This is a genomic window from Stenotrophomonas sp. 704A1 (assembly GCF_030549525.1).
GTDB lineage: Bacteria > Pseudomonadota > Gammaproteobacteria > Xanthomonadales > Xanthomonadaceae > Stenotrophomonas > Stenotrophomonas tuberculopleuritidis.
Genome location: NZ_CP130831.1, coordinates 1,740,704 through 2,186,526, shown reverse-complemented (window position 1 = coordinate 2,186,526; position 445,823 = coordinate 1,740,704). Strand labels below are relative to the sequence as shown.

432 protein-coding genes, 7 tRNA genes, 1 other RNA gene and 1 pseudogene (2 of these 441 running past the window's edge) are annotated in these 445,823 nt (G+C 67.0%); 155 read left to right on the top strand and 286 right to left on the bottom strand.

The window, feature by feature from the left end:
• Both Q5Z10_RS10390 and Q5Z10_RS10385 read left to right on the top strand, forming a co-directional pair.
• On the top strand, positions 1-637 hold the 3' portion of the coding sequence (locus tag Q5Z10_RS10390; protein WP_303639001.1) for a response regulator. The gene continues 80 nt to the left of window position 1, outside the view; the window shows 637 of its 717 coding nt (coding positions 81-717); its start codon lies off the left edge, out of view; the stop codon is at positions 635-637.
• Positions 637-1,704 (top strand): ATP-binding protein, encoded by a 1,068-nt coding sequence (locus Q5Z10_RS10385; protein WP_303639000.1) that lies wholly within the window; start codon positions 637-639, stop codon positions 1,702-1,704. The genes Q5Z10_RS10390 and Q5Z10_RS10385 overlap by 1 nt, the downstream gene beginning before the upstream one ends.
• Here the strand turns inward: Q5Z10_RS10385 and Q5Z10_RS10380 are convergent.
• The 3 genes from Q5Z10_RS10380 to Q5Z10_RS10370 are packed head-to-tail and all read right to left on the bottom strand — an operon-like array spanning position 1,682 to position 5,267.
• Positions 1,682-3,508: a DUF7844 domain-containing protein gene (locus Q5Z10_RS10380; protein ID WP_303638999.1), complete on the bottom strand. Its 1,827-nt coding sequence runs from the start codon at positions 3,506-3,508 to the stop codon at positions 1,682-1,684. The genes Q5Z10_RS10385 and Q5Z10_RS10380 overlap by 23 nt on opposite strands.
• A gap of 10 nt (positions 3,509-3,518) precedes the next feature.
• Positions 3,519-3,818: a DUF2388 domain-containing protein gene (locus Q5Z10_RS10375; protein WP_303638998.1), complete on the bottom strand. Its 300-nt coding sequence runs from the start codon at positions 3,816-3,818 to the stop codon at positions 3,519-3,521.
• Between the two features lie 60 nt (positions 3,819-3,878).
• On the bottom strand, positions 3,879-5,267 hold the full coding sequence (locus Q5Z10_RS10370) for a D-2-hydroxyglutarate dehydrogenase (RefSeq protein ID WP_303638997.1): 1,389 nt from the start codon (positions 5,265-5,267) through the stop codon (positions 3,879-3,881).
• Between the two features lie 170 nt (positions 5,268-5,437).
• Between Q5Z10_RS10370 and serA the strand changes: the two genes are divergently transcribed.
• Complete coding sequence (gene serA, locus Q5Z10_RS10365) at positions 5,438-6,679, top strand: phosphoglycerate dehydrogenase (protein ID WP_303638996.1); 1,242 nt, start codon at positions 5,438-5,440, stop codon at positions 6,677-6,679.
• Positions 6,680-6,749: 70 nt separating this feature from the next.
• Here serA and Q5Z10_RS10360 read toward each other — a convergent pair whose 3' ends face one another.
• Positions 6,750-7,364 carry an NUDIX hydrolase gene (locus Q5Z10_RS10360; RefSeq protein WP_303638995.1) on the bottom strand — a complete coding sequence of 205 codons (615 nt, stop codon included), beginning with the start codon at positions 7,362-7,364 and terminating at the stop codon, positions 6,750-6,752.
• A gap of 131 nt (positions 7,365-7,495) precedes the next feature.
• Here Q5Z10_RS10360 and Q5Z10_RS10355 point away from each other — a divergent pair, with 131 nt between their 5' ends.
• Entirely contained in the window at positions 7,496-8,971 is a 1,476-nt protein-coding gene (locus Q5Z10_RS10355; protein WP_303638994.1) for an amino acid permease, read from the top strand.
• Between the two features lie 83 nt (positions 8,972-9,054).
• Complete coding sequence (locus Q5Z10_RS10350; RefSeq protein ID WP_303638993.1) at positions 9,055-10,482, top strand: amino acid permease; 1,428 nt, start codon at positions 9,055-9,057, stop codon at positions 10,480-10,482.
• A 352-nt stretch (positions 10,483-10,834) separates the two neighbouring features.
• Here the strand turns inward: Q5Z10_RS10350 and Q5Z10_RS10345 are convergent, their stop codons facing one another.
• Complete coding sequence (locus Q5Z10_RS10345) at positions 10,835-11,209, bottom strand: hypothetical protein (protein WP_303638992.1); 375 nt, start codon at positions 11,207-11,209, stop codon at positions 10,835-10,837.
• Positions 11,210-11,461: 252 nt separating this feature from the next.
• On the opposite strand from Q5Z10_RS10345, the gene Q5Z10_RS10340 reads away from it, so the two are divergent.
• The 3 genes from Q5Z10_RS10340 to mtnC all read left to right on the top strand — a co-directional run bounded on the left by Q5Z10_RS10340 (position 11,462) and on the right by mtnC (position 13,447).
• Positions 11,462-12,103 (top strand): methylthioribulose 1-phosphate dehydratase, encoded by a 642-nt coding sequence (locus tag Q5Z10_RS10340; protein WP_303638991.1) that lies wholly within the window; start codon positions 11,462-11,464, stop codon positions 12,101-12,103.
• An 87-nt stretch (positions 12,104-12,190) separates the two neighbouring features.
• Positions 12,191-12,748, top strand: a complete 558-nt coding sequence (locus Q5Z10_RS10335) for a 1,2-dihydroxy-3-keto-5-methylthiopentene dioxygenase (protein ID WP_303638990.1) — start codon at positions 12,191-12,193, stop codon at positions 12,746-12,748.
• A gap of 3 nt (positions 12,749-12,751) precedes the next feature.
• Complete coding sequence (gene mtnC / locus Q5Z10_RS10330; RefSeq protein WP_303638989.1) at positions 12,752-13,447, top strand: acireductone synthase; 696 nt, start codon at positions 12,752-12,754, stop codon at positions 13,445-13,447.
• 87 nt (positions 13,448-13,534) lie between these two features.
• On the opposite strand, the gene Q5Z10_RS10325 is transcribed toward mtnC, so the two are convergent.
• The 6 genes from Q5Z10_RS10325 to Q5Z10_RS10300 all read right to left on the bottom strand — a co-directional run bounded on the left by Q5Z10_RS10325 (position 13,535) and on the right by Q5Z10_RS10300 (position 23,451).
• Entirely contained in the window at positions 13,535-16,153 is a 2,619-nt protein-coding gene (locus Q5Z10_RS10325) for a beta-mannosidase (protein WP_303638988.1), read from the bottom strand.
• A 78-nt stretch (positions 16,154-16,231) separates the two neighbouring features.
• Positions 16,232-17,458, bottom strand: a complete 1,227-nt coding sequence (locus tag Q5Z10_RS10320) for an AGE family epimerase/isomerase (protein ID WP_303638987.1) — start codon at positions 17,456-17,458, stop codon at positions 16,232-16,234.
• A complete protein-coding gene (locus Q5Z10_RS10315; protein ID WP_303638986.1) occupies positions 17,455-18,450 on the bottom strand; it encodes a carbohydrate kinase family protein in 996 nt (331 codons plus the stop codon). The genes Q5Z10_RS10320 and Q5Z10_RS10315 overlap by 4 nt, the downstream gene beginning before the upstream one ends.
• 7 nt (positions 18,451-18,457) lie before the next feature.
• Positions 18,458-19,771, bottom strand: coding sequence for an L-fucose:H+ symporter permease (gene fucP / locus Q5Z10_RS10310; protein ID WP_303638985.1), 1,314 nt, complete (start codon positions 19,769-19,771; stop codon positions 18,458-18,460).
• 59 nt (positions 19,772-19,830) lie between these two features.
• Complete coding sequence (locus tag Q5Z10_RS10305; protein ID WP_303638984.1) at positions 19,831-20,880, bottom strand: LacI family DNA-binding transcriptional regulator; 1,050 nt, start codon at positions 20,878-20,880, stop codon at positions 19,831-19,833.
• A gap of 96 nt (positions 20,881-20,976) precedes the next feature.
• Entirely contained in the window at positions 20,977-23,451 is a 2,475-nt protein-coding gene (locus Q5Z10_RS10300) for a GH92 family glycosyl hydrolase (RefSeq protein WP_442758950.1), read from the bottom strand.
• A 1,199-nt stretch (positions 23,452-24,650) separates the two neighbouring features.
• On the opposite strand from Q5Z10_RS10300, the gene Q5Z10_RS10295 reads away from it, so the two are divergent.
• Entirely contained in the window at positions 24,651-27,725 is a 3,075-nt protein-coding gene (locus Q5Z10_RS10295; RefSeq protein WP_303638983.1) for a TonB-dependent receptor, read from the top strand.
• A 252-nt stretch (positions 27,726-27,977) separates the two neighbouring features.
• Positions 27,978-28,172 carry a heavy-metal-associated domain-containing protein gene (locus tag Q5Z10_RS10290; protein WP_303638982.1) on the top strand — a complete coding sequence of 65 codons (195 nt, stop codon included), beginning with the start codon at positions 27,978-27,980 and terminating at the stop codon, positions 28,170-28,172.
• A gap of 81 nt (positions 28,173-28,253) precedes the next feature.
• Here Q5Z10_RS10290 and cueR read toward each other — a convergent pair whose 3' ends face one another.
• The 18 genes from cueR to hisS all read right to left on the bottom strand — a co-directional run bounded on the left by cueR (position 28,254) and on the right by hisS (position 49,134).
• Complete coding sequence (cueR, locus tag Q5Z10_RS10285) at positions 28,254-28,712, bottom strand: Cu(I)-responsive transcriptional regulator (RefSeq protein ID WP_303638981.1); 459 nt, start codon at positions 28,710-28,712, stop codon at positions 28,254-28,256.
• 15 nt (positions 28,713-28,727) lie between these two features.
• Positions 28,728-31,229, bottom strand: a complete 2,502-nt coding sequence (locus Q5Z10_RS10280; RefSeq protein WP_303638980.1) for a heavy metal translocating P-type ATPase — start codon at positions 31,227-31,229, stop codon at positions 28,728-28,730.
• Positions 31,230-31,391: 162 nt separating this feature from the next.
• Positions 31,392-34,349, bottom strand: coding sequence for a TonB-dependent receptor plug domain-containing protein (locus Q5Z10_RS10275; protein WP_303638979.1), 2,958 nt, complete (start codon positions 34,347-34,349; stop codon positions 31,392-31,394).
• Between the two features lie 296 nt (positions 34,350-34,645).
• Positions 34,646-35,113 carry a hypothetical protein gene (locus Q5Z10_RS10270; RefSeq protein ID WP_303638978.1) on the bottom strand — a complete coding sequence of 156 codons (468 nt, stop codon included), beginning with the start codon at positions 35,111-35,113 and terminating at the stop codon, positions 34,646-34,648.
• Between the two features lie 286 nt (positions 35,114-35,399).
• On the bottom strand, positions 35,400-36,131 hold the full coding sequence (locus tag Q5Z10_RS10265; protein WP_303638977.1) for a copper homeostasis protein CutC: 732 nt from the start codon (positions 36,129-36,131) through the stop codon (positions 35,400-35,402).
• Positions 36,128-37,126 (bottom strand): glycosylasparaginase, encoded by a 999-nt coding sequence (locus Q5Z10_RS10260; RefSeq protein WP_303638976.1) that lies wholly within the window; start codon positions 37,124-37,126, stop codon positions 36,128-36,130. The genes Q5Z10_RS10265 and Q5Z10_RS10260 overlap by 4 nt, the downstream gene beginning before the upstream one ends.
• Before the next feature lie 56 nt (positions 37,127-37,182).
• Positions 37,183-38,205, bottom strand: a complete 1,023-nt coding sequence (locus Q5Z10_RS10255) for a glucokinase (RefSeq protein ID WP_303638975.1) — start codon at positions 38,203-38,205, stop codon at positions 37,183-37,185.
• Between the two features lie 237 nt (positions 38,206-38,442).
• On the bottom strand, positions 38,443-40,032 hold the full coding sequence (locus Q5Z10_RS10250; protein WP_303638974.1) for a calcineurin-like phosphoesterase C-terminal domain-containing protein: 1,590 nt from the start codon (positions 40,030-40,032) through the stop codon (positions 38,443-38,445).
• A gap of 105 nt (positions 40,033-40,137) precedes the next feature.
• A complete protein-coding gene (gene hisIE, locus Q5Z10_RS10245; protein WP_303638973.1) occupies positions 40,138-40,758 on the bottom strand; it encodes a bifunctional phosphoribosyl-AMP cyclohydrolase/phosphoribosyl-ATP diphosphatase HisIE in 621 nt (206 codons plus the stop codon).
• On the bottom strand, positions 40,748-41,524 hold the full coding sequence (gene hisF / locus Q5Z10_RS10240; protein WP_303638972.1) for an imidazole glycerol phosphate synthase subunit HisF: 777 nt from the start codon (positions 41,522-41,524) through the stop codon (positions 40,748-40,750). Before hisF ends, hisIE begins: the two co-directional genes overlap by 11 nt.
• Entirely contained in the window at positions 41,518-42,252 is a 735-nt protein-coding gene (hisA, locus tag Q5Z10_RS10235; protein WP_303638971.1) for a 1-(5-phosphoribosyl)-5-[(5-phosphoribosylamino)methylideneamino]imidazole-4-carboxamide isomerase, read from the bottom strand. The genes hisF and hisA overlap by 7 nt, the downstream gene beginning before the upstream one ends.
• Positions 42,249-42,851, bottom strand: coding sequence for an imidazole glycerol phosphate synthase subunit HisH (gene hisH, locus Q5Z10_RS10230; protein ID WP_303638970.1), 603 nt, complete (start codon positions 42,849-42,851; stop codon positions 42,249-42,251). Before hisH ends, hisA begins: the two co-directional genes overlap by 4 nt.
• Positions 42,848-43,921 carry a bifunctional histidinol-phosphatase/imidazoleglycerol-phosphate dehydratase HisB gene (gene hisB / locus Q5Z10_RS10225; RefSeq protein ID WP_303638969.1) on the bottom strand — a complete coding sequence of 358 codons (1,074 nt, stop codon included), beginning with the start codon at positions 43,919-43,921 and terminating at the stop codon, positions 42,848-42,850. Before hisB ends, hisH begins: the two co-directional genes overlap by 4 nt.
• Positions 43,918-45,009 carry a histidinol-phosphate transaminase gene (gene hisC / locus Q5Z10_RS10220; RefSeq protein ID WP_303638968.1) on the bottom strand — a complete coding sequence of 364 codons (1,092 nt, stop codon included), beginning with the start codon at positions 45,007-45,009 and terminating at the stop codon, positions 43,918-43,920. The genes hisB and hisC overlap by 4 nt, the downstream gene beginning before the upstream one ends.
• Complete coding sequence (gene hisD / locus Q5Z10_RS10215; protein WP_303638967.1) at positions 45,006-46,301, bottom strand: histidinol dehydrogenase; 1,296 nt, start codon at positions 46,299-46,301, stop codon at positions 45,006-45,008. Before hisD ends, hisC begins: the two co-directional genes overlap by 4 nt.
• Positions 46,298-47,209, bottom strand: coding sequence for an ATP phosphoribosyltransferase (gene hisG / locus Q5Z10_RS10210; RefSeq protein WP_303638966.1), 912 nt, complete (start codon positions 47,207-47,209; stop codon positions 46,298-46,300). The genes hisD and hisG overlap by 4 nt, the downstream gene beginning before the upstream one ends.
• A gap of 34 nt (positions 47,210-47,243) precedes the next feature.
• Entirely contained in the window at positions 47,244-47,552 is a 309-nt protein-coding gene (locus Q5Z10_RS10205) for a YerC/YecD family TrpR-related protein (protein WP_303638965.1), read from the bottom strand.
• Between the two features lie 175 nt (positions 47,553-47,727).
• Entirely contained in the window at positions 47,728-49,134 is a 1,407-nt protein-coding gene (gene hisS, locus Q5Z10_RS10200; protein WP_303638964.1) for a histidine--tRNA ligase, read from the bottom strand.
• Positions 49,135-49,273: 139 nt separating this feature from the next.
• Here hisS and Q5Z10_RS10195 point away from each other — a divergent pair, with 139 nt between their 5' ends.
• Positions 49,274-50,026, top strand: a complete 753-nt coding sequence (locus tag Q5Z10_RS10195; RefSeq protein WP_303638963.1) for a Crp/Fnr family transcriptional regulator — start codon at positions 49,274-49,276, stop codon at positions 50,024-50,026.
• Between the two features lie 71 nt (positions 50,027-50,097).
• Here Q5Z10_RS10195 and thrC read toward each other — a convergent pair whose 3' ends face one another.
• The 8 genes from thrC to Q5Z10_RS10155 all read right to left on the bottom strand — a co-directional run bounded on the left by thrC (position 50,098) and on the right by Q5Z10_RS10155 (position 59,049).
• Positions 50,098-51,387 (bottom strand): threonine synthase, encoded by a 1,290-nt coding sequence (thrC, locus tag Q5Z10_RS10190; RefSeq protein WP_303638962.1) that lies wholly within the window; start codon positions 51,385-51,387, stop codon positions 50,098-50,100.
• 29 nt (positions 51,388-51,416) lie between these two features.
• A complete protein-coding gene (locus Q5Z10_RS10185; protein WP_303638961.1) occupies positions 51,417-52,331 on the bottom strand; it encodes a homoserine kinase in 915 nt (304 codons plus the stop codon).
• Positions 52,328-54,832, bottom strand: a complete 2,505-nt coding sequence (thrA, locus tag Q5Z10_RS10180; RefSeq protein WP_303638960.1) for a bifunctional aspartate kinase/homoserine dehydrogenase I — start codon at positions 54,830-54,832, stop codon at positions 52,328-52,330. Before thrA ends, Q5Z10_RS10185 begins: the two co-directional genes overlap by 4 nt.
• Before the next feature lie 358 nt (positions 54,833-55,190).
• A complete protein-coding gene (locus tag Q5Z10_RS10175) occupies positions 55,191-56,141 on the bottom strand; it encodes a DMT family transporter (protein WP_303638959.1) in 951 nt (316 codons plus the stop codon).
• 117 nt (positions 56,142-56,258) lie between these two features.
• Positions 56,259-56,954 (bottom strand): helix-turn-helix transcriptional regulator, encoded by a 696-nt coding sequence (locus Q5Z10_RS10170; RefSeq protein ID WP_303638958.1) that lies wholly within the window; start codon positions 56,952-56,954, stop codon positions 56,259-56,261.
• A 130-nt stretch (positions 56,955-57,084) separates the two neighbouring features.
• The gene (locus Q5Z10_RS10165) at positions 57,085-58,137 is read right to left on the bottom strand and encodes a linear amide C-N hydrolase (RefSeq protein WP_303638957.1); all 1,053 of its coding nucleotides are present in this window, start codon (positions 58,135-58,137) and stop codon (positions 57,085-57,087) included.
• 64 nt (positions 58,138-58,201) lie between these two features.
• The gene (locus tag Q5Z10_RS10160) at positions 58,202-58,615 is read right to left on the bottom strand and encodes a DUF6691 family protein (protein ID WP_303638956.1); all 414 of its coding nucleotides are present in this window, start codon (positions 58,613-58,615) and stop codon (positions 58,202-58,204) included.
• Positions 58,612-59,049: a YeeE/YedE family protein gene (locus Q5Z10_RS10155; protein ID WP_303638955.1), complete on the bottom strand. Its 438-nt coding sequence runs from the start codon at positions 59,047-59,049 to the stop codon at positions 58,612-58,614. Before Q5Z10_RS10155 ends, Q5Z10_RS10160 begins: the two co-directional genes overlap by 4 nt.
• A gap of 87 nt (positions 59,050-59,136) precedes the next feature.
• On the opposite strand from Q5Z10_RS10155, the gene Q5Z10_RS10150 reads away from it, so the two are divergent.
• The gene (locus Q5Z10_RS10150) at positions 59,137-59,457 is read left to right on the top strand and encodes an ArsR/SmtB family transcription factor (RefSeq protein WP_303638954.1); all 321 of its coding nucleotides are present in this window, start codon (positions 59,137-59,139) and stop codon (positions 59,455-59,457) included.
• A gap of 6 nt (positions 59,458-59,463) precedes the next feature.
• Here the strand turns inward: Q5Z10_RS10150 and Q5Z10_RS10145 are convergent, their stop codons facing one another.
• The 5 genes from Q5Z10_RS10145 to Q5Z10_RS10125 form a co-directional block, all read right to left on the bottom strand.
• On the bottom strand, positions 59,464-59,892 hold the full coding sequence (locus Q5Z10_RS10145) for a BLUF domain-containing protein (RefSeq protein ID WP_303638953.1): 429 nt from the start codon (positions 59,890-59,892) through the stop codon (positions 59,464-59,466).
• 83 nt (positions 59,893-59,975) lie between these two features.
• The gene (locus tag Q5Z10_RS10140; RefSeq protein ID WP_303638952.1) at positions 59,976-61,112 is read right to left on the bottom strand and encodes a hybrid sensor histidine kinase/response regulator; all 1,137 of its coding nucleotides are present in this window, start codon (positions 61,110-61,112) and stop codon (positions 59,976-59,978) included.
• Positions 61,109-61,684, bottom strand: a complete 576-nt coding sequence (locus Q5Z10_RS10135) for a chemotaxis protein CheB (RefSeq protein WP_303638951.1) — start codon at positions 61,682-61,684, stop codon at positions 61,109-61,111. Before Q5Z10_RS10135 ends, Q5Z10_RS10140 begins: the two co-directional genes overlap by 4 nt.
• On the bottom strand, positions 61,684-62,508 hold the full coding sequence (locus tag Q5Z10_RS10130) for a CheR family methyltransferase (protein ID WP_303638950.1): 825 nt from the start codon (positions 62,506-62,508) through the stop codon (positions 61,684-61,686). Before Q5Z10_RS10130 ends, Q5Z10_RS10135 begins: the two co-directional genes overlap by 1 nt.
• Positions 62,505-65,606, bottom strand: coding sequence for a response regulator (locus Q5Z10_RS10125; RefSeq protein ID WP_303638949.1), 3,102 nt, complete (start codon positions 65,604-65,606; stop codon positions 62,505-62,507). Before Q5Z10_RS10125 ends, Q5Z10_RS10130 begins: the two co-directional genes overlap by 4 nt.
• A gap of 150 nt (positions 65,607-65,756) precedes the next feature.
• On the opposite strand from Q5Z10_RS10125, the gene Q5Z10_RS10120 reads away from it, so the two are divergent.
• Positions 65,757-66,917, top strand: a complete 1,161-nt coding sequence (locus Q5Z10_RS10120; RefSeq protein WP_440138089.1) for a two-component system sensor histidine kinase NtrB — start codon at positions 65,757-65,759, stop codon at positions 66,915-66,917.
• Positions 66,907-67,266: a response regulator gene (locus Q5Z10_RS10115; RefSeq protein ID WP_303638948.1), complete on the top strand. Its 360-nt coding sequence runs from the start codon at positions 66,907-66,909 to the stop codon at positions 67,264-67,266. Before Q5Z10_RS10120 ends, Q5Z10_RS10115 begins: the two co-directional genes overlap by 11 nt.
• Positions 67,267-67,308: 42 nt before the next feature.
• Here the strand turns inward: Q5Z10_RS10115 and Q5Z10_RS10110 are convergent, their stop codons facing one another.
• The 5 genes from Q5Z10_RS10110 to Q5Z10_RS10090 form a co-directional block, all read right to left on the bottom strand.
• Positions 67,309-71,007 (bottom strand): TonB-dependent receptor, encoded by a 3,699-nt coding sequence (locus Q5Z10_RS10110; protein WP_303638947.1) that lies wholly within the window; start codon positions 71,005-71,007, stop codon positions 67,309-67,311.
• On the bottom strand, positions 71,004-77,177 hold the full coding sequence (locus Q5Z10_RS10105; RefSeq protein ID WP_303638946.1) for a CshA/CshB family fibrillar adhesin-related protein: 6,174 nt from the start codon (positions 77,175-77,177) through the stop codon (positions 71,004-71,006). The genes Q5Z10_RS10110 and Q5Z10_RS10105 overlap by 4 nt, the downstream gene beginning before the upstream one ends.
• Before the next feature lie 417 nt (positions 77,178-77,594).
• Positions 77,595-78,290, bottom strand: coding sequence for a MarC family protein (locus tag Q5Z10_RS10100; protein ID WP_303638945.1), 696 nt, complete (start codon positions 78,288-78,290; stop codon positions 77,595-77,597).
• Positions 78,291-78,619: 329 nt separating this feature from the next.
• Positions 78,620-79,270, bottom strand: a complete 651-nt coding sequence (locus Q5Z10_RS10095; RefSeq protein ID WP_303638944.1) for a hypothetical protein — start codon at positions 79,268-79,270, stop codon at positions 78,620-78,622.
• A 186-nt stretch (positions 79,271-79,456) separates the two neighbouring features.
• Positions 79,457-79,533, bottom strand: a tRNA-Arg gene (locus Q5Z10_RS10090).
• A gap of 184 nt (positions 79,534-79,717) precedes the next feature.
• Here Q5Z10_RS10090 and amaB point away from each other — a divergent pair.
• The 7 genes from amaB (at position 79,718) to Q5Z10_RS10055 (ending at position 86,357) form a co-directional block, all read left to right on the top strand.
• Positions 79,718-81,250 carry an L-piperidine-6-carboxylate dehydrogenase gene (gene amaB, locus Q5Z10_RS10085; RefSeq protein ID WP_303638943.1) on the top strand — a complete coding sequence of 511 codons (1,533 nt, stop codon included), beginning with the start codon at positions 79,718-79,720 and terminating at the stop codon, positions 81,248-81,250.
• A 40-nt stretch (positions 81,251-81,290) separates the two neighbouring features.
• Entirely contained in the window at positions 81,291-82,100 is an 810-nt protein-coding gene (locus Q5Z10_RS10080; protein ID WP_303638942.1) for an SDR family NAD(P)-dependent oxidoreductase, read from the top strand.
• 138 nt (positions 82,101-82,238) lie between these two features.
• A complete protein-coding gene (locus Q5Z10_RS10075; protein WP_303638941.1) occupies positions 82,239-82,523 on the top strand; it encodes a DUF4190 domain-containing protein in 285 nt (94 codons plus the stop codon).
• A gap of 5 nt (positions 82,524-82,528) precedes the next feature.
• Positions 82,529-83,299 carry a class I SAM-dependent methyltransferase gene (locus Q5Z10_RS10070; protein WP_303638940.1) on the top strand — a complete coding sequence of 257 codons (771 nt, stop codon included), beginning with the start codon at positions 82,529-82,531 and terminating at the stop codon, positions 83,297-83,299.
• 9 nt (positions 83,300-83,308) lie between these two features.
• Positions 83,309-84,364: a quinone-dependent dihydroorotate dehydrogenase gene (locus Q5Z10_RS10065; RefSeq protein ID WP_303638939.1), complete on the top strand. Its 1,056-nt coding sequence runs from the start codon at positions 83,309-83,311 to the stop codon at positions 84,362-84,364.
• A gap of 8 nt (positions 84,365-84,372) precedes the next feature.
• A complete protein-coding gene (gene murB, locus Q5Z10_RS10060; protein WP_303638938.1) occupies positions 84,373-85,437 on the top strand; it encodes a UDP-N-acetylmuramate dehydrogenase in 1,065 nt (354 codons plus the stop codon).
• Positions 85,438-85,469: 32 nt separating this feature from the next.
• Positions 85,470-86,357 carry a DMT family transporter gene (locus tag Q5Z10_RS10055; protein WP_303639164.1) on the top strand — a complete coding sequence of 296 codons (888 nt, stop codon included), beginning with the start codon at positions 85,470-85,472 and terminating at the stop codon, positions 86,355-86,357.
• A 52-nt stretch (positions 86,358-86,409) separates the two neighbouring features.
• Here the strand turns inward: Q5Z10_RS10055 and Q5Z10_RS10050 are convergent, their stop codons facing one another.
• Positions 86,410-87,480, bottom strand: coding sequence for an aminoglycoside phosphotransferase family protein (locus tag Q5Z10_RS10050; RefSeq protein WP_303638937.1), 1,071 nt, complete (start codon positions 87,478-87,480; stop codon positions 86,410-86,412).
• 177 nt (positions 87,481-87,657) lie between these two features.
• On the opposite strand from Q5Z10_RS10050, the gene Q5Z10_RS10045 reads away from it, so the two are divergent.
• Positions 87,658-88,074, top strand: a complete 417-nt coding sequence (locus Q5Z10_RS10045) for a DoxX family protein (RefSeq protein ID WP_303638936.1) — start codon at positions 87,658-87,660, stop codon at positions 88,072-88,074.
• 11 nt (positions 88,075-88,085) lie between these two features.
• On the opposite strand, the gene Q5Z10_RS10040 is transcribed toward Q5Z10_RS10045, so the two are convergent.
• Positions 88,086-88,889 (bottom strand): APH(3')-II family aminoglycoside O-phosphotransferase, encoded by an 804-nt coding sequence (locus Q5Z10_RS10040; RefSeq protein ID WP_345783985.1) that lies wholly within the window; start codon positions 88,887-88,889, stop codon positions 88,086-88,088.
• A gap of 71 nt (positions 88,890-88,960) precedes the next feature.
• On the opposite strand from Q5Z10_RS10040, the gene Q5Z10_RS10035 reads away from it, so the two are divergent.
• Positions 88,961-89,677, top strand: coding sequence for an SDR family NAD(P)-dependent oxidoreductase (locus Q5Z10_RS10035; protein WP_303638934.1), 717 nt, complete (start codon positions 88,961-88,963; stop codon positions 89,675-89,677).
• Between the two features lie 20 nt (positions 89,678-89,697).
• On the opposite strand, the gene Q5Z10_RS10030 is transcribed toward Q5Z10_RS10035, so the two are convergent.
• Positions 89,698-90,309: a TetR/AcrR family transcriptional regulator gene (locus tag Q5Z10_RS10030; RefSeq protein WP_303638933.1), complete on the bottom strand. Its 612-nt coding sequence runs from the start codon at positions 90,307-90,309 to the stop codon at positions 89,698-89,700.
• 104 nt (positions 90,310-90,413) lie between these two features.
• Here Q5Z10_RS10030 and Q5Z10_RS10025 point away from each other — a divergent pair, with 104 nt between their 5' ends.
• Positions 90,414-91,490, top strand: a complete 1,077-nt coding sequence (locus tag Q5Z10_RS10025) for an MBL fold metallo-hydrolase (RefSeq protein ID WP_303638932.1) — start codon at positions 90,414-90,416, stop codon at positions 91,488-91,490.
• 25 nt (positions 91,491-91,515) lie between these two features.
• Here Q5Z10_RS10025 and Q5Z10_RS10020 read toward each other — a convergent pair whose 3' ends face one another.
• The gene (locus Q5Z10_RS10020) at positions 91,516-92,013 is read right to left on the bottom strand and encodes a Rossmann-fold NAD(P)-binding domain-containing protein (protein ID WP_303638931.1); all 498 of its coding nucleotides are present in this window, start codon (positions 92,011-92,013) and stop codon (positions 91,516-91,518) included.
• 544 nt (positions 92,014-92,557) lie between these two features.
• Between Q5Z10_RS10020 and Q5Z10_RS10010 the strand changes: the two genes are divergently transcribed.
• Entirely contained in the window at positions 92,558-95,674 is a 3,117-nt protein-coding gene (locus tag Q5Z10_RS10010; protein ID WP_303638930.1) for a discoidin domain-containing protein, read from the top strand.
• 23 nt (positions 95,675-95,697) lie between these two features.
• Here the strand turns inward: Q5Z10_RS10010 and Q5Z10_RS10005 are convergent, their stop codons facing one another.
• From Q5Z10_RS10005 to Q5Z10_RS09965, 9 genes are all read right to left on the bottom strand, one after another.
• On the bottom strand, positions 95,698-96,672 hold the full coding sequence (locus Q5Z10_RS10005) for an ABC transporter substrate-binding protein (RefSeq protein ID WP_303638929.1): 975 nt from the start codon (positions 96,670-96,672) through the stop codon (positions 95,698-95,700).
• A gap of 16 nt (positions 96,673-96,688) precedes the next feature.
• Positions 96,689-98,434 (bottom strand): amino acid ABC transporter permease/ATP-binding protein, encoded by a 1,746-nt coding sequence (locus tag Q5Z10_RS10000; RefSeq protein ID WP_303638928.1) that lies wholly within the window; start codon positions 98,432-98,434, stop codon positions 96,689-96,691.
• The gene (locus tag Q5Z10_RS09995) at positions 98,431-98,982 is read right to left on the bottom strand and encodes a GNAT family N-acetyltransferase (protein ID WP_303638927.1); all 552 of its coding nucleotides are present in this window, start codon (positions 98,980-98,982) and stop codon (positions 98,431-98,433) included. The genes Q5Z10_RS10000 and Q5Z10_RS09995 overlap by 4 nt, the downstream gene beginning before the upstream one ends.
• Positions 98,979-100,136 (bottom strand): M20 aminoacylase family protein, encoded by a 1,158-nt coding sequence (locus tag Q5Z10_RS09990; RefSeq protein ID WP_345783984.1) that lies wholly within the window; start codon positions 100,134-100,136, stop codon positions 98,979-98,981. The genes Q5Z10_RS09995 and Q5Z10_RS09990 overlap by 4 nt, the downstream gene beginning before the upstream one ends.
• Before the next feature lie 154 nt (positions 100,137-100,290).
• A complete protein-coding gene (locus tag Q5Z10_RS09985; RefSeq protein ID WP_303638925.1) occupies positions 100,291-101,634 on the bottom strand; it encodes an LLM class flavin-dependent oxidoreductase in 1,344 nt (447 codons plus the stop codon).
• 18 nt (positions 101,635-101,652) lie between these two features.
• On the bottom strand, positions 101,653-102,630 hold the full coding sequence (locus Q5Z10_RS09980) for an MsnO8 family LLM class oxidoreductase (protein WP_303638924.1): 978 nt from the start codon (positions 102,628-102,630) through the stop codon (positions 101,653-101,655).
• Positions 102,631-102,644: 14 nt separating this feature from the next.
• Positions 102,645-103,007 (bottom strand): DUF3088 family protein, encoded by a 363-nt coding sequence (locus tag Q5Z10_RS09975; RefSeq protein WP_303638923.1) that lies wholly within the window; start codon positions 103,005-103,007, stop codon positions 102,645-102,647.
• A 157-nt stretch (positions 103,008-103,164) separates the two neighbouring features.
• The gene (gene msuE, locus Q5Z10_RS09970) at positions 103,165-103,746 is read right to left on the bottom strand and encodes an FMN reductase (RefSeq protein ID WP_303638922.1); all 582 of its coding nucleotides are present in this window, start codon (positions 103,744-103,746) and stop codon (positions 103,165-103,167) included.
• A gap of 52 nt (positions 103,747-103,798) precedes the next feature.
• Positions 103,799-106,375, bottom strand: coding sequence for a TonB-dependent receptor plug domain-containing protein (locus tag Q5Z10_RS09965; RefSeq protein WP_303638921.1), 2,577 nt, complete (start codon positions 106,373-106,375; stop codon positions 103,799-103,801).
• 309 nt (positions 106,376-106,684) lie between these two features.
• On the opposite strand from Q5Z10_RS09965, the gene ftrA reads away from it, so the two are divergent.
• The gene (ftrA, locus tag Q5Z10_RS09960; RefSeq protein WP_303638920.1) at positions 106,685-107,686 is read left to right on the top strand and encodes a transcriptional regulator FtrA; all 1,002 of its coding nucleotides are present in this window, start codon (positions 106,685-106,687) and stop codon (positions 107,684-107,686) included.
• Between the two features lie 26 nt (positions 107,687-107,712).
• On the opposite strand, the gene Q5Z10_RS09955 is transcribed toward ftrA, so the two are convergent.
• Positions 107,713-108,207 (bottom strand): hypothetical protein, encoded by a 495-nt coding sequence (locus tag Q5Z10_RS09955; RefSeq protein ID WP_303638919.1) that lies wholly within the window; start codon positions 108,205-108,207, stop codon positions 107,713-107,715.
• 91 nt (positions 108,208-108,298) lie between these two features.
• The gene (locus Q5Z10_RS09950; protein WP_303638918.1) at positions 108,299-108,886 is read right to left on the bottom strand and encodes a TetR/AcrR family transcriptional regulator; all 588 of its coding nucleotides are present in this window, start codon (positions 108,884-108,886) and stop codon (positions 108,299-108,301) included.
• A 207-nt stretch (positions 108,887-109,093) separates the two neighbouring features.
• On the opposite strand from Q5Z10_RS09950, the gene Q5Z10_RS09945 reads away from it, so the two are divergent.
• The 3 genes from Q5Z10_RS09945 to Q5Z10_RS09935 are packed head-to-tail and all read left to right on the top strand — an operon-like array spanning position 109,094 to position 110,333.
• On the top strand, positions 109,094-109,549 hold the full coding sequence (locus Q5Z10_RS09945) for an SRPBCC family protein (protein ID WP_303638917.1): 456 nt from the start codon (positions 109,094-109,096) through the stop codon (positions 109,547-109,549).
• 8 nt (positions 109,550-109,557) lie between these two features.
• Complete coding sequence (locus Q5Z10_RS09940; protein ID WP_100475187.1) at positions 109,558-109,872, top strand: ArsR/SmtB family transcription factor; 315 nt, start codon at positions 109,558-109,560, stop codon at positions 109,870-109,872.
• Between the two features lie 2 nt (positions 109,873-109,874).
• The gene (locus tag Q5Z10_RS09935) at positions 109,875-110,333 is read left to right on the top strand and encodes an SRPBCC family protein (RefSeq protein WP_303638916.1); all 459 of its coding nucleotides are present in this window, start codon (positions 109,875-109,877) and stop codon (positions 110,331-110,333) included.
• 72 nt (positions 110,334-110,405) lie between these two features.
• Here the strand turns inward: Q5Z10_RS09935 and Q5Z10_RS09930 are convergent, their stop codons facing one another.
• From Q5Z10_RS09930 to Q5Z10_RS09920, 3 genes are all read right to left on the bottom strand, one after another.
• Positions 110,406-111,188, bottom strand: a complete 783-nt coding sequence (locus tag Q5Z10_RS09930; protein WP_303639163.1) for a 3-hydroxybutyrate dehydrogenase — start codon at positions 111,186-111,188, stop codon at positions 110,406-110,408.
• 80 nt (positions 111,189-111,268) lie between these two features.
• On the bottom strand, positions 111,269-111,748 hold the full coding sequence (locus Q5Z10_RS09925) for a hypothetical protein (RefSeq protein WP_303638915.1): 480 nt from the start codon (positions 111,746-111,748) through the stop codon (positions 111,269-111,271).
• Positions 111,749-111,809: 61 nt separating this feature from the next.
• Positions 111,810-112,541, bottom strand: coding sequence for a hypothetical protein (locus Q5Z10_RS09920; RefSeq protein ID WP_345783980.1), 732 nt, complete (start codon positions 112,539-112,541; stop codon positions 111,810-111,812).
• A 760-nt stretch (positions 112,542-113,301) separates the two neighbouring features.
• On the opposite strand from Q5Z10_RS09920, the gene Q5Z10_RS09915 reads away from it, so the two are divergent.
• Positions 113,302-113,877, top strand: a complete 576-nt coding sequence (locus Q5Z10_RS09915; protein ID WP_303638913.1) for a 5' nucleotidase, NT5C type — start codon at positions 113,302-113,304, stop codon at positions 113,875-113,877.
• A 96-nt stretch (positions 113,878-113,973) separates the two neighbouring features.
• Here the strand turns inward: Q5Z10_RS09915 and Q5Z10_RS09910 are convergent, their stop codons facing one another.
• Positions 113,974-114,813, bottom strand: coding sequence for a type 1 glutamine amidotransferase domain-containing protein (locus tag Q5Z10_RS09910; RefSeq protein ID WP_303638912.1), 840 nt, complete (start codon positions 114,811-114,813; stop codon positions 113,974-113,976).
• Positions 114,814-114,909: 96 nt separating this feature from the next.
• Between Q5Z10_RS09910 and Q5Z10_RS09905 the strand changes: the two genes are divergently transcribed.
• The 5 genes from Q5Z10_RS09905 to Q5Z10_RS09885 all read left to right on the top strand — a co-directional run bounded on the left by Q5Z10_RS09905 (position 114,910) and on the right by Q5Z10_RS09885 (position 119,871).
• Positions 114,910-115,827: a LysR family transcriptional regulator gene (locus Q5Z10_RS09905; RefSeq protein ID WP_303638911.1), complete on the top strand. Its 918-nt coding sequence runs from the start codon at positions 114,910-114,912 to the stop codon at positions 115,825-115,827.
• A 537-nt stretch (positions 115,828-116,364) separates the two neighbouring features.
• Positions 116,365-116,724 (top strand): hypothetical protein, encoded by a 360-nt coding sequence (locus Q5Z10_RS09900; RefSeq protein WP_303638910.1) that lies wholly within the window; start codon positions 116,365-116,367, stop codon positions 116,722-116,724.
• Positions 116,725-116,931: 207 nt separating this feature from the next.
• Complete coding sequence (locus tag Q5Z10_RS09895) at positions 116,932-117,585, top strand: HIT family protein (protein WP_303638909.1); 654 nt, start codon at positions 116,932-116,934, stop codon at positions 117,583-117,585.
• Positions 117,582-118,850: a phosphotransferase gene (locus Q5Z10_RS09890; protein WP_303638908.1), complete on the top strand. Its 1,269-nt coding sequence runs from the start codon at positions 117,582-117,584 to the stop codon at positions 118,848-118,850. The genes Q5Z10_RS09895 and Q5Z10_RS09890 overlap by 4 nt, the downstream gene beginning before the upstream one ends.
• On the top strand, positions 118,822-119,871 hold the full coding sequence (locus Q5Z10_RS09885) for a thiamine-phosphate kinase (RefSeq protein ID WP_303638907.1): 1,050 nt from the start codon (positions 118,822-118,824) through the stop codon (positions 119,869-119,871). Before Q5Z10_RS09890 ends, Q5Z10_RS09885 begins: the two co-directional genes overlap by 29 nt.
• Positions 119,872-119,937: 66 nt before the next feature.
• Here the strand turns inward: Q5Z10_RS09885 and Q5Z10_RS09880 are convergent, their stop codons facing one another.
• From Q5Z10_RS09880 to ndk, 14 genes are all read right to left on the bottom strand, one after another.
• On the bottom strand, positions 119,938-120,312 hold the full coding sequence (locus tag Q5Z10_RS09880) for an ASCH domain-containing protein (RefSeq protein WP_303638906.1): 375 nt from the start codon (positions 120,310-120,312) through the stop codon (positions 119,938-119,940).
• Positions 120,284-121,351, bottom strand: a complete 1,068-nt coding sequence (locus tag Q5Z10_RS09875; RefSeq protein ID WP_303638905.1) for a GNAT family N-acetyltransferase — start codon at positions 121,349-121,351, stop codon at positions 120,284-120,286. The genes Q5Z10_RS09880 and Q5Z10_RS09875 overlap by 29 nt, the downstream gene beginning before the upstream one ends.
• A gap of 320 nt (positions 121,352-121,671) precedes the next feature.
• On the bottom strand, positions 121,672-123,237 hold the full coding sequence (gene guaA, locus Q5Z10_RS09870; RefSeq protein ID WP_303638904.1) for a glutamine-hydrolyzing GMP synthase: 1,566 nt from the start codon (positions 123,235-123,237) through the stop codon (positions 121,672-121,674).
• 111 nt (positions 123,238-123,348) lie between these two features.
• A complete protein-coding gene (guaB, locus tag Q5Z10_RS09865; RefSeq protein WP_303638903.1) occupies positions 123,349-124,806 on the bottom strand; it encodes an IMP dehydrogenase in 1,458 nt (485 codons plus the stop codon).
• Between the two features lie 214 nt (positions 124,807-125,020).
• A complete protein-coding gene (gene folD / locus Q5Z10_RS09860; RefSeq protein ID WP_303638902.1) occupies positions 125,021-125,896 on the bottom strand; it encodes a bifunctional methylenetetrahydrofolate dehydrogenase/methenyltetrahydrofolate cyclohydrolase FolD in 876 nt (291 codons plus the stop codon).
• Positions 125,897-126,010: 114 nt separating this feature from the next.
• On the bottom strand, positions 126,011-127,846 hold the full coding sequence (locus Q5Z10_RS09855; protein ID WP_303638901.1) for a monovalent cation:proton antiporter-2 (CPA2) family protein: 1,836 nt from the start codon (positions 127,844-127,846) through the stop codon (positions 126,011-126,013).
• A gap of 209 nt (positions 127,847-128,055) precedes the next feature.
• Positions 128,056-129,198, bottom strand: a complete 1,143-nt coding sequence (gene moeB, locus Q5Z10_RS09850) for a molybdopterin-synthase adenylyltransferase MoeB (protein ID WP_303638900.1) — start codon at positions 129,196-129,198, stop codon at positions 128,056-128,058.
• 135 nt (positions 129,199-129,333) lie between these two features.
• A complete protein-coding gene (gene der, locus Q5Z10_RS09845) occupies positions 129,334-130,731 on the bottom strand; it encodes a ribosome biogenesis GTPase Der (protein ID WP_303638899.1) in 1,398 nt (465 codons plus the stop codon).
• Positions 130,732-130,746: 15 nt separating this feature from the next.
• Positions 130,747-131,955 carry an outer membrane protein assembly factor BamB gene (gene bamB / locus Q5Z10_RS09840; protein WP_303638898.1) on the bottom strand — a complete coding sequence of 403 codons (1,209 nt, stop codon included), beginning with the start codon at positions 131,953-131,955 and terminating at the stop codon, positions 130,747-130,749.
• Positions 131,955-132,593, bottom strand: a complete 639-nt coding sequence (locus Q5Z10_RS09835; RefSeq protein ID WP_303638897.1) for a YfgM family protein — start codon at positions 132,591-132,593, stop codon at positions 131,955-131,957. The genes bamB and Q5Z10_RS09835 overlap by 1 nt, the downstream gene beginning before the upstream one ends.
• A gap of 64 nt (positions 132,594-132,657) precedes the next feature.
• The gene (locus tag Q5Z10_RS09830; RefSeq protein ID WP_303638896.1) at positions 132,658-133,521 is read right to left on the bottom strand and encodes a RodZ domain-containing protein; all 864 of its coding nucleotides are present in this window, start codon (positions 133,519-133,521) and stop codon (positions 132,658-132,660) included.
• Between the two features lie 6 nt (positions 133,522-133,527).
• Positions 133,528-134,361, bottom strand: a complete 834-nt coding sequence (locus Q5Z10_RS09825; protein WP_303638895.1) for a tetratricopeptide repeat protein — start codon at positions 134,359-134,361, stop codon at positions 133,528-133,530.
• Positions 134,348-135,553, bottom strand: coding sequence for a dual-specificity RNA methyltransferase RlmN (gene rlmN, locus Q5Z10_RS09820; protein WP_303638894.1), 1,206 nt, complete (start codon positions 135,551-135,553; stop codon positions 134,348-134,350). The genes Q5Z10_RS09825 and rlmN overlap by 14 nt, the downstream gene beginning before the upstream one ends.
• 10 nt (positions 135,554-135,563) lie before the next feature.
• Entirely contained in the window at positions 135,564-135,989 is a 426-nt protein-coding gene (gene ndk, locus Q5Z10_RS09815) for a nucleoside-diphosphate kinase (protein WP_008265389.1), read from the bottom strand.
• Positions 135,990-136,303: 314 nt separating this feature from the next.
• On the opposite strand from ndk, the gene Q5Z10_RS09810 reads away from it, so the two are divergent.
• From Q5Z10_RS09810 to Q5Z10_RS09800, 3 genes are all read left to right on the top strand, one after another.
• Entirely contained in the window at positions 136,304-136,972 is a 669-nt protein-coding gene (locus Q5Z10_RS09810) for a TetR/AcrR family transcriptional regulator (RefSeq protein WP_303638893.1), read from the top strand.
• Between the two features lie 26 nt (positions 136,973-136,998).
• The gene (locus Q5Z10_RS09805; RefSeq protein WP_303638892.1) at positions 136,999-139,371 is read left to right on the top strand and encodes a 3-hydroxyacyl-CoA dehydrogenase/enoyl-CoA hydratase family protein; all 2,373 of its coding nucleotides are present in this window, start codon (positions 136,999-137,001) and stop codon (positions 139,369-139,371) included.
• A 91-nt stretch (positions 139,372-139,462) separates the two neighbouring features.
• Positions 139,463-140,671, top strand: coding sequence for an acetyl-CoA C-acyltransferase (locus tag Q5Z10_RS09800; RefSeq protein ID WP_303638891.1), 1,209 nt, complete (start codon positions 139,463-139,465; stop codon positions 140,669-140,671).
• A 543-nt stretch (positions 140,672-141,214) separates the two neighbouring features.
• On the opposite strand, the gene galU is transcribed toward Q5Z10_RS09800, so the two are convergent.
• The 8 genes from galU to cmk form a co-directional block, all read right to left on the bottom strand.
• Positions 141,215-142,093, bottom strand: coding sequence for a UTP--glucose-1-phosphate uridylyltransferase GalU (galU, locus tag Q5Z10_RS09795; RefSeq protein ID WP_303638890.1), 879 nt, complete (start codon positions 142,091-142,093; stop codon positions 141,215-141,217).
• The gene (locus Q5Z10_RS09790) at positions 142,093-144,003 is read right to left on the bottom strand and encodes a polysaccharide biosynthesis protein (protein WP_303638889.1); all 1,911 of its coding nucleotides are present in this window, start codon (positions 144,001-144,003) and stop codon (positions 142,093-142,095) included. The genes galU and Q5Z10_RS09790 overlap by 1 nt, the downstream gene beginning before the upstream one ends.
• A gap of 15 nt (positions 144,004-144,018) precedes the next feature.
• Complete coding sequence (locus tag Q5Z10_RS09785; RefSeq protein ID WP_303638888.1) at positions 144,019-144,996, bottom strand: MraY family glycosyltransferase; 978 nt, start codon at positions 144,994-144,996, stop codon at positions 144,019-144,021.
• Positions 144,997-144,999: 3 nt separating this feature from the next.
• A complete protein-coding gene (gene lapB / locus Q5Z10_RS09780; RefSeq protein WP_303638887.1) occupies positions 145,000-146,178 on the bottom strand; it encodes a lipopolysaccharide assembly protein LapB in 1,179 nt (392 codons plus the stop codon).
• Between the two features lie 6 nt (positions 146,179-146,184).
• A complete protein-coding gene (locus Q5Z10_RS09775) occupies positions 146,185-146,469 on the bottom strand; it encodes a lipopolysaccharide assembly protein LapA domain-containing protein (RefSeq protein WP_303638886.1) in 285 nt (94 codons plus the stop codon).
• A gap of 78 nt (positions 146,470-146,547) precedes the next feature.
• A complete protein-coding gene (locus tag Q5Z10_RS09770) occupies positions 146,548-146,853 on the bottom strand; it encodes an integration host factor subunit beta (RefSeq protein ID WP_005409286.1) in 306 nt (101 codons plus the stop codon).
• An 85-nt stretch (positions 146,854-146,938) separates the two neighbouring features.
• Positions 146,939-148,618, bottom strand: coding sequence for a 30S ribosomal protein S1 (rpsA, locus tag Q5Z10_RS09765; RefSeq protein ID WP_303638885.1), 1,680 nt, complete (start codon positions 148,616-148,618; stop codon positions 146,939-146,941).
• A gap of 198 nt (positions 148,619-148,816) precedes the next feature.
• Positions 148,817-149,494 (bottom strand): (d)CMP kinase, encoded by a 678-nt coding sequence (gene cmk / locus Q5Z10_RS09760; protein ID WP_303638884.1) that lies wholly within the window; start codon positions 149,492-149,494, stop codon positions 148,817-148,819.
• Positions 149,495-149,691: 197 nt separating this feature from the next.
• Here cmk and ykgO point away from each other — a divergent pair, with 197 nt between their 5' ends.
• The 7 genes from ykgO to Q5Z10_RS09725 all read left to right on the top strand — a co-directional run bounded on the left by ykgO (position 149,692) and on the right by Q5Z10_RS09725 (position 155,088).
• Positions 149,692-149,817 carry a type B 50S ribosomal protein L36 gene (ykgO, locus tag Q5Z10_RS09755; RefSeq protein WP_005409283.1) on the top strand — a complete coding sequence of 42 codons (126 nt, stop codon included), beginning with the start codon at positions 149,692-149,694 and terminating at the stop codon, positions 149,815-149,817.
• Between the two features lie 149 nt (positions 149,818-149,966).
• On the top strand, positions 149,967-150,296 hold the full coding sequence (locus tag Q5Z10_RS09750) for a hypothetical protein (RefSeq protein WP_303638883.1): 330 nt from the start codon (positions 149,967-149,969) through the stop codon (positions 150,294-150,296).
• A gap of 39 nt (positions 150,297-150,335) precedes the next feature.
• Positions 150,336-151,373 (top strand): agmatine deiminase family protein, encoded by a 1,038-nt coding sequence (locus Q5Z10_RS09745; RefSeq protein ID WP_303638882.1) that lies wholly within the window; start codon positions 150,336-150,338, stop codon positions 151,371-151,373.
• Positions 151,374-151,535: 162 nt separating this feature from the next.
• The gene (locus Q5Z10_RS09740; protein ID WP_303638881.1) at positions 151,536-152,423 is read left to right on the top strand and encodes a carbon-nitrogen hydrolase; all 888 of its coding nucleotides are present in this window, start codon (positions 151,536-151,538) and stop codon (positions 152,421-152,423) included.
• Between the two features lie 14 nt (positions 152,424-152,437).
• Positions 152,438-152,968 (top strand): GNAT family N-acetyltransferase, encoded by a 531-nt coding sequence (locus Q5Z10_RS09735; protein ID WP_303638880.1) that lies wholly within the window; start codon positions 152,438-152,440, stop codon positions 152,966-152,968.
• Positions 152,969-152,972: 4 nt separating this feature from the next.
• On the top strand, positions 152,973-154,193 hold the full coding sequence (locus tag Q5Z10_RS09730; protein WP_442758949.1) for a TraB/GumN family protein: 1,221 nt from the start codon (positions 152,973-152,975) through the stop codon (positions 154,191-154,193).
• A gap of 49 nt (positions 154,194-154,242) precedes the next feature.
• Complete coding sequence (locus Q5Z10_RS09725) at positions 154,243-155,088, top strand: phytanoyl-CoA dioxygenase family protein (protein ID WP_303638878.1); 846 nt, start codon at positions 154,243-154,245, stop codon at positions 155,086-155,088.
• An 83-nt stretch (positions 155,089-155,171) separates the two neighbouring features.
• On the opposite strand, the gene Q5Z10_RS09720 is transcribed toward Q5Z10_RS09725, so the two are convergent.
• From Q5Z10_RS09720 to Q5Z10_RS09710, 3 genes are read right to left on the bottom strand one after another with little or no spacing between them, the layout of a single operon-like run.
• Complete coding sequence (locus Q5Z10_RS09720; RefSeq protein WP_303638877.1) at positions 155,172-158,255, bottom strand: efflux RND transporter permease subunit; 3,084 nt, start codon at positions 158,253-158,255, stop codon at positions 155,172-155,174.
• Complete coding sequence (locus tag Q5Z10_RS09715; RefSeq protein ID WP_442758948.1) at positions 158,252-161,770, bottom strand: efflux RND transporter permease subunit; 3,519 nt, start codon at positions 161,768-161,770, stop codon at positions 158,252-158,254. The genes Q5Z10_RS09720 and Q5Z10_RS09715 overlap by 4 nt, the downstream gene beginning before the upstream one ends.
• Entirely contained in the window at positions 161,767-162,918 is a 1,152-nt protein-coding gene (locus tag Q5Z10_RS09710; RefSeq protein ID WP_303638876.1) for an efflux RND transporter periplasmic adaptor subunit, read from the bottom strand. The genes Q5Z10_RS09715 and Q5Z10_RS09710 overlap by 4 nt, the downstream gene beginning before the upstream one ends.
• A gap of 205 nt (positions 162,919-163,123) precedes the next feature.
• Between Q5Z10_RS09710 and Q5Z10_RS09705 the strand changes: the two genes are divergently transcribed.
• Positions 163,124-163,522 carry a c-type cytochrome gene (locus tag Q5Z10_RS09705; RefSeq protein WP_303638875.1) on the top strand — a complete coding sequence of 133 codons (399 nt, stop codon included), beginning with the start codon at positions 163,124-163,126 and terminating at the stop codon, positions 163,520-163,522.
• A 9-nt stretch (positions 163,523-163,531) separates the two neighbouring features.
• Complete coding sequence (locus Q5Z10_RS09700; RefSeq protein ID WP_303638874.1) at positions 163,532-163,993, top strand: c-type cytochrome; 462 nt, start codon at positions 163,532-163,534, stop codon at positions 163,991-163,993.
• 266 nt (positions 163,994-164,259) lie between these two features.
• Here Q5Z10_RS09700 and Q5Z10_RS09695 read toward each other — a convergent pair whose 3' ends face one another.
• Positions 164,260-166,143 carry an ATP-binding cassette domain-containing protein gene (locus tag Q5Z10_RS09695; RefSeq protein WP_303638873.1) on the bottom strand — a complete coding sequence of 628 codons (1,884 nt, stop codon included), beginning with the start codon at positions 166,141-166,143 and terminating at the stop codon, positions 164,260-164,262.
• A 208-nt stretch (positions 166,144-166,351) separates the two neighbouring features.
• On the bottom strand, positions 166,352-167,227 hold the full coding sequence (locus tag Q5Z10_RS09690) for a LysR family transcriptional regulator (RefSeq protein WP_303638872.1): 876 nt from the start codon (positions 167,225-167,227) through the stop codon (positions 166,352-166,354).
• Between the two features lie 103 nt (positions 167,228-167,330).
• Between Q5Z10_RS09690 and Q5Z10_RS09685 the strand changes: the two genes are divergently transcribed.
• A complete protein-coding gene (locus Q5Z10_RS09685; protein ID WP_303638871.1) occupies positions 167,331-168,410 on the top strand; it encodes a YeiH family protein in 1,080 nt (359 codons plus the stop codon).
• A 91-nt stretch (positions 168,411-168,501) separates the two neighbouring features.
• The gene (dbpA, locus tag Q5Z10_RS09680; RefSeq protein ID WP_303638870.1) at positions 168,502-169,878 is read left to right on the top strand and encodes an ATP-dependent RNA helicase DbpA; all 1,377 of its coding nucleotides are present in this window, start codon (positions 168,502-168,504) and stop codon (positions 169,876-169,878) included.
• Between the two features lie 79 nt (positions 169,879-169,957).
• Here the strand turns inward: dbpA and Q5Z10_RS09675 are convergent, their stop codons facing one another.
• From Q5Z10_RS09675 to Q5Z10_RS09660, 4 genes are all read right to left on the bottom strand, one after another.
• Entirely contained in the window at positions 169,958-170,494 is a 537-nt protein-coding gene (locus Q5Z10_RS09675) for an adenine phosphoribosyltransferase (RefSeq protein ID WP_303638869.1), read from the bottom strand.
• Between the two features lie 260 nt (positions 170,495-170,754).
• Positions 170,755-172,320 (bottom strand): protein adenylyltransferase SelO, encoded by a 1,566-nt coding sequence (locus Q5Z10_RS09670; RefSeq protein ID WP_303638868.1) that lies wholly within the window; start codon positions 172,318-172,320, stop codon positions 170,755-170,757.
• Positions 172,321-172,351: 31 nt separating this feature from the next.
• Entirely contained in the window at positions 172,352-173,041 is a 690-nt protein-coding gene (locus Q5Z10_RS09665) for a glutathione S-transferase (RefSeq protein WP_303638867.1), read from the bottom strand.
• 143 nt (positions 173,042-173,184) lie between these two features.
• Complete coding sequence (locus Q5Z10_RS09660) at positions 173,185-173,394, bottom strand: cold-shock protein (protein ID WP_025875108.1); 210 nt, start codon at positions 173,392-173,394, stop codon at positions 173,185-173,187.
• A 304-nt stretch (positions 173,395-173,698) separates the two neighbouring features.
• Between Q5Z10_RS09660 and Q5Z10_RS09655 the strand changes: the two genes are divergently transcribed.
• Positions 173,699-174,187, top strand: coding sequence for a YaiI/YqxD family protein (locus tag Q5Z10_RS09655; RefSeq protein WP_303638866.1), 489 nt, complete (start codon positions 173,699-173,701; stop codon positions 174,185-174,187).
• 21 nt (positions 174,188-174,208) lie between these two features.
• Here the strand turns inward: Q5Z10_RS09655 and Q5Z10_RS09650 are convergent, their stop codons facing one another.
• Entirely contained in the window at positions 174,209-175,084 is an 876-nt protein-coding gene (locus Q5Z10_RS09650) for a pseudouridine synthase (protein WP_303638865.1), read from the bottom strand.
• Positions 175,085-175,291: 207 nt separating this feature from the next.
• On the opposite strand from Q5Z10_RS09650, the gene Q5Z10_RS09645 reads away from it, so the two are divergent.
• The 3 genes from Q5Z10_RS09645 to Q5Z10_RS09635 all read left to right on the top strand — a co-directional run bounded on the left by Q5Z10_RS09645 (position 175,292) and on the right by Q5Z10_RS09635 (position 179,182).
• A complete protein-coding gene (locus Q5Z10_RS09645) occupies positions 175,292-175,840 on the top strand; it encodes a YaeQ family protein (protein WP_303638864.1) in 549 nt (182 codons plus the stop codon).
• Complete coding sequence (locus Q5Z10_RS09640; RefSeq protein WP_303638863.1) at positions 175,837-177,021, top strand: BaiN/RdsA family NAD(P)/FAD-dependent oxidoreductase; 1,185 nt, start codon at positions 175,837-175,839, stop codon at positions 177,019-177,021. The genes Q5Z10_RS09645 and Q5Z10_RS09640 overlap by 4 nt, the downstream gene beginning before the upstream one ends.
• A gap of 91 nt (positions 177,022-177,112) precedes the next feature.
• A complete protein-coding gene (locus tag Q5Z10_RS09635) occupies positions 177,113-179,182 on the top strand; it encodes a GGDEF/EAL domain-containing response regulator (protein ID WP_303638862.1) in 2,070 nt (689 codons plus the stop codon).
• A gap of 109 nt (positions 179,183-179,291) precedes the next feature.
• Here the strand turns inward: Q5Z10_RS09635 and fabV are convergent, their stop codons facing one another.
• The 6 genes from fabV to queA all read right to left on the bottom strand — a co-directional run bounded on the left by fabV (position 179,292) and on the right by queA (position 187,019).
• Positions 179,292-180,551: an enoyl-ACP reductase FabV gene (gene fabV, locus Q5Z10_RS09630; RefSeq protein WP_303638861.1), complete on the bottom strand. Its 1,260-nt coding sequence runs from the start codon at positions 180,549-180,551 to the stop codon at positions 179,292-179,294.
• Between the two features lie 740 nt (positions 180,552-181,291).
• Positions 181,292-182,272, bottom strand: a complete 981-nt coding sequence (gene secF, locus Q5Z10_RS09625) for a protein translocase subunit SecF (protein ID WP_303638860.1) — start codon at positions 182,270-182,272, stop codon at positions 181,292-181,294.
• Between the two features lie 15 nt (positions 182,273-182,287).
• Positions 182,288-184,144 (bottom strand): protein translocase subunit SecD, encoded by a 1,857-nt coding sequence (gene secD / locus Q5Z10_RS09620; protein WP_303638859.1) that lies wholly within the window; start codon positions 184,142-184,144, stop codon positions 182,288-182,290.
• A gap of 61 nt (positions 184,145-184,205) precedes the next feature.
• On the bottom strand, positions 184,206-184,550 hold the full coding sequence (gene yajC, locus Q5Z10_RS09615; protein ID WP_057498089.1) for a preprotein translocase subunit YajC: 345 nt from the start codon (positions 184,548-184,550) through the stop codon (positions 184,206-184,208).
• A 134-nt stretch (positions 184,551-184,684) separates the two neighbouring features.
• On the bottom strand, positions 184,685-185,815 hold the full coding sequence (gene tgt, locus Q5Z10_RS09610) for a tRNA guanosine(34) transglycosylase Tgt (protein ID WP_303638858.1): 1,131 nt from the start codon (positions 185,813-185,815) through the stop codon (positions 184,685-184,687).
• A 136-nt stretch (positions 185,816-185,951) separates the two neighbouring features.
• Positions 185,952-187,019 (bottom strand): tRNA preQ1(34) S-adenosylmethionine ribosyltransferase-isomerase QueA, encoded by a 1,068-nt coding sequence (gene queA, locus Q5Z10_RS09605; protein ID WP_303638857.1) that lies wholly within the window; start codon positions 187,017-187,019, stop codon positions 185,952-185,954.
• A 209-nt stretch (positions 187,020-187,228) separates the two neighbouring features.
• Here queA and Q5Z10_RS09600 point away from each other — a divergent pair, with 209 nt between their 5' ends.
• Together Q5Z10_RS09600 and Q5Z10_RS09595 are read left to right on the top strand one after the other, a co-directional pair.
• Positions 187,229-188,725: an aminotransferase class III-fold pyridoxal phosphate-dependent enzyme gene (locus tag Q5Z10_RS09600; RefSeq protein ID WP_303638856.1), complete on the top strand. Its 1,497-nt coding sequence runs from the start codon at positions 187,229-187,231 to the stop codon at positions 188,723-188,725.
• 198 nt (positions 188,726-188,923) lie between these two features.
• Complete coding sequence (locus Q5Z10_RS09595) at positions 188,924-189,517, top strand: LOG family protein (RefSeq protein ID WP_303638855.1); 594 nt, start codon at positions 188,924-188,926, stop codon at positions 189,515-189,517.
• Between the two features lie 19 nt (positions 189,518-189,536).
• Here Q5Z10_RS09595 and Q5Z10_RS09590 read toward each other — a convergent pair whose 3' ends face one another.
• Complete coding sequence (locus Q5Z10_RS09590) at positions 189,537-192,383, bottom strand: bifunctional diguanylate cyclase/phosphodiesterase (RefSeq protein ID WP_303638854.1); 2,847 nt, start codon at positions 192,381-192,383, stop codon at positions 189,537-189,539.
• A 248-nt stretch (positions 192,384-192,631) separates the two neighbouring features.
• On the opposite strand from Q5Z10_RS09590, the gene Q5Z10_RS09585 reads away from it, so the two are divergent.
• The 5 genes from Q5Z10_RS09585 to Q5Z10_RS09565 all read left to right on the top strand — a co-directional run bounded on the left by Q5Z10_RS09585 (position 192,632) and on the right by Q5Z10_RS09565 (position 196,804).
• Positions 192,632-193,150 carry an RNA polymerase sigma factor gene (locus Q5Z10_RS09585; RefSeq protein WP_303639161.1) on the top strand — a complete coding sequence of 173 codons (519 nt, stop codon included), beginning with the start codon at positions 192,632-192,634 and terminating at the stop codon, positions 193,148-193,150.
• Positions 193,147-194,142 carry a hypothetical protein gene (locus tag Q5Z10_RS09580; RefSeq protein ID WP_303638853.1) on the top strand — a complete coding sequence of 332 codons (996 nt, stop codon included), beginning with the start codon at positions 193,147-193,149 and terminating at the stop codon, positions 194,140-194,142. Before Q5Z10_RS09585 ends, Q5Z10_RS09580 begins: the two co-directional genes overlap by 4 nt.
• Before the next feature lie 34 nt (positions 194,143-194,176).
• The gene (locus tag Q5Z10_RS09575; RefSeq protein WP_303638852.1) at positions 194,177-194,773 is read left to right on the top strand and encodes an IMPACT family protein; all 597 of its coding nucleotides are present in this window, start codon (positions 194,177-194,179) and stop codon (positions 194,771-194,773) included.
• Positions 194,766-196,544, top strand: a complete 1,779-nt coding sequence (locus tag Q5Z10_RS09570) for an ABC transporter transmembrane domain-containing protein (protein WP_303638851.1) — start codon at positions 194,766-194,768, stop codon at positions 196,542-196,544. Before Q5Z10_RS09575 ends, Q5Z10_RS09570 begins: the two co-directional genes overlap by 8 nt.
• 65 nt (positions 196,545-196,609) lie before the next feature.
• The gene (locus Q5Z10_RS09565) at positions 196,610-196,804 is read left to right on the top strand and encodes a hypothetical protein (protein ID WP_303638850.1); all 195 of its coding nucleotides are present in this window, start codon (positions 196,610-196,612) and stop codon (positions 196,802-196,804) included.
• A gap of 185 nt (positions 196,805-196,989) precedes the next feature.
• On the opposite strand, the gene Q5Z10_RS09560 is transcribed toward Q5Z10_RS09565, so the two are convergent.
• The 3 genes from Q5Z10_RS09560 to Q5Z10_RS09550 form a co-directional block, all read right to left on the bottom strand.
• On the bottom strand, positions 196,990-198,114 hold the full coding sequence (locus Q5Z10_RS09560) for a prephenate dehydrogenase (RefSeq protein WP_303638849.1): 1,125 nt from the start codon (positions 198,112-198,114) through the stop codon (positions 196,990-196,992).
• Complete coding sequence (pdxY, locus tag Q5Z10_RS09555; protein ID WP_303638848.1) at positions 198,111-199,019, bottom strand: pyridoxal kinase; 909 nt, start codon at positions 199,017-199,019, stop codon at positions 198,111-198,113. The genes Q5Z10_RS09560 and pdxY overlap by 4 nt, the downstream gene beginning before the upstream one ends.
• A 62-nt stretch (positions 199,020-199,081) precedes the next feature.
• On the bottom strand, positions 199,082-200,281 hold the full coding sequence (locus tag Q5Z10_RS09550; RefSeq protein WP_303638847.1) for an MFS transporter: 1,200 nt from the start codon (positions 200,279-200,281) through the stop codon (positions 199,082-199,084).
• 72 nt (positions 200,282-200,353) lie between these two features.
• On the opposite strand from Q5Z10_RS09550, the gene Q5Z10_RS09545 reads away from it, so the two are divergent.
• Entirely contained in the window at positions 200,354-201,151 is a 798-nt protein-coding gene (locus Q5Z10_RS09545; protein ID WP_303638846.1) for an AraC family transcriptional regulator, read from the top strand.
• A 105-nt stretch (positions 201,152-201,256) separates the two neighbouring features.
• Here the strand turns inward: Q5Z10_RS09545 and dnaJ are convergent, their stop codons facing one another.
• The 4 genes from dnaJ to hrcA form a co-directional block, all read right to left on the bottom strand.
• The gene (dnaJ, locus tag Q5Z10_RS09540; protein ID WP_303638845.1) at positions 201,257-202,381 is read right to left on the bottom strand and encodes a molecular chaperone DnaJ; all 1,125 of its coding nucleotides are present in this window, start codon (positions 202,379-202,381) and stop codon (positions 201,257-201,259) included.
• 155 nt (positions 202,382-202,536) lie between these two features.
• The gene (gene dnaK, locus Q5Z10_RS09535) at positions 202,537-204,459 is read right to left on the bottom strand and encodes a molecular chaperone DnaK (protein WP_303638844.1); all 1,923 of its coding nucleotides are present in this window, start codon (positions 204,457-204,459) and stop codon (positions 202,537-202,539) included.
• Positions 204,460-204,641: 182 nt separating this feature from the next.
• The gene (gene grpE / locus Q5Z10_RS09530) at positions 204,642-205,157 is read right to left on the bottom strand and encodes a nucleotide exchange factor GrpE (RefSeq protein ID WP_303638843.1); all 516 of its coding nucleotides are present in this window, start codon (positions 205,155-205,157) and stop codon (positions 204,642-204,644) included.
• Positions 205,158-205,220: 63 nt separating this feature from the next.
• Entirely contained in the window at positions 205,221-206,285 is a 1,065-nt protein-coding gene (hrcA, locus tag Q5Z10_RS09525; RefSeq protein ID WP_303638842.1) for a heat-inducible transcriptional repressor HrcA, read from the bottom strand.
• Between the two features lie 115 nt (positions 206,286-206,400).
• Between hrcA and recN the strand changes: the two genes are divergently transcribed.
• Positions 206,401-208,062 (top strand): DNA repair protein RecN, encoded by a 1,662-nt coding sequence (gene recN, locus Q5Z10_RS09520; RefSeq protein WP_303638841.1) that lies wholly within the window; start codon positions 206,401-206,403, stop codon positions 208,060-208,062.
• Between the two features lie 60 nt (positions 208,063-208,122).
• Here the strand turns inward: recN and Q5Z10_RS09515 are convergent, their stop codons facing one another.
• The gene (locus Q5Z10_RS09515; RefSeq protein WP_303638840.1) at positions 208,123-209,040 is read right to left on the bottom strand and encodes a LysR family transcriptional regulator; all 918 of its coding nucleotides are present in this window, start codon (positions 209,038-209,040) and stop codon (positions 208,123-208,125) included.
• A gap of 97 nt (positions 209,041-209,137) precedes the next feature.
• On the opposite strand from Q5Z10_RS09515, the gene Q5Z10_RS09510 reads away from it, so the two are divergent.
• Entirely contained in the window at positions 209,138-210,388 is a 1,251-nt protein-coding gene (locus Q5Z10_RS09510; RefSeq protein ID WP_303638839.1) for an SGNH/GDSL hydrolase family protein, read from the top strand.
• 64 nt (positions 210,389-210,452) lie between these two features.
• Here Q5Z10_RS09510 and fur read toward each other — a convergent pair whose 3' ends face one another.
• Positions 210,453-210,860, bottom strand: a complete 408-nt coding sequence (fur, locus tag Q5Z10_RS09505; RefSeq protein WP_100552275.1) for a ferric iron uptake transcriptional regulator — start codon at positions 210,858-210,860, stop codon at positions 210,453-210,455.
• 103 nt (positions 210,861-210,963) lie between these two features.
• Between fur and Q5Z10_RS09500 the strand changes: the two genes are divergently transcribed.
• A complete protein-coding gene (locus tag Q5Z10_RS09500; protein WP_303638838.1) occupies positions 210,964-211,356 on the top strand; it encodes an outer membrane protein assembly factor BamE in 393 nt (130 codons plus the stop codon).
• Positions 211,357-211,392: 36 nt separating this feature from the next.
• On the opposite strand, the gene Q5Z10_RS09495 is transcribed toward Q5Z10_RS09500, so the two are convergent.
• Together Q5Z10_RS09495 and Q5Z10_RS09490 are read right to left on the bottom strand one after the other, a co-directional pair.
• Complete coding sequence (locus tag Q5Z10_RS09495) at positions 211,393-211,650, bottom strand: RnfH family protein (RefSeq protein ID WP_303638837.1); 258 nt, start codon at positions 211,648-211,650, stop codon at positions 211,393-211,395.
• Between the two features lie 3 nt (positions 211,651-211,653).
• Positions 211,654-212,079 (bottom strand): type II toxin-antitoxin system RatA family toxin, encoded by a 426-nt coding sequence (locus Q5Z10_RS09490; RefSeq protein ID WP_303638836.1) that lies wholly within the window; start codon positions 212,077-212,079, stop codon positions 211,654-211,656.
• 57 nt (positions 212,080-212,136) lie between these two features.
• Here Q5Z10_RS09490 and smpB point away from each other — a divergent pair, with 57 nt between their 5' ends.
• On the top strand, positions 212,137-212,640 hold the full coding sequence (smpB, locus tag Q5Z10_RS09485; RefSeq protein ID WP_040007975.1) for an SsrA-binding protein SmpB: 504 nt from the start codon (positions 212,137-212,139) through the stop codon (positions 212,638-212,640).
• A 15-nt stretch (positions 212,641-212,655) separates the two neighbouring features.
• Here smpB and Q5Z10_RS09480 read toward each other — a convergent pair whose 3' ends face one another.
• Together Q5Z10_RS09480 and Q5Z10_RS09475 are read right to left on the bottom strand one after the other, a co-directional pair.
• Positions 212,656-213,228, bottom strand: a complete 573-nt coding sequence (locus Q5Z10_RS09480) for a hypothetical protein (protein WP_303638835.1) — start codon at positions 213,226-213,228, stop codon at positions 212,656-212,658.
• Positions 213,229-213,344: 116 nt separating this feature from the next.
• Positions 213,345-213,776 (bottom strand): GNAT family N-acetyltransferase, encoded by a 432-nt coding sequence (locus tag Q5Z10_RS09475; protein WP_303638834.1) that lies wholly within the window; start codon positions 213,774-213,776, stop codon positions 213,345-213,347.
• A gap of 169 nt (positions 213,777-213,945) precedes the next feature.
• On the opposite strand from Q5Z10_RS09475, the gene ssrA reads away from it, so the two are divergent.
• Positions 213,946-214,338: a transfer-messenger RNA gene (gene ssrA, locus Q5Z10_RS09470) on the top strand.
• Between the two features lie 156 nt (positions 214,339-214,494).
• Complete coding sequence (locus tag Q5Z10_RS09465; RefSeq protein WP_503457462.1) at positions 214,495-215,703, top strand: tyrosine-type recombinase/integrase; 1,209 nt, start codon at positions 214,495-214,497, stop codon at positions 215,701-215,703.
• A 3-nt stretch (positions 215,704-215,706) separates the two neighbouring features.
• Here the strand turns inward: Q5Z10_RS09465 and Q5Z10_RS09460 are convergent, their stop codons facing one another.
• Positions 215,707-216,216: a hypothetical protein gene (locus tag Q5Z10_RS09460; RefSeq protein ID WP_303638832.1), complete on the bottom strand. Its 510-nt coding sequence runs from the start codon at positions 216,214-216,216 to the stop codon at positions 215,707-215,709.
• A gap of 76 nt (positions 216,217-216,292) precedes the next feature.
• Positions 216,293-216,739 carry a BLUF domain-containing protein gene (locus tag Q5Z10_RS09455; protein ID WP_303638831.1) on the bottom strand — a complete coding sequence of 149 codons (447 nt, stop codon included), beginning with the start codon at positions 216,737-216,739 and terminating at the stop codon, positions 216,293-216,295.
• Positions 216,740-216,894: 155 nt separating this feature from the next.
• Between Q5Z10_RS09455 and Q5Z10_RS09450 the strand changes: the two genes are divergently transcribed.
• Positions 216,895-217,560: an SOS response-associated peptidase gene (locus Q5Z10_RS09450; protein ID WP_303638830.1), complete on the top strand. Its 666-nt coding sequence runs from the start codon at positions 216,895-216,897 to the stop codon at positions 217,558-217,560.
• An 81-nt stretch (positions 217,561-217,641) separates the two neighbouring features.
• Positions 217,642-218,040, top strand: a complete 399-nt coding sequence (locus Q5Z10_RS09445; protein WP_303638829.1) for a hypothetical protein — start codon at positions 217,642-217,644, stop codon at positions 218,038-218,040.
• Here Q5Z10_RS09445 and Q5Z10_RS09440 read toward each other — a convergent pair.
• The 35 genes from Q5Z10_RS09440 to Q5Z10_RS09270 form a co-directional block, all read right to left on the bottom strand.
• Positions 218,018-218,632, bottom strand: a complete 615-nt coding sequence (locus tag Q5Z10_RS09440) for a hypothetical protein (RefSeq protein WP_303638828.1) — start codon at positions 218,630-218,632, stop codon at positions 218,018-218,020. The two genes, Q5Z10_RS09445 and Q5Z10_RS09440, sit on opposite strands and share 23 nt — an antisense overlap.
• 89 nt (positions 218,633-218,721) lie before the next feature.
• A complete protein-coding gene (locus Q5Z10_RS09435; protein WP_303638827.1) occupies positions 218,722-219,003 on the bottom strand; it encodes a hypothetical protein in 282 nt (93 codons plus the stop codon).
• Complete coding sequence (locus Q5Z10_RS09430) at positions 219,003-222,470, bottom strand: TipJ family phage tail tip protein (RefSeq protein ID WP_303638826.1); 3,468 nt, start codon at positions 222,468-222,470, stop codon at positions 219,003-219,005. Before Q5Z10_RS09430 ends, Q5Z10_RS09435 begins: the two co-directional genes overlap by 1 nt.
• The gene (locus Q5Z10_RS09425) at positions 222,467-223,051 is read right to left on the bottom strand and encodes a tail assembly protein (protein ID WP_303638825.1); all 585 of its coding nucleotides are present in this window, start codon (positions 223,049-223,051) and stop codon (positions 222,467-222,469) included. Before Q5Z10_RS09425 ends, Q5Z10_RS09430 begins: the two co-directional genes overlap by 4 nt.
• Positions 223,044-223,784, bottom strand: coding sequence for a C40 family peptidase (locus Q5Z10_RS09420; protein WP_303638824.1), 741 nt, complete (start codon positions 223,782-223,784; stop codon positions 223,044-223,046). Before Q5Z10_RS09420 ends, Q5Z10_RS09425 begins: the two co-directional genes overlap by 8 nt.
• 59 nt (positions 223,785-223,843) lie before the next feature.
• Entirely contained in the window at positions 223,844-224,539 is a 696-nt protein-coding gene (locus Q5Z10_RS09415) for a phage minor tail protein L (RefSeq protein WP_303638823.1), read from the bottom strand.
• Entirely contained in the window at positions 224,536-225,240 is a 705-nt protein-coding gene (locus Q5Z10_RS09410; protein WP_303638822.1) for an alpha/beta hydrolase family protein, read from the bottom strand. Before Q5Z10_RS09410 ends, Q5Z10_RS09415 begins: the two co-directional genes overlap by 4 nt.
• Positions 225,240-225,722: a hypothetical protein gene (locus Q5Z10_RS09405; RefSeq protein ID WP_303638821.1), complete on the bottom strand. Its 483-nt coding sequence runs from the start codon at positions 225,720-225,722 to the stop codon at positions 225,240-225,242. Before Q5Z10_RS09405 ends, Q5Z10_RS09410 begins: the two co-directional genes overlap by 1 nt.
• Before the next feature lie 9 nt (positions 225,723-225,731).
• Entirely contained in the window at positions 225,732-226,061 is a 330-nt protein-coding gene (locus tag Q5Z10_RS09400) for a phage tail protein (protein WP_303638820.1), read from the bottom strand.
• A complete protein-coding gene (locus tag Q5Z10_RS09395) occupies positions 226,058-228,961 on the bottom strand; it encodes a phage tail tape measure C-terminal domain-containing protein (protein ID WP_303638819.1) in 2,904 nt (967 codons plus the stop codon). Before Q5Z10_RS09395 ends, Q5Z10_RS09400 begins: the two co-directional genes overlap by 4 nt.
• A 13-nt stretch (positions 228,962-228,974) precedes the next feature.
• Entirely contained in the window at positions 228,975-229,277 is a 303-nt protein-coding gene (locus Q5Z10_RS09390) for a phage tail assembly chaperone (protein ID WP_303638818.1), read from the bottom strand.
• A 28-nt stretch (positions 229,278-229,305) separates the two neighbouring features.
• A complete protein-coding gene (locus Q5Z10_RS09385) occupies positions 229,306-229,698 on the bottom strand; it encodes a hypothetical protein (RefSeq protein WP_303638817.1) in 393 nt (130 codons plus the stop codon).
• A gap of 100 nt (positions 229,699-229,798) precedes the next feature.
• Positions 229,799-230,260, bottom strand: a complete 462-nt coding sequence (locus Q5Z10_RS09380) for a hypothetical protein (RefSeq protein WP_303638816.1) — start codon at positions 230,258-230,260, stop codon at positions 229,799-229,801.
• Positions 230,261-230,770: 510 nt separating this feature from the next.
• Positions 230,771-231,013 carry a hypothetical protein gene (locus tag Q5Z10_RS09375; protein ID WP_303638815.1) on the bottom strand — a complete coding sequence of 81 codons (243 nt, stop codon included), beginning with the start codon at positions 231,011-231,013 and terminating at the stop codon, positions 230,771-230,773.
• A gap of 9 nt (positions 231,014-231,022) precedes the next feature.
• Entirely contained in the window at positions 231,023-231,433 is a 411-nt protein-coding gene (locus tag Q5Z10_RS09370) for a phage tail terminator-like protein (RefSeq protein ID WP_303638814.1), read from the bottom strand.
• A complete protein-coding gene (locus tag Q5Z10_RS09365) occupies positions 231,430-231,855 on the bottom strand; it encodes a hypothetical protein (RefSeq protein ID WP_303638813.1) in 426 nt (141 codons plus the stop codon). Before Q5Z10_RS09365 ends, Q5Z10_RS09370 begins: the two co-directional genes overlap by 4 nt.
• Positions 231,845-232,921, bottom strand: coding sequence for a phage minor head protein (locus Q5Z10_RS09360; RefSeq protein ID WP_303638812.1), 1,077 nt, complete (start codon positions 232,919-232,921; stop codon positions 231,845-231,847). Before Q5Z10_RS09360 ends, Q5Z10_RS09365 begins: the two co-directional genes overlap by 11 nt.
• Complete coding sequence (locus Q5Z10_RS09355) at positions 232,921-233,277, bottom strand: hypothetical protein (protein ID WP_303638811.1); 357 nt, start codon at positions 233,275-233,277, stop codon at positions 232,921-232,923. The genes Q5Z10_RS09360 and Q5Z10_RS09355 overlap by 1 nt, the downstream gene beginning before the upstream one ends.
• 217 nt (positions 233,278-233,494) lie before the next feature.
• Positions 233,495-234,007: a DnaT-like ssDNA-binding protein gene (locus tag Q5Z10_RS09350; RefSeq protein WP_303638810.1), complete on the bottom strand. Its 513-nt coding sequence runs from the start codon at positions 234,005-234,007 to the stop codon at positions 233,495-233,497.
• Between the two features lie 2 nt (positions 234,008-234,009).
• A complete protein-coding gene (locus Q5Z10_RS09345; protein ID WP_303638809.1) occupies positions 234,010-234,603 on the bottom strand; it encodes a hypothetical protein in 594 nt (197 codons plus the stop codon).
• 45 nt (positions 234,604-234,648) lie between these two features.
• Positions 234,649-235,581, bottom strand: coding sequence for a DUF2184 domain-containing protein (locus Q5Z10_RS09340; RefSeq protein WP_303638808.1), 933 nt, complete (start codon positions 235,579-235,581; stop codon positions 234,649-234,651).
• Positions 235,582-235,593: 12 nt separating this feature from the next.
• Positions 235,594-236,061 (bottom strand): structural cement protein Gp24, encoded by a 468-nt coding sequence (locus Q5Z10_RS09335; RefSeq protein WP_303638807.1) that lies wholly within the window; start codon positions 236,059-236,061, stop codon positions 235,594-235,596.
• Between the two features lie 3 nt (positions 236,062-236,064).
• The gene (locus Q5Z10_RS09330) at positions 236,065-237,267 is read right to left on the bottom strand and encodes a DUF2213 domain-containing protein (protein WP_303638806.1); all 1,203 of its coding nucleotides are present in this window, start codon (positions 237,265-237,267) and stop codon (positions 236,065-236,067) included.
• Between the two features lie 3 nt (positions 237,268-237,270).
• Complete coding sequence (locus Q5Z10_RS09325; protein ID WP_303638805.1) at positions 237,271-239,052, bottom strand: anti-CBASS protein Acb1 family protein; 1,782 nt, start codon at positions 239,050-239,052, stop codon at positions 237,271-237,273.
• Positions 239,052-240,581 carry a phage terminase large subunit gene (terL, locus tag Q5Z10_RS09320; protein ID WP_303638804.1) on the bottom strand — a complete coding sequence of 510 codons (1,530 nt, stop codon included), beginning with the start codon at positions 240,579-240,581 and terminating at the stop codon, positions 239,052-239,054. Before terL ends, Q5Z10_RS09325 begins: the two co-directional genes overlap by 1 nt.
• Positions 240,496-240,978 carry a terminase small subunit gene (locus tag Q5Z10_RS09315; RefSeq protein WP_303638803.1) on the bottom strand — a complete coding sequence of 161 codons (483 nt, stop codon included), beginning with the start codon at positions 240,976-240,978 and terminating at the stop codon, positions 240,496-240,498. Before Q5Z10_RS09315 ends, terL begins: the two co-directional genes overlap by 86 nt.
• A gap of 267 nt (positions 240,979-241,245) precedes the next feature.
• On the bottom strand, positions 241,246-241,773 hold the full coding sequence (locus Q5Z10_RS09310; protein ID WP_303638802.1) for a hypothetical protein: 528 nt from the start codon (positions 241,771-241,773) through the stop codon (positions 241,246-241,248).
• A gap of 1 nt (position 241,774) precedes the next feature.
• Positions 241,775-241,990, bottom strand: coding sequence for a hypothetical protein (locus Q5Z10_RS09305; RefSeq protein WP_010480605.1), 216 nt, complete (start codon positions 241,988-241,990; stop codon positions 241,775-241,777).
• The gene (locus Q5Z10_RS09300; protein ID WP_303638801.1) at positions 241,987-242,316 is read right to left on the bottom strand and encodes a hypothetical protein; all 330 of its coding nucleotides are present in this window, start codon (positions 242,314-242,316) and stop codon (positions 241,987-241,989) included. Before Q5Z10_RS09300 ends, Q5Z10_RS09305 begins: the two co-directional genes overlap by 4 nt.
• On the bottom strand, positions 242,313-242,828 hold the full coding sequence (locus Q5Z10_RS09295; protein ID WP_303638800.1) for a glycoside hydrolase family 19 protein: 516 nt from the start codon (positions 242,826-242,828) through the stop codon (positions 242,313-242,315). The genes Q5Z10_RS09300 and Q5Z10_RS09295 overlap by 4 nt, the downstream gene beginning before the upstream one ends.
• 320 nt (positions 242,829-243,148) lie before the next feature.
• The gene (locus Q5Z10_RS09290; protein ID WP_303638799.1) at positions 243,149-243,325 is read right to left on the bottom strand and encodes a hypothetical protein; all 177 of its coding nucleotides are present in this window, start codon (positions 243,323-243,325) and stop codon (positions 243,149-243,151) included.
• 15 nt (positions 243,326-243,340) lie between these two features.
• Positions 243,341-243,874, bottom strand: coding sequence for a hypothetical protein (locus Q5Z10_RS09285; RefSeq protein WP_303638798.1), 534 nt, complete (start codon positions 243,872-243,874; stop codon positions 243,341-243,343).
• On the bottom strand, positions 243,861-244,076 hold the full coding sequence (locus Q5Z10_RS09280) for a hypothetical protein (RefSeq protein WP_303638797.1): 216 nt from the start codon (positions 244,074-244,076) through the stop codon (positions 243,861-243,863). Before Q5Z10_RS09280 ends, Q5Z10_RS09285 begins: the two co-directional genes overlap by 14 nt.
• Positions 244,073-244,582, bottom strand: coding sequence for a RuvC family protein (locus Q5Z10_RS09275; RefSeq protein ID WP_303638796.1), 510 nt, complete (start codon positions 244,580-244,582; stop codon positions 244,073-244,075). The genes Q5Z10_RS09280 and Q5Z10_RS09275 overlap by 4 nt, the downstream gene beginning before the upstream one ends.
• Positions 244,564-244,947, bottom strand: coding sequence for a Ref family recombination enhancement nuclease (locus Q5Z10_RS09270; RefSeq protein ID WP_303638795.1), 384 nt, complete (start codon positions 244,945-244,947; stop codon positions 244,564-244,566). The genes Q5Z10_RS09275 and Q5Z10_RS09270 overlap by 19 nt, the downstream gene beginning before the upstream one ends.
• A 32-nt stretch (positions 244,948-244,979) precedes the next feature.
• On the opposite strand from Q5Z10_RS09270, the gene Q5Z10_RS09265 reads away from it, so the two are divergent.
• Positions 244,980-245,672: a hypothetical protein gene (locus Q5Z10_RS09265; protein WP_303638794.1), complete on the top strand. Its 693-nt coding sequence runs from the start codon at positions 244,980-244,982 to the stop codon at positions 245,670-245,672.
• Positions 245,673-245,677: 5 nt separating this feature from the next.
• Here the strand turns inward: Q5Z10_RS09265 and Q5Z10_RS09260 are convergent, their stop codons facing one another.
• The 4 genes from Q5Z10_RS09260 to Q5Z10_RS09245 form a co-directional block, all read right to left on the bottom strand.
• Positions 245,678-246,307: a hypothetical protein gene (locus tag Q5Z10_RS09260; protein WP_303638793.1), complete on the bottom strand. Its 630-nt coding sequence runs from the start codon at positions 246,305-246,307 to the stop codon at positions 245,678-245,680.
• Positions 246,304-247,788, bottom strand: a complete 1,485-nt coding sequence (gene dnaB, locus Q5Z10_RS09255; protein WP_303638792.1) for a replicative DNA helicase — start codon at positions 247,786-247,788, stop codon at positions 246,304-246,306. Before dnaB ends, Q5Z10_RS09260 begins: the two co-directional genes overlap by 4 nt.
• Positions 247,785-248,612: a helix-turn-helix domain-containing protein gene (locus Q5Z10_RS09250; protein ID WP_303638791.1), complete on the bottom strand. Its 828-nt coding sequence runs from the start codon at positions 248,610-248,612 to the stop codon at positions 247,785-247,787. Before Q5Z10_RS09250 ends, dnaB begins: the two co-directional genes overlap by 4 nt.
• Before the next feature lie 175 nt (positions 248,613-248,787).
• Positions 248,788-249,231, bottom strand: coding sequence for a phage regulatory CII family protein (locus Q5Z10_RS09245; protein WP_303638790.1), 444 nt, complete (start codon positions 249,229-249,231; stop codon positions 248,788-248,790).
• 54 nt (positions 249,232-249,285) lie between these two features.
• Here Q5Z10_RS09245 and Q5Z10_RS09240 point away from each other — a divergent pair, with 54 nt between their 5' ends.
• The 16 genes from Q5Z10_RS09240 to Q5Z10_RS09165 all read left to right on the top strand — a co-directional run bounded on the left by Q5Z10_RS09240 (position 249,286) and on the right by Q5Z10_RS09165 (position 257,199).
• Positions 249,286-249,627 (top strand): hypothetical protein, encoded by a 342-nt coding sequence (locus tag Q5Z10_RS09240; protein ID WP_303638789.1) that lies wholly within the window; start codon positions 249,286-249,288, stop codon positions 249,625-249,627.
• Positions 249,628-249,675: 48 nt separating this feature from the next.
• Positions 249,676-250,386, top strand: a complete 711-nt coding sequence (locus tag Q5Z10_RS09235) for a S24 family peptidase (RefSeq protein WP_303638788.1) — start codon at positions 249,676-249,678, stop codon at positions 250,384-250,386.
• Positions 250,387-250,406: 20 nt separating this feature from the next.
• The gene (locus Q5Z10_RS09230; RefSeq protein ID WP_303638787.1) at positions 250,407-251,087 is read left to right on the top strand and encodes a hypothetical protein; all 681 of its coding nucleotides are present in this window, start codon (positions 250,407-250,409) and stop codon (positions 251,085-251,087) included.
• 355 nt (positions 251,088-251,442) lie between these two features.
• The gene (locus Q5Z10_RS09225; protein ID WP_303638786.1) at positions 251,443-251,784 is read left to right on the top strand and encodes a hypothetical protein; all 342 of its coding nucleotides are present in this window, start codon (positions 251,443-251,445) and stop codon (positions 251,782-251,784) included.
• Positions 251,781-252,017: a hypothetical protein gene (locus tag Q5Z10_RS09220; RefSeq protein WP_303638785.1), complete on the top strand. Its 237-nt coding sequence runs from the start codon at positions 251,781-251,783 to the stop codon at positions 252,015-252,017. Before Q5Z10_RS09225 ends, Q5Z10_RS09220 begins: the two co-directional genes overlap by 4 nt.
• Positions 252,014-252,220, top strand: coding sequence for a hypothetical protein (locus Q5Z10_RS09215; protein ID WP_303638784.1), 207 nt, complete (start codon positions 252,014-252,016; stop codon positions 252,218-252,220). The genes Q5Z10_RS09220 and Q5Z10_RS09215 overlap by 4 nt, the downstream gene beginning before the upstream one ends.
• The gene (locus Q5Z10_RS09210) at positions 252,217-252,372 is read left to right on the top strand and encodes a hypothetical protein (RefSeq protein WP_303638783.1); all 156 of its coding nucleotides are present in this window, start codon (positions 252,217-252,219) and stop codon (positions 252,370-252,372) included. The genes Q5Z10_RS09215 and Q5Z10_RS09210 overlap by 4 nt, the downstream gene beginning before the upstream one ends.
• Entirely contained in the window at positions 252,369-252,626 is a 258-nt protein-coding gene (locus Q5Z10_RS09205) for a hypothetical protein (RefSeq protein ID WP_303638782.1), read from the top strand. Before Q5Z10_RS09210 ends, Q5Z10_RS09205 begins: the two co-directional genes overlap by 4 nt.
• A 39-nt stretch (positions 252,627-252,665) precedes the next feature.
• Positions 252,666-253,187: a hypothetical protein gene (locus Q5Z10_RS09200; RefSeq protein ID WP_303638781.1), complete on the top strand. Its 522-nt coding sequence runs from the start codon at positions 252,666-252,668 to the stop codon at positions 253,185-253,187.
• Between the two features lie 86 nt (positions 253,188-253,273).
• A complete protein-coding gene (locus Q5Z10_RS09195) occupies positions 253,274-253,567 on the top strand; it encodes a KTSC domain-containing protein (protein WP_303638780.1) in 294 nt (97 codons plus the stop codon).
• A gap of 131 nt (positions 253,568-253,698) precedes the next feature.
• Positions 253,699-253,787: transfer RNA gene (locus Q5Z10_RS09190), tRNA-Lys, on the top strand.
• A 41-nt stretch (positions 253,788-253,828) separates the two neighbouring features.
• Positions 253,829-254,677, top strand: a complete 849-nt coding sequence (locus Q5Z10_RS09185; protein ID WP_303638779.1) for a recombinase family protein — start codon at positions 253,829-253,831, stop codon at positions 254,675-254,677.
• Between the two features lie 2 nt (positions 254,678-254,679).
• Complete coding sequence (locus Q5Z10_RS09180; protein WP_303638778.1) at positions 254,680-256,437, top strand: YqaJ viral recombinase family protein; 1,758 nt, start codon at positions 254,680-254,682, stop codon at positions 256,435-256,437.
• Entirely contained in the window at positions 256,437-256,727 is a 291-nt protein-coding gene (locus tag Q5Z10_RS09175) for a hypothetical protein (protein ID WP_164242555.1), read from the top strand. The genes Q5Z10_RS09180 and Q5Z10_RS09175 overlap by 1 nt, the downstream gene beginning before the upstream one ends.
• Positions 256,724-256,945: a hypothetical protein gene (locus Q5Z10_RS09170; protein WP_303638777.1), complete on the top strand. Its 222-nt coding sequence runs from the start codon at positions 256,724-256,726 to the stop codon at positions 256,943-256,945. The genes Q5Z10_RS09175 and Q5Z10_RS09170 overlap by 4 nt, the downstream gene beginning before the upstream one ends.
• A complete protein-coding gene (locus tag Q5Z10_RS09165) occupies positions 256,942-257,199 on the top strand; it encodes a CREC-EF hand family protein (RefSeq protein ID WP_303638776.1) in 258 nt (85 codons plus the stop codon). Before Q5Z10_RS09170 ends, Q5Z10_RS09165 begins: the two co-directional genes overlap by 4 nt.
• An 8-nt stretch (positions 257,200-257,207) precedes the next feature.
• On the opposite strand, the gene Q5Z10_RS09160 is transcribed toward Q5Z10_RS09165, so the two are convergent.
• Positions 257,208-257,849 carry a hypothetical protein gene (locus Q5Z10_RS09160; protein ID WP_303638775.1) on the bottom strand — a complete coding sequence of 214 codons (642 nt, stop codon included), beginning with the start codon at positions 257,847-257,849 and terminating at the stop codon, positions 257,208-257,210.
• A gap of 74 nt (positions 257,850-257,923) precedes the next feature.
• Between Q5Z10_RS09160 and Q5Z10_RS09155 the strand changes: the two genes are divergently transcribed.
• From Q5Z10_RS09155 to Q5Z10_RS09130, 6 genes are read left to right on the top strand one after another with little or no spacing between them, the layout of a single operon-like run.
• Entirely contained in the window at positions 257,924-258,064 is a 141-nt protein-coding gene (locus Q5Z10_RS09155; RefSeq protein ID WP_303638774.1) for a hypothetical protein, read from the top strand.
• A 50-nt stretch (positions 258,065-258,114) separates the two neighbouring features.
• The gene (locus Q5Z10_RS09150; RefSeq protein WP_303638773.1) at positions 258,115-258,381 is read left to right on the top strand and encodes a hypothetical protein; all 267 of its coding nucleotides are present in this window, start codon (positions 258,115-258,117) and stop codon (positions 258,379-258,381) included.
• The gene (locus Q5Z10_RS09145) at positions 258,374-258,664 is read left to right on the top strand and encodes a hypothetical protein (RefSeq protein ID WP_303638772.1); all 291 of its coding nucleotides are present in this window, start codon (positions 258,374-258,376) and stop codon (positions 258,662-258,664) included. Before Q5Z10_RS09150 ends, Q5Z10_RS09145 begins: the two co-directional genes overlap by 8 nt.
• Positions 258,664-260,682: a DNA cytosine methyltransferase gene (locus Q5Z10_RS09140; RefSeq protein WP_303638771.1), complete on the top strand. Its 2,019-nt coding sequence runs from the start codon at positions 258,664-258,666 to the stop codon at positions 260,680-260,682. Before Q5Z10_RS09145 ends, Q5Z10_RS09140 begins: the two co-directional genes overlap by 1 nt.
• Positions 260,679-261,014, top strand: a complete 336-nt coding sequence (locus Q5Z10_RS09135) for a hypothetical protein (protein ID WP_303638770.1) — start codon at positions 260,679-260,681, stop codon at positions 261,012-261,014. Before Q5Z10_RS09140 ends, Q5Z10_RS09135 begins: the two co-directional genes overlap by 4 nt.
• Positions 261,011-262,327, top strand: coding sequence for a hypothetical protein (locus Q5Z10_RS09130; RefSeq protein ID WP_303638769.1), 1,317 nt, complete (start codon positions 261,011-261,013; stop codon positions 262,325-262,327). The genes Q5Z10_RS09135 and Q5Z10_RS09130 overlap by 4 nt, the downstream gene beginning before the upstream one ends.
• On the opposite strand, the gene Q5Z10_RS09125 is transcribed toward Q5Z10_RS09130, so the two are convergent.
• Complete coding sequence (locus Q5Z10_RS09125) at positions 262,306-262,929, bottom strand: hypothetical protein (RefSeq protein WP_303638768.1); 624 nt, start codon at positions 262,927-262,929, stop codon at positions 262,306-262,308. The genes Q5Z10_RS09130 and Q5Z10_RS09125 overlap by 22 nt on opposite strands.
• A gap of 49 nt (positions 262,930-262,978) precedes the next feature.
• Between Q5Z10_RS09125 and Q5Z10_RS09120 the strand changes: the two genes are divergently transcribed.
• The 9 genes from Q5Z10_RS09120 (at position 262,979) to Q5Z10_RS09080 (ending at position 271,557) form a co-directional block, all read left to right on the top strand.
• Positions 262,979-263,233 (top strand): hypothetical protein, encoded by a 255-nt coding sequence (locus Q5Z10_RS09120; RefSeq protein WP_303638767.1) that lies wholly within the window; start codon positions 262,979-262,981, stop codon positions 263,231-263,233.
• Entirely contained in the window at positions 263,230-263,481 is a 252-nt protein-coding gene (locus tag Q5Z10_RS09115) for a helix-turn-helix transcriptional regulator (protein WP_303638766.1), read from the top strand. Before Q5Z10_RS09120 ends, Q5Z10_RS09115 begins: the two co-directional genes overlap by 4 nt.
• A gap of 453 nt (positions 263,482-263,934) precedes the next feature.
• Positions 263,935-264,825, top strand: coding sequence for an SEL1-like repeat protein (locus tag Q5Z10_RS09110; protein ID WP_303638765.1), 891 nt, complete (start codon positions 263,935-263,937; stop codon positions 264,823-264,825).
• A gap of 1,071 nt (positions 264,826-265,896) precedes the next feature.
• The gene (locus tag Q5Z10_RS09105) at positions 265,897-266,364 is read left to right on the top strand and encodes a hypothetical protein (RefSeq protein ID WP_303638764.1); all 468 of its coding nucleotides are present in this window, start codon (positions 265,897-265,899) and stop codon (positions 266,362-266,364) included.
• Between the two features lie 126 nt (positions 266,365-266,490).
• Entirely contained in the window at positions 266,491-268,488 is a 1,998-nt protein-coding gene (locus tag Q5Z10_RS09100; RefSeq protein ID WP_303638763.1) for an esterase/lipase family protein, read from the top strand.
• A gap of 125 nt (positions 268,489-268,613) precedes the next feature.
• A complete protein-coding gene (locus Q5Z10_RS09095) occupies positions 268,614-268,820 on the top strand; it encodes a hypothetical protein (RefSeq protein WP_303638762.1) in 207 nt (68 codons plus the stop codon).
• 170 nt (positions 268,821-268,990) lie between these two features.
• Positions 268,991-269,863: a glyoxalase III HchA gene (hchA, locus tag Q5Z10_RS09090; RefSeq protein ID WP_303638761.1), complete on the top strand. Its 873-nt coding sequence runs from the start codon at positions 268,991-268,993 to the stop codon at positions 269,861-269,863.
• A 2-nt stretch (positions 269,864-269,865) separates the two neighbouring features.
• Entirely contained in the window at positions 269,866-270,570 is a 705-nt protein-coding gene (locus tag Q5Z10_RS09085; protein WP_303638760.1) for a PA1136 family autoinducer-binding transcriptional regulator, read from the top strand.
• Positions 270,571-270,702: 132 nt separating this feature from the next.
• Positions 270,703-271,557, top strand: coding sequence for an endonuclease/exonuclease/phosphatase family protein (locus Q5Z10_RS09080; protein WP_303638759.1), 855 nt, complete (start codon positions 270,703-270,705; stop codon positions 271,555-271,557).
• Positions 271,558-271,575: 18 nt separating this feature from the next.
• On the opposite strand, the gene Q5Z10_RS09075 is transcribed toward Q5Z10_RS09080, so the two are convergent.
• Positions 271,576-271,839, bottom strand: coding sequence for a hypothetical protein (locus tag Q5Z10_RS09075; protein ID WP_303638758.1), 264 nt, complete (start codon positions 271,837-271,839; stop codon positions 271,576-271,578).
• A gap of 141 nt (positions 271,840-271,980) precedes the next feature.
• On the opposite strand from Q5Z10_RS09075, the gene Q5Z10_RS09070 reads away from it, so the two are divergent.
• Complete coding sequence (locus Q5Z10_RS09070; protein WP_303638757.1) at positions 271,981-272,358, top strand: VOC family protein; 378 nt, start codon at positions 271,981-271,983, stop codon at positions 272,356-272,358.
• A gap of 42 nt (positions 272,359-272,400) precedes the next feature.
• On the opposite strand, the gene Q5Z10_RS09065 is transcribed toward Q5Z10_RS09070, so the two are convergent.
• The 6 genes from Q5Z10_RS09065 to Q5Z10_RS09040 all read right to left on the bottom strand — a co-directional run bounded on the left by Q5Z10_RS09065 (position 272,401) and on the right by Q5Z10_RS09040 (position 280,217).
• A complete protein-coding gene (locus Q5Z10_RS09065) occupies positions 272,401-273,828 on the bottom strand; it encodes an efflux transporter outer membrane subunit (RefSeq protein ID WP_303638756.1) in 1,428 nt (475 codons plus the stop codon).
• Positions 273,822-274,559 (bottom strand): SDR family oxidoreductase, encoded by a 738-nt coding sequence (locus tag Q5Z10_RS09060; protein ID WP_303638755.1) that lies wholly within the window; start codon positions 274,557-274,559, stop codon positions 273,822-273,824. Before Q5Z10_RS09060 ends, Q5Z10_RS09065 begins: the two co-directional genes overlap by 7 nt.
• 65 nt (positions 274,560-274,624) lie before the next feature.
• Positions 274,625-277,795 carry an efflux RND transporter permease subunit gene (locus tag Q5Z10_RS09055; RefSeq protein WP_303638754.1) on the bottom strand — a complete coding sequence of 1,057 codons (3,171 nt, stop codon included), beginning with the start codon at positions 277,793-277,795 and terminating at the stop codon, positions 274,625-274,627.
• Between the two features lie 112 nt (positions 277,796-277,907).
• Positions 277,908-279,131 (bottom strand): efflux RND transporter periplasmic adaptor subunit, encoded by a 1,224-nt coding sequence (locus tag Q5Z10_RS09050; protein WP_303638753.1) that lies wholly within the window; start codon positions 279,129-279,131, stop codon positions 277,908-277,910.
• A gap of 91 nt (positions 279,132-279,222) precedes the next feature.
• Positions 279,223-279,993: an SDR family NAD(P)-dependent oxidoreductase gene (locus Q5Z10_RS09045; RefSeq protein WP_303638752.1), complete on the bottom strand. Its 771-nt coding sequence runs from the start codon at positions 279,991-279,993 to the stop codon at positions 279,223-279,225.
• Positions 279,990-280,217 carry a hypothetical protein gene (locus Q5Z10_RS09040; protein WP_303638751.1) on the bottom strand — a complete coding sequence of 76 codons (228 nt, stop codon included), beginning with the start codon at positions 280,215-280,217 and terminating at the stop codon, positions 279,990-279,992. Before Q5Z10_RS09040 ends, Q5Z10_RS09045 begins: the two co-directional genes overlap by 4 nt.
• A gap of 147 nt (positions 280,218-280,364) precedes the next feature.
• Here Q5Z10_RS09040 and Q5Z10_RS09035 point away from each other — a divergent pair, with 147 nt between their 5' ends.
• A complete protein-coding gene (locus Q5Z10_RS09035) occupies positions 280,365-281,396 on the top strand; it encodes a LysR family transcriptional regulator (RefSeq protein ID WP_303638750.1) in 1,032 nt (343 codons plus the stop codon).
• Positions 281,397-281,549: 153 nt separating this feature from the next.
• Here Q5Z10_RS09035 and Q5Z10_RS09030 read toward each other — a convergent pair whose 3' ends face one another.
• A complete protein-coding gene (locus Q5Z10_RS09030; protein WP_303638749.1) occupies positions 281,550-282,245 on the bottom strand; it encodes a YiaD family glycine zipper/OmpA-like lipoprotein in 696 nt (231 codons plus the stop codon).
• A gap of 142 nt (positions 282,246-282,387) precedes the next feature.
• Entirely contained in the window at positions 282,388-283,803 is a 1,416-nt protein-coding gene (locus tag Q5Z10_RS09025) for a cryptochrome/photolyase family protein (protein ID WP_303639160.1), read from the bottom strand.
• Positions 283,804-283,925: 122 nt separating this feature from the next.
• Between Q5Z10_RS09025 and Q5Z10_RS09020 the strand changes: the two genes are divergently transcribed.
• Entirely contained in the window at positions 283,926-284,510 is a 585-nt protein-coding gene (locus Q5Z10_RS09020; RefSeq protein WP_303638748.1) for a hypothetical protein, read from the top strand.
• A gap of 51 nt (positions 284,511-284,561) precedes the next feature.
• Here Q5Z10_RS09020 and Q5Z10_RS09015 read toward each other — a convergent pair whose 3' ends face one another.
• From Q5Z10_RS09015 to Q5Z10_RS09000, 4 genes are read right to left on the bottom strand one after another with little or no spacing between them, the layout of a single operon-like run.
• The gene (locus Q5Z10_RS09015; protein ID WP_303638747.1) at positions 284,562-285,176 is read right to left on the bottom strand and encodes an inorganic diphosphatase; all 615 of its coding nucleotides are present in this window, start codon (positions 285,174-285,176) and stop codon (positions 284,562-284,564) included.
• Positions 285,177-285,186: 10 nt separating this feature from the next.
• Positions 285,187-286,536: a purple acid phosphatase family protein gene (locus Q5Z10_RS09010; protein ID WP_303639159.1), complete on the bottom strand. Its 1,350-nt coding sequence runs from the start codon at positions 286,534-286,536 to the stop codon at positions 285,187-285,189.
• Between the two features lie 11 nt (positions 286,537-286,547).
• Complete coding sequence (locus Q5Z10_RS09005; protein WP_303638746.1) at positions 286,548-287,666, bottom strand: NHL repeat-containing protein; 1,119 nt, start codon at positions 287,664-287,666, stop codon at positions 286,548-286,550.
• Positions 287,666-290,167, bottom strand: a complete 2,502-nt coding sequence (locus tag Q5Z10_RS09000) for a TonB-dependent receptor (protein ID WP_303639158.1) — start codon at positions 290,165-290,167, stop codon at positions 287,666-287,668. Before Q5Z10_RS09000 ends, Q5Z10_RS09005 begins: the two co-directional genes overlap by 1 nt.
• 205 nt (positions 290,168-290,372) lie before the next feature.
• Here Q5Z10_RS09000 and upp point away from each other — a divergent pair, with 205 nt between their 5' ends.
• A complete protein-coding gene (upp, locus tag Q5Z10_RS08995) occupies positions 290,373-291,005 on the top strand; it encodes a uracil phosphoribosyltransferase (protein WP_005409099.1) in 633 nt (210 codons plus the stop codon).
• A gap of 72 nt (positions 291,006-291,077) precedes the next feature.
• Here upp and Q5Z10_RS08990 read toward each other — a convergent pair whose 3' ends face one another.
• The 6 genes from Q5Z10_RS08990 to rsmD form a co-directional block, all read right to left on the bottom strand.
• Positions 291,078-291,965 (bottom strand): MBL fold metallo-hydrolase, encoded by an 888-nt coding sequence (locus tag Q5Z10_RS08990; RefSeq protein ID WP_303638745.1) that lies wholly within the window; start codon positions 291,963-291,965, stop codon positions 291,078-291,080.
• A 109-nt stretch (positions 291,966-292,074) separates the two neighbouring features.
• On the bottom strand, positions 292,075-293,814 hold the full coding sequence (gene ggt / locus Q5Z10_RS08985; protein WP_303638744.1) for a gamma-glutamyltransferase: 1,740 nt from the start codon (positions 293,812-293,814) through the stop codon (positions 292,075-292,077).
• Positions 293,811-294,092, bottom strand: coding sequence for a YfhL family 4Fe-4S dicluster ferredoxin (locus Q5Z10_RS08980; RefSeq protein ID WP_303638743.1), 282 nt, complete (start codon positions 294,090-294,092; stop codon positions 293,811-293,813). The genes ggt and Q5Z10_RS08980 overlap by 4 nt, the downstream gene beginning before the upstream one ends.
• 132 nt (positions 294,093-294,224) lie before the next feature.
• Positions 294,225-294,719 carry a hypothetical protein gene (locus tag Q5Z10_RS08975; protein WP_303638742.1) on the bottom strand — a complete coding sequence of 165 codons (495 nt, stop codon included), beginning with the start codon at positions 294,717-294,719 and terminating at the stop codon, positions 294,225-294,227.
• 79 nt (positions 294,720-294,798) lie between these two features.
• Positions 294,799-295,308: a pantetheine-phosphate adenylyltransferase gene (gene coaD, locus Q5Z10_RS08970; RefSeq protein ID WP_303638741.1), complete on the bottom strand. Its 510-nt coding sequence runs from the start codon at positions 295,306-295,308 to the stop codon at positions 294,799-294,801.
• Positions 295,309-295,335: 27 nt separating this feature from the next.
• Entirely contained in the window at positions 295,336-295,914 is a 579-nt protein-coding gene (gene rsmD / locus Q5Z10_RS08965) for a 16S rRNA (guanine(966)-N(2))-methyltransferase RsmD (RefSeq protein WP_303638740.1), read from the bottom strand.
• Between the two features lie 714 nt (positions 295,915-296,628).
• On the opposite strand from rsmD, the gene htpG reads away from it, so the two are divergent.
• Positions 296,629-298,521: a molecular chaperone HtpG gene (gene htpG / locus Q5Z10_RS08960; protein WP_303638739.1), complete on the top strand. Its 1,893-nt coding sequence runs from the start codon at positions 296,629-296,631 to the stop codon at positions 298,519-298,521.
• A 98-nt stretch (positions 298,522-298,619) separates the two neighbouring features.
• Here htpG and Q5Z10_RS08955 read toward each other — a convergent pair whose 3' ends face one another.
• A complete protein-coding gene (locus tag Q5Z10_RS08955) occupies positions 298,620-298,919 on the bottom strand; it encodes a hypothetical protein (protein WP_303638738.1) in 300 nt (99 codons plus the stop codon).
• A 129-nt stretch (positions 298,920-299,048) separates the two neighbouring features.
• Here Q5Z10_RS08955 and ftsY point away from each other — a divergent pair, with 129 nt between their 5' ends.
• The 3 genes from ftsY (at position 299,049) to Q5Z10_RS08940 (ending at position 301,872) form a co-directional block, all read left to right on the top strand.
• Complete coding sequence (ftsY, locus tag Q5Z10_RS08950; protein ID WP_303638737.1) at positions 299,049-300,356, top strand: signal recognition particle-docking protein FtsY; 1,308 nt, start codon at positions 299,049-299,051, stop codon at positions 300,354-300,356.
• A 116-nt stretch (positions 300,357-300,472) separates the two neighbouring features.
• Positions 300,473-301,597: an A/G-specific adenine glycosylase gene (gene mutY, locus Q5Z10_RS08945; protein WP_303638736.1), complete on the top strand. Its 1,125-nt coding sequence runs from the start codon at positions 300,473-300,475 to the stop codon at positions 301,595-301,597.
• Positions 301,598-301,602: 5 nt separating this feature from the next.
• Positions 301,603-301,872, top strand: a complete 270-nt coding sequence (locus tag Q5Z10_RS08940; protein ID WP_303638735.1) for an oxidative damage protection protein — start codon at positions 301,603-301,605, stop codon at positions 301,870-301,872.
• A 26-nt stretch (positions 301,873-301,898) separates the two neighbouring features.
• Here the strand turns inward: Q5Z10_RS08940 and Q5Z10_RS08935 are convergent, their stop codons facing one another.
• The 10 genes from Q5Z10_RS08935 to Q5Z10_RS08890 all read right to left on the bottom strand — a co-directional run bounded on the left by Q5Z10_RS08935 (position 301,899) and on the right by Q5Z10_RS08890 (position 308,851).
• Positions 301,899-302,348, bottom strand: a complete 450-nt coding sequence (locus Q5Z10_RS08935; protein ID WP_303638734.1) for a DUF6491 family protein — start codon at positions 302,346-302,348, stop codon at positions 301,899-301,901.
• Between the two features lie 107 nt (positions 302,349-302,455).
• Positions 302,456-303,169 (bottom strand): lipoprotein-releasing ABC transporter ATP-binding protein LolD, encoded by a 714-nt coding sequence (lolD, locus tag Q5Z10_RS08930; protein ID WP_303638733.1) that lies wholly within the window; start codon positions 303,167-303,169, stop codon positions 302,456-302,458.
• Positions 303,162-304,403 (bottom strand): lipoprotein-releasing ABC transporter permease subunit, encoded by a 1,242-nt coding sequence (locus tag Q5Z10_RS08925; RefSeq protein ID WP_303638732.1) that lies wholly within the window; start codon positions 304,401-304,403, stop codon positions 303,162-303,164. The genes lolD and Q5Z10_RS08925 overlap by 8 nt, the downstream gene beginning before the upstream one ends.
• A gap of 23 nt (positions 304,404-304,426) precedes the next feature.
• Positions 304,427-304,876, bottom strand: coding sequence for a hypothetical protein (locus Q5Z10_RS08920; RefSeq protein WP_303638731.1), 450 nt, complete (start codon positions 304,874-304,876; stop codon positions 304,427-304,429).
• The gene (locus Q5Z10_RS08915) at positions 304,827-305,075 is read right to left on the bottom strand and encodes an FAD assembly factor SdhE (RefSeq protein ID WP_303638730.1); all 249 of its coding nucleotides are present in this window, start codon (positions 305,073-305,075) and stop codon (positions 304,827-304,829) included. The genes Q5Z10_RS08920 and Q5Z10_RS08915 overlap by 50 nt, the downstream gene beginning before the upstream one ends.
• Positions 305,076-305,170: 95 nt before the next feature.
• Positions 305,171-305,956, bottom strand: a complete 786-nt coding sequence (locus tag Q5Z10_RS08910; protein WP_303638729.1) for a succinate dehydrogenase iron-sulfur subunit — start codon at positions 305,954-305,956, stop codon at positions 305,171-305,173.
• A 66-nt stretch (positions 305,957-306,022) separates the two neighbouring features.
• The gene (gene sdhA / locus Q5Z10_RS08905) at positions 306,023-307,813 is read right to left on the bottom strand and encodes a succinate dehydrogenase flavoprotein subunit (protein WP_303638728.1); all 1,791 of its coding nucleotides are present in this window, start codon (positions 307,811-307,813) and stop codon (positions 306,023-306,025) included.
• A 31-nt stretch (positions 307,814-307,844) separates the two neighbouring features.
• Entirely contained in the window at positions 307,845-308,231 is a 387-nt protein-coding gene (gene sdhD, locus Q5Z10_RS08900; protein ID WP_025878813.1) for a succinate dehydrogenase, hydrophobic membrane anchor protein, read from the bottom strand.
• Positions 308,228-308,620 carry a succinate dehydrogenase, cytochrome b556 subunit gene (gene sdhC, locus Q5Z10_RS08895; RefSeq protein ID WP_303638727.1) on the bottom strand — a complete coding sequence of 131 codons (393 nt, stop codon included), beginning with the start codon at positions 308,618-308,620 and terminating at the stop codon, positions 308,228-308,230. Before sdhC ends, sdhD begins: the two co-directional genes overlap by 4 nt.
• A 57-nt stretch (positions 308,621-308,677) precedes the next feature.
• On the bottom strand, positions 308,678-308,851 hold the full coding sequence (locus Q5Z10_RS08890; protein ID WP_303638726.1) for a DUF1674 domain-containing protein: 174 nt from the start codon (positions 308,849-308,851) through the stop codon (positions 308,678-308,680).
• A gap of 39 nt (positions 308,852-308,890) precedes the next feature.
• On the opposite strand from Q5Z10_RS08890, the gene ygfZ reads away from it, so the two are divergent.
• The gene (ygfZ, locus tag Q5Z10_RS08885; protein WP_303638725.1) at positions 308,891-309,766 is read left to right on the top strand and encodes a CAF17-like 4Fe-4S cluster assembly/insertion protein YgfZ; all 876 of its coding nucleotides are present in this window, start codon (positions 308,891-308,893) and stop codon (positions 309,764-309,766) included.
• Positions 309,767-309,836: 70 nt separating this feature from the next.
• On the opposite strand, the gene Q5Z10_RS08880 is transcribed toward ygfZ, so the two are convergent.
• Positions 309,837-310,919, bottom strand: coding sequence for an ABC transporter ATP-binding protein (locus Q5Z10_RS08880; RefSeq protein ID WP_303638724.1), 1,083 nt, complete (start codon positions 310,917-310,919; stop codon positions 309,837-309,839).
• Between the two features lie 352 nt (positions 310,920-311,271).
• Between Q5Z10_RS08880 and zwf the strand changes: the two genes are divergently transcribed.
• From zwf to eda, 5 genes are all read left to right on the top strand, one after another.
• Positions 311,272-312,708 (top strand): glucose-6-phosphate dehydrogenase, encoded by a 1,437-nt coding sequence (gene zwf, locus Q5Z10_RS08875; protein ID WP_345783979.1) that lies wholly within the window; start codon positions 311,272-311,274, stop codon positions 312,706-312,708.
• Positions 312,705-313,712, top strand: coding sequence for a glucokinase (gene glk / locus Q5Z10_RS08870; RefSeq protein ID WP_303638722.1), 1,008 nt, complete (start codon positions 312,705-312,707; stop codon positions 313,710-313,712). The genes zwf and glk overlap by 4 nt, the downstream gene beginning before the upstream one ends.
• Positions 313,709-314,431 carry a 6-phosphogluconolactonase gene (gene pgl / locus Q5Z10_RS08865; protein WP_303638721.1) on the top strand — a complete coding sequence of 241 codons (723 nt, stop codon included), beginning with the start codon at positions 313,709-313,711 and terminating at the stop codon, positions 314,429-314,431. The genes glk and pgl overlap by 4 nt, the downstream gene beginning before the upstream one ends.
• Before the next feature lie 58 nt (positions 314,432-314,489).
• Positions 314,490-316,406 (top strand): phosphogluconate dehydratase, encoded by a 1,917-nt coding sequence (edd, locus tag Q5Z10_RS08860; protein ID WP_303638720.1) that lies wholly within the window; start codon positions 314,490-314,492, stop codon positions 316,404-316,406.
• 150 nt (positions 316,407-316,556) lie between these two features.
• The gene (gene eda, locus Q5Z10_RS08855) at positions 316,557-317,216 is read left to right on the top strand and encodes a bifunctional 4-hydroxy-2-oxoglutarate aldolase/2-dehydro-3-deoxy-phosphogluconate aldolase (RefSeq protein WP_303638719.1); all 660 of its coding nucleotides are present in this window, start codon (positions 316,557-316,559) and stop codon (positions 317,214-317,216) included.
• Positions 317,217-317,330: 114 nt separating this feature from the next.
• Here eda and Q5Z10_RS08850 read toward each other — a convergent pair whose 3' ends face one another.
• The 3 genes from Q5Z10_RS08850 to ispG all read right to left on the bottom strand — a co-directional run bounded on the left by Q5Z10_RS08850 (position 317,331) and on the right by ispG (position 320,176).
• The gene (locus Q5Z10_RS08850; protein WP_303638718.1) at positions 317,331-317,978 is read right to left on the bottom strand and encodes a response regulator; all 648 of its coding nucleotides are present in this window, start codon (positions 317,976-317,978) and stop codon (positions 317,331-317,333) included.
• Positions 317,979-318,180: 202 nt separating this feature from the next.
• Positions 318,181-318,930, bottom strand: coding sequence for a phosphatase PAP2 family protein (locus Q5Z10_RS08845; RefSeq protein WP_303638717.1), 750 nt, complete (start codon positions 318,928-318,930; stop codon positions 318,181-318,183).
• A complete protein-coding gene (ispG, locus tag Q5Z10_RS08840; RefSeq protein WP_303638716.1) occupies positions 318,911-320,176 on the bottom strand; it encodes a flavodoxin-dependent (E)-4-hydroxy-3-methylbut-2-enyl-diphosphate synthase in 1,266 nt (421 codons plus the stop codon). The genes Q5Z10_RS08845 and ispG overlap by 20 nt, the downstream gene beginning before the upstream one ends.
• A gap of 114 nt (positions 320,177-320,290) precedes the next feature.
• Here ispG and Q5Z10_RS08835 point away from each other — a divergent pair, with 114 nt between their 5' ends.
• The gene (locus tag Q5Z10_RS08835) at positions 320,291-321,517 is read left to right on the top strand and encodes an ATP-binding protein (protein ID WP_303638715.1); all 1,227 of its coding nucleotides are present in this window, start codon (positions 320,291-320,293) and stop codon (positions 321,515-321,517) included.
• Complete coding sequence (locus Q5Z10_RS08830) at positions 321,514-322,083, top strand: response regulator transcription factor (RefSeq protein WP_303638714.1); 570 nt, start codon at positions 321,514-321,516, stop codon at positions 322,081-322,083. The genes Q5Z10_RS08835 and Q5Z10_RS08830 overlap by 4 nt, the downstream gene beginning before the upstream one ends.
• A gap of 188 nt (positions 322,084-322,271) precedes the next feature.
• Here Q5Z10_RS08830 and pgi read toward each other — a convergent pair whose 3' ends face one another.
• From pgi to pcnB, 6 genes are all read right to left on the bottom strand, one after another.
• Positions 322,272-323,786 (bottom strand): glucose-6-phosphate isomerase, encoded by a 1,515-nt coding sequence (gene pgi / locus Q5Z10_RS08825; RefSeq protein ID WP_303638713.1) that lies wholly within the window; start codon positions 323,784-323,786, stop codon positions 322,272-322,274.
• Positions 323,783-324,163: an aspartate 1-decarboxylase gene (gene panD, locus Q5Z10_RS08820; protein ID WP_004153087.1), complete on the bottom strand. Its 381-nt coding sequence runs from the start codon at positions 324,161-324,163 to the stop codon at positions 323,783-323,785. Before panD ends, pgi begins: the two co-directional genes overlap by 4 nt.
• Positions 324,164-324,284: 121 nt before the next feature.
• On the bottom strand, positions 324,285-325,124 hold the full coding sequence (gene panC / locus Q5Z10_RS08815) for a pantoate--beta-alanine ligase (protein WP_303638712.1): 840 nt from the start codon (positions 325,122-325,124) through the stop codon (positions 324,285-324,287).
• Positions 325,121-325,936, bottom strand: a complete 816-nt coding sequence (gene panB / locus Q5Z10_RS08810; RefSeq protein ID WP_008264688.1) for a 3-methyl-2-oxobutanoate hydroxymethyltransferase — start codon at positions 325,934-325,936, stop codon at positions 325,121-325,123. Before panB ends, panC begins: the two co-directional genes overlap by 4 nt.
• Positions 325,937-325,970: 34 nt before the next feature.
• On the bottom strand, positions 325,971-326,456 hold the full coding sequence (folK, locus tag Q5Z10_RS08805) for a 2-amino-4-hydroxy-6-hydroxymethyldihydropteridine diphosphokinase (protein WP_303638711.1): 486 nt from the start codon (positions 326,454-326,456) through the stop codon (positions 325,971-325,973).
• A 3-nt stretch (positions 326,457-326,459) separates the two neighbouring features.
• A complete protein-coding gene (pcnB, locus tag Q5Z10_RS08800) occupies positions 326,460-327,836 on the bottom strand; it encodes a polynucleotide adenylyltransferase PcnB (RefSeq protein ID WP_442758957.1) in 1,377 nt (458 codons plus the stop codon).
• 52 nt (positions 327,837-327,888) lie between these two features.
• Here pcnB and Q5Z10_RS08795 point away from each other — a divergent pair.
• Positions 327,889-327,963: transfer RNA gene (locus Q5Z10_RS08795), tRNA-Glu, on the top strand.
• A 454-nt stretch (positions 327,964-328,417) separates the two neighbouring features.
• Here Q5Z10_RS08795 and Q5Z10_RS08790 read toward each other — a convergent pair.
• Positions 328,418-329,842, bottom strand: coding sequence for a sugar porter family MFS transporter (locus Q5Z10_RS08790; RefSeq protein ID WP_303638709.1), 1,425 nt, complete (start codon positions 329,840-329,842; stop codon positions 328,418-328,420).
• 190 nt (positions 329,843-330,032) lie between these two features.
• Between Q5Z10_RS08790 and fdxA the strand changes: the two genes are divergently transcribed.
• Positions 330,033-330,356 (top strand): ferredoxin FdxA, encoded by a 324-nt coding sequence (gene fdxA, locus Q5Z10_RS08785; RefSeq protein ID WP_005409054.1) that lies wholly within the window; start codon positions 330,033-330,035, stop codon positions 330,354-330,356.
• Positions 330,357-330,525: 169 nt separating this feature from the next.
• Here fdxA and Q5Z10_RS08780 read toward each other — a convergent pair whose 3' ends face one another.
• Together Q5Z10_RS08780 and dapA are read right to left on the bottom strand one after the other, a co-directional pair.
• Complete coding sequence (locus Q5Z10_RS08780) at positions 330,526-331,041, bottom strand: hypothetical protein (protein WP_303638708.1); 516 nt, start codon at positions 331,039-331,041, stop codon at positions 330,526-330,528.
• 32 nt (positions 331,042-331,073) lie between these two features.
• The gene (gene dapA, locus Q5Z10_RS08775) at positions 331,074-331,967 is read right to left on the bottom strand and encodes a 4-hydroxy-tetrahydrodipicolinate synthase (RefSeq protein WP_303638707.1); all 894 of its coding nucleotides are present in this window, start codon (positions 331,965-331,967) and stop codon (positions 331,074-331,076) included.
• A gap of 164 nt (positions 331,968-332,131) precedes the next feature.
• Here dapA and Q5Z10_RS08770 point away from each other — a divergent pair, with 164 nt between their 5' ends.
• The 10 genes from Q5Z10_RS08770 to Q5Z10_RS08725 all read left to right on the top strand — a co-directional run bounded on the left by Q5Z10_RS08770 (position 332,132) and on the right by Q5Z10_RS08725 (position 338,066).
• Positions 332,132-332,692, top strand: a complete 561-nt coding sequence (locus Q5Z10_RS08770; protein ID WP_005409051.1) for a glycine cleavage system transcriptional repressor — start codon at positions 332,132-332,134, stop codon at positions 332,690-332,692.
• An 87-nt stretch (positions 332,693-332,779) separates the two neighbouring features.
• Positions 332,780-333,259 (top strand): peroxiredoxin, encoded by a 480-nt coding sequence (locus Q5Z10_RS08765; protein WP_303638706.1) that lies wholly within the window; start codon positions 332,780-332,782, stop codon positions 333,257-333,259.
• Positions 333,260-333,343: 84 nt separating this feature from the next.
• Entirely contained in the window at positions 333,344-334,744 is a 1,401-nt protein-coding gene (locus Q5Z10_RS08760; protein ID WP_303638705.1) for a PhoH family protein, read from the top strand.
• Positions 334,741-335,250, top strand: a complete 510-nt coding sequence (locus Q5Z10_RS08755) for a hypothetical protein (RefSeq protein ID WP_303638704.1) — start codon at positions 334,741-334,743, stop codon at positions 335,248-335,250. The genes Q5Z10_RS08760 and Q5Z10_RS08755 overlap by 4 nt, the downstream gene beginning before the upstream one ends.
• A 9-nt stretch (positions 335,251-335,259) precedes the next feature.
• A complete protein-coding gene (locus Q5Z10_RS08750; protein WP_303638703.1) occupies positions 335,260-335,928 on the top strand; it encodes a YoaK family protein in 669 nt (222 codons plus the stop codon).
• A 93-nt stretch (positions 335,929-336,021) separates the two neighbouring features.
• Complete coding sequence (gene thiD, locus Q5Z10_RS08745; RefSeq protein WP_303638702.1) at positions 336,022-336,831, top strand: bifunctional hydroxymethylpyrimidine kinase/phosphomethylpyrimidine kinase; 810 nt, start codon at positions 336,022-336,024, stop codon at positions 336,829-336,831.
• Positions 336,828-337,754, top strand: coding sequence for an alpha/beta hydrolase family protein (locus Q5Z10_RS08740; RefSeq protein ID WP_303638701.1), 927 nt, complete (start codon positions 336,828-336,830; stop codon positions 337,752-337,754). The genes thiD and Q5Z10_RS08740 overlap by 4 nt, the downstream gene beginning before the upstream one ends.
• Positions 337,745-337,821: transfer RNA gene (locus Q5Z10_RS08735), tRNA-Arg, on the top strand. Before Q5Z10_RS08740 ends, Q5Z10_RS08735 begins: the two co-directional genes overlap by 10 nt.
• 59 nt (positions 337,822-337,880) lie before the next feature.
• A tRNA-Arg gene (locus Q5Z10_RS08730) sits at positions 337,881-337,957 on the top strand.
• 32 nt (positions 337,958-337,989) lie between these two features.
• A tRNA-Arg gene (locus Q5Z10_RS08725) sits at positions 337,990-338,066 on the top strand.
• A 61-nt stretch (positions 338,067-338,127) separates the two neighbouring features.
• Here the strand turns inward: Q5Z10_RS08725 and Q5Z10_RS08720 are convergent.
• Positions 338,128-339,048: a LysR family transcriptional regulator gene (locus Q5Z10_RS08720; protein ID WP_303638700.1), complete on the bottom strand. Its 921-nt coding sequence runs from the start codon at positions 339,046-339,048 to the stop codon at positions 338,128-338,130.
• A 140-nt stretch (positions 339,049-339,188) separates the two neighbouring features.
• Between Q5Z10_RS08720 and Q5Z10_RS08715 the strand changes: the two genes are divergently transcribed.
• A complete protein-coding gene (locus Q5Z10_RS08715) occupies positions 339,189-339,890 on the top strand; it encodes a pirin family protein (protein WP_303638699.1) in 702 nt (233 codons plus the stop codon).
• On the opposite strand, the gene Q5Z10_RS08710 is transcribed toward Q5Z10_RS08715, so the two are convergent.
• From Q5Z10_RS08710 to Q5Z10_RS08700, 3 genes are read right to left on the bottom strand one after another with little or no spacing between them, the layout of a single operon-like run.
• Positions 339,817-340,698, bottom strand: coding sequence for a Fic family protein (locus Q5Z10_RS08710; protein ID WP_303638698.1), 882 nt, complete (start codon positions 340,696-340,698; stop codon positions 339,817-339,819). The genes Q5Z10_RS08715 and Q5Z10_RS08710 overlap by 74 nt on opposite strands.
• 2 nt (positions 340,699-340,700) lie before the next feature.
• Positions 340,701-341,537 carry a hypothetical protein gene (locus tag Q5Z10_RS08705; RefSeq protein ID WP_303638697.1) on the bottom strand — a complete coding sequence of 279 codons (837 nt, stop codon included), beginning with the start codon at positions 341,535-341,537 and terminating at the stop codon, positions 340,701-340,703.
• Positions 341,538-341,539: 2 nt separating this feature from the next.
• Entirely contained in the window at positions 341,540-341,869 is a 330-nt protein-coding gene (locus Q5Z10_RS08700; RefSeq protein WP_303638696.1) for a hypothetical protein, read from the bottom strand.
• Between the two features lie 305 nt (positions 341,870-342,174).
• Between Q5Z10_RS08700 and Q5Z10_RS08695 the strand changes: the two genes are divergently transcribed.
• Complete coding sequence (locus Q5Z10_RS08695) at positions 342,175-343,314, top strand: MFS transporter (protein ID WP_303638695.1); 1,140 nt, start codon at positions 342,175-342,177, stop codon at positions 343,312-343,314.
• A 15-nt stretch (positions 343,315-343,329) separates the two neighbouring features.
• Here Q5Z10_RS08695 and Q5Z10_RS08690 read toward each other — a convergent pair whose 3' ends face one another.
• Entirely contained in the window at positions 343,330-344,481 is a 1,152-nt protein-coding gene (locus Q5Z10_RS08690) for an alpha/beta fold hydrolase (RefSeq protein ID WP_303638694.1), read from the bottom strand.
• A gap of 182 nt (positions 344,482-344,663) precedes the next feature.
• On the opposite strand from Q5Z10_RS08690, the gene Q5Z10_RS08685 reads away from it, so the two are divergent.
• The 4 genes from Q5Z10_RS08685 to Q5Z10_RS08670 all read left to right on the top strand — a co-directional run bounded on the left by Q5Z10_RS08685 (position 344,664) and on the right by Q5Z10_RS08670 (position 351,548).
• Entirely contained in the window at positions 344,664-346,010 is a 1,347-nt protein-coding gene (locus Q5Z10_RS08685) for a c-type cytochrome (RefSeq protein WP_303639157.1), read from the top strand.
• On the top strand, positions 346,007-346,933 hold the full coding sequence (locus Q5Z10_RS08680; RefSeq protein ID WP_303638693.1) for a c-type cytochrome: 927 nt from the start codon (positions 346,007-346,009) through the stop codon (positions 346,931-346,933). Before Q5Z10_RS08685 ends, Q5Z10_RS08680 begins: the two co-directional genes overlap by 4 nt.
• Before the next feature lie 117 nt (positions 346,934-347,050).
• Positions 347,051-349,429 (top strand): TonB-dependent receptor, encoded by a 2,379-nt coding sequence (locus Q5Z10_RS08675; RefSeq protein WP_303638692.1) that lies wholly within the window; start codon positions 347,051-347,053, stop codon positions 349,427-349,429.
• A gap of 10 nt (positions 349,430-349,439) precedes the next feature.
• Positions 349,440-351,548, top strand: a complete 2,109-nt coding sequence (locus Q5Z10_RS08670; RefSeq protein WP_303638691.1) for a phosphocholine-specific phospholipase C — start codon at positions 349,440-349,442, stop codon at positions 351,546-351,548.
• Positions 351,549-351,605: 57 nt separating this feature from the next.
• Here the strand turns inward: Q5Z10_RS08670 and Q5Z10_RS08665 are convergent, their stop codons facing one another.
• The 4 genes from Q5Z10_RS08665 to Q5Z10_RS08650 form a co-directional block, all read right to left on the bottom strand.
• Entirely contained in the window at positions 351,606-353,201 is a 1,596-nt protein-coding gene (locus Q5Z10_RS08665) for an alkaline phosphatase D family protein (protein WP_303638690.1), read from the bottom strand.
• Between the two features lie 10 nt (positions 353,202-353,211).
• The gene (locus Q5Z10_RS08660; RefSeq protein ID WP_303638689.1) at positions 353,212-356,145 is read right to left on the bottom strand and encodes a TonB-dependent receptor; all 2,934 of its coding nucleotides are present in this window, start codon (positions 356,143-356,145) and stop codon (positions 353,212-353,214) included.
• 141 nt (positions 356,146-356,286) lie between these two features.
• Positions 356,287-357,312, bottom strand: coding sequence for a FecR family protein (locus Q5Z10_RS08655; protein ID WP_303638688.1), 1,026 nt, complete (start codon positions 357,310-357,312; stop codon positions 356,287-356,289).
• Positions 357,309-357,824: an RNA polymerase sigma factor gene (locus tag Q5Z10_RS08650; RefSeq protein WP_303638687.1), complete on the bottom strand. Its 516-nt coding sequence runs from the start codon at positions 357,822-357,824 to the stop codon at positions 357,309-357,311. Before Q5Z10_RS08650 ends, Q5Z10_RS08655 begins: the two co-directional genes overlap by 4 nt.
• Before the next feature lie 279 nt (positions 357,825-358,103).
• Between Q5Z10_RS08650 and aceE the strand changes: the two genes are divergently transcribed.
• On the top strand, positions 358,104-360,776 hold the full coding sequence (aceE, locus tag Q5Z10_RS08645) for a pyruvate dehydrogenase (acetyl-transferring), homodimeric type (RefSeq protein ID WP_303638686.1): 2,673 nt from the start codon (positions 358,104-358,106) through the stop codon (positions 360,774-360,776).
• Positions 360,777-360,819: 43 nt separating this feature from the next.
• On the opposite strand, the gene Q5Z10_RS08640 is transcribed toward aceE, so the two are convergent.
• A complete protein-coding gene (locus Q5Z10_RS08640) occupies positions 360,820-361,308 on the bottom strand; it encodes a LuxR family transcriptional regulator (protein ID WP_303638685.1) in 489 nt (162 codons plus the stop codon).
• A gap of 180 nt (positions 361,309-361,488) precedes the next feature.
• On the opposite strand from Q5Z10_RS08640, the gene Q5Z10_RS08635 reads away from it, so the two are divergent.
• Both Q5Z10_RS08635 and Q5Z10_RS08630 read left to right on the top strand, forming a co-directional pair.
• Complete coding sequence (locus Q5Z10_RS08635; protein WP_303638684.1) at positions 361,489-362,061, top strand: CGNR zinc finger domain-containing protein; 573 nt, start codon at positions 361,489-361,491, stop codon at positions 362,059-362,061.
• Between the two features lie 6 nt (positions 362,062-362,067).
• Positions 362,068-362,913 carry a cyclase family protein gene (locus Q5Z10_RS08630; RefSeq protein ID WP_303638683.1) on the top strand — a complete coding sequence of 282 codons (846 nt, stop codon included), beginning with the start codon at positions 362,068-362,070 and terminating at the stop codon, positions 362,911-362,913.
• A 76-nt stretch (positions 362,914-362,989) separates the two neighbouring features.
• Here the strand turns inward: Q5Z10_RS08630 and Q5Z10_RS08625 are convergent.
• The 15 genes from Q5Z10_RS08625 to rlmE form a co-directional block, all read right to left on the bottom strand.
• Positions 362,990-363,082, bottom strand: a tRNA-Ser gene (locus tag Q5Z10_RS08625).
• 78 nt (positions 363,083-363,160) lie between these two features.
• Positions 363,161-363,364, bottom strand: coding sequence for a carbon storage regulator CsrA (gene csrA / locus Q5Z10_RS08620; protein WP_303638682.1), 204 nt, complete (start codon positions 363,362-363,364; stop codon positions 363,161-363,163).
• 150 nt (positions 363,365-363,514) lie between these two features.
• The gene (gene alaS, locus Q5Z10_RS08615) at positions 363,515-366,163 is read right to left on the bottom strand and encodes an alanine--tRNA ligase (protein WP_303638681.1); all 2,649 of its coding nucleotides are present in this window, start codon (positions 366,161-366,163) and stop codon (positions 363,515-363,517) included.
• Positions 366,164-366,269: 106 nt separating this feature from the next.
• A complete protein-coding gene (gene recX / locus Q5Z10_RS08610) occupies positions 366,270-366,761 on the bottom strand; it encodes a recombination regulator RecX (RefSeq protein ID WP_303638680.1) in 492 nt (163 codons plus the stop codon).
• A gap of 111 nt (positions 366,762-366,872) precedes the next feature.
• Positions 366,873-367,910, bottom strand: coding sequence for a recombinase RecA (gene recA, locus Q5Z10_RS08605; RefSeq protein ID WP_303639156.1), 1,038 nt, complete (start codon positions 367,908-367,910; stop codon positions 366,873-366,875).
• Positions 367,911-368,112: 202 nt separating this feature from the next.
• Positions 368,113-368,748 carry a transcriptional repressor LexA gene (gene lexA / locus Q5Z10_RS08600; protein ID WP_303638679.1) on the bottom strand — a complete coding sequence of 212 codons (636 nt, stop codon included), beginning with the start codon at positions 368,746-368,748 and terminating at the stop codon, positions 368,113-368,115.
• A gap of 190 nt (positions 368,749-368,938) precedes the next feature.
• Entirely contained in the window at positions 368,939-370,621 is a 1,683-nt protein-coding gene (ubiB, locus tag Q5Z10_RS08595) for a 2-polyprenylphenol 6-hydroxylase (protein WP_303638678.1), read from the bottom strand.
• Between the two features lie 35 nt (positions 370,622-370,656).
• Positions 370,657-371,151, bottom strand: a complete 495-nt coding sequence (locus tag Q5Z10_RS08590) for a CinA family protein (RefSeq protein ID WP_303638677.1) — start codon at positions 371,149-371,151, stop codon at positions 370,657-370,659.
• A gap of 84 nt (positions 371,152-371,235) precedes the next feature.
• Positions 371,236-372,546: a ribosome rescue GTPase HflX gene (gene hflX / locus Q5Z10_RS08585; RefSeq protein ID WP_303638676.1), complete on the bottom strand. Its 1,311-nt coding sequence runs from the start codon at positions 372,544-372,546 to the stop codon at positions 371,236-371,238.
• A gap of 14 nt (positions 372,547-372,560) precedes the next feature.
• Positions 372,561-372,836, bottom strand: coding sequence for an RNA chaperone Hfq (gene hfq, locus Q5Z10_RS08580; RefSeq protein ID WP_079221450.1), 276 nt, complete (start codon positions 372,834-372,836; stop codon positions 372,561-372,563).
• Between the two features lie 94 nt (positions 372,837-372,930).
• Positions 372,931-373,884: a tRNA (adenosine(37)-N6)-dimethylallyltransferase MiaA gene (gene miaA, locus Q5Z10_RS08575; RefSeq protein WP_303638675.1), complete on the bottom strand. Its 954-nt coding sequence runs from the start codon at positions 373,882-373,884 to the stop codon at positions 372,931-372,933.
• Positions 373,884-374,780 (bottom strand): dihydropteroate synthase, encoded by an 897-nt coding sequence (folP, locus tag Q5Z10_RS08570; RefSeq protein ID WP_303638674.1) that lies wholly within the window; start codon positions 374,778-374,780, stop codon positions 373,884-373,886. The genes miaA and folP overlap by 1 nt, the downstream gene beginning before the upstream one ends.
• A gap of 100 nt (positions 374,781-374,880) precedes the next feature.
• On the bottom strand, positions 374,881-375,069 hold the full coding sequence (locus Q5Z10_RS08565; RefSeq protein WP_303638673.1) for a hypothetical protein: 189 nt from the start codon (positions 375,067-375,069) through the stop codon (positions 374,881-374,883).
• 99 nt (positions 375,070-375,168) lie between these two features.
• Positions 375,169-377,106: an ATP-dependent zinc metalloprotease FtsH gene (gene ftsH, locus Q5Z10_RS08560; protein WP_303638672.1), complete on the bottom strand. Its 1,938-nt coding sequence runs from the start codon at positions 377,104-377,106 to the stop codon at positions 375,169-375,171.
• 64 nt (positions 377,107-377,170) lie between these two features.
• Positions 377,171-377,803 (bottom strand): 23S rRNA (uridine(2552)-2'-O)-methyltransferase RlmE, encoded by a 633-nt coding sequence (gene rlmE, locus Q5Z10_RS08555; RefSeq protein WP_303638671.1) that lies wholly within the window; start codon positions 377,801-377,803, stop codon positions 377,171-377,173.
• A 64-nt stretch (positions 377,804-377,867) separates the two neighbouring features.
• On the opposite strand from rlmE, the gene yhbY reads away from it, so the two are divergent.
• The gene (gene yhbY / locus Q5Z10_RS08550) at positions 377,868-378,173 is read left to right on the top strand and encodes a ribosome assembly RNA-binding protein YhbY (protein WP_303638670.1); all 306 of its coding nucleotides are present in this window, start codon (positions 377,868-377,870) and stop codon (positions 378,171-378,173) included.
• Positions 378,174-378,184: 11 nt separating this feature from the next.
• The gene (locus tag Q5Z10_RS08545; protein WP_303638669.1) at positions 378,185-378,559 is read left to right on the top strand and encodes an Mth938-like domain-containing protein; all 375 of its coding nucleotides are present in this window, start codon (positions 378,185-378,187) and stop codon (positions 378,557-378,559) included.
• Between the two features lie 122 nt (positions 378,560-378,681).
• On the opposite strand, the gene Q5Z10_RS08540 is transcribed toward Q5Z10_RS08545, so the two are convergent.
• From Q5Z10_RS08540 to surE, 4 genes are read right to left on the bottom strand one after another with little or no spacing between them, the layout of a single operon-like run.
• Positions 378,682-379,455, bottom strand: coding sequence for a peptidoglycan DD-metalloendopeptidase family protein (locus Q5Z10_RS08540; RefSeq protein WP_303638668.1), 774 nt, complete (start codon positions 379,453-379,455; stop codon positions 378,682-378,684).
• On the bottom strand, positions 379,452-380,066 hold the full coding sequence (locus tag Q5Z10_RS08535) for a YqaA family protein (protein ID WP_303638667.1): 615 nt from the start codon (positions 380,064-380,066) through the stop codon (positions 379,452-379,454). Before Q5Z10_RS08535 ends, Q5Z10_RS08540 begins: the two co-directional genes overlap by 4 nt.
• A 19-nt stretch (positions 380,067-380,085) precedes the next feature.
• A complete protein-coding gene (locus Q5Z10_RS08530; RefSeq protein ID WP_303638666.1) occupies positions 380,086-380,763 on the bottom strand; it encodes a protein-L-isoaspartate(D-aspartate) O-methyltransferase in 678 nt (225 codons plus the stop codon).
• Positions 380,760-381,539: a 5'/3'-nucleotidase SurE gene (gene surE / locus Q5Z10_RS08525; protein ID WP_303638665.1), complete on the bottom strand. Its 780-nt coding sequence runs from the start codon at positions 381,537-381,539 to the stop codon at positions 380,760-380,762. The genes Q5Z10_RS08530 and surE overlap by 4 nt, the downstream gene beginning before the upstream one ends.
• Before the next feature lie 209 nt (positions 381,540-381,748).
• On the opposite strand from surE, the gene Q5Z10_RS08520 reads away from it, so the two are divergent.
• A complete protein-coding gene (locus Q5Z10_RS08520) occupies positions 381,749-382,288 on the top strand; it encodes a Smr/MutS family protein (RefSeq protein ID WP_303638664.1) in 540 nt (179 codons plus the stop codon).
• A gap of 84 nt (positions 382,289-382,372) precedes the next feature.
• Here the strand turns inward: Q5Z10_RS08520 and truD are convergent, their stop codons facing one another.
• The 10 genes from truD to Q5Z10_RS08470 all read right to left on the bottom strand — a co-directional run bounded on the left by truD (position 382,373) and on the right by Q5Z10_RS08470 (position 390,258).
• Complete coding sequence (gene truD, locus Q5Z10_RS08515) at positions 382,373-383,404, bottom strand: tRNA pseudouridine(13) synthase TruD (protein ID WP_303638663.1); 1,032 nt, start codon at positions 383,402-383,404, stop codon at positions 382,373-382,375.
• Positions 383,401-383,898 carry a 2-C-methyl-D-erythritol 2,4-cyclodiphosphate synthase gene (ispF, locus tag Q5Z10_RS08510; protein ID WP_303638662.1) on the bottom strand — a complete coding sequence of 166 codons (498 nt, stop codon included), beginning with the start codon at positions 383,896-383,898 and terminating at the stop codon, positions 383,401-383,403. Before ispF ends, truD begins: the two co-directional genes overlap by 4 nt.
• 33 nt (positions 383,899-383,931) lie before the next feature.
• A complete protein-coding gene (gene ispD / locus Q5Z10_RS08505; RefSeq protein ID WP_303638661.1) occupies positions 383,932-384,630 on the bottom strand; it encodes a 2-C-methyl-D-erythritol 4-phosphate cytidylyltransferase in 699 nt (232 codons plus the stop codon).
• Complete coding sequence (gene ftsB, locus Q5Z10_RS08500) at positions 384,627-384,977, bottom strand: cell division protein FtsB (RefSeq protein ID WP_303638660.1); 351 nt, start codon at positions 384,975-384,977, stop codon at positions 384,627-384,629. The genes ispD and ftsB overlap by 4 nt, the downstream gene beginning before the upstream one ends.
• Positions 384,978-384,981: 4 nt before the next feature.
• Entirely contained in the window at positions 384,982-386,274 is a 1,293-nt protein-coding gene (eno, locus tag Q5Z10_RS08495; protein ID WP_303638659.1) for a phosphopyruvate hydratase, read from the bottom strand.
• Between the two features lie 96 nt (positions 386,275-386,370).
• On the bottom strand, positions 386,371-386,700 hold the full coding sequence (locus Q5Z10_RS08490) for a hypothetical protein (RefSeq protein ID WP_303638658.1): 330 nt from the start codon (positions 386,698-386,700) through the stop codon (positions 386,371-386,373).
• Positions 386,700-387,044, bottom strand: coding sequence for a hypothetical protein (locus Q5Z10_RS08485; RefSeq protein ID WP_303638657.1), 345 nt, complete (start codon positions 387,042-387,044; stop codon positions 386,700-386,702). Before Q5Z10_RS08485 ends, Q5Z10_RS08490 begins: the two co-directional genes overlap by 1 nt.
• Positions 387,041-387,871: a 3-deoxy-8-phosphooctulonate synthase gene (kdsA, locus tag Q5Z10_RS08480; protein ID WP_012510652.1), complete on the bottom strand. Its 831-nt coding sequence runs from the start codon at positions 387,869-387,871 to the stop codon at positions 387,041-387,043. The genes Q5Z10_RS08485 and kdsA overlap by 4 nt, the downstream gene beginning before the upstream one ends.
• A gap of 88 nt (positions 387,872-387,959) precedes the next feature.
• Positions 387,960-389,624 carry a CTP synthase gene (gene pyrG, locus Q5Z10_RS08475; protein WP_303638656.1) on the bottom strand — a complete coding sequence of 555 codons (1,665 nt, stop codon included), beginning with the start codon at positions 389,622-389,624 and terminating at the stop codon, positions 387,960-387,962.
• 400 nt (positions 389,625-390,024) lie between these two features.
• Positions 390,025-390,258 (bottom strand): hypothetical protein, encoded by a 234-nt coding sequence (locus Q5Z10_RS08470; protein ID WP_303638655.1) that lies wholly within the window; start codon positions 390,256-390,258, stop codon positions 390,025-390,027.
• A gap of 160 nt (positions 390,259-390,418) precedes the next feature.
• Between Q5Z10_RS08470 and parE the strand changes: the two genes are divergently transcribed.
• Both parE and Q5Z10_RS08460 read left to right on the top strand, forming a co-directional pair.
• Entirely contained in the window at positions 390,419-392,308 is a 1,890-nt protein-coding gene (gene parE, locus Q5Z10_RS08465) for a DNA topoisomerase IV subunit B (protein ID WP_303638654.1), read from the top strand.
• Positions 392,309-392,430: 122 nt separating this feature from the next.
• The gene (locus Q5Z10_RS08460; RefSeq protein WP_442758947.1) at positions 392,431-393,018 is read left to right on the top strand and encodes a GNAT family N-acetyltransferase; all 588 of its coding nucleotides are present in this window, start codon (positions 392,431-392,433) and stop codon (positions 393,016-393,018) included.
• A 147-nt stretch (positions 393,019-393,165) separates the two neighbouring features.
• Here the strand turns inward: Q5Z10_RS08460 and Q5Z10_RS08455 are convergent, their stop codons facing one another.
• Together Q5Z10_RS08455 and Q5Z10_RS08450 are read right to left on the bottom strand one after the other, a co-directional pair.
• Positions 393,166-394,287 carry an inorganic phosphate transporter gene (locus Q5Z10_RS08455; RefSeq protein ID WP_064238092.1) on the bottom strand — a complete coding sequence of 374 codons (1,122 nt, stop codon included), beginning with the start codon at positions 394,285-394,287 and terminating at the stop codon, positions 393,166-393,168.
• A gap of 13 nt (positions 394,288-394,300) precedes the next feature.
• The gene (locus Q5Z10_RS08450; protein ID WP_049439206.1) at positions 394,301-394,927 is read right to left on the bottom strand and encodes a DUF47 domain-containing protein; all 627 of its coding nucleotides are present in this window, start codon (positions 394,925-394,927) and stop codon (positions 394,301-394,303) included.
• Between the two features lie 292 nt (positions 394,928-395,219).
• Here Q5Z10_RS08450 and Q5Z10_RS08445 point away from each other — a divergent pair, with 292 nt between their 5' ends.
• Positions 395,220-396,524 (top strand): hemolysin family protein, encoded by a 1,305-nt coding sequence (locus Q5Z10_RS08445; protein ID WP_303638653.1) that lies wholly within the window; start codon positions 395,220-395,222, stop codon positions 396,522-396,524.
• Positions 396,508-397,161: an exopolysaccharide biosynthesis protein gene (locus Q5Z10_RS08440; protein ID WP_303638652.1), complete on the top strand. Its 654-nt coding sequence runs from the start codon at positions 396,508-396,510 to the stop codon at positions 397,159-397,161. Before Q5Z10_RS08445 ends, Q5Z10_RS08440 begins: the two co-directional genes overlap by 17 nt.
• A 73-nt stretch (positions 397,162-397,234) precedes the next feature.
• Here Q5Z10_RS08440 and Q5Z10_RS08435 read toward each other — a convergent pair whose 3' ends face one another.
• The 4 genes from Q5Z10_RS08435 to Q5Z10_RS08420 form a co-directional block, all read right to left on the bottom strand.
• Entirely contained in the window at positions 397,235-397,732 is a 498-nt protein-coding gene (locus Q5Z10_RS08435; RefSeq protein WP_303638651.1) for a pyridoxamine 5'-phosphate oxidase family protein, read from the bottom strand.
• Positions 397,733-397,800: 68 nt separating this feature from the next.
• Entirely contained in the window at positions 397,801-398,796 is a 996-nt protein-coding gene (locus tag Q5Z10_RS08430) for an LLM class flavin-dependent oxidoreductase (protein ID WP_303638650.1), read from the bottom strand.
• A gap of 104 nt (positions 398,797-398,900) precedes the next feature.
• Positions 398,901-399,668, bottom strand: a complete 768-nt coding sequence (locus Q5Z10_RS08425; RefSeq protein WP_303638649.1) for a sulfurtransferase — start codon at positions 399,666-399,668, stop codon at positions 398,901-398,903.
• 89 nt (positions 399,669-399,757) lie between these two features.
• Entirely contained in the window at positions 399,758-400,123 is a 366-nt protein-coding gene (locus tag Q5Z10_RS08420; RefSeq protein WP_303638648.1) for a DUF6164 family protein, read from the bottom strand.
• Between the two features lie 69 nt (positions 400,124-400,192).
• Here Q5Z10_RS08420 and Q5Z10_RS08415 point away from each other — a divergent pair, with 69 nt between their 5' ends.
• Together Q5Z10_RS08415 and Q5Z10_RS08410 are read left to right on the top strand one after the other, a co-directional pair.
• On the top strand, positions 400,193-400,627 hold the full coding sequence (locus Q5Z10_RS08415) for an FKBP-type peptidyl-prolyl cis-trans isomerase (RefSeq protein WP_303638647.1): 435 nt from the start codon (positions 400,193-400,195) through the stop codon (positions 400,625-400,627).
• Complete coding sequence (locus Q5Z10_RS08410) at positions 400,614-401,861, top strand: TIGR03862 family flavoprotein (protein ID WP_303638646.1); 1,248 nt, start codon at positions 400,614-400,616, stop codon at positions 401,859-401,861. The genes Q5Z10_RS08415 and Q5Z10_RS08410 overlap by 14 nt, the downstream gene beginning before the upstream one ends.
• 137 nt (positions 401,862-401,998) lie before the next feature.
• Here Q5Z10_RS08410 and Q5Z10_RS08405 read toward each other — a convergent pair whose 3' ends face one another.
• From Q5Z10_RS08405 to Q5Z10_RS08385, 5 genes are all read right to left on the bottom strand, one after another.
• Entirely contained in the window at positions 401,999-402,460 is a 462-nt protein-coding gene (locus tag Q5Z10_RS08405; RefSeq protein WP_303638645.1) for a GNAT family N-acetyltransferase, read from the bottom strand.
• A 103-nt stretch (positions 402,461-402,563) separates the two neighbouring features.
• A complete protein-coding gene (locus tag Q5Z10_RS08400) occupies positions 402,564-404,186 on the bottom strand; it encodes an FMN-binding glutamate synthase family protein (RefSeq protein ID WP_303638644.1) in 1,623 nt (540 codons plus the stop codon).
• A 44-nt stretch (positions 404,187-404,230) separates the two neighbouring features.
• The gene (locus Q5Z10_RS08395; protein WP_303638643.1) at positions 404,231-405,517 is read right to left on the bottom strand and encodes a nucleotide sugar dehydrogenase; all 1,287 of its coding nucleotides are present in this window, start codon (positions 405,515-405,517) and stop codon (positions 404,231-404,233) included.
• 112 nt (positions 405,518-405,629) lie between these two features.
• Positions 405,630-406,076, bottom strand: a complete 447-nt coding sequence (locus Q5Z10_RS08390; protein ID WP_303638642.1) for a BLUF domain-containing protein — start codon at positions 406,074-406,076, stop codon at positions 405,630-405,632.
• 64 nt (positions 406,077-406,140) lie between these two features.
• Positions 406,141-407,160, bottom strand: a complete 1,020-nt coding sequence (locus Q5Z10_RS08385) for a TraB/GumN family protein (protein WP_303638641.1) — start codon at positions 407,158-407,160, stop codon at positions 406,141-406,143.
• A gap of 789 nt (positions 407,161-407,949) precedes the next feature.
• Here Q5Z10_RS08385 and Q5Z10_RS08380 point away from each other — a divergent pair.
• Positions 407,950-409,785 carry an ATP-dependent nuclease gene (locus Q5Z10_RS08380; RefSeq protein ID WP_303638640.1) on the top strand — a complete coding sequence of 612 codons (1,836 nt, stop codon included), beginning with the start codon at positions 407,950-407,952 and terminating at the stop codon, positions 409,783-409,785.
• A gap of 3 nt (positions 409,786-409,788) precedes the next feature.
• Entirely contained in the window at positions 409,789-411,522 is a 1,734-nt protein-coding gene (locus Q5Z10_RS08375; RefSeq protein ID WP_061198500.1) for a UvrD-helicase domain-containing protein, read from the top strand.
• A 42-nt stretch (positions 411,523-411,564) separates the two neighbouring features.
• On the opposite strand, the gene Q5Z10_RS08370 is transcribed toward Q5Z10_RS08375, so the two are convergent.
• From Q5Z10_RS08370 to Q5Z10_RS08310, 13 genes are read right to left on the bottom strand one after another with little or no spacing between them, the layout of a single operon-like run.
• Positions 411,565-411,786, bottom strand: a complete 222-nt coding sequence (locus Q5Z10_RS08370; RefSeq protein WP_061194849.1) for a DUF2274 domain-containing protein — start codon at positions 411,784-411,786, stop codon at positions 411,565-411,567.
• Positions 411,783-413,057: a TraB/TrbI/VirB10 family type IV secretion system protein gene (locus tag Q5Z10_RS08365; protein ID WP_061194848.1), complete on the bottom strand. Its 1,275-nt coding sequence runs from the start codon at positions 413,055-413,057 to the stop codon at positions 411,783-411,785. Before Q5Z10_RS08365 ends, Q5Z10_RS08370 begins: the two co-directional genes overlap by 4 nt.
• A 2-nt stretch (positions 413,058-413,059) precedes the next feature.
• Complete coding sequence (gene trbG / locus Q5Z10_RS08360) at positions 413,060-414,052, bottom strand: P-type conjugative transfer protein TrbG (RefSeq protein WP_061194847.1); 993 nt, start codon at positions 414,050-414,052, stop codon at positions 413,060-413,062.
• Positions 414,049-414,753 carry a conjugal transfer protein TrbF gene (gene trbF, locus Q5Z10_RS08355; RefSeq protein WP_061199228.1) on the bottom strand — a complete coding sequence of 235 codons (705 nt, stop codon included), beginning with the start codon at positions 414,751-414,753 and terminating at the stop codon, positions 414,049-414,051. Before trbF ends, trbG begins: the two co-directional genes overlap by 4 nt.
• 12 nt (positions 414,754-414,765) lie before the next feature.
• Positions 414,766-416,148 carry a P-type conjugative transfer protein TrbL gene (trbL, locus tag Q5Z10_RS08350; protein ID WP_102905812.1) on the bottom strand — a complete coding sequence of 461 codons (1,383 nt, stop codon included), beginning with the start codon at positions 416,146-416,148 and terminating at the stop codon, positions 414,766-414,768.
• Positions 416,145-416,465 (bottom strand): hypothetical protein, encoded by a 321-nt coding sequence (locus Q5Z10_RS08345; RefSeq protein WP_046985432.1) that lies wholly within the window; start codon positions 416,463-416,465, stop codon positions 416,145-416,147. The genes trbL and Q5Z10_RS08345 overlap by 4 nt, the downstream gene beginning before the upstream one ends.
• Positions 416,466-416,477: 12 nt before the next feature.
• Entirely contained in the window at positions 416,478-417,203 is a 726-nt protein-coding gene (trbJ, locus tag Q5Z10_RS08340) for a P-type conjugative transfer protein TrbJ (RefSeq protein WP_061199200.1), read from the bottom strand.
• Entirely contained in the window at positions 417,200-419,653 is a 2,454-nt protein-coding gene (gene trbE, locus Q5Z10_RS08335; RefSeq protein ID WP_303638639.1) for a conjugal transfer protein TrbE, read from the bottom strand. Before trbE ends, trbJ begins: the two co-directional genes overlap by 4 nt.
• Before the next feature lie 12 nt (positions 419,654-419,665).
• Positions 419,666-419,938: a VirB3 family type IV secretion system protein gene (locus Q5Z10_RS08330; protein ID WP_046988731.1), complete on the bottom strand. Its 273-nt coding sequence runs from the start codon at positions 419,936-419,938 to the stop codon at positions 419,666-419,668.
• Complete coding sequence (locus Q5Z10_RS08325; protein ID WP_061199198.1) at positions 419,935-420,327, bottom strand: TrbC/VirB2 family type IV secretion system protein; 393 nt, start codon at positions 420,325-420,327, stop codon at positions 419,935-419,937. Before Q5Z10_RS08325 ends, Q5Z10_RS08330 begins: the two co-directional genes overlap by 4 nt.
• On the bottom strand, positions 420,324-421,376 hold the full coding sequence (trbB, locus tag Q5Z10_RS08320; protein ID WP_061199197.1) for a P-type conjugative transfer ATPase TrbB: 1,053 nt from the start codon (positions 421,374-421,376) through the stop codon (positions 420,324-420,326). The genes Q5Z10_RS08325 and trbB overlap by 4 nt, the downstream gene beginning before the upstream one ends.
• Positions 421,373-421,837, bottom strand: coding sequence for a ribbon-helix-helix protein, CopG family (locus tag Q5Z10_RS08315; RefSeq protein WP_034017149.1), 465 nt, complete (start codon positions 421,835-421,837; stop codon positions 421,373-421,375). Before Q5Z10_RS08315 ends, trbB begins: the two co-directional genes overlap by 4 nt.
• On the bottom strand, positions 421,834-423,837 hold the full coding sequence (locus tag Q5Z10_RS08310; protein WP_061199196.1) for a conjugal transfer protein TraG: 2,004 nt from the start codon (positions 423,835-423,837) through the stop codon (positions 421,834-421,836). The genes Q5Z10_RS08315 and Q5Z10_RS08310 overlap by 4 nt, the downstream gene beginning before the upstream one ends.
• Here Q5Z10_RS08310 and Q5Z10_RS08305 point away from each other — a divergent pair.
• On the top strand, positions 423,832-424,047 hold the full coding sequence (locus tag Q5Z10_RS08305) for a hypothetical protein (RefSeq protein WP_128654057.1): 216 nt from the start codon (positions 423,832-423,834) through the stop codon (positions 424,045-424,047). The genes Q5Z10_RS08310 and Q5Z10_RS08305 overlap by 6 nt on opposite strands.
• A gap of 25 nt (positions 424,048-424,072) precedes the next feature.
• Here the strand turns inward: Q5Z10_RS08305 and Q5Z10_RS08300 are convergent, their stop codons facing one another.
• From Q5Z10_RS08300 to Q5Z10_RS08265, 9 genes and pseudogenes are all read right to left on the bottom strand, one after another.
• The gene (locus Q5Z10_RS08300; protein ID WP_033834807.1) at positions 424,073-424,351 is read right to left on the bottom strand and encodes an EexN family lipoprotein; all 279 of its coding nucleotides are present in this window, start codon (positions 424,349-424,351) and stop codon (positions 424,073-424,075) included.
• Positions 424,348-425,292: a LysR family transcriptional regulator gene (locus Q5Z10_RS08295; protein WP_013721755.1), complete on the bottom strand. Its 945-nt coding sequence runs from the start codon at positions 425,290-425,292 to the stop codon at positions 424,348-424,350. The genes Q5Z10_RS08300 and Q5Z10_RS08295 overlap by 4 nt, the downstream gene beginning before the upstream one ends.
• A 102-nt stretch (positions 425,293-425,394) precedes the next feature.
• Positions 425,395-426,615, bottom strand: coding sequence for an FAD-dependent monooxygenase (locus Q5Z10_RS08290; protein ID WP_049791321.1), 1,221 nt, complete (start codon positions 426,613-426,615; stop codon positions 425,395-425,397).
• 43 nt (positions 426,616-426,658) lie between these two features.
• On the bottom strand, positions 426,659-428,176 hold the full coding sequence (locus Q5Z10_RS08285; protein ID WP_013721757.1) for an efflux transporter outer membrane subunit: 1,518 nt from the start codon (positions 428,174-428,176) through the stop codon (positions 426,659-426,661).
• A 12-nt stretch (positions 428,177-428,188) separates the two neighbouring features.
• Positions 428,189-429,304 (bottom strand): ABC transporter permease, encoded by a 1,116-nt coding sequence (locus Q5Z10_RS08280; RefSeq protein WP_013721758.1) that lies wholly within the window; start codon positions 429,302-429,304, stop codon positions 428,189-428,191.
• Positions 429,305-429,309: 5 nt separating this feature from the next.
• Entirely contained in the window at positions 429,310-430,452 is a 1,143-nt protein-coding gene (locus Q5Z10_RS08275; RefSeq protein ID WP_013721759.1) for an ABC transporter permease, read from the bottom strand.
• Positions 430,449-431,297 (bottom strand): ABC transporter ATP-binding protein, encoded by an 849-nt coding sequence (locus Q5Z10_RS21420; RefSeq protein WP_414626067.1) that lies wholly within the window; start codon positions 431,295-431,297, stop codon positions 430,449-430,451. Before Q5Z10_RS21420 ends, Q5Z10_RS08275 begins: the two co-directional genes overlap by 4 nt.
• Positions 431,298-431,765: 468 nt before the next feature.
• A pseudogene (locus Q5Z10_RS21415) lies at positions 431,766-432,140 on the bottom strand (ABC transporter ATP-binding protein); the annotation flags it as partial.
• 83 nt (positions 432,141-432,223) lie between these two features.
• The gene (locus Q5Z10_RS08265; protein WP_013721761.1) at positions 432,224-433,222 is read right to left on the bottom strand and encodes an HlyD family secretion protein; all 999 of its coding nucleotides are present in this window, start codon (positions 433,220-433,222) and stop codon (positions 432,224-432,226) included.
• Between the two features lie 126 nt (positions 433,223-433,348).
• Here Q5Z10_RS08265 and Q5Z10_RS08260 point away from each other — a divergent pair, with 126 nt between their 5' ends.
• A complete protein-coding gene (locus Q5Z10_RS08260; protein WP_303638638.1) occupies positions 433,349-434,041 on the top strand; it encodes a TetR/AcrR family transcriptional regulator in 693 nt (230 codons plus the stop codon).
• Between the two features lie 4 nt (positions 434,042-434,045).
• Positions 434,046-436,067 carry an esterase/lipase family protein gene (locus Q5Z10_RS08255; RefSeq protein ID WP_061199193.1) on the top strand — a complete coding sequence of 674 codons (2,022 nt, stop codon included), beginning with the start codon at positions 434,046-434,048 and terminating at the stop codon, positions 436,065-436,067.
• A gap of 86 nt (positions 436,068-436,153) precedes the next feature.
• Here Q5Z10_RS08255 and Q5Z10_RS08250 read toward each other — a convergent pair whose 3' ends face one another.
• The 9 genes from Q5Z10_RS08250 to Q5Z10_RS08210 form a co-directional block, all read right to left on the bottom strand.
• Entirely contained in the window at positions 436,154-438,151 is a 1,998-nt protein-coding gene (locus tag Q5Z10_RS08250; protein ID WP_061199192.1) for a relaxase/mobilization nuclease domain-containing protein, read from the bottom strand.
• 448 nt (positions 438,152-438,599) lie between these two features.
• Complete coding sequence (locus Q5Z10_RS08245) at positions 438,600-439,199, bottom strand: S26 family signal peptidase (protein ID WP_033834760.1); 600 nt, start codon at positions 439,197-439,199, stop codon at positions 438,600-438,602.
• Positions 439,196-439,729, bottom strand: a complete 534-nt coding sequence (locus Q5Z10_RS08240) for a DUF2840 domain-containing protein (RefSeq protein ID WP_033834761.1) — start codon at positions 439,727-439,729, stop codon at positions 439,196-439,198. The genes Q5Z10_RS08245 and Q5Z10_RS08240 overlap by 4 nt, the downstream gene beginning before the upstream one ends.
• Positions 439,726-440,010 carry a hypothetical protein gene (locus tag Q5Z10_RS08235; protein ID WP_033834763.1) on the bottom strand — a complete coding sequence of 95 codons (285 nt, stop codon included), beginning with the start codon at positions 440,008-440,010 and terminating at the stop codon, positions 439,726-439,728. Before Q5Z10_RS08235 ends, Q5Z10_RS08240 begins: the two co-directional genes overlap by 4 nt.
• Positions 440,007-440,645: a ParA family partition ATPase gene (gene parA, locus Q5Z10_RS08230; RefSeq protein ID WP_033834762.1), complete on the bottom strand. Its 639-nt coding sequence runs from the start codon at positions 440,643-440,645 to the stop codon at positions 440,007-440,009. Before parA ends, Q5Z10_RS08235 begins: the two co-directional genes overlap by 4 nt.
• A gap of 253 nt (positions 440,646-440,898) precedes the next feature.
• Complete coding sequence (locus Q5Z10_RS08225; protein ID WP_020228438.1) at positions 440,899-441,756, bottom strand: replication initiator protein A; 858 nt, start codon at positions 441,754-441,756, stop codon at positions 440,899-440,901.
• Between the two features lie 26 nt (positions 441,757-441,782).
• Positions 441,783-442,064: a helix-turn-helix transcriptional regulator gene (locus Q5Z10_RS08220; RefSeq protein ID WP_003107109.1), complete on the bottom strand. Its 282-nt coding sequence runs from the start codon at positions 442,062-442,064 to the stop codon at positions 441,783-441,785.
• Between the two features lie 83 nt (positions 442,065-442,147).
• The gene (locus Q5Z10_RS08215; RefSeq protein WP_303638637.1) at positions 442,148-442,909 is read right to left on the bottom strand and encodes a DUF2285 domain-containing protein; all 762 of its coding nucleotides are present in this window, start codon (positions 442,907-442,909) and stop codon (positions 442,148-442,150) included.
• Positions 442,910-443,218: 309 nt separating this feature from the next.
• Positions 443,219-443,569, bottom strand: coding sequence for a DUF2958 domain-containing protein (locus tag Q5Z10_RS08210; protein WP_024889328.1), 351 nt, complete (start codon positions 443,567-443,569; stop codon positions 443,219-443,221).
• 297 nt (positions 443,570-443,866) lie between these two features.
• Between Q5Z10_RS08210 and Q5Z10_RS08205 the strand changes: the two genes are divergently transcribed.
• Complete coding sequence (locus Q5Z10_RS08205; RefSeq protein WP_442758946.1) at positions 443,867-444,115, top strand: XRE family transcriptional regulator; 249 nt, start codon at positions 443,867-443,869, stop codon at positions 444,113-444,115.
• A gap of 63 nt (positions 444,116-444,178) precedes the next feature.
• On the opposite strand, the gene Q5Z10_RS08200 is transcribed toward Q5Z10_RS08205, so the two are convergent.
• Positions 444,179-444,493, bottom strand: a complete 315-nt coding sequence (locus Q5Z10_RS08200; protein WP_024889330.1) for a DUF736 domain-containing protein — start codon at positions 444,491-444,493, stop codon at positions 444,179-444,181.
• A gap of 636 nt (positions 444,494-445,129) precedes the next feature.
• On the opposite strand from Q5Z10_RS08200, the gene Q5Z10_RS21360 reads away from it, so the two are divergent.
• Positions 445,130-445,330 carry a ribbon-helix-helix domain-containing protein gene (locus Q5Z10_RS21360; RefSeq protein WP_079761927.1) on the top strand — a complete coding sequence of 67 codons (201 nt, stop codon included), beginning with the start codon at positions 445,130-445,132 and terminating at the stop codon, positions 445,328-445,330.
• Positions 445,327-445,823 carry the 5' portion of an Eco57I restriction-modification methylase domain-containing protein gene (locus Q5Z10_RS08190; RefSeq protein ID WP_235597492.1) on the top strand. It continues 1,252 nt past the right edge of the window, so 497 of the gene's 1,749 nt are visible here — the first part of the coding sequence; it begins with the start codon at positions 445,327-445,329; the stop codon falls past the right edge of the window. The genes Q5Z10_RS21360 and Q5Z10_RS08190 overlap by 4 nt, the downstream gene beginning before the upstream one ends.

The window sequence follows — 445,823 nt, the reverse complement described above, 5'->3', positions numbered from 1 at the left end:
CCTCGAACGCGAGGGCCTGCGCACGCTGCGCGCGGCCGACGGCCAGGCCGCACTGGACCTGCACCGCAGCATGCGCCCGGACCTGGTGCTGCTGGATGTGCAGCTGCCCCGCCTGGATGGCTGGAGCGTGCTCTCGCAGCTGCGCCAGCGCGGCGGAACGCCGGTGATCATGCTGACCGCGCTGGACCAGGACCTGGACAAGCTGACCGCGTTGCGGATGGGCGCCGACGATTACGTGGTCAAGCCGTTCAACCCCGCCGAAGTGGCCGCGCGCGTGCGCGCGGTGCTGCGGCGCACGCTGCGTGGCACCCGGGTGGACGCACCCACCGCCCTGCGCGTCGGACCGCTGCTGGTGGACACCGCCACCCATGCCGTGCACGTGGAAGGCGACGGCTACAGCCATGAGCTGCTGCTGACCCTGACCGAGTTCAAGCTGCTGCACTGCATGGCCCTGGCGCCCTCGCGGATCTTCAGCCGCAGCGAGCTGATGCACGAGTGCCTGCCCGAAAGCGAGGCGCTGGAACGCACCGTCGACAGCCATGTCAGCAAGCTGCGCCGCAAGCTGGACGAGGTCGGCGTGACCAACATCCCGGCCAGCGTGCGCGGCGTCGGTTACCGGTTGATGGCGGACCGCTGATGCGCCGGTCCGGGCTCAGCCGGCACATCATCGTCTCGATGTCGCTGATGGTGATCGGCGTCATCGTGATGATGATCCTCTCGTCGTGGCTGCTGTATGCGGTGCTGATCGAGTTCTTCCCGGCCAGTGCCAGCGAGCCCGAAGGCTGGCTGCCGACCGGGCCGGAGCTGGCCTGGATGGTCGGCGTGATCCTCACCGGCCTGGCGTTGGCCATCGCGGCATCGTTCCGCCTGGCCCATCGCATCCTGTCGCCGCTCAACTCGCTGGTGGACAGCGTGCGCGCCCTCGCCGCCGGCGACCTCGGCACACGTGCCACTGCCGAGGCGAACTCACCCGGCGAAGTCGCCGCGCTGGTCGACGATTTCAACGCCATGGCGCGCCGCCTGCAGCAGATGGAAAGCGAGCGGGTGATGTGGCACGCCGCCATCGCCCATGAGCTGCGCACGCCGGTGACGATCCTGCGCGGGCGCCTGCAGGGGCTGGCCGAGGGCGTGTTCCATCCCGATGAGTCACAGTTCCGCAGCCTGCTGGCGCAGGTCGAAGGCCTGTCGCGCCTGATCGAGGATCTGCGTGTGCTCAGCCTGGCCGACAACGCGCGCCTCGACGTGCGGCGCGCCCGCACCGACGTGGTCACCGAAGTGCATTCGGTGATGACCCTGGTGGATCCGGCCTTCCGTGCGGCGGGGTTCGTGCTGGAACTGGAAACCAGCCGCGAGGAGCACCCGGCGCACTGCGACCCGACGCGGCTGCGGCAGGCGCTGCTGGCGCTGCTGGAGAACGCGCGCCGCTACGCCAGCACCGGCAGGGTGCGCATTGCCGTGCATGACACGCTGGCGCATGTACAGGTATCGATCGAGGACGAAGGCCCGGGCATCGACCCGGCGCTGCATGCGGACATCTTCAACCCCTTCATGCGCGGCGATGGCTCACGTTCGCGCCAGGGTGGCGGCAGCGGGCTCGGCCTGGCCGTGGTCAAGGCCATTGCCGATGCGCACGGCGGACAGGTCTACTGCACGCCGGGCAGTGCCGGCGGCAGTCGTTTCGTCATCGAGCTGCCGCGCCAGTAGCCGCTGCATCGGCTGCCTGCCGGCGCACCCGCTCGCCCAAAACGGCCAGGTTGCGGTCGATATCCTCCAGCTCACGCTGCTGCGCGGCGGGCAGCTGCCCGCGCAGCTGGCGCCGCAGCGCTTGCCACGCCGGGACCGCGCGGCTGCTGGCGGCGCGGGCGGCATCGGCCAGCGCAGCCTGCTCTTCGGGCAAGGGCAGGCCATAGCCGGCACCGGGCAGCTGCTGTGCGGGCCGCAGCCACTGGCCGCTCTGCTCCAGCAACGCACGCAGCGAGCGCGTTGCGCTGCTGTCCGCCTCCGCCAGCAGGCGCCGCTTCAAGGCATCACGGGCACGCAGCTCGGCACGCCGTTGCGCGGCCTGTTCCAGCAGCAGCAGGCCGGCGCTGGCGCGCAGGTCGCCCTGCTGCAGCCACGCTGCACGCTGGCCTGCACGCAGCTTCAGCCAGCCGGCGACATCCCCTGCCGGCAGCGGTGCCTGGCTCGCGGCCACCGCGAACAGCTGCGCGTAGTGGTCACGTGCAGAAGCGAAGTAGTAGCCCTGCGCCTGCGCGCGGGCGCGGTCGGCCAGCACCTGCTCGTCGAGGGCGTGCAGCCGCGCCAGGCGGCGGCGCAGCCCACGGGGGCTGAGCTGCGCCAGCCCCGCCAGCCCCAGGCGCGGCACCCCGGCCTGCAGCAGCTTGGCCGTCTCCACCGCGCAGTTGTTGCTGACGAAGTAGTAGCGGCCGTCATAGCTCCAGTGCACCTGTGCGGTGCGTTCGAGCAGGCTGGCGATCTCGCTGCGGTCCAGCTGCAGCGGCAGCGATGCCAGCCCGCGCAGCTCCACCTTGGTGTACTCGTCGATCACCTGCTGCAGCGGCAGCACGAACAGGCGCGAGGGATAACCACCGGTCAGGCCGCGCCAGCTGGAGATCTGCACATCACCGACGAACGCACGGAACGACAGCACCCGGTGATGTTCCAGGTCCAGCCTGCATGCCGGCCCCGGCGCGCGGCCGGGGCGGCAGATCACCAGGCGCAGCATGCTGTGCCCCCAGCGGCTCATCGGCTGCGCGCTGCCTTCGGCGAACAGGTAGTCCACCTGGTAGACCTGCGCCGGGTCCAGCGCCAGCAGCGATGCGGCGCCCTCCTCGGCCTCGGCCTGGAGCAGCGGCACGCGGGTTTCGCAGTCCGGCTGCGGCAGCGAGGGCGGCGCGCCCAGCTGCGCCCGGTACCACTGTGCCAGCGCCGGCCGGCGGCAGGCGAACTCGGCATCCAGCACGAAATGTTCGGCGTTGACCGCCAGATACTCGGCCGGGCTCTCCAGTTCGTAGCGATCCGGGCTGCGATCGCGGAAGGCGTTGTCGCCGCGGCCCAGGTGCCATGGCCTGCGCTGCCAGCCGGCAAGATCGCGCCAGCGTGCGCTGCGCGACCAGTGCGCTCCGCTGCGGTCCGCAACGTGGGTCAGTTCGTGGACCAATGCACTGCGGCGGGCCCGACGCGCGGCGGGCGGGCCATCATCAAGCAGGTCGCGGCGCAGCACAATGCCGCCGGCGACGGCGCGGCCATGCACATCGCTGGGCAGGTCATCGCGCCAGGCCACCGGCACCTGCGCCGGCAATGCGCGCAGCAGGCCTTCCGGCAGCAGCGCCTGCACATCGGCCAGGGTCTGCCGGGCCAGCTGCTGCTGGGCCGCGTCCAGTCCAGCCGGGTCCAGCTGCAGGCGCTCGGCCGCGTGGGCTGTGGGCAGTGCGAACAGCGCGCCCAGCCACCACCCGCGCTTCGCCAGCGCCGGACCACGCCCGGCGGCTTTCAGCGCGGGCGTCATGCTGTCCGGATCAACGCGCCAGCAGGGCCTGGGCCAGCTGCAGATCGCTCTTCTGCTGCGCAGCCGTGTCCTGCTCGCGCAGGTGGACCAGCGCCGCCTGCAGGCGTGCGCCGCGGATCTGGCCATCGCTGGCGACGAAAGCGGCCGCGTCATCGCGCGCGGCCAGCACCACCTTGTCGTCGCCCGAGCTGCTGCCAGAGGAGCCGGACGATGCGCCGGTGGCCGATCCGGCCGAGGTACCGGCGAAGCTGGAAGCGAAGCCGGCCAGCGGCAGGGACAGCAGGGCGAGCAGCAGAAGCGGACGGGTCATGGTCTGTGATTCAGGGTTGGGTGCGGGGAGCGTAACGGCTGCGTGAAGTCTTTGCCTGCATCAGGCGTCGAAGAGCTTCCCGGGATTCAGCCGCGCTTGGGGATCGAACGCACGCTTGACCGCCTTCATCAGCGCGATCTCGGCCGGGCCGCGGGTGCTGTGCAGGTAGCCCTTCTTGACCAGGCCGATGCCATGCTCGGCCGAAATGCTGCCATCGAAGCGCGCCAGCACCTGTGCCAGCAGCGTGGTCACCTGCTCGCACTGCGCCACGAAATCCGCGTCGCTGGTGTCATCCGGCTTGAGCACATTGATATGCAGGTTGCCGTCGCCGATATGACCGAACCAGACCACGTCGAAGTGGGGATAGGCCTGCCCGATCAGCGCCTGGGTCTCGGCCAGGAACGCCGGCATCGACGAGATCCGCACCGAGACATCGTTCTTGTACGGCTTGTAGCGCGCCAGCGATTCGGTGATGCCTTCGCGCAGGCGCCACAGCTGGGCCGCCTGGGCGTCGCTGGCGCTGATCACACCATCGCTGACCCAGCCATTGCCCATGCAGTCCTCGAAGGCGGCCATCGCCGCCGCTTCCTGCGCCTCGTCGTTGGCCGCGAACTCGGTCACCACGTAGTACGGGTGCACTTCATCGAACGGCGCCTGCGCGCCATGCGCCAGCACATGCTCCAGCGCACGGTCGGTGAAGAATTCGAAGGCCTGCAGCTGCAGGCGCGCGCGGAACGCGGCAAACACCTGCATCAGCACCTCGAAGCTGGGCAGCGCCAGCAGCATCACGTTGCTGGCCGGCGGCGGATCGGTCAGCTTCACCGTCGCCTCGACGATCACCCCCAGCGTCCCTTCCGAACCGATCAGCAACTGGCGGAAGTCGTAGCCGCTGGAGTTCTTGATCAGGCCCTTGTTGAGCTCGAGCAGTTCGCCCGTGGCGGTGACCACCTTCAGTCCGGCGATCCATTCGCGGGTATTGCCGTAGCGGATCACGCGGATGCCGCCGGCATTGGTGGCGATGTTGCCGCCGATCGTGCACGAACCGCGCGCGGCGAAATCCACCGGGTAGATCAGGCCGTGCTCCAGCGCGGCGTTGTGCAGCGCCTCCAGCGGCATGCCTGCCTGCACCACCAGCGTGCGGTCGACCGCATCGTAGGCCAGCGCCTTGTTCATCCGCTCCAGGCTCAGCACCAGTTCGCCATGGGCGGCCACCGCGCCACCGGACAGGCCGGTGCGGCCACCGGAGGGCACCACCGCCACGTCATGCCCGGCGCTCCAGCGCATCACCGCCTGCACCTCGTCGACCGTGGCCGGCAACGCGATCGCCAGCGGCGCCGGCGTCCAGCGCCGGGTCCAGTCGCGCCCGTAATGTTCCAGGTCGGCAGGGTCGGTCTTCAGCTTCAGGCCGGGACAGGCCTGCTGCAGCGAGGCGATGCGGGAATCGGTCATGACGGTCCAGCGCGGTGCGTGAAGAACGGGCAAGCGTGCCAGCGGGGCGGGCCAGCGTCCAGCCCTGCCGAACGCGCCGATAGCTACGGATGCAACCAATTGCGCACTGCACCATGGGCGCGGCGTTCTGGCATAGTGGTCGGCCCCTGTCCCACTGGCCGTGCCGCCCCATGTCGCCGAAGAAGACCTCGTTCCCGAAGCAGGATATCCGCGTGTTGTTGCTGGAGGGGGTCAGCCAGACCGCCGTGGACGTATTCAGCGCCGCCGGCTACAGCCAGATCGAGGCGCACACCAAGGCGCTGCCGGAAGACGAACTGAAGGCGCGCATCGCCGAAGCCCACATCGTCGGCATTCGTTCGCGCACCCAGCTCAGCGCCGAGGTGCTGGCCGAGGCCAAGCGCCTGATCGCGGTCGGCTGCTTCTGCATCGGCACCAACCAGGTGGATCTGGACGCGGCCGAACTGGCGGGCGTCCCGGTGTTCAATGCGCCCTACTCCAATACCCGCAGCGTGGCCGAGCTGGTGATCGCCGAGGCGATCATGCTGACCCGCGGCATTCCGCAGAAGAATGCCGAATGCCATCGCGGCGGCTGGTCGAAATCGGCCAGCGGCAGCCATGAAGTGCGCGGCAAGACGCTGGGCATCATCGGCTACGGCCACATCGGTACCCAGGTCGGTGTGCTGGCCGAATCGCTGGGCATGCAGGTCATCTTCCACGATGTGGAAACCAAGCTGGCGCTCGGCAACGCGCGTGCGGCGGCCAGCCTGGACGACCTGCTGGCACGCGCCGACATCGTCACCCTGCACGTCCCGGAGACCCCGGCCACGCAGTGGATGGTCGGCAGCACCGAGCTGGCGAAGATGCGCAGGGGCGCGCACCTGATCAACGCCGCCCGCGGCACCGTGGTCGACATCGATGCACTGGATGCCGCGCTCGCCAGCGGCCACCTCGGCGGCGCCGCGCTGGACGTGTTCCCGGTCGAGCCGAAGGGCAACGGCGATATCTTCGAATCGCCGCTGACCCGCCATGACAACGTGATCCTGACCCCGCACGTCGGCGGCAGCACGCTGGAAGCGCAGGACAACATCGGCGTGGAAGTGGCGGCCAAGCTGGTGCGCTACAGCGACAACGGCAGCACCCTGTCGGCGGTCAATTTCCCGGAAGTGACCCTGCCCGAACACGCCGACAGCCTGCGCCTGCTGCACATCCACCAGAACGTGCCGGGCGTGCTGTCCAAGGTCAACGAGATCTTCTCGCGCCACAACGTCAACATCGACGGCCAGTTCCTGCGCACCGACCCGAAGGTCGGCTACGTGGTGATCGACATCACCGCCAGCGAGGAACAGGCCGCCGCCGTGCGCGACGAGCTGGCCGCGATTCCGGGCACGCTGCGCACGCGCATCCTGTATTGACCGAGACGTCGCCGGCCATGGCGCGGCGCGAAGGATGACGGTAGCGCCGGGCCATGCCCGGCGGAACCCATCAGCGTGCCAGCCACCGGCGCGCCATGCGCTGCATGGATGCATCCGATTCCGGATCGGACGCGACTTCGCTCACCGGCCGCCAGGCCAGCGCCAGCGACTCCTCGCTGAGCACGAAGTCCTCGCCGCCCAGCGCCCGGATCACGAAACGCACGTCGTAGTGCCAATGCCCCGGCACGTCCTTGCGTTCCGGAATCCAGTGCTTGTCCAGGTCGAAGATGGCCGGGTCGTCCAGCACCAGCCCGCCCAGGCCGGACTCTTCCTCGGCCTCCTTCAGTGCCACCCGCGCCAGGTCGCGATCACCGTCGGCATGGCCGCCCAACTGCAGCCAGCGCTGCAGTTTGCGGTGGTGGGTGAGCAGCACGCGCGCGCCATCGGCGCTGACCAGCCAGCAGCTGGCGGTGAAGTGACCGGCCAGCCGCTCGCGCAGGAACGGGTCTTCCGGATCGTCCAGCAGTGTGCCGAATTCGGCAGCCAGTGCGTCGTGGGCAGGCTCACGGCGGGCGTAGTCCCGCAGCAGGCCACGCAGGCGATCGTCAAGCACGGCAAGGGTTTCGGCGGTCTGGCTCATGAATGGGCGGGGTCCGGAAAAATACTGCTCATTATCGCCGCTCATTGTTGCGATTGCGCTTGTGCGTTGGCTTCAGCTTTGGCTAAGGTACAGCGGGCCGTTCGCACGGCTTTCACCAACCAGGACCGGCGGCAATGTATCGCCGGCCCCACCCACCGATCTTAGGGAAGTACTGCATGCTGAAAGCTCTGTTGAGGGTCAAGCCGGTCGAGCCGGCCGGGCACGTCGATGCCGGCGAACCCATCGAAGGCAGCCTGGATGGCGAAGCCACGCTGAAACGGACCCTCACGGCGAAACATCTCATCCTGCTGGGCGTGGGTGCGGTGATCGGTGCAGGCATCTTCGTGCTGACCGGCCAGGCCGCCGCCAACCATGCCGGCCCGGCGGTCATGCTGTCCTTCGTCATCGCCGGTTTCGCCTGCGCCCTGGCCGGCCTGTGCTATGCCGAGTTCGCCGCGATGATGCCGGTCTCCGGCAGCGCGTACTCCTACTCCTACGCCACCCTGGGCGAAGGCATGGCCTGGTTCATCGGCTGGTGCCTGGTGCTGGAATACCTGTTCGCCTCGGCCTCGGTCGCGGTGGGCTGGTCGGCCTATCTCATCAGCTTCATCACCACCACCCTGCACATGCCCTTCCCGGACGCGCTCAGTGCGGCGCCCATCGCCTGGACCGGCAGCGAGTTCATCGCCTCGGGCAAGCTGTTCAACCTGCCGGCGGTGCTGATCGTGGCGGCCGTCTCCGGCCTGCTGTACGTCGGCGTCACCCAGTCGGCGTTCGTCAACGCGATCATCGTGGCGATCAAGGTCACCGTCATCTGCCTGTTCATCGGCATCGGCGCGGCGCATATCGATCCGGCCAACTGGCAGCCCTTCATTCCGGACAACACCGGCGTGGCCGGTGAATTCGGCTGGAGCGGCGTGTTCCGCGCGGCCACCATCGTGTTCTTCGCCTACATCGGCTTCGATGCGGTCTCCACCGCCGCCGGCGAAACCAAGGACCCGCAGCGCAACATGCCGATCGGCCTGCTCGGTTCGCTGGCCGTGTGCACCATCGTCTACATCATCGTCTGCGCCGTGCTGACCGGCATGATGCCGTACCACCTGCTGGGCACCGACAAGCCGGTGGCCACCGCGCTGGAACCCTACCCGACCCTGTCCTGGCTGAAGACATTCGTGGAGATCGGTGCCATCGCCGGCCTGTCCTCGGTGGTGCTGGTGATGATGATGGGCCAGACCCGCATCGCCTACACCATCTCCCGCGACGGCCTGCTGCCGAAGTTCTTCGGCAAGGTCCACACCCGCTTCCGCACCCCGTACGTCGCCACCATCGTGGTCGGCGTGATCGCCGCCGCACTGGCCGGCCTGGTGCCGCTGAACGTGCTGGGTGAACTGGTCTCGATGGGCACCCTGCTGGCCTTCGCCACGGTCTGCATCGGCGTGCTGGTGCTGCGCTATTCCAAGCCGGACCTGCACCGCCCGTTCCGCGTGCCGATGGTGTGGATCATCTGCCCGCTCGGCGCGGCCACCTGCCTGTTCCTGTTCTGGCAGGCATTCGTGGTGCACTGGCACCTGTTCGTCGGCTGGACCCTGCTCGGCCTGCTGATCTACCTGGGCTACGGCATCCGCAACAGCAAGCTGGCCAAGTCGCCCTGATCCGCCTACGGGCCGGCCATGCGCCGGCCCGTCCGTTTTCCCCCGCGCGCCGGTTGTGGCGCGCTTCGACAAGACCACCACACATGTTCAAGCAACTGTGGGCCACCAAGCACCCGCATGCCGCCCATGAAGACGCCAACGGCCTCAGCCTGCGCCGCCACCTCGGCCCCTGGGGCCTGACCGCCCTGGGCATCGGCGCGGTGATCGGCGGCGGCATCTTCGTCATCACCGGCCAGGCCGCCGCCAACCACGCCGGCCCGGCCATCATGCTGTCGTTCGTACTGGCCGCCATCTGCTGCGCCTTCTGCGCGCTGGCCTACGCCGAGTTCGCCTCGATGGTGCCGGTCTCCGGCAGCGCCTACACCTATACCTACGCCACCTTCGGCGAGCTCTCGGCGTGGTTCATCGGCTGGATGCTGGTGCTCGAATACGGCGTCTCCGCCTCGGCGGTGGCGGTCAGCTGGACCGGCTACTTCCTCAGCCTGCTCAGCCAGTTCGACATCCATCTACCCGCAGCGCTGGTCAGCGCGCCGCTCGACGCGCAGCTGCGCCCGACCGGTGCGATCGCCAACCTGCCCGCCGCCGCGCTGGTGCTGCTGCTGACCTCGGTGTGCTACGTGGGCATCAGCAAGTCCTCGGCGATGAACATGGCGATGGTCGTGCTCAAGACCGGCCTGATCGTGCTGGTCATCGTGGCCGGCTGGAAGTATGTGGACACCAGCAACTGGACCCCGTTCATTCCGGCCAACGAAGGGCCGGGCAAGTACGGCATGGAAGGCGTGCTGCGCGGCGCGGCCATGGTGTTCTTCGCCTACATCGGCTTCGAGGCGGTGTCGGTGGCGGCGCAGGAGTCGAAGAATCCGCAGCGCGACATGCCGTTCGGCATGATGCTGTCGCTGGTGATCTGCACCGTGCTGTACATCGCGATGGCCGCAGTGATGACCGGCCTGGTGCCGTTCCAGCTGCTGGGCACCGACGAGCCGGTGGTCACCGCCGTGGCGGCACACCCGCAGCTGGGCTGGCTGCGCTGGGTGGTCGAGATCGGCGCGCTGGTCGGCCTGTCCTCGGTGGTACTGGTGATGATCATCGGCCAGCCGCGCATCTTCATGATCATGGGCCGCGACGGCCTGCTGCCGCAGGTGTTCACCAGGATCCACCCGAAGTACCGCACCCCGCACATCAACACCGTGATCACCGGCATCGGCATCGCCCTGCTGGCGGCGCTGTTCCCGCTGGACATCCTGGGTGAGCTGACCTCGATGGGTACGCTGATCGCGTTCGCCGCCGTGTGTGCCGGCGTGCTGATCCTGCGCCGCACCCAGCCGGACCTGCCGCGTCCGTTCCGCATGCCGATGGCGTGGCTGGTCTGCAGCCTGGGCGTGTTGAGCTGCCTGGCGCTGCTGTCGGCGATGACGCTGCACAACTGGATGCTGATGGGCGTGTGGACGTTCGTCGGTTTCGTGATCTATTTCTGCTACGGCTTCAGGCACAGCCGACTGCGGGGGAAATAAGGGGATTTGCATTGCAGGGCCTGCGGCCCTGCACCCGCCTCAGAAGCCGGAGCAACGGCAACAGCGGGCATGAGGGTTTGGCAGGACGGGTTGGGTTCGCGGGGGACGCCGTGAACCCGTCCATGGGGGCTGCTCTGGTTCACGTCCAGGACGTAGCTCCCGACTTCCGGCCGCTGGACGCGACTGCAATTTCCCTCCACGCCGCACTTGTTCTTGTCCTCCTCCCTGCACGTCTCCAGCTTCTACACATAGACGGTTCGCAGGGCCACTTCATTCTTCGCTGGCCACTGTTCCCTCGACGCCGTAGAACAGCAATCGGTCGAGCAGCCGTAGTCGGCTGCGCCCGCCCCGCCTAGCGGCGATTGAACCAGATGAGCTGCTGCTGCCAGCCGGCACCGGCCATGCAGGCATTGAACTCGCTGCTGCGGTCGGACGCGTTGACGTCCACGATGTAACTCTCCTCTTTCGGCATGGGTACCATGTTGTACTTGCCGTCAATGGCGCAGACTTCATCAAGCCTGCAGGGCACCTTGCGGTCCTCGTAGACGGTGCGCGTGGCCACTTCATTCCTGACCGGCCAGTGATCGTCTGCCTGAGCCCTGCAACTCGCGTGGGCGGGGCCGAATGACCGCGCGCCCGCATCCATCTTCACCCATTCCATCGTGCAGCCACTGCTGGCCAGCATGATGCCGATCAGCCCCATCATCCCCATCGCGCGCGTGATCATCGAAGTACTCCTTTCCCTGGCGCTCGCCGGAACTCCTGCGGCACTTCGATGGTGTTTCGCAGCACGAGGGCTGTCCACGACCGGAACCGCTTCCAGCGCGAGCGCAGCTTCCCCCATTCAGCTCGCGCTATGTCTGACTCGATCCAAACCCCGTCCACTAGCTTCGGGCACAACCGCGCCTCGTGTTCGGTGCAACAGCCCAGCGCCACGCCACAGGCCCAGCCATGGGCCGGATCACGTAAAATCGCTCCCATGAACGCCCCCACCTTCCCCTACGACACCGCGCGCCTGAGCGAACTGGCCCAGCTGCTGATCGACAACGTCCGCGAACTGGCCCAGGCCGGCTGGACCCCGGCCACCAGCAGCAACTTCTCCCACCGCCTGGACGACCACCACGCCGCGATCACCGTGTCCGGCAAGGACAAGGGGCGGCTGATCGAGGACGACATCATGGTGGTGGACTTCGACGGCCAGGCCGTCGGCCGTCCGCTGCGCCCCTCCGCCGAGACCCTGCTGCACACCCAGCTGTACCGCCGCTTCCCCGAGATCGGCTGCGTGCTGCACACCCATTCGCCGGTGCAGACCATCGCCTCGCGCCTGTACGCGCCGCAGGGCCACATCCGGGTCGAGGGCTACGAACTGCTGAAGGCCTTTGCCGGCAACAGTACCCATGAGATGGCCATCGACATCCCGGTGTTCGCCAACACCCAGGACATGAACGTGTTGTCGGCCCAGGTTGATGCGCTGCTCGACACGCAGACCCTGTGGGGCTACCTGATCGATGGCCATGGCCTGTACGCCTGGGGCCGGGACATGGCCGAAGCGCGCCGGCACCTGGAAGCGTTCGAGTTCCTGCTGCATTGCGAACTGGAGCTGCGCAAGCTGCGCGGCTGAACCCGCAGCGCAGATTCCCATCTGGAATCTGCGCCCTGCCCCCACCCTGCTACCCTGTCTTCCCCCCGAGACGTTCAAGCTGCCGCCATGAGCCGACTGCGCATCTACGACGACACCCGCCCCGAATCGCCGTTGCTGGACACCCAGGACGGCGTGGTCATCGCTGCCGAACTGCAGAAGATCGGCGTCACCTTCGAGCGCTGGCAGGCCACCGCGCCGGTCGCGCCGGGCGCCAGCCAGGAGGAAGTGTTCGCTGCCTACCGCACCGACATCGACCGCCTGGTGGCCGAGCGCGGCTTCAAGAGCGTGGACGTGGCCTCGATCGCCCCGGACAACCCGAACCGTGCCGAGCTGCGCAGGAAGTTCCTCGACGAACACTTCCACAAGGAAGACGAAGTGCGTTTCTTCGTCGCCGGCTCGGGCCTGTTCACCCTGCACGTGGGCGACAAGGTCTATGAGATCGAGTGCGTGAAGGACGACCTGATCGCCGTACCCGATGGCACCACTCATTGGTTCGACATGGGTGATGAACCGAGCTTCGTGGCGATCCGCTTCTTCACCGAGCCGGATGGCTGGGTCGGTCACTTCACCGGCACCGACATCGCACAGAAATTTCCCCGTTACGTACCCACCCAGGCGTCCTGATCCATGCAGCCCCGCGTCATCCTGACCGATATCGAAGGCACCACCAGCAGCATCTCGTTCGTCAAGAACGTGCTGTTTCCCTATGCCCGCAAGGCGCTGCCCGCGTTCGTGGCCGAGCACGGCCAGCGGCCGGACGTACGCCGCTGGCTGGATGCGGTCGCCGCCGAGATCGGTGGCGCCTGCCAGGACAGCCTGGTGGCCGAGACCCTGCAGGGCTGGATCGACCAGGATCGCAAGCACACGGCGCTGAAGGCGCTGCAGGGGCTGATCTGGGACGAAGGCTACCGCCGTGGCGACTACACCGCGCACTTCTACCCGGAAGTGGCGCCGGTGCTGAAGGGCTGGCATGCCTCGGGCCTGCCGCTGTACGTGTATTCGTCCGGCTCGGTCCCGGCGCAGAAGCTGTTCTTCGGCTTCAGTGATGCCGGTGACCTGAGCCCACTGGTGTCGGGCTGGTTCGATACCGAAATCGGCGGCAAGCGCGAGGCCGACAGCTACCGCCGCATCGTGCAGGCGATCGGCGTGCCGGCCGGCGAGATCCTGTTCCTGTCCGATGTGGTCGAGGAGCTGGATGCCGCCCGCGATGCCGGCCTGCAGACACGCCTGATCGACCGCCTGGACGACTACCCGCTGCCGCGGACCGGCCAGGCCGCCAACGGCCACGAGCGCGTCGAGAATTTCCAGCAGATCCAGCTGTAAGCGCCGCCCCGCTGCGCTCGCCGGGCATGGCCCGGCGCTGGCGCGATCCGGTGAAGGGTAGCGCCGGGCCATGCCCGGCGGATGGCCTCACCGGTCGTTGAGGGTCCTCACCTTCAGCGCGTCGCGCAGCGTCGCCAGGTCCACCGGGCCGCGCACCGTCACGTCGCGGCTCTCACCCGGCAGCAGGTCAAGCAGGTTGTCGTCCACCTGCACATCCAGTGCGCCGAAGTCGATCCAGGCCGCACGCACCAGGCCGGTGCTTTGCAGCCGCAGCCGGTAGTGGTCACCCTCGATGGACAGCGTGCTCTTCAGCGCCTGCCGCGGCAGCTGCTGGTCTTTCGCCTCGACGAACCCGACCACCTGGCGCGCACTCACCCTGCCGTCCTGCAGCAGTTCGAACACCGCCACCGTGCGCTTCGGATCGGCGCCTGCCAGCAGTTCGGCATCGCGGTAGGTCCCGATGTCGGTGACGCCGGCGGCAGCCAGCGTCAGCGCCTGCTCGCGACGGCGCAGTACCTTGCCGTCCACGTCCATCACCCGCAACCGCCAGCGTGCGTCCAGCGCAGCGCCATCGTTGATCAGGCGCACGCGGGTGCTGCCCTGGTCACGCAGTGCGGCCACCGTCACCGGGGCGAAGAAGCGGCGTGCGGCGTAGTGCAGCGCCTTCCAGCGCCCGAAGTAGTCCACGCTGGACCATGACGCGCCCGGCCAGACGTCGTTGAGCTGCCAGTACAGCGAGCCCATCGTGTACGGGCGCGACGCGCGATGGTGCAACGCGGCCAGCGCGATGCCATCGGCCTGCATCACCTGGCTGAGATAGACGAAGTCCTCGAAGTCGCGCGGCGTGCCATAGCCCAGTTCAATGTAATGCAGCAGGCGGCTGTTGCCTTCGCCGGCCATGAACTTCTGGTGCGCACGGATCACCGGGCTGTCGATGCGCTGCTCGGCGCGGGTGGCGATCTGGTCCACGGTTGCCAGCGCCGGCCACGCCTGCAGCCCATACTCGGACATGAAGCGCGGGGTTTCGCGCAGATACGCCTGCACCGGCAGCGCCGGATTGCCCCACACCTGCCAGTAGTGCTTGTCACCGCGGGTCGAGTCGTTGGCCTTCTCGTCCAGATCGTTGCTGGGCGAACTGGACCAGTACGGCACGCCCAACCCTTCCTCGCCCACCACCTGGCGCAGGTCATTGCCGAACAGGTCGACATACCCCTGCCAGACCCTGGCGGCGAAGGCCGGGTCGGCCGCCTTCAGGTCGCGGCCATGGCCCCAGTCTTTCCAGGCGGTCTCTTCCTCGTTGTTGCCACACCACAGCACGATGCTGGGATGGTGGCGCAGCCGGCGCACGTTGTCGCGCGCTTCGGCCACCACGCTGGCGCGGAACGCCGGATCGTAGCCCGGCTGCATGCCGCCGCCGAACATGAAATCCTGCCAGACCAGCAGGCCCAGCTCGTCGGCGATGTCGAAGAACGCATCGTCTTCGTAATAGCCGCCGCCCCAGTTGCGCAGCATGTTCATGTTGGCATCGCGCGCGGCGGTCAGCACCTGGCGCAGGCGTGCGGCGTCTACGCGTGCGGGGAAGGCATCGAACGGAATGACGTTGGCGCCCTTGGCGAAGATCTCCACGCCGTTGATGACGAAGGCAAAGCCCTGCCCGCCCTTGCCGTCCTGCTCGCGGCGCAGCTCGACCGTGCGCAGGCCGATGCGCTGCTCGCGTGCCAGCGTGGCATCGGCGCCATCATCCAGGCGGGCCTTCACGGTGTAGCGGTGCTGTGCACCGTGGCCGACCGGCCACCAGCGCTGCGGCGTGGCCAGTTCGACCGGCAGTTCGACAGCGTTCTGGCCGGGCTTCAACAGCACCGTGCGCTGCACCTGGGCCACGCTGCGGCCCTGCGGATCGTGCACGTCCACATGCACCACCGCCGAGCCCGCCGCCGCGCCCTGCTCCACCTGCAGCATCACCGCCAGCTTCGCTTGCTCCGCACTCAATGCATCGGTGCGCACCGCCAGATCGGTCAGCCGATGCGCATCCCAGGCCTGCAGGTCGACACCCCGCCAGACCCCGGCCGTCACGTAGCGCGGGCCCCAGTCCCAGCCGAAGTGATAGGCCGGCTTGCGTGCGAAGTTGCCGACCATCGCGTCCTTCGGCTCGTCACCGTAGGGCGATGGATAGTTGCCGGCGATCCTGTGCGGCATCGCCTGCACGCCTGGCAGCAGGGTGCGGATGGGGGAACGGAACACGATCTGCAGTTCATTGCCCTTGGCGCGCAGCCGGCCCTCGACCCGTGCCCGCCACGTGCGGTGCGCGTTGTCCGCGCGCAGCAGCGGCTTGCCGTTGAGGGTGACCTCGGCATAGGTATCCAGCCCGTCAAAGCGCAGTTCGGCGTTCGCCCTGGCCAGGGTCGCCGCATCCACGTCGAAGCGCGCGCGGTACTCCCAGTCGGCCAGGCCGATCCATTGCAGTTCGGCCTCGGGTGCGCCCACATACGGATCGCGGATCAGTTCGTGGGCAAGCAGATCGGTATGCACGCTGCCCGGCACCCTGGCCGCGCGCCAGCGCTGCAGGCCCGGATGGGCCGCCCCTTGCGCATCACCGGGCAGCATGCGGAATTCCCACTGCGCCTGCAGAGGCGCCGCAGTGGCCGGGAAGGCGGCTGCGGCGATCAGCAGCAGGAGCAGACGGACAACGAGGGGAAGGCGATGCACGTGAGGCTCCTGTTGTGTTCGCCGGGCGAGGCCCGGCGCTACCGTTTCCGATTCACCATGCGTGTGGCGACACCCGCATCAACGCACGACGTTCAACACTTCGTAGCACGCGCCCATGGTGTGGTAATCCACCTTGCCGGCCGGACTCTTCTCATCGCTGTACTTGCGGTTGTCGGCATCGAGGATGCGGAACCAGGCGCCGTACTGGTGGTCGACGAAGTGCTCCCAGGCGTACGCCCAGATCCGCTCGTACCACTGCCAGTAGCGCTCATCGCCGGTACGCTGGGCCATCAGCGCGGCAGTGGCCAGCGTTTCGGCCTGCACCCAGAAGTACTTGTCGTCGTCGCAGACGAAACTGTCGCCGCCGATCGCCGCGCCGTCCATGCCCGGCTGCCGGCGCGATTCCGGTGCGAAACCGTAGTACAGGCCACCGCGGGTGTCGTCCCAGCTGCGTGCGACGGCGACGTCAAACAGATGTTGCGCGGTCGGCACCAGCCAGTCGGCCTGCACGTGGCGATCCAGGATCAGCAGCAGCTTGGCCCATTCGGTCTGGTGCCCAGGCTGGAAGCCCCACGGGCGGAACAGGTGCTTGGGGTCGTCCAGGTTGTAGTCCCAGTCGATCTCCCAGTTCTCATCGTAGTGCTCCCAGACCAGGCCACCGGCCTTGGCGGCCTGGCGGCGGGTCATGTTGTCGGCCAGCTGCAGTGCGCGCTCCACATAGCGCTGCTCGCCGCTGGCCTCGAACGCGGCCAGCATCGCCTCGCACATGTGCATGTTGGCGTTCTGGCCACGGTAGCCGGTGAAGTTCCACTGGCCATCGGCTTCGTCCCTGTACAGGCCGTGCTGCGGCTCCCAGAAGCGCGCCTCCAGCAGCTGCCAGGTCTCGTCCATCCAGTCGCGGGCCTGCTCGACGCCGGCCTTCAGTGCGCAGCTGTAGGCCAGCAGCACGAACGCCACGCCATAGCAGTGGTTCATGTCGTCCTCGACCTTGCCATCGCGCAGGGTCCAGGCGTAACCACCGGTGGCCGGGTTGCGATGCACCTCGCGCAGGTAGCGCACGCCGTGCTCCACCGCGTCGCGGTACTCGGCGTTGCCGAACTCGCGGTAAGCCATCGCGTAGTTGAAGACGAAACGGGTGCTGCTGACCAGGTGGCGATGGCTGGCATCGTAGATGCTGCCGTCATCACGGAAGTAATGGAAGAAGCCACCATCCGGGTCGATGCAGCGCGGGTGGTAGAACGCCAGGGTGTCGGCGATGTGTGCGCGCAGGAACGCGGGCGAACGGAAATCGGGCGAGGGGCTCATGCGGTAATGTCCTGTGCCTGCAGCAGCTGCTGCACTTCATCGAGCGAGGGCATCGCGGCGAACGCGCCCTTGCGGGTAACCGCCAGCGCACCGACCGCGGCGCCGAAGCGCAGCGTGGCGGTGATCGCCTCCGGGTCCTGGCAGAAGGCGGCGAAGCCTGCACCGGCCCCGCCGCGCTCCAGCAGGCCGACCAGCACGCCACCGACGAAGGCATCGCCGGCCGCCGTGGTGTCGACCGTGGCCACGCGGAAGCTGGTGACCGTGCCGTGGTTGTCGCGGGTGTACCAGTGCAAGGTGGCCGCACCATCGGTGACGATCACCCAGCGCGCCTGCGCGGCCAGCAGGCGTCGCAGCACCCGCACTTCGCCGTCATCGCCGAGCGGCGCGGCCAGATAGTCCAGCTCCTCGCGCGACAGCTTGACCAGGTCGGCCCGCTCCAGCGCCTGCCACAGGCGCGGCGTCGGGTCCTCGTTCGCCGGCCACAGGGCCGGGCGCAGATTCAGATCGAGGCTGACCACCGCACCGGCAGCGCGGGCGCGCTCCATGCCGGCAAAGGTCGCCTCGGCAATGGCCGGTTCGGTCAGGCTGTTGGAGCAGACATGGAAGCACTGGGTGCTGTCGAAACAGGCGGACTGGAAGTCGCTGTCACGGAACAGCAGGTCGGCCGCCGGCGGACGATAGAAGCTGAAGCTGCGCTCGCCCGTTGCATCCAGCGCCACGAAGGCCAGCGCGGTCTTGGCCGCATCGGTGCGCGCGATGTAATCGGTGCCGACACCATGCTCGACCAGGCTGTCGGCCAGGAAGTCACCGAACATGTCACGGCCGAGCATGCCGACGAACTGGGTCTGCGCGCCCAGCCGTGCAGCCGCCACCGCCACGTTGGCCGGCGCACCGCCGGCATACTGCAGGAACGCGCGCGGGGTATCGGCCGAAGCCGGTGGCTGCGCTAGTAGATCGATCAAAATTTCGCCGAAGCAGACGATGGCACCCATTCCGGACTCAGCCTCCCTGCGTTGCGGAAGCCGGCGTACGTGCGCCGACCAGTCCGTAGAAGATGATGTAGCCGTAGCACAGCAGCGGCAGGATGAAGCTGGCCTGCACGCCGATGTGGTCGGCCAGCACGCCCTGCAGGTACGGCACCACGGCACCGCCGACGATGGCCATGATCAGCAGGCTCGAACCCTTGTTGGTCAGCGGCCCCAGGCGCTCGATGCTCAGTGCGAAGATGGTCGGGAACATGATCGAGTTGAACAGGCCGATCGCCACCACCGAATACAGCGCGATGCTGCCGGAGGTCAGCATGGTCGTGGCCAGCAGCGCCACGTTGACCAGCGCGAAGATCGCCAGCAGGCGGCTGGGCGAGAAGCGTGCCAGCAGCGCCGAGCCGGCGAAGCGGCCGATCATCGCCATCGTCCAGTAGGCCGACACGTAATGGGTGGCTTCCTGTTCGCTGAAGCCCCCGATGGTGGGCATCGACAGGTAGTTGACCAGGAAGCTGCCGATCGACACTTCGGCACCCACATAGAAGAAGATGCCCAGCACGCCCAGCAGCAGGTGGCGCTTGCGCAGCGCATCCAGGTAGCTGTGGTGATGGCCCTGGTCGGCCTGTTCGGTGGCATCGCTCAATGCCGGCAGGCGGAACAGGAACACGAACAGCGCCAGCAGCACCAGCGCCACCGCCAGGCCCACGTACGGGCCCTGCACTGCCTGTGCCTCGGCGGCGCGGTAAGCCAGCTGTTCGGCGGCCGGCAGCGCGGCGATGTCATCGGCGCTCTTGACCGTGTTGGACAGGATCAGCATGCCGCCGAAGATCGGCGCGATGGCGGTGCCCAGCGAGTTCAATGCCTGTGCCAGGGTCAGCCGGCTGGAGCTGGTCTGCTCCGGACCGAGCAGCGCAACGTAGGGATTGGCAGCGACCTGCAGCACGGTGATGCCGGTGGCCAGCACGAACAGCGCGCCGAGGAAGGCGCCATAGACGCGCAGCTCGGCGGCGGGCCAGAAGCCCAGCGCACCGATGCCGGCGATCACCAGGCCGGCGACGATGCCCTTCTTGTAGCCCAGCGCGGCCACCAGCCGGCCCGCTGGCAACGACATCAGGAAATAGGTGCCGAAGAAGGTGAACTGCACCAGCATCGCCTTGGCGTAGTTCAGCTCGAACACCGCCTTCAGATGCGGGATCAGGATGTCATTGAGGCAGGTCAGGAAGCCCCACATGAAGAAGATCGTGGTGACCACGGCCAGGGCCTTGCCGTTGGTGACGGCAGGTGCGTTGCCCGAAGAACCCGAGGGACGGGGCGTTGCGGAGATCGGCATGCGGTACGCGCCTCGATGCGCGGAAGGTCGTTGTTGCGTGGAAGGGTATGTGGAAGGAATCAGGTCGGTCGCGCGGCACTGCTTTCGCGGATGCGCAGCTGCACGGGCGCGACCGTGCGCCGCGGCGGCGCATCCGGTTCGTCCAGCCGCTGCAGCAGCAGCGCGGCCGCTTGCCGGCCACGCTCACGCGGATCGGCGGTGAGCGTGGTCAACGGCGGCACCGCAACCGACGCCTCGGAAATGTCATCGAAACCGGTAACGGCGAAATCACCGCCTGGACGGATGCCGCGCGAGTTCAGCCCCAGCATCAGTCCCAGCGCCACGGTGTCGTTGTAGCAGACCGCCGCGCTCGGGCGGTGGCCATCGACGAACAGCTCATCGGTGCGCGCGGCGGCCTCCAGCCGGTTCGGCGCCGATTCGATCATCCAGCCCGGCGGCAGTGACAGCCCGGCCTCGGCCAGCGCCTGCTGGAAGCCGGCACGGCGCTGGTGGCAGGAACTGGAGGCGGCATGACCGCCGAAGAAGGCGATCTGCCGATGGCCGCGTTCAATCAGGTGGCGGGTGGCCAGGTACGCACCGTGCTGGTTGTCCAGGGTCAGGAAGTCCCAGTCGGCGCCTTCCAGTTCGCGGTTGAACAGCAGCACGTTGGCCGTGGCGCCCAGCGCCTGGCGCAGCAGCGTCGCATCGCTGCCTTCGGCGGGCGAGAGGATCAGCCCGGCAGGGGTGTGCTCCATCAGCGTCGACAGCACCGCCTGCTGGCGTTCCGGCGATTCGCCGGTGCTGCCCAGCAAGGTTACATAGCCGCGGCCCCCCAGCGCTTCGTCCACGCCCGAGGCGAATTCGGCGAAGAACGGGTTGGACAGGTCGTTGATCACCAGCGCGATGCTGGACGAGGTCCGCCGCCGCAGGTTGGCCGCTGCGCGGTTGTAGACGTAACGCTGGCGGCGCAGTTCGGCCTCGACCCGGGCCCGCGTATCGACATTGACCAGCGGGCTGCCGCGCAGCACCAGCGACACGGTCGCGCGCGAAACGCCGATGGCACGGGCGATGTCGGTCACCGTCACCGCCTTGCCGGAACGCTTGCTGGAACTGTCGCCGTTGTCGTTCATCGTCTTCCCGGACTCCGCTGGAAGCTCAAGCCTAATGGATCAGGGCCCTGTCGTGCCGTGCCGTTCGCTGGGTCACCGCGAACGGCACAGTCCGTCTCAGCGCAGCTGGCTGCCCGGTGCCGCGCACCAGGACACCGGCAGGTCCTTCACCGCCGTACCCCAGCCCTGCTCCGGTGCCTTCGCATCGAGCGCGAAGTGCAGGCGCGGGCCCTGCTGCAGGCGGTTCCAGTCCAGCCACACCGGGGCGTGCGCCTGGCCGTCGACCTGCACGCCCTGCACGTACTGCAGGCGGCGGCCATCGGCGCCCGGCGCGTCGATGCGCAGGGTGCGGCCGTTGCCCAGCTCCACCTCCACCTTGCTGAAGCGCGGCGTGTGCAGCAGGAACTGGCCGCTGCCCGGCACCGCCGGGTACACGCCGATCGCACTGAACAGGTACCAGGCCGACATGGTGCCGAGGTCGTCGTTGCCGGTCACGCCATTGGGCGCATTGGTGAACAGCTGCTGCGCGGCACGCACCACGGCGGCGGTCTTCCACGGCTGGCCGATCAGCGTGTACAGCCACGGCGCGTGCAGGTCCGGCTCGTTGTTGGGGTTGTAGCGGAACTGGTTGTAGTAGCTGTACGGCCCCACCACCCACTCGCGACGCGCGGCGGTGAGCGGATCGGCCTGCAGCGCGTCCATCGCGAAGAACGCATCCAGGCGGCGCCCCGCCTGTTCGCGGCCGTCCATCGCATCGACCAGGCCCGGCACGTCCTGCTGCGCCAGCCACTGGTACTGCCACGCCGTGCCTTCATGGAAGCCGTGGTGCGAGCGCGGGCTGTAGTGGCCATCGGCCGGGGTGTACCACTGGCCGTCCTCGGTGCGCGGGCGCGGGAACCCGGTGAAGCCGGTCTCGGCGTCACGCACCTGCGGATCCCAGACCTTGCGCCAGTTGCGGCCACGCTCGCGCAGCGTCGCCGCGTCCTGCGCGTGGCCGAGGCCATCGGCCATCTGCGAGAGCGCACAGTCGGCCAGCGCGTACTCCAGCGTCGCCGAGCCGCCGTGGTGCGGATCGACATCCATGCCCTTGGACGGGAACGCACGGTCGTAGACCACGTAGCCCTTGTCCAGATAGGTCGGGTTGCCGGAGCGGCCGGCCATCCGCGAGATCAGCGGCGGCGTACCGAAGGCGTTGCGGCGCAGCGCATCCCACGCCTGCGATTCGCGGCCCTTGAGCGCACCGAAGCGCCACAGGTCGACCATGAACGGCGTGACCGGATCGCCGGTCATGATGTTGGTCTCGAAGTTCGCATAGCCCCAGCGCGGCAGCCAGCCCCCCTGCGCGTCGATCGCCAGCAGGGTGCGGCCGATGTCACGCGCCACGTCCGGGCGGGTCAGTGCCAGCCACTGGTTCTGCGCGCGGTAGGTATCCCACAGCGAGAAGTACTCGTAGTACGTCCAGCCCTCGGCACGATGGATGCCATCGTCATAGCCGCGGTAGCGGCCGTCGGCGTCGTTGCCGGTCATCGGCTGCAGCAGTGCGTGATAGACCGCGCTGTAGAACACGGTGCGATCGTCGGCGGTGCCGCCCTGCACGCGCACCCGGCCCAGCTGCTCGCGCCAGGACTGCTGGGACAGCGTGCGCATGCGGTCGAAACCGAGCAGCGCGCCCCCCTGCATGCCCTCGGCGCGCAGGTTGCTGCGCGCGCCCTCGGCATCCACATGCGAGATCGCACTGACGGCCGTCACCGACTGCCCCTTGGCCAGATCGAAGCTGAGCCAGGCGCCGTTCGGCTTCTGCTCGCCTTCCATGCTGTGCCGCGCGCCCGGCAGGCCACCGCCCTCGCCCCAGGTGCCGTGCGCCTTGAACGGACGGTCGAACTCGATGCGGAACCAGGTGGTGTACTGATGGCCGCCGCAGAAGCTCTTGGTGACCAGCTTGCCCTCGACCACACGGTCGCCGACCACATCGACCACGCTGCCGATCACCGAATGGCGCTCGTTGGCCTGGCCGACGTTGACCAGCACGTGGCCATCGCCGCTGCGCTGGCTGAAGGTGTAGCGCTCGGCCGCCGCGCGGGTACGTGCGGTGGCCTCGGCGTCGATGCCGCCGTAGCTGGTCAGGCGCACCTTGTAATAGCCCGCCTGGCCGACCTCGCCCTCATGGGTATAGGAGGCGGCATAGGCCTTGTGGTCGAACGTCTTCGCGTTGCCGGTATCGAAATCGCCGCCCGGGCCGATCGAACCGGTCACCGGCAGTACCGACACCTGGCCGCCCTGCTCCCAGCACCCGGCGCCGGAGATGAACGAATGACCGAACCCACGGATCTTCTCGTCGTCATAGCGCCAGCCCGAATAGTGGCTGCCGATCGGGCTGACCTGGATCAGGCCGAACGGTGCCGACGCCCCCGGGAAGGTATTGCCGTCGTCCTTGCTGCCGATGAAGGTATTGACCTCGCGCTCCAGCGCGGCCGGCGCGGCCTGCGCGGCCTGCAGCAGCACCGGCATGGCCGCCAGGGCCAGCAGGCAGGTCACGCGCAGCAGCGGGCGCGAGGTCGATGGGACAGCGGGAGCGGACGGCACTGGACGCATGTCGGGTTCCTGTAGTCGATGACGCAGAGGCAGACGGCCCGGGGCCGTCCGGCAGCCTCCCGCTGAGCCCCACCGTGACCGGCAGAGTTCCCCCTGGAATGACGCCCGACCCACCTGACCGTGAATTTAGATCGATTCAAGTAGAGCATGCAGGTTCAGCCGAATGCATTCTGCGGCGCAGCATGAGGGGGTGTTCGGCAGGGCTGCGCCCTGCTCCTGCCGAAGCCGAAGCAACAGCAAAAAGCCGGCTGTCCGTGGGATGGCGGGTGGGTCCGGTTGCGGGAGACGCCGTAAACGCATGCATGGGGGCTTGGGCGCGGCATTCATGCCGCGGACACTCCCGCAACCGGCCCCCCCCGCCTTCGACAGTTTTTCGCGATCTGCGTAGATCCACGCCATGCGTGGATCAATCTCTGACAGATAACGAAATCAATCGGGGTCAGATCGGTTTTCCAACGGAAAACGGATCTGACCCCATGACCCCACGTGATTCCAGGGCCCATCCCACCGTCACCAGGAAACTGTCAAAGGCGGGGCGGTGTGGGTTGGCAGGACCGTTGGCGCCATGGGCCCGAGGCATGCCTCGGGCGGGTTGGGCAGGACGCCCAACCCCGGTCTTGCCGTGTGCGCAGGACAGCGCACACGAGCAAGGCGCCATTGAGCCCCCAGGGGTGAGGGCGCTTTGCTTGCGAAGCACTGCTTCGCAAGCGCCCGAACGCACAGCCGCCAGCGGCTGGGCCGGTCTGGGGGTTTACGGCGTGTCCTGCCAGCCCACACGGCCCCGCCAAACCAGCTGAAAACCAGAGCCGCTCTGGCTCTGGCTTCGGCTCTGGCTTCGGCTCTGGCTTCGGCCTGGCTTCGGCGGGTGCAGGGCGCAGCCCTGCCGACCCACCCTCCCCTGCGCACGAAAACGTTTCCACTGTTTTCAGCAAACCGTCATCCCTTCGCCACACCAGTACCATATTGCGCAGCAGCATGCGCCCACGGGCGACCCATGCTAAAAATCGCCCGCCCATCGCTTAGATCGATCCAAGACGACGTTGCGATGGCCGGGAGTTGGGGGAGCAGCAACAGGACGTACCAGGCCACGTGCGCGGTGCTACTGCCACTGCATGGCGACAGCGACAAAGTCACTTCAAATTAGATCGATTCAAGTTGTCCGTGCCACGTCACCGGATCAATCCAGGAGAGAGGGAGAGATGGGAATGAAGCATTCAACACGCACGCATGGCCAGGACGCATTGTCGTTGGCCATCGCGCTGGCGCTGGCCGCCGCCGTCCTGCCGGCCGGCGCCGCTGCACAGCAGGCCACGCCGGCCGCAACGCCCGATGCCACCACCTTGGACAGCGTCCAGGTCACCGGCTACCGCTACGCCATCGAGAAGAGCCTGCAGCAGAAGCGCGATGCCAATGCGGTGGTCGAGGTCATCACCGCCGAGGACGTCGGCAAGTTCCCCGACAAGAACGTGGCCGACGCCCTGCAGCGTGTGCCCGGCGTGGTCATCACCCGCAGCGGCGGCGAAGGCAAGTCAGTCAGCGTGCGCGGTCTGGCGCCGGACCTGACCCTGACCCAGTTGAACGGCAACTACGTCGCGTCCTCGGAAACCAACAACGAGGCCACCCGCTCGTTCAACTACACCCTGCTGCCGTCGAACATGCTGTCCAGCGCTGAGCTGTTCAAGTCGCCCGAGGCGCGCATCGACGAAGGCGGCATCGGCGGCACGGTCATCCTGCATACCCGCCGCCCGCTGGAGATGGAAGCCAACTCCGGCTACGTCAACCTGGAAGGCACCACCTCCGACACCAGCCACGACATCGATCCGCAGGTCTCGGCGCTGTACTCCTGGCACAGCAAGGACGAGCGTTTCGGCGTGCTGGTCGGCGTCACCCAGCAGAAGCGCACCAGCCGCACCATGGAGACCAGCACCGAGGACTACCAGTGGTACGGCAACAACACCACCGCGCGTGATGCCAACGGCAACCTGCTCGAGCAGGATGGCATCCACTACTGGTGGGGCCAGTCCGGCTTCAACAACCAGGCGGGGCAGAACTACAGCGAGTTCTTCATGCCGACCTCGGTGAACTTCGCGGTGAAGGAAGAGGAACGCGAGCGCAAGGGTGGCCAGTTCACCTTCCAGTTCAAGCCGATCGACAACCTGACCCTGACCGCCAACTACTTCCGCTTCGAGCTGCAGGGTGACTACACCCAGAACATGCTGAAGGTGCCGGAGTGGAACCTGGCGCGTTACAACGGCGACGGCAACTGGGCCGGCGGACGCCTGCTCAACGGCCTCACCTTCGATCCCAGCGGCAGCATCGTCACCGGTGCGCAGTACGAAAAGCTGGCCGGCAAGACCTACTACTGCAGCGAAGACCAGGCCGCCGCGGCCGGGCTGCCGCCGGGTGGCTGGGGGCCGGACGACTGCACCATCCCGACCCCGCAGCTGACCGGTGGCTACAGCCGGGAAAAGGCGCTCTCGCAGACCGCCGACCTGACCGTGGACTGGGACATCAGCCCGCTGTGGAAGGCCAGCTTCACCGGCGGCCGTACCTGGTCCAAGGGCGGCCCGTCGATGAACTTCCGCATGTCGGCCAAGCCGCGCCGCAAGGTCGGCGACCAGTGGCTGGCAGGCAACCAGTACACCGCGTGGGACCTGACCGGCACGCCGTCGCTGACCGTCTCGCCGGACCTGCAGCAGCAGTTGATGGCCGGCGTCGCCGAAGTCGATACCGGCTCCACCGATTCGTCGTGGATGCAGACCGAGGTCAAGCAGAACTACTTCCAGGCCGACGTCACCAAGCTGTTCGAAGCGGGCTGGCTGGACTCGATCCAGTTCGGCGCCAAGTACCGTGACGGCAAGGTCCATCGCAACACCGGCAACACCTACTGGGTGTGCCAGGGGCTGGATCCGTCCGACTACGACAACAACCGCTACCAGGCCGGGTGCGACCCGACCGCCGGTGACGCGCAGCCGGGCTTCTTCCTGTCCAATCCGATCAGCAACATCGCTGGCGGCTTCAACGCCAATGTGTTCCCGGGCATCAACTACCCCGCCTACATCGACTATCTGAACCAGACCTACGGCGGCTCGCACAACCGCACCGAGGAAGACTTCGTCTACGACGTCAACGAGAAGATCTATTCGGGCTACTTCCAGGCCAACTTCCGTACCGAGCGCGTGCGCGGCAACGTCGGCGTGCGCGTGGTGCGCACCAAGCAGTTCGCCCAGTCCAGCGATTCGGTGGAGCGCTTCAACGACTACTTCGTGGACAACGCCGCCGGCGCGCCGATGAGCTGCGATGATCCGGCCGCCGACCCGAACCTGCGCTGCCAGGGCGGTTTCGTGCGCCTGCCGGACAACCAGGTGCGCGACAAGGTATATACCCTCAGCTCGCTGGAAAAGACCTATACCGACTTCCTGCCGAGCTTCAACATCGCCTGGGACATCACCGACAACCTGGTGCTGCGCGGCGCGGCCTCGAAGGTGATCGCGCGGCCGGGTTACACCAGCATCGCCTACCCCGGCGGCCTGAACTACATCAGCGAGGAATACAGCAACGACCGTCGCGTCGCCGGTGGCACCGACACTCCGGGCTGGTACGGCTCGGGCAGCAACAAGGCGCTGGAACCGTTCAAGGCGGTGCAGTTCGACCTGGGCCTGGAGTGGTACTTCAAGCCCGGCTCGGTGGCCGGTGTGGCCCTGTTCCGCAAGAACGTGGACAACTTCACCGTGCCGGTGGTGCGTGATCAGCAGATGACCGTCGGTGGTGAGACGGTGACCGTGCAGAAGTACAGCACCGAAGCCAATGGCCGCGATGGCGTGTCGCAGGGCGTGGAACTGTATGGCCAGTACACCTTCGACTTCGGTCTGGGCGTGCAGGCCAACTACACCTACAACGACACCAACCTGGCCTCGATCGTGCTGGATGGCGAAGCGATCGGTTCCTCGCCGCTGGTCGGCAGCGCCAAGAACCAGGCCAACGTCACCGTGTTCTACGAGAACGAGAAGTTCCTGGCCCGCGCCTCGTACAACCGCCGTGGCGAAGTGGTCGGTGGCCTCAACAACGGCCTGACCACCTACACCAAGCCGTACAGCCAGCTTGACCTGAACGTGGCCTACAACATCACCGCGGACTGGACCGTCACTGCGGCGGTGCTCAATGCCACCAAGTCCGAACTGCGCAGCTATATCGGCAACGACAGCCAGGCCCGCCTGCTGTCCAACCTGTATGCCGGCCGCCAGCTGTATTTCGGGGTGAACTGGAAGTTCTGAGGCCGCTCCTGGAATCCGCCGGGCATGGCCCGGCGCTACCTGGACACGTGATATCCGCCGGGCATGGCCCGGCGCGACCCGGCCATCTGGATTCCACCGGCATCGCCCGGCGGCATCCTGCAACGGCAACGCTCCTCCACGGCAGCCACGCTGGTACAGGTGGCTGCCGTTTTTCCGTGGCGGTCTGCTTGACCCTGCCATCGTTGGAAGGCGCACACTGGCCGCACCCCCAGAGCAATCAAGGAGCGACAGATGGAATTCCACGTAGAGGGCATGACCTGCGGCGGCTGCGCACGCAGCGTGGCCAAGGCGATCGAACAGGTCGATCCGCAGGCAAGCGTGCAGGCCGACCCGGCCAGCCGCCGGGTGCAGGTGCAGACCTCGGCCAGCGAGGCACAGATCGTGGCGGCGCTGACCGAGGCCGGTTTCCCGCCGCGCGCGGGCTGACCCCCGCGCGCAGGCACCTGCAACCCGGCCCGCCCCGTGCAGCTGCACAGGGCGGGCTTTTTCATGCGCGTTCGTGTTCGTTCAGTGCCGGGGCGATCGGCGGCGGACCGCGCCGGTCTTCGGCGCGCTGTCCGCCACCGCCCCATCATCCTCGCCCTCGCCCAGCCGCTGCAGGATCGGGCACTCGGGGCGGTCATCGCCGGCGCAGCAGCTGATCAGCGATTTCAGCGTATCGGCCATCTGCCGCATGTTCTCGATGCGCTGCTCCAGATCGTCGATATGCTGTTCGGCCAGGCGCTTGACGTCGGCACTGTGCCGCGACGTGTCGTTCCACAGGCCCAGCAGGTCGGTGATCTCGGCCACCGAGAAGCCGAGATCACGCGCGCGGCGGATGAAGCGCAGCCGGTGCACGTCGGCCTGCGAATAGGCCCGATAGCCTGACCCGGTGCGCTCGGCCGGGGGTATCAGGCCGATCTGCTCGTAGTAGCGGATCATCTTGGCCGAGACACTGGAGGCCCTGGATGCTTCACCGATGTTCATTGCGCCTTCTCCGGCTTACGGCGTTGCAGAGGGAGCGTCGACCAGCGGCGCCTTGAAGCGCCGCAGGCGCAGTGCATTGCCCAGCACGAACACACTGGACAGCGCCATCGCACCGGCGGCGAATACCGGTGACAGCAGGATGCCCCAGACCGGGTACAAGGCGCCGGCGGCAACCGGAATCAACGCGGTGTTGTAGGCAAAGGCCCAGAACAGGTTCTGGCGGATGTTGCCGAGGGTCGCCTTGGACAGCGCGATGGCATTCGGCACTCCCTGCAGGTTGCCCGACATCAGCACCACGTCGGCCGATTCGACCGCCACGTCGGTGCCGGTGCCGATCGCCAGGCCGACGTCCGCTGCTGCCAGCGCCGGTGCGTCATTGATGCCATCGCCGACGAAGGCGATCCTGCCGTGCGCGGCGCGCAGCCGGCGCACCGCCTCCACCTTGCCCTCGGGCAGTACTTCGGCCACCACTTCATCGATCCCCAGCTGGCGGGCGATGGCTTCCGCGGTACGCGCGTTGTCACCGGTAATCATCGCCACCTTCAAGCCGAGGTGATGCAGCGCGGCGATGGCGGCCGGCGTACTGGCCTTGACCGGATCGGACACCGCGATGACTGCGGCAAGGCGACCGTCGATGGCCGCATACAGCGGCGATTTCCCTTCATTGCCCAGCCGTTCGGCGGTCGCGTGGCTGCCCTCGATATCCACCGCCAGCGCGCGCATGAAGCGGTCCGCACCCACTTCAACGCGGGCACCGGCGACGGTCGCGCGCACGCCCATGCCGGTGACCGATTCGAAATCCGCCCGTTCCGGCAGGGCGAGGCCCTCGCCGGTCGCCGCATCGACGATCGCGCGCGCAATCGGATGCTCCGAACGGGATTCCACCGCAGCAACCGCCGCCAGCACGTGGGACCGTTCGAATCCGGCCACGATCTCCAGGTCGGTCAGCAGCGGGCGCCCTTCGGTGAGCGTGCCGGTCTTGTCGACGGCCACCACCTGCGCATCCTTCAACAGCTGCAGCGCCTCGCCCTTGCGGAACAGCACGCCCATCTCGGCGCCGCGACCGGTGCCGACCATGATCGAGGTCGGCGTCGCCAGCCCCATCGCGCACGGGCAGGCAATGATCAGCACCGCCACCGCATTGACCAGGGCGAAGGTCAGCGCCGGCGACGGTCCGAACAGCAGCCAGACCAGGAAGGTCGCCAGTGCCGCCAGCATCACCGCCGGCACGAACCACAGCGTCACCTTGTCGACCACCGCCTGGATGGGCAGCTTGGCGCCCTGCGCCTGTTCGACCAGGCGGATGATCTGCGCCAGCATGGTCTGCGCGCCCACCGCGGTCGCGCGCAGGGTCAGCGCGCCGTTCTGGTTCACGGTGCCGCCGACCACGCTGCTGCCAGCGGACTTCTCCACCGGCACCGGCTCGCCGGTGATCATCGATTCGTCAACGAAACTCCGGCCGTCGGTGACCTCGCCATCCACCGGCACGCGCTCGCCGGGCCGCACGTCAAGCAGATCGCCGGCGACCACCTCGCTGATCGGAACATCCACGCTGCGGCCATCACGCAGCACATGCGCGACCTTGGCCTGCAGGTTGACCAGGCGCTTGATCGCCTCCGAGGTCCGGCCCTTCGCACGCGCCTCCAGGAAGCGGCCGAGCAGGATCAGCGCAACGATCACCGCCGCTGCCTCGTAGTAGACGTTCACCGTGCCCGGCGGCAGCAGCCGCGGCAGGAACGTCGCCACCACCGAGTAACCGAACGCCGCGGCGGTACCCACCGCCACCAGAGAGTTCATGTCCGGTGCAAGCCGCAGCAGTGCCGGGAAACCCTTCTGGTAGAAGCGGCGGCCGGGAATGGCCAGCACCAGCAGGGTCAGTGCGAACTGCAGGTACCAGCTGGTCTGCATGCCGATGGTGGCCATCACCCATTCGTGCATGCCGGGAATCAGGTGCGAACCCATTTCCAGCACGAACACCGGCAGCGCCAGCGCGGTCGCCACGATCAGGTCGCGCTTCAGCCCAGCGCGCTCTGCATCCTTCTTTCCGGCGGCCTCCTCATCGGACTGCACGCCGGCCTCGATCGGGTGTGCGGCATAGCCGACCTTGTCGATGGCCGCCGCCAGTGCCTCCACCGCCGCCACGCCGCGCACGGTTGCCCGCTCCGTGGCGAGGTTCACGCTGGCCTGGCTGACACCCGGCACCGCCAGCAGCGCGCGCTCCACCCGACCCACGCAGGACGCGCAGGTCATGCCGTCCACCGCCAGTTCAACGGTCGCGGCAGGCACGTCGTAGCCCACCCGCTCCACCGCCTGGATCAGCTCGGCGCGATCGACCGGGCCGGACGTGCGGATATCCGCACGCTCGGTGGCCAGATTGACCGAAACACTGCCCACGCCGTCGACCTTGGACAGCGCCGCCTCGACCCGGCCGACACAGCTGGCGCAGGTCATGCCCTCGATGGGCAGGCTGATGGTGGCGGAGCTTGCGGGGGCTGCAACGGCGCGGGGCGTACTCATGATCGGATTCCCGGGATTCCTTCTGGATGCGGACAGGCTAAACCTTGCCATCGTAGGAAGGTCAAATCCCGCCTGTCCTCATGCCTGAATGGGCATCCAGGCCTCCGCCTCCGCGCTCAGCGGTAGCGCCGGGCGGTGCCCGGCGTACCTGCACGGTCCGCCTCAGAAGGTGAACACGTACTCCAGCGCGAACTCGCGGCCGACCGCACTGAGCAGGCGGGTCGGCGCGAAATCGTAATCCACCTTGTACGGGTCCTTGTGGTTCCAGCTGGCCGCGTTGAAGGCATTGTTGACGTAGACGTTGACCTTCATGTGCTCGGTGACCTGGTAGCCGACGTTGAAGTTCCAGGTGATGAACGGCCCGACCCGGCCGTAGTAGCGCGCCGTCTGCTGCCCGGCGTTCGGGTTCGGATTCGGCGAACCGTCCGGCCGCGTGGCGGGCTCCAGGCAGTTCAGCGACGGGCTGTCGCTGGGCACGTAGCCGTCGGCGAACGGCAGGCAGCCGCCCGGGTTGTCCAGCCGGTCGGTGCCCCAGTGGTAGCGCACGCCCGGCACCGAACCGACGCGGTCGGCATAGACATTGGCATTCCAGTTGCCACGCTGCCAGGCCAGGCTGGCCCGCAGCTTGCTGCGCAGGTCGCGGTCACGCCGCTCCGGGTTCGGATCGGCGGCATAGCGCTGCTCCTTGGTCGAGATCTGGTTGGTGTAGTTCACCCCCAGCTGGAAGCTGCCCCAGTGCGCGGTTTCCAGCCGGTAGCGGGCAGTCAGGTCGATGCCGCGCACTTCGCGGCTGGCCAGGTTGAACGGCCCGCGTTCGATCGACACCAGGCGGCCGCTGCTGTCACGGTTCACCCGCGCCAGGATGCCGGCGCAGTAGGCGTCGCCGGCCGGATTGGCCCAGGGCGTGCCGTCCATGTTCTTGCCGGTCAGGCAGCCGGCCTCGCTGGCCAGCACCTCGTCGGCGCCGACATCGACGATCATGTCTTCCAGCTTGATCGCCCAGTAGTCCGCGCTCATCGACAGATTGGGCAGCACGTCCCAGACGAAGCCGACCGTCCACGAATCACCGGTTTCCGAGCGCAGCAGCGGCGTGCCGCGGCGGTTCACATCGAACGCGTACCAGACATCGGTGTTGCCCACGCCGCAGTTGTTGACCAGGTAGGCACCGCTCTCGATGCAGCGCAGGCGGTCATAGGTCAGCACTTCCGAGCTGCTGGGCTGGCCCAGCAGGTAGTGCATGTCCGGCGCATGGAAGCTGGTGGCGTAGGAGCCGCGCACCAGCAGCGATTCGAACGGGCGCCATTCCAGACCGGCATTCCAGGTGGTTTCCTTCTGGCTGCCGATATCCAGGCCGTCGGCGCCGTCATCGGCGGTGTAGCTGCCATAGCGGTCGTAACGCGCTGCAGCGGTGGCGATCAGGTTCGCGGCCAACGGGATCTTGAATTCGACGCCGGCCGAGTAGCGCGTACGTTCGCCGCCACCCCGATCGACGTTCTGCAGATCGAAATCGATGCCGGCACGCGGATCCGGGTTGAGGTGGTAGCCCTGCTTGGCCACTTCAGCCACGGCCGCGAACGAGACCGGCCCGGCCCAGCCCTGGAACAGTTCGCCGGTGATGTCCGCCGACGCCTGGTTGACCCACGAACTTGCCCGGTTCTTCGCCACCGTGCCCATCTGCCAGTACTGGTCCGGCGTGATCGGGTTCCACCAGCGCGATTCGTTCAGCGCGTAGATCGCCTCGCCATCGGCGGTGGTGCCCAGGCGCGGGCCGAGGAAGAAGTCGTACGACTTCTGCTCGTCCACCACGTTCTGGCGCTCTTCAACGCGGTAATAGGACCGGCCGACCGTGGCGCTCCAGTCGAAGCGATCGGCCAGGCGCCCGCGCAGGCCGGCGCTCCAGTCCCAGGACAGTTCGCGGTTGGTGTTGCGCAGCGTATCCAGGCCACCCACTTCATTCGGGGTGAACTGGCGGACGCCCAGCACCGGGCGGTCGCGGGTGGCGTCCCAGTAGTAGCCGTTGGCATCGTCGATGAGGGTCGCGCTGGGTGGATTGGTGCCCCAGATCGCTTCGGAGCGGTACACCGCCAGATTGCTCCAGGCCTGCAGGTCGTCACCGAAGTCGAAGGTGGCGTACAGGTTGCCGGACACGTTCTCCGCACCACCGGTCAGCAGCCAGTTGCTGTAGTCGGCGCTCATGCCGCACAGGCGGCCGGTATTGGTGATCGTGTTGGCGTTGTAGTTGTAGACCAGGCGATCGGCGGTGTAGTACTCGCCATCGAACTTCTCGCAGGTGCCGGCAGGCGGCGCCAGGCGCTGGCCGGTGGTCGGATCGATCAGCGCCAGGCCGGCGGTGGGACGGAAGCCGACCTTGCGCTGCTCCATGTTCCACGACGGGTACGGCGCATCGTCAGCGTCGTCCATCTGCGGTCGGTCGCGGCCGAACAGTGGATCGCGCTTGGTGTACTGCAGCGCGTAGGTCACGCTCCAGGTGTCGCCGGTCTTGCCGCCGGCCCAGGACAGGTCCCAGGTATCGCGGCCGCCTTCGGTGGAGGTACCACCACGCACGCGCACTTCGTCGCCGTCGTAGTTGGTTTTCAGGATCACGTTGACCACGCCGGCGATCGCATCCGAACCGTAGATCGCCGAGGCACCACCGGTCAGCACTTCGATGCGCTCGACCGCCGCCGCGGGAATGTTGCTGTAGTTGGAGAAGTTGGTTTCCCCGCCATACGGCAGCGGGTAGTCGGCCACGCGGCGGCCGTTGACCAGCAGCAGCGAACGGTTGGGGCCCATGCCGCGCAGGTTCAGGCCGCTGGCGTTGGGCGTGTGCGAGCCCCACTGCGAGGCCGCTTCGACGGTGCCGGTCGCTTCGGTCAGGGTCTTCAGTGCGTCGTAGACGGTCACGAAGCCTTCCTTCTGGATCTGCGCGGCGGTGATCACGTTGACCGGTGCCGGCCCCTCGACGGCGGCGCGCTTGATGCGCGAGCCGGTCACGGTGACCGCATCGAGGTCCTTGGTGGACGAACTGGCCGCCTCCTGCGCGCCGGCAGCCAGAGGCAACAGGGCCAGGACCAGGGCCTGGGACAACAGGTGACGGCAGGTGCGGGCGGAATGAGCCATGGGTGGTTGCTCTTCGAAAGTGTGGACGCACGGACGGGTGGTGGCGCGGCACTACGGCTGATCCGGGCGCTGGATCGGTTCAAGACCGTCGCGGCGCCCTCCCCTGTGGATCGATCCAAACTAAAGCACAGCTGAACCATGCACGGCATGCGGCGGCGCAGCAACAGCCGGCGGCATGCCACTATCGGCTGCCGGTATCCAGAACAATCAAAGAGTTGCGAAACATCGCTGAGAGAACGGCGCACGAAGTAGTGACACGATCACGACAACTGCGCGCAGAACGGTTTTGTCCGACCTCAGCGATTCCCCTCACCCGATCGAGTCGGGACGAAGTGGCCATTTCGGAGGGCGTAGCGGCTCGACGCATCGCCTCCGGGTCTGATACCCCACCACTCGATGGTGAACCCGTCGCCCTGCCAGATGACCGAGGAAAGGTCGGATTCACTTTGGGGTCGCCCTGAGTTCTGGCTCGCCAGAGACAGGGTCTCAAGGCAGCTGCTGATCAATACCCTGCCGCGCTCAATGGGCTTCGGCAGGGTCAATTCGTAGACGAACAGATGGATCTCGCGCCCCGCGCCACAGCGCCCCATCGGGTTGGAAGCGTTTGAATCGAACACCTGATAGAGCGCGCGAAAGCGCTTCTCCCCGATCCGATGTACCCGTGTGTCGACGAATACGCCTGTAGCAGCGGGTGCCAGCGTCACGCCGCCCAGCAAATCGTCGATGCCGCCGCCCTCGGGTCCGACCGCCTTCCAGATAAACATTGGGGGCTGTCCCTCCTCTGCAGCTATTCCGGCGGTGTGCAGCAAACAGAGAAATAGCAGGAGCAATCGAGGCATGCGGAAGGAGGATCATTGCCACGGGGAGTTGGACCCCACTGTCAATAATCCTGGCTTGATCGTCTACCCGGAAACACAGAGGCCCCTGCGTTCCGATGTTTGGCAGACTGACTGGCAATCCGCGCAGGTCAGAAACGTCATTTTTCGGCAACGCGTGAGCATCCGGGTGAGGTCAGAGCCCTTCTGCGAAGGGATCCGCCCCGGGCAGCCCTCAGCCGTCCAGCGCCTGCCGCAACGCGGCCACGGTCGCGGTGGCGGTCTGGCTCCAGTCCGGGTCCAGCCCGCGCAGCGCCGGGTTTTGGAACTGCATCGCCGAGCGCCGCAGGCCCTTGGCCGAGGCGTGCAGTTCGGTGCAGCCGCTCCGTTGCGCAACGGCCGCGATGTTGCCAGGGCCCAACCCGGCGCCAGCCATCACCGTGATGCGTCCCGCCGCCTGGGCGACCAGACCCGCCAGCACATCGGCACCGGCCTCGGCGCTGGCCTGGCCGCCCGAGGTCAGCACACGCTGGCACCCCAGCCCGATCACCTGCTCCAGCGCGGCCGGCAGATCACGGGCAGCATCGAAGGCGCGATGGAAGGTCACCTGCAGTGGCCCGGCGGCCTGCACCAGTTCGCGGCACAGCGGCAGGTCGATGTCACCCTGCGCATCCAGTGCGCCAATCACCACGCCATCGCAGCCCAGCGCGCGGCATTGCGCGATGTCGCGCAGCATCAGCTCGGTTTCCAGCGCGTCGTAATGAAAATCGCCCGGGCGTGGCCGCACCAGCACGAACAGCGGAATCGACAGGCGTTCGCGGGCGATGGCGATGCTGGCGAACGACGGCGTGGTGCCGCCCTCGGCCAGGTTGTCGAACAGCTCGACGCGGTCGGCGCCCCCGGCCTGGGCGGCCAGTGCCGAGGCCAGCGAATTGCTGGCGATTTCCAGCGTGCGGCGGCCACTCACGCCTGCGTGCTCGTGTAGATCGACGGCGAATCGCGCAGGTCGTCCTGGCGCTGCGCATCGCACACGGCGTAGACGAAGCCGCGGTGCAGCGCATAGGCGCCCACCTCGCCCTGCTTGTTCATGGCCAGGAAACACACCTGCAGCGTCCTGCTCGCTTCGGGGCGCTTGCGCACCACGCGGTCGATCGCTTCGCGGCAGGCCTGCGCCGGCGAGCGCCCCTGGCGCATCAGTTCGACCACCAGGAACGAAGCGGCGTTGCGGATCATCTCTTCGCCCACGCCCGAGGCGGTGGCTGCGCCGACTTCGTTGTCGACATACAGGCCGGCGCCGATGATCGGGCTGTCGCCGACGCGACCGTGCAGCTTCCAGGCCATGCCGCTGGTGGTGCAGGCACCGGCCAGATTGCCCTTCGCATCCAGCGCCAGCATGCCGATGGTGTCGTGGTTGTCGCTGTTGCCGGGAAGCCCGCGGCGCTCGGCGTTGATCTGCGGCTGGTACTTTTCGGTCTTCAGCCACTCGCGCCACGCCGCTTCGGCCTTCGGGGTCAGCAGCTGCTGGCGCTCGAAGCCCTGCTGCAGCGCGAACTGCCGCGCGCCCTCGCCCACCAGCAGCACGTGCGGGCTGTTTTCCATCACCTTTCGGGCCACCGACACCGGATGCAGGATGTCGACCAGCGCGGCCACCGCACCACAGCGGCCATCGCCATCCATGATGCTCGCGTCAAGACTCAGCACGCCGTCGCGATCAGGGTTGCCGCAGTGGCCGACGGTGGGGTTGCACAGCTCGCTCTCGGCCCAACGTGCACCGGCTTCCACCGCATCCAGCGCAGTGCCTCCCGCGGCCAGGATCGTCCATGCAGCCTGGTTGGCCGGCACGCCGAAATCCCAGGTTGAAACCACTTTCGCCCCGGCCCGGGTACGTGCCTGCACGCCCGGCAGGGACGCCATGCCTGCGGCCAGCGCACCGGCCTGCAGGAACTGCCTGCGATCCACCATCTTCCCCTCCTGGTCTGCTTTGCGCGGCCGGCCCGATGCCGGCCACACCCCATGGTTCAGTCGTGCGCGGTCTGCCGCGCGGCGTGCCAGACCGCGGCGCCGAGCACGCCCAGCTGGCCGTGCTCCACCCGCCACACCGGCACCTGGCGCAGCACGTCGGTCAGCACGCCCTTGTTGAGGAAGCGCTCACGGAAGCGGCCATCGGCCAGGAAATCCTGCACGTGCGCGGAAATGCCGCCGGCCAGGTACACCGAGCGCGCGCCGACGGCGATCGCCGCGTCACCAGCCAGGCTGCCCAGCCAGGCGCAGAACACCTGCAGCGTCTCAACCGCCAGCGCGTCCTCACCGCTACGCGCGGCGCCGATCAGCGCCTCGGTGCTGGTCCATACCGGAGCGACGCCGCGCAGCTCGCACAGGCACGGGTACAGGTTCATCAGGCCGCTGCCGGACAGCACGCGTTCGTTGTCGACGTGGGGCCAGCGCCGCAGCAGTTGTCCCAGCACCTGCAGTTCCAGTGCGTTGCCGGCGCCGAGTGCGGCGTGGCCGATCTCGCTGGGCAACACCGGGCGTCCGCCATCAGCGAAGCGCAGGGCAGCGCCGAGACCGGTACCGGCACCGAGCACCAGCGCCGGAAACGCCTGCGCCGGGTCGGCATCGCCATTCAACGGCACCAGCGTATCGGCCTGCAGGTAGGGGATGGCCAGCGCCACCGCCTCGAAATCGTTGATCAGCTGCAGCTCGTGCAGCCCGGACTGCGCGCGGGTGGCCGACAGCGAGACCGTCCACGGCAGGTTGGCATTGATCAGCACATCGCCATCGAGCAGGCCGGCGATGGCCACCACCGCGGTCCGCACCGGTACCTCGAGGCTGGCGGTGAAGTCGGCCAGGATCGCGGCCAGGCTGGCGTGGTCGGCGCAGGCATAGGTGCGGTAGCTGCCCAGCCGTGGCGCCTGCCCCGGCGTGGTTTCGGCCAGCGCCAGGCGGGCGAAGGTGCCGCCGACATCGGCGACGACCAGACTGCGCGGAAGGCCGCCGCGGGCGGAGTCGGAGGAAACCGGAGACGCTGCTGCGATGGTCACGCTGGCCTGCTTGGATCGATTGAATCGTGCCGATTCTCAGGCATTGGAGCGGCTTTGCCTAGCACGGCACGGCGCCCGCCCGGCTACATGCCTTCCTGTTCCACCACCTGCACGCCGTCCACCAGCGCCCGCAGGCGCTGCGGCCGGAAACCGGCGAACAGCAGCGGCCGGGTGCGCTGGACCAGCACGTGGTGCCCGGCGATGTGGCGCTGCCACGACTGTACCAGCCGCCCCGGCTCAGGGCCGGGCGGTCTGCAGACTGTAGCTGGTGGTGGCGGTGAACACCGCGCCGTCCGGCTGGGTGGACCGCACCTCGACCTTGTGGCTGCCCACCGCCAGATCGGTCGGCAGCGCGCCGCGCCACAGGTGCGGCGAGGCGGTGGCTTCCGGCGAACGGTCGTAGCCCCGCAGCGCAGGCGCCAGATCGTCGGCCACGTTCTCCACCATCAGCCGCGGATCGGGCTGGCTGACCTGCTTCATCGGCTGCCAGGCACCGCCATCGATGCGGTACTCGACCACGCTGGCATCCTCGCCCATGTACACGTTGGCGTACACGCCCCACGCCGGGTAGGCCCCCTGGCGCAGCACCTTCGGCGCATGCAGGCCGATCTGCTCGCTGGCGGCGGCGCCGGCCACGCGGTACTGCAGGCGGTAGCTGCCGTTGCCGGCCACGTCCAGCAGCGCATAGCCCTTGGGCGTGCCGTCGCTCATGGTGCTGTCCGGCACGCCGGCGGCATTCTTCACCCCCGACCAGAACGCGCCGCAGTTGGCGCCGACGTTGTATTCGTGCAGCGGCTTGTCACCCTGCCAACCCTCGGCTTTGCCGTGGTACACGTGCTGCTGGGTATGGCTGTGGCCACTGAGCACCAGCACGTTGCGGAAGTCCTTCAACAGGTCGAACAGGCGCTGGCGGTCGGCATGGCGGAAGGTTTCGCGCCCCGGCGCTGCGTCGAACAACGGGATGTGCATGCCCAGCACCAGCAGGCGGTCCTTGCGCAGGCCCTGCAGATAGCCTGCCAGGAAGGTGAACTGATCTTCGCGCAGGCCGCCTACGTACTTCGGCTTCGCCTTCGGGTCGTACACCACGTCGTCGAGGAACACGAAACTGGCGCCGCCCTCTTCCACCGCGTAGGTATCGGGCCCATAGATGTTGCGCCAGCTGTCGAGCGAATGCGCATCACTGGCCGCGTCGAAATCCAGATCGTGATTGCCGGGCACATGGAACCACGGCACGCCCAGCTGGGTGGTGACCTGGTTGATCGCCGGGTACAGGCTCAGGTCGTCGTTGACGATGTCGCCCAGGGTGGTGCCCAGCCGGGCCTTGGTCTGGCCCACCAGCGGGGCCACGATCGACTGCTGGTAATAGCCGATGTCCTGCAGGCTGGCGGTCTGCGAATCGGTGAACACCAGCATCTGGAAGCCGCGACGGCTGTCGTGGCGATCCGACTGCAGGGCGAAATCCCAGCTGCGGGTGGCATCACCGGTGGCGGCGATGCCGCCGTACTTCAGCACCGCTGAACCGGTGGGGCGGTAGTGGCGCCAGAACGAGGGCAGGCCGTCGGCCGCCTTCGGGAAGGAATAGGCGTCGGGCTTGATCACGAACACCGTCTGCCCATCGCGCACCGGCAGCGAATAGCTGCCATCGGCCGCGGTCCTGACGATGGTTTCGCCGTTGGAGACCTGCACACCTGCCAGGCCCGGGTCGGTGGCACCACGACCGGCCTTGCCGTCGCGTTCCAGATAGACCTTGCCACTGACCGTCGTATCGGCGGCCCAGGCCGGCGAGGTCAGCAGCAGGCAGCACAACCAGGCGGCAGGCAGTTTCATCGGGGCGGTCCGGGAGAGAAAGACCGCCTATTGTAGATTCCGTTGATGACATCGCGCACGCGCTGTCGCCAGCGGGATGCGGACCGTTGGTCCACATGCCGCCGCTCAACGATGACGCTTTTCCAGGACCGCCCGCGCATCCTCCAGCGACAGCCCGCGTGCGCGCAGCAGCACCAGCAGGTGATACAGCAGGTCGGCCGCTTCGCCGAGCAGCGCGTCGTCGTCCTGCGCGACCGCGGCCAGCGCAGTCTCCACGCCCTCCTCGCCCACCTTCTGCGCGATGCGGCGGACACCGCCTTCGAACAGCGTGGTGGTATAGCTGCCGGCGGGCCGCTGCGCATCGCGCACCGCGACCAGCCGGTCCAGCGCTCCCAGGAAATCCTTCGGCGCCTGGTCGAAACAGCTGTCGGCGCCGGTGTGGCAGGTCGGACCGGCCGGGCGCGCCAGCACCAGCACGGTGTCGGCGTCGCAGTCCACGCGGATCGACTGCACCGCCAGCACGTGGCCGGACTGTTCGCCCTTGGTCCACAGGCGCTGCCTGCTGCGGCTGTAGAAGGTCATCTGCCCGGTCACCCGGGTGATGTGCAGCGACTCGGCGTTGACATAGCCCAGCATCAGCACCTGCAGGGTATCGGCATCCTGCACCACGGCCGGAAGCAGGCCATCGCCCTTTGCCCAGTCGAGCGATTCCAGCGCCTGCGGCGAAGGGCGTACTTCAATAGACATCTCGAACCTCGATCTGTTGTTCGCGCAGGTAGCGCTTCAGGTCGGCAATGCCGATGGCACCGCTGTGGAACACGCTGGCGGCCAGTGCGCCGTCCACGTCGGCCAGGTCGAAGGCCTGTGCGAAATGCTCCATCGCACCGGCTCCGCCAGAGGCGATGAGCGGCACGCTGCACAGCGCGCGGGCCTGCCGCAGCTGTTCCACATCGTAGCCACGGCGCACGCCGTCGCTGTCCATGCAGTTCAGCACGATCTCGCCGGCACCGCGGCGCTGCGCCTCGACGATCCAGTCCAGCGTGCGCAACGGCACGGCCTGGGTCCTGCTCGGGTCACCGCTGAAGCGGCGTACCCGCCATTGGCCATCGTCCTCGCGCACCGAATCGACGCCGACCACCACGCACTGCACACCGAACGCCTCGGCCAGCTCGCTGATCAGCTCGGGGTGGCCCAGCGCGGGCGAATTGATCGACACCTTGTCCGCGCCGGCAAACAGCACCCGGCGCGCGGTTTCCACGCTGTCGATGCCACCGGCCACGCAGAACGGGATGTCGATCAGGCGCGCGATGCGCTCGATCCAGGCCACGTCCACCGAGCGTGCCTCGGGGCTGGCGTCGATGTCATAGAACACCAGCTCGTCGGCGCCCTGGTCGCGATAGCGCTGCGCCAGCTCGGCGATGTCGCCCATGTCGACGTGGTCGCGGAAGCGCACGCCCTTGACCACGCGCCCATCGCGCACGTCCAGGCAGGGAATGATGCGGCGGCTCAACATGCCAATGCCTCGCCCAGGTCCATGCGCTGTTCCAGCAGCGCCTTGCCGAGGATGGCGCCGGCACAGCCGGCCGCACGCGCTTCGGCCACGTCGGCCACGTCACGGATGCCGCCGGATGCCTGCACCGCCACGCCCGGCAGCCGCGCCGACAGGTGCGCGTAGAGGCTGATGTTGGGGCCGGCCAGCATGCCGTCGCGGGCGATGTCGGTGCACAGCAGGTGACGCATGCCAGCGCGCGCGTAGCGCTCGGCCAGGTCGTCCAGAGTCACCCCGGCATTCTCGGTCCAGCCGTGCACCGGCAGCTGCCACTGGCCCTGCGCGTCCTGGCGGGCATCCAGGGCAATCGTGATGCGCTCGGCACCGAACTCATCCAGCCAGCCCAGCACTTCATCGGGGCGGCGCACGGCCAGCGAACCGACCACCACGCGGCTGGCGCCTGCGTCCAGGATACGCGCCACGTCGTCACGGCCACGCACACCGCCACCGGTCTGCACCTGCAACGGCGTGTGCTGGCGGATCGCCGCCAGCAGCGGGGCCAGGGTGTAGCCGCCGGCCCGCGCAGCGTCCAGGTCGACCAGGTGCATCCACTGCGCGCCGTGCGCGGCAAACGTCTGCGCGCGCGGGAGCGGGTCGTCGCCGTAGGAGGTTTCCTGCGCGTAGTCGCCCTGGCGCAGCCGCACCACGCGGCCGTCGCGGATATCCAGTGCGGGGTAGACGGTGAAACTCATGCAGCAGTGCCCTCGAGGAAATTGCGCAGCATCAGCGAACCGGTGTCGCCGGAACGCTCGGGGTGGAACTGGGCACCGAAGTAGCGCCCCTGCTCCACCACCGCAGTGAACAGTCCGCCGTGGTCGCAGGCGGCGACGGTGTGGGCGTTCAGCGGCGCGGCATAGCTGTGCACGAAGTACGCGCTGGAACGGTCCGGCACGCCCCGCAGCAGCAGCGACGGGCGCAGCGCCAGCAGCCGGTTCCAGCCCATGTGCGGCACGCGGATGCCACAGGCCGGCACCAGTCTGCGCACCGTGCCGGGAATCAGGCCCAGCGCATCCACGCCGGTTTCTTCGGAACGCTCGAACAGCAGCTGCATGCCCAGGCAGATGCCCATCAGCGGCACCTCCAGGCGGCGCAGCGGTTCAACCAGGCCCTGCGCATGCAGGCGCTGCATGCCCGGTGCGGCCGCACCGACGCCGGGCAGGATCACCCGCTGTGCGCCCACCAGGCCGTCGGCATCGCGCACCAGGCGCACGCGCGCGCCGAGCCGCTCCAGCGCGTAGCGCACCGAGCCGAGGTTGGCCCCGCCAGCATCGATCAGGGCAACGTCGGTCACAGCGCCCCCTTGGTGCTCGGCAGCGCGGTGCCCTGCCGGGCCAGCGCCGGGCGCAGTGCACGCGCCAGCGCCTTGAAGCAGGCTTCCACTTTGTGGTGATCGTTGTCGCCGCGCACCTGCAGGTTGAGGTTCAGGCCACTGGCATCGCACAGCGAACGGAAGAAGTGCGGCACCAGCTCGGTGGGCATGTCCCCTACCCGCTCGCGCTTGAACTCGCCTTCGAACACGAAGTACGGGCGGCCACTGAAGTCCAGTGCGGCGCTGGCCAGGGTTTCGTCCATCGGCAGGGTGAAGCCGTAGCGGCCGATGCCGCGCTTGTCACCCAGCGCCTCGCGCAGCGCCTGGCCCAGCGCGAGCCCGGTATCCTCGATGGTGTGGTGTTCGTCGATGTGCAGGTCACCCTCGGCCTGGATGTCCAGGGCGAACCCTGCGTGCTTGCCGATCTGTTCCAGCATGTGGTCGAAGAACGGCAGCCCGGTGGCGATGCGCGCATCACCGGCACGGTCCAGATCCAGTTCGACGCGGATCCTGGTCTCTTTCGTGTTGCGCTGGACCACGGCGGTGCGCGGCGCATCGGCCAGCGCGTGGGCGATGCCCGGCCAGTCCCACGCGCCGCCGAACTGCTCGGTACGCAGCTGGAACCCGCGGATGTTGAGATTGTCGGCGAACTGCAGGTCGGTGATGCGGTCGCCCACCATGCCCGAGCGCGCCCAGTCGATGCTGCGGTCCTGCAGGTAGGCGGTCATCAGGCCGATGCCCGGCTTGCGCGTGGGCGCGTTGTCCTGCGGCCAGCTGCAGTCCACCAGCACGTCACGGAAGATGATGCCCTGGCTCTGGAAGATCTGCAGCATCAGGTCATTGGGACCATCGAAACTGGCGCGCGGGTAGCTGTCGCTGCCCAGCCCATCCTGGTTGGTGACGATCACGAACTGGTAACCGGCGTCGCGCAGCTTCAGCAGCGCCGGAATCACCTGCGGTACGAAGCGCAGCTTCTCGTAGGCGTCGATCTGGAAATCGGCCGGCTCCTCGATGAGCGTGCCGTCGCGGTCGATGAACAGGATCGGGGTCATGCCGCGGCCCTCCGCGCCGACAGCGCGGCCAGCATGCGGTCGTTCTCCTCGGGGCTGCCGATGCTGATGCGCAGCGCGTCATCCAGCTGCGGCGCGGCGCGCTGGTCGCGTACCACCACCCCCGCCGCCAGCAGCGTGTCGAAGGCGGCCTGGGCGTCGGCGAAGCGGACCAGCAGGTAGTTGCCGGCCGAGGCGTACACGCGGCGTACCCCGGGCAGGCCGGCCAGTGCCGCGCGCAGGCGTTCGCGCTCGGCGATGACGGTGGCCACGCGCTCGGCGGTGCGTGCCAGCGCAGCCGGCTGCAGTGCCTGCACGGCCAGTTCCGCGCACGGTGTCGGCACCGGGTACGGGGCCTGGCAGCGTCGCAGCACCGCAATCAGTTCCGGTGCGGCGATCAGCGTACCGATCCGGGCAGCAGCCAGCGCATGGGCCTTGGACAGGGTGCGCAGCACCGCCAGGTTGGCGTGGGTACCCAGCAAGGTGGTGGCCGACGCGCGCCCGGCATACTCCACATAGGCCTCGTCCACCACCACCAGCGCCTGGCCGCGCAGCGCGCCGGCGACACGTTCGACCTCGGCCAGGGCGATGTCACTGCCGGCCGGATTGGACGGCGCGCACAGGAACACCAGCTTCGCCGACCGCGCCTTGGCCGTGGCGATCACGGCGTCCAGGTCGGCGCGCAGGCCCTGCGCGTTGTCCACCAGCGGCACTTCGATCAGCGGCGCGCGCTGCAGGTTGGCGCAGACGGCGTACATGCCGAACACCGGCGGGGTGACCAGCACGCCATCGCGGCCGGGCACGCACAGTGCGCGCACCAGCAGATCGATGGCCTCGTCGCTGCCCCGGCCCAGCAGCAGCTGGTCCGGCTGCACCTGGTACAGCGCAGCCAGCGCGGCACGCAGCGCGCCGGGCTGCGGTTCCGGATAGCGCCGGCTGGCGCCGCTGGCATCGGCCGGATTGGCCCAGGCCGATTCATTGGCGTTCAGCCAGACATCGCCCTGTACCGCCGCACTGCGCGCCGAGCTGTACCCGGCGAAGGCCTGCAGGTCCGGGCGCACCAGCGCCAGCACGTCATTGATGGCGCTCATGCGGCCACCTCCATGCGCAGCGCCACCGCCCGTTCGTGCGCGTCCAGGCCTTCGGCACGGGCCAGGATGCGCGCGCAGCCACCTATCGCGGCCAGGCCCTCTGCGCTGGCGCTCTGCACGCTGATCAGGTTCTGGAAGCTGGCCACGCTGACCCCGCTGTAGGCACGCGCAGCACCCGCGGTGGGCAGCACGTGGTTGGTGCCGCTGCAATAGTCGCCCAGGGCTTCAGGCGTGTAGTCACCCAGGAACACCGAGCCGGCCGCCTGCACCTGGTCCAGCCAACGGCGGGGTTCGCGCAGCGCCAGGATCAGGTGCTCGGGCGCGTAGCGGTTGCTGATGGCGAACGCATCATCCAGCGTGTCCACCAGGATCAGCTGCGAAGCCGACAGCGCCTGCCGCGCGATCTCCTGCCGCGGCAGCCGTGCGAGCTGGCGCTGCACCTCCGCCTCGACCGCGGCCAGCATCGCCGCATCATCGGTGAGCAGCACGACCTGCGAATCCGGGCCGTGCTCGGCCTGCGACAGCAGATCGGCGGCTACGAAGGCAGGGGTGGCACCGGCGTCGGCGATCACCAGCACCTCGGATGGACCGGCCGGCATGTCGATCGCCGCTGCACCGTCCTGCGCGACCTGCTGCTTGGCCTCGGTCACGAAACTGTTGCCCGGCCCGAACAGCTTGTCGCAGGCCGGGATGCTGGCGGTACCGTAGGCCATCGCAGCGATTGCCTGCGCACCGCCCAGCTTGAACACGCGCTGCACGCCGGTCAGGCGCGCTGCCACCAGCACCGCTGGATCAGCCGTGCCATCGGCACGCGGCGGCGTGCACAGCACCACCTGCGGGCACCCGGCCAGGCGTGCGGGAACGCCCAGCATCAGCGCGGTCGAGGGCAGCGGCGCGCTGCCGGCCGGCACATACAGGCCGACCCGGCCGATCGGCCGCAGCATGCGTTCGCAGACCACGCCCGGCGCGGTTTCAACAGCATAGCCCTGGCCCATGCCGGCGCGGTGGAAGCGCGTGATGCGGTCGGCCGCGTCGACCATGGCCTGGCGAAGCGTCGCCGGAATCGTCGCTTCGGCAGCGGCGAATTCGGCGTCGGTGACTTCAAAGCCGTCCAGCGCGACGCCATCGAAGCGCGCGGTGATCGAACGCAGTGCCTCATCGCCCTGAGCGCGCACCTGCGCGATCAGCGCCGCCACCGCCTGGCGGGTCTGCTGTGCAACGGCCTGCACCGGGCGGGTCAGGGCTGCACCGCGCGCAGCGTCATCAAGGTGTGACCAGATCAGACGATTCATGCCAGCGACCGCTCCACGCTCAGTACCATCAGGCCCTGCGCACCGGCGCGCTCCAGCTCTTCCATGCGCTGCCAGGTCAATGGCCCCGGGCACATGGTCTGCAGCCGCAACGCGCCGCCATCGGCTGGCAAACGCACCAACGGCTCGGCATCGGCCAACAGGTCTGCCAACGCCGCCACGCGGTCTTCGGCCGCGCGGAACATCAGCAGCTTGCGGTCCTGGCGCTGCACCACACCGTCCAGCCGGCGCAGCAGCATGCTGCGCAGCGCGCCGCGGGCGTCGTCGGGAATGCGCACCGCACCTGCCAGCACCGCTTCGCTGTCCAGCAGGTTGTGCACCGGGGTCAACTGGTTGGCGCGCAGCGTGGCACCGCTGGAAACCAGGTCGCAGATCAGGTCGGCGGTACCCAGGCGGGGAGCGATCTCGACCGAACCGGACAGCTCCACCACCTGTGCCTGCACGCCTTGCGCCGCCAGCCACTGGCTGAGGATGGCCGGGTAGCTGGTAGCGATGCGCGTGCCCGCCAGCTGCGCAGGCCCCTGCCACTGCCACTCCTCCGGCACCGCCAGCATCAGCCGGCACTGGCCGAAGCCCAGCCCGCGCAGCGCCTGGTAGGCATCGGGCAGGCCGAGCTGGCGACGTGCAGCGGCCTGCTCATCCAGTTCGTTGCGGCCGACGATGCCGAGGTCGCAGACGCCGTCGGCGATCAGGCCGGGGATGTCGTCGTCGCGCACCAGCAGCAGGTCCACCGGCAGCGACTCGCCGTAGCAGAACAGCTTGTCGCGGCTTTCGCGCCAGCTCAGGCCACAGGCGCTGAGCAGGTTGCGGGCGGGTTCGGCCAGCCGGCCGCTCTTCTGGATGGCGATACGCAGCCGGTCTCGCGCCGGCGCTGCCTGGGTTGCACTCATGGGGGAGGTCTCGAAGGTCGGAACGGGGCGCGGATCAGCGCGCGGCAAGGCGGTCGATGGCAGCGGCATAGCCTCGATGGCCGTGCTCGAGCGTGCGCGCCACCCGCCCGGTGGTGGTCACGCTGACACCGGTGCGTTCATGGATTTCGCGGTAGGGCACGCCCTGCTGCAGCAGCGGCACCACCTTCCAGCGGTCGGCCATGGCTTCCAGTTCGGCCGGGGTGCACAGGTCACGCAGGAAAGCTTCGACCTGCTCCGGTTCGCGCAGGGCGGCGAAGGCCTGGGCCAGCGCCTGCAGGTCGGCCTTGGGGTCTTTGGCGGTGATGTCGGGACGGGCTTTCACGGGCAGGACTCTTGCATCAATGTAATAGCGCGTTAGTACATTAGCGCATTCTTGCGCAGTGCGTCAAATCACGCCACGCGGCCGGGCGCGGACCCGACCGCCGTGTCCCGTAAACGCAGACGCCCACCGGGTGGTGGGCGTCTGTGTTGATCGGCGGCGTGGTGGACGCGGGCGGTCACATCACCTTCGACTGTTCCAGCTCGACCTGCAGGGTGCTGGCCAGCTCGTCGCGGGAGACTTCGAACTGCTGCTCGCGCAGCAGATCCTTCACCGCCACCACGCCGCGCGCCAGCTCGTCCTCGCCAGCCAGCGCGACGAAGCGGATGCCGGCCTTGGCCGCGTACTGGAACTGCTTGCCGATCTTCTTCGGCTCCATCTGCACTTCGGTGTTGATGCCGCCGGCGCGCAGGCGACGGGCGATATCCAACGATTCCGGCATGCCCTGTTCGTCCATCAGCGCCACCAGTGCCTGCACGCTGCTGGCCTCGATGCCGTCGATCAAGCCGGCTTCGCGCAGCTGCCAGAACAGGCGCGACAGGCCGATGGAGATGCCCACGCCGGGCAGCTTCGACTTGCTGTAGTGGCTGGCCAGATCCTCGTAGCGGCCACCGGAGCAGATCGAACCGATCTGCGGGTGATCGGTCAGGGTGGTTTCGTAGACAGTACCGGTGTAGTAATCCAGGCCGCGCGCAATCGAGAAATTGAGGCAGTAGGCACTTTCCGGCACGCCCAGTGCCTGCACCAGCTGCAGCACTTCACGCAGCTCGGCGGCACCTGCGTGCAATTGCTCGCTGCCACCGCTCAGAGACTGAACCGCGTCGACCACCTTGTCGATCTTGGCGAGTGCGTCGTCGAAAGAACTCGAACGAATCTCAACGAAGTCGAGGATGCGCTGAACTGCCGCAGGCTCTAAACCAAAATCTGGCCCAACGAGAGTCTCACGCACGTAATCGGGACCGCGCTTGTCCAGCTTGTCCACTTCCCGAAGCACCAAGGCCTGCAGATCGCCATCAATGACGCCTTGGGCCTCGAAGAAGCCCCGCATCAGCTTGCGGTTGTTCAACTGGATGCTGAAATCGCCGATACGCAGCTCCGAGAACACCGCGTGGATGACCGCCAGCACTTCGGCGTCATAACGCACGCTCAGGCTGTCCTTGCCGATCACGTCGATGTCGCACTGGTAGAACTCGCGGAATCGACCGCGCTGGGCACGCTCGCCACGATAGACGCGCTGCATCTGGTAGCGGCGGAACGGGAAGGTCAGTTCGTGTTCGTGCTCGGCCACGTAACGCGCCAGCGGCACGGTCAGGTCGAAGCGCAGCGCCATCTCCGGCAGCGATCGGTCGCCCGACTCGGCCGCATTGGCCAGCGCGCCGGTGGACTGCACGAAGTACACCTGGCGCTCGGTCTCGCCCCCGGACTTGGTCAGCAGGACGTCGGACAGCTCGAACACCGGCGTCTCCACCGGCAGGAACCCGAAGCGCTCGTAGTTGCGGCGGATGACGTCCAGCATGCGCTGGAACGCAATCTGCTCGCGCGGCAGCAGTTCAAGGGTGCCGGGCGGGGTACGGGGCTTGATCACGGGCGGAACTCCTGCGGGAACGGGGACGTGGGAGGGGGCGACATTCTAGCGCCCCGCATCGCGTGGCCGTGGAATTCGGGTGCAACGGCCGCTTGAAGTATCATAAAGGCCTCCCCCGCCCGCGATACGCCCACGCAACATGTCCCGGCCTTCCGGCGCCCCGCCCGCCGCCAACGATCCCGCTGCGCCGTCCTGCACCACGCTGGACTGCCTGCACTGCTCGGTTCGCCACCTTGCGGTGTGCTCGGCGCTGTCGCCCGATGAAGTGCAGGCGCTGGAGCAGGTCACTGTTTCGCAGCAGGTGACGATGGGCGGCACGCTGGCCCGGACCGGCGAAGAACGCCAGCATGTCTATACATTGACCGCCGGTGCGCTGCGCCTGGTGCGCACGCTGGCTGACGGCCGGCGCCAGATCAACGGCTTCGTGCTGCCGGGCGACTACCTGGGCCTGAGCGGCAGCGACCACCATCGCTACGATATCGAGGCCATTGCCGATAGCCGTGTGTGCCGCGTCGCGCTGCCGCAGATGAAGGGCCTGCGCGCCCGTTTCCCGCACCTGGAACGCAAGCTGCTGCAACGCGCCTGCCAGGAGCTGGACGCCGCACAGGATGCCGCGCTGGCGCTGGCCCGGCTGCAACCGGCGGAGAAACTGGCCGACTTCCTGCTGCGGCTGGCCGCACGCGAGGCCCGGCTCGGCGGCGACGGCCTGCGCGTGTCGCTGCCGATGGGCCGCGGCGATATCGCCGACCACCTGGGCCTGACCATGGAAACGGTCAGCCGCACCTTCACCAAGCTGCGCCAGCAGGGGCTGATTGCCCTGCCCCACCTGAACGTGGTGGAGATCCTCGACGAGGACGGGTTGCGCGGGCTGGCCGGTGAAGGGTTGATCTGAGCCGCTGCGCTCGCCGGGCATGGCCCGGCGCTACCTGTGGTGCGCGAACAGCAGCCGGGCATGGCTCGGCGCTACCAACGCAGCAACACCTCGCGCAACGCCGCGTAATCGGCCGCCAACGGTTCGGCATGCGCCGGCCGCTGCAACAACGCATCCAATGCCGGCGGCACGGCCACGGGTTCACCGATCAACGGCTCGACCACGGCCTCGAACTTGGCCGGATGCGCGGTGGCCACCACCGCCCAGTCGCCCTTGGCACCGCCCGCGCGCAGGTCCTGCAGCACCTTTACCGCCGTGGCCGTGTGCGGGCACACCCGTTCGCCGCGGCTGGCATGCGCTGACGCAATCGTGGCGCGGATGGTCACGTCGTCCACCGCGAACGCACGGAACGCCGCGCGCAGCTCTGCGTCATCGCCGTGATAGAGCCAGCGCAGCCGCTCGAAGTTGCTCGGTGCGCCCACATCCATCGCATTGGCAACGGTGGCAACGCTGGCCTGCGGCTGGTACGCGCCGCCATTGAAGTAGGACGGCAGCACGGCGTTCGCATTGGTGGCCAGCACGATCTGGCCGATCGGCACGCCCAGTGCGCGTGCCAGCACCGCCGCCATCGCGTTGCCGAGGTTGCCGGTCGGCACCACCAGGTTGAGGCGGCGCCGATGCTGCGCGTGGTGGCCCAGCGCCGCGTGCGCGTAGTAGCTCATCTGCGGCAGCAGCCGGCCCAGGCTGATGCTGTTGGCCGAACTCAACGGCACCTGTGCCTGCAGCGGGCGATCGGCCAGGGCCTGCTTGGCCATGGCCTGGCAGTCATCGAACGAACCGGCCACGCGCAGTGCCCGGATGTTGTCGCCGAAGCAGCCCAGCTGATGTGCCTGCCGCGGTGACACGCGACCGTCGGGGTACAGCACCACCACCCGTACCCCCGGCTGGCGGTGGAAGGCCGCGGCCACAGCAGCCCCGGTATCGCCGGAGGTGGCCACCACGATCGTCAGGTCGCGATCCTGGCCCGCCTGCAGCCGCGACAGGGTGCCGGCCAGGAAGCGCGCGCCGATGTCCTTGAAGGCCGCCGTCGGGCCATGGAACAGCTCAAGCACGTGGTCGCCGGCAGCGAGCGCGCGCAACGGCACCGGGAAGTTGAAGGCCGCGCTGCAGATCGACGGCAGCGCCTCTGCCAGCGCATCCCCGGCGAAGAACGGCGCCAGCAGATCGGCGGCGGTGTCGGCCAGGGTTGCGCCGGCCTGTAGCGCACGCGGCGCGGGTAGCGCCTGGGGCACGTACAGCCCGCCATCGGGTGCCAGCCCGGCGGCGATCGCCGCGCTGAGGCCAACGGCCGGTGCTTGGCCTCGGGTCGAAACAAATTGCATGGGACAGGGTTCCAGGAGAGGGGAAGGATTCAGCACAGCCGCGCACCCGCAGCATCCAGCGGCGACACCCACGCATCGCTGTCGACGCCGGCAGCGGCGAACGCCGCACGCACCGGTGCCACCGCGGCATGCGCCTGATCAGCGTCTTCGAACCAGGCGAACACGCTGGGACCGGCGCCGGAAATGCCGGCGCCCAGCGCAGCGGCCGACAGCGCTGCGTCGCGTGCCGCCTCGAAGCCGGTGATCAGCCCGGCCCGGCGCGGCTCCACCAGTACATCGCGCAGGCCCGCACGCACCAGCGAGGCATCGCCGCGATGGCAGCCGCTCAGGACCAGCGCCAGGTTGGCGCTCTGGGCAACGAACTCACCCAAGGCATAGCTGCCCTGCAACGCCTGGCGCGCGCGCCGGGTTTCCAGCACTGCGTGTGGATGCACCAGCAGGCTGTGCCAGCCGGCCGGCACCGGAATCGACAGCAGCCGATCGGCCGTGCACAGCGCCAGCCCGCCCAGCAGCAACGGGCCGACGTTGTCGCCGTGGCGGCCACCGCTGGCCACCGCTTCGCCATCGAGCGCGTACCGGTACAGGGCCTCGCGCGGCAACGGCACATCCAGCAGCGCGTTGGCCGCGACCAGGGCCGCCACGCATGACGCGGCCGAGCCGCCCATGCCCGAACCGAACGGAATGCCCTTGTCGATCTCCACGGCAAAGCCGAAGCCCAGGCCCAGACCGTCACGCAGCGACAGCAATGCGGCACCGGCGGTATTGCCGGCCGCGTCCAGTGGCAAGGCGACCGCGCTGCCACGGATCGCATCGATGCGCACCGTCGGCGTATCGATGCGTCGTACCGTCACGGTATCGCCGACGCCGGCGATGGCGTGACCGAGGATGTCAAAGCCCACGGCCACGTTGGCCACCGATGCCGGGGCGAACGCACGTGCGATCACAGGCGCGCTCCTTCGCCGGCAGCCACCCGCAGCAGGTCGGCGAACACACCGGCAGCGGTGACTTCCGGCCCCGCACCCGGGCCCTGCACCACCAGCGGGTTGTCGCAGTAGCGGCGGGTGCGGAACTGCACCACGTTGTCGGTTAGCCGCAGGTTGGCGAAGGCATGGTCGGCCGGCAGTTCCTGCAGGCCCACCGATGCGCCATCGGCGCCCAGGCGGGCGACATAACGCAGCACCGCGCCGCGCGCACGCGCATCCTGCAGCCGTTGCAGCAGGCCGGCATCGGATGCGTGCAGCCGCGCCATGAAGTCCTCCACGCTGCCCTCGCGCAGCGGTGCCGGCACCAGGCTCTCCACCTGCACCTGCTCCAGGCTCAACGCATGGCCGGCCTCGCGGGCCAGGATCACCAGCTTGCGTGCCACGTCCACACCGGACAGGTCATCGCGCGGATCCGGTTCGGTGTAGCCCATCGAGCGTGCCTGCGCGACCAGCGCCGAGAACGGCTGGCTGCCGTCGAAGCGGTTGAACAGCCAGGCCAGCGTGCCGGAGAAGATGCCCTCCACCGCCAGCACCTCATCGCCGGTATCGACCAGGTCACGCAGCGTGGTGATCACCGGCAGGCCGGCGCCGACCGTGGCCTCGTAGCGGAAGCGCGCACCACTGGCCGCCGCGGCGGCTCGGATGCGCTGGTAGCGCGCAAGCGGACCGGCACCGGCCTGCTTGTTCGGGGTCACCACATGGATGCCGGCGGCCAGCCAGCCCTCGTAGCGTTCGGCCACCTCGGCGCTGCCGCTGCAGTCGATCACCACGGCGTGCGGCAGATGGGCCGCCAGCAGGTGCTCGGTGAAGCGGTCAAGATCGCTGGCTTCGGCATCGCCCTGCAGGGCCTGCCGCCAGTCGTCATGCAGGCCATCGGCCTCCAGCCGCATGCGTGAACGCGAGGCCAGCGCGCGCAGGCGCAGGTCGATGTTGGCCTTGGCCAGCAGTTGCGGGCGCGCGGCCAGCAGCTGGTCCAGCAGCGCGGCGCCGACGTTGCCCGGACCGATCACGCCCACCGCGAACGTCTGCGGCGACAGCCAGAAGCCGGCATGCGCCGCGCGCAGGGCACGGGTGGCGTCGGCAGCCGCCACCGCGACCGAGATGTTGCGCTCGGACGAGCCCTGCGCGATCGCCAGGATGTTGACCTGGGCCCGGCCCAGCGCCTCGAACAGGCGCGCGGCCACGCCGGGCTGGCCGGCCATGCCGTCGCCGACCGCCGCCAGCACGCTGACCCCTTCACTGACCTGCACGCGCTGCACCTGGCCCGCCGCCAGTTCGTGCGAGAACGCCTGCAGCACCGCATCGCGCCCGCGCCCCGCCTCCGCCGCGCGCACCACGCAGCAGATCGAATGCTCCGACGAACCCTGCGAGATCATCACCACCGAGACCTGGGCCTGGCGCAGCGCTGCGAACACCCGCTCGGCCGTACCCGGGACGCCGATCAGACCGGTGCCCTCCAGGTTCAGCAGCGCCAGCTCCGTACTCAGCGTCAGGCCCTTCACCGGCCCGCGCGGCGAGCGTTCGGCGCTGATCCGGGTGCCCGGATGGGCCGGCTGGAAGGTATTGCGGATGATGATCGGCAGGCCAAGCCGGATCGCCGGCGACATGGTCTGCGGATGCACCACCTTGGCACCGAAGTAGGCCAGCTCGCAGGCTTCGTCATAGCTCAGCGACTGCAGCTGCACTGCGCCGGGCACCAGCCGCGGATCGGCCGACAGCACGCCATCGACATCCGTCCAGATGTGCAGCTCGTCGGCATTGAACAGGGCAGCGAAGATCGCGCCGGAGTAGTCGCTGCCGTTGCGGCCGAGCGTGGTCACCCGGCCCTGGCGGTCACGGGCGACGAACCCGGTGGCGACCACGCGCGGCTGCGGATGCTGCAGGCGCCAGCCCGCCAGGCGTGCGGCGCTGGCGTCCCAGTCGACATCCACGCCCAGCTCGCCGTGCCCGACCACCAGCACGTCGCGTGCATCGAGCACCGCGCAGGGTTCGCCCAGCGCGCGCAGGTGGCTGCCAAGCAGCTGTGCGGAGAACACCTCGCCCAGACCCTGCACGCGGTCGAGCACCTCCCGCGGCAATTCGCCGATGACCGCCAGCGCACCCAGCACCTCGGCCAGCTGCGCGAAGCGTGCATCGATCCATTCCACGGTATCGCCCACCTGTTCGCCGAGCAGCGCGACCGCTGCGCCGCGATGACGCGCGCGCAGCGCGTGCCAGGCCTCCTGCCAGCCGCCATCGCCGGCAGCGGCCAGCTGCGCCAGCTCGATCAGCGCATCGGTGACGCCCTTCATCGCCGAAACAACGGTGACCTGCAGGGTTTCGGGCCGGGCCAGCAGCAGGCCGGCGACGTGGCGGTAGCGCTCGGCGTCGGCCACCGAGGTACCGCCGAACTTGTGCACGACGGTGGACTGCGTGGTCAGAGCGGCCGGGGCGGCGGGATGGGCGGGGGCGATGGAAGACATGCAGACCTCGGCAGGAGGCCCCGTCGCATGCAGATGGTCGAGTTTCCCCGCCACCTGGATGGTGCGGGGCCGTGGTTTTCGGGAGTTACACGAAGACGACGGGCCGCACCAGGGCAGTGGTGTCGGTGGTGGTGGTAATGGTGGTGATGGCAACCGGCGCAGTCGAACGGCCCGCGCAAGCGGGGGCGATCAGGCGGGCGGTGGCGGCATCAAGGACCATGGGGTACAGAAAACACCGCCACCCCGGCGGCTGTCAAGTGCTGCGATGCAAAAAATCGCGGCCGCGATCATCCGCGAACGTGCCGGCATTTGGTTGCAACTGAGACCAAGTCGCCATCAGCACGCTTGACGAGCCCATTCAACCGGCATGTTCGGCGATCGCCCGCGGTGTGCGATGGGCGTGTGCGCACAGCATCACGCCAGCCACCAGCAACACGATCGCCAACGCCTCCAGCAGGGTCGGCCAGCGCCGTTGCCAGGCGAACGCGTACAGCAGCGCGAACAGTGTCTCGAACACGATCATCTGCCCGGTCAGGGTCAATGGCAGCAGGCGGCTGGCGCGGTTCCAGAAGGCGTTGCCAAGGATCGAGGCGATCACCGCCACGCCGGCGCTGATCGCCCAGAAGGCGCTCCACTGTGCCGGCGAGTGCGCGCCGCTGTGGCCGATGAAGGCCATCGGCACCAGCAGCAGCGACAGGCCACCGGTGGTGACGCCGGTCAGCAGCGACCAGTCGTGGCTGGAGAGGTCCGGTCGCCGCGCCAGCCAGCGGCTGTTGCCGATCGAGTACAGCGCCCACGAGAACAAGGCCCCGAATGCGCACAGCAGGCCGACCAGGCGTTGCCGCCACGGCGTGCCAAGGTGCTCGGACATCAGCGCTTCCCAGCCGACCAGCGCCACCCCGGCCACGCACAGCGCCAGCGCCGGCATCAGCTGCTTCAACGGCACCGCCCCCTTCTCGCGCACGCCCACCAGGGTCACCACCACCGGGATCAGGCCGACGATCAGCGAGGCGGCGGCACCGCCGGCCCATTGCACGGCCGTGGCCAGCAGCAGGAAGTACACCAGGTTGCCGGCCAGGCTGAGCCACAACAGCCCTCGCCATTCGGCACCGCCCAGCTTCGGCGCCAGCCGTTTCCAGCGCGGCAGCAGCAGGATCACGGCGATCGCGCCATAGACCAGGTAACGGCCGGCCGACAACTGCAGCGCGTTGAAGCCGTTCAACACCGCGGGGGCGAGGAAGACCACGCCCCACAGCGCACCGGCGGCCACGCCGTTGGCGATGCCCAGGGCAATCGGAGTGTTGCGCATTGCAGGTTCCGGGGGAGAGAACAGGCCGCGCAGTGTAATTGCCGGTGCGGTGCACGTTCTTGACCCAGACTACTGCCCTGCCCCGACGCGCCGTTTCACTGCAGCCGGCGCTGCCGATCAGGCCGCGCCCCTGCGCCAGGCCGCCGGGGTCAGCCCGCACTCACGGCGCAACGCGCGGGTCAGCGCGCTCTGCTCGGAATACCCTGCTGCCAGCGCGATCTCGCTGATCGGCAGCGTGCTGGTGCGCAGCCGATGCTTGGCCCAGCGCAGCCGGCAGGCACTGAGCCAGGCCTGCGGGCTGAGTCCGAACTCGCGCACGAACAGCGCATGCAGGCGGCTCTCGCTGACTCCGACGAAGGCGGCCATGCGCGCCACCGGCCACGGTTGCCCGGGCGCGGCACGAACCGCCGCACACAGTCCCTGCATGCGCGCGCCACTGCCTGCGGGGGCGAATACCTGCAGCAGATGCGGCAGCAGGGCGGGCAACGGCTGGCCCTGCCGCACCTGCGCCAGGGCCAGCCGCAGCGACAGCGGCAGGTGCAGCCAGCGCTGGCGGCAGAGATGCTGCTGGGTATCGTCATCGAGCACGCCGGGAGCACAGTCGACGATCACGAATCCGTTGGGGCCGTCGGCCATCTGGTCGTGCGCCTCGCCAGCGGCGACAAACGCACCCTGCAGCAGGTCCAGGCGACCGCCGCGCCCTTCCATCTCGAACTGCAGCTCGCCCTGCAGCGGCAGCACCCACTGCGCGTAGTCGTGCCGGTCAAGGCCGGTGGCCTGGCCATACTGTCGAAGGTGGAAGATCGCGCCCATGTTCCGAGTGTGCGCGTGCCGCCGTTTCCCTGCAACGCAATGCCGGCGCGGGGCGACGTGCTCGCCGCCCCCTGCTCCGCTGCCGGTCCGCCGGGCGCCCGGAGCGAAGACCGGCAGCAAGCGCATCAGCTCAGCCGTCGACGCCGAGGAAGGTGAACGGTGCGCTGGGCACGAACTTGTCCAGCGCATCACCGGCGAAGGTATTGCGCTGGTCCGGGCCGAGGTCGAGCTTGAGCACCTTGCCTGCGAAGTCGACCTTGTTCAGATCGACCCAGAACGTGTTCGGGGTCAGCGCCGACTCGAAGAAATACAGGCGCCGCTTGTGGTCGGCCACGGTGCGCCATCGGGTCGAGGAAATGTTCGGCTCGCCCGGCGTGGTGATGCCATAGGGCACCGATGCGTTGCGGATCACGCTGAACACGCTGGCCAGCGCCTCCACCGGATCCTCGGCCTTCGGGATCGCGTTGATGTAGAACGAAGCACGCGCGAAGCGGTCGGCGGAACGGTTGGTGCCCGGCAGCATCACCGTGCCACCGATCTGCTGCCAGTAGCTGTTCAGGGCCAGCTGCTGGTCGAACACCGGCGAGTTGGTCATCACCTGGTAGCGGCGGTCATGATGGATCACCTGGCGGCCACCGATGTACTCGACGATGGCGCTGTCCCCCTTTGCATCGGACAGCGACAGGTGCAGCGTGGCCTGGCGGTCCTCGCCCGGCACCTTGTCGGTCACGATCGCGTACGGCTCGCGCCGCAGTGCGGCGACGGCCTCCTCGACCGTCGCGAAGTTGTCCAGCACGTACTGCGCCCACAGCGAGATCGACAGGCCCGGCTTGCTGCCGCGCTGGGCCGGATATTCCGACTCGACCAGCCACAGCAGGTTGGCGACCAGGCCCTTCTCGTTCATGCCATCGGTGGTGGAGACGTCGTAGCCGGTGGCGACCACACTGCCATAGCGCGCGGTCCATGCGATCGAGTTCGGACCGGCCAGGCCGGTGCGGGCGATACCGCGCGGCAGCACGTAGAGATTGGTCGCGACATCGACCTTCCAGTCCATCGAACGGGCCGTGATCACATCGCCGTTGTCGCCCAGATACACCGCCCGCGTGCAGGCCGGTGCAGGCATCGCTGCCGCCCAGGCGGCCAGTGCCAGCAGCACGCTGCCCGTCCATGTCATCCGCGCCATGCCCTGCTCCTTTCCCCGTGAGGGCTCCATCTGAACCCCGGCAGGGTGAGACGCAGGTGAAGCCTCAGCGCCGCCCGCGATCGTGCAGCCAGAACCCGGCCAGCATCGCCGGCACGAACCACAGCGCTTCGCGTGAACCGACGGCCAGGCCCGCCAGCGCCGGCCCTGGGCAGTAACCGGCCCAGCCCCAGCCGATGCCGAACAGCACCGCGCCCAGCAGCAGGCGTGCGTCGATACCCTGCGCGCGCGGCAGCTGGAAGCGTGCCGCGCATCGCGGCCGCCGATGCCGCAGCACCCAGCGTTGACCCAGTGCACTGACCAGCACCGCCGCGGCCAGCACCCAGGCCAGGGTGGGATCGAAATCGCCCGCCACATCCAGGAAGCCCAGCACGCGGCGCGGATCGGTCATGCCGGCAAGCGCAAGCCCGGCCCCGAACAGGGCGCCTGCGGCAGTGGCCGCCCATAGCGTCCGGTTCATGCCAGGGCTCCGCCATGCCGCACCAGGAAGGTGGTGAGCATCGCGCAGGCCATGAACACCAGCACCGCCACCAGCGACCGCCGCGCGCCGCGCCCCAGCCCGCAGACGCCATGTCCACTGGTACAGCCCTGGCCCAGACGGGTACCCACGCCGACCAGCAGGCCGGCCGCCAGCAGCTGCCAGGCCGGCAGCGCATCGCGCAGCAACCCGCGCGGCGGTTGCCCCGGCGCCGCCTGCCAGTACAGCACCGCGCCGGCGGCGAACACCAGCCCGAGCAGGAATGCCCAGCGCCAGCGGCGATCGCCCTGCGGCGCGGTCAGCGTCCCGGCGGCGATTCCGCTGATGCCGGCGACGCGGCCCAGGGTGGCCAGCAGCAGCACCGCCGCGCCACCGATCAACGCTCCGCCAGCGACGGCGGCCCACGGCACGTTCATGCCCTGCTCCCGGCACGTTCCTGCATTGGCTTGCCCTTTAATTTAGATATATCTAAATTAGACGTTTCTGAATCACAGGGTCAAGCCATGCCCCGCACCACGCCCGACAGCGCCGCCATGGCCAAGCATGCCGGACAGGCAGCGGCCCTGCTCAAATCGCTGGCGCACCCGGCCCGGCTGCAGGTCCTGTGCCGTCTGGTGGAGGGCGAAGCGCCGGTGCCGGAACTGCAGGCATTGACCGGCTTGAGTGCCTCGGCGCTGTCGCAGCACCTGGCGGTACTGCGCGGGCTGCAGGTGGTGGCAACCCGGCGTCAGGCGCAGAGCCTGCACTACCGGATGCTGGATGGCCCTGCACTGGGGGTGCTGCAGGCCCTGCACGCAGCGTACTGCGCGCCGCCGAAGGCGTAGGGGCATTCAGCCCGCGCTGAGCGCCGGGCGTACCACCTCGGTCAGCAGGTCCACCGCCGTCGGCTGTGCGCGGTCGCCCTGCAGCGTGCGGGTGAAACCGGACCAGTCGCCAGCGGAAAGCTGGCGCAGCATCGCCGCATCGACCGGCAGCGCACGCATCGCCCAGTACGGGAACTGGCGCTGCCCCAGGCGACTGCGCGCCAGTTCGACGATGTCGACATGGCTGCCGGCCTGCAGGATGCGCTCGTAGACCGAATCGATGCCGTCCGGGGGGCCTTCGATGTACTGCAGGAAGCGCTGCCCATCGTGCAGCAGCACGCCGGTCACCCCCGCCAGCTTGTTGAAGCGCGCGGCGTCGTCAACCAGCGTGCGCAGCCGTTGATCGGAAAGATCGGGCTTTGCCTGGCTGACATAGGCGATGGCGCGAAGTGGCATGAGCAGTCCTTGGCAACGTGAGCGAGCACGGTAACAGTTGCGGACGAGTCCGTCTCACACTGTGCCGGTACTGGCTGAAGAATTCAGGAAACGGCCGCACGGGCGTCGCCACGACGCGGCAGCAACGCTTCGAACACCACCTGGCCGTCCTCGTTGCGCGCGCTCAGCCGTCCGCCGTGCGCGCGCACGAACTGGTCGACGATGTACAGGCCAAGGCCCAGCCCCTTGCTCTGGTGGAAGCTGGCCTTGAACGGCTCGAACAGGCGCGGCAGCAGCGCTGCGTCGATCTGCCCTGGGTTGCGCACCCGCAGTGCCACCGTGCGCGCATCGGTGCCATCGACCTGCACCGCCACGCCATCGGCGCCGCCGTGGGTCAGTGCATTGCCCACCAGGTTCGCAGCGATCTGCCCCAGCCGGTCCATATCGCCGTGCAGGCAGGCATCGCCGGTCACATCGAAGGCGATGCGCCCGCCACCGTCGACGCCGGTGGCTTCGGTCAGCACTGCGCGGGTCACCTCGGCCAGATCGCAGGCTGCGGTCTGCAGGCGCAGGCCGCCGCTGCGGATGCGCGAGAAGTCCAGCAGCTGTTCGACCATGCGTGCCATCCGCATCGTGCTGGCTTCCAGGTACTTCAGGGTCTGCTGCGCACCCGGATTGCCGGGCGGCAGCTCCAGGCTCAGCTTGTCGGCGCACAGCAGGATCGCCGACAACGGCGTGCGCAGGTCGTGGGTGAGCACCGCGGCCATGGTTTCGTTGAGCTTGAGCGCTCGCTCCAGCGCCTCGTTGCGCGCCTTCAGCAGCTGCCGCTGCTGGTAAAGCTCGATGAACACGTTGACCTTGCTCAGGATCACCTGCGGCGCCACCGGCTTGTGCAGGAAGTCGACCGCGCCGCTTTCGTAGCCCTTGAACACGCGCACCGGATCATCCGGCGAAGCGGTCAGGAAGATGATCGGCACGTCGCGGCTGCGCTGCGAGCCACGCATGAGTTCGGCCAGCGTGAAGCCATCGATCTCCGGCATGTGCACATCCAGCAGCGCCAGCGCCACTTCATGCTCCAGCAGCAGCTCCAGCGCCTGTGCGCCGGAACCGGCCAGCAGCAGGTTGACCCCCTCGCGGCGCAGCAGCGCCTGCATGGCCACCAGGTTCTGCGGCACGTCATCGACGATCAGCAGGTTGACCGGGGACTGCGCCTGGGCAGGGTCCGGTGGCAGCAGGTTCATGCAAACAACTCCTTCAGACGACGGCACATCAATTCAAGGGGCAGCACGGCATCGGCGCCGGCGTGCTGCAGGGCGGACGCAGGCATCAGCGATGCCTCGGCCTCGTCGGGGCATTGCAGCCAGGCGCGGCCACCCGCGGCACGTACGGCTGCCACGCCTTCACTGCCATCGCTGCTGGCGCCGGTCAGCAGCAGCGCCAGCACGCGCGGACCAAACACGGCGGCCGCCGATTCGAACAGCGGATCGATCGCCGGGCGCGAGTACAGCACCGGCGCATCCAGCGACAGCGCCACCGCCTGCGCGTCTTCCACCAGCAGGTGGTAATCGGGCGGCGCGAAGCTGATCGTCCCGGGCTGCAGCGGTTGCTTGTCCTCGGCCTCGCGCACCTGCAGCGCACAGTACGGCGCCAGCACCTCGGCGATGCGGCTGCTGCGGTCGCGCGGCAGGTGCAGCACCACCAGCACCGGCACCGGCAGCTTGGCCGGCAACGCGCCCAGCACCGCCTGCAGCGCCGCCACGCCGCCGGCAGAGGCGCCCACCACCAGCAGCGACGGCAGCGCAGCGGCGTCCATCAGGCCACCTTCCGGTACACCCGGTGTTCGCGCGAGCAGACCTCGAACGCATCGTGGTGCTGGCCGAACTGCAGCGATTCCTTGCTGCCCAGGCCAAGGAAGCCGCGGTGCACCAGCGCCTCGCGGAACAGGCCGACGGCGCGGTCCTGCAGGTCGCGGTTGAAGTAGATCAGCACATTGCGGCAGGACACCAGGTGCACTTCGGAGAACACGGTATCGGTGGCCAGGCTGTGGTCGGCGAAGACCACGTTGCGGCGCAGCTGGCGGTCGAACACCGCGCCGTCGTAGGCGGTGGAATAGTAATCGGACAACGATCCGGTGCCGCCGGCCTGCAGGTAGTTGCGGCTGAACTGCGCCAGGCGGTCGATGCCATAGGCACCGGCCTCGGCGGTCGCCAGCGCGGCCGGGTTGATGTCGGTGGCGTAGACGATGCTGCGTTCGAGCAGGCCTTCCTCGTGCAACAGGATCGCCAGCGACCACACCTCTTCGCCGGTACTGCAGCCGGCCACCCACAGCTTCACCGACGGATAGGTGCGCAGCACCGGCAGCACCGTCTCGCGCAGCTGGCGGAAGTAGCCCGGGTCACGGAACATTTCCGACACCTGCACGGTGAAGAACTGCATGGCCTGGGCGAACAGCTCCGGCTCATGCAGCAGCCGGTGCTGCAGGTCGGCCAGCCGCTCGCACTCGTAGCGCTGCATCGCCTGGCGGATGCGCCGGCGCAGCGAGGACACCGCATAGCTGCGGAAGTCGTAGTGGTAGCGCTGGTACAGCGCTTCCAGCAGCACCTTCAGCTCCAGGTCGAACAGCGCCTGCTCGTTCATTGCCGCGAGCACCACACGCGGCACAGCGAGACCAGCTTGTCGACATCGATCGGCTTGGCGATGTAGTCGTTGGCACCGGCCTGCAGGCAGCGCTCGCGGTCATCGGGCATCGCCTTGGCGGTCAGCGCGATGATCGGCAGGTCCTGCAGGTGGCGCTGCTCGCGGATCTCGCGCATCGCGGTCAGGCCGTCCTTCTCCGGCATCATGATGTCCATCAGCACCAGATCGACCTCGCGCTGTGCCAGCCGGTCCAGGGCTTCCTGGCCATTGCGCGCGATCTCCAGGGTGACGCCCAGCGGTTCCAGAACGCTGGACAGCGCGAAGATGTTGCGCACATCGTCCTCGGCCAGCAGCACGGTACGGCCATCGAGTACGGTGTCGCGGCGGCGCGCTTCACGCAGCAGCCGCTGCTGGTCGCTGGGCAGGTTCGCCTCGACGCTGTGTAGGAACAGGGTCACTTCGTCCAGCAGGCGTTCGGGTGAGCGGGCGCCCTTGATGATGATGCTCTTGGAGTAGCGGCGCAGGCGCTGCTCTTCCTCGCGGCTGAGCGCGCGGCCGGTATAGACGATGACCGGCGGGAAGCCCACGTCATCGTTACCGGCCATGTGTTCGAGCAGATCGTAGCCGCTGCCGTCGGGCAGCGACAGGTCCATCACCATGCAGTCGAAGGTGACGCTGCTTAGCTGCTCCAGCGCCGCGGCGAGCGTGCCCACCGCGATGATCTGCAGCTGGTCACGCCCCAGCAGCAGCTCCAGGTTGCGGCGCAGGTCGTTGTCGTCCTCCACGATCAGCAGGCGGCGCACGTCGCGCTGGCTGGTCTGCTCCAGTTGTTCGATGGCGGCCACCAGGCGTTCGCGCGTGGTCGGCTTGATCGCAAACCCGATCGCACCCAGCTCACGCGCCACCTGCCCACGGTCCATCGCCGAGACCACGTGCACCGGAATGTGGCGGGTGTCGGGATTGCGCTTCAGCCGTTCCAGCACGCTCAGGCCGGACACGTCGGGCAGGCCGATGTCCAGCAGGATGCCGTTGGGCCGCAGTTCGACGGCCAGTGCCAGTGCCTCCTCGGCGGTTGTGGCGACCACGCAGTCGAATTCCATCTCGTGGGCCAGCACCACCAGCGCTTCGGCGAACGCAGCATCGTCTTCCACGGCCAGGATCAACCGCCCGGCGCGCTGCCGACGGCCGCGGTCATCCTGCACCCCGGTGCCGGCGACGGCCGCCGGGCGTGGCGCCGGTGCGGCGACGGGTGCGGCCGGCGGCGGCGCCACCCGCACCGCCGGTGCATCCACGGTGGCCTCTGCCGGCACCGCAGCTTCCGGCGCGCCGGCCAATGGCAGCTCCAGGATGAAGCAGCTGCCGCGGCCGGGCTCGCTGTCCACCTGGATGTCGCCGCCCATGCGCACGGCGAGGTCACGCGAGATCGACAGGCCCAGCCCGGTGCCGCCATAGCGGCGGCGGGTGCTGCCATCGGCCTGGCGGAACGCCTCGAAGATCACCTGCAGCTGGTCGCGGGCGATGCCGATGCCCGAATCGCAGACTTCGAAACGGATGCGACCGTGGCCGCCGGCACGTACCTGCAGGCTGACCTTGCCGTGTTCGGTGAACTTCAGCGCATTGGCCAGCAGGTTCTTCAGGATCTGCTGCAGGCGCTGGCTGTCTGCCACCAGCTGGCTCGGCGCCAGCGCGTCGGCATCGATCTGCAGGGCCAGGCCCTTCTGCCGTGCCATCGGCTCGAAGGTTTCCTGCAGCCGCTGCAGCACGCTGTCGACCACGACCACTTCGTCGGCCAGTTCGACGTGTCCGGCTTCGATGCGGGACAGGTCGAGGATGTCGTTGATCAGGGCCAGCAGGTCATTGTTCGACGACAGGATCGCGCGGGCGTACTTGACCTGTTCTTCGGTCAGGGTGCCGTCCTTGTTGTCGGCCAGCAGCTTGGACAGGATCAGCGAGCTGTTCAGCGGCGTGCGCAGTTCATGCGACATGTTGGCCAGGAACTCGGACTTGTAGCGCGAGGTGGCGGCCAGTTCGTTGCTGTTGCGGACCAGCTGCCCCTGCGCCACCAGCAGCGCCTGCTTCTGCGCCTCCAGTTCATGGGTGCGCTCTTCCAGCTGCACGTTGCTCTGTTCCAGCTCGGCCTGCTGCTGTTCCAGATGGGTCTGCGACTGCAGCAGGCTGCGGCTCTGCTCTTCCAGTTCCTCGTTGGCCACCCGCAGTTCTTCCTGCTGTGCCTGCAGCTCCTCGCCCTGGCGCTGCGATTCCTCCAGCAGCACCACCAGCTGCGCACGCAGCAGTGCGGTGCGCAGCGCAATGCCGATGGTATCGGCGCAGCGCTCCAGCAGTTCGTCGTCGAGCGACGGGTCGATGCCCGCGGCCACCCGGCCCAGCTCGATCACGCCCACCGCAGCCCCATCGCTGCTGATCGGCGCGAGAATACGCTCGCGTACCGGTACCCGGCCCAGGCTGGACTCGACTTCCAGCACGGCGGCCTCGTCAGCAAGCAGGTGGCGCACCCGCTGGTCACGGGCCACCTGCCCCGGCATGCCGTCCTGCAACGCCAGCGCCGCCGGCATGCCGGCCGGCATCGCCAGGCCACCGGTCAGCTGCAGGCGCCCGCCTTCCAGGCGATAGACCGCCGCCACTTCGGCCTGCAGCTGCAGGGCCAGCGACGCAGCGGCCGCCTCGGCCACCTGTTCCGGCCCCAGTTCACCGCGCAGGCTCATCGCCACGGCGTTCTCCGCTTCCTGCAGCCACAGCGCGCGCATCGCCTGGCGCCGCGCCTGGATCGCGCGCGACACGATCAGCGCGATCATCAGGAACGCGGTGCCACCGATGCTGCGGTTGACGAAGGAGAACGCTGAGTTGGAACTGGCCGGGGCCACGTTGTAGCCCACCGCCAGCAGCACGCAGGCCACCCCGGCCACCAGGAACGGCACGCGGGTGCTGCGCTGGAACACGGTCACCCCGACCGCCATGAAATAGGCCAGCCAGACCGCATAGCCCAGCGGCACGACCAGCTCCATCGCCGCGGTCGCAGCCACCAGTACCGTCGAAACCATCCAGATCCAGCGATCGCGTGTGGTCGTACCAGCGTGCATGCAGGTCGGCTCCAGGGAGAAAAGGTGGGTGATGGTACTCCCTGTCGCATTCAGCCGCATACGACGAATGGCACAGGCGCGGCATGCACACCTTCTTCACACTTCACTGCCTACGGTCTCGTCCCTTACCGGGGTAATACGCATTCCATCGTGGTCGCTGCCGCTTCGACGCCGTCCGTGCTGACGGACCCTTCCCGACAGCTCCGATTGCTGATCGACAGCGTGCGCGATCATGCGCTGTATCTGCTTGATCCCGACGGCATCGTCTGCAGCTGGAACCCAGGCGCCGAGCGCATCAAGGGCTACCGCGCGGACGAAGTGATCGGCACCCATTTCGGTCGCTTCTACCTGCCCGCCGACCGCGATGCCGGCGAACCCCAGCGCCTGCTGCAGCTGGCCGCGCAGAATGGTCACCACGCAGCCGAGGGCTGGCGGGTCCGCCGTGACGGTTCGTCGTTCCGCGCCAGCGTGGTGATCGAACCGGTGGTCGAGAACGGTCAGCTGCTGGGCTTCGTCAAGATCACCCGCGACATCACCGAGCACTGGCAGGCGCAACGGCTGCTCCGGGATGCGCAACGGGCGCTGCGCCAGACCCAGCAGTTCGAAACGGTCGGCCAGCTCAGCCGCGGCCTGGCCCATGAATTCAACAACCTGCTGACCACCATCGGCAATGCGCTGGACCTGCTGTCGGCGCGGATGGGCGACGATGCCCGGGCCAATGCCCTGCTGGCCACCGCGCAGGCGGCCAGTGACCGTGGCGCGCTGCTGACCCGGCAGCTGCTGGCATTCAGCACCGGCCAGACCCTGATCCGCGAGCCGCTGGATCTCAACCAGCGCATCGGCCAGTGGCTGCCGGGCCTGCAGGCCGCCTGCCCGGCCGGGATCAGCCTGGAAACCGCGCTGGCCCCGGGCCTGCCCATGCTGTCCACCGACGCGGTACAGTTGCAGACGGCACTGGCCAACCTGGTCGCCAATGCCGTGGAAGCGACCCTTGACGGCGGTCGCGTGCTGATCGCCACCGCGCTGGAGCACCGCCTGGACCCCGACGCCGACATCGCCCAGCAACGGGGCTATGTCACCCTGAGCGTCTGCGATGAGGGCCACGGCATGGCACCGGACGTGGCCGAACGCGCGACCGAACCCTTCTTCACCACCAAGGACATCGGCAAGGGCAGCGGCCTGGGCCTGAGCCAGGTGTTCGGATTCACCACCCAGAGCGGCGGCTTCGTCGACGTGTCCACCACGCCCGGTGTCGGCACCACGGTCAGCCTGCTGCTACCCGCCACGGAGACCACAGACCATGACCGATGATCCCATCCGCGTATTGATGGTGGAGGACCAGGACGATCTGCGCGAGATGATCGGCCTGGCCCTGCGCGATTTCGGCATCGAGGTGGCGACCACCGGCGATGGTCACGAAGCGGTGGCCCTGCTGAAGGGCGATACCCGCTTCGATGTGGTATTCAGCGATATCAGCATGCCCAACGGCATGTCGGGCATCGAGCTGAGCGAGCATGTGGCGCGCGACCAGCCGCAGGCGCGGATGATCCTCTCGTCCGGCTATGCACGCTCGCAGCTGCCGCCGCTGCCGGAGCAGGTGGAATTCCTGCCCAAGCCCTACCGCCTGCGCCAGCTGATGGAGCTGCTGAAGCAGGCATGAGGCGGGGCCGGGCACGCCCGGCACCCGCGGCGGTCCGGTCGCTCAATAGCGACCGACCAGGTTCAGGTACCAACCGCGATGGGTGTAGTCGAACCGGGTCAGGTCATCGCTGAAGTCAGTGAAGTTGTAGCCCACGCCGACCCGGAAGTTGCGGCCGACATCGCGGTCCACACCTGCCAGCCAGCCCTGCCGGCGGCCGCCGTCGCGGACATCCAGCAGGCGATGCTCCAGCAGGCCATGCCACTGGTAGAACAGGTCGTAGCGCAGCTGCGCCGCAGCGAACGTGGTCGCTGAATCGAACCACGGGCCGCTGCCGCGCCCGTAGCGCACCTCCCCCTCGCGGCGCGCCAGCTTGGCCGCCACTTCCCAGCGCGGGTCGATGCGGTAGACACCCTCCAGCGACAGCACCTGGGTGCGCTGGTCGTAGTCCACGCCGTTGACCTGGCCCAGGGTCGACAGGTCATACAGATAGCTGTAGCGACCGAACAACGCCCAGCGATCGTTGTCCCACGGGCGGTAGGCGAAGCCGAGATTGGCCTCGATGAAGCGTGCCCCGGCCACCGGGTTGATCGCATCGTCGGTGTCGGCGTAGTTGAAGCGCGCCGCGATCCGCCAGCTGTCGTTGAGCCGATGGCTGAGACGGTTGGTGCTGACCCACTGCGTGCGGCGCTCGGCACCGGTATCACGGCGCCACTCCAGCTTGCTCTGCCAATCGGTGCCCGGCGACGTCCGGCCTGCCGACAGGCTGACCGCCTTGCGATCGACCTGGCCGCTGCTGGCGTCCAGGGTGCCGTCGCTGAGGGTAAAACCGGCGTTCCAGCCCACGGCCGGGTAGAAGTCCATGCCGAAGGTGTGCGCCAGCCCCGATTCCTGCCCGGACTTGAGGAACTGGCTTTCGTTGAACACGTTGACCTGGTCCGACAGCCGCCAGCGCTGGCCCAGCGTCCAGCCGTCCTGCGCGTTCGGGCTGAACAGCGGGTCGTACTCGCTGCGGTCGATGGACTGGGTGAAGGCGCCGTAGAAGCTGTGCTGCGGGGTCAGCTTGTACTCCGCATTGACCTGTGCGGCACTGCCGCGGTCGCCATCGCTCAGCTCCGCGCCGACCGTGGACTGGTTGGCGAAGGTGTAGGTGCCGCCGCCGACCACTGCATCGTTGTCGGCGTAGCGACCGTGGTCGTCGTCGACGGTCAGCTGGCCGCCGCCATAGAGATCCAGGGCCGTGCCGATGCGATGGGTATAGCGCGCCGCCGCCAGCACCCCCGCCACGCTGCCGATGCCACGGTCCTCCTGCACACGGCGCAGCTCGGCCGACAGGCGATCGTTGTCGCCGATGCGCCATTCAGCGGTGGCCTGCGCCTGGATCAGCGATTCACTGCCGCGCCGCGCTTCGCTGTAGCGGGCATACAGGCTGAGATCGTCGGTGAGGTAGCCCAGCAGTTCAGCGCCCTGCTCGCGCACGCGCTGGCCATTGTCGAAGCGGCCCACCGAATACCCGCCATCGACCTGCCGCCACCACGCGCCCGCGCTCCAGTCGCGCTGGGTCCAGCCCAGTTCGCGCAGGTTCACCCGTGCCTCCACGGCGCTGGCCTCGCCTTCGCGCGGCCCGTCCGGATTGAGCCGGGAGAAACTCAGGCCGCCGTTGTCGGAGAAGAACACCGGGGCACTGGTCGCTTCGCTGCGGCTGTGCTCCACCTTCAGGTAGGTGCCGCGCCCGGCCTGCAGGGTCAGGTCGGCGCCCTTCAGGGTGTAGTCCTGACCGGCCCGCTGTTCGTCCACGTAGGTGGCGCCCACCGCCACGTGGTCGCCGAACCAGTGCTTGCCGCGCAGGCCCGCGGTGATGTCATCGCTGTCGAAGCCGGTCGGTACCCATTCGTAATCGACGATCAGGCGCTGCTCGTAGCCATCCAGCGGCACGTCGCGGCTGATCCGGCGCAGGTTCTCGCGGCTGACCTGGGCCAGCGGCCGGGTCAGCAGGATGCGGCCCTGCAGCGCGTCGATCTCGTAGTCGGCGCCGCGCACCAGCGCTACGCGCTGCTCCACGCGCCCGGTGGTGCGGTCACGGATCTCCAGCACCACCTGGTCCGAGCCCCGCAGGATGCTGGCGTGGCGCAGGTAGTACAGGCTGCCGCCGGTACCGATGAACTCGCTGTGGCCGGGCGCGGTCTCGGCCTGCGCGCCGAACAGCCGCAGCTCGGTCTGCGCGTCGCCCCACGCATTGGCCGCGCGCGACCGCCACGACACCGCTGCGCCGTACAGCGAACGCACGTACTGCGCATACTCGGTGCCGCTCAGGCCGGTGTTGTAGTTGCCCCACAGCGCCTGGTTCTTGTCCCAGTCCATGCGCAGGTAGAAGCGGCCCATGGTATCGACGTCACGCTGGGTCAGCGAATCGTCGCCATAGGTCGGGTAGTACAGATCGGGGTCCAGGCTGCGGAACAGATCCTGCGGATCGGCCGTGGTGAATCCGCTGAACAGTTCGTCCAGCGGCCGGTTCTGGGTATCGGCCTGCGCGGTCAGCAGATAGCGGCCGCGGGTCTTGGCCTTCAGGTAGAACGCCAACCGCCCGTCACTGAGCACATCGTCATCGCGTTCGCCGCGGGCGATGTCGCGGCCGGCGCCGCTGGCCTTGTTCTGGTACACGGTGACGTCGGCCAGGCCGACCCCGAACAGGTAACGGCCACTGACGTCCACCTGCAGCGTCCGCGCGATCACCGGTGCATCCGGCCGTTCCACCCGTACGTCGAAGGCGTGGTGGCCGATCGGCATCAGGTATTCGGCGGCGAACTTGCGGTCCTGGTCCAGCGGATAGCTTTCGCCGTTGATCTTCAGCGCCGCGCCAAGCGGCAGGTCGCGTCCACGCAGGCGCACGCGCGAACCGTGCACCGGGATGTTCTGCTGGCGCAGGCCGTTGCTGTCGAATACCTGCTCCAGCAGCGACAGCGATGCGGCCTGGCCGGCATCCACCGCGGTGCCGCGGCGGCCTTCCAGCGCGTCGCGCAGCTGCTGGTTGCCGCGCTCGACCTCGGCCGGCGTGACCAGCTGCATCGACTGCGCCGAGGTTTCATCCACGTTGCCTTCGGCATCGTAGGCCCGCAGCACGTAGACCAGGCGGTCACCGCGCCGCAGCGGCGTGGAGGCCGGCAGGCTGCCGTCCCAGCTGCCCTGCCCGACCGCCGCCACCGGCAGCTCGAAACGGGCCAGCGCAGCGACGCGGTCGCTGTCGCTGTCGCGGTAGATGCTGACTTCCAGCCGGCTGATGAAGGCGGTGTAGTTGCCACGCACGAAGAAGTCGACCGGACGCACGATGCGTCCGTCGTCGAAGGCCACCATCGCCGGTGCCGAGATCGACAGCTCGGGCTGGCCCATCGCCGGGTCTTCCGTGGCCCAGATCGCGCCGCCTTCGGGCAGGCGGATCATGAACCCGCCACTGACGGTCGCCCTGCCCGGCTCGTCCAGCGCGACGCTGACGCGGCGGTCCGGCTGCAACACCTGCGACGACGAACGGGCGGAGGTACCGTCGGTCACCGGTTCGTCGTAACTGCGCGAGCGCAGGGTGAACAGCAGATCGCCGTCAGCACTGCACTGGCTGCCATCGCAGGCGATCGGCAGGGCATGCTCCGGCGTGGTACCGGCAGGCGGTGCGGCCTGCGCGGACGCGGCGATGCCCAGCAGCAACGCCTGGTACAGCGCCGCGCGCGGAAGGCGGCTGCAACGCCGTGCGGCAGAGTGACGGGCGCTCATCGGCGGGCCTCCTGTTGACGGGCCGCCGCACGGGTGGCGGCGGTCTCCTCGTTGCGCACACGCAGGCGTTGCTGCACGGCGGGGCTGAGCTGGCTGCGCAGCGCCTCGAACACGGCACTGGCGCGGCGCAGGCCCAGCGCCTGGTTGTAGGCGTGGCTGCCACGCACGTCGGTATGGCCGACCAGGCTGACCTGGCCACCGCCCAGCGCTTCCAGGCGCGCGGCGATGGCGGCCAGCAGCGGCTTGAACTCCTCGCGGACCACCGCCTTGTCGGTGTCGAACAGCACGTTGCCGAGCAGCGCCCCGCCCGCATCCACGCCGGCCAGCAGCGAATGCGGATCAGCCACGTCGGTGCGCAGCTGCACCGTCAGGCCGGCGCGCGATCCCTCGGCCACCGCTTCCTGCAGCGCATCACGCACGGCCACCGCACGCGCGAAGGCCAATGCCTGGCTTTCGCCGTTGGCGAGAATCACCACATCACCGCCCTGGTAGCGGTCCACCACCTCGGCCATCTTCGCCAGCACCGGTCGGTAGCCCGCACGCAGCTCGCTGCTGCCGGCGGCGAACAGCACTTCACCCAGTGCCAGTTCGGCACGCTCCGCGGCTGCCTGCGGTGACGGCGGCAGGCGCACGCCGAAGCTGAAGCGGGTCGGCACACCCTGGGTGACCCGGCGCAGCAGCGGATTCTCGGTGGTCAGTGCGGCGCCGGCCGGCACCGTCGCCGGATCCAGCTTGACGATGAAGTTGCGGCCCAGGCGCGCATCGCCCCCGTGCACATCGGCCAGGTGGTAGCGGCCGAACGGATCGGTCTCGATCAGCAGGCCTTCCACCGTGGCCAGTCGCACCCCGGGGATCCCCTGTTCCTGGATGCCCTGGTTGCGGATCACATAGGCCACCTCGTAGCCGTCGGCCACCCGCGCGATCTCGCGATGCACGGCCGGCTCGGCCGCGGTCAGGCCCTTGGCCGCCTCGCCACTGTGACGCAGGCTGGACGCGCCCTGCGCATCCAGCTGCAGGCGATGCCCCTGTGCGCTCTGCAGCACGAAGTCATCGGTGAACGCCAGCTCGCGCAGCCGCTGGCGGATCACCACCTGGTGGGTGTCCGCGGTATCCGAGGTGGAGGCACGGCCATGCACCACGCCGACCTGCACGCCGTGCAGCAGCGGTGCGCTGGCATCGGCCAGCGGCTGCGGACCATCGCCCCGGTCCAGCGTGGTCGAACCGGGAACATAGGCGGCGGCGGCAAAACCACCCTGCACGCGCACGCCGGTCAGCTCGGCACTGTCCTGCCAGCCATCGCCGTCGCGATCATCGAACACGGTACCGAACACCAGGCTGTCTTCCAGCAGCGGGTCGGCATCCATGCCCACTTCCGCCGTGGCCACGTTCGACAGCGGGCTGCCGTCGGTGCCGGTGGCGACCGCCTGGTTGATGTGGGTGCCGGCGCGCACGCCTGCACCCACGCGCAACAGGTAGCTGATGGTGGCAGTGCGGCCCACGGCGATATCCACTGCGCCGATGCGCAGCGGGCTCTGGCTACCACCCAGCGAGAATGCCGCATCGTCATCGGCCACCCGCATCGAGCCGTCCACGTAGCTGAAGCCCGGCGGCGGCGTGTCGACCACCACGCCGTCACGCCAGTGGCTGCTGCCCACGTTCTCCACCACCAGCTGATAGCGCACCAGGTCACCCACCTTGACCCTGCGCGGGCTGGCGGACTTGGTGATGCGCAGCGCGAAATCGGAGATCACCTTGTGCCGGGTCTCGCAGGTGCCGCACTCCGGCGGCGGCGCACCATCGGGGTACTGCCCGCGCAGGCGGTTGAACACCTCGGTGCGTGCTTCCTGGTTGACGATGGCCGGATAGACGAAGGTGTGCACACCCACCGGCGTTCCGGCCGGCAGCGTGCAGACGATGTCCGCGCCCTGCCGTGCGCAGCCTGCCGGCAGCGCATCGATGGTCAGCCCGGCATCGGGGGTATCCACCAGCTGCAGCGGCTGGCGCAGCGCGGCGCGTTCGATGCTGGCCTGCAGGGTGTAGTCCAGGCGGTCGCCCGGGCGCACCTCACTGCCGCTGGCCGGGCCGGACTTCTTCTGCAGCACCACGCGCGGCTCGGCCAGTGCGTGCTCGGTGGTGCAGGTGCCGCTGCAGCTGGGGGTGTCACCGCCGCCGCCGAGCACCGCATTGCGCACGCTGCCGGTCGCCTCCGCGGTCACCAGCGCGCGGTAGCCGAGCGTGTAGGTTCCCGGCACGGTCGCGGCCGGCAGTGTGCACACCAGCGGATTGCTGCCGTTGCACGTGAACGGTCCCGGCTGCGTCACCGCCTGCAACGCCAGGCCGGTACCGAGCGTATCGGTCAGGGTGACCGCATCGGTGGTCTGCGAATTGGCGACCACCACCTCCACGCTGTAGTCCACGGCATCGCCGATGCTGACCGGCGCAACCGTGCTGGAGCTCTTGCGATAGGTCACCGTTGCCGCCAGCACCGGGGTGGTGGTGGTGCAGTCGGTGGTGCAGGTGTTGGTGCCGGTGCCACTGCCGAGCACGGCGTTGCTGACGCTGCCCTTGGCCTGGGCGTTGACCGTGGCGGTGTAGTTCACCGTGTAGGTGCCGGGCACGGTACCCGCCGGCAGGGTGCACAGCAGCGGATTGGCCGCGTTGCAGCTGAAACCGGTGGCGGCGGTGACCGCACCGAAATCCAGGCCCGCGCCCATCGTATCGGTCAGGTTGAACACCGCCGTGGTACGCGAGTGGCTGACCACTGCGGTCAGCGTATAGGCGATGCTGTCGCCGACCTTGACCGCACCGGCAGCCGCCGAGGTCTTGCGGTAGTCGATCGCGCTGCCGGTCACCGGCGTGGTGGTATCGCAGTTGGCCGTGCAGCCCGGCGTGTCGCCGCCACTGCCCAGCACGGCATTGGTCACCTGGCCACTGGCCTGGGCATTGACCACCGCGGTGTAGGACAGGCTGTAGCTGCCCGGTGCGGTACCGGCCGGCAGCGTGCACACCAGCGGGTTGGCGCCGGTGCAGGTATACGCACCGGCGCTGGTTACGGTACCGAAATCCAGGCCGTTGCCCAGCGTGTCGGTCAACGTCACCACGTCGGTGGTCCGCGAGTTGGTCACCACCGTGGTCAGGGTGTAGGTCAGGCTGTCGCCCACCGACACCGGGCCGGTGCTGTTGACCGCCTTGGCATAGCTCACGCCCGGGGTGGCCACCGGCGTGGTGGTATCGCAGTTGGCGGTGCAGGTCGGCGTATCGGTGCCGGTGCCCAGCACCGCATTGCGCACGGTGCCACTGGCCTGCGCATTGACCGTGGCGGTATAGGCCAGGCTGTAGGTGCCCGGCACGGTACCTGCGGGCAAGGTGCACACCAGCGGGTTGGCCGCGTTGCAGGTGAAGGCGCCGGCGCTGGTCACGCTGCCGAAGTCCAGGCCGCTGCCCAGGGTATCGGTCAGGGTCACCGCATCGGTGGTGCGCGAACGCGCTACGGTCACGCTCAGCGTGTAGCCGATGCTGTCACCGACCCGCACCGGGCCGCCGGTCGACACCTGCTTGGCATAGCTCACCAGGGGCGTGGCCAGCGGCGTGCTGGTATCGCAGCTGCCGACGCAGGCCGGGTTGTCCGGGCCGCTGGGCACCACCGCGTTGCGCACCTGGCCGCTGGCCTGGGCGTTGACGATGCCGGTGTAGGAGAACGCATAGGTGCCCGGCACGGTGCCAGCCGGCAGCGTGCACACCAGCGGGTTGCCCGGCACGCAGCTGAAACCCCCGGCATTGCTCAGGCTGCCGAAGTCCAGGCCGGTGCCCAGCGTATCGGTCAGCGTGGTCGGCGCCGTGGTGCGCGCATCGGCCACGGTCACGCTCACCGTGTAGGCCACGCTGTCGCCCACTGCGACCGGGCCGGCCGTGGCACTGGCCTTGGACACCGAAATCCGCGGCGCCGCCACCGGCGTGGTCGTGGTGCAGGTGCTGCTGCAGGTCGGCGTGTCGGTACTGGTACCGACCACGGTATTGACCACCTGCCCGCTGGCCTGCGCGTTGACGGTCGCCGCATAGGTCAGGCTGTAGCTGCCCGGCACGGTACCGGCCGGCAGCGTGCACACCAGCGGGTTGGCCGCATTGCAGGTGAACGCACCGGCACTGGTCACGCTGGCGAAGTCCAGGCCGGTGCCAAGGGTATCGGTCAGGGTCAGCAGATCGCGGGTGTTGCCGTCGGCGATGGTGACATCGACGGTGTAGCTCACCGTGGCCCCCACCGCGACCGGGCCGGCAGTATTGGCGCGCTTGGCATAGCCCACGCGCGTGCCGGGTACCGTCACGTCACTGCGCGCGCAGTGGTTGGCGTCGGTGCAGCCCTCGCCGGGTGCCGGCGGGTTGCCGCCATTGAACGGATCGTAGCCGCCGCCGACGCTGGCATGGTTGCGCAGCAGTCCGGTCGCCGCCGCGGTTACCGTGACCGGCACGGTGAATGCACTGCTGTCGCCGGCGCTGCCGGCCGCGGCCAGCACCTGGCTGCTGGTGCAGGTCAGCGCCTGCCCGCTGGCGGTACAGCTCCATGTGCCGCTGCTGTGGCTGCCGGTCCAGGCCGGCACGATGCCGGTGGGCAGCTGGTCGCGCACGGTGATCACCCCTGCCGGCACGTTCGGCGGATTGCCGGTCGGTACATCGCTGGTGTTGCTTACCGTCAACGTGTACTGGGTACCGGCCTGCCCGTAGTTCCAGATACCTGCGGTGGCGTTGTTGTCCTTGACCACCTTCAGCGCGGGCGCGGTGATGGTGATCAGGTGATCTTCCACTTCACCATCGTCAGCCACGCCGGTCGGCTGCTGGATCTGCGCCGGGTTGGTGGCATAGCGCAGGCGCACGTAGCTGGTGCCGGCACTCACCTGGCTCGGCACGGTCCAGCTCAGGCTGGCCTGGCCACCGCTGCAGGCGGCGGTGGTACTGCGCTCGCCCGCATCGAACGTGCCATTGCGGTTGAAGTCGATCCAGCCGGCCACACTGCCGTTGCCCACGCAGGCCACCGGCTGGCTGATCTGGGTACCGGCCTGCATCACCGTCAGCCGGTAGCTGGCAGGCCAGGCGTTTTCTTCGTTGGGATTGCCGGCCGGGAAATTGTCATCGCCCTTGGCATCGGCGCTGTAGCTGCTCTTCTGCTCGGTATCCGGGCCCACGGTGCCGAGGAAGTCGGTCAGCGGCGGTGCCAGGCCACCCGGCGCATAGGTGGCGGTGTTGATGTTGGTGGCGGTGCCGTTCACCGCCAGCCCGTCCGGGCGGAACTGCAGATCGTCCACCACATGCATGGCGTCGCCGTAGCTGGCCGGTGCGTCGCCGAAGTCGGCATACGGCACCAGCAGGCCGATGGCGATGGCGGTGGCGCCGGAACCACGGATCGAGAACCCCATGTTGACGGCCAGGTTGCCCGGCGCGTGCGCGGCGTCGTCGAAGTTGAGGAAGGTGACCGCGGCGGTGTTGTTGTCGTTGCCGGGCCCGAAGCGCACCACGCTGTTGGCGCCGCTGCTGGACTTGGTGACGTTGTAGGGGCCGGCGCCGAGGTTCTTGCGCATCTCGACCACGTTCCAGGTGCCGAGCGCACTGGCCTCGACGAACTCGCCGCTGTTGTTGATCGACTCGGCGTCGGCCATCACCACGCCGCGCAGGCGGTAGGGCGCGCCGCCCAGGGTCGATACGCAGTTGATCTCGAACGTGGAGGCGCCGCCATTGCGGACGATGCCGGCGATCAGGCGGTTGCTGCCGCCGCTGCCGCCGACGTTGTACAGATCGTCCAGGCTGTCGCCGCTGAAGGCGCCGGGCCGGTAGCTCTGCAGCGCGCCGCCACCGCCGATGTTGGCCAGGCTGCAGCTCACCTCCAGATTGACGCCGGCGGCCACCGGCATCGAGATCGACGAGGTGTCACCGTTGTTGAGCGTGACCCCGGGCGTGCCCAGCTCCGAGCCGCCACCCCAGGTCAACCACAACACCGTGTTGCGGTAGGGGCTGCTGCCACCGGTGGCATAGGCCGCGGCCCAGGCCAGCGAGGGCGACACCGCGGCGAGCAGCAGCAGCAGGCCGGCGGCCAGCAGCCGGCCGCCGCGGCGGCGTGCGGTCTTCTCGGGATGAACGGATTCACCGCCCGCGCGGATGCGCGACGTCGTCGACTGCCACATGTTGAATTCCCCGTCGTCGGCCCCGCTGGGGGACCGCTGGTCAGTGGGTGGCCGGGGACGTTCTCCCGGATCCGCAGGCCCCCTCACTGGGCGTGTCTGCCGGCTCCGTGGCAACTGCATGCGTCCCTGGACCCGTTGGTCAGGCTCCTAAAACTGTGACGACAATAACACAATGCAAACATTTCTGTGATGCCCATCACATTTAAGTTTGCCGACTATGGCGCCATCTCCCTGGGCACAGTTGTAGCAACCGGGCTGCGCGGCGCCGTGCACGGATCCGGCAGGGGGAGCGCCCTTTCCGGCAATTCGTCACGCATTTTCGGATTCGACCACGGCTGAGCGCTGGCGGCCGGGCACCGCCCCCCCGGCGTGCGGGCGCACGCCTGGCCTCGCCCGTGCGGGGAGCGCGCGGTCGGATCAGAGCGCCGGCGTAGCGCCGAAGGTGTCCTGGTTCAGGTCGACCCAGCCGGCCCACATCAGCTGGATGCCGATGCACAGCAGCACGAAGGCCACCAGTTGCTGCATCACCACCGCGCCGGTCGGGCCAAGGCGGCGGACCAGCACGATGGCGTTGCGCAGGATCAGGTAGATCACCGCCACCACAAGCAGGGCGCCTCCCACCGCGACGATCACCCCGGACAGCAGGTGCAGCGGAGTCACCGACTCCACATGCGTGCCCAGGGTGATGCAGGCCGCCAGCGTGCCCGGGCCGGTGGTCAAGGGAAAGGTCAGCGGGAAGAAGCTCTTGCGCTGCAGCTGCGCATCGCCCATCGCTTCGGCCTGTTCCTGCGCCGGTGTGGGCGGATCATCGGTGCGCGCACCCAGCATGCGCCAGCCGGCGGCCGCCACCAGCAGGCCACCACCGATGCGCACCACCGGCAGCGAGATCCCGAACAGTGACAGCACGTAGGTGCCGACCAGCATCGCCAGCACGATCACCACGAAACTGTTGAAGGCGATCTGCCGCGCCAGCGTCTTCGCCAGCGCCGGCCGTCCGCCCACGGTGGAGACGAAGATCGAGGCCGTGCTGAGCGGATTGATGATCGGCAACAGCGTGACCGGGACCAGGATCAGCTCGCCGGCCAGGGTGGCGAGCAGCTCGGGCAAAGCCATGGCGCACTCCGCATCGGACTGCCGGCATCGTAGTGCGCCGGCGCTGCTGACCGGGTGAAGCCGTTACCAAGGCGCGAACAGGATCAGCAGGACGATAGCCAGCAGCACCGCTGCAACGATCAGCAGGACGTGGCGCTGGCGCCAGGACGGCTTCGGGGTGCCGGGGGTGTTCATGGCTGCGCTCCTTGGCAACGGTTGGGGTCGCCACCAGCCTGACCGCATGCGTCACCGGCCGGCGTGGACGCGATGTGCAATCCATGTGCAGAGCCGGCCCGGCGCGGCACGGTCCACCTCCGCAACCCCGGGCAGGCCAGGCTGCCCCCGCTGCCTCAGCCCCATGGACAACGGAAATCGAGCAGGAATGGCAGCTTTCCGAGGCGTTCAATACCGGCCGGCACGGTCTCGACAATAAAGGGATAGGAGAACGCCCAGACAGTGAAGCCAAGTGCTGAAAGCGCAATCCCCAGATAGATCACCAGATCCAGAGCCACTTTTCCGGATACATGCCATTGCAGGCTCGCCGCATGCCGAAGCAGCCCGGCGCCAGCAAGACAGAGCAGCAGAATGAGCGCGGCAACGGCCATGGCCGCAGCAACCGAGCCATCCAGACGGCAGCGGAAGACGCCGCTCACAAGCGCCAGCGCGATATACGCGACCGCAGCATTGGCGAGCAGCTCCAGGGGTTTTGACGCCCTTCGGTAGAGTGACTTCGGATTCACGTAGGGAACCAGCAGCAGCGCCACACCCACAACCAGGACATCGACCAGGCCGATGCCCAGAAGGAGTTCGAACGATGAAAGACCGTTGATGACCTTCTGCCAGGCGTCAGGGTTCTTCAGCTGCTTGGCGCATGCCCAGAAGACGATGGAAAGCACAGTGAGCAGAAGGAAATTGGCCCATAGGCCCCACTTCTTCACGTGCATCAGCGAACCGGCGCAGATGCCGGGCACTGCTCGTGGCTTGCCCTGTCTGTCGTTCAACCCGATTCCCCATTGCCTGATCCTGAAATCCAGCGGCTCCGGCGGGGAAATCTTTACTTCCGGCCCGGACGGAACGGGCCCCGGCAGGGCCGACCCAGGCGCCGGGCCTCTGCGCCGGGCTCCTGGCCCGCCCCGGCCCGCGCTGGACCATCGGGCAAAGGCTGCGCAAGCGCACTGCGCTGATCATGGTGACCCCGGCCCGATTCGAACGGGCGACCTTCCCCTTAGGAGGGGGACGCTCTATCCAGCTGAGCTACGGGGCCATGCAGCCGCCAAGTTTACAGGCAAGGCCGCCTGCGCACCAAGCATTCATCGCTCGGCACGGTTGCACTGGCGCGGCGCACCATGGGAAATCCGGGCGCTCTGCTACCATCGGCGGCTCAGTTCGTCGCGCCCCCACCTGCCCGCGACGGCACCAAAACAACGTAACGAAACACAGGAGTCTGCATGTCTTCCGAGCTGCTCAAGTCCCTTGGCCTGGACGCGATCAACGCTGGCACCTACCTGGGCAACGGGGAGTGGTCGAGCGCGACCGGCGGTGAGCTGATCACCCCGGTCAACCCGACCACCGGCGAGCCGATTGCGCAGGTCCGCGCGACCACCGAAGCGGAGTACGAGACCGTCATCGCGCGCGCCCAGGAAGCCTTCAAGGTCTGGCGCACCACGCCGGCGCCGCGCCGCGGTGAAGCCGTGCGCCTGTGCGGCGAAGCACTGCGTGCGCACAAGGACGCGCTCGGTTCGCTGGTCGCGCTGGAAATGGGCAAGAGCAAGCCGGAAGGCGACGGCGAGGTGCAGGAGATGATCGACATCGCCGACTTCGCCGTGGGCCAGAGCCGCATGCTGTACGGCTACACCATGCATTCGGAGCGCCCGGGCCACCGCATGTACGAGCAGTACCACCCGCTGGGCCTGGTCGGCATCATCTCGGCCTTCAACTTCCCGGTGGCGGTGTGGAGCTGGAATGCGTTCCTGGCCGCCATCTGCGGCGACGTGTGCATCTGGAAGCCGTCCAACAAGACCCCGCTGACCGCCATCGCGTCCATGCGCATCTGCAACCAGGCGCTGCGCGAAGCCGGTTTCCCGGACATCTTCTTCCTGGTCAACGATGCCGGCACCGCACTTTCGGAGCGGCTGGTCGACGACCGCCGCGTGCCGCTGATCAGCTTCACCGGCTCGACCCAGGTCGGCCGTACCGTCAACGAAAAGGTGGCACGCCGCCTCGGCCGCTGCCTGCTGGAGCTGGGTGGCAACAACGCCATCATCCTCGACGAAACCGCCGACCTGAAGCTGGCCGTGCCGGGCATCGTGTTCGGTGCGGTCGGCACCGCCGGCCAGCGCTGCACCACGACCCGCCGCCTGATCGTGCACCGCTCGATCTACGCCGATGTGCTGGCCACCCTGGTCAAGGCCTACAAGCAGGTCGAAGGCAAGATCGGCGATCCGACCGATGCCGCCAACCTGATGGGCCCGCTGAACAGCGATGGCGCCGTGCAGCAGTTCCTCGACGCCATCGCCCAGGCCAAGGCCGCCGGCGGCACCGTTGAAACCGGTGGCACCCGCATCGACCGGGCCGGCAATTTCGTGCTGCCGGCGATCGTCTCCGGCCTGAAGAACAGCGACGCGGTGGTGCAGCACGAAACCTTCGCGCCGATCCTGTACGTGATGCCGTATGACACCCTCGATGAAGCCATCGACATGCAGAACGGCGTGCCGCAGGGGCTGTCCTCGTCCATCTTCACCGCCAACCTGAAGACCGCCGAGAAGTTCCTGTCGGCCGCCGGTAGTGACTGCGGCATCGCCAACATCAACATCGGCACGTCCGGTGCGGAGATCGGCGGCGCCTTCGGTGGCGAGAAGGACACCGGCGGCGGCCGTGAGTCCGGTTCGGATGCCTGGAAGGTCTACATGCGCCGCCAGACCAACACCATCAACTATTCGGATTCGCTGCCGCTGGCCCAGGGCATCAAGTTCGACCTGTAACGCTATCTGTAGTGCCGAGCCATGCTCGGCAGGATGCGCCATGAACACCGCAGGAAATGCAGCCGAGCATGGCTCGGCTCTACAAGGTGGCAAGCCGGTGATTGATTTCACCGGCCGCCGCGTGCTGATTGCAGGTGGCAGCAAGGGCATCGGTCGTGAAATGGCGCTGGCCTTCGCTGGCGCCGGAGCGCAGGTCTCGGTCTGCGCGCGCGGCCAGGCCGGCCTGGATGCCCTGCGTGCCGATGCACTGGCGCAGGGCTTGCAACTGCACACGGTTTCCGCCGATCTGGCCGATCCCGGCCAGATCCAGGCCTGGCTGCTGGCGAGCGCCGATGCGCTCGGCGGCATCGACGTGCTGGTCAACAATGCCACCGGCTATGGCATGGCTGACGATGAAGACGGCTGGGCCGCCAGTCTGCAGATCGACCTGATGGCGGCCGTGCGGGCCTCGCGCCTGGCCCTGCCGTGGCTGCGCGCGTCTGATGATGCCTGCATCCTCAATCTGTCCTCGATCGCCGCGCAGCAGCCGCGTCCCGGTGGCGCGCCCTACGCCGCCGCCAAGGCCGCGCTGTCGCACTACACCACCTCGCAGGCCCTGGCCCTGGCCAAGGACCGGATCCGGGTCAATGCGATCGCGCCGGGTTCGATCGAGTTCGAAGACGGCCTGTGGGACCGCCGCCGCAGCGAAGACCCGGCGCTGTACCACGGCACCCTGGCGAAGATTCCGTTCGGCCGCTTCGGCCACCCGCGCGAGATCGCCGATGCCGCCCTGTTCCTGTGCTCGCCGCTGGCGCGCTGGGTCACCGGCAGCGTGCTCAATGTGGATGGTGGCCAGGTGTTGATGGGCTGACACCGGCACCCCGGCAGCTGCCAACCGGGGGTGGCATGCCGTTCGTCGAGCAGGGCCGACGCCTGCCATCGCATCCGCCGGGCATGGGATTGCCCGGGCAGAGGCACTATCATGTGCACACTGCCAAGGAGGACCCCGATGAGCGTGGCACCCCGACAGACAAGCGCCCTGGCCGTGGTCAGCCTGGTCATGGGCATCGCCAGCTGGACCGTCCTGCCCTTCGTGGCCAGCATCGTGGCCATCATCACCGGCCACATGGCGCGCGCCGAGATCCGCCGCCGCCCGCATGAACTGGAAGGCGATGGCCTGGCCGTGACCGGGTTGGTGCTGGGCTGGTTGAACGTGGCGATGGTGGTGCTGGGCATCCTCGCCTTCATCCTGTTCTTCGGCGGCCTGGCCTGGCTGGCGGCGACGGCGAACTGAACGCCATGACCGCCTCCGACAGCACTGAACGCTTCAGCAGCCGAGTGGCCGACTACGTCCGCTACCGGCCCGATTACCCGCCCGCCCTGCTGGACTGGCTGCACGGCCCGATGGGTGTCAGCCACCAGGCGCTGGTGGCCGACATCGGCGCTGGCACCGGCATCTCCAGCCGCCAGTTTCTCGCCAGCGGTCATCCGCTGGTGGCGGTCGAGCCGAATGCCGCCATGCGCGCCGCCGCCGAACAGTGGCTGGCGCCGCAGTATCCGGACTTTTCCGCTGTCGACGGCCGCGCCGAAGCCACCGGTCTGGCCGATGCCAGCATCGATCTGGTCAGCGCCGCGCAGGCCTTCCACTGGTTCGACACCGTGGCGGTGCGCGCCGAGTGGCAGCGCATCCTGCGCCCCGGTGGCCAGGCATTGGTCTACTGGAATTCGCGCCTGCTCGACGCCAGCCCGTTCCTGGTCGGCTACGAACAGCTGCTGCTGGAGTACGGCACCGACTACTCCGCCGTGGCCGAGCGCTACCAGGACGATGCCACCATGCAGGCCTGGTTCGGCCCCGGCCTGCGCGGCATGGTGGAGCTGCCGAACGTACAGCATCTGGACCTCGATGCCCTGCGCGGGCGCCTGCTGTCCTCCTCCTATGCACCCCAACCCGGTCATCCGCGCCACACGCCGATGATCGATGCACTGCAGGACCTGTTCGCCGCCCACGCGGTCGACGGCCAGGTCGCTTTTGAATATCGAACCCGAGCCTTCCTCGGCACGCTGGACTGAAACCAACGCATGTATTCGCTTGCCCGCCCCTTCCTGTTCTCGCTCGACGCCGAGCGCGCCCACGGCCTCGGCCTGTCCGCGCTGGACCTGGCCTACCGCACCGGCACCACGCCGCTGCTGGCCGCACGCATCGCGCCGATGCCCAGCACGGTGTTCGGGCTGACCTTCCCCAATCCGGTCGGCCTGGCCGCCGGACTGGACAAGAACGGCGAGCACATCGATGCGCTGTTCGCACTGGGCTTCGGCTTCGTCGAGATCGGCACGATCACGCCGCGTCCGCAGGCGGGCAATCCCCGCCCGCGCCTGTTCCGGCTGCCGGCGCACAGCGCGATCATCAACCGCATGGGCTTCAACAACGCCGGCGTGGATGCGCTGGTGCGCAACGTCGAGCGCGCGCGCAACCGCCGCGGCCTGCTCGGCATCAACATCGGCAAGAACAAGGACACCCCCAACGAGCAGGCGGTCGATGACTACATCACCTGCCTGGACAAGGTGTATCCGCTGGCCGACTACATCACCGTCAACATCTCCTCGCCCAATACCGCCGGCCTGCGTGAACTGCAGGAGGAAACCGCGCTGCGGCAGCTGGTCAGCCAGCTGCGCGAGCGCCAGGAAACCCTCGCCGCGCAGCATGGCCGCCGCGTGCCGATGCTGGTGAAGGTGGCGCCGGACCTGAGCGAGCGCGACATCGATGCCGCCGCCCGCGTGCTGGGTGAGCTGCAGGTGGACGGTGTGATCGCCACCAATACCACCATCGACCGCAGCCGCGTCGCCGGCGATCCGCTGGCCAGCGAAGCCGGCGGCCTGTCCGGCGCGCCGGTGCTGGAACAATCAACCCTGGTCCTGCGCCGGCTGCGCGCGCGCCTGCCCGAATCGGTGCCGCTGATCGGCGTCGGCGGCATCCTGTCCGGTGCCGATGCGGTTGCCAAGATGGCCGCCGGCGCGTCGCTGGTGCAGTGCTACAGCGGGCTGATCTACCGCGGCCCGAGCCTGGTGGCCGACTGCGTGGAGGCGATCCGCCGCCGTCGCGAGGCCCCCAGCCGCGGCGCGGTGGCACCGCTGTGAGCACGCCCATGGATGACATCGACACCGCCGCCGCACCGCTGCGCTGGACCCTGACCCGCAATGCACCGCTGCAGGCGCTGAACACCTTCCATGTGCAGGCCAGTGCCGCCCAGCTGCTGGAACTGCATGACCCGGCACTGCTGCCGGAGGTACTGGCGCTGCCCGAGGTGGCCGGCGCGCCGTTGCTGGTGCTGGGCAGTGGCAGCAACGTGCTGATCGCCGACGACCTGCCCGGCACCGTGCTGGTGTTCGGCAACCGCGACATCAGCTTCCTGGAACACCGGGCCGACCATGCCGTGATCCGTGCCGGCGCCGGCGTGTCCTGGCACGGCCTGGTGATGTGGTCGCTGCAGGAGGGCCTGTCCGGCCTGGAGAACCTGGCCCTGATTCCCGGCACCGCCGGCGCTGCGCCGATCCAGAACATCGGCGCCTATGGCGCCCAGGTCGGCGAGTTCATCCAGGCGGTCGACGCCTGGGACTGCGAGCAGCAGGCCTGGGTGCGGCTGGACAACGAACAGTGCGGCTTCGCTTACCGCGACAGCGTGTTCAAGCAGCAGCCGGACCGCTACCTGATCACCGCCATCGAATTGAAACTGCCGCTGCTGCACGACCTGCGCATGGACTATGCGGGTATCCGCGAAGAACTGCAGGCCCAGGGCGTGGAGCTGCCCAGCGCGGTCGACGTGGCCAATGCCGTGATCGCGATCCGCCGCCGCAAGCTGCCCGACCCGGACGTGCTGGGCAACGCCGGCAGCTTCTTCAAGAACCCGGTGCTGCCGCTGGAGCAGGTGGATGTGCTGCTGCAGCACTTCCCCGAGCTGCCGGTGTTCCCCGCAGACCAGGACGGCAAGCGCAAGGTTTCGGCGGCCTGGATGATCGAATCCTGCGGCTGGAAGGGCTTCCGCGAAGGCGATGCCGGCGTTGCACCGAGCCACGCGCTGGTGCTGGTCAACCACGGCAACGCCACCGGCGCCGAGTTGCTGGCGCTGGCGCGGCGGATCTCGGCCTCCGTGCTGGAGACGTTCGGCGTGCCCATCGAACCGGAGCCCCGCCTGCTCGGCGCACAGTGGTGAACACCCCCGCCCTTTCCCCCCGCGCCACCCCGATGCGGGCGGCGCTGCTGATGCTCGGCAGCACCCTGGCCTTCGGCCTGATGGCGGTGGCGATCCGCTACGCCACCCGTTACGTGCCCACCCAGGAAGTGGCGTTCTTCCGCAACGCCTTCGGCCTGCTGGCGCTGCTGCCGATGCTGCTGCGCCCGGGCCATGCGCCATTGAAGACCCGGCAGTTGCCCCGCTACTTCCTGCGCAGCGCGATCGGCCTGGGTTCGATGCTGTGCGCATTCTGGGCCCTGGGCCATCTGCCGCTGGCGCAGGCGGTCTCGCTGTCGTACTCCACGCCCCTGTTCGTCACCATCGCTGCGGTGCTGTGGCTGGGTGAGACCGTGCGCGTGCGGCGCTGGGCGGCCGTGGTGGTCGGCTTCATCGGCGTGCTGGTGATCGTGCGCCCCGGCACCGCCGGTTTCAGCGCCGGCAGCCTGATCGCGGTCGCCGCCGCCGTGCTCAGTTCCCTGGTCGCGATCCAGATCAAGCAGCTCACCCGCATCGACAGCGCCGACACCGTGGTGCTCTACACCTATGTGTTCTGGGTACCGCTGTCGCTGCTGCCGGCGCTGTTCGTGTGGGTCTGGCCGACCGGCGCGGCCTGGGGCTGGCTGCTGGCCACCGGCGTGCTCGGCACCATCGGCCAGTTGCTGTGGACCCGCGCCCTGCGCCTGGGCGAAGTCTCCGCGCTGACCCCGATCAGCTTCCTGCAGCTGCCGCTGGTCACCCTGTGCGGCTGGCTGCTGTTCGGCGAGACGGTGGACCGTTGGACCCTGCTGGGCGCAGGCATCATCCTGGCGGCCAACGCCTACATCGCCCACCGCGAAGCCGTGCTGGCACGGCGCGCCGCCAGCGTGGCCGCGACCGCCGCCGCCAAACCCGCGGAATGAACCGCACCGCAGGACGGCGCCGGCTGCAATGGTCCGGTCGGAAGATCCGTGGTTACCGCGAACCCGACCCGGCGCCGGCCGGGGCCTCTGCGGAGGCCGAGGCCCCGGCCGCTTCCTGCGCCACCTGATACACCCGCTCGGCCGCGTCGAACACATTGCCCGGCGCGAACTGCTCGCCCAGGTAGTGCAGCGTCTGCCGTCGCTGCTGCGTCGTCCGCAGCGCCGCGCCCGGGTCCAGCAGCAGCTGCTCGAACTCGGTCAGGTCCTGCAGGATCCGCCAGTGCCGGTACCACGCAATCCAGCGGGGGTCGCCCAGGTCGCTGCCGTAGCCTTCGCTGAAACCCGGAGGATGCTCGCGTCCCCAACGCCCGCCCACCGCCGCGCCGACGAACATCAGGTCACGCTCGCGCGGCGCCATCGCCAGGCCATCCCAGTCGATCAGGTGCAGCGCATCGTCCTGGCCCATCAGCACATTGCCGGCGTGCAGATCGGTATGGCACAGGTGCAGTGCAGGTGACTGCTGCTGCAGGGCCGCGCTCAACTGCGTGGCGCGTGCATGCAGCTCGGCGATGCGCGGACGCTGCTGTTCCCACACCGTCAGGAACGCACTGCCCCAGCCATCCTGTGCCGGTGGCAGCCGCGCCGGATCCTGCAACCACGTGCCCACCGTGTCCAACGCCGCCGTTTCCAGCCGCAGGGCGGCCAGACCCTGCTGCAGCGCCGCCGGCAAGGCCGCCTCGTGCAGCCGCCGCAGCACTTCCCCCAGCCGCCGCCACTGCACGCGGCTGAGCGGCGCCTCGAAGCCGGACTGCCCTTCGATGTAGGGAAACAGGGTGAACTGCAGGCCCCAGCGCTGCACCGAGGCGCCGCCGGTCCGTGCCGGCCAGGGCGCCACGATCTCCTCGATGCCCAGCGTGCTGCGCAGCCAGTGCAGGCTGTCCCAGACCGCAGGCGCGACCTGGTAGTCGCGGCACTTCAACCACCACTGGCCGTGGCGGGCGTCGATACGGAACACAGCGGCGTTGGCATCGGCACCCACCGGTCGCGGCACCACCGAGGTGGCGGTGATGCCGTAGGACTGCTGCAGGACTTCGCCGATCTGCTGCGCCGAAGCGAATGACATGGATGCACTGTGCTGGGTAGCTGTCGTCACTATCGCAGATGCCCCTGCTTCCGCACAGGCAAACGGTCACAACATCGATACGCTGCGACACATTGCCCCACCCCGGCATCCGCGCTTGACCTCAACTGCTGTTGAGGCCCGATCCTGCTGCACCTGCCCTCACCCACCACCGACTGCATGCACCCCGTCCTTTCCACGCTGCTGAGCAGCCGCGTCCTGTGGTTCATCGCCCGCCTGCTGCTGGCGGTGGTGTTCCTGTCTTCCGGCCTGGCCAAAGTGCTGGCCTGGGACAGCAGCCTGCTCGAGATGCAGGCCGCGGGCCTGCAGCCGCCCTGGCTGTTCAACCTTCTCACTGCCATCGTGCTGCTGGGCGGCGCCACCTGCCTGCTGCTGGACCGCGCACTGTGGCTGGGCGCGGGCGCACTGGCGACGTTCCTGCTGCTCACCATCGTCATCGTCCACACGTTCTGGAACAAGCAGGGTCCAGCGCAGCAGCTCGCGCTGTTCTTCGCACTGGAGCACCTCAGCGTGATCGGTGGCCTGGCCTGCGCGGCCATTGCCAGCCACGCGCGCCGGGCCCTGCGGCGCGCCTGACCGCCATGGACCTAGAAGAATTCATCCAGCAGGCGGTAGAACGCCAGCCGCCGCGCGTCGGCCTCGATCCCGTAGCGCGCCAGCAGCAGGGCGACCCAGCGCGGATCCTGGTACTGCTCGACCAGGCTGCGCGCGGCCAGCGCCAGGTCCTGCCAGCGGTCCGCCACGCCCAGGCGCCCGCAATCGATGAAGCCGCTGAAGTGACCGTCGGCCGCCATCAGGTTGGGCAGGCAGGCATCGCCATGGACCACCACCGCATCCTCCTGCGCAGGACGCGTGGCCAGCAGTTCGGCATAGGCCTGCTGCGCGCTCCAGCCCCGGCGTTCGTCGTCGAAATCCGCAGCATCCACGTGTCCCGCGGCGACCCGCGCGGCAGCGGCGGCCAGGCGCAGGTGCAACCGCTGGTCGAACGGGCAGCGTGCAACCGGCAGTGCATGCAGCCCGCGCAGCGCATCGGCCAGCAGCACCACCACCTGTGCCGGTGCCAGCGCCGGCGACGAGGCCAGATCCTGCCCGGGCACGGCGCTCATCAACAGCCAGCGCCGCCCGTCCTCTTCCGCCGACGCCAGTACCGCTGGTGCCGGCTGACCGTGCGCGCGCAACCAGCGCAGGCGCAGGACTTCGGCATCGAGTTCGCTGAAGGCATCGATCACCTCCGATTTCAGGAACACATCCGGCCGCCCGCGGCGGCGCACCCGCGCCACGTCCGCCCGCGACGCCCCGATCGCCTGGCGCACGATGTCGGCATCGCGCAGCGCGTGACGCCAGCGCGAGGGCACCGGCATGCCGGTGCCGATGGCGGTTGTTCCTTCCATGCAGCCGGTGACGGTGACGGGCGTTGCGTGGATTGTCACCGAACCTTCTTCCATACCGCAAAGCACAGCCCATGAAACTCATGATCATCGGCGCCAGCAAGGGTCTCGGTCGCGCCTTCGTGGAAGGCCTGTGCCGCCCTGGCGACACCGTCATCGGCGTGTCGCGGACGCAGCCGGCCGCACTGGACTGCGGCGACGGCGTCGAACTGCGCTGGATCGAGGCCGATCTGGGCCAGCCCGCCCACGCTGCCGCCCATATCGCAGCGCACGCGCCAGCGGATCTCGACGTCCTCATCCACAATCTGGGCATCTGGGAGGACAACGCTTTCAGTGATGCCTACGATTTTCTGAAGGAGGACGACAGCGCCCTGGCGCACCTGGTGGAGGTCAACATCACCGCTACCCTGCTATTGCTCCGGCAGCTGTTGCCGCGCGTACTGGGCACGCCACGACCGCAGCTGCTGCTGACCGGTTCGACCTCGGCATTACCTCGCAGCGGTCGGCCGGAAGTGGCCTTCGGTGCGTCCAAGTTCGCGCTCAACGGGATCGCCGATGCGCTGCGCGAGGGATTCCGCCCGCAGCGACTGGCGGTGACGACGCTGCAGCTGGGGTATCTCAATACCGAGGACGCGCTGTCGGTGCCGCGCCCGCAGGCGGCAGCGCGCGGCGATGGTCATTACGTACCGGTGCACGACGTGGTGGCGATGGTCCGGGCACTGCTGGACCTGTCGCCCTCCAGTTTCGTGCGCGAGCTGCTGCTGACAGCGATCGCCGACCCCCGCTGCTAGCACGCTACGGTCCGGCCGCACTAGCGCGCGTAGAAGCCCAGGAACATCGCCACCGCCGATTCGGCCACGCGCGCGCGTTCCTGCGCGCTCAACGGTGGCTGCCCCATCGTCACCTGCGGCCAGAACGCAAAGCTCTTCACCAGCCCGTGCAGCTGGTGGCCGGCGAACTCCGGATCGACCTCGCGCAGGCGGCCATCGGCGATGGCCGCGCGGATCCACGCACTCTCGCCACTTTCCTTCTCCCCCATGCGGCACACGATCGCCTGCGCGCGCTCCGGCGAGTGGATGATCTCGGCCATCGCGACCCGCGCCAGGTCGATGAAATTCCCATCGCTGAGCAGGTCCAGCTTCTGGCCCAGCAGCTGCAGCAACTGCGTCCGCAGCGGCTGGTCGGCGCGGTACGGCAGGGCGTCGCTGGCCACGCTGCGCTCCCACAGCTCCTCCAGGATCATCGAGAACAGCGCTTCCTTGCTCGGGAAGTGGTTGTAGACGGTGCGCTTGGAGACCCCGGCGGCTTCCGCGATGCGGTCCATGCTGGTCGCCTCGTAGCCCGAAGCACGGAACTCCTCCACCGCCGCGCGCACGATGGCGTCGCGTTTGCGGTCGGTCAGGCGTTGCGGGGCACGGGACATGGCGGGAACCGGAAAACTGAACGGATGCCACCATTTTACACTGGGTAGTGTACTTTTGAAAAACACGAAACTACACTGTGCAGTGTACTCTGCGGACGTCACCCATGAAGCGCCTGCTCCTTGTCCTCCTGCTCGGAATCCTCGCCGTGACCGCCTACACCTTCTGCAAGTCCTGGTCCCTCCCCGACTTCCCCGATTCGCCGCAATACCGCGACGGCAGGTTCCGCAATGCGCTTCCGCGTCCGGCGATGGGCCTGCGCGACGGTGCGGAGATCTGGTGGACGTTCCTGTTCAACAAACCCAAGGGCACGGTGCCCGCCCACCCCATTCCGGTGCAGCCGCTGGACCGCGCGGCGCTGGACGCCGCACCGGACCGCAGCCTGTTCCGGCTGGGGCACTCGACGATCCTGCTGAAGCTGCGCGGTCAGTACTGGCTGACCGATCCGGTGTTCTCCGAACGTGCCTCGCCGGTGCAGTGGATGGGTCCGGCGCGCTTCCATGCACCGCCGATCAGCATCGACCAACTGCCGCCGATCGCCGGCGTGATCCTGTCGCACAACCACTACGATCACCTGGACCATGCGGCCGTCATGCAGCTGGCCGGCAAGACCGCGCGCTTCATCGCCCCGCTGGGCGTCGGCGACCAGCTGATCGCGTGGGGCGTGGACGCCTCCAAGGTCGAACAACTGGACTGGTGGCAGTCCACCGAAGCCAGCGGCCTGCGCCTGACCGCGACGCCCGGCCAGCATTTTTCCGGCCGCGGACTGGGCGACAGCGACCGCAGCCTGTGGGCGTCGTGGGTGATCCAGGACGGCGACTTCCGCATCTTCTTCAGCGGTGACACCGGCTACTTCGACGGCTTCAAGGCCATCGGCGAGAAGTATGGTCCGTTCGACCTGACCATGATCGAGACCGGCGCCTACGACCCGCGCTGGGCGTTCGTGCACATGCAGCCCGAGCAGACCCTGCAGGCGCACCTGGACCTGCGCGGCAAGTGGCTGCTGCCAATCCATAACGGCACCTTCGACCTGGCCCTGCACGCCTGGCAGCAGCCGTTCGAGCGCATCACCGCATTGGCCGCCGCGAAGAACGTGCCGGTGGCCACGCCGATGATGGGTGAAGCGCTGGACATGCAGGCGCCGCAGGCGGGTACACGCTGGTGGGAGACGGTGCAGCTGTAATGCCGTGGGCCGGTTCTGGCCGGGCCTATGCCTTCGGCTGCAGCCTGCGCCCTTCCCGGGCCAGATTGAGCTGCAACGCGGCGGCGGCGAGCTCGGTCATTTCCGTCGTGACTTTCCTGCTGCCGCGCGCTTGCAGCCAACCGAGAATGTCGGCGAGGTGCCAGATCGCGGTCGAACCGTCATGCACCGGCGACGGGAACGACTCCGGGTTGGCCAGCATCAGCTTCCGCATGTTCTGACGCGACATTCCGAGCAGGTCTGCGACGTCGGTGAGCCCCACCAGGTCGGGGCTCACCTCGACCAGTTCGGCACCGGGCGCGGCCCGCTGCACATCGTCCAGTGCCGAACGCAGGGCAGCCCCGGCACTGTCCGCTTCGCGGCAGAAGGCCAGGGCCAGCCTTCCCGGCAGCCCGAGGCCCACCAGCGCGTCGTCACAGCCGGCCTCAGCCAGGCGGCCCTCGAGGTCTCCGATGTCATCGCCCATGTCGGGCAAGCGGTACTTCAGGGTGAAATTGAATTCCATGATTGACCACCTCGCTTCTGGCGACGCCTGATTTCATTGCTCACGAATGCAGTTCTCGACCACGCGCCGCAACGCGCTTGCATGGTTGCGGGCACTGCGCGGCGTGCTCCAGATGCTGACGATGCAGAACTCTCCGCATCGGCAGTCGGAGTCGTTGTAGGGACAATACATCCGACCCCACGCATGGCCGCCAGCCCTACGCAGCCTCCATCCACGATCTTCAGCGAACTGCAGTGCCGCTTCGATGTCCTTGTCTGGGTGACGCGCTCGAGGCATTCCCTGTTCTCTCCAGTCTGCACATGACACACACGGGTTGTCAAATGACAACCCTCCGGGCTTCAACATCTGGCATGACCGTAGCCGATGCCACCCACGCGTCCAGAGTCAGATCCGTCAGCCCTTGATCGATGGCGACGGCATGCCAGGTCACCGGCCAGGATCACCCCGTCACGCGGCACCTATTGCAATGCGTCATGTAACCGGTTACACGCCCTGCTAGCGTAGCGCCTGCCCGATTCCGGCCGAAGCTGCGAGGCTGTCCGCAATGACGTTGCGCGTTGAACGTTCCAGGCTCTCCCCTCTTTCCCCCGTTGCCCGGCCAGCCCTCGCACTGCTGCTCGCCGCCCTCGCCTCGGCCGCCCACGCACAGAACCTGCCTCCCCGCACCCAGTGGCAGGCCAGCGCCTCCTCGCAACAGGTGCCGGCGATGGCGATCAGCCATCTGATCGATGGCGACCCCAAGACCGTCACCGGCGGTGCGTTCAGTCCCGGCCACTGGTTCCAGATCGACCTCGGAGCGCCAGCCCAGCTGGCCGGTGTACGCCTTACCTGGGACGTCTCCAACCCGGAAGGCTATTCGCTGCAGACCTCGCTGGACGGCAGGCAGTGGCAGACCGCCTACACCATGGCCGATTCGATCGGCGGCATCGAAACGCTGTACTTCGCGCCGCGCCAGGCCCGCTACCTGCGCCTGGCCAGCCCGCAGCGCACCTCCGACTGGGGCGTGTCGATCTTCGAAATGGAACCGCTGGACACCACGCTCAGCGCGCGCGTGGCCGGACTCGACGCCACACAATCCGCAGCGCTCTGGCAGGGCGGCAGCGCGGTGGCGATCCCCACTGGCACGGACGGTAGCCACACGCTCGACATCGCCCTGCCGCGCGCGCAATCCAGCACCGGGCTGGCGGTGGACTGGGCCGATGTGCACGGCGCTGCGCGCCTGCAGGCACGCGATGCCCAGGGCCGCTGGCACGAACTGGCCACGGATGCGCAGGCGGCAACCCGGCAACAGAGCTGGCTCGCGGCCAGCGCGCCACTGGACCTGCAGGCACTGCGGCTGACCGTCGACGGCGATGCCCCCCGGGTAGCCCGTATCCGCCTGCTTGGCCCGAAGGCGGTGATGACGCCGATGAAGCACTATCAGATTGCCGCCAGCGGCGCACAGCGCGCGTTGTTCCCCGCCTCGCTGCAGATGCAGCAGACCTACTGGACTGCGGTCGGCGTGCACGCGGGCCGGCAGAAGTCGATCTTCGACGAGTACGGCAATATCGAGGCCTTCAAGGGCGCGCCGCTGGTGCAGCCGATCTGGCGCAATACCGACGGCAGCGCAGCCGGCGCCGCCGGGCAGAAGGTGCAGCACGCGCTGCGCGACGGCTGGAAACCGATGCCGTCGGCCACGTGGGCACCGCAGCCGGGACTGGAACTACGCAGCGAGGCCTTCGCCATCGAACGCGACGGGCAGCCGGTCACCCTGGTCCGCCACCGCCTGCGCAACACCGGCACCGCCACGATCGACGGCACGCTGACCCTGGCGGTACGACCGATGCAGATGAACCCACCGTGGCAGAACGGCGGGCTGTCGCCGATCCGCGAGGTCGCCGTCGACGCCAACACGGTACGCGTCAACGGCCGCACGCTGCTGCACTCGCTCACGCCGGTGGACGCTGCCGGCGCCGCGCCGTTCGGCAACGAAGGTGTAACGGAAATCACCGCCGGCATCGCGGCCGGGCGTCTGCCTGCCACCCAGCAGGCACGCGATGCACAAGGATTGGCCGCGGCTGCATTGAACTACCGGATCCACCTCGCCCCCGGTGCCAGCGAGGCGGTGGTGGTGGCGTTCCCACTCGGCACCGCCGCTGCCGATGCCAACGGCATGCTGCCGGAGGCCCCCGCGCTCAATCTTTCCTCGCTGCCGCGCGACGGCAACGATGCCTTCGACACCCTGGCCAAGCAGGCCTCCGCCGATTGGCAGGCACGGCTCGGCCAGGTCGGGCTGCGCCTGCCTGATCCATCCTTGGTGGACATGCTGCGCGCGCAGGCCGCCTACATGCTGATCAACCAGACCGGCCCGGCCATGCAGCCCGGCCCGCGCAACTACAACCGCTCCTTCATCCGCGATGGCATGGCCACCTCGGCGGTGCTGCTGCGCATGGGCGAGGCCAGGGTGGCACGCGACTACCTGGCCTGGTACAGCGAGCACGGCGTGCATGCCAATGGCCTGGTCTCGCCGATCCTCAACGACGATGGCAGCGTCAATACGGGCTTCGGTTCGGACATCGAGTACGACAGCCAGGGCCAGTACGTGGCGCTGGTCGCCGACGTCGCCCGCCTCGATGGTGGTCCGGCGTCGGTGCGCGCGTACCTGCCGAAAGTGAAGGCCGCACTGCGCTTCCTGCAGGAACTGCGCGAGCGCACGCTGGTGCCCGGCTACATGGCCGGGCAGCCGGCGCCAGAACGGTTCGCGGGCATCCTCGCACCGTCGATCAGCCACGAGGGCTACCCCTCGCCCACCCACAGCTACTGGGATGACTACTGGGGCCTGAAGGGCTGGCACGACGGCGCATGGCTGGCCGAATCGCTGGGCGACCACGAGACCGCACGCTGGGCGCGTGAGCAGTACAAGGCGCTGTACGACGCCCTGCATGCGTCGATCCGCGCAACGATGGCGTGGAAGGGCATCGACTTCATTCCCTCCTCGGCCGACCTGGGCGACGGCGATCCGACCGGCGTGTCGATCGCGCTGGACCCCACCGGCGCGCAGAGCGTGCTCCCGGCCGAGGCCCTGCGCACCACCTTTGCCCGCTACCTGGACGACGTGCGCAAGCGCAACCAGCCCGGCGCGTTGTACGCCTACACGCCCTACGAAATCCGCAACGTGTTGAGCTACGTGCACCTGGGCCAGCCCGAAGCCGCCGACGAACTGCTGCAGGGCCTGCTTCACGACCGGCGCCCGCTTGAATGGCAGGTGCTGGCCGAAGTCGTGCATTCGCGTCTGCGCTTCCCGCGCTATCTGGGCGACATGCCGCACACCTGGATCGGCGCCGAGTACGGCCGCACCCTGTTCGGCATGCTGATGCGCGAAGACGATGAGGCCTTGTCGCTGCTGCCGGGTACACCGCCGTCCTGGGTCGCTGGCGAAGGGCTGGCAGTGGAACGCCTGCCCACCGCGTACGGCACATTGCAGATGCAGGCACGGCAACGCGACGGGGTGCTGACGGTGGCGCTTGGCGAGGGGCTGCGCAGCGGGACGGCGGTGAAGGTGTGGTGGCCGGCGCGCACGATGCCGAAGACGGTGCGTGTGGATGGACGCAGCATTTCCGACTTCGATGCCGAGGGCGTGCGCGTGGCGAAACCGTTCAAGACGCTGGAAGCCGTCTGGTAGCGCCGGGCCATGCCCGGCGGCTTCTACAAGGCCGGCAATCCCGGTGGATTGGTCTGCGACTGCGGCACCGCCTCCTCGGCCACGTTCCAGCGCGCCAGCGCCTGCGCATAGGTGCCGCTGCCGATCTGGGTGTTCAACGCCTGCGTCACCGCATCGGCCAGGCCACTGCCCTTGCGCGTGGTCACCGAGATCGCCGCAGCGTTCGGCCAGCCGCCCGGGAACAGGCCCACCCGCCGCACCTTGCCGTCGCGCGCGGAGTAGGCGCCGGTGGCATTGGGTTCGAACGACACATCGGCGCGGCCGGTGATCACCGCCAGCCGGCCCACCACGGCATCATCGAAGTATTGGTATTCCACCGGCTTCAACCCGGCGGCGATGTTCTGCTGGTCCCACTGGCGCAGGATCTGGTCCTGGTTGGTGCTGGCCCCCACCACCACCTTCAGCCCGGCAACATCCGCTGGCTTTTCGATCTTCTGGATCGGCCCGTCGCTGCGCGTATAGATGCCGAGCAGATCGTAGCGGTAGCTGGAAAAATCGAACTTCTTCTTGCGCTCCTCGGTAACCGTCACGTTCGACAGCACCGCATCGTACTTGCCGGACGCCAGCCCCAGCGGCCAGTCGGCCCACGCCACCGGCACGATCACCAGTTTCAGGCCCAGTCCATCGGCGATCAGCCGTGCGATGTCCGGCTCGATGCCGACCACGTCCTTGCTGTCGGCGCCGTAGTCGGCCAAGGGCAGCTGCCCTGGATGGGTAGCCACGGTGAACGCACCGGGCGTGACGAAGCGGTAGCCGGCGGGAATCAAGGCCTGCGCCTTCGGATCGAACGTCCCCTTCAGCACGGCCGGATTCGCACCGGCCAGGTGGGTCGCGGTCACGGTGCTCGCGTCCGGTGCCTGGCGCACGCGCGAATAGACAATGCCGGCAATGCCGATGACCAGCACGCCGACGATCAACAGGGTGCTGCGCGAGGGGCGGCGCGGTGCTGCAGGGCTCATGGTGTTCCTTCCGGGGTTACAGGGTCTTGGCCAGGAAATCGGCGGTGCGTTGCTGGCGCGGACGCTCGAACAGGGCCTCGGGCGTGCCCTGCTCGATCACCCGGCCCTGGTCCATCATCACCACGTGGTCGGCCACGCGGCGGGCAAAGCTCAGCTCATGGGTCACGATCACCAGCGTGGTACCGGAGCGGGCCAGTTCCTCGATGACGCTGAGCACCTCGGCCACCAGTTCCGGGTCCAGCGCCGAGGTCGGTTCGTCGAACAGCAGCACCTTCGGCTGCAGCGCCAGCGCACGGGCAATCGCCACGCGCTGCTGCTGGCCACCGGACAGCTGGCGCGGGAAGGCATCGGCCTTGTCGGCCAGGCCGACCCGTTCCAGCAGCGTGCGCGCCTGCTGCTCGGCCTGCGCACGCGGTACGCCGCGTACCGCGATGGGTGCTTCGATGATGTTCTCCAGCGCGGTCAGGTGCGGGAACAGGTTGAAGCCCTGGAACACCATGCCCACTTCGGCACGACGGCGGCGGATCTCGCGTTCGGGCAGCTCGTACAGGGTGTCGCCATCGCGGCGGTAGCCGATCAGCTGGCCGCCGACGGTCACGTAGCCACTGTCGGCGCGTTCCAGGTGGTTGATCAACCGCAGCAGCGTGGACTTGCCGGCGCCGGACGGGCCGATCAGCACGGTCACGCTGCCAGCGCGCAGCTCCAGGTTGACATCGTCCAGCACCGGCTGATCACCGAACACCTTGCCTGCGCCATGCAGCGAAACCGACGCGCCCTCGCCCGCCTCGACCTGGGCGGCGATGCGCGGGCGGCTGGCCACGCGCGGTGCAGCCTCGCCTGTGGCGCGCGTCGGCGACGAGACACGCGATACCGGACGCTCGCGCTGCAGCTGGCCGCGCGCGAAGCGCTGCTCCACCCGCCGCTGCAGCAGCGACAGCACGGTCAGGATCACCAGGTACCAGACCGTGGCCACCATCAGCAGCGGCACCACCTCCAGGTTGCGGCGGTAGATCACCTGCACGGTGTAGAACAGCTCCGGCAGCGCCAGCACGTAGACCACCGAGGTGCTCTTGGCCAGGCCGATCACATCATTGAACGCCGCCGGCAGGATCGAGCGCATCGCCTGCGGCAGGATGATGCGGCGCACCTGGCGGCTCCGCGGCAGGCCCAGCGCGGCGGACGCCTCGTACTGGCCCTGGTCGACCGAGAGAATGCCGCCCCGGATCACTTCGGCGGAAAACGCAGCCTGGTTCAGGGTCAGGCCCAGCACCGCGGCAGTGAACACGCCGATCAGCTGCGTGGTCGGGTACGAGAACAGGCTGATGCCGGTGAACGGCACCCCCAGTTCGATGGTGCTGTACAGATAGCCCAGGTTGTTCAGCAGCAGCAACAGCACCAGCAGCGGAATCGAACGGAACAACCACACATAGCCCCACGACACCGCTGACAGTAGCGGCGAGCCGGATACCCGCGCCAGCGCGAGCAGCGTGCCCAGCGCGAAGCCGAGCCCGGTACCAAGTGCGGTCAGCAGCAGCGTGCGGCCCAGGCCTTCCAGCACCGGACGCGCGAAGAACCACTCGGCAAAGGTGCCCCACCCCCAGCGCGGATTGCCCAGCACTGACTGAAGCCCTATCAGGATCAGCGCCAACGCCAGCACCGTGCCGACGGTCTGCAGCGGGTGCCGGGCCGGCACGATCGTCAACGCAGGCGTCGGTACCGGGCGCGCAGCGATACCTTCCAGTGCGGTCGAGGGCGTGCTCATGCGTGGGCTCCGTGCAGCACGGCCTGTGATGGCACAACGACTGGCGCCGATACGCCCAGGCGCTTCTCGAACGGCAGATGCGCGAGGGTTTCCGGGTCCGCCTCCAGGTCGAACAGCGCACTGTAACCGTGGCTGAGGTACAGGCCCACGGCTTCGGGCTGGCGGAAGCCGGTGGTCAGGAATACGCGGCGATAACCCTGCCGCGCTGCCTGCGCTTCCAGTTCCTGCAGCACGCGCCGCGCGATGCCCTGGCGGCGCAGCCCGGGCAGGGTCCAGATGCGCTTGAACTCGGCGGTGTCCGGGTCGCGGTGCGGCATGAAGGCGCCGCCGGAGATCGCCACACCGTCGCGCAGCAGCAGCACGAACGCGCCCACCGGCGCGGCAAAGGCCTCGGCCGGGTAGCGCTGCAGTTCCTCGCGGGCGCTGCCGCCGATGCGGCGGCGCACGTCGGCGTAGCGGCTGTCGTATTCCTGTTCCAGCCCATCGAACAGCGGCCGCGCCCGCGGATCGTCCACCGAGGTGTAGAGGAAGTGTTCGTTGCTGCTCATGCCTCGTCCTCCACCAGGTAGTGCTCGGCCAGTCGCGCCCACAGGCTCGCGGCCGGGGCGATCGCCGCATCGTTGAACACGTAGCGCGGGCTGTGCAGCGGCGCGCTGTCACCATTGCCGACGAACACGAAGCTGCCCGGCCGCGCCTGCAGCAGGAACGCGAAATCCTCGCTGGCGGTGCGCGGCGCGAACGCCGGCACCAGCTGCTCGCTGCCGAAAGCCTGCAGCGCCACATCGCGGATGTAGGCCGTCTGCTCGGGGTGGTTGATCACGCTGGGGAAGCCGCGCGGGAACTCGATTTCGGCGCGGGCACCGAAGGCGGCGGCGGTCTGCCCGGCAATCTCGGTGACCCGGCGGCGCAGGGTGTCGCGCACCTCCGGCAGGTAGGCGCGCACGGTCAGTTTCAGCTCAACCACATCTGGAATCACATTGGCGGCCTGCCCGCCGTGGATCGAACCGACGGTGACCACGCCCATCTGCCGCGGATCGACATTGCGCGAGACCACGCTCTGCAGCGCAGTGATGATGTGCGCGGCGACCAGGATCGGATCCACGCTGCCCTGCGGCTCGGCGCCGTGACCGCCCTTGCCGATCACCTTCAGCCGCGCCCAGTCCACTGAGGCCATCGCCGGACCGTCGACGAAGCCGAAGTGGCCCACGGGTATGCCCGGCCAGTTGTGCAGCCCATAGATCGCGTCCACCGGGAAGCGCTCGAACAGGCCATCGGCAATCATTTTCGAAGCACCCGAACCGGTTTCCTCGGCCGGCTGGAACACCAGCTGCAGGGTGCCGTCGATGCGGCCGTGATGGGCCAGGTAATGCGCGGCGGACAGCAGGATGGCGGTATGGCCATCGTGGCCGCAGGCGTGCATCAGGCCGTCGGTCTGGCTGGCGTAGGCCAGGCCGGAATCCTCGTGGATCGGCAGCGCATCGATGTCCGCGCGCAGCCCGAGGCGGCGGCGGCCCTGCCCGCGCTGCAGCGTGCCAACCACACCGGTGCCACCGATGCCAGTGGTCACTGCGTAGCCCCACTGCTGCAACAGCTCGGCCACGCGGGCGCTGGTGCGGTGTTCCTCGAAGGCCAGTTCGGGATGCCGGTGCAGGTCATGGCGGATCGCGATGGCGGCTTCGGCGCGTGCGGCAATTTCGGGCAGCACGCCGGTTGTTGGGAAGTTCCTCCGGCCACGGCCCGGCGCTACCGGGTCTGCCTGCGCCAACCCGTGCCCGCCGAGGCCAGCATCGGGTAGCGCCGGGCCATGCCCGGCGGGCGCCACGTCCAACGAAGCGCGATGCAGGATGGTCATCGCCCTACCCTGCCTTGCGTGCTGGTTCGACATCGGCCGCATGGCGGCTGGCCTTGTACGGCAGGCCCAGATGCTCGCGCAGGGTCTGCCCTTCCAGCTCGCGCTGGTGGTAACCGCGCGCCTGCAGGATCGGCAACACCTGGGTCACGAAATCATCCAGGCCTTCGCGCTGCGCGGCAAAACCGAGGATGAAGCCATCGCTGGCACCGGCATCGAACCAACGGATCAGCTCATCGGCCACCTGCTCCGGCGTGCCGATGAAGTTCGGTCGCGGGCTGACTGCCTCCAGCGCTACCTGGCGCAGGCTCAGCCCCTTTTCGCGCGCGTCCTGCTTGATGCGGTCGGTGGTGGAACGGAACGCGTTGCTGCCGATGTCACCCAACTCCGGGAAGGGTGCATCCGGGTCGTACTGGCTGAAATCGTGGTGATCGAAGAAGCGGCCGAGATAGGCCAGCGCATCTTCCAGCGTGGCCAGCGCAGCGATCGCCTGGTACTTGGCCTCGGCTTCTTCGGCGGTGCGCCCGACGATCGGACCGATGCCGGGGAAGATCTTCACGTCGTTGCCGCTGCGGCCATGGGCAATCGCCGAGTGCTTCACCTTCTGGGTGAACGCGCGGGTCTCTTCCAGCGACGGCGAATGCGTGAACACCGCGTCGGCGTACTTGCCGGCCAGGGCAATGCCATCATCGGACGAACCCGCCTGGAAGATCACCGGCTGGCCCTGCGGCGAGCGCTGGATATTGAGCGGCCCTTCCACCTGGAAGAAGCGTCCCTTGTGGTCGAGGCGGCGGAATGTTCCCGGCGCGAAGAAGGTGCCGCTGTCGCGCTCGCGCACGAACGCATCGTCATCCCAGGAATCCCACAGCCCCTGCACCACCTCCAGGTACTCATCGGCGATCTGGTAGCGCAGCGCATGTTCCGGATGCGGCCGGCCGTAATTGCGGCCCGAGCCCTCCAGTGGCGAGGTCACTACGTTCCAACCGGCACGCCCGCCGCTGAGCAGGTCAAGCGAAGCGAACTGGCGGGCGACGGTGAACGGGTCGCTGTAGGAAGTCGACAGCGTGCCGGCCAGGCCGATCTTCTTCGTGGCCGTGGCCAGCGCCGACAACAACGAGATCGGCTCGAAGCGGTTGAGGAAGTGCGGGATCGACTTCTCGTTGATGTACAGGCCGTCGGCCACGAAGCCGAAGGCGATGCCGTTGTCCTCGGCGGTGCGCGCGATGTCGATGTAGAACGGCAGGTTGACGCTGGCATCGGCCGGATTGGACGGATGCTTCCAGGCATGCATGTGGCTGCCGGGACCCTGCAGCATGATGCCGAACGGAATGTGGCGCGGGGTGATGCTCATTGGTTTCGCTCCGGCAGTTCAGGCCACCGCCGCGCGTGGCGCGGGCGACAGCAGTTCAAGGGACGTCAGGCGTGCGTCGAGGTCGGCCACCGGCGCGTCGAGGATGAACTCGCCGACGCCGAAGCGCCGGTGCAGCGCATCCAGTTGCTCGCGCACGTGCTGCGCATCGCCGGACAGCACGCTGGGACGGGTTTCCTCGATGCGGAAGTCGGTCACGCCCACCTGCCGCGCATATTCGGCCGCAGCTTCGGGGCTGGGCAGGTTCACCGTCTGCCCGGGGCCAAGGTGAAGCTTGTAGACCCGCAATGCGCCAATGTGGCGGGCGGCCGCCTCGGCGGTAGGCGCAGCGAAGGCCACCGTTGCCAGCAGCGGTGGTTGCGTGGACACGCGTCGGTAGGCCCCGAACGCAGCTTCGATGTGCTTCGGGTCACCATCGAAGTGCGCGGCGTAGACGAAGCGCCAGCCCAGCTCGGCTGCCTGCTGCGCGCTCTGCGGGCTGGCCCCGAGCAGGAAGCGTTCCGGTGCCTGCTGCGGAATGGGCCGGGCCAGTGCCTCGGCCTCGGCGCCGGACAGATACCCTTCCAGATCGCGCAGTTGCTGGTCGAAGTCGGCGAACGCCGGCCGCCCGGCCGCCAGCGCAGCGGTCGATGCCGGCAGGCCGCCGGGGGCCTTGCCCACGCCAAGATCCACACGCCCTGGCGCCAACGCCGCCAGCAGGTTGAAGTTCTCCGCCACCTTGTACGGCGCGTAGTGGCGCAGCATCACCCCGCCACTGCCGATGCGGATGCGGCGGGTCTGCGCCAGCACCCAGGCTGCCAGCACTTCCGGTGCGGGGCTGGCCAGCGTTGGTGCAGCGTGGTGCTCGGCAAACCAGTAGCGGTGGTAGCCCAGCTGTTCGGCGCGCTGCGCCAGCTGCAGGCTGTTGCGCAATGCCTGCTCGGGTGCAGCGCCCTCGGCAACCGGGCTCTTGTCCAGCACGCTGGTCAGGTAGCTCATGGTCGGGTCCTCGCTCAGGGGTGGGCCACGGGAATGCCGAGCAGGCCGTTCAGCGCGGCCAGGATCGGCTCGGCGCCGGACACGTACTGGCGGTCCTGGTGTGCCCCGGTGGCATGCGTGCTGTGCACGCCGTGCGGCAGCACCAGCTTCGGCAGCGACTGGTCCTGCTCGCCGATCTCGGCAATCACCTCGCGCCGGGGCCGGCTGAAACCGATGCGGCGCACGTCCAGCTGCGCGTCCAGGCCATCGATGCTCGACAGCGCGCCTTCCAGCAGCAGGCTGTGCCGGCAGAAGAAGCGCTGCCCGGGCAGCTGGCCGTCCTCGAACTCGCGGTCGAGCAGGAACAGGATGGGTTTGCTTGCTGCGTCGAAAGTCACTGGAGTCGTCCTTATCGGGGCCGGCAATGCGATGCCGCTTCGATATCGATGCTAGAGATGCCGACGCCCGCGACAGCGATGCCTGGCGACAATCGGCGGTCAGATCCGGCCATGCAGATGCGGCGTAGCCATAAGCAAAGCGCCGCCGGTTATGGCGTCAGGCAATACGTCGCAGCGGCGCAGCTACCGCCAGCGCTTGCGTGGCCAAGTGCCCGGCCGCACGCTCCGCCGCCAGCGCGATCCGCGCCTGCAGGGCCGCACTGCTGATGTGCTCATCCTCGAAATCGGCGGGCGTGGCATACACCCCGATCGGCAGCGTGTGCGCCTGCAGGAAGCTGAACAGTGGCCGCAGCTGGTGGTCGATCACCAGTGCGTGGCGCTCGCTGCCACCGGTCGCCGCCAGCAGTACCGGCGTATCCACCAGCGCCTCCAGCCCGATGAAATCAACCAGATGCTTGAACAGGCCGGGATAGGAACCGCGATACACGGGCGCCGCCACCACCAGCAGTTCGGCCGCCTCGATCGTCCGCAGTGCCTGCTCCACCTCAGGTTCCGCCTCCTCGCGCGACAGCGACTGCCCCAGCGAACGCGCGATCGGCGCCAGCTCCACCAGGTCCACACGCGCATGCACCCGCTGTTGCAGCGCCTCCAGCAGATGTCGCACCAGCAACAGCGTGCGCGACGTCGCCGAACTCGTCGGCGACCCGACCAATGCAACCACCTTCAATGCAGAAGACATGACCCCCTCCTCGGTAGCGCCGGGCCATGCCCGGCGACGTTTCGCCTGAACCTCAAAACCGGTAACTGACCCGCCCATACCAGTACGCGCCAACATTGCCCAGCACATCGCCGCTGTCCCAGGTGGTCTCGATGCTGGCCACATCGGTGGCACTGCGCGCGTACTCCGGCACCTTGCGGGTGCGCTTGTCGAACACGTTGTTGATGCCCAGCGCCGCACTCCAGCCCGCGCCCAGCTCCACGCCACCGGACAAGTTGGTCACCAGCACCGGCGGCTGCCTGTACTCCACGCCGTTGTTCAGCCGCTTGATCGGGCCGTAATAGGTGAAATCGACGTTCGAGCGCCACCGCCCGTTCCGCCAGCCCAGCCCCGCCACCTGCGTGTAACTGGGCGTACGGAAGCGCAGCGCGTACTCGCTGCTTCTGGTCAGCAGATTGATGTTGGGAAGCCCCTGCAGCACTGCAGGTATCTCGCTCACCTTCCGGATGGTGGTACGGCCGACGTTGGCCGCGTAGCTCCAGCGCAGCGTGCCCCAGGCCGTGTCCTGGTTCGCTTCCAGGGTCAGCTCGACACCGCGTGTGCGCGTGCTTCCTACATTGGTGAAGTAGCTGGCGTAGAACGCGTCGCCCGGCAGGATGCTGATGCCGGCCGAGCCCAGCAGCGCATCGATGGTGTTCTTCTGCGCCGCGCTCAGCACCGTGCCGCTGTTGTCGGTGATCCGCGCCGGATCCTGCGCGTTGTAGCCGATCTGGCTGGACTGGCCGAGCTGGCCGCGGATGTCGATCTGATAGGCATCCACCGCCAGATGGAACGCCGGGCTCGGGTCCCAGGTCACGCCCAGGCTGTAGTTGGTGGCCTTTTCCGGCTTCAGCGGCGTGGCACCCAGCGCGATCGCCGCCGGCGAAGACACCTGCGCCACCAGCGTCGTGCCGCAGGGGCAGCTTCCGGTGGCCTGGTAGAACTGCGCGCCCAGGCTGGGCGCGTGGAAACCGTTGCTGACCGTGGCGCGCACACCCAGCGCGTCGGTGACGTCGAAGCGCGTGGTCAGGCGCCCGGTGGAAACACTGCCGAAGTCGGAATGGTCCTCCCAGCGCGCGGCCGCATCCAGATACCAGCGCGAGGTGATGTTGGTGGCCGCGCCCGCATAGACCGCCTTGCTGTTGCGGGTGGCCTTCACTGCATCGGCAGTGGAGTAGCCGACGAAGGCGGCCGCACCGAAGCCGGTATACGACTCCCACTGCCCTGCCCCGCGCTCGTACTGTTCATGCTGGTACTCGGCGCCGGCACTCACATCCAGCGGCGAGGCGAACGCGGCCACCTCGAAACCACGGCGCAGGTCCAGATTGGCAATGCCCTGCTGGTAGTCCAGCTTGCCGTCATAGAAATCAGTGGGCGAACCCGGGTACGGCAACGAGTAGTTCACCGAATTGCGCGTATAGGTGCGCACCGTGCTGCGGTTGCCGGTCAGGCTGGCATCGTAGTCCCATCCGCCGATCTGGCCTTTCACCCCGGCCGTACCGGTGTACTGCTTCTCCTTGGTTTCCAGCACCGGCAGGAAACCGTCGGGGAACACGCTCAGCACGCCGGGCGCCCGGTAGGTGGTGAAGATCGTCGCCGGCAGGCGGAAGTTCTGGATCGCCTGCGCGGTACGTTCGCTGGCGGTGGCATTGGCGTAGAACTGCGCGCTCTCGCCCAGGCCATGGCCCACGTTCACCGCGAACGCCTTCAGCGCATACGACGGCGAGCTGAGGATGGTGTTGGCCTCGGCATCGCGACCGGCCTCGGCCGGGTTCGGTGATGCGCCGGCTGGCAGCCGGTTGTTCGGCCGCAGTGCGACACGATTGCCGTTGGCGTCCACCGCCGGATAGCTCAGGTAGCCATCGATGTAGCGGCGGGTGCGGATCGCATGATGCTGGCGCGTGCTCTCGCCCGACAGATTGACGAAGCCATCAGCGCCCCACGGCAGGCCCACGTTGGCCCGCACGCTGGTACGCGAGCCATCACCATCGATGCTCTGCCCGCTTTCCACCGACAGATCGCCACCGTGCGCCTGCGATTTCAGGATCACATTGACCACACCGGTGATCGCGTCCGAGCCGTAGATGGCCGACGCACCATCGCGCAGCACTTCCACATGGTCGATGGCCGAGACCGGAATCAGCGCCAGATCGGCCCAGGCGTGGCCCGGAAAGCCGCCGCCGTTGGCGCCGCTCACATAGGCGCTGGCATTGCGTCGCTTGCCGTTCACCAGCACCAGCGTGTAGCCCGGCGACAGGTTGCGCAGCTGATAGCCGCGGATCAGGCTTTCCTGGTCGCTCTGGTAGCCACCGATCTGGCTCAGTGACGGCAGGCTGCGCTGCAGCGCTTCGAGCAGGTTGCCCTGCCCGGTGGAGGCGAGGTCCTCGGCGGAGATCACGTCGATCGGCGTGGAGCTGTTCTTCACCGTGCGCGTGCTGGTACGCGAACCGGTCACCACCACCGCGTCCAGCGTGGACGCTGCCACATTCGCCGTCGCGGCGGCGGTAGCAGGGTCTGCACCGGCTTCCGCCGCATGGCTGGGCGAGGCAGCGAGGGCGGCGGCAATCAGGACAGCAAGAGGGCTCAGGGCTGGAGCGTAGGCGGCAGGCATGGGGGCTCGTGGGGTGGGCCGGAAACACGCCTCCATTCAAGAACCTGTTCCCCCATGGCAACAGGCGGGATCGCGTCACCCAACCGTCATATCCGGCCAGCCACATGACGGCTGGTCATGACGTTAGGCGGCAGCGCCGGTGCGCTGCTTTCAGTAGCGCCGAGCCATGCTCGGCTCAATGCCAGGCGAAGCCCATTCAATTGAGCCGCGAAGAGCAGCCGAGCATGGCTCGGCGCTACATGCTCCGCAGGCATCACCTCATGCCCGCGCACTGCTCCGTGCCACCCACCGCCCCCGTAGCATCAGGCCATGCCCAGCCCACCCGCCGACCCCACCGCGCCGACCGTCGCCATCGTTGCCTGCCACGGCCAGGGCCTGTTCGAGTTCGGCTGCGCCGTCGGCCTGTTCGCCCCAATAAGGCCCGAGTTGGGCGTCGCCTGGTACCGCACCCAGCTGTGCGCAGGCGAGCCCGGCGCACTGCGCATGCTCGGCAGCGCACAGGTACAGCTGCCCTACGATCTCGATGCCGTTGAAGATGCCGACATCATCGTCATTCCCGGCTGGCGCGAACCCAGCGAGCGTCCGCCGCAGCCCCTGCTTGACGCGCTGATCCGCGCGCATGCCCGCGGTGCGCGCATCGCCTCGATCTGCTCCGGTGCCTTCGTGCTGGCCTGGGCCGGCCTGCTCGACGGCCGCCAGGCCACCACCCACTGGCGGCTGACCGAAACACTGGCCCGCGACTTCCCGCGCATCCACGTGCGCGACGATGTGCTCTACGTCGATACCGGCACCATCATCACCTCGGCCGGTTCGGCCACCGGCATGGACATGATGCTGCACATGGTGCGCAACGATTACGGCGCACGCGTGGCCAACCTGGTCGCCGAACGGCTGGTGCTGGCGCCGTGGCGTGATGCTGGACGCAGCCAGCGCGTCAGCCGCGCGATCCCCAACGGGGAACCGACACGCCTTGCGAAACTGATGGAATGGATGCGCCGCAACCTGCGCCAAAGCCACTCGCTCGCCAGCCTGGCCGAGCAGGCTGCGCTGAGCCAGCGCACCCTGCAGCGGCAGTTCCTCGACGCCACCGGCCTGTCGCCCATCGACTGGCTGATCCGCGAACGCGTGGCCTATGCACGCGAGCTGCTGGAGACCACCGACCGCCCGCTGCAGTGGGTGGCCGAGCAGGCCGGGTTCGGCTCGCAGGAATCCTTCCGCCGCCATTTCCGCAGCATGGTCGCGGCCAGTCCCATCGAATACCGCAACCAGCATCGCAGCGGCATCGCAGCAGAGCGGTTGGTGGGCTGCTGATCGCCGCGCACTACCGGCGCCACGACTTACCGGCGTGCGCCGCGCACATGGATCCGCCAGCACTGCGCCACGAATCCGATCACGAATACCACCGCGCAGCCCAGCAGCGTGTGCAGGATCACCGGTGCCAGCGGTGCCGCGGCGATCGGATGCGACAACGGAAGGCGCGTCAGCGTTTCATTCACGCCCGGCACCAGCGACAGCAGAAAACTCAACGACAGCGCGAAAGTGGACAGGTACGGTGCGGTGCGGCCGAGGACGCGCAGCCGTGCCGCCAGCACCCCGCCGAATGCCACCAGCAGCACGATCACGCCGAATGCGTGGCCGGGATTGAGCCCGCCGGTGCTGGACACGGTGAACGAGGTCACCACCGACAGCACCAGGCCCAGCAAATAGAGCTTGCCCGCGCGGGTGGCCGGATCGATCGCGCGGTGGCGGAGGAAGCCGTACAGCCCGGCCAGGACCGGAACCAGACTGACGGCGGTGTGGATCGCGCCAAGCGCAGACAGAGGGTGTGCCATGGAAATCTCTCTTGATGGGTATAAACCTACTAGTAGGTAGGCTGATGGAGTAAAAAGAAGGCCCGCGCTGCCGCAGGCCACCGCACAACTGTCAGACCTTCGCATTCACCCGTGCAATGGCCAGTCGCGCCAGCGTCGCGAACATCGCCGCATCGCCCAACCCGCGCGCGGCCAGCATTGCGCCGTGCACTGCCGACATGAACGCCTTGGCCTCATCGGCTGCCGGCCCCTGCAGCCGCAGCTGTCCTTGGGCCACGCCCTTCTCCAGGGTCACCGCCAGCCACCCGCTCAGATCCTCGAAATGCCCACGCACCTCCTCGGCAATCTCGGGCGGAATCATCGGTGCCTCGGCCGCCAGCATCGCGCAGATGCAGAACGAGGACGTGCCGCCGGCAATGCAGGTGGACCAGTAATCCACGTAGGCGTTGAGCTCCTTCAGCGGATCGCCCAGCTGCCGGTCCAGCAGCGCTAGCCCTTCGCGCGCCTCGGCGCGGTAGAGCACCACCACCGTGCGCACCAGGTCGGCCTTGCTGGGGAAATGGTGATGGATGCTGGCCTTGCTGATGTTCACCCGCGCCGACACGTCCGCATAGCTGAAACCGTTGTAACCACCGGCTTCCAGCAGCGAACGGGCGTGCGCCAGGATCTCCTGTGCCTTGGGCGAGAGTGTGTCTTTCATGCCTTCAACCTACTAGTAGGTTGACTGGCTGTCAACCACCCTTGGAGGCGCTCGCCCAGTGACAGCCCGGCCTGAACGGAAACGGGCAGAGCGCGACCGCCGCCACGGAACGCGATGACGGCCATTGACATGCAGGCATTTACCTGCCTATTGTCGATCCATGGACGGCCTACACCGCAGGCCGCCCTCCCACCGGAGGAACCAGACATGCTCGAGATCGCTCACAGAATCGGCATCAAGGCACCCGTCGCCCAGGTCTACCAGGCCCTGGCCACCCCCGAAGGCGTCGCCGGCTGGTGGACCGAGGAAACCGAAGGCGACCGGCACCCAGGCGGCACCCTGCAACTGCGCTTCACCGCCAACGGCGAAGACCGCGGCGCCATGCAGATGAAGCTGCGCGAACTGCAGCCCAGCGGCCTGGTGCTGTGGGGAGTGCTGGCCGGGCCGCCGGAATGGACCGGCACCCACATCCGCTTTGCCCTGCACCAGGAAGGCGAATACAGCATCGTGCTGTTCACCCACGATGGCTGGGGCGAGCGCGCCGAGTTCATCCGTCACTGCAACACCAAGTGGGCCATGTTCCTGATGAGCCTGAAATCCCTGCTGGAAACCGGCCGCGGCCAACCCAGCCCGCGCGACATCAAGATCGACGAGTGGAACTGACGCACCGCATGGATCCAGACAAGGTCTTCAAAGCCCTGGCCGATCCCACCCGCAGGACCCTGCTGGATCTGCTCTGTGCCAACAACGGCCAGACCCTGGGCCAGCTGTGCGAGCACCTGCAGATGACCCGGCAGTCGGCCACCCAGCATCTGGGCCTGCTGGAGGACGCCAACCTGATCAGCACCGTGCGGCGTGGCCGCGAGAAGCTGCACTTCATCAACCCTGTGCCATTGCACGACATCTACGAACGCTGGGTACGCAAGTTCGAACAGCAGCGCCTGAGCCTGCTGCATGACCTGAAACGAGAACTGGAAGGAGAATGACGATGTCCGCAGAGTCCACCCGCTTCATCCACGTGATCTACATTGCCTCCACCCCACAGAAGGTGTTCGAAGCCATCACCCGCCCCGAGATTGCCCGCACCTACTGGGGCCACGAAAACGTCTCCGACTGGAAACCCGGCTCGCGCTGGCAGCATGTGCGCGCCAACGAAACGCGCTCGGTCGAACTGGTCGGCGAAGTGGTGGAAAGCACCCCGCCCTCGCGGCTGGTGATCACCTGGGCCGGCGCCTCGCAGGCCGATGATCCGGCCGCCTACAGCCGCGTCACCTTCGAGATCGTGCCCTACCAGGATATGGTGCGGCTGACCGTCACCCACGACCAGCTGCAACCGGGCAGCGGCATGGATACCGGCATCCGCCAGGGCTGGCCGATCGTGCTGTCCAGCCTGAAGTCGTTGTTGGAGACGGGCAAGGGGCTGGATGTGTTTGCCAAGCCGCAGTAGACGGCTGCGTCGGGACGACGCCGCAGGCGCCTTGGCAGCTGCGGCGTCGGCAACGCGGCCGATACCGGTCCGCTAGCGGGCAGTCCAGCCCCCATCGACCGGCAGCGCCGTGCCGGTGATCTGCGCGGCGGCATCCGACGCCAGGAACACCACCATCTCGCCCAGCTGCTCAGGCGTCACGAACTGCAACGAGGGCTGCTTTTCAGCCAGCAGCGCGCGGGCCGCAGCTTCCTGATCCGTGCCGTCCTTCTCTGCCAACGCGGTGATCTGTTGCTCGACCAGCGCCGTACGCACCCAACCCGGGCAGATGGCATTGGCGGTGATGCCCGTGCCTGCGTTCTCCAGCGCCGTTACCTTGGTGAAGCCCACTACCCCATGCTTGGCCGCCACGTAGGCCGACTTGTTCACCGAGCCGACCAAGCCGTGCACCGAGGCGATATTGATGATGCGGCCGGCGCCTTGCTGCTTCATATGGGGCAAGGCCGCCGCCGTTGCATGGAACACCGCCGACAGATTAAGCGCCAGGATCGCATCCCACTTCTCGACAGGAAATTCCTCGATCGAGGCGGTGTGCTGGATGCCGGCATTGTTCACCAGGATGTCGATGCGCCCCATCTTCGCGACGGCGTGGGCGATCATTTCGCGCACCGCTTCGCCGCGGGAGAGATCGGCGCCGTCATGCGCCACGCGAACACCGAACTCGGTTTCCAGGTTGGTACGGATGCGTTCGATCTCCTGCGCATCGCCGAATCCATTCAGCACGATGTCGGCGCCCTGGCGCGCCAAGGCCGTAGCGATGCCAAGACCGATACCGCTGGTGGAGCCGGTGACCACCGCGACCTTTCCACTGAACATGGGCGTGCTTCCAACAGGCATAGGCGGCCAGTGTAGCTTCACCGGCTCGTCCCTTTAAGTGCCCCCCTGTTGGCCCTCAGCTAGAAGCGGATGCCCGCTCGATCAACGGTCGCCAGTGGATTGGCCTTCCGCACCGCCTCCAGAAAGAGCAGGAAATCGCGGTTGAACAGCGTCAGGTTGTTCGTGAACGTCACGCATTTTCGACCCGATGTTTTGCTGAAGCAGACCTGCCAGACATAGCGCCCGTAAAGAACATCCGAGGTTCGAGTGACTGAGGTGATCTGCGAGAGCGGAACCGCCGTGGGCACCGGTCCCCGCCGCATGTAGAAGCTGTCCGTATCAAAGAAGTAGTGCTCCCGGTCCTCTTTGCCGTCCACCATCACCAAGGTCATGGATGTACCGGAAATCCGGCGAGGGGGATTCAAACGCAGCCCTGATCCCAATGCAGAACGCGCGGTCGCTGACATTCGCCGCAGAATGAACCAGAGGATCACCAACGGAAACGCCGCAACGACAATGAAGCCTACAGTCTTCAAAACAGTTTCCAGCGTGCTGGGCACACATATCTCCAGGATGAACGTTCAGGCATCGGCGGTGCTCGAGTAGATCCACGCCACCCCATCACTTCCAATGATCCGGCCCCAGGAACGGCAAGCTCAACACAAACACCGGAACCGCCACAGGAATCAACGCCGCGCCCAGCACCTTGCCGGCCGCCGTTCCAACACCCGGTTTGTCCTCCCTCTCCGGCAGGATCCGCTGCGCCCGCGCACTGATCGGTTGCGCCAGCTTCCCCTTCTCCGCCAACGCAGTAGCGTCCGGCAACTTCACCCGCTCGCCGTCGCCCTCGAACAGCGCGCTGTAATAGCTGCCGCCCTTCCTGGAAAGATTGCATGACCGATCAAACGCCAGCGCATAACGGCTCCGATCCTGCGGCAGGTAGTCGCGCGCACGCTCGTCCACATACTTCGCCTCGCGCGGGAGCACCTCAATCCGCTCCAGCTTGAACTGCGCGACCTGTTCCGGCGTCACCTGTTCCGGACGCAGCAGCAGCGCATAGCTGCCGTGCACCTTGGCCTTGTTGGCCGGGTCGCGCCAATCCTCGTGGAAGTACATCTGCGCGCAGGCCACGGCCTCGCGCAGCGGGCTATCCATCAACGCGCGGTACTCGCGGAATGGCGCGGCATTGAAACGCATCGGCTCTTCAAAGCGCGGCAGCAGGTACAGCTGGCCATCGTCGGCCACGAACGCACCCGTGATCTCGCGGCTTGAGGTGTGCTCCTCCGGGCCACTGGCGCAGCCGGACAGCAAGGCAAGGCACAGGGCGGAGAGAATGAAAAGAGACGTCCGCATGTCGTATTCGAGGGCTTCCCTGGGAAAACGGCCCCGCCCGGAAGGACGAGGCTAGCCCGCCATGGTGCCATGGCAGCCCCGCCATGCCCAATCAAACTGCCGGAGATCGAGCGGCTTCAGGCCGTTGGCGCTGATCAGCCGCGCCCAAGGGGGCGTACTGCACACACACGCTTCAGCATGATGATCGCGCCGGTCGGCGTGCTATATTGAGTTGGCCTGAGCATCCATTTTCTGTGACGTCTTTGGATTGAGTCCGGACCGAACGCAACAGGTATATCCCCGTTCGGCCTATCGGTAGCACTCGGGATTATCCACTCACCAAGCGCGCCAGAGTGCGCGTTGGTTGGCGAAGTGGCGAGGGGGTGCGGGCCGTGCGTCCTGGCCAAGGGTCAGGTCAGCCAGCCGGCAGGCCTTTGAAGAAGCGCCGCGACATAAGCCGCATTTCCAGCATGCCGATTACGGCATCTGCCGGGCGGCGTCGCCGTGATGCGATGCCCATCTCAGTTTCAATTCTGGCGCGTGGTGACCGTAGTGTGTGGTTACGGCGCGGCGCACTGTCCCGCTGCAGCAGCGCCTGATGGACTCAAAAGGCACTCTGGCGTTCCGCATTGGCGGGGGTTGCAGGTCATCACCCTTTCGCCCTGGACCGACCCCGGCGGCATCGCGATTGCTGCCATATCCGTCGCAATCGCCAAGCACTTTGCCCCGCTACTGGGGAACCGATGAAGAAGAAAGCCGCTCTTGAGAGGAGAACACGCTAATGAACGCTGATGATGTGAAGACGATGCCGGTGATGGACCCGCTCGCCAACCAACACACAGGTGGATCGAGTGCATCCAGACGCACAATCTATGTAGATCTTGATGGCGTGATGGCCGATTTCGACGCGGCATTTCCCACCCTGTTTGGCTTGGACCATCGCTTGCTTGCCGACGATGAGATGTGGAAGCACATCAACAATCACCCGTCGTTTTTCCGCGACCTTCCGCCGATGCAGGGTGCAGTGGAATTCTTCCACAGCATCCACCACTTGAACCCGGTGATTCTCACTGCCTGCCCGAAATCGAACTATCCGCTCGCCGCGATGCAGAAGCGGCAGTGGGTCCGCGAACACCTGTCAGCAACCTGCCTGGTGTTGCCTGTGCTCGGCGGCAGGCACAAACCTCTTTTCATGCACCAGCCGGGCGATGTTCTGATCGATGATTTCGAAGCGAACTGTGATGCCTGGACAGCGGCGGGAGGCGTGGCGATCAGGCACTCCGGCGATTGGGCCATGACGCGCCACGCGCTTTCCGAAATAGAAGATCTGTCAGCAACAGCGCTCGTGGCGGGCTGATTCTTCCCGCAACGGCCACGTTGGTATTTCCCTGGACAGGCCGAGGAGCTAGCCCCTCGGCCCACAAGGCTGACAGCCTTCTTTCTAGAACCCGCCTTACTTCAACCGCTCCACCAGCCGCTGCCCCACCTCCAGCGCCGAGGCCGGGTTCTGCCCGGTAATCAGCTCGCGGTCCACCACCACATGCCCGGTCCACGGCGTGGTGTTGCTGCTGAACTTCGCCCCCGCCCGCTGCAGCGCGGTCTGCGGGTAGAACTTCATCTCGCCGCCGGCCAGCAGCGGCTTGGCCTGCTCTTCTTCCTGGTTGCTGATCACCGTCATCTGGTAGCCGCTGTAGATCCACTTCGGCGTGGCAGGCGTCGCACCCGCCTCCAGTTTTGCCACGAAACCCGCCGCATCCGGCAGCGTGGACAGCAGCGCGATCGGCCCGTGGCAGACCAGCGCGGTGGTCTTGTTGCGCTGATGGAAGTCGGCCAGCAACCGGCCCAGCGCCGGGCTCTTCAGCAGGTCCTGCATCGGCGCGTGGCCACCGGGAATGTAGACCGCATCGAAACGCGCGTAACCCAGCTGCTCGACGCGCGCCAGGCTGACCACCGGCGAGGCCGTCGGCGAGGTCAGCGCCAGTTTTTCCAGCAGATCCTTGTGCAGCGTCAGCTGCGCGGCATCGTTGCCGAAGTACGCCGGCGTCACCGAGGACGCATCCACCGTCGGCACCCGCCCCTGCGGCGTGGCGAAGGTCACCTCGTGGCCGGCGTCCAGCAGCAGCTTGACCGGCTGCATCAGCTCGTTGAGATAGAAGCCGGTGGACAGGACCTTGCCGTCCTTCAGGTCCAGGTGGTTTTCGTCGGACAGCACCACCAGCACGTTGGCGGCATGCGCACCGGTGGCGGCCAGGGTCAGGGCCAGCGCTGCGGCCAGCCGGGTCATCAGGTTCATGGGGAGCTCCTATCGGGGAATGGCGGCCACTTTATTCATCGCCCCAGCGGCGATAAATTGGCCCCATCGCAAAACATCTGTTCGCCGGAGAGCCAAATGAGCCGCAAGTTCGACTACCTGGGCGATGTGGAGGTGTTCCTGGCAGTGGTGGAACACGGCTCGTTCACGGCCGGCGCCGTGGCGCTGTCCACCACGCCCTCGGTGCTGAGCCGCGCGGTCACCCGCCTGGAAGCGCGGCTGGGCCGGCAGCTGCTGCAGCGGACCACCCGCCGCGTGGGCCTGACCGACGCCGGGCGGCTGTATCTGGAACAGGTGCGCACCGCCTTCGGCCTGCTGGACGACGCCGAGCGCGACGTACTGGCCCAGGACGGTGCGCTGGCCGGCCGCGTGCGCCTGAGCGTACCCACCACCTATGGCCACTACCGGCTGCCGCCCGTGCTGGCGCGCTTTGCGCAGCAGTACCCGCAGGTGCAGGTGGAACTGAACATCACCAACCGCAACGTGGACCTGGTGGCCGAAGGCTTCGACGTGGCCATCCGCCTGGGCCAGCTGCCGGACAGCGGGCTGGTGGCGCGCAAGCTGGAAGACGCCCCGCTGCTGCTGGTGGCCGCGCCGGACTACCTGAAGCGTCGCGGCACGCCGCAGACGCTGGACGACCTGCAGCAGCACCTGTGCCTGCCCTTCGTGATGCCGCGCACCGGGCGGCTGGCGCCGTGGATATTCCGCGACGGTGGGCGCGACGTGGACTGGCTGCCGCGCTCGTCCATCGAGACCTCCGACGATGTGCTGGGTGTGGTGTCGCTGGCCGAACAGGGCATCGGCATCTGCCAGAGCTATGAGTTCATCGTGCGCGAGCGGTTGCGGCGCGGGCAGCTGGTGGAAGTGCTGCCGCAGCTGCGGGGGCGGTCGCGGCCGTTCTCGGTGATCTATGCGCCGCATCGGCGGCAGTCGGCGGCGGCGCGGGCGATGATTGAGTTGCTGGTGGGGAATGCGGCTGAGGATAGTGTCGGTTGAAGCCGAGCTTTTTAAGGGTGTCGGGTTTGAACCGCTTTTCGGACTGTGCGGCTGATCGCGCGCCGCTGCTTGGCGAGACGGACTAAGAACTGTTGCAAAGGAAGCCGTCGCGCTATTCGCTTGTGGCATGGGCGCTTGCGTCACTTTGATTCGCCATCAGCAGAGCAGCTGCGCGAATGCGTCCGACGGTGTCGCGTGCTGCACGAATGGGGCATGCAACAATAGTTCTTCGCTCTCGAATACCGCGACTCCTTCGCGAATTTCTATTGGCATTCGAAGCGGCGGCGTAAACACCATGACGTGCCACCGACAACGGGTGGCCGGGCCTGCAAACCCGAACTTTTAGTTGTTTACGCTTACCCGTCGGCACCGTCCTTAACCGGTGCCGGCGGGTAATCCGTCGGCCTTTCTGGCGGGCGGTGCGTGGGGGCCTTCGGGCCCGCCGGGTACTGACAACTATCGTCCGGTTTGCAGCCACGCATCGTCCGCCACCTCTTCACGGTGGCGCTGTTAAGCACAGCCACGGAAGCCGACGCCATGAACGAATCCGACACCTTCTCCTCGTACACCGTTGTTGAACCCATCAACGACGACACTCCCCTGCCCGACCTGAACTCCCTGCTCGGCATCCTCAAGCGCATGCGCGGCTGCGAGGGGGCTGATGGGCATCCTTGGCCAGAAACCGATGTGTCACCCGGCCGTCGCGTGAGCCTGGCGAGGACCGAGCGCGCGATGGTGGGAGCGCTGACGGTACTGGAGCTGCTACACGCGGCGGACCGCTGCCGCGTGGCGGCGGACCCGGAGCGGCATCTAGACGAGGGGGTGGTTGATGGATTGTTTCTGGCTTGCCGGGGGTTGGTTGAGTGGGCTTGTCATGAGGTGAGGCCGGACACATGACACAGATCCTAGAGAAATGAAATACTTTTTTTAGTGCATACGACTCCAGGCGGTACGTTGATCAAAGCTGCGCTGACACGCCAGGAATCCCTTTATCGAAATGAGCGCGCAACCAAAGGCGCATGCTGAAGCCTCGACTATAGCTATTGTGGAAATTTCACGCGCAGGTAGAATCGTTCTAGCCATACAACGCCAAGAAGGAAAAGCATGGAAGGCCTGGATCATAGCTGTGTGTTCTGCAGAGAAATGAACAATTCCACCGAAACAAATTTTCATCGTTTATATCCGGAAAAGAACTCCAGGGTAATCGCGCAAACCAAGCATCTCATCGCCATCCCCTGCATAGGACAATTGGTCGATGACCATTGCCTAATTCTACCAAAGAAGCACCATTCAACTTTCGCAGGAGCTTGCATAGACGAAGCCGAGCTGCCGCATGAACTTGAAGAGCTACTTCTTTCGCTTTCCAACATTCTTTCAATAGATTTGCACACAACTCAGTACTTTGAGCATGGTGCCATTGCTTCAGATCACGGCGGCTGTGGCATTTACCATGCACACATGCATATCGTCCCGAATGCTGGCCACCTTTCCCTCAACCCTAGTACGGAGGCGACTACGAATAGTCCATTCGGCACACTAAAGGAGGCGCTGTCTCAAGATCTTAATCGCTCCACCCACTACATATTGCATGGCTCTCCCATGCTCGGATTCCAAACCTGCATTCTAGACGAACCCCTTCCAAGCCAGACACTTAGAAGGCTTTTGGCAGAGAGAATCGGAAATCCTCGCTGGGATTGGAGAAGTTACGGGCGAGACGACGACACACTAATTCATACCCTAAGGAGAGCCGCACTGTGAACGACATCACAGCAACCGCTTGCGATGTCATCCCAGTGAACTTCCATCTTCGGCTTGCGCCTCAAAAGGATGCTCACGACGGACTGCTACGAACTCGCATGGATTTAGTTCGCACTTTCTCTCAACAGTACAGAAACGGGAAGATTGCAGACGTCCAACTCTACCCGGTCGAGAGAGCGGGCAAGAGCGGAAGCGAAGTTTTCTATCTTGATGTTTCACTTAGGGAGCAGAGCTTCCCAGTCAGATTTATTGCGAAATTCCAAGACAGGACCAAGACAGAAAAGGAAGCCCAAGCCGCAGAGCAAGCAGAGGATGCTCGTCTTTGCAGTGGAATCTATTCTTTTTTACATGAATCTGAAAACTTGGGAATCATCGTCTACAAGCTAGCTGCCGCGCCTGATCATACAGAATTTCGCGGCTTCTTTTTAGACGAAAGCAACACCGATAGTGATTGCGTTACTGCGTTACGCTCGGCGCTCCAGCTCGTGGGGAAGTTCCATAATTCCCAAGCACCCAAGAAGAAGATGGTCGACGACTACAGAAAATATGTCGAGCGACCCAGTCGGCCACTACTTAAGCTTACGGCCCTTATCAATGCGGAAAGCGATGAGCAAGCTCTGTCTAATCTGGCAAAATCCGTTCTCTCTGGATACGAAAAAATCTGTAGAGAATATAATGTTGATGTTCACGGCTACTTGGTCCACGGAGACCTTCACGCTCGCAACCTAATGATAAGCAAGGAAAATCCAGCAAGGACAGAGTTAATTGACTTTGATTGGGTTCATTTTGGACACCCCGCAAAGGACTTTGTCCTCATGGAGATAACCATAAAGTACATGTTGCTGGCGGAATTTGTATCAAGAACTGTACGCAAAACACCGGGATGCGAAGAAAATCCGCACATTAGCGTGAAATGCATAAGATCGTTCGAGAAATTTCTCGTGAATGGCGGCATGGACTTGCCTCCAATTGCGAGCATGACTGCAGCAGTTCTAACCGAGGAAACACCGGCGATTCAGCGAATCGCGATTACTAGGGCCTATGGCTGCCTTGCTGAAATTAGAAGATCCGCAAATTCAGTTCTTAATGAATACTGCAATCATGATTCGGATGTGCTTAGCCCCTACGATCACTACCTAGTTTCTTCATACCTAGTTACCTGCGGATTACTTGCGATCCAGGACGTTAATCACATTCCTGCAATGATTGGACTCTCCGCCATCTCTGAGCATCTCAATGCCAAAGACTCTAGCCGAAATAGGTGAACTGTGTCTGCTGGAAAATTTCATTCAACCGTTCGTAACCGGTGAAGATAATACTGCGGGAGATGACTGCGCTCATGTCACACTAGAGAACAAGAAGCTCTTATGGTCGATGGATCCTTGCCCAACGCCAGTAGCGGCTCTATTAGGTGTTGCAACACCCGGCACTTGGGGTTGGTACACAGCAACGATTAATATCTCTGATATTGCAGCTTGTGGCGGGGTTCCTCTAGGTCTTTTAGTCTCTCTAGAATTAAGAGACGACACTGACGTCAGCTTCGTTCAAGAATTCCAAGAGGGGCTCCGGGATGCATTGAATCAGTACGGGGCACCACTACTGGGGGGGAACGTAAAAAGTGCCCCCAGGTTCTCTGCTACGGGAACAGTCCTGGGAATCTCAGGATCATTTCCAGTCACTCGCTCAATCGAAGGAAGCGCTTTTGACGCATTCCTGATTGGAGAGTGCGGACACTTCTGGGCCGGCGTCATGGGCTACGCAAAGGGCTGGGGTCTCACATCCAACCATGAACGTAAACGGCTGGAAGATGCAGTTCTACGACCTCAAGCGAAGATTGACGCAGGCCTCAAGCTCTCTTCGCTGGGAATACCGATTGCATGCATGGATTGCTCCGATGGAGCTGCCAACGCACTGTTCCAACTTGCGCAGAAGAATTCAATTGATCTCGCACTGGAAGACGCACCCGACTGGGCCATACGAGATAGCGCGCGCTCATTACTACTTTCGCACGAAGTTCGAGTGGAAAATGCTTGCTATCAATTCGGTGACTGGCAATTGGCGTGCATAGTCCGTCGTGAAGATCGCGATCTTTTCGTCAGGGAGATGAAAGAGTTTGCGCTGACATACATGGGTTCGGGTATCACGGGTTTCCCAAGCGTTAGAACCTTGACCGGCACACGACTCAACCCCCAGTCACTAAATCAGAACTTCTCAGGTGGCTACAACTCAATCACTGGAATTGAAGATCTGATCACGAGATTCATGTCACCCCAAATTTTTATTTAATCGCATCCGCAACACAATCCGTTCAGTGGAGCACATGACACGGGCCAGAATATACTGGCCCCAAATCTAGGCCAAATAGCGAAATGATTGTGGTGCTGCGGTCGTGCCGATCAAGTCGATCAAATCCAAAGGAAACTCATAACGCTTCGCCGACGCCACCTTAAAGGCATGCGCCGTAGCACGCCCCTTGAAGTACGAGTTAAAGAATGCCCTACTTATGCCAGAGAACTCTGAAGCTATTGCCCAGAGCTCCCTTGGACGGCAAGAAATGCATTCATCAATCTCAAATTCACCTACAACCTTACCGACAGGCATCGTCGCGTATATCACGACGGTCTTGACTCCCTGAATCCTGGGCATAGCTTTTCTAAATTCGAATCGCTTACGCCCGTCCAGAATCTTCTCGGCATACTCAGGCTTGATTGACAATAAGACTTTCATCGATTTCGCCTAGTCGGGCAATGTGGCGGAACTCTGCAGTACTGAGCCGCATGAAGCCCCAATATTTATCTTCATCCAGCCCAACCTCTTCGATGAGGCGAGCACGATTGGGGCGTTTTGCGAACGCCACATTGTAAGTGAACTTGAAAATATTCGGATACTTCCTCTGACTCCAGAATCTCTCAAGCTCCGCATCCGTGAATATACTGTAAGGACTACAGTATTTCTTAAACTCGCCTTTAGATTCAAAGCTATCAATGTGCCTTGACTCCTCAACGACACCGACCGAGGTTGCCACGGATTCAAACCTTGCGCGACCCGATGTGGGCGATGTCCGATATATCACCAAGACGTCCTTAGGCATCAAGAGCTCGGTACCCCTCATAGCCGTGAGGTATACCTTATGAATACTATTTGTGTGAGATACATCCTTAACGAGGTCGCCACTCTCATTTCTTAAGATAGAGTCAGGGAGCAGCCTCGTGTGCCATTCAGGCAGGAGTGAAAGCAAGTACTTACGATTCCCGTTAGAGGGAATGCATGGGTAGCTAACTAGCGGGTCAACATACTGAGCTGAAAAATCCTTCTGCAGCACAAGCTCAATACCATTAGATGTAGTTTTTTCTGCAACCCTGACGAAGCCATGGCGCTCAAAAAGGCGCAGCAATTGTACATGTTTGGAGAATACAGTTACATAAATAAGATTAATTCCGCAGTGAGTTGCGTGATCGAAAACCTTCTTCAGGAATCGCTCACCAAGCTTTGTTCCCTGCGCATTTAATTTAAAAGTCCCAATTTTTATCCTCCGTGCCGATGGCATTGGAGGAGAAACATCTTCGAGCGCCTCATCCTCAACCTTCAGATACAGAAAACCATCGATGGACCGACGATCGCGCCTAAAGATATAGGCGTGCTCGTCGGATTTTCTCTTGAACCAGTCTGAAAATTCTTTATAGTCTTGCTTGAGGCTGTCAAAGAAGGAGTCTGACAAATCAATATTCTTAAACTTCTCGTAAATCAGCGCGTTATTCTGAGACATCCCGTTCTCCTAATATTTCAACGAAAGTAAATGAATCTTCCTCTCACGCGAAGATTGAGGCCGGCAGATTATGTCCAACAGGCCTTGCAAAATTCCGCAGTTACATCAAACACAATTTCTGCCGGAACTTCCCTCCCTACGCCCTCATCCAGCAAGACCAGACTCTGTTGAATGGTCACGAAAACTATAGCGTGACTTAATTGCGAAGACAAAGAATCACTTCGAACGCCTCTTATTGAAATGCGCACTACGCTTGAAGTTAGGCAGTTGAGAGAACTAGGCACAACAAGGGCGCCTCTCGGCGCCCTCATTCTCTCAACTCATTCCCACTCAATAGTAGCCGGCGGCTTCCCCGAGATGTCATAGACCACCCGCGACACCCCCCGCAACTCATTGATGATCCGGTTGCTCACCGTCCCCAGGAACTCATACGGCAGATGCGCCCAATGCGCGGTCATGAAATCGATCGTCTCCACGGCCCGCAGCGCAATCACCCACTCATAAGCGCGCGCATCACCCACCACGCCCACCGACTTCACCGGCAGGAACACGGCGAACGCCTGGCTGGTCTTGTCGTACAGATCCGCCTTGCGCAGCTCATCAATGAAGATGGCATCGGCCTTGGCCAGCAGTTCGGCGTATTCGCGCTTCACCTCGCCCAGAATACGCACGCCCAGGCCCGGGCCCGGGAACGGATGGCGGTAGACCATGGTGCGCGGCAGGCCCAGCTCAACGCCCAGGCGGCGCACTTCGTCCTTGAACAGCTCGCGCAGCGGCTCCACCAGGCCCAGCTTCATGTGCTCCGGCAGGCCGCCCACGTTGTGGTGGCTCTTGATCACATGCGCCTTGCCGGTCTTGCTGCCGGCCGACTCGATCACGTCCGGGTAGATGGTGCCCTGCGCCAGCCACTTGGCGTTGCTCAGCTTGTTCGACTCTTCGTCGAAGATCTGAACGAACAGGTTGCCGATGATCTTGCGCTTGGCTTCTGGGTCGCTCACACCTTCCAGGGCGGCGAAGTAACGGTCGGCGGCGTTCACGCGCACCACCTTCACGCCCATGTGCTCGGCGAACATCGCCATCACCTGGTCGCCTTCCTGCCAGCGCAGCAGGCCGGTGTCCACGAACACGCAGGTCAGCTTCTCGCCGATGGCCTTGTGCAGCAGCGCGGCCACGACGGAGGAATCAACGCCGCCGGACAGGCCCAGGATCACTTCGTCATCGCCCACCTGTTCGCGCACGCGGGCGATCTGGTCGTCGATGATGTTGGCGGCCGTCCACAGGGTCTGGCAGCCGCACACGTCCACCACGAAGCGGCGCAGCAGCGCCTGGCCCTGCAGGGTGTGGGTCACTTCCGGGTGGAACTGCACGCCGTACCAGCGCTTTTCTTCGTTGGCCATGGCGGCCACCGGAATGCGGTCGGTGGTGGCGGTGATGGTGAAGCCCGGCGGCGCAACGGAAACGTGGTCGCCGTGGCTCATCCAGACATTCAGCTTCGGCTCGCCGCCGTGGTCGCTCAGGCCCTTGAACAGCGCATCGGGGTTGATCACGTTCACTTCGGCGTGGCCGAACTCACGCTGGTCAGCCGCTTCGGTGGCACCGCCCAGCTGCGCGGCCAGGGTCTGCATGCCGTAGCAGATGCCGAAGATCGGCAGGCCGCTGTCGAACACTTCCTGCGGCGCGGCCGGGGCGCCCGGCAGCGTGGTCGATTCCGGGCCACCGGACAGGATGATGCCCTTGGCGCCAAAGCCGGCGATCTCGGCCGGGTTGTGGTCCCAGGCCCAGATTTCGCAGTAGACGCCCAGCTCGCGGATGCGGCGGGCGATCAGCTGCGTGTACTGCGCGCCGAAATCGAGGATCAGGATCTTGTCGTTATGGATGTTGGTCATGGCGCCCTGGCAATGCAGTAGGGAAAACGAAAACGTGGAATGCTTTTTCAACAGCGGATAGAGAAAGAGGAACGGGAATCAGCTTCCTCGTTCCTCTTTGCTCGTCCCGCATCAGGAGCGGTAGTTCGGCGGCTCTTTGGTGATCGTCACGTCGTGGACGTGGCTCTCGCGCTGGCCGGCGCCGCTGATCTTCACGAACTTGGGCTTGCTGCGCATGTCGTCGATGGTGGCGCAGCCCACGTAGCCCATGGTGGCGCGCAGGCCGCCCATCAGCTGGTGGATGATGCCGCCCACCGGGCCGCGGTACGGCACGCGGCCTTCGATGCCTTCCGGCACCAGCTTGTCGGCGCTGGCGGCGTCCTGGAAGTAGCGGTCCTTCGACCCCTTCTCCATGGCAGCCAGCGAACCCATGCCGCGGTAGCTCTTGTACGAACGGCCCTGGTACAGCTCGGTCTCGCCCGGCGATTCCTCGGTACCGGCCAGCAGGCCACCGACCATGATGGTCGAGGCACCGGCGGCCAGCGCCTTGCCGATGTCACCCGAGTAACGGATGCCACCGTCGGCGATCAGCGGGATGCGGTCCTGCAGCGCTTCGGCCACCAGGTCAATGGCGGTGACCTGCGGCACGCCGACGCCGGCGACGACGCGGGTGGTGCAGATCGAGCCCGGGCCGATGCCGACCTTGACCGCGTCCGCGCCGCTGTCCAGCAGCGCCAGTGCGGCTTCGCCGGTGCAGATGTTGCCACCGATGACCTGCACGTTCGGGAAGTTCTTCTTGACCCAGCTGACGCGGTCCAGCACGCCCTGCGAGTGGCCGTGCGCGGTATCAACCACGATCACGTCCACGCCGGCGGCGACCAGCGCTTCCACGCGGCGATCGGTGTCGCCACCGACGCCGACGGCAGCGCCGACCAGCAGGCGGGTCGACAGGTCCTTGGCAGCGTTCGGGAAGTCGGTGTTCTTCTGGATGTCCTTGACGGTGATCAGGCCACGCAGGGCGAAATCATCGTTGACCACCAGCACCTTTTCGATGCGGTTGCGGTGCAGCAGCTGCAGCACTTCGTCAGAGGCGGCGCCTTCCTTGACCGTGATCAGGCGATCCTTCTTGGTCATGATGTGGCGGACCGGATCGTCCAGCTCGGTCTCGAAGCGCATGTCGCGATGGGTCACGATGCCGGCCAGCAGGCCGTCGCTGCCCACCACCGGCACGCCGGAGATGTTGTGCGCCTGGGTCAGGGCCAGCACGTCGCGGATGGTGGTTTCCGGGCCGACGGTGATCGGGTCGCGGATGACGCCGGCCTCGAACTTCTTGACCTTGGCCACTTCCGCGGCCTGCTGTTCCAGGCTGAGATTCTTGTGGATGATGCCCATGCCGCCCAGCTGGGCCATGGCGATGGCCAGGCGCGCTTCGGTGACCGTATCCATGGCCGCGGAAAGGATCGGAAGCTTCAACCGCAGGTCGCGGGTCAACCGCGTTTCGAGGTTGACGTCCTTGGGCAGGATGGTCGAATGAGCGGGGACGAGCGAGACGTCGTCGTAGGTGAGAGCTTCAGCCTGGATGCGCAGCATCGGCATACCCGAGATGTGGGGAAGCGCGACATTTTACCCTGTTTTCGGGCTGTGTGGCAGGGGGTAGATGCGACGCAGTGTCGCGCGGGCGGTGGTCGGTTCAGGAGGGCCAGGACCCGCCCTGGCCGGGCCCTGCGGGCCGACGCCGCCGGGTAGCGCCGGGCCATGCCCGGCGAGCGCAGCGGCGCCGTTGAAGCGGCGCCGTTGAAATCCGTCAGGACGCTTCCGCCGCTTCCAGCGTGTTCTGCATCAACGTGGCCACGGTCATCGGGCCGACGCCCCCCGGCACCGGGGTGATCCAGCTGGCCCGCTGGGCGGCGGCCTCGAAGCCCACATCCCCCACCAGCCGGCCGTCATCCAGGCGGTTGATGCCGACGTCGATCACCACCGCGCCCGGCTTCACCCACTCGCCCGGCACGATGCCCGGGCGGCCGACCGCCACCACCAGGATGTCGGCGTTGCGCACGGCCTGTTCCAGCACGTCCTTGGGGGTGAACTTGTGGCAGCTGGTCACGGTGCAGCCGGCGATCAGCAGTTCCAGGCCCATCGGCCGGCCGACGTGGTTGCTGACGCCGACGATGGTGGCGTTGCGGCCGCGCACGGGCTGGTCGGTGTGGCCCAGCAAGGTGGTGATGCCGCGCGGGGTACACGGGCGCAGGCCGAATTCGCGCAGGGCCAGGTGGCCGACGTTTTCCGGGTGGAAGCCGTCCACGTCCTTGCGCGGGTCGATGCGCTGGATCAGCCGCCGCGCGTCGGGGATGCCCGGCAGCGGCAGCTGGATCAGGATGCCGTTGATCTTCGGGTCGGCGTTGAGCTGGTCGATCAGGTCGAGCAGCTCGGCTTCGGTGGTGCCGGCCGGCAGATCGTAGTCATGCGCTTCGATGCCGACCTTCTCGGCCGCGCGGCGCTTGTTGCGCACGTAGACGGTCGAGGCCGGATCGCCCCCCACCAGCACCACGGCCAGGCCCGGGCGGCTGCCACCGGCGGCGACACGTGCGTCGACCCGCACCTTCAGGCTGTGGAGCAGGTCCTCGGCGATACGGCGGCCATCGAGGATGCGGGCAGGAAGCTGGGGGGCAGAGTCAGTCATCGAATGCGGGGGACGGCGGCGGCGGGGACGCTATTGTCCCTGATTCAGGCCCCCTCGCCCACCGCTGTGCTCGCCGGGCATGGCCCGGCGAGCGCGAAGCGCGGCGCACTTCCGTCATTCCTCTTCTTCCTCCGGCACCTCGTCGGCATTCAACGTGCGCGCCTTGCGCTTGGGTGCGGTGAACGGGGTCGGCGTCGGGACGCCCGGCAGCGCGCTGCCAAACACCATGTGCGCACCGGCGCGCAGGCTGCCACCGGCCATTTCCAGCTCGAAACGCTCGGCGTCGCGCTCGCGGATCTGCTCGGCGATCTCGCGGGCATCGTCTTCGTCCGCACCCAGCTCCACCAGTGCGGCCTGGCCAAACAGCAGTGCCGATTCGAACGTCTCACGAATCTGGAAATCAACGCCGGCGTGGATCAGCCGCAACGAATGCTCGCGGTCGAACGAGCGCACCAGCAGCTTCGCCTGCGGGAACTGATGGGCCACCAGTTCGACGATGCGGTCGGCATCCTCGGCATTGTTCACACACACCGCGATCGCCCGCGCACTGCCCGCACCAGACGCATGCAGCACGTCCAGGCGCGTGCCATCGCCGTAATAGATCTTGAAACCGAAGCGCTCGGCATTGTGGATCATCTCCACGTCGTTGTCGATGATGGTCACGTCCACGTCGCGGGCCAGCAGCGACTGGCTGGCCACCTGGCCGAAGCGGCCGAAGCCGATCAGCAGCACGCTGCCGGACAAGCCATCGGCCTCGTCCACCCCGTCCATGTTCACCGTCGGCTTCGGCGCGATGCGCTTGTAGACCAGCACCACCAGCGGGGTCAGCGCCATCGACAGCACCACCACCGCGGTGAAGTTGGCATTGATGTCCAGGCTGATCACGCCGGCACTGGCCGCGGCCGAGAACAGCACGAAGGCGAATTCGCCGCCCTGCGCCATCAGCACGCCACGGTCCAGCGCCTGCGCATGGTCGCTGCCCATGAGGCGCGCCACCACATAGATGCACAGCGCCTTGGCCGCCATCAGCGCCAGCACCAGGCCGAGGATCATCGGCCAGTTGCCGGCCACCACGCCCAAGTCCAGCGCCATGCCCACGCTGAGGAAGAACAGGCCCAGCAGGATGCCGCGGAACGGCTCGATGTCCGCTTCGATCTGGTGGCGGAAGGTCGACTCGCTCAGCAGCACGCCGGCCAGGAACGCGCCCATCGCCATCGACAGGCCCGACAGCTGCATCAGCAGCGCCGCGCCCAGCACCACCAGCAGCGCCGCAGCGGTCATCACCTCGCGCGCCTTCGATTCGGCCAGCAGGCGGAACAGCGGGTTGAGCAGGAAGCGGCCGACCAGCACCAGGCCGACGATGGCCCCCACCCCGATCGCCACCGACAGCCAGCGCGAACCCTCGCCGTCGGCACTGCCGGCACTCGGCGCCATCCAGGCCACCAGGGCCAGCAGCGGCACGATCAGCAGGTCTTCGAACAACAGGATCGAAACGATCTTCTGCCCCGACGGCAGCGCGATGTCGCCACGCTCGGCCAGCAGCTGCATCACCACTGCGGTGGAGGTCAGCACGAAGCCGGTGGCGCCGATGAAGGCCACCTGCCAGGGCAGCCCGAACAGCTTGGCGATGCTGGTCAGCACCAGCGCGCAGGTGACGATCTGCAGCGTGCCCAGCCCGAAGATTTCCTTGCGCAGGCTCCACAGGTGCGAGGGCCGCATCTCCAGCCCGATCACGAACAGGAACATCACCACGCCGAGTTCAGCGGTATGCAGGATCGCCTGCGGGTCGGAGAACCAGCCCAGGCCGAACGGTCCGATCGCCAGGCCGGCAGCGAAATAGCCCAGCACCGAGCCCAGGCCGAGCCGACGGAACAGCGGCACCATCACCACCGCTGCGCCCAACAGGGCGACGACCTTGACCAGCTCGCTGGTCGCTGCTTCTACCGCCATGCGGTGTGTTCCCCAAGATCCAGAATCGGCCCCAACAATAGAGCAATGCCGATGACGGCAATAGCACACGTGTTGCGCCTGATTGTCTCGAAGGTGGAACGACCTGGGGAGCAACCCCCGGCATCATCCCGAAACCATGTCTTGTAGAGTCGAGCCATGCTCGACTGCTTTTGGCCTCAGCGCGCGGAGCAGTCGAGCATGGCTCGACTCTACAGAGAGCCGCCCCGGCAGAACGCGGCGTAATCGATATACCCCGGGAACGGCACGCCCGGCGCGCACACCGGGCACTGCGGGTCCGGGCCGATACCGGTCTCGCGGAAGCGCATGCCCAGCGCATCGAAGCGCAGCAGCCGCCCCACCAGCGGTTCGCCGATGCCCAGCAGCAGCTTCAGCACTTCGGTGGCCTGCAGCACGCCCGCCAGGCCGGGCAGCACGCCCAGCACGCCGGCCTCGGAACAGTTCGGCGCGAACTCCGGCGGCGGCGGCTCCGGGAACAGGCAGCGGTAGCACGGCGCCACGCCGCGCTGGCGGCCGGCGTCGAACACGCTCACCTGGCCATCGAAACGCTCGATGGCCGCGTACACCATCGGTTTGGCGTGCTTGATGCAGGCATCGTTGAGCAGGTAGCGCAGCGGGAAGTTGTCCGAGCCGTCCAGCACCACGTCCACGCCGTCCAGCAGGCGATCCACGTTGTCCGACGTCACCCGTTCGGGCACGGCCTCGATGTCGATGGAAGGATTCAGCGCCAGCAGCCGCTCACGCGCGGAATCGACCTTGAGCTGGCCGACGCTGGCCTCGGTGTGCACGATCTGGCGGTGCAGGTTGCTGCGCTCCACGCGGTCGTGGTCGGCAAAGCGCAGGTGCCCTACCCCGGCCGCAGCCAGGTAGAAACCGGCCGGCGCACCCAGCCCGCCCGCGCCCAGCACCAGCACGCGCGATTGCTGCAGCCGACGCTGACCTGCCTCGCCCACCTGCGGCAGCAGCAGGTGGCGCGAATAGCGGTCGTAGAAATCGCGGTCGGCAGCGCTGGCCAGCGGCTGCACCAGCGGCAGCGCCTGTTCGCGCCAGGCCACGGTGCCGCCGGTCACGGAAGCGACCTGGGTGTAGCCGGCCTCCAGCAGGAACTGCGCGGCATCGGCCGAGCGCTTGCCGCTCTGGCAGATCAGCAGGATCTCCTGGTCGTGCCGCGGCAGATGCGCGGCCGGATCGGCCTGCAGCTCGCCCTTGGCCACGCCGCGCGCGCCCTCGGCCATGCCGCCGGCACGCTCATGCGCCTCGCGCACATCGATCAGCACCGCGCCATGGGCCACGCGCGCGCGCGCCTGTTCGGGGGAAAGCTCTGGGATGCTCATGCGGCCATTGTAGTGCCGGGCCCGTCCGGGTAGCGCCGGGCCATGCCCGGCGAGCGCAGCGGCAGGCGCGCATCCGACGGGCATGGCCCGGCGCACCCCACGAAAAAGGCGGCCCTGCGGCCGCCCTCTCGTCGATCACTTGCCCTTGACGTGCTTCATCAAGCGCCGCTTGGCCTTGACCTGGCGTTCGGTCAGCACATTCTTCTTGCCTTCGTAGGGGTTGGCACCCTCGCGGAAGATGAACTGTACCGGCGTGCCGATCAGCTTGAAGCGCTTGCGGAAGAAGTTCTCCAGGTAGCGCTTGTACGACTCCTGCAGCTCCTTCAGGCGCGTGCCGTGCACGATGAAGGTCGGCGGGTTGGCGCCGGCCGGGTGCACGTAGCGCAGCTTGGAGACATGACCGCGGATGGTCGGCGGCGGGTTGGTCTCGTAGGCCACTTCCAGCGCCTTGTTCACTTCGCTGGTGGTGAAGGTCTTGTTCGCCGATTCGTGCGCGCGATGCACGGCACGGAACAGCTCGCGCAGGCCCGAGCCATGCTTGGCCGAGATGCGCACCGACTCGGCCCACGGCACGAAGCCCAGCTTCAGCGACAGCATGGTCTCAGCCTGCTCGCGCTGGTACTCGGTCAGGCCATCCCACTTGTTGATGGCGATCACCAGCGCACGGCCGGCATCGAGCACGGCACCGAGCACGGTGGCGTCCTGGTCGGTCACGCCTTCGGTGGCGTCGAGCATCAGCACGGCCACCTGGCACTGCTCGATCGACTGCATGGTCTTGACCACCGAGAACTTCTCGACGACCTCGTCCACGCGCGAGCGGCGGCGCAGGCCGGCGGTATCGATCAGGCGGTACTCACGGCCATCACGCTCCAGATCCACCGCGATCGAGTCGCGGGTGGTACCGGGAACGTCCGACGCGATCATGCGCTCCTCGCCCAGGATGCGGTTGACCAGAGTCGACTTGCCCACGTTCGGGCGACCGACAAAGGCGATGCGGATGCGGTTCGGATCGTTGTCCAGCTCCTCGCCGCTGCCCTCTTCCGGCAGGCGCGCGATGACTTCGTCGAGCAGGTCGTCCAGGCCCTGGCGATGGGCCGCCGACACGGTCAGCATCTCGCTGAAGCCGTAACGGGCGAATTCCGAGCGCACGCTGTCCTCGTCGGTGCCGTCGATCTTGTTGATCAGCAGCAGGGTCGGACGCGAGAGCTTGCGCAGCCAGGACAGGATCTCATCGTCCAGGGCCGAGGTGCCGTCACGGGCATCGACCACGAACAGGATCAGATCGGCTTCGGCAGCCGCGGCGCGGGCCTGGCGCGCGGTAGCGCCGGCCAGGCCTTCTTCTTCCTCCGCGATGCCGCCGGTATCGACGACGAGAAACGGATTGTCCTCGTCAAGCCGGCAGACGCCATAGTTGCGGTCCCGGGTGACGCCGGGCTGGTCATGGACCAGGGCGTCACGGGTTCGGGTCAGCGCATTGAATATGGTCGACTTGCCGACATTCGGCCGTCCAACCAGGGCGACCAAAGGCAGCATCGCGATTACTCCGTATTAATTTGCCAACCGGAATGCGGTCAGCTTGCCATCAACGTTCTGCACCAGCAGCACCCCGTCGACCACGACCGGCTGGGCCAGCAGCGCATCACCGCCACTTTTCGCCCGCGCCGCCAGTGCGCCATCGGAGGCCTGCAGCCAATGCAGGTATCCCTTGTAGTCCCCGACCACCACGTAGTCGCCGTGCAGCGCCGGACCGGTCAGCGAGCGCCGGGCCAGTGCGGTCTGCGACCACATCGCCGCGCCGCTGGCCTTGTCCAGGCCGAACACGCCGCCCTTGTTGTCGGTGACGAACACATTGCCGGACGACACCGCCACGCCGCCGGCACCGCCATGGTCGCGCGCCCACAGCGGGCGACCGGTCGGGCCTTCGATGGCCATGGTCTGGTTCTTGAAGCTGCTCACGAACAGGGTGTTGCCCTCGAGCACCGGCGCGCCGTCGATGTCGGCCATGCGGTCCAGCTCGGTACGGCCTTCGCCGTTGCCCACGTTCTGTTCCCACAGGGTGCGGCCATCCTGCATGCCGAGCGCGGCAACGCTGCCCTCGTCCTTGCCGATGAACAGCACGCCCGGACCGGTCACCACCGGCGCGTTGCCGCGCACGGTCAGCGCCGGCAGCTCGCTGGGGTTGAACCACTTCTGCGTGCCGTTGCCGGCATCGAACGCGGTGACGCGGCCGTCATTGCTGCGCACGAAGACCAGGCCCTGGGCCACGGCCGGCGCGGCGATGACCTCGCCGGGCACGCGGGCGCGCCACTTCTCGCTGCCATCGTTGATGTCCAGCGCGATGACCTGGCCATCGAGGGTACCGATGACCACCAGGCTCTCGCCGACACCCGGGCCGCCGGACAGGCGCAGCTTCGGCTTCTTCTTTTCCTTCTTCGGTTCCCAGGTCCAGACCTTCTTGCCGGTCTGCAGGTCGATGGCGTGCACGCCACCGGTGATCGCCGCGGCGAACACGTGGCCATTGGCCACCGCCGGGCCTTGGCGCACGCCGATGCGGCGCTCGCCCTTGCCCAGGTTGACCGACCAGGCCTTGTTGACCTTCACGGTCTGCTCGAACTTGACCAGTTCGGCCGGCTCCTGCGCCTTCTTGGCCTCTGCGTCCTTGCCGGCGAACCAGCCCTTCATGGTGCTGCAACCGGACAGCGCCATGCCGAGCAGGAGCACCGATGCGACGCGCGTGATCATGACCTTCTGACTCATCAAACCGACTCCGCAGGGGCGGCGACGGTGCCGCCGGCGTCCATAACCTTGGTTTCCAGCAGGCGCCGCTGCGGCGCTGCCACGTCCAGCGTCTTCAGCGCCTTCTCGTACTGTTCGCGGGCGGCATCACGCTTGCCCTGCGCCATCAGCGCATCGCCGTGGATCTCCAGGCTGCTGCTGTCGCTGGCGCTGCCAAGCAGCTTGATCGCCTCGTCGCCCTTGCCGGTCGCTACCAGCAGACGGGCCACGCGCTGGTCGACCACGCGCTGCAGGTCGCCTTCGACCTTCACGGCGCGCAGGGTGGCCAGCGCTTCTTCGTTCTTGCCGGCATCGACCTGGGCCTTGGCCAGCTGCAGCGCAGCCAGATCGCCGTAGATGCTGGACGGACCGGCCTCGAGTGCCTTGACGGCCTTGGCCGCGTCGTCGAGCTTGTTGTCCTGCAGGCCCACCAGGGCCTTCTGGTACTCGACATTGGCCGAAGCCAGCTTGCCGCCCTGGTCCTTCTGGTACCACTGCCAGCCGGCAATGGCACCGATGGCGATGACTACGCCACCCAGGATGCTGGCGCCATTCTTCCGCAGCCAGCTGCGGACGCGTTCACTTTGTTCGTGCTCGTCGAGCAGATCGTCGATCGCCATGCGTACTCTCGCCCCGCCCATCGGGAGGGACCATTGGGATTATCGAAGGTGGTGAAACCGCGCCTCAGTGCGAAACCGGGACCACGGAGCCTTCAGAGGATACCTGAAAGCGTGCCACGTTGGCTCGCTGGTAGGGGCTCAGATCGACGATAGCGCCGTTCTGCTGAACCTGGACCGCCGAGGCGTTGCCCAGGGTCACGCGGGCCACCTGGCCCGGGGTGAAGCTGCGGGTCTCGCCCGCCTTGATCAGCGCCTTCTCGACCGTGGCACCATCGGGGCCGGCAATGTCGACCCAGCTGTCGCCGCTGAACTGCATGTCCAGGTTGGCGGCGGAGACCGCCGGCGCCGGTCGCGGCACCGGGGCCAGCGAGGCGACGTACGGGGTCGCGGCCGGCTTGGCGGCCGGGGCCGCCACTGCCTCGGCCGGCGTCGCAGCAGCGCTGCCCGGTCCGGCCGGCGTGACCGGCACGGCCGCCGGGATCACATCCAGCGACGCCGTGTTCGGGGTTGCCGAGGGGCCGTCGAAATGGCCGCGGGTGGCGAACCAGACCGGTACCGCCAGTACCGCGGTGATACCGACATACAGCGCGCGGCGGCCGAGATTCTCGGCGATGCGGCGCGCACGCGGGGTGTGGGTATGGCTGACCAGGGTCGGCGGAACCACCGGGCCAACCTGGGCCTGCTCCAGCAGCTCGCTGACATCGACCCCGAGCAGGCGGGCGTAGCTGCGCAGCTGGCCGCGCACGAACACCGGCGCCCCCAGCTTCTGCCACTGCTCCTGCTCGAGCGACTTCACCACCTGGACCGGCATGCGCAGGCGCTGCCCGACATCTTCAAGGGTCAGCCCGGCCGCCTCGCGGGCCTGTCGCAGACGGGTGCCGCAGCCGGCCACGGTCTCGAGATCGCTCACGGTCTGGTCATCAATCACAATGCATCAACCCTGGACTTTAGGACCCGCATAATGCATCAACCCTGGAGTTTGGGAGCCCGCGTCCTGCGGAAATTCCTGCCGAATACGCTGCAGATAACGATCAGATGCTGCCTGATCACCCAGCCGCGCCTCGATTTCAGAGGCAAGTTGTAACACGGAACGCGTGGCCGGTGCAGCCGCAATCCTGCGTTCAACGAAGGCACGCGCCTCCATGAACTGCCCGCGGCGGAAGCTCAGCTGCGCCATCGACTCCAGCGCGACCGGGTTGTCCGGCACCTGGGCCAGCGCCGCACGCAGGTCCCGCTCGGCCCGCTCCAGCTGCCCGGAATCCAGCGCGCAGCCACCGGCATTGGCCTGGGCTGCCGCAGGGGTGGCGTAGCCGGGGGCCTGCAGTGCGCGGTCGAACCATACCAGCGACTCGGCGGCATGGCCGTGCTGGCACAGCCAGGCGGCATAGTTGTTGAGCACGTCGCCGCGCTGCGGGGCCAGTTCGGCGGCCCGGCGGAAGCCCTCGCCGGCCTGCTGCTCGCGGCCGCGGCGGTCGTCGATCCCGGCCAGCAGCATCACCGCATCGACGCCATTGGACTGGATCCTCAGCGCCCGGCGGGCCTTGCGTTCGGCCTCCTCCAGCTCGCCGACCTGCATGTCACGGGCGGCCAGCGCCAGCAGGTCTTCGTAGTGGAACTGCTGGCGTATGCCCGGTGCATCGCGGACGGTGTGCACCGGCGCGACCCCACCCGGCCCGATCGGGATTTCGTTGGTGGTCGTGCAGCCGCCGACGGCCAGTGCCAGCGCGCCTGCGAACAGGGCCGGCAGCAGGCGGTCAGGCCGCGGCATCGCTCCCCTTCCCCGCCTGCAGCGTCTTGTTGAACTCCGCCTGGCGGCGGGTGCGGTCCATCACCTGGCCCTTGAGCTGGCCACAGGCGGCGTCGATGTCGTCGCCACGGGTGCGGCGGACCATGGTCAGCACGTTGCTGTCCAGCAGGATCTTCTGGAAGGCGCGGATGTGCGCCTCCTCCGACCGCTCGTAGCGGGTACCCGGGAACGGGTTGAACGGGATCAGGTTGACCTTGCCCGAATCCTTGGCCTGCACCGCGTTGTCGAACTGGCGCATCAGCCGCGCCAACTCACGGGCGTGCTCGGGCTTGTCGTTGATGCCCTTCATCAGGGTGTATTCGAAGGTGACCGATTCGCGGCGCTTGTTGGCGCGCAGGTAACGCGCGCACGAGGCCATCAGCTCGGCGATCGGGTACTTCTTGTTGAGCGGCACCAGGGTCTCGCGCAGCGCATCGTTGGGCGCGTGCAGCGACACCGCCAGCGACACGTCGCTCTCGCTGGACAGGCGGTCGATCTGCGGCACCAGGCCGGAGGTCGACAGGGTCACGCGCTTGTTGGCCAGGCCATAGCCCAGGTCGTCGCGCATCACGCTCATGGCGCGCACGACGTTGTCGAAATTCATCAACGGCTCGCCCATGCCCATCATCACCACGTTGGTGAGGCGGCGCATCTGGTGCGGCACGTTGCCCAGGTGGCGTGCGGCAACCCACACCTGGCCGATGATCTCGGCGGTGGTCAGGTTGCGGTTGAAGCCCTGGGTGGCGGTGGAGCAGAACGTGCAGTTCAGGCCGCAGCCGACCTGCGAGGACACGCACAGCGTGCCGCGGGTCTTGTCGGGGATGTACACGGTCTCGATGGCGTTCTTGCCATCCACGCCCATCGCCAGCAGCCACTTGTGGGTGCCGTCGGCGGAGGGCTTGTCGAAGATGATGTTCGGGACGAGGACCTCGGCATGTTCCTGCAGCTTGGCGCGCAGGACCTTGCCGAGGTCGGTCATCTCATCGAACTCGGTGACGTAGCGATGATGGATCCACTTCATCACCTGGTGGGCACGGAACTTCTTCTCGCCGAGAACCTCGACGAAGAACTTCTCCAGGCCCGCGCGATCGAGGTCGAGCAGGTTCTGCTTGCCAGCCGTGGGTGCCGACTTCGGCAGCGGCTGGATGGCGGGGGACTGTACGACCTCGTTCACGGCATTACTCTCAGCGCGAAACGACTTCGGTGGCGGCGAAGAAGTAGGCGATTTCAATCGCGGCATTCTCGACCGAGTCCGAGCCGTGGGCGGCGTTGGCATCGATGGATTCGGCGAAGTCGGCGCGGATGGTGCCCGCAGCGGCTTCCTTCGGGTTGGTGGCGCCCAGCAGGTCGCGGTGGGCCAGGACGGCGTTCTCGCCTTCCAGGGCCTGGATCATCACCGGGCCGGAGATCATGAACTCGACCAGCGCGTTGAAGAACGGACGCTCGCGGTGCACGGCGTAGAAGCCTTCGGCTTCACGGCGCGACAGCTGCTTGTACTTGGCGGCCACGACCTTCAGGCCGGCCTTTTCGAAGCGGGCGTAGATTTCGCCGATGACGTTCTTGGCAACGGCGTCCGGCTTGATGATCGAAAGGGTGCGCTCCAGCGCCATGGGATGTCTCCAATGGAATCGGGCCGCTGATGGCCCGAAGGGTAACATGAAAAAAACCCGCGTCGGGACGCGGGCTTAGCCTGATAAACGTAGGCGAATTGTAAAAGATAACGCGGCGCCATGGTAGTGCCGGCCGCGGGCCGGCCTCGGGCGCCGTTTGGTCGCCCGGGCTGCCGGCCAGCGGACCGCGCCACCCCATTCACCCACCTGAGCGGATTCTGACCGGAACGGCATTTTTGCTGCACTGCAAAATGCCATACGCTACCGTCTGGTTCTAGTATCAAACAATCGTTTGATTAAGGTCCGCCCGCCCGATGGCCAAGCCCGCCCACTTCTCGACCAAGGACCGGATCCTCGGCGCCGCCGAGGAGCTGTTTGCCCTGCACGGCTTCGCCGGCACGTCGCTGCGGCAGGTCACCAGCCAGGCCGACGTCAACATCGCGGCGGTCAACTATCACTTCGGCTCCAAGGAAAACCTGGTCAACGAGGTATTCCGCCGGCGCATGGACGAGATGACCGGCGCCCGCCTGTCACAGCTCGAGCGCGCCCGCAGTGAACACCCCGGCCAGCTGCGCCCGGTGCTGGCCGCCTTTGTCGAGCCGGCGCTGGCACTGGCCCAGGACCGCCAGAACGGTGGCGCCTTCGTGCGCGTGATCGCCCGCGCCTACGCCGAGAAGAACGACAACCTGCGCAAGTTCCTGTCCGACCACTACGGCCACGTGCTGCGTGCGTTCGGCAGGGCCATCGGCGAGTGCGTGCCCGACCTGAGCAAGGAAGAGCTGTACTGGCGCCTGGATTTCCTCGCCGGTTCGCTGACCTATGCCATGGCCGACTTCGGCCTGATCAAGCGTCCCGCCGGTGTCACCGAAGCGGCGCATCGTGCCCATGCCGCCCACGAACTGATCCATTTCGCCGAGGCCGGGTTCCGCGCCGCCGCCCGCAGCGGCAGCGCCCTGCCCGCCTCCATTGATTCCACCCAGTAACTGCTGACCAACAAAGGCCCTACACCATGTCCAATTCCCTGCTAGTCCGCCGCGCCGCCGTGCTGGGTGCCGGCGTCATGGGTGCCCAGATCGCCGCCCACCTCACCAACGCTGGCGTCGACACCGTGCTGTTCGACCTGCCCGCCAAGGAAGGTCCGGCCGATGGCATCGTGCTGAAGGCGATCGCCAACCTGGGCAAGCTGAGCCCGGCGCCGCTGGCCAGCAAGTCGCTGGCCGAGGCCATCACCCCGGCCAACTACGAGTCGAGCCTGGAACAGCTGAAGGACTGCGACCTGATCATCGAGGCCATCGCCGAGCGCATGGACTGGAAGCAGGACCTGTACAAGAAGATCGCCCCGTTCGTGGCCGACCACGCGGTGCTGGCCTCCAACACCTCGGGCCTGGGCATCAACAAGCTGGCCGACGTACTGCCCGAGCAGCTGCGCCACCGCTTCTGCGGCGTGCACTTCTTCAACCCGCCGCGCTACATGCACCTGGCCGAACTGATCCCGGCCACCACCACCGACGCCTCGGTGCTGGAAGGCCTGGAAGCGTTCCTGGTCACCACCCTGGGCAAGGGCGTGGTGTACGCCAAGGACACCCCGAACTTCATCGGCAATCGCATCGGCGTGTTCTCGATCCTGTCCACCATCCACCACACCCAGCAGTTCGGCCTGGGCTTCGATGAAGTGGATGGCCTGACCGGCCCGCTGGTCGGCCGCCCGAAGTCGGCCACCTACCGCACCTCCGACGTGGTCGGCCTGGACACCATGGCCCACGTCATCAAGACCATGGGCGATACCCTGCCCAACGACCCGTGGCATGAGTTCTTCAAGTCGCCGAAGTGGCTGGACGCGCTGATCGCCAAGGGCGCGCTGGGCCAGAAGACCGGCGCCGGCATCTTCCGCAAGGTCGGCAAGGACATCGTGGTGCTGGACCTGGAAAAGCAGGACTACCGCCCGGCTGACCGCACCGCTGCGCCGGAAGTGGTCGAGATCCTGAAGATCAAGAACCCGGCCGAGAAGTTCGCCAAGCTGCGCGAGAGCCAGCACCCGCAGGCGCAGTTCCTGTGGGCGACCTTCCGCGACCTGTTCCACTACAGCGCCTACCACCTGGCCGACATCGCCGAAACCGCGCGCGACGTCGACCTGGCCATCCGCTGGGGCTACGGCTGGTCGCTGGGCCCGTTCGAGACCTGGCAGGCTGCCGGCTGGAAGCAGGTGGCGCAGTGGATCGCCGATGACATCGTTGCCGGCAAGAGCATGAGCAACGCCCCGCTGCCGGACTGGGTGTTCGACGGCCGCGACGGCGTGCACGCCGCCGAAGGCAGCTACAGCCCGTCGCGCAACGCCAAGCTGCCGCGTTCGGCGCTGCCGGTGTACCAGCGCCAGCGCTTCCCGGATCCGCTGCTGGGCGAGACCTTCGCGCCGGGCGAGACCGTGTTCGAGAACGACGGCCTGCGCATGTGGCATGACGGCGATGGCATCGCCGTGGTCAGCTTCAAGACCAAGATGAACACCGTCTCCGACCAGGTGCTCGATGGCCTGCAGGAATGCGTCAGCCGCGCCGAGAAGGACTTCCAGGGCCTGGTGATCTGGCAGCAGAAGGAACCCTTCTCCGCCGGTGCCGACCTGGCCGGTGCGCTGGGCCTGCTGCAGGCCGGCAAGGTCGACCAGTTCGAAGAGATGGTGCACAACTTCCAGCGCACCAGCCAGCGCATCAAGTACTCGCTGGTGCCGGTGGTGGCTGCGGTGCGCGGCCTGGCCCTGGGTGGCGGCTGCGAGTTCCAGATGCACAGCGCCAAGACCGTGGCCTTCCTGGAAAGCTACATCGGCCTGGTCGAGGCCGGCGTCGGCCTGCTGCCGGCCGGCGGTGGCCTGAAGGAACTGGCCGTGCGCGCCTCGCAGGCCGCTGGCCCGGGCGGTGACGTGTTCGCCGAACTGAAGAAGACCTTCGAAACCGTGGCGATGGCCAAGGTGTCCAACTCGGCGGTCAACGCCAAGGAGCTGGGCCTGCTGCGCAGCACCGACAAGGTGGTGTTCAACAGCTACGAGGCCCTGCACATCGCCAAGGCCGAAGCACGCGCGCTGGCCGAAGCGGGCTACCGTCCGCCGCTGCCGGCACGCCGCATCCAGGTGGCCGGCGACGTGGGTATCGCCACCTTCAAGATGATGCTGGTCAACATGCTGGAAGGCCGTTTCATCAGCCCGTACGACTACGAGATCGCCGAGCGCATCGCCACCGTGCTGTGCGGTGGCAAGGTCGACCGCGGCACCATGGTGGACGAAGAGTGGCTGCTGACCCTGGAGCGCAAGCACTTCGTCGAACTGGCCCAGCAGGAAAAGACCCAGGCTCGCATCGCGCACATGCTGAAGACCGGCAAGCCGCTGCGTAACTGATTGATGGCGGGTGCCGGCTGCGGCCGGCACCACCTGCTGTGGCAGTCGAGCATGGCTCGACTCTACAAACCCCATTCGAGAGATCACTGCAATGACCAAGCAAATCCAGGACGCCTACATCGTCGCCGCCACCCGTACCCCGGTGGGCAAGGCGCCCAAGGGCATGTTCCGCAATACCCGCCCCGACGACATGCTGGCGCACGTGCTGCGCAGCGTCGTCGCCCAGGCCCCGGGCGTGGACGTCAACCGCATCGATGACGCGATCATCGGCTGTGCCATGCCGGAAGCCGAGCAGGGCATGAACGTGGCGCGCATCGGCGTTCTGCTGGCCGGCCTGCCGAACACCATCGCGGCGCAGACCGTGAACCGCTTCTGCTCTTCCGGCCTGCAGGCCGTGGCGCAGGCCGCCGACGCGATCCGCCTGGGCAACGCCGACCTGATGCTGGCCGGTGGCACCGAGTCGATGTCGATGGTGCCGATGATGGGCAACAAGATCGCCATGGCGCCGAGCGTGTTCGACAACGACCACGTCGCCATCGCCTACGGCATGGGCATCACCGCCGAGAAGGTCGCCGAAGAGTGGAAGGTCTCGCGCGAAGAACAGGATGCGTTCGCACTGGCCTCGCACCAGAAGGCCATGGCCGCGATCCAGAACGGCGAGTTCAAGGACGAGATCAGCCCGTACGAAATCGTCTCGCACCAGCCCGACCTGGCCGACGGCAAGCGCATCATCACCCGCAACAGGATCGCCGACACCGACGAAGGCCCGCGCCCGGATTCCTCGGCTGAAGGCCTGGCCAAGCTGCGCCCGGTGTTCCGCAACGGCCAGTTCGGCGGCACCGTCACCGCCGGCAATTCCTCGCAGATGAGCGATGGCGCCGGTGCCGTGCTGCTGGCCTCGGAGCAGGCGATCAAGGACTACGGCCTGACCCCGCTGGCGCGCTTCGTCAGCTTCTCGGTGGCCGGCGTGCGCCCGGAAGTGATGGGCATCGGCCCGATCGCCGCAATCCCGAAGGCGCTGAAGCAGGCCGGCCTGACCCAGGACCAGCTGGACTGGATCGAGCTCAACGAAGCCTTCGCCGCGCAGTCGCTGGCCGTGATCCGCGACTGCGGCCTGGACCCGGCCAAGGTCAACCCGCTGGGCGGCGCGATCGCGCTGGGTCACCCGCTGGGTGCCACCGGTGCGATCCGTACCGCCACCCTGCTGCACGGCCTGCGTCGTCGCCAGCAGAAGTACGGCATGGTGACCATGTGCATCGGCACCGGCATGGGCGCAGCGGGCATTTTCGAGGCGCTGTAAGGTTCAAAGCGTTGCCGGCGGACGTTTCGGTTGCTGTGGGGCCCGGGTGGGTGAGGCTGCCCGGGACACGCCGTAAACCCCCCTCCGGGGTCCGGCCCAGCCGCTGGCGGCTGTGCGTTCGGGCGCTTGCGAAGCAGTGCTTCGCAACCAAAGCCCCCTCACCCTTGAGGGCTCGATGGCGCCATCCATGGCGCCAACGGTCCCGGTCAACCCTGCCAACCCGGCCCTCCCAGCCCCCCCCACGCGGCGGAGGGGTGAGCAAAGGCAAGAGCAGTAGAGCCACGCCGTGCGTGGATTCTCTGGAAACGAAAAAGGCAGCCATCGGCTGCCTTTTTTGCTTCTGCTCTTGCCCTTGATTCCGCCCTTCCCGTCCGCGCCACACGAAAACTGTCGAGAGGGGGCGGATGGCCCTCTCCAAAACCGTTGGCGCCATGGATGGCGCCATCGAGCACCATGGAAGGGCTTTGGCGTGTTTTGGAGAGGGCCATCCGCCCCCTCCCCCACGTATCAATCAAGGCGCAACACGGAGCGCTTGAAAACACCTTACTCCGCCAGCATCGCCGCCAGCTTCTCGCGCGCCGGGCCAGCCAGCTTCGGATTGTCCAGCGCGAACCGGATCGTCGCCTCGACCAACCCCAGGTGCGTACCGCAGTCGAAACGCGTGCCCTCGAAGCGATAGGCATCGACCTCTTCGGTCTTCAGCAGCGCCGCGATCGCATCGGTCAGCTGGATCTCGCCACCGGCACCGGTACCGGTCGCCTCCAGCAGTTCGAAGATCTTCGGGCTCAGCACATAGCGGCCGACCACGGCCAGGTCGCTCGGCGCATCCTCCGGCTTCGGCTTCTCCACGATCTGCGAGATGCGGCCCTTGCGGCCATCGAAGGCCTCGGTGGCCACGATGCCGTAGCTGGCGGTCTTGTCGTGCGGCACATCCTCGACGGCGATGACGCTGGCGCCACTGGCTTCGTTGAGGTCGGCCATCTGCTTCAGCGCACCGTCGCCGCGGTTCCAGATCAGGTCGTCCGGCAGCAGCACCGCGAACGGCTCGTCACCGATCACGGCCTTCGCGCACAGCACCGCATGGCCCAGGCCCAGGGCTTCGGCCTGGGTCACGAAGATCGCACGCACGCCTTCGGGCAGTACGTGACGGATCAGTTCGAGCTGCTCCTGCTTGCCTGCACGCTCGAGCTTCTGCTCCAGTTCGTAGGCCTTGTCGAAATAGTCGGCGACGGCGTGCTTGTAGCGATTGGTGATGAACACCAGGGTGTCACAGCCTGCTTCGATCGCCTCGTCCACGGCGTACTGGATCAGGGGCCGATCAATGATCGGCAGCATTTCCTTCGGGACCGTCTTGGTCGCCGGCAGAAAACGCGTGCCCAGTCCCGCGACCGGGAATACCGCCTTGCGAATGCGCTTGCTCATTAGTGCCTGCTGGCCTCACGTGCCGGGAAAGGCACAACTTTAGCGGACGAAATGTAAGCGTCCTGTTCGATTGGCGAGAATTCCGGCATCGTCGCGAACAGGATTTCCTGGATGGCCGCGGTGTCGTAGCTGGCGATGGCTTCGCGCAGCCGCGGAACATTGCCCAGCACCGTTTCGCGGGCAAAGGCACGCACCCCGGCTTCGAGGATCTTCGGGTGCGCGGTACGCCGGTAGTCCTCGTCGGAATAGAACAGCGTCTCGTGCAGCTTCTCGCCAGGTCGCAGCCCGGTGTAGATGATCGGGATGTCCTTGTACGGCTGCTTGCCGGCCAGGCGGATCATCTGCTCGGCCAGCACCCGGATCGGCACCGGCTCGCCCATGTCCAGCGTGTAGATCGCGCCGTGCGATGCCGACGCGGCGGCCTGCAGGATCAGCTGGCAGGCCTCGGGAATGGTCATGAAGTAGCGGCTGACCTCCGGGTCGGTGACCGTCACCGGACCGCCCTTGAGGATCTGCTCGCGGAACAGCGGCACCACGCTGCCGGCCGAAGCCAGCACGTTGCCGAAGCGCACGGTGACGAAACGGGTGTGCGTGGACTTCTGGTCCAGGCTCTGGCAGATCATCTCCGCGTAGCGCTTGCTGGCGCCCAGGGCATTGACCGGGTCCACCGCCTTGTCGGTGGAGATGAACACGAAATGCTCGACATGCGCTTCCAGGCACGCACGCGCCACGTTCTCGGTGGCCAGGATGTTGTTGCGCACCGCTTCGCGCAGCTGCCGCTCCAGCACCGGCACGTGCTTGTAGGCGGCGGCATGGAACGCGGTATCGACCGGATGCAGCGACAGCGCATGACGCATCACCGCCGGATCGCCACAGTCACCCAGCACCGCTTCGATTTCGACATCGGGGAAGCTGCGGCGCAGTTCGCCCTCGATGGTCAGCAGCAGCAGCTCGCTGATCTCCAGCAGCACGATGCGGCCGGCGCCGTGGCGCGCGCATTGCCGGCACAGTTCCGAACCGATCGAGCCGCCGGCACCGGTCACCATCACCGTACGCCCGCCCAGCCAGCCGCGGATCAGGTTCCAGTCCGGCATGATCGGCTTGCGTCCGAGCAGGTCCTCGATGGCCACTTCCTTCAGCTGGCCCGGCAGCGACTGCCCCTGCAGGATGTCGCTGAGCTTGGGCACGGTGCGGAACGGAATGCCAGTGCTCTCGCAGATCGCCACGACCCGCTGCATGCCGACCGCATCCAGCGACGGCATGGCGATGACCAGCAGCTTGGCCGCGGTTTCCCGTGCCACCGCCGGCGCATCGTCCAGCGTGCCCAGGATCGGCAGGCTCTGCAGCTTGGCCCCGCGCAGGTGCGGTGCGTCATCCAGCAGGCCGACCGGTTCGAAATTGCCGGAACGGCGCAGATCGCGGACCAGCGTCTCGGCGGCCTGGCCGGCGCCCAGGATCAGCACCCGTCGCGCGCTCGAATCGGACTGCAGCGACTGGTAGTCCTTCCAGGCCCGGTACAGCAGGCGCGGGGCGCCCAGCAGTGCCGACAGCGCGAAGGGGTAGATCACCAGCACCGACATCGGCACGCCGTTGAAGCGCTTCCAGGCCAATACCAGCACGATCGCGATCAGGCCGATGAAACTGGCCTTGAAGATGTTCAGCAGATCGCTGACGCTGGCAAACCGCCACAGCCCGCGGTAAAGGCCGATGCGCCAGAACACCAGGCCCTGCAGCACCAGCACCAGGGTCGTGTCGACGTTCCACAGGGGCAGCGCGGGTGCGTCGGCCAGGATCGAGTAGCGCCCTGCGTGCAGCAGCTGCCAGCAGGCCCAGACCATGAACAGGTCATGGCAGACGATGGCCGTACGAGGCAACAGGCCGAGGATTCTGTCCCGCCAGGGTGAAGACATAGATCGAGTAGTTCCTTATCGGTGGCGCAATCCATTGCGCAGGAGGAGCCAAAGCAAGGTCAGCGCAATGAACCACGCGACCGCTACGGCAGCCTCCCACCTCGGCTGCAAGTTGGAGCAGACATTGAACACTGTAATACTGAACAGGCCCAAAACAAAGTACATCCCTGTCACCAGGGCGTGGCTGGCTCCTGCCTGCACGGCGCGCTGATAGACGTGCTGGGTGTGGGGCTCCATCCAGCGTTGCCCCGAAAGCATGCGCGCCAGCAGTGTGAAGCCCGCGTCCACAAGGAATGCGGACAGCGGCAACAACAGCAGCATCCAGTGGATGTCGGTCTTCAGCGCGGCGATGGCGAGCACGACGGCCACGGCATAGCCGAGCGCGCCACTGCCGACATCACCCATGAAGATGCGGGCCCGCGGGAAATTGAACGGCAGGAAACCCAGGCAGGCCAGCCCCAGCACGATCGCAGCCAGCGAATACGGCGAGGGCAGCACCAGCGCGAAGCCGAGCGCGACGATCACGGCCTGGCTGCTGGCAATGCCGTTGATCCCATCCATGAAGTTCCAGATGTTGATCAGCGAGGCGGTGAAGAACCACACCAGCAGCGTCAGCAGCCAGCTGCCGCCGTGGATCTTGACCAGCGCGGCCAGCAGGGCGGCCGCCACCATGTGCACCAGCAGGCGGCGCAGGGCCGGCAGCGGCCGGTGATCGTCCCACCAGCCGATCCCCGCCACCAGTGCCAGGCCGAGGCCCGTGACCAGCAGGCTGGGCGCGGCGACCGGCCAGACCATCGCAGCCGCCGCAAGGGCCACCAGCAGGGTCGCCACGATGGCGATGCCGCCACCGCGCGGGGTTGCCACGCTATGGCTGCGGCGCTCGCCGGGCTGGTCCATCAACTGGCGGCGGAGGGCATACCCGCGCGCCGCCCAGGTCAATGCGGCACTCAGCAGGGCCAGGCCCAACAGCGCCGCCATCACAAGCCACGGCATGGATCAGAGCACCGCGTAGTTCAGCAGCGGCTTGACCGTCCCCCACTCCTTGCAGCTGGGGCACTGCCAGTGGTGGGTGCGCGCGCCGAACCCGCAGCGGGTGCAGCGGTAGGCCGGGTTGCGCACCAGCAGCTGATCGGTGATGTGCTTGAGGTCGTGCAGTGTCGCGGTGGAATCGGCGCCCTCGGCCAGGGTCAGGTCGATCAACGCCGACTCGCCGCGCACCGACGGACGGTCCTTGAGCTGGCGCCCCAGATAGGCCCGGGCCGGCGCCACACCCTCCTGCTCTTCCATCAGATGGGTCAGGGCCAGCACCGGGGCGATGCCGCGGTAGTGCTCGGTCATTTCCGACAGGAAGGCGCGCGCGCCGCCCAGATCCCCGACCTTGCGGTAGTTCTCCATCAGCGCCGGCAGCAGTTCCGGCAGGTATTCCGGATCATTGCGCGCCGCACGCTCGAACGCGCGCACGGCCGCTTCGGCATTGCCCGCATCGGTCTCCAAGCGACCCTCGATGATGCCGGCGCGCACCGACATGGCATCGGCCTGGTAGGCACGGGCGATCGCCGCCCTCGCCTCCTCCAGCTTGCCGGCGCCGCGGAAACGCTCGGCCAGTTCACATTCGAACTGGCCGATCAGCTTGCCCATCGGCTCGCCGGTGACGTCTTCGAAACGGGTCGCGTTGTCGATCGCCTTTTCCCAGTCGCGCTCGGCCTGGTAGATGCCGATCAGGTGCTTGAGCGCCTGCGGTGCGCGCTGGTCCAGCTGCGCCAGTTCGGTGAACACCGTTTCGGCGCGGTCCAGCAGGCCGGACTTCATGTAGTCCTCGCCCAGCGCCAGCAGCGCCTGCACGCGTTGTGCATCGCTCAGGTCGTGGCGGTTGACCAGGCCCTGGTGCAGGCGGATCGCGCGGTCGACCTCACCGCGACGGCGGAACAGGTGGCCCAGCGCGACCTGGGTCTCGAAGGTTTCCTTGTCCAGCTCGGCGATGTGCAGGAACAGCTCGATCGCTTTGTCCGGCTGCTCGTTGAGCAGGTAGTTCAGGCCACGGAAATAGGTGCTGGACAGGCGGCTGACCTGGTTGTCGCCGTGACGCTGCCCGCCGCGACGTCCGATCACCCACCCGGCCACGGCAGCCAACGGGACGAACAGGAAGAACCAGAACCACTCGGTGACGAAATCCATCTTCGATCAGCGTCCATCAAAAGATTGGGGGGAAGACACCGGCGCCGCACCCGCGGCAACGGTCTTGTTGGCCCGGCGCAGCTGGCTGTAGAGCGGAATGACCACACTCACCAGCACCAGGCCGGCACCGACCACGACGCCGATCAGCAGGGCGGCAATCAGCGCCACGCCGACGGACGTATTCAATTGGGTAAACAGCAGGTTGATCGACATGTCGGTCATGTTGACCGCGCCGATGATCAGGCCAAGGATGAGAACCGCCAGCAGGACCAGCAGACGAAACATCTTCATGCGACAGCTCCAGGGGCGGGAGACCGTAGCTTATCCGACTCGCGATGGGATTCGCACGCCGTCGCGCGACGGCAGGCCTCAGGCCGGATCGGCGTCCAGCGGCAGCACGCTGCTGACCCGCTCGCGCAGTTCCTTGCCCGGCTTGAAATGAGGGACGTGCTTGCCCGGCAGGGCAACCGATTCGCCGGTCTTCGGGTTGCGACCCAGGCGCGGCGGACGGTAGTGCAGCGAGAAGCTGCCAAAGCCACGGATCTCGATGCGATCCCCGGCCGAAAGCGATCCCCCCATCATTTCCAGCAATGACTTGACCGCCAGATCGACATCATCGGCCTTCAGGTGCGCCTGCCGGCGCGCAAGGATTTCGATCAGTTCGGATTTGGTCATTACCGGCTCACATCAGGGGCATCTCAGCCTGAAACGGCCCGGGCAATGCCCGGGCCGTCCAGGAAACAACGAACAGCGGATCCGATTACTCGGACTTGTTACCGTTCAGCTGTGCACGCAGCAGCGCGCCCAGCTGGGTGGTGCCGCCCGAAGCAGACTGGTATTCCTCCAGCACTTCGCGCATTTCCGCGTCGTCCTTGGCCTTGATCGACAGCTGCAGGGTACGGCCCTTGCGGTCCATGCCCACGAACTTGGCTTCGACCTTGTCGCCGACCTTCAGGTGCTGGGTCGCGTCGTCGACACGCTCGTTGGCGATGTCGCGTGCCGAAACGTAGCCTTCGATGCCGTCGGCCAGTTCGATGATCGCGCCCTTGGCGTCGACTTCCTTCACCACGCCTTCGACCTTGGAGCCCTTCGGATTGGCCGCCATGTACTGGCCGAACGGATCCTGCTCCAGCTGCTTGACGCCCAGCGAGATGCGCTCACGCTCCGGATCGACAGCCAGGACAACGGCGTCCAGGGTGTCGCCCTTCTTGAAGTTGCGAACGATGTCTTCGCCAGTGGTCGCCCAGCTGATGTCGGACAGGTGAACCAGGCCGTCGATGCCGCCGTCCAGGCCGATGAAGATGCCGAAGTCGGTGATCGACTTGATCTGACCGGACACCTTGTCACCCTTCTTGTGGGTGGCAGCGAAGGTTTCCCACGGATTGGCGGCAACCTGCTTCATGCCCAGCGAGATGCGGCGACGCTCTTCATCGACGTCCAGCACCATCACTTCGACTTCGTCACCGACCTGCACAACCTTGGACGGGTTGACGTTCTTGTTGGTCCAGTCCATCTCGGACACGTGCACCAGGCCTTCGACGCCCGGCTCGATCTCGACGAACGCGCCGTAATCGGTGACGTTGGAGACCTTGCCGAACACGCGGCTGTTGGCCGGGTAACGGCGGGCGATGTTGTCCCACGGATCTTCGCCCAGCTGCTTCAGGCCCAGCGAAACGCGGTTGCGCTCGCGGTCGAACTTCAGCACGCGCACGTCCAGCTCGTCGCCGACGTTCACGACTTCGGACGGATGGCGCACGCGCTTCCATGCCATGTCGGTGATGTGCAGCAGGCCGTCGATGCCACCCAGGTCCACGAACGCGCCGTAGTCGGTCAGGTTCTTGACGACACCCTTCAGGATCGCACCTTCCTGCAGCTTGTCCATCAGCTGCTCGCGCTCTTCCGAGTGCTCGCTTTCGACGACAGCGCGGCGCGAAACCACGACGTTGTTACGCTTGCGGTCCAGCTTGATGAGCTTGAATTCCAGCTCCTTGCCTTCCAGGTAGGCCGGATCGCGCACCGGGCGCACATCGACCAGGGAACCCGGCAGGAACGCGCGGACATCCTTGATGTCCACGGTGAAACCACCCTTGACCTTGCCGCTGATGCGGCCGGTGATGGTTTCGTTCTTTTCCAACGCTTCTTCCAGCTCGTCCCACACCATCGCGCGCTTGGCCTTCTCGCGCGACAGGACGGTTTCGCCGAAGCCGTTCTCGATCGAGTCGAGGGCGACCTTGACGATGTCGCCTTCGGCGACGTCGATTTCGCCAGCGTCGTTACGGAACTGTTCGATCGGCACGATGCCTTCGGACTTCAGGCCAGCGTTGATCACCACGACGTCGCCGCGGACCTCAACAACGGTACCGCTGACGATGGCGCCCGGCTTCAGCTTGGCCAGGTTGGCCTGGCTGGCTTCAAACAGTTCGGCAAATGATTCGGTCATTAGATTTACTCTGTTGGACACATGGGTCGGTGGCGTCCCCTTCAGGGGAATGGCGACCGCCCGCCTGTTGGTCGACCCCGGAAACGCAGGTCGTGTGTAGTAGGAAAACCGCCACGCATCATTGCGCGACGGAGCTTGTACAGCACTGCAGTGCGCGACCACCACCGATGCTGCTGGCAGTGCTCCCGCGCGAACGGATCAGGCAGCCGGAACCGGAAGCAGATCCATCACTCTGGCAACGACATCATCAATGCCGATGCCTGTGGTGTCGATGAGGACGGCATCGTCTGCCGGCTTCAGGGGCGCCACGGTACGCTGGGCATCACGGGCGTCGCGGGCCATGATCTCGCGCAGGAGGTCATCAAAGTTAACAGAAACCCCCTTGTCTTTCAACTGCTTATGCCGGCGCTCGGCGCGCTCCTCGGCACTGGCGGTCAGAAACACCTTGTAGGGGGCGTCCGGGAAGATCACCGTGCCCATGTCACGACCGTCGGCGACCAGCCCCGGAGCCATCCTGAATGCGCGCTGGCGCTCCTTCAGGGCGGCCCGGACCTCAGGGATGGCGGCAATGGCCGAGGCCAGGGCCCCGGTGGTCTCCAGGCGCAGCTCGTCGGTGGCGTCGCTGCCATTGACCATGACCCGCATGCTCTCGCCCTGCTCCACGAACTGGACATGGGTGTCGAAGGTGCAGCGCACCAGCGCCGAGGCATCGGAGGTGTCGATGTCGGCCCAGCTGGCGGCCACGCCGACGGCGCGGTACAGGGCGCCTGAATCCAGGTAGTGCCAGCCCAACCGGCGCGCCACGATGCGGCTGATGGTACCCTTGCCAGCCCCGGACGGGCCATCGATGGTCAGGACGGGAACGAGTGGATTCATGGGGGTCCTTGCGCGTGTGAAGGGGCCATTCTAGCCCCTGCCGGAGACCCCGCGACGGGGCTTTTGTGCAACCACTTGAAACCATGAGGAAAAGCCCGGTAGAATGGCGGGCTTGAACGAGCGTCAACTGCCGATTGTCTTTCGCATATCGCGGCCACGCTCCACCCGAACAACTACTGTTTACGCCGAGGTATGCCATGAAAGTCCTGTCCTCCCTGAAGTCGGCGAAGGCCCGTCACCGTGACTGCAAGGTCGTGCGTCGTCGTGGCAAGATCTTCGTCATCTGCAAGTCGAACCCGCGTTTCAAGGCGCGTCAGCGCTGAGCCGAACGGCCTTCGCGGCCCCGGCTGGCCCCACGCGGGGCCGACCCGATGCAAAAAGCCGCCTTCGGGCGGTTTTTTGTTTATGCGGCTTTTTTTTTCCGCCGTTTTTGCTGTAATCGCCGTTCTTGACCACTGGGGAGTAGATCGAGATGAAGCGTTACCTGTCCACCCTGGCCGTACTGGCCACCCTGGCCGCCGCTACGCCGGCGCTGGCCGACACCCTGCTTGTCGACCGTGCCCGCGAGAAGCCGGCCGGTGCCCTGCCCGTGCGCGGCCAGAGCATGCAGCAGGTGCAGGCGCAGTTCGGCGCGCCGAGCGAGCAGCTGCAGCCGCGTGGCGGGCAGAAGCGGCAATGGCCGACCATCAACCGCTGGGTCTATCCGCAGTTCACCGTCTACTTCGAGAAGCAGAAGGTGATCGACGTGGTGGCCAACCAGGCGGACCCGAACGAAATCGGCCCGAAGCCGCCGATCCGTTGATCCCTTTACCCGCCCTGGGCGGGCCTGTGTAGCGAGACCATGAACCAGACCCTTCGTTTTCCTGCCGAGTGGGAAGCCCAGAGCGGCGTCCTGATTGCCTGGCCCACCGCCGACACCGACTGGGCTGACCGCCTGGGCCAGGTGGAAGAGACCTACATCGCGCTGGTCGCGGCCATCACCCGCTTCCAGCCGGTGCTGATCTGCGTGTCCGACGATGACGTGGAGACCTACGCCGAGATGCGGCTGCGCTCCAACCGCATCGACATGGACAAGGTCCACTTCACCACCGCCGCCTACGATGACACCTGGCTGCGCGACTCGGGCCCGATCACCCTGCGCCGCGCCGATGGCGGCTTCCAGCTGCTGGATTTCCGCTTCACCGGCTGGGGCGGCAAGTTCGAGGCCAGCCGGGATGACCAGCTGGTGGGCGTGCTGGACCAGGCCGGCGTATTCAACGACGCGCCGGTGCGCAGCATTCCGTTCGCACTGGAAGGCGGCGGCATCGAGACCGATGGTGAAGGCACCCTGCTGACCACCTGGAAGTGCCTGCACGAACGCCACCCGGACCGCGACCGCGCCAGCCTCAGCGCCGACCTGGCCGACTGGCTGCAGCAGGACCGCGTGCTGTGGCTGGACCATGGCTACCTCGAGGGCGACGACACCGACGCCCACATCGATACCCTCGCCCGCTTCGCCCCGGCCGACAGCATCGTCTACCAGGCCTGCGACGACGAGAGCGACTCGCATCATGCCGAGCTGCAGGCGATGGGCAACGAACTGGCCGCGCTGCGCACCAGGGATGGCCAGCCGTACCGCCTGTTCCCGCTGCCGTGGGCGCGGCCGGTGATCGATGAGGGCCGCCGCCTGGCCGCGTCGTACGCCAACTACCTGATCATCAACGGTGCGGTGCTGATTCCGGCCTATGGCGACCCTGCCGATGACCTGGCCCGCGACGTGCTGGCGCAGGCGTACCCGGGCCGCGAGATCGTGCAGGTGCCCTGCCGCTCGCTGATCTGGCAGAACGGCAGCCTGCACTGCATCACCATGCAGCTGCCCGAAGGGCTGTTGAAGGCGTAAATCGCGCGGTAGCGCCGGGCCATGCCCGGCGAGCGCAGCGGCATCTGGAAAATCGCCGGGCATGGCCCGGCGCTACCGGCTGCATGCACCATTCAGCGCGCGACACGCCGTCGCCGCCCATCCGCGCTAACATGCGGGTTTTCCCCCGCAGGAACGCCCCGCATGAACTCGCGCAGCCCCCTTACCGTCGCCCTGGTCCAGGAGCGCAACCACGGTGACGCCGCCGCCAACCTGGCGGTGATCGAAGCACGCGTGGCCGAGGCGGCTGCGCAGGGCGCGAAACTGGTGCTGCTGCAGGAACTGCACAACGGGCCGTACTTCTGCCAGCACGAGTCGGTCGATGAGTTCGACCTGGCCGAACCGATCCCGGGCCCGAGCACCGAGCGCCTGGGCGCGCTGGCCAGGAAGCATGGCGTGGTGCTGGTCGGCTCGTTGTTCGAGCGCCGCGCCGCCGGCCTGTACCACAACACCGCCGTGGTGTTCGAGAAGGACGGTACCCTGCTGGGCAAGTACCGCAAGATGCACATCCCGGACGATCCGGGCTTCTACGAGAAGTTCTACTTCACCCCGGGCGACATCGGCTTCACACCGATCGACACCTCGGTCGGCCGCCTCGGCGTGCTGGTGTGCTGGGACCAGTGGTATCCGGAAGCGGCGCGCCTGATGGCGCTGGCCGGCGCCGAACTGCTGCTGTACCCCACCGCGATCGGCTGGGATCCGGACGACGTGCAGGACGAGAAGACCCGCCAGCGCGACGCCTGGGTGCTGAGCCACCGCGGCCATGCCGTGGCCAATGGCGTGCCGGTGCTGAGCTGCAACCGTGTCGGCCACGAAGCCTCGCCGCTGGGTGCCTCGGGCATCCAGTTCTGGGGCAACAGCCACGTGCTCGGCCCGCAGGGTGAATTCCTGGCCGAAGCCGGCACCGATGCCACCGTGCTGCTGTGCGAGGTCGACCTGCAGCGCAGCGAGCATGTTCGCCGCATCTGGCCGTTCCTGCGTGATCGTCGCATCGATGCGTACGGCGACCTGCTCAAGCGCTACATCGACTGACCGGGAACCTGTCCATGGGCGTACTCATCCGTGATGCCGGACCGGCCGACATCGCCGCGATCACCGCGATCTACGCGGTGGAAGTGACCGATTTCGTCAACACCTACGAGTACGACATCCCGGACGCGACCGAGATGCTGCGCCGCATGCGCGACATCATCGACCGGGGGTTCCCGTATCTGGTGGCCGAGGTGGACGGCCAGGTGGCCGGCTATGCGTATGCCAACACCTACCGTACCCGCGTGGCCTACCAGTGGACCGTGGAGAACTCGGTCTACGTCGATGCCGCCTTCCAGGGCAAGGGTGTGGGCACCGGCCTGCTGCAGGCGTTGATCGACGCCTGTACCGCACGCGGCTACCGGCAGATGGTGGCGGTGATCGGCGAGCCGACCAATACCGCCTCGATCAGGCTGCACGAACGCTTCGGCTTCGCGCTGGTCGGCGTGTTCCGCGGCCTCGGCCGCAAGCACGGCCGCTGGCTGGATACGGTGCAGATGCAGCGCGCGCTCGGCGATGGTGCCGATACCGCCCCTTCCAATGAATGATTCCATGACCGAAACCCTTCCCGAAACCGGCGACGACCTGTTCGCCGGCCAGCCGGTGCGCGTCGTCGAACGCGATGGCGTGCGCTACACCCTGCTGGGCACCGCCCACGTCTCACATGCCAGCGTCGAGGCCGTTGAAAAGGCCATCGACAGCGGCCGCTTCGATGCCGTCGCCGTCGAGCTGGACCCGCAGCGCCTGCAGGCACTGAGCGACCCAGACACGCTGGCCAAACTGGATCTGGTGGAAGTGATCCGCAAGGGCCGTGTGGCGCTGTTCGCCGCCAACCTGGCCCTGTCGGCCTACCAGCGCCGGCTGGCCGAACAGCTGGGCATCGAGCCGGGTGCCGAGCTGAAGCGCGCGGTGGACCTGGCGCGCGAGCGCAGCCTGCCGGTGCACCTGATCGACCGCGAAGTCGGCCTGACCTTCCGCCGTGCGTCGCAGCGGCTGGGCTTCTTCGGCAAGCTGAAGCTGGTGGCGGGCCTGGGCGCCGGCCTGTTCTCGTCCGAAGACGTGGGCGAGGACGAGATCGAGAAACTGAAACAGGGCGACATGCTCGAATCGAGCTTCGGCGAGTTCGCCAGCGAGAGCCCGGCGCTGTACGAAACCATCATCGGCGAGCGCGACCGCTACATGGCCACGCGCCTGCGCGAAGCGCATGACCCCCGGCAGCGCGACGTGCTGGCCGTGGTCGGTGCCGGCCATCTGGCAGGCCTGGCGCGCTATCTGGAAACCGATACCGAGGCCCCTGCCCCGCTGCGTGAGCAGCTGGAGGCGGTGCCGAAGAAGCGCAACATCCCCTGGTTCACGCTGGGCATCCTGGCCATCGTGATCACCGGCATCGCCGTTGGCTTCTATCGTGGCGGGCTGGGCGTGGGCACCGAACTGCTGGCAACCTGGGCGATGTACACCGGCGGTCTCGCCGGGCTGGGCTGCCTGCTGGCCGGCAGCCATCCGCTGAGCATCCTTACCGCCATCGCGGTGGCGCCGTTCAAGCCGTTCCGCCTGAGCATTCCGACCGGCGCGTTCTCGGCGCTGGTGGAAGCCCGCCTGCGCAAGCCCGCGTACGAGGATTTCCTGAAGCTGCGCGACGATGCGCAGAGCCTGAAGGGCTGGTATCGCAACCGCGTCACCCGGGTGGTGCTGACCTTCATGCTGACCAACCTCGGCAGCATGCTGGGCCTGTGGCTGACCGCCGGCAAGGTGTGGGGCAAGGTGGCGGGCTGACGTCCCGCCATGCATGGCTATACTCGTCGTTTAGGGAAGGAACACTCCAATGGATGCATACAATGCGCTGATGCGCGATGGTTTCGTGGTGGTGCGCCAGGCTATCGCACCCGCACTGGTCCAGGACATCAACGAGCGCATCGCGCGCTTCAAGCAGCGCAATCCAAAGGCGGTGTCGCGCAACCTGGATGATCACAAGCGCATGTATCGGGTCGTCAACCTGCATCTGGCGGTGGATGCGATGACCCGCCTGCTCACCGACAATCCGGCCATAGACGTCTGCGATCGCTTCCTCGGCGAACCCACCACGCTCTACACCAGCCTCTACTACGAGCGCGGATCGGAACAGTCGTTGCACCGCGATACGCCGGTGTTCTGCACGTCCCCGGGCGAGCGCTACATGGGCGTGTGGACCGCGCTGGATGCGGTGGATGACAGCAATGGTCCACTGCGCGTGGTCCCGGGGAGCCACTTGCTGCCCCCCATCGATGTACAGTCGCTGCGGCGCAAGGTCTTCGGCGACGGCCCGGTCAGCGCCATGTCGCCGGAAGGCTGGACAGCCTATCAGGATGAGGTGGCGCGTCAGTGCGAAGACGCTGGCCTGCAACCGCAGGCGGTGCACGTACAGCCGGGCGACGTGATCGTCTGGCATCCGCAGCTGTTCCACGGTGGCGCCCCGCATCCCTCTTCCGGAACTCGTCGCAGCGTGGTCATGCATGTGACTCCGAAGTCGATGCCCGTGGGCCACATGGATGTCTTCTATGGGCAGACCCCTCCGCTGGCCAAGGCGCCCTGGCGCTATTACAGGCGCGGCCAACGTGAGATCGCTCGGTTCGGACAGGTGGATTTCGGCCACGAGTACACGCGCCGGACCTGGTTCCTGCGCAAGGCCTGATCCACCCGAAGGCAAGAAAAAGGGGGGAGACCGCCCCACTACGACCGGTCTCCCCCCACACCACACCCCGTTTGCGCCCAGCGCTAGGCCCGGGTGACGCTGCCTTCGGCCACATCACGCCCGCGCGCGCGCTGGATCAGCCGCGTCACGGCACTGCGAAGGTCATCCAGCACGGCATAGATGGTCGGCAGGAACAGCAGGCTGACCACCGTCGAGAACGCCAGGCCACCGGCAATGGCGCGCGCCATCGGCGCGTATTCGGGGCCGTTGCCGAACATCTGCGTACTGGTCAGCGAGATCGGCACCATCGCCAGGATCGCCGTGCCCATGGTCATCATGATCGGGCGCAGGCGTTCGCGTGAGCCTTCCACCAGCGCCTGGGTACGGCCCATGCCGCTGCGGCGCAGGTTGTTGATGTGCTCGATCATCACGATGCCGTTGTTCACCACCACGCCCATCAGCACCAGGATGCCGATGAAGGACATGATCCCGAACGACGTACCGGTGATCCAGAACAGCCAGAACACGCCGAAGATCGAGAACAGCACGCCGCTCATGATCGCCGCCGGGAACAGCAGCGACTCGAACACCGCCGCCATCACCACGTAGATCATCACCAGCGCGATCAGCAGGTTGAACACCATCTGCTGCATCGCATCGTCGTCGTTGCCGAAGTCGCCACCGTCGAAGGTGAAGCCGTAGCCGGCCGGGAAGTTCATCGGCTTGAGCACCGATTCGATCGCCTTGCGCCCGTCCGGCGTGGTGATCTTCTCGGCCAGGTTGGCCTTGATGGTCAGGGTGGTCTGCCGGTTGGTGCGACCGATCTGCGTTGCCGATGAACCGACATCCACGCTGACCAGGCTCAGCAGCGGCACGCTGCGGCCATCTCCGGTGCGCACGCTGAAGCCCGCCAGGTCCTCCGGGCTGCTCTGCTCGGCCCCGGCGAAGCGCAACCACACCGGCACCTCGTTGTCGCCACGGCGGAATTCGCGCATCGGCGCGCCACGCAGGGCCAGGCCGACGAAGCTGGCGACCTGCTCGGCATTGAAGCCGAAGGCAGCGGCGCGCTCGCGATCCACATGTACCTTGAGCTCGCCGCCCTTCTCGCCGTTGTCGATGCGCACGTCGCGCAGCTCCGGGCGCTGCGCCAGCAGCGGCACGACTTCTTCACCGATCTCCTGCAGCATCGTGCTGGAATCGCCGACCAGCTGCACCTGCACGCCCTGGTTGCTGCCACCGCCGTCGCCGCCCTGGTTGCCGACGAAATAGTCGGTACGGGCCGATTTCGGCAGGCCCTTGCGCAGCTCTTCCTGCAGCGCCTTGATGTCCTTGGCGTATTTCTCATCCAGCGTGACCACGGTGGAACTGCCTTCCTGTTCGCTGTACCAGGAATAGACCTGCTGCACGTGCAGGCGCTCGCGGTTCTGCTCGATCCATGCTTCCACGCGTGCCACTTCCTCGGACATCTGCCGGTAGGTGTAGGCCCCCTTCCACATGTAGCCGATGAAGATGTCCTTGCCACCGTCGCCGCCGAACATGTCGACCTTGGTCAGCTTCATCGGCACCAGGCTGACCAGCACCACCAGCAGGATGCCCAGCAGGCTCCAGCCGCGATGGTGCAGCGACCAGTCCAGCAGCGTGGCGTAACGGCGCTGCAGCCGCGCGATCACGCCGGTCTGCGAGTGCACCAGCTTGGGCGTGGCCATGCGCGCGGACAGCATCGGGATCAGGCTGACCGCCACCAGCCACGAGGCCAGCAGCGAGACCGAGATGGTGATCGCGATCTGCGCCATGAAGATGCTGATGTTGTTGGTCTCGCCGAACAGGTTCGGCACGAACACGATGCAGTGGCACAGGGTGCCGGCGCTGAGCGCGATGGCCACGTTGCGGGTGCCGATGATCGAGGCCAGCCGCGGCTGGTCCGGCATCCGTTCGCGCTCCTGGTAGATGCTCTCCACCACCACCACCGCGTTGTCCACCAGCATGCCCACCGCCAGCAGCAGGCCCATCATGGTCAGGATGTTCAGCGTCACCCCGGCGAAGTACATGAAGCCCAGGGTGATGGTGAAGCAGATCGGGATGGCCAGGGTCACCATCAGCGTGGAGGGCCAATGGCGCAGGAAGAAGAACAGCACGGTCACCGACAGGATCAGGCCGACCGCACCGGCCTCGGCCAGTTCCAGCAGCGAGGACGTCACCGCCTTGCCCTGGTTGTCGATCACCTTGATCTGCACGTCACGCATCGATGCCTGGGCCCGGATCGCCTCGACCTCGGCCAGCGCTCCACGCGAGACATCCACCAGGTTGGCACTGCGCTCCTTGAAGATGTCCAGGCCGACGGCCGGGTTGCCGTCCAGGCGACGCCCGTAGTTCATCCGCGCCGGCTTCAGGCGCACGTCGGCGATGTCGCCCAGGCGCAGGCCCTTGGCATTGATCACCAGATCGCGCATCTCCTGCAGGTCGGAGATTTCCCCGACCGGCTGCACGCGCACGCGCTGGCCGTTGTCGTCGATCTGCCCGGCCGAAATCGAGAAGTTCAAGGTGCGCAGGCGCTCGCTCAGTTCATTGATGCTGAGTCCATGCGCGTTGAGCCGGTTCGGATCGATTGCGATCTCCACTTCGTTCGGCGGCGCGCCGGTGATCTGCACGCGGGCCACGCCCGGAATGCGTTCGATGCGCCGCTTGAACTCGCGGTCGAGCATGTCGTAGGCGGTGGTCAGGTCGGTGGTGCTGGCCAGGCGCACCTTCAGCACCGGCTGGTCGCTGCTGGACCACTTGAACACGTTGTAGCGCTGCAGGTCGTCGGGCAGGTCACTGCGGATCGCATCGATGCGCTCGCGGGCATCGGAGGCGGCAATGGCGATATCCCGGTCCCAGTCGCTGAACTCGATGAAGATCGACGCCGCCTCGGAGGTGGCCGACGAACGCATGCGCTTGATCCCGGTCATCGTCGCCAGCGATTCCTCCACGGGGCGGATGAGGGTGCGCTCCACTTCCTCCGGCGTCGAGCCGGTATACGGGATCTCCACGAACAGGAACGGCGCGGAGATGTCCGGCAGCGCCTCCAGCGGCAGGCGGAACGACGCGATCAGGCCCACCACCACCAGTGACACGAAACACATGATGGTGGTGACCGGCCGCCGGATCGAGAATTCGGCAACACTCATGCCGGTTCCTCCGCACCGGCGGCACTGCCGGTGCGCGGCTCGCCCTCACCGGCGTGCTTGCGGCCGCGTTCGCGGTAATAGGCATCGCCGCGGCGATCCATCAGGTCATACACCACCGGGATCACCAGCAGGGTCAACAGGGTCGACACCAGCAGGCCGCCGATCACGGTGATCGCCATCGGTGCGCGCACCTCGGCACCCTCGCCCATCGCCACCGCCAGCGGCAGGAAACCGAACAGCGTGCACAGCGTGGTCATGATGATCGGCCGCAGGCGCGAGCGCGCGCCCTCTACCAGCGCCTCATGCTTGGCCACGCCGGCTTCGCGCAGCTGGTTGACCTTGTCGATCAGGATGATCGCGTTCTTGGTGACCAGGCCCACCAGCAGGATCAGGCCGATGAACACCACCACCGAAATGGGCTTGCCGGTCAGCATCAGTGCCAGGATCGCGCCAACCAGCGCCAGCGGGATGGTGAACAGGATCACGAACGGGTGCAGCAGCGACTCGAACTGCGAAGCCATCACCAGATAGACCAGGAAGATCGCCAGGCCGAAGGCGAAGATCAGCGACGTCGCGGCCTGCGCCAGCTCCTCGCCCTGGCCGCCGATGTGCAGGCCCACGCCGGCGCCCAGCGGCTGTTCGGACACCATCTGCTGCACCTCGCGCATGGCCGCGCCCAGATCGATGTCGCGCAGGTTGGCCGAGACCACCGCCACCCGGGTCTGGTCGGCACGGTGGATCTCGCTCGGGCCCGTTGTCGCCACCACGTCGGCAACTGCGTCCAGGGTGACCGGACGGGTGCTGCCCGGATTGACGATCAGCCGTCGGATGTTTTCCACGCTGGCGCGGTCGCCTTCCTGGGCGCGCACCAGCACGTCGATCTTGCGGTCGCGGAAGCTGTAGCGGGTGGCGACATCGCCACGCACCTTCTTCACCACCACATCGGCGATCTGGCGGGTGGTCAGGCCCAGCGCGCCGGCGCGTTCCTGGTCGAAGCGGATCTGGATTTCCGGGAAGCCTTCTTCGACCGTCGACTTCACATCGGCGTAGTGCGCATTGCCGCGCAGCAGCGCCGCCAGACGCTGGCCGGCCACTTCCAGGGTCGCCATGTCCTGCCCGCGCAGTTCGATCTCCAGCGGCGTGGAGAAGCTGAACAATGCCGGCCGTGCGAAGTCCACCTGCGCGCCGGGATGCTGGCCCATGGTGTCGCGCAGGCGCTCGGTGATCTCCGCCTCGGTCTGCGGGCTGCCGCCGCCTTCCATCACCACGGTCAGTTTGCCGATGTTCTCGCCGCTCTCGGTCGGGCTGGCATCCAGCCGCGTACCACTGCCACTGACCCCGTACAGCGAGGCCACGCCTTCGCCGTTGCCATGGGCCAGCTGCAGCTCGCGCACCAGCGCATCGGTCTGCTTCAGCGGGGTGCCGGCCGGCAGCTTCACCGTCATCTCGAAACGGTCCTGCGCCAGCTGCGGGATCAGGTCGGCACCGAGCATCGGCACCATCGCCATGGTGGCCGCGAAGGCCAGCGCGGCCAGGCCCAGCACCTTGCCCGGATGGGCCAGTGCGCTGGGCAGCAGCCGCAGGTAGCCGCGCTCGGCACCTGCATAGGGCTTCATCGCGATGTCGCTGGCCTTGCGCATCACCGGGCCGACCACGGCCACCACACCGCGCCATACGCGCACCACCAGCCAGGCCAGGGCAAAGAAGCTCCAGCGCGCGGTGGCGACGACGCCACGGCGGCCCAGCGCGACCGGCTTCTGCCAGCGGCTCTGCGGCTGCCACGGTCCGGCGGCGGCTTCTTCCGGGAAGGCCAGCGGCGGCCGTCCCTTCAGCGAGCTCAGCATCGGAATCAGGGTCATCGACACCAGCAGCGAGATCGCGATGGCGATCGCCACGGTCAGGGCCTGGTCGCGGAACAACTGCCCGGCGATGCCGTCGACGAACACCAGCGGCAGGAATACGGCGATGGTGGTCAGGGTCGAGGCGACCACCGCCATGCTCACTTCCCGGGTCCCGGCGATGGCCGCCTGCAGGATGCCCAGGCCGCGCTCACGCGCCTTGGCGATGCTTTCCAGCACCACGATCGAATCGTCCACCACCAGGCCGGTGGCGAGCGCCAGGCCGCCCAGCGACATCACGTTCAGACTGAGGCCGAGCTGCCCCATGAAGAAGAACGTGGCGATGATCGAGACCGGCAGCGACAGGCTGATCACGAACGTGCTCCAGCCATCGCGCAGGAACAGGAAGATGATCAGGATCGCCAGCAGACCGCCGATCACCGCGTCCTTCTTGACGTCAGCGATGGCGTGCTCGATGAAGCGTGACTGGTCTTCGATGGTGGTCAGTTCGGCATCGGCCGGGAAGGTCGCCTTGATCTGCTCCAGGCGCTTGCGCAGCGCATCGGCGGTGGCAACGGTGTTGGCATCGCCTTCCTTGTAGATCGCCAGTTCGACCGATTCCCTGCCGCCCAGGCGGATCACCGCTTCGCGTTCCTTGTAGCCCTGGCGCACGCTGGCCACGTCCTTCAACCGCACCGGCACGCCATTGGCGACCACGCTGGAGCCACCGCTTGCCGATGCGCTCTGTGCGGCCGACGCCGCAGCAACCGCCGCTGCCGAACCGGTCGAGGCAGCGATGTTGAACATCTGCTGCAGCGCCGAGTCGGCCGCGCTGCCATTGGCGGACTGGGTGGTGACCAGCAGGTTGCGGATCTCTTCCAGATCGGCGAACTGGTTGACGGTGCGCACCAGGAAGCGCTGCGAGCCCTCCTCCAGGCGCCCACCGGAAATGTTGATGTTCTCTTCCTTCAACCGCTTGATGACCGTGTCGATCGGCAGGTTGAGCTGGGCCAGCTTCTGCTGGTCGATGTCGACCTGGATTTCGTCTTCCAGACCACCGCCGACCTTGACCGCCGCAACGCCGGTGACCGGCTCCAACTTTTTCTTCAGGTCTTCGTCGGCATAGCGGCGCAGGCCGGTCAGTTCGCGGATTGCTTCCTCGTCGGTGGCCGGCGCCGCCTTGGTCGACAGCACCAGCCGCATGATCGGCTCGGTGGACGGATTGAAGCGCAGCAGCACCGGGGCCTTGGCTTCCAGGGGCAGGTTCAGGGCCTCCATCTTGTCGCGCACTTCCAGGCTGGCCTGGTCCATGTTGGTGCCCCACGCGAACTCGAGCACGACGTCGCTCTGCCCGGTGCGCGACACCGACTTCAGCTTGCGCAGGTTCTTGACCACGCCCACGGCCTCTTCGACCGGCTGGGTGATCAGGGTTTCGATTTCGGTGGGTGCCGCACCGGTGTACTCGGTGCGCACGGTCAGCGTCGGGTAGCTCAGGTCCGGCAGCAGATTGACCTTGAGATTGCCCAGTGCGATCACGCCGAACAGCAGCAGGGTGACCGTGCACATGGCGATGGTCACGCGGCGGCGGGTCGCGAACTCCACCAGGCCCCCGCGCATGCCGGCTGCGGCGCCGTCGCTCGCCGGCGAGGCACCGTGGTCGTGGCCCGGGGCGGTCATTGCTTGCTCCCGGCCTTGTCTGCCGGCTTGGCGGCCGCTGCGACCGTCTTCGCCTTGGCCTTCGGATCGGCGATCACCTGCACCGCAGTGCCATCACGCAGCGCGACCTTGCCGGCGGTGACGATCTGATCGCCGGCCGCCAGGCCCTCGCGGATTTCCACCCACGGTCCCTCGGCGTAGCCGAGCTTGACCGGCACGCGCGCCACCTTGCCTTCGCGCACGCGGAACACGGCCGGCTCGCCGTCGTCCAGCAGCGCCAGGCGTGGCACCACCAGCGCGTCGGCGCGCTGGTCGTAATCGATGCGGATGCGCCCGAACATGCCCGGCTGCAGCGCCTGCGCGGCGCCGTCGAAGGCACTGACGACACGGAACGTGCCGCTGCCCGAATCCACCACCGGTGCGATGCGGTCGACGGTGCCGGTGAAGCTCTGGCCCGGCAGCGCATCAGCCGACAGGGTCACCGGCTGGCCCGCCCGCAGCGTGGCCAGCTCGCGTTCGGGCACGTTGAGCGTGGCCTCCAGGCGCGAGTTGTCGACGATGCGGAAGATCGGCGTGTTGATCTGCACGAAATTGCCGGTCTTGATCGACCGCGAGGCGATCACCCCGGAGATCGGTGCGACCACCGTGGTGTAGGACAGCTCCAGCGTCGCCAGGCGGTACTGTGCGCGCATGTTCTCCAGGTCGTAACGCAGCTGGTCGACATCGGCGGCGCTGACCATCTGCTGGCCCACCAGCTTCTGCGCACGCTGGTAGTTGTTCTCCAGCTTGCGCATCTGCGCTTCGCTCTGTGCCACCGCCAGACGCGCGCGGTCCGGGTCCAGCCGCACCAGCGGCTGCCCGGCACTGACCCGCTGGCCCTCTTCGACCAGCACCGCCAGCGCCACGCCCGAGGTCTTGGCCACCACCTGCGATTCGGCACGCGGTTCCAGCGCGGCGGTGCCGGTGTAGCTGGCCGCCACCGCGCGATGGGTGGCCACCGCCACTTCCACCGGTACGGCGTCGACCTTCTTCTCGTCCTTGGTCTCGGCGGCCTTGGCCTCGTTGTTGGGGCCGGCGGCGCAGCCGCTCAGCAGCACGGACGTGGAGAGCAGCAACGCGGCAGCGCAGAGTCCGCTGCGACGGCCGGGCAGGAAGGTATGGTGCGACATCGTCAGATCCCTGGAGGATGCGTGGGCAGGTGTGGTAGCAAAGTAATGCACCACTTCACGGCAACACCATATCCCAAAGGTCATGGTGTCTTCACGCCGCCGGTCGGACCACCCCCATTTCAGCTAGATGAAACCTGGGGCTATACTCGGGTCGTTCCGTACCCCACGCCGGAACGACCAGACCCGAATCCCCGGAAACGACACCATGCGCCCGCAGCCGCTCGCCGCTTGTCTCGCTCTGGCCGTCCTCCTGCCCTTTGGGGCCGCCGCACAGCCCGCTCCCGCTCCTGCAGCACCCGCACCGGCCCCGGCTCCTGCCGCGACGCCGGCGCCCGCCGCGCCCGCCGCGCCCGCCGGCAGTTTCGACAATGGCCGGGTCCTGGCCTACACCTGCCAGGGCTGCCACGGCATCACCGGTTACAAGAACGCCTACCCCAGTTACCGGGTACCGAAGATCGGTGGCCAGAGCCAGCAGTACCTGACCCAGGCCCTGACCGAGTATCGGCAGGGCAAGCGCCGGCATCCGACGATGCAGGCGCAGTCGATGAGTTTCAGCGAACAGGAGATCGCCGATCTCGCTGTTTACCTGTCCACCGTCAAGTAAGGCCCGCCCATGTCGAAAGCCGCGCATCCACTGCGTCATGCCATCGCCCTGTCCGTTGCCCTGCTGCTGGCGGCCTGCTCGCAATCGCAGGTGGAAAGCAGTGAAAAATCAGCCGGCGACCCCGGTCACGCCAGTGGTGAACACGGCTCTTCTTCCTCGGCCGGCCTGCCGCCGGGCCGCGAGGCCGCCGGTGAAGCGCGGGCCAAGGTGAAGGGCAAGGCGACCAACCAGAGCTGCATCGATTGCCACGGTGCCGACGGCAACGCGCCGATCGACCCGACCTACCCCAAGCTGGGCGGCCAGTATGGCGACTACCTGGCGCACGCGCTGCAGGCATACCGGGCAGGCGACCGCCAGCATGCGTTGATGACACCGCAGGCGACGGACCTGAGCGACCAGGACATCGCCGATCTCGCCGCGTACTTCGGCAGCCGGCCGAGCCAGCTGCGGGATCTGCACGGGGTCAAATAGGATCAGGGCGCACGGGCGCCCTTGCATTCCCGGTAGCGCCGGGCCGTGCCCGGCGGAACAGCCAAGGCGCCGCGCTGCGCGCTCGCGGGGCATGGCCCCGCGCTACCGCATTCCGGGTCATGTGCGGTGCGGTGGCCGCATTCCGGGTCATGTGCGGTGCGGCGGCCACGCATTCCCGGTAGCGCCGGGCCGTGCCCGGCGGAACCGCCAAGGCGCCGCGCTGTGCGCTCGCGGGGCATGGCCCCGCGCTACCCTCTTGTGGCCGCTCAGCCTTCCAGCTCTTCCCAGCGCGCGTACGCGGCATCCAACTCGGCCTGCACCTTGGCCAGCTGCTGGGTATGCGCGGTCACTTCGGCGCTGGTGCGGGTATAGAACGACGGGTCGTTCATCGCTGCGGTCAGCCCTTCGACATCGCCTTCCAGCTTTTCGATGGTCTTCGGCAGCTGCTCCAGTTCGCGTGCCTCCTTGTAGGCCAGCTTGCGCTTGGGCGCGGCCGCAGGAGCCGCAGCCGTGACAGCCGGTGCGGCCGCCGCGGGCTTGGCCGCCGGGGCCGCGGCAGGCGCCGCGATGCTGGCCGCATAACGCTGCCAGTCGCTGTAGCCGCCCACGTACTCGCCGATCACGCCGTCGCCTTCCATCACCAGCGTGGAAGTCACCACGTTGTCGATGAAGTCACGATCATGGCTGACCAGCAGCAAGGTGCCGGTGTACTCGCCCAGCAGCTCTTCCAGCAGCTCCAGGGTTTCCACATCGAGGTCGTTGGTCGGTTCGTCCATCACCAGCAGGTTGGACGGCTGCGCGAACAGCTTGGCCAGCAGCAGGCGGTTGCGCTCGCCACCGGACAGCCGGGTGATCGGCGCACGCGCGCGCTCCGGGGTGAACATGAAGTCCTGCAGGTACGCGTGGACGTGCTTGCGCTTGCCGTTGAATTCGAGGAAATCACGGCCTTCGGCCACGTTCTCGATCGCACTCCAGTCTTCGCGCAGCACGGCACGGTACTGGTCGAAATAGGCGATCTGCAGGTTGGTGCCTGCGTTGACCTCGCCCTTCTGCGGCTGCAGTTCGCCCAGCAGCAGCTTCAACAGCGTGGTCTTGCCGCTGCCGTTGGGACCGATCAGACCGATGCGGTCGCCGCGCATGATCGTGGTGGTGAAGTCACGGACCATGGTGCGCTCGCCGAAGGCGAACGAAATGTCCTTGACGTCGATGACCTTCTTGCCGGAGCTGACGCCCTGCGCAGCTTCCATCTTGACGTTGCCGCTGAGGTCACGACGCTGCGAGCGCTCCACGCGCATCGCCTTCAGGCGACGCACGCGGCCTTCGTCGCGGGTACGCCGGGCCTTGATGCCCTGGCGGATCCAGACCTCTTCCTGTGCCAGCAGCTTGTCGAAACGCGCGTTCTCCTGTGCCTGCGCGTTCAGGCGCTCTTCGCGGCGGCGCTCGTAATTGGCCCAGTCGCCCGGCCAGCTGGTGACCTGGCCGCGGTCGATCTCGACGATGCGGGTGGCCAGCGCGCGCAGGAAGCGGCGGTCATGGGTGACGAACACCACGCTGCCGCTCCAGCCCTTCAGGAACGCTTCGAGCCAGTCGATGGCCTCGATGTCCAGGTGGTTGGTCGGTTCGTCCAGCAGCAGCACATCCGGGCTGGAGACCAGTGCACGGGCCAGCAGCACGCGGCGCTTCATGCCGCCGGACAGGCGGCCGAACTCGGCCTCGCCATCCAGGTCGAGCTTGGTCAGGGTTTCGCTGACGCGCTGGTCCAGGCCCCAGCCGTTGGCAGCGTCGATCTTGGCCTGCACGTTGCCGAGCGCTTCGCCATCGAACACCTCGGCGTGGCTGAGATGGTGGAATTCGGCCAGCCATTGGCCCAGTTCACCGAGGCCATCGGCGACCACGTCGAACACCGAGCCGGCCGCGCCATGCGGCACTTCCTGCTCCAGGCGGGTAACGCGCACGCCCTGCTGCACGCGGACTTCGCCGTCATCGGGCTTGTGGTCGCCGGACAGCAGCTTGAGCAGGGTGGATTTGCCGGCGCCGTTGCGGCCGATCAGGGCGATGCGTTCACCCGGTTCGATCGACAGTTCGGCTTTTTCCAGCAACAACGGGCCGCCGACGCTGAAGTCGACGTTCTGCAGAGTAATCAGAGGCATGTGGCTATTGTACGGGTTGGGGAGGTCGGCCGGGTTGCAGCCGGCACCCGCAGAGGCAACGGCCGAAGCAACAGCCGAAGCGGCTTACGGTGGCAGGCGGGTCGGCGCGGGTGGGTGTCGACCCTGGTCGACACGGTAGATCGACGCCATGCGTGGATGAGCGCCGCAGGAAGTGTCGATGGAGGGAATCCACGCGGAACCGGATGGGCTACCCCACCTCCCCCAACAACGCCTGCAACCCCGGCAGCCATTGCTTGCCCGGGTGGCGTACCAGCCACAGGGTGCGTTGCAGGGCGGGCAGCGGGGTCTCGAGCACGCGCAGGCGGCCCAGGGCCAGCGGCTCTTCCAGCGCATGACGCGACAGGCAGGCCAGGCCGAGGCCGGCGATGGCGGCCTGCTTGATGGCTTCGGTATTGCCCAGCTGCAGGGTCTGGGCGAATCCGCGCAGGTGCGGCAGCAAGGCCTGCTCTACGGCCTCGCGGGTGCCCGAACCGGGCTCACGCAGCAGCCAGCGTGCGCCACGAAGTTCATCCAGCGTCCAGCGCGGGGGCTCATCCGCAGCCGCCACGATCACCAGCGGGTCCTGCTGCCAGGCCGTGACCTGCAGGCCGCGTTCGTGGCACGGGCCTTCGATCAGCCCTGCGTCCACGTCCAGCCGCTGCACGGCGGCGACCACGCCGGCGCTGTTGTCGATGCGCAGGTCGACCTCGGCCTGTGGCGCCCGCCGCAGCAGCTCGGCGATGCGCGGCGGCAGCAGGTAGTTGCCGATGGTGGTGCTGGCGGCCAGTACAAGCCGCAGCGGCGCGCCCTGCGCCAGGTCTCCCCCCGCAGCCAGATGGCGCTCCAGGTCGGCGGCGTTGACCAGCAGCGCGCGCGCCGGCTCCAGCAGCGCCCGGCCATGACCATTGAGGACCAGCCGGCGACCGATGCGGTCGAACAGTGGGGTGCCAAAGTGCGCCTCCAGCTCCTGCAGGGCGGCACTGCTGGCCGACTGCGAGAGGGCGATGGCCTGACCGGCGGCCGTGGTGCTGCCATGGTCGGCGATGGCGACGAAGACCTGCAGCTGGCGCAATGTCAGGCGCATGGCAATTACCCGCTTATCAGGTAGTTTTCACCCATATTATTCGTTTTACAGGTCATGTGCACGGGCGCAGGCTTGCATCGTCACCCCAAGCCCTCCTCCCGCCATGAACGCCCCCGCTCTCTCCCCCTGGTCCCTGCCCGCCCTGCGCCAGCGCTGGCAGCCGCGCCTGCCCGGCCTGCTGCTGGTCGGCCTGGTGGCGGCCGCATCGCTGTACCTGGCCGAGCTGCCCTGGCTGCAGGCACATGGCCTGAGCGCGCTGACCGTGGCGATCGTTGCCGGCATCGTGGTCGGCAACACCTTCTACCCGCGGCTGGCACCGGGCAGCACGGCCGGCGTCGGCTTTTCCAAGCACTGGCTGCTGCGCGCCGGCATCGTGCTGTACGGCCTGCGCCTGACCTTCCAGGACATCGGCCAGGTCGGCGTCACCGGCGTGCTGATGGACGCGCTGGTGGTCGCCAGCACTTTTGGACTGGCCTGCTGGCTGGGCATGCGTGTGTTCCGGATGGAGCGCGAGGCCGCCATGCTGATCGGTGCCGGCAGCGCGATCTGCGGTGCGGCGGCGGTGATGGCCGCCGAACCGGTGGTGCGTGGCCGCGCGGCGCAGGTCACCGTCGCGGTCTCTACGGTGGTGGTGTTCGGCACGCTGGCGATGTTCCTGTATCCGGCGCTGTATGCACTGGTGCAGTCGCACGGCTGGCTGGCGATGGACGCGCGGCAGTACGGCCTGTTCACCGGTGCGACGGTGCATGAAGTGGCACAGGTGGTGGCGGCCGGCCGCGCGGTCAACGAAGCGGCGGCCGACACGGCGGTGATCACCAAGATGGTGCGGGTGATGCTGCTGGCACCGTTCCTGGTCGCGCTGTCACTGTGGCTGGCGCGTGGCGGCAAGGCCAGCGCTGACAGCAGCAGGCCGCGCATCGTGGTGCCGTGGTTCGCCTTCGGTTTCGTGGCGGTGGCCGGGTTCAACTCGCTGCACCTGCTGCCGGCCGGCCTGCAGGCCGGGCTGGTGCAACTGGATACGGTGCTGCTGGCGATGGCGATGGCCGCGCTGGGGCTGACCACGCACGTCTCGGCGCTGCGCCAGGCCGGGTTGAAGCCGCTGCTGCTGGCGCTGATCCTGTTCGCCTGGCTGCTGTTCGGTGGCCTGGCCATCCATCAGGCGGTGCTGGCGCTGCTGGGCTGAGGGACAGGCAGCGTCGCCGTGGCAGCTCCACGCCCTGCGTGGAGGAAGAGCGCCGCAGCGGGACCTGCCTTGTGGACGGGTACAATGCGCCATGACTGACTTTTCGACCCTGCCGCTGAGCCCGGCCCTGCAGCCCGGCCTGGATGCCCTCGGCTACACCACCCTCACGCCGATCCAGGCGCAGAGCCTGCCCGCCATTCTCGATGGCCGCGATGTGATCGCGCAGGCGCCCACCGGCAGCGGCAAGACCGCTGCGTTCGGCCTGGGCCTGCTGCAGAGCATCGACCCCAGCCTGATCCGCGTGCAGGCACTGGTGCTGTGCCCGACCCGCGAGCTGGCCGACCAGGTCGCCAAGCAGATCCGCAAGCTGGCCACCGGCATTCCCAACCTGAAGCTGTTGCTGCTGGTCGGCGGTGTGCCGCTGGGCCCGCAGCTGGCATCACTGGAAGGCCACGATCCGCATGTGGTGGTCGGCACGCCCGGCCGCGTGCAGGAACTGGCCCGCAAGCGCGCGCTGAACCTGGGCGCGGTGCGTACGCTGGTGCTGGATGAGGCAGACCGCATGCTCGACATGGGGTTCGAAGAACCCATCCGCGAAATCGCCGGGCGCACCCACCGCGATCGGCAGAGCCTGCTGTTCTCGGCCACCTTCCCCGACAGCATCCGCGCGATGGCCCGCGACCTGCTCCGCGATGCGCTGGAAGTGACCGTGGACGGCGCGGACCAGGCGCCGGCCATCCGCCACCTGTTCTGCGAAGTCGAACCGGCACACCGGCAGAAGGCACTGGCCGGCCTGCTGCTGAAGTACACGCCCGAATCGGCGGTGGTGTTCTGCAACACCCGCAAGGACGTGGACGAAGTGGCCAACTCCCTGCAGCAGTTCGGCTTCTCCGCACTCGCCCTGCATGGCGACATGGAACAGCGCGATCGCGAAGAGGTGCTGCTGCGCCTGGCCAACCGCAGCTGCAACGTGCTGGTTGCCAGCGACGTCGCCGCACGCGGGCTGGACGTGGAAGAGCTGGCCGCGGTGATCAACTACGAGCTGCCGACCGACGTCGAGAGCTACCAGCACCGCGTGGGGCGTACCGGCCGTGCCGGCGCCAGCGGCCTGGCGATCAGCCTGGTGGCGGGCCGCGAGAAAAGCCGCGCCGAGGCCATCGAAGCACAGCGTGGTGAAGCGCTGGACTGGCAGAAGACCCCGCTGGCGACCTCGCGCCCGGCCGAACTGCCGCAGGCGGCAATGCGCACCCTGCGCATCGATGGCGGCAAGACCGACAAGCTGCGCGCCGGTGACATCCTCGGAGCGCTGACCGGCGATGCCGGCCTGTCGGGCAAGCACATCGGCAAGATCGCGATCTTCCCGACCCGCTCCTACGTGGCGATCGCCCGCGAGCAGGCCAACAAGGCCGTGGCAAAGCTGGAGGCCGGCAAGATCAAGGGCCGTCGTTTCCGCGTGCGGATGATGTAACCGCCAGGGCATCGGCCGGGCATGGCCCGGCGCTACCTGCATGCCGTGGGTAGCGCCGGGCCCTGCCCGGCGACGAGGTTCAGAACACCAGCTCGGTGTGCAGCGGCAGATCCGCGTCCCAGCGGCCACGGCCACCCAGGCCATCGAGTTCGACCAGCACGCCGGCGCCGACCACCTGCACGCCCAGCCGGCGCACCAGCGACAGCGCGGCCACCAGGGTACCGCCGGTGGCCAGCACGTCATCGATGAGCGCCACGCGCGCACCGGCCGGCAGCGCATCGGCATGCACCTCGATGCAGTCGCTGCGGTACTCCAGGGTGTATTCCTCGCGCAGCACCTTGCCCGGCAGCTTGCCCGGCTTGCGCACCGGCACGAAGCCCACGCCCAGCTCCAGCGCCATCGCAGCGCCCAGGATGAAGCCCCGCGATTCGATGCCGACGATGGCGTCCAGCTGCTGCCCGCGCCAACGATCGGCCATCGCCGTGATCGCGCCGCGGAAGTCCTCGCGGTGAGCCAGCAGCGGCATGATGTCCTTGAACAGGATGCCCGGCTTGGGGAAGTCAGCGATGTCGCGCAGGCGCGAGGCCCACTGCGGAGCGACGATGGCGTCGGTCATGGCGATTCGGTTGTCTGATGGCGGCATAGGGTACCCGTTCCCGGCGCCGCCTGCCTGATAAGGGGTAACGGCCGGGATGCGCCCGCCTCCCGCAGAGGCGACCGCGCAGGCATTGAACGAAAAGCACCCGCGCAGGCCGTCGATCTCGCCGGCCCCATCCCACCATCAGCGCGGATCTGTCGATGGCGGGGATCGGCAATCCAGAGCCGCTTTGGCGTTGGCCGCAGCCTCGCGGGTACAGGGCCCAGCCCTGGCGGGCGCTAGGAACTGCAGGACAGCATCGAGCAGCCGGCGCGGTTGTCAGCCCACGCCGGGCGCTTGCCGGCGAAGTGCTCCAGCCCGGCGCGTTCGGTGTACGGATCGCGCAGCACCTCCTGCAGCACACGCACTCCCTCCATGTCGCCCTGCTCGGCACGATCGATGGCTTCCTGGGCCAGCCAGTTGCGCAGGACGTACAGCGGATTGGCCGCGGCCATCTTCGTCGCGCGTGCACTGGCCGACAGCGGATCGGCCTGCAACCGCGCCGCGTAGTCCTGCAGCCACTGCTGCAAGGGTGCCTGCACTGCCTGTTGGCGTTCGGCGTCGTAGTACACCGCGTCCAGCACCGCACGCTCCGGCGCTGCGGGATCGATGCGCATCAGCGCACGCCAGGCCAGGGTCATGTCCATCGCGCCGTCCTGCATCAGCTGCTGCCAGCGCTGGTACAGCTGCAGGTCGGCGTCATCGGCAGCGGCCAGGCCGAGCTTGGCAGCGGCGTCGCGACGGGTGCAGGCCACGAAGGTGGCCTGGTAGGCGGCCAGCCCCGCCTGCAGTGGCGCCACGTCGGCGAACAGCGGCGACAGCGCCTGTGCAAGCCGGTTGAGGTTCCAGTACGCCACCTGCGGCTGGGTGCCGAAGCGGTAGCGGCGGCCCTGCGCATCGGTGGTGTTGGGCGTCCAGTCCGGATCGAAATCCTCCACCCAGCCATACGGACCGTAGTCGAGCGTGAGGCCGAGCACGGACAGGTTGTCGGTGTTCATCACCCCGTGCACGAAGCCCACGCGCATCCAGTGCGCGATCATCTCAGCGGTCCGCACCGCGACCTGCGCGAACCAGTCGCCGTACAGCGCCTCACCCTGCCCCTGCAGCTCCGGGAAATCCCGGGCGATGCACGCATCGACCAGCTGCTGCAGCAGTGCGGTCTCACCGCGCGAAGCGGGCAGCTCGAACGAACCGAAGCGCAGGAACGACGGAGAGACCCGGCAGACCACCGCGCCCGGCTCGGCGCGGGGATGCCCGTCGTAGAACATGTCTCGCACCACGTCCTCGCCGGTACCGACCAGCGACAGGGCGCGCGTGGTCGGCACGCCCAGATGATGCATGGCTTCGCTGCACAGGAATTCGCGGATGGACGAGCGCAGCACCGCGCGCCCGTCGGCGCCACGCGAGTATGGCGTCGGCCCGGCTCCCTTCAGCTGCAGCTCCCAGTGCCGGCCATCGGCGGCGACCAGTTCGCCCAGCGAGATCGCGCGCCCATCGCCGAGCTGCCCTGCCCAGTGACCGAACTGATGCCCGCCGTAGTTGGCCGCCCACGGCTGCATGCCCGCGTACAGCGCATTGCCGCCGAACACCTGGGCGAAATCATCGCTGGCCACGTCGGCGTCATCAAAGCCCAGCAGCGCAGCCACGTCGGGCGACCAAGCGAGCAGCGCGGGTGCCGCCACCGGGGTCGGCATCACCGCCGACCAGGCCGCGCCCAGCACCTCGCGGCGGCGCGGACCGGCTTCGGGATCGCCCGGCAGCAGGCTCAGCAGGCGGTTGTCGAAACGGGGGGCGGCAGTATCCATGGGCACAGGATGGGGGCGGCCACCGCGATCCTCAATCGCCGCGCAGGGCCTGCAGCGCGCCGCCCTGTGCCTCCGCGCGCTGGTAGGCAGGCCGTTCGCCGATGCGCTTGAGGAAGCCGCGCAGCGCCGGCCTGTCGTCCAGGCCGCGCCCACGGGCCGCCGCCGCCTGGATCGGGAAACTCATTTGGATATCCGCCGCGGTGAAGCGTTCGCCGGCGAACCACGGGCTTTCGGCCAGGCGACGCTCCATCCAGTCCAGGTGCAGGCGCCGCTGCGGACCGACAAACCCGCGCTCGGCCTTGTCGGCGATGCTGCGGGCGATCGGACGCGCGAAGAACGGCATCGGCGCGCTGCGGATGCGGCCCATCACCAGGGTCAGCAGCATCGGCGGCATCGCCGAGCCTTCGGCGTAATGCAGCCAGTAGCGGTAGTCGATGCGCTCGGCAGCATCGGCCGGTACCGGCGGTGGCGACAGCTGGCGCTGCAGGTCGTAGCGGTCGGCAAGATAGTCGAGGATGGCCCCCGATTCGGCCAGGATCAGCTCGCCATCCTGCAGCACCGGCGCCTTGCCCAGCGCGTGCACCTGGCGCAGCTCCGGCGGCGCGAGGAGCGTCTTAGGGTCGCGCGGGTAGCGCCGCAGTTCGTAGTCCAGGCCCAGTTCTTCCAGCATCCACAGCACGCGCAGCGAACGGGAGTTTTCCAGATGATGGACGATGCGCATGAGGGGTTCCGCAGCAGGGGGAGCGTGATGGTAACGCGGACCGCTGCATGGCCCCTGTCGAGTCGCGCGCGAAATGACGGGCAACAAAAAACGCCGGGAGCTTGCGCTCCCGGCGTTCTGGCTACCCAGCGGTAGCAGACGGATTAGACCGCCTGCACCTGGTCAGCCTGCATACCCTTCTGACCCTGGACGGCGACGAAGGTAACCTTCTGGCCTTCCTGCAGGGTCTTGAAGCCGGTGCCCTGGATCGCGCGGAAATGCACGAACAGGTCCGGGCCGCTTTCCGGGGTGATGAAGCCGAAGCCCTTGGCGTCGTTGAACCACTTGACGGTGCCGGTCTGACGATCAGACATAGTTACTAACTCCTGAAACACATGTTGAAAAAAATCGCAGCCACCGGGTATCGGGGCCGAGACTGAGTTGCAGGCGTTGGTAAAGCGGATCGATGAGCGGATCGTGAGATCAACTGCACCAGGCCACGATTCACGGTGACCCTAGCAAACACAGTGGGTCGAACGATACGCGTGTTTTGTGCAAAAAGCGATAGCCCTGATATTCAGCGGCAATGCCCGGCCCGCTAGGCGCGACAAGGGCTTTCAGCGGATCGGGGCTAAACCCGAGTCCCCATTCAGGTTTTTCCTACCCTACACTGGGTGGATGACTGAAGCTGAAACCCAAGCTGAACCCGCCTCTCCCCGCATCTGGGTCGATGCCGACGCCTGCCCTGTTGTTATTCGCGACATCCTGTTCCGGGCAGCTGAACGGGTCGGAGTGGAACTGACCCTGGTCGCCAACCAATGGATCCGCACCCCACCCTCGCGCTGGCTGCGCTCGATCCAGGTGCCGCAGGGCCTGGACGTGGCCGACAGCGCGATTGTCGAGCGGGTCGCAGCCGGTGACCTGGTGGTTACCCAGGACATCCCGCTGGCCGCCCTGGTGCTGGAAAAGAAGGCGGTGGCCCTGAACCCGCGTGGCCAGCTGTACACCCCCGACAACATGGCCGAACGCCTGTCGATGCGCAATTTCATGGAGGAGCTGCGGGGTGCCGGCGTGCAGACCGGGGGGCCACCGCCGCTGGGCGCACGCGACCGCCAGCTGTTCGCCGCCGAGCTGGACCGCTGGCTGGCGCGCCGCCCTGCCCGCTGACCGCCGCTACCCTCGGGGCCGCTAGCCGGGGAGGTGCAGCGCCTGCGCACTGCTGAAGCCGCGCCGCTGTCCGCTCAACGGGTCGTCGAAGGCCAGCGCCTGCGCCAGCAGTTGCAGCGGTTGCGGGTTCGCGCAGGGGTCCGGTCCGCCCTGCAGCACCTGCGGATACAGATCGTCCCCCAGGATCGGCGCGCCCAGCATCGCCATATGCACGCGCAGCTGGTGCTTGCGCCCCGTCTCCGGTGTCAGCCGGTAGCGCCAGATGGGGCCGTCTGCCTCGATCACCTCGATCACCGTCCGTGCGTTGGCGTCACCGGCGGCTTCGGTCATGCGGAAGAACGGCTCCCCCGGCTGCAACCGGCTGTGCCGCTGCAATGGAAAGCGGAGTGCCGGCAATGCGGGTGCCAGCGCCTGGTAGGTTTTTTCGATGCGGCGCTCGCGGAACAGGCGCTGATAGGCATCGCGCGATGCCGGTTGCGTCGAGAACAACACCAGCCCGGCCGTGAGCCGGTCCAACCGGTGCAGGGGCACCAGATCCGTGTTTCCGGTGCGGGCAACCAGGCGTGCCAGCAGCGTCTGCTGGACGAATCGGCCGGCAGGCGTGACCGGCAGGAAGTGGGGCTTGTCGGCCACCAGCAGGTGCTCGTCCTGGTAGAGGATGGACTCGGCCGCGGCGATCACCGGCTCATCGGCAACTTCGCGGAAGTACTGGATCTCCAGCCCGACCTGCCACGGCATGGCCGCTGCCAGCACCCGCCCCTCCGCATCCAGCACCCGGCCACGCACGAAGCGGCTCTCCCACTGTGCACGGTCGATGCGGGGAAAACGCGCGCACAGCCCGTCCAGCAGCGTGCTCCAGTCGCCGGGCGGCAACTGCAGACGACTGGGCGCGGTCATGCGCTGCGGCCGCCGGCCCGGACGAACCGGCAGCGGAAGGGGGCAGCGTCGCCGTGGCGGCGTGGGCGGGAACGGAACATGCGGCAGGCGCCTGCGGGGTCGTCAAGGCTGGCAGGGTGCCATCGATCACGCCCGGCAGACACCCCTGCACCGGACACCCCGAGGGCAAACCTCTATCATTGACGGTCTTTACCCCCCTGGATCTTCATGGCCCTCACCGCCACCATCCGCAAGGCCGAACTGCAGATCAGCGACATGGACCGCGGTTACTACGCGACCCACAACCTGACCCTGGCCCAGCATCCGTCCGAGACCGACGAACGCCTGATGGTGCGTCTGCTTGCCTTTGCCCTGAACGCGGGCGACCGCCTGGAATTCGGCCGCGGCCTGAGCACCGACGACGAGCCGGACCTGTGGGAACACGACTACACCGGCGACATCCTGCAGTGGATCGATCTGGGTCATCCGGACGAGTCACGCATCCGCAAGGCGAGCAACCGCAGCCGCCAGGTGCAGGTGGTGAACTATGGCGGCAACGCCTCGGACATCTGGTGGCAGAAGCAGGGCAAGGGGCTGGCCCGCTTCGACAACCTGTCGGTACTGCAGCTGGACGGTGACTTCGTCGAACGCTGGGGCCAGCAGATCCAGCGCGCGATGCGCTGGAGCGTGCTGATCCAGGACGGCGAAGTGCAGCTGCTCAACGATGATATGCAGCTTGACGTCATCCCCGACTGGCGCAAGCGCGCGAAGGCATGAGCACGATCCGCAGCGACGTGCTGGTGATCGGCGCCGGCGCGGCCGGGCTGATGACCGCCATCACCGCCGGCCAGCGCGGTCGCCAGGTGCAGGTGATCGACCACGCCAACAAGATCGGCAAGAAGATCCTGATGTCCGGTGGCGGGCGCTGCAACTTCACCAATACCGGCACCACCCCGGCCAACTTCCTGTCGGCCAACCCGCACTTCTGCAAGTCGGCGCTGGCGCGCTACTCGCCGTATCACTTCATCGAGATGGTCGAGCGGCACAGCATCGCCTATCACGAAAAGGAACTGGGCCAGCTGTTCTGCGATATCTCATCCAAGCAGATCGTCAGGATGCTGGTCGACGAGTGCCAGCAGGCCGGGGTGCAGATACGCACCCAGTGCAGCGTCGAACGCATCGAACACGCCAGCGATGGCTTCCGCGTGCACACCACGCACGGCCTGTTCCACTGTGCATCGCTGGTGGTGGCCACCGGTGGCCTGTCCATTCCCAGCCTGGGCGCCACCGGCTTCGGCTATGAGATCGCGCGCCAGTTCGGCCACCAGGTACTGCCCACCCGCGCCGGGCTGGTGCCGCTGACCCTCAGCGGCACCCACCAGGAGCGGCTGGCCGAGCTCAGCGGCGTCGCCCTGCCGGTGGAAGCCAGCTGCAATGGCACGCAGTTCCGCAACTTCATGCTGCTGACCCACCGCGGCGTGAGCGGACCGGCGATCCTGCAGATCTCTTCGTACTGGCAACCCGGCGACGCCCTCACCCTGGACCTGCTGCCCGGGCAGGATGCCGGCGAGTGGCTGCGCCGGATGAAACGCGAGCGCCCCGCCGCCGAGCTGCGCACGGTGCTGGCCGAGGTGCTGCCCAAGCGCCTGGCCCAACGCCTGTGCGAGCACTGGCTGCCGGACCGGCCGGTGCGCCAGCTGGACGAGCCGGACCTGCGCAGGGCCGCGCAGCTGCTGGCGGAATTCCCGCTGGTCGCCAGCGGGACCGAAGGCTACCGCACCGCCGAGGTGACCCTGGGCGGCGTCGATACCGCCGAGGTTTCCTCGGCAACGCTGGAATCCAAGCGCGTGCCCGGCCTGCATTTCGTGGGTGAAGTGCTGGACGTGACCGGCTGGCTGGGCGGCTACAACTTCCAGTGGGCCTGGGCCAGCGGCCACGCCGCCGGCAGCGTGGTGTGAACCGCATCGCCGTTCCGGGCACGCAGGTGGTGCGCACATGGACGCGCCGACGTGCATCGTGTATCTAGATTTGCAGATTGGGGAGCAGTGCATGCAGAACGCGAACGACATCACCATCCGCCTGCTGATCGTCGATGACAGCGGCGAGAACGCCGAAGCCATCGTCAGCACCCTGCGCAACAGCGGCATCGCCGTGCGCCCCTGGCGCCCGCAGGATTCGGCCGAACTGTCGCAGGTGCTGTCCAGCCAGGCGATCGATCTGGTACTGGCCGGTCCGTCGCAGGGCCTGCCGCTGCCGTTGGTGGCCCAGCACATCGCCGCCAGCGGCAAGGACATTCCGTTGGTGCTGCTGGCCGAGCGCATCGACGAGGACGAACTGGTGCAGGCCAGCAGCAACGGCATCCGTGCCCTCGCCCTGCGCCAGCGCCCCGAGCACCTGCTGGCCGTGGTCCGCGACCAGTGGGTCGACCTGCAGGCGCGCCGCGGCCTGCGCCGGATCGAGGCGCAGATGCGCGAGACCGAGCGCCGCTGCGATGCGCTGATCGCCTCCTCGCGCGACCCGATCGCCTACGTGCACGAGGGCATGCACATCCGCGCCAACGATGCCTATCTGGAAATGTTCGGCTACGAGGATTTCGAGGACGTCGAAGGCATCTCGCTGCTGGACATGGTTGCTGCCCAGCACGTGGACGACTTCAAGCAGCTGCTGAAATCACTCAGCCGCGGCGAAGCGCCGCCACCGCAGTACCAGCTCGATGCGCGCCACCAGGACGGCAGTGCCTTTCCGGCGACGATGGAGTTCACCGCCGCCACCTACGAGGGCGAGTCCTGCCTGCAGGTGGTGTTCCGCCGCCGCATGGAATTCGACCCGGAGCTGGCGCGCGAGGTCGAGGACCTGCGCCAGCGCGACCAGGTGACCGGCCTGCTCAACCGCCCCACGTTCATGCTGCAGGTCGAGGATGCCGTGGCCCAGGCCGGCCGCAGCGAGGGCCAGTTCGGCCTGCTGATGGTCGAGCCCGACCACTATGCGCGGCTGATTCCGGATATCGGGCTGGCGTCGGCCGACACCCTGATCGGTGCGCTCGCCGCGCTGCTGGCCGAGGTTGCCGGTGACGACGCGCAGCTGGCGCGGTTCGGCGAGCACAGCTTCGCGGTACTGCAGGCCGGCCCCTACGCGCAGACCGTGGCCCTGGCCGAGCGCATCCGCGAGGCCTACGCGGCGCACGTCTTCAGCATCGGCGCACGTTCGGCCACGGTGACGGTCAGCATCGGCGGCGTGCAGGTGGGCGAGAAGATCGCCAGCATCGGCCAGGTGCTGGCCCGTGCCAGCGAATGCACCCAGGCTGCAGCCGCGCTGGGCAACACCTGCCGCATCTTCGATCCGGCGGCGGTCGACCGGGTCGAAGAGGAGCGCGTGCAGCGCTGGGTGGCGCGGATCCGCGAAGCGCTGGACGGCGATGGATTCCAGCTGCACTACCAGCCGGTGCTGAACCTGCAGGGTGAGCCGCTGGAGCTGTACGAGGCGTACCTGCGGCTGGAACACAACGGTGAGCTGCTGAGCCCCACCGCGTTCCTTGGCATTGCAGAAGAGCATGGCCTGCTGGCGGACATCAACCGCTGGGTGGTGTCGCAGGCAATTGCCGTGCTGGGCGCGCGCGCGCGCAGTGGTCATCCCACGCAGGTACTGGTGAAGGTCACCCCGGAGTCCTTCGACGATCCGAAGATGATCGCCACGCTGCGCCAGCAGCTGCAGGCCCACGCTGTGCCCGGCGAGCGGCTGTGGCTGCATGCGCCGGAGGCCAAGGTATTCACCCACCTGCGCAGCGCCCAGCAGTTCCTCGCCGAGGTGGCACCGCTGGGTTGCCGGATCGGCCTGGAGCAGTTCGGTTCGGGCCTGGATTCGTTCCAGCTGCTGGCACACTTCCAGCCGCAGTTCCTCAAGCTCGATCGCGGCTTCACCAGCGACCTGGCCGCAACCCGCGAGAACATCGACCGGATCAGCCAGATCACCGCGCGTGCGCAGGAGGCAGGCATCCGCACCATCGCCGAATTCGTCAGCGACGCCAACTCGATGACCCTGCTGTTCAGTGCCGGCGTGGATTACGTGCAGGGCGATTTCGTCGGGCCGGCAGCACCGGTGATGAACTTCGAGTTCGGCTGACGGTAGCGCCGGGCCATGCCCGGCGGATGGCCGGCAGACCGCTGCGCTCGCCGGGCATGGCCCGGCGCTACCAATGAAGAAGGCCGGCTTGCGCCGGCCTCTTCGTGGATCAGGTCAGATCGACCAGATTGGCGATCCTGACGTCCGGATCGACGTCGGCCTCGTAGTCGACGCCTTCTACGCCGAACCCGAACAGGCGCAGGAAGTCGGCCTTGTAACCGGCCAGGTCGCTGATCTCGTACAGGTTCTCATTGGTCACCTGCGGCCACAGCGCGACCACCTTGCCCTGCACATCGGCGGCCATTTCCTTGTAGTCGGCACGCAGGCGGCCCTCTTCGTCGATGAGCGCGACGGTGTGGCCATCGCCGTCGACCAGGTCGTGGCGCAGGCGATCGACCGCCACGCCGTCGGCCTTGCCGCCGTAGAGGATGTCGTACAGCACGTCCAGCTGCTCGATGCAGCCTTCGTGGGTGCCCTTCTCCTTCATCACCTTGAACAGCAGCGACAGGTACAGCGGCATGGTCGGGATGGCCGAGCTGGCCTGGGTGACCACGGCCTTGAGCACCGACACCCGCGCATCTCCCCCGATCTTGGCCAGCTTCTCGCGCAGGCCCAGCACCTTGTTGTCCAGATCCTTCTTGGCGGCGCCGATCGAGCCGTTCCAGTAGATGGCCTGGGTGATCTCTTCGCCGACATAGGTGAAGGCGGTGGTGGTGCAGCCATTGGCCAGCACGCCGGCATCGGCCAGCGCGTCGATCCACATCTGCCAGTCTTCACCGCCCATCACCGCCACGGTGCCGGCAATTTCCTCGGCGGTCGCCGGCTGCAGATGGGTCTCGGTCAGCACTTCCTTGTCGGTATCCAGGCCACGCAGGGTGATCGGCTCGCCGATCGGCTTCAACGTGGAGCTGATGATCTCGCCGGTCTTGGGGTGCTTGCGGCGCGGCGCAGCCAGGCTGTAGACCACCTGGTCGACCTGGCCGAGGTCGGCCTTGATCATCTCGATGGTCCTGGCCTTCACCTCATCGGAGAAGGCATCGCCGTTGATGCTCTTGGCATACAGGCCGGCGGCATCGGCGTACTTGTGGAACGCGGCCGAGTTGTACCAGCCGGCGGTACCCGGCTTGCTCTCGGTACCCGGGCGTTCGAAGAAGATGCCCAGGGTCGCCGCGCCACTGCCGAAGGCCGCGGTGATGCGTGCGGCCAGGCCATAGCCGGTGGACGCACCGATCACCAGCACGCGCTTGGGACCGTTCTGGATCGGCGGACGCGCGCGGATGTAGTCGATCTGCTGCTTGACGGCGGCGTCGCAGCCGGTCGGATGGGTGGTGACGCAGATGAAGCCGCGGACGCGCGGTTTGATGACCATGGAGACCTCGGGTTGGCAGATGCGGCGCGCAGGGCGCTCAGCAGGAGTACGGGCGCGCGGGCGCGCGCGAACCGCAGGATCGTAGTGCGCGGGGGCCGATTGCACAACCGACGCTGGCGTAGGGTGGAGTTTTCTTTTGCAGGGCTTGCAGCCCTGCACCTGCTTCAAGCCACATCAACGTCAACTTCAGAAGCTGGCTTTCCGTGGGTTGGCGGGGCGGGTCCGGTTGAGGGGGACGCCGTGAATACGTCCCTGTAGGCTCGGTCGCCGCATCCATGCGGCTCACGCCCCCTCAACCGGACCCACCCCGCCTTCGACAGTTCTCCGCGATCTGTCAGAACATGCTGCTGATGGTGGGTACCGACCGTTGGTCGGCACGGGGGCGGATATAGATATCTGACAGAAAAGTCGTGTCGACCAAGGTCGACACCTACCAGAAGCCGCGCGCCCCAGTAGATCCACGCCATGCGTGGATGATTCATTCGATAGCTGACAAATGTGCCGACCAACGGTCGGCACCCACCAACAGCCGCGCGGAACCGGTCTGGGGCAAAGCCCCCTGAGTCAGGGGGCGGCCGCGAAGCGGCGGGGGTCTGGGAGTTGGTAAGTGGGGCCCACGGTTCGCGCAGCGAAGCGTGGGAGCGACAGCGCGCATGCGATGACGCGTACCAGGGCTGCAAGCCCTGCCAACAAAAAACCCCGCTTGCGCGGGGTTCTCTGCGTGAAGCGGCGAACCTCCCTTATGGGCGGCGCGCCAGCGCTTCGACGTCCTTCGCCTTCGGCAGCAGGTCCTGCTTGGTCACCCGCAGCGCACCGATGGTCAGCATCGGCACCGCCACCAGGATCGAGGACAGCACCACGATCACCGCACCGATCATGTGGGTCTCGGCCAGGCCTTCCATCGAGCTGCCACCGTACAGGTACAGGGCAAGCGCCGACAGGAAGAACATCACCGCGGTGATCACCGTACGCGACAGCGTCTGGTTGATCGAACGGTTGAGCACTTCCATCGGCTCCACGCGCAGGCTGCGGAAGTTCTCGCGGACGCGGTCGAACACCACGATGATGTCGTTGATCGCAAAACCCATCACCGACAGCAGGCCGGCCAGCACGGTCAGGTCGAACTCACGGCCCAGCAGCGACACGTAGGCGACCGTCACGATCAGGTCGAACATGGCCACGATGCTGGCGGTGACCGCGAACTTCCACTCGAAGCGGACGGCGATGTAGATCAGGAAGCCGGCCAGCATGAAGATGGTGGCGTACAGGCCATTCATCGCCAGGTCCTTGCCGATCTGCGGGCCGACAAACTCGTTGCGCAGCACGGTGGCCTGGTTGTCGGCGGTGGAAAGGGCCTTCACCACAGCCGCAGCGGTAGCCTTGTCCTCGGCGGCGGCAGCACCGGTGCCCGGGGCATGCTCGCCGTGCGGGGCCAGGCGGATCAGCAGGTCGGTGTTGCCACCCACGCTCTGCACCTGGGCTCCTTCGAAGCCATTCTGCTCCAGCTTGGTACGGACCTGCTCGACGTCCACCGCCTTGTCGAAGCGGGCTTCGATCAGGGTGCCGCCGGTGAAGTCCAGCGCGTAGTTGAAGCCCTTGACGCCGATGATCGCGATCGAGGCCAGGAACACCACGATGGTGACTGCCATGGCGACATGGCGCCAGCGCATGAAGTCGATCTTGGTGTCGTTCGGGAGGATGTGCAGCGGAAACAGTTTCATGTGCGTGTCGTCCCGTCAGATGGCCACGTTCTGGAGCTTCTTGCGACGGCCGTAGATCAGCGTCGCCAGCGCACGCGATACGGTGATCGCGGTGAACATGGAGGCGAAAATACCGATGATCATGGTCAGCGCGAAGCCCTTCAGCGGACCGGTACCGAATGCGAACAGCGCCACACCGACGATCAGGCCGGTCAGGTTGGCGTCGAGAATGGTGCCCGATGCACGTTCGTAACCGGTCACGATCGCGGTCTTGCCCGGCACGCCGGCACGCAGCTCTTCACGGATACGTTCGTTGATCAGCACGTTGGCGTCGACCGACAGACCGACCGACAACGCCAGGCCGGCGAAGCCCGGCAGGGTCATGGTCGCGCCGAACAGCGACATCACCGCCACCACGATCAGCAGGTTGAACAGCATCGCCACCGAGGTGATCAGACCGAACATGCGGTAGTAGATGCTGAAGAACACCAGGGTGAACATGAAGGCATACACCACCGCGGTGATGCCGTTCTTGACGTTCTCGGCACCCAGGCTCGGGCCGACCACGCGTTCTTCGACGAAGTCCATCGGCGCAGCCAGCGAACCCGACTTCAGCAGCTTGGCCAGGTCCTCGGCTTCCTTCTTCTGCAGGCCGGTGGTCTGGAAGTTCTTGCCGAACACGCCGTTGATGTTGGCCACCGAGATCACTTCCTCGTTGACCTTGAAGCCACGCACTTCCTGGCCATCAACGATGGTCACGGTCGGCACGCGCTCGGTGTACACCACCGCCATCGGCTTGTTCACGTTGGCGCTGGTGAAGTCGAACATGCGCTGGCCGCCGACGTTGTTCAGCGTCACGCTGACCGCCGGGGTGCCGGTGGTGGGATCGTTCACCGCCTGTGCGGCCACCATCTGGTCACCGGTGACGATCACGCGCTTGTTCAGCAGCACCGGACCACCGCCGTCACGACGCTGGTACACCTTCGCTTCCGGCGGGATGCGGCCCGACGCGATGGCGTCCTGCGCGTTGCCATCCACCACCGCGCGGTATTCCAGGGTGGCGGTGGCACCGATCATGCGCTTGGCTTCGGCGGTGTCCTGCACACCCGGCAGCTGCACGACCACGCGGTCGGCACCCTGGCGCTGGATGATCGGCTCGGCCACGCCGAGCTGGTTCACGCGGTTGCGCAGGGTGTTGATGTTCTGCTCGATCGCGCCATTGGCGATCTGGGTGATCTCGGCTTCCGGAATGGAGACCGTGATGCGGCTGCCGCTGACGTCGTAGCCCAGGGTCGGCTGCGCCTTGGCCAGTGCGGCGCGGGCGCGGGTACCGGCATCTTCGCCGGCCGACGGGCTGAGGTTGGCCACGATGGTGTTGTCAGCGCGACGCTCGACCGACTGGTAGGCGATCCGCGCATCACGCAGGGTGCTGCGCACGTCTTCGGTGTAGGCGTCCAGTCGCTTGTCCAGCGCAGCCTTCTGGTCGACCTGCAGCACGAAGTGCACGCCGCCCTGCAGGTCCAGGCCCAGTACCATCGGCCGCCCGCCGAGATTGGCCAGCCAGTCCGGCACGGTCGACGCCAGGTTCAGCGCGACGGTGTAGTTCTCGCCCACGCTGTCACGCAGCTCATCACTGGCGGCGGACTGCGACTTCAGGTCCGACAGGCGGACGATCAGGCTGTCCCCTTCCTTCTCTGCGCCGATCGTGGTGACACCGGCCTTGTTCAGCTCGGCCAGCACACGGTCGCGCAGCGCATCGTCGATCTGCCCGCCACGGTTGGCGGTGATCTGGATGGCCGGGTCCTTCTGGTAGATGTTGGGCAGCGCGTACAGCGTGCTGAGCGCGAGTACGATCAGGATGACGACGTACTTCCAGCGTGGAAATTCGAGCATTGCTTGGGTCCCGCGCGGCGCCATCCCCGGCGCCGCGGTTGTGCTTCGGAAAGGGAGTGGCTTACTGGGCCGACTTCAGGGTACCGGCCGGCAGCACGTTGCCGACAGCGCCCTTCTGCACGCGGATGCGCACGTTGTCGGCCACTTCGATGGTGATGAAGTTGTCGCCGATGTCGGTGACCACGCCGGCGATACCACCGTTGGTCAGCACTTCGTCGCCGCGCTTGATCTTCTCCAGCATGGCCTTGTGCTCCTTCTGCCGCTTCATCTGCGGGCGGATCATCAGGAAGTACATGATGGCGATCAGGATGATCGGGAACAGCAGCGTGGTCAGGCCCATGCCCTGCGGTTGGCCGCCGGCGGCCTGGGCGTGGGCGGCGGGAATCAGGAAAGCAAGCAGGTTCATCGTTGGTCCTTTGGTTGGGCGGCGCTCCCGCTCGTTCACGGGCGGGGGTGTCGACCGCGGATCTGGGTCAGCCTTGAAGTATGCCACGGCCCCGGACGTTCGTCCTTGGGCCGTTCGGCAGGGGTACCACGGGGTTACAGCGGGGGCGCAACCGCCCCACGGGCCGCATAGAAGGACTCGCGGAAGGCCAGGAAGGTTCCCGCCTCGATGGCTGCGCGGATGTCGGCCATCAGTTTCTCGTAATAGAACAGGTTGTGCAGGGTGCCCAGCATCGGCGCCAGCATCTCGTTGCAGCGGTCCAGGTGGCGCAGGTAGGAACGGGTGTAGCCGCCGGTGCAGGCCACGCAGCCGCAGCCGGGTTCGATCGGGTCCATGTCCCGTGCGTACTGGGAATTACGGATGCGGACGGTGCCGAACGAGGTGAAATAGTGGCCGTTGCGGGCGTTCCGGGTCGGCATCACGCAGTCGAACATGTCCACGCCGCGGGCCACGCCTTCCACCAGGTCTTCCGGCCGGCCCACGCCCATCAGGTAACGCGGACGGTCGCTGGGCAGCTCCGGGTCGAGGTGGTCGAGCATCGCGTTGCGCTCGTCTTCCGGCTCGCCCACGGCCAGGCCGCCGATGGCATAGCCGTCGAAGCCGATGGCCTGCAGGGCGTCGGCCGAGCGGCTGCGCAGGTCGGTATGCACCCCGCCCTGGACGATGCCGAACAGGGCCGCGTCGTTGCCCAGCTCGTCATGGGCATTGCGGCTGCGCTGGGCCCAGCGCAGGCTCAGCTCCATCGACCGGCGAGCCACGTCCTCGGTGGCAGGGTACGGGGTGCACTCGTCGAAGATCATCACCACGTCCGAATCGAGCACCTTCTGGATCTTCATACTCTCTTCCGGGCCCAGGAACACGCGGGCACCGTCGGTGGGCGAGGCGAAGGTCACGCCCTGCTCGGTGATCTTGCGGCGGTGGGCCAGCGAGAACACCTGGAAACCGCCGGAGTCGGTCAGGATCGGGCCATCCCAGCGGCAGAAGCCGTGCAGGCCGCCGTGGTCGGCGATGATGTCCAGGCCCGGGCGCAGGTACAGGTGGAAGGTGTTGCCGAGGATGATCTCGGCGCCCAGTGCGCGCACCTGGTCCGGCAGAATGCCCTTGACCGAGCCATAGGTTCCCACCGGCATGAAGGCCGGCGTTTCCACCGTGCCACGCGGGAAGGTCAGGCGGCCACGGCGGGCACGGCCGTCGCGGGTCTGGAGCTGGAACTGCAGTCGGGACATGGAGCGGTCATTCAGGCAAATAGTCGCCTATTGTCTCCCAAAACCGCCTTCCCTGCTCCGGTAGCCCGGGCCATGCCCGGCGGATGACCCGCAACTGCGCCCCGCCGGGCATGGCCCGGCGCTACCCACCCCAGCCCTACCCCGCCTGCGGGAACAGCAGCATCGCATCGCCGTAGCTGAAGAACCGGTAGCGCTGCGCGATCGCGTGCTGGTAGGCCTCGAACACGCGGTCCTTGCCGGCAAAGGCCGAGATCATCATCAGCAGCGTGCTTTCCGGCAGATGGAAGTTGGTCACCATCGCATCCACGCTGCGGATGCGGTAGCCGGGGGTGATGAAGATCTGGGTCTCGCCGGCGAACGGCAGCAGCTCGCCATCGCGCATCGCGCTCTCCAGCGCGCGCACCACGGTGGTGCCGACGCCGATCACCCGGCCGCCGGCCTCACGGGTGCGCCGCACCTGCTGGACCAGTTCGGCGCCCACGTTCAGCCACTCGCGGTGCATCACGTGGTCCTTCAGGTCATCGGCACGCACCGGCTGGAAGGTCCCTGCGCCCACATGCAGGGTAACGTGGCCGAATTCCACCCCCCTGTCCTTCAGCGCGGCCAGCAGCGGCTCGTCGAAATGCAGGCCGGCGGTCGGTGCGGCCACCGCGCCCACTTCGCGGGCGAACACGGTCTGGTAGCGCTCGCGGTCGTCCACGCCCGGCTCGCGCTGGATGTAGGGCGGCAGCGGCAACCGGCCAGCGTGCAGCAGCCACTGCTCCAGCGATTCCGGCACATGGAACTGCAGCACATAGAACTCGCCATCGCGGCCCAGCACTTCCGCCTCGCCGCCCGCATCCAGGGCAATCCGGCTGCCGGCCTTGGGCGATTTGCTCGCCCCCACCTGGGCCCGCGCCTGCTGGCCACCGAGCAGGCGCTCGATCAGGATCTCCACGCGACCGCCGCTGGCCTTCTGCCCGAACAGGCGCGCCGGGATCACCCGGGTGTCGTTGAACACCAGCAGGTCGCCGGGCTGCAGCAGCGCCGGCAGGTCGCGCACCTGCTGATCGGTGAAGGCGGCCGGCGCCGGCGGCACCAGCATCAGGCGACTGGCCGAACGCTCGGCCAACGGTGCCTGCGCGATCAGTTCGGCCGGCAGGTCGTAATGGAAATCGGACTTCTTCAAGGCAGTGGGCGGCAACAGGTCGACAATGGCGCGCATTGTACGTGCAGCGTCCGCGAGCCGGCGTGCTTCGTGGCGAACGTCGCGCAAAATGCTGCTATGCAGCAGTCTTTTGCGGGGTTATCGCGCAAAAAAACAAGTGCTAGCATCGGGCTGGAAGTCCGCTGCACGAGCCCGCCCCAGCGCGCGTGAAGACGCGCGTTTTGCTTTTGAAAGCCCGTGCGACCCATTGTTTCAGGAGATCTGCAATGAGCTTCATCGAACGCCTCGCCCCCCTCCGCGCCCAGCCCGGCACCCGCCTCACCACCGGCCTGGACGATGCCACCCTGACCGCCCTGTCCGCCAACCACCCGCAGCTGATCGCCGCGGTGGACGCTGCCGCTGCCGAGTTCGCGCGCGTGCAGGCCGAGCTGGGGCCGCTGCTGGCACAGGATGAGCAGGCGCAGATCGATGCGATGCAGGATGGCTTCGTCAATTTCTACGCCGACGATGCGGTGACCCCGTACGTGGCGCTGGCCGCGCGCGGCCCCTGGGTGGTCACCCTGAAGGGCGCGGTGCTGTACGACGCCGGCGGCTACGGCATGCTCGGCTTCGGCCACACCCCGGATGCCGTGCTGGAGGCGATGGCGCGGCCGCAGGTGATGGCCAACATCATGACGCCCAGCCTGTCCCAGCACCGCTTCATCGCGGCGCTGCGCGCCGAGATCGGCCACCGTCGCGGCGGCTGCCCGTTCACCCGTTTCATGTGCCTGAACTCCGGTTCCGAAGCGGTGGGACTGGCCGCGCGCATTGCCGACGTCAACGCCAAGCTGCAGACCGACCCGGGCGCCCGCCACGCCGGGGCGGCGATCAAGCGCGTGGTGGTCAAGGGCAGCTTCCATGGCCGTACCGATCGCCCGGCGCTGTATTCCGATTCCAGCCGCAAGACCTATCTGCAGCACCTGGCCAGTTACCGCGGCGAAGACTCGGTGATCACCGTGGCGCCGTACGACGAGGCCGGCCTGCGCAAGGTGTTCGAGGACGCGGCACGCAACCAGTGGTTCATCGAGGCGGTGTTCCTGGAACCGGTGATGGGCGAAGGCGATCCGGGCCGCTCGGTGCCGCCGGCCTTCTATGCGCTGGCCCGCGAGCTGACCCGCGGTCACGGCAGCCTGCTGCTGCTCGATTCGATCCAGGCGGGCCTGCGCGCCCACGGTGTCCTGTCGGTGGTCGATTACCCCGGCTTCGAGGGCCTGGACCCGCCGGACATGGAAACCTATTCCAAGGCGCTGAACGCCGCGCAGTACCCACTGTCCGTGCTGGCGGTGACCGACCATGCCGCGCAGCTGTACCGCAAGGGCATCTACGGCAACACCATGACCAGCAACCCGCGGGCCCTGGACGTGGCCTGCGCCACCCTGGCCCAGCTGACCCCGCAGGTGCGCGCCAACATCGCTGAACGCGGCGCCGAAGCGGTGCGCAAGCTGGAGCAGCTGCGTGCCGATCTGGGCGGCCTGATCACCAAGGTGCAGGGCACCGGCCTGCTGTTCTCCTGCGAGCTGGCCCCGCAGTTCAAGTGCTACGGCGCCAATTCCACCGAAGAGTGGCTGCGCCAGCACGGCATCAATGTGATCCACGGCGGCGAGAACTCACTGCGCTTCACCCCGCACTTCGGCATGGACAGTGAAGAGCTGGACCTGCTGGTGGGCATGGTCGGCCGCGCCCTGCGCGAAGGCCCGCGCCGCGAGCAGGCGGCTGCGGCGTAAGCCTGGCCTGGTGTTTGGAGAGTCGAGCCATGCTCGACTCAGCCTTTGCCGCGATGTGAACGAAGAGCAGCCGAGCATGGCTCGGCTCTACTGCGGGCAACGGCAAGGGCTCATAATCGCGCGTACACCCTGCCCTGCGACCGGCTCCCCGGTTGCCGGCGGGGCGTTTTCGTTTCCGGAAATGAGACAGGAAGATCCATGAAGTCGATCTGTGTTTACTGTGGCTCCAATGCCGGCAGCAAGCCGGCCTACACCGAGCGCGCGATCGCGCTGGGCGACCGCATTGCCCGCGACGGCATGCGCCTGGTGTACGGCGGCGGCAACGTCGGCCTTATGGGCACCGTGGCCAATGCGGTGCTGGCCGCCGGCGGCGAGGTGACCGGCGTGATCCCGCGCCAGCTGGCCGATTGGGAAGTGGCCCACCGCGGCCTGACCGAACTGGAGATCGTGGGCTCGATGCATGAACGCAAGTCGCGCATGTTCGACCTGTCCGACGGCTTCGTCGCCCTGCCCGGCGGCTTCGGCACCATGGAAGAGATCTTCGAGATGCTCACCTGGCGCCAGCTCGGCATCGGCAACAAGCCCTGCGCCTTCCTCGACGTGGACGGCTTCTACGCGCCGCTGATCGGCATGATCGATCGCATGGTCGAGGAACGGTTCCTGCACCCGGAGCAGCGCCAGGACCTGTGGTATGGCTCGGACATCGAGGACATGCTGGCGTGGATGCAGGCCTACCAGCCGGCCCAGGCATCGAAGTGGATCGACGAGAAGCGCCGCGCCGCCCTGCGTTGAGCCGCCGCTGCGTGGCGGCTCAGGCCGCCGCGCGCGTCCACGGTGCCGGCCGCCCCAGCAGGTACCCCTGGCCGTAGTCGCAGCCCAGTTCGAACAAGGTGTCGCGCTGCGCCTCGGTTTCGATGCCTTCGCCGATGGTTTCGATGCCCAGCGTACGCGCCAGCGACAGCACGCCTTCCACCAGCGCACGCGTGCTCTGCGCTTCCGGCCCGTGCAGGCCGGCGATGAAACTCTGATCGATCTTCAGGGTACTGATCGGGAACCGGTGCAGATAGGAGAGCGCGGAGAAACCCGTGCCGAAATCATCCAGCTGCACCTGGATGCCGCGCTCGCGCAGGCCCTTCAGGATACGCAGCGTATGCGGGCCGTCGTCGAGCAGCGCCACCTCGGTGATCTCCAGCCGCAGCCGCCGCGGGTCCGCCGCGCATGCTTCCAGCAGGCCGAACAGGCGCGCACTGAATCCGGCCGAGCGGAAATGCCGGGGCGACACGTTGACCGACACATAGCCGCGTCCGCCGTCGGCGAGCCCGGCGATGACCTGCTCGTAGATCAGCCAGTCCACCTGTTCGATCAGGCCGCTTTCCTCGCCCAGCTCGAGGAACGCCCCCGGCAGCAGCAGCCCGCGGCGCTCGTGCTTCCAGCGCAGCAGCGCCTCGTGACCGACCACCTCGCCATCGGACAGGCGCACGATCGGCTGGTAGAACGGCACGAAATCGCGGTTGTTGATCGCCCTGCGCAGGTCCGCTTCCAGGTCCAGGCTGCGCATCGCCTGTTCGCGCATGTCCTCGTCGAAGATCGAACAGCGATCATGGCCCTGGGCCTTGGCCCGGTACATCGCCGCGTCGGCGTCGCGCAGCAGTTCCTCGCCGGTCCGGTAGCGCGGATTCCACAGCGCGATGCCCAGGCTGCCCGAGGGGAACAGCTCACGGCCGGCGATCCACATCGATTCCTGCAGGGCCAGCAGCAGCCGCTGGCCGAAATCCAGCGCCTGCGCCAGGCCCTGGGGGCACTGCAGCAGCACGGCGAATTCGTCACCGCCCAGCCGCGCCACCACATCCTCGGCGCCGGTCATGGACACGATCCGCTTGGCCACTTCCACCAGCATGCGGTCACCGGCCGCATGCCCGATGCTGTCGTTGACCAGCTTGAAACGGTCCAGATCCAGGAACAGCACGGCGAACACCGGCCCGCCCTCGCGCCGGGCCAATGCCAGCGCGTCCTGCAGCCGGTCGAGCAGGTGCAGCCGGTTGGGCAGTCCGGTCAGCGCATCGTGCATCGCCTGATGGGTCAGGCGCTGCTCGGCGCGCAGACGCTCGCCGATCTGGCCCAGCAGCTTGTCATTCACCTCGGCCAGCTCGCGGGTGCGCTCCTCCACCCGCTTTTCCAGTTCGGCATGCGCCGACCGCAACCGTTGCTGGTCGCGCTGGCGGGCCAGCCCGGTGCCGATGTTCTGCGCCACGAAGGTGAGCAGGCGCTGGTCGTGCACGCTGAAGGCGATCTGCTCGCTGTAGCTCTGCACCACGATCGCGCCGACCACTTCATCGTCGCGCAGCAGTGGCACGCCCAGCCAGCATTGCGAGCGTGCCCCGGATTCGCGCACCTCGCCGGTTTCCAGCAGCGCATCGATCTGCGCCCGCGATGCCAGCAGCGGGCGCCGATGGCGTACCACGTATTCGGTCAGCCCGCGGCTGAACGCGCGCGGTGCACGGCTCGCGTTGTGCTCGTCGACCGAGTAGACGAAATCCAGGCCGTCGCCCGCGGCGTTGACCAGCGCGATGTAGAAGTTGCGCGCATCCAGCAGCCGCCCGACCACCCCGTGCACCTGGCCATAGAACTGCGCCAGGCTATCGGCCGACATCGCCATCTCGGCAATGTTGTACAGCGCGGTCTGCAGCTGTTCGGCGCGGCGTCGCTCGGCCACTTCGTCCTGCAGGCTGCGGTTGGCGCGCTGCAGTTCCAGCGTGCGTCGTTCCACCTGCTGCTCCAGCCGCACCTGCGCCTGGCGCCGGTCCATCGCGGTCTGCACATGCTGGGCCACGAAGCCCAGCAGCGCACGCTCGGCCTCGTGGTAGCGCGCGCCGTGTTCATAGCTCTGCACCACGATCGCGCCGCACACGCGTCCGTCGCGCAGCATCGGCACGCCCAGCCAGTCCAGGCTTTCCGGGCCGCGCTGCGGATCGTGCTCCTGCTCGACCTGGGCCAGCAGCTCGCGCGAGGGGCCACTCAACGGACGGCCGTGCCGCAGCAGGGCGACCGTCAGGCTGTGCGGCATCTCGTCGACGTCGAAGCTGTGCGTCGGGTCGGCGACGAAATCGTCCACCTGGTCGGCGAAGTACAGGAAGCGGATCTGCCCGCGTACCTCGTCATACTCGACGATGTAGCAGTTTTCCGCGTACATCAGCGTGCCGAGCACGCCGTGCACATGGCGCAGCATCTCGCCCATCTCCAGGTCGGCACCGGCCAGGTCGGCGATCTGGAACAACGCCTGCTGCAAGCGCTCGGCCTGCTCCAGCGCCTTGATCTGCCCGGCCTGGCGGCCACGCTGCAGGGCCAGCTCCATGGCCTGCCGGGACACCCCCCACCACGCCGGCGAGGGTGCCGCCCCGCGCACCGACAACAGCAGGCGGGCGCGATCGTACTCCCAGCCATGGCAGCCTTCGGCCTGCTCGGCCAGCGACTGCCAGACGTCCTCCCCGCTGCTGTCGGCCGGCCAGCCTCCCTGCCCGCTGCCCAGCTGCGGATCGTCCCAGCCCACGCGCACGACGGCCGTTTCCGGCAGCAATGCATGCAGCGCACGAACCAGCGCCGTGCTCAGCACGGGCTCGTGAGGTGACACTTCCAGCGCGCGGTCGGCTTGGGTGGACAAAATGACGATCTCTTGGCGCCGTCTGAGCGTCGCCTCCCCTGAATAACCGAGCATAGCGCGCCACCCGGGGGGCAATGGAAGCCCGCCAACCCCGAAACGTGCCTCCGGACGTTTTTCCTGTCGATCCTCTCCCGTTCCGAGCCGTGAACCACGCCCGTGCCCTCGCCCGCCACGTCTATGCGCCATCGCCGGCAGGGCTTACCCTGTGCGCCGTGGATGCCGACGCCCTGCCAACCGACGAAGCCTTGATGCTGGCCTGGGCCGGCGGCGATCTGCCGGCATTCGAAAGCCTGTATGCGCGGCATCGCAAGCGCCTGTTCGGCTTCCTGCTGCGGCAGCTGCGCGACACCGCGCTGGCCGAGGAGATCTTCCAGGATGTGTGGCAGCGCGTGATCAGTGCGCGGGCCGGCTGGCAACCCGAGGCCGCGTTCAGCACCTGGCTGTTCCGCATCGCCCACAACCGCCTGAACGACCACTGGCGCGCCGCCCGTCATCGCCCGGCCGCACCGGCCGACGCCGACCTGCGCCTGGCTGCGCTGGAGGATGGACAGACCCCCGAAGCGGAACTGTCTGAATTCGAGCAGCGTCGCCGCATCCAGCGGGCGATGGAAGAACTGCCCGCCGAGCAGCGTGAAGTGCTGCAGCTGCGGCTGGAACAGGAACTGAGCCTGGAGGAGATCGGCCAGATCACCGGCGTTGGCCGGGAAACCGTGAAATCGCGGCTGCGCTATGCGATGGACAAGCTGCGTGCGGGATTGAACGCATGAACAGAGACGATCCGTTGACGCCGGAAGAACGCGAGCTGGCGCGCCTGCTCGGCCGTCGGGCCGAACAGGGCCCGCCACCGGCGCTGGACGCCGCCATCCTCGCCGCGGCACGCGCCGCGGTGGACGCACCGGTGCAGCAGGCACCCGCGCCCGCCGCCGCAGCGCGCGCGCGGCGCCCACGCCCGCGCTGGCCCGCCGTGTTCGGCATCGCCGCTTCGATGGTGTTCGCCATCGGCATTGCCTGGCAGATGCGGCCGGAGCCGCCACCGATCCCGGCCGAGGCGCAGATCGCCTCGGCCCCGACGCCCGACGACCGGCCCGCCGATGCGGCCAGCGGCTACGCCGCTGAGAACAGCAGCGCAGCCACCCTCGACGCCGCCGAGCCGCCTCCACCGCCATCGGCAACGGCCGCCAGACCGCGTGCCGCCACGGCCGAGCCGGCGCCCGCCGCCGCAGCCGCATCGGCAAAGGCGGAACCTGCCACGCCACCGAAGCCGGCACCGGTCATGGCGCCGCCTCCGGCACCGATGGCCGATTCCGCCTTCGCGGCGCCTGCAGCGCCACCGCCGCCGGTCGCACCGCCGCAGGCCCCCGCCGCCGCGCTTGAAGCCTATTCGACGCCCGCGCCACTGGCCGCGCCATCGGCTGCAATGAAGGCTCGCCGCGCGGCCACGCCGACGAGCGACGTCGCCGATGCCGGCCAGGACGGCACCGAAGAACGCGGTGACGCCCGTGCTGCGCGGCAGGCAGCGACCGCCAGGACCGCCCCCGGCGTGATGCGCCGCGCCAGCGATGCAGGGCTGAGCGCCGCTGCGGTGCAGGCCGAAGTGCAGGCCGATGCACAACTGCCGCGCCGGCAATGGCTGCAGAAGATCCGCGAACGCCGCGATGGTGGCGACCTCGACCTGGCGCGTGCGAGCCTGGAACGCTACCTGCAGCAGTACCCGGAATCGCGCCTGCCGAAGGACCTGCGGCCGCTGCTGGACGACTGAGGCACATCGGCGGCAAGCCCGTAGAATGAGCGGGATGCCCGATACCCTCGCCCAACCGGTCAGCCACACGCTGGAGATCAAGCACAGCCGCTTCATCGCGCATGCTGCGCCGATCGACGGCGGCGCTGCGGCCCTTGCGTTCCTGCAGCAGGTGTCGGTTGCCGACGCCACCCACAACTGCTGGGCCTACCGTCACGGCCAGGAGTACCGTTCCAGCGATGATGGCGAACCGGCAGGCACTGCCGGGCGCCCGATCCTGGCCGCCCTCGACGGCCAGGGCTTCGACCGGGTGATGGTGGTGGTCACCCGCTGGTTCGGTGGCATCAAGCTCGGCGCCGGCGGTCTCGTACGCGCGTATGGCGGTGCCGCCGCCGAGTGCCTGCGCACCGCGCCGCGCGTGCCGCTGGTCGCCATGGCGCGGCTGCAGCTGCTGGCCGGGTTCGAGGATCTGGGCACGCTGCATGCCGCCCTGCCGGTGCATGCCGCCGAGAAGCGCGATGAACAGTTCGATGCCAACGGGGTACGATTGCGGGTTGAATTGCCTGTGGATCAGGTCGACGCATTGAAAATCCGCCTGCGCGACGCCACTCGTGATCGTATCCGCACACAAGATGACGACCAGGATGACTGACAAGGACGCACCGGCCGCCGATCCGGCCTCCCCGCCGCTGCGCCGCCTCGGCAGCCTGCGCACACTGTGGCCGTTCGTGCGCCGCCATGGCGGGTTGTTCAGCGCGTGGCTGCTGGCCCTGGCCGTCTCATCGGCAGCCACCCTCAGCCTGCCGCCCGCCGTGAAGCAGATGATCGACCACGGTTTCAGCAGCGGGGGCCAGATCAACCGCGCCTTCGCACTGCTGATGCTGGTGGCGGTGGTGCTGGCACTGGCGACCGCGGCACGCTTCTATTTCGTTTCGCTGCTGGGCGAGAAGGTCGTGGCGGACCTGCGCAGCCGCCTGTACGCACACCTGATCCAGCTGGGTGCGGGTTTCCATGATCGCAGCCGCAGTGGCGAGCTGGTATCGCGGCTCACCGCCGACAGCGAACTGCTGCGCAGCGTGGTCGGCTCGACCATGTCGGTGGCGCTGCGCAGCAGTGTCACCGTGGTGGGCAGTCTGGCCATGCTGTTCGTTACCAGCCCGCGGCTGGCCGCCTGGTCGCTGCTCGGCATTCCGCTGGCGGTGCTGCCCATCATCATCGGCGCGCGCAAGCTGCGAACCGTCGCGCGCAGCAGCCAGGACCGCATCGCCGATGCCAACAGCCTGGCCAGCGAAACCCTGGGCGCGGTGCGCACGGTGCAGGCGCATGCACGCGAACCTTATGAACGCGGACGTTTCGACCATGCCCTGGGCGATGCCATCCGCGCCGCACGCCGCCGCATCGGCGCGCAGTCGCTGGTCACCGCCAGCGCGATCCTGCTGGTGTTCGGCGCCATCGTCGGCGTGCTGTGGCTGGGCGCGCACGATGTCATCGATGGTCGCATGAGTGCCGGCACGCTGGGCCAGTTCGTGCTGTACGCGCTGATCGGCGGTGGTTCGGTCGGTGCGCTGGCCGAGGTCTGGAACGAGCTGCAACGCGCGGCCGGCGGCATGGGCCGCATCGGCGAACTGCTGCAGGAAGACATCGAGATCCGCGCGCCGGCGCAGCCGCATGCATTGCCGCAACCGCTGCGCGGCGAGATCCGGTTCGACGACGTGGTGTTCCACTACCCGCAGCGACCGGACCAGGCCGCGCTGGATCGGTTCAGCCTGCACGTGCGCCCCGGCGAGACCGTGGCCCTGGTCGGGCCGTCGGGCGCCGGCAAGAGCACGGTGCTGTCGATGCTGCTGCGCTTCCATGACCCCGCCGGTGGCCGCATCTGCGTGGACGGCATCGACGTGCGCGACGTCGACCCGGCCGAGCTGCGCGCCCAGCTGGCGCTGGTGCCACAGCAGCCCACGCTGTTCGCCGCCAGTGCGCGCGACAACATCCGCTACGGCCGCCTGCAGGCCAGCGATGCCGAGGTGGAGGCCGCCGCCCGCGCTGCTGAGGCGGACACCTTCCTGCGTGCGTTGCCGCAGGGCTACGACAGCGAGCTGGGCGAGCGCGGCGCGCGCCTGTCCGGTGGCCAGCAGCAACGCGTGGCGATTGCCCGCGCACTGCTGAAGGACGCGCCGATCCTGCTACTGGACGAAGCCACCAGCGCCCTCGATGCGCAGAGCGAGCACAGCGTCCAGCAGGCACTGGAACGGTTGATGGCCGGCCGCACCACGGTGGTCATCGCCCACCGTCTGGCGACCGTGCTCAAGGCCGACCGCATCGTGGTGATGGACCACGGCCGCATCGTCGCCGAGGGCACGCATGCTGAACTGCTGGCTGAAGGCGGTCTGTACGCGGAACTGGCCCGCCTGCAGTTCATCGATTGATGACGGCCGGCTAACACCGGCCGGCCCAGTCTTGTGGGCACGCACATGGTGGAAGGAGGTAGACGATGTCGTTCCGTCAGTTCCCCGCCCTCGACAGCAATGGCGAGAGCCACATCATCATTGAATTCAAGCCCGAGGCCAGTGGCAGCGGCCACGGCTCGGAAACCACGCCGCGCTACGAGCTCGACGACGGCCGCCAGCTGGTGCGCATCGGCCGCGAGTTCACCACCAGCGGCGGTGAGGTACGGCTGACGATCTAGCCCGTGGCACAGGCGCCCCGGTTCACCGCTGCGCCCGCCGGGCCTCGCCCGGCGCCGCGCACACAGGCTGGTCAATTTTTGACCAACCATCTTGACAGCCTTTTCCGGCAAGGCCTGCGAGCGGTTATCCACATGTTTGCGCAGCAGCCATCCACACCGCCTGTGGATGAACCGGGTGGCCGAGCCTAGAGCAGCACGCGCCCGATGCCCGAGGCATCCACCTCCGCGGCGGCGGCTGCGATCGAGGCCGCTGCGCTGCCGGCGACGAACCCGATGCGGAAGTGCACTTCCCCGCCGGGTGTGCGCGAGGAGTGGATGGAAGCCAGGCTGATGCCGTGCTGCTCGAACACGTTGAGCAGTTCGCGCAGCGAACCCGGCCGGTCTTCGGGCAGGTGCACCGAAAGTGCGTTGCGCTCGGTCAGATCGGCCAGCAGATACCCCACCCGCTCGAACGTGTAGTTGCCCGCTTCCAGTGCCGGGCCGCCGAATGCGTCGCGGTTGGCGCCCAGCAACTGCTCGCGGAACGCGCTGCGCGCCGCATCATCGCCCTGCCCGACCTGGGCCTGCAGCCGCTGCAGCTGGCCGACCAGGCGTTCCAGCATCGGCGCCACGTGCGGATTGCCGAACTGGATGTCTTCGTAGATCGCCGGATTCAGCGACAGGATGCGCGAGATGATGGCGGTGTCCAGCTCGAACGAGGCCGAGCGGTACGGCATCATCGCGGCCAGCGTACCCAGCTGTGGCTGGTACTCGCGCAGCACGCCGGCCTGGGCCAGGTGGGTGGCATGCACCATCGCCTGCACCAGTGCCATCATCTGGTCGTGGTGCTGCGGGGTGGCACGCACGCATTCGGCCTGCAGGGCGGCGCACAGCGCGTCTACCCAGGGCTGCCAGTGCTGCAGGCGTGCCTCGCACACCACCATCACCCGCCCCTTCAACGTGGGCGCCTTGGGCGGCGCGGTCATCGGGTGCAGGCCGACCACCTCGGCCTGCGAGGCCAGCATTGCCTGTACCGGCGCATCCTTCACCGAGGTCACATCCAGCCACAGGCGGCCGCGCTCGCGGCCGGCGGATTGACGCACGTACTCGCCGATCAGCGCTGGCGTATGCCGGATCGGCGCCGAGAACACCAGCACGTCGGCCTCGTCCAGCAGCTGCTGCGGCGTGTGCGAACCGGCATCGGCCGGATCGTGGCCGATCACCCGCAGTTGCAGGTGGTCCTGGAAGAACCGGGTCAGCCAGCGCCCATAGGCGCCGGCACTGCCGACGATGCCGATCGTGCGCGGCGCGCGTTCGCTGCGATCGCTCATGCGAGCCGTTCGGCGCCGAAGCGCGTACCTTCGGCCAGCGCCGCCGGCGCCGCAGCAATCACGTCGAATTCCTCGAAGCCATTGTCCAGGGTCGCTTCCAGTGCCGCGTGGGTACCGGCGATCGCACGCGAGATGGCCTGCTGCATCGGTTCGCCGCGCAGCAGGAACGACACCACCAGCGACATCAGCACGTCGCCGGTTCCGGCCACGTCCACCGGCAGCAGTGGCGACGTCCAGCGCCAGGTTTCCTCGCGGCCCACGGCCAGGGTCACCAGTTCTCCCGGATTGCCGCCCACGCTGTGCGCGATCACCCAGTGCGGGCCACGCTGCAGCAGCGTGCGCGCGGCAGCGATGGCATCAGCCTCGGCCAGCGCGGGCATGCCGGTCAGGCGGTTCAGTTCGAAAGCGTTCGGCGTCACCAGCCAGGCATGCGGCAGCAGGCGCTCGGCGAAGATCGCCTCCAGTCCGGGTTCCACATAGGGGCCGGTGTGGGTGTCACCGATGACCGGGTCCAGGCAGTAGCGCAGTTGCGGGCAGGCCGGCAGGATCCGCTCCAGCCAGTCGGCGAAGGCCGCGCCGTTGGCGGTGCTGCCGAAGTAGCCGGACACCAGCATTTCCGCCCGCTGCGGCAGGCCGCGCTCGTGGGTGCCGAGCAGCAGATCGGCGAACCAGTCGGCGGGCAGCACGCGGCCGCGGGTGGTGTCATAGAACGGCGCGTTGCTCAGCAGCACGGTCGGGATCTCCGCCACGCGCACGCCGAGTGCGCGCATCGGCGGTATGGCGGCGCTGTTGCCGGCGTGGCCGTAGACGAGTTGCGACTGGACCGAGATGACATCGATCGGCGATGGGCCGTCGGGCCGCTGGCGGCGGCCATGGACCAGGTGGTTGTCGAGGGATTCGCTCATGCCCGCATTCTACGCCCGGTGAAGGGTTCGGCAGGGCTGCAAGCCCTGCAAACCCCACCCCCTCAGTGAGCAGCAGGCCGCGATGGCGGCAGCCACGCCGCGACGATGCCGAGCAGCGGCAGGAACGCGGTCAGCTGGTACACGTACTCGATGCTGGTCCTGTCCGCCAGCAGGCCGAGCAAGGCGGCACCCAGCCCGCCCATGCCGAACGCGAAGCCGAAGAACAGACCGGACACCATGCCGATGCGGTGCGGCATCATCTCCTGCGCGTACACCACGATCGCCGAGAACGCCGAAGACAGGACGAAGCCGATCAGCACCGCCAGCACCGTGGTCCACAGCAGATCGGCGTGCGGCAGCATCAGCGCGAACGGCGCCACGCCCAGAATCGAAGTCCAGATGATCGGCTTGCGGCCGATGCGATCGCCCAACGGTCCACCCAGGAAGCCGCCGGCGGCGGAGGCCACCAGGAACGCGAACAGGTGCAGCTGGGCCTGTGCCACCGGAATGCCGAAATGGTGGATCAGGTAGAAGGTGAAGTAGCTGCCGATGCTGGCCATGTAGAAGTACTTGCTGAAGATCAGCACCAGCAGGATCGCCAGCACCTTGGCCACGGTGCGCGGCGGATGCCGTGGGCTCATCGCCGCGGCACCGGGCGGCCGCGGGGCACCCAGGTGCAGTGCATACCAGCGGCCGACATAGGTCAGCAGCGCGATGCCGATCAGCGCGGCGCCGGCAAACCATGACGCGGCGTGCTGGCCATACGGCACGATCACCGCGGCGGCAATCAGCGGGCCCAGCGCGGTACCGACATTGCCGCCGACCTGGAACACCGACTGCGCAAAGCCATGCCGGCCACCCGAGGCCAGCCGCGCGATGCGTGAGGCTTCAGGATGGAAGATCGCCGAACCAATGCCGACCATCGCCGCCGCCAGCAGCACCATCGCGTAACTGGGCGCGAAGCCGAGCAGCAGCATGCCGCACAGGGTCGAGGCCATGCCGATCGGCAACGAATACGGCGCCGGGCGGCGGTCGGTGGCCATGCCGACCAACGGCTGGAAGATCGAGGCAGTGAGCTGGTAGGTCAGCGTGATCAGGCCGATCTGGGTGAAGCTGAGGTTGAAGCCGCCCTTGATCACCGGATAGATGGCCAGGATCAGCGACTGCATCATGTCGTTGACCACATGCGAGGTGGAAATGGCAGCCAGCACGCCGAGCGCCACCGGACGTGAGGTCGTTGCGGGAGAAACCAGGGTGGACATGGACGCAGTCAGGTTGGGGGCGAGCCACGCATGCTACGGTGGCCTTCTCTTCCCTTCTGCCGCGTTCGGGTCATGGCCTATCGCAAAAAGGACATCGCCCGCGATGTCGATCCGGCCGCGCCCTGGCGGGACGTGCCGCAGCATCGCCCGGTCACCTATCGCGTCACCCAGTACCCTGCCGGCACCCCTATCGCAGGGCACAAGCACCAGCGCCACCAGCTGGTCTATGCGATCTCGGGGCTGATGGTGGTGCGCTCGGAAGTGGGGCGCTGGGTGGTGCCCTCGAACCGTGCGATCTGGATGCCGGCCGGCATGGTGCACGCGGTGGACTGCATTGCCGCCGTGCACATGCGCAGCCTGTACATCGAGCCGTCGTTCGCACCGCACCTGCCGGCCGAACCGTTCGCGGTACAGGTGTCCCCGCTGCTGCGTGAACTGCTGCAGGCGGCCACGCTGATCAAGGGCGAGCACATCGAAGACAGCCGCGATGGCCGCGTGGTGCGCCTGCTGCTGGATGAACTGCATCGCATGGACGTGCTGCCGCTGCACCTGCCCGACCCCGTCGACGCGCGCCTGCAGCGGATCTGCCAGCACATCCAGAAGCACCCCGGCGACCACGCAACCCTGCAGGACTGGGCGCAGGCACTGGCGGTGGACGTGAAAACCATTCAGCGCCATTTCGCCACCGAGCTGGGCATGACCTTCGGGCAATGGCGCCAGCAGGCGCGGCTGCTGGCGGCGATGGAGCGACTGGCCACCGGCGACAAGGTCATCGATGTCGCGCTGGCGATGGGCTATGACAGCCCCAGTGCGTTCACCAGCATGTTCAAGCGCCAGCTCGGGCAGACGCCGGCGGCATTCTTCCGCTGAGAACTTCCGGTGGCGCCGGGCCACGCCCGGCGGAATCGGCCGGACATCGCAAACGAAAACGCCGGGCATGGCCCGGCGCTGCCGTTCAACGTCTGCGTTGAAAACTCAGGACGTCATGCGGTCCCAGAAACCCTTCACGCCATCGATGAAGGTGGCCGACTTCGGCGAGTGCTTGCGTGCATCCTCGCCGTTGAAGGTGGCTTCGAACTGCTCCAGCAGCTTGCGCTGGTCGCTGGTGAGGTTGACCGGCGTCTCCACCACCACGCGGCAGTACAGGTCGCCTTCGCTGCGGCTGCGCACCGAACGCACGCCCTTGCCACGCAGGCGGAACAGCTTGCCGGTCTGGGTCTCGGCCGGGATGCGGATCTCCGCTTCGCCGCCGAGAGTGGCCACGCGCACGGTATCGCCCAGCGCCGCCTGCGAAATGCGGATCGGCACTTCGCAGTGCAGGTCGTCGCCGTCGCGCTGGAAGATGGCGTGCTCGCGCACGCGCACTTCCACGTACAGGTCGCCCGGCGGGGTACCGGCCGGACCGGCCTCGCCCTCGCCCGACAGGCGGATGCGGTCGCCGGTATCCACGCCGGCCGGCACCTTCACCGACAGCACCTTGTCTTCCTCGACACGGCCGTTGCCGTGGCAGGTCTTGCACGGCTTGGCGATGATCTGGCCACGACCACCACAGTTGTGGCAGGCCTGCTGCATGGCGAAGATGCCGCGCTGGATGCGCACCTGGCCACGACCGTGGCAGACGTTGCACGTCTCGACCTTGCCATCTTCCGAGCCACTGCCATCACAGTCGCCACATTCGGCCAGGGTCGGAATCTCGATGCGGCGCTCGATGCCACGCACCGCTTCTTCCAGGTCCAGCTCCATCACGTAACCGATGTCGGCACCCCGGCGCGCCTGGCGCGGCCCGCCGCCGGCCCCGCCGAAGATGTTGCCGAAGATGTCGCCGAAAATATCGTTCATGTCCGGGCCGCCCGGGCCGCCACCGCCCATGCCGTGCTCGAACGCGGCGTGGCCATGGCTGTCGTACATGCGGCGCTTGTTGCCGTCGGCCAGCACTTCGTAGGCTTCCTTGCACTCCTTGAAGGAGGCTTCGGCCGCCGCATCACCCGGGTTGCGGTCCGGGTGGAACTTCATTGCACAACGGCGATAGGCCTTCTTCAGCTCTTCGTCGGTGGCGGTGCGGGCAACGCCCAGCACTTCGTAGTAATCGCGCTTGCTCATAGGGTGAATCGCATTCCGGGAAGTCGGGATTCGTCAAAGCGGAAGAGCGGAACCAGGTCCGCTCTTGCGTCGGGCGCCCCGACGCGCCAGAGGGCGGTCAGGACCCTGGTACGACAACGGGACGCCGCTCGTGCAGCGTCCCGTGTCGGTCCGGATCAGGACTTCTTGTCGTCCTTGACTTCGGTGAACTCGGCGTCCACCACATCGTCGTTGCCCTGGCCGGTGGCACCGGCGTCGCCACCCGGGGCGGCGCCCTGGTCGGCCGACGCGGCGGCGAACAGCGACTGGCCGGCTTCTTCCAGCACCTTCGACTTGGCTTCGATCTGCGCCTTGTCGTCACCCTTCATCGCGGTCTCCAGGTCGGCCAGCGCCGCCTCCACCTTGCCGATGACATCGCCGCCGACCTTGCTGCCGTGCTCGGTGATGGCGCTGCGGGTGCCGTGGATCAGGGCGTCGGCCTGGTTGCGGGCCTGCACCAGCTCCTGGAACTTCTTGTCTTCTTCGCGGTTGGCTTCCGCGTCGGCGACCATGCGTGCGATCTCTTCCTCGGACAGGCCCGAACCGGCCTTGATCTCGACCTTCTGTTCCTTGTTGGTCTTCTTGTCCTTGGCCGACACGTGCAGGATGCCGTTGGCGTCGATATCAAAGGACACTTCCACCTGCGGCAGGCCGCGCGGGGCCGGCTCGATGCCGGACAGGTCGAACTTGGCCAGCGACTTGTTGAAGCGGGCCTGTTCGCGCTCACCCTGCAGCACGTGCACGGTCACGGCCGACTGGTTGTCCTCGGCAGTGGAGAACACCTGCGAGGCCTTGGTCGGGATGGTGGTGTTCTTCTCGATGATCTTGGTGAACACGCCACCCATGGTCTCGATGCCCAGCGACAGCGGGGTCACGTCCAGCAGCAGCACGTCCTTGACGTCGCCGCCGAGCACGCCGCCCTGGATCGCCGCACCCAGTGCCACGGCTTCGTCCGGGTTGACGTCCTTGCGCGGTTCCTTGCCGAAGAACTCGGTCACCGCCTGCTGCACCTTCGGCATGCGGGTCTGGCCGCCGACCAGGATCACTTCGCTGATGTCGCTCGACCGCAGGCCGGCATCGTTCAGCGCCACGCGGCACGGCTCGATCGACTTCTTGATCAGGTCTTCCACCAGCGCTTCCAGCTTGGCGCGGGTCAGCTTGATGTTCAGGTGCTTCGGACCGGAGGCGTCGGCAGTGACGTACGGCAGGTTCACTTCGGTCTGCTGGGCGCTGGACAGCTCGATCTTGGCGCGCTCGGCCGCGTCCTTCAGGCGCTGCAGGGCCAGCGGATCCTTGCGCAGGTCGATGCCCTGGTCCTTGTTGAACTCTTCGACCAGGTACTCGATGACGCGGTTGTCGAAATCTTCGCCGCCCAGGAAGGTGTCGCCGTTGGTGGCCAGCACTTCGAACTGCTTCTCACCATCGACGTTGGCGATCTCGATCACCGAGACGTCGAAGGTGCCGCCGCCCAGGTCGTACACCACGATCTTGCGATCCTTGTTGTCGCCCTTGTCCAGGCCATAGGCCAGCGCGGCCGCGGTCGGCTCGTTGATGATGCGCTTGACGTCCAGGCCGGCGATGCGGCCGGCGTCCTTGGTCGCCTGGCGCTGGCTGTCGTTGAAGTAGGCCGGCACGGTGATGACCGCTTCGGTGACCTTCTCACCGAGGAAGTCCTCGGCGGTCTTCTTCATCTTCTCCAGCACCTTGGCCGAGATTTCCTGCGGGGCCATCTTCTTGCCGTCGCTGGTGGCCACCCAGGCGTCGCCATTGTCATGGGCGAGGATGCTGTACGGGACGTGCGCGATGTCCTTCTGCACTTCGGCGTCGGTGAACTTGCGGCCGATCAGGCGCTTCACCGCGTAGAAGGTGTTCTTCGGGTTGGTCACCGCCTGGCGCTTGGCCGAGGCGCCGACCAGGACTTCGCCGTCCTTGGTGTAGGCGACGATCGACGGGGTGGTCCGATCGCCTTCCGAATTCTCGATGACGCGGGCCTTGCCGCCGTCCATGATCGCCACGCACGAGTTGGTGGTGCCGAGGTCGATACCAATGATCTTGCCCATGGGGGAGACTCCTGAGGATGCTAGTTGGGGTCAGTCCGGCCGTTCGGCCGGTGGATGAATACGATGTGGGGGAGGCTCGTGGAACATTCAAGCCATCCCCCGAACGCTGTGTTCCCGGTCGCCCGGCGCGTTCAGCATCGGGTCGGGCCGCGGATCATTCCCGCCGCCCGGCCCGACAGGGGTCAGTCGGCAGCCACCACCACCAGCGCCGGCCGCAGCAGGCGCTCGTTGAGCAGGTAGCCCTTCTGGAACACGGTCACCACGCTGCCGGGGGCGGCGCCCGGGGTCGGCACCTGGCTGATCGCCTGGTGGTGTTCCGGGTTGAACGGCTGGCCGGTCGGATCCAGCAGCACCAGGCCGTTGTCGCCGGCAACCTTGAGCAGCTGCTTGTAGGTCAATTCCAGGCCTTCACGCAGCGGATGGGCATCGTCGCCCGCGGCCTTGAGGCCGGCGTCCAGGCTGTCGAACACCGGCAGCAGCTCGCCCAGCAGCTTCTCGTTGGCAAACTTGCGGGCCTGCTCGATGTCACGGGCCACGCGCTTGCGCTGGTTGTCCAGGTCGGCGCGCTCGCGCAGGACGTCGGCCTTGATCTGCTCGATCTCGCCGCGCAGGCGCTCCACTTCGTCACTGGCGCCGGCCGCAGCCGCTGCATCGGCCGCGCTCTGCTGGGATTCGATATCGGGGTTTTCGTGGTTCATGTCTGGGTCCCTGGCGGTCACAGCCCGCCTCCACCCACCCTAGTGTGGGCGGGATGCTGCGTTTCAAGCGTCCGATGTTCCCGGACCGCGGCCGCCGGGCGAAAAGGCCGCGCCCAGCACATCGGCGGTGGCCTGCACCAGCGGAATCATGCGGTCGTAGGCCATCCGCTTCGGCCCGATCACACCCAGCACCCCCAGCACCTGGCCGTTGGCGGTATATGGCGCGGTGACCAGCGAGACCCCCTGCAGCGGCATCATCCCGGTCTCCTCGCCGATGAAGATGCGCACGCCCGGCGCCTGGATGGTCCGCTCCAGCAGCTGCAGGATCTCGCGCTTGCTGGAAAACAGCTCGAACAGCTCGCGCAGGCGCTCCAGGTCGGACAGGTCCTGCACCCCCATCAGCCGCGTCTGCCCGGCTACCAGCATGTCGTCGGCCGGCGGCTGCAGCGCCTGCTCGGCCAGCTCGATGCTGTGCGCCAGCAGCTGCTCCAGCTCGGAACGGGCGTCGCGCAGCTCCAGCAGCAGGCGGGTACGGATCTCGGCCATCGGCAGGCCGGCGAAATGGGCATTGAGGTAGTTGGCCACCTGCTCCAGCTGGCCCGGCGCGAACTCCTGGCGGGTCTCGATGACCCGGTTCTGCACCTCGTTGTCGGCGAACACCAGGATCGCCAGCACCCGGCGCCCGTCCAGCGCCACGAAATCGATCTGGCGGAAGGCGAACTGCTCGCGCCGCGGCGCGCTGACCACGCCGACGAAGTGGCTCATCGCCGACAGCAGCTCGGAGGCACTGCCGAGCAGCGCCTGGGTGCTGCCGCCGCCGGCCAGTTCCTGGCGCAACCGGGCCAGCTCGCCCTCGCCGGGCGGCTGCATCTGCAGCAGGCTGTCGACGAAGACCCGGTAGCCGTGCGCGGTCGGAATCCGCCCGGCCGAGGTATGCGGCGACGCCAGCAGGCCCAGGTCCTCCAGGTCGCCGAGGATGTTGCGGATGGTCGCCGGGCTGACCTCCAGGCCGGCCACGCGCGCCAGCGTCTGCGAGCCCACCGGCTCACCATCCTGGATGTAGCGCGCGATCAGCGTGCGCAGCAGATGGCGCGCACGCGGGGCAAGCTGGTCGGGGGAACCGTGCATGGAATCAACCTGTGAGACACGGACACTAGATAATGGCGGCGCTTCACCTTGGCAAGTCATTGGACCGTCCCGCCGCGCGTGCTAGCGTTGCGCGGCTGCAGACACCCCATTACCCATGCTCAGACACCTTTCGATCAAGGATTTCGCCGTCGTCCGCGCCACCGAGCTGGAGTTCGGACCCGGCATGACCGTGGTTTCAGGCGAGACCGGCGCCGGCAAGTCGCTGATGGTCGACGCGCTGGGCTTCCTGTCGGGCCTGCGCGCCGACAGCGGCGTGGTCCGCCATGGCGCGGCCCGCGCAGAGCTTTCGGCCGAATTCGCACTGGACCAGCTGCAGGCCGCGCGCCAGTGGCTGGCCAGCAATGAACTGGACGACGACGAGCAATGCCAGCTGCGCCGCGTGATCCGCGCTGACGGCGGTTCGCGCGCCTGGATCAACGGCCGCCCGGTCACCCTGGCGCAGCTGGCCGACCTGGCCGCGCTGCTGGTGGAGATCCATGGCCAGCACGAGCAGCAGGCCCTGCTGACGCGTCCGTCGCAGCTGGCCCTGCTCGATGCCTACGCCGGCAATGACGAACAGCGCCGCCTGGTGCGCCGTGCCGCCGCCGGGTGGCAGGCGCTGGTCGATGAATCGCTGGCGTTGTCGCAACAGGGCGATGTCAGCGACCGTATCGGTTTCCTTGAGCACCAGCTGCGCGAGCTGGACCGCGAAGATCTGGAACCGGAGTCGATCGCCGCCCTTGGCGCCAGCCACCGCCGCCAGGCCCACGCCAGCGCCCTGCTGACCGCCTGCCAGGCGGCCAGCAACCAGCTCAACGGCGACGACGGCCAGTCGGCGCTGGACCTGCTGCAGCAGGTGCGGCACGAACTGGCACGGGTCGCCGAACATGACCCGCGCCTGGGCGAGGTCGACGCCCTGATCGACAACGCCTCGATCCAGCTGAACGAAGCCCTGGCCCTGCTCGACCGCGTTCACGACGACCTCGACGCCGACCCGGAGCAGTTCGAGGAGAACGAGCGCCGCCTTGGCCGCCTGCACGACCTGGCACGCAAGCATCGCGTGCCGATGGACGAACTGGGCGCACAGCGTGAGCGCATGCACGCCGAAGTGGAGCAGCTGCGCGGCGCCGACGAGCGCCTGCAGCGCCTGGCCGGAGAGATCGACAAGGCCGCCGCGGCCTGGCGCGCGCAGGCCGACCTGCTGACCGCCAGCCGTCGCAGCGCGGCGGCCGAACTGTCGGCCACCACCACCGGCATCATCGCCGAGCTGGGCATGGGCGGCGGCCAGTTCCTGATCGAACTGGAACCGCAGGACAGCGGCAAGCCCGATCCACAGGGCGCCGAGCGGGTGGAATTCCTGGTCGCGGCCAACGCCGGGCAGCCGCCGCGGGCACTGCGCAAGGTCGCCTCGGGCGGTGAACTGTCACGCATCTCGCTGGCCATCGAAGTGGCCGCGCTGGATCTGGATGCGGTGCCGACCATGGTGTTCGATGAAGTCGACTCCGGCATCGGCGGTGCGGTCGCCGACATCGTCGGCCAGAAGCTGCGCGCACTGGGCGAGAAGCGCCAGGTGCTGTGCGTGACCCACCTGCCACAGGTGGCATCGAAGGGCCACGCCCACTACCGGGTCAGCAAGGCACCGGTGGAGGGCATGACCCAGAGCGCGGTGGAGAAGCTGGACCTCAAGGCGCGCGAGGAAGAACTGGCACGCATGCTCGGCGGCGTGGAAGTGAGCAAGGAAGCACGCGCCGCCGCGCGCAAGCTGCTGCAGGTGTAACGCCGGCGTTCATCCACGCATGGGGGTGGATCTACCGGGCGCCGGGTCTGAACCGCGGGGTCATGCCAAAGGCTTCGCCAGATCCACCTTTTCCACCAGGAAGTCCAGCAACGCACGCACCCGCAGCGGCAGGTAGCCGCCCTGCCCCAGGAACACCGCGTGCACTTCTTCCAGATCGCCGGGGTTGGCGTCTTCCAGCACCGGCAACAGCCGTCCGGCGGCGATGTCGGCCTGCACCTGGAACGCCGCCAGCCGGGCCAGGCCCAGCCCGCCCAGCACCAGCTGGCGCAGCGCATCGCCGTTGCTGGCACGCGCATTGCCACTGGGCAGCACGCGCTGGGTCTGTCCCTCCTGCAGCAGCGGCCATCCCTGCTGCGCGCGCACGTGGCCGATGTCCAGCCGGTTGTGCGCCAGCAGCGCCTGCACATCCTGCGGCAGCCCATGCCGCGCCGCGTAGGCCGGTGACGCCACGATCATCATCCGCGTCGTGCCAAGCCGCCGCGCCACCAGGCTGGAGCTTTTCAGCGGGCCCGCACGCACTGCCACGTCGGTACGCTGCTCCAGAAGGTCGATCACCTCGTCGGTCAGGGTCAGGTCCACGCCCACCTGCGGGTGACGCTGCAGGAACGCCGGCAGCAGCGGCAGCAGGAAGTGCTGGCCGAACGGCACGTTGGCATTGACGCGCAGGCGGCCCCGCGGCTCGGCATGCGCACTTGCGCAGCGTTCGGCCTCTTCCAGGTCGGCCAACACGCGCAGGCCACGCTCATAGAAGGCGCAGCCCTCCGGGGTCAGCTGCAGCTGGCGGGTGGAACGCTGCAGCAGGCGCGTGCCCAGCCGCTGCTCAAGCCGTGCCACCAGCTTGCTGACCGCCGACGGGGTCATCTCCAGGCTGCGCGCGGCAGCGGAGAACCCGCCGGTCTCGATGACGCGGACGAACACTTCCAGTTCGCCGGATCGATTGATGTCGGATCGTGCCATGTCAGTGAATCCAGTTCACAGATGAATATCCGTGCGCAGTCTAGTTCACAGATGGACCCGCGCGCACCATGGCCGTTCTTCCGCTTGGACTCCCCTCATGAACCGCCTGCAGCAGCTCAGTGCCGCCGCCCTCCTCGCCGTCTCCGCCAGCGCGTCCGCCGCGCCTGGCCTGCACTGGGTCGCCAGCTGGCAGGCCAGCCCGCAGCGCGTATGGAGCGACGATTTCCTGTTCCCGACCCTGGTGCCGGCGGAACTGCATGACCAGACCGTCCGCCAGACCGCCCGCCTCAGCCTCGGCGGGCCACGGCTGCGGGTGCGGCTGAGCAATGCCTACGGCACCGGTCCCTTGCGGATCGGCGCGGCCAGCGTTGCCGCGCAGGCCGGGGCCGCCCCCCTTCCGCTCCGCTTCGACGGCCAGGACGGCGTGGTGATCGCGCCCGGCCAGGACCGCGTGAGCGATCCGCTGGTGCTGCCGACCCACCACCGGCAGGCAGTGCAGGTCAGCATCCACCTGCCTGAGCGTGTACCAGTGCAGACGTTCCACTGGGACGGCCGGCAGACCAGTTGGATCGCCCCCGGCAGGCAGACCGCCGACGTCGCACTGCACGGGGCCAGCACCACCACGGCGCGCCTGGTGCTGTCCGGCATCGAGGTGGAAGCGCCGGCCAGAGCAGGCAGCGTGGTCGTGCTGGGCGACTCGATCACCGACGGCGCCACCGCCAGCCTCGACCAGGACCAGCGCTGGACCGACCATCTGGCCGCACGCCTGGCACCGCAGGGCGTGGCCGTGGTCAATGCAGGCATTTCCGGCGCCCGCCTGCTGCGCGATGGCATGGGCGACGCCGCGCTGAACCGTTTCCAGCGCGACGTGCTGGATCAACCGGGCGTAACCCGGGTGATCGTCCTGATCGGCATCAACGACATCAGCTGGCCGGGGACCGCCTTTGCCCGCACCCAGGCACCGCCTCGCCTTGCCGACCTGCAGGCCGGCTACCGCGCACTGGCCGAACGCGCGCATGGCCGCGGACTGCGCATCCTCGGCGCCACCCTGACGCCTTTCGCCGGTGCCCTGTCCGGTACCCCGCTGGACGATTACCACCAGCCGGGCAAGGACGCCCTGCGTCGCCAGCTCAACGCCTGGCTGCGCCAGGACAGCCCGTTCGATGCGGTGATCGACCTCGACGCGGCACTGCGCGACCCGGCGGATCCGTCGCGGCTGGCCACGGCCCATGACTCCGGCGACCACCTGCACCCCGGCGACGCCGGCAACAAGGCCATGGCCGACGCGGTAGATCTGCAGATGCTGATGGGCCCTTCCACGCAGGGCGTAGATCTGCCACGGCGCTGAGCCGGGGCAAACAAAAACCCCGGGCACGCCCGGGGTCTGGTCGGCTGCGGCTGGCCGGACCGGCTTACTTGCGCTTCTTGCGCACGTACAGCACCAGCGAGTGTTCTTCCAGCTCATAGCCGTGATCGGCGGCGATCTTGCGCTGCAGCTCTTCGATCTCGGTGCTTTCGAACTCGATGATCTTGCCACTGTCCACGTCCACCATGTGGTCGTGATGGCCGCCCCGGTCGAGCTCATAGACGGCCTGGCCGCCCTCGAAATTGTGCTTCAGCACGAGGCCGGCAGCCTCGAACTGGGTCAGTACCCGGTACACCGTGGCCAGGCCGATCTCGTCGCCGTGTTCCAGCAGCTGGCGGTAGATGTCTTCGGCGGTCATGTGGTGCTGGGCGTTGCGCTGCTCGAGCAGCGCCAGGATCCGCATCCGCGGATGGGTCACCTTCAGGCCGACTTTACGCAGGTCGTGGGTTTCCATAGGTCTCCGTTCATTGGCGATTTAGCGCCAGCTGCCTCGGATTGGGTCGCGGTGGCACGCCGGGAGTGTATCATCGGTTTGATTTCCCCAACCGCCAGTCCCGATGCGCAATCTCCTGTTGGTCGCCGCCGTCGCCTTGTCCACCACCGGGTGCGGCATCATCTACAAGCAACCCATCTATCAGGGCAACCTGATCCGGGAAGATGCCGTGGCCAAGTTGCAGGTCGGGCAGAGCAAGCAGCAGGTCAACGCCCTGCTGGGCACCCCGTCGGTGCCGGACCCGTTCCACGCCCAGCGCTGGGACTACACCGCCTCCGAGCGCGTCAACCGCTTGGGCCGGGCCGAAGTCAAGAACTTCACGGTGTACTTCGAGAACGACCTGGTCACCCGCTGGGAGGGCGATTACTTCCCGTCCAATGACAAGGCCCTTGCCCAGCAGACGGTGCGCCAGTTTGGCCGCAACCTGCCCAAGGACAAGAAGAAGAAGGGCCGCTGAGTCCCCCTGCCCGTCCTCCGGGACGGGTTGCCGGCATCAACCGCCGCGCGCACGCCGCCGGCGGTTGTCCTTCGGATCGGCCTGCAGGCCTCGCAGCAGCTCCACGCGATCACCGTCCCGCAGGACCTGTTGCGGGCGTGCCAGCACGCCATGCACGGCGACCGCCGGGCAGTCGGCACTGCCGTCCAGCGCGGCCGCCGCCACCGCATCGGCCACCGTGGCCTCCTCCTGCAGCAGCACCCGGCGCGACAGCACCCGCTGTGGCCAGGCCAGTACGACCTCGACCTCGATCATCGCTCAGCCCTCGTCGGCGACGCGCACGAAGTCATTCACCATGCGATCGGCCAGCCCCTGGAAGCCGATCGCCAGCGCCGGGCCGAGCAGGCGTGAGCTGGGTTCGAACTCCAGGGTGAGGGTGACCTTGCAGGCATCCTCGGCCAGGGCGTGGAATTCCCAGCGGCCGTGCAGCTGCTTGAACGGTCCTTCGCGCAGCTGCATGTCGATGCTGTGCGGGCGGCGCAGGGTGTTTTCGGTCTGGAACCAGGTGCTGAACGACCCCAGGCCCAGGTCCAGCCGGGCCACCAGCCGGTCTTCGCCCTGCTCGAGGATGCGGGCATCGGAGCACCAGCGGAAACGGCGCGGATAGGCCTGGACATCGTTGACCAGATCGAACATGCGCGCGGCCGAATGTTCGACCAGGGCACTGCGGCGGATAGTAGGCATGAATACAGGACGCTTCGGCAATCGACCGGGCGGGCCCGAATCGGAGACAATACGGAAATGAGCAAGAACAGCGGCAAGGATAAAGCAAAGAGCGCGACGGCCAACAAGACCATCGCGTTGAACAAGCGTGCCCGCCACGAGTACCACATCGAGGATCGCTTCGAAGCCGGCCTGGCCCTGCAGGGCTGGGAGGTCAAGTCGATCCGCGCTGGCCGCGGCAACATCGTCGACGCCTACGCCTACGTGAAGGATGGCGAGATCTTCCTGATCGGCGCGCAGATCACCCCGTTGATCCAGGCCTCCACCCACGTGGTGGCCAACGACCGGCGCGAGCGCAAGCTGCTGCTGCACCGGAGCGAGATCGACAAGCTGGTCGGCAAGGTCGAGCGCGATGGCTACACGATCGTGCCCACCGCGATGTACTGGAGCAAGAACAAGATCAAGCTCGAAGTGGCCCTGGCCAAGGGCAAGCAGACCCACGACAAGCGCGATGCCGCCAAGGACCGCGACTGGGCGATCGAGAAGCAGCGGGTGATGCGTCGCGGCAACCGCGACGCGTAAGCGGGTTCTGGCCGGTCAGCCGGCCAGCATGCCCTGCCCGCGCATCCGCGGTGACAGCGCCGCGTGCATCACCGCCAGGTGCATCACCACCGACAGTTCGGGCGCATGGCGATCGTCACCGGCACGCCACTGCTGCGCCAACCGTGCCGCATCCGCGGGCAGCAGCGCCAGCAGCTGCGCATCGTCAAGCGCATCGGCCGATGCCTGCAGCTGCCGCGCCAGCTGCCGCGACTGCCAGACGTGCACGCCCATGCTGAGGCTGGCCAGCGACAGCAGGGTCAGCGCCAGGCCATGTTCAAACCACTGCGACAGCACATCCGGCCCCCACAGCAGTGCCGCCAGCACCGCCAGCGCCGGCAGCCGCCAGCCCAGCCAGTGGAAGCGGCCACGCCGAGGCCAATGCACCACCACCGCGCTGGCCACCAGAGCGGCGGCGGCGGTCGCCGGCAGTTCGGTCGGCCAGGTGGCGGCCAGCAGCACTGCCAGCACCGCCCATACCCAGCCGGGCGGCAGCGCGCGCCGCTGGTAATCGGCACCGACCGGCCCGACCAGCTGACGCAGGCTGCGCTGTTGCATTGCGTGGGTCACCGGCGGTCTCCGTGGGGTTGCTGGCGTGAATGGTCAGGGCCAGTGTGTCGCAAATCCGTGCCGGCCACGTTAGCAATCCGCTATGACAGCCGCCATGCACTGCGGGCGACGACCGCTCAGGACGCGGACAGGTCCTTGCTGAGGAATACCCGGCGCGTGCCCGGGGGATCGCAGGGCACTTGGCCGAACACCGTCCAGCCGTGCTTCACGTAGAAGTCCGGCGCTTGGAAGCTGATCGTGTACAGCACGCCGGACCGGCAGCCACGCTGCCGCGCTTCTGCTTCGGCAGCGGCCAGTATCCGTGAGCCCAGGCCGCTGCCCCGCTGCGCCGGCGGCAGATAGAACAGGTCCACGAACACCATGCCCAGCGAGGTCCGGCCACTGAGACCGCCCACCACCTCGCCACTGGCCGGATCGGTAGCCAGCACCGCCAGCGGGCGGCGATCCGCATACCCGGCAGCGTCCAGGTTGAAGTGGTCCAGGCCATCGGAGATCAGATCCAGGGCGGCGTCAGCGGGTGCGTCGGTTACGGTGATTGCAGGGTGCATCAGGCGGCTTCCACGGGCGGTTGCGGGACAGGGGCGACCCTGGCAATCCTACGGCGGTTCCGCGTGACTGTTCAGGTTGTTTGGCGTACCATTCGCAGCGTTAGGCGGGTTCCCGGTCGGCGTTCTTTCCAGCCAGGGACCTGAAAGCCTTGCAATACTTGAAGAAGCCGGGGGTGCATTGGTTTCGACGGGGGTTGTGAAGTCGCCTGGCGCATGCCGAGGGGGTAGCTTTCCTCGTAAATCCAGCTGCAAAACTCTAGTTGCCAACGACGACAACTACGCTCCGGTCGCTCTCGCAGCCTAAAAACTGCGGTGCGTGACCTTCTGCCGACTTAGGCGGAGCCTCGAAACTGCTTGTGTCCATGCTCGCAGCGTAGAGTCATTATCATGGAATCGCGCTGGGCGGCTGCCTGTCAGTCCGGCACTAGAACACAACAGGCTGGTTCCCGGATGCGCTTTGCACACCGTGCTGTTCGGGGATGAGATTCAACGGTGAGCTAAGCATGTAGTGCTGGGGATGGAGTGCCTTCGGACGGCGGTTCAATTCCGCCCACCTCCACCAACGAACGGTTCGTCAAGAACCGGAGAAGCCCGGAAACCCCCGCGTCACAAGGGTTTCCGGGCTTTTTTACTTTCCGGCCTAGTTCGCGTCAGTGCGTTGCAGGCCATGAGACGGTGGGGGCATATTTTGGGGCATCCGCCCGGACCTGAAAGACACATGCCCCCACTGACCGATCTGGCCATTCGCAAGGCCAAAGCAACGGACCGCACGCAGAAGATCTTCGATGGCGGCGGTCTGTACCTGGAGATCTCGCCCAAGGACAGCCGCTGGTGGCGGCTGAAGTATCGCTTCGACGGGAAGGAGAAGCGGCTCGCATTGGGCGTCTACCCAGATGTGCCCCTGGCTCTCGCCCGGCAGCGGCGGGAGGACGCGCGGCAGCTGCTGGCGCGCGGGGTGGATCCGGGCGAGCACAAGAAGGCGGCAGCCGTGGCTCGGGCGGAACTGGGAGCCAACACGTTCGAGGTCATTGCGCGGGAATGGTTGGCCAAGCGCGACTGGGTGCCGAAGTACCGCATCAAGGTCGAAGCATGGTTCAACAATGATGTGTTCCCATGGCTCGGGAGCCGACCGACGGCCGAACTGGAGGCAACTGACTTTCTGTCAGTCGCCCGGCGTATCGAGGCCCGCGGCGCGATCGAATCGGCGCACCGAATCATGCAGAACTGCAGCCAGGTGATGCGGTACGCCATCGCCACCGGCAGGGCCAAGCGCGACCCGGTTGCGGACCTGCGCGGCGCGTTGACCCCATCGCCGGAGAATCACTACGCGGCCGTCACCGAGCCCGTCGAGCTCGCACCACTGCTGCGCGCCATGTATGGCTACTCCGGCACGCTGACGGTTCGGACGGCCCTCCGCCTTGCTCCAATGCTGTTTCTGCGTCCTGGCGAGCTACGACAGGCCGAGTGGTCGGAATTCGACCTCGAGGAGCGGATGTGGACGATCCCCAAGGAAAGGATGAAGATGCGCCGACCGCACATTGTCCCGCTGTCGGCGCAGGCTCTCGCGATCCTTGAGGAAATCAAGCCGCTCACCGGACGGGGAAAGTACGTCTTCCCCTCGGCTCGTTCCAAAGCACGGCCGATGTCAGAGAACGCAGTGACTGCGGCTCTGCGGAGAATGGGGTTCGAGTCGGGCACGGTCACTGGGCACGGCTTCCGCGCCACAGCGCGCACCATCCTGGACGAGGTCTTGAAGTTCCGCCCCGACATCATCGAGCACCAGCTGGCCCATGAAGTGAAGGATCTGAACGGCCGTGCCTACAACCGCACGACCCACCTCGATGAGCGGGTCCGGATGATGCAGGAGTGGGCGGACTACCTTGACCGGCTGCGCGACGGCAACGTGGTGCAGCTGCGGGTTGCCTGACGCCTACACGCCGCGGCGCATCTGCTCCATCCCTGCCCTCACCCACGCCTTGCGGGCATCGCGCGGCCGGGGCTTCGTCGCTGCCGGCGGTTGGCGCGGCGCCAGCGCTTCCTTGATGCGACCCAGCTCCGCTACCCCAGCCTCAGCGTTGCGCCGGGCCTGCTGCAGCTGCTCGCGGGTGGGCGGCAGTCCAGGCATCGGCGGCGGTGGCGGGCGCGGCGTGCTGTCGGTGAGCCGCGCAACGGCCTCGCGCAGACGCGTCTCCGGGTACAGCCTGGCCGCGCACCAGCGCTCGGCGTAGCGCTTGCCCTGGGCGATGCTTGCGGCCCATTCGTTCTTGGTCTGCCACATCTTCCGGGCATCGAGGTGCACATGCACCCCACGGTCCTTGCGCGGTGAAACTTGAGCGATTTGCCGGCCGCTCCACCACAGCACCCAGGTGTCACCCAGCTGGACCCAGCCAGAGGGCGAAGGCGCGGCGCTGAAACCTTGGTAGCCGGGTGAGGGAAGCATGGCCGAAAGGATACGGCCGGCCGTCGCAGATTCTGCGAACGGCGCGGCCGCCATTCTGAACAGTTTTGCCCGAGCGCTACGCAGCGATGTGCAGCATTACGATGGAGGTCAGCCGATCCATGGCAGTAGCGTTAAACGCATCAGCGTCACCTCGACGCCGGAACCCGATCCAGTCCGCATGCGCGACGCTACTTAGGATGTCACTCTCCACCGGCAGCCACCGCATGGGCCAGAACGGCAGGCGGCGCTGACCAACCCTGCCCCGCTGGAGTTCCACCAGCCCTGTGTGACTGGTTGCGCCAACGACCCGGGAATACGCCACGGTAAGCCCATCCTCCGGGCCTTCAAGGTACTGTAGGAATCTGGCGCCGTCGTACAGCAGAACACCGGTCACGCCGGCGTCCAGGTTGAATCTGGCCGCATCGTCCACGACCCAATCCAGTTTTTCGTTGCCCAGTTTCCGAACGTCGCCCGCTACCGCGGGGCCCGCCTCACTTACGTAGACAACGGCCCTGATGGGCATTTAACGCTTCTCCTTAGCAACAGATCCCCCCGGTTCTTCCATACCCACCCTACCACCAGCGCCGTGGGCCAATGTTCCTGGCCCGTGAGTGTTTCAGGGTGCAATCCTCACCCCGCTCACGCCTTTGCCACGCCCACGCCGTATAGGCTCCCTGCATGTGCGGCCGATTCGTCCAGCTCCCCGTGATCGACTTCGGCCAGCCGGGGCTGGCTGACCTTGCCCCGGGCCTGGCCGAGATCCAGCCCAGCTACAACCTGGCGCCGACGCAGCGCGCGTCGGTGATCTTGGACCGCGGCGAAGGCCGGCAGGTCACCCGGCTGGCGTGGGGCCTGCTCCCCTTCTGGGCCAAGGCCAAGGGTCTGCAAGGGTCAACCATCAACGCCCGGATCGAGACCGTGGCCACCAAGCCCGCATTCCGCACGGCGTTCAAGAAGCGCCGGTGCGTGATCCCCATGGCCGGCTACTACGAGTGGTCGGTCAACCCGGAGGACGGGAAGAAAGACCCGTGGTTCATCCACGCCACCGGGCCGCTGCTGGCCGCCGGCCTGTGGGAAGACACCAGCCCCCTCCTGCCTGACGGCAACCTGGGCACCTTCACCATCATCACCGGCGACAGCAGCGGCGTCTCGGCCGACATCCATGACCGCATGCCCGTGTGGCTCCAGGTCGGCCAGATCGATGAGTGGATGGCCGCAGGCCCCGATGACGCGATGGCGATGCTGCTGGCCAGCGAGCCACCCGCCATGGCGGCCCACCGCGTCAGCCGCGCGGTGAACACGCCGAGGAACAACCGCGAGGACCTGCTGCAGCAGGTTGCCTGATCTGCATTCAGGACAGCGAGAATCGAATGTCGCGCTGTTCCGCTGGCGAAGTAGGATGGCATCTTCGACAAGGAGGGCGAGATGCAAGCATTGATCGCTGTACTGATGGCTGTAGCCACCCATGCCGGCCAGGCTGGCGAGTCCATGGACAGTTTCGTTCTGCGCGTTGCGCCGCTTGCCATGGCAGAAACGAAGTCGCGCCAGGCCATGGTATGTGGCGTGATCGGAGAGAAGGATGGAAGCTACAGCATCCGTCTAAGAACTGACGGTGACCTTGGCCAGTGCGAGATCGACATGAATGATCTTGAGCCTGGCGCTGCCAGCACCGGACAAACATTCCACACACATCCCAAGGATGTCGAAACCTTCTTCAGCTTCGAGGACTACAGCCAGCCGGGCTACGTGGCACAGGGCCGCATGGTGAAGCACCAGAAGGGCCGCGGCAGTGACCGCTACGTCATATCCCGGAAAGGTCGATGAGGAACCCGTTGCTGGCCGAGGATGCGACTGGCCCGCGGTTGAACCCAACGTCCCAACCCATCTCGATCACCCCATTTCCGTATTCCAGCAAGCCATTGAAGGGATTTCTCCACACGTAGTCGACGTAACTCATCACGAAGTACCTGTTCCCCGTCGCCGTTTCGGTATTACCTTCATAAATCATCTTGCCGAGCGCAGCCTGGAGCACTGCATATGGCTTTCCGGGCACGTTGGACTGGTCGCTCCACGGTACAACCTTCAGATATCGGTAGTTCGCACTGAAAACCGGTCTGCCTTGTGCGTCGTTTACCAGAAGCGGAGCTGCAGCGACCGGCGGCAGCACGTCATAGACATAGATCGTTCCCGGTCGCTGCCCTTGTGCCTTGTTGATGATCGCTGTGAAAAGTGTTGAGTTTCCCTGCCGTGTGGCACCAGTGATTGCAATGGATACGTCGGTCCCGGGCGCGAATGCCAATACAGGGAACGCGCCCGGAACGACGAACTGCAGCTGGTAGTGACGATAGAACGGGATGCCGACGCCGACTTCATCGTAGTCGGGAACCTTGTACGTTCCCGCTGGCAACGATTCCATGCTGATCGTGTCCGTGAGGCAGAAATTGCGGTAGTTTTCGTCAATCTGCAGGATCCCGTGCGATCCCCGAACCATAAGACCGGCTGGCATTAGTAGACCCCGTAGAAGATGGTGCAAGCGCGTCGGTACTCAGCGGGAATGCTGTCGAATGACCATGCCAGCGTTGTTCCGCTGGACAGCACCGCCGGCGGCAGCGTGATCCCGGTCACTGGAAGCACAATGACGAAACGGTCACCAGTGGAGAATCCTGGAACGCTGATCGATCCGTTGCTAGTACCCGTGTTCACGTCACCGATAATGCGGCTCAAGCGGTCCGTCAAATTCAGAATCTGCCGCCCTTGCGCATCCCAAGCAATAAGTCCGGCAGGCATTACCAGATCCCCAGTCGGACGCGCTCGGTGCCGTTTCCATCGTAGACGCGTATGGTGGTGTCGTTGATGGTGAGATAACCACCGCCTGCATTCGGGCCTGTCATCGTGAGAGTTCCATTCTTGTCGAGACGCCAACGCGCGTTCCCACCGGCTCCCACCGCCGTCGACTGGATCACGTCGCCGATCATCGCGTTCTGAATCCAGCCCGTGCCGATCAGCGCCTGGCTGATGAAGGTCTGGCCGCCCTGCACCACGAACGGCGCGGTGGTCACGTTGTTCGCGATGTTGATCAGCGCGAACCGATCTACCTGGAACAGCGCCTGGCTCTGGAAGCTGCCGTCAGGCTGCTGCTCGACACCCAGGCCGAATCCTGCGCCGTAGATGCGGCCGTCGGAGGTAACCTGTGCGCGCAGGGTGTACGTCGCACTGATCTTCCCATTGATATCGACCACGGCAAGCGAGGTCTGCTCGACCGCAGCCTGGGTCTGGCCAACCTGCGCCTGCACAGTGTCGGTCCGCTTCGCCTGGGCGTAATCCCCCTCGGCGATCACGGTCTGGATTGTCATAGTGCCGGCGAAAACCGTCTCGTCACCGGCACCCCAGTCCTGATCACCGGCAGCTTGCACGTCTAGCTGCACGAACAGGCCTTCGGTCTTCTGCCCGATCGCCTGCAGGCCAGTTTCTGGATCGTTGATTTCCAGTTCCAGCGTGTCGACCCGACCCACGACCGCGCCTGCCTGCGCAATGGCATCACCCACGTCCTGCCAGTTCGTGCCAGGCGGTTCCTCGTTGCCCGGCTCGGTGCCCTGCCAGCTCCAGATCTTCCCGTTGTGCACCACGGTCTGACCCGGTTCGTAGGTGGCCTCGGCATCCCAGATCAACGGCACGATCTGATCAATGCTCTCGATCTTGTCGCGCAGCGCCTGGCCCAAGGCACTCTCGCTGATCTTGCCGGCGAAGTAGGCGTCGTAGTCGGACTGGTTGCTGCTGGCCTCACCCATCACACCAGTGCCTTCCGGATACCAGGGACCGATGTTGCCGCTGCGGTCCACCAGCCGCGCCCAGAAGAAGAAGCGCGCACCGGCGGCCAGGCCATCCAGTTCAAGGCGGTTCTGCGGGTAGGCATAGTCGCCGAGCTTCGTCGCCGTCTCCCGGTTCGGGCTGGGGCTGCGCCAGATCTCCGTGCGCTGCGTGTCCGTTGCCCCGGGCGGGAATGCCCAAGCCAGTCGGATCCCGAACACGATGGACGTAGCAGTCAGCGAGGTCACCGCCGGCGGCGGCTCGGTCTTGCCCGCGATCGTCGTCAGCGGGCTCATCGCCGGCAGCGACACCGCGTTGAGGGCGTTCACGGCACGCACGCGCGCAAGGTACTGGCCAGCATAGATGCCGGGCACCTCGAGGCTGGTGGTGGCCACCCGTCCAGCGCGCACCCAGTTGAGGTCGTCGCGGCGCCACTCCACGTCGTAGGCGATGGCCTTGTCCGCGGCATCCCACTGGATGGTCAGCGTCGGCGTGGCGATGCCCTGCTCGATCACCACGTGCGACGACAGCGCCACGTTGGTCGGCGGCGGCTGCACGCTCGGTGGGATGATGCTGATCGGCGGCAGTTCCAGCCGGGTGCCATCGTCGATCGCGGCATATTTGCCCGGGACGTGCTTCAGCGCGGTGACGTTGAAGGTCATGCCGTCGCCTTCCGCAATACCGATCACCCGGAACAGCTGCAGCACAAGGTCGCTGGATTCGGTGGCCCACACCGACTGCGGCACCGGCAGTGCCGTCCAAGGCGCCGAAACGGTGACGACGCCGGTGGCGGCGTCCACGCTGTTGATGGTCCTGCCTTCCGTCTGGCCGCTCGGCAGGGTCGCACGCAGTGTGTCGCCCACCGCCATCGATTCCGGCACCACGTCCAGCGTAAGGCTGCTGGCCCCTGCAGCACGGATGCGACCGGCGTTGCGGCGCCCGGCCCGGTTCGGGTCGGCCACCTGGATCACGTCTCCCGGCATGCAGTTCAGCGCGTCCAGGCCGACCGAGAAGCTGACGGTCTCGGTCTCCAGGCTCTCGGTGAACAGGATGTGGTTGCCCACTCGCTGCGCCTGCGCGCGCGAATGGCAGCCGATGGCCGTGACCTCGGTCTGGTTGACGCCGTACCGAGCAATGGCATCCAGGTGCTGGACGACCTCGACCTTCTGCCGGCCGAAGTCGTCCGGGTCGGTCCAGGACACCAGCGCCACCGTGTGGCGCGCTCGCCGGCCGCTGCCTTCGTAGCGAAACCGGCCCTCAATAACGTTGGCCTGGCTGTAGGTGGGGCCCGGGTCCTTCGGCATGTCGGCCGAGGCCATGACCTGGCCAGCGGCATAGAAGCTGATCCCCCGGAACATGCTCGCCATGTCCTGCAGAACCTTGTAGGCATCGGCCCTGCTCTGCAGGTACAGGCTGCAGGTGAACCGCGGTTCCTGGCCGCCCATGCCGTCGCTCACCAGCTGATCGCAGTACATCGCAATCTGATACAGCCTCCACTTGTCGACCCAGTCCAGCGGGATGCGGTTGCCCAGGCCGAACCGGTCGTTGGTGACGATGTCGAAGAACACCCAGGCGGGGTTGTTCGTCCATGCGGCCTTGAACGTGCCATCCCACACCCCGCTGTAGGTGCGGGCGATGGGGTCGTAGTTGCTGGGCACGCGGATGATGCGACCCCACACCCGATAGGATCGCGATGGGATGTTCTGGAACTGGCTCGCGTCGACCTGCACCGCGCACAGGGCGCTGTTGGGATAGCGCAGCTTCACGTCGATGATCTCGGTCATCGACAGCACGTTCACCACATCGGAGACCAGCGAGTTGTTCTGGTTCGGAGTCAGCCGCCGGATGCGGATCTGCCACTGCGAACCGGTCGGCAGGTCAATGCGGCGGCTGCGCTCATACTGCGTGGTCGTCTTGCCGGTGATCGCGTCGTTCAGCACCGTCGTGTAGGCGCCACCGTCCACTGACAGGTCCACCGCGTAGCTGATGGAGTACCCGTTGCGGTCGCCGTTCTCCTCATCGACCTTCTGCAGCGCCGGCACCGCCAGCCGGATGCGGACGGCCGACAGGTCGGACCCGCTCACGGTGCGAACGATCGGCTGATCGCTCCGCAGCTCGACATTGACCGCGATCTCGTTTTCGACGGATGGGAAGCCCGGGATGTACTCCTGATCCTGGGTGCCGGACCGGGTGTCCACCGTGACGCCAGCAAAGTTCAGGCCGCCGTCCGGGTTCTGGATGGGAACCTGGTTGAGGTAGATCGACTGGTTGCCGGCGACAAGGCCACGGATCTCGCCCTCGCTGACAAGGTCGATGATCCTGGCCACAGCCATCGAGTGCAGGCTGTCCGGGGTCTCCACCGGCGTGCGGCCGTTGCTGCCGCTCTTACCGCCAGCGCCAGCGAGTTGCACGGCGCGCGCGATGGGAGTCGCGATGGTCTGATTCAAAGCTGGTCCTCCGCCATGATGCCGCCGCTGATCACCGCAGAACCGATGAGCATGCCCTTCTGGTCGTGCCCACCGTACGCCACGGGCACAGGGTTGCCCTGGGCCTGGGTGTTGACGGTTCCGTTCATGCTGTAATTCGGACGATTCTCGGCACTGTCCTGGGAGCCAAGGCCCTTGGGCTGCGGTCCCAGCATCTGAACAACGCCCCCGACAACCATCACGGCGCCCTGAATTACGAGGTTGTAGTTCTGGGTCCATACACCCACAACGATCAGCACCACGCCAAGGATGATGTTCAATATCCCCCCGCGCTTGCTACCGAGCAGCACTGGCGCGATGCGGATGTCCTGCTGTCCTGGCGGATCCTGCAGCTGATCCTTCGTCAGGTTCTGCTTGCCCACGAAGACCGCGAAGGCCATGCCATTCTCCTTCGCTCGCGTGAGGTACTGCTGGAAGCCCGGGAGGATCGCGCACAGCGCGTGGACGGCTTCGGCAGGGCTGTTCACAGCCAAACGGAACGAGCGGCCGAAGCGGCTGCCCAGTTGGCCATACAGGCGGATAGTGCGCAGACGCTCAGTCATGGCGAGCCTCCCTATGGCGGACGATGTAGCAGGTGCGCTCGGCCCACATGCCGCCGTAGGTGATCACCTCCGACAGCCGGCCGTGCATGTGGTGCAGCATCTGGCCGTCACCTAGGTAGATGCCGGCGTGGTTCGGCACCGGCGAACGGATCTGCATCAGCACCATGTCACCGCGCTGCGGATCGCCGTCGATCGGCTCGAAGCCCTCGGCGCGCAACCTGTCCAGGCTGTAGAGATCCTGTCCCTTCTCCCACCAGTCGTCCTCGCGCTCGTACTGGCTGAGGGCGATTCCCAGCTCGCGGCTGTAGAAGTCCCGCACCAGGGTGTAGCAGTCGAGAATGCCGTGGGCGAACTGCCGGCCCACAAGCGGGGCGACGTAGCCGGTCGGCTGTATGGTCTGCAGGTCGCCGCATTCCGGGTCGGCACCGGTGACCTGGCCCACGCTCACGATGTGCCACGGCAGGCCGCTGGCCTCACACATGAGGCGGTCGGCGTCCGACGCGGTTGCAGGGGCATTCGGATGGCTGTGCACGACGGCCAGCACCTGGCCCTGGTCCTCCGCGTCGGCAAAGTCCTCGGCAGGCAGCCGGAAGTGCTCGCTGGGCGTGGTGGCCACGTTCCGGCACGGGCGGTAGGTCTCGCCTTCGGCAGCGGCCACGATCAGGCCGCAGCACTCGCGCGGGTACTCGGCCACGGCATGCGCCTGGATGGCCTGGAGGGTGCTCAGTTCCATGGTTCGCTCATAGAAAAGCCCGCGCATGGCGGGCTGTAGGATGCGGGGCGCGGGTTGCGTCAGGTGCGCAGCAGGCCGGCGGCCGGGAAGCCGCCGTAGGGCAGCGGCTTGTCCGCGCCGAAGCGGAGCTTGCAGCTGCCCACCCTGCCCCCGCACTGGTCCCGCGCCGGGTCTGTGGTGGGTACGTCGTCGGCATCGGCCACCGCCGGCCCGTTGTAGCCGCAGTAGGGACCGCGGTAGCCGCCACGAATGAGCCAACCGCAGACGCCGGCGATCACCTGCCGGCCTGGCAACTGCTCGCCGTTGAGGTCGATTGCGGTGGTCAGCTCGAACTCGACGGTCTGCTTGTCCTCCCCGACCTTGCGCTCGATGAACCAGATCTCGTCCAGAAAATGCTCGTCCGGGTCGGCCGTGGGGTTGCCGCCGGGGAAATTCACCGCATCGAGGTACTTGGCCAGGGTCTGCCGGCGGATGAGCCGCGCGCCGACCAGGTCGCCGAACAGCAGGCACATGGCCGTGATGCGCCCGTCGATGTTGCTGACCTTCAGCCGAGGGTTCGGCGGCTGGTCACCGGTGCGCGCAAAGCCCGTGGCCTCGATCGGCCAGGGTCCGTACTCCTGCCCCTGCCACCAGATTACCCCCGACTGCAGGTGCGCGTGGAAGAACAGCTGATCAGCACCGAAGCTGCTGGCGTCCAATTCGAACAGCGTGATGCGGCCACCGGGTTCGAGCTGCTGGGCGTCTGCGGTGATCATCGGAGAAACTCCTGTATATCGCGGCTCAGAACGTGGATTCCCGCAGCCTCGGTATGGCCGGCTGCCACTGGAAAGGCCTCACAGCCGGTAGCCAATGCGAACTGCTGACCGTAGATGGGCCTACAAAGCTCGTCTTCGAGGCCGTACCACATCCGCATCCGAACACCGTTGAGCTTTCCAGCAGCGGCGAGCCGTAGGGGATTTCGAGAAGCACCCTGCACGTCCTCGTTGTATCCACCGTAAGCCAAGTTGATGAGATCAGTGTGGTAATCCTGCCGGTTGTGGATGTCGGCGAGGTTGATCACTGGCAAGATCAGTCCCAGCCGGTCGATCTTCGAAGAGTTGTTGGCAGCCCATATCAGGCTTCCCAGGCCGCCCATCGATTGGCCGAACACCGCCACCTTTGGAGTTGCGCCCGGCAGGGCCTGGACATAGTTGTAGGCCGCAGTGATGCGGCTCTGCTGCGTATCGTTGCCCCAAGTCTGCTTGCCCCCCATGTCGGTTAAGACAATCGTGTATCCCAGATCAACCATCGCACGGAACTGTCTCCAGCGGTCGCTGATGCCCATCCATGACGTACAGGTTTCGCTCGCTCCGTGAACGAAGATCAAGTAGCGTGGTGATGCCGGCGGAGTGCTGGGGCGGATGATGATCTCCCCTTCTCCCGGGTACACGATTCCTACCGAATAGCCAACAAACATTAGGTACGCACCCCGAGATAGGGGCGGTCACCAGTCCCGCCGAAGAGACTGGCGTTGGCCGAGGTGTTGAGGCTGGCCAGCCTGACCTTGATGGTTGCCGTGGAACCCACCGGTAGGTCTCCAATCCGAACCTCGCGAAAGAGGGTGAGATATCCAGATGCCTGGTACACGATCTGAGATCTCTGTTCCCCGTTAACTACGAGAGTCATCACTGAACCCACTGTGGTGTTGGTTACAGACCCACCAAAGGTCACGAGCATCGGCTTGGCGGGGACTACGAACGTGACCGATAGCCCTGGGACGTCAGCGACATTTGACGCACTGAACGGTGCCTGGGTTTCAGCATATGCGACCTCGGACGACTCAGCGGTGGCTGTGTATAGCTCCTGCGTCATGTCGTTGATCTTGCCGAACGCCACCTTTGCCGGGTCGCCGGTGTAGGACCCGTGGTTGGTGGTGGTGTCGATTACTTGGCGTGCCATGGCTATTCCTTACGGCTGGAACGTTTGTTCGAACGTGGCCGTGATGCTGTGCACCAGGCCGGTCGGTAGCGGTTCGCTGTGCGTGTCGCACTGGAACAGCAGCAGGCCACGGGGGCTGTGCCAGTAGAAGGAGTGGCCGACATGGGCATCGAGGAACGCGATGATCTGATCGATACGGGTCTGCGGGCCGGTGAACGTGAGCTGGTATGAACGCCACCTCGCATTCAATCCGTCCGGCGCGCTCTGGCTGTAGCCGTCTCCGAACTTGGCGCGGCGCACGACCGAGTTGGCCGTGCCGCCACCTGTCCGCGTGGGCACCCAGCTGAAGGTGTCCGTCATGCGCGTGCCCCCATGGCATGCAGAGTCCCGCCTGGCCGCAGGTCTCGGGTCTGCAGTTCTCGGTACTTGGATTCAACGAACCGGCCCAGCTCCTGGCCGAACTGTTGCATTAGCGCGGTATCGCCGTCGGCATCCGTGCTGCCGTCGCTGTTCACGACCACTTGGACGTTGATCTGCGCGGGACCAGCGGCTGCAGCTGGACCACCGCTAGCACCAGCAGCTGCGGGGATCACCTGACCATCGTTGCCGGGAATCAGGTACGTGCGGCCACGGCCATCGCTGAACAGCTCCGGTCGGCCGCCCTCACCCACTTCGTACAGCGTCGAGCCGCGCACCGGTCCGCCCTTGGCCCTGCCGCCGCCGAAATTCGCCAGGTTGTTGCCAAACCCGCCGATGGATCCTGCCCCAGTACCGTCGCCGGTGTACGTCCCACCGCCGCCTCCACCGCCCCAGGCACTGGCAACCGCGTTGATGATCCCCACCGCCGCCTGCTTGGCCGCGATGCGCGCGAGGTCGGCGATGATGGCATTGGCCATGTCCCGGAATGACAGTTTTCCAGTCTGGGCAAACCGGACCCAAGCATCCTCCCAGCCGCTCAGCGCGGTGTTCATCAGCCCGTTGGCCTGCTCAAGCGCGTTGCCGGCGGCGAAGGAGTAGTCCTCCCATGCGCGACGCACGCCGGCCCGCCAGTCACCCAGCATCGCCAGGCGCTGCTCCTGGAAAGTGCGCTCCTTAGCCAGCTCCGTGTCGCGGAATGCTGCAGCGTTGGCCGCCATCAGGTCCCACGTCTCCTTGTCCTTAGCCACGTCGCGGCTGCCCAGGCGCTTCAGTTCGTCCTGGTACTCGCGCTGGATGTCCAGCTGCCGGCGCAGCATCGCCACCGCATCCGAGCCACGTCCCATGCCCATCAGGTCGAGCTCGTTAGCGCGGTCACGGTTCGCCCCAGCCTGCGCGAGGATCGCCTGTTGCCGGGCCAGAGCCTCTGCCGCCTCCTTCTCCTTGGTGTACGCCGTAGCCTTCTGCCCGGAAGTGAGGAGTTCCTGCTTGGCCGCCTCCAGCAGGGTTCGGGTGGAGTCCGTCATGGTGTTCTTGCTCTTGGCCAGCAGCTGCTCGATGGCCATGGCCTGGCGCTCGCTGTCGGTCACCTTGACGCCGGTGTCGACCAGCTGCTTGTTGGCCTCGATCTGGCGCTGTGCGGACGCCAGGATGTTCCTCGCAGCGCTGTCGTCGCCATTGCGCCTGCCCACGCCCTCGCTGCGGTTGAAGGACTTGTCGACATCGGCTTCCGCCTTCGCGATGAGCCTCTGCATGGATCCGTCGAAGTGCCGTGCATCGTTGTCGGCGAGCTTGTTGTAGTCGGCGATGATCTTGTTGATGGCCTGACGCTTGGCAGCCTCTCGGTCGAGCCCAGCCATCCTGGCCTTCACCGCCTCGTCGGCAACCGCGCGCTCCCTCGCAAGCTCTCGCTCCGCTGCGATGACGTCACGGTCGTATTTGTGTACCTGCCCAATGATGGCCGCACCATCAGCCATCTCCGCCTTCCACTGCTGCAGCTGGGCGATGCGCTGGCGGGCGGCACTCTCCCCAGCCGAGCCGCGTGAGGCATCCCCCGGGATAGGACTGCGCTGCAGGGCCTGAAAGTACTCGATGTTCTTTTTTGCGCGCTCAATTTGACTGTCAAAATCGTCCCGACCAATCCCTTTGATCTTCTCCCAAGTGTCTTCAAGCGCTGCCAGTGCTCCCTTCCATGCTTTCTCGACCACGCCCGCGCTGTCGGCCATGCTGCTGGCCCGGTCCCGCATGGTCCCGTCCAGCTGCTCCAGCGCGGCCTCGGTGGCCGCATAGTCGCCGCGCTGCTCCCGGATCGCTTCGATGTGCCGGTAGATCTCAGGCGTCAGGAAGTTGTACCGGTCATTGAGCTTCACCAGTGCATCTGCCCCGCCCTCCGCCAGGCTGCGAACCTCGCCGACGGTGCTGCTGATCGAGCTGCCAGTCAGGTCAGCCAGGTTCACTGCGGCAGACGCCATCAGCTGCAGGGTCTGCCCGCTGGCATTGCCCTGCTGGACCAGCTGCTCGATGGCGGCTCCGGCTTCCTTGTAGCTGCCACTGGCGCTGCCGATCTCCTTGCGCATGGCCAGCAGCTGCCCCGCGGTGAGGCCGGCAGCGGTGCCGGTGGCCGCTACCTGGCCCTCCAGCTTCCGCAGCTCCATGTAGCCGGTCACGGCAATGGCCGACAGCCCAGCGAGGGCCAGGACTGCGGCGCCAACCGCGAGGCCAGTGGCTGTCATCACACCGTTCAGTGCACCGGTGCGCGCCGTCAGGGACGTGATGGACCCTTGGGCCTGCCCGATGTCGCCGCTAGCCAGAGCGCGGAACAGCGCCACGATGGACTGCTGTGTCTCCACCGCCCTGAGGTTCAGCTGTCCCAGCCGGCCCGAAAGCACATCGGTGCCCTGCGCCGTGTTCATCACCCTCGCACGCGTCGCATCCAGCTGTGTCTGGTACTGCTGCCAGACTTGCGGCTTGAGCAGCCCAAGATCACGGGCACGGGCCAGCTTGTCCTCCTGATCGGCCAGCTTTGCCAGCGCGGAGACGGTCGGATTGATCTGTCCCAGCAGCTTCTGCAGGTTCAGCTCGCGGGCTTCCGTGGCCCGCGCGGCCTGCTGTGTTGCCCTGCCGGCGCGCTGCTCGATCTGCTCCATCTCCTGCACGCGGGCGTTGATCTTGGCCTGCTCGTTCGCCCAGAAGGACGCAGACTTGCCCGTGCCCTTCTGGGACTTCTCCAGGCGCTCGGCAGCAGCCCCAGCCTTGTCAGCGGCAGCGGCGTTCTCATCAAGGGCCTTCGTGCCCTCCAACAGCCCGCTACTGTCGACCTTGTACCCAAGCTCTGCGATGTCCATCGGGGCTCCTGTGCTACTGCTGCTGGGCCCGCTCACGCGCGGCCTTCTGGTCTTCGCGCACCGCGCGCAGGTACTGGTCGTCCATCGCCATCAGCATCTGGACCTCCTCCGGCAGTGGTTCGATCTGCAGGAGGGCGGCCCATTGGCCGATGTCAGCAAACGTCAACGCCTCTGGACCGCTGTGCCGGCGCCCGGACAGTTCCCAGAACCAGCCCCATACGTGGGCAGCGGCCCCGGGTACCTCTTGCTCGGGGGATTCGGCCAGGCCGAATCGTTCGTTGCGCTGCCGCCGCGTTTCGCCGTTCTCATCCGCCATGTCGTAGCGGACGGCGATGTAGACGGCCTCAGCCGTCCGTTTCGTCAGGTCGGCGAAAGAACTCTGCCCGTTCGCCGAGCGCAGCGTCCGCCTGCTCCGCCACCCACGGCAGTTCCTTCAGCAGCTGCCGCACGGTCTGCTCCTGGAAGGCCGGCTTGTCACCGTGGAAGGTCAGATCGCCCTGCCACTCCCAGCCACCCACCGAGGCGGCCAGCATGGCGATGCGGCTGGCTTCGATCTGCTCGGCGGTCACCTTGCCGCGGTGGTTGATGCGGTCGTTGATGGACTTGCGGGCTGCGGCCTTCACCTGCGGGTGCGTGTCGGGCAGCAGGACCAGCACCAAGCCCACCGGCTCCTGGGTTGCCGGGTGCAGCAGTTCCAGACGGCGCTCGGCCGCCACGATGTTGGACAGTTCGGTCATGTTCGGGATCCTTTGAAACGATCCGGTGGAGAGCCCCAGGGAAGCCGGCCGGATCAGATCCGGCTTGTCAGGCGGCCGCCCTATCCCCGAGGCGTTCGGGTTACGGGGCCTCTACGACCACCGGCACCTGGTTCAGGCCGAGGGTGTAGGTGTTGAGGATGAAGTCTTCATTGCGACCGCCGGGCACGTTCGGGCCGGTGACCAGACCACGCAGGTATTCGATGGAACCGTCAGCACGCTCGATCTTGAAAGCGTAGGTGTCCGGGACATCCGGTGCGCCAGCAGCGCGCATGGCGACCTGGCCCGGGTCTGCCAGATCTTCAGCCACCTCGATCTGGGGATCACCGGCGTTGGTGATGCCCTTGCCCTTCAGCGCCACCAGCGTGTCGAGGGTGTCGTACTGCACCACGTTGGTGTTGATGCCGCGCTCGCCGATGCTGCCCACCTTCTTCACCTGCACGTAGGTGAGGGCGGCGAACTCGGTGGCGGTGAGGTCTTCGTTCTGGGGAAGGACGCAGATGAAGAGCTTGGATCCTGCGTTGGTTTTTGCTTCTGCGGCCATAGCCGTATCTCCTCGCGATGGGCGTAAAAAAACCCGCCACGGGGCGGGGTCGTTGGAAAACAGAAAGGCCCGCTGGTGGGCGGGCCTTTGGGGTGCAAGTTCCGACGCTCAGTGCATTTCGGTAATCACAAGAGTACGGACAGCAGGGTCAGCCCCCACTGTGAGCGATATGCACTCAACCTCTCGCCCAATTACGAGTGGCTGATTGCAAATCAAACGATAGAACGGGGCTTTCCGCCCCGGCATGCCCTTGACTACCTGATGCGCAGTAATCACATACTGGTCCACCCGCTCGAACTTCAACCCTACATAGGCGACTCCCGCCCCTGGCGGGGACTGCGAGTCATGGGTATCAGCTCCCCATCCATCCAAGTCCCCGATGAAGAGCTGCGACTGGGTGGAGGGCCCCATGGCGGTGATCGCGACATTGGAACCAAGAGGGCCGTCGCCTCTCACTTCGGCGAACTTGATCGTCCATCCTTTCAACACACATCTCCTTTCGCAAAGAAATCAACGCTTGCCAGGGCTGAGCTTGGCCGCCACCAGCTGCATGGCCTGCGGCCGAGTGAATCCCGCCTCCACATAGGCCAGATACTCCGCCCGGACGAACCGCGCCTGCTCGGCGCAGAACTCGTCCAGCAGCTGCCGGTTGCGCTTCATGCGGGTGATGGCATCTCGCATGGCCTGCAGCTCACCCTCGTTCGGGATCTCGTTGCTGCTGACCAGGTGCAGGTTGGGCGGCTTGGGGCTCATGGCCGGAGTCTACCCCGAAACGAACCCACGCCACTGGATGGTCACCGGGTGCATGACCCGCTCCGGGTCCTGGATGATGCTGGAGGTCCAGGGCTTCCTCTCCACCCGCATGCCGGCGAAGGTCGTGCCCTTAGTGAAGGCAGCGATGATCTGGTCCGTGATCGCGGTACCCACCATGATCCCCTGCCCCGGCCGGTAGCAGGCCGACAGCTGGCCGAACCCCTGCATCAGGAACGGGCCATCGTCCTCCATGCCGTAGGTCTCGGTCCGATTCGGGAACCACTGCAGCTCCAGCCAGCGAGCGCCATTGCCGGTGGGCGGCTTGAACCCCTGCCCCGGGTAGGAGCAGTCCAACGTGTGCGCAGCAGCAAACTGCCCCACCAGCGTGGCGAATGCGTCATAAATCGCGGTGTCGCTCATCCCATCCGTCCTTTCACGTCGGCAGTGACCTCGGCCACGATGAAATCCCAGCGCTGGGCCGCCGCGCGCGCGAAGCCTTTACCCGCTTGCGCATAGGTTCTGCCCAGGCTGTCCTGGCCGTGGAAGCCGTGTTCCATGCGCATGGCGTACTTTGCGGTCCAGCCAGCCCACACGGTCTGCCCCAGCTGCATGGTGGCGAACACCAGCTCCGGGGCCTGCGCGCTGTCCGATGGCATGCCCTCGACCGATGCAGCGGAAGAGTTGCGCAGGAAGCCGGTATCCACCGGCATCCTCCCGCCCTGCCCCTCGGGCGTGCCGGCTTCCTCCATCAGCTTGGTGGCCGATTCGCGGAAGATCGCACCCTGCATGGCCTTGGCCTTCTCGGTAAAGGCCCGGACCTGGCTTCCGAAATTACTGGCCACGCTTCACCTCCGCCGCCATGTTCACCCGGTATTGCTTCATGCAGCGGCAGCCGATGGTTTCCTCCGGCCCAGCACCGAGCGAGGTGTCGCCAGGGAACCGCATCAACGCGCCGCTGGGCGTCTGGAACGGTTCACCGAACCGGCGAACCTGGCCGTTCATCGCCTGGTGGCTGTGGCGGGTCCTGTCGTCACCGGTGGCTGACCAGGTGCCCTCGACGTTCTCCGGCGCCAGGCGGCCGCTCTCGATCTGCTGCCGGAACGCTTCCTCCCGACCAGCGGCCATGGCCGTCAGCGACTCGGTCCGCGCGATCATCTCGCCGCGCAGTGCCAGCAGCCTGTCCGCGTAGCGCGCAGCGATCTTCACCACGTCTGCCGGCGCCACCGGCTGGCCCGCCTTGATGGCCCGGCTCACGATTCCGTCCAAGCGCTTGTCGCGACGCTTGCGGCCGAAGTACTCCGCCATCTGCTGCGGGTCGCCGCTGGACAGCTGCTGCCGGACATTGGCCACGAACTGCGCCTGCTGCGCGGTGAGGCCGACAACCCCACCACTGCGTCGCCCCGTCTCGCCTACGCGCCCGACCAGCTCCAGCGCAGTCTGGCGTGGATTGGTGCCAGCAGACATGCCCCGCACCAGGTGCTGGCGCACCAGCTGCCGCTGATCCTCCACCACGCCGGTGATCAACCGGGAGGAGTTCGTCTGCAGCCAGCTCTCTACGCCCCGGTTGCGCATGTCGAACCCGAACCGCAGCAGCGGCGTGTCGTTGGCCGGGTTGTAGCGCCCGCGTATCTGCTGCCGCAGCGACAGCATGGGCAGCTCCTTCATTCCGACCTCTGCGCCGGTGGCAAACGCCTGGCGCACCTGCTCGGCCAGCGGCGAGAAGCGCTCGCCGTCGAAACCCAGAGCCTCCAGTACTGCGTCCACCTGACCGGCCTGCAGGAGGCTCGCCAGCAGGTCCAGCTGCACCTGCGACCGCACGCCGGCGATGGCCTGCTCGAAAGCGCGGCGTATAGCCGGCTCCAGGCGTCGTGCCAGCAGTTCCAACTCGCGTGGTGTGAGGTGGGCCATCAGCGTCGGGCGTGAAACTCATAGAGAAGGGCCTGGCCACCCGGGGAGAGCGGCTGCAGGTCGATGAGGTGATACAGCTGGCCACCCAGCAGCAGCCGGTCGTCCTTGCCAGGCTGGACGTCCACTGCGGTCGAGATCAGGCCCAGCTTGTCGCCTTGTTGCACCAGCGTGGTGTCGCGGTCCGTCAGGCTGTAGTCCAGCTCCACCACCGTGCAGTCGTGCTGCGTGGCAGGACCGGGCTGCGGGTTGTGCGGGGGCCCAGTCGGTGCGCCGTCGCGCTCCAGCTGAGTGGCGTAGCCGAAGCGGGCAATCAGCCGCTCGGCAGTGGCCTGCATGCGGTCATAAAAGGCGCTCATTCGCCTTCACCCATGGGGAAGACCTCCACGATTCCGTGGCGGGTTCGCTCGATGCATCGTTTCCCGTGCTTGTGCAAGCGCGGGGGCTGGTCGTGCATGCGAACAATTCCTCTGTCGGTATCCGCATAGACGACCCCGGAGACCACTCGGCCGTTCAACAGCACGCGCCGGCGTCCACGGCCATCTCCAGGCATGTGCACACCTTTCAGCATGGCCATCAGACAACCCTCACCGCAGGATAGACCGCCGGCGTCCGCAGCAGCGGCGCCAAGATCTCATCGATGGCCGGAACCACCGGTCGATTCGGCACCTGGCCGGCGGCGCTGGCGTCGGCGTAGCTGACCTCGATGGGACCGACCTTCTCCTTGGTCACCGCCGCGCTTGCCACGTAGTCCGGCGACAGGCTACCGGGGCTCACCAGCTCGCGCATGGCCGCCTCGTAGGTTGCCCGCTCGACTTCGTCAGGCACTTCATCCGGCTGGATGGGGTCGCCGTCGTAGTCGATCGCACCGGTGCGGGGCCACTCGTTGGGCTGGCCCCGACCGGCAGTGCGCACGCCGGGGAACATGGACGCCCAGCGACCGGATGCCAGCAGCACCCGGTACCGGCCGTCAATGTAATCCGTGGCGCGGACCAGTGCCCCGGTGCGGTCTTGTTCCGTACCGGCAGCCCAGGCGGCATTGCCCCGCGCCTGGTGGTAGAGATCCGCGGCTTCCAGCGTGCCGTACATGGTCAGCCCTCGCCCTTCTTGGCCTCGGCCTCGGCGATGGCGGCCTGCAGCTTCACTACGCCCCAGGTGCCCTTCGCGTCGATGCCCAGCTCTTTGGCACGGGCCAGCAGCGCATCCTTGTCGGCGGCCGGCGGGCTCTGGTTGCCGGAGCCGCCGCTGGCCTTGACCTTCTCGTCGTCAGCGGTTGCGGCGCCCTTCTTGGCCTCGGCGTCGGCTTCTGCGCAGGACTGCAGCTCACGCACCATGGCTGCCAGCTCGGCCTCGCGGTCGTCGCCGTCCAACGCGTTCCAGTCGGCAATGCTCAGGCCGGAGTGCTCGAACGCCTGACGGACCACCTCGCCCAGCTGTACCGAGACGCCTTCGGCCAGCTCGATGCTGGCCGGGAGCACGTTGGAGCCCACCAGGACGTCCTTTGCCGGTGCCTTGGTGTTGGTACTGCCGCCCTCGGCGGTCAGGATCTTGCCCTTCAGCCAGCCCTGCACCACCGCATTGCCCTTCAGGGCATCCCAGTTCGCGATGGGCGTGGCTTCGCCAGGCAGCAGGATGGTGCCATCCGGCAGGCCCAGGGGGCCCTTGTGGTTGTTCGTGATCTTCATGCTTCGCTCCAGTGAGGCCCCGGCGCACGGCCGGGGCCAGGCGGATCAGATGCCATCGAGGTAGACGACTTCCTTGGGCAGGCGCACGTCCAGGCCGCCCAAGCGCATGACGCCCGGGATGTCCCAGCGCAGCGGGCCGCTCTGCCAGGCCGGCAGGAAGCGGTGCGGCATCGGCATGTGCAGCTTCAGCACCTGCGGATCGTTGCGGTACGCCACCAGGCGCGTGATGCCGCCGACGCCGGCCGTGTCCAGGCCACGCACGCCGCGAAGGGTCAGCTGCTGGCCGGTCTGCACGGTGTAGACGTTGTTGGCCAGGAACCACTGCAGAATGGTCATGTCGCTCTGGTCGCTCATCTTGCGAGTAGCGATCAGCAGGTACTTCGTCCACGGCAGCAGCAGCGTGTTGGCGATCGAGGCAGTGTTCGTGCCATTGAACACGTTGAGCAGCGCCTGGTTCATCGTGGCCACGATCAGCTGCGAATCGGTGGTGGCGTCCCAGCTGCCGGTCGGCGCGGCCACGGGAGTGACGCCGGCTGCGTTGAACAGGCCAGTGAAACCCTTGCTGGAGTCACCCAGCAGCGCCACGCGATCGACCATTTCCTCCGATGCACGGCGCGCTGCCGCAGCGTCTTCGGTGGACAGATTGATGCCCAGCATCTGTGCGCGGCCGACTTCCTCCCAGCCGAAGCCGTAGCCGATGCCGGCGGTGTAGACCGGGGTCTCGAACTTCGCGCGGGTGGTGCCGGCCTTCGGGATGTCGTCGGCATTGCCGTTGATCCAGTTGGCGGTGCCGAACTGGTCCTGCGCGAAGTAAGTCACCGAAGTGGCGAACTCGCTGCCCGAGGTATCCACTGGCACCAGGGTGCGGTACTGCACATCTGGGTAAACGGTGCGGTAGACGCCCGGCTCGATGATCGAAGCTTGGGCGACCACGAAGCCCAGTGCTGCCTGGGCGTCGATCAGGGGAATTGCGCTCATGTGGTTGACTCCTTAGCCGAGACGGACGACGGCCAGCTGGCCGGCGGCGGTGGTGCTGGTGTCCCAGCTGGCACCGGGAACTGCGGTGTTCCCGGTGGAGACGTTGGTGAAGGCGCCACCGGCGGTCAGATAGACCGCATCACGCGCGGCAACGGCGACCGACGCGACGACCCAGATGTCGCCCTTCACGCGTACGCGCGCGGACTCGCCCACGCCGAACGCATCGGTGGCGCGGCCGGTGACTTGGCCTGCCGTGACCGTCAGGCCCGAGGCTGAGCGATCCAGCAGCGCGATGCCGACGTACTTGCCGCCGGCGAAGGCCTTCACCGACTTGTCGGTGGCGCCCTGCTCGACGGCCTTGCCGAAGGCGATGGCCGCACCCTCGACGGTGCGGGAGATGTCGGTGGCCGGCAGCATGGTCGCCGGCGCGCCAGCAATGGCGGCCGACTGGGTGTCCGGGTAGTTGGTCTGCAGTGCCATGGCTTAGGCCTCCTTGTGGCCAGCGGTGCGGAAATCCAGGCCGGCCACGGACGCGGCGTAACCGTTGTCCTTCACGGGCTGGCGGTGGGTGGAGCTGTCGCGCAGCGCCTGGGCGACCGGATCGACCGGCTTGGCTTCGTCGGCCAGGATGTCGAAGCGGGCCTCGATGTAGGCATCGGTCTTGCCGGCCACTGCGGCGTCGCCGAGCTTGGCGACCACTGCAACCCTGCGGACCTCGGCATCGGTCTTGCCGCTGTAGTCGGCGTCGTGCACGGCCTTGGCCTTGGCCACCAGGTCGCCGCGCTGCTGCACACGCTGGTCCAGATCGGCGTCGCTCAGCACCTTGGCCTTCAGGTCATCACGCTCCGCCTCGACCTTGGCGATGGCCGCGTCCTTGGCGGCCATGACGGTCTGGAAATTGGCGTCTGCGCTGGCAGCTGCAGTCTGTACTTCCTTCAGCTGCTGCTGCAGCTTGCCAATGGCCTGGGCGCCGGCGTCGTTGGTGACGACGGACAGCCCATCGACCAAGATGGTCTTGTCGCTCATGGGTTCTTTCCTCGTAGATGGATTGTGGTCGTCGCCGTGCTGGTGCTGCTGACCACGCGCCCGGTCGACTAGCGCGAGTTCGTACTGCGTGAGCGGGGCCGGGCCCCATTGCGAATCACCCATGCGGGTGTTGCCGGCGCGCGGGTTGTTGTCCGGCAGGTAGGCCACGTGGTTGAAGCGCAGCGGTCCGGCTTGCCGGTACTGGTACGGGGTGCCGTCGGGAGCCACCCCTTCGTCGGCGACGATTTCCACCGAGTAGCCGGCCGACAGCGACCGCGCGCCGGCGGCCACCTCCTTGGCGGACGCGGCGTCCATGATTGCCATGGGGGCAACCACGTGTTCGCCGTCACGCACAACACGGCCACCCACCTGCCCGACGGTCAGTTCCTTCCAGTTGTCGGCGGTGACGCCCTTCGGCGGATGGCCGCGCGTGACCGGCCGGCCCACCAGCGAGCGCATGCTGTCCTCATCGAACACAGTGGCCGGATCGCGGTAGACCCCGTACACCCGGCCAGCTTCGTCTCCAGTCAGGCCCAGCTCGCGGCCCAGGTACTGCTGCACGTTGCCTGCGCGGCTGACCTTGGCATCGCCGACCAGGAAACCGTCGCGCGTGAAAGCGAGCCCGGACGCGTCGAGCGCCAGGCTGTCGAAGATCTCCATGATTCAGTCCTCTCGAATTTCTTCGAAGATTTCCGGGCCCAGCACGATGCGGCCGCGGTAGGGCTCGACCTTCGACAGGTCGACAGTCGCCTTCGTCAGGCTGATGTGCGGGGTGTAATCCGGGTAATCGTGCGACCCACCCGCGCGGATGATGCTTTCGTGCCGCCAGCACAGCTGCGCCGACGCGAACAGGATCACCGCCGACATACCACCCAACGGCTCAACCGCGCGCGGGCCGCCCTCGGGGATGGCCAGCTCGTCCTTGCCGCCGTTGCTCCACTCGTTGGCGTTGCCGGCCTTGATCCAGTCGAAGGCCTGGCGCGAGTAGGCGACGGTGACATGCAGGTCATGCTGCAGCTCTCCGATGCCCTGCTCCTTCGCCCAAGCCGCGATCTCGTCGGCATTCACTACCTTGCGGCTGACATACAGCGAACGGGGCTGGGCGTCCTTCACCGGCGTTGCAGCGGCGCGCTGCTCGTCGTCGTCCTGTTCGTCGCTCTGCGGGGTGGCTTCGCCGTACTTCAGCATCTCGGCTTCCAGGCCCGGTGCGACGCCGGCTTCAGTCAGCATGTTCACCGCCACCGTGGACATCACCTCATCCGGTAGCAGCCGCGTTTCGGAGATGGTCTTGATGGTCTCTGCAGTGGTCTTGCCAATTCCCGCGCGTTCGTTGTCAGTGGTCTGCCACAGGCTGCGCCAGTTGTAGAACACCTCGGCCGGCCGGCTACCGAGCGCCGAGCGGATCAGGCACTCGTCCAGAACCTGCAGCGCCGGCTGCAGCACCAGCTCCTGGTTACTGCTGATGCGGTCGTAGTAGTTCCGCAGGTCACTCTCGCCGCTGGCGTTCAGACCACCAGGCGACTGGCCCAGCAGGCGGGTCATCGGGATGTCCGAAGCACCCGACACCAGCTGCATGAAGCCCATCAGCAGGTCGACCAGGCCGCCGAACTGGAGCTGCTTCTGATCGTAGTTTTCCTCGGCGTCCATCACCAAGGTGCCGTTGATCCCCTTGGCCATCGCAGCCAGCTGCAGCCGATTGAGGACCTTTTCCTCGTAGCCCGGATCGGCCAGCTGCGCCATGAAGTTCGGAATCTTGATCACATCGACCTTCGCTTCGAACACCAGAGAGGCGATGTTCGCAGCGCTGGCGTCGGCGTCCTTGATCGCCTTGCTGATCGCCAACAGGACCGAGTCGCCCCAACCGTTGCTGGTGTCCAGTTCCGGGTCGGGCCTCACCGCGCCCTGCAGAATCACCAGCCGTGATGGATGGATCTGCAACTGCCCGGCGGTGCCGCTGCTCAGGGTGTAGAACGCAGGTCGACCATAGCCCGGCGACTCGGGATCGCGGTCCAACTCACCCGCCTGGAGCACGCGCTTCGACAGCACGTTCAGATGACGGATGCCGGCCTTGCCCAAGGACTCAGGCTTCAGCGGCAGCATCGGATCGGAGTGACCGGTACCGATGTAGAGCGCGGCTCCGCCGGTGAGGCGCGCACGGATCAGTGCTTCCAGCAGCTTCTGCTGCAGGCCCAGCCGCTTTTCCTCACCCTCGATCGCGGTGATGTTCGCCTGATCGGCGCTCCAACCGCGCCACTTCCGGCAGCTGTCCATCGCCGGGATGTCGATCACCTTCCGCGCCAGCCAGGTGCCGCGGTAGGCGTTGTCTGCCTCCTGCTCCGACAGGGTCGGAATGCCGTAGAACGTCGAGGCCGCCTTGTCGCGCGGCGTACCCAGGTTGGCCACCAGATTGACCAGCCCGTCTTTGATTTGTGCGAGCTTGCCCATCAGAGCGCGTTCCCCAGGTTGTAGGTGCTGCCGGTGACCAGCTCAGCGAAAGCGCCCGAAAGCGCGTCCACCTGGTCGTCGTGCTTTGCGTTGGGGAATTCGGCGATCTCATCCAAGAACGCCGCCACCCACGGGCCATTCACCAGCTTGATGTTTCCGGCCTCGGCCTGAGCTTCAACCGGCGTTGCGCGGACCTCCTTGGATCCGGACTCCAGCGCGGCCTTCACGTCCCAGCCGGCCAGCAGCTTCACCTGGTGCGCGGCATTGCTTTTGCCGGCGGCGCCAGGGTCCTGCGGGATCCGAACCTTGATGGTTCGGCCGTCCTGCAGGGCTGTGTTCTTCAGCATCTTCTCGACGCCCGCCGGCGACTGCCGGTCCCGGACGATGTCCAGCACGTAGTAGACGCCGCCGACCTCGCCCAACAGCAGCCCCACGGTGTAGTCGGGATCGCCTTTCGTCTTCTGCTGCTTCGGATCCGTCGCAGCGAAGTCCCATCGCCGGACCTTCCGCGCCGCCAGGATCGCCGGCGCGGCCTCTACCACTTCGAACCATTCCCGCTTGAACTTGCCACCGTCGCGCGGGGTTGGCCGTTGCTGCTGCTGGCCGGCTACCGCGTAGCTGCCCAGGATCTTCTTATCGCGCTCGACCACCGCGCGGGGGAAGCGCTCAGGGAACAGCAGCTCGCCATCCTCAGTGCGCGGATCCTCGAACCCGATAGACGTCCGGCAGCGGCGCTCTGGCTCGAACTCCATCGGCAGCATCAGGTGCTCATACCCGAGACCGAGGTCCAGGATCTGCCCCGACACGTCCTTTTCGTGCAGGCGCTGCATGATCACCACGATTGCAGACGTGGCCGGGTTGTTCAGTCGGGTGGGCACCGACTCGCGGAAGATGCGGGTCGTTGTCGCGCGCTCCGCCGGGCTCTCCGCCGTCTCCGTCGAGTGCGGATCATCGATGATGACCCGGTCGCCGCGGCCACCGGTCAGGCTGGCAAACGCCATGCCCTCGCGGTTTCCCATCTTCGAATTGGCGAAGGACATCTCGCCCGACCGGTTCAGCTCGATCTCCGGCCAGAGACTGCTGAACCACTCCGACTGCACCAGGTCGCGCATGCGCCGGCTGTCGCGCTTGACGAACTTCTCCGCATAGGAGGTCGTCAGGTAGCGCATCGACGGCAGGCCCCGCGGGCCCCATTCCCATGCCGGCCAGAACACGCTGGCCACCAGCGATTTCATGGTGCCCGGCGGAATGTTGATCAGCAGCCGGGTGATCTGTCCGTCGGTGATCGCTTCCAGGTGCTGGCACAGGACATCGATGTGCCAGCCGTGCACGTACGGCTGTGCCGGCTCCAGAACCGGCCATGCCTCACGGATGAAGCCAGCCAGTGTGGTGCAGCGCTGCCTGATCGCCTCGCCATCGCGGGCAAGGCGCTCGCGCTCGGCGTCAGCCGCCCTCCTCGCCCGCTCCGCCCGGATCTCCGCCAGCGTCGGCAACCGGACCGAGGATCTGTTCAAGGCGGTCGAGTTCATGGTCTGAAAGCTTGCTCAGGTCGTAGGTGCCGATCGCGCCGCTGTGCTTGTGCTTCTCCACCAGCAGGCCGGCCAGCTTCCCCTTGCCCATCGTGGCGGTGACCGCCGCGCTGGCCTGTTTCTCCTTCAGCGCCAGCTTCCGGGCCTGCTCCAGCTCGGCCATCAGGCTGTCGACGGTCACCTCGGCTTTCTTGGCCACCTTCTGCTGGCCGGCGCGCACCGCAGCCTGGATGCGCGGCTCGCTCAGGAGCCGGGAACCCTGCTGCTTCGCCGTCCTGTCGCTATACCCAGCGCGGATGGCCGCCTGGGTGCCGTTGTGGTCCTGCAGGTATTCCTGGACGAACCGCTGCTGCTTTGGGGTCAGCGGCGGCATCCGTGCTGGTTTGGTCTTGGCCATAGTCGGGGCGGAAATTCCGCAAGTGGAATGGCGGTGGGGCCTCGCCGACGATGCACGCGCCGGCGGAAATCGCGGAAGTGGAGCAGCCAGCAAGGGCGAGACACCCTATGAATCAGCGCTCACCGTTTCGGTACACGTACACCCGAAAGGCGGACCGAACCTGATTCGGTACCTATATAACTCACAAGAGGAAACAGCCCCACCATGGAAACCATGATCTCCCCTGAACTCGTCAAAGCCATCATCAGCTCGGCCATTCCGCCTCTACTACAGGCCATCATTCGTAGCGTTCGGAGGCGAAACGCCTCTGGCAGGTGTGCCGCCCGCACCAGCGTTACGGTCAGCGTCAATCACGGCTTGGCAGGCGCGGACGTGGTCGTCCGCGTCTCGTCCGATTTGAACAAGAGCTCCCGCGACCTCTGCTCGTAGTTGGGCTGCCTGGTCACGTTCGACGGCGCCGGCGGCGGCTTGGGACAGGCGAGCGGTATTGCAGGTGGCGAGGTCGTCGCGCAGCTGGAGGCTGCCATCACGCACACCAGCAGCAACAGCAGCAGGGACGGCCGTGGCCGCAGTCCGGTCTTCTTCATGCTTGGCTCCGATGGTGGCCAGCGCCTCGGCCTGGCTGTGTTCGACGACACGGGTCTCGGTGAGCTGCTGGACCTGGCCAGCGCTGGTACTGGCGTGCTGCAGGGCTTCCCCTGTCTCGGCGCGGTCGCCGCGCCAGGCCCAGCCGGCACTGAACATGCAAGCGGACCAGGCAACGAACGCCAGCAGGTAGATGGCGATTCGGTTCACGTCAGGCCCCCGGACCCTTGCGGGTCATGCCGAAGAAGTAGCCGATGACCATGCCGGTGGCGTTGTTCAGGCCACCGATCAGCATGCCGAAGGAATCCTTGTTCTCCGGCGGGATGGCCACCGCGATCAGGGCCGCCATGGCCATGCCAACCAGGAACAACACCAGCACGGCGATGCCCACGCGCGCGGCGCCAACGTTTCGGGTCGCGAAGGTCATGCGGCACCTGCCAGTGAGTGAATTTCCTCCAGCGCCCAGTGATAGAGCGGCTGGTCGATGATGGTCACGCGGGTGAGGCGCTTGCCGCGCACCACCTTCACCGCCACCTGGGTCGACTGCTGGACCGCCAGCAGCACGAACGCAATGCGCTGCTTGGTGGGGTCCGGCTCCTGCAGCACCGCCAGCGCGTCGCTCACCATCTCGCGGATGGCCAGCAACAATTCGGCGGTTGGATTCTTGGCCTTCTGGTTCTCCAGCACCACCAGCACGCCCTGCAGCTGGTTCACTGGCGACAGCTTCGCGGCCTTCTTCTTGGCGGCCGTCATGCGAGGCGGAACAGCTTCTTGGCCTGGGCCAGTCGGCGCTTTCGATCTTCCAGCCCGTTGGTGCCGCCGTTGATGCGCCGAGTCACCGCCACGACGTCGTCGCGGTCAGCTAGGGCGTTCAGGCCCTTGCGCTTCCAGAACCACCCGGCCGCCGAAACCGCCCAGGGCAGCTGTGCAACCAATTCGGGGCTGCGCACGAACAGGTCACCCTGCCCCATGGCGTTGCTGAAGGTCGCGTAGTTCTCGCGCCCGGTCAGCTGGATGAGCCCCCGGCCTTTGAAGCGCATGCCGTCGCCCGGCTGCACGTTGCCCAGATCGGCTCTGCCTTCGTAGGCGCGGCCCGAGGCGTACTCGGTCGCCGTGCGGAAGCCATCGGATTCGTGCGCGACCTGTGCCAGGAAGTGGGCCTTCTGCAGTGCGGTCACGATGCCGAACTGGATGCAGCCGTCTTCCAGGGCCTGCGCATACTGGCCGGCGCCCATGGCGGCAGCTACGGTTTCGGTGCTCACCATGGTGTCTCCGGAATAGGTGCCCGCCCCTCGACCGGCTTCGCTGCACGGTGTGGTTGGTCCGGGGGGCTGCGGGCGTAGAGGGCCGATCACCACCGCTGCCTAGGCGCTGCCCGGCCTCCAAGGACCGTGCGCAGACCGCCCGCCTGCGTTGACGCCAGCCCCAATCGCCTCACGGCGAGCGGAGGGGGTTTCGGCGCGGTGGTTGATCGGTGTTCTGGGTCCCGGAAACGCAGAAGCCCCAGCGCAGGGCCGGGGCTTCAGGGACAATTCTTGACAGTTGCAGAATTAGGGCATTCGATTGTGCAACTTGTCAAGAGAAATCATTCGGCATTTCGCGCTTTGCGTGCCTTGGACTCATCGTGCATTGCCTCACCGACGGCTTTGAGCAGAGCCTTGTATTGCGTGCCCAGCCAATCACCATTGGGTACGCCCGACTGCCGGTGGGCCGCAGCGGCGACCATGATGTCCCGAGCGATTTCTTCTGCAGATGCTGCCATGCTGTAACCCCTGATTTACGCGGCGATCCTGCCGCCCATGAAGTCTACCCCGCGTTGCAGCTCCCGGCGGTACTGCCAGACCGAGAGCGTGCCGCCGTACTGCTCGGCCACCATCCGAGCCTTCACCGCCTGACTGGCCGACACGGTGAACTCGGTGCGCACGATCAGCGCCCGCACCGGGTGCCGCCTCTCCATCGAAGCCAGCGCCCGGTCGATCCAGCGCAGTTCATCGGGCACCCCTACATCCACAGCGATCTCCGGGTTGTCGTGAGGATGGTCAGCATCGTTGGAAGCACGAATGGGATCGGCGGCCCACAGCGGCACGATGCGCAGGCCTTGCACCCCACTACCAGCAGCCATCAGCCGGCGGCGGTCAGTTCCATCGCGGCCGACGAGGTCCTGAAGGGCCCGTTCCCTGGTGAGAGGTGCATGGTCGCGGACCTTGTCCAGCACGTGCACGCTGCGGTCGGCGCGGCTCAGGGCAAAGCGATTCACCTGGGCGTGGCCCCAGCGGCGCAGTTCTTCGGTCAGCGGATCAGTGTTGCGCATCGCGCATGCCCTCCAGTACGGCGTCATCGAATCGGAAAACCGGCAGCTTGCTGTCGGTGTCGCAGGTGCCGGCCCGATCGGGCCAGCCCTTGCAATGGAAGCCCGCGGTGCCGGCGGCGCGGAACTGGCAGACCGAGCATCGGCCGTGCTTCTGCACGTAGGACCGGTACCGCTTCTGCATGCGCAGTTCGGCGCCGGTCATGCGGCGACCTGGCCCATGGCCAGCTGGTGCTCAGCCCAGAGCCCGATGAGGAGCGCGTCGGCCCGGCCGTTGTCCTTCTTCCGCTGCAGCTGCACCGCGGCGGCCGGGAAGCGCTGGATGGCAAGCAGCCGGGCGGCGTCCTTGTTCTGGCCAATCAGGCCGAAGCGGCGCTTCCACACGGCTGGGATGGCACGCAGGTAGGGCACCCCCATCACCTGCAGCACCGCGCGGACCTGGCCGTAGCTGTCGCCGAAGCGGAATGCGCTGGTCCCGCCGTCGCCGGGCCGCGCACCAACCTTCTCCAGCGCTGCCTGCAGCTCGGCGCCAGGATGAGCCTCGCGCTGGGCACGGATGAAGGTCGCAACTGCGCGGGCGTCGACCTCCTTCCAGCCGTCCACCTCGCGGGTGGGCATATCGAGGATCGGGCCGGGCTCGCCGTCGATCAGGGTGGCCACCGCCCCGGACAAGCCAGGGTCGATGCCAAAGGTCAGGCGGCGGGTCGCCATGATGTCTTCTCCAGGTACTGTTCAATCAGGGTGTTCTGCAGGTCCAGCAGGTATTCGTCGGTGCCGATCTCCTGCCGGAACCGGCGCGGTTCGCGGGCGTAGCTGGGGCCATAGCGGTCTGCACAGGCCGAATGGCTGAGGCCGGCCATCGGCTCACCGACGTGGTGCCAAGGACACAGCCCGAGGGTGCAATCGTGGCCGCGCCGCTTCTGCCCATGCTTGCCGCCAACCAGAAGATGGTGCACTTGGCAGGGCATGAAACCGTAGCCGAGGGCGCCGCAGACGATGCAGCCGATCTCGGTGATGGCGTCCATCCGCTGCTGCTGAGCCAAGGTCGGCTTGCCGGTGGAACGTCCGCGCCTCATGCTCTGCCCTCCATTCTCAGATTCCGCACGCCATGGAAGACAGTCAGCAAAGGGAAAAAGCGAAGACCAGGAGTCCCGCAGACGCGCTCGTACCCCTGGCCTTGGCGCTTTGCATGGGGGTCTTCACTGGTGCAATGGTTTTTGGGACCGAGGAAGCGGCGCGCGTTGTTTTCAACAAGGATGTACTGATTGCGTTTGCCGCCGCGGCCGGCACGTGGGCGGTTGGAATCGGAGCCTGGCACTACGCAAAGCAGGCTCATCTTCTTCGAGAGCAGGAGGTGAGAAGGGCCGAGAGTGATGAGCTGCTCAGGTCCGCTGCAGCGTTCAACAGACTCCGTGGAGCAGCGGTAGCTTCGATGATCCCCTATCAGGTGCTTACTGCTGAGGATGCTCGGCTCGACGAGGCAACTGCTCTTGAAGCCTACCGACTGTGCATCGCTGCAGCGCGGGCCGCCCCTAGCCCACAGCATTTTCTGGATGGGCCGGCCGCAAGCATGGACCAATACCTGATCCATGCTCTGCCGCACACAGCGTTGATCTCGATATTTGTAACCATGGCGGAGACAGTCTTCCCTGAAGACGAGCGCACTAGACTGCCCATGCCCCCGTGGCTTCACAGGGAGGTCAACGCGATTATCGAAGCGGCAAAGGTTCTCGCAGACAGCGGTGAGGAACTCGCTGCACTTCTGGACGAAAATCGCAAATTGCTCCAACGGATGGAGTGAACAGGTCATGCTGCCCTCCCCTGCAGCCTGCCATGGACCATTCGCCAGTAGTCCGCGCGTACGTCGTCCAGCATGACCTGCGCGTAGTGGTCACCGATCCAGGCAGTGATGCCCTTGAAGAAGGCGGCGAAGTCCTCCTCCTCCATCGAATCGAAGGCCAGGGACTGGGCCACCTTCACCGGGATGGTCCGAATCTCCGGCAGCACCGCCGCCAGCACCTTTCGCGCGCCCGCGCCCAGAACCGTCTCTGCGGCATCCAGCAGCGCCTTCACCACCGGGCTGGCGTCCATCTCCACCATCTCGCAGCAGATCCCCGACTCCAGCTGCACCTGCTTCAGCGCGGCATGCGCGTCCAGGTCGCGGAACGCCTCAACGTTGTCGACCAGCAGGTGACCGATGACGTGAGCCAGGCGATGGAACGCGGCATTGCGCGACGCCTTGATCTCCAGCCGGTACTCATGGCCAACGCGGTAGCCACGGTCCTTGGCCAGCCTGCGATCGATGTCGTTGCTCGGGGCGAACGCGCCGATTTCCTCGCCCGTGGCCGGATCGACCAGGCGCAGGCAAAGGGCGTAGATGGGCCGGCTGGCCCGCTTCGCGCGGATCTTGCGCGCAGCTGCTGTCATCGCGGTCATGCGTCATCTCCTGCGGCCATGTCGCGGCGGCTGCGCCGGCGGCGGCCGGGCGACGGGACATCGAAGTCGTCGTCGCCACCGCCAGCAGTGGCCACGCCCTTGAGGCTGTAGTTCGGCCGGGGGCCGCTGTAGTCATCGAAGGCACTGCACTGCAGCCTGTGCTGCAGGTAGCAGGTGCCGGTCTCGCCCTGGCGGTTCTTGGCCACGATCAGTTCGGAGATCCCTGGGGCACCGCAGGCGTCCTTGCTGTAGTAGTCGTCGCGGTACAGGAAGGCGATCACGTCGGCGTCCTGCTCAATGGCACCGGATTCGCGAAGGTCGGCCATGCTCGGGCGCTTGTCGGTCTTGCTCTCCACGCCGCGGTTGAGCTGCGACAGCGCCATGACCGGGCAGTGCAGCTCCTTGGCCAGACCCTTCAGCCGGCGCGAGATGTACGACACCTCCTCGTTCCGGTTATCCGACTTGGCCTTACCTGTCAGTAGCTGCAGGTAGTCCACGACGATCAGGCCCAGGCCGCCGGGCACCTTGGCGTGCATGCGGGATGCACGCGCTGCCAAGGCATCAACCGACAGCGCGCCGCAGTCATCGATGGCCAGCGGCAGCGACTGGATGTAATTTCGGGCCTGCGAGAGCCGTGCCCACTCGTCATTGTCCAGCGCGCCCTTCTCGCGCATGCGGTTGAGGTCGACGCCTGCGTGCGCGGCCATGAGGCGCAGGCTCCACTGGGAAGCGGACATCTCCAGGCTGAAGGCGGCGACGTTCCTGCCGCCGGCAGCCGCGTCCTCGGCCCAGTTCAGGGCGTGGGCGGTCTTGCCCATGGCCGGGCGTGCGCCCAGCACCATCAGGTCGGTAGGCTCCAGATACGGGATCTTCCGGCGCACGCTGTTCCACTTCGGCACTAGGCCCTGCGTGCCCTCTCCGTGGAAGCGCGCTTCCATTTCGTCCCAGGCTTTCTGGACGCCGCTGCGCACCATCACCAGACCGCCGCTGCCGCTCGACTTCACGGTCAGGCTGGCCAGCTTCGTCGCCGAGGCGGACACGACCTCCTCCGCCTCGTCGTCGCTGGCGCTGTAGGCGCTGTCGGCGATGTCGGTGGTGGCCTCGATCAGCTGCCGCAGCAGCGCCTTGTTGCGCACGATCTCGGCATAGGCGCGCACGTTTGCCGCGGAGGGCGTGCTGCCTGCCAGGTCGTAGACGGTGGCCACCAGCTCCTGCGCGCCGATCTCGACGTTGGCCGTGATCCAGTCGCCCACGGTCACCACGTCCACCTCGCGCTTCAGGTCGGCCACGCCGCAGATGCCCTGGTAGATCAGCTGGTTCTCGCGGCGGTAGAAGTCCTCCGGCGCCAGCTGGTCGCGGACCTGAGCCAGCGATTCGCCCACCAGCAGCAGCGCGCCGAGGACCGACTGCTCGGCCGGCACGGAATGCGGCGGCACACGCAGCTGGGCGACGTTGTCCAGATAGACGGGCACGGCACTCATGCGGCTTTTTCCTGCTGAAGCTGCTGCTCCTGCCGATCACGTTCGCGCTCGGCGTCACGCTCCCGCTTGACCTGCACTCCAGCGGTCGTCAGCTCGCAGCCGCCAGCAGGGGAACACCACCACAGCCTGAGCCAATTCCGGCGGATGGCATCGCGGAAGTGGGCGCGCCAGTCCCGCTTTTGCGTGCCACTGTCGCGGTGTCTGATCGCAAACTCGCGCCAGGCCAGCGCCACGAAGTCGCGCGGAATGCCGGCGTCTTCAGCGAAGTCGAAGATCGGGTCGTCAGCGCGGATCATCCGCTCGCCCGCTGCCCGGCAGGCCTCCACGAACTGCGGGAACGTGATCAGCTCGCGCTTCAGTCGCTTCGCCCTCGGCTTCGCACCGGGCTTCGATTTGGAATCCAAGTCGTCGCCCCCCTTGGGGGGTATGGGGGGTTCTTGTGTTCCTTGGGGTGTTAAAGGTGGGGTGTTAGGGTCGCCCTGTGCGACTAGGGGTGGTCGTTCTGTGCGACTACCCTGGTCGTCCTCCGCGACCACCGGAAAGGCGATCTGGTACGTGTTCGAGTCAGCTTCGAGTCGACCAGACGCACCAGCAATCCGGATCCGGCTTTTCTTCTTCAACCACCCCTGCGAGACCGCGATATCCACGTGGCGAATCACGGTCGCACGGTTCAGCGAAGCCCCGGCCGCGATGGTGCGATACGACGGGAATGCGCCATCGCCGTGCTGGTTCATGTACGTGCCGATCACCAGCAGCACCAGCTTGGTCGAGCCCTCCAGCTCGGACTTCGTGACAGCGGACTGCCAGGAGAACTGAATGCTCATGCCCCCTCCTTCAACAGCTGCTGACAGCCAGCGATGTGCCAGATGGAACGGACGGCGATGAGGGCTTTCTCTGTTGCGTTCACAGGGTATCCACCATTGGTAGGGGATAGAAAAGCTATGCCCTTTCGGCGCCGGCGACGCCTGCTAACTGCCGCGATCTGAGCCGGGGTTACGCTCATACCCCACCCCGCTCCGCCGCTGCCTCAGCGTGCTGGCTCACTTCCAGCAGCTTGACGATCACCTGCATGACGCCGCGCGTGATTCGATCGGACTCGTTGCCGCTGATTCGGTCGTCCGCCATCGCGTCCGCCACCAGTTCGGCCAGATCACCCTTGGCTGCCTGAGCGGCAAGCATGGCAGTGATGATCGTGCCGCCCTTCGGGGCGTTACTCGCCTGCAGCACGAACCCGTGCGTCGCAGCAAGCGCATGGAGGATCCGGTAATCACCGGTGCGCGCCATAAGCGCATCCGCCTCCTGCAGGCTCAGCAGGTTGCGGTCGGTATTCGGGTTGACCTTGCCGCGCAAGGTCGCGGCGGACATGCCCATCCTGGGCGCCAGGGCCTCGCTGCCGCCCGGGTACTGGTGGACGGTGTCGTAGGCGGCATCGGTGACATTCATGGGCGGTATTCTCGATTGGAGACGGGGCGGCGACTGCGGCGCACCATCAGCGCCATGGACGAAATCAACTCAGGGAAGAAAGGCGCCCCTCTCCTGCGCCAGGCCCGCGGTCACCACACGCACGGGAAAGCCGGAGAGGGGCATAGATCACGGTCAGGCAGCCTGGTCGTGCTGCTCGGGATCGTTCGCCGGCGGTTGCCGGAAGTCACCGAACAGGTCGGGACGGAGCGCCCTCGCCTGCCATTGCCGGCCTTCTGGCAGCAAGTCGTCATCAGGCCATTGCGAAACCGCACCGGCCGTCACTCCGAAGAAGCGAGCCACGTCAGCGTCTTTGCCGCCGAGGGCTTCCCGTACTGCGCGTTTAGTCATGTCCATGGACGCAGTGTAGTTCGCTAAACGTCTTCGTACAAGCACACTAAACGCACTAGCCGTTAAGCTCACTAAATGAGAGACACATTCGCCGCCCGCATGGCTCTAGCTGTACGTGAGTCCGGCCGCTCACTCCAAGAGATTGCCACCCTCGCCGGCACCACCAAGGGCCAGGTGAGTCAGTGGCAAACCGAGGGGAAGGTGCAGCCCGAGAACATCAAGGCCCACGTTGTTGAGAGCATCTGCTCCACGCTAGCTGTTCGGCCGCGCTGGCTCCTGTATGGTGAGCTGCCTATGCGTGGAGAGGCGGCAACGCGACCGGCAGTCTCCCCGCCTGAGATTCCCCCCGGGTATGTTCGCTTCCACATGATGGAAGGTCAGGCATCCGGCGGAGGTGGCGTAGTGAATCAAGACTTCCCTGCAGTACTTCGCGAGGTTGATATCGCTGAGTGGCAGGTGCGAAGCCAGATCGGATTTCTTCCAGAGGAAGGTCGCATTCAACTCATCACAGTGCATGGGGATTCCATGTACCCGGATATCCGAACGGGTGATGTGATGATGGTCGACACCGCCCGCAATTACTTCGACGGCGACGGCGTTTACCTGATAAATCTCAACGGCTACACCATGGTGAAACGATTGCAAATGCTGCCTAATGGATTGCACATCGTAAGCACCAACACAAAGTACCAAAGCGCGGTGTTACCCACGGACGAGATCGACACGCTTCACGTCGCTGGACGCGTTGTCGGCGGTGCCATCATGCGGCGCGGCGAAGAATTTTAACCAGGGGGGAAATGGAAGTCATGAAACGAGTTGGATGTTTGACGCTTATCTTCTTCTTGGCTGCGTGCAGCAAGGGAGAGCCGACAGGCACATCTGAAATACCTTCAAAACCGGAAGGTAAGACGGAGGTCGCCACGAAGGAGCCCAAGAAAACGTACTCGGGACCTTTTGGCACAGAGATGGGTATTTCGGCAGATGCGTTGCAGAAGGCAATTGGTGCGTCACCTGAGCACCGGGATGACTACTTCTACATGTACCGATCTGCGCCAAATCCTCATCCAGGCTTCAGTCAGTACGCGTACGTCGTCTCTAGCACGCATGGGCTCTGCAAGCTCTCTGCCTACAGTGATGTCAGTACAAACCGCTATGGCATGGAACTGAGAAGCAAATTTGAAGAACTCAGGGATGCGCTCGCCACCAAGTATGGGACGCCTACTGATGGCATGGACAGAGTCATGCGTGGGTCAATTTGGAATGATCCAGAAGATTTCATGATGGCGCTTTCCAAGGGAGAGCGGCACCTTAACTCCATATGGTCTGCATCTAAGCTCGAGCTCCCCAATGACCTCGCCACGATCCTCATTGAGGCGAGTGCGGACAACGGAGTGAGCGGGATAGGACAGATCAGGGTGGCTTACGAGTACAAGAACTTCGAGCAATGTGCTGAAGAGTTCAAGAAGAAAGAGAACTCCGCTCTTTAAGCCAGCTGCGTTTCTTGCTGGCATTTGCTCCTGAGCATTCGAAGAGACCCCGCACATGTGGGGTCTTTTTTTTTGGCCAGATGTTCAACCCGTTGAAGTCAGCAACCGGCCGTGCTGCCAGCCTTGCCCCCGGAGAATCAAGAGGTGCGATGCCAGCATTGCGTTGTGGTCAGTCTGGCATCGGGCAATACGACAACCGCCTAAGGGCAGCTCAACTACCATGCATCCGGCTCGCCGCGGTAGGGGTACCGAACTAGCCGTTTAGCCCGTTGGTTTAGCGCACTTGACAGGATCCGTTTAGCCCCCTAATCTCGCCTCAGTCGACCAGCACCGTGCTGGACCGCCGGAGCCCGAGATGGACCACACCGCCCTCAATTCAGCTTCCCACCGCGCCCAGGCAACCTGGGAGAACCGTGAGGACCCGCGCATCGCCGCTGAGGCTGCCGTCGACAGCACGGCGCTGGAGGCCCTTCGCGCCGCCCCGACCATGCTGGAGCAGACGTTCGGCTGCCAGTCGCCTGCCTTCTGGGCCAAGGCTGCCCGCCTTCTCGATTCCTGCCAAGACGCTGCCTTCGCGGCCCTGATCCGCGATGCCCGCGACGCCTACGTCAACGAGGAAGTCGAGGACGTAGCCGACGACAAGGGTCTGTCCGCCAATGGCGCCATCGACCATCTGCTGGCACAGGTCGCGGCATGAGCGCCGCCGTTCTCCAGATCCTCGACGACGAAATCGAGGTGATCAGCCGAAGCCTCTCCCGCCACCGCAGCCGTGCTGACCGTACCGCCGCGCGGAAGGGCGAGCGCGACATCCACGCCGACCGGGTCTGCGATTGGGCGGAGTACCGCCGCGACCGGTTGCGCGCCGCACGGGCCGAGATTGCCTGCCTCATCGCCAGCCACCAGCACGCACCCGAAGGAGCAACCGCATGAACACCAACGTTCGCCAGATCCGCGAGTTCCAGGCCGTGCGCGACGCGATCGACTGCACTGGCCTGAGTCCGGCGCCGCTGTTCCGCCGCCTCAACGCCGAGCAGCGCCGCGGCAACCGTGGCCTGGCTGTCGTCAACAACGCACTGCAGCTGCGCCGCCAATTCCGCGACGAGTTCAGCACTCCGCCGCCGGAGGCCGCATGAGCGACGACACCTCCCGGTTCGAGGATCTGCTGAAGGCGGAGACCATCCGCATGTCGGTCGAGTTCATGGCCTACGGCGCGGTGTTAGGCCTCATCGTCGGCGCCGCCTCCGTGCTGATTTTCCAGGATACGTTGAAGGCGGTGATGTCGTGAGCCGCCGCCTCGCCTACATCCTCGCGCCGGTGCTGATGTGGGGACAGATCTGCGGCTTCGCCGCCGCCTGCGTGCTGCTGGCCGTGGTGCACGGCAGCTACCTGTTGCTGCTGACGGCCGGTGCGGTACTGACCGCAGCTGCCTACCAGACCTCTCGGGAATGGCTCCGCGCCGAGAAGGCGCTGGCCCAGCGCCGCAGAAGCATCCAGTCCCCGACCTCCGCCACGCCGGTTCCGGCGGAAGACCTGCAGTAACCCACTGCCGGCCCGGCCGGCTCAACCGACGAGGTCCACATGTTCCACCTGAAGAACAACCCGGCGGCCGTCTCCAACGTGAACCTGCGCATCGAGAAGCACGGCGATGAGCGGCACCTGGCGGTCGATCTGTCCATCACCACCAGCACCAGCAACCTGGTGCTGGACCACTTCGACAAGGAACTGCGCAAGGCCCTGTTCCGCAAGCCGGGCAAGGGCGAGCAGCAGTCGCTGCCGACCATCGGCGACCACTTGACCGAGATCAAGATCCCGAGCCTGGAGCCCATCAAGGTGGGCCACGAATTCAAGGGCTTCGAGCTGCAGATCGACGGTGAGCTCGACAACACGCAGCCGATCTTCCTGGTGGACGTGAAGCTCAAGAAGTTCGTCATCGCCCCGAAGGAGGGCGGTAGCGTCGAGCTGACCTTCAAGGCGTCGGCCAGCGTCACCCCCGACGAAGTAGCCGAGCTGACCGAAGCGCTGATCCGCGAAAACGTGGTCCTGACCCTGCAGCCCGGCCAGGCCAACGACGCCACGCAGCAGGAAGACCTCGCTGCCTGATCCGCCTGCCCTGCGCCTCCCCCTGTGGCGCAGGGCTGACAGCCCGGAAAGCACGGCCACCTCTCTACCCGCCCAGGAGAACACCTATGACCCGCACCATGCCGGAACGGAATCACATCGCGCTGTTCGACGTGCAGTCGAGCCAGATCCACAGCATCGGCCACGACGCAGGCTCCAACACCCTCGCGATCCGGTTTACCAGGGGCTATGGCGACAAGCGCGGCCCCGGCTCGCTCTATCACTACGCCAACTTCAGCGCCGAGGAGTTCCAGGCGTTCAAGGGCGCCGACTCCCTCGGCAAGCACTTCGGCGCGTACATCAAGCCGTTCCCGCAGAAGTACCCGTACCACAAGGTCGCCGAGCAGCAGCAGGCCGCCTGACCGAACCCAGGCGGCGGGGCTGCTGCAGCAGCGGGCCGCGCGGGAGACGTAACCCGCCCCAGCGAAAGCTCATGGGTCAACGAGTGGTGCGGATGCAACGCCGCTGACAGCCGGGAAAGACCGGCAACCACACCGCTGCAGCTCTCGGTAGAGCACCGGGTACTTAACCCGGAGGTTCGGGGACGACGGTCCCTCGGTTCGACTCCCGACAGCGGTACCAATTCCCAGAACGCCGGCGATGCCGGCCGGAGATCCATGAACATGAGCGTTTCCGCCACCCAGCACCAGCCGCAGACCGCCATCGCGGCGCAGCCGCGCCAGCAGTTCGACCTCAGCCCGCAGACTTTCGAGCAGGCCCTGACGTTCTGCGACTACCTCGCCGACAGCGACCTGGTCCCGAAGGACTTCAAGGGAAAGCCGGCCAACTGCCTCATCGCCATCCAGTGGGGCGCCGAGCTTGGCCTGAAGCCGCTGCAGGCACTCCAGAACCTGGCCATCATCAACGGCCGGCCCGCGCTGTGGGGCGACGCCGTCATCGCCTTGGTGCGCAGCTCTCCGCTGTGCGAGTACATCACCGAGGGCGACGACGGTAGCGCGGCCGTGTGCCGGGTGAAGCGCCGCGGCGAGTCCGAGGAGGTTCGTACCTTCAGCATGGACGACGCCAAGGTGGCCGGCCTGCTGGGTAAGAGCGGCCCGTGGACGCAGTACCCGAAGCGTATGCGCCAGATGCGCGCCCGCGCCTTCGCTCTGCGCGACGTCTTCCCGGACGTCCTGCGCGGCATGCCCATTGCCGAGGAAATCATGGATGTGCCGCAGGCAGGCGCTGCCAGCGGCGAGCCGGCGCGTGCCGCCATCGAGGGTCAGGCCGACAAGCAGCTGCCGCTGTACTCCGAAGCCGACTTCGTGGCGAACCTGCCGAAGTGGTGGGACATCATCGCCAGCGGCAAGAAGTCGGCCGATGACCTGATCGCCATGCTGCAGACGAAGGCTCGCTTCACCGCTGACCAGCTGCAGGAGATCCGCAACCTGCCGAAGGACGAGGCGGATGCCGGCGAGCCGCAGAGCGATGCCGCTGCCGGCGGCCTGACCCAGACCGCGGTGGAGGGCTGAGCATGCGCACCGTGAACCTGATCCAGGGCACCCCGGAATGGCATGCCCACCGCGCCAGCCACTTCAACGCCAGTGATGCGCCGGCGATGATGGGCTGCAGCCCGTACAAGACCCGCAGCCAGCTGCTGCGCGAGTTCGCCACCGGCGCAGCCATCGAGCACGACGCGGCCACGTTGCAGCGCTTCGCCGACGGTCACCGCTTCGAAGACCTGGCCCGGCCGCTGGCCGAGCGCCTCATCGGCGAGGAGCTGTATCCCTGCGTGGGCGTAGACGGCAAGTTCTCGGCCAGCTTCGACGGCCTGACCCTGCTGGAGGACAAGGCCTTTGAGCACAAGTCGCTCAACGACGACCTGCGTCTGGCCATGCCGCTGGACGGCGGCGACGCCTGCCTGCCGCTGCACTACCAGGTGCAGATGGAACACCACGCCATGGTCAGCGGCGCCGAGCGCGTGCTGTTCATGGCATCGAAGTGGAACGGCGACGAGCTGGTTGAGGAGCGTCACTGCTGGTACATCCCGAACCCCGAGCTGCGCGCCAAGATCGTGGCCGGCTGGGCCCAGTTCGATGCTGACGTGATGGCCTATGACCCGGCGCCGGCGGCTGAGCCGGTGGCCGCTGGCCGCGCGCCGGACCAGATGCCGGCCCTGCGCATCGAAGTGACCGGCATGGTCACCGCGTCGAATCTGGCCGAGTGGAAGGAACAGGCCATCGCCGTGTTCCAAGGCATCAGCACCGAGCTGGTCAGCGACCAGGACTTCGCGGATGCCGAGAAGACGGTGAAGTGGTGCGGCGATATCGAGGAGCAGCTGAAGGCCGCCAAGCAGCATGCCCTGAGCCAGACCCAGAGCATCGACCTGCTGTTCAAGACCATCGACGCCATCGCCGATGAAGCCCGCTCCAAGCGCCTGGCGCTGGAGAAGCGCGTCAAGACCCGCAAGGACGAGCGCCGCACCGAGATCGGCAATGCCGCCCGCCGCGCAGTGCAGCAGCACGTGCTGGCCATCAACGAGAGCCTGGGCGAGCACGCTATCCCCATGCCTGCGACGTTGATCGCAGATATCAGCGATGCCATGAAGGGCAAGCGCTCGTTCGCCAGCATGCAGGAGGCGGTGGACGCGGTTGCTGCGAACGCCAAGGTCGACGCCAGCCAGTCGGCCGAGCGCATCCGCGCCAACATCCGCGTCATGGAGATGGAGGTGGGCACGCATGCCGCCCTGTTCCCGGACCGGGTGCAGCTGTGCTCCACGAAGGCGGCAGAGGATCTGCGCAACCTGATGGCCGCGCGCATCTCCCAGCACCAGCAGGCCGAGCAGGAGCGCTTGGACGCCGAGCGCGAGAGGATCCGTAAGGAGGAGGAGGCCCGCGCCCAGAAGAAGGCAGCTGACGATGCAGCTGCTGCTGCAGCTGAGCAGGCCGCCCAGGCAGCTCAAGCGGAACAGCCGGCAGCGACCGAGCAGCAGACCGGGCCGGTGGCAGCCGCCCCGGCAGCGGCGCCGGTGCGCGCCGCTCCGACGGCAGTGGCCAGCGCCCCGGCACCGGCCGCCGCACCGCGCGAGGTGGTCAAGATCAAGCTGGGCGACATCAACGCGCGCATCGCGCCGCTCTCGATCACTGCCGATGGGCTGGCCCTGCTGGGGTTCAAGCCGATCAACGCCACCGGCGCGGCCAAGCTGTACGACCAGGCGCAGTTCCCGGACATGTGCCGGGCCATGATCGACGGCCTGCAGGACGCGGTCAACAGCTACCCGCTGGCCGCCTGATGGAACTCTGGCGCACCAGCGAACTGCGGGTTCTGCGCCAGATGGAGGGCCGCGACGCGATGACCGTCGCGGCTGCCCTCGGGCGCTCGCCCCGCGCGGTCCAGGACATGGCCCGCTGCCAAGGAATGCCGGTACCGCGCCAGCCTCACGGCCGGTACTGGCCGGTCACCACCAAACGCCGCGCCCGGCAGCTCCGGGCCAGCGGCAACACCGTCAACCAGATCAGCGCCGCGCTTGGTGTTCCGTTCGGGACAGTGCGCCGCTGGGTCTACGAAGGAGCAGCAGCATGACCAGCATCCACGTCAAGCCCGTCTTCAGTGGCGCCACCGATCGCGAGAAGGAGCAGGACCGGCAGAAGCTGGCCAGCGACATGGCGCGCTTCGCCGCCGCTGGCGGACAGGTCCAGGTCCTGGGCACCAGCGGCATCGACAAGAGCACGATCAGCCGCCGGCAGGTGGTCGAAGGTGGCCACGGTCGCCGCGCCGCGAAGAAGGGAGCGCAGGCATGAGCCGCCACATCGCGCGCCGCGCGCCGAAGGAGACCTTGGGTTTCGCCTGGGGCCGGTTCCCGACCACGGACGGCAGCGCCGTCACCTGGCGCCTGTACCGGCGCGACCACCGCCGTGCGCTGCACATGCACGCGGAGACCTTCTTTGCCCATGAAGACCGCGCCGTGATCGCCAGCCGCCTGTGCCGCGCGCGCCGCTACCTGCGCGACAAGGTGGACGACGTCGACCTGATGGCGATGGGGGTTGCGGCGTGAGCACTCCCCTACCGCTCTTCCGGCTCGTCTGGACCGAAATTCTCGTCAGGCGCGACCCCGACAAACTCTCGAAACTCGGCAGCAAACTGTTCGCTTATTCCGTGCAGCCATTCCAGCTGCCCAAGCAGAAGCTGGAAGTCCGCGTACTCGCCTGCGTACCGCCACCTAGGATTTACGCCACTAGGCTTGACCACCCGATCGCGAATCTTTCGAACCAACTCCCCGAGGGTTCGACTGCCACCGATCAGGGTGGCCAGGTCTGCCCCAATGCTGTCCGGCAGGTTGTGGATTCGGTCCTCGACGCGCTCTGCCCCAGGCAGCAGAGCACGCTCTGCCTCATCGAGAGCACGGGTCATCGCGCCGCCATCGAGTATCTGTCGGTTTTGCAAGTCAATGCCAGCGTCGAGATCTCTGACCATCACGGCCATCCGCGCAGGCAATGCCGTGACCTCGTACAGCAGGATCCTGCCAATGATTCGCGCGTTCTCCTCGCGCAGCTTCACTGCCTCGCCATGCTGTTGAGCAGCGATTTTCGTCGCCTCCTCCGCAATAGCAGCCGCTCGCTTAGACGTTCGGTTTGCCAGTACCGCGACCCCGATGGTACCGCCGGCCGCCAGTGCGCCCACCACAACCGCAGCCCAGTCGGCCACGTTCCCCCAATCGACTGCGAGCGGGCATATCGCCATCGCACTTCCTCCCTGTCCATGTTGGAGCCGATTCTGCCATGACCTACATCCATCCGAACGACCGGGTCTACGCGCTAGAGCGCGCTCTGGCCGCCGCTGTCGCCCTGGGCGAGGACCGCAAGGTGCAGGACGACCTGCGCGAGATCCTCGCGGAAGCCCGCCGCGAGGCCCGGGGGTGAGCGGCCTGGTGCTGGTGCCGGCGCCGAAGGATCCGGGCGTTCCGTGTCGCATGCGGCAGCCGACGAAGGACGCCTATCGGCAGTGGCTGGCCCAGGCTAACGACAACATCGAGCAGCTGCAGGCCGAGGTGGCCGAGCTGCGCGCCGGCGGCAGCACCAGCACCACGCGGCCGGGCTTGGTTACCGACCTGATCACCGCTGCAACTGCCCTCGGGCACCACGAAACGCTGCGCAGCAGCAGCGACGAAACCATCGACTACTGGCGCACGCGCGTTGAGCAGCTGCGCGCCGAACTGACAGGAGCATCCCGTGACTGATACCGCACCCATCAAGATCTTCGCCGTCACCGAGTCCGAATGGTGGATGGGCACTGACCTCGCTTCCGTGGTCAAGGCCGCACAGGAGGCCTACGGCCTGGACGACAGCGACGTGGCCGATGCCGTGGAGCTGGTCGATTCCGACCTCGACTCGCTCAACTTCTCCGACAGCGATGAAGACGGCCGGCCGACGGGCCAAAAGCGCACCTTCCGTGAGCAGCTGGCCATCGAGGTCGCCGCCGGCGGCTCCTTCCCGCGCCTGTTCGCCATGGAGGACTTCTGATGGCTGACGGCTCCCGCGTCCCCGAGATCCGCGTCGCGCGAAAGGTCCGCCCGATGCTGGTGGCCGACCTGTTCTGCGGCGCCGGCGGCCTGTCCAACGGAACCGCCCGCGCCATGCGCCAGCTGGGCCTGCCGGTGCAGATGATCGGTGTGAACCACTGGCCGGTCGCCATCGAGACCAACCGCCGCAACCACAAGGAGCACGCCGACCGCATCCACTGTGCGGACCTGGAATCGGCGCTGCCGCTCACCATCGTCCCCGAGGGTCGCCTGGACCTGCTCACTGCTGCCCCTTCCTGCGTCTTCCACAGCCGCGCGCGCGGCGGCCGGCCGGTGCACGACCAGCAGCGCATGGATCCATGGCACGTCGTGCGCTGGTGCACCGAGCTGCGCGTCGCCCGCGTGCTGGTGGAGAACGTGCCGGAGTTCATGGACTGGGGCCCGTGCAGCCTTGTCACCGGCCGGCCCATCAAGTCGCGCCGCGGAGAGTACTTCCGCGCGTGGGTTGCCGCGCTGGAGGCCGTGGGATTCAAGGTGGACTGGAAGGTCGTCTGCTGCGCCGACTTCGGCGACCCGACCACCCGCCGCCGCTTCTTCCTGATCGGCCGCAGCGACGGCAAGCGCCTGTCCTGGCCGGAGTTCACGCACGACCGCGTGGGCGGTACCGACCTGCTGGGCAGCCGGCCGCGCTGGCGCGGTGCACGCGAGGTCATCGACTGGACCATGACCGGCAAGAGCATCTTCACCCGCACGAAGCCGCTGAAGCCGAACACGCTGCGGCGGATCCTGGCCGGCGCGGTGAAGTACAGCTGGCCCCGGCCCTACATCGATGCCGTGCAGGCGCTGCTGGACGGCCAGGCCCCGCGACTGGTGTTCAGCCGCGCAGAGGCCGCGGTTCTGGGCCTGGTCAGCGCGGACCCGATGCTGGTCCACCCGCGCGGCACCAGCGAGCAGCACCTGCAGGCCACGGCGAAGTCCGCCGACGAGCCGCTGCCGACGCTGACCGCCGGCGGCAGCCACGTTGGGCTGGTGCTGGCCACCAGCAGCGGCGGTGCCGCGCGCGACCTGGACCAGCCTCTGCCCACAATCACCACCGGCGGCGCGGGTGCCGAGCGCCCCGGCTGCGCTCGGCCGCAGCTGGTGGAGCCTCTGGTGATGGCCAATGCCAGCGGCGGGAGCGCGCGCAGCGTCGACAATCCGGTGCCCACGATCACCACCGGCGGCAACGGCGCGCGGCCGCACCTGATCGAGCCCATCATCGTGCCCACATCCAACACCAGCAGCGCCGGCGTGCCGCGCTCTGCCGCTGAGCCGATCCGTACGGTGACCACCGCCAAGGGCGGCGATCAGGCGCTCGCCGTGCCGCTGGTGGCTCCGTACTACGGCGGCGGCTCGGGCCTGACCGCGTCGTCGGTGGTCGAGCCGGTGCCCTCGGTGACAACTAAGGCCCGCTTCGGCCTGGCCGAGCCGGTGCTTATGCGCGCAGGGCACGGCGACAGCGACGGCCGCAATCCCGTGAGCCGCGTGCTGGATGCTGACGCGCCGATGCCGGCGCTGACCGGATCCAACGAAATGGCGCTGGTCGAACCGATCGTCATGCGCGGCAACGTCGGCACCGGCCGGACGGGCGACATGCGGCTGGCCAGCGAGCCGATGCCCACCATTACCTGCTCCGAGTCACTGGCACTGGCCGAGCCGTTCCTGGTTCCAAACTTCGGCGAAGCCCCGGGTCAGACCCCGCGCACCCACAGCATCGACGACCCCATGCCGACTGTCACTGCAACAGGCCACGTCCAGCTGGCAACTCCTGCAGCCGACGTCGCCGACGAGGTCCGCATCGACATCAATTACCGGATGCTGCACTGGCGCGAGCTGGCCCGGGCCACGTCGTTTGATGACGAGGGCGAGGTGTACGACTTCGCCGGCAACGCTACCGAGATCACCAAGCAGATCGGCAACGCGGTCCCGAACCGCACCGCAAAGGCGCTGGTCAAGGCGCTGATGCAGGAAGCCGCATGAGCGCCCGTCGCCAGCACGCACACAACGGCATGGCCGCCGGTGGCCGCCCGATCCGCATCCCCAGGTCGATCGACAGCGTGCGCGCGCACCTGAAGCGGCACCTGGTGGAAGAAGGCAAGCGCATGCAGGACCTGGCCGACGCCTGGGGCTGCTCGAAGCACAACGTCTACGACCTCTTCTACCGCGACCGGCCCATCTCCCCTACCCACATCGAGCTCGCCGCGAAGCTTCTCGGTCTGGACGAGTTCGACACCAACGAGCTGCGCCTGCTGGGAGCCCGTGAGGCCGGCTGGCACATCGACACCAACTTCCTGCTGGAGAAGATCGCATGACCACCGACAACAAGACCCTGGCGGACGTGAAGCTCGGTGGGAGGGTGAGGCTGGGGGATCAGGCCGAGCCTTCCTTCAACTGGAAGGAAGGAATTCATGATGAGACCAGCCTGCGCCTTGCTGGCAAAGCATGGGACAACCTCATGTACGAAGACAGCGCGGGAGAGCACACCCCGGCTCAGTACGATCAGATCGGCCGGATGCTGGTCAACATCGAACAGATGATGGAGGGCCACCCTTTCATCATCAACGAAGAAGACCAGTATGTGGCGAAGCCAGCCGCCCTCTCCGCCCAGCCCTCCCCGGGTGGTCAGGGGGATGCATTGGCGATCGCCCTGGAAGTGTTTGAGCGCCGCAGGGCTGATATCCCCTACGAGGTGTACGAACAGGTCAAAGCGGTTTGTGCGGCACTCGCCGCCCGCCAGCCGGTGGGGGCTCTGCCGCAAGGCTGCGATGCCTGCGATCAAACTGGGATTCGCCAGAACGATGAAGGCCGCAACATCTGCTGCCCGGACTGCGACTTGGGCAGGTCTTGCGCTGGCGATACACGCGAGCAGGTGAGGCCCAGCTTCCAAGCTGGCGTGGCCGAATGGATGGGCCAGTGCTTCCAGCCGTCGCTTTACAGCGACATGACCGAGCGCGGCGACCGCCTGCTGGAGGAAGTGCTGGAGCTGCTGCAGGCCCGCGGCTACGACAGCGCGCGCGTCCCCACCCTGGTCGACTACGTGTTCGGCCGCCCGGTCGGCGAGCCTGCGCAGGAAGTCGGCGGCGTCATGGTCACCCTGGCCGGCTACTGCTGGGTGGCGGGCCTCGACATGCACGCGGCTGGCGACGCCGAGCTGGCTCGCATCAACCAGCCCGACGTGATGGCGAAGATCCGCGCCAAGCAGGAGGCAAAGAACGCCCTGCACTTCGACACCCCGCTGCCGGGAAACGCCCACGCACCAAAAGCCGAGGCCGTGGACCTGCCCTACTCGCTCGATGCCGACCCGGCAGGTATCCGCGCCCGCGTGTGCGACGTGATCACCGGTACCTTGATGGTTGGAGCGCAGGGCTACACGCCGCCGCCGGCCGGTCACTGGGCTGAGCCGTTATGGCAGGCAGCACAGGCCGACGCCCGAATGCTGCAGCGCACGCGGGACGCACTGCGGGCTGCCGCGAAGTCGCTTAGGACCATTGCGAACTCGAATAAGGACACAGAGTTCCTTGAAACCGCAGGTGGGATCAGGGCGTATGCCAACAGCCGCGCGAGCTCCGCCGAGCAGGCTGTGATCGACCACCACCGATGTGCCTATCCGGAGAACGGCTCATGAGCCACATGACCGTTCTGCTCCTCGCCGATGAAGTCGATCCCCGCATACTTCTTGATAGCGAGGAACACATTGTTTGCGGCGACCTCCGTGTTATGGAGCGCATGCTGATAAGCATCCATTCTGTGAAACTGATGGTTCTCATACAGCTTTATTTCCGCCCCAGCATCAAGGTAATCATTGATGGTGTCGAGATTGGCCTGAAGATTCGATATGGCCATGGAGATCATTTCCAGGCCTTCCGAAAGTATGACGAACGGAACCTGCCCCTTCACACGCAGCAGATCGGCAACTGCAGCGGAGTCAGCCTTGCCCCTACGCAGAACCTCTGGAATCGCAGGGACCACCTTCGCCTGGAGTGTCCGCACCTGCCCCCGAATATCTCGGACCTTCGGAATAATCCTGTTGATCTCAACGAACGAGACTTGGCGTTCTCGCTTTGCACGACGTTCATTATCTGCCTTGTAATTCCGGGCAGGGACGTAAACGGCCAGGAACGTTGCGATGGCCGCAGCCCAACCGCCAATTGCGGAGAGTGCGGTCCAGTCCAACCGGCAGTTGGGCAAGAGGGACATACACGGAACCATCACTTCAGCGGCAATCATCGGGCCATCTCCTTGTGGACGATGCCGCATCTTGCCACGGGGGCCGCGCATGACTGACCTGCTACAAGCTCTCGAGGTGCCCGACTTCCGCGAAGTAGGCCACGCGCTGGCTAGCCTGTCGGGTGTGGACCTCGCCAAGGCGAGCAAGGCCACTGTGCGCGCGTGGGAGGCCCGTGGCCCGGCGCTGATCGCACTCTCCCGTGAGCACCGGGCCGAAGCCGAGCGGATCATGGCCCCCGTATCGAAACGCCGCCGCCGCGGCACCAATCTGGCCGCCGCCGGCGCGCCGAAGGAGGAAGCATGAGCGACAACATCATGGCGAGCCCAACCCCGCTCGTCTTCATTCGGATGCCGGAGGTCCGGCGCCGCACTGGCCTGAGCAAGACCACCATCTACAAGCGGATCCATGAACGGACGTTCCCGGCTGCGGTTCCTCTCGGAGAGGGCATGGTTGCCTGGGTTGAAGCGGAGGTAGACGCCTGGCAGGCCGAGCGTCTGGCGGAGCGGTCGCCACCCGACCCAGAGGAATCGAACCGGTTAAGGGCGGCGTAGGCGGGGGCATCATTGGGGGCATGCGTCTTCAGCGACGTGCCAAACCACTTTCCGTATCAACAACTTGCGGGCATCGTGAGATAGAGCCCACCTCCACCAACGAACGGTTCGTCAAGAACCGGAGAAGCCCGGAACCCCCCGCATCACAAGGGTACCGGGCTTTTTTATTGCCCGCGGCAAGCTGGGACAATTCGTTTCCATCCATGAATCGGTGGGGGTACATCAAGGGGTATCCGACCACATCGACTGAAGCGATACCCCCCAATGCCTCTGACCGACGCAGCCATCAGGCGCGCCAAGCCGCAGAAGACCACCGCTCACGCGCCCCGAATCGAGCGCCGGAAATTGCCCACATGGAGGCGGGCTCCCTACCGATTGCCGTCCTCTCAAGTCGTTGCGACATTGAATTGAGCAGTTACAAAGCCATTCAAATACGCCGACACGACCATGAACATGAAGAAACTCCTGGCAGCAAGTCTTGTCGTGTTTGTTGCCGTGGTGTGCGTCATCGCGCTCTCCATGAACGGCTCCAGTCGCCCGCGCCAAACCGAAAGCGGTCATCGCGGCGACGATCCTGTCGCAACAACGGATAGGCGCGCCATGGTTTCCTACACAACTCTCATCTCTCAGAAGAAGCTTGACCCCCAGTTTGTCCAGCCACTGGGAACGAGGGCATTCGCCATCTCACGGAATGGCGAATTCCGTCCAAGAGGCGACGCGAAAGAGTTCATCCTCTCTCGGTTAGGTGCCTCTGATTCCGGCGACAGCACCGCTTCCTATGAGATATATCTGGCCGCTTTGGACTGCAGGAACGCCGGATCCCCCGGCGAGCTGCAGTCTGCAAGACTGCTCGCGAATCAATCAGACCGGCAAGCCGCGCTCAATTCGTCTGAGCGACGACTGCAGGAGTGCTCATCACTGCTGAAAGATCCGGACCTGTCCCCTCCCGGGACGTGGCTGCTGAAAGCAGCAAAGCAGGGCTCCGTAGAAGCCATGCTCCTATATGCCGCTGATACCGAATCCGCATTCGGCGGCTCGGCGTTCGCCGTTCAGAACCCCGAAGCGGTGATTGAATGGAAGCAGAATGCTGCGCTATTCCTCAACACCGCAGCGGATCTAGGCAGCGTTGACGCCCTGGTCGCACTTGGCCGTGCACACACCAACGGAATAATCGTCGATAAGAATCCAACTGAGGCTTACGCCTACTATCTTGCAGCGCAGAAAGCGATGCCATCAGCGCTCTCGGAAAAATTGCTCGGCATGTACAGGAATGAACTGAGTTCCGCTCAGCAGCAGGCGGCCGTCAGTCGTGCCGATGCAATTCATGAGGGCTGCTGCCACTAACAAGGAGAGTTTCCAGATGCATCGCAGTTTCACTACTACAGCGTTGTCGATAGCACTGATCGTGATTTGTGGCTGGGTTATTTACGCCAAAGCAACCGAAGGAGGACAGATATACGGTCCACTGGCCTGCCCCGCCTGCCATCTGGAAAGTCCCATGCCGGGGCCAGGAACGCAGGCCTTCCTCGACGCATGGGCCTGGGACGTCCGGCACACAGCCGCAGTCTGGACGCAGATCGTCGTTGCACCAGGGGATGAAATCGTCGTCTGCAACGGGAGCTCGTGCGTCACCTACACCATGACGAACAGCAACAGTTATCTGGGAGGACCGCCGACGCCTCAGACGTCCTCTCCGGGCGGCGGTGCTGGTGGTGGCATAGGTGGCGGTGGTGGGTCTGAAGGCGACGGTGGCGGTGGTAGCTTTGGTGGAGATGCCTGCTCCGTAGTTCCCGGCACTTCCACTGGCTGCTCAACGGCACATGGCGTAAGCCTCTGCCAAACGGGGGATACGGGCTATGTCGACTGCGGCTTCGGGCACTGATCCGAAGCCAGCCCGAAATCGCCCGGAACGCGTCCGCGACCGGGCGCCTTCTTCATCGACTACGCGTACGACCTTCAGCGGGTGGTGGTGGAAGCAGAGGCTATGGCGCCACGTCGACCCCAGACGAATGACCAACGAATGAAACGTTGTAAGGTGCAGCAGAACCACCAGTGGTGGTACAGCCAACGCACAGCACCGCAGCAACCAAAACAGCGATCATCGCTTTCATGTTGCCCCCTGTCGGCAGCGTCATGCCACCGCTGTGGCCTTTACTACCACAGGATTGCGGCTTTCACGGGCGCGGCAGCCGACTCCGCCCGCCCCTCGCCGGGCCCCCGCTTCGCCGCCGCCGGATGCATGGTTTCCCGCCGAATGAGGCCCTCCCGCACCCGGGCCAGGGGCCCGGCCAAGCCTGCCCGCCTCGGCAGCCAACGCGACCGGCAGTTGGCGGCAGCGCAGGCCTGCCCCACACTCCAGCATGGGATCGGCCTTGAGCCGCCCCCGCTCCCCCTCGACAGCCAGAAGGATCTGCAATGAACGCGCCGCTTGTCGCCCTGCTGCTGGGCCTGACCGCCACCTCGGCTGCGCTGGCCGCCCCTGCCACCACCGGCACCGCCGAGCTGGAAGCGCTGCTGGCCTGCAAGGCCGGCTCTGATTTCACCGAAGCGCAGGTGGAGGCAGCCTTCCATGCCGCCGGCCTGAGCCGCGACCCGGGCAGCGTGTTCGAGCCGAAGGACACGCCGGTCGCACTGTACGGTGGCACCGTCGCGAGTGCGGACGTGAGCATTTCCAGGCCCTACAAGAGCCTGCATGTGTATCTGAAGGGTGTCGATCACCAGGGTTTGGCCCGATCCTGGGGAGTAACGACGGTCAACGAAGCGGCCGACACCGAGGAACCCTCGTACCTGAAGAAGGTTGATGCGAGGCACACCTTGCATGTGGGTGCAGGTGACGACTACGAAGGGTATTCGGCTGCGGTGACCTGCCAGATCGAGGGCTGACCTGCAGCAGGGTTTGCTGACTGATGGTGTTCGCCGGGCACGGCCCGGCGCTACCGGAACATCGCTTCCGCGTTGACGCGCCGCCCGCTAGAGTGGCGCCACCGCGCACCGCTACGCAGGGCAAGCATGGGCACCGGCCTGATCCGCCACACGACCCTCATTCTCACCACACTGCTGCTGTTGAGCGGCTGCGCCACGCTGCGCCAGTTTGGCCCATCGGTGCAGGTGGGCACGGTCACGCCCGGCCAGTACATCGCGCTCAAGCGCGGTGACATCCTCACCACCGGCAGGCTCAGCGCGGCGACCATGGAAACCCTGCGCGTGGCCGGGCTGGACGAAGGTGTCTGCGCCAAGCCCGGCCTGCCCTGCATCGAGGCGATGGAAGCGACCATCGTGGTGCGCGAGGAGGACAAGCGTTCGTCGCTGGCCGAACTGTGGCTGCAGTACGCACTGTCGATGCCCGCGCCGAAGCGCGAATCGGCCGGTGTCGCGCGCAGCAGGGCGGCAGCGGCCGCGCCCGATGCCACCCTGCAGCCGCGGCTGGATGCCTGGATGCAGGTTGCACGCCAGGCCTATGCCTACCTGTTCTTCACCGAGCGCACCGCCAACCAGCGCGGCTTCGAAGACCGGCAGACGCAGGTCCGCGACTACTACAACCTGGCCGTGCAGGAATCGGCGGTGCTGCTGTTTGAAGCCTATTCGAGCCACCAGGTGCGCAACGATGGCGGCCGCTTCCAGCTGGGCCGCTGGACGTTCGTGCTGGCGCCGGCCGATGACGGGGCGGCAGCGGACACGCGCGAGCCGATCGAGCTGGTGCCGGCCGCATCGATGTCGTTCACCGGCACCCTGCGCAGCGTGCACCGCCGCGATGGCTTCGGCGCCGAACTGGTGGCGGTGATGGCCGACCCTGCCAGCACCGGCCTGGCAGCGGCTGCCGCAGGGACCGCGCCGGCGACCGAGCGCAACTGGAGCGAGATGCCATCGCCGTCGATGACGGTGCTGCTGCGCTTCTCCGGGAAGAACCTGTGGGAAGTGCTGCACGACGACGAGCCGGAACTGGAGATCCATGATCCCTACCAGATCGCCGTGGTCGAGCTGCACGGCGAACAGGTGCCACTGGCCGCCAACTTCACCGCCGGCTACGCGCTGTGGCTGGCCCGCTCCAACTTCAGCCGGCAGTCGCTGCGCTCGCTGTTCGGCGGCAAGGGCGGCATCGACAAGCCGCACCTGTTCATGATGCAGCCGTACGATCCGAACCGCCGCATACTGCTGATGATCCACGGCCTGGCCAGCAGCCCGGAAGCGTGGGTCAACGTGGCCAACGAGCTGATGCGCGACGATGAGATCCGCAGTGATTTCCAGGTCTGGCAGTTCTACTACCCGACCAACATGCCGATCGCGCTCAGCCACGATGAGATCCGCCGGATCCTGGATGAAGCGCTGCGCCACTTCGACCCCGCCGGCAAGGCCGTGGCCTCGCATGACATGGTACTGGTGGCCCACAGCATGGGCGGGGTGATTTCGCGGCTGATGGTGTCTTCCTCCGGCGACCACCTGGTCGACACCCTGCTGGCGACGGCGCAGATGACCCCGGCACAGCGCGAGCTGCTGCGGACCAAGGGCGCGCCGGTGCTGACCTTCACGCCGGAACCGGAAATCACGCGGGTGGTGTTCATCGCTACGCCACATCGCGGCACCGACGTGGCCGGTACCCGCCTGGGGCGCTGGCTGGGCCGCTTCGTGCGCCTGCCACTGACCGTGCTGGAGGATGTCGCTACGCTGGCCAACGATGGCAAGGTCGAGCGCAACGACGACAAGCACGGCTACCAGATGAACAGCATCCAGAACCTGGACAAGGACGATGCCTTCGTCAAGGCCGTGGCTGACCTGCCGATTTCGCCCAGGGTTCACTACCACTCGATCATCGCCCGCGCCAACGCGCAGGGGCCGCTGGAAAAGACCGACGATGGACTGGTGCCGTACTGGAGTTCGCACCTGCCCGATGCCGTTTCGGAAAAGGTGATCGTGTCCGGGCACAGTGTGCAGGAAGCCACTCCGGCCATCGTCGAGCTGCGGCGGATCCTGCATGAGGACATGCTCGAGCACCCGCTGCCGGCAAAGTAGCGCGGAATCGGCGGCACCGGTTGGCATGCATGCCCTCGCCCACCGTGGCTGTACGCAGCATTGAATGCCTGCCTGAACCCCTGTAGCGTCGCCGCTGCCCATACGGGCTACAACGGAGAACACGCATGAAGAGGATGTTCAGGCTGTCTGTTGCTATCGGTGCCGCGGCGTTGGTGTTTGGACTGAACGCTGTCGCGGCCGAACCTACCCCCTGCGACGAATGCTACCGCGGCTACCAGATCTGCCTTTCGCAGGGCAAGAGCGAGATCTGGTGTTACGGCGCGCTTTCCCGATGCCTGAAGAACTCGACCGGCTGCAATCCGCCGAACTGAGTGCATGGGGCGATCGCACTGCGGCGGCATGGCGGTGAGTGATCGACCCTGGCCAGCCCTGTCCTGATGGGGCTGGCCTCTGCTGCCACGTTGCCGCTGCGGGAAATCCCTCATCGCACGCGTGCACCGGCCCTCCTATGCTGGCCCCACATCCCCTGCAGGAGGCCTGCATGAACACGCAAGTACCCAGCCGCCAGCCCAGTCCCGACCCGGCCGAGCGCGATGCCTTTTTCCCGTCGCCGTATTCGCTCTCGCAGTTCACCTCGCCGCGCAGCGACCTGTCCGGCGCGGACTACCCGGACGCACGCCGCGATGGCCGCTGGAAAGTGCTGATGATCGCTGCCGACGAGCGGTACCTGCCCACCGCCAATGGCCATCTGTTCTCCACCGGCAACCATCCGGTGGAAACCCTGCTGCCGATGTACCACCTGGACAAGGCCGGTTTTGCCATCGACGTGGCAACGCTGTCCGGCAACGCCGTCAAGTTCGAGTGGTGGGCGTTCCCACGCGAGGACAAGGAGATCACCGGCCTCTACGAGCGCTACCAGGCGCGCTTCCGCCAGCCACTGCAGCTGGCCGATGTGGTGGCGGGCCTGGATGACAATTCGGACTACGCCGCCGTGTTCATCCCCGGTGGTCACGGCGCCCTGATCGGCCTGCCGGAAAGCCCGGCGGTCAAGGCCACCCTGCAGTGGGCGATGGCTGCTCAGCGCCACATCATCACCCTGTGCCATGGCCCTGCCGCATTGCTGGCGGCCGGCGTGGACGAGGCTGATGGTGGATCGCTGTTCGGCGGCTATCGCATCTGCGCGTTCCCCGATGCGATGGACCGGCAGACACCCGACATCGGCTACATGCCGGGGCAGCTGCGCTGGTTCTTCGGCGAGCGCTTGGCGCAGCAGGGTGTGCAGATCGTCAACGACGGCATCGATGGCAGCGTGCTGCAGGACCGCCTGCTGCTGACCGGCGACAGTCCGCTGGCCGGCAATGCGCTGGGCAAGCTGGCCGCACGCACCCTGCTCGACGCACTGGCCGGGCGCTGAAGGTGGACGAGGTGGTGCAGGCACTGCTGCAGCTGGAACGTGCACGTGCGCTGGACGCGGTGGGCGCGGTGCTGCGCGACAGTGCCTTGCCGCTCGGCTACGACCGCCTGCTGCTGTTTGCCACCGGCACCGGCCTGGAGCGCGGTGCACAGCGCGTGTACTGGATCGAGGGCGATTGGCTTGGCGAAGGCGGGTCGACCGACCTGGCGGCCTACCTGCACGCCTGCCCGGTGAACCGCCACGTGCTGGACAGCGATGCGCCGTTCTTCTGGAGCAAGCGCCAGGGCGACCACGGCGAGCGCTACCAGGTGGTGAAGCAGCCACGGGGCGAAGGCCTGCACGGGCTGCAGGTGCCGGTGTTCGGCATCACCGGGCTGGAGGGCGCGATCAGCCTCGCCGGCCAGCACATCGATGCCTCTGCGGTCGCACGCCTGCGGCTGGCGACTGTGGGCGCTGCGGCATTCCGCGCCGCACAGAGGCTGGCGCAGGCACCGCTGCCGGTGCCGGCGGGCACATTGAGTCCGCGTGAGCGCGAGGTGCTGCGCTGGGTTGCGGCCGGCCGCCGCCAGACCGACATTGCCGCCACCCTGGGCCTGTCCGCACGCACGGTGGAAAACCACCTGCGGCGTGCACGCCAGCGCCTGGGCGTGGCGACCACCGCGCAGGCCGTACGGGCCGCCAGCCGTCGCGGTGAAATCGAAGACTGAGCCCGCGCGCGGGCGCCGCAACCGTCTGGCCCGCGCACCATCCGCAGCAGTCGCCCATCCCGGCATACCGCTGCCGCTGCCGGACGTGGCATGCTTCCTGAAACCGTTTTCATGGAATGGAGGGATTCCACGATGTTGTCGCGTCTCCGCACACCCGCGCTCTGCGCCCTGCTCGCCCTTGCCCTGCCCGCTGCCGTCTGGGCGGCGCCGTCTGCACCGTTGAAGGTGATGTCGTTCAACGTGCGTACCCCGGCCGACACCGAGCCCGGCAAGCGCTGGGAAGACCGCCGCGAAGCGATGGTCAAGGTCATCCTCGACGCGCACCCGGCGGTGATCGGCACCCAGGAGCTGGTGCCGCAGCAGGCCGACTACCTGGCCGAACATCTGCCCGGCTATCGCTGGTTCGGCGAAGGCCGCCGTGGTGGCAGCGGCGATGAACACATGGGCGTGTTCTACGACAGCACCACGCTGGCGGTGGAATCGTCCGGCAACTTCTGGCTGTCCGACACGCCGGAGATTGCCGGCAGCATCAGCTGGGGCAATCTGTATCCGCGCATGGTCACCTGGGCACTGTTCCGCCGCATCGACGATGGCCGCCGCTTCTACTTCATGAATACCCACCTGCCCTACCGCGACGAGGATGAGCCGCGCCGGATCAAGGGCGCCGAACTGATCGCCGCGCGCGTCGCCAGGCTGCCGGCCGACCTGCCGGTGGTGCTCACCGGCGATTTCAACAGCGAGCCGGGCGGCGGTACCTACCAGGCCTTCACCCGGGTGCTGCAGGACGCGCGCACCCAGGTCACGGCACCGCAGGGACCACGACTGACGTTCCACAACTTCACCGGCAGCGCCACCTCGCAGCTCGACTGGGTGCTGGTGCGCGGTTTCCACGCCCGCCGCTTCCTGACCGACGACCGTCGCATCGGGGGCGTGCTGCCGTCCGACCACTTCCCGCTGGTGGTTGACCTGGACTGGCCGCAGCAGTGAGCCTGGCGGCGGCCGCCGCTACCGCGGTGCCCGTCGCCCCAGCAACCGGTACAGCGCCTGGTGCTGGTCGCGCGCCTGGCAGATGCGGGCGGCCACCGACAGGAAGATCGCCAGACCGATCAGGCCGATGCCCAGCAGCGAATCGGGCAGGCGCAGGAAGCCGATGGCGGCGGCCATCGCCGCCAGAACCATCAGCGCGACCACCGCGACCGACAGGCCCGCCCCCGGCGGGCCCGGATCGCCGAACAGCATCCTCTGGGCAGATTGCTTTGCGTCGCTCATGTGCTGACCTCCGGTAGGCTGGCCCCACTAGTTACACCGCCCGCACGGCTTCCGGCAGAGTCATAAACGTCACGATGGTGAGAATGCCGCCGACGCTGCCGGCGTTACCCTGCCTGCAACTTTCCGCAGCGGAGACAGCACATGGCCCATCACAGCCGGTTGGCGGGATTCATCATCGATTGCCAGGACGTTGCTGCCGAGGACGCGGCACGCTTCTGGGCGGCGGCGCTCGGGCTGAAGGCGGAACCGCCGTATACCGAAGGCGACGCGGAATACGCTGACCTGATCGGCGCACCGGCGGGAATGAACGTCGAAGTGCAGCGGGTCCATCACCCATCGCGGGTGCACCTGGATATCGAAAGCGACGATGTCGACGCCGAAGCCGATCGTCTTGAAAAGCTCGGTGCGCGCCGTATCGCGTTCGTCAAACGCTGGTGGGTGATGGAAGCGCCCACCGGCCATCGCTTCTGCATCGTGCGCATGCGCGATCGCGATGCACCGGCCAACCACTGGCCCTGACCGGGAAAGGGGACGGCCGCCGGTGGCGCCGTCCCCTCTGGTTCACCGCGGCTGCAGCTGCGCCACGCTGGGCGCCTGCGGTGACTGGCCCCAGCCACCCAGCGCCTTGTACACGCCGACCACGCTGACGTTGACCTCCGACTCCGCCGCGGCCAGTGCATCGTCGGCCGCCAACTGCGTACGCTGCGCATCCAGCAGGGTCAGGAAGTCCTCCGATCCCTCGCGATAGCGGATCTGCGCCAGCGACTCGGCACGGCGAGCCGCCTGTGCCTGCTCGACCACGATGGCCAGCCGCGCCTGCTGCTTGGCATAGCGGGTCAGCGCGTTCTCGGTGTCCTCCAGCGCCAGCAGCACGGTCTGTTCGTACTGCGCGGCCACGCCTTCGGCCTCGGCCTTGCTGGCACGCAGGCGTGCACGCACGGTGCCGAAATCGAACGCCGCCCAGCTCAGCGACGGCGTCAGCGACCAGGCCTTGTTGTTGCCATTGACCAGGCCGCTGGCATCGCCGCCGAGGAAACCGACGAACCCGGACAGCGACAGCCGCGGGAACAGATCGGCCGTGGCGACACCCACGCGCGCGGTGGCTGCGGCCAGGCGACGTTCGGCCATGCGCACATCGGCGCGCTGGCGCAGCAGTTCGCGGGTATCCCCCAGCGGCAACGCCTTGGCGAAGGCCGGTACCTCGTGCGGAGCCAGCATGTCGGTCAGCACTTCCGGGCGCTGGCCCAGCAGCACCGCCAACCGGTTGCGCGACTGTACCTCGGCCACTTCCAGCAGCGGGATGTCGGCCTCGATCGCCTTCAGCCGGGCACGGCTGCTCTGCACGTCCAGTTCGCTGCCGGCGCCCAGCTCCCAGCGGGCTTCGGTCAGCTTCTGCGTGTCGCGCAGGTTCTCCAGCGTGTGCTGGGCCACCGCGATGCGCTTCTGGGTACCGCGCAGCTCGAAGTAGTTGCGCGCCACTTCGGCGGCAACCAGCACCTGCGCGTCGGCCAGGTTGGCCTGCTCGGCGCCCAGGTCGGCACGCGCGGCTTCGGCAGCGCGGCGCTTGCGGCCGAACAGATCCAGCTCCCAGCCCGCATCGAAGCCGAGCTGGTAGCTTTCACTGAACACCCGCTGCCCACCCAGCTGCGGATCGGGTTGCTTGCGGCGGTCGTAGCTGCCGCCGGCGGTGACATGGGGCGCCTGGTCGAAGCGGCTTTCCACGAACACGGCGCGGGCCTGGCTGACGCGGGCCACGGCCACGCGCAGGTCCAGATTGTCCGACAGTGCACCGTGCACCAGCTCTTCCAGCACCGGGTCATCGAACTGCGCCCACCAGCTGGCGACCGGCGAAGCGGTACTGAACACCGGCTGCTGTGCCCCCTGCAGGGTGACCGGCTCCTGCACCGGCGCCCTGTAGTTGGGACCGACGCTGACACAGCCTGCCAGCACCAGGCTGGAGACGGCCATCGCCAATGTGCGGATCACCATGGCAGCACCTCACCGAGGTAGGTGAAGCTGCCGCTGGCTCCGGCTTCGCCGATCAGGGCCATCTCCACGCTGGAACGGGCGCCTTCGCTGATCTCGATCTCGCCGTTGCCGCCGTTCATGTCGGTTTTCACGTAGCCCGGATGCACGGTGTTGACCTTGATCGGTGTGTTGCGCAGCTCGTAGGCCAGGCTCAGGGTCCAGCTGTTCACCGCCGCCTTGGAGGCGTTGTAGGCCGGGATCTTGAAATCGTAGATGCCCGAGGACGGGTCGGCATGCAGGGTCTGCGAGCCCAGCATGCTGGACACGTTGACGATGCGCCCGGACTTGGCCTGCCTGATCAGCGGCAGGAACGCCTGGGTCACCGCGACCAGCGCGTAGACATTGGTATCAAAGGTGCGCTTCCAGGTATCCAGCGACTGTTCCGACGGCGCCTGTGCCGGGTTCTCGATCATGATGCCGGCATTGTTGACCAGGATATCCAGGCGGCCATGGCGCTGGCGCACCTGTTCGACGGCGTCGGCGATGCTGGCCGCGTCGGTCACGTCCAGCTGGATCGCTTCCACCGGCAGGCCCTCGGCCTGCAGCTTCAGCGCCTGCTCCACCGCGGTCTCGCGCTTGCGGCCCGCCAGCAGCGTATGCACGCCGGCCTGGGCCAGCTGGCGCACGGTCTCCGCGCCGATGCCACGGGTAGCGCCGGTGACCAGCGCGATCTTGTTCTGATGGGTGTTCATGGAGTCATGCCTTGTGAGGGGGAAAGCCGCCGCCGGCCAGCGACCGGCGGCGACGGGGTTCCATGTCAGTGATGGATGGTCGGTTCACCGTGCTGCACCAGCTTGCCGCCGCCATTGCGGCTGACGAACTTGCGCAGGGCCACGTAGAAGACCGGGGTGAGGAACAGGCCGAACAGGGTCACACCGAGCATGCCGGCGAACACGGTGATGCCGGTCACCGAGCGGACCTCGGCGCCTGCACCGTGCGACAGCACCAGCGGCACGGTGCCGGCGATGAACGCGATGGAGGTCATCACGATCGGACGCAGACGCAGGCGGCAGGCTTCCAGTGCAGCTTCAACGATGCCCTTGCCGCCCATCTCCAGCTCTCTGGCGAACTCGACGATCAGGATCGCGTTCTTGCACGCCAGGCCCATCAGCACCACCAGGCCCACCTGCACGAACACGTTGTTGTCACCGCCGGTCATCCACACACCGAACAGCGCCGACAGCAGGGTCATCGGCACGATCAGGATCACCGCCAGCGGCAGCGACCAGCTCTCGTACAGCGCCGCCAGCACCAGGAACGCCAGCATGATCGCCACCGGGAACACGATGAAGGCGGCCTTGCCCTGCGTTGCCTGCTGGTAGCTCAGGTCGGTCCATTCGGTGGTCATGCCCACCGGCAGCACCTTGGCAGCGATCGCGGTGAGGTTGTTCATGGCCTGCGCCGAGGACAGCACGCGCGGATCGGCTTCACCGGCCAGGTCGGCTGCCGGGTAACCGTTGAAGCGCAGCACCGGGTCCGGGCCGTAGGTTTCCTTGATGGTCACCATCGAACCGATCGGCACCATCTCGCCACGGTCGTTGCGGGTACGCAGCTTGGCGATGTCCTCCACGCTCTCGCGGTACGGACCGTCCGCCTGGGCGATCACCTGCCAGGTACGGCCGAACTGGTTGAAGTCATTGACGTAGGCCGAGCCCAGGTAGGTCTGCAGGGTGTCGAACAGCTCGGTCAGCTGCACGCCCTGCGCCTTGGCCTTCACCCGGTCCACTTCCGCATCCAGCTGCGGCACGTTGGCCTGGTAGCTGGTGATCGGGAAGGCCATGCCCGGGGTCTGCGCGACTGCGCCCTGCATCGACTGCACCGCGTTCTGCAACGCGCCGTAGCCGAGATTGCCGCGGTCCTCGATGAACATCTGGTAGCCGTTGCCGTTGCCCAGGCCGAGGATCGGCGGCGGCATCATCGCGAATGCGAAGCCTTCCTGCAGCCCGGCGATCTTCTGGTTGATCTCGGCATTGATCTGCGCAGCCGTACGGCCATGACGCTCGCTGAACGGCTTGAGCGGGATGAACGCCACACCGGTGTTCGGGGTGTTGGTGAACTGCAGTGCGTTCAGGCCGGGGAACGAGATGGTATGGGCGACGCCATCGGTTTCCTGGGCGATCTTGGCAACCTTGCGCAGCATTTCATCGGTGCGCGCGATCGACGAGCCTTCCGGCAGCTTCACACCGGCGATCAGGTACAGCTTGTCCTGGGTCGGGATGAAGCCCGGCGGCACCAGCTTGAAGATCACACCGGTACCGACCAGCAGGATCGCGTAGACCACGAACACCGCGCCACGACGACCGAGGATCTTCGCCACGCCACGCTCGTACTTCTCCGAGCTGGACTTGAAGAAGCGGTTGAACGGACGGAACACCCAGCCGAACAGCCGGTCGATGATGCGGGTCGGGGCATCCTTGGCGGCGTCATGCGGCTTCAGCAGGCGCGCGGCCAGGGCCGGCGACAGGGTCAGCGAGTTGATCGCCGAGATCACGGTGGAGATGGCGATGGTGACGGCGAACTGCTTGTAGAACTGGCCGGTGACACCGGACAGGAACGCCATCGGCACGAACACCGCACACAGCACCAGCGCGATCGCCACGATCGGCCCGGACACTTCGCGCATGGCCTGGTGGGCCGCCGCGGTCGGCGACAGGCCTTCCTCGATGTTGCGCTCGACGTTCTCCACCACCACGATGGCGTCGTCGACCACGATGCCGATCGCCAGCACCAGGCCGAACAGGCTCAGCGTGTTGATCGAGAAGCCCAGCAGGTACAGCGCTGCGAAGGTACCCACCACCGACACCGGCACCGCGATCAGCGGAATGATCGACGCGCGCCAGGTCTGAAGGAACAGGATCACCACCAGCACCACCAGCGCGATGGCTTCAAGCAGGGTGGACACCACCGCCTTGATCGAGTCACGCACGAAGATGGTGGTGTCATACACCGCCTCGTACTTCACGTCGGCCGGCATGGTCTTCTGCATCTCGTCCATGGTGCCGATGACCGCATCACGGATTTCCAGCGCGTTGGCGCCGGGCGACTGGAAGATGCCGATGCCCACCGCGTTCTTGCCATCCAGCTGCGAACGCAGGGTGTAGTCGCCGGCGCCCAGTTCCAGGCGGGCGACGTCGGACAGGCGCACGATCTCGCCATCGGTGCCGCTCTTCAGCACGATGTCGCCGAACTCCTTCTCGCTCTTCAAGCGGCCCTGCGCGTTGATCAGGGTCAGGAACTGGCTGTTGGGCAGCGGCTCGGCACCGAGCTGGCCGGCCGAGACCTGCACGTTCTGCTCGCGCATCGCGCGCACCACGTCGCTGGCGGTCAGGCCGCGCGCGGCCACCTTGTCCGGGTCCAGCCACGCACGCATGGCGTAGTCACCACCACCGAAGATCTGCGCGTCACCCACGCCCGGGATGCGGGCCAGGGCGTCCTTGACGTGCAGTCGGGCGTAGTTGCGCAGGTACAGGGTGTCGTACTTGCCGTTGGGCGAGGTCAGGTGCACCACCATCAGGAAGGTGGGCGACTGCTTCTGGGTGGTCACACCCTGGCGCCGCACATCCTCGGGCAGGCGGGCCTGTGCCTGCGCCACGCGGTTCTGCACCTTCACCGCCGCAGCGTCCGGATCGGTGCCCGGGCGGAAGGTGACGGTCATCTGCAGCACGCCATCGGAACCGGCGACCGACTTGAGGTACATCATGCCCTCGACGCCGTTGATCGCCTCTTCCAGAGGCGTGGCGACGGTCTCAGCGATGACCTTGGGGTTGGCGCCCGGATACACCGTGCGCACGACCACCGACGGCGGCACCACTTCCGGGTACTCGCCGATCGGCAGGATCGGTATCGAGATCAGGCCTGCGGCGAAGATCACGATCGACAGCACCGCCGCGAAGATCGGCCTGTCGATGAAGAAACGGGAAAAGTCCATGGAAGAATTCCTGGAAAAGGCCATCGGTGGGCAACAGCCGCCCTGCCCCTCGCCACGCTGGCGAAGGCAGTAACGGCTGCCGCTGGCACCGGCAGCTAAGCGGGGACGCGGATCAGTGGTTCAGTGCAGCGGTGGCATCGCGACCCGGCGCCGGCGCGGCAGCGGGCTGCATCGCCACCGCCTTTGCCTGCACCGGCATGCCCGGCATGAAGACCTTCTGCACGCCGTCGATGATCACCTTGTCACCAGCGGCCAGGCCCTGCTCGACGATGCGCAGTCCTTCAGCGGTACGGCCAAGGCGGATGTCGCGACGCTGTGCCTTGCCTTCCTTGTCGACCACGTACACATACTTGCGGTCCTGGTCGGTCAGCACGGCCTTGTCGTCGATCAGCATGGCCTGGAACTGGCCGCTGCCCAGCAGCTGCACGCGGGCGAACAGGCCCGGGGTGAACTGGCGGTCGGCGTTGTCCAGCAGCGCACGCACGCGGATGGTGCCGGTACTGCGGGTGACCTGGTTGTCGAGGAAGTCGACCTTGCCCGCGTGCGGGTAGCCCTCTTCACCGGACAGGCCGACCTTCACCGGCAGTTCGCTGTCACGCTCGCTCGGGCGTTCACCCTTGCGTGCCATCTGTGCGTAGCGCAGGAAGGTGCTTTCGTCGGCATCGAAGTAGACGAACACGGTATCCAGCGAAACCAGCGTGGTCAGCACGCTGGCGCTGTCGCCGGCGGTGACCAGGTTGCCGGCGGTGACCATCGCACGGCCGGCACGGCCATCGATCGGGGCGCGCACCTTGGTGAACTCCAGGTTGAGGCGGGCCGCATCCAGCGCCGCCTGCGCGGCCTGCACCGCCGCACCGGACTGGTCGGCAGCCGCACGACGCTGCTCGGCGGTCTCGGTCGAGATCGCCTGCTGCTCGGACAGGCGCTTGGCGCGCTCCGATTCACTGCGGGCCAGCGTCGCCTGGGTGCGGGCACGGGCCAGCTCGGCATTGGCACGGTCGTACTCGGCCTGGTAGCTGCGCGCATCGATGGTGAACAGGACATCGCCCTTCTTCACCTCTTCGCCCTCAACGTAATTGACCTTGTCGATGTAGCCGGACACGCGCGGACGCAGTTCGACGCTCTGCACGGCCTCGACGCGGCCGCTGAATTCGTCCCACTGGCTGATCTGCTTGAGCAGCACCGGTGCGGCGCTGACCTGCGGCGGCGGCGGCGCACCGGCCTCTTCGGCATGGCCACCGCTGCAGGCCGCCAGCACGGCGGCGGCAAGGATCGAAACGCCAGCCATCGCCAGGCGATGGCGGAAACGATGTGGAGTGGAGTTGGGGGAAGTCATGGCATGCATCCGTACGGAGGGGTGGTACAGCAATGGGGTAAAAGACAGCAAAAAACGGCGGCGTATCCTGCGACCTCAACCATGGTCGAGGTCAAGCAACGCCTGCGGTGTCGCGCCACAGCGGCGGAACTTCCAGGTGCAGCAGTCCACGTGGCAGCTCGGCATCGCTGCTGTCACAGCGGACGATGGCGCGGTTGTCGCGGCAACCATCCAGCAGCGACACCACGCGGCGGCCGACCAGCAGCGAGCTCGGCCACTCGATGCAGGCATTGGCCGCATTGGCCGGGGTACAGACCGGGCTGCACACTTCCAGCATCTGCGCGCGCACGCCCATGGCCTGGGCTTCCTGGTGCACCACCTGCGCGTACATGCGCATCGCCGCGGCGGTGATCGAGCTTTCGCCGTAGCCGGCCCATGGCTTGACTGCGGCCGGGCTGCCGATCATCACGTAGCGGCGCGCATGCACGTTGTCCTGCAGCAGCGGCAGCAGGTGGCGCACTGCGTGCACGTGCGGCATCAGGTCGGCCTGCAGCGCGCCGAGCAGCTCGCCGCCATTGCGGTCGACCACACGGCCGCGCCGGTACGGGCCACCCATCGCGGCGATCACCGCTGCCAGCGGCCGTGGCCGCTGTGCGATGCGCTCGGCCAGGGCGCGCGCCGAGCCGTCATCGCTCAGCGAACCCAGCAGCGTCTCCAGGCCTGGCTCATCGGCGAACTGCTCATGCAGCGCGGCGAGCCGGGCGGGGTCGCGGCCGACCACCAGCACCGGGCTGCCGGCCTCCAGCAATGCGCCCACCACGCCCTGACCGACCGCACCGGTGCCGCCCAGGACCAGGACTTCGGGCGTCAGAATCCCATTCACGGGACATTTCCTCCCAAATCCGGGATAGTCCCAATTCGGCGCAGTCGGTCACCCTTATGCGGAACCAGCCGCAGGGCACCGCCACGCTGCTGACGCGTGGGCGCGGTAAACTCACGAAAATCCTTGTGCACCAAGGAACTCGGACGGGCTTCGACGGTCATCGCCAGGTCCATGGCGTTCTGGCCGACGATCCGGAAGCGGGCAAGAATGTTGCGCAGGCTCATGGCGGACGGGCTCCAATTAACGAATGGCGCCACGATAGACCTCAAACCCCTACTTGATTAGTCCTGATTAAGGGGAATAATCATCCCGTCCCCGGTCCAATCGTTCTGTCACGATTGCCCCATCCCCGACGTCCAGGATCCCCGGCCATGTCCCACGATCTCAACGAAACGCTGATCTTCGTCAAAGTGGTCGAGCAGGGCAGCTTCATTGCTGCCGCCAAGTCGCTCGGCCTGCCCAAGACCACGGTCAGCCGCAAGGTGCAGGAGCTGGAGACGCGCCTTGGCGCGCGCCTGCTGCACCGGACCACGCGCCGCCTCGGCCTGACCGAAGCCGGCTCGATCTATCACGAACACTGCCAGCGCATCGCGCGCGAGCTGGAGGAAGCCGAGAGTGCGGTCAGCCAGTTGCAGTCCGGCCCACGCGGCTGGCTGCGCTTCACCGTGCCCTATTCGATCGGCATCACCTGGATCGCACCGCTGCTGGGCCAGTTCCATGCGCAGTACCCGGAAATCCGCCTGGACATGCACATGGGCAACGAAAAGCTGGACCTGATCGCCGGCGAGGCCGACCTGGCCCTGCGCGTGGGTGCCCTGCCCGATTCCAACCTGGTCGCGCGCAAGCTCGGCAGCCTGCGTACGCAGGTGTTTGCCAGCCCCGCCTACATCGAACGCTACGGCGAGCCGCTGCACCCGGAAGAACTGCAGTTCCATCGCATCCTGGCCATGCGCAAGCCGTATCACACCGGCAATTCGCCACGCTTCACCTGGCAGCTGGGCGAGAACGGCGGCGAGCTGCGCGACTTCCCGGTGACGCCGCTGATGACCGCCAATGACATGTCCGCGCTCAACGGGGCGCTGGTGTGCGGTGAGGGCCTGCTGCTGACCGGCGATGTGATGGCCAAGCCATTCGTCGAATCCGGGATGGTGCGCCGCGTGCTGGCCGGCTGGACCGGCCCGGAGGTGGACTTCAACGCGGTGTTCGCCGGCGGTCGCCTGGTCTCGCCGAAGGTGCGGGCCTTCGTCGATTTCCTGGTCGAGAAGCTGAATTTCGACGCCAACTACATGCTGGCCCAGTGCCCGGGCGCCAAGCTGGCGCAGCAGCAGAAGGAGCAGGAAGACGCGGCGTTGGCCAGCAGTGGCAAGCGCATCCTGGAAAAGGTGGCCGCTTCGGCGGCGTGAACCGCGGGTATCCACGCATGGCGTGGACCTGATGCAGGTTTCTGCGCTGTGGGCGTGCCGGGCAACGTTCGGAACCCACAAAAATGCCGCCTGCAAGGGCGGCATTTTCGTTCCGGCCGATGGCCGGACCGGCTCGAGCAGCAGCGCTGTGCGTTACTGCTTCAGCGGAATCACGCGGATCTCGACGCGACGGTTCTTGGCACGGCCGGCATCGGTGCTGTTGTCGGCAATCGGGTAGGACTTGCCGGCACCCAGGGTTTCGATGCGCACGCTCTGCACGCCCTGCCCGATCAGGTACTGCGCGACCGAATCGGCACGTTCCTTGGACAGGCGGTTGTTGACCGCATCGCTGCCGATGCTGTCGGTGTGGCCGACCACTTCGATCATGGTCTGGTTGTACTCACGCAGCGTACCGGCAACGCCATTGAGCGAACCGTAGAACTGCGGCTTCAGCGCCGACTTGCCGAAATCGAAGGTGATGCCGTCGGGCAGGTTCAACATGATGTTGTCGCCCTGGCGCTCGACGTCGATGCCGGTATTGGCGGTGCGCTCGCGCAGCGCGCGTTCCTGGCGGTCCTGGTACTGGCCCACGGCGGCGCCGCTCAGTGCACCGATACCGGCACCGATCAGCGCATGCTGGCGGCGTTCGGTGGCGCTGTCACCGGTCAACAGGCCAGCAGCCACGCCGATGGCGGTACCGATCAGCGCGTTGCGGCCGGTGCGGTTCTGCTGCTCGGTCGGGTTGCCGTACTGATCGCTCTGCACATAGGAGCCGCCGGTGGCGCAGGCCGACAGGACGGCCGCACTCATCAGGGCCAGTGCGACGTTGCGGGTGGTGTTGCGGATCATGGGTGTTCTCCTTGGTTTCCGGTCGGGCCGGCGGCTTGCGGGCGGCCAAGAGGATAAACAGCCGGACGCGATGTCGGGATGATGATCGGGTCGGCTGACGGGGTCGTGTTCAGCTAGCTGTCTGGACCGCTCAGCCAGCGCTTTACCCCGCTGCCGACTGGCGGTAGGCGGCCAGCGCGGCGTCCCGGCCGGTCGCCAGGTCCACCAGCGGGGTACGCGGATAGGCCGCTGCCCGTTCGGCCAGCAGCTGCGGGTGCTGCCACGGCGCGAAGCGCGCCTTGACCGGCAGCGCGGCCAGCTCCGGCACCCAGCGCGTGATGTAGCGGGCCTGCGGGTCGAACTTCTCGGCCTGGGTCACCGGATTGAACACGCGGAAATACGGCGCGGCGTCGGCGCCGGTCCCGGCCACCCACTGCCAGCCCATCGTGTTGTTGGCCAGGTCGGCATCGACCAGCGTGTCCCAGAACCAGCGCGCGCCGTGCAGCCAATGTGCGCGCAGGTGCTTGCACAGGTAGCTGGCGACGATCATGCGCACCCGGTTGTGCATGTAGCCGGTGTGCCACAACTCGCGCAGACCCGCATCGACGATCGGCACGCCGGTGTTGCCGCGCTGCCAGGCGTGCAGCTGGGCCGGGCTGGGCGCAGCCCATGCAAAGCGATCAAAGCGCGGATTGAGGTTGTCGCTCGGCGTCTTCGGGAAGTGATGCAGCAGGTGGTAGGCGAAATCACGCCAGCCGAGCTGGCGCAGATACCCGTCGATGTCGGCATCGGTGCCGGCGCTGCGCAGCCGTTCCAGCGCATGGGCGATGCGCCAGGGGGCGATCTCGCCGAAATGCAGGTGCGGCGACAGCCGCGAGGTCCCGACCCGGTCCGGCAGGTCGCGCTGCTCGCGATAGCCACGCAACGCACCGTCCTCGAACACCGACAGTGCCTCCAGCGCCCCGGCCTCGCCCGGCTGCCAGTGCTGCCAGAAGCCGGCGTCCCAGTCGAGCGTGGGGGCCAGCGCCAGGTCATCCAGCGCCAGGCTGTCCACCGTGTGCGCCGGCAGGGTCTGCGGTGCCGCCTGCGGCGCGGGCAGGCGCCAGTGGCTGAGCACAGTGCGCCAGTACGGGGTAAACACCTTGTACGGCTGGCCCTGCTGGGTGGCGATGTCCCACGGCTCGAACAACAGGCTGCCATTGCAGCTCTGTGCATCGATGCCCTGCTCGCGCAGCGTGCGCTTGATGGTGGCATCGCGTGGCTGGGTCGCCGGTTCGTACTTGCGGTTCCAGTACACCGCTTCGGCACCGGTCTGGGCGATCAACGCCTGCAGGGTCGGCAGGCTGTCGCCGGCGCGCAGCACCAGCGCCGAGCCGCGTGCACGCAGTTGCGCATCCAGCGCGGCCAGCGAACGATGCCGCCACGCGTCAGAGGCCGCACCGGGTGCCCACTCGCCTTCCTCGTGGGGCGCGTGGATGTAGACCGGCACCACGTCGTGGCCAGCGTCCAGCGCGGCCTGCAGGGCCGGGTTGTCCTGCAGGCGCAGATCACGGCGGAACCAGAGCAACGCTACCGACACACGCACCGCCTTCATTGTGGAAGGCGCACATGATAGCCAGCGACGGTGAAGGCAGCGCGTGCGTGCAGTCCGCTGCTGCGCGTCTGCTAGGCTGCGCGCTGGCTCCTTCAGCGCGAACTGTCATGGAAGATCTCCGCAGCCGATTTGCCCGCTTCGGCACCCTGCAGGCACAGGCCAGCGACGCATGGCAGGGGCCGTTTCCGTTGCCGCCGGTGCTGGCCACGTTCTATGCGCAGGTGGGGCCGTACGGCACGATCGTGAGTGCGGAGCGGGGCCCTTCGGGCGTCACCGTTCCTGGCCTGGAGGTCTGGCTGCCGCCGCTGCAGCGGCTGTGGGAGCATCAGGCTGGCTACCGATGGGATGGCAACAGCGGCGAAAGGATCGGTGACTGGCCGCCGCAGTGGCTGGTGATCGCCGACCGCAGCGCGGACCCGCTGATCCTCGACATCGAGGACGGGCGCGTCCTGTTCGCCCGCCATGGCTGCGGCCGGTGGGACGCCGACGCGTTGGTCGACGACGTGCCCACGCTGATGGCCGTTCTGGCCGCCGCTGGCGCGGTCTACGCCGATGCCGGGGACGATCTGTACAGCGATGACGATGACGGCGGCATCCGCACCGTGCACGCCGAAGCGGCGCTGCAGGCGGTCGCGCAGGTGCTGGGCAGCCGCCTGCGCGCGGAGTACCTGCTGGAGACGCTGCGCCACTGAAGCCACGCGTAGCCTGCAATGCCGCGGGCCGTGGCCCTGCATGGCACGGCGCTATCGCTCGAACCGTTCCATCGCTTCAGTGATCAGCGCGCGGGCCTCGGCGGCAGTGCCCCAGCCGTTGAGCTGCACGGGATTGCGCCCGCCCGGCAGGTCCTTGTAGACGCGGAAGAACGCCTCGATGCGCTGCCGCTCGATCGCCGGCAGGTCGGTCAGCTCGCGGATGCTGGCGTAGGTCGGGTCGACCGTGTCGGTCGGCACGCCGATGACCTTCTCGTCACGTTCGCCGCCGTCGATCATCTTCAGGAAGCCGATCGGCCGGAAGCGCACGATCACCCCCGGGTGCAGCGGCTCGCGGGTCAGTACCAGCGCGTCCAGCGGATCGTTGTCACCGGCCAGGGTGCGTGGCATCGAGCCGTAGTTGGCGGGATAGGCGACCGGCATCGACTGGAAGCGGTCCACATGCAGCAGACCGTCCTCCTTGATCTCGTACTTGGTGAACCCACCGGCCGGAATCTCCACCGCCAGGTTCACTTCGGCCGGCGCCTGTGCCGGCTGCGCGACCAGGAACGGGTGCAGTACCGCGTCCGCAGCGGCTACCGCGCCGGCCAGCAGCAGCAAGGCGCCGGCGATGGCCGCCAACGGAAACACGCGTCGGGAACTGCTCATCGGTCTGTCCTCATTCCCAGCATCGGTCCGTGCGCCCCTTGCCGGTCTGCGCACGCGCACAGTCGCGCGGCGCGATACGGCCCTCGGTCAGCTCGGTGCGCTGCTTGCCACCGGCCGCATCCCGGCGCAGTTCGAAGGCGTCGTACAGGCGTCCGGTCACGGTGCGTGCTTCGTAGCGCAGATGCTGCGGATCGACGCGCAGCACCTGAAACAGCTGGGTGTCTTCGCCGACCGGGTTCATGGTGCTGCGCGCCTCGTCGGACAACCGGTACTGCTTCGGGCCGGCCACGGTGACCACGTACTGCGGCGTCGCCGCCTGCCCCTCACCACGACGGCCATAGGTGTGGTCATGGCCCTGCAGCACCAGGTCCACCTTGTGACGACGCACCACCGGCAACAGCACGTCACGCAGCGCGGCATTCTCGCGGCCTGCGCGCGGCGAATAGAACGGCTGGTGCAGCAGCACCACGGTCCACGGCTGGCGGTGGCCGGCCAGCACCGAGTCCAGCCACTGCGCCTGCGCGCTGGCGGTCCCCAGGTCCAGCGCGGAGGTACCGTCGACCACAACCACGCGCACGCCCTGCGCGTCGAACCAGTAGCTGCTGCTGGCCGCCGCATCGGCACCATTGGCAGGCAGCGCGAAGGTCACCGGCCAGTGGCGGCCCAGCACGCGACGTTCCTGCGGCGTGTCCTCGAACTCCTCGAAGTACTCGTGGTTGCCGATCGCCGGCGCCACCAGCGTTTCCTGTGCCAGCCACGCGGTGGCGGCGAACCACTCGCCCCATTCGCTGTCGTCCATGTTGTCGCCTCCGCTGACAAGATCGCCAGCGAACAGGCTGAGCCGTACATCCGGTGCCGCCTTCTGTGCCGCGCGCACCACACGGCTGACATGGCTGACGTTCTTGTTTTGGGTATCCCCGAAGTACAGCAGGGTCAGCGGCTGGTCGGCCGCCGCCAGCGTGCGCAGCTGGTTCCAGGCACTCCAGCTGCCATTGCCCTGGACGCGGTAGACATAGAGCGTATCGGGCTGCAGGCCATCGATCTCGGCACGATGATGGTGCGAGCGCCCGTTCTCGGTCTGCAGTTCCCGGGTTGTCGCGCGGACCTGGCGGATGCCCTCGATGGCCGGCGAATCCCCGGCCAGGGCGATCTCCAGCAACGGCGCCTGCACACTGCCATCGGTGCGCCAGGCGACCGCGAAGCCACGGCTGGGATCGACCGCGGGCGAGGCGACGATGCGGTCCGGCACGGGGCTCGCTGCGTAGTAGCGGCTGCCTGCGGGCACCTGGGTGTTGGGCTCGACGGCGGCGAACGCCAGCGCCGGCAGCGCCAGCAGCGCGCCAGCGACCAGCGCGCGCATCTGCCGCGCACTCACGAACCACACTCCAACGGCAGCGCCAGCTGGCGGGCGATCTGCTCCCAGTCGAACGCAACCACGCCCTGGTCGTCGTGCACGGCGTACAGCGCGCCGTGCCGGAACCGCGGCGTCGGCTGCTGCATCATCCAGATGCCATCGGTATTGGCCACGGTATTGCCCTGGAACGCCCCCACGTGTTTCAGCGTATGCCGGTCGAACAGGTGGAACACGCTGCGCTGCTTGCCCTGCTCGGTGGTGATCCACCAGCCGTCCTTGCCGCAGGTGCGCAGCATCACGCCCTCGGCCTGCGCCTTGAACACGTCGCGGCCAAAGGTGGTGCCGGTGAAGCGGCCGGCCAGGGTGTAGACCTTGAACTCGCTGGCGTAGCTTTCGTCTTCCTCGGCGATCAGCAGGCGATCGTTGGCCGGATCACCCCAGATCGACTCCACCACGCGCAGCGCGCCGGCTTCACTGGTGTCACCGATGCTGGCCGCCAGGGTCGCTTCGACCTTGGCGCCATCGCGGGTGACGTGGTACTGGCGTACACGCTTGTCCAGCTCTGCCAGCGGCGGCAGGATGTCCCTGCCCTGGGCGTCCTCGCCGTTGTCCCAGGAGTCGGTGACATAGACGCGGTAGCCATCGCCCTGCCGATCCACCCAGAGGCCGTACGGCTTGCGGAGATCGCCGGCACCGAACGTCGCCAGCGGCGTGAACGCCGGCAGCGAGAGCACCTGCACGCGATGGTTGTCGCGCTCGACGATCCACAGCAGGTCGTCGGTCACGGCGATGCCATTGGGCCGATCGAACTGGCCCGGCCCGGTCCCATGGCGGCCGACATCGCGCAGCAGCTGGCCGTTGCTGCCGTCGTAGACCACCAGCTTGTCGGTGGCCTTGGCCGTGGCGATCAGCCAGGTCTTGCCATCGGGAGCCTGCCAGGCCGCCGGCGAATCGATGTTGTCGGCCGGCGTCATCGGGGTCAGGAACGCCTCGGCCAGGGTGGCCACCGCACGCGGGGCCGCCGTCGTGACCGGGGCGGCGGCGGGCGCGACGGCCGGCTCGCCGGTAGCCGGCGTGCAGCCGGCTCCCAGGCCGGCGAGCAGCGCAGCGGCCAGCAGGGTCGTGCAACGCCCCATCACAGCGCCACCTTCAGGCCCAGCGCATAGGTGCGGCCGTATTCTTCCATCTGCAGGGTGCGCGAACGGGAGCCCTGGTACAGCTCCAGCGGCTTGTCCAGCAGGTTCTGCGCTTCGAAGTACACACTGACATGTGCGTTGAACCGGTAGTCCAGCGAGAAATCGAGCTGGGTGTTGGGGGCCACGTAGATGTCGAACGCCCGCCCCTTGCCGATGCTGTCCAGGTACTCGCTGCGGTACACCGCAGCCAGGCGCGTGCTGATGCCGTACTTCTCATACCCGATGTGTGCGCTGTAGACATGCTTGGAGGCACGCGGCAGGGTGAAGTCCTCCCCGGCGCGGTCTTCGATGCCGGCATCGAACTCGGTATCCAGCCAGGTGCCGCTGGCGCCCACCAGCAGGCCGTCCAGGCCGGCCGGCAGGAAGGCCAGCTGCTGCTGCCAGTTGAACTCGGCGCCGCGTACGGTGGCCTTGTCGCCGTTGATCGGCTGGGTCACGTCGAAGCCGCCGTAGGCCGGATCGTTGCTGCGCACGGTCTGCACGATGTAGCCATCGATGGACTTGTGGAACAGGCCCAGCGAGACGATGCCGGTGCTGCCGATGTACTTCTCCACCGACAGGTCGATGTTCTTCGACTCGTAGGGGTCCAGTTCCGGGTTGCCCAGCCGCACTTCCTCATCGCCACGGCTGTAGCCCACGCGCGGCGACACATCGCCGAACGACGGGCGCGAGACGGTCTTGTTGGCCGACGCGCGCAGCACCCAGTCGTCGGCCGCGTCGTAGCGCAGGTGCAGGCCCGGCAGCACATTGGTGTAGCTGCTGTTGGCCACCCGCGGGGTGACACTGTAACTGCGGCCGTTGGCGGCGACGTCGACCTGGTTGCCTTCCGCCTTGAAACGGGTGTTCTCCACGCGCACGCCACCGATGACGCGCAGCGCCCCGATGTCCCAGGTGCCCATGACGTAGCTGGCGAAGATGTCCTCGCTGGCGGTGTAATCCTCTTCCAGCGAGGTCATCGCGTTGGCCCCGACGTCCTGCGGACGCGCGCTGTACTGGCTGCCGTTGGCGGCCCAGAACGCACGCATCGCATCCGAATCCATGCCGTCACCGAGGGTGCCGTGGCGATGCTCGGGCGCACCGGTGGTCCAGCTGGACAGCGCCACCTTGGGCCCCACCCGCAGTTCTCGTTCATCGACATTGACGTCGCGGTCGCGCCAGCGGCCCAGCAGGCCGAACTTGATGCTGCTGCTGTCACCATCGAAGCGCACATTGACCTGCGCGCTGTGCTCCTTGTCGTTCACCTGCTTGGGCGAAAGCACGAACCGGTCGAAGGCGTAGTTCGCATTGTCCAGCCACTGCGGGTTGTCGAAGCGGTAGCTCGGCAGGCGGCTGCGCTGGTCCAGGGTGCCGCTGAAGTCGTCACCGTCCAGCGAGAAGCGCGCTTCCATCTCGTCGTTCACGCGCTCTTCGGTACGGGTATAGCCGACGCGGTAATCGACCACCGCGTTGGTCAGCCGGTTCTCACCACCGAGGCTGGCGGCCAGGGTGTTCTCTTCCTTGGTGCGGTAGCGCATGCGCTTGTCGATGGCATCGCCCGGCATGTCGTCCAGGCGGTACTGGTCGGTGCCGGTGCGGACCATGTCGGCGTCGTCGAAATTGAAGATCACGCGCTGGCGTGTTTCGGCGTCATCGAACTGGCTGTACAGGGTGCGCAGGTAGTAGCGGCTGTCTTCGTTCGGGCGCCAGTCCAGGTTGAGGTTGGCACCAATGCGCTTGCGCTCGATCTCGTACTTGCGGTTCTGCAGGTTGATGGCGGTGACGTCGCCCGGGGCCGCATCGTCCTCGCCGTCGTACTCCACTTCGGTGTTGTCCGATTCGAAGCTGCGCTTCTGGTAGTTCACGCCCAGCGCAACGCCGAAGGTGTCGGCGAACACTTCGCTGTAGTTGAACGCCGCCTTCGGGCTGGTCTCGCCGGACAGCTGCTGGTGGCTGGCCTCGATCTTGCCGCGCAGGCTGCGGCCGTCACGGTCGAACGCCGAGGCCGATTCCACCAGGATCGCGCCACCGATGGCGTCGCCCGGCATGTCCGGGGTCGGCGACTTGACCACGCGCAGGCGTTCGGTCGAGTCGGAGGGAATCACGTCCAGCGGTGCGGCACGGCTGGAGTCTTCCGGGGTACCGATGGCGATGCCATCGACGCTGACGCTGTTGAGGTTGGCATCCAGGCCACGCACCACCACGAAGCGGCCCTCGCCCTGGTCGCGGGTCACGCTGATGCCCGGCAGGCGCTGCAGCGACTCGGCCACGTTCTTGTCCGGGTACTGCCCGAGCGCGTCGGACGACACGGCATCCTCGATGGCATCGCTGCTGCGTTTCAGGTCCACCGCGCGGATCTGCGATTCCAGCTGTGCGCGCACTTCGATGCGGTCCAGCTCCGTTGCGGCGGCGACCGCGCCGGTTGCAGCGGCAGCTTCGGCTGCCAGCACCGGCGGGCTGGCCATCACCAGCAACGACAGGCTGATCGCGCGACCCAGCGTATTCTTCTTCTGCACAGCTATCCCCAACGGTGTAAAGATTGGGTCAGCACGGTATGTCCAGCAGGTTGCATGGGCGTGACACCGGTGGCCGCGCCGCCCGCGTGCCGGCGTTCGGCTTCAGTGCGGGCTTCAGGCAAAATGGGCACCTCCCCTCTTCCCAGACCCTCCCATGAAGATCGTCGAAGTGCGCCATCCGCTGGTGCAGCACAAGATCGGACTGATGCGCAACGCCGCGCTCAGCACCAAGGATTTCCGCGAACTGGCCAACGAGCTGGGCACGCTGCTGGCCTACGAGGCCACCGCCGACCTGGACACCGAGCCGCACACCCTTCCCGGCTGGGCCGGCCCGGTCACGGTGCAGCGCATCGCCGGGGCCAAGATCACCGTGGTGCCGATCCTGCGCGCCGGCCTGGGCATGCTCAGTGGTGTGCTGTCACTGATCCCGGCTGCACGGGTGAGCGTGGTCGGCCTGCAGCGCGATGAGGAAACCCTGCAGCCGGTGCCCTACTTCGAGCGCCTGACCGGCCGCCTGGAGGAGCGCGACGCGCTGATCCTGGACCCGATGCTGGCCACCGGCGGCACCCTGATCGCCACCATCGACATGCTCAAGCGCGCCGGCGCGCGCCGCATCAAGGGCATCTTCCTGGTGGCCGCACCGGAAGGCATCGAGGCGGTGAAAGCGGTGCACCCGGATGTGGAGATCTACACCGCGGCGATCGATGCCCAGCTCAATGACAAGGGCTACATCCTGCCGGGCCTGGGTGATGCTGGCGACCGCATCTTCGGCACGCGCGTGGGCTGAACCCCGCTGACGTGGCCCAGCGCCCTGCCTGCCGGCCGGGCGCTGCTGCGGGCGCGGCCTGCGCCCGCTGTCTCAACCCAAGGCGCGTGCCTTCAGTTCGCCCTGCTCGTGCAGGGTCACGAAACGCCCCTTGTCATCGCGTCCCAGCTGCGCCAGCGCGACCTGCGGATCGTGGGTGAAGAACAGATGCACGTTGCGCGCCAGCTTGTCTTCCAGGAACTGGCGCTTCTCGTCGATCAGCAGCTCGGCATTGCGGTCATAGCCCATGGTGATCGGCACGTGCACCCACGAACGCCCGGGGATCAGGTCTGCACAGAACACCACGCCGCCATGCGCGGCTTCGCCGGCAGGTGCATGGCCGACGATCTCGGCCAGCATCAGGCCGGGCGTGTGCCCATCGCTGTAGCTCAATCGCACGCTGCGCCCCAGTGCCTTGGAGTACTCGCCCTGCACCACTTCCAGGCGGCCACTGGCCTGCAGCAGGCCCGGCAGTTCCGGAATGAAGCTGGCACGGTCGCGCGGGTGCGGGTGCAGCGCTCGCTGCCAGTGCTCGGCGCCGACCACGAACGTCGCGTTGGGGAACAGCAGCTCCGGCTCACGGCCTTCGCGCCACGCCGCCAGCAGGCCACCGGCATGGTCGAAATGCAGGTGGCTGAGCACCACCACATCGATGTCCTCGTGCTCGAAGCCGGCCTCGCGCAGCGAATCGATCAGCACATGCCGGCTTTCCTGCACCCCGTAGCGCTCACGCATGCGCGGATCGAAAAACGCCCCGATGCCGGTCTCGAACAGCACGGTCTTGCCGTCCAGCGGGCTGGCCAGCAGCGCCCGACAGGCCAGCTCGATGCGATTGAGCTCGTCTGGCGCCGCCCATTTTTCCCACACCGCACGCGGTGCGTTGCCAAACATCGCCCCGCCATCCAGGCGCTGGGTATTACCGCGGATCGACCATAGTTTCATGGCGCAATTATCGACGGCGGCTCGTTAAATAATCGCTAGAAAGAAACACGGAACCCCGCCGTGTGGCGGGGTCCAGGCAGCGCCGGGCGGTGCCCGGCGGGCGCAGCGTTTAGCGGCCGGGCACGACCTGGGCGCTGCCGACCGGATTGCGCGGGTCGCTGCCGCCGAACAGCCGGTTCGCCCGGCGGTCCCACTCCACCGTCTGCAGGTTGCCCCACACATGGCTGGAACCGCGGCCGCCGGCAGCCACCTCGCCCGGCAGGTCGATCCTGTGGCCCATCGCCTGCAGCTGCCTGATCGTCGCAGCATCGAACGCATCGCTTTCGGCCTCGATCAGGTCCGGCAGCCACTGGTGGTGGTAGCGCGGCAGTGCGGCGACCTGCTGCGCGTCCAGCCCGGCGTCGTAGCCGAGGATGCCCAGCAGCACCATGGTGATGATGCGGCTGCCACCCGGTGTTCCCAGCACGATCACCTTGTCGGCGTTCTCCATGAAGGTCGGCGTCATCGAGCTGAGCATGCGCTTGCCGGCCTTCGGCGCATTGGCCGCATAGCCCATCACGCCAAATGCATTGGGCGTGCCCGGCTTCAGCGCGAAATCATCCATCTCGTTGTTCAGCAGCACGCCGGTGCCCTTCGGAATCAGGCCCGAGCCGTACAGCAGGTTGACGGTCTGGGTAGCGCCCACGCGGTTGCCATCGCGATCAATGATCGAGAAATGGGTGGTTTCGTCATCCTCCAACGGCGTCGGGTTGCCCGACAGCAGATCGCTGGGAGTCGCCTTTTCCGGGTGGATGGTCGCGCGCAGGCCCTGCGCGTAATCCCTGCTGGCCAGCACCTTCTGCGGAATCTGCACGAAGTCCGGGTCGCCTAGGAAGAAGGTGCGGTCGCGGTAGGCGCGGCGCATCGACTCCACCACCAGGTGGGTGCGGTGCGCCGGATCCATCTGCTTGATGTCCCAGCCTTCCAGGATCTGCAGCATGCTGGCCAAGGCGATGCCACCGGACGACGGCGGCGGCGCGGTGGTGATCTTCCAGCCGTTGTAGTTGAACACGATCGGCTCGCGCAGCTTCACCCGGTAGCCGGCCAGTTCCTCGGCGGTCCAGCGGGCACCGGCCTGCTTCACGCCGGCCAGCAGCAGCTTGCCGGTCTGGCCCCTGTAGAAGCCGTCGAACCCCCCGGCGGCCAGGCGCTCCAGCGTCTGCGCCAGTTCCGGCTGCCGGAACACATCGCCCTCGGCGATCGGCCTGCCGTTGCGCAGGTACACCTCGCGCGTGCCGGGGTAGCGCTCCATCACCTCACGCCGCGACTGGTAGCCCCTGGCCATGCGCGCGTAGACCGGGAAACCTTCGCGGGCGATGCGGATCGCCGGCTGCAGCGACACCGACAGCGGCAGCTTGCCATGCTTGGCCGACAGCTCCACCAGCGCCGCCGGCAGCCCCGGGATGCCGGCCGACCATGCGCCATTGACCGAACGGTCGCGGTCCAGATCGCCCTTGCTGTCGAGGAAGGCCTGCGGCGTAGCGGCAGCCGGCGCGGTTTCGCGCGCATCCAGCATCACGTCCTTGCCGGTGGCCGCATCATGCAGCAGGAAGAAGCCACCACCGCCCAGGCCGGAACTGATCGGCTCGACCACGGCCAGCGTGGACGACACCGCCACCGCCGCATCGAAGGCGTTGCCGCCCTGGCCGAGGATGTCCACCCCGGCCTGGGTGGCCAGGGCATGGCCGCTGGCAATGGCGGCACCGTCGGGACGCTCGGCGCGGACCGGGGCCTGGGCCCAGGTGGCAGGACTCAGCAGCAGGCCGAGCAGAAGGCCCAGCAGCACGGGCGGACGGGCGAACGGCTTCATTCGGATGGGGGCTCCGCATAGAGTTCGGGATGGTCGTGCTGCAGCTGGCGCAGCTTGGCCAGCAGCTCGACTTCGGTCTCGACGATGTCCGGATCGGGGTCGATGCACTCTACCGGGCACACGACCACGCACTGTGGCTCGTCGAAATGGCCCACGCACTCGGTGCACCGGGCGGGGTCGATCACGTAGATGGTTTCACCCATCGAGATGGCCTGGTTCGGGCAGGCCGGCTCGCAGACGTCGCAGTTGACGCAGAGCTCATTGATTTTCAGCGACATGGCGATACTCCACGCCCGCGCCTTGGGACAAGGACCGGCCTGCGCGGGCGCGCGGGCCGGTCAGGTCATCAGCGGCACCCGTTGCAGGGCACCGCCCGGGCCACGCCGCAGCGTGGCCGCCACGGCTCGGTCTTACTTGGCTTCGACGAAGATGTACTCGGCGCCGGTCGGCTGCACCGCCGCCTGGACACGGGCGTTGTCGGCCGACTGACCGATGAAGACGACGCGCACGCCCTTCATCGAATCCGGCGACACGTCCTTGAACACGGCCTGGATCATGTCAGCCATCTTGCCCGAGGCCGACGAACCGAAGGCCAGCATGTTGCCCGGCTGCACGCCACGGGCCACGGCCTGGGTCGCGCTTTCGGTCTGGCGCTCGTACTTGGCCTGGAAGTCCGGATCCGATTCCGGCGAGAGGTAGTACAGGAACGGGCTGTTGGTGATGTTGCCCATGTTCTGGATGGCAACTTCCTGCAGGTACTTCTTCCAGCCAGCGTCGTCTTCCTTGGCCGGTGCGACCAGGGCCTGCTTGGCCTCGTCGGCCGGAGCGGCCGCTTCTTCCTTCTTGCAGGCGGTGAAAGCCAGGGCAAACGAAGCGATCAGCATCGCGCGCATGGTGTTGTTCATGGGTTTCCTCCCGAGATGGTGCGTGTTGGTGTGCGTAATGGCGGTGCGTGGTACTACAGGATCTACGGCTGCGCAGGGCTTACGGCTGCGCCGACTTCGCTTCACGGACCTTGCGCAGCGCATCGAGCACCGCGGCCGGGACGAAGCCGGACACGTCGCCCCCCAGGCGTGCGATCTCGCGGACCAGCGAAGACGAAATGAAGCTGTGCTGTTCGGCCGGGGTCAGGAACAGGGTCTCGACCTCCGGAATCAGGTGGCGGTTCATGCTCGCCATCTGGAACTCATATTCGAAATCAGAGACCGCCCGCAGGCCGCGCAGCAGCACGCCGCCCTGCACCGAGCGCACGAAATGCGCCAGCAGGGTGTCAAAGCCGATGACCTCGACGTTGCTGTGGTGGCCCAGCGCGCCGCGTGCCAGCTGCACGCGCAGCTCCAGCGGCAGGGTCGGCCCCTTCGACGGGCTCTGCGCCACGCCCACCACGACCTTTTCGAACAGCGGCGCGGCCCGGCTCACCAGGTCGATGTGCCCGTTGGTGATGGGGTCGAACGTGCCGGGGTAGACGGCGATGCGGCGATTGGCCACGGTCATGGGCGGGTTGCAGATGTTCAGATGAGGTCAAAGTGTAGCAGTGGCGCGGCGGTACAGGGCAAAGCGCACCTCGCGGGTGCCGCCCTCGCGGTGCAGCAGCCAGTCCGGCGGCAACAGCGGCGCATGCCCGGCCGGCGACTCCAGGTACAGCCAGGCATCGGCAGCCAGGTGCCGCGGCAGCTGGGCCAGCACGTCCTGCCACAGGCCGTCGGCGAACGGCGGGTCGATGAACACCAGATCGGCCTGCAGCGGCGGCGCGCCCTGCAGCCAGCGCAGAGCATCGGCCTGGACCACGGCGACCTGTTCGGCGGCCTGCAGCCGGGCCACTGCCGCCGACAGATTGCGCGCCAGCACGGCATCGCGCTCGACCAGGGTGGCGTGGCCGGCCCCGCGCGAGACCGCCTCCAGGCCCAGCGCGCCGCTGCCGGCGAACAGGTCCAGCACCCGCGCGCCGCCCAGCTTGGGCATCAACCAGTTGAACAGCGTTTCGCGCACACGGTCGCTGCTGGGCCGCAGGCCCGGCAGGATCGGCACCGGCAGACGGGTATTGCGCCAGCGCCCGCCGATGATGCGGACCTGGCCCTCATTGCCACCACGGCCGCTCATCGGCGCCCCGGGCGGGGGGTGTTCGGGAATTTCAGCATGAGCGGGATTGTAGTTCGGCCGGGCGGCGCCCGGGTACGCGCCAACGCATGCGCGCTGTCGCTCCCACGCTTCGCTGCGCGAAACGCGGGCCCCACTTACCAGCTCCCAGACCCCCGCCGCTTCGCGGCCGCCCCCTGACTCAGGGGGCTCTGCCCCAGACGAAATCCGATGCCCGTCATTTGATGTGTCGAGATCTGACAGATGTGCCGACCAAGGTCGACACCTACCAACAGCCGCAGGAACCTGTCAGAGGTGGGGCGGTGTGGGTTGGCAGGACCGTTGGCGCCATGGGCCCGAGGCATGCCTCGGGCGGGTTGGGCAGGACGCCCAACCCCGGTCTTGCCGTGTGCGCAGGACAGCGCACACGAGCAAGGCGCCATCGAACCCCCATGGGTGAGGGCGCTTTGCTTGCGAAGCACTGCTTCGCAAGCGCCCGAACGCGCAGCCGCCAGCGGCTGGGCCGGCCTGGGGGTTTACGGCGTGTCCTGCCAGCCCACACCGCCCCGCCAGACCGACAGACAACCCAGAGCCGGCTGTTGCTGTTGCTGTTGCCTCGGCTTCTGCGGGTGCAGGGCGCAGCCCTGCCGGAAGAACCCCTTGATTTCGGGACAATCACCCCTACCCCTTGCCCAGGCCGCACACGCTGGCGCGGCATTGCACATGGAGCCCTACCCGATGACCGAGACGACCCAGACCGAAACCCTTGGCTTCCAGACCGAGGTCAAGCAGCTGCTGCAGCTGATGATCCACTCGCTGTACTCCAACAAGGAGATCTTCCTCCGCGAGCTGGTCTCCAACGCCGCCGACGCCGCCGACAAGCTCCGCTTCGAAGCGCTGACCCAGCCGGCGCTGCTGGAAGGCGACAGCGAACTGCGCGTGCGCGTCAGTTTCGATCCGGCCGCCCACACCATCACCATCGAAGACAACGGCATTGGCATGAGCCGCGCCGATGCCATCGCCCACCTGGGCACGATCGCCAAGTCCGGTACCGGCGACTTCCTGCGCCAGCTGTCCGGTGACCAGAAGAAGGACTCGCAGCTGATCGGCCAGTTCGGCGTCGGTTTCTACAGCGCCTTCATCGTCGCCGACCAGGTGGAAGTGACCTCGCGCCGTGCCGGCCTGCCGGCCGCCGAAGGCGTGCGCTGGACCTCGCGCGGCGAAGGTGACTTCGACGTCGCCACCATCGACAAGGCCGAGCGCGGTACCCGCATCGTGCTGCACCTGAAGGACGGCGAGCACGACTTCGCCGACGGCTGGCGCCTGCGCAGCATCCTCAAGAAGTACTCCGACCATATCGGCCTGCCGATCCAGATGCCCAAGGAAGGCGGAGAAGAAGGGGCTGCCGTCGAGTGGGAGACGGTCAACCGCGCCAGCGCGCTGTGGACCCGTCCGCGCACCGAGATCAGCGATGCCGAGTACAGCGAGTTCTACAAGCACGTCGCCCACGATCACAGCGACCCGCTGGCGTGGAGCCACAACAAGGTCGAGGGCAAGCTCGAGTACACCTCGCTGCTGTACGTGCCCGGCCGCGCCCCGTTCGACCTGTACCACCGCGACGCGCCCAAGGGCCTGAAGCTGTACGTGCAGCGCGTCTTCGTGATGGACCAGGCCGAGCAGTTCCTGCCGCTGTACCTGCGCTTCATCAAGGGCGTGGTCGATTCCAACGATCTGTCGCTGAACGTCTCGCGCGAGATCCTGCAGTCCGGCCCGGTCATCGATTCGATGAAGGCCGCGCTGACCAAGCGCGCGCTGGACATGCTGGAGAAGCTGGCCACGGACAAGCCCGAGCAGTACGCCACGTTCTGGAAGGAATTCGGCCAGGTGCTGAAGGAAGGCCCGGCCGAGGACTACAACAACCGCGAGAAGGTCGCCGGCCTGCTGCGCTTCGCCTCCACCCGGGGCGACGGCGATGCACAGACCGTCTCGCTGGCCGAGTACATCGGCCGCATGGCCGAAGGCCAGGACAAGATCTATTACCTGACCGGCGAGAGCTACAGCCAGGTCCGCAACAGCCCGCACCTGGAAGTGTTCCGCAAGAAGGGCGTCGAGGTACTGCTGCTGACCGACCGCATCGATGAGTGGCTGATGGGCTACCTGACCGATTTCGACGGCAAGGGCTTCGTCGACATCGCCCGTGGCGATCTGGACCTCGGGGCGCTGGAAAGCGAAGCCGACAAGCAGGAACAGGAAGCCGCCGCCAAGGACAAGCAGGGCCTGGTCGAGCGCCTGAAGACCGTGCTCGGCGACGACGTCGCCGAAGTGCGCGTCTCGCACCGCCTGACCGATTCGCCGGCGGTGCTGGCCATCGGCGAGCAGGACCTGGGCCTGCAGATGCGCCAGATCCTGGAAGCCAGCGGGCAGAAGGTGCCCGACAGCAAGCCGGTGCTGGAGATCAACCCCGGCCACCCGTTGATCGCCAAGCTCGATGCCGAGGCCGATGGCGCGCGCTTCGACGATCTGGGCCGGGTGCTGTTCGACCAGGCCGCGCTGGCTGCCGGTGACAGCCTGAAGGACCCGGGCGCCTATGTGGCACGCCTGAACAAGCTGCTGCTGGAACTGTCGGCCTGATCGACTGCGGGGCGCCGGGCATGGCCCGGCGCTGCCCGCACTCTGGTAGAGGCCGACCTGGGTGACACGCCCTTTCGGCACCTACCGGTGCGGGCTGCTCAAACCTCGCGATCCAGCAGCGAACCCAGCATCTGGTCCTGGCGGCGGATCACCGTGGCATTGGCGGCGAAGGCCACCACCTCGGCTTTCGCTGCCAACAGATCCCCCAGCGGCGCGTTGGCATCGGCGCCGGCAGGGGTCACCGAGACCTGTATCCCGCCCTGCTCCACGGCACTACGCTGCAGCTGCAGGCGCCTGGCATCAGAAGTCGCCAGGTTGGCCAGGTTATGCGCGGCCACCTGCACGCCCTGCTGGGCCGCACGCATCCCGCCGAGGGCGATTCCCATCACGTTGTTCATGGCGGTCTCCGGGCCGCTCCGCGCAGCCCTCCGGACCGGTTAACGGCCGGCGGGCCGCGACCTTGAGTCCACATCGGCCCGACAGGCCCCAGTGGTAGCATATCCCCCTGATTTCAGCGCCTTTCGCCAATGCTCAGTTTTTTCCGCCGCAAGAAGCCCCAGGACGCCGCCGCACCGGACGCGCCCAAGACCCAGCACTACTCGGCTGAAGAGCTGGCCGCCGCGTTCCCGACGGCCGAGCCCGCACCGGCAGCCCCGGTGACTGCACCGGCAGCTGAACCCGTGGCGCCCGCGCCTGCGCCGGCCTCGACCACCGCCGCGCCCGCGCCGGTTCAGCCCGCGCCCGCAGCGCCGGTTGCCGCGGTGCCGGACCGGGTCATCGCGCCGGAGGACTTCGAGGCCGAAGCACTGGCTGCCGCCGCCGTGCTCGCGCCGCTGGCACCGGTCATCCCGGCCGAGGAACCGGCAGCCCCCGCCGCCGACCTGCCGGTGCTGGTCGATGCGCCGGCGGCCCCCGCCGGCAAGCCCGGCTGGCGCGAGCGCCTGCGCAACAGCGCCTTTGCGCGCAGCTTTGGCGGGCTGTTCTCGCGCAATCCGAAGCTCGATGACGACCTGCTGGACGAAATCGAAACAGCGCTGCTGACCGCCGACGTCGGCATCGCCGCCACCACCGACCTGATCGGCGACCTGCGCAAGCGCATGAAGGCGCGCGAGTTCGTCGATGCCAATGCCCTGCTGGCAGCGCTGCGTTCGGACCTGATCGCCATCCTGCAGCCGGTGGCCAAGCCGCTGCTGATCGACCGCACTGCCAAGCCCTTCGTGGTGCTGACCGTGGGCGTCAACGGCGTCGGCAAGACCACCACCATCGGCAAGCTGGCCAAGCGCTTCAAGGACGATGGCCACAGCCTGATGCTCGCCGCCGGCGATACCTTCCGCGCCGCGGCCGTGGCCCAGCTGCAGATCTGGGGCGAGCGCAATGGCGTGGCCGTGGTCGCCCAGGGCCAGAACGCCGATGCCGCCTCGGTGGCCTACGATGCGCTGCAGGCCGGCAAGGCACGCGGTACGTCGGTGCTGATCGCCGACACGGCCGGACGCCTGCATACCCAGTCCGGCCTGATGAACGAACTGGGCAAGATCCGTCGCGTGCTCGGCAAGATCGACGCGGACGCGCCGCACGAGGTGCTGATGGTGATCGATGGCACCACCGGCCAGAACGCGCTCTCGCAGCTGCGCCAGTTCAATGCCGCAGTGAACGTGACCGGGCTGGTGGTGACCAAGCTGGACGGCACCGCCAAGGGCGGCGTGGTGTTCGCGCTGGCCCGCGAGTTCGGCATCCCGATCCGCTTCGCCGGCATCGGCGAGCGCCCCGAAGACCTGCGCGTGTTCGATCCGGAAGCTTTCGTCGACGCCCTGCTGCCTGAAGCGCTGGGCGCCTGATCCGCGCCCGCAGCCACGCACGGCGTGGGTCTGCTGCCGCCGGGGTGGCGCCCTGTGGGTCGCCGACCGGCACCGCAGCAGCACCCCCCATGGGTGGCTGCCCTCCTGGAGTAACGATGTCCCGCCAGCCGACCGCCAGCGCCCCGCCCCCTGCCGAGGATGGCTTCGTCGCCCGCCTGCTGCACTGGTTCGACGACCACGGGCGCCACGACCTGCCCTGGCAGCACCCGCGCAGCCCGTACCGGGTGTGGCTGTCGGAAATCATGCTGCAGCAGACCCAGGTCGCCACGGTCATCCCGTACTTCCAGCGCTTCCTGCAGCACTTCCCGACCCTGCCCGACCTCGCCGCCGCCGACAACGATGCGGTGATGGCGCAGTGGGCCGGGCTGGGCTATTACGCCCGCGCACGCAACCTGCACGCGGCCGCCAAGTGCTGCGTCGAACGGCACGATGGCGACCTGCCGCGCGACTTCGATGCGCTGCATGCCTTGCCCGGCATTGGCCGCAGCACGGCCGGCGCGATCCTCAGCCAGGCCTGGAACGACCCGTTCGCGATCCTCGATGGCAACGTCAAACGCGTGCTCAGCCGCTACCACGGCATTGACGGTTTTCCGGGTCTGCCGGTCGTCGAGAGGCAGCTGTGGGCGATTGCCGAGGCACACGTGGCGCAGGTGCCGGCCGGGCGCATGGCCGATTACACCCAGGCGCAGATGGACCTGGGCGCGACCGTCTGCAGCCGCGCCCGACCGGCCTGCGTGATCTGCCCGCTGCAGCAGGACTGCGTGGCACGGCGCGAAGGCCGTACCGCCGAACTGCCCACCGCCAAGCCCGGCAGGACCCTGCCCGAGCGCGAAGCGGTCGCGCTGCTGCTGCGCGACGCCCAGCAGCGCGTGCTGCTGCAGAAGCGTCCCGACACCGGCATCTGGGCGCAGCTGTGGACGTTGCCGCAGGCCGACGCCGGCAGCCTGCTGCAGGACTGGTTCGACGCGCACGTTGACGGTTCACTGGAAGAGGCCGAAGAACTGCCGGTGCTGCAGCACACTTTCAGCCACTACCGGCTGCACCTGCAGATACTGTCGCGGCAGGTCCGCGGACTGCGCGTGCAGGAACCCACGCTGCGCTGGGTCGCGGCCGACGAGCTGCCCGCGCTGGGCCTGCCGGCCCCGATCCGCAAGCTGCTCGACGGCACCGCGATCAAGGCGCCGCAACGAACTTCCCCGAAACCCCGCAACCACGAGTGAGTGCCATGCCCCGAACCGTCTTCTGCCAGTACGAACACCGCGACGCCGAGGGCCTGGACTTCGTGCCCTACCCCGGCGAACTGGGCCAGCGTGTGTTCAACCACATCGGCAAACCGGCCTGGGCCGCCTGGCTGGCGCACCAGACCATGCTGATCAACGAGAACCGGCTGTCGCCGCGCGATCCCAAGCACCGCGCATTCCTGGAAGCGGAGCTGGCCAAGTTCCTGTTCGAGAAGGACGCGGAGAAGCCGGCAGGCTTCGTGCCGGAAGCCTGAACCCGGCAGCGCCCGGCGCGACCGCGTTATTTTTCCGGCGCCTCGCGCTCCTGCACCTGCGCCTGGCGCAGCTGCTTCTCTTCCGCGCGCAGCGATTTGACGTCCAGCTTGCGGATGGTCTTGATGAAGCACGGCATGCGCGGCCCGCCGGTCGGGTCGCGCACCAGCACCTTGTCGAACGGCGCCGAGACCCGGCCCATGTGGCTGGTCAGGCCGATTGCCGGGGCAAAGGACAGGTCCGGGCATGGGCCGCTCAGCTCCAGCAGATAGGCTTCACTGGGCCGGGTCCACACCGCCAGTGCGCTGTCGCCCAGCTCGGTCCAGCCATTGAGGCTGCCAAAGAACTGCATGTCTTTCTGCGGGGCACCGGCATGGGCGCGGTACAGCTCCAGCTTCTCGGCGCTGCCCAGGCGGCCGGTGGTGGCACAGCCTGCCAGGACCAGGCACAGCCCGGCGATCAACAACGGCGTCTTCATTGCATTCTCCACACGGGACCTGTGCCGATCATGCACCCGTGCGGGGGGTGCCGGCGCGACGGCCGGCAGCCCAGTTCAGCCGCGGGTCGGCGGCCGTTGCCTGCCGCTCAGACGTCGGCGTGCGCCAGCGCGTGCAGGCGCCCTTCGCGCAGCTCCAGTACCCGGTCCAGGCGCCGTGCCAGGCTGCGGTCGTGGGTCACCAGCACCAGGCTGGTGTGACGGGCGCGGTTGAGCTCCAGCATCAGCTCGAACACCGTCGCCGCAGTACGGTCGTCCAGGTTGCCGGTGGGTTCGTCGCCCAGCACGCAGGCCGGGTGGTTGACCAGTGCGCGGGCCACGGCCGCACGCTGGCGCTCGCCACCGGACAGCTCGCCGGGCTTGTGGTCCAGCCGGTGGCCAAGGCCCACCGCCTCCAGCAGCGCGGTGGCGCGGCTGCTGGCGTCCGCCACTGCGGTGCCGGCCAGCATCACCGGCATCATCACGTTTTCCAGTGCGGTGAATTCCGGCAGCAGGTGATGGAACTGGTAGACGAAGCCCAACGCCTGGTTGCGCAGCAGGCCACGCGCGGTGTCGGACAGGGCCGACATGCGCTGGCCGGTGACATACACCTCGCCGGCGGTGGGGATGTCGAGGCCACCCAGCAGGTGCAGCAGCGTGCTCTTGCCGGCGCCGGAGGCACCGATGATGGCCACTGTCTCGCCGGCGTTCACGGTCAGGTCCAGCCGGTCGAACACCGGCGTCTGCATGCGGCCTTCGGCGTAGGTCTTGCCCAACGCTTCGGCACGGATCACCTCATCGCCGCGGTTGACGACCTTATTCATAGCGCAGGGCCTCCGCCGGCTGGGTGCGTGCTGCCCGCCAGGCGGGATACAGGGTGGCCAGGAAGCTCATCAGCAGCGCGACCAGGGTGATCACCACGATGTCGCCGGTCTGCATGTCGGTCGGCAGGCCGGTGATGTAGTAGACATCCTCCGGCAGCAGCTTGACGTTGAACACCGACTCGATGGCGCCGAGGATGCGTTCCAGGTTGAGGGTCAGGGTGATGCCACCGATCAGGCCGGCCAGCGTGCCGAAGATGCCGATCAGCGAGCCCTGCACCATGAACACCTGCATCACTCCGCCCGGGGTCAGGCCGAGCGTGCGCAGGATCGCGATGTCGGCCTGCTTGTCGGTCACCAGCATCACCTGCGAGGACACCAGGTTGAACGCGCCCATGGCGATGATCAGTGACAGCAGGATGCCCATCACCACTTTTTCCATCCGCAGCGAGTGGTAGAGGTTGGCGTTCTGCTGGGTCCAGTCGCTCACCCGATAGGCACCACCCAGGTTCTGCGCCAGGTCCACCCCCACTTCCAGCGAGCGGTCCATGTCATGCAGCTTCAGCCGCACGCCGGTGGCGCCGTCCGAGCGCAGCACGCGCTGCAGATCGGTCATGTTGGCAAAGCCGACACCACGGTCGACTTCGTTGTAGCCGGCCTCGAAGATCCCGCTGACGGTGAAGCGTTTCATCCGGGGTACCGCACCGGCAGGCGTGCCCTGTACTTCGGCGAACGTCACCAGCACCTGGTCGCCCACGTCCACGCCCAGCCAGATCGCCAGCTCCTTGCCCAGCAGCAGGTTGAAACTGCCCGGGGTCAGGCTGTCGTAGCTGCCCTTGGTGACCTTCTTGTTGATCACCGACACGTTCGGTTCCAGCGCCGGATCGATGCCCTGGATGATCGCTCCCTGCACGCGCGGGCCGCTGACCATCGACTGGATCTCGATGTACGGCGCGGCGCCGGCCACGCGCGGGTCCTTGTTGGCCACGTCGACCACGCGCATCCAGTCCGGCATCGGCTCACCGTCGCGGCTGATGGTGGTGTGCGCAGTCATCTGCAGCAGGCGGCCGCGGATCTCCTTCTGGAAGCCGCTCATCACCGCCAGCGTGGTGATCAGCACCGTCACGCCGAGCGCGATGCCCAGGATCGATGCCATGGAAATGAAGGAGATGAAGCCGTTGCGGCGCTTGGCGCGCAGATAGCGCAGGCCGATGGCCACGGGAATGGGTTTGAACATGCAGGCACGCCGGTCGATTCAGCCTATGGTGCCATCGACCGGGGCCGACGGGAAACGCCACGTGCCGCCACGGCCAGTCGCAGTTCACGTCGCTGCCCGGAATCGAGCACATCGGGCCAGAACAACAGGCGGCGCCGCCGCCTGTCCTCACGCCACAGCAACAGCAGCCAGGGGCCGCGCACCACCAGGCGGGGCGCATCGATGTCCTGTCCCGCCACCTGCAGCGGATCGGGCAGCGCTGGCAGAAGAACCCGCACACGCGGTCGGCGCAGGCGCCAGGCCAGTTCGGCCAGGCCCATCACCCAGGCCAGCAGCACTGCGGGCATCAGCAGCCGTGGCGGCAGGTCCGACGCACGCAGCAGCCCGGGTGCGGCCAGCAGCACCGACAGCTGGGCGGCGGCCTGCAGCCGCGAGGGGCGCCATTCAAGGCTTGAGGGCGAGGATCTTCTGCATGAGGGGGATGGCGTGCGCATGCGGGCAGGCCTCGTAGCCCATGAACCAGCGCCACAACTTATCGTCCTCGCAGTCGAGCAGGAACAGGAAAACCTCGCGCTCTTCGGTCGGCGCAGCGCCCCATTCGTGGTCCAGGTAACGGCCGAACAGCTGGTCCAGCTCGCGCATGCCGCGGCGGCAACGCCAGCGCAGCTTCTTCAGCAGAACATCTTCTTCCATCGTGCTTCTCCAGATACAGCAAAGCCACGCATGGCGTGGCTCTACTGGGTGCAGCCACGCGTGGCGCGGCTCTACCGGGTACCGCCAGGCCTGTATCAGGCGCGGCGTTCCATCATCAGCTTCTTGATCTCGGCGATCGCCAGCGCCGGGTTCAGGCCCTTCGGGCAGGTCCGGGCGCAGTTCATGATGGTGTGGCAGCGGTACAGCTTGAACGGATCTTCCAGATCGTCCAGGCGCGCACCGGTGTCTTCATCGCGCGAATCGATGATCCAGCGGTAAGCCTGCAGCAGGATCGCCGGGCCCAGGTAACGCTCGCCGTTCCACCAGTAGCTCGGGCAGCTGGTCGAGCAGCAGGCGCACAGGATGCACTCGTACAGGCCGTCCAGCTTCTTGCGGTCTTCCGGCGACTGCAGGCGCTCACGGTCCGGCGGCGCCGGGGTCTGGGTGCGGATCCACGGCTTGATCGAGGCGTACTGCGCGTAGAAGTGGGTCAGGTCCGGAACCAGATCCTTGACCACGCTCATGTGCGGCAGCGGGTAGATCGGCACTTCCTTCTTGCCGCAGTCCGAAATTGCACGGGTGCAGGCCAGGGTATTGGTGCCGTCGATGTTCATCGCGCACGAACCACAGATACCCTCGCGGCAGGAGCGGCGGAAGGTCAGGGTCGGGTCGATCTCGTTCTTGATCTTGATCAGCGCGTCCAGGACCATCGGGCCGCAGGCGTCCAGATCGACCTCATAGGTATCGGTGCGCGGGTTGCTGTCGTCGTCCGGACTCCAGCGGTAGATCTTGAAGGTGCGCACGTTCTTGCCGCCGGTCTTGGCGGGGAAGTGCTTGCCCTTCGTGATCTTGGAATTCTTGGGGAGTGAAAACTCGGCCATGGCTGCTCTCGTTGGCTCAGGCGGCCCGCGCCCGGAGGCGCGGATTGCATGTTAGGCGGGGTCGGATCAGTACACGCGCGGCTTCGGCGGCACCACGGACACGTCATCGGTCAACGTGTACATGTGCACCGGACGGTAGTCGAAGCTGCACTTGCCCTTCTCGTCCACGCTGACCAGGGTGTGCTTCTGCCAGTTGACGTCGTCGCGGTCCGGGAAGTCCTCGTGCGCATGCGCGCCACGGCTTTCCTTGCGCTGCTCGGCCGAGTTGATCGTCGCCACCGCGTTCAGCAGCAGGTTGTTCAGCTCGTAGGTCTCGATCAGGTCCGAGTTCCAGACCAGCGAACGGTCGGAGACCTTCACGTCCTGGAACGAGTCGAAGATCTTGTCCATCTTCTCGCAGCCTTCCTTCAGCGTCTGGCTGGTGCGGAAGACGGCGGCGTCGGCCTGCATGGTGCGCTGCATGCGATCGCGGATGACCGAGGTCGGGGTATCGCCGTTGGCGTGGCGCAGCTTGTCGAGCAGGCCCAGCGCCTTGTCGCACGCATCGGCCGGCAGGGTCTTGTGCGCCGCGCCCGGCTTGATGGTCTCGGCGCAACGGTTGGCCACGGCACGACCGAACACCACCAGATCCAGCAGCGAGTTCGAGCCCAGGCGGTTGGCGCCGTGCACCGACACGCAGGCGGCTTCGCCGATGGCGTACAGGCCCGGCACGACCGCATCGGGGTTGTCGCCGTCCTTGCGCACCACTTCGCCGTGGTAGTTGGTCGGGATGCCGCCCATGTTGTAGTGCACGGTCGGGATCACCGGGATCGGCTGCTTGTGCACGTCAACGCCGGCGAAGATGCGGGCGCTCTCGGCGATGCCCGGCAGCTTGTCGTCGATCACGCCCGGGCCGAGGTGGGTCAGGTCGAGCAGGATGTGATCCTTGTGCTCGCCGACGCCGCGGCCTTCGCGGATTTCGATGGTCATCGAACGGCTGACCACGTCGCGCGAGGCCAGGTCCTTGTAGTGCGGCGCGTAGCGCTCCATGAAGCGCTCGCCGCTGCTGTTGCGCAGGATGCCGCCTTCACCGCGGACACCCTCGGTGATCAGGCAGCCGGCGCCGTAGATGCCGGTCGGGTGGAACTGCACGAACTCCATGTCCTGCATGGCGATGCCGGCGCGCATGGCCAGGCCGCCACCGTCGCCGGTGCAGGTGTGCGCCGAGGTGGCGCTGAAGTAGGCGCGGCCGTAGCCGCCGGTGGCCAGCACCACGCCCTGGGCGCGGAACAGGTGCAGCGTACCGTCGGACATGTCCAGCGCCAGCACACCGCGGCAGGCGCCTTCGTCGTCGAAGATCAGATCGAGCGCGAAGTACTCGATCATGAAGCGCGCGTCGTGCTTCAGCGACTGCTGGTACAGGGTGTGCAGCATCGCGTGGCCGGTACGGTCGGCCGCCGCGCAGGTACGCTGCGCCGCCGGGCCTTCGCCGTACTTGGTGGTCATGCCACCGAACGGACGCTGGTAGATCTTGCCTTCGGCGGTGCGGCTGAACGGCACGCCGTAGTGCTCGAGCTCGATGATCGCCGGAATGGCTTCACGGCACATGTACTCGATGGCGTCCTGGTCGCCCAGCCAGTCCGACCCCTTGATGGTGTCGAAGAAGTGGTAGCGCCAGTCGTCCTCGCCCATGTTGGCGAGCGCGGCGGAGATGCCACCCTGGGCGGCAACGGTGTGCGAACGGGTCGGGAAGACCTTGGTCAGGCACACCGTCTGCAGGCCCTTGGCGGCCAGGCCGAACGTGGCACGCAGGCCGGCGCCGCCGGCGCCCACCACGACCATGTCGTACTTGTGTTCGGTGATCTTGTAAGCGGACATCTAGTCTGGATTCCTGTCTTGGTGCCTGGGCTCAGGCAACGCCGAGGGCGATGCGGCCCACCGCAAACACACTGACGATCATGCCGAGCACGGCGACGAACTTCACCGCGGTCTGCAGCACCAGGGCCAGCAGCGATTCGTGGATGTAGTCCTCCAGCACGACCTGCAGGCCGAGCTGGGCGTGCCAGAACATGGCGATCAGCAGGCCGATCAGCGGCACCGCGTTCCACGGCTTGGCGATCGCCGCCGTGGCGGTCACGTAGTCGGAGCCGAGCAGGCCCAGCACGAACACCAGGAACCAGATGCCCAGCACCACCAGCGCGGCGGCGGTCAGGCGCTGGTGCACGAAGTGCTCGGTACCGGTCTTGGCCGAACCCAGCCCGCGCACACCCTTCAGCGGAGTACGGAACTTGCTCATGCGGCACCTCCGAACATCACATAGGCCCACACCGCCAGGGTGATCACCAGGCTGCCGATGACCGACATCCAGCTGCTGCGGATGAAGGTGGCGATGCGGAAGCCGATGGCGAAGTCCTGCACGACATGGCGGATGCCATTGCACAGGTGGTAGGCGAACGACCATGTCCACGCGAACAGGAACACGCGGCCATACCAGGCCCCGGCATGGCCGGTGAAGCAGTTCCAGGATTCGGGCCCCATCATCAGAGCCAACAGGCCTCCGGCGATGATGAGGGCACCAACAGACAGAAAGATGCCCGTGGCTCGATGCAGGATCGAGGTGGCCATCTGAATCTGCCAGCGATACACCTGAAGGTGCGGAGAAAGGGGACGTGGTCTGGTCGCCATTCGCTGGGCTCGTTGTCTCGGCTGGGCGGCACAAGGCCGCGTTGGCTCAATGCTGGATCAGAAATCGATGCAGCGTCCGTTTTTCTCCCAATCGCCATACCGCACCGGATCGAGTCCGCCGCGGCCACCAAATTCTTCTTCCGCCACTGGCTGTTCCACGGGCACGGGGGCCGGTGGGACCAGCGGGGCTTCAGCTTCGGCATCGGGAGTGGGGGTTGTTTGGCCTATCATGAGTGGTCTCGCAACGCACAAATTTTAGACCTCGTTCACGTGCCTGACAACCTTCCCCCTGCTTTCGTCGCATATCCGCGCCTGCCCGGCCATCAATTGCTGAGCCTGCAGGGCGTGGACGCGGCCGCATTCGCCCACGCCCAGTTCAGCAGCGATGTCACCGCCCTGCCCCTGCTGCACTGGCAATGGAGCGCCTGGCTGAGCGCCAAGGGCCGCACCCTGGCGGTGTTCCAGCTGCTTCAGCTGGCGGAAGACCACGTGCTGCTGGTGCTGGCTGACGGCGCTGCCGATGCGATTGCGTCGCAACTGCAGCGCTTCGTGTTCCGCCGCAAGGTCAAGGTGATGGTGCGCAGCGACCTGGCCGTGGCCGGCGCCTTCACCGCCGCCGAGGCCGCCACCGGCGCCGCCCTCGCCACCGCTGCGGGCGGCGGCTGGGAGCTGGACCTGGGCAGTGACGCCCTGCCGCGCACGCTGCGCATCGGTCCGGCCGAAGCCTTCGCTGCCGGCAGCGAGGCCGACGAGGCCGCCTTCGCCCTGGCCTGGCGCCAGGCCGACCTGCGCTTTGGCCTGCCGCGCCTGGAGGAAAGCCAGCGCGAGGTGTGGACGCCGCAGCAGCTGGGCCTGGACCGCCTGAACGGCTACAGCGTGAAGAAGGGCTGCTACCCGGGCCAGGAAATCGTCGCCCGCACCCACTTCCTCGGCAAGGCCAAGCGCGCGGTGCAGCTGCTGCATACCGCAGCACCGGCACACGCTGGAGACGGCGTCCAGCAGGACGGCGCGGCGCTGGGCAGCATTGCCAGCGTGGCCGGCGACCTGGCGCTGGCGGTGCTGCCGCTGGAGACCAGCGACGGCGACCTGCAGGTGGGTGACGCGCCTGCGCAGCGCATGCCATTGCTGGAGGGTCTGGCGCGCTGAATCCGGCAGGTGCGGACCGTTGCTCCGCACGGCGGTGAGGACGCCGGGCATGGCCCGGCGCTGCCGATCCCTACAGGCGCTCGCCGCTTTCGGGATTGAAGAAATGCAGGCCCTGCGGGTGGATCGCCACCTGGATCTGCTCGCCCACAGCCGGCAGCGGCTGCGGTGCCACGCGCATGGTCAGTGCATGCGCGCCGCTGCTCATGTTGACGAAGATCTCGTTGCCAACCGGCTCGATGCCTTCGATGCGTGCACTGAACGCGTGCGCATCCTCGCTGCCTGCGGGCTGCAGATGCTCCGGCCGCACACCGACCGCGATCGGCTTCTGCAGCCACGCCGGATCGATCGTGGCCTGGCCCAGCGGCGCCTGCCACGCGCCATCGACCACGCTCACGCCACCGGCATCGCCCTGCAGCGTGCCGCGCAGCACGTTCATCGCCGGGCTGCCGAGGAAACCGGCCACGAACAGGTTGGCCGGCCGGTCGTACAGCGCCATCGGCGTATCGATCTGCTGGATGATGCCGTCCTTCAGCACCACGATGCGCTGGCCCAGCGTCATCGCTTCGACCTGGTCGTGGGTCACGTAGATCATGGTGGTGCCCAGCTTGCGGTGCAGCTGCGCGATCTCGGTGCGCACGCTGTGGCGCAGCTTGGCATCCAGGTTCGACAGCGGCTCGTCGAGCAGGAACACGGCCGGCTCGCGCACCAGCGCACGGCCTAGTGCCACGCGCTGGCGCTGGCCACCGGACATCGCCTTGGGCAGCTTGTCCATCATCCCGGTCAGGCCGAGCGTCTGCGCCGCCTCGCTGATGCGTTTGTCGATGGTGGCCTTGTCGTGGCCGCGCAGCTTCAGGCCGAAGGCCAGGTTCTCGGCCACGGTCATGTGCGGGTACAGCGCATAGCTCTGGAACACCATGGCGATGTCGCGATCCTTCGGCGCCACATCGTTGACCACCCGGTCACCGATGCTCAGCGTGCCGCCGCTGATCTCCTCCAGGCCGGCCACCATCCGCAGCAAGGTCGACTTGCCGCAGCCGGACGGACCGACCAGCACCATCAGCTCGCCATCGGCGACCTCGAAGGTGGCGTCCTTCACCGCGACCTGGCCGTTGTCGTAGACCTTGCGCACACCCTGCAACTGCACTTTTGCCATTTCACTCATCCAGTCCGCCCGACGCCGGGCTGTCTTTTGGGACTGCCTCGGCCCTCCCGATGGCAGTGATGATTGCGCGACCGCCGCATGACGGCGACCACTGCAATCGAATACAGTTGCCCATTCTGCCATGTAAACGTTTTCACGTGGCACTATCCGAGAGTCGGTGCGCACCGATCTGCGTTGGCGGTTGAACGAAGGTTCCGCCGACGCAGTGGTTTCGAATGGAACGGTCTTCCGGAACCCCGGAGAACGCCCCGGACGAGCCTCGGACAGGCAGTTGCGCGGATGTCCCCCGAACCCAGCCATGAAGCGATTGACAACGATGTCACCCGGATCTGAAACTCGAGCGATGCACGACACCCTCTTCCTGTTCGGTGCCACAGGTGATCTGGCCCAGCGCTACCTGTTCCCTTCGCTGCTTCGCCTGCTTGGCGACGGCCTGCTGCCGGAGGACTTCCGCATCCGTGCGCTGGCGCTGTCCGGGCATGACACCGAAGCCTTCCATGACATCCTGCGACCGCGCCTGCAGCAGGCGATGCCGTTGGCCACGGCGGAGGACATCGCCTCCCTGCTGCGCCGCATCGATTACCGTTCGGTCGACCTGCGCGACGTCGATTCGGTCGCGGCCGCGGTGTCCGACCTGGTCGATCGCCGCTGCGTCAGCTACCTGGCGATTCCGCCTGGGCTGTACATCTCTACCTGCGAAGGCCTGGCCAAGGGCGGCGCGCTTGCCGCACCGGCGCGCCTGATGCTGGAAAAGCCGATCGGCAGCGACAGCGAAAGCGCCGAGCAGATCATCTCCACCATTGGCCAGTGGATCGACGAGGACCGCGTGTTCCGCCTCGACCATTACCTGGGCAAGGCGGCCGTGCAGAACCTGATCGCGCTGCGTTTCGGCAACACGCTGCTGGAAGCGGTATGGAACCGCAACTACATCGAGTCGGTGCACATCCTCGTCGCCGAGAGCGAAGGCGTGGACGGCCGCGATGCCTACTACGCACGTTCCGGCGCCCTGCGCGACATGGTGCAGAGTCATATCCTGCAGCTGCTGTGCATGGTGGCGATGGAACCGCCGGCCTCGCTGGAAGCCGACCGCATCCGCGACGAAAAGGTCAAGGTGCTGCGTGCACTGCGCCCGCTGGATGCCAGCAATGCCGCGCGTGACAGCGTGCGCGGCCGTTACACCGCCGGCACCATCAACGGCCAGCCCGCGCAGGCCTACCAGCCGCCGGAAGGCAGCGATGTCGAAACCTTCGCCGGGGTCACCGCGCACATCGACAACTGGCGCTGGAGCGGCGTGCCGTTCCACCTGGTCACCGGCAAGCGCCTGCCCGAGCGCACCACCCGCGTGGAAGTGACCCTCAAGCCGGTCACCCACTGGCTGTTCGAGCGCCCGCAGCGCGCGCAGGCTGCACCGAACCGCCTGGTGTTCCAGCTGCAGCCGCAGGAGAACATCGAGCTGGGCCTGATGAGCAGCCTGGCCGGCCCGGAATGGGGCGCGCTGGAACTGCATCCGCTGGAACTGGAACTGTCGGTGCCGACCGGCCTGCATCGTCGCATCGCTTACGAACGCCTGTTCCTGGATGCCTTCAACGGCAACCACACGCTGTTCGTCCGCGATGACGAAGTGCGCGCCGCCTGGGCGTGGATCGACAGCGTGGCCGATGCCTGGAAGGCCGCCAACCTGCCGCTGGAGCCGTATCCGGCCGGCCAGTGGGGTCCGGCCACTGCCGGCGGCTTCCTGCCGCAGGGCGTGGACGCTCCCGACAGCGAGGCCTCGGCATGAGCGCGGGCAGCCAGCCGGTGCTGGTCGCCGATATCGGTGGCACCAATGCCCGCTTTGCCCTGGCCGACACCTCGCTGGATGCGCCGCTGCAGAAGGACAGCATCCGCGAGTACGCCGTTGCAGAATTTCCCTCCCTGGGCGACGCCGCACGCCACCATCTGGAACAGATCGGTGCCAGCGCGCGTCGGGGGGTGTTTGCCGTGGCCGGCCGCGTGGACGGTGACGAAGCCCGCATCACCAACCATCCGTGGGTGATCTCGCGCAGCCGTACCGCGGTCATGCTCGGTTTCGACGAGCTGCACCTGATCAACGACTTCGCCGCGCAGGCGATGGCCATTTCATTGCTGCAGCCCAGCGACGTGGTCCAGGTCGGTGGCGCTGCATGGGTTCCCGGGCAACCGGGACAACCGCGCAACTACGCGGTGATCGGGCCCGGTACCGGGCTCGGTGTCGGCGGCCTGATCCTGCGCCATGGCCGCTGCTATCCGCTGGAAACCGAAGGCGGCCATGTCAGCTTCCCGCCCGGCACCCCCGAGGAGATCCGCATCCTGGAGATCCTGTCCGAACAGTTCGGACGCGTCTCCAACGAGCGGCTGATCTGCGGGCCGGGCCTGGTCAACATCCATCGCGCGGTATGCGAGATGGCCGGCATCGACCCGGGCCAGCTGCAGCCGGTCGATGTGACCGCCCGCGCCCTGCACGGCGATCCGCAGGCGATGCGCACCGTGGATGTGTTCTGCGCGGTGTTCGGCGCCATCGCCGGCGACCTGGTGTTGACCCAGGGCGCCTGGGACGGCGTGTTCCTGACCGGCGGACTGACCCCGAAGATGCTCGATTCGCTGCAGCATTCCGGCTTCCGCCAGCGCTTCGAACACAAGGGCCGGTTCTCTTCGATCATGGCGCGGGTTCCCTCCCTGGCCGTGATGCACCCCCACGCTGGGCTGCTGGGCGCCGCCGCCTATGCCGCCGATGCCGAACGCGATGCTCCAGGAGTTGCCGCATGACCCCCCTCTTCCACGACGACCGCATCGAGCTGATCGACCACGGCGACGCCGACGCCTGGATCGAGGCGGTGGCCACCGAAATGGCGCAGGCGATCAACCACGACATCACCGAGCTTGGCCGCGCACGCATCCTGCTGTCCGGCGGCACCACGCCGGCACCGGTCTACCAGGCGCTGGCCGAGATGGATGTGCACTGGGACCGCGTCGAAGTCAGCCTGGCCGACGAACGCTGGCTGTCGCCGCAGGATCGCGACAGCAACGCCTGGCTGGTGCGCGAGCACCTGCTCAAGCGTGCCGAGGGCGCGCACTTCGATCCGCTGGTACGGATCGGCAAGCCACTGCCGGAATGCGTGTACACCGCCAACCTGCAGGCCCAGCACAGCCAGCCGCCGAGCGTGGTGGCGCTGGGCATGGGCAACGATGGCCATACCGCCTCGCTGTTCCCCGGCTCGCGCGATCTGCCGCGTGCACTGGAAAGCACCCTGCCCTATGCGGCACTGGATGCCACCGGCTGCCCGGGCGCCAACCAGTGGCCGCTGCGCATCACCCTGACCCCGCGCGGCCTGGGCCAGTGCCGCCAGCGCCTGCTGCTGCTGCGTGGCAAGCAGAAGCTGCAGGTGCTGCGCCAGGCGCTGGACAGCAATGATGCCCAGCAGTACCCGATCCTCAATGCAATCAACCTGGACGGCGCGCGCCTGCGCGTCCACTGGGCTGATTGATGTCGGCGGCGGCGTCGTGCCGCCGCCTGCCTCTCGCCACCACGAACGCCGGTAGCCAATGAGCCTCCATCCGCAACTGCAAGCCATCACAGAACGCGTCATCCGTCGCAGCGCCGCCTCGCGAGCCGCTTACCTGGCCGCGATCGACGCCGCGCTGCGCGATGGACCGTTCCGCAGCCGCCTGAGCTGCGGCAACCTCGCCCACGGCTTTGCTGCCTGTGGCGGCACCGACAAGAGCCGCCTGCGCGGCGGCGTGACGCCGAACCTGGGCATCATCACCGCGTACAACGACATGCTGTCGGCGCACCAGCCGTTCGAGAGCTATCCCGAGCAGATCCGCGCGATCGCGCGCGAGCTGGGCGCGACCGCCCAGGTCGCCGGCGCGGTCCCGGCGATGTGCGACGGCGTCACCCAGGGCCGTGGCGGCATGGAACTGTCGCTGTTCTCGCGCGATGTGATCGCGCAGGCGACGGCCATCGGTCTCAGCCACGACATGTTCGACACCACCATCCACCTCGGTGTCTGCGACAAGATCGTGCCCGGCCTGCTGATCGGTGCGCTGGCGTTCGGCCACCTGCCGGCGGTGTTCGTGCCGGCCGGGCCGATGACCCCCGGCATTCCCAACAAGCAGAAAGCCGAAGTGCGCGAGCGCTACGCGGCCGGCGAAGCCACCCGCGAGGAGCTGCTGGAAGCCGAATCGGCCTCCTACCACGGCGCTGGTACCTGCACCTTCTACGGCACGGCCAACTCCAACCAGGTGCTGCTGGAAGCGATGGGCGTGCAGCTGCCGGGCGCGTCGTTCGTCAATCCGGATACCGCCCTGCGCGATGCATTGACCCGCGAAGCCACCGAGCGTGCGCTGGACATCACCGCGCTGGGCGACGACTTCCGGCCACTGGGCCGGATCATCGACGAGCGCGCGATCATCAACGCCGTCATCGCGTTGATGGCCACCGGCGGTTCGACCAACCACACCATCCACTGGATCGCCGTGGCGCGCGCCGCCGGCATCGTGCTGACCTGGGACGACTTCGACGAACTGTCGCAGCTGATCCCGCTGCTGGCCCGCGTCTATCCGAACGGCGAGGCCGACGTGAACCGCTTCGCGGCGGCAGGCGGTCCGGCGTTCGTGTTCGGCGAGCTGATCAGGGCCGGGCTGATGCACGGCGACCTGGTCAGCGTGGCCCGTGGCGGCATGGCCGACTATGCGCGCGAGCCGCAGCTGCGCGACGGCGCGCTGGTCTATCTGCCCGGCCTGGAACGCAGCGCCGATGAAGAAGTGGTGCGCGGCGTCGACAACCCGTTCGAGCAGCAGGGGGGCCTGCGCCTGCTGCGCGGCAACCTCGGCAAGTCGCTGATCAAGCTGTCGGCGGTGAAACCGCAGTACCGCACGATCGAGGCGCCGGCGGTGGTGGTGGATGCGCCGCAGGTACTGAACAAGCTGCATGCCGGCGGTCTGCTGCCGCAGGATTTCGTGGCGGTGGTGCGTTACCAGGGACCGCGCGCCAATGGCATGCCGGAGCTGCATTCGCTGGCGCCGCTGCTGGGGCTGCTGCAGAACCAGGGCCGGCGCGTGGCGCTGGTCACCGATGGCCGGCTGTCCGGCGCATCAGGCAAGATCCCGGCCGCGATCCATGTGACCCCGGAAGCCGCACGCGGCGGTCCGCTGGGCAAGGTCCGCGAGGGCGACATCATCCGCCTGGATGGCGAGGCCGGCACGCTGGAAGTGCTGGTGGATGCGGCCGAATGGGCCGCACGTACGCATGCGCCGAACACCGCGCCGGCGGCACACGACCTCGGCCGCAACCTGTTTGCGATCAACCGGCGTGTGGTCGGGCCGGCCGACCAGGGTGCGATTTCGATTTCGTGCGGGCCGGCGGCGGCCGATGGTGGGCCGTGGGAGTACGACGCGGAGTATGAGCTGGGGCATGACGCGGCAGCTGCGGCGGCGCCGCATGAGGCGAAGGACGCCTGAGGGCCTGAAGGGCGTTGCGGGCATGCGTCGGCGGTGGGGTTCCCGGGGGCGGCGGAGAGCAGGCCGTCGCCGCATCACCGTTTCCGGCGCCGATACGCCGCGAAGTGATCACTGAAAATCAAATTCAAAAGCAAAGGCAGAAGCAGAGCTATGGGTATCGAACAACATCAGGTGCGGGCGGCGGAGATGCTGCATGCGGCCGGCATCCTGCCGGTGGTGACGATTCATACGCTGGACCAGGCGCGTGCGGTCAGTGCGGCACTGCTGGAAGGCGGCCTGCCGGCGATCGAGCTGACGCTGCGCACCCCGGTGGCGATGGAAGCACTGGCGATGCTCAAGCGTGAGCTGCCGGATGTGGTGGTGGGCGCAGGCACGGTGCTGACCGTTGAGCAGATGCAGCAGTCCATCGATGCGGGCGCGGATTTCCTGGTGACCCCGGGCACGCCGCCGGCGCTGGCCGATGCGCTGGCTGCCGCGCCGCTGCCGGTCGTGCCGGGCGCGGCCACGCCGACCGAGCTGCTGTCGCTGTATGCGCGTGGTTTCCGCGTGTGCAAGCTGTTCCCGGCCACCGCCGTGGGCGGGCTGGCGATGATCAAGGGCCTGGCCGGCCCGGTCGCCGACCTCAAGCTGTGCCCGACCGGTGGCATCACCGAAAACACCGCCGCCGAGTACCTGGAGCAGAAGAACGTGGTCTGCATCGGCGGCTCGTGGATGGTGCCGGGCAACTGGATCGCCGAAGGCGACTGGAACAAGGTGCGTGCCAGCGCCGCCGATGCGGCGAAGATCATCCAGCGCGTCCGCAGCCACTGACACCCCACCGGATCAGAGCCCTTTCCCGCAGGGAAAGGGATCCGAGCCCAACCTGCCAGGCCGCCACCCGCAACGGCAATGCGCCGCGAGGGGCGGCGCCGCTGGCTGGAATCCTTACAGCGGCCGCGCCGGATCCACCAACCCGTACTGGCTGGCCATCCGCGCCAGTGCGATGTTGTCGTGGATTCCCATCTTCTCGAACAGGCGCGCCTTGTGCGTGTTGACCGTCTTCACACTCAGGCTCAGGCGCCGCGCGATGTCTTCCTGGCGCAGCCCCTGGGTCAGCAGCAGCGCCACTTCCAGTTCGCGCGGTGACAGGTTGTCGAACGGCGAACCGTTGCCCTCCACCGTCGACAGCGCCAGGTTCTGCGCGATGCTGGTGCCCAGGTAACGGCGCCCGGCCGCCACGTCACGCACCGCACGCAGCAGTTCCTGGGCATCGCAGCCCTTGCCGATGTAGCCGGCGGCGCCGGCCTCGAGCAGGCGCTTGGGCAGCGGGCCATCTTCCAGCACCGATACGATCACCACGCGCGTGGCGCGGTGGCCGCGCACGATGCGCTCGGTCACCTCCATGCCGCTGACACCGGGCAGGTGCAGATCGCACAACACCACGTCCGGTTGCAGCTGGCGGATGGCAGGCAGCGCGTCTTCGCCGGTCTCGGCTTCGCCCACCACTTCAATGTCGGTTTCACCCGACAGGATCATCTTCATCCCGGTGCGGACCAGCGCGTGGTCATCCACCAGGTAGACTCGAATCGTCATTCACGTACCTCTTCGAATGCGGCCAATACGGGTCAACCTAGGCAGGAGTACCTGACCACCGCAAGCGCGAATGATGCGCAATTCCGGCGTTCTGCCCTGCGCATCACATTCTTCACGCATCGATGGTGCCCCCTGTCCTGCAGAACCCGTTACAACGAAACAACCCGTCCCTCAGGTAGACGCCCCGGAAAGGGCATCCACGTCACTTCCCCTGCGTGATCGCTCCGCTGGCCGTCGCTGGCGGCGAACCGTGGTGTCGCCAAGGATGCCGGCGACTGAACATGACCAGATAGCACCCTACCACCCAAACCAGCGCGGCACACCATCCGGCCAGGATGTCCGAGGGGTAATGGACCCCCAGATAGACCCGGGACACGCTGACCAGCAGGCTGAATGCCGGCGCCAGCACCAGCACCGGCCAGCGCCAGCGGGTGTTCCAGGCCAGCAGCATCAGGGTGACCGCCAGGGTCGTCGAGCCCATCGCATGGCCGCTGGGGAAGCTGAACGTCGATTCCGGGGCGATCGACTCCCACAGGCTCGGCCGGTCGCGCTGGAAGAACTGCTTGCTGGCCATGTTCAGCAGGGCCGAGCCGACGAAGCTGACCGCCACGAAGGTGGCCTCGCGCCAGCGCCGGCGCCACAGCAGCACGCCGACGATCAGCACGTCGGCCGGAATCAGGAACCATTCGTAGCCCAGTTTCGACAGCAGCACGAAGAAGCGGTCCAGCGCCGACGAATGCAGGCCATGCATCTGCCACAGCAGCGGCGCGTCGAAGTGGAACGATTCAAATTCATGCACTTCATCGGCCAGCGCCACGAAGCCGGCCAGCGGCACCAGCACGCCGGCGAACAGCAGCAACAGTCGCCAGGCGTTGTGCGCCATCCAGTGGCGGAACCCGGAGGCCGGCTCCGGCGCGGCCAGGATCGTCGGCTTATCCGGCGCTTCGGACATAGGTACGTTCGACGTAATCGTCGATCAGGGCAACGAATTCCTGGGCGATGTTCTCGCCACGCAGGGTCACCTTCTTCTCGCCATCGACGAACACCGGCGCTGACGGCGCCTCGCCGGTACCTGGCAGCGAGATGCCGATGTTGGCATGGCGCGACTCACCCGGCCCGTTGACCACGCAGCCCATCACCGCCAGGGTCATGTTCTCCGCGCCCGGGTGCTGGATCTTCCACAGCGGCATCTTCTCGCGCACGTGGTTCTGCACGACCTTGGCCAGCTCCTGGAAGAACTCCGAGGTGGTGCGGCCACAGCCCGGGCAGGCGGTCACCAGCGGCGTGAACGCGCGCTGGCCGGTGGTCTGCAGCAGCTCCTGGGCAACGATCACTTCCTGCGTGCGCGACTGGCCCGGTTCCGGGGTCAGCGAGATGCGGATGGTATCGCCGATGCCTTCCTGCAGCAGCACGCTCAGCGCCGCAGCCGAGGCCACGATGCCCTTGCTGCCGATGCCGGCCTCGGTCAGGCCCAGATGCAGTGCGAAATCCGAACGCTGCGCCAGGTCGCGGTAGACCGCGATCAGTTCCTGCACGCCGCTGACCTTGGCCGACAGCACGATGCGATCGCGCGGCAGGCCCAGCTCCACGGCCTGCTCGGCCGAGTCCAGCGCCGAGCGGATCAGCGCCTCGCGCAATACGCGGCCGGCGTCCCACGGCTGTTCGCGATGGTTGTTCTCGTCCATCAGCCTTGCCGCCAGGGCCTGGTCCAGCGATCCCCAGTTGGCGCCGATGCGCACCGGCTTGTTGTAGCGGATGGCGAATTCGATCAACTGGGCGAACTGCAGGTCCTTCTTCTTGCCGAAGCCGACGTTGCCCGGATTGATGCGGTACTTGGCCAGCGCTTCGGCACACGCCGGCTCCGCGGTGAGCAGCTGGTGGCCGTTGTAGTGGAAGTCGCCGATCAACGGCACCTCGATGCCCATCATCGCCAGCTTGTCGACGATGCGCGGGATCGCCGCAGCGGCTTCGACGGTGTTGACGGTCAGCCGCACCATTTCCGAACCGGCACGCCACAGCTCGGCCACCTGCTTCACGCTGGAGGCGACGTCCGAGGTATCGGTATTGGTCATCGACTGCACCACGACCGGCTTGCCTCCGCCGACGGTGACCCCGCCGATCTGCACGGCATGGGTCTGGCGGCGGGGCCAGGAGGTGGCATCAGAGGGCGGAGTCGGGCGGGTGACGGCGTCGTGCATGGGCGCATTCTACCGCCCGCCCCCGCATTCCGGGTGACTCGCATTCAGCCGGCGGCACGGCTGCGGCCTATTGTCGCAGGCACGCGCGCCCGTGAACGCATACGATGGGCGTGAATGACCGGTCCCGACGCCCCGTTCCTCCGAACCCTGTGCAGCCTGCGCTGGCTTGCCGTGGGCGGACAGGCCGCCACCATCCTGGTGGCCACCTGGGTGCTGGGCCTGCCGCTGCCGCAGCTGCCGTTGTGGGCCGGCGTGGCCGTGCTGGCACTGTTCAACGTGTACACCCAGCTGCGCCCGGAAGCGGCCGATACCGCGCCGCTGACCGCGTTCGGCCACATCCTGGTCGACGTGATCATCCTGACCTGGATGGTCGGCTGGAGCGGTGGCATGGCCAACCCGTTCAGTTCGCTGTTCCTGATCCTGATCGCCCTGGCCGCATTCGCCCTGCCCCTGCGCTGGGCGCTGGCGGTGGCGCTGGCCTGCCTGCTCGGCTACGCCGCCAGCGGCCTGTTCGGCCAACCGCTGCCGGATGGCTACTTCCGCGCGCACGACCTCAACCGCTGGGGCGTGGTGGCCAACTTCCTGATTTCCGCAACGGTGGTGCTGGCATTCTCGACGCACCTGGCGCTGGCCCTGCGCCAGCGCGAACTGGAGCTGTCGGCGCTGCGCGAACGCTTCGCCCGCAACGAGGGCATCGTCGCCCTGGCCACCCACGCCGCCTCGGTCGCGCATGAACTGAACACACCGCTGGCGACCATGACCCTGCTGGCCGACGATGTCGCCGAGCGCAGCGAGGAGCCGGAAGTGCGCGAGGACATGGACACCCTGCGCGAACTGCTGGTGCAGTGCCGTGAACGCGTGCTGGCGCTGGCCGCACCGGCCTCGGCCGATGCCCCGGGGCGCAGCCACTCCAGCGCCCAGCAGGTGCTGGAGCAGTGGCGCCTGGTGCGGCCGACCATCGATCTGCATCGCAACGACGATGCCCCCCTGCGCTTGCCGCTGGACCCGGGCGTAGGCCATCTGCTGATGGTCCTGCTCAACAATGCCGCCGATGCCGGCGAACAGGCCGGCCGGCCGCGCGTGGACCTGGAACTGCGCATCGAAGGCGACGACCTGATCGGCGAGGTCCGCGACTACGGCCATGGCTTCGACGCCCGTGCGGCGGTACTGCCGGGCAAGCTGTTCGGCAGCAGCAAGAGCGAGGGCATGGGCGTCGGCCTGGCCCTGTCCCATGCCACCATCGAACGCCTCGACGGCGAGATGTGGATGCGCCCGGCCCAGGGGGCCGGCAGTCGCGTCGGCTTCCGCCTGCCGCTGGCCCCACGCGAGGACACCCCATGAGCCTTCACCACTCCACCCTGGGCCTGCTGGTCGACGACGACGAGCTGTACCTGCGCACCCTGCAACGCAGCCTGGCCCGCAAGGGGCTTGAGACACAGACCGCACAGGATGCCGCCAGCGCGCTGGCGCTGGCCCGCCAGCATCCGCCGGCGTTCGCACTGATCGACCTGAAGCTGGGCAGCGATTCCGGCCTGGCCCTGATCCAGCCGCTGCGCGCCCTGCGCGCGGACATGCGGATCCTGCTGGTGACCGGCTACGCCAGCATCGCCACCGCCGTGGAGGCGATCAAGCTCGGTGCCGACGACTACCTGCCCAAGCCGGCCACGGTGCCGATGATCCTGCGCGCCCTCGGCAAGGAAGACGATGGCCCGGCCGACGATGGCGAGATGGAAGTGCCCGATGCGATGACGCCGATCAGCCGCCTGCAGTGGGAACACATCCAGCAGGCGATGCACGAGACCGGCGGCAATGTATCGGCGGCCGCGCGCCTGCTGGGCATGCACCGCCGCTCGCTGCAGCGCAAGCTGGCCAAGCGGCCGAGCCCGGAGCGCGATCCGAGCCGTTGATGCGGCGCCGGGTTCGCCGGGTTCGCCGGGTTCGCCGGGCATGGCCCGGCGCTACCAGGCGGTCATTGCGTTCGCCGGGCATGGCCCGGCGCTACCGGCGGTCATTGCGTTCGCCGGGCATGGCCCGGCGCTACCAGGCGGTCATTGCGTTCGCCGGGCATGGCCCGGCGCTACCGGATTGTTGAGGCTCAGCCCTTCAGCTGCGCCAGGATCTCGCGGGTCATCGGATCGGCAATCGCCACGTCCTCGCCCTGCAGCGCCGGCAGCAGGCCACTGGCCAGCTGCTTGCCCAGCTCCACGCCGAACTGGTCGAAGGCGTTGATGTTCCAGATCACCGACTGCACGTACACGGCGTGCTCGTACATGGCGATCAGCGCGCCCAGTGCCTGCGGCGTCAGCGCGTCGAGCAGGATCAGCGTGCTCGGGCGGCCACCCGGGTAATCACGGTGCGGATCGTCGCTGGACTGGCCGTTGGCCAGTGCCTCGGTCTGCGCCAGCAGGTTGGCCAGCAGCGCCTGGTGATTGACCGTGTATGGATCATCGTTGTGCACGCAGCCGATGAAATCGGCCGGAATGATGCTGGTGCCCTGGTGCAGTGCCTGGAAGAAGCTGTGCTGCACGTCGGTACCCGCCCCGCCCCACCACACCGGCACGGTGTCGGTGCTGACCGGCTGGCCATCGCGCTGCACGCGCTTGCCCAGGCTTTCCATCACCAGCTGCTGCAGGTAGGCCGGCAGCAGCGCCAGGCGCTGGTCGTAGGTCATCACCGCGTGCGTGGCGCAGCCCAGCAGGTTGCGGTTCCAGATATCGGTCAGCCCGTGCAGCACCGGCAGGTTGCGCTCCAGCGGCGCGTCCAGCGCGTGCGCGTCCATCTGCGCGGCGCCTTCCAGCAGCTGTTCGAAACGCTCGAAGCCGATCGCCAGTGCGATCGGGAAACCGACCGCCGACCACAGCGAATAGCGGCCACCGACCCAGTCCCACATCGGCAGCACGCGCTCGGCGGCGATGGCGAAGGCCTTGGCGGCACGCTCCGGATTGGCGCTGACCGCGTACAGGCGCTCGCTGCCGCCCAGCCAGTCGTGCAGGATCTGGCCGTTGAGCAGGGTTTCCTGCGTGCCGAAGGTCTTGGAGATCAGGATGCCGGCCGTCTTCGCCGGATCCAGCGTGGCCAGCGTGCGCTGCATGGCGGCGCCGTCCACGTTCGACACGAAATGCACGCGCAGGCGCGCACCGCTGACCGGGCGCAGTGCATCGGCGACCAGGCGCGGACCGAGATCGGAACCGCCGATGCCAACGCTGACCACGTCGGTGACGCCGCTCTCTTCCAGCGTACGTACCAGCACGCCCATGCGCTGGCGGACGTCGCGCGCGGTGGCATAGGCCTCGGCCGCCACCGGCGCATCGACCCCATCGCCACGCAGCGCGGTATGCAGCGCCGCGCGGCCTTCGGTCAGGTTGACCTGTTCGCCACGGAACAGGCGGGCGATGGCACCGCCGACATCACGCTCGGCAGCCAGCGCCAGCAGCGCCTGCAGCGCCGCGGCGTCGTACTTCTGCCGGGCGAAATTGACATACAACGGACCGACCCGCAGCGCCAGCTCCTGGACGCGGCCGGGTTCGGCGGCGAGCAGGCTGGGAATGCTTGCGCCCTTCAGGCGCTGGGCGTGGGAATGCAGCGAGTCGAATCCGTTGTTCGTTGTCATGCGGCCTGGGTCGGGATCGTGTCGTTGGTGTGGGAGATCTGGTTGTTGCCATCCACGTACACCAGCTTCGGCTTGAAGCTGTCGGCTTCCTGCTCGGTCATGCTGGCGAACGCGGCGATGATGATGATGTCACCCACCTGCACGTGGCGCGCGGCACCACCGTTGAGCGAGACAACGCCGCTGCCGGCTTCGGCGCGGATGGCGTAGGTCGAGAAGCGCGCACCGTTGGTCACGTCCCAGATGTGCACCTGCTCGAACTCGCGGATGCCGGTGGCAGCCAGCAGGTTGTCATCGATGGCGATCGAGCCTTCGTAGTTCAGCTCCGAATGGGTGACGGTGGCGCGGTGGATCTTGGTCTTGAGCAGGGACAGGTGCATGGGGGCGCTGCAACGGCAAAGGAAAGAGCGGATTCTAGCACCCGCGCGGCGCGGGGCATCACGCCGGGCACCCCGTTCAGGTAGCGCCGGGCCAGGCCCGGCGCCACGCATCGACCGGAACTCAGAATTCCAGGTTGTCGATCAGCCGGGTGGTGCCCAGGCGCGCGGCAATCAGCGCCACGCGGCCACCGCCATCGAAGGTCGGCTCGGCCAGCTCCGGGGTGCGCAGCACCGCGTAATCGACCTGGAAGCCGGCGGCCTGCAGCGCGGCCGTGGCGTCAGCCTCGATCTGCGCGCGTGCCTGCCCGGCCACGTACCCTTCGCGCATGCCCAGCAGGGTACGGTGGATGCTGGTCGCGACCGGGCGTTGTTCGGCGCTCAGGTACTGGTTGCGCGAACTCTTGGCCAGGCCGTCTTCGTCGCGCACGATCTCCGCACCGACGATCTGGATCGGGAACGACAGCTCGGCCACCATCTGCTTGATGACGGCCAGCTGCTGGTAATCCTTGCGCCCGAACACCGCCACATCCGGCTGCACCTGCAGGAACAGGCGCGCGACCACCGTGCACACGCCATCGAAGTGACCCGGGCGGCTGGCGCCCTCCAGCACTTCACTGACGCCCGGCGCGTGCATGCGCGTGGTCCTGTCCACGCCAAGTGGGTACATCGCCTCCACGCTGGGCAGCCACACCGCATCGCAGCCGACCTGGGCCAGCCCGGCCACGTCGGCCTCGGGCGTGCGCGGATAACGGCTGAAATCCTCGTTCGGCCCGAACTGGGTCGGATTGACGAAGATGCTCGCCACCACCCTGTCGGCGTACTGCCGTGCCAGGGTCACCAGCGCGTGGTGGCCGCCGTGCAGGTTGCCCATGGTCGGCACCAGCGCCACGCGCAGGCCTTCGCGCTTCCATTGGGCGATCTGCCCGCGCAGCGCGCCGAGTTCGTTGAAGGTCTGGATCATTGGGCGTACGCGTGTTGTTCGTCGGGGAAGCTGCCGTCGCGCACGGCGTCGGCATAGGCACGGGTGGCACCGGCCACCGAACCGCCTTCGGCAAGGAAGTCCTTGACGAACTTCGGACGCCGATGGCCGCTGTCCAGGCCAAGGAAATCATGCAGCACCAGCACCTGTCCGTCGCACTGCGGGCCGGCACCGATACCGATGGTGGGAACATCCACTGCGGCGGTGACTTCGGCGGCGACCGGGGTCGGCACGCACTCGAGCACCATGATGCTGGCGCCGGCAGCGGCCACGGCCCTGGCATCGTCCACCAGCTGGCGCGCCGCATCGCCGCGGCCCTGGATCTTGAAGCCGCCCAGGCGCAGCACCGACTGCGGGGTCAGGCCCAGGTGCGCGCAGACCGGAATCTCGCGCTCGACCAGGTAACGGATGATGTCGACCTTGAAGCCGGCACCTTCGATCTTGACCATCTCGGCACCGGCCTGCAGCAGCTGCAGCGAGGCATCCAGCGCACGCTCCGGGGTGGCGTCGGCACCGAACGGCAGGTCGGCCACCAGCAGCGCGCGCTGCAGCACGCGGGCCACGGCACGGGTGTGGTAGACCATGTCGGCGACGGTCACCGGCAGGGTCGAATCATGTCCCTGCACCACCATGCCCAGCGAATCGCCGATCAGGATCAGGTCGACGCCGTTGGCATCGAAAGTGCGGGCAAAGCCAGCGTCGTAGGCGGTCAACATGACCAGCTTCTGGCCATTGCGCTTGGCTTCGGCCAGGGCGGGAACGGTCCAGGGCTTGCTGTCTGCGTGGGTGCTCATGTGCTGATAACCGGGGGAGATAACCCGGGCATTATCACCCTATCGGCGCGATCCCGCAGGCATCCACCCGCATCACTGCATCCCGCACGCGGCCATGGCCGGGAATGGCCAGATCCGCGGCGATTTCGGCCAATGGCACCAGCACGAACGCGCGCTGGTGCAGGTACGGGTGCGGCACCTTCAGCTCCGGCAGATCCAGCACCTGCTCGCCGAACAGCAGCAGGTCCAGGTCGAGCGCGCGCGGCCCCCACTGCACCGCCGGGTCACGCACGCGGCCGAAGCGCTGCTCCAGCGCCAGCATTGCCTGCAGCAGTTCGAGCGCAGGCAGTGCGGTGTCCACCGCCGCCACTGCGTTGACGAACGGCGGCTGGTCCTCATTGCCCCAGGCCGGCGTTGCATACAGGCGCGAGGCCTGCAGCAGCCGTGTCGCGGGCAATGCGTCCAGCGCGGCGATGGCCGCGCGGACGGTACTGGCTGCGTCGCCAAGATTGGCGCCGAGCCCGATCCAGGCACGGGTCATGACCTACTCGGCGGCGCTGGCCGCCCCGCCGGGGCGACGACGACGGCGGCGACGCTTGCGCGGTGCCCCACCCTCTTCGTCCCCGTCCTCGTGGTGCATGGCATCCAGCGACGATTCCAGTTCGTGCCCGGACTGGGCCTGCGCCTCGCGCCAGAACGCGACGTCGGCTTCGTGCTCGGCAGAAGCGACCTGACGCAGCGCCAGGAAATCGAACGCCGCACGGAAGCGCGGGTGGGTGAGCGTGCGGAACACGCGCTTGCGCTGGCGCGAACCGAAGCGCGACTGCAGCAGCCAGATTTCCTGCATGGGCAAGGAGAAACGGCGCGGCAGCGCGATGGTGCTCAACTGCTGCACGGTGACGCGGTCGGCGGCGCGGCGCTGCGCCTCCTCCGGTGCAACCCCCTGCTTCAGCAGCGAGGCCTGCGCACGGCAGAACGCCGGCCACAGCAGCAATGCGAACAGGAACGCCGGCGAGACCGGCTCGTCGTTGGCCACGCGTGCATCGGTATTGGCCAGGCCTTCGACCAGCATGCGGCGCAGCGCGCCGGTGCGGTTCGACCTGAGCGCCTTGGCGCTTTCCGGGAACAGCACGTCGAGCAGGCCATAGCGTTCCAGGCCTTCAAAGCTGGCCACGCCATGCCCGGACAGGAACAGCTTCAGCACTTCCTCGAACAGGCGGGCAGGCGCCGCTTCATTGAGCAGGCCGGCCAGCTGCGGGATCGGTGCGGCGGTGCCCTCTTCGATCTGGAAGCCGAGCTTGGCCGCCAGGCGCACCGCACGCAGCATGCGCACCGGGTCTTCCTGGTAGCGCTGCACCGGATCGCCGATGAGTTTCATCAGGCGCGCCTGCACGTCTTCGAAGCCGCCGGTGTAATCGCGCACCGAGAAATCCTCGATGGCGTAGTACAGCGCATTGCAGGTGAAGTCGCGACGGACGGCATCGTCTTCGATGGTGCCGTACACGTTGTCGCGCACGAGCATGCCGTTTTCCATCTCGCGGTCGCCGCTGCCGTCATCGCTGTTGGCACGGAAGGTGGCGACTTCGATGATCTCGCGGCCGAACACCACATGGGCCAGGCGGAAGCGGCGGCCGATCAGGCGGCAGTTGCGGAACAGCTGCTTGACCTGTTCGGGCGTGGCGTCGGTGGCCACGTCGAAATCCTTGGGTTGGCCATTGACCAGCAGGTCACGCACCGCGCCGCCGACAAGGTAGGCGCCGAAGCCGGCATCGCGCAGGCGATAAAGCACGCGCAGGGCGTTCGGGCTGATGTCCTTGCGGGAGATCGTGTGCTGGTCGCGCGGGATGACGCGCAGGCTGAACGGTGATGTAGCAGGGGAAATGATGTTGGCGCTTCCGGTTGAAGTTTCGGGATTGCCCAATGGCATCGAGGTGCATATACTAGCGCTCCTGCCTCGGCAGCGACACCGTTACGCTCCCTTCGTCTAGTGGTTAGGACGTGGCCCTCTCAAGGCTAAAACAGGGGTTCGAGTCCCCTAGGGAGCGCCAGTCGCCGCAGCAGGAACCGAAAAAGCCCGCCTTTGTGCGGGCTTTTCTGTTTTCCGGGTTTGCCGGTGGCTGCGGTCGGGTTGGTCGCTCTGGCGCCTCCCTGCTCCTGCGTGAGAGGGGGCGGGCCACCCTTGCCTGGACACGCAAAAGCCCATCCATGGTGCTCGATGGCGCCATCCATGGCGCCAACGGTCCAGGCAAGGGTGGCCCGCCCCCTCCTGACAGTTTCCCGCGAAGGCGGTGGCAACCGCCGGACGGCGCGCTTCGGAAAATCCGCCGGAACCGCAATGCCTGGTGCGAAGGCGGGGCAGCTCAAGCCGGGACCGTTGGCGCCATGGATGGCGCCATCGAGTCCCCATGGAAGGGTTTACGGCGTGTCCCGGATTGGGCTGCCCCGCCTTCGCCCTCGATGACACGGAGGCGCCAGGCGGAACGTATCCGAAGCCGAGATTTGTCAGCCTTCCATCTGCTCCAGCTCCTTGCCCTTGGTCTCGCGTACGTAGCGCACCACGAAGAAGATCGAGAGGATCGCCGCGACCGTATAGATGCCGTAGGCCCCGGCCAGGCCGATGCCGGCCAGCAGCATCGGGAAGGTCACCGTGATCGCGAAGTTCGAGGTCCACTGCGCCGCCCCGGTCACGGCCAGCGCCGGCCCGCGGATCTGGTTGGGGAACATCTCGCCCAGCATCACCCACATCACCGGGCCCCAGGACATGTTGAAGAACACCACATAGACGTTGGCGGCGATCAGCGCCAGCCGCCCCATGCCGTCGGACAACTGCAGGCGCCCGTCGGCCAGACTGCCACTGGCGAAGGCCACCACCATCAGCACCAGCGCCACCGACATGCCGACCGAGCCGACCCACAGCAGCGGCTTGCGACCGATACGATCGATCAGCAGCACGGTCAGCAGGCAGGCACCGATGCTCAGCCCTCCGGACAGCACGTTGATCAGCAGCGCGTCGCCCTCCGAGAAGCCCACCGCCTGCCACAGCACCGCGCCGTAGTAGAACACCACGTTGATGCCGACCAGCTGCTGGAACATGGCCAGGCCGATGCCCACCCACAGGAGCGGACGCAGCTTGCCGGTGGCCCTGTCACGCAGGTCGCCGAAACGTGGCTTGTGCTGGTCACGGGCAAGACTGGCCTCGATCTCCGACTGCTTGGCCACCGCCGCGCTGCCGCCGTACAACCGCGCCAGCACCACCCTGGCCTGCGCCTGCCGCCCCTTCAGCACCAGGAAACGCGGGCTTTCCGGAATCAGCAGCAACAACAGCAGGAACAGCCCCGACGGCAGCGCCTGCATCCAGAACATCCAGCGCCAGGCCTCATGGCCCAGCCACAACGGCTCGGTCGACGCCCCGGCGGCGCGGGCCAGCAGGTAATTGCTCAGGAAGGCCGCAAACAGGCCACAGATGATCGCCATCTGCTGCACCGTGGCCAGGCGGCCGCGATAGCGTGCCGATGCCACTTCGGCGATGTAGGCCGGCGACATCACGCTGGCCGCCCCCACCGCGAAGCCGCCGAGCACGCGGGCGGCGATGAACAGCCACGAGGCGTGGGCAGCGCCGGCACCCAGCGCCGAGACCAGGAACAACAGCGCGGATACGATCAGGACGCCGCGACGGCCCAGGCGGTCGCCCAGCCAGCCCGCCAGGAAGGCGCCGATCGCGCACCCCAGCAGCATCGAGGCGACCTCGAAGCCGAGCGCCGCCTCGCTGGAGCCGAAGGCCTGGCGCAGGCCATCAACCGTGCCGTTGATGACGCCGCTGTCGAAGCCGAACAGGAATCCTCCCAGGGTCGCCACGCAGCTGATCAGGACGATAAGGGCGGTGTTCTCGCCGCCATCGACGGCGGCACCCGGTTGCACTGGGGTCATGGACAATCCTGCGTGGAAGGAAGTGCGGTCCATTCAGGACCGGTTTCAGGTCCAGCGTCGCACAGCCCTGCGCCGCCGCCAACTGCGCCTTGCCGGCGCCTGATCGCGCAGGGCCTGGAGACGGCGCCCGACAGCAGGGGCCAACCTGTTCTAGAATTGGCAGGTTCAGGAAGCGATCCATCCCCTACCCATGCCCTTTGTCGTCACCGAAAACTGCATCAAGTGCAAACACACCGATTGCGTGGAAGTGTGCCCCGTGGATTGCTTCCACGAAGGCCCGAACTTCCTGGTGATCGACCCGGATGAGTGCATCGACTGCACCCTCTGCGAACCCGAGTGCCCGGTCAACGCCATCTTCCCTGAAGACGACGTTCCGGCCGGCCAGGAGGGCTTTGTCGCCCTCAATGCCGAACTGGCGAAGGAATGGCCGGTGCTGACCGTGCGCAAGGATCCGCCGGCCGATGCCGGCGAGTGGGACGGCAAGCCGGACAAGCTGAAGCTGCTGGAGCGCTGAGGCGCGCCTGCGGCCGCAACGGAAAAGGGCGCCCTGGGCGCCCTTTTTCATTGCCGGCAACCATGGGCCATTGCCCGGCCGACCCTGGACCGCGCCGCGCACTCGCCGGGCATGGCCCGGCGCTACCGGAGCAGGTGCGGCACAGGGTCCGCACCCGATGGGCGGCCGGTTACGGGGCCAGCTTCGCCTTCAGCGCGGCGATCAGCTTCACCGGCGCCTCGGCGGTGGCCGGCAGGCCACGCGGGTCGACCGCGGAGATGTAGGCGCCGGCATCGACGGCAACCACGCGGACCAGGAAGTTGCTGCCCTCATAGGCCACGTCGTAGGAGCCCAGCAGCTGCGCGCGGCTGGCGATGGTCACGCCTTCCACGCCTTCCAGCGCGGTACCGACCTTGGCGAAGGCATCGTCCTTGCCGCCGGCGATGGTGAAGCCGGTGGTGCCGACCGCCGGAGCGGCCGCGACCGGGGCCGCCGGCTTGGTCGCCGAGCTCAGCGTCGGCACCTGGTTGTTGCCTGCGCCAGCCGGCAGGTTCAGGTCCGGCGGCACTTCCAGCGGACGCATCTCCGGGGCCAGGGCGTAGTCGCCCTTGACGCCGCGCTTGAAGCAGCCGGTGGTGCCGGCCGCGGTGGCGATGGCGAGGAGCGCGAAGGACAGCACGCGGACGGCGGAAACGGATTGACGCATGTGGATCTCCTGGATCAGACCAAGACGGAAGGTCAGTGGCTGGAAAGGGCTTCGAGGGCGGCGATATCACCGGCAAGATGGTCGGCTGCAGGCTGATGTGCTGCCGAAAGCGGCAACAGCGGCAGGCGCAGGTCGTTGCCGATGCCGATCCGGCGCAGCAGCGCCTTGACCGGAATCGGGTTGGGTTCGACACCGCAGAAGTCATGGAACGGCTGCAGGCGCGCGTCCCAGGATTCGGCGGCGTCATGATCGTGTGCCGCGGCCAGGGCGCACATGCGGCGATAGGCGCCGGGCAGCACGTTGGAGCCCACCGAGATCAGGCCGGCCATGCCGGCCTGGATCGAACGGGCGGCGGTGCCGTCATCGCCACTGAGCACGTCGAAGCCGGGACCGCGCAGCGCCAGCAGCGCCTGCACGCGACCGGTGTCACCGACGGCCTCCTTGATGCCGACGATGTTCGGGTGGCCGGCAAGCGCGGCCACCGTCTCCGGCAGCATGTCGCAGCCGGTACGGCCGGGCACGTTGTAGAGCACCACCGGCAGCCCGCCCTGGTCGGCCACCGCGCGGTAATGCGCGATCAGCCCGGCCTGGGTCGGCCGCACGTACGGCGGAGTGACCACCAGCGCGTGGGTGGCGCCCAGTGCGGCGGCACGACGGGTCTGTTCGATGGTCTTGGCGGTGCCTGACAGACCGGTGCCGGCCAGGACCGGAATGCGGCCGGCAATGCGTTCGACCGCTCTGGCCAGCAGCTGGTCGTACTCGGCATCGGACAGGGTTGCCGCCTCGCCGGTCGAGCCGGCAACGACAACGCCTTGGACGCCACCTTCCAGTTGCAGGTGCAGCAGGCGCTGCCAACCGTCGGGGTCGAGTGCGCCGTCGGCCCGGAACGGGGTCGCCAGCGCGGTGATGAGGCCGGAAAGGGACAAGGACGTGCTGCTCTTGGCTGGGGAGGGAAAACGCCCGCCACGAAAGGCCGGGGGCGATCTGAATGTTACTTGCGGCGCGAAAGCACGGGCAAGTATGCTGGACACCGGTGGATCCCCGCCTCTGGCGGGCATTCAGACTAACGCATGCATTACCCGGAATCGCCTTGACCGACACCACCCCGCGCCCCGCGCCGAGCGAAAACCACCTCCTGATCAACGCCTATACGACGCATCCGGAGTCCCCCCTGCTGTCCGTCACCCGCCGCATCGCCGACAGCGGCTGCAATCTGGTGGACGCGCGCCTGGCCACCGTCGGCCGCGATGTTTCGGTTACCGCCCTGGCCACCGGCTCGTGGGATTCGGTGGCCAAGCTGGAAGCGATGCTGACCCGGCTGGAGCGCGAGGAAGGCCTGAAGCTGGTCTGGTACCGCACGGCCGCCAAGCAGGCGCAGTCCAACCTGCTGCCGTACATCGTCGAGGTCATCGCCGCCGACAAGCCGGGCATCCTGTTCCAGCTGGCCGACTTCTTCGACCGCCAGGGCATCACCATCGAGAACCTGCAGAGCACGCGCTACCGTGCCATGCAGACCGGTGCGGAGATGTTCAGCGCGCAGGTCACCATCGGCGTGCCGGCCAACATGCACATCGCTGCCCTGCGCGACGATTTCCTCGAGTTCTGCGACCACCTGAACCTGGACGCGATCATGGATCCGATGAAGTTCTGATTTTTCGCGCGTTCGTCACGGCGGCACGCGCTTTCATGCAGTCATGCAGTTGTAGTGGAAACACCCCAGGCTCGGCAGAAGGAAGCTATGAACAACGGCGATACCCTGGACAGCACCACCCTCTCCCTGCCGCTGGCCCTGTCCGGCGGCGCCCACGCCACCCTCGGCGACTACGCCGGCCAATGGCTGGTGCTGTATTTCTACCCGAAGAACAGCACCCCGGGCTGCACCACCGAAGGCATCGACTTCAATGCGCTGCTGCCCACGTTCAGCAAGGCAGGCGCGGTGGTGCTCGGCGTGTCCCGTGATTCGGTGAAGTCGCACGACAACTTCTGCGCGAAGCAGGGGTTCGCCTTCCCGCTGGTAAGTGACACGGACGAAGCGCTGTGCAGCGCCTTCGACGTGATCAGGATGAAGAACATGTACGGCAAGCAGGTCCGTGGCATCGAACGCAGCACCTTCCTGATTTCCCCCGACAGCCGCATCGTGCAGTCCTGGCGCAAGGTCAAGGTCGCCGGCCATGCCGACGCCGTGCTTGCCGAACTGAAGGCCGCCCAATCCAAGTGAGTCCCATCGCCCACTTTGTCCGCCACCACCCTGCCCTGCAGCAGGCCGTGGTGGTTTTTCCCTGTCCGTAACCAGGAACCGATGATGACCCGAGGCAAGCGCATCTACGTGCTGGATACCAACGTGCTGATGCACGATCCCACCGCGCTGTTCAAATTCGAGGAGCACGACGTCTACCTGCCGATGCAGGTGATCGAGGAGCTGGACAACGGCAAGAAGGGCACCACCGAGGCAAGCCGCAACGCCCGTCAGGTCAGCCGCTTCCTCAACGAGCTGGTGCAGGCGTCGGGCCTGGACAACCTGGCCGATGGCATCCCGCTGCAGCGGCCGCAGGGCCTGCAGCTGCGCGGCAAGCAGAGCGTGGGCCTGCTGCGCTTCCAGACCAGCCATTTCGATGCCGGCAAGAGCTTCGGCCAGGTCATCCCGGACAACGCCATCCTTGGCGCGATCCTGGCACTGAAGGAAGAAACGCCGGAGATCCCGGTGGTGTTCGTTTCCAAGGACATCAACCTGCGGATCAAGGCCGCCATCGCCGGCATCGTGTCCGAAGACTACGAGAACGACCGCGCGCTGGATGATTTCAGCCTGCTCTACACCGGTGCCACCGAGCTGCCGGAGGATTTCTGGAAGCGCCATGGCGAAGACCTGCGCAGCTGGAGCGACAAGGGCCGCACCCACTACGAGATCCAGGCCCAGGACGGCGAGGAGTGGTACCCCAACCAGTACGTCTACCTGCCCGGCGACGACGAAGTCGAACTGCGCGTCAGCCGCGTCGTCGGCGATGGCAAGGTGGTGCTGTCGCTGGTGGATGATTTCCGCCACGGCAGCCATGCGGTGTGGGGCATCAGCGCGCGCAACCGCGAACAGAACTTCGCGCTCAATGCACTGATGGATCCGGAGATCGACTTCGTCACCCTGCTTGGCACCGCCGGTACCGGCAAGACCCTGCTGGCGCTGGCAGCCGGCCTGGCCCAGACCATGGACCAGCAGCGCTACCGCGAGATCATCATGACCCGTGCCACGGTCAGCGTGGGCGAGGACATCGGCTTCCTGCCCGGCACCGAGGAGGAGAAGATGACGCCGTGGATGGGCGCGCTGACCGACAACCTGGAAGTGCTCACCCACAACCAGGAAGGCGGCACCTGGGGGCGCCAGGCCACCAACGATCTGCTGGCCAGCCGCATCAAGATCCGTTCGATGAACTTCATGCGCGGCCGCACCTTCCTGTCGCGTTACCTGATCCTGGATGAGGCGCAGAACCTCACCCCGAAGCAGATGAAGACGCTGATCACCCGTGCCGGCCCCGGCACCAAGATCGTCTGCCTGGGCAACGTCGAGCAGATCGATACCCCGTACCTGACCGAGACCACGTCGGGCCTGACCTACGCGGTGGACCGTTTCAAGAACTGGCCGCACAGCGCGCACATCACCCTGCGTCGTGGCGAGCGCTCGCGCCTGGCCGATTACGCTTCGGAGGTGTTGTGAACCGCTGCACCCGACTGTGGCTGCCCACGGCGGCGATCACCCTCGCCGCGCTGCTCGGTGCCTGTGCGACCACGCAGGGACCGGCCAGCGTGCCGACCGCCGAGCGCACCGGCCAATCGTGGGTCGTCACCCGTCCGCTCATCGCCGCGCAGGTGCTCGACACCTGCTCGCGCCCCAGCCCCGGCCGCGAGGCCGGGCGGGTCAGCGGCTACTGGGCGCCCAGCCGGCAGCAGATCGACCAGCTGGAGGCCCGGTTGCCGGCGCTGGAAGCACAGGTACCGCAGGTGCTGGATTTCGACCGCCAGTACGTCGGTATCGAGCTTGATGGCCGGCAGGTGATCTACATCAACGCCTTCCATCTGCCCGAGGGCGCCGCGCTGCGCCCCGCGCGCGAAGCGGTGCGGGTCTGCGACGGGGGCGCCCGGTTCTGGGGGGCCGTGTTCGACCCGGCCAGCGGCAGCTTCAGCGAACTGCAGTTCAACGGCGGCAAAGTGCCGTCGCCCTGAGGCGACGGCATGGGAATCCGCCTGCCCACCTGGGTCTGGATCGGCGCGGTCGCGCTCTCGTGCGTGGCCGGCATGGTCAACGTGGTCGGCTTCCTGGGCTTCGAGCACCAGGCGGTCAGCCACCTGACCGGCAGTATCAGCCAGCTCGGCATGGCACTGGCGCAGGGCGACTGGCGCGCGGTCGGCCACCTGTGGGGGCTGCTGATCGCGTTCTCGCTGGGCGCCATGCTCAGTGGCCTGCTGATCCAGGACAGCGCGCTGCAGCTGGGCCGCCGCTATGGCATTGCCCTCGCGCTGGAATCGATCCTGCTGCTGGCCGCGATTCCCCTGTTCAAGCACCAGCAGATCTGGGGTGCGCTGTCGGCGGCGATGGCCTGCGGGCTGCAGAACGCCATGGCCACCACCTTCAGCGGCGCCGTGGTGCGCACCACCCATCTCAGCGGCATGTTCACCGACCTCGGCATCGGCCTGGGCCATCTGCTGCGCGGCCTGCCGCTGCAGGTGCGGCGCCTGACGCTGAGCGGCCTGATCATCAGTGGCTTCCTCGCCGGCGGCGTCATCGGTGCCTGGCTGTTCGTACGCTGGCATTACGACGCCCTGCTCGCCCCTGCACTGCTGACCGGCCTGACCGGTGTGGGCTATGTGCTGTACCAGCAATGGGTACGCTGGCGGCAGTGACCGGCAGCCGCGACAGGTGACGATCGGGGCAGCCCGCGCGGCCCGGCCCGCTCGGCACTACCCGCTCGCCGGTGGGCGCGGCACAATCGCTGCATGAGCCCGACCACTCCCGTTTCCGCCCTCACCATCGCCGGCTCCGATTCCGGCGGCGGCGCCGGCATCCAGGCCGACCTGAAGGCATTCGCCGCGCACCGCGTGCACGGCCTCTCGGTGATCGCCGCGCTGACCGCGCAGAACACCCGCGGCGTCAGCGCCGTGCACGTACCGCCGATCGATTTCCTGCGCGCGCAGCTGCAGGCCTGCTTCGATGACTTCGACATCCATGCGGTGAAGCTGGGCATGCTTGCCAATGCCGACGTGATCCATGCCGTGGCCGATGCGCTTGAGCAGCATCGCCCCCCGCACGTGGTGCTGGACCCGGTGATGGTGGCCACCAGCGGTGCGCGCCTGCTGGAGGACAACGCACTGCAGGCGATGCGCGAACGGCTGCTGCCGTTGGCCACGCTGGTGACGCCCAACACCCCGGAGGCGGAACTGCTGGTCGGCCAGGCCATCGGCAACGCGCGCGAGGTCGAACAGGCCGCGGCCGCCCTGCTCGATCTCGGCGCCGGAGCGGTGCTGCTCAAGGGCGGGCATCTGCACGAAGGCAACCGCGTGGTCGACCGCTACTTCGACGGCGTCAGCAGCGAGGAGTTCAGCCACGCGCGGCTGCCGCTGGATGCGCATGGCACCGGCTGCACGCTGGCCTCGGCCATCGCCGCACAGCTGTGCAACGGCCTGAGCCTGGCCAACGCCTGCGAAGCCGGCATCGATTACGTCGCGCGCGGCCTGCAGCGGGGCTACGCGCCCGGCCGCAGCGACGTGCGCGTGCTCGATCACTTCGGCGCGGCGCCGCAGGCATGAGCGCCCCCGCGCAGACGCACGCCGTGGTGAGCGGCGATGGCCACCGCTACGGCGTGATCACCTGCGTGCCCGCGCAGCCGTGCGCCCGCCTGCTGTGGCTGCCGGCACTGGGTGTGGCAGCCCGTCACTACCTGCCATTGGCACAGGCGCTGGCCGCGAAGGGCGTGGCGGTCTATCTGCACGAGTGGCGTGGCAACGGCAGCAGCGCGCTGCGGCCATCGCGCACGCAGGACTGGGGCTACCGCGAACTGCTCGAGCAGGACCTGCCGGGCAGCCAGGCACTGCTGGCCGCCGCCGATGCCGAACAGGGTGCGCTGCCGTGGATCATCGGCGGCCACAGCCTTGGCGGGCAGCTGGCCTGCGTGCATGCCGGGCGTCAGCCGCAGGCCTTCCAGCATGTGTGGCTGGCCGCAAGCGGCACACCGTTCTGGCGTGCGTTCCCTGCCCCGCGGGGCTGGCTGCTGCCGCTGTTCTACCGCTTCCTGCCCTGGATCGCGCGCCGCCAGGGCGTGTTGCACGGGCGCCGTCTCGGCTTCGGCGGCACCGAAGCACGCGGTCTGATCGCCGACTGGGCGCGCGTCGGCCTGAGCAACCACTACGCTGCCGCAGGCATCGACGAGGACCTGGACGCACAGCTGCAGCGCATCCACGCCGATGTGCAGGCGGTGCTGATGGCCGATGACTGGCTGGCACCGCCTGGCTCGATGCAGGGCCTGCTGGCCAAACTGCCCCATGCCACCTCACGCTTGCGGGTGCTGTCCGCAGACGAACTGGGTACGCGGGCCGATCACTTTGCGTGGATGAAACTGCCGCAGGCCGTGGCTGACCTGTTTTTCATTCAGTTGGATGAAAATTTTCACAAAAGCGTTGACGAAGCGCGCCGACATCCGCATAATTCCGCTCCTGTCGCAGGGCGCCCGTAGCTCAGTTGGATAGAGTACCTGGCTACGAACCAGGCGGTCGGGAGTTCGAATCTCTCCGGGCGCACCACTCGACAGGCTTCCGGCCTCCGCCGCTGGAAGCTGCAGTAAAATTTGATTGTGTACCGCGCGCCCGTAGCTCAGTTGGATAGAGTACCTGGCTACGAACCAGGCGGTCGGGAGTTCGAATCTCTCCGGGCGCACCACACACGATCAGCACAACAGGTTTATGTAATTGGCGCCCGTAGCTCAGTTGGATAGAGTACCTGGCTACGAACCAGGCGGTCGGGAGTTCGAATCTCTCCGGGCGCACCATTACACCGAAACAGCAGGCTCCGGCCTGCTGTTTTTTTATGTGCGTTTCTCGGCCGGGCCACTACCCCGCTGCCATGGCCTGCCACCACTGCGCCAGCAGCTCGGGCCGGCGCAGGCGCTCGCGCCACCAGCGCAACGCCGCGCCATCCTCGCCGGTGCGCCAGGCCAACCAGAAGGTTTCTTCCGGCTTGTGTTCCTCCACTTCGCGGATCACCAGCTGGCCACGTGCCACCGCCGCGCGCGCGCAGGGTTCGGGCAGGAACCCGAAACCCAGCCCTTGGCACTGCAGCTTCAGCTTGCTGGCCATGTCCGGCACGGTCAGCGTCTCCTGCCCCATCAACAGGCCGACGGTGCGCGGCAGCAGACGCCGCGCCGAATCAGACACCGCGATCGCGCAGTAGGGCGCCAACTGCTCCCGGCCCAGCACGCCCGGAACCGCCGCCAGTGGATGCTCCGGTGCCACGGCGAACACGAAGCCCACGCTGCCCAGCGGCTCGACCACATAGCCGCCGCCGCTGGGGCCTTCGCCGGGCGCACCGACCAGCAGATCGGCACGCCGGTCCAGCAATGCCTCCCAGGTACCGGACAGCGCTTCGCCGAACAAGCGCAGCCGGGTCGGCGCGGCGATCTCACGGAATGCGGCGATATCCGGTCCCAGCAACCAGGTCGGGAACACCGAATCCACCGCCAGGGTCAGCTCGGCTTCCCAGCCGGAGGCCACCCGCCGCACCCTCAGTTCCAGTTCGCGGGCGGCCCGCAGCAGGTGCCGGCCCTCCTCCAGCAGCGCGCGCCCGGCCTCGGTCGGCTCCGCGCGCGGACCGATCCGGTCGAACAGCTGCACTCCCAGGTCCTCTTCCAGCTTGGCCACGGTGTAGGAAATGGTCGAGGGCACCTTGTGCAACGCCTTGCCGGCGCCGGCGAACGAGCCGCGGCGATCGATGGCATCCAGGATCTGCAGGGCATCGAGGCTGAGTCTGAGCATTCGAATTTTTCGATGATGGCTGTCAAAACTATCCGTTTTTCAAACCCATGGTGCAAGCGGATACTTCTCTCCAACGGGGAAACACAGCGGCCACCGGCCCACCCCGCCCCATCGAAACCATCGAACAAGGAGATTCCATCATGCTGCAGATCCGCAAGAGCGCTACCCGTGGCCTGGCCGAGCATGGCTGGCTGTCCTCGCGCCATACCTTCTCGTTCGCCAGCTACTACGACCCGCGCTATGTGAGCTTCGGCCCGCTGCGGGTGATCAACGAGGACAAGGTGATCGGCGGCCAGGGCTTCGGCACCCACAGCCACAGCAACATGGAGATCATTTCCTATGTGCTGGGCGGCGCGTTGGAGCACAAGGACTCGATGGGCACCGGCTCGGTGCTGCGCTACGGCGACGTGCAGCGCATGAGCGCCGGCAGCGGCGTCAGCCACAGCGAGTTCAACCACTCGGCCGATGAGCCGGTGCACTTCCTGCAGATCTGGATCTTCCCGGACACGGAGAACATCACCCCGTCCTACGAGGAGACCCACTTCTCAGCGGAGGCCAAGCGTGGCCAGCTGCGCCTGATCGCCTCGCCGGACGGTGCCGATGGCTCGCTGCGCATCCACCAGGATGCCCGCATCTTCGCCACGATCCTCGACGGTGCTGACACCCTGCACCACGCCCTGGGCAGTCAGCGTGGCGCCTATGTGCAGGTTGCACGTGGCCAGCTGCAGGTCAACGGCATCACGCTGGAAGCGGGGGACGCGCTGCAGGTCAGCGACGAGGCGCAGCTGACCCTGGAGAACGGCAACGACGCCGAGGTCCTGGTGTTCGACCTGCCGCTGTAACGACATCGCCCACGGTGCTCTCGTGCATCGCGGGCGCATTCTTCAACAATGCATCGATCTTCTGGTACTCCTCGAACAGCGCCAACCGACCACGTTGCGGGCATAGTGCGGGAAGAAACCTGTCAGCCGACGACAATGCTTCGCTGTAGCACGTTGCCAGCATCGAAAAGTCACCGGCGCGGGCGCACATGGCAGCCAGGTGGAACAGCCGTCCCCGCCCACGGTGTAGCAGGATCAGGCCCAGCATCAACCGGGGTGCGGCGTCGCGATCATGCGCAAGCACATCGGCGGCGAACAGCATGCGCCCCGTGCGCCCATTGCCATCAACAAACGGATGGATCGACAACAGGACCAGATAGGTGGCCAGTGCCCGCTCGATACCCGACCGTTCTGCATGCCGACGCCGTACGTTGAACAAGCGCACCGACGCTCGGATGGCCTCTACCGCTGGCGGTCCGCGGAACCGTCGACTGTAGGAATTCTGCGTCGCGATCCCTATTCCGTGCATGCGCTGTACGGGGCGCATGCAGTTGATCGTTTCCAATGCCGTCGACAGCTGCCCCAGCGTGCATGCACTGACCACCCGGCCGAGCGCCGGTTCGAGCATTCCTTGCGCGTGCAGCCACTCATGACGTTCCAGGTTCCGCTCAAAGGCTTCCGAATGATCAAATGAGTCATGCATGAGCAGAGCGGTCACTACCGGCAACGGACAGGTGACGTCCCCCCGAAGCGGGACATCACACGAAAGGTGCAGCTGGGAAAAGGCATCAGCGATCCACTGGCCGCTGCAGGTGAAAGTGATCTCCATGGTTACTGGCGCTCGTAGATGGTAACCCGCTCGTCTGCGGCGCCGGATCGACTCATCCGATAGAGGTCGTTCCACTGCGCTGCGTTCGGGCGTGGATCCACACTGGGCGGCGGCAACCCCTGCAGTCGAGCATCTTCGGCAAGCGCGCGCAGGAACTCACGAGACTGGATCTGCACGTGCTTCGGTGACGCCATGGCGTCCACATCGGCCATTACGGTATCTACCAGGTACTGCACGGTGTGATCTCCCAGCGCCAGTGGCACCTCCAGGCGAGCTCGAAGTACGCCGGCACTATCCCGATTCGCAGGTCCAAATCGCTCCTCGTAGAGTGCGCGCTCGGAAACCACCCCCTGTTGATAGGCATACAAAGCACCGTGAGCACCGGCGGCGAAATGCTGGCTCATGGCCAGCAGGTACTCACCACGCTTGTTGAATGCGGAACCCGCAATCGTCAAAAGCCTCGGATCGCGGGTTCCTGCCAGTTGTCGCGGATCGATCGACTCTGCCACTGCCAGGTCGGCAGCTTTCGGGTAGTGATGGCGATCCATCCATGCTGCCTCTTCAACCGACAACGCAATGAGGCGGGGATCACCCGCAAATGCCTCCCGCACCGTCAGTGTGCGCTGCCGAGGTGGTTTCTTCATGGATGCCAGGGCTTCAGCGTCACGATGCGCCTTCATCCCTGCCATCGCGTCGCGGTAGGGCTGCAGGACATGATCCTCATGATCCGCCGACTGCAGCGGATCGACATCCTCACCGAGAGATGAATCCAGCAGCCACAATCCGCCACCGCAGGTCAGGACCGCCAACAGGCTTGCAGCCTTCCAGGTGAACTTCATGGTCAGCTCCCGAACCCGGGATGATCGCAATAGTTCCTGAAGGCTGCGCTGGATGTACGGCACGCCGCGTCCATCTGCGACCGGTCATAGGCCGGCTGTGAAGTCCAGGGCTCGATCCACTCCCACTGCAGAAACCTTGCATACGCCGTAGCCTGGCCTATCACGAATGCACCGAATGCCGGGAATGCACCCCCCAGTTTCTGCTGCCCATCCGCGATCATGTCCGAATCGGTACAGGTACTGGTTGCCGCCATTGCGACGTCGGCAACGGCGACGCTTCCCAGACCCACAATGCTGGCTACGACCAGCTTCAACGCGTGCGATGCGTTCATTGACGATCCCGTCCTTGAAGAGCCACCCGGTAAGCAGGGGATTCCTGCGCCAGTCGCTTCTGCGCGACGAAGAGACTCTAGGAGGTGCTTCGTGGGCCCTGTATCGGGGAATGTCCATGCTTTTGCCAAGGATTCCGCTCGTGTTGGCGCAGCGCTGGGGAAGGATCGAACGCGCTCCTCCCAATGGGAAACCGGGGGAATCGCGACGATGCATTCGTATTCGCCACGCGCTGACAGCAATGGCACTTGCCTCATGGCTATGAAAACGATTTCATAGCCAGGATTTTCCGGAGCCCCTCCTGCGCATGACGCCTTCTTCCTCCCGCGCCCAGCAGCACGCCACCCGCGCGGCGTTCTTCATTCCCGGATTCGCCACCGCCGCGTGGGCGCCGATGGTGCCCTATGCCAAGGCCAAGGCCGGATTGTCCGATGCGGGTCTCGGTGGGCTGCTGCTGTGCCTCGGCCTGGGGTCATTGCTGGCGATGCCGTTGGCCGGCGCGCTGACGGCCCGGCTGGGCTGCCGCCGGCTGATGGTGATCACCACTGCGCTGATCCTGCTTGCGCTGCCACTGCTGGCAATGGCGCCGTCGCCGCTGGCGCTGGGCACGGCACTGTTCGTGTTCGGGGCCGGTGTCGGCGCGATGGACTGCACCATGAACATGCAGGCCGTGGCCGTCGAACGCGATGCCGGGCGGGTGATGATGTCCGGCTTCCACGCCTTCTACAGCATCGGCGGCTTCGCCGGTGCCGGCTGCATGACCGGTCTGCTGGTGCTGGGCACGCCGTTGTGGCTGGCGGCGCTGGCGGCCGTGGCCGCGATGCTGCTGATCGCGCTGCTGTCTGCACCGCACTGGCGCCCGCAGCGGATCCTGCACGACGGCCCGTTGCTGGCGCTGCCCCATGGCGTGGTGCTGTTCATCAGCGTGCTGGCCTTCGTGGTGTTCCTGGCCGAGGGCTCGATGCTGGACTGGAGCGCGGTGTTCCTGGCCGACGTGCGCCAGGTGCCGCGCGACCAGACCGGTGCCGGCTTTGCGGTGTTCACCCTGGCAATGACTGCGATGCGTCTGTTCGGTGATGGCATCGTCGAGCGCCTCGGCCGCACCCGCACCCTGATCATCGGTGGCATCACTGCAGCGGCCGGTTTCATCCTGGCCACGCTGGTGCCCTCCTTCGCGGTCGCACTGGCCGGTTACCTGCTGGTCGGCCTGGGCTGCGCCAACATCGTGCCGGCCCTGTTCTCGATGGCCGGCCAGCAGCGCGCGATGCCCGAGGGCATCGCGATCACCGCGGTGACCACGCTGGGGTATGCGGGCATCCTGGCCGGGCCGGCGGCGATCGGTGCACTGGCCCATGCCACCAGCCTGGGAACCGCGTTCCTCTGCGTGGCCGGCCTGCTGCTGGGGGTAGCGGCGTCGGCGCGTTCGCTGGCGCGCCGGCTGCCCTAGCCGGTCGGCAACGGCTCAACTGCGCGCGGGGGCCTTCACCGCGGTGTCGGCGCCGTGCACCAGCCATTCGGCCTGCGCCGGCAGCTGCGGCGCCGGGCAGGCATTGCCCGGGTGCTGCCCGTCGCGCGCCATCCAGTCGTCCACCACGCCGGCCAGCAGGTCCAGCCGCAGCGGCAGCGTGATGTGGTCTTCGCCGCGCATCTCGATGTAGTGCGCACGCGGGTTTGCCTGGGCCAGCACCCGGCCCTGGCTGACCGGAATATGCTGGTCGCCCTGCCCGTGCAGCAGCAGCACGCAGGCACGGGTGTCGGCCAGCGCGCGTGCCACGTCCACCTTGTCCAGGTCGACGTCGATGCGGCGGCTGGCCGCGGCGACCACCTGGTTGATGTCCTGGCCGCCATAGCGCCAGCGTGCATAGGACGCCACCGCCTGCGCCTTCAGCCCCTCCGGCTGTAGTGCCATCAGGTGCGGGATCATGGTGCGGATCGCCACGCCGGCATTGGCGAACGATTCCATTGCCACCACCCCGGCTACCTGGTCGCCCAGCTTGTCGGCGGTGAACAGGGCGGTGGCAGCGCCGTAGGACACGCCGAACAGGTACAGCGGGCCGGTCACTTCGCCGCGTGCACGCAGCGCGGCGATCACATCGACCACATCGTCGGACTCATAGGTGCCGTAGCCGGACGGGCCGGCGCCGGACTGGCCATGGTTGCGCAGGTCCAGGGTGACCACGCGGTACCCGGACTCGGCCAGCTGCAGCGACCACGGCAGCATCGAATCACCGTTCATCATCCAGCCGTGCAGCAGCACCACGGTGCCACGCGGCGCCTGCGCACGGAACGGCTGCGGCACTGCCAGGCTCAGTCCGGTATCCAGCGGCAGCCCGTTCTGGTGGTGCTGCGGCAGGTAGTGATAGCGCGCGCCGTAGTCACCCGGGTCGAACGCGCGCCAGAAGATCGGCACGCCATCGCGGCCCGGCGCGAAGCCGTGGCGGTTGGGCAGCGCGGCGATGGCCGCGGCAATGCGCGGTTGGTCGAGCAGGGTCGAGACGCCACCTGGCGCGACCAGACGGTCGCTGAGCGAGGTCGACGACGCAGTGATCGATGAGGAGCATGCAGCCAGCCACAGGCCGGCGCACGCCAGCAAAAGCAGCAGCAGGCGCTTCATGGCACGTCTTGGGAAAGTACGACAGCGTGGCAGGGTAACGAGGGGCGCGACGGCCATCTATCGCAGCGGCATGACGGGTTGATGACAGCGCAGCATCGATTCAGCTTGTCACAATGTCGCGGACGGCCACGGCAATGATCCGGATCAATGAAGGCACCGGCGGGTTTGTCCACAGTGCCCGCATGCGCACCTCGCTCAAGCTTGCCCTTGCCCTGGCCGCCACCGTTGGCGCCGCCTACGGCATCGCCCGCAGTACCCCGTACTGGTTCGCGCCCCGCCAGCAGGCCCAGGTCGACATCCATGACCCCGCGCTGATCGCGCAGGGCCAGTACCTGTCGCGCGCGGCCGACTGTGCGGCCTGCCACACCGCACCCGGGGGCAAACCCTTCGCCGGCGGGCTGGGCATGCAGACGCCGATGGGAACGCTCTACTCCACCAACATCACGCCCGATCCGGACACCGGCATCGGCCGCTACGACTATGCCGACTTCGAACGCGCAGTGCGCCGCGGCATCCGCCATGACGGTCAGCCACTGTACCCGGCGATGCCCTATGCCTCGTACGTGATCGCCAGTGATGCGGAGATCAAGGCGCTGTACGCCTACTTCATGGGCGCGGTACAGCCGGTCAGGCAGGGCAACGCGGACAGTACCATTCCATGGCCGGCCAACATGCGCTGGCCGCTGGCCTGGTGGCAACTGCTGTTCGCCCGCCCGCGCAGCTTCGTCGCCGACCCGGCGCTGGACGCCGGCCAGCAGCGTGGCGCCGAGCTGGTCGAAGGCCTGGCCCACTGCGGCGCCTGCCACACGCCGCGTGGCCTGGCGTTCCAGGAAAAAGCAATGGCCGACGATGGCAGCGGCCAGTTCCTGTCCGGTTCGGTGCTGGAAGGCTGGTATGCGAAGAACCTGCGCAACGAAGCCACCGGCCTGGCCAGCTGGAGCGAGGCCGAGATCGTCCAGTTCCTGCGCACCGGCCGCACCGACCGTTCAGCGGCCTTTGGTGGCATGGCCGATGTGGTGGAACACAGTACCCAGTACCTGACCGACGCCGACCTGCTGGCGATGGCGCGCTACCTGAAGCAGTTGCCGGCGCGCGAAGGTCGCGCGACGCACTGGACGGCCGGCCCGGACACCACCACCGCTGCGCTGCGCGGCGGCGACTACCGCGTGGCCGGCTCGCTGGCCTACGCCGAACACTGCCAGGCCTGCCATCGCGCCGACGGCCGCGGCATGCCAAGGATCTATCCCGCGCTGGCGGGCAATTCCATCGTGTTCGCCGACGACCCCAGCTCGCTGGTGCAGGTCACCCTGATCGGCGGGCGCACGCCGCACACCCCGCACGACCGCATGGCGTTCTCGATGCCCGGCTTCGAACAGCTGCCCAACGCGCAGCTCGCCGACATCCTGACCTTCATCCGCAGCAGCTGGGGCAACCAGGCCGCTGCGGTCAGCGAAGCCGACGTGGCGCGCATGCGCCGGGTGGTGCGTGACAAACCCGTGCACGTGGTGCCGCAGGAGGCCGCTCGATGAAACGATCCCGGAAGCGTTCACGGTGGCTGGGTGCCAGCATCGCCATTGCCGTGCTGCTGGCCGCTGCGGGCACGCTGGCCTACCGGCACGCGTATCCCGACCTGGATGCCCGTGTTGCCAGCACGCTGGACATCCTCGATGCGCACGGCCAGGTGGTCGGCCAGTACCACACGCCCAGCGCGGAAGAGATCGCCAGCCTCGGCAATGCCGATGCGGTGATGTTCGGCCGGCGGCTGCTCAATGAAACCGCACGCCTGCTGCCGGACAACGTCGGCAACGATCTCAACTGCAACTCCTGTCACATGGCTGAGGGCAAGCGCCCGTTCGGCAATCACTATCTCAACACCGGGGGTGGCAGCTACCCGCGTTACATGCCACGCCCGGGCAAGGAGATTGGCCTGACCGAACGCATCAACGGCTGCCTGCAGCGGTCGATGAACGGCAAGCCGCTGGCCAGGGATGCGCCGGAAATGCGCGCCATGCTGGAGTACATGGCGTGGCTGAGCCGGCCGGTGCCGGATGGCGCGCGCGTGGCAGCACCCAGCGAGGGACCGATCGACAGCACGTTGACCCCCGACCCGCTGCGCGGCCAGGCGCTGTACGCCGCGCAGTGCGCCGCCTGCCACGGCGACAACGGGGAAGGCCGGCGCGATGCCAGCGGCGATATCGCATTCCCGCCGCTGTGGGGCGAACGCAGTTTCAACATCGGCGCCGGCATGGCGCGGCTGTACAAGGCGGCCGGCTTCGTCAAGCACAACATGCCACCGGCAGCTACCCGCGAGCCTCCGCTGGGCCAGCAGGTCATGCCCGACCAGGACGCGGTGGACATCGCCAGCTACTTCATCAACCAGCCGCGCCCGGACTTCGCCGGCAAGGCCAAGGACTGGCCACACGACCCGAAACCGAAGGACGCCCGATACTGAAACCGGCTGCGCGGCTGCAGCCGGTCACACAACACACGCCCTGCATCTGCGCGTCACCGCCATGTCATCGGCGCTGCCGACACTCCCGGACTTTCTCCTCCTCAAGGTCCGGTTTCGATGCGAACGATCGCGCGTTTTCCCCGTGTCTCGCTGCTTGCCCTGCTGATCGCCCCTGCGCTGGACGCCCTGGCCGAAGCACCGCAGGGCGAGGCCGCCGATACGCGCAGCGTCGATGCCCGTACCCTCGACCAGGTGCAGGTGATCGGCCAGGCCACCAGCTACGCCAAGACCTCGGTCCGCCAGGAAACGCTGAACCGGCAGACCGTGCTGAGCAGCGTCAATGGTGCGCTCAACGAAGTGCCCGGCGTGGTGGTCAGCGAAGCCGATGCCACCGGTTCGTCGGTGTGGGGCACCCAGATCAGCATGCGCGGCTTCGTCACCAACCGCGATACCCAGCAGATCGGCACCACCATCGACGGCCTGCCCAATGGCGGCTCCGGCTACGGCGGGGGCTCGCTGGCCAACCGCTACATCGATACATTGGACCTGGAAACCGTGGAAGTGAGCCAGGGCACGGCCGACATCTCGTCGCGCTCGAACGAAGCGCTGGGTGGCACCCTGAATTTCCTCACCAGCGATCCACTGCAGGACAGTCGCCTGCGCATGGTGGTCGGTGCCGGCGACAATGAAGCCCGCAAGTACTACGTGCGCTACGACACCGGCCTGCTCGGCGGCCATACCCGGGCGTGGATCAGCGCGTCTTCGGCACGCGTGCACGACTGGATCGACGGTACCGGTCACACCCGCAACGATCACATCGCCGGCAAGTTCATCACCGAACTGGACCGCTGGACCCTCACCGGGTATCTGTCCTACAACGACGCTGACGAGCCGGAGTACACCAGCGTGTCGCCGGGCAGCTTCGCCACCGATCCCGAGCACGATGCCCTGGTCGGCACCCTGACCGGCATCCCCTATCTGGACCAGAACTACCGCTCCGGCTCGCGCGCACTGCGCGAGAACACCTTCGGCTACCTTCGCGCGGCGTTCGACGCCGGCAATGGATTCAAGGCGTCGATGGCCGCCTATGGGCACCGCATGCAGGGCCGTGGTGACTGGCTGCCGCCCTATCTGGCCGACGTGAGTGACGATGGCGCCGGTCGCCCGCAATCGGAGTATCTCGGTGGCAGCACCGTCTACGGTGGCAGCAACCGCGGCCAGATCTACTTCGTCAATCCCGATGGCAGCGCCGCACAGCGCCTGGCCAGCTGCACGCCGCGGCTGGGTTTCAGCGCCGAGTACGATCCCAACTGCTATGCCGGCAACGTGCAGGGCGCGCAGTCCTACCGCCATACCCACTACGACAATGACCGCGCGGGCGTCACCGCCGATCTCGAATGGCGCCAGACCTTCGGCAGCCTCGACAACACCGTGCGTGGCGGTGTGTGGGTGGAAAAGCTCGACCGTTCGGCACGCCGCGACTGGCATCGCCTGCTGAACGTGGGCCAGGACATCGCCTTCGACCACCAGCCGTACTGGGTGCAGTTCGAAGACAAGTACAAGGTGGACGAGCAGATGTACTACATCGAGGACGTCGCCCGTTTCGGACCGTTCAGCGCGCGCCTGGGCGTCAAGCAGTTCTTCGTCGACCAGTCGCGCCGCCGCGTGATCGGTGCCAGTGAAAGCGTGAAGTCCGATTCGAAGTCCGATCCGCTGCTGTCCACCGGCTTCACCTGGGCGCCCGGCGTGGAAGGCATGGAGCTGTTCGCCGGCTACTCGCAGAACTTCGCCGCCATTCCCTCCGGCGTACTCGGCGAAACCGATCCGCAGCGCTTCCGCAACGTGGAACCGGAAACCGCCGACAACATCGAGCTGGGCATGCGCATCAGCCGCTGGCCGCTGACCGCCTCGGTCACCCTGTACAACATCAAGTTCGACAACCGCATCGTCTACCTGCCGGCCGGGCTGGTCAGCGGCATCGACTACCTGGGCGAAACCGATGGCGTCTACGAAAACTTCGGCGGCGTCGAGAGCAACGGCCTGGAGGCGGCGTTCGGCTACGGCTGGGACAACGGCTGGCGGGTCAATGCCGCCTACACCTACAACCGCTCCGAGTACCTGGGCAGCGGCAACGACGCGCGCGATGCCCAGCTCGGCATCGTCGATGGCGCCAAGGTGATCGGCCAGCCCGAACAGATCCTGGTGCTGTCGGCCGACTGGCAGGGCGAGAACTGGAACGTCGGCCTGTCCGGCCGCTACCTGGGCAAGCGCTACCTGGATGCGTCCGACGTCAACCGGCTGCCCTCGGCCACGGTGTTCAATGCCAACATCGGCTTTGACCTGCAGGCACTGTCGCCGCGCCTGAAAGGCATGGGCGCCAACCTGGTCGTGAGCAATCTGACCGACAAGCGGTATCTTGCAGGGGTGGACGGCCGCGACAACGCCTTCATCGGCGCGCCGCGCACCGTCGGCATCTCCTTCCGCGTGGACCTGTGAGTGTGATCCTGTGACCGATCCCGGCCGACGCCGACTGTTGCAGGCCGGCGTTGCCGCCGGCCTGTCGCCGCTGCTGCCCAGCATCGCCCGGGCAGCGGCGATCGCCCCCGCTGCACACACCCGCAGCCTGCAGGACCTGCAGCATATCGTGGTGTTCATGCAGGAGAACCGCTCGTTCGACCACTACTTCGGCACCCTGCCCGGGGTACGTGGCTTCGGCGACCGGTTCGTGGTTCCCGCATCGCCGCTGCCCGGGAGCGACGCCACGCGCAGCGTGTGGCTGCAGCCCGATGCCAGCGGCAGCCGGGCCATTGCGCCGTTCCCGCTGGATACCGCCGCGCACTTCGGCTACATGCGGGTGGAAGGCACGCCGCATACCTGGCCCGATGCCCAGCGTGCCTGGGACCACGGGCGCATGGCGCAGTGGCCGAAGGCCAAGCAGAACCATTCGATGGCCTACTTCCAGCGCGGCGACCTGCCATTCCAGTTCGCGCTGGCCGATGCCTTCACCCTCTGCGATGCCTACCACTGCGCGATGCAGGCCGGCACCAACCCGAACCGCGTGTTCCTCTGGACCGGCCACAACGATGCCCAGGGCCGTGCCGGCGGGCCGGTGATCGCCAACTCGCACGACAACTTCCCCGAACACGGCGGCCACCCCGATTCCTACCGCTGGCCCAGCTATGTTGAACGCCTGCAGCAGGCAGGCGTCTCCTGGCAGATCTACCAGGACATGGCCGACAACTTCACCGACAACCCGCTGGCCGGCTTCGAGACCTTCCGCCAGGCCTATCGCGGCGCGCCCGGGCACGACCCGCAGCTGCGCGCGCGCGGCGTCAGCACCCGCGGCCTGGACCAGCTGCGCCAGGATGCCCTCGATGGCCGCCTGCCACAGGTCAGCTTCATCATTGCCGACGCTGCTGGCAGCGAACACCCCGGCCCCTCCAGCCCGGCCCAGGGTGCGGCCTATACCGCCCGCGTGCTGGATGCACTGACCGCCGACCCGGCGGTCTGGAGCCGCACCGCGCTGCTGCTGATGTTCGATGAGAACGATGGTTTCTTCGACCATGTGCCGCCTCCCGCGCCGCCCTCGCCGATCGAAGGCGGCTGGGCCGGTGCCTCGTCGGTCAGCACCGCAGGCGAATACCACCGGCATCCAGCGCCGGGCGATGCGAAGTACGATGACGCCGCACTGCGCGGCCGGCCCTACGGCCTGGGCCCGCGCGTGCCGCTCTATGTGATCTCGCCCTGGAGCCGTGGCGGCTGGGTCGATTCGCAGGTATACGACCACACCTCGGTCCTGCGGCTGATCGAGCGCCGCTTCGGCGTGCAGGCTCCGGACATTTCGCCGTGGCGGCGTGCGGTCTGCGGCGACCTGACCGCGGCCTTCGACTTCGCCCAGCGCGACACCCGTCCGTTCATGCGCAGCCTGCCCGATGCAAGCGCTGCCGCCGCGCGCGCGGCGGCCCTGCCCGGGCGCACCGTTCCCACCCTGCCCGACGGCCTGCAGGCGGCGCGCCAGGCACCCGGCGTACGACCGGCACGCGCCCTGCCCTACCGGCCGCAGGCCATGATCGCTGCGCTCGACCCGCAGGGCATCCAGCTGCAGCTGGCCTGCGACGGCGCCGCCGCAGTGCTGCACATCTACGACCGGCTGCAGCTCGCGGCCGTCCCGCGCCGCTATACCGTGGCACCCGGCGCGCCGCTGCGCGGGCACTGGCCACTGGATGCACAGGGCCGCTATGACCTGTGGCTGCTCGGCCCGAATGGCTTCCATCGCCACTTCCAGGGCAGCACGCAGGCCCCTGCGGTGCAGGCCTCGGTGGCGCGCGTGGACGGCCAGCTGCAGCTTCAGCTGATGAACCTCGGCGATGCTGCGCAGCGCGTCCGCGTGCAGGCCGGCGCCTATGCGGGGCACATGCCGGAACAGACGCTGGATCTTCCCGCACGCGCATCCACCACGCTCGCCTGGGATCCGATGCCCACCGCAGGCTGGTACGACCTGCGGATCAGCACGGGCGGAAGCGTGCTGCGCCTGGCCGGGCGCTGCGAAGACGGCCACCCCGGTACCAGCGACCCGGCCATGGGCAGCGAACCGCTGCGGTTCGATCACGGCTGAGCCCAGGGCCCGGTGCCGGGTCGAGCGCCGCCCGACCCGGCACCGGCGTGCACCGGTTCAGGCCTCCTGCAATCCCGGCCGCCCATGCTCGACGGCATAGCGTTTCCAGCGCTGCAGCGTGCCGTTGGGGCGCATTACGGTGTCGAGCGTCTTCATGTCGCCGATCCACGCCTCGCGGGTCACGTCACACAACACGTAGCCGCGCTTGTCGGTGGTCGCCTTCAGGTAGGGGCTGTGCGCAAGCTGGTTCTCGGCGTATGCATCCACGCCCTGGCCATCGGCACCAGAGGTGATCGAGGTTGCGAGGAACTCGCTGGAAATCACCCCCGAATCGCGATGGTCCTGCACCAGGTCGCCGGCGTAATGGCGATGCGCGTCGCCGCAGGCGGTCACCACGTTGCCGAAGCCGACCTGCTGGATGTGGTCGAGCAGGCGCCTGCGGCTGGACAGGTAGCCCGACCACTGGTCATCGGAGGTCACGATCTGCCCGTCCTTCTCGCGGGCGTAGTTGCCGAGCGAAACCTGGTGGGCAATGGTGTGCCAGCGGGGCGCGGCGTCGGCCAGGCCATCGAACAGCCACTGTTCCTGGCGGGCACCGATGATGCTGCGTGCCGGTGATTCCACCTGCTCGCGCAGCGCCATGTTGGCCTGCTTGCTGCGGTACTGGCGGGTATCGAGCAGATGCAGATCCATCAGCGTGCCGTAGCGCGCGCGACGGTACATCTGCATGTGGCCTGCCTGCGGGAACGCCGAATGCCGCAGCGGCATGTTCTCGTAGTACGCCTGGAACGCCTGCGCCCGCCGCAGCAGGAATACCTCGCTGGGCGTGTCGTCCTGGTCCTCGGCGGCAGCCCAGTTGTTGTCCACTTCGTGGTCGTCGAAGGTCACGAACCAGGGGGCTGCGGCGTGCGCGGCCTGCAGGTCGGCATCACTCTTGTACTGCGCGTAGCGCCGTCGATAGTCATCCAGCGTGTAGATCTGCGGGCCGACATGGTTGCGCAGGTTGGTGAACGGCTGCCCGTTCATCCTGCGCACGCCTGGCTGGCTCTCGCCCTCGTAGAGGTAGTCCCCGTAGTGGAAGACGAAGTCGATGGGTTCGGCGGCGATGTGCCGCCATGCCGTGTAGTGCCCCTCCTCGTAGTGCTGGCAGCCCGCCACCGCGAAGCGCACCCGGTCGACGGCGGCCGTGGCGGCCGGCAGCGTGCAGGTGCGCCCCACCGCGCTGGCATGCCCGCCCACGCTGAAGCGGTACCAGTACGGACGCCCGGGGGCGAGGCCCTCCAGCTCCACGTGCAGCGCATGACCCAGTTCCGGATGGGCCAGCGCCGATCCGCGTCGCACCACCTCGCGCATGCCCTCATCGGTGGCCAGCTGCCAGTCCACCGCCATCGGCCGCGCCGGCATGCCGCCACCGAACACCAGCGGCTCGGTCGCCAGCCGCGTCCACAGCACCACGCCGTCGGCCGACGGATCACCCGAGGCCACGCCCAGGGTGAAGGGGGTGCTGGCGAAACGAGGCGAAAGCAGCAGGTTGCGGGGATTCAGCGCGCCGGCATCGGTCTGCGCCGCCAGCGCGCGGGCGGTGCCCATCCAGGCGCCGACGGCGGACAGGCCGGCCAGCGCCAGAAAGCGCCTGCGATTGATCGTATCCACGCGCGCGTCCTCAGTTGTAGATGATGTGGAAGTAGAAGAAGCGGCCGTAGTCGTCGATCTCGGTACGGAAGCGCCCATTGGGGCCGGTGCTGTAGGTCGGCTGGGTGTTGAACAGGTTCTTCGCCTCGTACTTCAGCGTGATGTGCGGGCTGACCTTGTGGCTGAAGGCCAGGTTGAAGGTCATGTACGGGTCGTAATAGGAATCCAGCCACTGCGTATCGCCGAAGTCGACCAGCATGCGGCTGCGGTAGGTACCGGACACACGCAGCTGCGCATCGCGCCACGGCATGCGCCAGATCACCGAACCGTTCACCGACCAGTCCGGCTGGTACAGCAGGCGATCGAGGCGGCGCTCGCTGCCATCGCTGATCCGGTAGTTGGTCTGCCCGTCCAGGCGCGTGGCGTTGACATACATGTCGAAACGCTGCCGGCCCCAGCGCAGGTTGCGGTTGGCCACGGCCAGCTCGACACCGCGCAGCTTCGACTCGTCGGTGTTCATCGGCTGGGTCACCCGGTAGCGGATGTCACCGACGTTCTCGAACGTGGTCAGGGTATAGATGTCGTCCTTGATCACCTTGTCGAACAGCGCGACCGAGACCAGTCCATTGTTGCCATTGAAGTAGAGGTCCCACGCCAGATCGAGGTTGGTGGAACGACGCGGCTCCAGCGCCGCATTGCCCTGCCTGATCGTGCAGAAGCCGCCTCCCTGCTCGTCATCACCACAGCTGGTGCTGGTGGCCTGGGCGATGTTGCTCGGCGTCGGCCGGCCCAGCGTGCGGCTGGCGGAAAAACGCAGGCGCTGGTCCGCGCTCAGCTTGAAGGTCGCGTTCAGTGACGGCAGCAGGTTGTTGTAGCCACCGCTGCTCCTGCGGAACGCCGAGGAGTAGGTGGTCCCGCCGTCCTCACTGAACGGACTGAATGCATCGAAGCGGGTGTGGTCGTAGCGCAGGCCGCCGATCAGCAGCAGCCGGTCCCAAGCGTAGTGTGCCGACACATATGCGTTGGCAATGTCCTCCACGTACTTGTAGTCGCTGGTGAAGTCTGCGTTCGGATAGGCTGCATCGTTGTTGCCCAGCGTCGGGTACAGCTCGTCATGCCACAGGCGGTTGTCGATCAACGGAAACCCGGGAACGCTGCCGAGCAGGGTCGAGCCCGGGTAGAGGTAATCGTTGAGGGTCGCGCTGGTCTTGTAGTAGTCGAAATCGATGTCCTGCCAGATCTTCAGGTGGCGGTACTCGGCGCCGGTGGCCAGGCCGAAGCCGCGTGCGTCCGCATCGATGTTGTAGCTGAAGTCGGCCCGCAGGTTGTCGATGCTCTCCTTCGCATCACGTGGCGAGATGTAGGCCTGGGCCGGGTTGAGCTTGAATGCCGAGCTGGTCAGCAGGCTGGAATCGGAGACCGCGACGGCGTTCGGAAAGCCGTGGCTGTCGTTGGCATAGTCGACAAACAGGTTGCTGGGATAGGCACGCACGCCCCAGTAGACCTGGGTGTTGTGAAAGGTCTCCTCGGTGTGGCCACCACGCAGGCTCAGCCGCGAGCGGTCACCGATATCCCAGTTGAAGCTGGCGATGGCGCCGCGGTTGCTGCGGTCCCAGCGGTCGTGGCGGTTCTTGATGTAGATGCTGTTGATCTGGGTGGTGCCGCCGTCTCCGCTCTGGTTGCGGATCGGGAACTTGGCGTTGCCATACAGATCGGTCTTGTTCATCGTCGAGTTCTCGTAGAACCGGTACGAATACAGCAGCAGCGAGGCGTAGAACGGGTCCTCCGCCGGCTTCCACTCCAGCTTGGCCGAGCCGCCGAAATTGGTGATGTAGTTGGTGTAGGTGCCGGTACTGAAGTTGCCCGGCGCGCGCAGCCCGTTCCAGCCCGTGGCCTCGGTGGGCTCGGTGGTGCCGTCGGTGAGGTACTTGCCGGCCTCGTTGTAGTAGTAGTTCGACTCCACCCAGCGCTTGACGCTGTTGCGCGAGCGCTGCTCATAGCGCGCCACCGCGACGATGCCGAACTCCTGGTCGGCACCGAACTGGTCGGAGAACACCGCCTTGGCGCTCTTGCCGAAATGCCCCAGGGTCTTGTGGTCACCGCCGGCGCTCCGCTCCACATTGGTTTCAGCCGTGGAGTAGATGCCGGCCACGTCGGCGAACACATAGCGGCCGGCGCGATCGAAGGCACTGCGGCTGATGATGTCGATCACCCCGCCGATGGCGTCCGGCGCCTGCTCGGCGCTGAAGCTCTTGTAGATGTCGGTGCGGGTGCCGATGTCACTGGGAATCAGCTGCAGGTTGTTCATGCGCTCGCCCGAACCGCTGCCACCCACGCTGGCGATCGCGATGCCGTCGATGGTGGTGTAGTTCAGGTTGGCCTGCACGCCGCGCACCGTCACATAGCGCGGCTCACCGGCATCTTCCACCGCGCTCAGGCCCGGCGCGGCCATCAGGCTTTCGGCCAGGGTTTCATCGCCATAGCTGTCCATCTCGTCGTAGATCACCGAATCCTTGATCACCGGCGAGGTCTTCTTCTGGTCGATCACTTCATGGGCCGCGATCACCTTGATGGTGCCCAGGGTGGGTGCCACCACGGCCTCCGCCTCACGCGCAGGCGGGGCGGCCGGCTTCGGTGCACTGCGCGCGGGCGCCGGATCGATGGCGATCACATTGCCATCCACAACGGTGTACCCCAGGCCGGTTCCGGCCAGCAGCGCGTCCAGCGCCTGCCTCACCGTGGCTCCGCGCGGAACCGCACCGGCCATGCGCGCATCCCCCGTGGCCGAGTACAGGAACTGCACGCCGGAACTGCGTGACAACTGTTCCAGCGCGCGTGCCAGCGGCTGCGCCGCGATGGGCGCGGTCACCGGAGCATCCAGGCCATCGGCACCGGCCGCCATGGCCAGCGGCATGCTGCAGGGCGACAGGGCGAGGGCAATCGACAGGTAAAGCGCGTTCCGCATCACGATTCCTTGGAAGAGAGAAGACAACCGGTGCCGCTGCACGGATCGGCAGCGGCTTCTCCCAAGTAAGAGGCGGCGCGCTCCGAAGTGGAGAACGCCGATTCGATGAATTTTTTCTGACAGGGGCGGACCACGCCGGACTCAGCGGCTGCCGACCCGCACCGTGTCGCCTTCGCGACGTACCACGAAACGCGGATCGCGCTCGAGGAATGCCTGCAATGCGCCGATGCGATGCGCATCCAGGCTGCCCGACAGCCGCGCCGACGCCGCGCCATCGTCCAGCACCCGTACCTGCACCTGGTTGTGGCGGTTGAAGGCAGCAGCGACCTCGTCCAGTCGCTCATCGAGGAAGGACACCTTGCGCTGCTGCCAGTCCAGCAGCATCGACAACGGCATGTCCAGCGATTCCACGGCGTGGCTGCGTGCATCGACCTGCACCACCCGGCCTGCGCCCAGCTGCGCAAGGCGTGCCGCGTCCCGGCCCTGGCTCCACACCTCCACCTCACCGGAAACCACGCCGATGCGCGTGCTCTGCAGCCGCCGCGACACATCGAACACCGTGCCGATGTCGCGGATCTGCAGTCCGTTCACCTGCACCTCGAACGGACGCCGGTCGCCGGCAATGTCGAATGTGGCCTCGCCCTGCAGCAGTTCCGCCCTGCGGCTGAACCAGCCGATGCGCACGCGCAGGCGGCTGTCTGCGTTGAGCCGTACCCGGGTCTGGTCGGGCAGCACCAGGTCGCGCAGCTCGCCGTGGTCGGCACTGTAGGTCTGCTCGACCGGCATCGCCGCCGGCAACAGACTGGCGCCGAGCACTGCCACGCAGGCCACCGCGGCCGCCGCCAGCCAGCGCGCACGGCCGACCCGTGGCGCGGCCCGCGACGGAGCCGCTGCCGCCGCGAACAACGGCACCACCTTGGCCGAACTGGCCCGCGGCGACGGCAACGCCGCCTCTTCGGCCAACGCCGGCTGCAACGCCTCGCCCACCCGCCGATGCAGGGCAAGCACGCGCAGATAGGCGCGCACGTGTTCGGGCGAGCGCTGCATCCACTCGAGAAATTCGATCCGCTGGTCCTGGCCCAATGGTCCTTCGCGGTTGCACAGGAACCAGTCCGCGGCCTGGCGGGCGATCCCATCGTCGGGATCGTGGGGCGGCTGCCGGTTCATGTGTGCTCCCTGGCGCCGAGCGCCTTCCTGCAGGCGTCCAGCCCCTTGCCGATATGCTTGCGCACCATGTGCACCGATACCTGCAGCTGCTGGCTGATGGTCGGGCAGTCCAGCCCATCGCGGTAATGCAGTTCCATCACCCGTCGCGTGGTCGCCGGCAGCTGCGCGATGGTGCTGCGGATGTCGTTCCAGTGCTGCGCGCGTTCGAACTCGCCTTCGATGTCCTCCTCGCTCTTCAACACCTCGGCCAACAGGTCGACATCCTGCAGGGGCGGCAGCGATGAACGCGTGCGCGCGTGTTCGCGGGCCAGATTGGCGGCCACGGTGAACAGGTAGGCTTCCGGGTTCTCGATCGCCGCGGCGTCCTCGCCGGTGCTGCGCAGCAGGCGCAGGTAGACCTCCTGCGCCAGATCCTCCGCATCCTCGCTGGCCGAGCCGCGGCGCAGGAAGAAGCCACGCAGCAGCCGTCGCCGCAGTTCGTAGCTCTTCTCCCAGATCCTCACGCTGTTCACGGCCGGCCACCCCTCCCCGAGGCGGGAAAGCCCAGCAGGGTGACCGCCGACGATGACACTGGCGTTTCAGCGCGCAGCGGCAACGCCTGCTTGCCAGAGATCCAAGTCGTGCCCGCCTATCGGAGCCACGGCACGCGACCTACGCTGGCGTCCCTGGTGACCGCCCTGGTCACCCTTCGCGTCACGGCCCGCCGCCGTTGCGACCCCGCTCCAGTGCTGTCCGCCCTGCCGCTGGTGTCGCCCTGGCAGGGAACCGGCCGGCGCCCTCTGGAGACTGCCATGAACCACGCCCCCACCCCCATCGACACCGACCCGCTGGAAACACGCGAGTGGCGCGAATCGCTGGAGGCGGTGCTGCAGGCCGGGGGCCGGCCACGCGCGCATTACCTCATCGATCAGTTGAGCGACCTGGACGCCCAGCAGCACGGTGACCTGCATACCCGCGCCTGGACTGCCTACGTCAACACCATTCCGCGCGAACGCCAGCCGGCCTACCCCGGTGATCTGGCCATCGAGGCCCGGCTGAACGCGATGATCCGCTGGAACGCGATGGTCATGGTGCTGCGCGCCGGCAGGCATTCCAACGTCGGCGGCCACATCGCCACCTACCAGTCGGCGGCGGTGCTGTACGACGTGGGCTTCGACCACTTCTTCCGCGGACGCACCGACACCTTCGACGGCGACATGATCTACATCCAGGGCCATTCCGCCCCGGGCATCTACGCGCGCGCATACCTGGAAGGCCGCATCGACCCGGCACGGATGGACAACTTCCGCCGCGAAGCTGGCCGCGACGGGCTCTCCTCCTATCCGCATCCGCGGCTGATGCCGGCGTTCTGGCAGTTCCCCACCGTGTCGATGGGCCTGGGCCCACTGACCGCCGCCTACCAGGCGCGCTACATGCGCTACCTGGAATACCGCGGCCTGAAAGAACACCAGGGCCGCAAGGTCTGGGCCTTCCTCGGCGACGGTGAGATGGACCAGCCCGAATCGCTGGCCGCGATTTCGCTGGCCGGCCGCGAACGGCTGGACAACCTCGTGTTCGTGGTCAACTGCAACCTGCAGCGCCTGGACGGTCCGGTGCGCGGCAACGGCAAGGTCATCCAGGAACTGGAAGGCACCTTCCGCGCCGCCGGCTGGAACGTGATCAAGCTGATCTGGGGCAGCGGCTGGGACGACCTGCTGGCGCGCGATCACAATGGCCTGCTGCGCCGGCGCATGATGGAATGCGTGGACGGAGACTACCAGACCTTCAAGTCGCAGAGCGGCGCCTACGTCCGCGAGCACTTCTTCGGCCGCGACCCCGAGCTGCTGCAGCGGGTCGCGCACATGAGCGACGATGACATCTGGGCACTGGCGCGCGGCGGCCATGATCCGCAGAAGGTGTTCGCCGCTTACCAGCAGGCGGTGAACACCAGCGGACGGCCGACCGTGATCCTGGCCAAGACGGTCAAGGGTTTCGGCATGGGCGACGCCGGCGAAGGCCAGAACATCAACCACCAGCTGAAGAAGATGAGCGCCGACGCGGTGCGCGCCTTCCGCGACCGCTTCAACCTGCCGGTCAGCGACGAACAGCTGGAGGAGATGCCGTACCTGCGCCCGGAACCGGGCAGCGCCGAAGCCGTCTACTTCGCCGAGCGCCGGCGCATCCAGGGCGGGCAGTTGCCTTCGCGCCTGGCCCGTGTCGATCCGCTGCCGTTGCCGCCGCTGTCGATCTTCACTACCCAGCTGCAGGGCAGTGGTGATCGTGGCCAGTCCACCACCATGGGCTTCGTGCGCATCCTCACCCGCCTGCTGAAGGATCCGGAGCTGGGCAAGCGGGTGATTCCGATCGTGCCCGATGAATCGCGCACCTTCGGCATGGAAGGCCTGTTCCGCCAGATCGGCATCCATTCCTACCTGGGCCAGCTGTACACCCCGCAGGACGCCGGCCAGCTGAGCTACTACAAGGAAGCCAAGGACGGTCAGATCCTGCAGGAAGGCATCAACGAATCCGGCGCGATCTGCTCATGGATCGCCGCCGGTACCGCCTACAGCAACCACGGCCTGGCCACGATCCCGTTCTACATCTTCTACTCGATGTTCGGCCTGCAGCGCGTGGGTGACCTGGCCTGGGCCGCCGCCGATGCGCGTACCCGTGGCTTCCTGCTCGGCGCCACCTCCGGCCGCACCACGCTGATGGGCGAAGGCCTGCAGCATGACGACGGCCACAGCCATGTGCTGGCATCGGTGATTCCCAGCTGCGTGTCCTACGACCCCACCTACACCTTCGAACTGGCGGTGATCATCCACGACGGTCTGCGCCGGATGTATGTGGAGCAGGAAGACATCTACTACTACATCACCCTGCTCAACGAGAACTACCCGCACCCTGCCCTGCCCGAAGGCGCCGAGGCCGGCATCCTCAAGGGCCTGTACCTGCTGCGCCCGGCCGCCGCCGATGCCGCCGCGCGCCCCTGCGTCCAGCTGATGGGCAGCGGTGCGATCCTGCGCGAGGTGCTGGCTGCCGCCGATCTGCTGCAGCAGGATTTCGGCATCGCCAGCACGGTGTGGAGCGCGACCAGCCTGACCGAACTGCGCCGCGACGGCCTGGCCGCCGAACGCTGGAACCTGCTGCACCCGGCCGAGGCGCCGCGCGTGCCCTACGTGCAGCAGTGCCTGCATGGCCACGACGGCCCGCTGGTGGCGGCCACCGACTACATGAAGATTGTCGCCGACCAGATCCGTCCTTTCCTCGGCGACCGCCGTTTCATCGCGCTCGGCACCGACGGCTTCGGCCGTTCGGATACCCGTGAATCGCTGCGCGCCTTCTTTGAAGTGGACCGCCACTTCATCGTGCTGGCATCACTGAAGGCGCTGGCCGACGAGGGACGCATCGAGCGCTCGCGGATGCAGGACGCCATCGACAGGTACGGCATCGATACCGGCAAACAGGATCCTGCCGCGCCGTAGCGCGGCAGCTGCGCCGCGCGCGGATCTGCGCGCGGCGGTAGCGCTACGGGATGCGCTTGAACAGGTTGGTCTGCAGGATCGGCGTTCCGTCGTGCCTGTAGAACGCCTTGGTCTCGGTCAGCGTCGAGTGATCGGCCGCCACGGTATAGATGCGCGTCGATGCCGGGGTGCCATGGTCGACCAGCTGCATCACCAGCGTGTTGGGGGCGGGCAGCTTCAGGTTGGCCTGGTCCGCACCATAGGTGCCCGACAACGGCCCCGGCGTGCCATCCAGGGCCAGCGTGCCGGCCGATGTCATCGGCTTGCCGTCGTGCAGCACGATGTCCACGTGGGAACTCCAGCGGCCGCCACCGACGTCGCGGAATTCCAGCTCGACCCGTTGTGGGCGTTGCGCTTCGGGCAACGCAGACGTGGCGATGTCCAGCGCCCAGCGGCCCAGCAGCGGTGACGGTGACGGGGTGGCATCGGCCGCCAGCAACGGCGACGCCGGCAGCAGCAGGGTGGACAACAGCACGACAGGCAACAGCTTCATACGACGCTCCGTTCGAGTGAAGAGGATGCTGCAGGGTGTGCGGGGGGCAGCGCACCGATGCTGCGCGCTGCCGGCGCCGCCGGCAAGGGCCGCTGCTGAACCGCCGCCAACCCACGCCGCCGCCCCCGCATGCGGCCGCTGCACTTGTGCCCGGCCCATGTAACCCCTTATTGTGGTTACATGGATCAGCGCCGCCAACATGAATTCATCGCCGGCACCCCCGCGCTGGACTTTGTCGATACGTTCGGTGATCGCGCAGGCACTGGCCGCGAACGCCTGGTCGACCCAGCCGCGCTTGCCGGTTGGCTGGACCAGGCCGGCCTGTGGCCCGACGCTCCCCCTTCCGCACCCACCCACGCCGAGCTGCTCGCGGCGCAATCGCTGCGCGAGGCCATCCATCGATGCGCGTTGCAGGCGATCCACGGCCGTGCGTTCGCCCAGCCCGACCTTGAACACCTCAACCGCGCGGCACTGCAGATGCCGCCACGGCCACAGCTTGGCAACGGCGTGCTGCGGCGGGTGAGCGCGCGGCCGGTCGATGCAGCGCTGTCCGTGCTCGCCGAAGACGCCCTGATGCTGCTGGCGGGCCCGAGGCGGCAGCGGATACGGCAATGCCCCGAATGCGCCATGGTGTTCGAGGACACCTCGCGCCCGGGCAAGCGGCGCTGGTGTTCGTCGAAGCAGGGCTGCGGCAATCGCGCCAAGGTCCGGGCGCACAGGGCCCGGCGTGTGCAGGACTCACTGAAGGGATGAGCGGCAATGGAGAAGCGCGTCTGTTTTGATTTCGAGGTGGAGTTCAGCAATGGCGGCGGCATCCAGGGCCAGGGCTTCCGCCTGGATATCGACAGCGACGACATCGATGACGATGCGCTCGCCGCCTACCTCATCGCGGACATGCGCCTGCTGATGGTCGGCCAGCTGCGCATCCTCAACAAGCGGATCATCGAAGAGCCGCACAAGCGCATGACCGCGCCTGCGGATGCCGGCGCGCGCGCCATCATCAACCTCAGCCATGCGGGCGGGAACAGCGCGCTGGGCTGGCACGACCTGCCCACCCCGCGCATTGCTGATCCCCTGCCACGTCGCGGCCGCAGCGACAGCATCGCCACCCACGGCACCGGCAGCGCGACGCCCGGGCACCACATTGCCCATGGGCAGGACCTCGACGGGAGGGAGCTGCATGGCGTCGCGGCCGTTCCGGGGGTCGTGGTCAGCGTCGTCGGCGCGCGCCAGCGCGCACTCGACTGGCATCACTTCGTGCCTTTCGACTGCCGCGGCCGGGCGGTGCTGGTGCACACCGGCTGGGACCGCCACTGGGGCACGCCGCACTACGCCGCGGGCGGACATCCGTTCCTGACCGCAAAGGCGGCGATCTACCTGCGTGACCACGGCGCGCTGATCGTCGGCATCGATTCGCCCTCCCTCGACGACACCACCGCGCAGTCGCCTCCGGTGCACGCCGTGCTGAGCGCCGCCGGCATTCCCATCATCGAGCACCTGACCGGTCTGGATGCATTGCCGGCTGCGGGCTTCCAGCTGCATGCGGCGGCGCCTGCAGGGGGCAGCGTGGCTGTCCCGGTGCGGGCCCACGCGGTGGTCGATTGAACCTCGCCGGCAGCACGGGGGAGGCACAAAGAGAAACGCCCGCAGATCGATGATCTGCGGGCGCTTCTTTTGCATCTGGCGGAGTGAGAGGGATTCGAACCCTCGATAGAGCTTTTGACCCTATACTCCCTTAGCAGGGGAGCCCCTTCAGCCGCTCGGGCATCACTCCGGGGTTTTCACCGCATCTGGTGCGTTGCACCTCAGCGGGGCGTGAATCATAACGTTAATCACGCGCGAAGGTAAAGCGTTATTCCGCAGAATTTTCACCACCGGTGCTGCCGGCGTCGTCACCGCGCTGGATGCGCTGGTAGATCTCTTCGCGATGCACAGCGACGTCCTTCGGCGCGGTGATGCCGATACGCACCTGGTTACCCTTGACGCCGAGCACGGTGACGCTCACCGAGTCACCGATCATCAGGGTTTCGCCGACGCGGCGAGTCAGGATCAACATTTTTGCAAGTCTCCATGGAACCGTGTGGAAGGGTATCCCCCACCGGCTTGACGCTCCGTCAAGAAGCGTGCCCACGACAAAGGGAAAAGATTTCGCAATGGTACCGTCAGCCGTCCCGCTCCTACAAGGAGGGGGACGGCCGGGGATTCATCACAGGCGGGGGCTGACCCATTCGACAACCGCAGCCAGCGCGGTGGCAAGGGCGGGCCCGTCCTCGCCACCACCCTGGGCGAGGTCCGGGCGTCCGCCGCCCTTGCCCCCGATCTGACCGGCGATATGGGACAACAGTTCCCCCGCCTTGACCTTGCCCATTGCACTGCCGTTCACGCCCGCGACCAGGGCGGCCTTGCCGTCCTGGGCGCCGGCCAGCACGATCACCGCGTCACCCAGCTGCTGCTTCAGGCGGTCCATGGCATCACGCAGCGCCTTGGCATCGAAGCCCTCCAGGCGCACCGCCAGTACCTTCACACCGGCGACCTCGACGGCCTGGCCGGACAGGTCGGCCGTGGCGCCGGCCGCGACCTTGGCCTTCACCGCGTCCAGTTCGCGTTCCAGCTGCTTCTGGCGCTGGCCGAGGGCACGGATCTTCTCGACCACATCGGCGGCACTGCCGCCCAGCAGCTCGGCCGCTTCGGCCAGGCGGGCCTCTTCGGCATCCACATAGTCCAGGGCGCCCTGGCCGGTAACCGCCTCGATGCGGCGCACGCCGGCCGACACACCGCCTTCGGAGGTGATCTTGAACAGACCGATGTCGCCGGTACGGTTGACGTGGGTACCACCACACAGCTCGGTGGAGTAATCCCCCATCTTCAGCACGCGCACGCGCTCACCATACTTCTCGCCGAACAGGGCCATCGCGCCGAAATCCAGCGCTTCCTGCATGCCCATGGTGTGCACTTCGGCGGCGTTGTTGGCGCGCACCTGCTGGTTGACCTTGCGCTCGATCAGCGCCAGCTCCTGCGCACTGATCGGCTGGAAGTGCGAGAAGTCGAAGCGCAGGCGGTCGGGCGCGACCAGCGAGCCCTTCTGCTGCACATGGGTACCGAGCACTTCGCGCAGTGCCGCATGCAGCAGGTGGGTGGCCGAATGGTTGAGGATGGTGGCGCCACGGCGCTCGCCATCGACCTGGCCGGACAGCACATCACCGACCTTCAGCTGGCCCTCGGCCAGGGTACCGACGTGGCCATGGAACTGGCCGGCGAACTTCTGGGTGTCGGTCACGGCCAGGCGCACGCCCTGCCCGCCCAGCACGCCGGTGTCGCCGACCTGGCCGCCGGATTCGGCGTAGAACGGGGTCCGGTCGGTGATCACGATCACCGCATCGCCGGCGCTGGCCGACTGCACCGGACGACCGTCCTTGAGCAGGGCCAGCACCCGCAGGTCGCCGGACTGCAGGCTGTCATAGCCCAGGAACACGGTCGGGGTCAGGGTGGCGACCAGCTCGGCCGGCAGGGTCACGCCACCGCCGAACTTGCCGGCCGCACGCGCCGTCTCGCGCTGCTGTTCCATCGCGGCATCGAAGCCGGCGATGTCGACCGTCAGATCGCGCTCGCGGGCGATGTCCTGGGTCAGGTCCAGCGGGAAGCCATAGGTGTCGTACAGGCGGAAAGCATCGATGCCCGGGATGACGCCATTGCTGGCCTTGGCGGCCACGTCCTCGAAGATCTTCATGCCGGCATCGAGGGTTTCAGCGAAACGCTCTTCCTCGGCCTGCAGCGCACGGGTGACCGTGTCCACCGCCGCCGGCAGTTCCGGATAGGCCTCGCCCATCTGCTCGACCAGGGTCGGCACCAGCCGGCTGAAGAACGGCTGGCGCACGCCGAGCATCCAGCCATGGCGCAGGGCGCGGCGGATGATCCGGCGCAGCACATAGCCACGGCCTTCGTTGGACGGCAGCACGCCGTCAACGATCAGGAACGAACAGGCCCGGATGTGATCGGCGATCACGCGCAGCGACTTGTTTTCCAGGTCGGCGGTGCCGGTCAGCTCGGACGCCTTGCGGATCAGCGCCTGGAACAGGTCGATCTCGTAGTTGGTGTGCACGTGCTGCAGGATCGCCGCCAGGCGCTCCAGGCCCATGCCGGTATCCACGCACGGCGCCGGCAGCGGCACCAGGGTGCCGTCGGGCTGGCGATCGAACTGCATGAACACCAGGTTCCAGATTTCGATGAAGCGGTCGCCGTCCTCATCCGGCGAGCCCGGGGGGCCACCGGCGATATGGTCACCGTGATCGTAGAAGATCTCGGTGCACGGGCCGCACGGGCCGGTGTCGGCCATCTGCCAGAAGTTGTCCGACGCGAACGGTGCACCCTTGTTGTCGCCGATGCGCACGATACGTGCTTCCGGCACGCCGATCATGTCGCGCCACAGCGCGTAGGCCTCGTCATCGGTCTGGTAGACCGTGACCAGCAGGCGCTCGGCCGGCAGCTTCCAGACCTGGGTCAGCAGCTCCCACGCCCAGGCGATGGCGTCCTTCTTGAAGTAATCGCCAAAGGACCAGTTGCCCAGCATTTCAAAGAAGGTGTGGTGGCGGGCGGTGTAGCCCACCTGGTCCAGGTCGTTGTGCTTGCCGCCGGCGCGCAGGCAGCGCTGGACGTCGGCCGCGCGCACGTAGCTGCGCTTCTCCGCCCCCAGGAACACATCCTTGAACTGCACCATGCCGGAGTTGGTGAACAGCAGGGTCGGATCGTTGCCCGGCACCAGCGGTGCCGACGGCACGATGGTGTGGCCTTTGCCCTTGAAGAATTCAAGGAAGTCGCTACGGATCTGGGAGGTGGTGAATTTGGCGGATGCGTTCATGGGGGCTGGCAGTCTGCGGGCCGGGGTCCGCGCCACCGGCCGCAGTGGCCGGGGTCGTGACGGACCGCCGAAACCTCAAAGGGTATCAGGCCCAGCGCCGCCAGTCTCAGTCATCCGGGTCGTAGCGGGTCGCGCGGCGGATGCTGTCACCGTCGAAACCGCGCCGGGCCAGCAGATCGGCAGCCTTGCGGCGCTGCGCCAGGTCCTGCGGACCGGCCTCGCCGAAGCGTCGACGGACCAGATCACGGGCGTTTTCCTGCCAATCGCCCTCATAGCTGTCCATCGCGGCCGCGATCTGCTCGCTGTCCAGCCCATGGGTACCCAGCTCGGCGCGCACGTGGATCGGCCCGTACCCGGTCGTGGCACGCATGCGGACCAGGTTCTCGGCGAACCGGGTGTCATCCTGCCAGCCGGCCTCGGTCAGCTTGTCGACCGCGGCCTGCGCGGCCTCCCCTTCGATCCCGCGGGACGTCAGCTTGCGGGTCAGTTCCTTGCGCGAATGCTCACGTCGCACCAGCAGCCCCAGCGCCCGCTGGACCGGTGTCTGTTCGCGGACACGGCGCTTGCGACCGGGTGCCGGAGCGTCGGAATCATGCATGCTCGCCTTCCATCAAAATGCGCCGTCCCTGGCGCCTCCCCCGTCGGGGAATACCGAATCTGCGGGACAGGGCGACGTCACTGACGGCGCCGCCCTGCCCCACAGCAAGCCTTACTCGTCGTCGCCTTCGTCGTCGCCTTCCTCGCGGGCGGCTTCGGTCGGCTGGAACTTCTCGCGCAGTTCAGCCTCGAGCTTCGACGCCACCTGCGGGTTGTCACGCAGATACCCGCGGGCGTTGTCCTTGCCCTGGCCGATGCGCTCATCGCCGTAGCTGTACCAGGCACCGGCCTTCTCGACCAGCTTGGCCTCCACGCCCATGTCAATCAGCTCACCTTCACGGCTGATGCCTTCACCGTACAGAATCTCGGTGATGACCTGCTTGAACGGGGGCGCCAGCTTGTTCTTGACGACCTTGATCTTGGTCTGGTTGCCGATGATCTCGTCGCCCTTCTTGATCGCACCGATGCGGCGGATATCGAGGCGGACCGACGCGTAGAACTTCAGCGCGTTGCCGCCGGTGGTCACTTCCGGACTCTGGCCCGGCATCATCACGCCGATCTTCATGCGCAGCTGGTTGATGAACACCACCAGCGTGTTGGAGCGCTTGATGTTGCCGGTCAGCTTGCGCAGCGCCTGGCTCATCAGGCGGGCCTGCAGGCCCGGCAGCTGGTCGCCCATCTCGCCTTCGATTTCGGCCTTCGGGGTCAGTGCCGCCACCGAGTCGACCACCAGGATGTCCACCGAGCCGGAGCGCACCAGCATGTCGGCGATTTCCAGTGCCTGCTCACCGGTATCGGGCTGCGACAGCAGCAGGTCGTCGACGTTCACGCCGAGCTTGGCCGCATAGATCGGATCCAGGGCATGCTCGGCGTCGATGAAGGCAGCGGTGCCGCCCATCTTCTGGCACTCGGCGATGGCCTGCAGGGTCAGGGTGGTCTTGCCCGAGGACTCCGGGCCGTAGATCTCGACCACGCGGCCCTTCGGCAGGCCGCCAATGCCCAATGCGATGTCGAGCATCAGAGAACCGGTCGGGATCGCCTCGACGGGCTCGACCACGCGATCACCCATCCGCATCACCGAGCCCTTGCCGAACTGCTTTTCGATCTGGCCCAGAGCTGCAGCGAGGGCGCGCTTCTTGTTCTCGTCCATCGTATTGGTCCTTGCAGAGGTCACGTCGTTGGAGGTGCTGTCTTTGGAAGTCTTCTTGGCCATGGGTTCACTTTAAGGCTGGCGTATCGCACAGGCTGAGATTCTGCCCGGCGCTCGGAAAAAAATTATCGGACATCCGTACCAACCTCAGCGGAACCAGAGAATCGCCACAAAAGACCGCGGAAAATGCAGGGTGAAGCGTTCAACGATTGGGCCGCAGCAGCCCGCAGTACAGGCCCTCGATCGAGAAATCCTGGTCCGGCAGCACGTCGATCGGCTTGTAATCGGGGTTGCGCGGCAGCAGGCGGATGCGGTCCTTGGCGATCTTCAGCAGCTTGACCGTGATCTCGTCATCGATACGCGCCACCACGATCTGCCCGGAATGGGCATCGCGGGTACGGTGCACGCCGATCAGGTCACCGTCGAAGATGCCCTCGTCGATCATCGAGTCGCCCTGCACCTTCAGCAGGTAGTCCGGTGCCGGCGAGAAGAACACCCGGTCCAGCACCACGAAATCATCCGAGCCGATATCGGCGCTGATCGGCAGGCCTGCCGCGACCCGGCCCAGCACCGGCAGACGCAGCACGCTGTCCGGCAGCTCCGGCTCGGCGAGCTTCTCCACCTGCGGCGCCTGCACCAGGCGGATCCCGCGGGCCTGCCCGGGGATGCGACGGATCGCTCCAGCCTGTTCCAGCGCCTCCAGGTGGTACTGCGCCGCGCGAACGCCCTTGAAGCCGAACGCACGGGCAATTTCAGTCTGCGACGGCGGCGCGCCCTCGCTCTCGATACGCTCGGCGATCAACTGCAGGATCGCCTGCTGGGTGTCGGTCAGGTCCATGGTTAGTAGTATTACTACTAACGCACGGGACTGCAAGTGCCGGGTACGCCATGGCGTGGTGCGGGCCGGTTGGGCACGGCCCGGCTGCCATAGACAAAGGCGAAAGCAAAAGCCGCCGAGCATGGCTCGGCTTTCCAGGAATCGCTGCGCGATGCCGCAGTTCCCGGCGGCAACCGCTGCGGCAAGCGCACTAGGTGTGCTTGCCGCTTCTCCAGATCGAGAACAGGATCCAGACGCCGCAGAATCCGGCGCCAATGAAGCCGCCGACGCCCAGTGCCAGCAGCCAGCGGCTGGAGACGCCGCCGACGCTGTGCATCACGATCGAACTGCCGATGATCAGCGCTGCGGTAACGATGCCCATCACCAGCCGGTTGGCGGCGCGATTGACCTGGTCGCCAAATCCCTGCAGCGCGCTGGTTTCCACTTTCAGCTGCAGGCGCCCGCGGCGGGCCGCCTGGACCAGCTTGCGCAGGTCGCGCGGCAGTTCGCCGGCGAAGTCGATCATGCCCAGCAGGCTGCGCCGGCCACGCTTGAGCAGCGCCCGGGGCGCGTAGCGCTGCAGCACCACCCGCTCCAGGAACGGGCGGGCAGCGCTGGCCATGTCGAAGTCCGGGTCGAGCTGGCGCCCCATGCCCTCCAGGGTCAGGAAGGCCTTGATCATCAGCGCCAGGTCGGCCGGAAGGGTCAGGCTGTAGCTGCGCAGCAGCTGGGTGATGTCGCCCAGCATCAGGCCGATCCGCAGGTCCTTCAGCGGCACGCCGCGATACTGGTCGACGAACTGGCTGATGTCGTGCTGAAGGCGGTTCTCGTCCACCTCCACCCCGCCCGCCCAGTCCAGCAGCACGTCGGCCACCCCCTGCGGGTCCTGTTCGACCAGGCCATGCAGCAGCTGCGCGACCTGGAAACGGCGCACTTCGGACAGGGCACCGACCATGCCGAAATCGATCACGCCGATACGGCCGTCGCGCAGGTAGATGATGTTGCCCGGATGTGGATCGGCGTGGAAGCAGCCGTCCTCCAGCACCATCTTCAATACGATGTCGGCCCCCCGCCGCGCCAGTTCACGACGGTCCAGGCCGGCGGCATCGACCGCGGCCAGGTCACGGCCGGGAAGGCCGTCGACGAAGTCCTGCACGTTCAGGCTCTCGCAGGTCCATTGCCAGTGCACGCCGGGGATCAGGATGTCGTCACGCCCATCGAAATTGCGTGCGATGCGCTCGGCGTTGCGGCATTCGGCGGCGAAATCCAGCTCGCGCCGCAGCGACACCGTGAACTGCTGCACCACTTCGGCCGGACGGTAGCGGCGCAGATCCGGCAGGCGCGCTTCGACGATCTCGGCCAGCCGCGCCAACAGGCGCAGGTCCGCCTCGACCACGTCGCGGATACCCGGCCGACGGACTTTCAATACCACCTCGCGGCCGTCGTGCAGGCGTGCGCGGTGGGCCTGGGCCAGCGACGCGGCGGCCATCGGGGTTTCGTCCAGGAACGCGAACACCTGCACCGGCGGCGCACCCAGGTCGCTCTCCAGCTGTTCCCGGATCTTTGCGTAGGGCAGCGCCGGCACGGCGTTCTGCAGTTCGGACAGCTCGGTGATCCAGTCCGGCGGCAGCAGGTCGACGCGGGTCGCCAGCACCTGCCCCAGTTTGACGAAGGTCGGGCCGAGATCCTGCAACGCACTGCGCACGCGCACCGGCGCGGTCATGCGCAGCATTTCCTGGCGCTCTTCGTTCCAGTGCAGCAGGCGACCGGCGCGCTCCAGCACGGTGGCCAGTCCGATGCGGCGCACGACATCGCCAAAGCCGTAACGGATCAGGACCGCAGCGATTTCCTGCAGCCGGCCAAGGTCACGGACGGTACCCAGCGTCTCCCACATCGTTGCCTACTCCGGTGGATTGCCGGAGCAGCATGTCACAGCTGGGCGTCGATGCCGCGCAATGCCGCGGCCACGGTCTGCCGGCGGATGGCTTCGCGGTCGCCGTCGAAGTGGAACAGTTCGGCACGGGCGTAGCCGCCACGGCGCTTCCACCCGATCCAGACACTGCCGACCGGCTTGTCCGCGCTGCCGCCGCCCGGGCCGGCGATGCCGGTGACCGCCACCGCGATGCCGGCCCCGGAATTGACCAGTGCGCCGGACACCATTTCCAGCACGGTTTCGCGACTGACCGCGCCGAACTGTTCCAGCGTCTGTGCACGCACGCCCAGCAGGCGCTGCTTGGCCTCGTAGCTGTACACCACCATGCCGCAGTCGAAGAACGCCGAGGAACCGGCGATATCGGTCATGCTCTTGGCGATCCAGCCGCCGCTGCAGCTTTCAGCGGTGACCAGTTGCAGCGAGGCCTGCTGCAGGCGCTGTCCCAGCGCGGCGGCCTGGGCATGGAGATCGGCGTCGGTGGGGAAGGACATCGGGATCGCGGGGAAGAAGAACCTGCACGTTGTACCGCAGTTGAGCGGTCGTGTCGCGCGCGCCGGGCGGGGCCCGGCACAGGCTCACCACTCCGGCGGCTTCTCCGGCAACAGCGCGCGGATCGGCGCGCCGTCACTGCTGGCGGCCAGCTTCTCGGCCTCGGCGATCGGCAGATCGACCTGCAGCAGCCAGCCGTCCTCGTCGGCCTGCTCGCTGCGGATCACCTCCAGCTGGTGCAGGCGCGCACGCAGGCGACCGGCGCTGGACGGCAGGCGCAGTTCGCCGGTGACGTGCTGCAGGCCCAGGCGCTTGCCCAGCACGGACTGCAGCAGCTCCATGCCCTGGCCGTCGCGCGCGGAAATCCACACCCGCTCGCGACGGGCGTCATCGGGCACCCCGTCCTGGCCATCGTGGCGCACGCCGGCACCGTCGATGCGGTCGATCTTGTTGAACACCAGCAGCTGCGGCAGGTCGCCGGCGCCGACCGCGGCCAGCACCTCATCGACCTGGGCGATGCGCTCCTCGCGGTGCGGATCGGCTGCGTCGACCACGTGCAGCAGGAAATCGGCCTCGCGCGCTTCGGACAGCGTCGACCGGAACGCGGCAACCAGGTCATGCGGCAGATCGCGCACGAACCCCACGGTATCGGCCAGCACCACGCTGCCACCGGGCACCGCGATGCGGCGCACCGTCGGGTCCAGGGTGGCGAACAACTGGTCGGCCGCATAGGCCTCGGCGCCGGTCAGCGCGTTGAACAGCGTCGACTTGCCGGCATTGGTGTAGCCCACCAGCGCAACGCGCGGAAGCTCGCTGCGCAGGCGCGCCCGGCGCATCTGTGTGCGCTGCACCTCGACCTTCTCCAGTCGCTTCTGCAGCTGCTCGACCCGCTTCTGCAGCAGGCGGCGGTCGGTTTCCAGCTGGGTTTCACCCGGGCCGCGCAGGCCGATCGAACCGCCGCGCTGGCGCTCCAGGTGGGTCCAGCCACGCACCAGGCGCGTCGCCAGGTGGCGCAGCTGCGCCAGCTCGACCTGCAGCTTGCCTTCATGGCTGTGCGCGCGCTGGGCGAAGATGTCCAGGATCAGCCCGGTGCGGTCGATCACCCGGCGCTCAAGGAAACGCTCCAGGTTGCGCTCCTGCCCCGGGCTCAGCGCATGGTTGACCAGGATCAGATCGGCGCCGGTCGCTTCGACCGCCGCCTTGATCTCGTCCAGCTTGCCGCTGCCGATCAGCGTCGACGGATTGGGCCGGTCCAGGCGCGCGGTGATGGTCGCAGCGATGCTGGCCCCTGCCGAGCGGGCCAGATCACCGAACTCCTCCAGCACATCGTCTTCCAGCTTGCCGAAATGCGGCTGGATCAGCAGGGCGTGTTCACCCTTCTTCGAGCGGTCAAACATTCACCGCTCCGGTATTACTCGTCTGCTTCATCACCCGCCTGACCATTTTCACCTGACTGCACATAACCCCCCCCCGGGCCGACCTTGACGTTGCGCGCGGGCACCACGGTGGAGATGGCGTGCTTGTAGACCATCTGGCTGACGGTGTTGCGCAGCAGGACGACGAACTGATCGAACGACTCGATCGTGCCCTGCAGCTTGATGCCGTTGACCAGGTACACCGAAACCGGCACGCGTTCGCGCCGCAGTGCGTTCAAGAAAGGATCCTGCAGCGATTGCCCCTTGGACATTGCACACTCCTGATTATTGTTCTTATTGGTTGCCGGCCGTTGCCGCGAGCCCGAGCCGCGTGCCGGCCCATGATGGTACACGGCCAGCGTCGGTTCAGCGTGCGACGAAGGCCGACACCGCGGCCGCCAGCCGCTCCTGGTCGATATGGGGGTCGAACCAGCGTGCATCAAGCTCGCCGCGCAGCCAGGTCAGCTGGCGCTTGGCCAGCTGCCGGGTGGCGAAGATCGCCCTGTCACGGAACCGGTTGGCATCGCCCTGCCCGTCCAGGTATTCCCAGGCCTGCCGGTACCCCACCGCGCGCACCGCCGGCAGGTCCAGCGGCGCAGCGACGGCGGCCATCTGCGGCAGCCGGCGCAGCGCACGTACCTCGTCGAGAAAGCCCTGGGCAAGCATGCCGTCGAAACGGGCCTCGATGCGCCGGTGCAGGACCGCCCGCTCGCCGGGGGCGAGCACGAGCTTCAGCGTGCGCACCGGCAGCGGCGCCACACCGGGCCGGCGCTGCCACTCACTGATCGGGATGCCGGTCAGGCGGTAGACCTCCAGCGCCCGCTGGATGCGTTGGGGGTCGGTGGCGTGAATGCGCGCGGCGGCGGCCGGGTCGACGGTGGCCAGCTCCGCATGCAGGGCGGCCCAGCCGCGATCGGCGGCCTCGGCGCTCAGCACCTCGCGCATCGCCGGGTCGGCCTCCGGCATCGGCGACAGCCCCTGCAGCAGGGCACGGAAATACAGTCCGGTGCCACCGGCCAGGATCGGCATCCTGCCACGGGCAATGATATCGGCCACCACACGCCCGGCATCGGCGGCGAACTCGGCCGCGGAATAGGTCTGCCAGGGATCGCGCAGGTCCAGCAGGTGGTGCGGTACCTGCGCGCGTTCGGCCGCGTCGGGCTTGGCCGAACCGATATCCAGGCCGCGGTAGACCAGTGCCGAGTCGACGCTGACGATCTCCCCCTGCAGCTGCCGGGCCAGGGCGATCGCGGTGGCGGTCTTGCCGCTGGCGGTCGGCCCCATCACCGCGATGGCGAGCGGGCGCCGGTCGGCCGCCATCACTCGTCGTCCGGCCAGCGGATCGAGGGCCTGGCGTCCACCCGCATCGCCGGCACGGCGTCGACCGCCTGCCACACACGCAGCGCGTCCACCGTCGCGGCGACATCGTGCACGCGGACGATGCGCGCGCCGCGCTGCACGGCGATCAGATGCGCCGCCACCGACGCAGCGACGCGCTCCGCCGGTGAGGCACGCCCGGTCAACTCACCGAGGCTGCGCTTGCGCGACAGCCCGGCGAGCAGAGGCACCCCCAGTTCCAGGAAGCGCTCGGAGCGGGCCAGCAGCAGCATGTTGTGCGCGGTGGTCTTGCCGAAGCCGAAGCCGGGATCGATCAGCAGGTTCTTCCTGGCGATGCCTGCCATCTCGGCGGCGAACAGGCGCTGCACAAGGAAGCCATGCACGTCGGCGACCACGTCGTCGTACTGCGGGTCGGCCTGCATGTGGCCCGGCTCACCCTGCATGTGCATCAGCACCACCGGCACGCCGCTCTCGGCGGCCGCCTCCAGCGCGCCGTCCTGGCGCAGGCCGAAGATGTCGTTGATCATGCCGGCGCCGGCGGCTACGGCCGCGCGCATGACCTCCGGTTTGAAGGTATCGATGCTGATCGGCACCGCGGTCCGCGCCGCCAGCTGCTCGATCACCGGCAGCACCCGGCGCAGTTCTTCCTCGACCGGCACCGGCGCGGCGCCCGGGCGGGTGGATTCGCCACCGATGTCGAGCAGGTCCGCGCCTTCTTCGACCAGCTTCAGGCCGTGCGCGACCGCCGCCTCGGTGGTGTCATGGCTGCCGCCGTCGGAAAACGAATCCGGGGTGACGTTGACGATGCCCATGACCCGGGCACGGTCCAGATGCAGGATGCGGCCGGCGCAATCGAGCTGGGGCGAGGTATCGAACATGGGCAATCCTGCAGGAACAACGGCGGGTAGTTTAGTTCGGCAGGGCGGCGCCCTGCACCCGCAGCAGCAACGGCCGAAGCCGAAGCCCGGCGTAACCCCATCAGCGCTGCTGGCGGCGCTTCCGGTCCACGTACAGCGTCTTGATGATGCTCAGCAGGACACCGACGGCGATGCCTACGCCACAGCCCAGCAGCAGGTTGTCCACGGTCAGGCCCACGGCGACGCCGACGATGGTGGCGATGACCATTTCGACGTTGTGGGAGATCGGTTGCGGCGGCGGGTGGGACATACGGGCTCCAGCAGATGGCTCACATCAGGGCGGGCCAGGCCCCGGAAATGACGAAGCCGGGTTGCCCCGGCCTCGTCAGGCAGTGCGTAGCGCCGATCGTCAGTGCGACTCGGCCGGACCGGCAATCGGCGGCAGCGGACGGGCGTCACCGCCCTTGTCGTTGCCACCACCGTCCTTGTTGGACTTGTTCCAGCCCGCCGGCGGCGGCGGATCGCGGCCTTCCATGATGGCGTCGATCTGCGGCGCGTCGATGGTCTCGTACTGCAGCAGCAGCTGCGACATCGCATGCAGCTTGTCCAGGTTGGCCGTCATCAGCTCGGTGGTGCGTGCATAGGCTTCGTCGAGGATGTTGCGCACTTCCTCATCGATGCGGCGCGCAGTGTCGTTGGAGACACTCTTGTGCTGGGTGACCGAGCGGCCCAGGAACACTTCGTCATCCTCTTCGCCATAGGCGATCGGGCCCAGCTGGTCCGACAGGCCCCACTTGGTGACCATGTTGCGGGCCATCTTGGTGGCGCGCTCGATGTCGTTGGAGGCACCGGTGGTGACCTTGTCGGCACCGAAGATCAGTTCCTCGGCGACACGGCCACCGTACAGCGAGCACAGCTGCGACTTGATCGCCACGCGGTTCATCGAGTACTTGTCGCCCTCCGGCAGGTACATGGTCACACCCAGCGCACGACCGCGCGGAATGATCGTGACCTTGTAGACCGGATCATGCTCGGGCACCAGGCGGCCCACGATGGCGTGACCGGCCTCGTGGTAGGCGGTGAGGGTCTTCTCTTCTTCGCTCATGGCCATCGAGCGGCGCTCGGCACCCATCAGGATCTTGTCACGGGCGCGATCGAAGTGGTCCATGCGGACCTCCTTCTCGTTGCCACGCGCGGCGAACAGGGCGGCCTCGTTGCAGAGGTTGGCCAGATCCGCACCGGAGAAGCCCGGCGTACCGCGCGCGATCACCATCGGCTCGACGTCGTCGGCCAGCGGCAGCTTGCGCATGTGCACCTTCAGGATGTGTTCGCGGCCCTTCACGTCCGGCAGACCGACCACCACCTGGCGGTCGAAGCGGCCCGGGCGCAGCAGCGCCGGGTCCAGCACGTCCGGACGGTTGGTCGCGGCGATCACGATCACGCCTTCGCCGCCTTCAAAGCCGTCCATCTCGACCAGCAGCTGGTTCAGGGTCTGCTCGCGCTCGTCATGACCGCCGCCCAGGCCGGCACCACGGTGGCGGCCGACGGCGTCGATCTCGTCGATGAAGATGATGCACGGCGCGTGCTTCTTGGCCTGCTCGAACATGTCGCGCACGCGGCTGGCGCCGACGCCCACGAACATTTCCACGAAGTCCGAACCGGAGATCGAGAAGAACGGCACCTTGGCTTCGCCGGCGATGGCCTTGGCCAGCAGCGTCTTGCCGGTGCCCGGCGGGCCGACCATCAGCACGCCGCGCGGAATCTTGCCGCCGAGCTTGGTGAACTTGGACGGGTCGCGCAGGAAGTCGACCAGTTCGCCGACCTCTTCCTTGGCCTCGTCACAGCCGGCGACGTCGGCGAAGGTGACCTTGATCTGGTCTTCGCCCTGCAGCTTGGCGCGCGACTTGCCGAAGGACATCGCGCCCTTGGCGCCGCCACCGCCGCCCTGCATCTGCCGCATGATGAACAGCCAGAAGCCGATGATCAGGATGACCGGCAGGAAGTTCATCAGGATCGCGCCCAGGGAAATGCCGCTGGACGGCTCCTCCTGCACGATCTCCACGTTCTTGGTCCGCAGCACGTTGATCAGGTCACGGTCGAACGGCGCGGTGATGGTGGACGACTGCCCACCGCGGGTGGTGTAGGTGATCTGGCTGGTACCGCCGCGCGTATCGCCGCCGAAGGCGACCTTCTGCACGTTGCCCGAGTCCACCTGGTCCAGGAACTGCGAGTAGGACGCGCCCTGCGCGCCGGCCCCGGAGGTCTTGGGCGAGAAGCTCTGGAACACCACCATCAGCACGACGGCGACGACCACCCATAGCAGGAGGTTCTTGGTCAAGTCGTTCATCCTCATTGGCTCCGGTGTTCCTCTCAGTGCGGTGTTGCGTTGGGGTCGAGCGTACTCGGCGAGCTTACTTCATGTGGGCGCGTTTTCCCTGACCCAAGGCGTACACCTCGGGCGAGCGCTTGCGCGAGGCTTCCGGCTTGCGGATGGAGACCTTGTCGTAGCGACGGCGCATGTCGCGCACGTAGTCGTCAAAGCCTTCACCCTGGAACAGCTTGATCAGGAACGCCCCACCGGTCTTGAGGTGGTTGTCGGCAAACTCCAGGGCCAGCTCTGCCAGGTGCATCATCCGCGGCTGGTCAACCGCACCCACGCCACTCTTATTGGGGGCCATGTCCGACAGCACAAGGTCCACCCGCTGATCCCCGAGCATGCCCTCGAATTCAGATAGGACAGCTTCTTCCCTGAAGTCACCATGAAGGAACTCCACCCCGGCCAGCGGCGGCATGTCCAGGATGTCCAGTGCCAGCACCCGGCCATTGTCGCCCATCTGTCTCCGCACCTGCTGCGACCAGCCGCCCGGGGCCGCGCCAAGGTCGACCACGACCATGCCCGGCTTCAGCAGGCGGTCACGTTCGAGAAGCTCCTCGAGCTTGTAGGCCGCGCGCGAGCGCATGCCCTCGGCCTGGGCCTTCTTCACGAAGGGGTCGGAGAAATGTTCCTTGAGCCAGCGCTGGCTGCTTTTGCTGCGGGTAGCCATTGGAAATAGGGGCTGATGGGGTCGTCATGATACCCTGATCGCCCCATTCAACCGTGTTTTCTGCATGTCAATCGCCCTGACCGCTTCCCAGACCCGTTTCCTGCGCGGCCAAGCCCACGACCTCAAGGCGCTGCTGCAGACCGGCGGCAAGGGCGTCACCCCGGCCTTCCTCGCCGAGCTGAACGAGGTGCTGGAGCGCCATGAACTGGTCAAGGTGAAGGTCGCCGCCGAGGACCGCGAGGCCCGTGACGTGATGATCGCCGAGATCGTGCAGGCCACCGACAGCGCCCTGGTGCAGCGCATCGGCCATGTGGCCGTGCTGTACCGGCCCAGCAAGGAACAGCGTCAGATCGTGCTGCCGCGCGGCTGACCATCCCTGCCATGCAGCTGAACCACGAACTGCCCGACTACGCCTACAGCCTGCGCGCCGCCGACGGCCGCTCGGCGCGGGTCAACGACCGCGTGCTGGGCAGCAGCTTCTTCCTGAGCCCTGAACAGCTGGTCGAGCAGTGGCCGGTTGCGCGCGCCTCCGACCTGCAGGTGGCCGACCTGGAGCCGATCCTGGCACTGAACCCGGCGCTGATCGTGCTCGGGACCGGCGACCGCCAGGTATTCCCGCCCGCCGTGGTGATGGCCGCGTGCCTGTCGCGGGGCATCGGCCTGGAAGTGATGAACAACCCGGCCGCTGCGCGCACCTTCAACATCCTGGCCGGTGAAGGCCGCAAGGTCGCTGCCGCGTTCATTCTGGAAGGCTGAGGTCGCCGGGCATGGCCCGGCGCTACCTATAGAGAGCCGTCGGGCATGGCCCGGCGCTACCCGTGTATGGACGCGGTGTGGAAGCCGCCGGGCGTGGCCCGGCGCTACCGTGTCTGCGCGGTCTATTTCGCCGGCAGGTACTGCTGCGGGTCCACCGGCTTGCCGTTGTAGCGGATCTCGAAGTGCAGCATGTCCCGGTTCGCGCCGGTACGGCCCATCTCCGCGATCTGCTCGCCGGCCTTCACGCTCTGGCCTTCGTTCACCAGGCGCTTGCGGTTGTGGCCATAGGCCGACAGCCACTGGTCGCTGTGCTTGATGATGATCAGCTCGCCGTAACCGACCAGGCCGGCACCGGAATACACCACCACGCCGTTGGCGGTGGCGCGTACCGGCGCGCCGCTGGTGCCGGCGATGTCCACGCCCTGCTTGGTCGCGTCGCCTGCCACGTAGCGGCCGACCACCGCGCCATCGGCCGGCCAGCGCCAGGCGATGTTGCTCTTCACCGGCCCGACCGGTGCCGGGGCCGGGCTGCTGGTTCCGGTACTGCCGCTGCCACGTGGCGGGGTCACCACGGTGGTCGGTGCGCGGCCACCGCCCGCCCCCTGCGGGTACAGACGGATCACCTGCCCCGGGTAGATGGTGGACGGATTGTCCAGGCGGTTCCAGGCGATCAGGTCGGCCGGCGTGATGTCATGGATGCGCGCCAGCGCATAGATGGTGTCGCCCTTGCGCACGACCACGGTCTGGCCCGGTTTGGGCACCGAGGTCTTCGGCGTGCTCACGCCGCCGCCGCCGCTGGGCCGGACCACGGTGGCGGTGCCACAGGCGGCCAGGGTGGATACCAGCAACGCCAGTGCGCCGATGCGCACTCCCTTGCTCAGACGATCTGCACTCATGCGAACTTCGACCTCCATACAAGCCAGGCGATTAGCACCACCACCAACGCGGTGGCGATCCAGCCCAGCGGTTCAATCCATCGGCGCAGCGCCGCTTCGGCACGCGCACCACCGATGCGGATGACCGCGGCCAGCACGTAGACGCGCTTGCCGCGGCCGATCAACATGCTCAGCAGGTACTGTGGCAACGGCACGCCGACGATACCCGAAGCCCACGTGAAGACCTTCATCGGGATCGGCATGAAGCCGCCCAGCACCAGGAACGTGAACACCGCCCACGGCGACTCGGCCATCTTTGCCTGCACGGTGGCGATGCCCTGCTCGATCGCCGGCAGCATGCCCAGCATCTCGAACAGCGGCTTGATCGCCTCGAAGGCGTAGTGACCCAGCGCGTAGCCGACCAGCGCACCGGCCATCGAGCCGGCCAGGCTGAGCGTGGCGAACCACCAGCCGCGCCTGGGCTGGGCCACGCACATCGGCGCCAGCATCACTTCCGGCATCACCGGGAAAATGATTGCTTCAACGAAGCTCAACACCGTCAGATAGGTCGGCGCACGCTCGTGCGCGGCCCACTTCATCGCCCGCTCGTACAGCGGCCCGAAAATCTTCATGCAACCCTGCTCCGTGGATTCAATCCAGCATGCCAGACAGCAGCGGCACGAAGGTGACCGGCGCCAGCACGCGTTGTTCGATGCTGCCATCGGCGCGGCGGTCCAGCTGCACCAGCGACTGCGCGCCGGGGCCACCGACCGGCGCGACCAGGCGGCCACCTTCGGCCAGCTGTTCGATCAGGGCATCGACCAGCGCCGGTGCCGCTGCAGTGACCACGATGGCGTCGAACGGACCATGCTCGGCCCAGCCGACACGACCGTCGTCATGCTTGGTGCGGATGTTCATGCCCAGCGCACGGAACCGCTTGCGCGCCTGCCGCAGCAGGTCGCCGATACGCTCAACGGTGTATACCTCCAGGCCCAGCGCGCCCAGCACGGCAGCCTGGTAGCCGGAACCGGTGCCGACTTCCAGCACCTTTTTCGGAGCGACCTGCAGCACCGCTTCGGTCATCCGCGCCACCACCCACGGCTGCGAGATGGTCTGGCCATGGCCGATCGGCAGCGCGGTGTCTTCATAGGCGCGCGAGGCCAGCGCCTCGTCGATGAACAGATGGCGTGGCACCACCCGGATCGCGTTCAGCGTCGACTCGTCGGCGATGCCGGCTTCGCGCAGGCGATCGACCAGACGATCGCGCACCCGCTGCGAGGTCATGCCGATGCCAACGGCCTCCGGCTGCAGGCGCAGGCGGGGGCTCATGCCGGCTGGTCCAGCGCGGCGGTCAGCCCGCCCACCCAGCTGGCGACCTTTTCCAGGGCCTGGTAGCGGGTCAGGTCAACCTGGATCGGCGTGATCGAAATGTGCCCGGTACGCACGGCGTGGAAATCGGTGCCGGGGCCGGAGTCCTGCTCACGCCCGGCCGGCCCGATCCAGTACACCTCGTTGCCGCGCGGATCCTTCTGCGCGATGCAGCCCTCGGCGCGATGGCGGTTGCCCAGGCGGGTGACTTCGAAGCCCTTGATCTCGCTCCACGGCAGATCCGGCACGTTGACGTTGAGGATGGTGTCGGCCGGCAGCGGATCGGCCTTGAGCCGGGCAACGATTTCCACCGCGGCGCGCGCAGCGGTCTCGAAGTGCCGGGGATCGTGATTGCGGGTGACCAGCGATACCGCGACCGCCGGCAGGCCGAGGAAGCGCCCTTCCATCGCCGCCGAGACCGTGCCGGAATAGATCACATCGTCGCCGAGGTTGGCGGCGTTGTTGATGCCGGACACGACAATGTCAGGCTCGAATTCCAGCAGTCCGGTCAGCGCCAGGTGCACGCAGTCGGTGGGTGTACCGGCGACCGACACGGTGTAATGGTCGATGCGCTTGAGCCGGACCGGCAGGTCCAGGGTCAGCGAATTGCTGGCGCCGGAGCGGTCGCGGTCAGGTGCGACCACCGTGACTTCGTGACCGGCTTCGCGCAACACCGAGGCCAGCATCCGGATGCCTGCAGCGTCGACACCGTCATCATTGCTGACCAGGATGCGCATCTTCGATTTAACCGCTTGATTTTCCAAGAATTCGATTCCGTCACCTTGCAGCGTGGGCGAGGATGACCGGCATCCCGACGGGATGCGGCACCTCCACAAGTGCGTCCGCTATTGTGCCGCAAGCCGGCCGCCGGTCCTACCCTGTCGGCGGTCACGGCTGACATCGGGCGGTCATAGGCAGACCGGCGCGGGCGGTTTACCCTGTGCGCATGTCGCACCCTGAAGATGAAGATCCGGCAGCACTGTTCCGTGCCGCCATCGGTGAGGTGACGCCGCTGCGCAGGGAGGTCGAGCCGGCGCCCGCCGCGCCACGGCCGAAACCGCGCGCACGCATGGCCGAGCGCGATGAAGCCGACGCGGCCGGAGAGTTCGCCCGGCTGCTGCGCGACAGCGCGCCGCTGGAAGCTGGCGATGTGGCCAGCTATCGCCGCGACAACCTGCCCCCGCGCCTGTTCCAGCGCCTGAAGCGCGGCCAGTACTCGGTACAGGACGAGCTTGATCTGCATGGCGCGACCGCCGCGCAGGCCGAGGCGATGCTGCGCCAGTTCCTGCTGGAGGCACATGCGCACGAGCAAGGCTGCGTGCGCATCATCCACGGCAAGGGGCTGCAGGCGGACGGCGGCGCGCCCGTGCTGAAGAACGTGGTCGATCGCCTGTTGCGGCTGCGCAACGACGTGCTGGCCTTCCATTCGGCGCCGACCGCACAGGGCGGCACCGGTGCAGTGCTGGTGCTGCTGGCGCGGCGTTGACCGCGGCATCCCCGCACGGCGTGGATCCAGTCGATGCCTCAGGCGTTCCACGCCATGCCGGGATATGCCCACGGCATCCGGCAATCAGTCCTGTGAGGCGTCTTCGACCGGGCCGAGTTCATGCAGCACGGCGGTGGCATAGCATCCCGGCGGCAACGCGAACGACAGTTCCAGCACGTCCTGGCCCAGCCACTGGTGCTGCAGCAAGGCCGGGCGCAGCCGCAGTGCGCGCCGCTCCTGCTTCAGCCGCGCGCTCTCCAGCCCGGCGCGCAACGCAAGGGACTGCTCATCCTCCAGCGCCCCCAGCTCCAGCGCGCGTGCCGCATCGCTGCTGCGCAGCTCACCCTCTCCCCACAACGGCGCGCTGGGGTGGATATCGAACCGGGCCAGGCGCTCGGCCAGCACATCGCTGAACGGCTCGGGCCCGAACACGCTGCGGCTGCCGTCGAGCATCCACACTTCGCCGTCCAGTGGCCGGTCCCAGCTGCCCTGCTCCACCCGTGCGGCCAGCACCCGGTTGAACAGCGCCGAACGTGCCGCCGACAGCAACAGCGAGCGCTGGTCCGGGCGCATGCGACGGCCTGCGAACATCGCCAGCGCCGCCGGCACGTTGCCGCCATCGCGACCGAAACGCTGTTCACCGAACCAGTTGGGCAGGCCGCGCGAGGCGATCTGCTGCAGCCGTGCGTCGATCGCAGCCGCATCGCCGTGCACGTCGCGCAGCACCAGCCTGAAACGGTTGCCTGCCAACGCGCCGCGCTGCAGCTTGCGGTTGTGCCAGGTCGCATCGATCACTTCGATTTCGTCGCTGGCCAATGCAGCCAGGTCCGGTGCGACGCGCTTGGGCAGGTGCACGCTGAAGCGCTGGGTGGTGACGGCATTGCGATCCTTCATGCCGGCATAGCTCACCGCCATGTCCGGCAGCCCTGCCCATCGGGCCAGCAGCCTGGCCACGTGCACGGTGTTCGCGCCGCGCTTGCGGATGTGCAGCAGCAGGTGCTCGCCCTCGCCGGTGGCTTCGAAGGCCGGCAGCTCGTCGACCTGGAAATCATCGGGGGTGGTACGGATGCGCGCGCGCAGCAGCGGCTCGCCGAACGCGAGGGGAAGCGGAATCATGCGGCCACCAGCAGCACCACGGCCTGCGCGGCAATGCCTTCACCACGACCGGTGAAGCCCAGCTTCTCCGAGGTGGTGGCCTTGACGCTGACCGCATCCAGCGGCAGCTGCAGCAGCTGGCCGATGCGCTCGCGCATGGCCAGCGCGTGCGGGCCGACCTTCGGGCGTTCGCAGATGACGGTGATGTCGGTGTTGCCGACACGCCAGCCGCGTTCGCGCAGCAGGCTGTCGCAGTGGCGGACGAATTCGCTGCTGTCCGCCCCCTTCCAGCGCGCGTCGCTGGGCGGGAAATGCTGGCCGATGTCGCCCAGCGCGATCGCGCCGAGCATGGCATCGCACAATGCATGCAGGATCACATCGCCGTCGCTGTGCGCCAGGACACCGCAGCTGTGCGGCACCGCGATGCCACCGAGCATGATGTGGTCGCCTTCACCGAAGGCATGGACGTCGTAGCCCTGGCCGATGCGGACGGGCGGGAACGGGGAGGTGCTCATGGATGCAGCCCTTGCAGCAGGGCCGCGCGGGCGTCAGCCGGCGCGGCGGGAGAGTACGAATTCGAACCGGTCGAGATCGGCCGGGGTGGTGACCTTGAAGTTGTCTTCGCTGCCTTCCACCAGCAGCGGGCGCTGGCCCTGGCGCTCCATGGCCATGGCATCGTCGGTCACGTCAATGCCGGCGGCAGCGGCCTCGGTCAGCGCGCGGATCAGCTGATGGCGGCGGAACAGCTGCGGGGTGAGCGCGCGCCACAGGCGTTCGCGCGGTTCGGTGCCATCGATGCCACCATCGTCGCCCGCCCGCTTGAGCGTGTCACGCACGGGGGCGGCGAGGATGGCACCGACCGGATCGGTGCGGCCCGCTTCCAGCAGGCGCCCGAGATCGGCCAGCGACAGGTTCGGGCGTGCCGCGTCGTGCACCAGCACGAACTCATCGGCACGCACGCTGTCCGGCAGCGCCTGCAGCCCGGCCAGCACCGAGGCGGCGCGGGTGGCACCGCCCACGCAGGTCAATACCGGCTTGCCGGACCATTCGCTCCAGCCCGGCCAGTCGGCATCGTCCTGGCCGATCACCACCATCGCGCCGGCGACGGCCGGGTGCGCCAGCAGTGCGTCCAGGGTATGGGCGAGCAGGATCTGCCCGCCCGCCTGCAGGTACTGCTTGGGCAGTGGTGCGCCGAACCGGGTGCCACGCCCTGCAGCGGGAACCACCACCCAGATCGCCGCGCTCATGGCACGTCCGCCGGGTGGTCGCCCACCTGCGCGGCGACCGGCGCAGGCGGCGCCGGTCGCGAGGGCGCATCTTCGACCACGCGGTAGAACTTCTCGCCGGGCTTGATCATTCCCAGCTCGCTGCGCGCGCGTTCCTCGATGGCGGACTGGCCTTCCTTGAGGTCCTTCACTTCGGCAGCCAGCGCATCGTTGCGCTGCTGCAGACCCTCATTGTCCCGTTCCTGGCTGGTGACCTGGGCTTCGAGCATCATCACATCTCCCGAGTTGCCCGGACCAAACCAGAAACGGTACTGCAGCCATGCTAGCAGCAGGGCCAGCAGCAACAGCAGCCAGCGCCAGTCGCGCATGGGCTCAGCGCTTCAGCGAAACGAACGCGTCACGACCGGCGTAACGCGCGCCGGCGCCGAGGGCTTCCTCGATGCGCAGCAGCTGGTTGTACTTGGCCACGCGATCGCTGCGGCACAGCGAGCCGGTCTTGATCTGGGTGGCGGTGGTGGCCACGGCGATGTCGGCGATGGTGGTGTCCTCGGTTTCGCCCGAGCGGTGCGAAACCACCGCGGCATACCCGGCGCGGTCGGCCATTGCGATGGCCTCCAGGGTCTCGCTGAGCGTGCCGATCTGGTTGACCTTGATCAGGATCGCGTTGGCGGTGCCCGAGTCGATGCCTTCCTGGAAGATCTTCGGGTTGGTCACGAACAGGTCGTCGCCGACCAGCTGCACCTTCTTGCCGATGCGATCGGTCAGCAGCTTCCAGCCCGCCCAGTCGTTCTCGGCCAGGCCGTCTTCGATGGTGATGATCGGGTACTGTGCGGCCCAGTCGGCCAGGAAGTCGACGAACTGCTCGGAGGTCAGGCGCTTGTTCTCGCCGACCAGGTTGTACTTGCCGTTCTCGAAGAACTCGCTGGAGGCCACGTCCAGGCCCAGCAGCACGTCTTCACCGGCGGTATAGCCGGCCTTGCCAATCGCTTCGAGGATGGTGTCGAGCGCTTCGACGTTGCTGCGGAAGTCCGGCGCGAAGCCGCCTTCGTCGCCCACCGCCGTGCTCAGGCCATGCCCCTTCAGCACCGACTTCAGCGAATGGAAGATTTCGGTACCGGCACGCAGCGCTTCGGAGAACGAGGTGAAGCCGACCGGCAGCACCATGAATTCCTGGAAATCGACGTTGTTGTCGGCGTGCGCACCGCCGTTGATGATGTTCATCATCGGCACCGGCAGCGACGGGGTGACACCGGTCTTGCCTGCCAGGTACTGCCACAGCGCCTGCTTGCTGGAGGCGGCGGCGGCGTGCGCGGCGGCCATCGAGACACCCAGCAGCGCGTTGGCGCCCAGGCGGCCCTTGTTCTCGGTGCCGTCAAGATCGATCAGACGGCGATCCAGGGCAGCCTGGTCGGACGCTTCCATGCCCTTCAGCGCAGCGGCGATGGCACCGTTGACGTTGTCCACGGCCTTGCGCACGCCCTTGCCGAGGTAGCGGGTCTTGTCACCGTCGCGCAGCTCCACCGCTTCCTTGGTGCCGGTCGAGGCGCCGGAGGGAACGGCGGCGCGACCGAACGAACCGTCCTCCAGGGTGACTTCGGCTTCCAGCGTGGGGTTGCCACGGCTGTCGAGGATTTCACGGGCATGGATGCTGCGGATCGTACTCATGGTCGGGCCGGTTACCTGTAGGAGAGGGGGCGACAAAAACGAATGCCGCGTGATTATCCCCGGCTACCCGCCGCTTGCCAAATGGCCTGGGCGGCCTCAGCCGGCGCTGGACCCGATCACGATCAGCAGCAGCGACACCAGCATCACCAGCAGGACGCCGGCAACCGCAGCGCAGACAGGCCCGCGCTGCCGCCGCCAAGCCAGCACCATCGCCCCCAGGCTGCCCAGGAAGGACAGCACCAGCGTGACCAGCGCGCCCAGCACCCACCACTGCATGGCCTGCACGCCGTGGTCGCCCTCCCCCGGCGGCCGGAAGCTGGCCGCGAAGGCCACTACGGCGGTCACCAGGCTGCTCCAGGCAAGCACCGACAGTCCCAGAGCGACCAGGCCCCAGGGCCGCCCGCGCGGCGATGCCGTCGTATTCATCAGAGCAGGTCGTGCAACAGCACGCCAAGCCACAGCGAGAGCAGGACCATGGCCAGCGCTGCGGCCGCCCTGCCCCGGTTCAGTCGCCACGCCAGCACCGACGCCACGATGCCGGCGGAAACAGTCAACAGCTCGGCCACGGCAAGGGTGATGACATAGGGCTTCAGGTTGAGGCCCGCGCCGTCACCGGGCGGGCGCATCGCCGCGCCCACCAGCATGAAGATGAAGAACGCCCCTGACAGCGACAGCAATGCCAGGCCCAGCGCGATCAGGCCCCATGGCCACTGCCGCCACCGCCGGCGGTGACGCTGGGCCTGCAGCGCCAGCCACGGGTCAGGACTCACGCGAAGCGCGAGAAGCCGTGCTTCTTGGTTACCGCGTCAAGTTCCATCAAGGTTTCCAGCAGCGCTTCCATCTGGTCCAGCGGCCACGCGTTGGGGCCGTCGGACAGCGCCTTGGACGGGTCCGGATGGGTCTCGGCAAACAGGCCGGAAATGCCGACGGCCACGGCGGCGCGCGCCAGCACCGGCACGTGTTCGCGCTGGCCACCGGAGCTGGTGCCCTGCCCGCCCGGCAGCTGCACCGAATGGGTGGCGTCGAACACCACCGGGCAGCCGGTGTCGCGCATCACCGCCAGCGAGCGCATGTCGCTGACCAGGTTGTTGTAGCCGAAGCTGGCGCCGCGCTCGCAGACCATGATCTGCTCGTTGCCGGTCGCCTTCGCCTTTTCCACCACCGGCTTCATGTCCCACGGCGCCAGGAACTGGCCCTTCTTGATGTTGACCGGCTTGCCCGCCGAGCACACCTTGCGGATGAAATCGGTCTGCCGCACCAGGAACGCCGGGGTCTGCAGCACGTCCACCACCGAGGCCACTTCGTCCATCGGGGTGTACTCATGCACGTCGGTCAGCACCGGCACGCCGATCTGCTTCTTCACTTCGGCCAGCACCTTCAGGCCTTCTTCCATGCCCGGGCCACGGAAGGCGGTGCCGGAGGTACGGTTGGCCTTGTCGAAGCTGGACTTGAAGATGAAGTTCACGCCGAGCCGGTCGGTGACTTCCTTCAGCTTGCCAGCGGTATCCAGCTGCAGCTGCATCGACTCGATCACGCAGGGGCCGGCGATCAGGAACAGGGGCTGGTCCAGCCCGACCTCGAATCCACACAGTTTCATGGCGTTTCCTTGTTGTCCGCTGCACCGGCGGGGCCGGTGCCCAGGGGATGAAGCATGCAAGATGGGGGCCGGCGGCCCCCGTGACAAGTCAGGCGCGGGCTTCCTGCAACAGCTTGCCACCGGCCTTGCGCTCGCGCGCGGCGCGGATGAAGCCGATGAACAGCGGATGGCCATCGCGCGGCGTCGACAGGAACTCCGGGTGCGCCTGGCAGGCCAGGAACCACGGGTGCTGGTCGCGCGGCAGCTCGACCACCTCCACCAGCGTGTCATCCATGGACTTGCCGGCGATCACCAGGCCGGCATCTTCCAGCTGGGTGCGGTAGCGGTTGTTGAACTCATAGCGGTGGCGATGACGCTCGGCCACCACGTCCTTGCCGTACAGTTCGCGCGCCAGGGTACCCGGCTTCAGGCGCTGTTCCTGCAGGCCAAGGCGCATGGTGCCGCCCAGATCGCTCTTGTCATCACGCTTTTCCACGTCGCCGGTGGCGGTGCGCCACTCGGTGATCAGGCCGATCACCGGGTTCGGCGACTGGCGATCGTTCTCGGTGCTGTTGGCGTCTTCCAGGCCGACCACGTGACGCGCGTAGTCGACCACGGCGGCCTGCATGCCGTAGCAGATGCCGAAGTACGGCACCTTCTGCTCACGGGCGTACTGCGAGCTCAGCACCTTGCCTTCAAAGCCACGGTCACCGAAGCCGCCCGGCACCAGGATGCCATCGACATCGGACAGCGCCGACATGTCACTGCCTTCCAGATCCTGCGCTTCCAGCCACTTCAGCTTGACCTTGGTGCGCTGGCGCAGGCCGCCGTGCTTGAGCGCTTCGCCCACCGACTTGTACGCATCCTGGTGATCGACGTACTTGCCGACCACGGCGATGGTGACCTCGTCCAGCGGATGCAGGGTGGCATCCACCGCCGCTTCCCACTCGGACAGATCGGCCGGGCCGGCCTTGTCACCCAGCCTGAACTGGTTGATGACGATGTCGTCCAGGCCCTGCTCGTGCAGGCCGAACGGAATCCGGTACAGCACGTCCACGTCCGGCACGCTGATCACCGCGCGCTCGGACACGTTGGTGAACTGGGCGATCTTGCGGCGCTCCGAATCGGGCACCGGCTGTTCCGACCGGCACAGCAGCACGTCCGGCTGGATGCCGATCGAACGCAGTTCCTTGACCGAGTGCTGGGTCGGCTTGGTCTTCAGTTCACCGGCAGCGGCAATGTAGGGCACCAGGGTCAGGTGCATGAACAACGCCTTCTCCGGGCCGCGCTCGGTGCGCACCTGGCGGATCGCCTCCAGGAACGGCAGCGATTCGATGTCGCCGACGGTGCCGCCGATCTCCACCAATGCCACATCGAACCCCTCGGTGGCCTCGTCCATGCAGCGACGGATCTCGTCGGTGATGTGCGGAATGACCTGCACGGTCGCGCCCAGGTAATCGCCACGGCGCTCCTTGCGGATCACTTCCTCGTAGATGCGGCCGGTGGTGACCGAATTCTTGCGGCTCAGGCGGGTGCGCACGAAGCGCTCGTAGTGGCCCAGGTCGAGGTCGGTCTCGGCGCCGTCGTCGGTGACGTAGACCTCACCATGCTGGAACGGGCTCATCGTGCCCGGATCGACGTTGATGTACGGGTCGAGCTTCATCATCGTGACCTTCAGGCCACGGGCTTCGAGGATGGCGGCCAGTGACGCAGCGGCAATACCTTTGCCGAGCGAGGACACCACGCCGCCGGTTACGAAAATCAAGGGAGTCATGGCTGCAAGCATCCTGTCTGGAAATGGAAAACGGCAGCGCCACGCCTGCCCGGGGGGCGGGCGTGGAGCAGAATGGGGGTTTTCCGGTTCGCTGGGACAGCGAGGGAGCGGGCGGTCCGGCCGGCGGCTGGCGCCAGCGCGGAACCATCGTGCGAGGTCGGGGCGGCCGTGCCGGTCACTTCGACCGTCACCTGCGACCCGCCTTGCTGGAAGCCACGCTTGGCCGCTCCAGCCCATTCGCAAATGGTGGACACGCACTTACTCCCGGAAAGCCATAGTTTACAGATAGATGGCCGCCAACCCAAGGGGCAGAGGGCGTCATCGGCAAAAAGAAACGCCCCGCTGGGCGGGGCGTTCGAGGGCGGGGCCCGTGTGGCAAGCGCTCACCGGGGCGGAAGGATCACTTCTTCTTCCGCGCCTCTTCTTCCTCTTCCTGCTGCGGTACCGGCTGGCCCTTGGCCTTCATTTCCGCATTGGCCTGGGCGCGGCGCTTGGCCTTGGCGTCGGCCTCGGACTGCGCCTTGTCAGCCTGGTCGCCCTGCTGCGGGGCCGGCTGGCCTGCGTTCTGTGCCATCACCAGCGGCACCGCAACAGCGGCAGCAGCCAGGATCGCAATGGTCAGCAACTTCTTCATGGAGTCCTCCTCGCGGGATGGCTTGAACATGGGGGCGCCGGCGTTCAGATTCCAGCGACTGTCATTTTACCCCCTCCCCGCGGCGGAGGCTGAACCGCAGGCGTGCAAAATCCCGGTCCAGACCGCACACTTGCCCGTCGCTCCAAGCTTTCGAAGATAGATGAACGCCCGCTATAACGCCGCCGATATTGAAGTCCTGTCCGGCCTTGACCCGGTCAAGCGCCGCCCCGGCATGTATACCGACACCGCGCGCCCGAACCATCTGGCGCAGGAAGTGATCGACAACTCGGTGGACGAAGCCCTTGCCGGCCACGCCCGGTCGATCGAGATCACGCTGTACAAGGACGGCAGCGTCGAGGTCAGCGATGACGGCCGCGGCATGCCGGTGGACATCCATCCGGAAGAGAAGATCCCGGGTGTCGAGCTGATCCTGACCCGCCTGCATGCGGGCGGCAAGTTCAACAACAACAACTACACCTTCTCCGGCGGCCTGCACGGCGTCGGCGTCAGTGTGGTCAACGCGCTGTCGACCCTGGTGGAAGTGCACATCAAGCGCGATGGTGCGGAGCACCGCATCACCTTCCGCAATGGCGACCGCGCCACCCCGCTGGAAGTGGTCGGCAGCGTCGGCAAGAAGAACACCGGTACCCGCGTGCGCTTCTGGCCGGACCCGAAGTATTTCGATACGCCGAAGTTCGCCGTGCGTGCACTGAAGCACCTGCTGCGCGCCAAGGCGGTGCTGTGCCCGGGCCTGACGGTCAAGCTGACCGACGAAGCCACCGGCGAAGTGGATACCTGGTACTACGAAGACGGCCTGCGCGACTACCTGAAGCTGGAGCTGGGCGATCGCGAATCGCTGCCGGCCGACCTGTTCGTCGGCAGCCTGAAGAAGGACACCGAGATCGTTGACTGGGCGGTGGCCTGGCTGCCGGAAGGCGAGCTGGTGCAGGAAAGCTACGTCAACCTGATCCCGACCGCGCAGCACGGCACCCACGCCAACGGCCTGCGCACCGGCCTGACCGAAGCGCTGCGCGAGTTCTGCGACTTCCGCAACCTGCTGCCGCGTGGCGTCAAGCTGGCCCCGGAAGACGTGTGGGACCGCGTGTCGTTCGTGCTGTCGCTGAAGATGACCGACCCGCAGTTCAGCGGCCAGACCAAGGAGCGCCTGTCCTCGCGCCAGGCGGCCGGGTTCGTCGAAGGCGCCGCGCACGATGCCTTCAGCCTGCTGCTGAACCAGAACGTGGAGCTGGGCGAGAAGATCGCGCAGATCGCCATCGAGCGGGCCAGCGCGCGTCTGAAGACCGAGAAGCTGGTTGTCCGCAAGAAGGTGACCCAGGGCCCTGCCCTGCCGGGCAAGCTGGCCGACTGCATCAGCCAGGACCTGTCGCGCACCGAACTGTTCCTGGTCGAGGGTGACTCGGCAGGCGGCAGCGCCAAGCAGGCACGCGACAAGGATTTCCAGGCGATCATGCCGCTGCGCGGCAAGATCCTGAACACCTGGGAAGTCTCTTCCAACAGCGTGCTGGCTTCGGAAGAAGTGCACAACCTGGCCATCGCGATCGGCTGCGATCCGGGCAAGGATGACATCAGCGGCCTGCGCTACGGCAAGGTGGTGATCCTGGCCGACGCCGACTCCGACGGCCTGCACATCGCGACCCTGCTGACCGCGCTGTTCCTGAAGCACTTCCCGGCGCTGGTCGATGCTGGCCACGTGTTCGTGGCGATGCCGCCGCTGTTCCGGATCGACGTGGGCAAGCAGGTGTTCTACGCCCTGGACGAGGAAGAGAAGCGCACGATGCTGGACAAGATCGAGCGCGAGAAGATCAAGGGTGCCGTCAGCGTGACCCGCTTCAAGGGCCTGGGCGAAATGAATCCGCCGCAGCTGCGCGAATCCACCATCCACCCGGACACCCGGCGCCTGGTGCAGCTGACTGTGGACGACCGCGAGCAGACCAGTTCGCTGATGGACATGCTGCTGGCCAAGAAGCGTGCAAGCGACCGCAAGGGATGGCTGGAGAGCAAGGGCGACCTCGCTTCGCTGGAAGCCTGATCGCAGCCCGGGGTCGGATCCGTTTCCCCGGAGACGGCGCTGACCCCGGCCTGCCAGCCGCGGGGGCATTACGCCCCCATCGGCAAACCCGGCGGGTCCATAATGCGCGCTCACCTGCGTGGATGACCGAATTGCCCGCCAACCCGCCGTTGTTCCCCGGCCTGCCGCTGCGCAGTGCGCGCCTGGTACTGAGCCCGATCCGCCGCGATGACGCCGCGGCGCTGTTCTCCCTGCAGTCCGATCCCGCGGTGATGCGCTGGTGGAACCACCCGGCGTGGTCGCGCCCCGCCGAGGCGCGTGCGCAGATCGACGATGATCTGGCCGCCCTGGCCACCGGCACCCAGCTGAAGCTGGCCCTGCGCGAATCGCTGGAGGGGCCGTTGCTGGGCATCTGCGTGGTGTTCGCGCTGGACCGCGATGCCGCACGGGCGGAGATCGGCTATCTGCTCGCGCCGGGCATGCAGGGCCACGGCTACATGCATGAAGCGCTGCAGCAGGTGCTGGACTATCTGTTCGGCACGTTGCACCTGCACCGGGTGGAGGCGGAGATCGACCCGCGCAACCAGCCTTCCGCACGGGTGCTGGATCGCCTCGGCTTCCACCGCGAAGGCCTGCTGCGCCAGCGTTGGCGCATCCAGGGCGAGCTTTCGGATTCGGCGGTGTATGGCCTGCTGGCCCAGGACAGCCAGGCGCTGTTCCAGCGCAACTGAGGGGTGCGGACGGGCCTGCGGCCCGGCACCGGCTCGCTGCAACGGCGAAGGCAACGACAACAGCGGGCTTTCTGCGGGAAGGATCGGCCCATCAAAAAGCCCGCCGGGATACGGCGGGCTTTTCTGCGGGCAACCTGCGCGTGCAGGTCAGGTCCAGCCGAACAGTTCGAACAGCTTCAGGATCAGGTACGCGCAGCCACCGGCCGCGGGGATGGTCAGGATCCAGGCCCAGACGATGCGTTCGATCACGCCGAACTTCAGCGAACGCGGGTTCTTGGCGAAGCCCACGCCCATGATCGCGGTGGAGATGCTGTGCGTGGTCGAGACCGGCATGCCGAAGTGGGCAGCCAGGGTCAGGATGGTGGCCGAGCTGGTCTCCGCGGCGAAGCCATGGATCGGATGCAGCTTGACCATCTTGTGGCCCAGGGTCTTGATGATCTTCCAGCCACCCGAGGCGGTACCGGCGGCCATCACCACCGCGCAGGTCAGCACGATCCACATGGCGATGCCATCACCGGCGTGGGCATCCGGGTGCATGAACGCCAGCCACGACGGCAGGTCGTCCAGCGCACCGGTGGCTTCGGCACCGATCAGGGTCATCGCGATGATGCCCATGGTCTTCTGCGCATCGTTGTGGCCGTGGGCGAAGCCCATGTAAGCCGCCGAGGCGATCTGCGCCTTGCCGAAGAACGCATTGACGATGCGCGGACGGGCCAGCCGGCCAATGGCACCGCCGATCTTTGCCAGACCGGCGATGAGTGCCCACAACAGCACCATCACCACGATGCCCAGCAGGAAGCCGGCGATCGGCGAGGTGATCATCGGCACGAACACCTTCCACAGCAGGCCCTTGTTCTGTGCCCAGCTGCCCAGCCGCTCGGACCAGATCAGCGCGTCCCAGTTGTTGTGGGCCGCCGCCAGGCCGGCGCCACACAGGCCACCGATCAGTGCGTGCGAGGAGGAGGACGGCAGGCCCTTCCACCAGGTGATCAGGTTCCAGATGATGCCGCCCAGCAGCGCGCACAGGATCACCTGCGGGGTCACCTCGACCACGTTGGTGTTGAGCAGGCCCGAAGCGATGGTGAGCGCCACGGCGGTGCCGGTCAGCGCACCGATGAGGTTCATGAAGGCGGCCAGCATCACCGCCCAGCCGGGCGAGAGCACCTTGGTCGCCACCACGGTGGCAATGGAGTTGGCGGTGTCGTGGAAGCCGTTGATGAACTCGAAGACGAGTGCGGCCAGGATCACCACCAGGACAAGGGTCAACATGCGGCGGCGTCCGTCAGCTGTTCTTCAACACGATCTGGTACGCCACCACACCCGCCTCGCGGCAACGGTCGATGGCCTTTTCCAGGATCTCGAAGAATTCCTTGAGCAGGAACATCTGCAGGTTGTCCAGGCGACCGGAGTAGATGTCGCGGTACAGCTCCAGCATCAGGCGGTCGGCTTCGTTCTCCAGCGAGCGCAGCTTCTCGTTGAGCGCGGTCATCCGGTCCAGGTTCATGTGGCGCAGGTCGGCCACCATCTCCACCACCACCCCGGCCGCCTGCTCCAGCATCGCCGCGCGCGGCGCGAAGTCGATGTGCTCCAGGTGGGTCGTGGCCAGCGAATAGCGATCGGCGAACTTCTCGATCTGCTTGGGAATCTTGTACAGGGCCGAGCCCAGCGCTTCGATGTCTTCACGCTCGATCGGGGTCATGAAGCTGTCCACCAGCGCCTGGCTGATCTTGTCCGAGGCGGCGCGCTCGCGCAGGCGGGCCAGCTTGAAGGCGTCCAGCGCGGGCTGGCGGTCGGCCTCGCGCAGCATCGAATGCAGTGCCCTGGCGGCATCGGAGGCCGCGACGGCAGCCTCATCAAGCAGGGTGTAGAACTGTTTGCCGGAACCGAAAATGGTCTGCAGAGAGAACATTGAGAAACCTGTCAGCCGTCGCGGGAAGGACGGCACCAGCGGGAATTATGACGGCTAGATGACCATCACGGGTATCCCCGCACCCGTCCGCCCCCTGCAACGGCCCAACCTGAACGGGCAGTTGCCACCCTGCCACGGCCCTTTGCTAAGATGCCAACGCGCCTTCGGGCGCACCTTATGGACGACGACCCTTATCCCCCTGCGCCGCGCCGGACCCTGGTCCTGAGCGCCTGCCGCCATCGCAAGCACCCGCCCTCCCTGTCACCAACCGGGGACGATGCCCGTGTTTGAAATGATCCTGATCCTTTTCGCGCTGGTTCTGCTGAACGGCTTCTTCGCCATGTCCGAGATGTCGGTCATGACCTCGCGCAAGAGCCGCCTCAAGCAGCTGGCCGGCACCTCCAAGCGCGCCGCCAAGGCCCTGGAGCTGTCGGAGAAGCCCGAGGCGTTCCTGTCCACCGTGCAGATCGGCATCACCGTGATCGGTGTGCTGACCGGTTTCCTGGGCGGTGAAGCGCTCGGTGAGGCGATCGGCGGCTGGATCCAGGGCCTGATGCCCGGCTTTGCCTATGCCGGCGCCGTGGGCAAGGCGCTGGCGGTGACCCTGATCACCTTCATCACCCTGATCTTCGGCGAACTGGTGCCCAAGCGCCTGGCCCTGACCCGGTCGGAGGACATCGCCGGCCTGGTCGCGCTGCCGATGAGCTGGCTGGCCAAGATGGCCTTCCCCTTCGTCTGGCTGCTGTCGCGGACCACCCAGCTGGTGCTGCGCCTGTTCGGCCTGGGCAAGGACGAAGTGGCGTCGGTCACCGAAGAAGAGATCCGCATGCTGGTAGCCGAGAGTCACGAGGCCGGCGTGATCGATGCGCACGAACGCGACATGATGAACCGCGTGATGCGCCTGGGCGACCGCACCGCCGACAGCCTGATGACCCCGCGCAACCGGATCGCCTGGCTGGATACGCTCGCCGGCCTGGACAAGAACCTGGAGATCATGGCCGAGCATGAGTTCTCACGGTACCCGGTGTACCGCGACAACGACATGGACGTGGTCGGCGTGCTTGAACTGAAGTCGCTGGCCACACGCATGGCGCGTGGCGACAACGCGCTGTTCCAGACCCTGCGCGAGCCGCTGTACGTATCCGAATCCACCCATGCGATGAAGCTGCTGGAGATCTTCCGCGAAGAACAGCAGTCGATGGCGCTGGTGGTGGACGAGTACGGCGAGATCCAGGGGCTGGTGACCATCAGCGACCTGATGGGCGCGGTGGTCGGCCGCCTGCAGGCGACCGAGAACGCCGACGAGGACGCCCTGGTGGTGACCCGGGAGGACGGCTCGCTGCTGGTGGACGGCTCGCTGCCGATCGAGGACCTGCGCGAACTGATCGGCACCAATGACCTGCCCGATGCCGAGGAAGGCGACTACTACACGCTGGCCGGGATGTGCATCCACTTCTTCGGGCGCATCCCGCATGCCGGCGAGTACTTCGACTGGGCCGGCTGGCGCTTCGAGGTGGTCGATCTGGACGGCGCACGGGTGGACAAGCTGCTGCTGCGCACCCTGTCCGACGAGCACGCCGATGAGCTCACCGCCTGAGTCCGGCGCCGGCGGCGCCACTCCGGAGTACCGCAACGAGGGCATCCGCACCCTGTTGGCGATGTTCGCCTTCGGCGACCCGACCCAGCACATGAAACTGGGCCAGATCCTGCAGGACCTGCAGCAGAGCGCCTTTGGCGTGTTCCTGTTCGTGGCGATCCTGCCGGCCTTCATCCCGATTCCCGGACTGGGCGGGGCGGTCAGCGGACCGCTGGTGATCCTGATCGGTCTGCAGATGCTGTTCTGCCTGCGCCGGCCGTGGCTGCCGGGCTTCATCGCCCGCCGCGGGCCCAGGCGCGGCACCATGCACCGCTTTCTCGACCGCATCGATGGCGCGCTGCGCCGGCTCGACCGCATGCTGAAGCCGCGCCTGCCGCAGTTGCTGAACCCGGCGCCTGCGCACGCCTTCAGTGGCCTGCTGCTGGTGCTGCTCGGCCTGCTGCTGTCGCTGCCGATTCCGTTCACCAACTATCTGTTCGGCTTCCAGCTGCTGCTGTTCGCGCTGGCCCTGCTGGAGCGCGATGGTGCGCTCATGCTGTTCAACTGGATGGCGGCGCTGGCGGCCATCGCCTTCTTCGGCTTCAGTTCCGGGCAGCTGGTGAGCTATACGGTGGACCTGTTCCAGCGCTGGTTCTGAGCGCCCGCCGGGCCATGCCCGACGAATGACGCACCCCGGTAGCGCCGGGCCATGCCCGGCGCACGATCCCGGATCAGCGCAGATCGATGAAGCCGTTGTCGCCCAGCTGCGCCGGCTCGTCCTGCACTGCCGACAGCACGAAGCTCAACGCTGAACCCAGCAACGTGCCCGGCCCATCCCAGTACTCGGCGGTTTCCGCGCGTACATGGATCAGGCGCAGGTTCGGATCGTCCGGGCCGCCGGGGAAGAACAGCTTCATCGCCGGCGACCACAGTTCCTCGACCTTGGCGCGGTCATCGACGATGCGCGCCGTACCTGCCACCGAGACATAGGTGTTCTTCGACGGCGAGGCGTAGGCCACGTTGACGCGTGGATCCAGCGAAATTTCAGCCACCTTGGGGCTGTCGGCGGCGGTGGCGAACCACAGGTCGCCATCGAAGGCGACCTGCTGGGTACCCAGCGGCCGGCTGTACAGGCGGCCATCGACGCCGGTGGTGGTGAACATCGCCACCTCCACGTCCTTGATCAGTTCAGCCAGGCGGGCGATGTGTTCGGCGCGGGTGTCGGCCATGTGGGGGCTCCGGTGGTGTGAGCCCCCATCAGACGCGAGTTGGCTGCAATGCGCCGTGACGCACGTGTTCAGCCCGCGTGGCGGGCGTGCCAGGCCTGCATGGCCAGTTCGAACGAGCGCAGGCGTGCGCGGTGGTCGTACACGTTGGCGGTGAGCATCAGCTCATCGGGCCGGTGGCGCTCGACGAACGCGGCCATGCCATCGGCCACCTGCTGCGGGTCACCGAGCACGGTGCAGGCCAGCGCCCGCTCTACGCCCAGCTTCTCGTGCGGCTCCCAGAAGGCGTCGATGTCGTCGATCGGTGCGGGAATCCTGCCCGGGCGTCCGCGCCGCAGGTTGACGAAGCTCTGCTGCTGGCTGGTGAACAGCCGCCGCGACTCGGCTTCGCTGTCACTGGCCACCACGTTCAGCGCCAGCATCGCGTGCGGCTGCTTGAGCGTGGCCGAGGGCCGGAATTCACGGCGGTACACCGCCAGCGCTTCGTCCATCGCGTCTGGCGCGAAGTGCGAGGCAAAGGCGTAGGGCAGGCCCATCGAGGCCGCCATGCGCGCACCGAACAGGCTGGAACCAAGGATCCAGGTCGGCACCCGCAGGCCGCCACCCGGTACCGCCTGCACGGCCTGGCCCGGCTGCACCGGCTCGAAGTAGTGCAGCAGCTCACGTACGTCCTGCGGGAACTGGTCGGCGCTGTCGAAGTAGCGGCGCAGTGCGCGGGCGGTCGGCTGGTCGGTACCGGGGGCCCGCCCCAGGCCGAGATCGATGCGGTCCGGGTACAGCGACGCCAGCGTGCCGAACTGCTCGGCCACCTGCAGTGGCGCGTGGTTGGGCAGCATGATGCCGCCGGCGCCGACGCGGATGCGCCGGGTGCCACCGGCGACATGGCCGATCAGCACGGCGGTGGCCGCACTGGCGATGCCAGGCATGTTGTGGTGCTCGGCCAGCCAGTAGCGGCGGTAGCCCAGCGCGTCGGCATGCTGGGCCAGTTCAAGCATGTTGGCGAAGGCGGCCGTGGTATCGCTGCCTTCGCAGACCGGGGCCAGGTCGAGAATCGACAATGGGATCATCAGGCGGATTTCCGTCACAGGATCCCCTTTCGATGGGGTCGCCCGGCCGCTGCGGCCAGTGCCGGTGGCAGGATGCTGATTCCCGCGGAGCGGCCTCGGCCGGGTCAGAACGCGCTGGGGCGCGGCGCCGCCAGTGGCTGGTCCACCATCGGCTTCAGCTCGGCATCCAGCGCCACCCGCTCGTCGAACACGAAACAGCGCCCTTCGTAGCCCTCGCCACCGACCTCCTCGAAATACCCGAGGATGCCGCCGTCCAGCTGCAGCACGTTGTCCATGCCGTCGTTGAGCATCCACAGCGCGGCCTTCTCGCAGCGGATGCCGCCGGTGCAGAAGCTGACCACCGTGCTGTCCTTCAGCGCCGCACGATGGGGGGCCAGCGCCTCGGGCAGATCGGTGAACTTGTGGATCGGCAGCACCAGCGCGTCCTTGAAGGTGCCGTAGGCGACCTCCTGCAGATTGCGGGTATCGAGCATCACCACCGGCTTGCCGGCGTCGTCGTGCCCCTGGCGCAGCCAGCGCTGCACGGTGGCCGGGTCGACCGCAGGCGCACGCGGGTAGTCCAGCGGCTGGCCGTCATCACGGCGGAAGCTGATGATCTCGTCCTTGACCTTGGCCTTCAGCCGCGCGAAGGGCTGGTGCTCGCTCGGACTGGTCTTGACCCGCAGGTCGGCAAAACGCGCATCGGCGCGCAGCGCCGCATGGAAACCCTCGACAGCCTCCGGCTCACCGGCCAGGAACAGATTCAGCCCCTCGCCCGCCACCAGGATGGTGCCACGCAGGCCGGCCGCCTGCGCACGCGCCTGCAGCAGGTCGCACAGGCCCTGGGGGTCATCGATGACAGCGAAATGGTAGGCAGCAGTGTTGGCGATCATCAGGCCATTTTAACGCCAGACCGCCCGCGGATCAGAATTGCCCGTTCATCCACGCGCAGCGGGGATCTGCTGCAGCGACGCGCCGCGCCCTACCCCCGCAACAGCATGAACGGCAGCAGCACCAGCGCCGCAGCCACCGCCATGCCCACCAGCACCAGCAGCACGAACAGCGGCCGGCGCCGGAACAGGCTGCCGAAGGTTTCGGCGGTGCCGTCGCGCAGCGCCTGTTCGCGCTCGGCGCGCACCCGGACCCCGCGCGCGGCCTGGTAATCGGCCATCAACGCCTTGGCGCGCGGCTGGTCGGCGTCCTCGCGCAGCCACAGGCCGCCGTTGGAGATGCCCCAGGGGCTGGGTTCGGTGCGGTACCAGGCAATGCCATGCTGGTCGAGAAGCGCGCAGACATCGGCGTATTCGTCATCGCCGACATTGCGCAGGTTGAGCAGGAGTTTGGCCATGCCCCCATGATACGCGGCGCCGATGCGCTACCCTTGCCGCCCTCGACTCATGCCCTGTGGAGACGCCCGATGCGCCGCCTGCTGCTTCCCCTGCTGCTGTCCCTTGTCGCCGCTGGTTGCTCCTCCGAGCCCGCCGGCCCACCGCCGGGAGGCACCCTCACCGCCTTCGAGCGCATCGACACCCAGCTCGGCACCGGTGCCGAAGCACTGCCGGGCCAGAAGGTCAGCGTGCATTACACCGGCTGGATCTACGACCAGCGTGCCGACAACAAGCACGGCAAGACCTTCGACAGCTCGGTCGAACGCGGCGAGCCGTTCACCTTTGCACTCGGTGCCGGCCAGGTGATCCGGGGCTGGGACGAGGGCGTGGCCGGCATGAAGGTGGGAGGCAAGCGCACGCTGATGATTCCGCCGGAGTATGGGTACGGCGATCGCAGCGTCGGCCCGATCCCGGCCGGTTCCTCGCTGGTGTTCGATGTCGAGCTGCTCGATGTCCAACGCTGATCCATTCCCGCCGCGCCGCGTCGCTGTCATTGGCGGCGGCCCGGCCGGGTTGTTCGCCGCCGAGCGCCTGCGTGCAGCGGGCCTTGAGGTGGACCTGTACGAGGCCAAGGGCTCGCCCGGCCGCAAGTTCCTGATTGCCGGCAAGGGCGGGCTCAACCTCACCCATTCCGAGCCGCGCCCGCAGTTCGACAGCCGCTACCGCGAACAGGCCGCCGCGGTCGCCACCTGGCTGGACCGCTTCGATGCGCAGGCACTGCGCGACTGGGCTGCAGGATTCGGCGTCGATACCTATGTCGGCACCTCCGGCCGTGTCTTTCCTGTGGACCGCAAGGCGGCGCCACTGCTGCGCGGCTGGGTGCGCCGGCTGAAGGAGCAGGGCGTGCGCCTGCACGTCAATCATCGCTGGCTGGGCTGGAGCGACGACGGCGCCCTGCGTTTCTCCAGCGATCACGGCGACGTGGACGTGCATGCCGACGCGACGGTACTGGCGACGGGCGGTGGAAGCTGGCCACAGCTGGGCAGCGACGGTGCCTGGGTGGCAACGTTGCAGGCGCGTGGCGTAGCGATCGCGCCGCTGCAGGCCGCCAACTGTGGCTTCGACGTGGCCTGGACGCCGTTCTTCGCCCAGCGCCACGCTGGCGCACCGCTGAAGCCTGTGGTGGCGCACTGGTGCGACCCGGCCGGTGAGCGGCATGCCCTGCAGGGCGAGTGCGTGGTCAGCGCGTATGGCATCGAAGGCAGCCTGATCTATGCGCTGTCCGCCGATCTGCGTGAGACCATCAACCGCGATGGCGAGGCCCGGCTGTGGCTGGATCTGGTTCCCGGGCGTGACGAAACCCGCTTGCTTGCCGACCTCTCGCAGCCGCGCAAGGGCCGCAGCTTCGGCGAGCACCTGCGCCGCCAGGCCGGGCTGGACGCGGTGAAGACCGCGCTGGTGTTCGAGACGCTGGGCAAGGACGCCGGCCAGGAGCTGCAGGCGGTGGTCACCACGCTCAAGCGGCTGCCGTTGCGCCTGCTGCGGCCACGACCGCTGGCCGAAGTGATCAGTACCGCCGGTGGCGTCCGCCTGGATGCGCTGGATGAGGCGCTGATGCTGCGCGGCCTGCCCGGCGTGTTCTGCGCCGGTGAAATGCTGGACTGGGAAGCGCCGACCGGTGGCTACCTGCTGACCGCCTGCTACGCCAGCGGCCTGCAGGCGGCCGAAGGCGTGATCGCATGGTTGGCGGCGCGGTGACGCCTGCTTTGTAGTGTCGAGCCATGCTCGACTGCTTTATCGCCTGAATCAAAAGCAGTCGAGCATGGCTCGACTCTACAAGAGCAGTCGAGCATGGCTCGACTCTACAAGAGCCGTCGAGCAAGCTCGACGCTACATCACCGCGGCCTGCGCATGCTCACCGACGCCAGCGCCACCCCGCTGGGATGCGGATAGGCTTCCTCACGCTCGGCAATGAAGCCCTGCCGCTGGTAGAACGGCACCGCGTTGAGCGACGCCGACAGCACCACGTCCCGCTGCGGGTCGGCCATCTGCAGCAGCCGCTGCATCAACGCCTGGCCTACGCCCTGCCCGCCATGGTCGGGGTCCACGAACAAGGCATCGACTTCGTTGCCGGCGGCGTCGAACACGCCGAACCCCAGCAGCCTGCCGTGGGCGTCCTCGGCCACCACGCAGCCGCCCTGCCCCAGCAGCCGCGCGTACTGCACCGGCGGTGGCGAGGCCGACCACGGCGCGATCACCTGCGGCGGATAGTGGCTGCTGCACAGCTCGCGGACGCAGCGCGTGCGCAGGGCCCACAGCATGGCGACATCGTGCTCGGTGCCGGTCCTGAACTGCATGATGCCTCCTTGTAGAGTCGAGCCATGCTCGGCTGTTCTTCGTTCCGACGTCGCGATGCCTGATCGAAAGGCAGTCGAGCATGGCTCGACTCTACAACAACGGTTACCGCGACTTGCTGGCGCGCAGGGCCTGGATGCGCGGCGGCGGCTGGAACGAATCGCTGCGCGCTTCGGCCCAGAACGAATGGAACACCGCGTGGTCAGGCACCTTGTGCAGCAGTTCGCCCGGCTCCAGGTAGCGGTACAGCGAGGCCAGCGAGCGGATCTCCACCGGCGACACCCGCCGCAGGATGTGTTCCGGACCCAGTTCGGCGGGGTCGTTCAGGCCTGCCGCACACAGCAGCTCCTTCAGCGCATGCAGCGTGTGCTCATGGTAGCTGTGCACACGCGTGGCCTTGTCCGGTGCATCCAGGTGCTTCCAGCGCGCCGGATCCTGGGTGGCGACGCCGGTCGGACATTTGTCGGTATGGCAGCTCAGCGACTGGATGCAGCCCAGCGCGAACATGAAACCACGTCCTGCATTGCACCAGTCCGCGCCCAGCGCGATGGTGCGGGCAATATCGAAAGCGCTGGTGACCTTGCCCGCCGCACCGATACGGATGCGTTCGCGCAGGTCCAGCCCGACCAGGGTGTTGTGTACCAGCAGCAGCGCTTCGTGCATCGGCACGCCCACGTGGTCGACGAACTCGGCCGGTGCCGCGCCGGTGCCGCCCTCGGCACCATCGACCACGATGAAGTCCGGCAGCAGCCCGGTCTCGTGCATGGCCTTGGCGATGCCGAACCATTCCCAGGGATGGCCGATGGCCAGCTTGAAGCCGACCGGCTTGCCGCCTGACAGCTCGCGCAGGCGGGCAACGAACTGCAGCAGCTCGACCGGGGTGGAGAACGCCGAATGGCGCGACGGTGACACGCAGTCCACCCCCATCGGCACGCCACGGGTCACCGAGATCTCGGCGGTCACCTTCGGTGCCGGCAGCACGCCGCCGTGGCCCGGCTTGGCGCCCTGCGACAGCTTGATCTCGATCATCTTGACCTGGTCATGCGTGGCATTGGCGATGAAGCGTTCCTCGCTGAAGCCGCCCTTGTCATCGCGGCAGCCGAAGTACCCCGAACCGATCTCCCACACCAGGTCACCGCCCATCTCGCGGTGGTAGGGCGAGATCGAACCCTCCCCGGTATCGTGGTAGAAGCCACCACGGCGCGCACCTTCATTCAGTGCGCGGATCGCATTGGCCGACAGCGAGCCGAAGCTCATCGCGGAGATGTTGAACACGCTGGCCGAATAGGGTTTCGCACAGCTGGCGCCGATCAGCACGCGGAAGTCGTGCCTGGCGATGGTGGTCGGTGCCAGCGAATGATTGATCCACTCGTAGTCCACCGCGTAGGTGCTGCGCAGGGTACCGAACGGCACGGTATCCATCTGGTTCTTGGCGCGCTGGTAGATCAGCGCGCGCTGCTGCCGCGAGAACGGCACATCTTCCAGGTCGCTCTGCACGAAATACTGGCGGATCTCCGGGCCGATCGATTCCAGGCCATAGCGGAAATGCGCCATCACCGGATAGTTCCGCCGCAGGGTGCTGCGCTTCTGCAGCAGGTCCCAGGTCCCCAGTGCCACCATCGCGGCGGTCAGGCCAACGCCCCAGTACCAAGCCGGCCAGATCGTGGCCAGCCACAGGCACAGGGGAAACAGCAGGATGGCGAGCAGGTAGACGATATACCGGTGCATGGCGTTCCTCGTTTGCAACTGCCTGCGAGTCTACCCCGCAGCGCCTACAGCCGGTCGTCAACCACGCTGCGCGGCCAGGCCGATTTCACGTCGTAGACCAGGCCGCCCGGCGCCAGCAGGTTGCGGATGCGCGCTTCGTCCATCGCCTTGAAACTGTGGTGGGCCACGGCCAGCACCACCGCGTCGTAGCAGCCGGCGGCAGGTTCGGCCAGCCAGTGCACGCCTTCGCCAGCCAGCGCCGCGGGGCCGACCCAGGGGTCGCTCACCTGCACCTGCGCGCCGCTGGCGGCCAGCCGCTGCGCCAGCTCCAGCGCGCGGCTGTTGCGCAGGTCCGGGCAGTCCTCCTTGAAGGTCACGCCCAGCACCAGGATGCGGGACTGTGCCGGGGTGCGGCCACGCTCGGCCAGCATCGCCAGCACCCGCGCCGCCACATGTTCGCCCACGCGGTTGTTGACCTGGCGCGCGGTGTGGATGAGGTCGGGGTGGTACCCCACGCTCTCCGATTTGTGCAGCAGGTAGTACGGGTCCACGCCGATGCAGTGCCCGCCCACCAGGCCCGGGCGGAACGGCAGGAAATTCCACTTGCTGCCCGCCGCGTCCAGCACGTCCTGGGTGTCGATACCCAGGCGATCGAAGATCAGCGCGAGTTCGTTGACCAGCGCGATGTTGACGTCGCGCTGGATGTTCTCCACCACCTTGGCCGCTTCGGCCACGCGCATGGAAGGTGCCGGGAACGTACCGGCGGTGATGATGCGCTGGTACAGCCGATCGACCACCGCAGCCGCCTCCACGCTGGAGCCGGAGGTGATCTTGCGGATATCGGCCAGGCGCCGGCCACGATCGCCGGGGCTGACCCGTTCGGGGCTGTAGCCGCAGTGGAAATCCACGTTGAAGCGCAGCCCGGACCCCTGCTCCAGCAGCGGCACGCAGACTTCCTCGGTGGTCCCCGGGTAGACCGTGGATTCGTAGATCACCAGGTCGCCCGCACGCAGGTGGCTGGCGATCAGCCGTGTGGCCGAGCGCAGCGGCTCCAGATCGGGTTGCTCATAGGCATCGATCGGCGTCGGCACGGTGACGATGTAGACATTGCAGGCATCAAGTTGCGCCGGGTCGCTGCTGTAGCGCAGCAGTGACGCGCCAGCCAGTTCGTCCGCCGCCATCTCCAGGGTGTGATCCTGGCCCGACGCCAGTTCTGCGATGCGTGCGGCGTCGATGTCATACCCCAGCGTCGGCATCTGCCGGCCGAACGCCACGGCCAGCGGCAGGCCGACATAGCCCAGGCCGATGATGGCCGGGGCCGGAGCCTGGGCCGCACCGATCGGCGCGCTCAAGCGCGGCGTCCGGTCGGCGGCTGCGGGGAGCACTGGGTCATGCGCGGGATCCGGTTGCGGGCAAACATGCGCACAAGGTTAACCGGGTCCACCGCCCCAGGCCACTCCCGGCTCAGGAGCCCAGGCTGACCGCAGCCGGTTCCAGTTCACCATGATCGCCGGTCCAGGCGCGCAGCAGCAGGGAAAAACCTTCGCCCGGGCACGCCGTTTCAAGATTGAACCCCTGCCAGTGGGCCGCCGCGATGCTGGCCAGCACCCCCGGCTCCACCTGCCGGTTGGCCATCGTCCAGCGCGGGAACCGGCGGCTTTCGATCGGGCCGGCCGCGAGCGGGGTGATGCTGCCATGGCGGCGCGCGTTGACAATGCGCGCCTGCACCGATGCCAGGCCGTCGCGCGGCCCTTCGATGTACTGCAGGAACCGGCTGCCATCGAACATCAGCACGCCGGTCACGCCCGCCATGCGGTTGAACGCGGTTGCATCGGCCAGCAGGGCATCGAGGGCGGACAGGTCCAATCCCTCCATGGCCGTGCTGACGTAGGCGTATGCGTGCAACGGCATGTCCATCGCTCTCCTGCGGAATGCAGGGAAATATGACACGAAGCACGAGGACGTCAAACGGTGGTTATTCCGGTGGCGCCTCGATCCGGTAGCCACGCTGCGCCAACGCATCCAGGTAGCCTTCACCGAGCAGCAGGCTCACCGGTACGGTCGCGAAGGTCCCGGCGTGACGTGCCAGTGCCGCGTCGACCCCCTGCAGCCAGCGCGCGCGGACCTGCAACGGCATGTCGCTCCAGCCGCGCCGACGCGCGAAGTCGGATGCCTGCAGCAGCTCCCGGCAGGTCTGTGCCATCGGCGAGGTGGACAGGCGGCGCAGCGCGGCGATATCTCCCAGCGCCCACGCGTTGGCGCGTTCGCGCAGCACCGGCGCCTGGAACTCGACGGTATCCAGTGTGCGCTCGAAACAGGCGCGGTCATCGACTTCGGTGGTCTGCAGTTCCTTCAACGTGCCACGGATGTCATCGACCTTCAGCTTCACCTGCACGTCCTCCGGGGTCAGGCCACGCGCCTTGTAGGCACGCCCGAGCGCGTCCTTCACCTGCCGGCTGTCGCGCAGACCGTTGCGCTTCAGGAAGGCCTGGAAGAGCCTGCCGGACGCGACCAGCGGCCGATCCTTCTCCACGCCGCGATTGTTGCCCAGGTAGGTCTGCTTCAGCCCCAGCCAGCGCGCGTGGGTGGCCGCGGGCAGGATCTGGTCCAGCGTGCGCCCCTGCGGATCGCGTGCGGTCTTCAATGCCAGCGGCAGCAGGGTCAGGCCCTTGAACACGCCGATCTTCGCATCGAGGGAGAACCCCGGATCGCCCAGCACGTGGTCGGCACCGGCAATCGTTCTTTCGACCTCGTCCGAACGCCATTGCACGCCACTGGGGATCGGCGAGACCGTGCCCAGGATCCACAGCACGTGGCCCTGCGGACCGGTCACTGTCCACAGGCCCGGTCCAGGCTGTTCGCCGGTGACCTGCACGGTGGCCATGTCCACCACCGGCGTGGCCGGGGCAGGCGGCGGCGCGGCGACCACCGGCCATGCCGGCAACAGCGCCAGCGCGATGCAACGCCCGACCCATCGACTGCGACGTCCGTGCATGCCGGCCATTCCACTGGAGTTGGCGGACTGTACCCAGCGTCGCGGCGCGCTGCGTAAACGCTTCGTTAGCCAGCGCCGCCCCAGGGGATTCCGCTACAATCGGCGCGCGCTGCAGGCCCGGATGGCGAAACTGGTAGACGCATCGGACTTAAAATCTGTTTTGTCAAGTCCTTTCCACTTGCGCCACCTGGCCAGAAGGCCAATAGAGACAATGGCTTGCGAGCATTCAAGACTTGGCTTCATGGCTGGGCTTGGTGGTCAGGGGTCAACTAGGAGTCAGTAGAGAGGTAGGAGTTTTCAGCGCGTCGCGCCACGCCCGAGTGGTGAAATTGGTAGACACAAGGGACTTGAACAATTTGAGCCCTCCGGGGGAAACCCCAGAGGTGAAGCCCGTCAAAGTCGGCGAACGCCCTGGATGCTCCGGCATCCGAGCCAACGCCGAACCAAGCCCAGGTCCAACGCCTGGGAAGGTGTAGAGAGCAGACGGCGGGCACCTACGGCCGCAAGGCTATGGTGAAGGCGTGCTCCAGACCACGAACGGCGCATGCGCTGGCGGCGAAAGCCGAAGTGGTAAGAAAATCCCTCGCCGCAAGGCGTGCCGGTTCGATTCCGGCCTCGGGCACCAATTTGGAAGCCGTCCCTGCCTCTGCAGGGGCGGCTTTTGTTGTCAATGCTCGATGATGCTTTATCTTTCAACGAGCTACCGGGAGCGTGCAGTAGTTTGGAAGATGAAGGAAGCAAGGCGACCATGTAGTCGCAACAACAATAGCAAGGACTCTTGGGGGCATCATGCGCGTCTCACGGTTGGGGATAGAGAACTTCCGCGGCATCAAGAAAGCCGAACTTCACTTCTCAGGGCATACGCTCCTGATCGGGGGCAACAACGTCGGCAAGAGCACGATCTGCGAAGCACTCGATCTTGTGCTTGGGCCGGATCGCCTGAATCGAACACCCCCCGTTGAGGAGTTCGATTTCCGTAATGCAGGCTATCTGAACGAAGACGGCGAAACACCCGTTCCTCTCCGCATCGAAGTCGTCCTCGTTGATCTCACCGACGACATCAAGAAGCTCTGCGCCGCCAATCTGGAGTTCTGGCACAAGGCCGACAAGCGGGTTCTCGGCGAAGGTGAGATTGGTAACGCCGACGACCCCAACGTGGAACTCTGCCTTCGCCTGATTACCGCTGCTCAATACGACATCGAAGAGGACCAGTTCTTCGCCAAAACGATCTATGGCCGAAGCGACGACGATGACGACGCCGATCCCAGGTCAATTCCCACTAAGGTCAAACGAGCGATAGGCTTTCTTTACCTGCGCACCATCCGCACCGGCTCGCGTGCATTGAGCTTGGAGCGCGGCACGCTGCTCGACAACATCCTGCGCATGAAAGAAGCCCGCAAGGGGATGTGGGAGAGCATTCGCAAGCGTCTGGCTACTCTTGATCCTCCGATAGACGCTGACGCTACCGAGCTGGGGCCGATCCTCGATGAAATCGAGGCAAGGCTGGCGGAATACATCGCGCCCGGCAGCGAGGGGCGTTCGACCCGTCTGTTCGTCTCCCAGCTCACGCGTGAGCACCTGCGGAAGACCATCGCTTTCTTCTTGACGATGGGGCGTGGAGAGGAAGCCGTCCCGTTCCAACAGACCGGCAGCGGAACATTGAACACGCTCCTGCTGGCGCTGCTGACCTTTATCGCCGAACTTAAGAAAGACAACGTCATCTTTGCGATGGAAGAACCCGAGATCGCCCTTCCGCCCCATACACAGCGGCGGATTGCGAACTACCTACTCGAAAAAACTTCGCAGTGCTTCGTTACATCGCACTCGCCATACGTCATCGAGCGTTTCGAGCCTGACGGGATACTGAAGCTCAACCGCGACCAACACGGCACCTTGAGCGGCACGGCGATCAAGCTGCCGGCTGGCATGAAGGCCAAGAACTACCGACAAAACTTTCGCCGAGCCATCGCCGAAGCCATGCTCGGGCAAGGCGTGATCGTCGGTGAAGGCATCACCGAACAGGATGCCTTGTTGGTGGTCGCGCAGAAGATGGAAGACAGTGATCCGGCCCTGTTCCCCTTGGACGTGGCCGGCCTGTCTGTCATCAATGCCGATGGTGACGGGAACCTGGAAAAGTTGGGGGCCTTCTTCAAGGAAATCGGGACTCCAGCCTTTGCCTTCTTCGACCGCAAAAAGCGCACGGATGCGGAAATCGCCACCTTGCAAGGTAGCTACGTGGTAGCCAAAGAAATCCAGCAAAAAGGTGCCGAAGTGCTGATGGCTGAGGAAACCCCCTTGGATCGGCAATGGCAGTATTTGGAGGCCCTACGCACCGAGGATGCCGACGGCCGGTTTGGGATTCCGGCGGCCCGCCCCGCTGACGACGAATTACGCAAGCTGACCACTTCCACATTGAAGGGCCTGAAAGGCGAAGGTGGTGCGGCAAAGCTGCTGCAACTGTGTGCCGTGGCCGAGTTGCCCAAGACCATTACCGACTTCCTCGCCGACATCTACCAACGCTATCCAAAGCCGAAGCGCAAGGAAGCACCTGCCGCGCAGGTCGATGCCGGAGCAGAAGCTGCAGGTGACAACGCGGCCGCGGCCGATGACCCCGAGGAACTGTAAGCCATGGCCCTGGTCATCTGTGCGCAGCGACAGAGCATTCTCGACGAGAACGGTGCGATCCTCGTTACGGGCGGCCCAGGCAGCGGCAAGACGACCATCGCTTTGGCAAAGGCCAGACTCGTTATCGAACGGGGCCTTTCACTTGGTCAGTCTGTTCTTTTTCTCAGCTTCTCGCGTGCTGCTGTGGCGCGCGTCGCCGAAGCGAGTAAGACGCAGTTGCCTGCCGCTCTGCAAGGAAAGCTCTCAATCCAGACGTTCCACTCGTTCTTCTGGCGCATCTTGCAGGCATACGGATACTTGCTGGGCGCGCCAAAGTCGTTGCGTCTACTAATGCCTCATGATGAGGCGGCGATGCGCCACGAGTTCGAGAACAATGGTGGCGATTGGAATGTCGAGCGCCAACGATTGTTTCGGGAAACAGGGAGGGTCGCATTCGACCTGTTCGCTCCGAAGGCTCACGAACTACTGTCTCGAAGCGCACGCCTGCGCGAGCTGTTCTCGTCGTGCTATCCGTTGATCGTTGTGGATGAGGCGCAAGACACAGCAGAAGATCAGTGGCAGTGTGTTCGACTGCTATCCGCTGGCACGCAAATGATGTGCCTCGCCGACTTGGACCAGCAGATTTACGACTTCCGGCCGGGCGTCAGCTCAGACCGAGTAACGCACATCATGGCCGCCTTGCAACCGCTACGCGTGGATCTGGCAGGCGAGAATCACCGGAGTCCTAATTCAGAAATCGTCGCCTTCGCCAACGACGTGCTACTGAACACACCGAGAGGCGCGGCTTACCAGGGTGTATCACGCATAAACTATCGCGCCAACCGAGAGTACCGTGATCGCGCGATCCGCCAAGCAATCGGAATCGCCATTCAGCGCGCAAAGGAGGCCGCCCAGGGCGACATCGAGAGCTTGGCCGTACTGGCAACATGGGGGCGCGGTGTCAACGTCGTTTCCCGTGCTCTGACTGGTAATGGCGCGAACTTGATCCCGCATCGAGTGATGATTGATGAAGCATCGGTGCTGCTTTCGAGTCGCATGGTCGCGTTTATGCTGGAGCCGCGCAGGCCGGCAGCGGAGGAACTGCTGGACTTGGCAGACGGCCTTGACCTTGCGGCGACGGTCTTCCGGGCACGCGGCGGAAATACCAACCTTGCCACCGCGCAGCGGTTGGCAGCAAGCGCCGTACAAAGCCGCGGTGGCACTTCCCCGCGCGCTAACGGAGTGGCATCCAAGCTCTTGGATGCGCTACGTACATTGCGCATACACGAGTTCTCGGGAGACCCGAAACGGGATTGGTTGGATGCGCGCAGCATTCTTCGTAACGCAGGCGCCAACCCGCTTCAAGTCATAGCAGAGGATGCCGAGCAGCTCGTCGCCTTCCAGCGTGGCCGCCGTATCTCAGCAGCACTGACCGAACTTTGGCAAACGCAGGGAGCGTATCGAAATGCGCGCGGTGCGCTTGATACGGCCATCGCGGAAGACCAGCTCTTGTCAGGCGGCAACGACCTGAGAGGTATCCACGTCATGACCATTCACAAGTCGAAGGGCAAGGAGTTCGACGCAGCAATCATTTTCGACGATCCGAACAGCAGCCCTCTGCTTTTCACTCAAGAGGCTGCGCCTCACCCTCGTTGCCGCAAACTGGCGCGGGTTGGCATCACCCGCGCCAAGCATCATGTGCTGATGCTTTGCGATATGTTCACTCCAACCGCCTTGCTGCAAGGGCATCAACTCTAGGAGCAAGGTCGCTTCGGTCTTGAAGCAGCAGTGCGACTACCCTTACCCTGATCGCTTCCTGCGAAACCCCCGGTCCCCCGCCATGAACGCCTCCAGCATATGCGGGATCAGCGTCATGGTGTCGACCGGCTCGCCATACGTCTGCGCGTGCAGCGCGGCGTAGCGGTCGAGGTCGGCTTTCAGGCTGGCCGGGCAAGCGAACGTCAGCTTGACGTTCTCGGTCTTGGGCAGCGGCCCGAGCCGCAGCTTCTTGGTCGTGCTCATTGCGAAGCTCCCCGATTGAAGAACAGCGGTTGGTAAGGCCGCAGCACCAGATCCCGATTGACGATGATCCGCACCGGCAGGCCCGGCCGCGTGGTCAGCGTCGGTTGGATGTTCATGTTGCGCCGGGTGATCTCCTGTCCGACCTGATTGATGCTGTCCTGTGCGCTGTCGCGCCCGGAGATGACGATGCGGTTGCCGTCCTGGCGGTTCTCCGGCGCAGCCAGCTCGGCGCCGACGCCCAGCAGCGTCGTCAGCACAGCGCCCGCGACGATGCGATTCCAATGCCAGTCCACGTCGTCTTCCAGGCCGGCGTAGCCGGCCGGGTCGGTGCCGACAAGATTGTCGAGCGTCAGCGAGGACGTGTCAGGCAGGATGACCCGGTTCCACACCACCTGCACGCGGCTCTGCCCGTAGCTGACCTGGCTGTTGTAGCGTCCGAGGATGCGCGATCCCTGCGGGATCAGCAGGAACTTGCCGGTGGCCGTGTCATAGACCGGCTCCGTCACCGTGGCGATCACGTCGCCCGGAAGATCGGACTTGATGCCTGTCACCAGCGCGCCCGCGATCACCGTCCCAGCCATCACCTGATAGGGCGACGCCGGCAGCGCCAGATTGCCGGAATTGCGGGTTTCCGTAGAACCGGCTTTCAGAAACGCCTCTTTCTGGTCTTGCCGGTTCTGCACGGCGGTCGGGTCGGCAGGCTGAGCCGCCGTCGAGGCTGGCCCAGCGGTGAGCGGATCGAAGGCCGCCAGCGTGCTTGCACCACCAGGCGCACCCGGCGCCGCCTGCGCCACCGTGGCGGCTGCCTGGCCTTGACCGCCCGAGCGGAAGAACACCGACGAGGCCGCCGCCGCGTCGGCCTCCTTGCGCAAGGCATCCTCGGGGTCATGGCCCGGCGGTACATACGTCGGCGTCACCGGCCGCTGCGAGTTCACGATGGCTGGGCCGAGATCACCCGGCAGCGGCGGCCCCAGCTCGGGCACCTTCGGCGGCATCTTCGAGTAGTCCGAAGGCAGGCCATCCAGCCCTTCGGACTTCGACACGCGATCGACGTTGTAAAGCTCGGTCTGCTCATTGGCACCGCGCCGCTGCGGTTGCAGCGACCAGATCGTGGCCCCGAGTACGGCGACCGACAGGCCGCCGACGAGGATGGCCAGCGTGCGCCGATTCAGGCGCGTGACCGGGCGCGGCTGGGCGCGCAGCGCCACCGCCTCGGGCGCGACCTTGCCCGCCTGCGGCGTGGCGAGGTCAGGGGTGTCGTCCTGGCTCATGGTCAGTTCCTCCGTGCCACGCTATCCGTGCGCTCGATTCGCACCACGTCGCCCTTGTCGCCACCCAGGCGCAGTTCGGCGGCACCGAATAGCCGATCCACGATGTAGTACGGCGAGCGGAAGCGGTAATTGACCAATTGCCCGTCGCCTTCCGGCCCGATCACGAACAAGGGCGGCAATTCACCCTGAGCGATACCGGGCGGGAACTGGATATAGACCTTCTGCCCGTCGTCGAAGGCACGCAGCGGCTTCCACGGCGGATTGCTGCCGCTGATGGCATAGCGGAAGCGCAGGTTCTCCAGCGCCAGCCCGCTATCGACCGGCGCGGCGGTGCTGGCCGCTTGCGCCTGGCGCTGCAAGGCCAGCATTCGGTCGCGCGGGTATTCCCAAGACACGGATGCCATCCACGTCTTTTCCGTCGAGGCCAGCTCCAGCAGGTACGTCCTGCGATTGGTAGTGATGACGAGATTGGTCTTGAGGCCCGAGCGGATCGGCTTGACCAGCACGTTCACTCGCAGGTCGGCGCCGCTGCCGCTCGATGTGTCGCCCACGATCCAGCGCACGGTATCGCCGGCGGCCACCGACACCAGCTCCTCGCCCGGCTGGAGCGAAACCACGGTCACGCGGCCCACGGCTGCATAGACTTGGTACAGCGCACCATCGCTATACGGCCACACCTGAATCGCGTTGACGTAGCCCTCGCGCGTGGGCGCGACGCGCGCCTCGGCATTGGCACGCGAAACGCGCACCTTCTCGTCTGCCGGCTCCGGCACAGGTTTGGCGTCCTCGGCTTCGGGCAACGGCTTCAACTGCGCGGGCATCGGCAGCACCTCGGGCACGGCCACCACCTCCACCGGCGCGGGCGGCTCTGGCAGCGGCTGGGCCTGCACCGGCTCATCGAGTGAGATGGTCGGCGGCGGCTTGCCCTGCGTGGCGCAGCCCGCCAAGGCAAGCAGGATCACCGGCAAAGCGGAATTACGGAAAAGATCATTCATGGCATGGCTCCTTCGGAAGAATCCAGTTCGCGGCTCCATGACAGGCCGTTGACGTAGATGCCCAGGGGGTTCTTGCGCAGGCGTTCTTCGGTGCGCGGCGGTTGGAGCACGATGGACACCACGGCCGTCCACCGCTCCAGGCCCGCCGCGGCGCCGTTGACGTAGCGGCGTTCCGTCCAGCGCACGTTGAAAGACGTGTCGCTGGCGCGCACGACGCTGGTGATCTGCACCGTCACCGACTCCTTGCCGATGCGAGCGAACGGGTCGTTGACCCGCGCGTAGTCGTTGAGCACGGCCGCGCCCTTGTCGGTGGTGTAGTCGTAGGCGTCGAGCCAGTTCTGGCGCACGACGATGGGGTCGATGGACAGCGAGCGCACCAAGCCGATGAAGCGGCCGAGGTGGTACGCGGTCTGCGCATCGCTGGGCTTGTAGGGCGTGGCTGCTTCGCCGACCGCACGCACTTGGCCCGCGTTGTCCACCTCCACGACGTAGGGCGTCACGATGGACTGCGCTGACCGCCACACCAGGCCGCCGGCCATCAGCAGCGCGAGCGTCAGGCATCCGAAGGCCATCAGCCGCCAGTTCTTCGCCTGCACGCGCGGCGAGCCGATACGGTCGTCCCACACCTGGCCGGCAGCTTGGTACGGCGTGGCAGGCTGCGGCGTGTCGGCGTAGCGCACCTGCGGTTTCTTGAATCGCATGGTCAGTTCTCCTTATGAATCGGAATCGCGCAGGCTCGGCCCTTGGCCGGAGCCGCCGCCGTCGCCACCGCGCAGCGCGTGGGCGGTGGTGGTCGCGGCATGGGTGAGCTGCTGGCGGCGATGCAGTCGTTTCGCCCAGGCAGGTTGTTCCTGCGTCTGCGCGCTGCTGGCGCTGGGCGTGGCCTCGCCGGCACCCTGACCGGATGCCGCACCCGCGCCACTGTCAGCCGCAGCGCCATTCCAGCCAGCACGGAAGGGAGCAGCCATGCGCTGCCCGACAGCGGAGGCACGGGATGCGGCGCCTCGCCCGGCTGCCTGCGCGCCGGTCTTGGCGACGTTGCCTAGGCCGGCCATTGCGCCTTTCGCGCCACCGCCGGCGGCGGCGGAACCGGCCTGGAACGCAGATTTCGCGCTGCTGGCCGCCGACGTGGCGGCGCGCGCACCGCTGCCGGCCAGCTTGGCGGCAGCCGGGGCCATGCGCGCGCCAGCCGCCACCGCACCGCCCACGCCAGTTGCGGCGGCACCGACGGCCACCGCCGTTCCGGCTGCGCCGATGGCCGCGCCCGCCATCGCGCCCGCGCCGAGCTGCGGCGCACCGGACACAAGGCCCGTGGCGATGCCAGGGCCGAAGATCCCGAGCGCCAGCAAAGTGAGCGAGGCCAGCATGATGACCAGCGCATGGTCGAGGGACGGCTCATCGGGATGGACTTGGAATTGAGTGAACAGGCCCGAGCCGATACCGACGATCACGGCCAACACCAGCACCTTGACGCCGGAGGCCACGACGTTGCCCAGCACCTTTTCCGCCAGAAAGCTCGTCTTGTTCCACAGCGCGAACGGCACCAGCACGAAGCCGGCGAGCGTGGTCAGCTTGAACTCGATCAGCGTGATGAAAAGCTGGATCGCCAGCACGAAGAAGCAGAGCACCACGACCAGCCAAGCGATGAACAGCACCAAGATGGCATCGAGGTTCAAGAACACCTCGGGAAATCCCATCATGTCGTCGAGCTGAAGGAAGATCGGCCCGCCCGCGTCAAGGCCAGTTTTCGCCAGCCGGCCCGGCTGCAAGAAGTTCTCCATCGTGATGGCCGAGCCGGTGGCGGTGATGCCTAGTCCCGCAAACGAGCGGAACACGATGCTGGCCAGCCAGTTGAAGTTGTTGATGATGTAGGCGAAGGCACCGACGTAGAGCACCTTGCGCAGCAGCTTGGCGATCACGTCCTCGCCTTGGCCGGTGGCATGGCTCATGGCCCAATACAGGCCGGCGATCGTCATGTCGATGACGATCAGCGTGGCCGTGAGGAACGCCACTTCGCTCCGCAGCAGTCCGAAACCCGAGTCGATGTAGGCGGCGAATGTGTTGAGGAACTGGTCGATGATGGTCACGTCATTCATGGCGTGTCCTCCGGTTCGGCGGGAACGGCCGGCGCCACGCCATCGGCCGGTTCCTCGAAGCTGGGCGGGATCGGCGGCAGGTCGGCCAGCGTCTGGTATTCATCCGGCCCGGCCTGGCCGGAGAAGAAGCGCCGCCGGAAGGCTTCGGCGGCGGCGCGGCAAGCGTCCTCGCCCGTGGCCTGCCGGTCGGCGGCGCATTGCGCGCGCAATGCCTTGAGCCGCACGGGATCGGCGGCCAGGGCATCGGGAAGGTTGGTGGCCGGCTGTTCGCTGCAAGCGGCCAGCAGCGCGGCACACAGGGCGAGGACGTATCGCATGGCGGCCTCCCGTCAGTTGCCGTAGAAATCCACGCGCTGCGGCGTGTACGGGGTGCCGTCGCCCATGAAACGCCGGCGTACCTCGCGGGCGCGCTCCGTGGCCGCCGCCTGACGTGCCAGCTCCAGCGAAGCGGCCCGGTCTTGCGTGATCTGGAGCCTCTGCGACTGGATCGACTGCTTGGCCTGCAAGGCCAGCAGTTGGTTCATGGCCTGCATCGCTTGCAGCGCGCCTTGGGCCGACTGGCTCTTGCCCACGAGGTCGGCCAGCACGCTTTCGTCTTCGCCCAGGTTCTGCGACACCTGCGCCTGCATCTGCATCGTGGTCTGCAAGCCGTTGAGCGTGTTTCGCCAACGCTCCTGCGCATCGCGGTACATCTGGTCGCCGCTGACGGTGGCGGCGTACTGCTCGGGATACAGGCGCGCGAACTCCCGATCCAGATTCGTCACGTCGTAGGCCAAGCCGCGAGCCTGGGCGATCAGTCGCTCGGTCGTCGCCAGATTGGCGCGCAACTGGTTCGCCACGCTGGACGGCAGGCTGGCGAGGTTGCGCGCTTGGTTCATCAGCATCTGCGCTTCGTTCTGGAGCTGCTGGATCTGGTTGTTGATCTGCTCCAGCGTGCGGATCGCGGTCAGCGTGTTCTGCACGAGGTTGGTGGGATCGACTACGACCCATTGCGCATGGGCGGTGGCGGTGCAAAGCATGGCCGCGATGGCGGCGGCGATAAGACGCTTCTTCATGGCAGGTTCTCCAGGGGTTGGTCAGCGAGGGAACCCGGCGCAAGGCCGGGGAACGAGGGCAGCAGCTCGGCCGCCCAATCGAGGCCGCGATGGCGCAGCCAGGCGCCCGCGAAGCCGGGCACGCCGGCGTCCAGCAGCACGCGGTCTATGTCGCGCTGATCCTGCGGCGTGGAAGCACCCGCGAACGCCAGCGTCGCCGGCCCCAGGTCGAGGTCGAACAGGCGGTTGCCGAGGCGGGATTGGTAGTAGTAGTCGCGCTTGGGCTGCGCGGTGGCGACGATTTCGATCTGCCGCCTGTTGAGGCCGAAGCCCTCGTAGATCGTGCGAATCTGCGGCTCGGTCGCCTGCGGGTTGGCGAGGAAAATGCGGCTCGCGCAGCTCTCGATGATCGCGGGCGCGATGCTCGATTCCTTGACGTCCGCGAGGCTCTGCGTGGAGAAGATGACGCTGACGTTCTTTTTCCTGAGCGTCTTGAGCCATTGCCGGATACGCGCGGCAAACACCGGGTCATCGAGGAACAGCCACGCTTCATCTAGGATCAGCAGCGTGGGCGCACCGTCGAAGCGTTCATCGAAGCGCGCAAAGAGGTAATGCAGCACGGCCATGACGGCGGCCTTGCTGTGCATCAGCTCCTCCATCTCGAAGCACTGCACGTTGGCCATGCCGAGCCGGTCATGGTCGGCGTCCAGCAGCTTGCCGTGGGCACCGCCGAGCACATAGGGCGACAGCGCCTGCCGCAGCGTGTTCGATTGCAGCAGCACGGAAAGCCCCGTCATCGTGCGCTGCTCCAACGGCGCACCGGCGAGGCTTCCCAACGCCGACCAGATAGCCGCCTTCTCGTCGGGGCCGACCGCCACGCCCTCATGCAGCAAGCGGCCTTCGATCCATTCGGCCGCCCAGGTGCGGTAGCCTTCGCGGTCGATGCGTGCCAATGGCTGGAAGGCGATTTCGCCATCCGTCCCGAGGTCGTAGTGCTCGCCGCCCAACCCGAGAACCGTGGCGCGCATCGAGCGGCCCATGTCGAACGCGAAGATGCGCGAGCCGCGATAGCGGCGGAACTGCATTGCCAGCGTGGCGAGAAAAACCGACTTGCCCATGCCGGTCGGCCCCGCGACCAGCGTGTGGCCCACGTCGCCGATGTGCGTGACCAGCCGGAACGGCGTCGCGCCATCGGTGCGAGTAACGATCAGCGGAGGGCCGTCGAGGTGGTCGTTCTTCTCCGGCCCGGCCCATACCGCCGACAGGGGCATCATGTGCGCCAGGTTCAGCGTCGAGACGATGGGCTGACGCACGTTGGCGTAGGCGTTGCCCGGAATGGACGACAGCCACGCATCCACGGCGTTGAGCGTTTCCGGGATGGTGATGAAGCCGCGTCCTTGAATGACACGCTCCACCATGCGCAGCTTCTCGTCGGCCACGGCCGGGTCGGCATCGAGCACCGTCACCGTGGCGGTGAAGTAGCCGAAGGCAACTTGATCGCTGCCCAGCTCCTGCAAGGCTGCGTCGGCGTCGGCCGCCTTGTTGCTGGCGTCGGTATCGACCAGCGGGCTTTCTTGCTGGAAGATCGTTTCGCGCAGGAGCGCGATGACGTTCTTGCGCTTGGCGAACCACTGGCGGCGCAGGCGTCCCAACTCCCGTTCCGCCTCGGCTTTGTCCAGGCAGAGAAAGCGCGTGCTCCAGCGGTAGGCAAAGCCGAGGCGGTTGAGGTCATCCAGAATCCCCGGCCAGGTCGAGGTCGGGAAGCCCCGCACCGACACCACGCGCAGGTGCTGGTCGCCCAGCATGGGCGCCAGCCCGCCGACCAGGGCGGAATCGGTCAGCAACGCATCGAGGTGGAACGGCACTTCGGGCACGCCGACGCGGTAGCGTCGCGTCGAGATGGTGGCGTGCAGGTAGGTCAACGTCTGGCTGTCATCGAGCCAGGCGATTTCCGGCATCACGCCATCGAGCAGGTCAAAGACGCGATCCGTCTCCGCGACGAAGGCTTGCAGCCGCTCGCGCCAGTCCACGCCATTCGTCGGCGTGTTCTCGTAGAGCATCTTGGCTGCACGGGCACGGGATTCTTCGGGCGGCAGGTACACCAGCGTCAGGTGATAGCCGCTCTCGAAGTGGCTGCCCGATTCCTCGAACGTGGCCCGGCGTTCTTCCTCCACGAGCCACGACAGCGGCTCGGGGAACTCCGAGTGCGGATAGTCGGCGGCAAGCCGGCGCTCGGCTTCGATGAACAGCGCCCAGCCCGAACCCATGCGGCGCAATGCGTTGTTCAATCGCGCTGACGTGGCAATCAGCTCGCCTTGCGTCGCGCTGTCGAGGTCAGGCCGGCGAAACCGGGCCGTGCGCTGGAAACTGCCGTCCTTGTTCAAGACGACGCCCGGCGCAACCAATCCAGCCCACGGCAGCCAGTCGGCGAGCAAGGCCGGGCGCTGGCGGTATTCGGCAAGGTTCAGCATGGCGGCGTCCCCTCACACGTCCAGCAGCGGGCGGTGCTTGATGTGCCGGGCGAACACGGCCATGAACTGCGGATCGACGCGCGCTCCCCACACCGCCAGCGAATGGCCGACGATCCAGAGCACCACACCCGGAATCCACAGTTGCAGGCCCAGCCCGACAGCGGCGGCCAGCGTGCCGTTGGCAATCGCCACGGTGCGCGGCGCACCGCCAAGCAGGATCGGCTCCGTGAGCGACCGATGCAGCGGCACCTCGAAGCCGTCCGCGAAGGTGTCGGGGGCACTCATACGACAGCCCCGCCGGAGAAGCTGAAGAACGACAGGAAGAAGCTCGAAGCTGCGAACGCGATGGACAGACCGAACACGATCTGGATCAGCTTGCGGAAGCCGCCCGACGTATCGCCGAAGGCGAGCGCGAGGCCCGTGGCGATGATGATGATGACCGCGACGATGCGCGCCACCGGCCCCTGGATGGATTCGAGAATGGATTGCAGCGGGCCTTCCCACGGCATCGAGGAACCGGCAGCCTGTGCGGTTCCGGCCAGGAACAGCAGCAGCGCGGCCAGCAGCAGCCCTTGCTCCGCAGGGCGGGCCAGGCTGCGCAACCGCGCCAGGTTGAACAGGTGCGAAGGCGGATTTACGGAAACACGGAAAGCAGGAACGGTCGTCTGCGTCATGGCAGTTCTCCAAGTGAGTCAGGGGATGGGAAAGTCGCCGCAGCGGGTGCGGCATCGGGGATCGGCGGCAGCTCGGGAAACGGCGTTTCCAGCGCGTCCGCCAGTTGGTAGCCCACGCCGTCGAAGCCGACGACGCGCGCGATGCTCTCGATGCGGCGCTTGCGTCCGCGCCCGGCGATGTGGATCACCACGTTGACCGCCTCGGCGATCAGCGCACGGGGCGGGTTCACCGCCACTTCGAGAATCAATTGCTCCAGGCGCAGCAGTGCGCCGAGCGCGGAGCCGGCGTGGATCGTTGCGATGCCGCCGGGGTGGCCCGTGCCCCACACCTTGATGAGATCCAGCGCCTCGGCGCCGCGCACCTCGCCGACGACGACACGATCCGGGCGCAGGCGCATGGACGAACGCACCAGCTCCGTCATGGACACCACACCTGCGCGCGTGCGCAGCGGTACGTGGTCGCGGGCCGCGCATTGCAGCTCCACCGTGTCTTCGAGCACCAGCACGCGGTCGCCAGTGGCGGCGATCTCGGCCAGCAGCGCATTGGCGAGTGTAGTTTTGCCGCTGCTGGTGGCACCGGCGATCAAGACGTTCTGCCGCTCGCGCACGGCGCGAACGAGAAAGCCCGCTTGGACGCTGGTCATCATCCCGTCGATGACGTACCGCTCCAGCGGGATCACACCGATGGCCCGCTTGCGCAATGCGAAGGCCGGCCCCGGCGCAGCCGGCGGCAAGATGCCCTCGAAGCGTTCGCCGGTTTCGGGCAGTTCCGCCGACAGCAGCGGCTGGCCGCGATGCACCTCCGCGCCGACGTGGGCGGCGACCAGGCGGATGATCCGCTCGCCATCGGCCTCGGGCATCTCCACGCCCATCGGCGCGCGGCCCGACGACAGCCGATCCACCCACAGGGTGCGATCGGGGTTGAGCATGATTTCCATCACGTCCGGGTCTTCGAGCGCGGTGGCGATCAGCGGCCCCATCGCCGTGCGCAGCATCTGGATGCGGCGGTCGAGCGACGTGGCGCTCATGGACTGCGGAGCGGCGCTCATGACGCACGCTCCTGCGCTTGCGCGGCTGCCGCCGCGTCCTCCATTCGCATCGGATCGGGGTGCAGTTCCTCCACCACGTCACGCACCAGGCTGCGCCCGCGCAGCAGGTGGCGGCCCAACTGTTCAACGAACTGCTCGAAGCGCGCCTTGCCCTGGGCGCGGGCAGCCTCTTGGTGCGCCTCGGGAACTGGTGTGCTGACCGTGAGGTAGTAGCGAATGAACAGCGCCAGCGTCTCGATCTGGATGTTCTGGTCGCGCTCCATGCGCTCGGCTTGGCGCGACAGGCGATCCAGCCGCTTGGCGACTGCCGCCTCGCGCTGGTCTGCTGCGTCCGGCGACAGCCAGGACGCCAAAGCAGCGGCGACGATGCTGGACTTGGATACGCCTTTCTTGGCGGCCAGCTCGTCCAGGCGCTTGGCGTGCTCCGGCTGGATGAACAGGTTGAGGCGGTAGTGGCTCATAGCTCGATTCCGTCGTTGGGGTCGAGGGAAGCCAGCCGGGCCGTGCGCTGCATGGCCGGATCAAGCTGGCGAGGAAGGGGAAGCGGCAGGTCGTCGTCGTCGAGCAGCGCGAGGTCGGCCGCAGGCGCGGCCAGCTCGGGGGCGTAGGCGACGGCTTCCGAAAGCTCGGGCTGGCGGCGCGGGCCGCCGTCGTCGGCGGCCAAGCTCTCCAGGCCGTTAGCGGATGCGGCGGCCGGTGCGGCGGGCGTTGGCGGAATGGCCAGCCCGCTCCAGTCGTCCGGGCGCAGCGGCGGCACGTCGGCGTATTGCGCATCCGCAAGCGCGGGCGGCGGCAGCACGCGGCGCTTGAAATTGGCGTCCGCGTAGTAGCGCAACTTCTTCGCCTTGATCGGCGCCACGCTGGACACCATCACCACGGCTTCGTCCGGCGGAAGCTGCATGACTTCGCCCGGCGTCAGCAGCGGGCGGGCCGTCTCCTGCCGCGACACCATCAGGTGGCCCAGCCACGGCGCGAGCCGATGGCCTGCGTAGTTGCGCTGAGCGCGCAGTTCGGTGGCCGTGCCCAGCGTCTCGGAAATGCGTTTGGCCGTGCGTTCGTCGTTCGTCGCAAACGTCACGCGGACGTGGCAGTTGTCCAGAATCGAATGGTTCTGGCCGTAGGCTTTGTCGATCTGGTTGAGCGACTGCGCGATGAGGAAGCTGCGGATGCCGTAGCCCGCCATGAAGGCCAAGGCCGTCTCAAAAAAGTCGAGTCGTCCCAGCGCCGGGAACTCGTCGAGCATCAGCAGCAGCTTGTGGCGGCGCTCGATGCCGTCGGAGCCATCGAGCGATTCGGTGAGGCGCCGGCCGATCTGGTTGAGGATCAGGCGGATGAGCGGCTTCGTGCGCGATATGTCCGAAGGCGGCACCACCAGGTACAGCGACACCGGATGCTCTGCCGCGATCAGGTCGGCAATGCGCCAGTCGCAGCGCGACGTGACTTCGGCCACCGTGGGGTCGCGGTACAGGCCGAGGAACGACATGGCGGTGCTCAACACGCCGGAACGCTCGTTATCCGACTTGTTGAGCACTTCGCGCGCAGCGGAAGCGACGACAGGATGCGGCCCATCGCCCAGGTGGGGCGTGGTCATCATCCGGTGCAAGGTCAGCTCGAACGGGCTGGCCGGATCGGACAGAAAGTTGGCGACGCCGCGCAGCGTCTTGTCCTCGCCCGCGTAGAGCACATGCAGGATGGCCCCGACCAGCAGCGCGTGCGAGGTCTTCTCCCAATGGTTGCGCTTCTCCAGCGCGCCTTCGGGATCAACCAAAATGTCGGCAATGTTCTGAACGTCGCGCACTTCATGCGCGCCGCGTCGCACCTCCAGCAGCGGGTTGTAGGCGGCCGACTTCGCATCGGTCGGGTTGAACAGCAGGCAATGCGAGAAGCGCGAGCGCCAGCCGGCGGTGATCTGCCAGTTCTCGCCCTTGATGTCGTGGATGACGGCCGACGCCGGCCAAGACAGCAGCGTTGGCACCACCAAGCCCACGCCTTTGCCCGAGCGGGTGGGCGCGAAGGTCAGGACGTGTTCCGGCCCTTCGTGCCGCAGGTACTGGCGGTCGTGCTGGCCGAGGAACACGCCGGCCGGCTGTGTGAGGCCGGCTTTGCGAATGTCCTGAGCGTTCGCCCAGCGCGCAGAGCCGTAGGTCGTGACCAGGCGCGCTTGGCGCGAGCGCCAGACCGACATGGCGATGGCGACGACCACGGCGACCATGCCGCTGGCGCCGGCAATGGCGCCGCCGGTGTCGAAGACTTCCGGCGCATAGGCGCCGAAGAAGAACCACCACTCAAACAGCTTCCACGGGTGATAAATCGAAGTGCCAAGGAAGTCGAACCAGGGCGAGCCAAGGCGTACTTGATAGCCAAGGGCCGCGGCTGTCCATTGTGTGGCGCCCCACACTCCGGCGATCACGATGCCGAATACCACGGCGATCTGACCGAACAGCACGTTCGTCCCTTGCATGACCTGGCCTCCGATTTCTCCTGCGCTGATTCCTCATGGAAGAAGCGACACAAGGGCGTGCCGCAGGCGTCAGGTTCGGTGCCGGGTCAGTGCCGGTCAAAGACCGTTTTCAGCAGAAAGGTCGAGCAAAAAGACAGAATGAGTGCGACAGCCAGCCAAAGAAAAACGCCGCAAGCGCAGGCGCATTGCGGCGTGTCGATCAAAAAATGAAGACGATGCGGCGAACCGCCAACGATCAGAACTTGGGCGGTTCTTTCGGCGGCGTGTACGGCGTTTCGCCGTCGCCATAGAACCGCTTGCGCGTGGCTTCGGCCACCCGATTGCACAGCACGTCGCCGAGCTTCGGGCGGTCGGTCTTGCATTGCTGGCGCAGTTCCTTGAGCCGTTCGGGATTGGCCGCCAGTTCTTCCACCGTTGGGATATTCGCTTCCGAAGTGTTGGCCTTCTGAGGCGTTTCGGACTGGCCGCAGGCAGTCAACGCGGCCACCAGCAAGAATGGGACGATCTTCTTCATGGCGCAGGTTCCTCCAGGGAATCGGAATGATGGCCCGGCTTGGGCCTTGGGGGTTCCGGTGATTCGACGGCCTGCACGCGCTCAATGAACCGCGCAAGCTCCTCGGACGGCTCGCCTGCGGCGTGCAGTAGGTAGGTCGTTAGCGGTGGCACGCGCAGCGCCAGCGGCCGGGCGACTACGCCCGGTTCATGGCTGGCGGCAATACGCGCGGCACCTGCCAGACCAAGCGCGAAGCCGGCCGATACCAGCGCCATCATCAAATCACACGAAGCGACTCGTTCTGCGACCAATGGCTCCATGTCCACCCGGCGCAGTATCCGATCGACGTGCTTGGCGGGGCCTTCACACACTTGCGGATCACACAGGACGAGCGGATAGCGCAGCAGTTCATCCAGCGGAATGCGCTTGTGGGCTAGCAGCGGATGCCGTGCGGGCACCGCCACCATGATCGGGTCGCTCCAGACAGGTATGGCGGTGATGCCATCACCCACTTCATCGGACTGCGTGAACCCCACGTCGTACAGGTCGTCATGCAGGCCCTTGATCTGCTGCGACAGCGGCACCTCGAAGAACCGTATTTCGACTTCCGGCTCCTCCTGCCGGCATAGCGCCAGCACGGCCGGCAAGCGCGAGGGCGTAATGCCGTCCGACAAGGCCACGCGCAATTGGCCATGAAAACCGTTTGCCGCCGCTTTTACACTGTCGCGTGCTTGTTCCAAGGCCGTGAACACGCGGCGCACGTGTTCCAAGAACAGCGTGCCAGCGCGGGTCAGTCGAGTGGTGCGCGTGGTGCGGACGAACAGCGCCACACCCAAGTCTTCTTCCAACTCCTTGATCGCCCGCGACAATGGCGATTGCTCCATGTGCAGTCGTTCCGCTGCCCGCGCAAAGCGCAGTTCTTCAGCTACCGCAAGAAAGCAGCGCAGGTGTCGGATCTCCATAACTCTGCTGCCCCCTGATGAAGTCTGTCTTAGCCTGATGCCATCTGGATCAGACGCTTGGATTGGAAGCTCTACCCCCCACAACCTGACGGCAGTGAACACTCAGAAAATCGGACGTTCCCGTTGCTGCATGACGGGCAGAAATTTGCCCACGTGCGAGAACACCCAGCGCACTATGGGATTGGTCAAAAGTGACATCGCACGCTTGCGGATGCGGATTGCCTTGTCGCTGGCGGGGGTGAAGACGCCAATGCCGGTTCCGGCCGACTTCTGGAACTCCGCTATCCGTGGCCGCATCGTGGCTTCCCAGTCGGCGAGGGCGGCTGCGATGTCGTCGCCATGTTCTTCGAGACGCTTGCCCAGCACATTGGCGCCGGCCAGGCCGCTCGACGCGCCCATGCCCGAGTAAAGTGATGGGCACCAGGCCGAATCACCGACCAGCACCACGCGCCCCTGATACCAAGTGGAAAGGCGAACCTGCTCGGCGATGTCGAACAGGGCCGCCTCGCTCGTCTCCAGTTGCCCCAATGCAGCTTCCAGGATAGGGCCGAGAGGCTCTGGCCCGAATGCCTTGCGGATTTGTTCGGCGGCCTTCCCTTTACGCTCGGCATCAGGATCGGCCGCATACCAGGAGAACAGTACCGTCGATCGCCGATCATCGAAGGGAAAGACGGTGAACGAACGACCAGGCTCGATGATCTGCCCTCCGACCCCGCTTGGCAGCGTGGGTAGATCCTCCTGAAGCGCATAGGCGCAGATCATGGTGCCAAGACGCTGCAAGCCGCCAAGCGCAGGAGGGAATGCAAGACGGCGCACCGTGGAGCGGATGCCATCGGCACCGATCACAAGGTCGAACCAGCGGCGGCTCACGCCCTGCGGCCCTTCAAGCGTCACCTCGACACAATCCCCATTTTGCTCGATCGCGGTCGGAGTGGTCGAGAAGTGGATTTCCGTGTCGGGCGCGACCTCTTGCAATGTCTTCCAAACTGCGTCTTCGACATCACCCCGCATGGTGAGGTAGGGATTGATCGGTATGTCGGCGAAACTCAGGCCCGGAGATCGATTCCCTTGCCGATCGATGACATAGGTCATGCTTTCGGCCCTGTGATCGACCAAGCGGTCTCCGACTCCTAGATCGGCGGCAGCCGATCGCCCCACACCCATCACGGCAATGAAGTAGCCGCCCCGGCGGCGGGCTGGCGCACGTTCGACAACGACGGGAAGCCACCCCGCACGGTGCAGCGCAATCGCGCACGCGATGCCACTGATGCCAAGTCCTACCACCAGCGCAGTGCGCCTTGCCACGGCAGGGGTCTTCGACATGTCTGCTTCCAGCTCAGGGCCATTTTTCCGCATGGTTCTCTCCTCACTCCATCCCTTTTCCTGCCGCGTTCTCCGTGTCCAACGGCACGTTGCCGATGGCCTTGTTGACGGTGACGTAGCGCGTACTCAAACGTCCCTCGCTGGCCGCCAGGTCACGGCGGGCTTGTAGATAGCTGCGCTGGGCGTCGAGTACGGCAGTGAAATCGGTGACGCCACCGTCGTAGCGCGCCTGTGCAAGCTGATAGGCATCGCCAGCCGCATCGCTGCGGGTTTGCAGTTCGCGCGCCTGACGCTGCTCGGCGCTGTAGGCGGACAGCGAATCGTCGATTTCCTGCCAAGCTTTCAGCACGGTCTGTTGGTAGTTGATGGCGGCTTCTTGCTGTTGCAGTTCGCGCAGTTGCACGGTGGCCTTGCGTCGGCCATGGTCGAAGATCGGCAGGCCGAGGCTGGGGCCAACCGACCAGGTGCGGCTGCCCCAGTCAGAAAATTCGCCGCTCAGGTAGGACTCGTAACCGAACGTCGCACCAAGCCGGATGCTGGGGTACAGGTCGGCCCTGGCGATGCCGATGCTGGCGGTGGCGCTGTGCAGGCGCGCTTCGGCGGCGCGGATGTCGGGGCGGCGCAGCGCAACTTCCGATGGCAAGCCGAGGGCAAGATCGGGCAACGAAGTCCCGGCGTCGGCTTCGCGCGGTGCGAGTTCGGCCCGCAGCGCGCCCGGGCGTTCGCCCAGCAGCAGTGCGATCTGATTGGCGCTGGCGGCTTCCTGTGCCAGCAGCGGCGGCAGTTGCGCTTTCAATGCGGCCAGTTCGGCGCGCTGGCGTTGCAGGTCGGTGTGGTCGAGCACGCCGCCTTCTACGCGCGCTTGCAGCAGCGCGGCGCGGTCTTCCAGTGCGGCGATGTCCTCGCGCATCAAGCGGATCTGCCGCTGGGCGGTGCGCAGCTCGAAGTAATTGCGCGCCACGTCGCTGGTCAGGCCAAGGCGGGCCAGATCGAGCAGCGCAGCCTGGTGGCCGACATCGGCATCGGCGGCTTCCACGGATCGGCGCACGCGGCCCCACAAATCCAGCTCCCACGAGGCGTCGAAGCCGGCCTGGTACAGCGTGAACGGTTCGGCCAGCAACTCGGTGAGGCTGGGGTCGGCCCCCATGATGCCGATCATGCGCGTGCCGGCACCGCTCTGGCTCTGGCGCTGGCGGGTGGCGCTGCCGCTGGCGTTGATTTCCGGCCCGCGCTGCGCGGCCACCGTGTTGCGCTGCGCGCGCGCCTGGGCGAAGCGCAGCGCGGCGGTGCGCAGGTCGGGGCTGGCATCGAAAGCGCGCTGCTGCAACGCATCGAGGGTTGCGTCGTTGAATGCCAGCCACCACTGGGCCGGCAATGCCTGAGTGGCTTCGGTCGGAATGCGTAGCGACGCATCACCGCTGCGCCAACTCGTCCAATCGTCCGGTGCGGCGGGCGTGGGCTTGACGAAATCCGGGCCAACGGCGCAACCGGCGAGTGCGGCGGCAAGCGCACCGGCGAGCAGGCGGGGGACGAGACGATTGGAACAGCGCGGTGCGTGCATGACGATACTCGATCAGGAAAGGCGATTGCGGAACAGCCACGCCGCCAGCGGCAGCGATATGGCGCCCATCACCAGCAAGGGAATGAAATCGCGCCAGATGTCGAGGAAACCGGCGCCTTCCAGATACACCCGGCGCACGATGCTCATGCCGAAGCGCAGCGGGTTGGCGTAGGTGGCGACCTGCAGGATTTCCGGCATGTTCTTCACCGGCGTCAGCAAGCCGGAGAGCAGCATCAGCGGCATGATGAGCAGGAAGGTGTAGAGCATCGCCTGCTGCATGCTCAGAGACACCGCCGACACCGACAGGCCGACGCCGACCGCGGCGATGTTGAAGGTGAGCAGCCCTGCGTACAGCAGCCACACCGAGCCGTTCATCGGGATCTGGAACCAGAACAGGATGACCAGGAAGATGATGGTCGATTGCAGCAGGCCGACCAGAATCGCCGGGATCGCCTTGCCGATCAGGATCTGGAACGGCGTCAATGGCGTGACCAGCAACTGGTCGAAGGTGCCTTGCTCGCGTTCGCGCGCCACCGACAGCGCCGCGATCAGCAAGGTCTGCAACATGCTCAGTGCGCCGATCAGCCCCGGCATCATGTTCCAGCGCGATTCCAAGTTGGGGTTGAACCAGGCGCGGCGCTCGATCGCGATACCGGCTGCACCGCCGCCCAGCGAAGCGTTGTAGCTGGCGACGATAGAGCCGACGTAAGCAGACGCCGAACCGGCGGTGGAGGAATTGCGCCCGTCCAAGATCACCTGCAGCGGCGCGCTCTGGCCGGCATTCAGGCGCTGCTGGAAATCGGCGGGAATGCTCAGCACCATCAGCGCATCGTTACCGTCGATCATTCCTGCGATCTGCGAGGAGTTGGTCAGGGTGGCGGCGCGGTGGAACACGCCGGTTCCGTCCAGCCGTGCCAGTAATTCAGCCGACGCTTGGCCACGGCTCTGGTCAAGCACCGCGTAGGGCACGTTGGTGAGGTCGTAGGTGGCGCCATAGCCGAACAGCAGCGCCTGCATCAGTGCTGGAGCAAACAGCATGGCGCGGTTGGCGGGGTCTTTGACCAAGGCGAGGATTTCCTTGCGGATCAGCGCGCCGATCTGGGCCAGGGTGGCGAAAAAGGCATGCATCGCAGTCACCTCAAGGTCTTGCGCAACGTGCGCTGCGTGGCGAACATCAACACCAACGCATACAGCGCGAGAATGCCGCAATTCAGGAAGATCACCGGCCAGTTGTTGCCGGCCATGAACAGGGTCTTGATCAACGCCATGAAGTGCGTGGCCGGCAGCAGTTGGCTGATGACCTGGATCACCACCGGCACGTTGCGCAGGTCGAACACGAAGCCGGAGAGCATCATCGCCGGCATGAAGCTGGCCAGCAGTGCCATCTGGCTGGCCTGGAACTGGTTGCGGGTGACCCCGGAGATCCACAGCCCGAGCAGCAGCGACACCATCAGGTACAGCAGGCCAGCGATGACGATGACGACCAGCGAGCCGCGCATCGGCACGTGAAACAGGAAGTGCGCGGCCAGCAGGCACAGACCCAAGTCGATCACTCCGACCACCATGTACGGCGCGATCTTCGACAGCACGATCTCCATCGGCCGCACCGGGGTGACGAACAGCGATTCCAGCGTGCCGCGCTCCCATTCGCGCGCGATCAGCAGCGAGGTCAGGAAGCCGCCGATCAGGGTCAGCACCAGCACGATCAGGCCGGGGATCAGGAACCAGCGGCTTTCGCCGGCCTCGTTGAACCACATCCGCTGCACGACCTCGACGTTGCCGATGCCGGCGGGCTTGTTGCCGGCGCGATCCGCCTGTTGCTGCGCCCATGAACCTATCGCGCCGCTCACATAGCCTTCGATGGTCTGCGCCGAGCTGGAATCCACGCCGTTGAGCAGCAACTGGATGCGCGCATCGCCGGCGTTCAAGCGGCGCGAGAAATCCATCGGCACTCGGACGATGCCATCCACCGTGCCGGCCATCATCAAGCGCTCGGCCTCGGCCATGTCGGCAGCAAACAACGGCGCGATATACGGCGAGCCTTGCAGGCCATCGACCAGTTCGCGCGCGGTCGGCGAGCGGTCTTCCAGCACCACCGCGACCGGCGCGTTCTTCACGTCGAATGACAGGCCATAGCCAAACAGCAGGATCAGCGCGACCGGCAACAGCAGGCCGACCGCAAGGTTGCTCTTGTCTCGCAGCATCTGCCGCACTTCCTTGCGCAGCAGGGCGGTGAAGCGGCGCAGAAACCCGCTTTGTGTGTCGTGCGTGCTCACGCCGCCACTCCTTCGGCCGCCTTCGCTCGGCCTTGCTCGACGATGGCGATGAACGCGCTGTTCATGTCGCCGCCGGCGTCGCCGGCTTGCTCGCGCACCTGTATCGGCGTGCCCAGCGCCAGCATCCTGCCGGCATCTTGGATCGCGATGCGGTCGCAGTATTCGGCCTCCTCCATGAAGTGGGTGGTGATGATGATGGTGGTGCCGCCCTGCGCCAGGGCGGTGATGGTGCGCCAGAACGCGCGCCGCGCCAGCGGGTCGATGCCGCTGGTCGGCTCATCGAGGAACAGGATCTCCGGTTGGTGCAGCAGGCCGGCGGCCATCGCTAGGCGCTGCTTGTAGCCGCCGGGCAACTGGCCGCTGAGCGCCTTCGGTTCCAGCGCGAACTGCTCGATGATCGCGTCCACCCGCGCGTCTCGGGCCTTGCCGCGCAGGCCGTAGGCGCCGCCGAAGAACTCCAGGTTCTCGCGCACGCTCAGGTTGCCGTACAGCGCGAACTTCTGCGACACGTAGCCGATGCGCGCGCGTGCCTTGGCGCGGGCATGGCGCAAGTTCAGGCCGGCCACTTCCAGATAGCCGCTGGTCGCCGGCAGCAGGCCGCACAACATGCGGAAGGTCGTGGTCTTGCCGGCCCCGTTGGGGCCGAGCAGGCCGAAGATTTCTCCGCGTGCGACCTCGAACGAGGTGCTGGCCACGGCGGTGAAATCGCCGAACTTGCGCACCAGGTCGCGCACCACGATCACGGGTTTTCCGTCATCGCGCGGCGCATCGACGTTCGCTTCCTGCGGTGTCGTGGCTTGTGGCGAAGCCGCTTCGTCGCCGTCCTGATGCTGGCGCAACAACATCATGAAGGCGTCTTCCAGTTCTTCCGTGCGCGATTGCGGGGGCGAACCATCGAGCAACGCGGCGATCTTTGCTTCGTCCGCATTCGGCTGGCGGATGAAACGCACTGCGCCGCCGCTGGGAACGGCATCGACAATCAACTCGCTGGCGTCGATCAGCCTGGCCTGCAAGTCGCGGGCTGGCGTGCCTGCGGCCGGCGGCGCAACGAAGGCCAGCCCGCGTGCGCGTTCGGCCAGCGTCTGCGGCGTGCCTTCGGCCAATACTTTGCCCAGGTTCATCACGAACACTTGCGCGCAGCGCTCGGCCTCGTCCATGTAGGCGGTGCTGACGATCACGCTGAGCTGTTCGTCCTCGACCAGTTGCTGCACGATCTTCCACAGTTCGCGCCGCGACAGCGGATCGACGCCGACGCTGGGTTCGTCCAGCAGCAGCAAGTCAGGCGAACGCACCAGGGTGCAGGCCAGGCCGAGCTTCTGCTTCATGCCGCCGGAGAGCTTGCCGGCGGGCCGGTCGGTGAAGCGCGCCAGGTCGGTCATGTCCAGCAGTCGGGCGAAGCGTTCGCGGCGCTGCTGCTGCGGCACGCCATGCAGGTCGGCGTAGAGGTCGAGGTTCTCCTGCACGCTCAGGTCTTCGTACAGGCCGAAGCGCTGCGGCATGTAGCTGATGCGATCCTGTACCGCCTGCGGGTCTTGCGCCACGTCGATCCCGAGCACCCGCAGGCTGCCGGCGTCGGGCTTCAACAGGCCGGCCATCATTCGCAGCAACGTGGTCTTGCCGGCGCCATCCGGGCCAACCAATGCTGTCAGCTCGCCTTGGCGCACCTGTAGCGACACGCCATCGACCGCGTGCAGCGGCCCGCCGCCCGGCGCCTCGAAGGTCTTGCGCAGGCTGTCGGCGACGACGCTGGCGCCGGCTGGCTCGGCTCGGCTCATTGCGTGTCGCCGCCCAATACGACAGTGGCAGGCTGGCCCAGGCGCAGCGCATCGTCGTTGTCCTCGACGACCACCCGCACCTCATAGACCAGGCTGGTGCGCAGTTCCTCGGTCTGTACCGCTTTCGGGGTGAACTCGGCGACCGAGGAGATATAGCCGACCTTGCCGGTGATGGGCCTGTCCGGTGCGCTGTCGGTGGTGACGCGCGCGGACTGGCCGGGCTTGACCTTGCCCAAATCCGGTTCATTCACATACACGCGCACCCACTTCGGACGGGTGATCGCCAATGCGTACACCGGCTTCTGCGGGGTGGCCATGTCACCCGGTTCCAGCAGGCGCGAGCGCACCACGGCATCGGATGGCGCGATCAACTGGCCCTGAGAAACCTGATGCTGCAACAGTGCCAATTGCGCCTCGGAGGACTTCAGTTGCGCCTCGGCGGCGGCGATGTCTTCCTTGCGCGGGCCGATTTCTGTCAGGCGCAGCGCGTCGCGCTGTTGCGCCGCCTGCGCGTCGGCGACCTGCACGGCGGCACGGGCGCGATCCAATTCCTGTGCGCTGACCCCACGGTTGTCGGTATTGGCGGCAATCCCCTGCAATCGCGCCAAGTCCTTGCGCGCACGCTCGGCATCGGCCTGTGCAGCGGCGTAGCTACTTCTCGCCTGCGCCAGTTCTTCGGGGCGCGAGCCGTTCTTCAGGCGCAACAGATTCTGCTGCTGCACGCCGATCTGCGCCTGCGCCTGTTCGGCCTGCAAGGCCAGCGTTTGCGTGTCCAGCGTGGCCAACAGTTGACCCGCCTTCACCGCATCGCCTTCATCGACCTTCAATTCGGCCACGCGGCCACTGCCATCGAAAGCCAGCGACACCTGCCGGATGTCCACGTTGCCGTACAGCACCAGCGCACCGTCGTGGTCTTTATCCCGCTGATGCATCCAGGCCCATGCGCCGAGCGCCAGCACTACAAGGAGACCAAGGGCAATGAGGGGCTTCTTCATGTCAAACGATCCAGGAAGTCGGAATGGAGGCAGAACGATGCGGTGCGCTACGATAACACTAAATTGATTTTAGTTTTAGTCTAGGCGAGAATGCAAGCCGTACCTGCTGCTCTGGACAATCGAGGAATGAACAAACCTGCACGCGGACTTCGCTCGGATGGCGAGGCCACCCGAACCCGGATACTTGAGGCGGCGGGCGAGCTGTTCGCCACCACGGGGTATGCCGAGACCTCCTCAAAGGCCATCGCTGCCCAGGCCCAGGTGGATTTGGCGTCGATCAACTACCACTTCGGCAACCGCAGTGGTCTGTATCAAGCCGTGCTGGCGGCGTCTCATGGCCGGCTGCTGGACATGGCCGCCCTGCGGCAACTCGTCGGCAGCGGGTTGTCTCCCTCGTCGAAGTTGCGCGTGCTGATCGAGCAGTTGGTCGAGCGCGCGACTCAGGAACCCCAAGCATGGCAGTTGCGTGTCCTGGCCAGGGAAGTGCTGTCCCCGACCTCGCACCTGCAGATCCTTTTCCAGGACGAAGCACAGCCGAAGATGGCGCTCCTCAAGCACATGCTCGGCGAGATCACGCAGATACCCCCGGAAGACCCCGCCCTGACCCGGTGCCTGCTCAACGTGATCGCCCCCTGCCTGATGCTGCTGGTCGGTGGACGCAGTTTCCCCGGCCCGTTGCAGGAGATCTTCCAGATGCCTTCTCAGACGATTGCGAGCCACCTGTACCACTTCGCCATAGGGGGGCTGGAGGCGATATCCAGGGAGTACGCGGAGCAGGCCGAAATCCGAGGCAAGCCCGGATCGCCAGCGACGAAGTAGCGCGATGAAAAGCCGGTACGCAAAGCTGGTGGTTCTGGCGGTGGCATCGCTGCTGCTGAGCGGTTGTGCGGTTCTGCGCGAATTCCGCCCGGCGGTGGAAGTCGCCGCAATGACGCCCGGCGAATACATCACGCTCAAGCGCGGCGACATCCTGACCAGCGGCAAGCTCAGCGCCGCCACCCTGGAGACGATCCGCGTTGCCGGTCTGGACGATGGTGCCTGTGCGAAGCCGGAGGCCGCCGGGTGCATCCATGCCGTGTCGGATGTTCAGGGGTTGACCAGCGAGCAGCGCCTGTCGGCCTTGTCGGAGTTGTGGCTACAGCAGGCGCAGACCTTGCCGGATACCGAGCAACAGGTCGCTCCCGATGCCGGCGATCAACGCCTGAATGCCTGGCTGGAGGTGGCTCGGCATGCCTATGCCTACCTGTTCTTCAGCGAGCGCTCGCCGGACGCGCGCGCCTTTGAGGATCGCCAGACTCAGGTGCGCGACTACTACAACCTGGCGGTGCAGGAGGCGGCATCGCTCGTGTTCGCCAGTTATCGCGGTAAGGCGCTGGCGAGTGCGGAGATGATGTTCAGGGATGGGCCGTGGATGGTGACGCTCGAACCGCCGGATGTGGTGTCCCCCGGTCGGGCGCGGGCAATCCTGCCGCACGAACTGCTGCCGGCTTCGTCGCTGTCGTTCGCCGGGCTGCGCAGCACGTTTCGACGCGATGGCTTCGGTGCCGAACTGGTGGCAGTGATGGCCCCTGATCCCGTGACGACGGCGGCAGCGGACTCTGGCGGCGCAGGAACCGAGCAACCGCATCAGCGGCCCGACCAAGCGTGGAGCGAAATGCCGACAGCGGCAATCACTGCGTTGCTGCGCTTTTCTGGCGAAAACCTCGCCCAAGTGCTGTCCACTCGCGAGGTCGCGCTTTCCGTTCACGACCCATACCGGGACGCGAAAATCGAACTGCATGGACAGGATGTGCCGTTGGCGGCGAACTTCACCGCCAGCTACGGACTGTGGCTGGCGCGCTCGGGTTTCAACCGGCAATCGCTGCGCAGCCTGTTCGGAGGTGAGCAGGGCATCGAACGCCCGCACCTGTACCTGATGCAGCCCTATGACCCGGATCGTCGCATCATCCTGATGATTCACGGCCTGGCCAGCAGCCCGGAAGCCTGGGTCAACGTGGCCAACGAACTGATGGGCGACGAGGAGATTCGCCGCCAGTTCCAGGTCTGGCAGTTCTACTACCCGACCAACATGCCGATCGCACTGAACCACCACGCGATTCGTCAGACGCTGGACGGGGCGCTGCGGCACTTCGATCCACAGGGGAACGCTGCCGCCTCCCGTGACATGGTGCTGATAGGTCACAGCATGGGAGGCGTGATCTCGCGCTTGATGGTGTCATCGTCGGGGGGCGACGCCCTGTGGAACGAGCTGCTGGCCGGACGCGAATTCGACGATGGCAGACTGGAGCGACTGCGCAAGCGGGTCGGCCCGCTCATGCACTTCGAGCCGCTTCCCCAAGTGGAACGCGCGATCTTCATTGCAGCCCCGCACCGCGGCACCGAGGTTGCCGGTGGTCGCCTGGGGCGTTTCGCCAAGCGCCTGGTGCGCCTGCCACTGACCCTGCTGGAAGGCTTCGCCGACGTATTGGACGATCTTGCCCATGGCGAGGCGGCAAAGGCTGGCGGGGATAAGCTCAGGCTACCCAACAGCATCGATAACCTCGACCGCTCCGACCCATTCGTCCAAGCCGCCGCCGGGCTGTCAATTTCGCCGTGCGTACGCTTCCACTCGATCATCGGCCATCAAGATCCCGAGGTTCCGCTGACCAAATCCGACGACGGCCTGGTGCCCTACTGGAGCGCCCATCTGGACGGTGCCGTATCCGAAAAAATCGTCCATTCCGCGCACAGTGTCCAGGGAACCGCGCCGGCGATCGTCGAAATGCGCCGCATCCTGCACGAGGACATCCGCGATCGTGCCACGGTTCCGGTAGCGACAGCAGCGGAAAATGGATGCCGGAGCTAGTCGAGGTTGATAAGGAAGAACAGGGCCTGGTTGTGTAGTTCCTATCGGCCAGGGACTATGTTGACGAGCATTGGGCATGGACTTGTTCAGCTAACGGACTGACCTCGCTGTCTCCCGACTTCCCATGTAGCTCCGCCGCCGCGAACCGTCGCGGCAAGCTGTTGCCCCAGCCGCTGCTCGATCACTGGCCGCCATGGCACTAGGCTGAACCCCATGCCGTCATCGAGCATCGCATAGCGACCGCTGGCGAGCATGACGCTGCGACGGTAGATGCCTGCTACACGCTGGCCGTCGGCCACCGGGCGATGCTCCAGGCCGGTTTCGGTGGCAATGTCCTTGGCGGCCTGCGCCAGTTCCCGGTTGCGTAGCGTGCGCAGCAGGTTGCGCGCCAGGATCACGCGCTGCCCGCGCCGCTCGGCTAGCCCCTGTTCGGCCAGGAAGTCGGCGCGCTGCTGCATCGCCTGTTTGGCCTCGCCGCCAAAGCCCAGGTCGCCCAGGCCTGAGCCGCCGCCGATCAACTGCTGGTCGAGCCAGGTGGCCCCGATCACGCGGGCCTGCCGCTCGATGGGCAGGTGCGATTTCAGTTCCACCGCCACGCCGCCCAGGCGCTGCGCGTCGTACTGGCGACCGCGCTCGGCCAGGTCGCCCGGCACCTTCCATAGCCCCTCGGCCACGCGCTCCACGATGCCGGCCCGGCGCAGGGCTTCGAGCCGGCGGATGTGGGCCGCGACGACTTCCTGCGGATCGCGGCCGGGCACGGCCTGGCCTTGCGCGATGGCGAGGTGGTGATCGGTGCGGTACAGGCCATCGCTCGCCAGCGAGGCGATGTTGCGGTCGGCCGCGCGCACGTCGGCCGACCCCTTCACCTCCACCACGGCGCCGGTCGGATAGTTCGCCAGCTCGTCGCGGGCGTTGAGTGCGACGTAGTGGGCTTTGCCGTCCACCCCGTCGATGACCAGATAGCCCCGGTCGCGCAGCTCGTCGGCCAGCCCTTTCGCGGCTACGCGGCCGAGAATGGTTCGGCCGCTTCCGTCGGCATCCTGGCCCGGCTCGAACACCGCCAGCTCGCGCGGCTCGCCGCGCATAGCCCGCTGCATGGTGCGGATGATGTCGCCACGCTCGCCCAGGGCGCGCAGGGTCTTTTCCGCATCGGCATGGACGGCCCAGGTGCCGGACTGCATTTCGTCGGCCAGGCCCAGGCGCTGCAAGCTTTGCAGGCGGCCGATCAGCAGCAGGCGCTGGCGTTGCAGCCGCGGTTCGTTGAAGCGTTCGATCCGCACCCGGCCGTCCTCGCCGGCCTCCCGTTGCAGGGTGCGATCCAGGCTCGTCCACCGCTCCTGCTCCACCTCGCGCTGCAAGGTCTGCTGGATCTCCAGCTCGGTGCGCGGCCCCAGCCATTCGGTCGCCAGCTCGGCGGCGCGATGGCGGAAGCCATCGGCGATGTAGTCGCCCGCGATGATGAGGTCTTTGCCGGTGTCGTCGCGCCCGCGCGCGACGATGTGCGTGTGCGGGTTGTCGGTGTTCCAGTGGTTGACGGCCACCCAATCGAGGCCCGTGCCCAGGTCGGCTTCCATGCGGCCCATGAGGTGCCGTGTGTAGGTGCGCAGGTCTTCCAACTCGGCGCCATCCTCGGGCGAGAGGATGAAGCGGAAATGGTGCCGGTCGTCGGCGCAGCGTTCCTTGAAGGCGTCGAGGTCGGCGGCATCGGTCTGCGGCCCGTAGGCTTGGCCCGGTTCGCCATCGCGGCCCACGCCGTCGCGCTCGATATAGCGTAGGTGCTTGGCAAGTGACTGCGGGCTGGCCTGGCGCTGGTTGACCAGCAGCGTCTTGATGGTCGCGCGCCGCGACATGGGCGTGAGCTTCGCCCCTGCGAAGCGCGCCGCCGTGTGGCCGCGCCCCAGGCGCGAACCGGGCCGCTGGCCGGTGCCACGCGCCGATGCCGGACGGCGCACCGAGGACTTGCCGCCGCTGGCCTTGCCAGCCTGCTTGAGCACCTTGGAAACGAAGCTCTGGCCCTGGCCCTTGCCCCGGTTCTTCGGGGCGCTGGGGCGCACCCGGAAATCGTCGTCGCGGCGGTCGGTCATAGCTGCGCTTCCTGCAAGTTCTGGCGTGTCCGGGCGTGCGAAGCACGCGGACATGCCTGCATTGGCGCGACCCTCGCGCCCCACGCGGCACGGCGGCGAAGCCGCTCCGTGCTGCGCCACCCCCACGTGCAGACTGGCTTTCGACGCGGCCCGGTGCCGCGTCCTTTTGTCTTGCCTTCCGCCTTTGCCCCTCGCTGACGCTCCGGGCAGCGGCGGCCCGGCGGCGCTGTGCTGCGAGCAGCCAGCCCGCCGGCGAACGCGGACACGGCCGCAGGCCGGGCGCGTTCGAGGCAAGACGCCTGCATGTAGGACGGCTGCGCCGGAGGCAGCGCGAAGTGCGGTGCGAATGCACCCGCACTGCACGCGCGACGACACGGCGACGGCCAGCAGAACAACACGCCCGATGGCACGACAAGATGCACGGCAACGTGCAGCGAGTCGGCGACCATCATGGGCGGGACTCCAGCCAGACCGGATGCGCGACGCCGATCACGGCGGATGCGCTGACCGGCCCAAAGTACCTGCTGTCGAACGACGCCGGGTTGGTCACACTGAGCAGGAACAGTTCGCCGGGTTCGATGCGACGGCATTGCTGCCAGGATGGCAGCGGGCGGCCCCAGCGGTCAGCGGGCAGCACGGCGGCCGAAGGCACGCCGTCGATGCGGACGATGCGGCCAGTGATGCACACCTCCTGCGGCGCGACGGCGCCCACGCGCTTGAGCAGCGGCACGCGCGACGGCAGGTAGCCGCGCTGCGCAGCCAGCGCGGCGGCATCTGGCGGCAGCGTGGTCAGGACGATGCTGCCCACGGACAAGGGACGTGGCAGCGAGCCGGTGCCGTGGCCCAGCGGATCGACGCGATACCATCCGACCGCCACGCTGTCGGATGGGTTGTAGATCAAGCGCGGCAGCGGCTGCACGAAGGACGCCCAGGCCAGCGCAGCGAGGCCGCAGGCGGACAGGCCCGCCAGCACGATGCGAGCGCGCAGGCGCGAGCGAGGATGCGGCGGAATGCCGGTTGCACCGGCAACGGCGGATGGAAGCGTCATGGCAGCGCCCTCCCGGTCAGCCAGGCGGCGTGCCGCTCGGCGGTGTATTCGGGTAGCGGCAGGCGCGCGGCGAGGCGGTTGGCGAGCGTGCGCCAGTACGCGGGCGAGGTGCCGACAGGCGTGATGCCCAGCGCCTCGATGGCGTCGATGCGCTCCAGCACGGCGCGCACCTGGTTCTCGCCTTCGGCGTGCAACAGCAGGCGCGCGCCCGGCTGCACGCCGGGGATGCGCTGCGTCGCATCGAGCGGCGTGCAAGCCTGCATCACCATGAGCTGCCAGCGCACAGTGCCGTAGTCGTTGGCCTGCCAGCGGATACGGCACAGCATGGCACCCGGCAGGAACACCGCGCAGCGCCGCCAGCGGTCGAGCTGGTGTGTGCGCGCGGGTTCGCCGAAGCGCAGATAGAGCTTGAAGCGCGGTTCGATGTAGGCCAGCGCCACGCGCGTCAGCGGTGCGCTGGCAGGCTGGCCGGAAAGTGCTGCGAGCGCAGCCGTGGCCGCGCCAGCGGCAGGCGAAGCGGATGCAGTCATGGCGTGTTCTCCCTGCGGTGCTCTGGAAACTCGCGCTCCAACAGGCCGCGCAGCAGGTCGGCCACAGTCACGCCTTGCGTGAAGGCCGACACCTTGATGCGCGCCCGCATGGCGGGCGTGATGTCAAGGGTCAGGCGAGCGGTGTACAGGTCGCCCTTGCCCAGCACATCGGCGTCGCCCTGACGAATCCACGCCTCGGCGTGCGGATTCGCGGGCGGACGCGCGCCGATGCCGACGCGCTTGGCCGTGCGCTTGCTGTTCGGTGGCGGCTTCTCTGTCATGTCGGCCACCGCAGCAGTTCGTCCACCAGCGCGGTGATTTCGCGTGCGGCGGCGCTGTCCGGCGCCGTCTCGCGTGCAAGCCGGCCAGCGGCCACGCTGTCGGCGAACACGATGCGTTGATGCACTTCCGCGCGCAGCGCAGGAAGCGGCTGGTCTGCGAGCGCCTGGCGCGCTTCGCGTCCGATCACGGTGGTACTGACGCGCCGGTTGATAACGAAGGCCGCGCGTAGCGCAGGCCGGAAGACTTGCGCCTCGCGGATCAGCGCCACCATCTCGGCGCTGGCCCACAGGTCGTAGGGGCTGGGCTGCACCGGGATCAGCACGCGCTCGGCCGCCAGCAGCGCGGAGCGCGCCAAGGCGGCGATGCGCGGCGGGCCGTCGATGATGACGTGATCGGCCCTCCTGGCGAGTTCTGGCGCCTCTTGGTGCAGCGTTTCGCGGGCGAGGCCCACGGCGCTGAACAGCCGTGGCAAGCCTTGCTGGCTTCTGCGCTGCGTCCAGTCCAGCGATGAACCCTGCGGGTCGGCGTCCAGCAGCACGACGTGCTGGCCGCGCATCGCCAGCTCGCCGGCGATGTGCGTGGCGAGCGTGGTCTTGCCGACACCGCCTTTCTGGTTGAGCAAAGCGACGATCATGGCCTGGCCCTCCATGCTGGAAAGCCGGGCTTTTGCTGCTGCGTTTGTGGCCGCGTGGTGGTTGTCCACCGCAGCGGCGTTTCTCTACTAAAAGTTAGAGAAATTAAGTTAGGGAAGTTAGAGGGCGAGGAAACCCAATGCTGGCACGGGTTTGCGGCCGATCGGCACGCCTGATAGCACGATAGTCCCACGCCTGATAGCACGATACCTCGCACGCCCGATAGCACGACACCATTCACAGGTTTTCCCGAAGTTATCCCCGTGCCGTCTGCGGCACGGGCCGGAACGTCAGCAGCTCCATGCCGTTGTCGGGCATCCGCTCGATGCCCAGGACGTAACCGGGCAGCGACTGCCGCGCGACGAGCGCACGCAGATCGCAGGCGAAGTCGTAGGGCTTCGCGGTGCTGCCGGACTTCTGGTGCAGATAGCGAAAGTCGAACTGCCAGCCGTATGCCTGCTTGCCGCCGTGCTTGCGCACCAGGCGGTACAGCCACCGCTCGATGCCGCCGGTGAGCCGGAAATACGCCGGGTCGATGGTCAGCACCAGGGCAGCGTCGAGCACGCCGGCGTAGAACCAGTCCGGCAGGATCAGTTCGATGCCCAGCGGCGTGCCGCTGGCATCGGCCAGCTCCTTCCATTCGTTGATCCACGAGAAGCGATGCAGGCGCCGCCCGGTCGTCTCGCGGATGGACGTGGCCACCGTGGTCGATTGCAGCCGGTCGAGCGCGGCCTTGAGGCGCTGGTAGTCGCGCAGCGACTTGCCGCGCCCGATGAAGCGCAGGATCTCGTAGGGCGTCGCGCGCATCAGCCGCGACGGGCGCAAGCCCGCGTCCTTTGCCTCCACGATCTGCGAGGCAGCCCATATCAGCACGTCCGCATCCCAAATCGTGGCGATGCCGTGCTCCTGCGTGCCTTCCACGCGGATCGTCACGTTGCCCGCACGGAAGTCGATGGGCTTGACCCGCTTGGACTTGCCGAGCGAGAAGAACGGATAGGCCATCAAGTCCTGGCTGTCGCGCGGCGCCATGTCGCCGGGCAAGGCGCGGAACAGGTCGAGCTGTTCGCGCTCCTGCAACGGCCGCTGCCGGGACGGCAGCGCGGAGCTGGACATGGCGATGGCCTGCCGCGCGCCGCCGATCAGCGCGCACGGCTGTCGGCCGAGTGGTGCTCGGCGTATTCGGGATCGGAGGTCGTCTCAAAACTGCGGTCGGCGGCCCAGGCATCGAGGTCGGCCACGGCGTACATGACGCGGCGGCCGAACTTGCGAAAGCGCGGGCCGCCGCCGATCACGCGCTGCTTTTCCAGCGTGCGCGGCGACAGGCGCAGGTATTCGGCCGCTTCGTCGTTGGTGAGATAGCGTTGGGGCTGCGCGGCAGCGGTCGAGACAGTGGCGGCAGGCCGCAAGGGAGCGGGACGCATGGTGTGAACCTCCATCGGTTGAAAGCGCCCGGCCACACAGCGCGACCGGATGGAGGCAGTCTCAAGAAGCGAGGGGTTTTAGATCAGGGCCGTTTTGCATCCACATCAAAACGACCCTTCTCAAGCGGCGGAAGCTGTGCTAATCGGCGGTAGCCGCCGCGCATCAGCGCATCGCCGCGATGCACCAGGCGGCGCACCTTGGAGCGCAGCCCGCCATCGCTGTACCAATCGGCTGCGGCATCTACGCCGAACAGTCCTTCCGCGACTTCACGCAAGGACGCGCCCGCCAGGGTCGCGTCGAGCGCCTGCAAGCTGTGCAGTTCCAGCAGCGCGGTAGGTGTCGGCCTGGGCTTGGCGGCCGCCAGTGCCGCTTGGAGCGCATGACCGCGCGTAGGCGCGGCAGCCCCGCCGCGGTGGGCATAGGCCACGGCCATGCCGTCTTCCAGGCCGGGCGCGAGCGCGAAGCGCAGGCAATGACCTGGGCTGCGCGCGATCAGCGCCAGCCCTTTGCCGTCATGGAGCAGTTGCTTGTGACCGGGGATGCGCCAGAACGCGAAGGTCGCCGCATCCTGTGGCGGATCGGCATCGGGGTAGAGCTGCACCACGGCGGCATGGCCGGGCAGCCAGGCCGGATGCGCGTCGCGCGCATCGAGCGCCGGGTCTTCCAGTAGGCGCAAACCCCAGCGATGCGCCGTGTCTGGCCCGCGATGACGGCGGAGCCAGTCGAGCCGGTAGTCGGGATGCCTGCGCAAATACTCCCAAGCGAGCGCGAGCGCATCCAGCCAAAAGACATACAGGTATGCGGCAGTCGGATACCAATGCGCGAGGTGATGAGGATTGACCATGACGCCTCCTCCTGCGAACAGGACTCGCCGCCACGGAAGAACTACGCGCTACATCGCCATCGTCAGAGCGTCATGGGTTAAAAAGGCGAATGGGGTTGTCAAGACCGATTGGCTCCGATGTGTTGCGATATTCGTCTCAATGATGCGGCGGCAGCGCCCCGAACTTGGAGTGCTGCACAGGCCAGCCTGCCGCAGCCCGTGCTGGGCATCATGTCTATTTGGATCAGACTGGTCGGGCTACGCCGCAAGAATGCTGATTAAGACCTGCCCGGTATGACGCCAGACTGAAAAAGTCACAGTCGGCCGTATTCAGTCCGGGATTGCGCCGTCGCGCTCGGCCAGCCGGGTGTACTCCGACAGCGTGCGCGTGGGGTGGAAATAGCGGTCGCGCAGCACGGGCTGCTGGCGCGGCCCGACGATGCCGGCCAGCTCGGACAGCTTGACGGTTCCCTGCGCCGGCATCCCGATTCCCAGGTCGATGAGACCCCAGGCGGTATCGCCATCGGCGGGATCGAGCGCAGCCAGCAGCCAGGTCACATGCGCGTCCGGCGTGAACAGCCGCACCACGGGCACCGGGTCGATGGCCCGGCCAGCGGCACGGGCCTCGCCGTTGGCGAGCAGTTGCGCGCGCTCCGGGGCGGTGGCGAGTGGCTGCGGCATGGTCGGCAATCCCACAAATCCAATGATGCACGAATGCGGTTTCACGCCAAAGCGCAGAACCGCCAAACCGGATTTACGCCTTCGTGCGCAAGCACGGATGCGGTTCCGTGACTTTGCCGGAACCTGCCGATGCGGATTTCCGTAAAGGCACAAAAACGTAGAACACCAAATGAACACTATAGATTGTAGCCCTATAGGGCGCAATGGGCTGTCATCTTGGTTTTTCGAGGAAAACCATAGGTGGCGGCTGGGAACTCATTGGCGAAGGCGTTGAAGACAGTCAGGAAGGCGCGTGGCTTGAGCCAGGAAGCCTTCTCTGACGTGTCCAGCCGTACCTATATGAGTACCCTGGAGCGCGACCTGAAAAGCCCGACCCTGCACAAGTTGACCGAGCTGTGCGAGGTGATGGAGATCCACCCGCTCACGCTGCTGACGCTGGCCTTTGCGGGCGACAACCCGCGCAAGGCCGACGAGCTGCTGGCGCAGGTGCGCCGGGAGCTGGAGGCGGTGTTGAGCGAACGCGATGCGGCGAAGCCGCGCGCGTGATGCGGTGATGTGCTGCGAACAGCAGCACAGCGCCCCGCCGCAATGGGCGGGGCGCTGCGGCGGTCACGCCGCCTTGGGCTTGCTGCGCGACCAGATCAGGTCGTGCGTACCGTCCTCGTTCTCGATCAGGCGGGCATAGACCGTCGCCGGGAACGAAGGATCGTCGAGGGTCACGGACAGGTAGTCGCGCCCGGCCTCGCTGGTCTTCTTCCACGCCGCGCCGATGTCGTGGCCGGCCGCCTGAAGGCGGAAGTCCGGGGCGTTCTCGGTGTCGCCCTTGTCGTTGGGAACCAGCTTGACCTTGACGTTGAGCGTCAGGGTGCGAAGCGTGCCGGTGAAGCCGTCTTTGTCGGTGGTGAAGGTGCCGATGTTGGCCATGATGTTTTCTCCTTTCGGTTGAACAAGGTTCGCGCCCATCGCGTCCTTGTTGTGATCCGGCCGGCGGGGGACGGGCTGGCTGCACCGCTTGCGGTCGCAACGCAGTGGAGAGCCGGGAGGCGAAAAGAATTTGCTGCGCGAGGAAGCCGCGCAGCGGCGGGGAAATTGTTTTCGCCGGACGGTTGTAGCCATAAGCCCGAGGCGCAGCCGCGCCCTCGCCAGGATTCACAACGAGACAAGGACGCCTTGGGTCGAACCGCTCCGAAAGGAGATGGGGCCGGCTCGGCATCCCCGCACGAAGGCTTCTGCGGCTCGCCCACTGACGCGGGCCAGGTCAACCACCCGACGACAGGCGAGAACGCCCCCGCCGCACCTTGCGGCGCCGCTCTTGAGGCGTGGCGTGGAAGCTCCATAGCGATGCCGGGCGGGTTGTCCGTGAACCGTCCTTCGTGACGTGATGGGCAGGAATCACCAGCGTTGAGGACGGCACGCACCTGCACAACCTGTCGCAGCGAGCGCCAGCGTGTTCGCCAGCACTCCGTCCCCCATGGTGGTGTACGGGCACGACTGACCAATTGGAGTCGTGCACCACCTTGGTGTAAAGTGGTGCATCATCTATCCGACAGTGTTTAGGCCATGCCAGCAACAAAAGACATTGCTACCTCAAAGCCCAAGCGTGATTCGGCTCCGAGGGCGTCCGTGACCTTTCCTCCCGAGCTATACGAAATGCTCGAAGCCCTCGCCCGGAGCAAGAAAGTCTCTGTCGCGTGGGTCGTACGCGATGCTACGGAACGGTATGTCGCGGAACAGTGGCCGCTGCTGGGGAAGCCACAATGAGTTCCGTGCTAGTTGCCCAGCAGAGTGCCAGGGGACTTGCCGCCCGGCAGTCGTCCTTGCCGGGACTTTGCCCGGTCGCGCAGGCTGTCGAAGTACTTGCAACCGACGCCGGCATCAAAGCGCGCGGTGCCGTATTTACACGCCGCGAAATCGTCGAGTTCCTCCTCGATCTCTGCGGGTATAGGGCCGACCGTCCGCTACACAAACTCAAGCTCCTTGAACCGTCGTTTGGCGGCGGGGACTTCCTGCTGCCGGCTATCGAGCGGCTTCTTGCAGCGTGGAACACCTCGAATGATCCGCGTATCCCCGTGAAGGCTCTGGCAGGCGCTATTCGTGCGGTCGAGCTTCATCGGGAGACCTTCACGCAAACGCGCGGCCAGGTCATCGACTTGCTGTCCCGAAGCGGCTTGACGGCTTCGCAATCCATCGCGCTGGCCGATGCGTGGCTGGTCAATGACGATTTCCTGCTGGCTGATCTTCCCGACCCCTTCGA

What these genes read in the sequence shown, in the direction of transcription:
- Q5Z10_RS10385 (WP_303639000.1), top strand. Translation starts at nt 637, where the DNA reads ATGCGCCGGTCCGGGCTCAGCCGGCACATCATCGTCTCGATGTCGCTG.
- Q5Z10_RS10380 (WP_303638999.1), bottom strand. Translation starts at nt 3,508, where the DNA reads ATGACGCCCGCGCTGAAAGCCGCCGGGCGTGGTCCGGCGCTGGCGAAG.
- Q5Z10_RS10375 (WP_303638998.1), bottom strand. Translation starts at nt 3,818, where the DNA reads ATGACCCGTCCGCTTCTGCTGCTCGCCCTGCTGTCCCTGCCGCTGGCC.
- Q5Z10_RS10370 (WP_303638997.1), bottom strand. Translation starts at nt 5,267, where the DNA reads ATGACCGATTCCCGCATCGCCTCGCTGCAGCAGGCCTGTCCCGGCCTG.
- serA (WP_303638996.1), top strand. Translation starts at nt 5,438, where the DNA reads ATGTCGCCGAAGAAGACCTCGTTCCCGAAGCAGGATATCCGCGTGTTG.
- Q5Z10_RS10360 (WP_303638995.1), bottom strand. Translation starts at nt 7,364, where the DNA reads ATGAGCGGCGATAATGAGCAGTATTTTTCCGGACCCCGCCCATTCATG.
- Q5Z10_RS10355 (WP_303638994.1), top strand. Translation starts at nt 7,496, where the DNA reads ATGCTGAAAGCTCTGTTGAGGGTCAAGCCGGTCGAGCCGGCCGGGCAC.
- Q5Z10_RS10350 (WP_303638993.1), top strand. Translation starts at nt 9,055, where the DNA reads ATGTTCAAGCAACTGTGGGCCACCAAGCACCCGCATGCCGCCCATGAA.
- Q5Z10_RS10345 (WP_303638992.1), bottom strand. Translation starts at nt 11,209, where the DNA reads ATGATCACGCGCGCGATGGGGATGATGGGGCTGATCGGCATCATGCTG.
- Q5Z10_RS10340 (WP_303638991.1), top strand. Translation starts at nt 11,462, where the DNA reads ATGAACGCCCCCACCTTCCCCTACGACACCGCGCGCCTGAGCGAACTG.
- Q5Z10_RS10335 (WP_303638990.1), top strand. Translation starts at nt 12,191, where the DNA reads ATGAGCCGACTGCGCATCTACGACGACACCCGCCCCGAATCGCCGTTG.
- mtnC (WP_303638989.1), top strand. Translation starts at nt 12,752, where the DNA reads ATGCAGCCCCGCGTCATCCTGACCGATATCGAAGGCACCACCAGCAGC.
- Q5Z10_RS10320 (WP_303638987.1), bottom strand. Translation starts at nt 17,458, where the DNA reads ATGAGCCCCTCGCCCGATTTCCGTTCGCCCGCGTTCCTGCGCGCACAC.
- Q5Z10_RS10315 (WP_303638986.1), bottom strand. Translation starts at nt 18,450, where the DNA reads ATGGGTGCCATCGTCTGCTTCGGCGAAATTTTGATCGATCTACTAGCG.
- fucP (WP_303638985.1), bottom strand. Translation starts at nt 19,771, where the DNA reads ATGCCGATCTCCGCAACGCCCCGTCCCTCGGGTTCTTCGGGCAACGCA.
- Q5Z10_RS10305 (WP_303638984.1), bottom strand. Translation starts at nt 20,880, where the DNA reads ATGAACGACAACGGCGACAGTTCCAGCAAGCGTTCCGGCAAGGCGGTG.
- Q5Z10_RS10300 (WP_442758950.1), bottom strand. Translation starts at nt 23,451, where the DNA reads ATGCGTCCAGTGCCGTCCGCTCCCGCTGTCCCATCGACCTCGCGCCCG.
- Q5Z10_RS10295 (WP_303638983.1), top strand. Translation starts at nt 24,651, where the DNA reads ATGGGAATGAAGCATTCAACACGCACGCATGGCCAGGACGCATTGTCG.
- Q5Z10_RS10290 (WP_303638982.1), top strand. Translation starts at nt 27,978, where the DNA reads ATGGAATTCCACGTAGAGGGCATGACCTGCGGCGGCTGCGCACGCAGC.
- cueR (WP_303638981.1), bottom strand. Translation starts at nt 28,712, where the DNA reads ATGAACATCGGTGAAGCATCCAGGGCCTCCAGTGTCTCGGCCAAGATG.
- Q5Z10_RS10280 (WP_303638980.1), bottom strand. Translation starts at nt 31,229, where the DNA reads ATGAGTACGCCCCGCGCCGTTGCAGCCCCCGCAAGCTCCGCCACCATC.
- Q5Z10_RS10275 (WP_303638979.1), bottom strand. Translation starts at nt 34,349, where the DNA reads ATGGCTCATTCCGCCCGCACCTGCCGTCACCTGTTGTCCCAGGCCCTG.
- Q5Z10_RS10270 (WP_303638978.1), bottom strand. Translation starts at nt 35,113, where the DNA reads ATGTTTATCTGGAAGGCGGTCGGACCCGAGGGCGGCGGCATCGACGAT.
- Q5Z10_RS10260 (WP_303638976.1), bottom strand. Translation starts at nt 37,126, where the DNA reads ATGGTGGATCGCAGGCAGTTCCTGCAGGCCGGTGCGCTGGCCGCAGGC.
- Q5Z10_RS10250 (WP_303638974.1), bottom strand. Translation starts at nt 40,032, where the DNA reads ATGAAACTGCCTGCCGCCTGGTTGTGCTGCCTGCTGCTGACCTCGCCG.
- hisIE (WP_303638973.1), bottom strand. Translation starts at nt 40,758, where the DNA reads ATGTCTATTGAAGTACGCCCTTCGCCGCAGGCGCTGGAATCGCTCGAC.
- hisF (WP_303638972.1), bottom strand. Translation starts at nt 41,524, where the DNA reads ATGTTGAGCCGCCGCATCATTCCCTGCCTGGACGTGCGCGATGGGCGC.
- hisA (WP_303638971.1), bottom strand. Translation starts at nt 42,252, where the DNA reads ATGAGTTTCACCGTCTACCCCGCACTGGATATCCGCGACGGCCGCGTG.
- hisB (WP_303638969.1), bottom strand. Translation starts at nt 43,921, where the DNA reads ATGACCCCGATCCTGTTCATCGACCGCGACGGCACGCTCATCGAGGAG.
- hisC (WP_303638968.1), bottom strand. Translation starts at nt 45,009, where the DNA reads ATGAGCGCCATCAATGACGTGCTGGCGCTGGTGCGCCCGGACCTGCAG.
- hisD (WP_303638967.1), bottom strand. Translation starts at nt 46,301, where the DNA reads ATGAATCGTCTGATCTGGTCACACCTTGATGACGCTGCGCGCGGTGCA.
- hisG (WP_303638966.1), bottom strand. Translation starts at nt 47,209, where the DNA reads ATGAGTGCAACCCAGGCAGCGCCGGCGCGAGACCGGCTGCGTATCGCC.
- Q5Z10_RS10195 (WP_303638963.1), top strand. Translation starts at nt 49,274, where the DNA reads ATGTCCCGGCCTTCCGGCGCCCCGCCCGCCGCCAACGATCCCGCTGCG.
- thrC (WP_303638962.1), bottom strand. Translation starts at nt 51,387, where the DNA reads ATGCAATTTGTTTCGACCCGAGGCCAAGCACCGGCCGTTGGCCTCAGC.
- thrA (WP_303638960.1), bottom strand. Translation starts at nt 54,832, where the DNA reads ATGTCTTCCATCGCCCCCGCCCATCCCGCCGCCCCGGCCGCTCTGACC.
- Q5Z10_RS10175 (WP_303638959.1), bottom strand. Translation starts at nt 56,141, where the DNA reads ATGCGCAACACTCCGATTGCCCTGGGCATCGCCAACGGCGTGGCCGCC.
- Q5Z10_RS10170 (WP_303638958.1), bottom strand. Translation starts at nt 56,954, where the DNA reads ATGGGCGCGATCTTCCACCTTCGACAGTATGGCCAGGCCACCGGCCTT.
- Q5Z10_RS10165 (WP_303638957.1), bottom strand. Translation starts at nt 58,137, where the DNA reads ATGGCGCGGATGACATGGACGGGCAGCGTGCTGCTGGCACTGGCCGCC.
- Q5Z10_RS10160 (WP_303638956.1), bottom strand. Translation starts at nt 58,615, where the DNA reads ATGAACCGGACGCTATGGGCGGCCACTGCCGCAGGCGCCCTGTTCGGG.
- Q5Z10_RS10155 (WP_303638955.1), bottom strand. Translation starts at nt 59,049, where the DNA reads ATGAACGTGCCGTGGGCCGCCGTCGCTGGCGGAGCGTTGATCGGTGGC.
- Q5Z10_RS10150 (WP_303638954.1), top strand. Translation starts at nt 59,137, where the DNA reads ATGCCCCGCACCACGCCCGACAGCGCCGCCATGGCCAAGCATGCCGGA.
- Q5Z10_RS10145 (WP_303638953.1), bottom strand. Translation starts at nt 59,892, where the DNA reads ATGCCACTTCGCGCCATCGCCTATGTCAGCCAGGCAAAGCCCGATCTT.
- Q5Z10_RS10140 (WP_303638952.1), bottom strand. Translation starts at nt 61,112, where the DNA reads ATGAACCTGCTGCCACCGGACCCTGCCCAGGCGCAGTCCCCGGTCAAC.
- Q5Z10_RS10135 (WP_303638951.1), bottom strand. Translation starts at nt 61,684, where the DNA reads ATGGACGCCGCTGCGCTGCCGTCGCTGCTGGTGGTGGGCGCCTCTGCC.
- Q5Z10_RS10130 (WP_303638950.1), bottom strand. Translation starts at nt 62,508, where the DNA reads ATGAACGAGCAGGCGCTGTTCGACCTGGAGCTGAAGGTGCTGCTGGAA.
- Q5Z10_RS10125 (WP_303638949.1), bottom strand. Translation starts at nt 65,606, where the DNA reads ATGCACGCTGGTACGACCACACGCGATCGCTGGATCTGGATGGTTTCG.
- Q5Z10_RS10115 (WP_303638948.1), top strand. Translation starts at nt 66,907, where the DNA reads ATGACCGATGATCCCATCCGCGTATTGATGGTGGAGGACCAGGACGAT.
- Q5Z10_RS10110 (WP_303638947.1), bottom strand. Translation starts at nt 71,007, where the DNA reads ATGAGCGCCCGTCACTCTGCCGCACGGCGTTGCAGCCGCCTTCCGCGC.
- Q5Z10_RS10105 (WP_303638946.1), bottom strand. Translation starts at nt 77,177, where the DNA reads ATGTGGCAGTCGACGACGTCGCGCATCCGCGCGGGCGGTGAATCCGTT.
- Q5Z10_RS10100 (WP_303638945.1), bottom strand. Translation starts at nt 78,290, where the DNA reads ATGGCTTTGCCCGAGCTGCTCGCCACCCTGGCCGGCGAGCTGATCCTG.
- amaB (WP_303638943.1), top strand. Translation starts at nt 79,718, where the DNA reads ATGTCTTCCGAGCTGCTCAAGTCCCTTGGCCTGGACGCGATCAACGCT.
- Q5Z10_RS10080 (WP_303638942.1), top strand. Translation starts at nt 81,291, where the DNA reads ATGAACACCGCAGGAAATGCAGCCGAGCATGGCTCGGCTCTACAAGGT.
- Q5Z10_RS10075 (WP_303638941.1), top strand. Translation starts at nt 82,239, where the DNA reads ATGAGCGTGGCACCCCGACAGACAAGCGCCCTGGCCGTGGTCAGCCTG.
- Q5Z10_RS10070 (WP_303638940.1), top strand. Translation starts at nt 82,529, where the DNA reads ATGACCGCCTCCGACAGCACTGAACGCTTCAGCAGCCGAGTGGCCGAC.
- Q5Z10_RS10065 (WP_303638939.1), top strand. Translation starts at nt 83,309, where the DNA reads ATGTATTCGCTTGCCCGCCCCTTCCTGTTCTCGCTCGACGCCGAGCGC.
- murB (WP_303638938.1), top strand. Translation starts at nt 84,373, where the DNA reads ATGGATGACATCGACACCGCCGCCGCACCGCTGCGCTGGACCCTGACC.
- Q5Z10_RS10055 (WP_303639164.1), top strand. Translation starts at nt 85,470, where the DNA reads ATGCGGGCGGCGCTGCTGATGCTCGGCAGCACCCTGGCCTTCGGCCTG.
- Q5Z10_RS10050 (WP_303638937.1), bottom strand. Translation starts at nt 87,480, where the DNA reads ATGTCATTCGCTTCGGCGCAGCAGATCGGCGAAGTCCTGCAGCAGTCC.
- Q5Z10_RS10045 (WP_303638936.1), top strand. Translation starts at nt 87,658, where the DNA reads ATGCACCCCGTCCTTTCCACGCTGCTGAGCAGCCGCGTCCTGTGGTTC.
- Q5Z10_RS10040 (WP_345783985.1), bottom strand. Translation starts at nt 88,889, where the DNA reads ATGGAAGGAACAACCGCCATCGGCACCGGCATGCCGGTGCCCTCGCGC.
- Q5Z10_RS10035 (WP_303638934.1), top strand. Translation starts at nt 88,961, where the DNA reads ATGAAACTCATGATCATCGGCGCCAGCAAGGGTCTCGGTCGCGCCTTC.
- Q5Z10_RS10030 (WP_303638933.1), bottom strand. Translation starts at nt 90,309, where the DNA reads ATGTCCCGTGCCCCGCAACGCCTGACCGACCGCAAACGCGACGCCATC.
- Q5Z10_RS10025 (WP_303638932.1), top strand. Translation starts at nt 90,414, where the DNA reads ATGAAGCGCCTGCTCCTTGTCCTCCTGCTCGGAATCCTCGCCGTGACC.
- Q5Z10_RS10020 (WP_303638931.1), bottom strand. Translation starts at nt 92,013, where the DNA reads ATGGAATTCAATTTCACCCTGAAGTACCGCTTGCCCGACATGGGCGAT.
- Q5Z10_RS10010 (WP_303638930.1), top strand. Translation starts at nt 92,558, where the DNA reads ATGACGTTGCGCGTTGAACGTTCCAGGCTCTCCCCTCTTTCCCCCGTT.
- Q5Z10_RS10005 (WP_303638929.1), bottom strand. Translation starts at nt 96,672, where the DNA reads ATGAGCCCTGCAGCACCGCGCCGCCCCTCGCGCAGCACCCTGTTGATC.
- Q5Z10_RS10000 (WP_303638928.1), bottom strand. Translation starts at nt 98,434, where the DNA reads ATGAGCACGCCCTCGACCGCACTGGAAGGTATCGCTGCGCGCCCGGTA.
- Q5Z10_RS09995 (WP_303638927.1), bottom strand. Translation starts at nt 98,982, where the DNA reads ATGAGCAGCAACGAACACTTCCTCTACACCTCGGTGGACGATCCGCGG.
- Q5Z10_RS09985 (WP_303638925.1), bottom strand. Translation starts at nt 101,634, where the DNA reads ATGAGCATCACCCCGCGCCACATTCCGTTCGGCATCATGCTGCAGGGT.
- Q5Z10_RS09980 (WP_303638924.1), bottom strand. Translation starts at nt 102,630, where the DNA reads ATGAGCTACCTGACCAGCGTGCTGGACAAGAGCCCGGTTGCCGAGGGC.
- msuE (WP_303638922.1), bottom strand. Translation starts at nt 103,746, where the DNA reads ATGTCTTCTGCATTGAAGGTGGTTGCATTGGTCGGGTCGCCGACGAGT.
- Q5Z10_RS09965 (WP_303638921.1), bottom strand. Translation starts at nt 106,375, where the DNA reads ATGCCTGCCGCCTACGCTCCAGCCCTGAGCCCTCTTGCTGTCCTGATT.
- ftrA (WP_303638920.1), top strand. Translation starts at nt 106,685, where the DNA reads ATGCCCAGCCCACCCGCCGACCCCACCGCGCCGACCGTCGCCATCGTT.
- Q5Z10_RS09955 (WP_303638919.1), bottom strand. Translation starts at nt 108,207, where the DNA reads ATGGCACACCCTCTGTCTGCGCTTGGCGCGATCCACACCGCCGTCAGT.
- Q5Z10_RS09950 (WP_303638918.1), bottom strand. Translation starts at nt 108,886, where the DNA reads ATGAAAGACACACTCTCGCCCAAGGCACAGGAGATCCTGGCGCACGCC.
- Q5Z10_RS09945 (WP_303638917.1), top strand. Translation starts at nt 109,094, where the DNA reads ATGCTCGAGATCGCTCACAGAATCGGCATCAAGGCACCCGTCGCCCAG.
- Q5Z10_RS09940 (WP_100475187.1), top strand. Translation starts at nt 109,558, where the DNA reads ATGGATCCAGACAAGGTCTTCAAAGCCCTGGCCGATCCCACCCGCAGG.
- Q5Z10_RS09935 (WP_303638916.1), top strand. Translation starts at nt 109,875, where the DNA reads ATGTCCGCAGAGTCCACCCGCTTCATCCACGTGATCTACATTGCCTCC.
- Q5Z10_RS09930 (WP_303639163.1), bottom strand. Translation starts at nt 111,188, where the DNA reads ATGTTCAGTGGAAAGGTCGCGGTGGTCACCGGCTCCACCAGCGGTATC.
- Q5Z10_RS09920 (WP_345783980.1), bottom strand. Translation starts at nt 112,541, where the DNA reads ATGCGGACGTCTCTTTTCATTCTCTCCGCCCTGTGCCTTGCCTTGCTG.
- Q5Z10_RS09915 (WP_303638913.1), top strand. Translation starts at nt 113,302, where the DNA reads ATGAACGCTGATGATGTGAAGACGATGCCGGTGATGGACCCGCTCGCC.
- Q5Z10_RS09910 (WP_303638912.1), bottom strand. Translation starts at nt 114,813, where the DNA reads ATGAACCTGATGACCCGGCTGGCCGCAGCGCTGGCCCTGACCCTGGCC.
- Q5Z10_RS09905 (WP_303638911.1), top strand. Translation starts at nt 114,910, where the DNA reads ATGAGCCGCAAGTTCGACTACCTGGGCGATGTGGAGGTGTTCCTGGCA.
- Q5Z10_RS09900 (WP_303638910.1), top strand. Translation starts at nt 116,365, where the DNA reads ATGAACGAATCCGACACCTTCTCCTCGTACACCGTTGTTGAACCCATC.
- Q5Z10_RS09895 (WP_303638909.1), top strand. Translation starts at nt 116,932, where the DNA reads ATGGAAGGCCTGGATCATAGCTGTGTGTTCTGCAGAGAAATGAACAAT.
- Q5Z10_RS09885 (WP_303638907.1), top strand. Translation starts at nt 118,822, where the DNA reads ATGCCAAAGACTCTAGCCGAAATAGGTGAACTGTGTCTGCTGGAAAAT.
- Q5Z10_RS09880 (WP_303638906.1), bottom strand. Translation starts at nt 120,312, where the DNA reads ATGAAAGTCTTATTGTCAATCAAGCCTGAGTATGCCGAGAAGATTCTG.
- Q5Z10_RS09875 (WP_303638905.1), bottom strand. Translation starts at nt 121,351, where the DNA reads ATGTCTCAGAATAACGCGCTGATTTACGAGAAGTTTAAGAATATTGAT.
- guaA (WP_303638904.1), bottom strand. Translation starts at nt 123,237, where the DNA reads ATGACCAACATCCATAACGACAAGATCCTGATCCTCGATTTCGGCGCG.
- guaB (WP_303638903.1), bottom strand. Translation starts at nt 124,806, where the DNA reads ATGCTGCGCATCCAGGCTGAAGCTCTCACCTACGACGACGTCTCGCTC.
- folD (WP_303638902.1), bottom strand. Translation starts at nt 125,896, where the DNA reads ATGACTGACTCTGCCCCCCAGCTTCCTGCCCGCATCCTCGATGGCCGC.
- Q5Z10_RS09855 (WP_303638901.1), bottom strand. Translation starts at nt 127,846, where the DNA reads ATGGCGGTAGAAGCAGCGACCAGCGAGCTGGTCAAGGTCGTCGCCCTG.
- moeB (WP_303638900.1), bottom strand. Translation starts at nt 129,198, where the DNA reads ATGAGCATCCCAGAGCTTTCCCCCGAACAGGCGCGCGCGCGCGTGGCC.
- der (WP_303638899.1), bottom strand. Translation starts at nt 130,731, where the DNA reads ATGCTGCCTTTGGTCGCCCTGGTTGGACGGCCGAATGTCGGCAAGTCG.
- bamB (WP_303638898.1), bottom strand. Translation starts at nt 131,955, where the DNA reads ATGAGTCAGAAGGTCATGATCACGCGCGTCGCATCGGTGCTCCTGCTC.
- Q5Z10_RS09835 (WP_303638897.1), bottom strand. Translation starts at nt 132,593, where the DNA reads ATGGCGATCGACGATCTGCTCGACGAGCACGAACAAAGTGAACGCGTC.
- Q5Z10_RS09825 (WP_303638895.1), bottom strand. Translation starts at nt 134,361, where the DNA reads ATGCCGCGGCCTGACCGCCTGCTGCCGGCCCTGTTCGCAGGCGCGCTG.
- ndk (WP_008265389.1), bottom strand. Translation starts at nt 135,989, where the DNA reads ATGGCGCTGGAGCGCACCCTTTCGATCATCAAGCCGGACGCCGTTGCC.
- Q5Z10_RS09810 (WP_303638893.1), top strand. Translation starts at nt 136,304, where the DNA reads ATGGCCAAGCCCGCCCACTTCTCGACCAAGGACCGGATCCTCGGCGCC.
- Q5Z10_RS09805 (WP_303638892.1), top strand. Translation starts at nt 136,999, where the DNA reads ATGTCCAATTCCCTGCTAGTCCGCCGCGCCGCCGTGCTGGGTGCCGGC.
- Q5Z10_RS09800 (WP_303638891.1), top strand. Translation starts at nt 139,463, where the DNA reads ATGACCAAGCAAATCCAGGACGCCTACATCGTCGCCGCCACCCGTACC.
- galU (WP_303638890.1), bottom strand. Translation starts at nt 142,093, where the DNA reads ATGAGCAAGCGCATTCGCAAGGCGGTATTCCCGGTCGCGGGACTGGGC.
- Q5Z10_RS09790 (WP_303638889.1), bottom strand. Translation starts at nt 144,003, where the DNA reads ATGTCTTCACCCTGGCGGGACAGAATCCTCGGCCTGTTGCCTCGTACG.
- Q5Z10_RS09785 (WP_303638888.1), bottom strand. Translation starts at nt 144,996, where the DNA reads ATGCCGTGGCTTGTGATGGCGGCGCTGTTGGGCCTGGCCCTGCTGAGT.
- lapB (WP_303638887.1), bottom strand. Translation starts at nt 146,178, where the DNA reads ATGGATTTCGTCACCGAGTGGTTCTGGTTCTTCCTGTTCGTCCCGTTG.
- Q5Z10_RS09775 (WP_303638886.1), bottom strand. Translation starts at nt 146,469, where the DNA reads ATGAAGATGTTTCGTCTGCTGGTCCTGCTGGCGGTTCTCATCCTTGGC.
- Q5Z10_RS09770 (WP_005409286.1), bottom strand. Translation starts at nt 146,853, where the DNA reads ATGACCAAATCCGAACTGATCGAAATCCTTGCGCGCCGGCAGGCGCAC.
- rpsA (WP_303638885.1), bottom strand. Translation starts at nt 148,618, where the DNA reads ATGACCGAATCATTTGCCGAACTGTTTGAAGCCAGCCAGGCCAACCTG.
- cmk (WP_303638884.1), bottom strand. Translation starts at nt 149,494, where the DNA reads ATGAATCCACTCGTTCCCGTCCTGACCATCGATGGCCCGTCCGGGGCT.
- ykgO (WP_005409283.1), top strand. Translation starts at nt 149,692, where the DNA reads ATGAAAGTCCTGTCCTCCCTGAAGTCGGCGAAGGCCCGTCACCGTGAC.
- Q5Z10_RS09750 (WP_303638883.1), top strand. Translation starts at nt 149,967, where the DNA reads ATGAAGCGTTACCTGTCCACCCTGGCCGTACTGGCCACCCTGGCCGCC.
- Q5Z10_RS09745 (WP_303638882.1), top strand. Translation starts at nt 150,336, where the DNA reads ATGAACCAGACCCTTCGTTTTCCTGCCGAGTGGGAAGCCCAGAGCGGC.
- Q5Z10_RS09740 (WP_303638881.1), top strand. Translation starts at nt 151,536, where the DNA reads ATGAACTCGCGCAGCCCCCTTACCGTCGCCCTGGTCCAGGAGCGCAAC.
- Q5Z10_RS09735 (WP_303638880.1), top strand. Translation starts at nt 152,438, where the DNA reads ATGGGCGTACTCATCCGTGATGCCGGACCGGCCGACATCGCCGCGATC.
- Q5Z10_RS09730 (WP_442758949.1), top strand. Translation starts at nt 152,973, where the DNA reads ATGACCGAAACCCTTCCCGAAACCGGCGACGACCTGTTCGCCGGCCAG.
- Q5Z10_RS09725 (WP_303638878.1), top strand. Translation starts at nt 154,243, where the DNA reads ATGGATGCATACAATGCGCTGATGCGCGATGGTTTCGTGGTGGTGCGC.
- Q5Z10_RS09720 (WP_303638877.1), bottom strand. Translation starts at nt 158,255, where the DNA reads ATGAGTGTTGCCGAATTCTCGATCCGGCGGCCGGTCACCACCATCATG.
- Q5Z10_RS09715 (WP_442758948.1), bottom strand. Translation starts at nt 161,770, where the DNA reads ATGACCGCCCCGGGCCACGACCACGGTGCCTCGCCGGCGAGCGACGGC.
- Q5Z10_RS09710 (WP_303638876.1), bottom strand. Translation starts at nt 162,918, where the DNA reads ATGTCGCACCATACCTTCCTGCCCGGCCGTCGCAGCGGACTCTGCGCT.
- Q5Z10_RS09705 (WP_303638875.1), top strand. Translation starts at nt 163,124, where the DNA reads ATGCGCCCGCAGCCGCTCGCCGCTTGTCTCGCTCTGGCCGTCCTCCTG.
- Q5Z10_RS09700 (WP_303638874.1), top strand. Translation starts at nt 163,532, where the DNA reads ATGTCGAAAGCCGCGCATCCACTGCGTCATGCCATCGCCCTGTCCGTT.
- Q5Z10_RS09695 (WP_303638873.1), bottom strand. Translation starts at nt 166,143, where the DNA reads ATGCCTCTGATTACTCTGCAGAACGTCGACTTCAGCGTCGGCGGCCCG.
- Q5Z10_RS09690 (WP_303638872.1), bottom strand. Translation starts at nt 167,227, where the DNA reads ATGCGCCTGACATTGCGCCAGCTGCAGGTCTTCGTCGCCATCGCCGAC.
- Q5Z10_RS09685 (WP_303638871.1), top strand. Translation starts at nt 167,331, where the DNA reads ATGAACGCCCCCGCTCTCTCCCCCTGGTCCCTGCCCGCCCTGCGCCAG.
- dbpA (WP_303638870.1), top strand. Translation starts at nt 168,502, where the DNA reads ATGACTGACTTTTCGACCCTGCCGCTGAGCCCGGCCCTGCAGCCCGGC.
- Q5Z10_RS09675 (WP_303638869.1), bottom strand. Translation starts at nt 170,494, where the DNA reads ATGACCGACGCCATCGTCGCTCCGCAGTGGGCCTCGCGCCTGCGCGAC.
- Q5Z10_RS09670 (WP_303638868.1), bottom strand. Translation starts at nt 172,320, where the DNA reads ATGGATACTGCCGCCCCCCGTTTCGACAACCGCCTGCTGAGCCTGCTG.
- Q5Z10_RS09665 (WP_303638867.1), bottom strand. Translation starts at nt 173,041, where the DNA reads ATGCGCATCGTCCATCATCTGGAAAACTCCCGTTCGCTGCGCGTGCTG.
- Q5Z10_RS09660 (WP_025875108.1), bottom strand. Translation starts at nt 173,394, where the DNA reads ATGTCTGATCGTCAGACCGGCACCGTCAAGTGGTTCAACGACGCCAAG.
- Q5Z10_RS09655 (WP_303638866.1), top strand. Translation starts at nt 173,699, where the DNA reads ATGACTGAAGCTGAAACCCAAGCTGAACCCGCCTCTCCCCGCATCTGG.
- Q5Z10_RS09650 (WP_303638865.1), bottom strand. Translation starts at nt 175,084, where the DNA reads ATGACCGCGCCCAGTCGTCTGCAGTTGCCGCCCGGCGACTGGAGCACG.
- Q5Z10_RS09645 (WP_303638864.1), top strand. Translation starts at nt 175,292, where the DNA reads ATGGCCCTCACCGCCACCATCCGCAAGGCCGAACTGCAGATCAGCGAC.
- Q5Z10_RS09640 (WP_303638863.1), top strand. Translation starts at nt 175,837, where the DNA reads ATGAGCACGATCCGCAGCGACGTGCTGGTGATCGGCGCCGGCGCGGCC.
- Q5Z10_RS09635 (WP_303638862.1), top strand. Translation starts at nt 177,113, where the DNA reads ATGCAGAACGCGAACGACATCACCATCCGCCTGCTGATCGTCGATGAC.
- fabV (WP_303638861.1), bottom strand. Translation starts at nt 180,551, where the DNA reads ATGGTCATCAAACCGCGCGTCCGCGGCTTCATCTGCGTCACCACCCAT.
- secF (WP_303638860.1), bottom strand. Translation starts at nt 182,272, where the DNA reads ATGAAACTGTTTCCGCTGCACATCCTCCCGAACGACACCAAGATCGAC.
- secD (WP_303638859.1), bottom strand. Translation starts at nt 184,144, where the DNA reads ATGCTCGAATTTCCACGCTGGAAGTACGTCGTCATCCTGATCGTACTC.
- yajC (WP_057498089.1), bottom strand. Translation starts at nt 184,550, where the DNA reads ATGAACCTGCTTGCTTTCCTGATTCCCGCCGCCCACGCCCAGGCCGCC.
- tgt (WP_303638858.1), bottom strand. Translation starts at nt 185,815, where the DNA reads ATGTCCCGACTGCAGTTCCAGCTCCAGACCCGCGACGGCCGTGCCCGC.
- queA (WP_303638857.1), bottom strand. Translation starts at nt 187,019, where the DNA reads ATGCGCGCCATTGTCGACCTGTTGCCGCCCACTGCCTTGAAGAAGTCC.
- Q5Z10_RS09600 (WP_303638856.1), top strand. Translation starts at nt 187,229, where the DNA reads ATGAGCTTCATCGAACGCCTCGCCCCCCTCCGCGCCCAGCCCGGCACC.
- Q5Z10_RS09595 (WP_303638855.1), top strand. Translation starts at nt 188,924, where the DNA reads ATGAAGTCGATCTGTGTTTACTGTGGCTCCAATGCCGGCAGCAAGCCG.
- Q5Z10_RS09585 (WP_303639161.1), top strand. Translation starts at nt 192,632, where the DNA reads ATGCTGGCCTGGGCCGGCGGCGATCTGCCGGCATTCGAAAGCCTGTAT.
- Q5Z10_RS09580 (WP_303638853.1), top strand. Translation starts at nt 193,147, where the DNA reads ATGAACAGAGACGATCCGTTGACGCCGGAAGAACGCGAGCTGGCGCGC.
- Q5Z10_RS09575 (WP_303638852.1), top strand. Translation starts at nt 194,177, where the DNA reads ATGCCCGATACCCTCGCCCAACCGGTCAGCCACACGCTGGAGATCAAG.
- Q5Z10_RS09570 (WP_303638851.1), top strand. Translation starts at nt 194,766, where the DNA reads ATGACTGACAAGGACGCACCGGCCGCCGATCCGGCCTCCCCGCCGCTG.
- Q5Z10_RS09565 (WP_303638850.1), top strand. Translation starts at nt 196,610, where the DNA reads ATGTCGTTCCGTCAGTTCCCCGCCCTCGACAGCAATGGCGAGAGCCAC.
- Q5Z10_RS09560 (WP_303638849.1), bottom strand. Translation starts at nt 198,114, where the DNA reads ATGAGCGATCGCAGCGAACGCGCGCCGCGCACGATCGGCATCGTCGGC.
- pdxY (WP_303638848.1), bottom strand. Translation starts at nt 199,019, where the DNA reads ATGAGCGAATCCCTCGACAACCACCTGGTCCATGGCCGCCGCCAGCGG.
- Q5Z10_RS09550 (WP_303638847.1), bottom strand. Translation starts at nt 200,281, where the DNA reads ATGTCCACCCTGGTTTCTCCCGCAACGACCTCACGTCCGGTGGCGCTC.
- Q5Z10_RS09545 (WP_303638846.1), top strand. Translation starts at nt 200,354, where the DNA reads ATGGCCTATCGCAAAAAGGACATCGCCCGCGATGTCGATCCGGCCGCG.
- dnaJ (WP_303638845.1), bottom strand. Translation starts at nt 202,381, where the DNA reads ATGAGCAAGCGCGATTACTACGAAGTGCTGGGCGTTGCCCGCACCGCC.
- dnaK (WP_303638844.1), bottom strand. Translation starts at nt 204,459, where the DNA reads ATGGGCAAGATCATTGGTATCGACCTCGGCACCACCAACTCGTGCGTG.
- grpE (WP_303638843.1), bottom strand. Translation starts at nt 205,157, where the DNA reads ATGAACCACGAAAACCCCGATATCGAATCCCAGCAGAGCGCGGCCGAT.
- hrcA (WP_303638842.1), bottom strand. Translation starts at nt 206,285, where the DNA reads ATGCACGGTTCCCCCGACCAGCTTGCCCCGCGTGCGCGCCATCTGCTG.
- recN (WP_303638841.1), top strand. Translation starts at nt 206,401, where the DNA reads ATGCTCAGACACCTTTCGATCAAGGATTTCGCCGTCGTCCGCGCCACC.
- Q5Z10_RS09515 (WP_303638840.1), bottom strand. Translation starts at nt 209,040, where the DNA reads ATGGCACGATCCGACATCAATCGATCCGGCGAACTGGAAGTGTTCGTC.
- Q5Z10_RS09510 (WP_303638839.1), top strand. Translation starts at nt 209,138, where the DNA reads ATGAACCGCCTGCAGCAGCTCAGTGCCGCCGCCCTCCTCGCCGTCTCC.
- fur (WP_100552275.1), bottom strand. Translation starts at nt 210,860, where the DNA reads ATGGAAACCCACGACCTGCGTAAAGTCGGCCTGAAGGTGACCCATCCG.
- Q5Z10_RS09500 (WP_303638838.1), top strand. Translation starts at nt 210,964, where the DNA reads ATGCGCAATCTCCTGTTGGTCGCCGCCGTCGCCTTGTCCACCACCGGG.
- Q5Z10_RS09495 (WP_303638837.1), bottom strand. Translation starts at nt 211,650, where the DNA reads ATGATCGAGGTCGAGGTCGTACTGGCCTGGCCACAGCGGGTGCTGTCG.
- Q5Z10_RS09490 (WP_303638836.1), bottom strand. Translation starts at nt 212,079, where the DNA reads ATGCCTACTATCCGCCGCAGTGCCCTGGTCGAACATTCGGCCGCGCGC.
- smpB (WP_040007975.1), top strand. Translation starts at nt 212,137, where the DNA reads ATGAGCAAGAACAGCGGCAAGGATAAAGCAAAGAGCGCGACGGCCAAC.
- Q5Z10_RS09475 (WP_303638834.1), bottom strand. Translation starts at nt 213,776, where the DNA reads ATGCACCCTGCAATCACCGTAACCGACGCACCCGCTGACGCCGCCCTG.
- Q5Z10_RS09465 (WP_503457462.1), top strand. Translation starts at nt 214,495, where the DNA reads ATGCCCCCACTGACCGATCTGGCCATTCGCAAGGCCAAAGCAACGGAC.
- Q5Z10_RS09460 (WP_303638832.1), bottom strand. Translation starts at nt 216,216, where the DNA reads ATGCTTCCCTCACCCGGCTACCAAGGTTTCAGCGCCGCGCCTTCGCCC.
- Q5Z10_RS09455 (WP_303638831.1), bottom strand. Translation starts at nt 216,739, where the DNA reads ATGCCCATCAGGGCCGTTGTCTACGTAAGTGAGGCGGGCCCCGCGGTA.
- Q5Z10_RS09450 (WP_303638830.1), top strand. Translation starts at nt 216,895, where the DNA reads ATGTGCGGCCGATTCGTCCAGCTCCCCGTGATCGACTTCGGCCAGCCG.
- Q5Z10_RS09445 (WP_303638829.1), top strand. Translation starts at nt 217,642, where the DNA reads ATGCAAGCATTGATCGCTGTACTGATGGCTGTAGCCACCCATGCCGGC.
- Q5Z10_RS09440 (WP_303638828.1), bottom strand. Translation starts at nt 218,632, where the DNA reads ATGGAATCGTTGCCAGCGGGAACGTACAAGGTTCCCGACTACGATGAA.
- Q5Z10_RS09435 (WP_303638827.1), bottom strand. Translation starts at nt 219,003, where the DNA reads ATGCCTGCCGGACTTATTGCTTGGGATGCGCAAGGGCGGCAGATTCTG.
- Q5Z10_RS09425 (WP_303638825.1), bottom strand. Translation starts at nt 223,051, where the DNA reads ATGACTGAGCGTCTGCGCACTATCCGCCTGTATGGCCAACTGGGCAGC.
- Q5Z10_RS09420 (WP_303638824.1), bottom strand. Translation starts at nt 223,784, where the DNA reads ATGGAACTGAGCACCCTCCAGGCCATCCAGGCGCATGCCGTGGCCGAG.
- Q5Z10_RS09415 (WP_303638823.1), bottom strand. Translation starts at nt 224,539, where the DNA reads ATGATCACCGCAGACGCCCAGCAGCTCGAACCCGGTGGCCGCATCACG.
- Q5Z10_RS09410 (WP_303638822.1), bottom strand. Translation starts at nt 225,240, where the DNA reads ATGTTTGTTGGCTATTCGGTAGGAATCGTGTACCCGGGAGAAGGGGAG.
- Q5Z10_RS09405 (WP_303638821.1), bottom strand. Translation starts at nt 225,722, where the DNA reads ATGGCACGCCAAGTAATCGACACCACCACCAACCACGGGTCCTACACC.
- Q5Z10_RS09400 (WP_303638820.1), bottom strand. Translation starts at nt 226,061, where the DNA reads ATGACGGACACCTTCAGCTGGGTGCCCACGCGGACAGGTGGCGGCACG.
- Q5Z10_RS09395 (WP_303638819.1), bottom strand. Translation starts at nt 228,961, where the DNA reads ATGGACATCGCAGAGCTTGGGTACAAGGTCGACAGTAGCGGGCTGTTG.
- Q5Z10_RS09390 (WP_303638818.1), bottom strand. Translation starts at nt 229,277, where the DNA reads ATGGCGGATGAGAACGGCGAAACGCGGCGGCAGCGCAACGAACGATTC.
- Q5Z10_RS09385 (WP_303638817.1), bottom strand. Translation starts at nt 229,698, where the DNA reads ATGACCGAACTGTCCAACATCGTGGCGGCCGAGCGCCGTCTGGAACTG.
- Q5Z10_RS09380 (WP_303638816.1), bottom strand. Translation starts at nt 230,260, where the DNA reads ATGGCCGCAGAAGCAAAAACCAACGCAGGATCCAAGCTCTTCATCTGC.
- Q5Z10_RS09375 (WP_303638815.1), bottom strand. Translation starts at nt 231,013, where the DNA reads ATGAGCCCCAAGCCGCCCAACCTGCACCTGGTCAGCAGCAACGAGATC.
- Q5Z10_RS09370 (WP_303638814.1), bottom strand. Translation starts at nt 231,433, where the DNA reads ATGAGCGACACCGCGATTTATGACGCATTCGCCACGCTGGTGGGGCAG.
- Q5Z10_RS09360 (WP_303638812.1), bottom strand. Translation starts at nt 232,921, where the DNA reads ATGGCCCACCTCACACCACGCGAGTTGGAACTGCTGGCACGACGCCTG.
- Q5Z10_RS09355 (WP_303638811.1), bottom strand. Translation starts at nt 233,277, where the DNA reads ATGAGCGCCTTTTATGACCGCATGCAGGCCACTGCCGAGCGGCTGATT.
- Q5Z10_RS09350 (WP_303638810.1), bottom strand. Translation starts at nt 234,007, where the DNA reads ATGTACGGCACGCTGGAAGCCGCGGATCTCTACCACCAGGCGCGGGGC.
- Q5Z10_RS09345 (WP_303638809.1), bottom strand. Translation starts at nt 234,603, where the DNA reads ATGAAGATCACGAACAACCACAAGGGCCCCCTGGGCCTGCCGGATGGC.
- Q5Z10_RS09340 (WP_303638808.1), bottom strand. Translation starts at nt 235,581, where the DNA reads ATGAGCGCAATTCCCCTGATCGACGCCCAGGCAGCACTGGGCTTCGTG.
- Q5Z10_RS09335 (WP_303638807.1), bottom strand. Translation starts at nt 236,061, where the DNA reads ATGGCACTGCAGACCAACTACCCGGACACCCAGTCGGCCGCCATTGCT.
- Q5Z10_RS09330 (WP_303638806.1), bottom strand. Translation starts at nt 237,267, where the DNA reads ATGGAGATCTTCGACAGCCTGGCGCTCGACGCGTCCGGGCTCGCTTTC.
- Q5Z10_RS09325 (WP_303638805.1), bottom strand. Translation starts at nt 239,052, where the DNA reads ATGGGCAAGCTCGCACAAATCAAAGACGGGCTGGTCAATCTGGTGGCC.
- terL (WP_303638804.1), bottom strand. Translation starts at nt 240,581, where the DNA reads ATGAACTCGACCGCCTTGAACAGATCCTCGGTCCGGTTGCCGACGCTG.
- Q5Z10_RS09315 (WP_303638803.1), bottom strand. Translation starts at nt 240,978, where the DNA reads ATGGCCAAGACCAAACCAGCACGGATGCCGCCGCTGACCCCAAAGCAG.
- Q5Z10_RS09305 (WP_010480605.1), bottom strand. Translation starts at nt 241,990, where the DNA reads ATGACCTTCGCGACCCGAAACGTTGGCGCCGCGCGCGTGGGCATCGCC.
- Q5Z10_RS09300 (WP_303638801.1), bottom strand. Translation starts at nt 242,316, where the DNA reads ATGACGGCCGCCAAGAAGAAGGCCGCGAAGCTGTCGCCAGTGAACCAG.
- Q5Z10_RS09295 (WP_303638800.1), bottom strand. Translation starts at nt 242,828, where the DNA reads ATGGTGAGCACCGAAACCGTAGCTGCCGCCATGGGCGCCGGCCAGTAT.
- Q5Z10_RS09290 (WP_303638799.1), bottom strand. Translation starts at nt 243,325, where the DNA reads ATGGCAGCATCTGCAGAAGAAATCGCTCGGGACATCATGGTCGCCGCT.
- Q5Z10_RS09285 (WP_303638798.1), bottom strand. Translation starts at nt 243,874, where the DNA reads ATGCGCAACACTGATCCGCTGACCGAAGAACTGCGCCGCTGGGGCCAC.
- Q5Z10_RS09280 (WP_303638797.1), bottom strand. Translation starts at nt 244,076, where the DNA reads ATGACCGGCGCCGAACTGCGCATGCAGAAGCGGTACCGGTCCTACGTG.
- Q5Z10_RS09275 (WP_303638796.1), bottom strand. Translation starts at nt 244,582, where the DNA reads ATGGCGACCCGCCGCCTGACCTTTGGCATCGACCCTGGCTTGTCCGGG.
- Q5Z10_RS09270 (WP_303638795.1), bottom strand. Translation starts at nt 244,947, where the DNA reads ATGAGGCGCGGACGTTCCACCGGCAAGCCGACCTTGGCTCAGCAGCAG.
- Q5Z10_RS09265 (WP_303638794.1), top strand. Translation starts at nt 244,980, where the DNA reads ATGGAAGACAGTCAGCAAAGGGAAAAAGCGAAGACCAGGAGTCCCGCA.
- Q5Z10_RS09260 (WP_303638793.1), bottom strand. Translation starts at nt 246,307, where the DNA reads ATGACCGCGATGACAGCAGCTGCGCGCAAGATCCGCGCGAAGCGGGCC.
- dnaB (WP_303638792.1), bottom strand. Translation starts at nt 247,788, where the DNA reads ATGAGTGCCGTGCCCGTCTATCTGGACAACGTCGCCCAGCTGCGTGTG.
- Q5Z10_RS09250 (WP_303638791.1), bottom strand. Translation starts at nt 248,612, where the DNA reads ATGAGCATTCAGTTCTCCTGGCAGTCCGCTGTCACGAAGTCCGAGCTG.
- Q5Z10_RS09245 (WP_303638790.1), bottom strand. Translation starts at nt 249,231, where the DNA reads ATGAATGTCACCGATGCCGCCTACGACACCGTCCACCAGTACCCGGGC.
- Q5Z10_RS09240 (WP_303638789.1), top strand. Translation starts at nt 249,286, where the DNA reads ATGGACGAAATCAACTCAGGGAAGAAAGGCGCCCCTCTCCTGCGCCAG.
- Q5Z10_RS09235 (WP_303638788.1), top strand. Translation starts at nt 249,676, where the DNA reads ATGAGAGACACATTCGCCGCCCGCATGGCTCTAGCTGTACGTGAGTCC.
- Q5Z10_RS09230 (WP_303638787.1), top strand. Translation starts at nt 250,407, where the DNA reads ATGAAACGAGTTGGATGTTTGACGCTTATCTTCTTCTTGGCTGCGTGC.
- Q5Z10_RS09225 (WP_303638786.1), top strand. Translation starts at nt 251,443, where the DNA reads ATGGACCACACCGCCCTCAATTCAGCTTCCCACCGCGCCCAGGCAACC.
- Q5Z10_RS09220 (WP_303638785.1), top strand. Translation starts at nt 251,781, where the DNA reads ATGAGCGCCGCCGTTCTCCAGATCCTCGACGACGAAATCGAGGTGATC.
- Q5Z10_RS09215 (WP_303638784.1), top strand. Translation starts at nt 252,014, where the DNA reads ATGAACACCAACGTTCGCCAGATCCGCGAGTTCCAGGCCGTGCGCGAC.
- Q5Z10_RS09210 (WP_303638783.1), top strand. Translation starts at nt 252,217, where the DNA reads ATGAGCGACGACACCTCCCGGTTCGAGGATCTGCTGAAGGCGGAGACC.
- Q5Z10_RS09200 (WP_303638781.1), top strand. Translation starts at nt 252,666, where the DNA reads ATGTTCCACCTGAAGAACAACCCGGCGGCCGTCTCCAACGTGAACCTG.
- Q5Z10_RS09195 (WP_303638780.1), top strand. Translation starts at nt 253,274, where the DNA reads ATGACCCGCACCATGCCGGAACGGAATCACATCGCGCTGTTCGACGTG.
- Q5Z10_RS09185 (WP_303638779.1), top strand. Translation starts at nt 253,829, where the DNA reads ATGAGCGTTTCCGCCACCCAGCACCAGCCGCAGACCGCCATCGCGGCG.
- Q5Z10_RS09180 (WP_303638778.1), top strand. Translation starts at nt 254,680, where the DNA reads ATGCGCACCGTGAACCTGATCCAGGGCACCCCGGAATGGCATGCCCAC.
- Q5Z10_RS09175 (WP_164242555.1), top strand. Translation starts at nt 256,437, where the DNA reads ATGGAACTCTGGCGCACCAGCGAACTGCGGGTTCTGCGCCAGATGGAG.
- Q5Z10_RS09170 (WP_303638777.1), top strand. Translation starts at nt 256,724, where the DNA reads ATGACCAGCATCCACGTCAAGCCCGTCTTCAGTGGCGCCACCGATCGC.
- Q5Z10_RS09165 (WP_303638776.1), top strand. Translation starts at nt 256,942, where the DNA reads ATGAGCCGCCACATCGCGCGCCGCGCGCCGAAGGAGACCTTGGGTTTC.
- Q5Z10_RS09155 (WP_303638774.1), top strand. Translation starts at nt 257,924, where the DNA reads ATGACCTACATCCATCCGAACGACCGGGTCTACGCGCTAGAGCGCGCT.
- Q5Z10_RS09150 (WP_303638773.1), top strand. Translation starts at nt 258,115, where the DNA reads ATGCGGCAGCCGACGAAGGACGCCTATCGGCAGTGGCTGGCCCAGGCT.
- Q5Z10_RS09140 (WP_303638771.1), top strand. Translation starts at nt 258,664, where the DNA reads ATGGCTGACGGCTCCCGCGTCCCCGAGATCCGCGTCGCGCGAAAGGTC.
- Q5Z10_RS09135 (WP_303638770.1), top strand. Translation starts at nt 260,679, where the DNA reads ATGAGCGCCCGTCGCCAGCACGCACACAACGGCATGGCCGCCGGTGGC.
- Q5Z10_RS09130 (WP_303638769.1), top strand. Translation starts at nt 261,011, where the DNA reads ATGACCACCGACAACAAGACCCTGGCGGACGTGAAGCTCGGTGGGAGG.
- Q5Z10_RS09125 (WP_303638768.1), bottom strand. Translation starts at nt 262,929, where the DNA reads ATGATTGCCGCTGAAGTGATGGTTCCGTGTATGTCCCTCTTGCCCAAC.
- Q5Z10_RS09120 (WP_303638767.1), top strand. Translation starts at nt 262,979, where the DNA reads ATGACTGACCTGCTACAAGCTCTCGAGGTGCCCGACTTCCGCGAAGTA.
- Q5Z10_RS09115 (WP_303638766.1), top strand. Translation starts at nt 263,230, where the DNA reads ATGAGCGACAACATCATGGCGAGCCCAACCCCGCTCGTCTTCATTCGG.
- Q5Z10_RS09110 (WP_303638765.1), top strand. Translation starts at nt 263,935, where the DNA reads ATGAAGAAACTCCTGGCAGCAAGTCTTGTCGTGTTTGTTGCCGTGGTG.
- Q5Z10_RS09105 (WP_303638764.1), top strand. Translation starts at nt 265,897, where the DNA reads ATGAACGCGCCGCTTGTCGCCCTGCTGCTGGGCCTGACCGCCACCTCG.
- Q5Z10_RS09100 (WP_303638763.1), top strand. Translation starts at nt 266,491, where the DNA reads ATGGGCACCGGCCTGATCCGCCACACGACCCTCATTCTCACCACACTG.
- Q5Z10_RS09095 (WP_303638762.1), top strand. Translation starts at nt 268,614, where the DNA reads ATGAAGAGGATGTTCAGGCTGTCTGTTGCTATCGGTGCCGCGGCGTTG.
- hchA (WP_303638761.1), top strand. Translation starts at nt 268,991, where the DNA reads ATGAACACGCAAGTACCCAGCCGCCAGCCCAGTCCCGACCCGGCCGAG.
- Q5Z10_RS09080 (WP_303638759.1), top strand. Translation starts at nt 270,703, where the DNA reads ATGTTGTCGCGTCTCCGCACACCCGCGCTCTGCGCCCTGCTCGCCCTT.
- Q5Z10_RS09075 (WP_303638758.1), bottom strand. Translation starts at nt 271,839, where the DNA reads ATGAGCGACGCAAAGCAATCTGCCCAGAGGATGCTGTTCGGCGATCCG.
- Q5Z10_RS09070 (WP_303638757.1), top strand. Translation starts at nt 271,981, where the DNA reads ATGGCCCATCACAGCCGGTTGGCGGGATTCATCATCGATTGCCAGGAC.
- Q5Z10_RS09065 (WP_303638756.1), bottom strand. Translation starts at nt 273,828, where the DNA reads ATGGTGATCCGCACATTGGCGATGGCCGTCTCCAGCCTGGTGCTGGCA.
- Q5Z10_RS09060 (WP_303638755.1), bottom strand. Translation starts at nt 274,559, where the DNA reads ATGAACACCCATCAGAACAAGATCGCGCTGGTCACCGGCGCTACCCGT.
- Q5Z10_RS09055 (WP_303638754.1), bottom strand. Translation starts at nt 277,795, where the DNA reads ATGGACTTTTCCCGTTTCTTCATCGACAGGCCGATCTTCGCGGCGGTG.
- Q5Z10_RS09050 (WP_303638753.1), bottom strand. Translation starts at nt 279,131, where the DNA reads ATGACTTCCCCCAACTCCACTCCACATCGTTTCCGCCATCGCCTGGCG.
- Q5Z10_RS09040 (WP_303638751.1), bottom strand. Translation starts at nt 280,217, where the DNA reads ATGAGCCTGCGCAACATTCTTGCCCGCTTCCGGATCGTCGGCCAGAAC.
- Q5Z10_RS09035 (WP_303638750.1), top strand. Translation starts at nt 280,365, where the DNA reads ATGTCCCACGATCTCAACGAAACGCTGATCTTCGTCAAAGTGGTCGAG.
- Q5Z10_RS09030 (WP_303638749.1), bottom strand. Translation starts at nt 282,245, where the DNA reads ATGATCCGCAACACCACCCGCAACGTCGCACTGGCCCTGATGAGTGCG.
- Q5Z10_RS09020 (WP_303638748.1), top strand. Translation starts at nt 283,926, where the DNA reads ATGGAAGATCTCCGCAGCCGATTTGCCCGCTTCGGCACCCTGCAGGCA.
- Q5Z10_RS09015 (WP_303638747.1), bottom strand. Translation starts at nt 285,176, where the DNA reads ATGAGCAGTTCCCGACGCGTGTTTCCGTTGGCGGCCATCGCCGGCGCC.
- Q5Z10_RS09010 (WP_303639159.1), bottom strand. Translation starts at nt 286,536, where the DNA reads ATGCGCGCGCTGGTCGCTGGCGCGCTGCTGGCGCTGCCGGCGCTGGCG.
- Q5Z10_RS09005 (WP_303638746.1), bottom strand. Translation starts at nt 287,666, where the DNA reads ATGGGGCGTTGCACGACCCTGCTGGCCGCTGCGCTGCTCGCCGGCCTG.
- Q5Z10_RS09000 (WP_303639158.1), bottom strand. Translation starts at nt 290,167, where the DNA reads ATGGCCAGCCCGCCGGTGCTGGCAGCCGAAGCTGCCGCTGCAACCGGC.
- upp (WP_005409099.1), top strand. Translation starts at nt 290,373, where the DNA reads ATGAAGATCGTCGAAGTGCGCCATCCGCTGGTGCAGCACAAGATCGGA.
- Q5Z10_RS08990 (WP_303638745.1), bottom strand. Translation starts at nt 291,965, where the DNA reads ATGAAACTATGGTCGATCCGCGGTAATACCCAGCGCCTGGATGGCGGG.
- ggt (WP_303638744.1), bottom strand. Translation starts at nt 293,814, where the DNA reads ATGAAGCCGTTCGCCCGTCCGCCCGTGCTGCTGGGCCTTCTGCTCGGC.
- Q5Z10_RS08980 (WP_303638743.1), bottom strand. Translation starts at nt 294,092, where the DNA reads ATGTCGCTGAAAATCAATGAGCTCTGCGTCAACTGCGACGTCTGCGAG.
- Q5Z10_RS08975 (WP_303638742.1), bottom strand. Translation starts at nt 294,719, where the DNA reads ATGAACAACACCATGCGCGCGATGCTGATCGCTTCGTTTGCCCTGGCT.
- coaD (WP_303638741.1), bottom strand. Translation starts at nt 295,308, where the DNA reads ATGACCGTGGCCAATCGCCGCATCGCCGTCTACCCCGGCACGTTCGAC.
- rsmD (WP_303638740.1), bottom strand. Translation starts at nt 295,914, where the DNA reads ATGAGCGGCCGTGGTGGCAATGAGGGCCAGGTCCGCATCATCGGCGGG.
- htpG (WP_303638739.1), top strand. Translation starts at nt 296,629, where the DNA reads ATGACCGAGACGACCCAGACCGAAACCCTTGGCTTCCAGACCGAGGTC.
- Q5Z10_RS08955 (WP_303638738.1), bottom strand. Translation starts at nt 298,919, where the DNA reads ATGAACAACGTGATGGGAATCGCCCTCGGCGGGATGCGTGCGGCCCAG.
- ftsY (WP_303638737.1), top strand. Translation starts at nt 299,049, where the DNA reads ATGCTCAGTTTTTTCCGCCGCAAGAAGCCCCAGGACGCCGCCGCACCG.
- mutY (WP_303638736.1), top strand. Translation starts at nt 300,473, where the DNA reads ATGTCCCGCCAGCCGACCGCCAGCGCCCCGCCCCCTGCCGAGGATGGC.
- Q5Z10_RS08940 (WP_303638735.1), top strand. Translation starts at nt 301,603, where the DNA reads ATGCCCCGAACCGTCTTCTGCCAGTACGAACACCGCGACGCCGAGGGC.
- Q5Z10_RS08935 (WP_303638734.1), bottom strand. Translation starts at nt 302,348, where the DNA reads ATGAAGACGCCGTTGTTGATCGCCGGGCTGTGCCTGGTCCTGGCAGGC.
- lolD (WP_303638733.1), bottom strand. Translation starts at nt 303,169, where the DNA reads ATGAATAAGGTCGTCAACCGCGGCGATGAGGTGATCCGTGCCGAAGCG.
- Q5Z10_RS08925 (WP_303638732.1), bottom strand. Translation starts at nt 304,403, where the DNA reads ATGTTCAAACCCATTCCCGTGGCCATCGGCCTGCGCTATCTGCGCGCC.
- Q5Z10_RS08920 (WP_303638731.1), bottom strand. Translation starts at nt 304,876, where the DNA reads ATGCGCACGCCATCCCCCTCATGCAGAAGATCCTCGCCCTCAAGCCTT.
- Q5Z10_RS08915 (WP_303638730.1), bottom strand. Translation starts at nt 305,075, where the DNA reads ATGGAAGAAGATGTTCTGCTGAAGAAGCTGCGCTGGCGTTGCCGCCGC.
- Q5Z10_RS08910 (WP_303638729.1), bottom strand. Translation starts at nt 305,956, where the DNA reads ATGGCCGAGTTTTCACTCCCCAAGAATTCCAAGATCACGAAGGGCAAG.
- sdhA (WP_303638728.1), bottom strand. Translation starts at nt 307,813, where the DNA reads ATGTCCGCTTACAAGATCACCGAACACAAGTACGACATGGTCGTGGTG.
- sdhD (WP_025878813.1), bottom strand. Translation starts at nt 308,231, where the DNA reads ATGAGCAAGTTCCGTACTCCGCTGAAGGGTGTGCGCGGGCTGGGTTCG.
- sdhC (WP_303638727.1), bottom strand. Translation starts at nt 308,620, where the DNA reads ATGGCGACCAGACCACGTCCCCTTTCTCCGCACCTTCAGGTGTATCGC.
- Q5Z10_RS08890 (WP_303638726.1), bottom strand. Translation starts at nt 308,851, where the DNA reads ATGATAGGCCAAACAACCCCCACTCCCGATGCCGAAGCTGAAGCCCCG.
- Q5Z10_RS08880 (WP_303638724.1), bottom strand. Translation starts at nt 310,919, where the DNA reads ATGGCAAAAGTGCAGTTGCAGGGTGTGCGCAAGGTCTACGACAACGGC.
- zwf (WP_345783979.1), top strand. Translation starts at nt 311,272, where the DNA reads ATGCACGACACCCTCTTCCTGTTCGGTGCCACAGGTGATCTGGCCCAG.
- glk (WP_303638722.1), top strand. Translation starts at nt 312,705, where the DNA reads ATGAGCGCGGGCAGCCAGCCGGTGCTGGTCGCCGATATCGGTGGCACC.
- pgl (WP_303638721.1), top strand. Translation starts at nt 313,709, where the DNA reads ATGACCCCCCTCTTCCACGACGACCGCATCGAGCTGATCGACCACGGC.
- edd (WP_303638720.1), top strand. Translation starts at nt 314,490, where the DNA reads ATGAGCCTCCATCCGCAACTGCAAGCCATCACAGAACGCGTCATCCGT.
- eda (WP_303638719.1), top strand. Translation starts at nt 316,557, where the DNA reads ATGGGTATCGAACAACATCAGGTGCGGGCGGCGGAGATGCTGCATGCG.
- Q5Z10_RS08850 (WP_303638718.1), bottom strand. Translation starts at nt 317,978, where the DNA reads ATGACGATTCGAGTCTACCTGGTGGATGACCACGCGCTGGTCCGCACC.
- Q5Z10_RS08845 (WP_303638717.1), bottom strand. Translation starts at nt 318,930, where the DNA reads ATGTCCGAAGCGCCGGATAAGCCGACGATCCTGGCCGCGCCGGAGCCG.
- ispG (WP_303638716.1), bottom strand. Translation starts at nt 320,176, where the DNA reads ATGCACGACGCCGTCACCCGCCCGACTCCGCCCTCTGATGCCACCTCC.
- Q5Z10_RS08835 (WP_303638715.1), top strand. Translation starts at nt 320,291, where the DNA reads ATGACCGGTCCCGACGCCCCGTTCCTCCGAACCCTGTGCAGCCTGCGC.
- Q5Z10_RS08830 (WP_303638714.1), top strand. Translation starts at nt 321,514, where the DNA reads ATGAGCCTTCACCACTCCACCCTGGGCCTGCTGGTCGACGACGACGAG.
- pgi (WP_303638713.1), bottom strand. Translation starts at nt 323,786, where the DNA reads ATGACAACGAACAACGGATTCGACTCGCTGCATTCCCACGCCCAGCGC.
- panD (WP_004153087.1), bottom strand. Translation starts at nt 324,163, where the DNA reads ATGCACCTGTCCCTGCTCAAGACCAAGATCCACCGCGCCACCGTCACC.
- panC (WP_303638712.1), bottom strand. Translation starts at nt 325,124, where the DNA reads ATGATCCAGACCTTCAACGAACTCGGCGCGCTGCGCGGGCAGATCGCC.
- panB (WP_008264688.1), bottom strand. Translation starts at nt 325,936, where the DNA reads ATGAGCACCCACGCAGACAGCAAGCCCTGGACCGTTCCCGCCCTGGCC.
- folK (WP_303638711.1), bottom strand. Translation starts at nt 326,456, where the DNA reads ATGACCCGTGCCTGGATCGGGCTCGGCGCCAATCTTGGCGACGCAGCC.
- Q5Z10_RS08790 (WP_303638709.1), bottom strand. Translation starts at nt 329,842, where the DNA reads ATGACCCCAGTGCAACCGGGTGCCGCCGTCGATGGCGGCGAGAACACC.
- fdxA (WP_005409054.1), top strand. Translation starts at nt 330,033, where the DNA reads ATGCCCTTTGTCGTCACCGAAAACTGCATCAAGTGCAAACACACCGAT.
- Q5Z10_RS08780 (WP_303638708.1), bottom strand. Translation starts at nt 331,041, where the DNA reads ATGCGTCAATCCGTTTCCGCCGTCCGCGTGCTGTCCTTCGCGCTCCTC.
- Q5Z10_RS08765 (WP_303638706.1), top strand. Translation starts at nt 332,780, where the DNA reads ATGAACAACGGCGATACCCTGGACAGCACCACCCTCTCCCTGCCGCTG.
- Q5Z10_RS08760 (WP_303638705.1), top strand. Translation starts at nt 333,344, where the DNA reads ATGACCCGAGGCAAGCGCATCTACGTGCTGGATACCAACGTGCTGATG.
- Q5Z10_RS08750 (WP_303638703.1), top strand. Translation starts at nt 335,260, where the DNA reads ATGGGAATCCGCCTGCCCACCTGGGTCTGGATCGGCGCGGTCGCGCTC.
- thiD (WP_303638702.1), top strand. Translation starts at nt 336,022, where the DNA reads ATGAGCCCGACCACTCCCGTTTCCGCCCTCACCATCGCCGGCTCCGAT.
- Q5Z10_RS08740 (WP_303638701.1), top strand. Translation starts at nt 336,828, where the DNA reads ATGAGCGCCCCCGCGCAGACGCACGCCGTGGTGAGCGGCGATGGCCAC.
- Q5Z10_RS08720 (WP_303638700.1), bottom strand. Translation starts at nt 339,048, where the DNA reads ATGCTCAGACTCAGCCTCGATGCCCTGCAGATCCTGGATGCCATCGAT.
- Q5Z10_RS08715 (WP_303638699.1), top strand. Translation starts at nt 339,189, where the DNA reads ATGCTGCAGATCCGCAAGAGCGCTACCCGTGGCCTGGCCGAGCATGGC.
- Q5Z10_RS08710 (WP_303638698.1), bottom strand. Translation starts at nt 340,698, where the DNA reads ATGGAGATCACTTTCACCTGCAGCGGCCAGTGGATCGCTGATGCCTTT.
- Q5Z10_RS08705 (WP_303638697.1), bottom strand. Translation starts at nt 341,537, where the DNA reads ATGAAGTTCACCTGGAAGGCTGCAAGCCTGTTGGCGGTCCTGACCTGC.
- Q5Z10_RS08700 (WP_303638696.1), bottom strand. Translation starts at nt 341,869, where the DNA reads ATGAACGCATCGCACGCGTTGAAGCTGGTCGTAGCCAGCATTGTGGGT.
- Q5Z10_RS08695 (WP_303638695.1), top strand. Translation starts at nt 342,175, where the DNA reads ATGACGCCTTCTTCCTCCCGCGCCCAGCAGCACGCCACCCGCGCGGCG.
- Q5Z10_RS08690 (WP_303638694.1), bottom strand. Translation starts at nt 344,481, where the DNA reads ATGAAGCGCCTGCTGCTGCTTTTGCTGGCGTGCGCCGGCCTGTGGCTG.
- Q5Z10_RS08685 (WP_303639157.1), top strand. Translation starts at nt 344,664, where the DNA reads ATGCGCACCTCGCTCAAGCTTGCCCTTGCCCTGGCCGCCACCGTTGGC.
- Q5Z10_RS08680 (WP_303638693.1), top strand. Translation starts at nt 346,007, where the DNA reads ATGAAACGATCCCGGAAGCGTTCACGGTGGCTGGGTGCCAGCATCGCC.
- Q5Z10_RS08675 (WP_303638692.1), top strand. Translation starts at nt 347,051, where the DNA reads ATGCGAACGATCGCGCGTTTTCCCCGTGTCTCGCTGCTTGCCCTGCTG.
- Q5Z10_RS08660 (WP_303638689.1), bottom strand. Translation starts at nt 356,145, where the DNA reads ATGCGGAACGCGCTTTACCTGTCGATTGCCCTCGCCCTGTCGCCCTGC.
- Q5Z10_RS08655 (WP_303638688.1), bottom strand. Translation starts at nt 357,312, where the DNA reads ATGAACCGGCAGCCGCCCCACGATCCCGACGATGGGATCGCCCGCCAG.
- aceE (WP_303638686.1), top strand. Translation starts at nt 358,104, where the DNA reads ATGAACCACGCCCCCACCCCCATCGACACCGACCCGCTGGAAACACGC.
- Q5Z10_RS08640 (WP_303638685.1), bottom strand. Translation starts at nt 361,308, where the DNA reads ATGAAGCTGTTGCCTGTCGTGCTGTTGTCCACCCTGCTGCTGCCGGCG.
- Q5Z10_RS08635 (WP_303638684.1), top strand. Translation starts at nt 361,489, where the DNA reads ATGGATCAGCGCCGCCAACATGAATTCATCGCCGGCACCCCCGCGCTG.
- Q5Z10_RS08630 (WP_303638683.1), top strand. Translation starts at nt 362,068, where the DNA reads ATGGAGAAGCGCGTCTGTTTTGATTTCGAGGTGGAGTTCAGCAATGGC.
- csrA (WP_303638682.1), bottom strand. Translation starts at nt 363,364, where the DNA reads ATGTTGATCCTGACTCGCCGCGTCGGCGAAACCCTGATGATCGGTGAC.
- alaS (WP_303638681.1), bottom strand. Translation starts at nt 366,163, where the DNA reads ATGAACGCATCCGCCAAATTCACCACCTCCCAGATCCGTAGCGACTTC.
- recX (WP_303638680.1), bottom strand. Translation starts at nt 366,761, where the DNA reads ATGCATGATTCCGACGCTCCGGCACCCGGTCGCAAGCGCCGTGTCCGC.
- recA (WP_303639156.1), bottom strand. Translation starts at nt 367,910, where the DNA reads ATGGACGAGAACAAGAAGCGCGCCCTCGCTGCAGCTCTGGGCCAGATC.
- lexA (WP_303638679.1), bottom strand. Translation starts at nt 368,748, where the DNA reads ATGGACCTGACCGACACCCAGCAGGCGATCCTGCAGTTGATCGCCGAG.
- ubiB (WP_303638678.1), bottom strand. Translation starts at nt 370,621, where the DNA reads ATGTGGGAGACGCTGGGTACCGTCCGTGACCTTGGCCGGCTGCAGGAA.
- Q5Z10_RS08590 (WP_303638677.1), bottom strand. Translation starts at nt 371,151, where the DNA reads ATGTCCTTCCCCACCGACGCCGATCTCCATGCCCAGGCCGCCGCGCTG.
- hflX (WP_303638676.1), bottom strand. Translation starts at nt 372,546, where the DNA reads ATGTTTGACCGCTCGAAGAAGGGTGAACACGCCCTGCTGATCCAGCCG.
- hfq (WP_079221450.1), bottom strand. Translation starts at nt 372,836, where the DNA reads ATGTCCAAGGGGCAATCGCTGCAGGATCCTTTCTTGAACGCACTGCGG.
- miaA (WP_303638675.1), bottom strand. Translation starts at nt 373,884, where the DNA reads ATGGCGGCCGACCGGCGCCCGCTCGCCATCGCGGTGATGGGGCCGACC.
- folP (WP_303638674.1), bottom strand. Translation starts at nt 374,780, where the DNA reads ATGTTCGATACCTCGCCCCAGCTCGATTGCGCCGGCCGCATCCTGCAT.
- Q5Z10_RS08565 (WP_303638673.1), bottom strand. Translation starts at nt 375,069, where the DNA reads ATGTCCCACCCGCCGCCGCAACCGATCTCCCACAACGTCGAAATGGTC.
- ftsH (WP_303638672.1), bottom strand. Translation starts at nt 377,106, where the DNA reads ATGAACGACTTGACCAAGAACCTCCTGCTATGGGTGGTCGTCGCCGTC.
- rlmE (WP_303638671.1), bottom strand. Translation starts at nt 377,803, where the DNA reads ATGGCTACCCGCAGCAAAAGCAGCCAGCGCTGGCTCAAGGAACATTTC.
- yhbY (WP_303638670.1), top strand. Translation starts at nt 377,868, where the DNA reads ATGTCAATCGCCCTGACCGCTTCCCAGACCCGTTTCCTGCGCGGCCAA.
- Q5Z10_RS08545 (WP_303638669.1), top strand. Translation starts at nt 378,185, where the DNA reads ATGCAGCTGAACCACGAACTGCCCGACTACGCCTACAGCCTGCGCGCC.
- Q5Z10_RS08540 (WP_303638668.1), bottom strand. Translation starts at nt 379,455, where the DNA reads ATGAGTGCAGATCGTCTGAGCAAGGGAGTGCGCATCGGCGCACTGGCG.
- Q5Z10_RS08535 (WP_303638667.1), bottom strand. Translation starts at nt 380,066, where the DNA reads ATGAAGATTTTCGGGCCGCTGTACGAGCGGGCGATGAAGTGGGCCGCG.
- Q5Z10_RS08530 (WP_303638666.1), bottom strand. Translation starts at nt 380,763, where the DNA reads ATGAGCCCCCGCCTGCGCCTGCAGCCGGAGGCCGTTGGCATCGGCATG.
- surE (WP_303638665.1), bottom strand. Translation starts at nt 381,539, where the DNA reads ATGCGCATCCTGGTCAGCAATGATGACGGTGTCGACGCTGCAGGCATC.
- Q5Z10_RS08520 (WP_303638664.1), top strand. Translation starts at nt 381,749, where the DNA reads ATGTCGCACCCTGAAGATGAAGATCCGGCAGCACTGTTCCGTGCCGCC.
- truD (WP_303638663.1), bottom strand. Translation starts at nt 383,404, where the DNA reads ATGATTCCGCTTCCCCTCGCGTTCGGCGAGCCGCTGCTGCGCGCGCGC.
- ispF (WP_303638662.1), bottom strand. Translation starts at nt 383,898, where the DNA reads ATGAGCACCTCCCCGTTCCCGCCCGTCCGCATCGGCCAGGGCTACGAC.
- ispD (WP_303638661.1), bottom strand. Translation starts at nt 384,630, where the DNA reads ATGAGCGCGGCGATCTGGGTGGTGGTTCCCGCTGCAGGGCGTGGCACC.
- ftsB (WP_303638660.1), bottom strand. Translation starts at nt 384,977, where the DNA reads ATGCGCGACTGGCGCTGGCTGCTGTTGCTGCTGGCCCTGCTGCTAGCA.
- eno (WP_303638659.1), bottom strand. Translation starts at nt 386,274, where the DNA reads ATGAGTACGATCCGCAGCATCCATGCCCGTGAAATCCTCGACAGCCGT.
- Q5Z10_RS08490 (WP_303638658.1), bottom strand. Translation starts at nt 386,700, where the DNA reads ATGAATACGACGGCATCGCCGCGCGGGCGGCCCTGGGGCCTGGTCGCT.
- kdsA (WP_012510652.1), bottom strand. Translation starts at nt 387,871, where the DNA reads ATGAAACTGTGTGGATTCGAGGTCGGGCTGGACCAGCCCCTGTTCCTG.
- pyrG (WP_303638656.1), bottom strand. Translation starts at nt 389,624, where the DNA reads ATGACTCCCTTGATTTTCGTAACCGGCGGCGTGGTGTCCTCGCTCGGC.
- Q5Z10_RS08470 (WP_303638655.1), bottom strand. Translation starts at nt 390,258, where the DNA reads ATGAAGAAGTTGCTGACCATTGCGATCCTGGCTGCTGCCGCTGTTGCG.
- parE (WP_303638654.1), top strand. Translation starts at nt 390,419, where the DNA reads ATGAACGCCCGCTATAACGCCGCCGATATTGAAGTCCTGTCCGGCCTT.
- Q5Z10_RS08460 (WP_442758947.1), top strand. Translation starts at nt 392,431, where the DNA reads ATGACCGAATTGCCCGCCAACCCGCCGTTGTTCCCCGGCCTGCCGCTG.
- Q5Z10_RS08455 (WP_064238092.1), bottom strand. Translation starts at nt 394,287, where the DNA reads ATGTTGACCCTTGTCCTGGTGGTGATCCTGGCCGCACTCGTCTTCGAG.
- Q5Z10_RS08450 (WP_049439206.1), bottom strand. Translation starts at nt 394,927, where the DNA reads ATGTTCTCTCTGCAGACCATTTTCGGTTCCGGCAAACAGTTCTACACC.
- Q5Z10_RS08445 (WP_303638653.1), top strand. Translation starts at nt 395,220, where the DNA reads ATGATCCTGATCCTTTTCGCGCTGGTTCTGCTGAACGGCTTCTTCGCC.
- Q5Z10_RS08440 (WP_303638652.1), top strand. Translation starts at nt 396,508, where the DNA reads ATGAGCTCACCGCCTGAGTCCGGCGCCGGCGGCGCCACTCCGGAGTAC.
- Q5Z10_RS08435 (WP_303638651.1), bottom strand. Translation starts at nt 397,732, where the DNA reads ATGGCCGACACCCGCGCCGAACACATCGCCCGCCTGGCTGAACTGATC.
- Q5Z10_RS08430 (WP_303638650.1), bottom strand. Translation starts at nt 398,796, where the DNA reads ATGATCCCATTGTCGATTCTCGACCTGGCCCCGGTCTGCGAAGGCAGC.
- Q5Z10_RS08425 (WP_303638649.1), bottom strand. Translation starts at nt 399,668, where the DNA reads ATGATCGCCAACACTGCTGCCTACCATTTCGCTGTCATCGATGACCCC.
- Q5Z10_RS08420 (WP_303638648.1), bottom strand. Translation starts at nt 400,123, where the DNA reads ATGGCCAAACTCCTGCTCAACCTGCGCAATGTCGGCGATGACGAATAC.
- Q5Z10_RS08415 (WP_303638647.1), top strand. Translation starts at nt 400,193, where the DNA reads ATGCGCCGCCTGCTGCTTCCCCTGCTGCTGTCCCTTGTCGCCGCTGGT.
- Q5Z10_RS08410 (WP_303638646.1), top strand. Translation starts at nt 400,614, where the DNA reads ATGTCCAACGCTGATCCATTCCCGCCGCGCCGCGTCGCTGTCATTGGC.
- Q5Z10_RS08405 (WP_303638645.1), bottom strand. Translation starts at nt 402,460, where the DNA reads ATGCAGTTCAGGACCGGCACCGAGCACGATGTCGCCATGCTGTGGGCC.
- Q5Z10_RS08400 (WP_303638644.1), bottom strand. Translation starts at nt 404,186, where the DNA reads ATGCACCGGTATATCGTCTACCTGCTCGCCATCCTGCTGTTTCCCCTG.
- Q5Z10_RS08390 (WP_303638642.1), bottom strand. Translation starts at nt 406,076, where the DNA reads ATGCCGTTGCACGCATACGCCTACGTCAGCACGGCCATGGAGGGATTG.
- Q5Z10_RS08385 (WP_303638641.1), bottom strand. Translation starts at nt 407,160, where the DNA reads ATGCACGGACGTCGCAGTCGATGGGTCGGGCGTTGCATCGCGCTGGCG.
- Q5Z10_RS08380 (WP_303638640.1), top strand. Translation starts at nt 407,950, where the DNA reads ATGCGCGTCTCACGGTTGGGGATAGAGAACTTCCGCGGCATCAAGAAA.
- Q5Z10_RS08375 (WP_061198500.1), top strand. Translation starts at nt 409,789, where the DNA reads ATGGCCCTGGTCATCTGTGCGCAGCGACAGAGCATTCTCGACGAGAAC.
- Q5Z10_RS08370 (WP_061194849.1), bottom strand. Translation starts at nt 411,786, where the DNA reads ATGAGCACGACCAAGAAGCTGCGGCTCGGGCCGCTGCCCAAGACCGAG.
- Q5Z10_RS08365 (WP_061194848.1), bottom strand. Translation starts at nt 413,057, where the DNA reads ATGAGCCAGGACGACACCCCTGACCTCGCCACGCCGCAGGCGGGCAAG.
- trbG (WP_061194847.1), bottom strand. Translation starts at nt 414,052, where the DNA reads ATGAATGATCTTTTCCGTAATTCCGCTTTGCCGGTGATCCTGCTTGCC.
- trbF (WP_061199228.1), bottom strand. Translation starts at nt 414,753, where the DNA reads ATGCGATTCAAGAAACCGCAGGTGCGCTACGCCGACACGCCGCAGCCT.
- trbL (WP_102905812.1), bottom strand. Translation starts at nt 416,148, where the DNA reads ATGAATGACGTGACCATCATCGACCAGTTCCTCAACACATTCGCCGCC.
- Q5Z10_RS08345 (WP_046985432.1), bottom strand. Translation starts at nt 416,465, where the DNA reads ATGCGATACGTCCTCGCCCTGTGTGCCGCGCTGCTGGCCGCTTGCAGC.
- trbJ (WP_061199200.1), bottom strand. Translation starts at nt 417,203, where the DNA reads ATGAAGAAGCGTCTTATCGCCGCCGCCATCGCGGCCATGCTTTGCACC.
- trbE (WP_303638639.1), bottom strand. Translation starts at nt 419,653, where the DNA reads ATGCTGAACCTTGCCGAATACCGCCAGCGCCCGGCCTTGCTCGCCGAC.
- Q5Z10_RS08330 (WP_046988731.1), bottom strand. Translation starts at nt 419,938, where the DNA reads ATGAGTGCCCCCGACACCTTCGCGGACGGCTTCGAGGTGCCGCTGCAT.
- Q5Z10_RS08325 (WP_061199198.1), bottom strand. Translation starts at nt 420,327, where the DNA reads ATGACGCAGACGACCGTTCCTGCTTTCCGTGTTTCCGTAAATCCGCCT.
- trbB (WP_061199197.1), bottom strand. Translation starts at nt 421,376, where the DNA reads ATGAGCGCCGCTCCGCAGTCCATGAGCGCCACGTCGCTCGACCGCCGC.
- Q5Z10_RS08315 (WP_034017149.1), bottom strand. Translation starts at nt 421,837, where the DNA reads ATGAGCCACTACCGCCTCAACCTGTTCATCCAGCCGGAGCACGCCAAG.
- Q5Z10_RS08310 (WP_061199196.1), bottom strand. Translation starts at nt 423,837, where the DNA reads ATGCAAGGGACGAACGTGCTGTTCGGTCAGATCGCCGTGGTATTCGGC.
- Q5Z10_RS08300 (WP_033834807.1), bottom strand. Translation starts at nt 424,351, where the DNA reads ATGAAGAAGATCGTCCCATTCTTGCTGGTGGCCGCGTTGACTGCCTGC.
- Q5Z10_RS08295 (WP_013721755.1), bottom strand. Translation starts at nt 425,292, where the DNA reads ATGGAGATCCGACACCTGCGCTGCTTTCTTGCGGTAGCTGAAGAACTG.
- Q5Z10_RS08290 (WP_049791321.1), bottom strand. Translation starts at nt 426,615, where the DNA reads ATGTCGAAGACCCCTGCCGTGGCAAGGCGCACTGCGCTGGTGGTAGGA.
- Q5Z10_RS08285 (WP_013721757.1), bottom strand. Translation starts at nt 428,176, where the DNA reads ATGCACGCACCGCGCTGTTCCAATCGTCTCGTCCCCCGCCTGCTCGCC.
- Q5Z10_RS08280 (WP_013721758.1), bottom strand. Translation starts at nt 429,304, where the DNA reads ATGCATGCCTTTTTCGCCACCCTGGCCCAGATCGGCGCGCTGATCCGC.
- Q5Z10_RS21420 (WP_414626067.1), bottom strand. Translation starts at nt 431,297, where the DNA reads ATGTTGTTGCGCCAGCATCAGGACGGCGACGAAGCGGCTTCGCCACAA.
- Q5Z10_RS08265 (WP_013721761.1), bottom strand. Translation starts at nt 433,222, where the DNA reads ATGAAGAAGCCCCTCATTGCCCTTGGTCTCCTTGTAGTGCTGGCGCTC.
- Q5Z10_RS08260 (WP_303638638.1), top strand. Translation starts at nt 433,349, where the DNA reads ATGAACAAACCTGCACGCGGACTTCGCTCGGATGGCGAGGCCACCCGA.
- Q5Z10_RS08255 (WP_061199193.1), top strand. Translation starts at nt 434,046, where the DNA reads ATGAAAAGCCGGTACGCAAAGCTGGTGGTTCTGGCGGTGGCATCGCTG.
- Q5Z10_RS08250 (WP_061199192.1), bottom strand. Translation starts at nt 438,151, where the DNA reads ATGACCGACCGCCGCGACGACGATTTCCGGGTGCGCCCCAGCGCCCCG.
- Q5Z10_RS08245 (WP_033834760.1), bottom strand. Translation starts at nt 439,199, where the DNA reads ATGACGCTTCCATCCGCCGTTGCCGGTGCAACCGGCATTCCGCCGCAT.
- Q5Z10_RS08240 (WP_033834761.1), bottom strand. Translation starts at nt 439,729, where the DNA reads ATGACTGCATCCGCTTCGCCTGCCGCTGGCGCGGCCACGGCTGCGCTC.
- Q5Z10_RS08235 (WP_033834763.1), bottom strand. Translation starts at nt 440,010, where the DNA reads ATGACAGAGAAGCCGCCACCGAACAGCAAGCGCACGGCCAAGCGCGTC.
- parA (WP_033834762.1), bottom strand. Translation starts at nt 440,645, where the DNA reads ATGATCGTCGCTTTGCTCAACCAGAAAGGCGGTGTCGGCAAGACCACG.
- Q5Z10_RS08225 (WP_020228438.1), bottom strand. Translation starts at nt 441,756, where the DNA reads ATGTCCAGCTCCGCGCTGCCGTCCCGGCAGCGGCCGTTGCAGGAGCGC.
- Q5Z10_RS08220 (WP_003107109.1), bottom strand. Translation starts at nt 442,064, where the DNA reads ATGCGTCCCGCTCCCTTGCGGCCTGCCGCCACTGTCTCGACCGCTGCC.
- Q5Z10_RS08215 (WP_303638637.1), bottom strand. Translation starts at nt 442,909, where the DNA reads ATGGTCAATCCTCATCACCTCGCGCATTGGTATCCGACTGCCGCATAC.
- Q5Z10_RS08210 (WP_024889328.1), bottom strand. Translation starts at nt 443,569, where the DNA reads ATGCCGCAGCCACTCGCCACCGCCCCGGAGCGCGCGCAACTGCTCGCC.
- Q5Z10_RS08200 (WP_024889330.1), bottom strand. Translation starts at nt 444,493, where the DNA reads ATGGCCAACATCGGCACCTTCACCACCGACAAAGACGGCTTCACCGGC.
- Q5Z10_RS21360 (WP_079761927.1), top strand. Translation starts at nt 445,130, where the DNA reads ATGCCAGCAACAAAAGACATTGCTACCTCAAAGCCCAAGCGTGATTCG.